General features: G+C 56.3%; 388 protein-coding genes, 1 pseudogene and 2 riboswitches (1 of these 391 cut by a window edge). Of the genes and pseudogenes, 150 read left to right on the forward strand and 239 right to left on the reverse strand.

Features of this window, described 5'->3' with window-relative positions; translation table 11 throughout:
• The 12 genes from RBH33_RS06635 to RBH33_RS06690 form a co-directional block, all read right to left on the reverse strand.
• Positions 1-44: the 5' end (the start) of an ATP phosphoribosyltransferase regulatory subunit gene (locus RBH33_RS06635; protein WP_306731370.1), read on the reverse strand. Its footprint begins 1,135 nt before the window's first position; only the first 44 of its 1,179 coding nucleotides appear in the window; it begins with the start codon at positions 42-44; its stop codon lies beyond the left edge, outside the window.
• Between the two features lie 19 nt (positions 45-63).
• Positions 64-249: a DUF2065 domain-containing protein gene (locus tag RBH33_RS06640; RefSeq protein WP_306731371.1), complete on the reverse strand. Its 186-nt coding sequence runs from the start codon at positions 247-249 to the stop codon at positions 64-66.
• A gap of 170 nt (positions 250-419) precedes the next feature.
• A complete protein-coding gene (hflC, locus tag RBH33_RS06645) occupies positions 420-1,301 on the reverse strand; it encodes a protease modulator HflC (RefSeq protein WP_306731372.1) in 882 nt (293 codons plus the stop codon).
• Positions 1,301-2,467 carry an FtsH protease activity modulator HflK gene (hflK, locus tag RBH33_RS06650; protein WP_306731373.1) on the reverse strand — a complete coding sequence of 389 codons (1,167 nt, stop codon included), beginning with the start codon at positions 2,465-2,467 and terminating at the stop codon, positions 1,301-1,303. Before hflK ends, hflC begins: the two co-directional genes overlap by 1 nt.
• Before the next feature lie 107 nt (positions 2,468-2,574).
• On the reverse strand, positions 2,575-3,891 hold the full coding sequence (hflX, locus tag RBH33_RS06655; protein ID WP_306731374.1) for a ribosome rescue GTPase HflX: 1,317 nt from the start codon (positions 3,889-3,891) through the stop codon (positions 2,575-2,577).
• A gap of 75 nt (positions 3,892-3,966) precedes the next feature.
• Positions 3,967-4,230, reverse strand: coding sequence for an RNA chaperone Hfq (gene hfq / locus RBH33_RS06660; RefSeq protein ID WP_306731375.1), 264 nt, complete (start codon positions 4,228-4,230; stop codon positions 3,967-3,969).
• Positions 4,231-4,332: 102 nt separating this feature from the next.
• Complete coding sequence (gene miaA / locus RBH33_RS06665) at positions 4,333-5,325, reverse strand: tRNA (adenosine(37)-N6)-dimethylallyltransferase MiaA (protein WP_306731376.1); 993 nt, start codon at positions 5,323-5,325, stop codon at positions 4,333-4,335.
• 427 nt (positions 5,326-5,752) lie between these two features.
• A complete protein-coding gene (locus RBH33_RS06670; protein WP_306731377.1) occupies positions 5,753-6,292 on the reverse strand; it encodes a DUF5610 domain-containing protein in 540 nt (179 codons plus the stop codon).
• A 163-nt stretch (positions 6,293-6,455) separates the two neighbouring features.
• On the reverse strand, positions 6,456-8,315 hold the full coding sequence (gene mutL / locus RBH33_RS06675) for a DNA mismatch repair endonuclease MutL (RefSeq protein WP_306731378.1): 1,860 nt from the start codon (positions 8,313-8,315) through the stop codon (positions 6,456-6,458).
• 121 nt (positions 8,316-8,436) lie between these two features.
• Positions 8,437-9,732: an N-acetylmuramoyl-L-alanine amidase gene (locus tag RBH33_RS06680; RefSeq protein WP_306731379.1), complete on the reverse strand. Its 1,296-nt coding sequence runs from the start codon at positions 9,730-9,732 to the stop codon at positions 8,437-8,439.
• A gap of 109 nt (positions 9,733-9,841) precedes the next feature.
• On the reverse strand, positions 9,842-10,324 hold the full coding sequence (gene tsaE / locus RBH33_RS06685; RefSeq protein WP_306731380.1) for a tRNA (adenosine(37)-N6)-threonylcarbamoyltransferase complex ATPase subunit type 1 TsaE: 483 nt from the start codon (positions 10,322-10,324) through the stop codon (positions 9,842-9,844).
• Entirely contained in the window at positions 10,321-11,835 is a 1,515-nt protein-coding gene (locus RBH33_RS06690; RefSeq protein WP_306731381.1) for an NAD(P)H-hydrate dehydratase, read from the reverse strand. Before RBH33_RS06690 ends, tsaE begins: the two co-directional genes overlap by 4 nt.
• A 125-nt stretch (positions 11,836-11,960) precedes the next feature.
• Between RBH33_RS06690 and queG the strand changes: the two genes are divergently transcribed.
• Positions 11,961-13,067 (forward strand): tRNA epoxyqueuosine(34) reductase QueG, encoded by a 1,107-nt coding sequence (queG, locus tag RBH33_RS06695; protein WP_306731382.1) that lies wholly within the window; start codon positions 11,961-11,963, stop codon positions 13,065-13,067.
• A gap of 208 nt (positions 13,068-13,275) precedes the next feature.
• A complete protein-coding gene (gnd, locus tag RBH33_RS06700; RefSeq protein WP_306731383.1) occupies positions 13,276-14,727 on the forward strand; it encodes a decarboxylating NADP(+)-dependent phosphogluconate dehydrogenase in 1,452 nt (483 codons plus the stop codon).
• A 166-nt stretch (positions 14,728-14,893) separates the two neighbouring features.
• Here gnd and RBH33_RS06705 read toward each other — a convergent pair whose 3' ends face one another.
• From RBH33_RS06705 to RBH33_RS06800, 21 genes are all read right to left on the reverse strand, one after another.
• Positions 14,894-15,691, reverse strand: a complete 798-nt coding sequence (locus RBH33_RS06705) for a hypothetical protein (protein WP_306731384.1) — start codon at positions 15,689-15,691, stop codon at positions 14,894-14,896.
• Between the two features lie 87 nt (positions 15,692-15,778).
• Complete coding sequence (locus RBH33_RS06710) at positions 15,779-16,909, reverse strand: hypothetical protein (protein ID WP_306731385.1); 1,131 nt, start codon at positions 16,907-16,909, stop codon at positions 15,779-15,781.
• Positions 16,906-17,406: a DUF4365 domain-containing protein gene (locus RBH33_RS06715; protein ID WP_306731386.1), complete on the reverse strand. Its 501-nt coding sequence runs from the start codon at positions 17,404-17,406 to the stop codon at positions 16,906-16,908. The genes RBH33_RS06710 and RBH33_RS06715 overlap by 4 nt, the downstream gene beginning before the upstream one ends.
• Before the next feature lie 98 nt (positions 17,407-17,504).
• Complete coding sequence (locus tag RBH33_RS06720; RefSeq protein WP_306731387.1) at positions 17,505-17,900, reverse strand: hypothetical protein; 396 nt, start codon at positions 17,898-17,900, stop codon at positions 17,505-17,507.
• A gap of 352 nt (positions 17,901-18,252) precedes the next feature.
• Positions 18,253-19,275: a hypothetical protein gene (locus RBH33_RS06725; protein ID WP_306731388.1), complete on the reverse strand. Its 1,023-nt coding sequence runs from the start codon at positions 19,273-19,275 to the stop codon at positions 18,253-18,255.
• A gap of 135 nt (positions 19,276-19,410) precedes the next feature.
• Positions 19,411-20,136, reverse strand: a complete 726-nt coding sequence (locus RBH33_RS06730) for a DUF4328 domain-containing protein (protein ID WP_306731389.1) — start codon at positions 20,134-20,136, stop codon at positions 19,411-19,413.
• Between the two features lie 44 nt (positions 20,137-20,180).
• Positions 20,181-20,993 carry a hypothetical protein gene (locus tag RBH33_RS06735; protein WP_306731390.1) on the reverse strand — a complete coding sequence of 271 codons (813 nt, stop codon included), beginning with the start codon at positions 20,991-20,993 and terminating at the stop codon, positions 20,181-20,183.
• Positions 20,994-21,108: 115 nt separating this feature from the next.
• Positions 21,109-21,537, reverse strand: a complete 429-nt coding sequence (locus RBH33_RS06740; protein ID WP_306731391.1) for a hypothetical protein — start codon at positions 21,535-21,537, stop codon at positions 21,109-21,111.
• A gap of 85 nt (positions 21,538-21,622) precedes the next feature.
• Positions 21,623-21,988, reverse strand: a complete 366-nt coding sequence (locus RBH33_RS06745; protein ID WP_306731392.1) for a DUF805 domain-containing protein — start codon at positions 21,986-21,988, stop codon at positions 21,623-21,625.
• Positions 21,989-22,025: 37 nt separating this feature from the next.
• On the reverse strand, positions 22,026-22,316 hold the full coding sequence (locus RBH33_RS06750; protein WP_306731393.1) for a hypothetical protein: 291 nt from the start codon (positions 22,314-22,316) through the stop codon (positions 22,026-22,028).
• A 346-nt stretch (positions 22,317-22,662) separates the two neighbouring features.
• Entirely contained in the window at positions 22,663-23,040 is a 378-nt protein-coding gene (locus RBH33_RS06755) for a DUF6768 family protein (protein ID WP_306731394.1), read from the reverse strand.
• Positions 23,037-23,591, reverse strand: coding sequence for an RNA polymerase sigma factor (locus tag RBH33_RS06760; protein WP_306731395.1), 555 nt, complete (start codon positions 23,589-23,591; stop codon positions 23,037-23,039). The genes RBH33_RS06755 and RBH33_RS06760 overlap by 4 nt, the downstream gene beginning before the upstream one ends.
• 130 nt (positions 23,592-23,721) lie before the next feature.
• The gene (locus RBH33_RS17750) at positions 23,722-23,883 is read right to left on the reverse strand and encodes a Fic family protein (RefSeq protein ID WP_373568235.1); all 162 of its coding nucleotides are present in this window, start codon (positions 23,881-23,883) and stop codon (positions 23,722-23,724) included.
• Positions 23,884-24,064: 181 nt separating this feature from the next.
• On the reverse strand, positions 24,065-24,550 hold the full coding sequence (locus RBH33_RS06765; protein WP_306731396.1) for a GNAT family N-acetyltransferase: 486 nt from the start codon (positions 24,548-24,550) through the stop codon (positions 24,065-24,067).
• A gap of 32 nt (positions 24,551-24,582) precedes the next feature.
• Positions 24,583-25,143, reverse strand: coding sequence for an NADAR family protein (locus tag RBH33_RS06770; RefSeq protein WP_306731397.1), 561 nt, complete (start codon positions 25,141-25,143; stop codon positions 24,583-24,585).
• Positions 25,144-25,317: 174 nt separating this feature from the next.
• On the reverse strand, positions 25,318-25,722 hold the full coding sequence (locus RBH33_RS06775) for a hypothetical protein (RefSeq protein ID WP_306731398.1): 405 nt from the start codon (positions 25,720-25,722) through the stop codon (positions 25,318-25,320).
• Positions 25,723-25,900: 178 nt separating this feature from the next.
• The gene (locus RBH33_RS06780; protein ID WP_306731399.1) at positions 25,901-26,314 is read right to left on the reverse strand and encodes an ester cyclase; all 414 of its coding nucleotides are present in this window, start codon (positions 26,312-26,314) and stop codon (positions 25,901-25,903) included.
• A 40-nt stretch (positions 26,315-26,354) separates the two neighbouring features.
• Entirely contained in the window at positions 26,355-26,954 is a 600-nt protein-coding gene (locus RBH33_RS06785) for a LysE family translocator (protein ID WP_306731400.1), read from the reverse strand.
• 37 nt (positions 26,955-26,991) lie between these two features.
• Positions 26,992-27,498 (reverse strand): CC0125/CC1285 family lipoprotein, encoded by a 507-nt coding sequence (locus RBH33_RS06790; protein ID WP_306731401.1) that lies wholly within the window; start codon positions 27,496-27,498, stop codon positions 26,992-26,994.
• Positions 27,499-27,562: 64 nt separating this feature from the next.
• Entirely contained in the window at positions 27,563-28,300 is a 738-nt protein-coding gene (locus RBH33_RS06795) for an anti-sigma factor (RefSeq protein ID WP_306731402.1), read from the reverse strand.
• Entirely contained in the window at positions 28,297-28,788 is a 492-nt protein-coding gene (locus RBH33_RS06800) for an RNA polymerase sigma factor (RefSeq protein WP_306731403.1), read from the reverse strand. Before RBH33_RS06800 ends, RBH33_RS06795 begins: the two co-directional genes overlap by 4 nt.
• A 142-nt stretch (positions 28,789-28,930) precedes the next feature.
• Here RBH33_RS06800 and RBH33_RS06805 point away from each other — a divergent pair, with 142 nt between their 5' ends.
• Entirely contained in the window at positions 28,931-30,334 is a 1,404-nt protein-coding gene (locus tag RBH33_RS06805) for a S8 family serine peptidase (RefSeq protein WP_306731404.1), read from the forward strand.
• 21 nt (positions 30,335-30,355) lie between these two features.
• Here RBH33_RS06805 and RBH33_RS06810 read toward each other — a convergent pair whose 3' ends face one another.
• Positions 30,356-31,345, reverse strand: coding sequence for a hypothetical protein (locus RBH33_RS06810; protein WP_306731405.1), 990 nt, complete (start codon positions 31,343-31,345; stop codon positions 30,356-30,358).
• Positions 31,346-31,431: 86 nt separating this feature from the next.
• A complete protein-coding gene (locus RBH33_RS06815; RefSeq protein WP_306731406.1) occupies positions 31,432-32,286 on the reverse strand; it encodes a hypothetical protein in 855 nt (284 codons plus the stop codon).
• A gap of 334 nt (positions 32,287-32,620) precedes the next feature.
• On the opposite strand from RBH33_RS06815, the gene RBH33_RS06820 reads away from it, so the two are divergent.
• A complete protein-coding gene (locus RBH33_RS06820; RefSeq protein ID WP_306731407.1) occupies positions 32,621-33,244 on the forward strand; it encodes a hypothetical protein in 624 nt (207 codons plus the stop codon).
• Positions 33,245-33,301: 57 nt separating this feature from the next.
• Here the strand turns inward: RBH33_RS06820 and RBH33_RS06825 are convergent, their stop codons facing one another.
• Together RBH33_RS06825 and orn are read right to left on the reverse strand one after the other, a co-directional pair.
• Complete coding sequence (locus tag RBH33_RS06825) at positions 33,302-34,165, reverse strand: sensor domain-containing diguanylate cyclase (protein WP_306731408.1); 864 nt, start codon at positions 34,163-34,165, stop codon at positions 33,302-33,304.
• Between the two features lie 201 nt (positions 34,166-34,366).
• Complete coding sequence (gene orn, locus RBH33_RS06830; RefSeq protein ID WP_306731409.1) at positions 34,367-34,909, reverse strand: oligoribonuclease; 543 nt, start codon at positions 34,907-34,909, stop codon at positions 34,367-34,369.
• A 92-nt stretch (positions 34,910-35,001) separates the two neighbouring features.
• Here orn and rsgA point away from each other — a divergent pair, with 92 nt between their 5' ends.
• Complete coding sequence (gene rsgA / locus RBH33_RS06835) at positions 35,002-36,015, forward strand: small ribosomal subunit biogenesis GTPase RsgA (RefSeq protein WP_306731410.1); 1,014 nt, start codon at positions 35,002-35,004, stop codon at positions 36,013-36,015.
• Between the two features lie 27 nt (positions 36,016-36,042).
• Here rsgA and RBH33_RS06840 read toward each other — a convergent pair whose 3' ends face one another.
• The 3 genes from RBH33_RS06840 to RBH33_RS06850 all read right to left on the reverse strand — a co-directional run bounded on the left by RBH33_RS06840 (position 36,043) and on the right by RBH33_RS06850 (position 42,877).
• Entirely contained in the window at positions 36,043-37,323 is a 1,281-nt protein-coding gene (locus RBH33_RS06840) for a glycosyl hydrolase (protein ID WP_306731411.1), read from the reverse strand.
• 80 nt (positions 37,324-37,403) lie between these two features.
• Positions 37,404-40,490, reverse strand: coding sequence for a TonB-dependent receptor (locus tag RBH33_RS06845; protein WP_306731412.1), 3,087 nt, complete (start codon positions 40,488-40,490; stop codon positions 37,404-37,406).
• A 146-nt stretch (positions 40,491-40,636) separates the two neighbouring features.
• Entirely contained in the window at positions 40,637-42,877 is a 2,241-nt protein-coding gene (locus tag RBH33_RS06850) for a CBM35 domain-containing protein (RefSeq protein WP_306731413.1), read from the reverse strand.
• 495 nt (positions 42,878-43,372) lie between these two features.
• On the opposite strand from RBH33_RS06850, the gene RBH33_RS06855 reads away from it, so the two are divergent.
• Positions 43,373-44,188 (forward strand): sulfurtransferase, encoded by an 816-nt coding sequence (locus tag RBH33_RS06855; protein ID WP_306731414.1) that lies wholly within the window; start codon positions 43,373-43,375, stop codon positions 44,186-44,188.
• 210 nt (positions 44,189-44,398) lie between these two features.
• Here the strand turns inward: RBH33_RS06855 and RBH33_RS06860 are convergent, their stop codons facing one another.
• A complete protein-coding gene (locus RBH33_RS06860; RefSeq protein WP_306731415.1) occupies positions 44,399-45,985 on the reverse strand; it encodes a carbon-nitrogen hydrolase family protein in 1,587 nt (528 codons plus the stop codon).
• A gap of 215 nt (positions 45,986-46,200) precedes the next feature.
• On the opposite strand from RBH33_RS06860, the gene RBH33_RS06865 reads away from it, so the two are divergent.
• The 3 genes from RBH33_RS06865 (at position 46,201) to RBH33_RS06875 (ending at position 50,298) form a co-directional block, all read left to right on the forward strand.
• Positions 46,201-48,519: a TonB-dependent receptor family protein gene (locus RBH33_RS06865; RefSeq protein ID WP_306731416.1), complete on the forward strand. Its 2,319-nt coding sequence runs from the start codon at positions 46,201-46,203 to the stop codon at positions 48,517-48,519.
• Between the two features lie 135 nt (positions 48,520-48,654).
• Positions 48,655-49,842 carry an NnrS family protein gene (locus tag RBH33_RS06870; RefSeq protein WP_306731417.1) on the forward strand — a complete coding sequence of 396 codons (1,188 nt, stop codon included), beginning with the start codon at positions 48,655-48,657 and terminating at the stop codon, positions 49,840-49,842.
• Positions 49,843-49,857: 15 nt separating this feature from the next.
• Complete coding sequence (locus RBH33_RS06875; protein ID WP_306731418.1) at positions 49,858-50,298, forward strand: RrF2 family transcriptional regulator; 441 nt, start codon at positions 49,858-49,860, stop codon at positions 50,296-50,298.
• 125 nt (positions 50,299-50,423) lie between these two features.
• On the opposite strand, the gene RBH33_RS06880 is transcribed toward RBH33_RS06875, so the two are convergent.
• Positions 50,424-51,143 (reverse strand): M90 family metallopeptidase, encoded by a 720-nt coding sequence (locus tag RBH33_RS06880; protein ID WP_306731419.1) that lies wholly within the window; start codon positions 51,141-51,143, stop codon positions 50,424-50,426.
• Positions 51,144-51,315: 172 nt separating this feature from the next.
• Here RBH33_RS06880 and RBH33_RS06885 point away from each other — a divergent pair, with 172 nt between their 5' ends.
• Positions 51,316-52,398, forward strand: coding sequence for a mechanosensitive ion channel family protein (locus RBH33_RS06885; protein WP_306731420.1), 1,083 nt, complete (start codon positions 51,316-51,318; stop codon positions 52,396-52,398).
• Between the two features lie 31 nt (positions 52,399-52,429).
• Here RBH33_RS06885 and hemN read toward each other — a convergent pair whose 3' ends face one another.
• The gene (hemN, locus tag RBH33_RS06890; RefSeq protein ID WP_306731421.1) at positions 52,430-53,821 is read right to left on the reverse strand and encodes an oxygen-independent coproporphyrinogen III oxidase; all 1,392 of its coding nucleotides are present in this window, start codon (positions 53,819-53,821) and stop codon (positions 52,430-52,432) included.
• Between the two features lie 184 nt (positions 53,822-54,005).
• Here hemN and RBH33_RS06895 point away from each other — a divergent pair, with 184 nt between their 5' ends.
• Positions 54,006-55,826, forward strand: a complete 1,821-nt coding sequence (locus tag RBH33_RS06895) for a type IV pili methyl-accepting chemotaxis transducer N-terminal domain-containing protein (RefSeq protein ID WP_306731422.1) — start codon at positions 54,006-54,008, stop codon at positions 55,824-55,826.
• A gap of 8 nt (positions 55,827-55,834) precedes the next feature.
• Here the strand turns inward: RBH33_RS06895 and RBH33_RS06900 are convergent, their stop codons facing one another.
• Positions 55,835-57,358 (reverse strand): MFS transporter, encoded by a 1,524-nt coding sequence (locus RBH33_RS06900; RefSeq protein WP_306731423.1) that lies wholly within the window; start codon positions 57,356-57,358, stop codon positions 55,835-55,837.
• A 206-nt stretch (positions 57,359-57,564) separates the two neighbouring features.
• Here RBH33_RS06900 and narL point away from each other — a divergent pair, with 206 nt between their 5' ends.
• Positions 57,565-58,212: a two-component system response regulator NarL gene (narL, locus tag RBH33_RS06905; RefSeq protein WP_306731424.1), complete on the forward strand. Its 648-nt coding sequence runs from the start codon at positions 57,565-57,567 to the stop codon at positions 58,210-58,212.
• The gene (gene moeA, locus RBH33_RS06910; protein ID WP_306731425.1) at positions 58,212-59,435 is read left to right on the forward strand and encodes a molybdopterin molybdotransferase MoeA; all 1,224 of its coding nucleotides are present in this window, start codon (positions 58,212-58,214) and stop codon (positions 59,433-59,435) included. Before narL ends, moeA begins: the two co-directional genes overlap by 1 nt.
• A gap of 93 nt (positions 59,436-59,528) precedes the next feature.
• Here moeA and RBH33_RS06915 read toward each other — a convergent pair whose 3' ends face one another.
• From RBH33_RS06915 to RBH33_RS06930, 4 genes are all read right to left on the reverse strand, one after another.
• Positions 59,529-61,928 carry a M56 family metallopeptidase gene (locus RBH33_RS06915; RefSeq protein ID WP_306731426.1) on the reverse strand — a complete coding sequence of 800 codons (2,400 nt, stop codon included), beginning with the start codon at positions 61,926-61,928 and terminating at the stop codon, positions 59,529-59,531.
• Positions 61,925-62,299 carry a BlaI/MecI/CopY family transcriptional regulator gene (locus RBH33_RS06920; protein WP_306731427.1) on the reverse strand — a complete coding sequence of 125 codons (375 nt, stop codon included), beginning with the start codon at positions 62,297-62,299 and terminating at the stop codon, positions 61,925-61,927. Before RBH33_RS06920 ends, RBH33_RS06915 begins: the two co-directional genes overlap by 4 nt.
• A 246-nt stretch (positions 62,300-62,545) precedes the next feature.
• Positions 62,546-63,661 carry a hypothetical protein gene (locus tag RBH33_RS06925; RefSeq protein ID WP_306731428.1) on the reverse strand — a complete coding sequence of 372 codons (1,116 nt, stop codon included), beginning with the start codon at positions 63,659-63,661 and terminating at the stop codon, positions 62,546-62,548.
• A 185-nt stretch (positions 63,662-63,846) separates the two neighbouring features.
• Positions 63,847-64,962 carry an HD-GYP domain-containing protein gene (locus RBH33_RS06930; protein ID WP_306731429.1) on the reverse strand — a complete coding sequence of 372 codons (1,116 nt, stop codon included), beginning with the start codon at positions 64,960-64,962 and terminating at the stop codon, positions 63,847-63,849.
• Between the two features lie 215 nt (positions 64,963-65,177).
• On the opposite strand from RBH33_RS06930, the gene RBH33_RS06935 reads away from it, so the two are divergent.
• Positions 65,178-66,242, forward strand: coding sequence for an alpha/beta fold hydrolase (locus tag RBH33_RS06935; RefSeq protein ID WP_306731430.1), 1,065 nt, complete (start codon positions 65,178-65,180; stop codon positions 66,240-66,242).
• Between the two features lie 11 nt (positions 66,243-66,253).
• On the opposite strand, the gene RBH33_RS06940 is transcribed toward RBH33_RS06935, so the two are convergent.
• From RBH33_RS06940 to ubiU, 7 genes are all read right to left on the reverse strand, one after another.
• Positions 66,254-66,994 (reverse strand): class I SAM-dependent methyltransferase, encoded by a 741-nt coding sequence (locus RBH33_RS06940; RefSeq protein ID WP_306731431.1) that lies wholly within the window; start codon positions 66,992-66,994, stop codon positions 66,254-66,256.
• A gap of 128 nt (positions 66,995-67,122) precedes the next feature.
• A complete protein-coding gene (locus tag RBH33_RS06945) occupies positions 67,123-67,518 on the reverse strand; it encodes a putative zinc-binding protein (protein WP_306731432.1) in 396 nt (131 codons plus the stop codon).
• A gap of 233 nt (positions 67,519-67,751) precedes the next feature.
• On the reverse strand, positions 67,752-68,411 hold the full coding sequence (locus RBH33_RS06950) for a TSCPD domain-containing protein (protein WP_373568236.1): 660 nt from the start codon (positions 68,409-68,411) through the stop codon (positions 67,752-67,754).
• 11 nt (positions 68,412-68,422) lie between these two features.
• Positions 68,423-70,576, reverse strand: coding sequence for an adenosylcobalamin-dependent ribonucleoside-diphosphate reductase (locus RBH33_RS06955; RefSeq protein ID WP_306731433.1), 2,154 nt, complete (start codon positions 70,574-70,576; stop codon positions 68,423-68,425).
• Complete coding sequence (locus tag RBH33_RS06960; protein WP_306731434.1) at positions 70,573-71,694, reverse strand: methyltransferase; 1,122 nt, start codon at positions 71,692-71,694, stop codon at positions 70,573-70,575. Before RBH33_RS06960 ends, RBH33_RS06955 begins: the two co-directional genes overlap by 4 nt.
• A 10-nt stretch (positions 71,695-71,704) precedes the next feature.
• On the reverse strand, positions 71,705-72,598 hold the full coding sequence (locus RBH33_RS06965; protein WP_306731435.1) for a U32 family peptidase: 894 nt from the start codon (positions 72,596-72,598) through the stop codon (positions 71,705-71,707).
• The gene (gene ubiU, locus RBH33_RS06970) at positions 72,595-73,590 is read right to left on the reverse strand and encodes a ubiquinone anaerobic biosynthesis protein UbiU (RefSeq protein ID WP_306731436.1); all 996 of its coding nucleotides are present in this window, start codon (positions 73,588-73,590) and stop codon (positions 72,595-72,597) included. The genes RBH33_RS06965 and ubiU overlap by 4 nt, the downstream gene beginning before the upstream one ends.
• Before the next feature lie 72 nt (positions 73,591-73,662).
• Between ubiU and ubiT the strand changes: the two genes are divergently transcribed.
• Positions 73,663-74,142, forward strand: coding sequence for a ubiquinone anaerobic biosynthesis accessory factor UbiT (gene ubiT, locus RBH33_RS06975; RefSeq protein ID WP_306731437.1), 480 nt, complete (start codon positions 73,663-73,665; stop codon positions 74,140-74,142).
• Positions 74,143-74,211: 69 nt separating this feature from the next.
• Here ubiT and gdhA read toward each other — a convergent pair whose 3' ends face one another.
• Together gdhA and RBH33_RS06985 are read right to left on the reverse strand one after the other, a co-directional pair.
• Positions 74,212-75,558, reverse strand: coding sequence for an NADP-specific glutamate dehydrogenase (gdhA, locus tag RBH33_RS06980; RefSeq protein ID WP_306731438.1), 1,347 nt, complete (start codon positions 75,556-75,558; stop codon positions 74,212-74,214).
• 72 nt (positions 75,559-75,630) lie between these two features.
• A complete protein-coding gene (locus tag RBH33_RS06985; protein WP_306731439.1) occupies positions 75,631-78,015 on the reverse strand; it encodes a nitric-oxide reductase large subunit in 2,385 nt (794 codons plus the stop codon).
• 211 nt (positions 78,016-78,226) lie between these two features.
• On the opposite strand from RBH33_RS06985, the gene RBH33_RS06990 reads away from it, so the two are divergent.
• Positions 78,227-78,622 carry a YbaN family protein gene (locus RBH33_RS06990; RefSeq protein ID WP_306731440.1) on the forward strand — a complete coding sequence of 132 codons (396 nt, stop codon included), beginning with the start codon at positions 78,227-78,229 and terminating at the stop codon, positions 78,620-78,622.
• 432 nt (positions 78,623-79,054) lie between these two features.
• Here the strand turns inward: RBH33_RS06990 and RBH33_RS06995 are convergent, their stop codons facing one another.
• The 9 genes and pseudogenes from RBH33_RS06995 to RBH33_RS07035 all read right to left on the reverse strand — a co-directional run bounded on the left by RBH33_RS06995 (position 79,055) and on the right by RBH33_RS07035 (position 86,281).
• On the reverse strand, positions 79,055-79,939 hold the full coding sequence (locus RBH33_RS06995; RefSeq protein ID WP_306731441.1) for an ArsA family ATPase: 885 nt from the start codon (positions 79,937-79,939) through the stop codon (positions 79,055-79,057).
• A 4-nt stretch (positions 79,940-79,943) separates the two neighbouring features.
• The gene (locus RBH33_RS07000) at positions 79,944-80,201 is read right to left on the reverse strand and encodes a cory-CC-star protein (protein WP_306731442.1); all 258 of its coding nucleotides are present in this window, start codon (positions 80,199-80,201) and stop codon (positions 79,944-79,946) included.
• On the reverse strand, positions 80,191-81,885 hold the full coding sequence (locus RBH33_RS07005) for a carbon starvation CstA family protein (protein ID WP_306731443.1): 1,695 nt from the start codon (positions 81,883-81,885) through the stop codon (positions 80,191-80,193). The genes RBH33_RS07000 and RBH33_RS07005 overlap by 11 nt, the downstream gene beginning before the upstream one ends.
• A 196-nt stretch (positions 81,886-82,081) precedes the next feature.
• On the reverse strand, positions 82,082-82,600 hold the full coding sequence (gene sufT / locus RBH33_RS07010; protein ID WP_306731748.1) for a putative Fe-S cluster assembly protein SufT: 519 nt from the start codon (positions 82,598-82,600) through the stop codon (positions 82,082-82,084).
• 39 nt (positions 82,601-82,639) lie between these two features.
• Positions 82,640-82,924, reverse strand: a pseudogene (locus tag RBH33_RS07015) (iron-sulfur cluster biosynthesis family protein); the annotation flags it as partial.
• A gap of 373 nt (positions 82,925-83,297) precedes the next feature.
• The gene (locus RBH33_RS07020) at positions 83,298-83,951 is read right to left on the reverse strand and encodes an SCO family protein (RefSeq protein ID WP_306731444.1); all 654 of its coding nucleotides are present in this window, start codon (positions 83,949-83,951) and stop codon (positions 83,298-83,300) included.
• Complete coding sequence (locus tag RBH33_RS07025) at positions 83,948-84,700, reverse strand: formylglycine-generating enzyme family protein (protein ID WP_306731445.1); 753 nt, start codon at positions 84,698-84,700, stop codon at positions 83,948-83,950. The genes RBH33_RS07020 and RBH33_RS07025 overlap by 4 nt, the downstream gene beginning before the upstream one ends.
• An 11-nt stretch (positions 84,701-84,711) precedes the next feature.
• Positions 84,712-85,860, reverse strand: a complete 1,149-nt coding sequence (locus RBH33_RS07030) for a multicopper oxidase domain-containing protein (protein ID WP_306731446.1) — start codon at positions 85,858-85,860, stop codon at positions 84,712-84,714.
• Between the two features lie 22 nt (positions 85,861-85,882).
• Positions 85,883-86,281 carry a c-type cytochrome gene (locus RBH33_RS07035; RefSeq protein ID WP_306731447.1) on the reverse strand — a complete coding sequence of 133 codons (399 nt, stop codon included), beginning with the start codon at positions 86,279-86,281 and terminating at the stop codon, positions 85,883-85,885.
• A 294-nt stretch (positions 86,282-86,575) separates the two neighbouring features.
• Here RBH33_RS07035 and lpxL point away from each other — a divergent pair, with 294 nt between their 5' ends.
• Complete coding sequence (gene lpxL, locus RBH33_RS07040; protein WP_306731448.1) at positions 86,576-87,490, forward strand: LpxL/LpxP family Kdo(2)-lipid IV(A) lauroyl/palmitoleoyl acyltransferase; 915 nt, start codon at positions 86,576-86,578, stop codon at positions 87,488-87,490.
• A 26-nt stretch (positions 87,491-87,516) separates the two neighbouring features.
• Here the strand turns inward: lpxL and RBH33_RS07045 are convergent, their stop codons facing one another.
• From RBH33_RS07045 to thiD, 12 genes are all read right to left on the reverse strand, one after another.
• A complete protein-coding gene (locus RBH33_RS07045) occupies positions 87,517-88,761 on the reverse strand; it encodes an ABC transporter permease (RefSeq protein ID WP_306731449.1) in 1,245 nt (414 codons plus the stop codon).
• On the reverse strand, positions 88,758-89,870 hold the full coding sequence (locus RBH33_RS07050; protein ID WP_306731450.1) for an efflux RND transporter periplasmic adaptor subunit: 1,113 nt from the start codon (positions 89,868-89,870) through the stop codon (positions 88,758-88,760). The genes RBH33_RS07045 and RBH33_RS07050 overlap by 4 nt, the downstream gene beginning before the upstream one ends.
• Positions 89,871-89,989: 119 nt before the next feature.
• Positions 89,990-91,153, reverse strand: coding sequence for an efflux RND transporter periplasmic adaptor subunit (locus RBH33_RS07055; protein WP_306731451.1), 1,164 nt, complete (start codon positions 91,151-91,153; stop codon positions 89,990-89,992).
• Positions 91,153-92,106 (reverse strand): HlyD family secretion protein, encoded by a 954-nt coding sequence (locus RBH33_RS07060; protein WP_306731452.1) that lies wholly within the window; start codon positions 92,104-92,106, stop codon positions 91,153-91,155. The genes RBH33_RS07055 and RBH33_RS07060 overlap by 1 nt, the downstream gene beginning before the upstream one ends.
• Positions 92,087-92,785, reverse strand: coding sequence for an ABC transporter ATP-binding protein (locus RBH33_RS07065; RefSeq protein WP_306731453.1), 699 nt, complete (start codon positions 92,783-92,785; stop codon positions 92,087-92,089). Before RBH33_RS07065 ends, RBH33_RS07060 begins: the two co-directional genes overlap by 20 nt.
• Positions 92,786-92,908: 123 nt before the next feature.
• Entirely contained in the window at positions 92,909-94,798 is a 1,890-nt protein-coding gene (gene parE / locus RBH33_RS07070) for a DNA topoisomerase IV subunit B (RefSeq protein ID WP_306731454.1), read from the reverse strand.
• Positions 94,799-94,815: 17 nt separating this feature from the next.
• Positions 94,816-95,397: a YqiA/YcfP family alpha/beta fold hydrolase gene (locus RBH33_RS07075; RefSeq protein ID WP_306731455.1), complete on the reverse strand. Its 582-nt coding sequence runs from the start codon at positions 95,395-95,397 to the stop codon at positions 94,816-94,818.
• Positions 95,398-95,441: 44 nt separating this feature from the next.
• Entirely contained in the window at positions 95,442-96,260 is an 819-nt protein-coding gene (gene cpdA / locus RBH33_RS07080) for a 3',5'-cyclic-AMP phosphodiesterase (RefSeq protein WP_306731456.1), read from the reverse strand.
• Between the two features lie 125 nt (positions 96,261-96,385).
• Positions 96,386-96,835, reverse strand: coding sequence for a DUF1249 domain-containing protein (locus tag RBH33_RS07085; RefSeq protein ID WP_306731457.1), 450 nt, complete (start codon positions 96,833-96,835; stop codon positions 96,386-96,388).
• Positions 96,836-96,950: 115 nt separating this feature from the next.
• Positions 96,951-97,583, reverse strand: a complete 633-nt coding sequence (locus RBH33_RS07090; RefSeq protein ID WP_306731458.1) for an NUDIX domain-containing protein — start codon at positions 97,581-97,583, stop codon at positions 96,951-96,953.
• Between the two features lie 25 nt (positions 97,584-97,608).
• Complete coding sequence (thiC, locus tag RBH33_RS07095; protein WP_306731459.1) at positions 97,609-99,519, reverse strand: phosphomethylpyrimidine synthase ThiC; 1,911 nt, start codon at positions 99,517-99,519, stop codon at positions 97,609-97,611.
• A gap of 60 nt (positions 99,520-99,579) precedes the next feature.
• Entirely contained in the window at positions 99,580-100,416 is an 837-nt protein-coding gene (gene thiD / locus RBH33_RS07100) for a bifunctional hydroxymethylpyrimidine kinase/phosphomethylpyrimidine kinase (RefSeq protein WP_306731460.1), read from the reverse strand.
• 71 nt (positions 100,417-100,487) lie between these two features.
• Positions 100,488-100,583: riboswitch (TPP riboswitch) on the reverse strand.
• Between the two features lie 247 nt (positions 100,584-100,830).
• On the opposite strand from thiD, the gene RBH33_RS07105 reads away from it, so the two are divergent.
• From RBH33_RS07105 to RBH33_RS07115, 3 genes are read left to right on the forward strand one after another with little or no spacing between them, the layout of a single operon-like run.
• Complete coding sequence (locus RBH33_RS07105) at positions 100,831-102,201, forward strand: TolC family outer membrane protein (RefSeq protein WP_306731461.1); 1,371 nt, start codon at positions 100,831-100,833, stop codon at positions 102,199-102,201.
• 4 nt (positions 102,202-102,205) lie between these two features.
• A complete protein-coding gene (locus RBH33_RS07110) occupies positions 102,206-103,123 on the forward strand; it encodes a hydroxymethylglutaryl-CoA lyase (RefSeq protein WP_306731462.1) in 918 nt (305 codons plus the stop codon).
• On the forward strand, positions 103,120-103,422 hold the full coding sequence (locus RBH33_RS07115) for a DUF2288 domain-containing protein (protein ID WP_306731463.1): 303 nt from the start codon (positions 103,120-103,122) through the stop codon (positions 103,420-103,422). The genes RBH33_RS07110 and RBH33_RS07115 overlap by 4 nt, the downstream gene beginning before the upstream one ends.
• 369 nt (positions 103,423-103,791) lie before the next feature.
• Here RBH33_RS07115 and smrA read toward each other — a convergent pair whose 3' ends face one another.
• Positions 103,792-104,382: a DNA endonuclease SmrA gene (gene smrA / locus RBH33_RS07120; RefSeq protein ID WP_306731464.1), complete on the reverse strand. Its 591-nt coding sequence runs from the start codon at positions 104,380-104,382 to the stop codon at positions 103,792-103,794.
• 38 nt (positions 104,383-104,420) lie between these two features.
• On the opposite strand from smrA, the gene RBH33_RS07125 reads away from it, so the two are divergent.
• Entirely contained in the window at positions 104,421-105,449 is a 1,029-nt protein-coding gene (locus RBH33_RS07125) for a GGDEF domain-containing protein (protein ID WP_306731465.1), read from the forward strand.
• Between the two features lie 24 nt (positions 105,450-105,473).
• Here RBH33_RS07125 and ppc read toward each other — a convergent pair whose 3' ends face one another.
• The gene (gene ppc, locus RBH33_RS07130) at positions 105,474-108,083 is read right to left on the reverse strand and encodes a phosphoenolpyruvate carboxylase (protein ID WP_306731466.1); all 2,610 of its coding nucleotides are present in this window, start codon (positions 108,081-108,083) and stop codon (positions 105,474-105,476) included.
• 691 nt (positions 108,084-108,774) lie between these two features.
• Between ppc and RBH33_RS07135 the strand changes: the two genes are divergently transcribed.
• The 3 genes from RBH33_RS07135 to ftsH all read left to right on the forward strand — a co-directional run bounded on the left by RBH33_RS07135 (position 108,775) and on the right by ftsH (position 113,474).
• Positions 108,775-109,518: a polysaccharide lyase family 20 protein gene (locus RBH33_RS07135; RefSeq protein WP_306731467.1), complete on the forward strand. Its 744-nt coding sequence runs from the start codon at positions 108,775-108,777 to the stop codon at positions 109,516-109,518.
• 19 nt (positions 109,519-109,537) lie between these two features.
• Positions 109,538-111,343 (forward strand): DUF885 domain-containing protein, encoded by a 1,806-nt coding sequence (locus RBH33_RS07140; RefSeq protein WP_306731468.1) that lies wholly within the window; start codon positions 109,538-109,540, stop codon positions 111,341-111,343.
• Between the two features lie 124 nt (positions 111,344-111,467).
• A complete protein-coding gene (gene ftsH / locus RBH33_RS07145; protein ID WP_306731469.1) occupies positions 111,468-113,474 on the forward strand; it encodes an ATP-dependent zinc metalloprotease FtsH in 2,007 nt (668 codons plus the stop codon).
• 107 nt (positions 113,475-113,581) lie between these two features.
• Here ftsH and RBH33_RS07150 read toward each other — a convergent pair whose 3' ends face one another.
• From RBH33_RS07150 to efp, 5 genes are all read right to left on the reverse strand, one after another.
• Positions 113,582-114,004: an OsmC family protein gene (locus tag RBH33_RS07150; RefSeq protein ID WP_306731470.1), complete on the reverse strand. Its 423-nt coding sequence runs from the start codon at positions 114,002-114,004 to the stop codon at positions 113,582-113,584.
• 65 nt (positions 114,005-114,069) lie between these two features.
• Entirely contained in the window at positions 114,070-114,531 is a 462-nt protein-coding gene (locus tag RBH33_RS07155) for a host attachment protein (protein ID WP_306731471.1), read from the reverse strand.
• A 153-nt stretch (positions 114,532-114,684) separates the two neighbouring features.
• A complete protein-coding gene (locus RBH33_RS07160; RefSeq protein WP_306731472.1) occupies positions 114,685-115,419 on the reverse strand; it encodes a sulfite exporter TauE/SafE family protein in 735 nt (244 codons plus the stop codon).
• A gap of 67 nt (positions 115,420-115,486) precedes the next feature.
• Positions 115,487-116,428 carry an EF-P lysine aminoacylase EpmA gene (epmA, locus tag RBH33_RS07165; RefSeq protein ID WP_306731473.1) on the reverse strand — a complete coding sequence of 314 codons (942 nt, stop codon included), beginning with the start codon at positions 116,426-116,428 and terminating at the stop codon, positions 115,487-115,489.
• Positions 116,429-116,436: 8 nt separating this feature from the next.
• On the reverse strand, positions 116,437-117,009 hold the full coding sequence (gene efp / locus RBH33_RS07170; protein ID WP_306731474.1) for an elongation factor P: 573 nt from the start codon (positions 117,007-117,009) through the stop codon (positions 116,437-116,439).
• A gap of 36 nt (positions 117,010-117,045) precedes the next feature.
• Here efp and epmB point away from each other — a divergent pair, with 36 nt between their 5' ends.
• The 3 genes from epmB (at position 117,046) to RBH33_RS07185 (ending at position 122,241) form a co-directional block, all read left to right on the forward strand.
• Positions 117,046-118,053 carry an EF-P beta-lysylation protein EpmB gene (gene epmB, locus RBH33_RS07175; RefSeq protein ID WP_306731475.1) on the forward strand — a complete coding sequence of 336 codons (1,008 nt, stop codon included), beginning with the start codon at positions 117,046-117,048 and terminating at the stop codon, positions 118,051-118,053.
• Between the two features lie 83 nt (positions 118,054-118,136).
• Positions 118,137-119,936 carry a hypothetical protein gene (locus RBH33_RS07180; RefSeq protein ID WP_306731476.1) on the forward strand — a complete coding sequence of 600 codons (1,800 nt, stop codon included), beginning with the start codon at positions 118,137-118,139 and terminating at the stop codon, positions 119,934-119,936.
• Between the two features lie 208 nt (positions 119,937-120,144).
• Positions 120,145-122,241 carry an EAL domain-containing response regulator gene (locus tag RBH33_RS07185; protein WP_306731477.1) on the forward strand — a complete coding sequence of 699 codons (2,097 nt, stop codon included), beginning with the start codon at positions 120,145-120,147 and terminating at the stop codon, positions 122,239-122,241.
• Positions 122,242-122,300: 59 nt separating this feature from the next.
• On the opposite strand, the gene serB is transcribed toward RBH33_RS07185, so the two are convergent.
• Positions 122,301-123,518: a phosphoserine phosphatase SerB gene (gene serB, locus RBH33_RS07190; protein WP_306731478.1), complete on the reverse strand. Its 1,218-nt coding sequence runs from the start codon at positions 123,516-123,518 to the stop codon at positions 122,301-122,303.
• Positions 123,519-123,820: 302 nt separating this feature from the next.
• Between serB and RBH33_RS07195 the strand changes: the two genes are divergently transcribed.
• From RBH33_RS07195 to RBH33_RS07215, 5 genes are all read left to right on the forward strand, one after another.
• Positions 123,821-124,897 (forward strand): hypothetical protein, encoded by a 1,077-nt coding sequence (locus RBH33_RS07195; RefSeq protein ID WP_306731479.1) that lies wholly within the window; start codon positions 123,821-123,823, stop codon positions 124,895-124,897.
• Positions 124,898-125,120: 223 nt separating this feature from the next.
• A complete protein-coding gene (gene mpl / locus RBH33_RS07200; protein ID WP_306731480.1) occupies positions 125,121-126,491 on the forward strand; it encodes a UDP-N-acetylmuramate:L-alanyl-gamma-D-glutamyl-meso-diaminopimelate ligase in 1,371 nt (456 codons plus the stop codon).
• 21 nt (positions 126,492-126,512) lie between these two features.
• Entirely contained in the window at positions 126,513-127,124 is a 612-nt protein-coding gene (locus tag RBH33_RS07205) for a flavin prenyltransferase UbiX (protein ID WP_306731481.1), read from the forward strand.
• A 38-nt stretch (positions 127,125-127,162) separates the two neighbouring features.
• Positions 127,163-128,530, forward strand: a complete 1,368-nt coding sequence (locus tag RBH33_RS07210; protein ID WP_306731482.1) for an erythromycin esterase family protein — start codon at positions 127,163-127,165, stop codon at positions 128,528-128,530.
• A 38-nt stretch (positions 128,531-128,568) separates the two neighbouring features.
• Positions 128,569-130,173: an L-lactate permease gene (locus tag RBH33_RS07215; protein WP_306731483.1), complete on the forward strand. Its 1,605-nt coding sequence runs from the start codon at positions 128,569-128,571 to the stop codon at positions 130,171-130,173.
• On the opposite strand, the gene RBH33_RS07220 is transcribed toward RBH33_RS07215, so the two are convergent.
• Both RBH33_RS07220 and waaA read right to left on the reverse strand, forming a co-directional pair.
• The gene (locus tag RBH33_RS07220) at positions 130,165-131,040 is read right to left on the reverse strand and encodes a methylated-DNA--[protein]-cysteine S-methyltransferase (RefSeq protein WP_306731484.1); all 876 of its coding nucleotides are present in this window, start codon (positions 131,038-131,040) and stop codon (positions 130,165-130,167) included. The genes RBH33_RS07215 and RBH33_RS07220 overlap by 9 nt on opposite strands.
• 170 nt (positions 131,041-131,210) lie before the next feature.
• On the reverse strand, positions 131,211-132,479 hold the full coding sequence (waaA, locus tag RBH33_RS07225) for a lipid IV(A) 3-deoxy-D-manno-octulosonic acid transferase (RefSeq protein ID WP_306731485.1): 1,269 nt from the start codon (positions 132,477-132,479) through the stop codon (positions 131,211-131,213).
• Positions 132,480-132,604: 125 nt separating this feature from the next.
• On the opposite strand from waaA, the gene RBH33_RS07230 reads away from it, so the two are divergent.
• From RBH33_RS07230 to cfa, 9 genes are all read left to right on the forward strand, one after another.
• A complete protein-coding gene (locus RBH33_RS07230) occupies positions 132,605-133,828 on the forward strand; it encodes an FAD-dependent oxidoreductase (RefSeq protein ID WP_306731486.1) in 1,224 nt (407 codons plus the stop codon).
• Complete coding sequence (locus RBH33_RS07235) at positions 133,825-134,649, forward strand: aldo/keto reductase (RefSeq protein WP_306731487.1); 825 nt, start codon at positions 133,825-133,827, stop codon at positions 134,647-134,649. The genes RBH33_RS07230 and RBH33_RS07235 overlap by 4 nt, the downstream gene beginning before the upstream one ends.
• Positions 134,650-134,657: 8 nt before the next feature.
• Positions 134,658-135,044, forward strand: a complete 387-nt coding sequence (gene hisI, locus RBH33_RS07240) for a phosphoribosyl-AMP cyclohydrolase (RefSeq protein ID WP_306731488.1) — start codon at positions 134,658-134,660, stop codon at positions 135,042-135,044.
• Positions 135,045-135,056: 12 nt separating this feature from the next.
• The gene (locus RBH33_RS07245) at positions 135,057-135,389 is read left to right on the forward strand and encodes a phosphoribosyl-ATP diphosphatase (protein ID WP_306731749.1); all 333 of its coding nucleotides are present in this window, start codon (positions 135,057-135,059) and stop codon (positions 135,387-135,389) included.
• A gap of 46 nt (positions 135,390-135,435) precedes the next feature.
• Positions 135,436-135,684 carry a twin-arginine translocase TatA/TatE family subunit gene (tatA, locus tag RBH33_RS07250; protein WP_306731489.1) on the forward strand — a complete coding sequence of 83 codons (249 nt, stop codon included), beginning with the start codon at positions 135,436-135,438 and terminating at the stop codon, positions 135,682-135,684.
• Between the two features lie 62 nt (positions 135,685-135,746).
• Positions 135,747-136,202 (forward strand): Sec-independent protein translocase protein TatB, encoded by a 456-nt coding sequence (tatB, locus tag RBH33_RS07255; RefSeq protein WP_306731490.1) that lies wholly within the window; start codon positions 135,747-135,749, stop codon positions 136,200-136,202.
• An 8-nt stretch (positions 136,203-136,210) separates the two neighbouring features.
• Positions 136,211-136,978 (forward strand): twin-arginine translocase subunit TatC, encoded by a 768-nt coding sequence (tatC, locus tag RBH33_RS07260; protein ID WP_306731491.1) that lies wholly within the window; start codon positions 136,211-136,213, stop codon positions 136,976-136,978.
• A gap of 140 nt (positions 136,979-137,118) precedes the next feature.
• On the forward strand, positions 137,119-137,895 hold the full coding sequence (locus RBH33_RS07265) for an EAL domain-containing protein (RefSeq protein WP_306731492.1): 777 nt from the start codon (positions 137,119-137,121) through the stop codon (positions 137,893-137,895).
• A gap of 154 nt (positions 137,896-138,049) precedes the next feature.
• Complete coding sequence (gene cfa / locus RBH33_RS07270) at positions 138,050-139,231, forward strand: cyclopropane fatty acyl phospholipid synthase (protein ID WP_306731493.1); 1,182 nt, start codon at positions 138,050-138,052, stop codon at positions 139,229-139,231.
• Between the two features lie 64 nt (positions 139,232-139,295).
• On the opposite strand, the gene RBH33_RS07275 is transcribed toward cfa, so the two are convergent.
• Positions 139,296-140,093 (reverse strand): class I SAM-dependent methyltransferase, encoded by a 798-nt coding sequence (locus tag RBH33_RS07275; protein WP_306731494.1) that lies wholly within the window; start codon positions 140,091-140,093, stop codon positions 139,296-139,298.
• Positions 140,094-140,217: 124 nt separating this feature from the next.
• Here RBH33_RS07275 and RBH33_RS07280 point away from each other — a divergent pair, with 124 nt between their 5' ends.
• The 3 genes from RBH33_RS07280 (at position 140,218) to RBH33_RS07290 (ending at position 142,871) form a co-directional block, all read left to right on the forward strand.
• Complete coding sequence (locus tag RBH33_RS07280) at positions 140,218-141,321, forward strand: DnaT-like ssDNA-binding domain-containing protein (protein WP_306731495.1); 1,104 nt, start codon at positions 140,218-140,220, stop codon at positions 141,319-141,321.
• Entirely contained in the window at positions 141,233-141,904 is a 672-nt protein-coding gene (locus RBH33_RS07285) for a replication protein P (protein ID WP_306731496.1), read from the forward strand. Before RBH33_RS07280 ends, RBH33_RS07285 begins: the two co-directional genes overlap by 89 nt.
• A 100-nt stretch (positions 141,905-142,004) precedes the next feature.
• Positions 142,005-142,871, forward strand: coding sequence for a glucosaminidase domain-containing protein (locus tag RBH33_RS07290; RefSeq protein WP_306731497.1), 867 nt, complete (start codon positions 142,005-142,007; stop codon positions 142,869-142,871).
• Between the two features lie 3 nt (positions 142,872-142,874).
• Here RBH33_RS07290 and RBH33_RS07295 read toward each other — a convergent pair whose 3' ends face one another.
• The 4 genes from RBH33_RS07295 to RBH33_RS07310 form a co-directional block, all read right to left on the reverse strand.
• The gene (locus tag RBH33_RS07295) at positions 142,875-143,954 is read right to left on the reverse strand and encodes a polysaccharide deacetylase family protein (RefSeq protein WP_306731498.1); all 1,080 of its coding nucleotides are present in this window, start codon (positions 143,952-143,954) and stop codon (positions 142,875-142,877) included.
• A complete protein-coding gene (locus tag RBH33_RS07300) occupies positions 143,954-144,241 on the reverse strand; it encodes a PilZ domain-containing protein (protein ID WP_306731499.1) in 288 nt (95 codons plus the stop codon). The genes RBH33_RS07295 and RBH33_RS07300 overlap by 1 nt, the downstream gene beginning before the upstream one ends.
• A 36-nt stretch (positions 144,242-144,277) precedes the next feature.
• The gene (gene parC / locus RBH33_RS07305; RefSeq protein ID WP_306731500.1) at positions 144,278-146,536 is read right to left on the reverse strand and encodes a DNA topoisomerase IV subunit A; all 2,259 of its coding nucleotides are present in this window, start codon (positions 146,534-146,536) and stop codon (positions 144,278-144,280) included.
• A gap of 117 nt (positions 146,537-146,653) precedes the next feature.
• Positions 146,654-147,121 (reverse strand): LEA/WHy family protein, encoded by a 468-nt coding sequence (locus RBH33_RS07310; protein WP_306731501.1) that lies wholly within the window; start codon positions 147,119-147,121, stop codon positions 146,654-146,656.
• Positions 147,122-147,286: 165 nt separating this feature from the next.
• Between RBH33_RS07310 and RBH33_RS07315 the strand changes: the two genes are divergently transcribed.
• Positions 147,287-147,625 carry a hypothetical protein gene (locus RBH33_RS07315; RefSeq protein ID WP_306731502.1) on the forward strand — a complete coding sequence of 113 codons (339 nt, stop codon included), beginning with the start codon at positions 147,287-147,289 and terminating at the stop codon, positions 147,623-147,625.
• A gap of 63 nt (positions 147,626-147,688) precedes the next feature.
• Positions 147,689-148,840: an FAD-dependent oxidoreductase gene (locus RBH33_RS07320; protein ID WP_306731503.1), complete on the forward strand. Its 1,152-nt coding sequence runs from the start codon at positions 147,689-147,691 to the stop codon at positions 148,838-148,840.
• 5 nt (positions 148,841-148,845) lie between these two features.
• On the opposite strand, the gene RBH33_RS07325 is transcribed toward RBH33_RS07320, so the two are convergent.
• The 3 genes from RBH33_RS07325 to RBH33_RS07335 are packed head-to-tail and all read right to left on the reverse strand — an operon-like array spanning position 148,846 to position 151,530.
• A complete protein-coding gene (locus tag RBH33_RS07325; protein ID WP_306731504.1) occupies positions 148,846-149,211 on the reverse strand; it encodes a DUF2750 domain-containing protein in 366 nt (121 codons plus the stop codon).
• Between the two features lie 28 nt (positions 149,212-149,239).
• Positions 149,240-149,956, reverse strand: coding sequence for a M48 family metallopeptidase (locus tag RBH33_RS07330; RefSeq protein ID WP_306731505.1), 717 nt, complete (start codon positions 149,954-149,956; stop codon positions 149,240-149,242).
• Positions 149,953-151,530, reverse strand: a complete 1,578-nt coding sequence (locus RBH33_RS07335; RefSeq protein WP_306731506.1) for a Na/Pi cotransporter family protein — start codon at positions 151,528-151,530, stop codon at positions 149,953-149,955. Before RBH33_RS07335 ends, RBH33_RS07330 begins: the two co-directional genes overlap by 4 nt.
• A gap of 124 nt (positions 151,531-151,654) precedes the next feature.
• Here RBH33_RS07335 and asd point away from each other — a divergent pair, with 124 nt between their 5' ends.
• Positions 151,655-152,506 carry an archaetidylserine decarboxylase gene (gene asd / locus RBH33_RS07340; RefSeq protein ID WP_306731750.1) on the forward strand — a complete coding sequence of 284 codons (852 nt, stop codon included), beginning with the start codon at positions 151,655-151,657 and terminating at the stop codon, positions 152,504-152,506.
• Positions 152,507-152,517: 11 nt separating this feature from the next.
• On the opposite strand, the gene RBH33_RS07345 is transcribed toward asd, so the two are convergent.
• The 4 genes from RBH33_RS07345 to gltB form a co-directional block, all read right to left on the reverse strand.
• Positions 152,518-153,888: a cyclic di-GMP phosphodiesterase gene (locus RBH33_RS07345; RefSeq protein WP_306731507.1), complete on the reverse strand. Its 1,371-nt coding sequence runs from the start codon at positions 153,886-153,888 to the stop codon at positions 152,518-152,520.
• 140 nt (positions 153,889-154,028) lie between these two features.
• Positions 154,029-155,093, reverse strand: coding sequence for a uroporphyrinogen decarboxylase (gene hemE, locus RBH33_RS07350; RefSeq protein ID WP_306731508.1), 1,065 nt, complete (start codon positions 155,091-155,093; stop codon positions 154,029-154,031).
• A gap of 114 nt (positions 155,094-155,207) precedes the next feature.
• Positions 155,208-156,626, reverse strand: coding sequence for an FAD-dependent oxidoreductase (locus RBH33_RS07355; RefSeq protein ID WP_306731509.1), 1,419 nt, complete (start codon positions 156,624-156,626; stop codon positions 155,208-155,210).
• 98 nt (positions 156,627-156,724) lie between these two features.
• Entirely contained in the window at positions 156,725-161,179 is a 4,455-nt protein-coding gene (gene gltB / locus RBH33_RS07360) for a glutamate synthase large subunit (RefSeq protein ID WP_306731510.1), read from the reverse strand.
• 439 nt (positions 161,180-161,618) lie between these two features.
• Here gltB and RBH33_RS07365 point away from each other — a divergent pair, with 439 nt between their 5' ends.
• On the forward strand, positions 161,619-163,670 hold the full coding sequence (locus RBH33_RS07365) for a hypothetical protein (protein WP_306731511.1): 2,052 nt from the start codon (positions 161,619-161,621) through the stop codon (positions 163,668-163,670).
• Positions 163,671-163,684: 14 nt separating this feature from the next.
• Here RBH33_RS07365 and RBH33_RS07370 read toward each other — a convergent pair whose 3' ends face one another.
• The 8 genes from RBH33_RS07370 to RBH33_RS07405 form a co-directional block, all read right to left on the reverse strand.
• Positions 163,685-165,244, reverse strand: a complete 1,560-nt coding sequence (locus RBH33_RS07370; protein WP_306731512.1) for an AAA family ATPase — start codon at positions 165,242-165,244, stop codon at positions 163,685-163,687.
• A gap of 100 nt (positions 165,245-165,344) precedes the next feature.
• Complete coding sequence (gene aroB / locus RBH33_RS07375) at positions 165,345-166,427, reverse strand: 3-dehydroquinate synthase (RefSeq protein WP_306731513.1); 1,083 nt, start codon at positions 166,425-166,427, stop codon at positions 165,345-165,347.
• A gap of 48 nt (positions 166,428-166,475) precedes the next feature.
• Positions 166,476-167,003, reverse strand: a complete 528-nt coding sequence (gene aroK / locus RBH33_RS07380; protein ID WP_306731514.1) for a shikimate kinase AroK — start codon at positions 167,001-167,003, stop codon at positions 166,476-166,478.
• Positions 167,003-169,141: a type IV pilus secretin PilQ gene (locus RBH33_RS07385; protein ID WP_306731515.1), complete on the reverse strand. Its 2,139-nt coding sequence runs from the start codon at positions 169,139-169,141 to the stop codon at positions 167,003-167,005. The genes aroK and RBH33_RS07385 overlap by 1 nt, the downstream gene beginning before the upstream one ends.
• Before the next feature lie 36 nt (positions 169,142-169,177).
• Positions 169,178-169,711, reverse strand: a complete 534-nt coding sequence (locus RBH33_RS07390; protein WP_306731516.1) for a pilus assembly protein PilP — start codon at positions 169,709-169,711, stop codon at positions 169,178-169,180.
• A 2-nt stretch (positions 169,712-169,713) separates the two neighbouring features.
• On the reverse strand, positions 169,714-170,325 hold the full coding sequence (locus RBH33_RS07395; RefSeq protein WP_306731517.1) for a type IV pilus inner membrane component PilO: 612 nt from the start codon (positions 170,323-170,325) through the stop codon (positions 169,714-169,716).
• Position 170,326: 1 nt separating this feature from the next.
• Positions 170,327-170,896, reverse strand: coding sequence for a PilN domain-containing protein (locus tag RBH33_RS07400; protein WP_306731518.1), 570 nt, complete (start codon positions 170,894-170,896; stop codon positions 170,327-170,329).
• Positions 170,896-171,963 carry a pilus assembly protein PilM gene (locus tag RBH33_RS07405; RefSeq protein ID WP_306731519.1) on the reverse strand — a complete coding sequence of 356 codons (1,068 nt, stop codon included), beginning with the start codon at positions 171,961-171,963 and terminating at the stop codon, positions 170,896-170,898. The genes RBH33_RS07400 and RBH33_RS07405 overlap by 1 nt, the downstream gene beginning before the upstream one ends.
• A gap of 308 nt (positions 171,964-172,271) precedes the next feature.
• On the opposite strand from RBH33_RS07405, the gene RBH33_RS07410 reads away from it, so the two are divergent.
• A complete protein-coding gene (locus tag RBH33_RS07410) occupies positions 172,272-174,671 on the forward strand; it encodes a penicillin-binding protein 1A (protein WP_373568238.1) in 2,400 nt (799 codons plus the stop codon).
• Positions 174,672-174,721: 50 nt separating this feature from the next.
• Here RBH33_RS07410 and RBH33_RS07415 read toward each other — a convergent pair whose 3' ends face one another.
• Positions 174,722-175,546, reverse strand: a complete 825-nt coding sequence (locus RBH33_RS07415) for a thermonuclease family protein (protein WP_306731521.1) — start codon at positions 175,544-175,546, stop codon at positions 174,722-174,724.
• Between the two features lie 30 nt (positions 175,547-175,576).
• Positions 175,577-175,795, reverse strand: coding sequence for a 50S ribosomal protein L31 (gene rpmE, locus RBH33_RS07420; protein WP_306731522.1), 219 nt, complete (start codon positions 175,793-175,795; stop codon positions 175,577-175,579).
• A gap of 295 nt (positions 175,796-176,090) precedes the next feature.
• Here rpmE and RBH33_RS07425 point away from each other — a divergent pair, with 295 nt between their 5' ends.
• The 6 genes from RBH33_RS07425 to RBH33_RS07450 all read left to right on the forward strand — a co-directional run bounded on the left by RBH33_RS07425 (position 176,091) and on the right by RBH33_RS07450 (position 182,003).
• Positions 176,091-178,304, forward strand: a complete 2,214-nt coding sequence (locus RBH33_RS07425) for a primosomal protein N' (protein ID WP_306731523.1) — start codon at positions 176,091-176,093, stop codon at positions 178,302-178,304.
• A gap of 235 nt (positions 178,305-178,539) precedes the next feature.
• On the forward strand, positions 178,540-179,016 hold the full coding sequence (locus tag RBH33_RS07430) for an SPOR domain-containing protein (RefSeq protein WP_306731524.1): 477 nt from the start codon (positions 178,540-178,542) through the stop codon (positions 179,014-179,016).
• A gap of 97 nt (positions 179,017-179,113) precedes the next feature.
• Positions 179,114-179,653 carry an ATP-dependent protease subunit HslV gene (hslV, locus tag RBH33_RS07435; protein ID WP_306731525.1) on the forward strand — a complete coding sequence of 180 codons (540 nt, stop codon included), beginning with the start codon at positions 179,114-179,116 and terminating at the stop codon, positions 179,651-179,653.
• 34 nt (positions 179,654-179,687) lie between these two features.
• Positions 179,688-181,007 carry an ATP-dependent protease ATPase subunit HslU gene (gene hslU / locus RBH33_RS07440; RefSeq protein WP_306731526.1) on the forward strand — a complete coding sequence of 440 codons (1,320 nt, stop codon included), beginning with the start codon at positions 179,688-179,690 and terminating at the stop codon, positions 181,005-181,007.
• A gap of 23 nt (positions 181,008-181,030) precedes the next feature.
• Positions 181,031-181,438, forward strand: a complete 408-nt coding sequence (locus tag RBH33_RS07445; protein ID WP_306731527.1) for a gamma-butyrobetaine hydroxylase family protein — start codon at positions 181,031-181,033, stop codon at positions 181,436-181,438.
• A 19-nt stretch (positions 181,439-181,457) separates the two neighbouring features.
• A complete protein-coding gene (locus tag RBH33_RS07450; protein ID WP_306731528.1) occupies positions 181,458-182,003 on the forward strand; it encodes a DUF4136 domain-containing protein in 546 nt (181 codons plus the stop codon).
• A 332-nt stretch (positions 182,004-182,335) separates the two neighbouring features.
• Here RBH33_RS07450 and hldE read toward each other — a convergent pair whose 3' ends face one another.
• From hldE to tfpB, 6 genes are all read right to left on the reverse strand, one after another.
• Positions 182,336-183,760 carry a bifunctional D-glycero-beta-D-manno-heptose-7-phosphate kinase/D-glycero-beta-D-manno-heptose 1-phosphate adenylyltransferase HldE gene (gene hldE / locus RBH33_RS07455; protein WP_306731529.1) on the reverse strand — a complete coding sequence of 475 codons (1,425 nt, stop codon included), beginning with the start codon at positions 183,758-183,760 and terminating at the stop codon, positions 182,336-182,338.
• Positions 183,761-183,789: 29 nt separating this feature from the next.
• Positions 183,790-185,595 carry a lipid A export permease/ATP-binding protein MsbA gene (msbA, locus tag RBH33_RS07460; RefSeq protein ID WP_306731530.1) on the reverse strand — a complete coding sequence of 602 codons (1,806 nt, stop codon included), beginning with the start codon at positions 185,593-185,595 and terminating at the stop codon, positions 183,790-183,792.
• Positions 185,588-186,397: a glycosyltransferase family 2 protein gene (locus tag RBH33_RS07465; protein WP_306731531.1), complete on the reverse strand. Its 810-nt coding sequence runs from the start codon at positions 186,395-186,397 to the stop codon at positions 185,588-185,590. Before RBH33_RS07465 ends, msbA begins: the two co-directional genes overlap by 8 nt.
• 58 nt (positions 186,398-186,455) lie before the next feature.
• Positions 186,456-187,385 carry a branched-chain amino acid transaminase gene (locus tag RBH33_RS07470; RefSeq protein WP_306731532.1) on the reverse strand — a complete coding sequence of 310 codons (930 nt, stop codon included), beginning with the start codon at positions 187,383-187,385 and terminating at the stop codon, positions 186,456-186,458.
• Positions 187,386-187,446: 61 nt separating this feature from the next.
• A complete protein-coding gene (glnE, locus tag RBH33_RS07475) occupies positions 187,447-190,383 on the reverse strand; it encodes a bifunctional [glutamate--ammonia ligase]-adenylyl-L-tyrosine phosphorylase/[glutamate--ammonia-ligase] adenylyltransferase (protein ID WP_373568246.1) in 2,937 nt (978 codons plus the stop codon).
• Between the two features lie 22 nt (positions 190,384-190,405).
• Positions 190,406-192,184: a type IV pilus assembly ATPase TfpB gene (gene tfpB / locus RBH33_RS07480; protein WP_306731534.1), complete on the reverse strand. Its 1,779-nt coding sequence runs from the start codon at positions 192,182-192,184 to the stop codon at positions 190,406-190,408.
• Between the two features lie 176 nt (positions 192,185-192,360).
• Here tfpB and argE point away from each other — a divergent pair, with 176 nt between their 5' ends.
• Positions 192,361-193,518, forward strand: coding sequence for an acetylornithine deacetylase (gene argE, locus RBH33_RS07485; protein ID WP_306731535.1), 1,158 nt, complete (start codon positions 192,361-192,363; stop codon positions 193,516-193,518).
• A gap of 94 nt (positions 193,519-193,612) precedes the next feature.
• The gene (gene argA / locus RBH33_RS07490) at positions 193,613-194,929 is read left to right on the forward strand and encodes an amino-acid N-acetyltransferase (protein ID WP_306731536.1); all 1,317 of its coding nucleotides are present in this window, start codon (positions 193,613-193,615) and stop codon (positions 194,927-194,929) included.
• 77 nt (positions 194,930-195,006) lie between these two features.
• Here argA and RBH33_RS07495 read toward each other — a convergent pair whose 3' ends face one another.
• The 11 genes from RBH33_RS07495 to RBH33_RS07545 form a co-directional block, all read right to left on the reverse strand.
• The gene (locus tag RBH33_RS07495) at positions 195,007-196,464 is read right to left on the reverse strand and encodes a tetratricopeptide repeat protein (RefSeq protein WP_306731537.1); all 1,458 of its coding nucleotides are present in this window, start codon (positions 196,462-196,464) and stop codon (positions 195,007-195,009) included.
• A 16-nt stretch (positions 196,465-196,480) separates the two neighbouring features.
• On the reverse strand, positions 196,481-197,101 hold the full coding sequence (locus tag RBH33_RS07500; protein ID WP_306731538.1) for an energy transducer TonB: 621 nt from the start codon (positions 197,099-197,101) through the stop codon (positions 196,481-196,483).
• Between the two features lie 6 nt (positions 197,102-197,107).
• A complete protein-coding gene (locus tag RBH33_RS07505; protein ID WP_306731539.1) occupies positions 197,108-197,512 on the reverse strand; it encodes an ExbD/TolR family protein in 405 nt (134 codons plus the stop codon).
• 41 nt (positions 197,513-197,553) lie between these two features.
• Positions 197,554-198,081, reverse strand: a complete 528-nt coding sequence (locus RBH33_RS07510) for a MotA/TolQ/ExbB proton channel family protein (protein WP_306731540.1) — start codon at positions 198,079-198,081, stop codon at positions 197,554-197,556.
• 10 nt (positions 198,082-198,091) lie between these two features.
• On the reverse strand, positions 198,092-199,462 hold the full coding sequence (locus tag RBH33_RS07515; protein ID WP_306731541.1) for a MotA/TolQ/ExbB proton channel family protein: 1,371 nt from the start codon (positions 199,460-199,462) through the stop codon (positions 198,092-198,094).
• Positions 199,459-200,241 carry a DUF3450 domain-containing protein gene (locus RBH33_RS07520; RefSeq protein ID WP_306731542.1) on the reverse strand — a complete coding sequence of 261 codons (783 nt, stop codon included), beginning with the start codon at positions 200,239-200,241 and terminating at the stop codon, positions 199,459-199,461. The genes RBH33_RS07515 and RBH33_RS07520 overlap by 4 nt, the downstream gene beginning before the upstream one ends.
• Positions 200,242-200,487: 246 nt before the next feature.
• Positions 200,488-201,030, reverse strand: coding sequence for a dihydrofolate reductase (locus RBH33_RS07525; protein ID WP_306731543.1), 543 nt, complete (start codon positions 201,028-201,030; stop codon positions 200,488-200,490).
• A 1-nt stretch (position 201,031) separates the two neighbouring features.
• Positions 201,032-201,871, reverse strand: a complete 840-nt coding sequence (locus RBH33_RS07530) for a thymidylate synthase (protein WP_306731544.1) — start codon at positions 201,869-201,871, stop codon at positions 201,032-201,034.
• Between the two features lie 29 nt (positions 201,872-201,900).
• Complete coding sequence (gene lgt, locus RBH33_RS07535) at positions 201,901-202,713, reverse strand: prolipoprotein diacylglyceryl transferase (RefSeq protein ID WP_306731545.1); 813 nt, start codon at positions 202,711-202,713, stop codon at positions 201,901-201,903.
• 84 nt (positions 202,714-202,797) lie between these two features.
• Positions 202,798-205,059, reverse strand: a complete 2,262-nt coding sequence (ptsP, locus tag RBH33_RS07540) for a phosphoenolpyruvate--protein phosphotransferase (protein ID WP_306731546.1) — start codon at positions 205,057-205,059, stop codon at positions 202,798-202,800.
• Positions 205,053-205,568, reverse strand: coding sequence for an RNA pyrophosphohydrolase (locus tag RBH33_RS07545; RefSeq protein ID WP_306731751.1), 516 nt, complete (start codon positions 205,566-205,568; stop codon positions 205,053-205,055). Before RBH33_RS07545 ends, ptsP begins: the two co-directional genes overlap by 7 nt.
• 283 nt (positions 205,569-205,851) lie before the next feature.
• Here RBH33_RS07545 and RBH33_RS07550 point away from each other — a divergent pair, with 283 nt between their 5' ends.
• From RBH33_RS07550 to RBH33_RS07560, 3 genes are all read left to right on the forward strand, one after another.
• Complete coding sequence (locus RBH33_RS07550) at positions 205,852-206,508, forward strand: histidinol-phosphatase (RefSeq protein ID WP_306731547.1); 657 nt, start codon at positions 205,852-205,854, stop codon at positions 206,506-206,508.
• Between the two features lie 2 nt (positions 206,509-206,510).
• Positions 206,511-207,677: an imelysin family protein gene (locus tag RBH33_RS07555; RefSeq protein WP_306731548.1), complete on the forward strand. Its 1,167-nt coding sequence runs from the start codon at positions 206,511-206,513 to the stop codon at positions 207,675-207,677.
• A 180-nt stretch (positions 207,678-207,857) separates the two neighbouring features.
• Positions 207,858-208,139 carry an Lpp/OprI family alanine-zipper lipoprotein gene (locus tag RBH33_RS07560; RefSeq protein WP_306731549.1) on the forward strand — a complete coding sequence of 94 codons (282 nt, stop codon included), beginning with the start codon at positions 207,858-207,860 and terminating at the stop codon, positions 208,137-208,139.
• A 66-nt stretch (positions 208,140-208,205) separates the two neighbouring features.
• On the opposite strand, the gene RBH33_RS07565 is transcribed toward RBH33_RS07560, so the two are convergent.
• Both RBH33_RS07565 and RBH33_RS07570 read right to left on the reverse strand, forming a co-directional pair.
• Positions 208,206-209,177 (reverse strand): L,D-transpeptidase family protein, encoded by a 972-nt coding sequence (locus RBH33_RS07565; RefSeq protein ID WP_306731550.1) that lies wholly within the window; start codon positions 209,175-209,177, stop codon positions 208,206-208,208.
• Between the two features lie 30 nt (positions 209,178-209,207).
• Positions 209,208-210,431: a BaiN/RdsA family NAD(P)/FAD-dependent oxidoreductase gene (locus RBH33_RS07570; protein ID WP_373568239.1), complete on the reverse strand. Its 1,224-nt coding sequence runs from the start codon at positions 210,429-210,431 to the stop codon at positions 209,208-209,210.
• 145 nt (positions 210,432-210,576) lie between these two features.
• On the opposite strand from RBH33_RS07570, the gene RBH33_RS07575 reads away from it, so the two are divergent.
• On the forward strand, positions 210,577-211,428 hold the full coding sequence (locus RBH33_RS07575) for a PA4780 family RIO1-like protein kinase (RefSeq protein WP_306731551.1): 852 nt from the start codon (positions 210,577-210,579) through the stop codon (positions 211,426-211,428).
• Positions 211,429-211,455: 27 nt separating this feature from the next.
• On the opposite strand, the gene RBH33_RS07580 is transcribed toward RBH33_RS07575, so the two are convergent.
• The 3 genes from RBH33_RS07580 to RBH33_RS07590 form a co-directional block, all read right to left on the reverse strand.
• A complete protein-coding gene (locus RBH33_RS07580; RefSeq protein ID WP_306731552.1) occupies positions 211,456-212,865 on the reverse strand; it encodes an APC family permease in 1,410 nt (469 codons plus the stop codon).
• 91 nt (positions 212,866-212,956) lie between these two features.
• Entirely contained in the window at positions 212,957-214,144 is a 1,188-nt protein-coding gene (locus RBH33_RS07585; RefSeq protein ID WP_306731553.1) for a class I SAM-dependent rRNA methyltransferase, read from the reverse strand.
• Between the two features lie 65 nt (positions 214,145-214,209).
• Positions 214,210-214,656, reverse strand: a complete 447-nt coding sequence (locus tag RBH33_RS07590) for a hypothetical protein (protein ID WP_306731554.1) — start codon at positions 214,654-214,656, stop codon at positions 214,210-214,212.
• A gap of 179 nt (positions 214,657-214,835) precedes the next feature.
• On the opposite strand from RBH33_RS07590, the gene RBH33_RS07595 reads away from it, so the two are divergent.
• Both RBH33_RS07595 and RBH33_RS07600 read left to right on the forward strand, forming a co-directional pair.
• Entirely contained in the window at positions 214,836-215,939 is a 1,104-nt protein-coding gene (locus RBH33_RS07595) for a flagella assembly protein FlgT middle domain-containing protein (RefSeq protein ID WP_306731555.1), read from the forward strand.
• 115 nt (positions 215,940-216,054) lie between these two features.
• Positions 216,055-216,954: a type 2 periplasmic-binding domain-containing protein gene (locus RBH33_RS07600; RefSeq protein ID WP_306731556.1), complete on the forward strand. Its 900-nt coding sequence runs from the start codon at positions 216,055-216,057 to the stop codon at positions 216,952-216,954.
• Positions 216,955-216,991: 37 nt separating this feature from the next.
• On the opposite strand, the gene secB is transcribed toward RBH33_RS07600, so the two are convergent.
• Together secB and RBH33_RS07610 are read right to left on the reverse strand one after the other, a co-directional pair.
• Entirely contained in the window at positions 216,992-217,510 is a 519-nt protein-coding gene (gene secB / locus RBH33_RS07605; RefSeq protein ID WP_306731557.1) for a protein-export chaperone SecB, read from the reverse strand.
• Positions 217,511-217,571: 61 nt separating this feature from the next.
• Positions 217,572-217,979 (reverse strand): rhodanese-like domain-containing protein, encoded by a 408-nt coding sequence (locus tag RBH33_RS07610; RefSeq protein ID WP_306731558.1) that lies wholly within the window; start codon positions 217,977-217,979, stop codon positions 217,572-217,574.
• Positions 217,980-218,198: 219 nt separating this feature from the next.
• Between RBH33_RS07610 and gpmI the strand changes: the two genes are divergently transcribed.
• From gpmI to RBH33_RS07635, 5 genes are all read left to right on the forward strand, one after another.
• Entirely contained in the window at positions 218,199-219,746 is a 1,548-nt protein-coding gene (gpmI, locus tag RBH33_RS07615; RefSeq protein ID WP_306731559.1) for a 2,3-bisphosphoglycerate-independent phosphoglycerate mutase, read from the forward strand.
• Between the two features lie 25 nt (positions 219,747-219,771).
• Positions 219,772-220,953, forward strand: a complete 1,182-nt coding sequence (locus tag RBH33_RS07620; protein WP_306731560.1) for a murein hydrolase activator EnvC family protein — start codon at positions 219,772-219,774, stop codon at positions 220,951-220,953.
• A 105-nt stretch (positions 220,954-221,058) separates the two neighbouring features.
• Positions 221,059-222,465 (forward strand): S41 family peptidase, encoded by a 1,407-nt coding sequence (locus tag RBH33_RS07625; protein WP_306731561.1) that lies wholly within the window; start codon positions 221,059-221,061, stop codon positions 222,463-222,465.
• Positions 222,462-223,361, forward strand: a complete 900-nt coding sequence (locus RBH33_RS07630) for a divergent polysaccharide deacetylase family protein (RefSeq protein ID WP_306731562.1) — start codon at positions 222,462-222,464, stop codon at positions 223,359-223,361. The genes RBH33_RS07625 and RBH33_RS07630 overlap by 4 nt, the downstream gene beginning before the upstream one ends.
• A gap of 92 nt (positions 223,362-223,453) precedes the next feature.
• The gene (locus tag RBH33_RS07635) at positions 223,454-223,675 is read left to right on the forward strand and encodes a DUF6316 family protein (RefSeq protein WP_306731563.1); all 222 of its coding nucleotides are present in this window, start codon (positions 223,454-223,456) and stop codon (positions 223,673-223,675) included.
• A 69-nt stretch (positions 223,676-223,744) separates the two neighbouring features.
• Here the strand turns inward: RBH33_RS07635 and hisF are convergent, their stop codons facing one another.
• The 5 genes from hisF to RBH33_RS07660 form a co-directional block, all read right to left on the reverse strand.
• Entirely contained in the window at positions 223,745-224,518 is a 774-nt protein-coding gene (hisF, locus tag RBH33_RS07640) for an imidazole glycerol phosphate synthase subunit HisF (protein WP_306731564.1), read from the reverse strand.
• 598 nt (positions 224,519-225,116) lie between these two features.
• Positions 225,117-225,857: a 1-(5-phosphoribosyl)-5-[(5-phosphoribosylamino)methylideneamino]imidazole-4-carboxamide isomerase gene (hisA, locus tag RBH33_RS07645; protein WP_306731565.1), complete on the reverse strand. Its 741-nt coding sequence runs from the start codon at positions 225,855-225,857 to the stop codon at positions 225,117-225,119.
• A 40-nt stretch (positions 225,858-225,897) separates the two neighbouring features.
• On the reverse strand, positions 225,898-226,548 hold the full coding sequence (gene hisH / locus RBH33_RS07650) for an imidazole glycerol phosphate synthase subunit HisH (RefSeq protein WP_306731566.1): 651 nt from the start codon (positions 226,546-226,548) through the stop codon (positions 225,898-225,900).
• A 20-nt stretch (positions 226,549-226,568) separates the two neighbouring features.
• Complete coding sequence (gene hisB / locus RBH33_RS07655; protein WP_306731567.1) at positions 226,569-227,162, reverse strand: imidazoleglycerol-phosphate dehydratase HisB; 594 nt, start codon at positions 227,160-227,162, stop codon at positions 226,569-226,571.
• A gap of 59 nt (positions 227,163-227,221) precedes the next feature.
• A complete protein-coding gene (locus RBH33_RS07660; RefSeq protein ID WP_306731568.1) occupies positions 227,222-228,223 on the reverse strand; it encodes a metal-dependent hydrolase in 1,002 nt (333 codons plus the stop codon).
• Positions 228,224-228,310: 87 nt separating this feature from the next.
• On the opposite strand from RBH33_RS07660, the gene RBH33_RS07665 reads away from it, so the two are divergent.
• Positions 228,311-229,039: a 16S rRNA (uracil(1498)-N(3))-methyltransferase gene (locus tag RBH33_RS07665; RefSeq protein WP_306731569.1), complete on the forward strand. Its 729-nt coding sequence runs from the start codon at positions 228,311-228,313 to the stop codon at positions 229,037-229,039.
• 14 nt (positions 229,040-229,053) lie between these two features.
• On the opposite strand, the gene RBH33_RS07670 is transcribed toward RBH33_RS07665, so the two are convergent.
• From RBH33_RS07670 to pilG, 9 genes are all read right to left on the reverse strand, one after another.
• Positions 229,054-229,674, reverse strand: coding sequence for a hypothetical protein (locus tag RBH33_RS07670; protein WP_306731570.1), 621 nt, complete (start codon positions 229,672-229,674; stop codon positions 229,054-229,056).
• Positions 229,675-229,710: 36 nt separating this feature from the next.
• Complete coding sequence (locus tag RBH33_RS07675) at positions 229,711-230,199, reverse strand: chemotaxis protein CheW (protein ID WP_306731571.1); 489 nt, start codon at positions 230,197-230,199, stop codon at positions 229,711-229,713.
• Between the two features lie 11 nt (positions 230,200-230,210).
• Positions 230,211-231,167 carry a chemotaxis protein CheB gene (locus RBH33_RS07680; RefSeq protein WP_306731572.1) on the reverse strand — a complete coding sequence of 319 codons (957 nt, stop codon included), beginning with the start codon at positions 231,165-231,167 and terminating at the stop codon, positions 230,211-230,213.
• A gap of 4 nt (positions 231,168-231,171) precedes the next feature.
• Entirely contained in the window at positions 231,172-237,204 is a 6,033-nt protein-coding gene (locus RBH33_RS07685) for a hybrid sensor histidine kinase/response regulator (RefSeq protein WP_306731573.1), read from the reverse strand.
• A gap of 15 nt (positions 237,205-237,219) precedes the next feature.
• Positions 237,220-238,080: a CheR family methyltransferase gene (locus RBH33_RS07690; protein WP_306731574.1), complete on the reverse strand. Its 861-nt coding sequence runs from the start codon at positions 238,078-238,080 to the stop codon at positions 237,220-237,222.
• 28 nt (positions 238,081-238,108) lie between these two features.
• A complete protein-coding gene (locus RBH33_RS07695; RefSeq protein ID WP_306731575.1) occupies positions 238,109-240,313 on the reverse strand; it encodes a methyl-accepting chemotaxis protein in 2,205 nt (734 codons plus the stop codon).
• Between the two features lie 103 nt (positions 240,314-240,416).
• On the reverse strand, positions 240,417-240,959 hold the full coding sequence (locus RBH33_RS07700; RefSeq protein WP_306731576.1) for a chemotaxis protein CheW: 543 nt from the start codon (positions 240,957-240,959) through the stop codon (positions 240,417-240,419).
• Between the two features lie 51 nt (positions 240,960-241,010).
• Positions 241,011-241,373 (reverse strand): twitching motility response regulator PilH, encoded by a 363-nt coding sequence (gene pilH, locus RBH33_RS07705; RefSeq protein WP_306731577.1) that lies wholly within the window; start codon positions 241,371-241,373, stop codon positions 241,011-241,013.
• 70 nt (positions 241,374-241,443) lie between these two features.
• Positions 241,444-241,839, reverse strand: coding sequence for a twitching motility response regulator PilG (pilG, locus tag RBH33_RS07710; RefSeq protein WP_306731578.1), 396 nt, complete (start codon positions 241,837-241,839; stop codon positions 241,444-241,446).
• Between the two features lie 348 nt (positions 241,840-242,187).
• Here pilG and gshB point away from each other — a divergent pair, with 348 nt between their 5' ends.
• From gshB to ruvX, 4 genes are read left to right on the forward strand one after another with little or no spacing between them, the layout of a single operon-like run.
• Positions 242,188-243,144 (forward strand): glutathione synthase, encoded by a 957-nt coding sequence (gene gshB / locus RBH33_RS07715; RefSeq protein WP_306731579.1) that lies wholly within the window; start codon positions 242,188-242,190, stop codon positions 243,142-243,144.
• Entirely contained in the window at positions 243,144-244,046 is a 903-nt protein-coding gene (locus RBH33_RS07720; protein WP_306731580.1) for an energy transducer TonB, read from the forward strand. Before gshB ends, RBH33_RS07720 begins: the two co-directional genes overlap by 1 nt.
• A gap of 57 nt (positions 244,047-244,103) precedes the next feature.
• Positions 244,104-244,697: a YqgE/AlgH family protein gene (locus tag RBH33_RS07725; RefSeq protein WP_306731581.1), complete on the forward strand. Its 594-nt coding sequence runs from the start codon at positions 244,104-244,106 to the stop codon at positions 244,695-244,697.
• A 21-nt stretch (positions 244,698-244,718) separates the two neighbouring features.
• Positions 244,719-245,126 carry a Holliday junction resolvase RuvX gene (ruvX, locus tag RBH33_RS07730; RefSeq protein ID WP_306731582.1) on the forward strand — a complete coding sequence of 136 codons (408 nt, stop codon included), beginning with the start codon at positions 244,719-244,721 and terminating at the stop codon, positions 245,124-245,126.
• Between the two features lie 38 nt (positions 245,127-245,164).
• Here ruvX and RBH33_RS07735 read toward each other — a convergent pair whose 3' ends face one another.
• Both RBH33_RS07735 and RBH33_RS07740 read right to left on the reverse strand, forming a co-directional pair.
• Complete coding sequence (locus tag RBH33_RS07735) at positions 245,165-246,310, reverse strand: PilT/PilU family type 4a pilus ATPase (RefSeq protein WP_306731583.1); 1,146 nt, start codon at positions 246,308-246,310, stop codon at positions 245,165-245,167.
• Between the two features lie 42 nt (positions 246,311-246,352).
• Entirely contained in the window at positions 246,353-247,387 is a 1,035-nt protein-coding gene (locus RBH33_RS07740; RefSeq protein WP_306731584.1) for a type IV pilus twitching motility protein PilT, read from the reverse strand.
• 108 nt (positions 247,388-247,495) lie between these two features.
• Here RBH33_RS07740 and RBH33_RS07745 point away from each other — a divergent pair, with 108 nt between their 5' ends.
• From RBH33_RS07745 to rdgB, 12 genes are all read left to right on the forward strand, one after another.
• Positions 247,496-248,182 (forward strand): YggS family pyridoxal phosphate-dependent enzyme, encoded by a 687-nt coding sequence (locus RBH33_RS07745; protein WP_306731585.1) that lies wholly within the window; start codon positions 247,496-247,498, stop codon positions 248,180-248,182.
• 45 nt (positions 248,183-248,227) lie between these two features.
• A complete protein-coding gene (gene proC / locus RBH33_RS07750; RefSeq protein ID WP_306731586.1) occupies positions 248,228-249,046 on the forward strand; it encodes a pyrroline-5-carboxylate reductase in 819 nt (272 codons plus the stop codon).
• Positions 249,047-249,058: 12 nt separating this feature from the next.
• Positions 249,059-249,649 carry a YggT family protein gene (locus RBH33_RS07755; RefSeq protein ID WP_306731587.1) on the forward strand — a complete coding sequence of 197 codons (591 nt, stop codon included), beginning with the start codon at positions 249,059-249,061 and terminating at the stop codon, positions 249,647-249,649.
• Between the two features lie 270 nt (positions 249,650-249,919).
• Positions 249,920-251,911 carry a dynamin family protein gene (locus RBH33_RS07760; protein ID WP_306731588.1) on the forward strand — a complete coding sequence of 664 codons (1,992 nt, stop codon included), beginning with the start codon at positions 249,920-249,922 and terminating at the stop codon, positions 251,909-251,911.
• Between the two features lie 124 nt (positions 251,912-252,035).
• On the forward strand, positions 252,036-253,190 hold the full coding sequence (gene metX, locus RBH33_RS07765) for a homoserine O-succinyltransferase MetX (RefSeq protein ID WP_306731589.1): 1,155 nt from the start codon (positions 252,036-252,038) through the stop codon (positions 253,188-253,190).
• A 14-nt stretch (positions 253,191-253,204) separates the two neighbouring features.
• Positions 253,205-253,804 (forward strand): methionine biosynthesis protein MetW, encoded by a 600-nt coding sequence (metW, locus tag RBH33_RS07770; protein ID WP_306731753.1) that lies wholly within the window; start codon positions 253,205-253,207, stop codon positions 253,802-253,804.
• A 64-nt stretch (positions 253,805-253,868) separates the two neighbouring features.
• The gene (locus RBH33_RS07775; protein ID WP_306731590.1) at positions 253,869-255,347 is read left to right on the forward strand and encodes a sensor histidine kinase; all 1,479 of its coding nucleotides are present in this window, start codon (positions 253,869-253,871) and stop codon (positions 255,345-255,347) included.
• Positions 255,344-256,717 carry a sigma-54-dependent transcriptional regulator gene (locus RBH33_RS07780; RefSeq protein ID WP_306731591.1) on the forward strand — a complete coding sequence of 458 codons (1,374 nt, stop codon included), beginning with the start codon at positions 255,344-255,346 and terminating at the stop codon, positions 256,715-256,717. Before RBH33_RS07775 ends, RBH33_RS07780 begins: the two co-directional genes overlap by 4 nt.
• 219 nt (positions 256,718-256,936) lie before the next feature.
• Complete coding sequence (locus tag RBH33_RS07785; protein ID WP_306731592.1) at positions 256,937-257,332, forward strand: DUF4168 domain-containing protein; 396 nt, start codon at positions 256,937-256,939, stop codon at positions 257,330-257,332.
• 240 nt (positions 257,333-257,572) lie between these two features.
• Positions 257,573-257,944, forward strand: a complete 372-nt coding sequence (locus RBH33_RS07790) for a DUF4168 domain-containing protein (protein WP_306731593.1) — start codon at positions 257,573-257,575, stop codon at positions 257,942-257,944.
• A gap of 116 nt (positions 257,945-258,060) precedes the next feature.
• A complete protein-coding gene (locus RBH33_RS07795; protein ID WP_306731594.1) occupies positions 258,061-258,519 on the forward strand; it encodes a DUF4426 domain-containing protein in 459 nt (152 codons plus the stop codon).
• A 3-nt stretch (positions 258,520-258,522) separates the two neighbouring features.
• The gene (rdgB, locus tag RBH33_RS07800; protein WP_306731595.1) at positions 258,523-259,113 is read left to right on the forward strand and encodes an RdgB/HAM1 family non-canonical purine NTP pyrophosphatase; all 591 of its coding nucleotides are present in this window, start codon (positions 258,523-258,525) and stop codon (positions 259,111-259,113) included.
• A 719-nt stretch (positions 259,114-259,832) separates the two neighbouring features.
• Here the strand turns inward: rdgB and RBH33_RS07805 are convergent.
• Positions 259,833-260,591: a ThuA domain-containing protein gene (locus RBH33_RS07805; protein WP_306731596.1), complete on the reverse strand. Its 759-nt coding sequence runs from the start codon at positions 260,589-260,591 to the stop codon at positions 259,833-259,835.
• 36 nt (positions 260,592-260,627) lie between these two features.
• Here RBH33_RS07805 and RBH33_RS07810 point away from each other — a divergent pair, with 36 nt between their 5' ends.
• Together RBH33_RS07810 and hemW are read left to right on the forward strand one after the other, a co-directional pair.
• Positions 260,628-261,305, forward strand: coding sequence for a Pr6Pr family membrane protein (locus RBH33_RS07810; protein WP_306731597.1), 678 nt, complete (start codon positions 260,628-260,630; stop codon positions 261,303-261,305).
• Between the two features lie 55 nt (positions 261,306-261,360).
• Positions 261,361-262,539: a radical SAM family heme chaperone HemW gene (gene hemW, locus RBH33_RS07815; protein ID WP_306731598.1), complete on the forward strand. Its 1,179-nt coding sequence runs from the start codon at positions 261,361-261,363 to the stop codon at positions 262,537-262,539.
• A gap of 15 nt (positions 262,540-262,554) precedes the next feature.
• Here the strand turns inward: hemW and RBH33_RS07820 are convergent, their stop codons facing one another.
• The gene (locus RBH33_RS07820; RefSeq protein ID WP_306731599.1) at positions 262,555-263,103 is read right to left on the reverse strand and encodes a glutathione peroxidase; all 549 of its coding nucleotides are present in this window, start codon (positions 263,101-263,103) and stop codon (positions 262,555-262,557) included.
• A gap of 171 nt (positions 263,104-263,274) precedes the next feature.
• Between RBH33_RS07820 and RBH33_RS07825 the strand changes: the two genes are divergently transcribed.
• The 3 genes from RBH33_RS07825 (at position 263,275) to serA (ending at position 267,786) form a co-directional block, all read left to right on the forward strand.
• Positions 263,275-265,677, forward strand: coding sequence for a response regulator (locus tag RBH33_RS07825; protein ID WP_306731600.1), 2,403 nt, complete (start codon positions 263,275-263,277; stop codon positions 265,675-265,677).
• Between the two features lie 48 nt (positions 265,678-265,725).
• Positions 265,726-266,451, forward strand: coding sequence for a tRNA (N6-threonylcarbamoyladenosine(37)-N6)-methyltransferase TrmO (tsaA, locus tag RBH33_RS07830; protein ID WP_306731601.1), 726 nt, complete (start codon positions 265,726-265,728; stop codon positions 266,449-266,451).
• Positions 266,452-266,556: 105 nt separating this feature from the next.
• Positions 266,557-267,786: a phosphoglycerate dehydrogenase gene (serA, locus tag RBH33_RS07835; RefSeq protein WP_306731602.1), complete on the forward strand. Its 1,230-nt coding sequence runs from the start codon at positions 266,557-266,559 to the stop codon at positions 267,784-267,786.
• Between the two features lie 23 nt (positions 267,787-267,809).
• Here the strand turns inward: serA and RBH33_RS07840 are convergent, their stop codons facing one another.
• Together RBH33_RS07840 and RBH33_RS07845 are read right to left on the reverse strand one after the other, a co-directional pair.
• A complete protein-coding gene (locus RBH33_RS07840) occupies positions 267,810-268,799 on the reverse strand; it encodes an alpha/beta hydrolase (protein WP_306731603.1) in 990 nt (329 codons plus the stop codon).
• Between the two features lie 80 nt (positions 268,800-268,879).
• Positions 268,880-270,724 carry a glycoside hydrolase family 9 protein gene (locus tag RBH33_RS07845; protein ID WP_306731604.1) on the reverse strand — a complete coding sequence of 615 codons (1,845 nt, stop codon included), beginning with the start codon at positions 270,722-270,724 and terminating at the stop codon, positions 268,880-268,882.
• Between the two features lie 618 nt (positions 270,725-271,342).
• Here RBH33_RS07845 and RBH33_RS07850 point away from each other — a divergent pair.
• Entirely contained in the window at positions 271,343-274,345 is a 3,003-nt protein-coding gene (locus RBH33_RS07850; RefSeq protein ID WP_306731605.1) for a TonB-dependent receptor, read from the forward strand.
• Positions 274,346-274,423: 78 nt separating this feature from the next.
• On the opposite strand, the gene RBH33_RS07855 is transcribed toward RBH33_RS07850, so the two are convergent.
• From RBH33_RS07855 to tkt, 3 genes are all read right to left on the reverse strand, one after another.
• Entirely contained in the window at positions 274,424-276,910 is a 2,487-nt protein-coding gene (locus RBH33_RS07855; protein ID WP_306731606.1) for an NAD-dependent epimerase/dehydratase family protein, read from the reverse strand.
• 797 nt (positions 276,911-277,707) lie between these two features.
• Positions 277,708-278,883: a phosphoglycerate kinase gene (locus RBH33_RS07860; protein ID WP_306731607.1), complete on the reverse strand. Its 1,176-nt coding sequence runs from the start codon at positions 278,881-278,883 to the stop codon at positions 277,708-277,710.
• A 104-nt stretch (positions 278,884-278,987) separates the two neighbouring features.
• Positions 278,988-280,985 (reverse strand): transketolase, encoded by a 1,998-nt coding sequence (tkt, locus tag RBH33_RS07865; protein WP_306731608.1) that lies wholly within the window; start codon positions 280,983-280,985, stop codon positions 278,988-278,990.
• Positions 280,986-281,257: 272 nt separating this feature from the next.
• Between tkt and RBH33_RS07870 the strand changes: the two genes are divergently transcribed.
• The 4 genes from RBH33_RS07870 (at position 281,258) to metF (ending at position 285,831) form a co-directional block, all read left to right on the forward strand.
• Positions 281,258-282,271, forward strand: a complete 1,014-nt coding sequence (locus RBH33_RS07870; RefSeq protein ID WP_306731609.1) for an ArsR/SmtB family transcription factor — start codon at positions 281,258-281,260, stop codon at positions 282,269-282,271.
• A complete protein-coding gene (metK, locus tag RBH33_RS07875) occupies positions 282,264-283,418 on the forward strand; it encodes a methionine adenosyltransferase (protein WP_306731610.1) in 1,155 nt (384 codons plus the stop codon). The genes RBH33_RS07870 and metK overlap by 8 nt, the downstream gene beginning before the upstream one ends.
• Before the next feature lie 39 nt (positions 283,419-283,457).
• Positions 283,458-284,858 (forward strand): adenosylhomocysteinase, encoded by a 1,401-nt coding sequence (gene ahcY / locus RBH33_RS07880; RefSeq protein WP_306731611.1) that lies wholly within the window; start codon positions 283,458-283,460, stop codon positions 284,856-284,858.
• 100 nt (positions 284,859-284,958) lie between these two features.
• The gene (gene metF, locus RBH33_RS07885) at positions 284,959-285,831 is read left to right on the forward strand and encodes a methylenetetrahydrofolate reductase [NAD(P)H] (RefSeq protein ID WP_306731612.1); all 873 of its coding nucleotides are present in this window, start codon (positions 284,959-284,961) and stop codon (positions 285,829-285,831) included.
• Between the two features lie 27 nt (positions 285,832-285,858).
• Here the strand turns inward: metF and RBH33_RS07890 are convergent, their stop codons facing one another.
• The 3 genes from RBH33_RS07890 to RBH33_RS07900 all read right to left on the reverse strand — a co-directional run bounded on the left by RBH33_RS07890 (position 285,859) and on the right by RBH33_RS07900 (position 291,951).
• Positions 285,859-287,016: a helix-turn-helix domain-containing protein gene (locus RBH33_RS07890; RefSeq protein ID WP_306731613.1), complete on the reverse strand. Its 1,158-nt coding sequence runs from the start codon at positions 287,014-287,016 to the stop codon at positions 285,859-285,861.
• A 218-nt stretch (positions 287,017-287,234) separates the two neighbouring features.
• Positions 287,235-289,451, reverse strand: coding sequence for a glycoside hydrolase family 16 protein (locus RBH33_RS07895; RefSeq protein ID WP_306731614.1), 2,217 nt, complete (start codon positions 289,449-289,451; stop codon positions 287,235-287,237).
• The gene (locus RBH33_RS07900; RefSeq protein WP_306731615.1) at positions 289,405-291,951 is read right to left on the reverse strand and encodes a glycoside hydrolase family 3 protein; all 2,547 of its coding nucleotides are present in this window, start codon (positions 291,949-291,951) and stop codon (positions 289,405-289,407) included. Before RBH33_RS07900 ends, RBH33_RS07895 begins: the two co-directional genes overlap by 47 nt.
• 634 nt (positions 291,952-292,585) lie before the next feature.
• On the opposite strand from RBH33_RS07900, the gene RBH33_RS07905 reads away from it, so the two are divergent.
• Both RBH33_RS07905 and RBH33_RS07910 read left to right on the forward strand, forming a co-directional pair.
• The gene (locus RBH33_RS07905; protein ID WP_306731616.1) at positions 292,586-296,068 is read left to right on the forward strand and encodes a HEAT repeat domain-containing protein; all 3,483 of its coding nucleotides are present in this window, start codon (positions 292,586-292,588) and stop codon (positions 296,066-296,068) included.
• Positions 296,069-296,082: 14 nt separating this feature from the next.
• On the forward strand, positions 296,083-297,198 hold the full coding sequence (locus RBH33_RS07910) for an ABC transporter substrate-binding protein (RefSeq protein ID WP_306731617.1): 1,116 nt from the start codon (positions 296,083-296,085) through the stop codon (positions 297,196-297,198).
• Positions 297,199-297,211: 13 nt separating this feature from the next.
• Here the strand turns inward: RBH33_RS07910 and RBH33_RS07915 are convergent, their stop codons facing one another.
• The 3 genes from RBH33_RS07915 to RBH33_RS07925 all read right to left on the reverse strand — a co-directional run bounded on the left by RBH33_RS07915 (position 297,212) and on the right by RBH33_RS07925 (position 299,240).
• Positions 297,212-297,655 carry a helix-turn-helix domain-containing protein gene (locus tag RBH33_RS07915; RefSeq protein WP_306731618.1) on the reverse strand — a complete coding sequence of 148 codons (444 nt, stop codon included), beginning with the start codon at positions 297,653-297,655 and terminating at the stop codon, positions 297,212-297,214.
• A gap of 408 nt (positions 297,656-298,063) precedes the next feature.
• Complete coding sequence (locus RBH33_RS07920) at positions 298,064-298,753, reverse strand: SIR2 family NAD-dependent protein deacylase (RefSeq protein ID WP_306731619.1); 690 nt, start codon at positions 298,751-298,753, stop codon at positions 298,064-298,066.
• Between the two features lie 49 nt (positions 298,754-298,802).
• Positions 298,803-299,240 carry a hypothetical protein gene (locus RBH33_RS07925; RefSeq protein WP_306731620.1) on the reverse strand — a complete coding sequence of 146 codons (438 nt, stop codon included), beginning with the start codon at positions 299,238-299,240 and terminating at the stop codon, positions 298,803-298,805.
• A gap of 516 nt (positions 299,241-299,756) precedes the next feature.
• Here RBH33_RS07925 and RBH33_RS07930 point away from each other — a divergent pair.
• Positions 299,757-300,353, forward strand: coding sequence for a uracil-DNA glycosylase family protein (locus RBH33_RS07930; RefSeq protein WP_306731621.1), 597 nt, complete (start codon positions 299,757-299,759; stop codon positions 300,351-300,353).
• 173 nt (positions 300,354-300,526) lie between these two features.
• Positions 300,527-300,715 (forward strand): CPXCG motif-containing cysteine-rich protein, encoded by a 189-nt coding sequence (locus RBH33_RS07935; protein WP_306731622.1) that lies wholly within the window; start codon positions 300,527-300,529, stop codon positions 300,713-300,715.
• 332 nt (positions 300,716-301,047) lie between these two features.
• On the opposite strand, the gene RBH33_RS07940 is transcribed toward RBH33_RS07935, so the two are convergent.
• Together RBH33_RS07940 and RBH33_RS07945 are read right to left on the reverse strand one after the other, a co-directional pair.
• The gene (locus RBH33_RS07940; RefSeq protein ID WP_306731623.1) at positions 301,048-301,812 is read right to left on the reverse strand and encodes a slipin family protein; all 765 of its coding nucleotides are present in this window, start codon (positions 301,810-301,812) and stop codon (positions 301,048-301,050) included.
• Positions 301,813-301,855: 43 nt separating this feature from the next.
• Positions 301,856-303,265 carry an NfeD family protein gene (locus RBH33_RS07945; protein ID WP_306731624.1) on the reverse strand — a complete coding sequence of 470 codons (1,410 nt, stop codon included), beginning with the start codon at positions 303,263-303,265 and terminating at the stop codon, positions 301,856-301,858.
• Between the two features lie 293 nt (positions 303,266-303,558).
• Between RBH33_RS07945 and RBH33_RS07950 the strand changes: the two genes are divergently transcribed.
• Positions 303,559-303,822: a hypothetical protein gene (locus tag RBH33_RS07950; RefSeq protein WP_306731625.1), complete on the forward strand. Its 264-nt coding sequence runs from the start codon at positions 303,559-303,561 to the stop codon at positions 303,820-303,822.
• Between the two features lie 30 nt (positions 303,823-303,852).
• Here the strand turns inward: RBH33_RS07950 and RBH33_RS07955 are convergent, their stop codons facing one another.
• The 3 genes from RBH33_RS07955 to RBH33_RS07965 all read right to left on the reverse strand — a co-directional run bounded on the left by RBH33_RS07955 (position 303,853) and on the right by RBH33_RS07965 (position 309,358).
• Positions 303,853-305,445 carry a hypothetical protein gene (locus RBH33_RS07955; protein ID WP_306731626.1) on the reverse strand — a complete coding sequence of 531 codons (1,593 nt, stop codon included), beginning with the start codon at positions 305,443-305,445 and terminating at the stop codon, positions 303,853-303,855.
• A gap of 58 nt (positions 305,446-305,503) precedes the next feature.
• Positions 305,504-308,050, reverse strand: a complete 2,547-nt coding sequence (locus tag RBH33_RS07960) for a LamG domain-containing protein (RefSeq protein ID WP_306731627.1) — start codon at positions 308,048-308,050, stop codon at positions 305,504-305,506.
• An 81-nt stretch (positions 308,051-308,131) separates the two neighbouring features.
• Positions 308,132-309,358, reverse strand: coding sequence for a hypothetical protein (locus RBH33_RS07965; RefSeq protein WP_306731628.1), 1,227 nt, complete (start codon positions 309,356-309,358; stop codon positions 308,132-308,134).
• Between the two features lie 379 nt (positions 309,359-309,737).
• Here RBH33_RS07965 and RBH33_RS07970 point away from each other — a divergent pair, with 379 nt between their 5' ends.
• The 6 genes from RBH33_RS07970 to RBH33_RS07995 are packed head-to-tail and all read left to right on the forward strand — an operon-like array spanning position 309,738 to position 315,881.
• The gene (locus tag RBH33_RS07970; RefSeq protein ID WP_306731629.1) at positions 309,738-312,566 is read left to right on the forward strand and encodes an HzsA-related protein; all 2,829 of its coding nucleotides are present in this window, start codon (positions 309,738-309,740) and stop codon (positions 312,564-312,566) included.
• Between the two features lie 3 nt (positions 312,567-312,569).
• On the forward strand, positions 312,570-313,352 hold the full coding sequence (locus RBH33_RS07975) for an SH3 domain-containing protein (RefSeq protein ID WP_306731630.1): 783 nt from the start codon (positions 312,570-312,572) through the stop codon (positions 313,350-313,352).
• Positions 313,322-313,960: an outer membrane beta-barrel domain-containing protein gene (locus RBH33_RS07980; protein ID WP_306731631.1), complete on the forward strand. Its 639-nt coding sequence runs from the start codon at positions 313,322-313,324 to the stop codon at positions 313,958-313,960. Before RBH33_RS07975 ends, RBH33_RS07980 begins: the two co-directional genes overlap by 31 nt.
• 34 nt (positions 313,961-313,994) lie before the next feature.
• A complete protein-coding gene (locus RBH33_RS07985; protein WP_306731632.1) occupies positions 313,995-314,471 on the forward strand; it encodes a TlpA family protein disulfide reductase in 477 nt (158 codons plus the stop codon).
• Positions 314,468-314,692: a DUF4266 domain-containing protein gene (locus RBH33_RS07990; protein ID WP_306731633.1), complete on the forward strand. Its 225-nt coding sequence runs from the start codon at positions 314,468-314,470 to the stop codon at positions 314,690-314,692. The genes RBH33_RS07985 and RBH33_RS07990 overlap by 4 nt, the downstream gene beginning before the upstream one ends.
• 16 nt (positions 314,693-314,708) lie before the next feature.
• Positions 314,709-315,881 carry a DUF3570 domain-containing protein gene (locus tag RBH33_RS07995; protein WP_306731634.1) on the forward strand — a complete coding sequence of 391 codons (1,173 nt, stop codon included), beginning with the start codon at positions 314,709-314,711 and terminating at the stop codon, positions 315,879-315,881.
• 14 nt (positions 315,882-315,895) lie between these two features.
• On the opposite strand, the gene RBH33_RS08000 is transcribed toward RBH33_RS07995, so the two are convergent.
• Entirely contained in the window at positions 315,896-316,078 is a 183-nt protein-coding gene (locus tag RBH33_RS08000; protein WP_306731635.1) for a PLDc N-terminal domain-containing protein, read from the reverse strand.
• Positions 316,079-316,406: 328 nt separating this feature from the next.
• Between RBH33_RS08000 and RBH33_RS08005 the strand changes: the two genes are divergently transcribed.
• Genes RBH33_RS08005 through RBH33_RS08015 form a run of 3 tightly spaced genes read left to right on the forward strand, consistent with a single transcriptional unit; the run spans position 316,407 to position 318,598 of the window.
• Complete coding sequence (locus tag RBH33_RS08005) at positions 316,407-317,342, forward strand: alpha/beta fold hydrolase (RefSeq protein ID WP_306731636.1); 936 nt, start codon at positions 316,407-316,409, stop codon at positions 317,340-317,342.
• Positions 317,339-317,779, forward strand: a complete 441-nt coding sequence (locus tag RBH33_RS08010; RefSeq protein WP_306731637.1) for a hypothetical protein — start codon at positions 317,339-317,341, stop codon at positions 317,777-317,779. Before RBH33_RS08005 ends, RBH33_RS08010 begins: the two co-directional genes overlap by 4 nt.
• A gap of 36 nt (positions 317,780-317,815) precedes the next feature.
• On the forward strand, positions 317,816-318,598 hold the full coding sequence (locus tag RBH33_RS08015; RefSeq protein WP_306731638.1) for a TatD family hydrolase: 783 nt from the start codon (positions 317,816-317,818) through the stop codon (positions 318,596-318,598).
• Positions 318,599-318,601: 3 nt separating this feature from the next.
• Here RBH33_RS08015 and RBH33_RS08020 read toward each other — a convergent pair whose 3' ends face one another.
• The 3 genes from RBH33_RS08020 to RBH33_RS08030 form a co-directional block, all read right to left on the reverse strand.
• Positions 318,602-319,399, reverse strand: coding sequence for a tRNA threonylcarbamoyladenosine dehydratase (locus tag RBH33_RS08020; RefSeq protein ID WP_306731639.1), 798 nt, complete (start codon positions 319,397-319,399; stop codon positions 318,602-318,604).
• Positions 319,400-320,223: 824 nt separating this feature from the next.
• Positions 320,224-322,992, reverse strand: a complete 2,769-nt coding sequence (locus RBH33_RS08025; RefSeq protein WP_306731640.1) for a S8 family peptidase — start codon at positions 322,990-322,992, stop codon at positions 320,224-320,226.
• 401 nt (positions 322,993-323,393) lie between these two features.
• Positions 323,394-326,162 (reverse strand): S8 family peptidase, encoded by a 2,769-nt coding sequence (locus RBH33_RS08030; RefSeq protein WP_306731641.1) that lies wholly within the window; start codon positions 326,160-326,162, stop codon positions 323,394-323,396.
• A gap of 212 nt (positions 326,163-326,374) precedes the next feature.
• Between RBH33_RS08030 and RBH33_RS08035 the strand changes: the two genes are divergently transcribed.
• Positions 326,375-326,788: a hypothetical protein gene (locus RBH33_RS08035; protein WP_306731642.1), complete on the forward strand. Its 414-nt coding sequence runs from the start codon at positions 326,375-326,377 to the stop codon at positions 326,786-326,788.
• A 40-nt stretch (positions 326,789-326,828) separates the two neighbouring features.
• On the opposite strand, the gene RBH33_RS08040 is transcribed toward RBH33_RS08035, so the two are convergent.
• From RBH33_RS08040 to rpoH, 25 genes are all read right to left on the reverse strand, one after another.
• Positions 326,829-327,779, reverse strand: coding sequence for an AgmX/PglI C-terminal domain-containing protein (locus RBH33_RS08040; RefSeq protein ID WP_306731643.1), 951 nt, complete (start codon positions 327,777-327,779; stop codon positions 326,829-326,831).
• Positions 327,776-328,297: an ExbD/TolR family protein gene (locus RBH33_RS08045; RefSeq protein WP_306731644.1), complete on the reverse strand. Its 522-nt coding sequence runs from the start codon at positions 328,295-328,297 to the stop codon at positions 327,776-327,778. The genes RBH33_RS08040 and RBH33_RS08045 overlap by 4 nt, the downstream gene beginning before the upstream one ends.
• Positions 328,294-328,812, reverse strand: coding sequence for an ExbD/TolR family protein (locus RBH33_RS08050; RefSeq protein ID WP_306731645.1), 519 nt, complete (start codon positions 328,810-328,812; stop codon positions 328,294-328,296). Before RBH33_RS08050 ends, RBH33_RS08045 begins: the two co-directional genes overlap by 4 nt.
• 44 nt (positions 328,813-328,856) lie before the next feature.
• The gene (locus RBH33_RS08055) at positions 328,857-329,546 is read right to left on the reverse strand and encodes a MotA/TolQ/ExbB proton channel family protein (protein ID WP_306731646.1); all 690 of its coding nucleotides are present in this window, start codon (positions 329,544-329,546) and stop codon (positions 328,857-328,859) included.
• A 130-nt stretch (positions 329,547-329,676) separates the two neighbouring features.
• Positions 329,677-330,042 carry a hypothetical protein gene (locus RBH33_RS08060; protein WP_306731647.1) on the reverse strand — a complete coding sequence of 122 codons (366 nt, stop codon included), beginning with the start codon at positions 330,040-330,042 and terminating at the stop codon, positions 329,677-329,679.
• Entirely contained in the window at positions 330,039-330,731 is a 693-nt protein-coding gene (locus RBH33_RS08065; RefSeq protein WP_306731648.1) for a tetratricopeptide repeat protein, read from the reverse strand. The genes RBH33_RS08060 and RBH33_RS08065 overlap by 4 nt, the downstream gene beginning before the upstream one ends.
• Entirely contained in the window at positions 330,718-333,582 is a 2,865-nt protein-coding gene (locus tag RBH33_RS08070; RefSeq protein ID WP_306731649.1) for a tetratricopeptide repeat protein, read from the reverse strand. The genes RBH33_RS08065 and RBH33_RS08070 overlap by 14 nt, the downstream gene beginning before the upstream one ends.
• Positions 333,579-335,456 (reverse strand): tetratricopeptide repeat protein, encoded by a 1,878-nt coding sequence (locus RBH33_RS08075; protein WP_306731650.1) that lies wholly within the window; start codon positions 335,454-335,456, stop codon positions 333,579-333,581. Before RBH33_RS08075 ends, RBH33_RS08070 begins: the two co-directional genes overlap by 4 nt.
• A complete protein-coding gene (locus RBH33_RS08080) occupies positions 335,453-335,995 on the reverse strand; it encodes an AraC family transcriptional regulator (protein WP_306731651.1) in 543 nt (180 codons plus the stop codon). The genes RBH33_RS08075 and RBH33_RS08080 overlap by 4 nt, the downstream gene beginning before the upstream one ends.
• A gap of 168 nt (positions 335,996-336,163) precedes the next feature.
• Positions 336,164-337,165, reverse strand: a complete 1,002-nt coding sequence (locus tag RBH33_RS08085) for an FAD:protein FMN transferase (RefSeq protein WP_306731652.1) — start codon at positions 337,163-337,165, stop codon at positions 336,164-336,166.
• A gap of 15 nt (positions 337,166-337,180) precedes the next feature.
• On the reverse strand, positions 337,181-337,957 hold the full coding sequence (locus RBH33_RS08090) for a type II secretion system protein N (protein WP_306731653.1): 777 nt from the start codon (positions 337,955-337,957) through the stop codon (positions 337,181-337,183).
• A 19-nt stretch (positions 337,958-337,976) separates the two neighbouring features.
• Positions 337,977-338,459 (reverse strand): type II secretion system protein GspM, encoded by a 483-nt coding sequence (locus tag RBH33_RS08095; RefSeq protein ID WP_306731654.1) that lies wholly within the window; start codon positions 338,457-338,459, stop codon positions 337,977-337,979.
• Complete coding sequence (gene gspL, locus RBH33_RS08100) at positions 338,456-339,721, reverse strand: type II secretion system protein GspL (RefSeq protein ID WP_306731655.1); 1,266 nt, start codon at positions 339,719-339,721, stop codon at positions 338,456-338,458. Before gspL ends, RBH33_RS08095 begins: the two co-directional genes overlap by 4 nt.
• A 47-nt stretch (positions 339,722-339,768) precedes the next feature.
• A complete protein-coding gene (gspK, locus tag RBH33_RS08105; RefSeq protein WP_306731656.1) occupies positions 339,769-340,821 on the reverse strand; it encodes a type II secretion system minor pseudopilin GspK in 1,053 nt (350 codons plus the stop codon).
• A complete protein-coding gene (gene gspJ, locus RBH33_RS08110; RefSeq protein WP_306731657.1) occupies positions 340,790-341,473 on the reverse strand; it encodes a type II secretion system minor pseudopilin GspJ in 684 nt (227 codons plus the stop codon). The genes gspK and gspJ overlap by 32 nt, the downstream gene beginning before the upstream one ends.
• Positions 341,463-341,855: a type II secretion system minor pseudopilin GspI gene (gene gspI / locus RBH33_RS08115; RefSeq protein ID WP_306731658.1), complete on the reverse strand. Its 393-nt coding sequence runs from the start codon at positions 341,853-341,855 to the stop codon at positions 341,463-341,465. Before gspI ends, gspJ begins: the two co-directional genes overlap by 11 nt.
• Positions 341,849-342,412 carry a type II secretion system minor pseudopilin GspH gene (gspH, locus tag RBH33_RS08120; protein ID WP_306731659.1) on the reverse strand — a complete coding sequence of 188 codons (564 nt, stop codon included), beginning with the start codon at positions 342,410-342,412 and terminating at the stop codon, positions 341,849-341,851. The genes gspI and gspH overlap by 7 nt, the downstream gene beginning before the upstream one ends.
• Before the next feature lie 7 nt (positions 342,413-342,419).
• The gene (gene gspG / locus RBH33_RS08125) at positions 342,420-342,875 is read right to left on the reverse strand and encodes a type II secretion system major pseudopilin GspG (RefSeq protein ID WP_306731660.1); all 456 of its coding nucleotides are present in this window, start codon (positions 342,873-342,875) and stop codon (positions 342,420-342,422) included.
• A gap of 25 nt (positions 342,876-342,900) precedes the next feature.
• A complete protein-coding gene (gene gspF / locus RBH33_RS08130; protein ID WP_306731661.1) occupies positions 342,901-344,130 on the reverse strand; it encodes a type II secretion system inner membrane protein GspF in 1,230 nt (409 codons plus the stop codon).
• A 12-nt stretch (positions 344,131-344,142) separates the two neighbouring features.
• Positions 344,143-345,711 (reverse strand): type II secretion system ATPase GspE, encoded by a 1,569-nt coding sequence (gene gspE, locus RBH33_RS08135; protein ID WP_373568244.1) that lies wholly within the window; start codon positions 345,709-345,711, stop codon positions 344,143-344,145.
• Positions 345,712-347,664 (reverse strand): type II secretion system secretin GspD, encoded by a 1,953-nt coding sequence (gene gspD, locus RBH33_RS08140; RefSeq protein WP_306731662.1) that lies wholly within the window; start codon positions 347,662-347,664, stop codon positions 345,712-345,714. It lies immediately after the preceding gene.
• Positions 347,665-347,678: 14 nt separating this feature from the next.
• Complete coding sequence (gene gspC / locus RBH33_RS08145) at positions 347,679-348,722, reverse strand: type II secretion system protein GspC (protein WP_306731663.1); 1,044 nt, start codon at positions 348,720-348,722, stop codon at positions 347,679-347,681.
• A 299-nt stretch (positions 348,723-349,021) separates the two neighbouring features.
• The gene (trmB, locus tag RBH33_RS08150) at positions 349,022-349,717 is read right to left on the reverse strand and encodes a tRNA (guanosine(46)-N7)-methyltransferase TrmB (protein ID WP_306731755.1); all 696 of its coding nucleotides are present in this window, start codon (positions 349,715-349,717) and stop codon (positions 349,022-349,024) included.
• A 47-nt stretch (positions 349,718-349,764) separates the two neighbouring features.
• The gene (locus RBH33_RS08155) at positions 349,765-350,157 is read right to left on the reverse strand and encodes a DUF423 domain-containing protein (protein ID WP_306731664.1); all 393 of its coding nucleotides are present in this window, start codon (positions 350,155-350,157) and stop codon (positions 349,765-349,767) included.
• A 117-nt stretch (positions 350,158-350,274) separates the two neighbouring features.
• Positions 350,275-351,132, reverse strand: coding sequence for an RNA polymerase sigma factor RpoH (gene rpoH / locus RBH33_RS08160; protein WP_306731665.1), 858 nt, complete (start codon positions 351,130-351,132; stop codon positions 350,275-350,277).
• A 138-nt stretch (positions 351,133-351,270) separates the two neighbouring features.
• Here rpoH and RBH33_RS08165 point away from each other — a divergent pair, with 138 nt between their 5' ends.
• Positions 351,271-351,531: a helix-turn-helix domain-containing protein gene (locus tag RBH33_RS08165; protein WP_306731666.1), complete on the forward strand. Its 261-nt coding sequence runs from the start codon at positions 351,271-351,273 to the stop codon at positions 351,529-351,531.
• A 27-nt stretch (positions 351,532-351,558) separates the two neighbouring features.
• On the opposite strand, the gene ftsX is transcribed toward RBH33_RS08165, so the two are convergent.
• Genes ftsX through ftsY form a run of 3 tightly spaced genes read right to left on the reverse strand, consistent with a single transcriptional unit; the run spans position 351,559 to position 354,363 of the window.
• The gene (gene ftsX, locus RBH33_RS08170; RefSeq protein ID WP_306731667.1) at positions 351,559-352,575 is read right to left on the reverse strand and encodes a permease-like cell division protein FtsX; all 1,017 of its coding nucleotides are present in this window, start codon (positions 352,573-352,575) and stop codon (positions 351,559-351,561) included.
• Positions 352,572-353,237 (reverse strand): cell division ATP-binding protein FtsE, encoded by a 666-nt coding sequence (gene ftsE / locus RBH33_RS08175; protein ID WP_306731668.1) that lies wholly within the window; start codon positions 353,235-353,237, stop codon positions 352,572-352,574. The genes ftsX and ftsE overlap by 4 nt, the downstream gene beginning before the upstream one ends.
• A 28-nt stretch (positions 353,238-353,265) precedes the next feature.
• Positions 353,266-354,363: a signal recognition particle-docking protein FtsY gene (gene ftsY / locus RBH33_RS08180; protein WP_373568245.1), complete on the reverse strand. Its 1,098-nt coding sequence runs from the start codon at positions 354,361-354,363 to the stop codon at positions 353,266-353,268.
• Positions 354,364-354,438: 75 nt separating this feature from the next.
• On the opposite strand from ftsY, the gene rsmD reads away from it, so the two are divergent.
• Positions 354,439-355,020 carry a 16S rRNA (guanine(966)-N(2))-methyltransferase RsmD gene (gene rsmD, locus RBH33_RS08185; protein WP_306731669.1) on the forward strand — a complete coding sequence of 194 codons (582 nt, stop codon included), beginning with the start codon at positions 354,439-354,441 and terminating at the stop codon, positions 355,018-355,020.
• 88 nt (positions 355,021-355,108) lie between these two features.
• Positions 355,109-355,591: a pantetheine-phosphate adenylyltransferase gene (coaD, locus tag RBH33_RS08190; RefSeq protein WP_306731670.1), complete on the forward strand. Its 483-nt coding sequence runs from the start codon at positions 355,109-355,111 to the stop codon at positions 355,589-355,591.
• Here coaD and mutM read toward each other — a convergent pair.
• The 5 genes from mutM to RBH33_RS08215 all read right to left on the reverse strand — a co-directional run bounded on the left by mutM (position 355,582) and on the right by RBH33_RS08215 (position 360,448).
• Complete coding sequence (gene mutM / locus RBH33_RS08195) at positions 355,582-356,394, reverse strand: bifunctional DNA-formamidopyrimidine glycosylase/DNA-(apurinic or apyrimidinic site) lyase (protein WP_306731671.1); 813 nt, start codon at positions 356,392-356,394, stop codon at positions 355,582-355,584. The two genes, coaD and mutM, sit on opposite strands and share 10 nt — an antisense overlap.
• Before the next feature lie 9 nt (positions 356,395-356,403).
• Positions 356,404-357,729, reverse strand: coding sequence for a phosphate regulon sensor histidine kinase PhoR (gene phoR, locus RBH33_RS08200; RefSeq protein ID WP_306731672.1), 1,326 nt, complete (start codon positions 357,727-357,729; stop codon positions 356,404-356,406).
• Between the two features lie 236 nt (positions 357,730-357,965).
• The gene (gene phoB / locus RBH33_RS08205) at positions 357,966-358,661 is read right to left on the reverse strand and encodes a phosphate regulon transcriptional regulator PhoB (RefSeq protein WP_306731673.1); all 696 of its coding nucleotides are present in this window, start codon (positions 358,659-358,661) and stop codon (positions 357,966-357,968) included.
• A 261-nt stretch (positions 358,662-358,922) separates the two neighbouring features.
• Positions 358,923-359,843 carry a 4-hydroxybenzoate octaprenyltransferase gene (gene ubiA / locus RBH33_RS08210; protein WP_306731674.1) on the reverse strand — a complete coding sequence of 307 codons (921 nt, stop codon included), beginning with the start codon at positions 359,841-359,843 and terminating at the stop codon, positions 358,923-358,925.
• The gene (locus RBH33_RS08215) at positions 359,840-360,448 is read right to left on the reverse strand and encodes a chorismate--pyruvate lyase family protein (protein WP_306731675.1); all 609 of its coding nucleotides are present in this window, start codon (positions 360,446-360,448) and stop codon (positions 359,840-359,842) included. Before RBH33_RS08215 ends, ubiA begins: the two co-directional genes overlap by 4 nt.
• A 137-nt stretch (positions 360,449-360,585) precedes the next feature.
• Here RBH33_RS08215 and RBH33_RS08220 point away from each other — a divergent pair, with 137 nt between their 5' ends.
• The gene (locus RBH33_RS08220) at positions 360,586-361,854 is read left to right on the forward strand and encodes a dicarboxylate/amino acid:cation symporter (protein WP_306731676.1); all 1,269 of its coding nucleotides are present in this window, start codon (positions 360,586-360,588) and stop codon (positions 361,852-361,854) included.
• Positions 361,855-361,950: 96 nt separating this feature from the next.
• On the opposite strand, the gene RBH33_RS08225 is transcribed toward RBH33_RS08220, so the two are convergent.
• Positions 361,951-362,433 (reverse strand): hypothetical protein, encoded by a 483-nt coding sequence (locus tag RBH33_RS08225; RefSeq protein ID WP_306731677.1) that lies wholly within the window; start codon positions 362,431-362,433, stop codon positions 361,951-361,953.
• 149 nt (positions 362,434-362,582) lie between these two features.
• Complete coding sequence (locus RBH33_RS08230) at positions 362,583-364,190, reverse strand: hypothetical protein (RefSeq protein WP_306731678.1); 1,608 nt, start codon at positions 364,188-364,190, stop codon at positions 362,583-362,585.
• Between the two features lie 658 nt (positions 364,191-364,848).
• Here RBH33_RS08230 and RBH33_RS08235 point away from each other — a divergent pair.
• Positions 364,849-367,785, forward strand: a complete 2,937-nt coding sequence (locus RBH33_RS08235) for an RCC1 domain-containing protein (protein WP_306731679.1) — start codon at positions 364,849-364,851, stop codon at positions 367,783-367,785.
• Between the two features lie 1,381 nt (positions 367,786-369,166).
• Here RBH33_RS08235 and RBH33_RS08240 read toward each other — a convergent pair.
• The 5 genes from RBH33_RS08240 to RBH33_RS08260 form a co-directional block, all read right to left on the reverse strand.
• On the reverse strand, positions 369,167-371,176 hold the full coding sequence (locus RBH33_RS08240; RefSeq protein WP_306731680.1) for a hypothetical protein: 2,010 nt from the start codon (positions 371,174-371,176) through the stop codon (positions 369,167-369,169).
• A gap of 148 nt (positions 371,177-371,324) precedes the next feature.
• Complete coding sequence (locus RBH33_RS08245) at positions 371,325-371,726, reverse strand: acyl-CoA thioesterase (RefSeq protein WP_306731681.1); 402 nt, start codon at positions 371,724-371,726, stop codon at positions 371,325-371,327.
• Positions 371,727-371,784: 58 nt separating this feature from the next.
• Positions 371,785-373,185 (reverse strand): HDOD domain-containing protein, encoded by a 1,401-nt coding sequence (locus RBH33_RS08250; protein WP_306731682.1) that lies wholly within the window; start codon positions 373,183-373,185, stop codon positions 371,785-371,787.
• A 140-nt stretch (positions 373,186-373,325) separates the two neighbouring features.
• Complete coding sequence (gene recG, locus RBH33_RS08255) at positions 373,326-375,470, reverse strand: ATP-dependent DNA helicase RecG (protein ID WP_306731683.1); 2,145 nt, start codon at positions 375,468-375,470, stop codon at positions 373,326-373,328.
• Positions 375,421-376,341 carry a hydrogen peroxide-inducible genes activator gene (locus RBH33_RS08260; RefSeq protein WP_306731684.1) on the reverse strand — a complete coding sequence of 307 codons (921 nt, stop codon included), beginning with the start codon at positions 376,339-376,341 and terminating at the stop codon, positions 375,421-375,423. The genes recG and RBH33_RS08260 overlap by 50 nt, the downstream gene beginning before the upstream one ends.
• 163 nt (positions 376,342-376,504) lie before the next feature.
• Between RBH33_RS08260 and RBH33_RS08265 the strand changes: the two genes are divergently transcribed.
• Positions 376,505-377,383, forward strand: coding sequence for an SDR family oxidoreductase (locus tag RBH33_RS08265; protein WP_306731685.1), 879 nt, complete (start codon positions 376,505-376,507; stop codon positions 377,381-377,383).
• Between the two features lie 166 nt (positions 377,384-377,549).
• The gene (locus tag RBH33_RS08270) at positions 377,550-380,387 is read left to right on the forward strand and encodes an Ig-like domain-containing protein (protein ID WP_306731686.1); all 2,838 of its coding nucleotides are present in this window, start codon (positions 377,550-377,552) and stop codon (positions 380,385-380,387) included.
• An 81-nt stretch (positions 380,388-380,468) separates the two neighbouring features.
• On the opposite strand, the gene recQ is transcribed toward RBH33_RS08270, so the two are convergent.
• From recQ to RBH33_RS08305, 7 genes are all read right to left on the reverse strand, one after another.
• Positions 380,469-382,277, reverse strand: coding sequence for a DNA helicase RecQ (gene recQ / locus RBH33_RS08275; RefSeq protein ID WP_306731687.1), 1,809 nt, complete (start codon positions 382,275-382,277; stop codon positions 380,469-380,471).
• A gap of 78 nt (positions 382,278-382,355) precedes the next feature.
• The gene (locus RBH33_RS08280) at positions 382,356-382,613 is read right to left on the reverse strand and encodes a hypothetical protein (protein WP_306731688.1); all 258 of its coding nucleotides are present in this window, start codon (positions 382,611-382,613) and stop codon (positions 382,356-382,358) included.
• Positions 382,614-382,791: 178 nt separating this feature from the next.
• The gene (locus RBH33_RS08285; protein WP_306731689.1) at positions 382,792-385,029 is read right to left on the reverse strand and encodes a discoidin domain-containing protein; all 2,238 of its coding nucleotides are present in this window, start codon (positions 385,027-385,029) and stop codon (positions 382,792-382,794) included.
• Between the two features lie 880 nt (positions 385,030-385,909).
• The gene (locus RBH33_RS08290; protein ID WP_306731690.1) at positions 385,910-386,671 is read right to left on the reverse strand and encodes an ABC transporter permease; all 762 of its coding nucleotides are present in this window, start codon (positions 386,669-386,671) and stop codon (positions 385,910-385,912) included.
• A complete protein-coding gene (locus RBH33_RS08295; protein ID WP_306731691.1) occupies positions 386,668-387,597 on the reverse strand; it encodes an ABC transporter ATP-binding protein in 930 nt (309 codons plus the stop codon). Before RBH33_RS08295 ends, RBH33_RS08290 begins: the two co-directional genes overlap by 4 nt.
• 354 nt (positions 387,598-387,951) lie before the next feature.
• Positions 387,952-388,308, reverse strand: coding sequence for a nuclear transport factor 2 family protein (locus RBH33_RS08300; RefSeq protein ID WP_306731692.1), 357 nt, complete (start codon positions 388,306-388,308; stop codon positions 387,952-387,954).
• 147 nt (positions 388,309-388,455) lie between these two features.
• Entirely contained in the window at positions 388,456-388,884 is a 429-nt protein-coding gene (locus RBH33_RS08305) for a YciI family protein (RefSeq protein ID WP_306731693.1), read from the reverse strand.
• Positions 388,885-389,079: 195 nt separating this feature from the next.
• Here RBH33_RS08305 and RBH33_RS08310 point away from each other — a divergent pair, with 195 nt between their 5' ends.
• The gene (locus tag RBH33_RS08310) at positions 389,080-389,499 is read left to right on the forward strand and encodes a lysozyme inhibitor LprI family protein (RefSeq protein ID WP_306731694.1); all 420 of its coding nucleotides are present in this window, start codon (positions 389,080-389,082) and stop codon (positions 389,497-389,499) included.
• Here the strand turns inward: RBH33_RS08310 and RBH33_RS08315 are convergent.
• The 9 genes from RBH33_RS08315 to radC all read right to left on the reverse strand — a co-directional run bounded on the left by RBH33_RS08315 (position 389,496) and on the right by radC (position 397,177).
• Positions 389,496-389,840, reverse strand: a complete 345-nt coding sequence (locus tag RBH33_RS08315; protein ID WP_306731695.1) for a YciI family protein — start codon at positions 389,838-389,840, stop codon at positions 389,496-389,498. The two genes, RBH33_RS08310 and RBH33_RS08315, sit on opposite strands and share 4 nt — an antisense overlap.
• A 173-nt stretch (positions 389,841-390,013) precedes the next feature.
• Positions 390,014-390,865, reverse strand: coding sequence for an ABC transporter ATP-binding protein (locus RBH33_RS08320; protein WP_306731696.1), 852 nt, complete (start codon positions 390,863-390,865; stop codon positions 390,014-390,016).
• A 53-nt stretch (positions 390,866-390,918) separates the two neighbouring features.
• Positions 390,919-391,905, reverse strand: a complete 987-nt coding sequence (locus tag RBH33_RS08325; RefSeq protein ID WP_306731697.1) for an ABC transporter permease — start codon at positions 391,903-391,905, stop codon at positions 390,919-390,921.
• Between the two features lie 42 nt (positions 391,906-391,947).
• A complete protein-coding gene (locus tag RBH33_RS08330) occupies positions 391,948-393,279 on the reverse strand; it encodes a CmpA/NrtA family ABC transporter substrate-binding protein (protein ID WP_306731757.1) in 1,332 nt (443 codons plus the stop codon).
• 424 nt (positions 393,280-393,703) lie between these two features.
• A complete protein-coding gene (locus tag RBH33_RS08335; RefSeq protein ID WP_306731698.1) occupies positions 393,704-394,936 on the reverse strand; it encodes an RNA polymerase sigma factor in 1,233 nt (410 codons plus the stop codon).
• Positions 394,937-394,991: 55 nt separating this feature from the next.
• Positions 394,992-395,585 (reverse strand): outer membrane beta-barrel protein, encoded by a 594-nt coding sequence (locus tag RBH33_RS08340; RefSeq protein ID WP_306731699.1) that lies wholly within the window; start codon positions 395,583-395,585, stop codon positions 394,992-394,994.
• Positions 395,586-395,828: 243 nt separating this feature from the next.
• Entirely contained in the window at positions 395,829-395,984 is a 156-nt protein-coding gene (rpmG, locus tag RBH33_RS08345; protein ID WP_306731700.1) for a 50S ribosomal protein L33, read from the reverse strand.
• Between the two features lie 15 nt (positions 395,985-395,999).
• Positions 396,000-396,236: a 50S ribosomal protein L28 gene (rpmB, locus tag RBH33_RS08350; protein ID WP_306731701.1), complete on the reverse strand. Its 237-nt coding sequence runs from the start codon at positions 396,234-396,236 to the stop codon at positions 396,000-396,002.
• A 266-nt stretch (positions 396,237-396,502) separates the two neighbouring features.
• Positions 396,503-397,177 carry a RadC family protein gene (radC, locus tag RBH33_RS08355; RefSeq protein WP_306731702.1) on the reverse strand — a complete coding sequence of 225 codons (675 nt, stop codon included), beginning with the start codon at positions 397,175-397,177 and terminating at the stop codon, positions 396,503-396,505.
• Positions 397,178-397,733: 556 nt separating this feature from the next.
• Between radC and coaBC the strand changes: the two genes are divergently transcribed.
• The 4 genes from coaBC to slmA all read left to right on the forward strand — a co-directional run bounded on the left by coaBC (position 397,734) and on the right by slmA (position 403,200).
• Complete coding sequence (coaBC, locus tag RBH33_RS08360) at positions 397,734-398,930, forward strand: bifunctional phosphopantothenoylcysteine decarboxylase/phosphopantothenate--cysteine ligase CoaBC (RefSeq protein WP_306731703.1); 1,197 nt, start codon at positions 397,734-397,736, stop codon at positions 398,928-398,930.
• 79 nt (positions 398,931-399,009) lie between these two features.
• Positions 399,010-401,469, forward strand: coding sequence for a phosphomannomutase/phosphoglucomutase (locus tag RBH33_RS08365; protein WP_306731704.1), 2,460 nt, complete (start codon positions 399,010-399,012; stop codon positions 401,467-401,469).
• A gap of 10 nt (positions 401,470-401,479) precedes the next feature.
• Positions 401,480-402,385: an acetylglutamate kinase gene (gene argB / locus RBH33_RS08370; RefSeq protein WP_306731705.1), complete on the forward strand. Its 906-nt coding sequence runs from the start codon at positions 401,480-401,482 to the stop codon at positions 402,383-402,385.
• Between the two features lie 194 nt (positions 402,386-402,579).
• Complete coding sequence (slmA, locus tag RBH33_RS08375) at positions 402,580-403,200, forward strand: nucleoid occlusion factor SlmA (protein WP_306731706.1); 621 nt, start codon at positions 402,580-402,582, stop codon at positions 403,198-403,200.
• Positions 403,201-403,203: 3 nt separating this feature from the next.
• On the opposite strand, the gene RBH33_RS08380 is transcribed toward slmA, so the two are convergent.
• Both RBH33_RS08380 and pyrE read right to left on the reverse strand, forming a co-directional pair.
• Positions 403,204-403,809 (reverse strand): hypothetical protein, encoded by a 606-nt coding sequence (locus tag RBH33_RS08380; RefSeq protein ID WP_306731707.1) that lies wholly within the window; start codon positions 403,807-403,809, stop codon positions 403,204-403,206.
• A gap of 23 nt (positions 403,810-403,832) precedes the next feature.
• The gene (gene pyrE / locus RBH33_RS08385) at positions 403,833-404,480 is read right to left on the reverse strand and encodes an orotate phosphoribosyltransferase (protein WP_306731708.1); all 648 of its coding nucleotides are present in this window, start codon (positions 404,478-404,480) and stop codon (positions 403,833-403,835) included.
• 162 nt (positions 404,481-404,642) lie between these two features.
• On the opposite strand from pyrE, the gene RBH33_RS08390 reads away from it, so the two are divergent.
• The gene (locus RBH33_RS08390) at positions 404,643-405,413 is read left to right on the forward strand and encodes an exodeoxyribonuclease III (protein WP_306731709.1); all 771 of its coding nucleotides are present in this window, start codon (positions 404,643-404,645) and stop codon (positions 405,411-405,413) included.
• 45 nt (positions 405,414-405,458) lie between these two features.
• Here RBH33_RS08390 and rph read toward each other — a convergent pair whose 3' ends face one another.
• The gene (gene rph, locus RBH33_RS08395; protein ID WP_306731710.1) at positions 405,459-406,178 is read right to left on the reverse strand and encodes a ribonuclease PH; all 720 of its coding nucleotides are present in this window, start codon (positions 406,176-406,178) and stop codon (positions 405,459-405,461) included.
• 144 nt (positions 406,179-406,322) lie between these two features.
• Here rph and RBH33_RS08400 point away from each other — a divergent pair, with 144 nt between their 5' ends.
• On the forward strand, positions 406,323-407,189 hold the full coding sequence (locus RBH33_RS08400) for a YicC/YloC family endoribonuclease (RefSeq protein ID WP_306731711.1): 867 nt from the start codon (positions 406,323-406,325) through the stop codon (positions 407,187-407,189).
• Positions 407,190-407,304: 115 nt separating this feature from the next.
• On the opposite strand, the gene RBH33_RS08405 is transcribed toward RBH33_RS08400, so the two are convergent.
• Together RBH33_RS08405 and RBH33_RS08410 are read right to left on the reverse strand one after the other, a co-directional pair.
• The gene (locus RBH33_RS08405; protein WP_306731712.1) at positions 407,305-408,570 is read right to left on the reverse strand and encodes a phospholipase D-like domain-containing protein; all 1,266 of its coding nucleotides are present in this window, start codon (positions 408,568-408,570) and stop codon (positions 407,305-407,307) included.
• A gap of 153 nt (positions 408,571-408,723) precedes the next feature.
• Positions 408,724-409,152, reverse strand: coding sequence for an FKBP-type peptidyl-prolyl cis-trans isomerase (locus RBH33_RS08410; protein ID WP_306731713.1), 429 nt, complete (start codon positions 409,150-409,152; stop codon positions 408,724-408,726).
• Between the two features lie 177 nt (positions 409,153-409,329).
• Between RBH33_RS08410 and RBH33_RS08415 the strand changes: the two genes are divergently transcribed.
• Both RBH33_RS08415 and RBH33_RS08420 read left to right on the forward strand, forming a co-directional pair.
• Positions 409,330-412,080, forward strand: a complete 2,751-nt coding sequence (locus tag RBH33_RS08415) for a carbohydrate binding domain-containing protein (RefSeq protein ID WP_306731714.1) — start codon at positions 409,330-409,332, stop codon at positions 412,078-412,080.
• Between the two features lie 11 nt (positions 412,081-412,091).
• A complete protein-coding gene (locus RBH33_RS08420) occupies positions 412,092-413,783 on the forward strand; it encodes a glycosyl hydrolase family 28-related protein (RefSeq protein WP_306731715.1) in 1,692 nt (563 codons plus the stop codon).
• Here RBH33_RS08420 and RBH33_RS08425 read toward each other — a convergent pair.
• Positions 413,780-415,186: an aminotransferase-like domain-containing protein gene (locus RBH33_RS08425; protein ID WP_306731716.1), complete on the reverse strand. Its 1,407-nt coding sequence runs from the start codon at positions 415,184-415,186 to the stop codon at positions 413,780-413,782. The genes RBH33_RS08420 and RBH33_RS08425 overlap by 4 nt on opposite strands.
• 123 nt (positions 415,187-415,309) lie before the next feature.
• Between RBH33_RS08425 and RBH33_RS08430 the strand changes: the two genes are divergently transcribed.
• The 20 genes from RBH33_RS08430 (at position 415,310) to RBH33_RS08525 (ending at position 435,532) form a co-directional block, all read left to right on the forward strand.
• Positions 415,310-416,101 (forward strand): PhzF family phenazine biosynthesis protein, encoded by a 792-nt coding sequence (locus RBH33_RS08430; protein ID WP_306731717.1) that lies wholly within the window; start codon positions 415,310-415,312, stop codon positions 416,099-416,101.
• Positions 416,102-416,261: 160 nt separating this feature from the next.
• Entirely contained in the window at positions 416,262-416,432 is a 171-nt protein-coding gene (gene napE / locus RBH33_RS08435; protein WP_306731718.1) for a periplasmic nitrate reductase, NapE protein, read from the forward strand.
• A 12-nt stretch (positions 416,433-416,444) separates the two neighbouring features.
• A complete protein-coding gene (locus tag RBH33_RS08440; protein WP_306731719.1) occupies positions 416,445-416,765 on the forward strand; it encodes a chaperone NapD in 321 nt (106 codons plus the stop codon).
• Positions 416,762-419,266, forward strand: a complete 2,505-nt coding sequence (gene napA, locus RBH33_RS08445; RefSeq protein WP_306731720.1) for a nitrate reductase catalytic subunit NapA — start codon at positions 416,762-416,764, stop codon at positions 419,264-419,266. The genes RBH33_RS08440 and napA overlap by 4 nt, the downstream gene beginning before the upstream one ends.
• 11 nt (positions 419,267-419,277) lie before the next feature.
• Positions 419,278-419,778: a nitrate reductase cytochrome c-type subunit gene (locus tag RBH33_RS08450; RefSeq protein ID WP_306731721.1), complete on the forward strand. Its 501-nt coding sequence runs from the start codon at positions 419,278-419,280 to the stop codon at positions 419,776-419,778.
• 15 nt (positions 419,779-419,793) lie between these two features.
• Positions 419,794-420,459: a NapC/NirT family cytochrome c gene (locus RBH33_RS08455; RefSeq protein WP_306731722.1), complete on the forward strand. Its 666-nt coding sequence runs from the start codon at positions 419,794-419,796 to the stop codon at positions 420,457-420,459.
• 148 nt (positions 420,460-420,607) lie between these two features.
• On the forward strand, positions 420,608-420,796 hold the full coding sequence (locus RBH33_RS08460) for a hypothetical protein (RefSeq protein WP_306731723.1): 189 nt from the start codon (positions 420,608-420,610) through the stop codon (positions 420,794-420,796).
• 78 nt (positions 420,797-420,874) lie between these two features.
• Positions 420,875-421,021: riboswitch (cobalamin riboswitch) on the forward strand.
• A gap of 120 nt (positions 421,022-421,141) precedes the next feature.
• On the forward strand, positions 421,142-422,983 hold the full coding sequence (locus RBH33_RS08465) for a TonB-dependent receptor plug domain-containing protein (protein WP_306731724.1): 1,842 nt from the start codon (positions 421,142-421,144) through the stop codon (positions 422,981-422,983).
• A gap of 28 nt (positions 422,984-423,011) precedes the next feature.
• Complete coding sequence (gene cobO / locus RBH33_RS08470) at positions 423,012-423,635, forward strand: cob(I)yrinic acid a,c-diamide adenosyltransferase (protein ID WP_306731725.1); 624 nt, start codon at positions 423,012-423,014, stop codon at positions 423,633-423,635.
• Positions 423,636-423,640: 5 nt separating this feature from the next.
• Positions 423,641-425,110: a cobyric acid synthase gene (locus tag RBH33_RS08475; RefSeq protein WP_306731726.1), complete on the forward strand. Its 1,470-nt coding sequence runs from the start codon at positions 423,641-423,643 to the stop codon at positions 425,108-425,110.
• Positions 425,107-426,138: a FecCD family ABC transporter permease gene (locus RBH33_RS08480; protein WP_306731727.1), complete on the forward strand. Its 1,032-nt coding sequence runs from the start codon at positions 425,107-425,109 to the stop codon at positions 426,136-426,138. Before RBH33_RS08475 ends, RBH33_RS08480 begins: the two co-directional genes overlap by 4 nt.
• A gap of 6 nt (positions 426,139-426,144) precedes the next feature.
• On the forward strand, positions 426,145-426,921 hold the full coding sequence (locus RBH33_RS08485; protein WP_306731728.1) for a heme ABC transporter ATP-binding protein: 777 nt from the start codon (positions 426,145-426,147) through the stop codon (positions 426,919-426,921).
• A gap of 576 nt (positions 426,922-427,497) precedes the next feature.
• Positions 427,498-428,049: a bifunctional adenosylcobinamide kinase/adenosylcobinamide-phosphate guanylyltransferase gene (gene cobU, locus RBH33_RS08490; protein WP_306731729.1), complete on the forward strand. Its 552-nt coding sequence runs from the start codon at positions 427,498-427,500 to the stop codon at positions 428,047-428,049.
• A gap of 5 nt (positions 428,050-428,054) precedes the next feature.
• Positions 428,055-429,107: a nicotinate-nucleotide--dimethylbenzimidazole phosphoribosyltransferase gene (cobT, locus tag RBH33_RS08495; protein WP_306731730.1), complete on the forward strand. Its 1,053-nt coding sequence runs from the start codon at positions 428,055-428,057 to the stop codon at positions 429,105-429,107.
• The gene (locus RBH33_RS08500; RefSeq protein ID WP_306731731.1) at positions 429,100-429,705 is read left to right on the forward strand and encodes a histidine phosphatase family protein; all 606 of its coding nucleotides are present in this window, start codon (positions 429,100-429,102) and stop codon (positions 429,703-429,705) included. Before cobT ends, RBH33_RS08500 begins: the two co-directional genes overlap by 8 nt.
• Positions 429,689-430,477 (forward strand): adenosylcobinamide-GDP ribazoletransferase, encoded by a 789-nt coding sequence (locus tag RBH33_RS08505; protein ID WP_306731732.1) that lies wholly within the window; start codon positions 429,689-429,691, stop codon positions 430,475-430,477. The genes RBH33_RS08500 and RBH33_RS08505 overlap by 17 nt, the downstream gene beginning before the upstream one ends.
• On the forward strand, positions 430,474-431,409 hold the full coding sequence (gene cbiB / locus RBH33_RS08510) for an adenosylcobinamide-phosphate synthase CbiB (RefSeq protein WP_306731733.1): 936 nt from the start codon (positions 430,474-430,476) through the stop codon (positions 431,407-431,409). Before RBH33_RS08505 ends, cbiB begins: the two co-directional genes overlap by 4 nt.
• A gap of 630 nt (positions 431,410-432,039) precedes the next feature.
• Positions 432,040-433,125: a threonine-phosphate decarboxylase gene (locus RBH33_RS08515; RefSeq protein ID WP_306731734.1), complete on the forward strand. Its 1,086-nt coding sequence runs from the start codon at positions 432,040-432,042 to the stop codon at positions 433,123-433,125.
• Positions 433,122-434,003 carry a cobalamin-binding protein gene (locus RBH33_RS08520; RefSeq protein WP_306731735.1) on the forward strand — a complete coding sequence of 294 codons (882 nt, stop codon included), beginning with the start codon at positions 433,122-433,124 and terminating at the stop codon, positions 434,001-434,003. The genes RBH33_RS08515 and RBH33_RS08520 overlap by 4 nt, the downstream gene beginning before the upstream one ends.
• A gap of 89 nt (positions 434,004-434,092) precedes the next feature.
• Positions 434,093-435,532, forward strand: coding sequence for a rhomboid family intramembrane serine protease (locus RBH33_RS08525; RefSeq protein WP_306731736.1), 1,440 nt, complete (start codon positions 434,093-434,095; stop codon positions 435,530-435,532).
• 123 nt (positions 435,533-435,655) lie between these two features.
• Here the strand turns inward: RBH33_RS08525 and RBH33_RS08530 are convergent, their stop codons facing one another.
• The 4 genes from RBH33_RS08530 to RBH33_RS08545 form a co-directional block, all read right to left on the reverse strand.
• Positions 435,656-437,092 carry a DUF4013 domain-containing protein gene (locus RBH33_RS08530; RefSeq protein ID WP_306731737.1) on the reverse strand — a complete coding sequence of 479 codons (1,437 nt, stop codon included), beginning with the start codon at positions 437,090-437,092 and terminating at the stop codon, positions 435,656-435,658.
• Between the two features lie 82 nt (positions 437,093-437,174).
• Positions 437,175-438,356, reverse strand: coding sequence for a DUF418 domain-containing protein (locus tag RBH33_RS08535; protein ID WP_306731738.1), 1,182 nt, complete (start codon positions 438,354-438,356; stop codon positions 437,175-437,177).
• Positions 438,357-438,402: 46 nt separating this feature from the next.
• On the reverse strand, positions 438,403-439,242 hold the full coding sequence (locus RBH33_RS08540; RefSeq protein WP_306731739.1) for a 23S rRNA (adenine(2030)-N(6))-methyltransferase RlmJ: 840 nt from the start codon (positions 439,240-439,242) through the stop codon (positions 438,403-438,405).
• A gap of 77 nt (positions 439,243-439,319) precedes the next feature.
• Positions 439,320-439,541 carry a MerR family transcriptional regulator gene (locus tag RBH33_RS08545; RefSeq protein WP_306731740.1) on the reverse strand — a complete coding sequence of 74 codons (222 nt, stop codon included), beginning with the start codon at positions 439,539-439,541 and terminating at the stop codon, positions 439,320-439,322.
• 154 nt (positions 439,542-439,695) lie between these two features.
• Between RBH33_RS08545 and gmk the strand changes: the two genes are divergently transcribed.
• The 4 genes from gmk (at position 439,696) to RBH33_RS08565 (ending at position 443,354) form a co-directional block, all read left to right on the forward strand.
• A complete protein-coding gene (gene gmk / locus RBH33_RS08550) occupies positions 439,696-440,313 on the forward strand; it encodes a guanylate kinase (protein ID WP_306731741.1) in 618 nt (205 codons plus the stop codon).
• A gap of 162 nt (positions 440,314-440,475) precedes the next feature.
• Positions 440,476-440,727, forward strand: a complete 252-nt coding sequence (gene rpoZ / locus RBH33_RS08555; protein WP_306731742.1) for a DNA-directed RNA polymerase subunit omega — start codon at positions 440,476-440,478, stop codon at positions 440,725-440,727.
• 59 nt (positions 440,728-440,786) lie between these two features.
• Positions 440,787-442,895 carry a bifunctional GTP diphosphokinase/guanosine-3',5'-bis pyrophosphate 3'-pyrophosphohydrolase gene (gene spoT / locus RBH33_RS08560; protein ID WP_306731743.1) on the forward strand — a complete coding sequence of 703 codons (2,109 nt, stop codon included), beginning with the start codon at positions 440,787-440,789 and terminating at the stop codon, positions 442,893-442,895.
• 75 nt (positions 442,896-442,970) lie between these two features.
• On the forward strand, positions 442,971-443,354 hold the full coding sequence (locus RBH33_RS08565) for a RidA family protein (protein ID WP_306731744.1): 384 nt from the start codon (positions 442,971-442,973) through the stop codon (positions 443,352-443,354).
• Between the two features lie 57 nt (positions 443,355-443,411).
• Here the strand turns inward: RBH33_RS08565 and RBH33_RS08570 are convergent, their stop codons facing one another.
• Positions 443,412-444,455, reverse strand: coding sequence for an integron integrase (locus RBH33_RS08570; RefSeq protein WP_306731745.1), 1,044 nt, complete (start codon positions 444,453-444,455; stop codon positions 443,412-443,414).
• Positions 444,456-444,894 lie beyond the last annotated feature (439 nt).

The raw sequence follows: 444,894 nt of genomic DNA on the forward strand, positions 1-444,894 counted from the left end.
TCTTCCACCCCATCGGGCAAGAGCCAGCGGTCAGCGTAGGTCATATCGAACTCTGACAGTTGTTCAGTTCAACAGGTAAAGGCATCCGACCCCAACCAGCATGCTGGCCAACCCGACAAGTCGTAATTGTCGATTGCTGACCTCGGCCAGGCTTACTACAAGTTGACGCCAACGGGCCGGGTACAGGAACGGGATAATGCCCTCAAGCACCAGCATCAGGCACAGGGCTCGACCGAGATCTTCCCACATACGATGCGCCTTCGGAGTGAGGTTGCCATCCGGAGTACCACGTTGGCCAAACGCCGTATTGGTCAGGTTGTACCTGAATTTCTTTGGCGTTTGACACAAAAAACCGAGCCCTGAGGCTCGGTTGCGGCATTCTAGCACTTTTTGCGGGGCAATGGTGCCCCGCAAACAGGCTAATTGTTACCTCGACCTTGCGAGTTGTTCAAGAAGCGGAAGAACTCGCTGCTTGGGTCCACCACCATCAGATCTTCCTTAGTACTGAAGGCGCTCCGGTAGGCGTTGAGACTGCGAGTAAATGCGTAGAACTCGGGGTCTTGCCCGAACGCATCAGCAAAAATCGCCGCCGCCCGAGCATCCCCGTCACCACGCAGAAGCTCGGCGTCACGGTAGGCATTGGCCAGCAAAACTGCACGCTGACGGTCCGCATCCGCGCGAATCACTTCGCCCTGCTCGCGACCGGTTGCCCGGTATTCCTGAGCTTCTTTGTTCCGATCAGCCGACATCCGGTCAAAGACCGACTGGCTTACGTCGACGGGCAGGTCAATACGGCGAACGCGTACGTCCAGAATCTCGACGCCCAACTGGTCCAGAGCCACGACATTCAAACTTTCCGTCAGCTGCTCCATCAGCTCGTCCCGCTGCCCGGATACCACTTCGTGCAGGGTACGCAAGCCCACTTGGTTACGTAATCCATCTTGAATCCGCTCGGAAAGACGGGAGTCGGCTGTAGCCTCCAAACCACCGGTAGCCCGATAGTAAGTAGCCACATCGACGATACGCCACTTCGCGTAAGAGTCGACAATCAGACGCTTGCTTTCCACCGTAAAATAGCTTTCTGGGGGCGCATCGACGGTGATCACACGGCCATCGAACAGTTGGGCCCGGTCCGCGAAAGGAATTTTGACATGCAACCCCGGTTGAAGGTCAGCCTGAACCATGCGCCCGAAGCGAAGTACGACCCCACGCTCATATTCCGAGACAACATACACGGTGTTGGCGGCGATAAAGACCGCCAAAGCCACAGCAATGATGGCTCCTATACCTTTGTTAGACATTAGCGCACCTCCCGACGAACAGGACGAGTTGTGTTACGACTACCCAGCTCCCGGCTGACCTGCTCGGTCACTTGCCGGATTGCATCGGCAGACGCGTCGGTACGGGGAGCGCTGGTCTTTTGTCCAGCCGCGCTGCCCATCCGATCCAGGGGCAGGAACAGCACGTTGTTGCCATCGGCCACATCCAACATCACCTTGCTGGAAGCTTCCATGACACCCTGCAGAGTCTCGATATACAGACGCTCGCGAGTCACTTCCGGTGCGCGCTGGTATTCCGCCAACAGCAGTTCGAAACGACGCGATTCACCTTCGGCCCGGGCGACGACTTCCGCACGATAGGCTTCAGCTTCTTCGATCATCCGCTGTGCCCGCCCGCGGGCTTCGGGGATTACCGAATTGGCATAGGCTTGAGCTTCGTTTTTGATACGTTCTTCCTCCTCACGCGCCTTGATCACGTCATCGAAAGCTTCGCGCACTTCTTGAGGCGGACGACCTTCCTGAAGGTTGACCTGGCGAACAGCGATACCCGTACCGTAATTATCCAAATAAAGTTGTAGCCGCTTATGCACTTCCCTACCGATGGCTTCACGACCCCCAGATAGCGCCTGATTGAGTTCGGTGGAACCAATCACGTGGCGCAAGGCACTATCAGCGGCGTGACGCAAACTCACTTCCGGGTCGCGCACACTGAGCACATAGGAGCGCACGTCCGCCACATTGTACTGCACGGTGATAGGCAGCTCGACGATGCTCTCGTCCTGGGTCAGCATCAACGCCCTGGAGGCGTATTGCCGCTCCTGGGTGACGTTTTCCACGAACACTTCGTTAATCAATCGGGCGTTCCAGCGTAAACCTTCGTCTTTGATCTCATGGAAGGCACCCAGTCGGAGCACTACCGCCCGCTCCTGGGCGTTTACCACATAAAAACCAGAGAGCAGGTAGACGATGGCCAGCACCAACACACCCACGGCAATGAGGGGAATCAGGCTGGCAGAGCCGCCTGAGTTGCCGCCGCCGGCATCTCCACCACCGGAGCCACCGCCAAACATGCCATTGAGCCTGTCGCGCAGTTTTTTCCAAGCTTCATCTAAATCGGGTGGGCCGCCGCTACCGCCGCCTCCGCCCCAGGGGTCTTTACCCCCTCCTCCCGGTTGATTCCAGGCCATAGGATGTTCTCCGCTTTACGTTAAAAATATAAAATTCTGTAGTGGCGTTCCCGCAAGACGTGGGAGTCTACCAAAGTCGGGCCTTTCTAGCAGACAATTCGGTCCGGCTAGCAGGCTACTCGGCCAGATTCGCCGTGTGACAACCAGTGCAACTGCTCTGGTGCCAGTTTGCCCGCGCTGAGAATACGCATTAAATCGCTGTGAGGCAGACGTACGTCCAGCTCACTCGCGCCATCATCCCGGTGGGTTTCCGCCGCCACGGCGTGTTGTTGATAGAGCATGGCCCTGACGCGACCCAGGTCGGGGGGAAGCAACAACCGCCCGCTAACCATTTCTGTACCCAATCGCTCGGCAATGGCCTGCTCCAGCAGCTCTAAGCCTTCGCCCGTTTGCGCCGAGACCCAAACCGCCTGAGGTCGGCCGTCATCATCTCGATCGATGCGGGGCTCCATATTCAAGAGATCGATCTTGTTATAAACCCGCAACTGAGGCAACTCGGCGGCATCAATTTCGCCCAAAACCAAGTCGACCTGGTCAATGTTCCGCAGGCGCTCATCGGCAGCCGCGTCTACCACATGCAACAGCAAACTGGAGTTGCTGGCCTCCTCCAAAGTAGCCCGGAAAGCCTGCACCAATTTGTGCGGCAAATGGCTGATAAATCCGACAGTGTCGGCCACTATGGCCGCGCCCACGTCCGGGAGTTCCACCCGGCGCATAGTGGGATCCAAGGTGGCGAACAGTTGGTCCTGCACGTACACCTCAGCTCCAGTCACCCGATTAAACAAGGTGGACTTGCCGGCGTTGGTGTAGCCCACCAGAGATACGGTCGGAATCGCCGCACGCTGACGTGACCGGCGCCCTTGATCCCGTTGTGTGCGCACCTTTTTCAGGCGTCGCTCGATGCTGCTGATCCGCCCGCGCAACAAACGCCGGTCAGTTTCCAACTGGGTTTCACCCGGCCCGCGCAAACCGATACCGCCCTTCTGCCGCTCCAAGTGAGTCCAGCCTCGCACCAGGCGCGTGGACATGTGGCGCAGCTGGGCAAGTTCTACCTGCAGCTTACCTTCAAAGGTGCGCGCTCGCTGAGCAAAAATATCGAGAATCAAACCAGTACGATCCAGAACGCGACATTCCAGAGCTTTCTCCAGGTTTCGCTCCTGGCTGGGAGAGAGTGTGTGGTTAAAAATCACCAACTCGGCGTCGTGCTCGGCCACCAGAGCTTTCAGCTCTTGTAGTTTGCCGGTACCGACAAAGTATTTTGCGTGAGGCGCAGCTCGCTGGCCCGCTATCAATGCGACGGGATCGCCACCAGCGGACAGCACCAACTCTTCAAATTCGCGGGGATCTTCCGGGGCTTGCCCGTGAGAAATGTCCAAGTGAACAAGCACAGCCAATTCACCCGACTCAGGACGATCAAAGAACAATGAACTACCTCAAGGGTTAAATGCGCGCTTACTGAAAAACGACCCGCCCTGCGGCGGTGCGTTTTTCAACAAGTCTTACTCGCCTTGTGACTCCTGACCCTCTGCCTCATCAGCCGGATTCAGCAGTGGAACCCGAACCGCACGGGAAGGCACAATGGTCGAAATCGCGTGTTTATACACCATTTGGCTGACAGTATTTTTCAGCAATACCACAAACTGGTCAAATGACTCAACCTGACCCTGTAACTTAATGCCATTGACCAAGTAAATGGACACGGGCACGCGCTCTTTGCGCAGCACATTCAGGTAAGGGTCTTGTAAACTATGCCCTTTTGACATGTTTATTCTCCTTTTTGAGTAAAAAAATCCGCCTAAGTCCTTCCTATGAGGAAGGGGGGCGGGCGCAAGTAATGAAAAACTGACTAGGTTCTCACGGCTCTATTATATGGCCTCTGTGCCTATAAAATTCAAGGCATCGCGCAGAATTTCTTGTAAAGGGCGCATATCTCCCGTCTCGGACTGAGTATAGAGCCACTCCAACTCCGGCCAGCCGCGAAGCCAGGTCAACTGGCGTTTGGCAAGCTGCCGAGTGGCGGCAATGCCCCTCTGAATCATTTCTTCCTGGGAAAAAATGGACCCCAAACCCGCCTGGCCATCCAGGTATTCCCACACTTGCCGGTAACCCACCGCTCTTATGGCGGGCAATGCCGGATGCAGGTCGCCCCGTTCTCGCAGGGCTTGGACCTCTTCAAGCAAGCCCTGTTCCACCATTTTGTGAAACCGTTCCGCTATTCGCTCGTGCAGCACCCGCCGCTCTTGAGGGGCCATGGCGAGCTGAACGAGCCGAAAACGCTCCTGAAACGCGGGGCCAGCATCTCGCTGTTGAGCCTGGTGCAGCTCCGTCATGGTCCGCCCACTGGCCCGATAGACCTCCAGGGCGCGACTCAGGCGCTGGGAGTGATTGGGGTGGATCTGCGCGGCGGACACTGGGTCCACCGCCGCCAACTGTTCGTGGATGTACGGCCACCCATGCTCGGCGGCTTCTTTTTCGATGGCGGCGCGCAAGGCGGGATCGGCTGGCGGCATGGGGGCCAGGCCCTCCAGCAGCGCTTTGAAGTAGAGCATGGTGCCGCCCACCAATAGCGGGATGCGACCTTGGGCCACGATGTCGGCGATTTCCCGCTCGGCGTCAGCGCGAAAATCCGCCGCCGAGTAAGGCTCAGCCGGATCGCGGATGTCGATCAACCGGTGCGGGGCTTGAGCCATTTCCTCCGGACTGGGCTTGGCGGTACCGATGTCCATGCCTCGGTAAACCAGTGTGGAGTCGACACTCACTAACTCGACGGGCAAGTGTTGGCGCAGCGCGATAGCCAAATCGGTCTTGCCTGCGGCGGTAGGGCCCATCAGAAAGATCACTAGGGGTTTGGTTTGCATTCGCCCATTATCTCATGGTTTTTGGTATTCCCTGCTGTAACGAAGTTTAGGGTTTTGCTTTGGTGATGTTGCATGGAGCTGATGGCGCTTTGGTCGAGTGCTGCGAGTGGGGCCAACTTGATAGTTTCGGGAAATAAGGGAGTTGGGTTTGGCTTCAGTGCACCGAAATGGATTCCCGCTTTCGCGGGAATGACGAGTCCGAGGGAAAGTCAGGGTCCCCGCCGCCCTCCTTTTCGTCATCCCCGCGAAAGCGGGGATCCACCTACTAAATGCTTATTGGCAGTCCAGTAAGGGTTGGGGAGTTACCTCCGAGACCGTCACCGACAGGGAGGTATCTACGGCATGTCCCGGAGGTAAATCGCTAAACCCAACCTCGGAGTCAAAAAGAGCGCAGTAACCAGAAGCGGCAAAGCTTTTCTCAGCAAGCTTAGTCTTTGTCCTGCCGCTCCAGCCGATCCTCCAACAAGCGCAGACGCAACTGATCGATACCCTCAAGTACCAGCTCACGAGTACGCCCTATGTCTTCGCTCACTTCGGGAGAAAGCATGCTCAGCGCCTCCAATTGCTCGCGCGCCTGGGCAAAGCCTTTTTCAAAGCCCGCCAGGCCCTGCTCCAGGCGCAACTTCAGTTCTTCCTGCGTAGCACCTTCGGCGGCGTCCTTCAGCAAACGCTGCTCGATAAAGCCGAGAATATTACTGGCAACCTTTTCCGCGGTAAGCGGCTCAAAAGCCTTAAAGCCCTCAACGGCTGACTTTTGCCGGGCCGCCAGCTTTTCGTAGCCTATGGCGAGGGTTTGTTCCACAAGTTTCAGGGCGTTTTGGCGATTTGCCTGGAGATCTTGGGCCTGTGCCGCCTGGCTGTAGCTGCCGGGAGCCTTAACCCCATGCTTCAGACTGCTCTTGTCCTGGGGCTGGCCTTGTGATGACTGAGTGAAGCGGCTGTTTGGTCCCATGCTGGAAATTTGCATATCAACTCCTGGCCTGGTGAGTGAAATACGCCTAATACGCCGGCTTCGGACATGACGCGTTTACGGCTATCGGCGGGATCACCGAAAACTTTAGAGCGCATTCCAGCATTTTTCAGATCTTTCAGCAGCGGGCAGGCACAGCGAAAGCTAAAAGTCGAAAACGCTACTGCCCCCGCATAAACAACTTATCCAACTCATCCAGGGATTGCAGGGCCCAGGTGGGGCGGCCGTGGTTGCATTGGCCGCTGCGTTCGGTGGCTTCCATATCGCGCAGAAGTGCATTCATTTCTGGGATCGTCAGGCGGCGATTGGCGCGCACAGAGCCGTGGCAGGCCATGGAGGATAACAACTCATTGATGCGTTCTTGGATGCGCTCGCTGGTGCCGTGCTCGATCAGATCCGACAACACATCACGCACCAACTGAGCTACGGGAGCGCGGTTTAGCAGAGCGGGCACTTGGCGCACCACCAAGGACTCGGGGCCAGCGCGCTGGATCTCGAAGCCCAAATTGGCAAAGGTCTCTGGGTACTGCTCGGCGTAGTCCGCTTCCTTCTGACTAACAGCCACGCTCTCTGGCACCAACAAGGGTTGGGATTGGATGCTGCCCTGCGCATAGGCGGCTTTCATACGCTCGTAGGTAATGCGCTCATGGGCCGCGTGCATATCGACGATGATGAGCCCCTGGGCGTTTTCCGCCAGGATGTAAATATTTTTCAGTTGCGCAATGGCAAAGCCCAAAGGCGGAATATCGTCCTCGGGGGCGGTCGCCAGTGAAACGCTCTCCGAAGAACCGGGCTGATGGAGAGTCCCATAGTGCCGCATTTGCTCCGCCACTTGTGAGGCGCCGGGGGACGTGTAGGGGCGGGGCTGATAGCCGCCTATCGGAGCAGGGGCATGAGCCTGGGCCAGTGACATGGACGACTGGCTGAATTCTCCGATGGCGGCGCCCTCCAGCGGTGGGGAGGTCGGATTCAGGAGTGACTCTTCCGCCGCGCCGGTGTCTCCGAGCCGGTCACCCGGTTTAACCTGGGCCAGCACATGATGCAGGCTGCTGAAAATAAAACCGTGCACTCGCCGGTTATCCCGAAAGCGCACCTCGTGTTTGGTGGGGTGGACGTTTACGTCCACCGAAGCGGGATCGACTTCTAAGTAGAGCACAAAGGCCGGGTGCCGACCGTGGTAGAGCACGTCCTGGTACGCCTGACGCACGGCATGCCCCACCAGCCGGTCTCGAATCGCGCGGCCGTTAACGTAAAAATGCTGGAGATCCGCCTGGCTGCGGGAGAAACTCGGCAGCGCTACCCACCCCCACAAACGCAAGCCGTCGCGCTCTATATCCACGTGCAGGGCGTGCTCCATAAAGGCTGGGCCGCACACTTGGGCCACGCGCCGCTCCTGCTCCAGGCGGCCAGTGCCGGCGGGCCAGTTGTAAACGGCGCGTTGGTTGTGGCGCAGGCTAAAGGCAACATCAAAACGGGACAGAGCCTGCCGTTTGACCACCTCTTCCAAATGGTTGTATTCGGTTTTTTCGGTGCGCAAAAATTTTCGCCGCGCGGGCGTATTGAAAAACAAATCCCGCACTTCCACCGTGGTGCCGCGAGGATGCGGCGCGGGGGACAGTTGCGTGTCCATGTCCCGCCCCTCGGCCACCACCTGCCAGCCCGCCCGCTGATCTTCAATGTTACTGGTCAGCGTCAGGCGCGCGACGGAGCTGATACTGGCCAAGGCTTCACCGCGAAAACCCAAAGTCGCCACCGCTTCCAAATCATCCAACTCGCGAATCTTGCTGGTGGCGTGCCGACTGAGCGCCAAGGGTAGATCCTGCTCAGCGATACCCGAGCCATTGTCGCGGACACGCATAAGCTTGATGCCGCCCGCTTCCACGTCTATGTCGAGACGGGTTGCACCCGCATCCAGGCTATTTTCGAGTAGCTCTTTGATAACGGAGGAAGGCCTTTCCACCACCTCGCCTGCAGCGATTTGGTTGGCTAGCCGGGGGTTGAGCAAGTGAATTTTATTCATGGATAGTCTGTTCGCCCTGATCGAAGGCGGCCCATTATTCTGAGTGGATGCGCGCGGCCCAGGCCGCCCAAACAGGCGTCAGTGTACACGCACTGGGGTGCCGGTGGGTATGGGAGACAGGTCAGGATGAGCTGGGAATACGCAAGGTTTGGCCGACCCGGATCCGATGATCGCTCAAACCGTTCGCCTGCAGGATATCCCGCACGGACACGTCATAGCGACGCGCGATTTCGCTAAGGGTATCGCCCCGGGCGATGACGTACTCTTGCTCTGAACCGCCGTTGCGTTGCCGCCAAGCCAGCAAGGTGCCGTCTGGGGGGTTGGAATTGAAGTAACTTTCAATACCTTGGGCCAAAGTCGCAGCCATTTGGCGCCGGTAACTGACCGTGGCCAGCTTGGCGGCTTCACTGGGGTTAGAGATAAACCCGGTCTCCACCAGAATTGAAGGGACGTCCGGCGACATCAACACCGCAAAGCCGGCCTGCTCCACCGTGGGTTTGTGCAAGCGGGCAATGCCGCCCATGCTGTTCAGCACTTTGCTGCCCACTTCCAAGCTGGTGCTGAGCGTGGCCGTCATGGACAAATCCACCAGCACGCCCGCCAACAACTCATCTTTATCATCCAGGCTCACACTGCCCACGCCGCCAATCAGGTCGGCCTCGTTCTCTCTCTGCGCCAAGAAGCGCGCCGATTCACTGGTGGCGCCACGGCGGGAGAGCGCGAACACCGAGGCGCCATTGGCGGAAGGGTGAGTAAAGGCATCGGCGTGTACGGAAATCATCAGGTCCGCCTGCATCCGCCGGGCAATATTGCGTCGGTCGCGCAAGGATACGTAATAATCTCCGGTGCGAATCAGTTGAGCCTTGTAGCCGGGAATGGCGTTCAACCGCTCCACCAGCCGCTCGCTGATGTCCATGACCACATTTTTTTCAAACAAGCCGCCGGGGCCTATGGCGCCGGGGTCTTCACCACCATGGCCAGCGTCCACGGCAATAATGATGTCTCTGCGTCCGTCATTCGTGTTTTGAGTCGGGCGCGGCGCACGCCTTTGCGCGGTGGTGCTCGGCTCTCGGTCGTGCAGGTCAATCACTAAACGATCACCCACGCCCGCCTGTTTCTTGAGAAAGAAGCTGCGCGGCTGCACCTGTTCACGCAGGTCCAACACTACCCGCAGGGTGTTGTCTTCCCGGTGGGCGCTGCGAATGTTGCGAATGGGGGTATCGTCTAGGGAAAGCTCGGAGAAGGTGGTTTTCAGGCGGGCGGCGCTGATATCCACCACCAGCCGGTCCGGGTTTGATAGCCGGAACACTTTGTGCTCAACGGGACCGCTGAGATCCAACACCAGGCGGGTGTGGTCGGGGGCGCGCCACAGGCGCACGTTATCGACGTCCGCAGCGTGGATGACGGGCGCGAACATAACTGCAGCCAGCAGCACTAGGCTGAGCCAGGCTTTCCATGGACATTGGGCTCTAACGCAAGTCACTAATTAAGTCGCTCTCATTTATTGAGGTTGCCAAACCACTTATTCAATCCGGCATTCCCGCCGGGAGTTCATTGATCAGAGACTGCCCTGCGCTTGAGTCAGCGCTGAGCTGCGCCCGGCGTCCCGGGCCGCTGGTGGTTACTTTAACGCGCAAATCGGCAGCGGGCAAAACCCCGGTGCCCCGCTCGGGCCACTCCAGCACACAGATATGACCGGGGCCGAAATAATCCCGTATGCCCATGTATTCTAATTCTTCCGGATCGCCAAGGCGATAGAGGTCAAAATGATGAATTCGACGGTCCGCCAGCTCGTAAAGTTCCACCAATGTATAGGTGGGACTCTTAACCGCCCCTGAATGGCCGAAGGCTTGCAACAAGCCGCGACACAGAGTCGTTTTCCCGGCTCCGAGATCACCTTCCAAAAATATCGTAAACGCCTCCGGCCGTGCCTTTAAGGCCTGCCCAATGGCTTGCCCCAAAGCGACGGTGGCGGCTTCGTCAGCCAGCTCCAAAGTTCTTGCGGTCACACGTCCCCCAGCAATTGACACAAGGGCGCCAGCAAATCAGTGGCCAATAGTCCGCGCTCGCCAAACTGAGCCGCCTCCAGGTCCGCCGCCTCGGCGTGCAGGCAGGCTCCCAGCTGTGCCGCGTCGGGGAACTCCAGCCCCTGAGCCACGAGCCCGGCCAGCAAACCACTGAGCAAATCCCCCATACCGCCACTGGCCATACCGGGATTGCCTGCGGTTACGATTCCCACGTCTCCGCTCGGTCCAGCCACCAAAGTACCGGCGCCTTTAAGAAGCACGGTGCCGCCCCACCGCTCGCGCAGCGCTTGAACGGCGACAAAACGGTCTTGCTGTACGTCGCTCGCATCGCTTTCTAGCAATCGACCCGCCTCGCCAGGGTGCGGGGTGAGCAGCCAGTTGTCGCGCTTTTGGGCGGACACGACTCGGCCCTCGGCCAGCATGTTCAACGCGTCCGCGTCCACAATCATGGGCAAACCAGAATTGGCGGCCTGCTGCAGCATTTGCTCGGACCAGGCGGAGCGGCCCAAGCCCGGGCCAATCACCAGCACACTGGGGCGCGCCAACCAGGGCTCTAATTCTTGGCCGGAGGTGACGCCACACACCATCAACTCCGGGCAGCGGGTAAGTGCGGCGCTGACGTGTTCGGGCCGGGTGGCCAGGCTGACCAGCCCGGCACCGCTGCGAGCAGCGGCCTGGGCGGCAATGATGGCCGCGCCGCCATAACCCACATCGCCGCCGATCACCATCACGTGCCCAAAGGCGCCCTTGTGGGCATCGCGGGCGCGCGGCTTCAGAGCACCCTTTAAATCGGCCACAGAAAGGCACGCCGCCGAGTGCGGTACTTGTTGATAAATCTCCTGGGGTACGCCCAGGTCAGCGAACGCCAACTTACCGCAATATTCCGGGCCCCGGCCGGTGAGCAAGCCGCGCTTGAGGCCGATAAAGGTCACCGTTAAATTGGCTTTGACGGCTGCACCCAGAACGGTACCGGAATCGGCGTGCAAGCCCGACGGAATATCCACCGCCAGTACCGGCAGGCCGCTGGCGTTGATCTGCTCGATCGCCTGGGCGTAAGGTTCGCGCACTTCGCCTTTTACGCCGGTACCCAGTAAGGCATCTACCAGCAGGCCTTCAGAAGGTGGAGGACCCGCTTTAAACGGACCCATCACCACCCCTTCCTGAAGTGCGAAATCCCGGGCGCGAGCGGCTTCGTTGCTCATCTTTTGCGTATCGCCCAGCTCCACAACCCGAACCGGCAAACGCCTTTGCGCCGCCAGCCCCGCCACGACGTAGCCATCCCCACCGTTGTTACCGGCGCCGCAGTAAACCACGATCGGTTCGGGCATGGGGAAGCGGGTTAACAATAACTCGAAGGTGGCGCGTCCGGCGCGCTTCATCAACTGCAGGCCGGGTAGCCCGCTGGCAATGGCGAGCCGATCCAGCTCAGCGACTTCGCTGGCGGTGTAGGCCACGTTAGGCAAGGGTACTTCATCAACAGTGGTAAGCTTCATCGAATCCTCTTTGCGTTCCTTGACCGGAAATCCGCCCGGAAAGCGGCTATAGTGGCTATTTTCTGGCAAAATTATACGCGTGTTCCCCGCAACCCACACCCCACCAGCGAGCAGCTTCGATATTTATGTCCGAATCCGTCGACTTTCGACAACTGGCCGCCGACATCAAAGTGTGGGGGCGGGAGCTGGGCTTCCAACAGGTGGGCATCACCGACACCGACCTCAGTGCCGAAGAGCCGGCCCTGCAAGAATGGCTGGATAAGGGCTACCACGGCACCATGGACTGGTTCGAGACGCGGGGTATGCTCCGCGCCCGCCCCCACGAGCTGCTTCCCGGCAGTATTCGAACCATCGCCGTGCGCATGGATTACTTGCCGGGCGACACTCAGCAAATTCAAGTTTTGAAAGATCCCAACAAGGCCTACGTCTCCCGCTATGCGCTGGGGCGGGATTACCACAAACTGATTCGCAAGCGGCTGGCGCAGTTGGCCAAACGCATTGAAGCCGCGCTGCCTGAAGAACTGCGCTCCGGCCCCCAGCGCCCTTTTGTGGACAGTGCCCCCGTTATGGAGCGGCCGCTAGCGGCGAAAGCCGGGCTGGGCTGGGTTGGTAAGCACACACTTGTTTTGCACAGCGAGGCGGGTAGCTGGTTCTTTTTGGGCGAGCTTCTGACCCACCTGCCACTGCCGATTGACGAGAGCGAGCAGGACAACCGCTGCGGTGACTGCACCGCCTGCCTGCAAGTGTGCCCCACCGATGCCTTTCCCAAGCCTTACACGCTGGACGCGCGCCGCTGCATTTCTTACCTGACCATTGAAAACAAAGGGGCCATTCCAGAGGAATTCCGCGAGCCCATGGGCAACCGGGTGTTTGGCTGCGACGACTGTCAGGCCATTTGCCCCTGGAACAAATACGCGCAACCGACGCAGGAGACGGACTTTCTCCCCCGGCACGGACTGGCCGACCAGGATCTGGTCACCTTATTCAATTGGAACGAAGAAGAGTTTTTACGCAATACCGAGGGCTCGGCCATACGGCGCATCGGCTACGAGCGTTGGCAGCGCAACCTGGCCGTGGGCCTGGGCAATGCGCCCAGCGATGCGGAGATTGTGGCCGCCCTGCACAAAAAACGTACCGATGCCTCGCCCATGGTGGCTGAACACATCGACTGGGCCCTGGCCCAGCAGGCCAATCCCAGCCGCCGCCGGAAGCGCAAGATACGGAGAAAATAGACCCAAAAACGGCTTTTAGCGTCACTCTATCAGCCCAATAGAGCACTTCACCCTGTTATTTTGGGCGATAAACGTGAATAATACGCACCCTTTTAAGGTTTTCTTAGGTTTTCCGGTCAGGTGCGCTCCGCGCCCACACACAAAGCGCTGAACAACAAAGCGCCGTCAAATGACCCTGCAACAACTCCAATCACAGGTAACAGCTGTTATGAAAGAACTATCGGATATCGGCCTGGTGGGCCTCGCCGTCATGGGCGAAAACCTGATTCTGAACATGGCCAGCAAAGGCTACACCGTCACCGCGTACAACCGTTCGGTGAACAAGGTAGAGAAGTTCCTAGAGGGCCGAGCCAAAGGCAAAAGCATTCGCGGCGCCGCCTCGGTTGAAGAGTTGGTTCAGTCCCTGGCCAAGCCACGCAAAATCATGTTGATGGTTAAGGCCGGCCAAGCGGTAGACGATTTCATTGAGCAGTTGATCCCGCACCTGGAGCCCGGCGATATCATCATCGACGGCGGCAACACCCACTACCCGGACACCAACCGCCGCACCGCCTACCTGGAAAGCAAGCGCCTGCACTTTATCGGTACCGGCGTTTCCGGTGGCGAAGAAGGCGCCCTGACCGGCCCATCCATCATGCCCGGCGGCTCCCCCGATGCGTGGAAGCACGTTAAACCGATTTTTCAGGACATCGCCGCCAAAGTGGAAGACGGCAGCCCCTGCTGTGACTGGGTGGGTGAAGACGGCGCTGGCCACTTTGTAAAAATGGTCCACAACGGCATCGAGTACGGCGACATGCAGCTGATCTGTGAAGCCTACCAACTGATGCGCGACCTGCTGGGCATGACCCACGACGAAATGCATGAAGTATTCGCCGAGTGGAATGAAGGTGAGCTGGACAGCTACCTGGTGGAAATCACCCGCGACATCCTCGCCTACAAAGAAAACGGCGAGCCACTGGTAGACAAGATTCTGGACAAAGCCGGCCAGAAAGGCACCGGCAAATGGACCGGCATCATCGCCTTGGACATGGGTATTCCCCTGACCCTGATCGGCGAAGCAGTATTTGCCCGCTGCCTGTCCGCGCAAAAAGACGAGCGCGTGGCCGCCTCAAAAATCCTGAACGGCCCGCAAGTAAAATTCGAAGGCGACCGCAAAGCCTTCCTGGACGATTTGCGCCAAGCCCTTCTGGCTTCAAAAATGGTGTCCTACGCTCAAGGCTACGCCCTGATGCGCGAAGCAGCCCGTGAATTCGGCTGGCACCTGAACTACGGCGGCATCGCACTGATGTGGCGCGGCGGTTGTATCATTCGCTCCGCGTTCCTGGACAACATCAAGCAGGCCTACGACAAAAACCCAGAGCTGGACAACCTGTTGCTGGACGATTACTTCAAAGACAAAATCCACGCAGCCCAAGCCGGCTGGCGCCGCCTGGCGGCCACCGCCATCACCAGCGGCATCCCCGCCCCGGCCATCACCACCGCCCTGAACTACTTCGACGGCTACCGCACTGCCCGCTTGCCCGCTAACATGCTGCAAGCCCAGCGCGATTACTTCGGTGCGCACACCTACGAGCGCGTAGACAAGCCCCGCGGTGAGTTCTTCCACACCAACTGGACCGGTCGCGGCGGCGATACGGCTTCTTCTACTTATAACGTGTAATGCGTGGGCGGGGTGAGCTTTGGCTTGCCCCGCTTTTGGTTTTTGGTCCAGTGATATTCTCCGCGAGAATCGTGTCTACTAATCGTGGGGAACTTGGGCGCCTAACGCCGCGCTTTGCGGCTGGTTTGGAGCGCAGCGGAAAAACCAGTCCGACAACAGCGCTTTGTTAGGCGATTCTATTATGATATTCATGAATCCACTGTTTAATTGTTGATGGCGTAGCCAATTCGCCGGAAACGTGAACTGACTTATCACCGAAGATTTCGGAGCCTGCCGCGCTCTCATAAATTATCCCCAAAATCCCATATTCCTCCTCAGTACTCCAAAATATCGGGCCACCACTAGCACCGCTATAGTCGAGAGTATCCGGCACTTCATCTAATTGACTAAACAATGAGAAACGCTGGGTAGGTTGACCATTTGATAATTCAGCAACTATTTGAACGTGAGGCATAGAGACACGATAACCACTACCGTTATCTTCATCCTTCCTATATTTCATTAATGACGGAAAACCGATAGCTATCGCATATTTTAACTGCTCCAGCTGCACCGCGGGCGAGTCTAAATCAATCGCTTCTTTTTCTATCTTTTCAAGTAACGCTGGATTCAGCTCTCTAATAGCGATATCCGGTTGTGGTTGACCGAAATCAGCTGACGGCCTAAAGAATCTATCTTGCACAACATAAAAGCCGTTGAGCATTGTTCTCATGCTATGACTATATTCCCCATGCTCTACTTCCTTTTCACGGTATATTTCAATTATATGCCAACAAGTAATTCCGTATGTTTTATCATTGCACTTTACAAATGTGATTGTTCCATTTGATATAGCTTCAGTCGGCTTTGAGAATTCTAAATGCCCCCTATCACTCTGAGTAAAATTCGGGGTGATAACTAGTGAAGCACAGTGAAGTGCATAATTTTCCTTAAAAAAATCGCACGCAATAAAATCTTCTTCCATACTTCCTCGTTCGCCTAACGCCCGCATTTGCGGCTGGTTTGGAGCGCAGCGGAAAACCAGTCCGACAACATGCGCTTGTTAGCTTTATTACTCGAAGATATCTTTTGCACCAAAAACCCTAAAACCGTGTGGATTTAACATTCTTGCAGAACGTGGCCCAATGTGAATATCACCAGATATTTCTACTATTAATTTCTGATCATGTGCCAGAATTGCCTCGTGATATTCGCTTGAAGACAATTCAAAAGAAACAGCTCTATCTCTGTCTTCAACAAATGCCACTATGGTCACAGTGCCGTCTTCTTCACTCTTGGCTCTATCTAGCTTTTTAACAGGTCCAGAAATTGTCGCATTGTCGATCACGTAATTTTCTTTTAAGTATTCCGATGCCTTTTCAATTGAAGGCACATCATTCGAGCTGAATGAATAGCTTATAACTGAAGAACTTTCAATCTCTTCTGATGCTGAAAAGGAAACTCCAATATCGAAACCTCTATTTCTTTTTTCTCCGCTTAGTCCAACCAACGCGTCACACATGTTTGCACTAACGCCATTGCTCACCAATGCCTCAAATATCTTTGAATCACTTTTGGGACTTTCGGTTAGTGTTTTCAGTGAACTCAAGCCTTTTCCCAAAGTAGTCGTCACATGTCTAGAAAATGACTTCCTATCGATGAGGTCGTTAATGCTTTGGGTATCTAGCGGCACCACGACATTGACAACATAGCTTCCAATTTCAGTTTGACCGAGCCTTACCTTCGAGAGAAAGTTGGATGCCTCAGATGGTCTCGAACCAAAAAAATAACGCTTTTTAGATATCGTTGACAACGCTGCAGATGACAAAAGATCTTTTGCTTTTTCAAATAATTTAACCCCGTCTTCTAGAGGAATAGTACCATTTTCAACGTCATTATGTACTACGCGGATACTGACTGTATCTGAAAAGTAATTGGCGATATCCTTAAGTACTTTTGATTCGGTTCTCTTTTCAAAAGCCGAAATACTAACAATTGCATCTGCAACCCTGTCTTTATAATCCCTCAGGTCTACTCTCTCAGGAAGCAGAACCTCGTACTCAAACTCTGATTCACTTGGGCGATGCCAAACTGTCGCGAACTCACCTATTTTTGAATCAGATCTCCATCCGGTCTGTAACAGATAGGCTCTCAATTGCTCGGGATAGATGGATTTCAACGTATCATTATCGAGAAGACTCATTTATATTCTCCTCGACTAGCTAATTTCATTAGCTCCGATAAAGAGTCGCAATTCAGCTTTTGCGTAATGGGAATCTCTATAGTAACCGATGTCTCATTTTTAGTTTCAGGATATGATCGAATAGATGCCCAGTAACAACTGTGATAAAGGATCATGCTGTCGTTTTTTGATTCAATCCACTGGTCGATATCCTCTGGAACCACGAGCACTATGAGATACCTGGGACACATAACATTGCCCCCCCGCAAATCATCATAGTTTTTCTTTTTTAAAGGAAAGTGGAGCGATCCGTTTTTGATAATAGATTTTTGTGAAGTGCATTTTAATTGCAGATCAACTTGCGGGTTTCTAACCTTGGCGTTGTATCCTCTGCCTTTCAACGATAAATCTACACTATCGTCATCCACACTCCATCCTGCATTGCTCAACCCTACCTTGGCAGCAATTGCATTAACATAAGCCACACTGAACTGTTCTTTTCGTTGTTTTATATCCATGAAAGAACTTCACACTTGTAAGAAGCTAACGACCCGCACATGGCCGCGAGTTTACGAGCGTCCCGCCGACGCTTGCGGCGGCGTAATGATGCGGCTTGTTAACCCAGCACGCGCCGAATGATTTCCTTCTGAACACCAGGATGAAACTCTTCATATAGTGTATTAAACCGGACGTTGTTTTTCCCGTGTTCAAGCGAAATTACGAAAGCATCCGTTGAGATCCACTTAACTCTCCGACCAAATGAAACTAGCTGGTGACTTTCGAGAGATGTAACCACTGAGTCATCAAGCACCATACCAATCGCTTTGATGGTTAGGGGCGCCCCTGGTTGTGCGGCTTTAATATATACAATATCTCCAGGCTTGATGCTCCTCATAATTTGGTGAAGGTCTGGCGCCTCGCCTTCATTCCAGCCCAACCCAACGATACTTGCATCGATGAATTTTTGACTTACGTCTTCACCGTAGTAGGCTCCGACTCCGAAAATTGCCATAAGTATCTCCTTGTTGGTTAACAACATTATTAGAAGGAAAAATTCCGTGTTTAAACCCGGACAATTTCCGTCTTTCACATTTCCGGTGTTCGACAACCTAGCCGGCAGCCCTTATGACACGTAGCTTATGGTCAGCTGTTCTAAAAATGAAAGCGTGAAACACGGACTTTTTCCTTCTAACGTTCCACGAAACCAAGCGAAATACCACCCATTCACCCAGTGATATCCTTTTATTTCAGTGAATGAGCTGTTTATAGCATGGCAAAGGCGCAATTTCACGCATCTAAAAGCTGTAAGCTTTCAACAATTATTCGTTGTACTTATCAGAAAATGCATTGTGTGCACCTCTGCATTAACGACCTTGATCGTCATCCAGCTCCGCCATCAACTGAATTTCCGCTTCCAGCTCGCCCTGGGTTTCCCAGTTGTGCAGGTAGTTCTGCCATTGCTGTTCGGTCAGGGGGGTTTCATGGGCGGAGCGCCAAAGGTCCTTACGGTTGCTCAGGGTGGTGCTTAAGTCGGGCATAGCGCCGCCTACCTCGCCCCATCTATCAATCAGTAGCCAGCCCATTAACTGAATCCAGCTACTGGTTCCAGTTCGTGCACGAAACTGCGCGTATTGAGTGCAGATTTCCCGCCACTGCGGGTCGGATTCATGTTCGAGGCATGCACTTACTGCGGTAGGCCCGTGGGCAAAGCCAGAGGTCCCGCGGATACGTGCAAACGCCTTCAGATCGCTCAGCGCGGGCGCCAGACCATGCCGGGCTTTGGACTGCCCCAATAGTCGGGTTATCTCCAGCTCGTAGAAGTCGATTCGTTCCAATTGGCTGGCCCGCTCAATTATTTCTCGTATGCTCTCAGTGTCATTGGCGAACAACGCCCTTTCGGCGAGTAGATCCAGAGGCATTGCGTTGCCCGGATCAAGCTTCTGTAGTTCCGCTACGGGGTCCGGGTCGCACAGCGGTGCATTCCGCAATAGCTGGCAAGGGCGCGCAAGCAAGGACAGGGTAAGCTTGGGACGCACCCCCTCCTCAACCAGTTCGACCAGCAAAGGAGCTTGGAAATGAAGATGGCCGCTGACAAAAACAGCCTTCATAAACTGGTCGCCGGGATCTTCACTACCTAAAACGGCCAGAACCCACTCACGGTATGGCAAATCTCCAGCGTGCAGATCGTCGTCGCTCACAAGGCGGTCGAGCCAAGTGAGGTCATAGTAGGAGTGTTGGCGTGCTGCTGATTCAGGACTAGTATTTGCCAAGGAAACGCTGTGCCCCAGGGAAACGTCGGGCACATCGGGCAGGAGCCAATAAAAGGCCAGGGCGAAGGCGGCAAGAAGTGCTGGTAGTAACCAGGGTGAATCAAAGCGGGTACGCATGGGTGTTCCTTTTTCTGACCCGTAGCTTATGTAAATTGGTTGTCGTTTAAATTACTTCGATGTCTGGCGTAGCCAAAGGTTGAGACGTTTCTTCAACCGGCCGACGTAGTTCCAGATCTTGCGTTGCCGCCGATGTTAGCTTTCACTCAATCCGAGCTGTGCCCGTAACGAGTCGGTAGAGTCCAAGGTGTTCTTTTGACTGTTGGCATGAGCCATTTGCATGCGATGCACTCTATGGATAATAGCGATTAGAATTAGAGTCAACACGATATCGCTTCCACCGGAGATCTGAGCAACCACATTCGCAGTAATGAACTCGCTTAGCTCCTCCGCTCGCATGGTCAACCGATAGGAGGCATGCCCTAAAACACCTAATGCAATCCAAAAAAACCACCACCAAGGGAGAAGGGGCGATACAGTTGCACCCCTCCAATCTTGCGGATTTCTGCTCGCCTTCCAGATTTCCCTCATGGCTTGATATGGCATCCACAAGTTTGCGAGTGGAATGAAATACCAACCAATGGACCAGCCTGGAGTGAACTCCATTCCGGAAGCGCCTAGCTGGCGTGCGTTGTAATTTGCTCGGTATATCCACATCAAGGTCAAAACCCCGGCGACAATAAAGATTGCGAGCTGAACAATCGCCACCAGCCTCTGTCGCGCATCACTTGCCTCTCCAGCAGCTATAGCAAGTTCTTGTGATGCATAAACTCCCTCCTGGAAATCAGAAAGGAGCTGGTACTCAAGCATGCCAGAAATTAAGGCAATGACTGCAGCTACGACTAGAGCATACAGTAGACATAGCGTCCAATTCGTGAGGTGTGTTGGGTCCTTAAAACTGCCTGTTTGCTCTATTGACACGTGTATTTCCTATTTCTAATGTTGAAACTATGCGGACGCGCGACTTACATCGCCGCCTGACTTTGTTGGTTGTGATCCGGTGGTACATACTTGACGGTTGCCAAATCGCTGATTATTTCGGTTTTTGAAATTTGCTTTACTGCCTTTTTAAGCAGCTTCTTTAAAGTCGGCTTTAAATACGGCAAGGCATGCTCTGCAGCTATACCTTTGAGGCCCAGGAATATTGCTAGAGCAAAGATATGTTCACTTTCAAACAGATACCCATTGCGGCTGTATTCCCAACCTTGAGCGTCAACTTCAGTAAACTGCTGAAAATTACGTGCTGCGTTTGCCATGAAGACTCCGAAACCTAAGAACGTAGCAGCTATGTCTGTAGCGAACTCCCAGTTATCCCAGCCTCCTGGGGGGTCCTCGGGGCCAAAACCGGTTAAATAATGGGCTAACTCATGAGCGAAAGTAGCTACCAGCTGCGTAGGATTGCCAACGGTTGCGGGGTTGTATGTCACCACTATTTCGTTGTCCTCCCTTGCCTCAAAGGTGCCCAATGGACTATGAGGGGCATTTTGCACTCTTAGTGCTGGCGCTACTCGTACGTCAACGTCTTCTTCTTGAGCTTCTAGTTTGCACCGCCACTCTTCCATCCCTGCGTATCTTTTTACCGCCTCAAATGTCTCAATTGCAGCCTCATCAGCACTTTCAACTTTTGAGGGAAAGTATTCTCTGGTGGGCAAGACCAGCTGTGTATCCTCATAAAAGTCCTTTCCGCCAAAATTTCTTAGTAGCCACCTGAAGGTGGCAACCTGAAATTCAGTATCCTCACTGGATAAGATTGGCTTTGATTTAAATATACTCAACATGATCCTATTTCCAGGTCACTGAAAGCCACTTCGTTGATTACAATTACCGCAATGAATTCGAATGTCAGACCACGACATCCAGCCCGCTGGGCTGCACTCACTTTGCCTGAGTGAATTACTCACCGAACTCTCTTGGCTCGATAACCTTTCCCGACATGGTAACGGCCGCCATATACCCGCTACCGTGCAATCTGTTGTCATCGATCACTGGAGAGAGGGAGAACACATATAGCCAATGACCTCTCGCATCCCAACAACCGTATTCCTGAATACGAACGCTCTTTACAGCCATTGAGTCAAAGCGGTGGTAGAAGCCCTCGGCCCACTCAGTGACGATTGAAACTGCCTGGGAAACAGACAGCGGAGGCTCTCCACTATTTATATCCCACTTCTCAGCCCCCTCGAAATCCTCAGCTGAGGCGAAAAGCCCAATACTGCTTCCATCCTGCGTTCTGGTTGAAGTAAATGCTCTGTCTCCGCATTCGTATGCAAAAACAGATGAGGAAATAGCCAAGAGAATGATCGTCGCTAAAATATTTTTCATTTGTCTTCCTTATTGACAATGCCCAGCTGGGGGGCGATGACAGTGCTATGCGACGCGTTAGCGCGTCGCTGGACGCAGTTGCTGGTTAGGTGCCTTCACTTACACCTTTTGTGGGGGAGTTATTCGGGGGCGCACCAAATCGGTTAGTGTTGGCGTCGCTTGGAAAGGCACCCGTGACGATCAGCGCCCAGATTCCCCCAAACGGAATCAAATTAATGAGAGTCCACCAACCGGACCGGCCGGTATCGTGCCAACGCTTTGCCTGAACTGCTAAAGACGGCCAGAGAGTTAAAACAATGAAGAGTAAGCTGGGAGTACTTAGCTCTCCCAGAGGGCTGTCAGCGTAAATATCTATTGCGATGAGCGCCACTGTAAGGGGGATTACGTAAGCCCAAAAGAGTGATCGGTTAATGCGCCCTTCGAAGGAAAACAGATACCATTTCCAGTCCATATTAACTACTCCTTATCTATCTGAACCCATAGCTTGATCATGAACCTCGCTTTCGGTCATAAATAAACCCCTGTAGCAGGAGTGCGACGAGGATAATCAAAAAATACAGCAGGAAGTTTGAACCGTGATAAGCGAATAGTTCATATAACCCATGCTCTGCAATCAATCTCGACATGGCCTCCCATCCAGTAACGACACCGGCGGGGTTGCCTTCCGAGTCGAAAGTAATTAATCGCGAACTGAATGCTGTGGAGATACTTGAAATGATCAGCGTGTAGGGGACGGCAACGAGGAGCGCCTTAGTTATTATTGATTTAATCCTTTTCATACTCTCTCATGCCATTTGAAGTTGGTCATATTGCCAGCTTGGCCCCTGACCTTATTTCCATTGCGAATGTCGTCAAAATTAACTGTAAATTTGTGCTCGGTCAAGGCTTGTGGGGCTGTAGGCTTGGTTGAAAGGGTTAACTTACTGATATTGGGAAGGAAATCAGGCGTTTGGAAAATGAATGAGGATAGTGGTTTATGGATTCCCGCTTTCGCGGGAATGACGGTGGAGTTGGGTGGGGTCGCATTTACGTGGGAATGTGGATTCCCGCTTTCGCGCAAAGTACGGGTGTTTCCGATTAGTCAGGTATCGCCCGGCCAGCAGCTCCCGGCCGGGCGGTATTCGTTCAGGCCTCTCCGCGCTTTTGCGCTAACCGCAGGTCCAGGCGGCGCACTTCTCGCAGTACCCGATTGGCTTCCAGGTGGCTGCCCATGAAACCGCGCAGGAAGGTGCTGATCTGGACTAAGATGATGCTGACCACTCCCCAGCGCACGGCGGTCATCAGCTCCTCGGCGGTAAACATGATCCAGAGTGCGTACAGGGCGCCGAAAAAGGACAATATCTGGATAATGAATGTCACCCACATTACCCAGCCCAGCCGCCCCTGGAACAGGCCAAAGGCCTGGCGGATCCAGCCCGGCTCGTCGTGGAACTGGTCCAGCAGCTCTTGATCTTCCTTCGACAGGGCTTCGTTGATCAGTTGGTCGATGTCTTTTTCACTCATGGCTTTGCTCCTTCCAGTTGTGCCCGCAGCTTGCGGCGTGCGTGCATAAGCCGTGTTTTGATGGTGCCGGGGGCGGTGTCCAGGGCAATGGCAATCTCCGCGACCCGCATCTGCTCCAGGTAGAACAGACCCAGAGCCGCCCGCTGGTCGGGCGGTAAGTGAGCCATGGCCGCCCGGACGGTGTCTGCATCAGCGTGCGCCGACTGCGAATCCGAGTCTGTCTCCCAGGACACTTCAAGAGCTGCAGCTGACTCGCTTTCCCGGCGCCGGCGGCGACTGCTTATCGCCCTCTGGCAGCGGCGGCTGGTGATGCGAAAGGCCCAGGCGGCGAAGGCGCGGGTATCGTCGAGCCCGTGCAACCCCCGCAGGATGTCGGCCCAGGCTTCCTGGACGGCATCGGCGGCCAGTTCGCCATCACCGGTCAGCCGCCAGGCGTGGCGCAGTAGCTTGCCGTGCCAGCGCTCGGCGAGCTTGCCCATGGCGTCCCGGCTCCCGGTCCGCGCAGCTGCCGCCAGCCAGGCATCCAGCGCGCGTTCGCGTTCATCCCGCATGTGAAAACTGCTCCCCTTTTGATGTGTTGCGATCCTACAGTGCGCCCGGCGAGGGAAACGGTTCAATCTAGGGCTGATTTTTTTAGCTAAAGACTAGGTGGGGGTTTCTATAACGGTGCACATGGCTCGCTCATTCCGTCGCCCCCCTCAGCCATGCCTTACCATTATTTGTCAGCCGGTATTTTGGCAGGCGGCTGCGGGGTTTGTCGGGGATGGTCATTTCAATCACCCCCTGGCCAATAGCCGCTTGCTGAAGGCGTTCCCGGAAATGCTTTTCATCCTTCAATCCCAAGGCTGCGCCCCATTTCTCCCTGTAGCACCTCTAGCAGCCTTCCCACTCCGGGGGTGACTTCGGGGGTGACTTCGGGACCAAGCTCTTCTGCAAAGCCCTCATGCACTGACAAAGTGGTTCAGGTTCGTAGCTCACCCCGATTTCGGTTTTGGGACTTGATCGATACGCTTTTGGGTACAACTTAAAATTGAGCGTATTCCCCTACTAATTGTTTTTCAGCCTTCCAGAAGCGCAAGTAGTGACCCGCGTCCACCTCTCTATTAACCTCGTTAATCACCTTGTAACCCATGGATTCGTAGAATGTTCTAGAGGGCAACGAAATACTGAGCTTAGAGTGTCTATGGCCTGCTTTTCGCAGTTGCTCTTCAAGATGCTCCATGATTAAGCGGCCGAACCCAGTCCGCTGTGATGCTGGGGACACGAACACACCATATATTTCATTTTCAACGGTTGCCCCAGTCCCAACAATTTCGCTCCCACGCTCCAAAATCCAAATATCGCCCTGCTCGTTTCTTTTGAGTATCGCATCCTCGGAATGAAAGCCTTTGAAGAATTTGAGCACAGGAGCAGAGTAAAACGCAGCGTAGCTCTCATCGATTGTTTTGTGAATGAGCGATATAACAGGCTCAACGTCTGAAGCCTCGAACCTTCGAATAAGTGCGTCCATAGTGTTCTCTATAAGCCCTGGCACCTGTTTTGTTAATGCGAGGCCTGCTGCGATAGTTGATAACGCACCTCCATTAGCGCAAAACCCAGTAAATTAGCGCCCTTCCACAAATTGGGGTTTTCACAGGCCGGATTATCTTCGGCCAGCCCGATACCCCAAATTTTATCCACTGGGCTTGCTTCGACGAGAACGCGGTTCCCGGTATTTAGCAAAAATTCCTTTAATTCAGGGGCGCTGCTAAATTTGGCTAAATTACCAGAAACCACAATTTCAAAGCGGTGAGAATCCCATTTAGCTTGATCAAAGCCTTTGACCTCCCGGCCAATTGCCTTTGCTTCCCCGGGATTACTGGCGGATAAAAGCCTTTGTGCGGAGCCGCCATCACCAAAGAGTAGCGCTTTGCGATACATCATGTAGTGCTCAGCGGTCATGAACTTCTTGCCTTCGCACTCAAAAGGCGAATCGTACCACTGACTAAAGCAACTTTTGGACACTCCACTCTTAGGCTTTTGGTGGCCCCAGAAAAATACGTATTTCACTTTATTTCCGTGATTTACGTATTCTGCTAATTCTTCCCTACTTGATATTTTCAATTTCAGTCAACGCCTCAGGTCGTAGGACAGTGCAACCACTTAGGGTCAGCGAAGCAATTATAAGTGGCATTGAGCGCATGCGTTTCACTCTGACCATCTCAGATACCATGAAGCCAGCACAGAAGCAGGCGTCGCTATAGATGCCCCGCTCAACGGGCGGCCTTTTTACGATTATTACAAATCTTTGACAACATCAATGTACGCTCTGGATTTTTCAGTTGACGAGTTAGAAAAAGTAATTGATATTTTTCCGTTTTCTATACCTTTGCAACAGAAAGGGTTCTTCTCTGAGCTCTTGAATAGCTCATAAACGGGAATGTCACAAATTTCAGTGATGGTAGACCCACCTCGAACTCCAATCGATTCGAAGGCCTTATTGACGCTGCCAGTCCGCACCATCAACCCCACAACCACACCTTCATCCTCAGTAACTTGGCGAATTGGCAGAAAGGCTCCTTTCACAAAAACGTTATCAAGTTCATCGAATAGCTCATACGGGCTATCAAAGCATTGCTCTTGAGCCATCGCCCCGTTAGCAATTACAAAGTAAAGTAGGGCTAAGAAAAATTTGATTTTCATATAGTTCACATATTCCACGATGCGAGTATTCTCATTATTTTATTCTTTGACCGCTTGCCCCAGAGGCATATCTCTTTATCGGAAGTCGTCGAAATTAGCCGGGTGTGGTCAAGGCAAACGTCGACCTTGGTCGTTTAGTTAGAGCACTCCTACGTTCAGAACAACTTACGCTGGTCAATCAGACACCCTTCTTTCTGGATAGTAGTAATTGCTCAGCTAGATCCGTAATAACCCATTCTTCCGTTATCCGCCCATCAACAAATCGGCTTGTTACCATGTCTCGCCACTCAACAGCTCGATCACTAGGGGGGAAGCCCTTAAATTTGCTTTTATGTGTACCCCGAAAAGTCCGTTGCCAGGCTACCCGGTCCTGACCTTCAACGAGTATTTCGACATTTACGGTTAAGTCGGGAAAGCTTTTCCGAAGCTCGCCGACTACTGCACGCACTATCTTATGGCCCCCGTTTATGGTTCGACCGGTTACATGCACCGCGTAGTCAATAGCGAAGAATTCATCTACATCTTCTACATTTCCATCAACAAACAGCGAATTGTTGGCTTCTACAATCACGTGCCTATTTGCTTTTTCCATAAGCTACCTCACCTTATGCGAACGAGCAACGGCCCGCCATTTAGTTAATTGGCACTGAAACAATCGGAATAATAGAAAGTAGCAACAATACAGCCATCGATACATTAAATGCACGCCTCCGCTTGTCGCTGTTGAGAAGCCTCTGCAGGCTGGCACCAGAAGTAAGCCATATTCCCATAGCCAGTGATCCCATGAAGAAGTACATGACTATTATGGCTGCAATACTTGCCGCGATGCTAGATTGAATCGTAAATGTGGCGATTGCGCCTATGGCTATTATCCAAGCTTTTGGGTTAACCCATTGAAACAGTGCCGCTTCAAAGAAGGTGATAGGGCTTCGTATTTCACTGCCATCAGAGGCAGAGCTGGCGCTGCCGATTTTCCATGCAAAATAGACCAGGTATAGCGCCCCTGCAATTTTGAGAACCTGGTGCAGAAAAGGGCTTTGCTTAAACAATGCTCCCAGACCGAACCCGACCGCAGCAACCAATAGCAAGAAGCCGATACAAATACCAAAATAATGCGGTAAGGATTTTTTAACGCCGTGGTTAATGCCAGACGCAAAAAGCATTATGTTGTTGGGGCCCGGAGTTACGCTAGCAACAAACGTAAAAACCATTAGTGATATGAGGTACTCCATAGTTGCTGCCTAATATTCGAGTTCTAGTCCGGAAACTCTAGTTCATGCGGCTCCGCAAGTTGTCGCGCACTTCTAACGCGTCGTAGCTGTCGCTCTCTGTGGGCCGTACGCCCTTGCCCAGGCGGATTTCCAGAATCACTTCTGACTCTGATTGATTGCCCGAACGGAGTTCAGCTCCGTATGCGGTGGTGGGACGGGAGCTGGTGCTACAGCCGAGCAAGCCGCAACGGCGCTCCGTCGTCTGGGTGCGGCTTGCGCCCACTTTACTTCTAGGCTCACGCCTCTCACCGTCCACTTGTCTGTCGACAACGACAAACCAATCGTAACCCGCCATCAACGTCAGTTCGGCGGCGCGCAGTAGGGCGTAGTCCATGGCCTCGAAGCGACTGTCGCCGCGCATTTTGAAGGAAACGCGGTATCGGTTATCGGCAATTTGGCTTTCGCGGTATCCATAACCACTGCCTGAGGCGGGCTGGTACACCGCAGGGGCCGCACAGGCCGTGATGAACAGTACGGTCATCAGGATTGCTAGTGGCTTTTTCATACACTGCCTCACTGAGGTCTGGTTAACGACTGGTAACGATTGAGTTTTTGGCGCTTCTAAATGGCTATGGGTCCTGCCGCCAGTCGCGCTCGATCAATTGCTTTTCCTGGTCCGGCTCGATGATGCCGCCGGCCATCATCTGGTCCAGCGTGCTATCAAGCAATGAGCCACCGCTGGCGGTTTGATAGCTGCCAGGCTCTGTTGCCGGCTGCCGGATACTAGCCCATTGCTCCCAACCGGCATCGGCTTGTTGGGCGCGGCAAGCGATGTTCTCCGACCTTTCTCCCGAGCCGGTCACAAGGTACTGCCGGCAGTACTGCCCGTCGCGGTTTACAAAAGTAAGGCGGGGCGTCACTTGCCGACCATCGGGCAGGGCCTCGCTGGTTCCGCTGGGCAGGGTTTCCAAGTGCTGGGCGATAGGTTGGAAGGCGTTTGCTTGCTGATCCCCAACATTATCGGTTACCTGTGCCAGTCCGAACCCGAACGCGAGTGCTATCGCGGCGGCAATACCTGTTGGTGCGTTGAAGGCCTGACGGGCCCGGCGCCACAGGGGGAATTCAATCACTTGTGCGGACTCGGCCTTGGGCTCGTCCTCCGCCAGTAATTTTTGTATTCCACTGGGCAGTGGTCGCTCATCAATGGCGTGGGCTTGCTGGCTCACGAGTGCGTCCACCTCGCTTAGCTCCGCCAAGCGGTCTGCCAGTGCAGGGTCTTCGGCCAGTTGAGCGCGAACCAGCTCCATATCGGCCGGGGGCAGTTCGCCGTCCAGGAAGGCCGACAGTGTTTCGTCAGTCATTTTCATGCGCTAGTCCTCGCTACGGGTATGTTCAGGCTTTGTGTGAGAGCGGTTCGGGCGCGAGCCAGGCGGCTCATCACGGTCCCAGCGGGTATTTCCAGAGTGGCCGCCACTTCTTTGTAGGACATGCCCTGGACGGCCACGAGCGATAGCACAGCGCGCTGATCGTCCGGCAGCTTGTCCATAGCCCGGCTGACCTGATCGAGTTCGATTTCGCTGGACATGGCTCGCTCTCCATCAACGATTTCGCGATCCCGCAGTTGAGGCTGCAATGTGGCCTCCTGACGCACCTTGCGGGAACGGTAATCGTCTATCCACAAATTCCGACAAACGCGAAACAGCCACTTCGTTAGATCCACCCCTTCGGGTACAGTGTGGTTTAGCGCCCGCTCTACAGTGCTCTGTAACAGGTCGTCGGCGTCGTCCATCGCTCCGGTGAGGGAGTAGGCAAAGCGCCTTAGTTGAGGTAATACTTCGGTCAAATCGCTTTTCATAGGCAGCACCTTCCTGTTGTACCCTATTAACGGGCTAGCGCAGCTTTTTATTCCCTGACTGGGGGAATTTTTTATCCGGTGAGGCCGTTATAGTAACAGGTGGCCCACGGGCCAAACGCTCATCTTCACCGAATTTACGCCTATGAAAGCCACACGCCGCCCCCACCGCACACCGAAACGTCGACCTGCAGGCCTGGCAAAGTTACGTCCACTGACGCTGTGTCTGCTAGGCCTCAGCACATTTGCTCAGGCTCAATTGGGTTTACCGCCCACAGTGACGGATCCGGTAGGACGCACCATTGACTCTATAGAGCATGTGCGCCGCGATGCCCTCCCCTCGGCCCCCGATGTCACCAGTGCCTTGGAGCGCAGGCTGTCGGCCCCTTTGCCGGACCGGTTACCCAGCAACCTGATCCCACCGGTAGAGCCCTTGGGGGTTCTTCCGAGTAGCTTGCCGATACTGGATTCTCGGGGCGCTATCGCGTTTGTTGAGGTGGAGGTGGAAGACGGCTGGCGCGCTGTGCAGCACGAGTGGCTGCTGATGCTCGCCCCCGGGGAACTGGCTTTGCTAAAACCGCTGAATGCCGAGATTCTGGAACAGAAGCACCTGCCGGAGCTGGGGTTGGACATGGTGCGCTTCCGAGTTCCACCACGGCTGGATTCCTACGCCGCGCTGCATAAGGCGTTACCGGCGGATTTGGCCCAAAGGCTGGACCGCAACCATATCTATTCGCCGCAGGCGGGTACCCAATCTCCGGCATCAGCGCAGACCCCGCGCAAGCCATTGTGCGAGCAGGCGGTGAAGGTCGGCATGATCGATACCGGTATCGCCACCGATCACCCGGGGCTGATCAACAGCCGCATCGTGGAGCGAAGTTTCTTGCCGGAACCCCTGGGCGTGGAGGAAGTAGTGCCGCCTACGGGTCATGGCACTGCAGTAGCCGGCCTTATGGTAGGGATCATTGACGAAGCGCCAGCGCGTTTGCCGGAGGCGACGCTGTACAACGCCTCGGTGTTCTACAGCCGTAACCAGTACGCTCAGGGCGCTACCATGATGCATTTGGTTTCGGGCCTGAATTGGCTGGCCGAGCAAGGTGTGAGCGTGATCAACATGAGCCTGACGGGCCCAGACAATCGCGTATTGGCTACGGCACTAGGCCGTATTACCGGCGCAGGTACGGTGGTGGTGGCAGCTGCTGGCAACGAGGGCCCCGCCGCTCCGCCGCTTTACCCGGCGGCCTATGGTGCCGTCATTGCCGCTACCGCCGTGGATGCCAACGGGCAGGTGTATCGTTGGGCAAACCGAGGAGAGCACATAGATTTTGCCGGCCTCGGTGTGTCGGTACCCACTACGCGAGGCAATGGGGAGTTTGGCCATGAGAGTGGCACTTCCATGGCGGCGCCAACGGTTACAGCCCATGTTGCCTGTGCCTTGGCGAATCAATTGGCTTCTAGTGAGGATGTAGTGCGGTATCTGGCGGGGCAAGCGAAGGATCTTGGTGAAGCAGGCCGCGATCCGATTTTCGGCTACGGCCTGCTGGAGTAAGGGGCTACTCCCTAACACTATTCAGAACTCCACAGTCAGTAACGCCGACACACCACTTTCCCGATAATCCGCCGCGTCCAAGTTCGAATTGTATTTGCCGTGCTCGACTTTGGTCTCCAGCGTCAGCCATTCAACAAAACTGAGTGCCCAGACCGCTTCTACAACATGACTGCGGTCGTGCCGAGTGCCCGTTCCAGCTGGCGACACGGGGTTACCGGTACCGGGCAACACCCCTCCGTTTCCGACTTCAGTTATCGGTAGCGATTCCTCGTTATCGTAGTCCCGGTTTTGGTAGCGCCAGCCCAGTTGTATTTGGCTTTTTCGACCCGCTAACTCGCCTGTGTGGGAATAGCGGGCGCGCAGTTTGAGCGCGTTATTATCAAACGCTGGGGAATTGGCTTGTTCAACTTCGCGGCTTACTCCTATGGACCAAAAGGTCCGAGTGTTATTGAAAAAATAATAAACATCCGCGGCCAGTTCATCGCCATCTGCGTTGCGCTCTCGGTTGTTCTCAAAGCTTTTGTGAGTGTCGGTATAGGCACCGCGAATATACACACCCCCACTGAAAAGCCTGGCGGCGTAAAGGCTGTTTTTAGTGAGCTCCAGCAAAGGCTCGGAAGCGAGCTTAGCGTGTGCGACGTGGCGGCTTACGCCCCAGGTGATGCCCCCGAGATCAAGGGCTGCATCGAGGTATCCAATTCTGAGGTCCTGATTGAAGTCACTGTACTCGTGATACTTTCGTGAGGACATGCTGTAACTGCCTTTCAAGGTTATTCGCTCCGTCGGGTAAAGCTCACCACCGACCCGGCCGTACAAGACATTCGCCCAGTCACTCTGGCTTGATGTTTGGTCCAGTGAAGCAACCGTAAGCGTAGAAGCATAAGCACTGCCGGCCTGGAGTTTTACGTTGAAATCGGCCCTTTTATTCTGCGCCGCATCATCCTGAGCAAGCGCAGTAAAACTGGAAAAAACGGCGGCAAGAGTTAGCGCAATATGGGGTAGTTTATTCATGGTCATTGCTCCGAAAAATCACCGGTCGGGCTGATGCCCGCCGGTGCAAGTTGGTGCTAGTAGGAGAGTTTGTCGCTGAGCGTGTGTTAGCGGGATATATTGGTCTGAAGTGCCTGACTAACGGACGCTTCTGCGGCCGCGGCGACTTCGCTGGCAACTTGATCGGCCACCGCTGTGTTCACCTGCTGGGTGACTTCAGCACTCACCGCCGTCGCCGCCGCTGCGCTCACAGAGTTCGACACTTCGTTGCTCACCGATTGGCTCACTTCTGCTGCCACATCGGCGCCAGCATTCGCTGCAGCGCTCGCCGATTCCACCGCGGAAGCGGCTTGCTCCTCAGTCTGCGTGCGAACCTGTGCGGCGGTATCAATGCCTTTCTGAGCGGCGACATTTGCCGCAGCCTGTCCCTGTTCCACACGATCCCCGGCTTCCTCACCCACGGTAACCGCTGTGGTCAGGCCAGCGTCGGCACTCGCACGGGCTTGGCCCTGGGCGCTTTGTGAGAGTGAGCCGGCAACATTGCCCGTGTGTTCGGCACTGCTTTCAAGCTGACCACGGCCTTCGCCAGCGAAGTTAGTGGCGCTATCCGTAATTTCATTGGCAGTTTCTTCGGTAGACTCCCCGGTGCCGGAAATCCCATCGTCAATTTCAGAGGATCCGTTCTGGGGTGAAGACGCGTCGGGCTGTACGTTCACAGTGGCCGAACCACGAGCATCGCCCTGCGCGTCTACAGACATGTCCGAAGAAGGGTTTGAGGATTCCGAAGGGTTCTGGAGATCCTGTTCGCCTACTGGCTCATTGGCTGTACGATTTTCGGATGTTTGCATCTGAGCATCAGCTTTAACGCTAGCCTCAGCTTCGGCGTCAGCAGACATGGTTTGAGCATAGGTTGGCATAGCCAATACAGAAGCGATTGCGAGAACGAGAGTTGATTTTTTCATGGTTAAGACCTCATTGTTGGGTTTCAATGAGTTAACGTCTCAGCTAGAGATTTATTCCCTCAGCCTGTAATTAATTACGGGAAAATGATTAATGCTACAAATATTGTTTGAAGGGCAGTGTGGCGAATGACCCATGGCCATGCCGTTGAGTAACATGTTTTGGGCTGAGAAATACGGAGGCTGCGTCGATAAATTCGGCATACACTGGCAGGTCAACTACACAGGAGACAAGGTGATGGAGTTTTAATCCTACTGGCGGCTCGTACATAGTTTTACAGTTGTATAACAGACGAACGGGATCCCGACTGTTAAGATCAGCTAAAAAGGAGTCCTTATGAATTTACAACCATTGGCCAGTACGGCTCTATCACTCACCTGCGGGCTGATGCTCGTCGCCTGTGGCGGAAGCAGCGCCCCCAGCGATGTGTACAATGCCAGTGATGAAAATTTTGCCTGCCCGGATGTTTATCAGCCGGTTTGTGGACTGGCCGGAGACAACGGCCAGTATCGCTACCAAACGTTCAGTAACCGTTGTTTCGCGAAGCTGGGGGACGCCTATGTAAGCTTCGAGTCAGCCTGTGGCGCACTGGAAGACGAAGTCACCGAAGTGTCCCAACCTTTGATTGTGCAAGGCGGTATTGAACAGCTACCGGAGTCTTCAACCAGCATCACGGTCCTTGACAGTGAGATAATACAGGATGTGGCACAGCTAACCCTTGAGCACAGCGGCGGTTGTGACGTACATCACTTTGGCCTTAATGTGGCGCCTCCGTTTATGGAGAGCTGGCCTTTGCAAATTCACGGCCGCTTAACACACGAAACCGAGGATACTTGTGAGGCTGTCGTTATCAGTCAAGTCAGCATCGACCTATTGCCCCTGAAAAATCTCTATCGTATGAGCTATAAAAGTGAGTCGGGAGAAATCATGATCCCCTACGTGGGTCTGTATCAGTTTTAGACGAGACGCGAGGCAAACTCGCCTCGTCAACCTGAATTTGCAGGCGAAACCGTTGAGTTAGCCAGTTACCGAACGATGCCTTTTTACCCGGTACATATCGCCATCCGCATGGCTCAACAAGGTATCAGCATCCTCTCCGTCCGCGGGATAACAGGCCACGCCGATACTGCAGGACGGCATTCCGATCCCTTCGAAGTCAGCGCCCAGCGGCTCGGCCAGGACGTTAAGAATCTGCTCCACCTTCTCAGCGACGACATCCGCCGACTGGATATTTGTCAACAAAACAGTAAATTCATCGCCGCCCATCCGTGCCACCGTGTCAGTCTCACGTACGCAGCCTTCGAGCCGTCGCGCAATGGTACAGAGCAACCTATCACCCATCGCATGTCCGTTGAGGTCATTGATCATCTTGAAGTCATTGAGATCCAGAAATAGCAAAGCCAGACTGTTCTGATGTCGGCGAGCCGCGCGCAGCCCCGACTCCAGTCGATCATAGAACAGGGACCGGTTCGCCAATTTTGTCAGGGGATCATGATGGGCGAGGAAACGTAATTCCGCCTCGGCCTGCCTGAGTGTCGTCACGTCACGCGCGACACCGATCCGCACACCCTCCTCCTCATACCAGCGCGCAGACCACAGGATGTGCACGATACCGCCATCCTTGCGGATGTATCGGTTGCGGAAATCGAGGTGGGGCTGGCCTTCCATGACCCGACGAATAGAGTCCTTGGTAGTCTCCAGGTCCTCTGGGTGCATATAGTCGGTGATCGGGGTGCCGATCAGTTCATCCGCACGGTAACCGAGCAGTGTCTCACAGGCATCACTGACGAAAATTATCTGGTTGTCACTATCGACCACAAAGACCGTATCCAGCATCAGATTGATCAACTTGGGCGAGAGCGCTTGTAGATCAACGGGCATAGGTCAGAGGCTCCAGTTCACAAAGCCCGATTGTAACCCGATCAGTCAGGAAGGCAGCAAGGAATCCTCAAAATACGAGCCAGCCCCCCTATATCTCCATCTTCCGAAGAACCGTCATCCCCGACTCCGATCGGGGATCCACTGCCCCAATACCCCAGCAGGGTGGATCCCCGCGTTCGCGGGGATGACAAAAAATTGAGACTAAAACTTAAAAAACGTTTTGCGGTAGTGCTTAAGCTCTTCAATAGAATCTTTGATATCGTCCAGCGCTAAATGGGAGCCTTGTTTTTTTACGCCATCGGCCACTTCCGGGCACCAGCGGCGGGCGAGTTCTTTGATGGTGCTGACATCCAGGTTGCGGTAGTGGAAGTAGTTTTCCAGCATGGGCATGCCGCGCACCATGAAGCGCCGGTCCTGGCAGATGGAGTTGCCGCACATGGGGGATTTGCCTTTGGGGACCCATTGCTGCAGGAACTCTATGGTGTCTACCTCGGCGTGAGCGAGGGTGATGGTGCTTTCTTTCACACGTTGCGTCAGGCCGGATTTGCCGTGCTGGCGGGTGTTCCATTCATCCATACCTTCCATAATGTGGTCCGCCTGGTGTATGGCGTACACGGGGCCTTCGGCGAGGATGTTGAGGTCGGGGTCCGTCACCACGGTGGCGATTTCGATAATGACGTCGTTATCCGGATCCAAACCGGTCATTTCCAGGTCGATCCATATCAAATTGTTTTCAGAGCTCATAAGCGGTAATTTCCAACTGAATAGGGCACAATAAGCCTAACCCGCCACACAGCCCAGAACAACCGGTACGCCTGGAGAATCCCCACCCATTTATGAGTAAGCGTAAACTGACTCGCCGCCAGAGCTGGCGCATTGCCAAAATCCAGGAAGAACGAAGCGCCCGCGCCGCCAAACGGCAAGGCAGTGCCGAGGAACAACTGCAAGAAGGCGATCTGGGGCCGGAACAGCACGGGCTGATCATCACCCACTTTGGCACTCAAGTATTGGTTGAGGCGAACGGTGAGAGCAAGCGCTGTCACTTTCGCGCCAACCTGGGCTCGCTGGTCGCGGGGGATCAAGTGGTTTGGCGCGACGGCAACCCTTATGGCGTTGTGGTGGCCATCCAACCGCGCCAATCGGCGCTGATGCGTCCGGATCCTTACGGTGACCTGAAGACGGTAGCCGCTAATATTGACCGCCTTGTGATTGTGGTGGCCCCCTACCCCGAACCGCATTTGAACTTGATTGATCGCTACCTGGTGGCAGCGGAAGCCAGCGATATTCCGCCGGTGATTCTGATCAACAAAATCGACAGCATTGATGAGCGAAGCCAGAACGCTATCCGCGCAATTGAAGAGCTGTACCCAAAACTGGCCTACCAAGTGCTGCGCGTGTCCACACATACGGGCGAGGGGTTGGATGGTCTGGCCAATTATTTGTCGGAGTTCACCAGCGCTTTTGTGGGCCAATCGGGGGTGGGCAAATCGTCTCTGGCCAATTCACTGCTGCCCGGTATCAACCTCCGGGTGGGCGCCCTATCGGAACGTCAGACCGGCAGCCATACCACCACCAACGCGCGGTTGTTTCACTTTCCCAATGGCGGTCATTTGATCGACTCACCGGGTATTCGCGAATTCGGCCTGTGGCACATGAGTGAAGGGGAGATTATCGAAGCCTTTGTGGAATTTCGGCCTTTTTTGGGGCATTGCAAGTTTCGCGATTGCTCCCACAACAGCGAGCCTGGCTGCGCCCTTCTGGTGGCGCTAGAGGAGGGAAAACTTCATACCAGCCGTATGGCCAGCTATCGTCAGATTATTTCGGACTTGGGCGGTAAGAGCAGGAACTAAAAGTGGCCATCCTTGGCCGGGCTACCATTAACGGAAATCTGGGAGTTGATCGAGGGTTATCACCAGTTCGTGGTGATACACATGGATCTTGTGATCGTTCTCGTTGTAATACTCTCCAGTCCAAAAGTTATTGCTGTTGGTTACGCCTTCTTCGCTGTTGCCATCGTTCCAGGTAACGAAGTAGAGCCACCAGGCGCCGTCCTCAGCCATCAAATCCGGATCAGGAATGGTGCCGTTTTCTGTGATGGCTACCATTTTGTCGGTACTGTCTGGGTAATTCAGCGCGCTCATGAACTGGTTCACTTTAGAGCTGTAATCCTGCGCTGTGCCGTAAAGGTCCTCACCGATAATGTCCACGTAATCGTCGCCGGGATACCAATTGGCCGCCTGCCCGTTCCAAACCCAAATGAGGTTGTTCAGCTCATAATGGTGGGTCAGCCGCTCATAGAGGTATTGCCACAACGCAATTTGAGCCTGAGCCGGTGAAGTGGCGTCGGGACGGCCGTCCGCACCCCACCAGAACCAACCACCGGAAGCCTCATGCAAGGGGCGCCATAAAACGGGAACGCCTGCCTCTTGCAGCGTCAGCAACTCCTGGGCAATAACATCCACGTCCGCTTCGATTTGCGCGAAGGTTTCGCTGGAAGTATCCAACTCATCGCCATCCATGGGAATAAAGAAGTCGTTCAGGTCGGTGTAAAACTCGTAGGTGGCATCACTGGGGTCGCGCCAGTGCCAACAGAAAGTCACCAACCCACCGCGCTCCCAGTGCTCGATGGCTTCTTCGGTTTGCATTAAGCCCGAGCCAGCATCGACGTTACCGGTGTAGTTCATGAAGTCGTAGCCCATAATCGCTGGAGCCAGGCCGGTGTCATTGACTACACGCTGAAACATGTCGATGGAATCATCCCAGGTGAGGTCCTGTTGCCCCGATAGAATTTGCGTTCCGAAAACTGAACGCAGGTACCGATAGACGCCAAGGGTTACTTCATCGGCATTGGGGTTTACCAGGTCTTCTGAAATGACCAGCCTCTCCACCGGGCTGGCATTCGGGTCGATAGAGCCACGCTCGACTACACAGGTCTGTTCACCGCCTCCGAAGTCCTGCTTACCCCAGCCGGTGGCGCGGTCGCCCACGCCGTCGGTGCAGTAGGGGTAATGAACACCTTCAATGGCGACGTATTCCAACGAGCTGCCATCAAAGACCGGGCCGGTATCGGCGCTGTTGCTGACGGGACTGCCGCCGCATGCGCTTAAAAGCACCGGCAATGTCGCCACCAGATAGGGCATGATAAATTTGTTTTTCATGGGGTTTTCACCTTCATTGTTGTTTGTCAGTCGGGAACCCTGCCAGGCAGGGTTCCCCTACTTCTCAGCGAACGTTGGAGTTACAGATCCCACTGAATCCCGACGGTTATGCGACGCCCGTTGTACCAGGTGTGCTCGACATTGCTTTCCCACTGGAAGTACACCTCCGCTTTTTCCTCAAGGAGGTTGGTCGCCTGCACATTCACTTTAATGTTGTCCGTCAACTCATAGCTGAAGGACGCATCCAAGTAATGCGTTGGTTGCGTAAAGCGCGCGAAGTACCGCCGGTTGTCGTCGCCCCCCGTTCTCATCACACCGTTAAAGACTTTGCTCCGGTAGTTGTGAGCAATACGCGCCTCCCAAGGGCCCGACTCATACCAAACGGCAAAGTTGGATTGGTGCGTGGAGTTGCCTCCGTTGGGCATGCGGTTGCCGTAGAAGTCAAAGTCGTTACTGCTACCCGGTGAGTAGGTGTAGTTCGCCTGCACACCGAAGTTCCTCCAAAAGCCGGGCAGGAAGTCCAACTCTTGCTGATAGCCCACTTCCAGACCGCGGGTATAGGAGCTATCGCTTCGAGTCACGGTTGTGGAAATGGGAACGGTGCCGGTGAAGCTGTCGGTTTCCGTGTCGTATCCGCGGACCACGCCATCGCTGTCTTCAATGTCGTCGCGCTGAACCAGGGTAGTTTCAAACGCTGTGTTGTGTTGCACCCAGAACAAACCGAGGTGCAGTATGCCGCTGTCACTGAAGTACCACTCGTAGGACATTTCCGCGTTGGTATTGCGGTTGGGCTCAAGGTGCGGGTTACCGGATTGGCTACCGCCAGTAGCACAGAACACGGCGTTCCCCTGATCATCCTCGACGCCGCAGACCAAGGTTCTGTTTACCGTGAGGCCGCCGCCGAGCATATGGGTATTGTGAGTGGATACCGTCTTGTTGGCCGCCAGGCGAAGCACCTGATCAGAGGTGACATCGAAAGCCATGTTGAAGGCCGGCAGCAGGTCGCCGTAGCCGGTTTCGGTTCTGATGTGAGCACCGTCCGGTTTCAGCATACCCAAGGCACTGGAGATGTAGTACTCCTGGTTATTGAAAGTCGCTACACTTCCTGAGAGGGCTTCACTTTGCAGTATGTCGAAGTCCGTGCGAACGTAACGGGCGCCAATGTTACCGGTGTAGGGCAAGCCGAAGATGTCGCCGTCCAGATCCAGTTGCAGGTAAACGGATTGGGTGACCTCCTCCAGCTTATAAGTATCCGCGGCGTTGGGTACCTGAATATTTACGCCGTATAGCGCATCGTGCCACGCCAACGGGTCTTTCATGGATTCCGGGTCCACTACCCACAGTGAGCCCAGGCCGGTGGCGCCGTGAAAGTCGCTGACCTCCTTGATCATTCCATACTTGTTCAACTGGGTGAACGAGATGGGATCAATAAAAGACTCGCCCGTTTCCGGTGCCGTGCTGGCCGTGTCTTTCCAGCGGGACAGGTAGGCATCGCCATAGGCGTTGGTGCGGGCAACACCACCAATCCAGCCTTTTCTCTCCACGTCGCGAACACCATAGCGTACGCCAAACGACACGGCGGACAAATGGGGTAAGCTCAGGTCATAAGCGGTGTCCAGCCGAATGACATTTAGCTCAGCCTGGCTGTCCTGGCCAGTGAGGTTGGTGGAGGTCAGGTTGTAACGGTCCAGGTTGCTACCGAAGCGCTCGTAGGTGACCGAACCATCATCCTCTACCACACGCATGGTCGGGAAGGTCCAGTGCTGACCCCGACTGTCGGTGCGAATATGCACGGGAATCTGGGTGTAGGAGTCCACCACAGGCGTGCCATCGGGCAACTCTGCCCACTGGCCTTGATACCCCCAAGGGTTCACATCACTGATCCGTTCGCCGCCGACACCCACATACTCGGCGCCAACTTGGGAGCCATCATTCACGTAGGAATCTACCGTGCTGTTCGCATCGTTATTACTGGCTGAACCATACACCCAGCGAAGGGTGCCCGTCAGGCGGCCGCCATTGTCAAAGTTCAACTCCAGGTTGCTGTTGAAGGCTTCCTTATCAATCGCCCGGGCATTGCTGTTGGTGGCCGCGCGCCGCGCCTGATAAGTGCCGGACTGAACGGTGACGTAGTTGCTGTTCGGAACCACCTGACCACTAACGATATTTGGGTAGGCGGTGTAGCCGTCTACATCCGGGGTAAACCAGCCAGTCTGAGTTTGCCACGCTTGCTCAATCACAAAACCGGCGTCGTACTGATACTCTTCCAGGTTGGTGTAGAACACATCACCCGTCAGCTCAAAGGCATCGGTGATCTGAAACTGAATAGCACCATTGACGCCGATGCGCTCGCGCTCCACAAAGCGATTGTTGACTTCCCAACCCTGCGGCGCCCAAAAGACATCATTGCTGTGGCCGTTACCCAGCACATCCACATTTTCCGTCACAAAGTTGCTTGCTTCCGTGGCATTGAACTGCCACCAGTCGCCCTGCTTACCCGCCTTGTAATCAGACAGGTTGGAATCGCTGTAGGAGAGGTTGAGCGTGGCACCGAAACGGTGATTGTGGTTGTAGCCAACAAAAGTGGAATAGGACGGGTCAGCAGAACTGCCCAGGGAATCATTGGTGACTTCCGCTCGCGCAGAGGCAGTCCAGCCATCGGTCAAATCGAAGGGCCGGCGTGTCTGCAAATTAATGGTGCCCGCCAAGCCGCTGACCATATGCCGCGCTTCTGAAGATTTATACACTTCCAAGCCCGACACCATGGTGGAGGGCACGTCAGCAAAGTCCGGCGACACAGTGGTAATGGAGCCGGCCGGCAGCATCTGTTCGCCATTCAATGTCGTGGTGATGTTGCCATTGCCACGAATATTGACCGAGGCACCTTCACCGGCGGAGCGTCCGATTTGAATACCGGGAATGCGCTGTAGTGAGTCCGCGATGGTGGCGTCCGGCAGTTTGCCTATGTCGGTGGCCGTAATGGCATCCACTACCGACCCGGCATTGCGTTTGATGTCCACAGACCTAGCCAATGAGGCGCGGATACCGGTAACAACCACTTCTTCAAGTACTGGCTCGTCTTGGGCCATAGCAACGCCGGGCAATTGCATAATGCCGGCCAGCACACTGATAGGTAAGAGTTTTCGTTTAAACAATTGGAAAGACATAATCAGTCCCTCTTGGTATTTCATTATTTTGTGCCGGTTTCGCCGATGGTTTTCTGTTTGCTCAGAGCGAAAGCTGGCTTTTATTTGGTTCATCTCGGTGCGGAATACCGCCGGGCAGACCTGTGACCTACCCGGCGGTGGTGCAACTATTCGAGGAACTCAACTTGATCCAGAAAGTAAGTGGACTCCGAACTGGTATTGTCCGGCCCCATAAAGCGGACACCGAAGCCCTCCATTGCATCCCAGTCGGAAATGTTTAGGGTTAACTCAACACCACCGGCTTCGAGATCCACAGCACCACTGTCACGCCAGACTCCGTCGCCATCTTTGGCCCACAGCATGACCTGGGTGCTGCTGCCGGAATCGATGGCATGCGCGGTTACTCTCAACGTGCTGACGCCGTCAAGAAGAATTCCGCCTTCGGGGTAGGTTTGCAGAATGATGTCGTCATCGCCCGCTTCCAGAACCGTGGTGCCGGCCAGAGAGCGGTTGCCGTCGGCCTGCCAGTCGGTGGACAAGTGCAGACCTTCCGCCGGACTCCAGTTAACCTGGAACTCCCATTGACCGGTTCCTTCGAAGTCGTAAATGAGATCGCCATCCGCGCGCACGGTATCAATGAAGAACTTGGCATCACTGGTGGGATCAACGCCATTAAAGCGCACACCCATGCCGGTCAAGGTATCGACTCCGGACACATCAATGGTCAACTCAACACCACTTGCCGTTACGGCAACAGCGTCGGGCCAAGCTTCATCGTCGTCGGTTTTCCAGAAAATATGAGCATCCACGGAGGCGCCTGCACCTTCGGCGTAAGCAAAAACCGTCAAGGCGGATTTACCGGCAACGTCAATACCGCCGTCTGGGTAAGTCTGCAGGACGATGTCGCCGTGACTACCGTGCTCAACGAGATCCTTATACAGCGCCAAGGAGCGCTCGCCAGTGTTAGACCATTCTGTTGACAGGGTAAGGCCAGAGGTACCTGCCCAGCCTATCTGCGCTTCCCACCCACCGGTGTAGGGCTCAAAATCGTAGACAACCGTGGTGTCGGCCGAAAGCTCATCGATATAGAAGATCGCATCAGTACTGGTGGGGTCAAAGTCCTCAAAGACCACGCCGAATCCTGACACCCAGTCGTAGCCCGACACGTCCAGAGTCAACGTCACGCCATCGTCAAGATTTACCCGTTCGTTTTGAGCCCACACCTCATTTTCACCATGCTTGGTGAACATGTGCACGCGCACGTTTGCGCCGGCATTAGCTGCGGCAACATTGACACTGATAGTGTCGACACCGCTCACATCCAACCCTTCATCCGGGTAGGCTTGCAATACGACATTACTCGGCGAGTCATGGGCACTCAAGTCAATGGGCGCTGCCAGAGAGTGGAGCCCACTGGTAGCCCAGTCCGTTGACAGAGTGGCGCCCGGTACGGTGCCCCAACTAACTTGGGCGTGCCAATCACCGGTGTTCGGTTCGAAATTATCGTAAGTGCCCGGACCGTATACGGTGGGTGCACCCGGCTCGGGTTCCGGCTCAGGTTCGGTCGGAGCCTCGGCTGAGGGGATCAGGTATATCTGATCAATGCGGTAGTAGTTCCAGTTGCCACCCACTTGGATGACGTTAGTCCCCTGCTCCATGGCAACCACTCCAACACGATATTCTTCCCAACCGCCAGTAGCGTTGAACGTGGTGTTCATTACCACGCCATTGACCGTTACTCGGCCCTCTTTGCCACCGTAATCGGAGGGAATGGCGTAACGCACGTAAAGGCTGTAGTTGCCTGGCTGAGAGGTAACCTCACCCCGGGTCATCGGAAAATCCAACTCAAAGCGAACGGACATGCCCGGCTCGATATCGGCCGTATGCATGCCGCCCGAGGCGTGCATTATGAACTGAGGATCGCTTTCGGTGACCAGGCTCAAGCCGCCGACCAGTGTGGCGACGCTGGTGTCTTCCACCTCAAAAAACAGCACCGCTTCCGGATCGAAGACCACCACCTCGACCTGATCGGACAGGGGCTCATCATCTTCGCCATAGATAACGTTGCCGGAGCCATCGATGGCCGTGATCTCAAAGATCAACGAAGCAACGCCTTCGACCTCGGGAGCTTTGAAGGTAAAGGCAGGCACCGTCCACTCGGAATCGGGCACATCCACCTCTGGCCCGTCAACTTGAGACCAGAGGATGGTTTCATCGGTCACAGTGCCGACCAAGCGACCGCCAAGGGTCACCGTTTCTCCCGGCTTGGCCTCAATTGAGGGCCCGGCGATCACCCCCAGCGGCCGCCATTCCGGCGTATACACTGCCGTTTCGGTATTCAGTTTTACGTCGCTTCCACAGGCGACCAGAAACGTCATCCAGGCGCCCAAAAACAGCGCTTTTGTCATTATCTTCTTGCATGTCCTAAAGCTCATTTGTCACCTCACTTATTATTTTGATGCGCTACCAACCACCGGATAAGAAAACCTGGAAGAACCGGTACACATTCGGTCGATCAGTTCCAGCGCGCTGCATCAGAGACGCTTAGCCTGGAGCTGAATCAGCCTCTCCATACACCGCCAAGGCAGTAACCGGTTACATTTTCATTTGTAAAAATATTTGCATATTCGTCATTTTGGCGTTTTTACAGGTAGAAAACGCCTATAAACGTAGCTCAATGAATGTAACCGATTACATCATACTAGGAGGAGATGTCATGCACGTCAACTAAAATTTTCCGTGACAAGCGATTTTATGGTTGGAGCCAGCCAGGGCCCGGCTGTCGCGAGTGGAGCTCTTAAGTCCACACAATCTGGCACTCTGGCAGCGAGGCCTATTCACCGGAGCGGTCATCAAAGGTAAGCTGTACCTTTAATTTTCTGCAGTTTGAAAAGGACGCGGTTATGGCTTCACTTCCTCTGCTTCTCGAACCCGGTGAACTGGCTCTGATGCTGGAGCAGCCCCCGGAAAACCTGCGACTGGTGGACTTGTGCGGCGAGCAGACCTACCAAAGTGGCCATATTGAAGGCGCGCTTCATATTCCCCCGCAGATACTGCTGAGCAATATTCCTCCCGCGCCGGGCCGGATTCCCACCGTGGAACAACTGAGCCGGATGTTTTCGTTTTTGGGGCTGACCCCCGATACGCACTTTGTGGTGTACGACGATGAAGGCGGCGGCTGGGCCGGGCGTTTTATTTGGACGCTGGATGCCATTGGCCACCGAAACTATTCCTATCTGAATGGCGGTCTCCAGGCGTGGAAAAATGCGCAGTTGCCGCTCACTCAAGAGATGCCCGAGGTACCGCCTACGGAGCCAGACATCAGTATCAATCCCGATGTATTGGTGGAGATTCCTGACATTCTGGCGCGCTTGAATGACCCCAAGTTTGCCATTTGGGATGCGCGGAGCCCGGCCGAGTATCGGGGTGAACGCTCAGGCGCGCCCAAGGCGGGCCACATTCCCGGCGCTATTAATTGTGAGTGGACGGAGTTGATGGATCACCAGAATGGCTTGCGCATTCGTTCCGATGCGAGGGAGTATTTGGCCAGCAAGGGGCTCACGGCTGACAAGCATATAGTGACGCATTGTCAGAGCCATCACCGTTCCGGCTTTACTTATTTGGTGGGAAAAACCTTAGGGTTGGATATTGAGGCTTATCACGGTTCTTGGGCTGAGTGGGGGAGTCATCCGGATACGCCTGTGGAAACTGGGGGTTAAGTTCCTTTTGAAAACCGGCTATGGCCCGGCCAGACTTTTAGCTTTGGTTGAGTGCTGCGGGTGGGGCAGGCACACCCGGACACGCCGTAAATATATCCCTATAGGCTCGGATGCGGCATCCATGCCGCATACGGTCCGGGAATGCCTGCCCCACCCTCCGCGGTGCCATCCTGGTGATTTCGGGAAATAAGTAAGCTGGGTAAGACAACCTTACTTCAGCTTGTCCCCTTTCCATTGCATACGATACAGATCGTGTCGCCTGTCCTTCAGGTTCTGCACGGTGCCGCTGTTGCGTGCCATGATCAATGACTCTGGGCGTAGGTCCGCAAAAGCTACCGTTTCCACGTTTGGAGTGGTGTCCGCGGCAATACCGTCACGCGCGAACGGAAAATCACAGGGTGTGAGAATACAGCTCTGCGCGTATTGAATATCCATGTTCGATACGTTCGGCAGGTTGCCCACGTTGCCGGACATGACCACGTACAGCTGGTTTTCCACTGCCCGCGCTTGGCAGCAGTAGCGCACGCGCAGGTAGCTCTGGCGCTCGTCGGTACAAAAAGGCACAAACAGTATCTGTACGCCCTGATCGGCCAAGTGGCGCGCCAGCTCGGGAAACTCCGAGTCGTAACAAATCAGTACGCCGATGGGGCCGCAGTCGGTATCGATGGCGGTTAGGGTGCTGCCGCCTTCGATATCCCACCAGTAGCGCTCATTGGGTGTGGGGTGAATCTTCGGTTGTTCGAAGATGCGCCCGTCGCGCAAGAAGATGTAGGAGATATTTTCAATACGGCCGTTTTCAACTCGCGTTGGGTGAGAACCGGCGATGATGTTGACGTTGTAGCTGAGCGCCATATCCCGAAACGCTTCTTTCAGGCGCGGCGTGTATTTGGTCAGTGCCTCGATGGATTCGAAGGGTGATAATTCCTGGTCTTCAATCGAAAGCAGTTGCAGTGTGAACAGCTCGGGAAAGACGACAAAATCACTTTTGTAGTCAGCGACCACATCCACGAAATATTCAATGTATTTGATGAACTCACCGAACGAGGTCACTTTGCGCTGCATGTACTGCACGGTGGCAATGCGCACCACATCGGGCATGCGAACGCCGTATTTCTTTATCGGCTTTTCGTCCTTCTGGGGTACTTTGGGGTTGTACCACACCATGTGCGCGGCGTAGTTCAGTGATTCTCTATCGTCATCTAAGTAATCGGGTATGACTCCGATCACTTCAAAACCGTTGCGCAATTGGAACGTCAGTACCGGGTCTTTGATTTTTTTGTGGATCACCTGATCAATATAGTTCTCGACGCTGCCGCACTTTTTAAGGCGCTTATGCAGGCTGGGCAGGCGGCCGGCAAAAACCACGCCTTTTAATTCTAGTGACTGACAGAGCTTTTTGCGTTCGTTGTATAGCCGCTGGCCAATACGGTAGCCTCGGTAGGCGTTATCGATGCACACCTCCATGCCGTACAGCCAGTCGCCATGAATGTCGTGCCGGGAGGCGTAACCGTTACCGGTTATTTCACTCCAGGTATGGGGCTTGAGGGCAACATCACCGGAGATACGAAAGGTGGCGCAGTAGCCCACCAGGGCATCCCCGGCCATAACCACGATTTGCCCCTGCCGAAAGTTGTTGATCTGCCCCACGATGGCAGCGCGCGGGTAGGTTTCCATGCCCAGCGGCTTATATACCCGGTTGGCCAACTTAACGATGGCTGGAACATCCGCCAAAGTAGCGTTGCGCACCGTGAGGTGCACCCCGGGTTGGCTCAGGTCGTTTTTCTCTTCATCTGCCATATGTATCCCCTAATTCACTTCAATACTGCAGGCGCGCAGTCCGCCGCCGCAGCCAGTATACCTACATTGGCCAAGCTGTTAGCCAGGGGTCGCCAAAGAACTTTTGGAGGACATCCAAATTGGCAAATTTTATGTTGATAATAAGAATCATCTATCATAATATAATGAGAGTCATTATCATTAACATTTAGAGCAGCATCCTCGAAGGAGTCACCATGCGTTCAGCTTCATCCTCTCGCGCCGTCACGCAACCCCGGATCCTGGCGCTTGCGATCGCTTTGGCCAGTGGTTCAGCGCTGGCTCAGCCTGCCCCGGTACCCGTGCAGCTGGCCGCAATCGAAACCATTACCATTCTGGGCACCAGTGAGACGTTTGAAGACATCCCCGGTTCCGCGCACCGGATAACTAAGGAAGATCTGGAGCAACACAGCTTTACCGATCCCGGTCGCATCTTGCGCACCATTCCCGGCGTCAATGTTATCGATGAAGAAGGCTTGGGCCAGTTCCCGCACATCAGCATGCGCGGCGTACAGCCCGAGCGCAACGGCCGTATCGCCGTCATGGAAGATGGGGTATTGGTTGGCTCCCCGGCCCCCTACTCCGCATCAGCGGCCTATTACTTTCCCGCCATGGGCCGCATGGAAGGTGTCGAGGTGCGCAAAGGCTCCAGCGCGATTCAGTATGGCCCCAACACCGTGGGCGGCGCGCTCAATCTGATCTCCACCCAAATCCCCGAGTACACCTCCGGCCAAATTCATTACCGCCGTGGCAGCAACAACGGCGAGCGCACGCACGCCTACGCCGGTGGCAGCGGCGACCGATGGGGTTGGTTGATCGAAAACTACGCTGAACAATCGGACGGTTTTAAGGAGCTGGATTACCCAACTTCCGGCCGCCTGCCCAACAAGCCCAATAATCCGGTGCCTGAAGCCGGTATGGATCGCAACAATAGCGTGGCTAAACTGCGCTGGAACAGCGCACCCGGCGCCGCGGTAAGCCAGTCACTGGAGTTCAAATACAGCCTGGACGAGCGGCGTGTGTACGACAGTTACCTGGGAATTCTGGCGGAAGATTTTCAAGCGAACCCCAACCGCCGCTACGCGGGTTCACAATTGGACGAAATCAATACGGAAAACGAGCTGTTCCAATTACGCCACAGCATCGACTTTTCTGAGACGACGCAGCTAGTTACTACGTTTTACAGCAGTGAAACCGTGCGCAACTGGTACAAGCTGCATCAAGTAGACAACGCCAATGGTAGTTATGTTGGTATTACCCGCGTACTTCAAAATCCAGACGCCAACCCCGAAGCCATGGCGTGGATTCTGGGTAACACGGAATTGTTCGGTGCCGAACGCTTTGCCCCCAATGCCGAAACTCGGGGCCAAGTTCGTGCCAACAACCGCAGCTACCTAGCGCAGGGCGTCCAGACGCAATTGAGCCACCAGTTTGAAGTGCTGGGCTGGGAACACAATCTGCAAGTGGGCGCGCGTTACCACGAAGACGAGGAAGACCGTTTGCAGTGGGATGACACTTACCTGATGACTAACGGCACCATGAGCCTGGTGGCAGAGCAACTTCCCGGACAGGGCGCGAATCGCCTCTCTGAGGCTTCGGCACTGGCGTTGCACGCGAAAAACACGATGCGCCGCAACGCCTGGACGGTGGTGGCCGGTGTACGTTATGAAGACATTGAGCAGACCCGAACCGATTGGAGCGGCCCAGGCCGCAGCGAGGCGAACCTGGGCTCCGGCCGCCCGCGCACCAACCAGTATGATGTCGTGATTCCGGGTCTGGGATTAACCTACCAGTTCACCGATCAGTTCAGCGTTTTGGGTGGCTACCACAAGGGTTTCTCACCCGCTGGCGATAGCCCCACGAGTGAGCCCGAGTCCGCCGATAACTTCGAGGCTGGCTTCCGTTTTAACAACAACGGAGTACGCTCGCAGTTGATTGGTTTTTACAACGACTACAGCAACATCAATATCGAGTGCACCAACGTGGGTGGCGGCTGCCGAGACCAAGATATTGGCTCCACCAAGAGCGCTGGCGAAGTGCTGATTTACGGTCTGGAAGCGTCCATCCGCTATGACTTGGGGCGGAACAATCAATGGGGCCTGTCCATACCCATCAACCTGGCGTACACCTGGACCGACAGTGAATTTCAGCAGGACATCGGCAGTGATGCGCCCAACCAATGGGAAAACGCACGCAAGGGTGATTCGATTCCGGAAATCCCGGAACACCAAATCAATCTGGGCATTGGCCTGGCACGCGCCAACTGGAGCCTGTTCTTAAACGGTAACTACGTGTCCGAAGCCCAAGCATTCGCCGACCCGGAGCTGAGTGATCTGGTGCTGGAAAATCGTTTGCTACTGGACCTGGCGGCTGACTATCAGTTAACGCAGAACGCACGCCTGACCGCCAGTGTGGAGAACCTTACGGACGAAACGTACATCGCCCACCACCGTCCGTCTGGACTGCGCCCTGGCGCTCCTCGTACCCTTTGGGCTGGCGTTAAAGTCTCCTTCTAAAAACCCTTCCTTTACAGGGATTTCCCGCGACGCCAAGGATTGGCGTCTCCGCTCCGCGCTTCAGTAAAATCCTTCCAAGTTGTTTTTATCCGCTTTAAGATGTATATTAATTACATCTTATGTGGAGTCTTCAGTATGTCCGATACCCATCCCCAAAATGCCTTGCTGGCCCACCCTTTCCGCCCTTTCTTTTTGCTGACGGGAGTCTACGGCGTACTCATCGTACTGGCCTGGATGGGCTTTCTTTTTGGCGGCTGGCCGCTACCGGTCAGTTGGTCGCCACTGCACTGGCACAGCCATGAAATGTTGTACGGGTTTGTGCCCGCCGCCATTGCCGGATTTGTGCTCACCGCCATGACCAACTGGACCGGTGCTGCGCCACTGGCCAACAAAGGCCTGCTGGCGCTACTGCTGTTGTGGTTCGCCGGACGGCTGGTGTTTTGGTTCGCCGGTTGGTTGCCGCCGCTGCTGGTTGCCCTGGTGGACCTGGCGTTTTTGCCGGTACTGGCCGCCTATGTCGCGACCGTTTTGTTGCGCCACCAAAATCGCCGCAACCTGATTCTGGTGGGTATCTTGGTGATTCTGAGCATCGGTAACCTACTGATGCACATCGGATTCGGCATGGGGAAGATGCTGTTTTTAAACCTTGGCCAGAACCTGGGCCTTAATTTGATTGTGGTGATAATGGTGGTGATTGCCGGGCGCATTATTCCGTTGTTCACCGCCAACTGGTTGCGCAACAACGGCGGCAACCCCGAATGGGTCACCCGCTCAGCCTGGACCGGCCACATCGCTCTGGGCAGTGTCGCCTTGCTGGCTTTACACGAATTACTCTGGGCGCCTCAGGCCGTTATCGGCACGGTGGCGCTGGTGGCCGGCCTCGCCAACGGCTTGCGCCTGTACCAATGGGCTGGCTGGCGCGTGGCTCGGGAGCCACTGCTGTGGATTTTGCACCTGGGCTATTTGTGGATTGTCGTCGGCTTACTGCTGCGCAGCGCCGCCGCATTCAATCTGGGCGTGGCTGACACGCTTTGGCAACACGCGCTGGGTGTGGGCGCCATGGGCACGTTGATTCTGGGTGTCATGACGCGGGTGGCCATGGGCCATACGGGCCGCCCACTGAAGTTACCGGCCTTCGCCATTGTGGCTTATTGGGCGATTGTGCTCTCCACGGTGCTGCGCCTATTGGCGGCCGCCGGGCTGATCAGTTACGCGGTGGGCGTTACTCTCTCCGCCCTGGGTTGGATTCTGGCCTTTGCGCTTTTTGTGGTACTTTACTGGCCCATTCTCAGTTCACCCCGGGCCGATGGTCGGCCGGGCTAAGCCCAGGATACTTTCATGCGCATTACACGCTACACGGACTATTCTCTGCGTGTGCTTATGTACCTCGCCCTTAAGGAGGAGGAACTGAGCACCATTGCGGAAATTGCCTCCAGTTATGACATTTCCAAAAATCATTTAATGAAAGTGGTCCAGGAGCTGAACAACAAAGGGTATTTAATTGCTACGCGCGGCAAAAACGGCGGCCTGCGTTTAAAGGGCAACGCCGAGGATATCAATGTCGGTGCGCTGGTCAGAGACACGGAGCAGGATCTGGAATTGGTGGAATGTTTTGGCAATAACAACCATTGCGTCATTACCCCCGTCTGTCAGTTAAAGCATGTTCTGGCAGAGGCGTTGGAGGCGTTCTTCACCACCCTGGATCAATACACGCTGGCTGACCTACTGCCCGGCAAAAAAGCGGCCGTTATGGTTAAGCTGTTGCGCATTGGTCAATGAAACTTTGCCGGTTCTGACAACTGAACTTCCCCCAACCACTCCAGCGGCTGCTGGCGATAGAAACCGACCAGCAGCGTATACACGTCCGGGTAGCGACGTTGCAATACGGTGGGCAGAGTAAAAAATTACTCGCTGATCACGGCAAAAAACTCAGCCGGATTACTGGTCGCGTAGGGGTCAATATCAGGCTGGCCCCATTCCGCCTCACGGCAGAGATCTTCGTAGGCCGCTTGCATGATCTTGGTCCAGCGCCGGTAGACGGTTTCGTTCGGCAATAAGGGCGAACCATTCATGGCCCCATCGTAACCGTCGATCTGGTGCGCGTACTCATGGATCACCAGGCTGTGGCCATCCAGGCGGCGCAGATCCTGCACAATATCACTCCACGATAAAATCACCCGCCCCTGCTGCCAGGATTCCCCGAGCAGTACATGACGCTGGCGGGAAACCAAACCCAACTCATCGGTCGTGTCCCCCTCACGCACAAACGCATTCGGGTAGAGCAGCACGTGAGGAAAGTCCGCCAACTGATCCTGACTGGCGTTTTGATACAGCAAGGCGGCCTGAGCGAGGGTTAACAGCTTCATTTCTTCGGTCACTTGCAAGCCATTGCAACCGTAAAAATCCGTGGCGGACATCATCACTTGCAGCTGCCGCTGCAGCGCAAAACGCACATTGGATGGCAAGTAGCGATACAGCACCCAGCGATCGCGCAACAAACGTCGCCACTGGCGCGGAAAAGGCCGTTCCGCCAAGGCTCGCCGCTGGCGCCGGCGCCGAATTGGCGCATACACCAAGGCTGCGACGATCACCGCCGCCACTCCAAAGACCAAATATAACGCCAAACCGTAGCTCCGTAAGTCAGCGAATAAGACTATTGTTTGGGGCAAAGGGCGCCGATGCAAGGACTAACCTCGAAAGCCGTTCTTGATGCCAGTTCTCTGGCGCGTTAGTGTAAAGGGGTAGCAGAGCGCACATTCCTTCCGCATCAGTGAGTAAAAGCACCACGAGGTCACTATGACGACAGTACTGCAGGAACTCGAAGTTTACTTTTGGTCGCTTGGGGTTATTTCCGCCGCAATTGTGGTGGGCTTGCTGGTGCATATGGTTGTTTACCAGATATTGCTGAGGGTCGTGAAGCGCAGCACACTGCACGACTCCATACCTAAACACCTCCGGGCACCGCTACGACTTCTGTTTCCCACTCTGGCGGTACAACTCAGCCACCCGCTGCATGCCTTGAACCTGCAGGAGGGCGCGGTGGAATCCCTGGGCATCGTGCTCAGCACCTTTATGATCGCCTCCATGGCCTGGCTACTGATTCGGGCCACAAGCATCCTAAGGGATTGGGTTCTCACCCAATACGATGTGACGGTGAGCGATAACCTGGCCGCGCGCAAAGTTGTTACTCAAGTGGACATAGTGCGCAAGATAATGGTTTTTATCATCGTCGTGTTCGCGGTCGCTGCGGCGCTGATGAATTTTGATAACTTCCGCCAGGTGGGCACCGGCTTGCTGGCCTCCGCAGGTGTGGCCGGTTTGGTCATCGGCTTTGCCGCACAACGCACCATTGCCAATGTACTCGCTGGTTTTCAGATCGCGTTAACCCAACCCATTCGCATGGACGATGTGGTGATTGTGGAAAACGAATGGGGCCGCGTGGAAGAGATCACCCTCACTTATGTGGTGGTGGCGATTTGGGATATGCGCCGCCTGGTGCTGCCCATCAGTTATTTTATCGAGCAGCCGTTTCAAAATTGGACACGTCAGTCGGCCAATATTTTGGGGACTGTGTTCCTTCACATGGATTACACGGTTCCCATTGAAAAAATTCGGCAGTTTTTACATGAGGCGCTACAAGAGTCGGAGTTTTGGGATGGCCAGGTGTGGCGGCTTCACGTCACCGACTCGGGACAACGTACGGTGGAGCTCAGGGCGTTAATGAGCGCCGAGAGCTCAGGCAATGCATGGGAATTGCGCTGTGAAATTCGTGAAAAATTAATCACCTACATCCAACAACACTACCCCCACGCCCTGCCCAAGGTGCGCACTGAGAGCTTTGAGAAAGGCTCCGCCGGGGTTGTGGAGGACACCGTTTAAAGCCTATTCAGCCTGATGCGCACAAAGCGATTTAAATCACTTTGGAATAGCGAATTTCGCTGGAGGCGTTCAAATACTCGTCAAAGACCATACAGATGCGCCGAATCAATAGGCGCCCACTGTTATGCACGTGTATGCCCTGGGCATCCAAACTGAGCAGCCCGTCTTCCACCATGGGCGCCAGTTGCTCCAGCTGTTGAGCAAACTTCACTGTGGGGTCCACACCAAAGCGGCGTTTCACCTCGGCAAAATCCAACTGAAAGTGGCAAATGAGTTGGTTGATCACCCACTGGCGCAGTTTGTCTTCTTCGCTCAGGGTAAAACCGCGCACCGCTGGTCTTTGGTCGCTATCCAGTAATTCATGGTATTCATCCAGCCGCTTGGCGTTTTGCAGGTAGACATCGCCAAAGGAGCTGATGGAAGACACGCCGAAAGACAGCAAATCGCAATGACCGTGAGTGGAATAACCCTGGAAGTTGCGTTGCAGCTCACCCGCCTGTTGAGCCAGTACCAGACTGTCATCCGGTTTAGCAAAATGATCCATGCCGATGTACACATAGCCCGCCGCCTGCAACCGCTCAATGGCCATGTGCAAGATGCCAAGTTTCTCACTGGGAGACGGCAGGTCGCTCTCGTGAATCAAGCTCTGACTTTTAAATAGGTGGGGCATGTGGGCGTAGTTGAACAGGGACAGACGATCCGGGGACAGATCGATAACCTGATCCAGTGTCTCGCGCACGCTCTCCAGCGTCTGCAAGGGCAAACCGTAAATCAGATCCATGCTAATGGAGCGATAATCCTGCTCACGCAAGGCAGACACCAGGCTGCTAACCTCTTGAACACTGTTGTACCGATTCACCGCCTTTTGTACCCGAGGATTAAAATCCTGCACACCCATGCTGACCCGGTTAAAGCCCAACTTACGCAAATGCGCCATAGTACTCGCGGACACTTTTCCGGGGTGGATTTCCACCGAGTATTCACCCTGGTCGTCGTCAACCAATGAGAAATGCCGGCGCGTCGCTTCCATCAGCCAAGTCATTTCATCATCGCTGATGTAAGTGGGCGTACCGCCACCCCAGTGCAGCTGAGTCACCGGTCGGCTAGTGTCAAACAGCTGGGCTTGCTGCGCCATTTCTTTTGCAACACGCTCCAGATAAGGTTTGGCCCGGCTGGTGTTGTTGGTCACAACCTTGTTGCAGCCACAGTAAAAGCACAGGGTCTCGCAAAACGGAATATGAAAATACAGGGACAGGGGCTTACCGCCGAGGTTACTCTTGGCAACCGCCGCCTGGAACTCTTCATCGGTAAAGGAATCTCGAAACTGCGGCGCGGTCGGGTATGAGGTATAGCGCGGGCCTGAAAGGTCGTATTGCTGGATCAGGTCGTGATCCCACAGTAGGGGACCGGTAAATAGAGGCATGCTGTCTTTCCGTCAACGTGAGCCAAAGCCCACAGATTATCAATCTATCCAGTGTACTGGCGGGGCGGAGAGCGACTTTGATCCGTATCAAGGTCACCTCACATTAGGCCCCAAATACCCTCGGATGGGCGCACCGAATGTGCTAAATTGTGATCAACCTTTCGTCTATGAGTTCCGGTGAACCTTGCGTCAATCCTCCCTAGTTATTCGTCTCAGTCTCGCTCTGGCCGGCATAGTCGCTTTGGCCGCCATTACTATGGTCACGTCCTATTGGATTTCCGACCAGGCGGACAACGACGCCTACGCCATCAATGCCGCCGGTTCCCTGCGCATGCAAACCTACCGGCTCGGTTTACTCAGCCATATGGACGCGGACGCCGAAACCCTGCAAGCCGCACGAGACAAGCTTGAACAAAGCTGGCAAGACCCCGTGTTCACCCGCCTCGCCCATGGCAATCCAGCGCTGGCGGAGCAGCTAGAGCAGGCTCAGAGGCAATGGCAACAGCTCGAACCCGAAATACTGAGCGGATTAGCGACCAACACCCAACCGCTGCTGGATGACCAAGTCGAGCAGATCGATCAACTGGTTACCAGCATTCAGCGCCATGCGGAGCGCAATGCGCAGTTACTGCGTCTGGTGCAGGTATTGGCGCTGTTTTCGGTGCTCGGATTGGCGGCCATTGTTATTTACTGGCTGAGAACAAAGGTGGAGCAACCGCTATCGGAATTGACACGTCTCGCAAAGCGAGTCAGTGAGGGGGATTTCACAGGCCGAGCCATACCTCGACAGATGAACGAGCTGGGGATACTGGCGCAAACCTTTAATCGCATGAGCGATGCCATTGCTCAGATGCACGGGCAAATGGAGCAGCGCATCGACGATCAAACCCAGGAATTGCAGCGCAGCAACACCGCGTTGCAGTTTCTCTATGACACGGCCAAAACCATTATCGAGCAAGAGGACGGGAAGATCGACTTTCAACCCATCCTGTCCCACTTGGCCGATCTGGTAAAAGCCGATGACATTGAGCTTTGTTTGATCACCGAGACGGGCGATACGCCTTATTTACAGATTCAGCCCGAACAGAGTATTCACGACGTCTGTGTGCTGAGAAACTGCGACGATTGCCTTAGCGGCGATCAACTGACAAAAACGACTGGAGCGGACCAGTCACCGATTTTCCGCTACAGCTTTCCCATGGTGCGCGAGCAAAAACACTACGGCGTTTTGGTGTGCCGCACGCCTCAAAATCAAACGCTCGACCATTGGCAACAGCAGCTTATCGAGTCAGTAGCGGACCAGCTGGCGCTGGCGCTTAGCTTGCAGGCGCAAGAAGATAACGCCCGACGCCTGACCCTGGTCCACGAACGCACGGTCATCGCCCGGGAGCTGCACGACTCCCTGGCGCAAGCTTTGTCCTATCTGAAAATTCAGGTGACGCGACTGAATCGGGCGCTCGCCAAAGACGACAAAGCAACCTTGGAAGATGTGTCCAACGAATTGCAGGAAGGCCTAAGCTCTGCCTATCGACAACTGCGAGAGCTGCTCACTACCTTCCGCCTGAAGGTGGATGGGCCTGGCTTTTTGGGCGCTTTGCAAAGCAGTATCAAGCAGTTAAATGCCCAAACTGACATGGAGCTGCATTTCAATTACACCTTGGGTAATGTCCCGCTCACACCAAATGAAGAAGTGCACCTACAGCAGATTGTGCGTGAAGCCACCCAAAATGCCATCCATCACAGCGGTGGCGAGAACGTGAACATCAACCTGTACCAAAGTGAGGACAAAACGATTCACTTAAGTATTGAGGACGATGGCCGAGGCATTCCCGCAAACCCGGAGAAACTCAACCACTACGGCCTTGCCATTATGCAGGAGCGTGGCAAGAATCTGGGCGGCAGCTTGAGTGTTCGAAACGTCCCGACTGGTGGTGCGGGTGTCTACTTCACCTTCACGCCCAGTTACCTCCAACAGCAAAATGTCTTTGCCCGCGAAAGCAATTAAAGACGCCGCTAGAGTTCCGGTCTCGGCCGACGCACATACAACCAGCCGTTAACCACAGCGCACAGCGCATAGAACACCGCAAATCCGGCCATGGCCTGAACGCCTTCACCCCGCTCCAGCTTTTCCGCCAGGGTGAGGGGAATATAGAAAACCCCAAAGGCCGCCACGGCCGACAACCAAACCCCCGCCTGCCGCGAGACGGAAACCTTTACAGCGCTAGCCAAAGCGGACTGAGCCACGCCAGCAGCCACAAACAACAAGGCAAACGCCACCATAAAGCCTGAAAAATACAGGGACGGCTGGGCCGACACTTGTGCCCGGCCAATCCAATAAGCCGCGCCCGCCGCCGCCAGCACCAAAATCACGGCGCACATTTGTGTGGTGAGTGCGCCGCCCCAGCGAGCCGCGCCCCAGGTGCCAAGGGGGCGAACCAGAATTCCCAACAGTGGCAGCATCCACGCGTAGATAAACACTCCCGGGTAACCCGGCGCTGCCGAGCCCACAAACAGCCGCTCGACCGTTAATGGAAAGGCCGCGGCAAACCCCAGAAAACTCCCCTGACTCATCACCCACAGCAAACTCAGCGCCCAGGTATCCGAGTGCCGAAACTGGGAGAAAGCGTTCTCAGAACCGGTGCGCCGGTGAATACCGGTATACAACAACGCCGACGCCGCGATGGCCAAGAGCAACAATTCTTTTGGTGGTGAAATTCCACTGCCGCCTGCCGTCGCCGGGAGTACGATCCAGGCGCCTAGAACCGCAATGGCCAAGCCCGCCAAAAAAGCGCTGCCAATCCGCGGCGCGGACGCCCCAAATGCACGCAAGTCGGCCCGGCATTGCCGGGCCAACCAAAAGACGATAACCAGAGCGATGAGGCCGCCCCAAAATGCACCGGACCAACTCAACCACAGCGCCGTTCCCGGTGCCAAACGACCAAAGAAATGGCTACTCCACAAACTGGAAACCGCGCCCTGCCCGTACAAGGGCAACACCAGCAAAATGGGCAGCACCAGAAAGCCCACCACTATCCCCCAGTGGCCCACCGCGGTTAAGAGCGACGTCTGATCCTCGTCACCACGGCTGCCCATGCGCTGCACCAGCACAGAGCTGCCACCGGCACCGGCGCCGCTCAATAAGGCCAGCGACTGCAATTGCCACAGGGAAGTGTCGGGTTGCCCCAAAACCCAGCAGAGCCCAAGGGCGGGAATCAGCAAAGTCAACAGGCACCAGCCCAGCATCGGACGCTCCGCTCCAGGCGGAACACCGTAACCCAGAGTGATGCCAACACACCCCGCGCCCAGACCACCGACGGCCAGCAGTGAAAACAACTCCAAGAAGGACAAACCAGCGCCTACGTGATGCAACTGCACCACAATCAGCGCCCAGCAAAACCACAAGCCGAACGCACAAAAGTGAACACCGGCCACTAACCACAATGGCGCAGCCACCACCCCGTGACCGGGTATGCTGGGCAGCCTGCGATCTCCCAGTAGGGAGAGATTTCCCGGCTGGGTATTATCCATCGTTGGCATAAATGGGCCTAAGTGGTTGCTGGTCAAGCCACTATGCCTAGCCGCACCCGCCCTCTCAACGAATCATTGGGAATACCCAGCTCCCCCAATGGTGGTACTCCCTGCGATCAAACCCGCACAAATGCTGGAGCTGGCGCCAGCGGCCCCTTGCCAAAGCGATCTGCGGCGCCGACAATGCCTGCATAAGCTCATTTTGGGAGGCCCCAATGGAAACAAATGCCAACAGCGTTATGCTGGTTGACGATCATCCGCTGCTGCGTAAAGGTCTGCAGCAATTGATCGATTTAACCGACAATTTGGAAGTGATTGCCCAGGCCAGCAACGGCCCCGATGCCATCCGTCAGGGCACGGAACTGGACCCGGACTTAATTCTGCTGGACTTGAACATGCAGGGCATGGATGGTTTGGAAACACTCAGCAAATTGCGCGATGCGGGTGTGACCTCGCGCATTGTGATGCTCACCGTGTCCGATGCCGATGAAGATGTGGTCGAAGCCATTACCCGCGGTGCCGATGGCTATTTGCTCAAAGACATGGAGCCCGAGCAATTGCTGGAACAAATTGAGCGCTCACTGCAGGGTAAAATGGTGATGAGCGAAGCGGTTACCCAAGCGCTCGCCACCGCCATCCGCAAGCCCCAACAAAGTGCCTCCGCCAAAATGGAAAGCCTGACCGCACGCGAAGCGGAAATTCTAAAACTGATTGCACAAGGCTTGAGCAACAAACTCATCGCTCGGGAGTTGGACATTTCTGACGGCACCGTCAAAGTACACGTAAAACACATGCTCAAAAAGCTCGGCCTACGCTCCCGCGTGGAAGCGGCCGTTTGGATGATCAACCAGGAACACCGCTAATGGCTTGTTGCGACGAACCGAAGCTGCTCCCGGTAGTCACGGCCATCGACCGGATGCTCGAAGCCGTAAACCCTCCGGCGGACTTCGAACAACTCGCATTGAATCAACTGCTGGACCGCATACTCGCGGAAGATATTCACGCCCAACTGAATGTACCCGGCCACGATAACTCCGCCATGGATGGCTACGCCCTACGCGCACAAGATGCCGACAAACCTCTACACTTGGCGGGGCAATCCTTGGCCGGCCACGCTTTTCAAGGTTCGCTCGAGCCCGGCCAATGTGTGCGCATTACTACGGGTGCTGTGATTCCCACCGGTGCCGATGCCGTGGTTATGCAGGAAAATACGCGCATCGACGGACAGCACATCAACGTTACGCAAACTCCCCGACCGGGTGAAAACATTCGCCGGGCCGGTGAAGATATAGCACAGGGCGATCGAGTACTTTCAAAAGGCCATCGACTCAGCCCGGTAGATGTTGCGCTACTGGCGTCCCTGGGTGTGGCTGAGGCCGAGGTTTACCGTCGTTTGAAAGTAGCTGTACTGTCCACCGGCGATGAACTTACCGCGCCCGGACAGCCACTGACGGCCGGACAGATTTACGACAGCAATCGTTACGGCATTGTGGCCTTGTTACAACGTTTGAATGTGGAAGTCATCGACCTGGGCTTAATACCCGACCGGGAAGACGCCATCCGCGCCACTTTACAAAATGCCAGCCAGCGAGCGGACGCGGTTATTTCCAGCGGCGGCGTATCGGTGGGCGAAGCGGACTTTGTGAAAGACATACTTGATGAACTGGGCGAGATCAATTTCTGGAAAGTGGCCATAAAACCCGGCAAGCCGTTCGCCTTCGGCTCACTGGGCCGCGCTTGCTTTTTTGGCCTGCCCGGCAACCCGGTGTCAGCCATGGTTACTCTGCATCAATTGGCTTTGCCGGTACTGCGCGCCATGGCCGGCGAAGTGACTGAACAACCGATCACCCTCAACGCCACCGCCGCCAGCCGCTACAAAAAACGCCCGGGCCGCCAGGATTTTCAGCGAGCCACTTTAAGAGTCCAGGAAGGCGAGAACATCGTCAGCAGCACAGGTCCTCAAGGATCGGGCGTATTGACGTCATTTGCCGGCGCTAACTGCTATGTGGTGCTGGAACAGGAACGCGGCACTGTTGAGGAAGGTGAAACGGTGCAAGTTGTTCCCTTTGATCGGTTTATCCTTTAGCGGCAGCGTGGGTGCTAGAGTTTTCTTGTCATTTAGAACAAAAAAGCCCCCGCGAGCGAGGGCTAAGAACAACCGAATCAACTCGCAAATTGATTAACCCGGCTGATTGGCCGCCTGTCGCGACAAGCCGCTCAATGCCCTCTCCATGTCGCCGCAGGTTAAATCATCTCCGTAAATGGATACGGTGTGGTCTAGCTCCCCATAGTGTTCGGGATAGTCGTTGTCTGGGCAGTGGTTTTCGCTGACGGATAGCAACAGGCTAAATGGTTTATCCTTCATTTCCAGACTAAACACCGTTTCACTGCTGTGTGCCCGACGCGGTACCAGCGTTATCCAAATAGAGTCATTGACTATGATATGCCTGGTTTCATCGCGAAGATTTTCGAGCAGATTCTCTTCATCAAGCCGTTCCAGCAATTCGTCGATCCGATTATTTTGGATAGATCGGCGCATCACGTCCTGAAACCCCTTGGGCATAGGCTCGCCCTCGCTCAATTCACTAGCGAGAACGAAGCGGTCCAGCTGTTCTTGCGTGTACAGGAAGTCCGCAATGTCCGCTGGCAATTGGGCGAGTTTTTCCTCCATTTCCCCTTCCACATAGCCCGGTACAATGGGAGTGTAAGTATCGTGCAGCAGGCGGATGATTCGGCGCGTCAACACTTTCCCAAAATCCGGTTCCAGGGCGACATCCAGCGTGGCCACGTTGGTGAGTTGCAGGCCTGCGGATCCATTCCCGACGGAGAACAACTCCTTGGCCATCAGCTTCTCCACATAGGGTGCACCTAAAGTTACCTGATAGAACCCACCGTCGAAGTAGAATACGGAATGCGACGGATCGTCGGGCAATCCCTGGGTAAAGAGATAAAAGCCTTGGGGCCGATCTGTATGGTCGTCGCCCAAACGCACCGCATGCTTCAAGGTTTCAGGAGGCGTTGACTCCACCGCCACGGATATCAATAGCCGCTGCTCGTCCGTCAACCGGATCACCATGCGCTCAGTTTGGACCTGCTCCAGTTCACCATTACGCAGGGCTTCAACCACACCCGCAGGTATGGACGCTTCAAGGCGGCCTCGTTCAAAAAGTTTAACTTCAACGGGATCGGCCACGTCGGGCACATTAATCATAAACGACTCGGCTTGACTGTATGGCGCACGGAGAAACTGTAGGAAATGACTGTATGCCGCATCGAACCAAGCCCGTCGTAATTCCTCTCGTCCCTGGCTATCCAAATGATCCCAGCCGTCATCAATAGGTTTGTGTTGATGGGACTCGGCCCAAAGCTCCTCCTCCAGATAGGCGGCAAAGGCTTGGCGCTCGGAGTCCGTCATCGCCTCCAGGGTCGGCACAGAAACCAGCCGGGTAATCAGGCTCGGTTTGTCGCCGTCAGCGTGAATATGGGTTTTGTATTCTTCAATCAATCCCCGAACGGCACCATCATCCACGCTTTGGATGTCGGGAAAGCTTTCCCGGGCTTGGGACGTTTGTGCTTGTAGACCAAGCACAAACGCCAGTGCGAGCATAGCGGCGCTGGAGAGCATACCTTCAAAAGAATGCCCTTTGACCGATGAGGTTTCGAAAAGGCGCTGAATGCGTGCGAGAATTGAGTACTTGTTGCCGGTAACAGCCATGGCGGGCCCTCCTTGTTGGGCTTGTAAAGACAGTTCTGAGAAAAGCTTCAGTGTCTGTGCGTAGAACAGCCGATCACCGCACTGGGAAGCGGCAATATCGTCGCAGGCGTTTTCGCGCTCGCGATCCATTTGCGCGCAGATCCAGTAGACCGGAAGGTTGAAGAAGTACAGCGTTTTGATAAAACTTTGAATCAGGCCGAGCAGATAGTCGTGCCTAAGAACGTGCGCCAGCTCATGCAGCAAAATGGCTTCCAGCTCGGCGGGCGTAAGCCGGGTCAACAATGCCGCCGGCATAAGCACCACCGGCTTTACATGACCAATCACACAGGGCACCGTCAAACGTTGGCTCACCTTGAGACGCACATGGCGTTCCAAGCCAATGAGGTCCGCCAGTGCTACTACTCGGTTTTGCCAGGCTTGGGATGCGTCGGTACTCATCACCGTTTTCAGCCTCTGGCAGTAGCCCCAGGCAAAGCAATATCGCAAGCCAAACATCACAGTGCCGAGCAGCCAGGCGAGTACCAGGTGTGGCATGTATTGATTGATCAGCGCATTGGCCTGCACAACCCAGCCTGTAGCCCCATTCCCATTCCCGCCAGCAGATGCGGCCGATAACTGCGCTCGGGCAATGACATCGCCCATGGCCTGGTAATAGTGGCTGAAGGTGAAGACGCTACTGATAACCAGCGCCAGCAGTGCGGTGGCACACAAGAGGTAACGTTTCGGAGCGCTCCACCTGCGCCTAAGGAAAAGGGCAACCGCTAGTAGTAATGCCACCAACGCTGCCTGCCACACCGAGTGCAACAAAGTCCACCCGAGCGAGTAAAGTAGTTGGCCGCTGAGCCATTCGCTGAAAGTGTTCACTGGTCATCCTCCTCCAGTTGATCCAGGTAGCGGCGTATTTCCTCCAGCTCCTGTTTGGAAACTTTCTTGTTGCCCAACAGCTGCATCATCATGCGGCTGGCGGATCCTCCAAATGTAGCGTCAATAAATTTATGCAACAGACCACTCTTGGCCTCCGCCTCACTGATCAGCGGCACATACACATGGCTTCTGCCTTCACGACGGCGATCCAGCAGGCCTTTTTGATGCATCAGCTGCATTAATTTCAGGGTGCCTGTGTAGCCCACCGGCTTGGCGGCGCTTAAGCGCGTGTTAACCGTCTGCGCCGTCGCCTCCCCCTCCGACCAGAGGATTTCCAGTATCTCCAGTTCCGACCGCGTGGGACTTTGCATAGGCGACTCCATAATCTACGAACTCTTTCGTACTTATTGTACGAAAGAGTTCGTAGATAACAAGTATTACTTTGCTGTAAGGAATAGATGGATTGATTGCGAAAGGAAATAAGGGCAATAGTGTCCAGGACACAGACAAGCAAAAGCTAAGCGAGAGCTGGCGGTTCTAGCGATTTCAAAAATAATCACCAAATTGCACCTCGAACCGCACCAGTAAGCCCGTCGAGGTATCAAAATCCTGTTCCCTTAGCTGTAGAGCAAAGGGCTCAATTTCATAATACATCCACGGCCGCCATAAACTGCTACGGTACCGGACGCTGAACTGATAGTTCTCCACCCTGTTACTGCTGTCATACTCCCCCTCAACACGTAGAACCGTTTGAATGCCCGCTCGGTGGGCCAGCCTCCAGAAATGGCTGATGCTTTGTTGCCACTCCCAGTATCCTGTTGACGCAGAGCGGAGTTTGATTCCGCCGTTGAAGTAAGCCGCAAGGTGGTGTTTTCGGTTAACACACGGCCAAGCTGCAGCTCTGTAACATATCCTCGTCGCTCCTGATTATCGCGCCAATAGAACTCCTGATTTAACCGGCTGTGAATGTCCCAGAACAGGCGTTGGTTATACCGAAACCGCGTACGCACAAAGGCCGTGCTGCCCCGAAGTCCAACATCGGTACCAGAGCTTGCATGCCTGCCCAGCGCGGTAGCCCAGCGCAGTGCAGCGCGGGACATTCCCCGATCATCTGGGCGCTCAAGGTCCAGCCGCTCGCGCAGAAGATCATCGTCTTTGTCATCACTTCGAAGAATCAAAGATAATTTGTTGGAGATATGATGCAAGCTGACCTGGCCGTCAAAACGCGTACCCGCCAGGTGAAGTTCTTCTTGCTGCCAACGCGGTGCGTAGATCACTCGGAAGAGAGTACGCGCTGCGTAGGGGTCACCTTCAGGCCCGGCAAACAGGCCATCGATCCATTGCGCTGGCAAACAGACACCTCTGGATACGAGGTGATGGGTAAGATCGGCTGCGGGCAGAACCCTCGAGCCATCGACGGGCTCACAGCCTGGCACCAGCGGATAGTCTTTATGATGAGTAGGCACGCCTAGCCTATCCCGCTCCGCCAGGATATTTTCAGCGTGAAGGCGGGCTACTTCCGTCGGTAAATCATTGTTGTCGCTGCTGACTGAATCCGACTGAGGGTCGCTGTCATCTAACGGAGGAATGTATTCGTCAGACGGACCATTGTCGCTCGCACTTGCCCAGTGAGAGGCCCCTTCTGTTGAAGCGTAAACCCGCTGCGCATCTGCGCCCCAGACAAAGCTCAGCAGCAGTGACAGAAGCAATGTTCGACTTCTTGGAGGGCTCATTTGCAGCACCGGCTTATCGTTCTTATAAGATCGCCAGTGTACCGTTTTATTGGTGCGTCACAAAATGAGCCATCAAAACTTCGTCGAACGCCTCTGTATTTCTTATTCTTTGCGTCTGCCCTTGTTTCGGCCACCTTCCCAAAAAAATGGGCTTCCGCTTCTGTCGAGCATGCTTGGTGATCGGTCTAATCCCATAATGCGGGGACATTAATTGAGGCCAAGCTGACGGGTGGCACCTGCTTAACCGGTCGAAACTCTTCGAGGCGGGTATCCCGAGCAAAACTGCCAAAGAAGGGCTTTCCGGAAGCGGATACCAGTGCATGCACGCGCGGGCAATCCGGGGTTTTGCCTCGGTGGGTAACCAAGGCGAGTTCCTGATTGGCCAGCTGCACAAAGCAGCCGGGTGCGAAGGGGCCGAGCAGTTCGCTCAATGCGTCCACCACCTGACTTTCCGTTTCGCTTTGGTCGGCTTGCTGCAAGGTTAACATCGCAGTCGAAGGCAGGAGCCGATCCCGGTAGCCGCGATTGCTGATCATGGCAAGGTAGCTTTCACACGCGGCTACTATGCGCGCCTCCGGGAGAAAGTGAGTGTCCGTGGCCTGCTTCGGGTAACCCTTGCCGTTGGATCTCTCATGGTGCTGGAGAATAATCTGCAACCAAAGAGAATCCTGAACATCGGTCGCTTGCAACGCCGCGACGCTGATTAACGGGTGCTTCTCAACGATATTTCTCTGCTCGGGCGTGAGCGCCCCCTTAAGCCCATTCAACTTGTCCTGGTAAGGCAGCAGGGCCAGGTTGGCGGTGAGCCCTGCACTTGTCAGTGCGCTGAGCCGCTGCGCCTCAACGCCCATTTTTTCACCCAGCAGTGCGCAAAGAAAGGCGCAGAACAAGCTCTGTTCCGCGGCGCTGGAGTCGGGGCTATAAAGGTGAATCAACGCCAGGCAAGCGTCAGCATCCTCCCGGCTTAGCTCATCGATGCGTTCGCTCAGTTCAATGAGGCGGCGGTGTACGGGGACTTTCTTGGCGACGGCATCCAGCGCACTGTCCAACCGGGCCAGTAACGACAGATATTCAACGAAAGGTTGGTTTTTTTCCGCGTAAGTCGCGTCATCCGACTTGGCTCGCACGCCATCGGGAAACGGAGGATGGCTACCGCGAGCGAGTAAACGCTCCAATTGCGCCTCGTTCTCGACGATATGGCCTTGTTTGAGCAGCAGCTTGCCTTCGACGTTAAACACGGGCCAAGGAAGCGGCCTGCCTACGCGAATCTCCGATCGGCTCAGCTTGATTAGGTCTGCCATAACCGGCACCCTATGAAAGCACGGGTTGCAGCTTTGTGATCCCTGGCCAGACAGTCGGGCTGTCGTCTGGGGCAACCTTATATTCCTGATCCACAACGAACCATCACCGGAAGCGACGAACGCCCGGCTTAGATAATTTGAGTATAGCCCTGGCCCGGAATTAGTCAAAATGCGCCACATCAGTTCCAAGGTTTCCATGGATAAGGACGGCTTTAATGGCACGGTTTAAAAAGACGTTAAAAGTATTCGGCCTTTTGCTGCTGTTAGTCCTAGCGGCCATTGTTGTGCACCTGTACCACTTCGGGCCGGAGCTGCCGGAAAATACCGAACAAGTTATTGAACGTGCAACACGCGAACCTGTGCCCGAGTTGGTTCGAGGTGAGTCGGGCCTGGCCCAGTCCAACGGCACGGCAATTTGGTACGAGCGCATTGGCACCGAAGCGCCTCCAAGAGGCACGGTCATGCTGATCATGGGCATCGCCACCGACTCGTTGAATTGGTCCCCGGATTTTGTCGATGCGTTTGTAGACGCGGGCTATCAAGTCATTCGTTATGACCATCGGGATACTGGCCTGTCCGACTGGCAAGGTGTTTGGTGGCCCGGTGAGCCCTACGACCTGGCGGATATGGCTGATGACAGCATCGCTGTACTTGATGCGGTGGGTGTCGACCAAGCGCACGTAGTGGGGTTATCCATGGGCGGCATGATCGCTCAGGAGATGGCCATTAACCACCCTCAGCGGGTAGCCTCGCTGATATCGTTAATGTCGTCTGCGGATATTGACGATGCCAGTTTGCCGGGCGTTTCTTATCGGGTTATTTTCGATATGCTCCGGGCGTCGCTCAAGTACGGTTTGATCGGCGGCGAAGAAAACATGATTCGCCTAGCGATTACGCTTCGCCTGATTTTACGGGATAACCCCGAGCAGGAAATGGACGTTGAGGAGGTGGCCCAACAGGTGCTCTATAACGAGCGAATCCGCCGCGGTTACAACACCTTTGCGCCGCTTCGACACCAAAGGGCGATTGGGCGCTCAGCCTCCCGGCCGGAACGCCTTGCTCATATTGATACGCCAACGCTGGTGATACACGGAACCCATGATCCGCTCATTCCGCTCGCTCATGGCGAGCACACCGCCGAGGTGATTCCCGATGCGCGCACCTATTGGGTGGAAGGTCTGGGGCATGATATTCCCCATGGATATATTGATGACATTAGCGGGCAAATACTGGCGTTTCTTGAGCAGTTGTCCGGCTCTAGCTCAGACGAAAACCCTTAATATGGCGGCCGCTATTGCTTAGCCAGTTCGCACACCAAAAAGATTTCTGCCAGGGCATCCAAGTCCATCAACCCAGACTGCAACGCCAGCGGTTTCTGAAAACGAAGCCCCATGGGCATGAAGACCCGGTTGTACCACCACAGCGCCCGCTGAGGATTTTTTTGCAATTGATTCATACCCCAATCCACCAGCCAAGAGGATTTGGGTTTCATGCCGTAAATGCCGCTCTGACACACTCGAAGCTGATGTTGGTCGAGAAGTTCGCGCAGTTGATCCGGTTCGTAGCGCCGGTAGTGGCCCACCAAGGTGTCGAATTCCGTCCAACAATCCATGTGCAGCGGCGTGGACAGCAGCACCGTCGCGCCCGGTTTGGCCACTCGGCACAATTCCGCCAGCGCCCTTTGGTCGTCCTCCACGTGCTCGATGATGTCCAGCGCGCACACCAGATCGAAAGAGGAGTCGTCGTAAGGTAATTCACCGATGCTGGCAACCTTGACCTTGCCGCCGCGCTTGGCCAGTGCTTCCAGCGCGGGCTCACTGATGTCGGCAAAGTGTGTCCCCTGAATGGGTAACCTTGGGCGCATACCCGCACCCACTTCCAAGCGGTCGGGGGCGGTTTGCGCCAAAGCCTCAATCACCGGCCAAGTGTTGAACTGACGCGGCTCTACAAGCCGTACTCCAGCCCAAAGAGAATCGTAAAACGTTTGATTGGTGTACTGGACGGTGCTGGCGTTTATGTCGGAATCAGTCATGGGCTACCGTGTATTATTGTTTGAACAGTCCCTAGTCACCAAACAATACACCAGTACCCGACGTAATAGAAGCCGCGACGCTACCGCGCCTCCCGGCCACAGTAGATGCGAGCCAGAAACGTTAGGAATTAAGCAATGTCAGAATTCAGGACTTTGCCATCTTCCACCAGCCCCGTGGTGCGGTAAACATGGCGCAACGCGTGGTAATGCTCGCTGATCGTGCACGCTTCGCCATCGCGTTTTACCAAACCCAGGCCGGTTAACTCCACGTGCCATTTGGGCGTGACATTGTGACGCGCCAGGGTTTTTTTGACGCATGCCAGGGCACAACCATCGATGGCACAGATGTCTCGCCCCGAGGTGGCAATGCGCACCATCTTCTTCACGTCGCCGCCAACACCGGCGATACAGGACATTTGAGCCAATCCCTCGCGCCCCATCACCACGGCAATATCGTTCGCAAGCTGGGCCACATTGGAACCGCCTGAGCAACTGTACACCAGGGGTTTTTCTTTGAGAGTCATCACTCTGCTCCTCTTAACTTGGCAGAGCTAGACAGTAACAAAGCACTCACCAGCCGACTTTGATGTTAATCAAACTCGAGATGGTCGCTCAGAGCAGGCTGCTGAAGAACGTTAGCGAGGCAGCCGATGCTAGGCAAAAATGGTCGAAACAGCGGAGTTTATATGTCATAAATGAGCATGTTGAGACCATTTTTAACGCGGCAGCGGCAACGCAGGTAGTTCTTCACAGCCTGCTAGCCGCACTTAGAGGCTCCACAGCTCAAACACGTCCGACACCCGTCCATCATGATCACAGCTTTCGTATGGCATTTAAGACACAACTCAGCGGTGGACGGGAATTCGCCGGTTTCACCCTGCAAATGGTGCTTGGCCTCATATTCCTGCCGCTTCTGCTCCAGCACTTCTCGCTGAGCTGGGGACAGAGGCTCTTCCTCAATTAAACCAATACTCTTCATGTGCGCTTCGATGGCGTCCCCGATTTCGGCCACTAGCGAGGGCATGAAGCGTCCGCCGGACTTGAAGTAGCCCCCTTGAGGGTCAAATACCGCCTTAAGCTCTTCCACCAAAAAGGTGACATCCCCGCCTTTGCGGAACACGGCGGAAATCACTCGCGTTAAGGCCACCACCCATTGAAAGTGCTCCAGGTTTTTGGAGTTGATAAAAATCTCAAAGGGCCGGCGAACTTCGTGATCTGTTCCGGGGTTCAGCACCACGTCGTTGATGGTAATGTACAGAGCGTGATCGGACAGCGGTGTTTTGATCTTGTAGGTTGCCCCTTGCAGCAGCTCCGGACGCTCCAGTTTTTCATGCATTTGCTCGATGGCGGGTACATTTTCTTCCGGCAGTTTTATGGAGAAGCCGGTAATTTTCTTGTCGATGACTTTTGCGTTCACGGGTATGCCTCCTAAAACTTGCCGTAGTAGCCTTCTTTTAAGGCCTCGTAGAGATTCGCCGCCGTGTGGGTTTCCCCGTCATACTCCACCTCTTCGTGTCCTTTAAGTTCCACTCGGGACCCGTCCTCCAGTTCAAAAACGTACACCGTGTTCTCCAGGTCCTGCTGTTTAACCAGCACGCCTTGGAACGCTTCCGGATTAAACCGGAAGGTGGTGCAGCCCTTTAGACCTTTTTCGTGGGCGTACAGATAAATGTCTTTGAATTTTTCGTAAGGAATGTCCGTGGGCACATTGATGGTTTTGGAAATGGAGGAGTCGATCCACTTCTGCGCCGCAGCTTGTACGTCCACATGCTGCTCGGGAGTAATCTGATCACTCACCACAAAGTAATCCGGCAGGCCCGATTCGCCCGGCTCGGGATAGGGCTTGGCATTGGGTTCGATTAAGCGTCGGTAGTGCAGCAGTTCGTAGGAAAACACATCCACCTTTTCCTTGCTTTTGCGACCGCTGCGAATCACGTTGCGCGCGTAATGATGGGCAAAGCTGGGCTCTATGCCGTTGCTGGCATTGTTGGCCAGAGATAGGGAGATAGTACCGGTAGGTGCGATGGAGCTGTGATGGGTAAACCGGCAGCCGTGTTCGGCGATAGCGTCAACCAGTTCCGGATCTTCTTCGGCAATTTGTTGCATGTATCGGCTATAGCGGGCCAGTAGCACTTTGCCCGGAACCTGATCGCCCACCTGGTACTGCTCGGCCAGCGCTGGTCGCTTGGCGATTAGGGTGGGCGTGATCTCGAAGGTTTCCTCCATGATCGGCGCCACGCCTTTTTCCTGTGCGAGGGCTAAACCCTCGCGCCAGCCGGTCAACGCTAGTTCTTTGCTCACCTGCTCGGTAAAGGCAATGGAGGCGGGGCTACCGTAGGGAATCGTTAACATGGTGAGCGTGGAACCCAGCCCGAGGAAACCCATGCCGTGGCGGCGTTTGCTTTCGATCTCCCGACGCTGTTCGGCCAGGGCTAGACCGTTCACCTCCACCACGTTGTCCAGCATGCGGGTAAACACCGCCACCAGGGTGCGGAATTTTTCCCAATCAAACTCGGCTTGCTCGGTGAACGGGTTCACAACGCATTTGGTTAGGTTAATGGAACCCAGCAAACAACTGCCGTACGGAGGCAGAGGCTGCTCACCGCACGGGTTAGTCGCGCGGATATCTTCGCAGAACCAGTTGTTGTTCCATTCATTCACTTGGTCGATAAGGATAAATCCCGGCTCCGCGAAATCGTATGTGGAGGTCATGATCTGATTCCACAATTGTCGTGCCGGAATTTTCTTATAGACCTTACAGGCCACTTCCCCCTGCTCATTACGCAGGTAGTCGCCGCTCAGGTGATCAAGCCGCCGCCAGACAACCTGCTGACTGTCGGAAAGCGTTATCGGCTCACGCTCCTGATCACGACGCGTGACTGGAAACGACAAATGCCAGGTAGCTCCGGATTTAACCGCTTGAATAAAGTCTTCCGTGATCAACAGTGACAGGTTGAATTGACGCAGCCTTCCCGCTTCTCGCTTCGCTCGGATGAACTCGCCCACATCCGGGTGATGCACATCGAAGGTGGCCATCTGGGCGCCCCGGCGTCCGCCAGCGGAAGAGATGGTGAAACACATCTTGTCGAAGATATCCATAAACGACAGTGGGCCCGAGGTGGTCGCACCGGCACCGGAAACGTAGGCACCTTTGGGCCGCAAGGTGGAAAACTCGTAGCCAATCCCACACCCGGCTTTTAGGGTCAGCCCTGCTTCCAGGTTTTTGTACAGAATGTCCTGCATGGAGTCTTCGATGGTCCCGGACACCGTGCAGTTGATGGTAGACGTGGCCGGCTTGTATTCACTGGCCCCTGCATTGGAAACAATGCGGCCGGCGGGAATGGCGCCGTTTTCCAGCGCCCACAGGAACTGCTGCTTCCAGTGCTCCTGTTGCTTGGGTTCCAGAGCCGCTAATGCCCCGGCAACTCGCTCCCAGGTGCTCTCCACCGTTTCATCGATGTTTTCACCCTGGTGCCCCTTGAGCCGGTACTTCTGATCCCATATATCCCAGGAGGCATCCTGAAGGGACTCGGCTTCGTAGGTTGGCTGTTTTAGCGGGGGCTGGCTTTTGGATTTGCTCATCGCTGGAGTGTCCTTTGTGTTTGAGGGGTTACTCGACAGATCAGAAGACTATGTCCGAAACTCAAATGGTGCTCGGTCTCGATCTCCAAGCCAGCGGTGCTGATCAGGGGCGCGAATTCCCGGTAGGAGTACATGCGGCTATTACCATTCGCCACGCAAGAAAAATACAGGGATGTGGCATTGAGACTTAAAGAGGCGGCGGTAAACTGCTGATGATCCGAGAAGGGCTCCAGTATGTACAGGCGCGCTTCGCTGCTCATGGTTTGTGCCGCTCTGGTGAGGATGGATTCGATTTCGTGAGGAGCAAAACAATCCAGGAACTGACTCATCCAAATAGTATCGCAACCCTCGGGAATTCTGGCATCCTCAGCCAAGACATCCATGGCACAAAAGCTAACCCGGTCGATTGACCCGTGCTCTTCGACGTTTTCTTTAGCCAGCGCGAGCTGTCCGGGAAGATCGACCATCACCAACTCGACATCGGGGTCGTAGTCGAGGCATTTGAGGCTCCAGCGGCCGGTATTGGCGCCCACATCAAGCAAGCGACGCACGGGGCGCCGGAAAACGATGGGCAGCAGAGTGTCAAATACCTGATCGGAATAGTAGTGATCGAAACGAAACCAACTGGAACGGGCGGGTTCTTTGAGTGAGGACAGGCCCTGGTAAACATTGTCCCAGTCACCCAGGGTGTGTAGCCCGGCCGGGTGGCCTTGCTGCAAGGACTCCTGCAGGAACGGCAAAGCTTGGTAGCAAATGTCCCGGACAAAATCCATATTTACCCGGGTCATGGTGTCGTTCATGAGAAAGTACCCCAGGTCTTCCAGCACCAGATGATCATCCCGGTAGCGAACGATGTCCGCATCCACAGCCAGATCGGTCAGCACTGACACCGCGTAGTGCGATAGCCCCGACTGCCGACACAGCTCTTCCACCGTAAGGCCCGCTGGAAATGACCTCGCCAACAAGGCCAGCAAGCCGGTGTCTCGCATCACCACGGCGGCGTAGAAAATTACTGGCCCAAATGCAATTTTCTGAGCCTTGGAGCGCGCCTCTACCGCTGCGCCGGGACCAGCCTTACGCCGGCGAATGGGTGCTCGCGTATCGTTCTTCAGGGACATAGTTATTTCCTCATAGTTCGCCCAAGGGTTCATCCAAAAGTCGGATGCCCTCTACTTTATGCCAATAGCCGTTGATATCGCCGGGGGCCAGAGCCTGGCGTCGTCCCCATCGATCGGCGGCGTAAAACTTCCGCAACCACTCGAAGGTCGACTCTGGTTCGGGGCTCAAGCGAACTACGTCCACCAAGCCTGTCATCCCCGGGAGATCATTAACTAAATTATTACGGCTACCCGACAGCGTTTGAACGCCGTTCAAGGTGAATACCCGCAGCCCTTCCAGATTGTGTACTGGCCGGCCCTCAGGATGGTGAATGCAACACAGACCACAGTCATCCTTAGGTTTGTTGTAAGAGCGTGCAGTAAAGCACCGCGCGGACCAAGCCAAAGGCAAGTGACCAAAACCCAACACCTCTACTTCAAATGTGTGCCTCAGTGCCTGGATTTCGGGCACGGACAAAATTTGAGAAAGCCAATCTCTGGACAACTCCACCGGCACCAGCCAACGCCGCATTCCCAAGGACAGGAGACGCTGCAACGTCTGTGCGTTATAACAATTGATAGCGCTGCCGGCAACAAATCCGAGCCCCTGAGCTCGTAATAACTCTATAGCGCCCACATCGTTGGCTTCCAGGTGAAATTCTCCGTTTTCACAGTAGCGCCGGAGCTCGCGCAAGTCCGCCGGAGATTCCAGCAATGTCATAGTAGACAAGACGACTTCCTTACCAGCTTCACGTAAGTTATGGGCCAACTTCATGTAATCGCTGAGCTTCAGTTCCCGGCGTTTGGAACAAACAGTTTCACCCAGATAGACAACGTCCGCCTCGGATTCGGCAGCATCCCGGTAAAAGGCTTCTACTTTGGCTTTCTCCCAATAGTAGAGAATGGGGCCTAGTGAAAATTTCATCGCCAGCTCCTGTGGTAAGCACCCAGGGTGGTCTGACTGCCTTCAGAAAGCGTGCTTAAAGCTCGCTGCCATTCTGCCTCGACTGCGTATGCCTCTGGGTCAGCCAAAAGCCGATCGAGGGCAGCTCGCCAGATACGCGTAACCTGACGGACATAGGCTGGGCTTCTTTGGCGTCCTTCAATTTTGACGGACTTGATTCCTTGTTGGTACAGCTCCGGCAACAACCCGAGCGTGTTCAAACTGGTTGGCTCTTCGAGCACATGGTAGCTGTGGTCATCCACCGTAAAACGTCCTTTGCAAAGCGTAGGGTAGCCAGCCGTCTCGTGCTCCTGGAAAGAATCAATCAGATAGCCATTCAACCGCGAATGCAAACCCTTATCGCTCTCTTCCCAGCGCACAAATTGCGCTGGCGAGCAAGCACCGGAATTGTTGGGAGACTCCCCCGTGAGATAAGAACTGAGGTAGCAGCGCCCCTCAGCCATAATGCAAAGACTGCCGAACGCAAAAACTTCCAGCTCAGCGTCCACAGTCTGAGCGAGTGCTGTAACTTGTTGCATGGATAGAACGCGAGGAAGTACTACACGACTTACACCGTAAAGACGCCGATAAAAGTCAATTGCTGCCGCATTGGTGGCGGAGGCTTGGACGGATAAATGCCGGGGCACTTGCGGGTAGGTTTCAGCTGCATAGCCGAGCACTGCCAAATCCGCAATAATCAGTACATCAGCGCCCGCTCTCACAGAGTCGTCGACAGCTCTCTGCCACTGATGCCAATCGCTGGGATGAGCAAATGTATTTATGGCTACATATAGTCTTCGATCTTGACGGTGCGCCTCGTCGGCAGCCGCTTTAATTCCATCAAAGTCAAGATTCAGGCCCGCGAATCGACGCGCATTGGTTTTATTGCGCAGGCCCACATACACGGCGTCCGCCCCTTCCTTTAACGCCGCCTTTAGTGCGTGCAAACTTCCGGCGGGGCAAAGTAATTCCATTGAGCACCCTTGCAAATATTTGAATATTGAGAGAAGGTAATCTGAATCTTATGTCGTACGAGACGATACACCATGAAGACAGAAAAAGGCATTACCACTAAGGTGGTACAGTGGGCTCCCAAACTTATACGAGTAACACTGTACCCGCTGCCAAATTTTTTTCAGGCGTGTGGATTGGAGTGGGCTATCAATCAGACGCTAAAAAATTCTTTGCGCCAGGGTGAACTTTCGTTTATGAATGGCAGGAGCGTATCGGTTCAGGTTGTGGATATCGGGCTAAACTTTTCTCTGACGGAAAAGAACCAACAACTAAAGGTAAGCTTATCGGATCAGCAAGGGGATGTGACTATCAAAGGGGATTTGATGGTTTTTCTAACACTCATAGGCGGAAAGGTTGATCCAGACACGTTATTTTTTTCGCGACGGCTTTCCCTGAACGGCGATACGGAGCTTGGCTTGCACGTCAAGAACTTCCTCGACACACTGGAGATTGAAGCTATCCTCCCCCGCCCTATCGTTCAGCTACTCGAAAAGCTCCCTGCGACTCCATGAGAAAAATTCGGGGAGGCAGAAGAGTTCGCACTCTTACGCCTCCCCAACTACACCATAGGCCGAACAACTTTAGATCAAACCAAAAGCCAGCATCGCCTCGGCAACGCGCCGGAAGCTGACAATATTTGCACCATGAACGTAGTTACCCGGCGCCCCAAACTCTTCAGCGGTACGGTAACAATCGGTGTGAATGTTGCCCATAATTTCCCGCAACCTCGCTTCGGTGTGCTCAAAAGACCAGGCATCACGACTGGCGTTTTGTTGCATCTCCAATGCGGACGTTGCTACGCCGCCCGCATTTGCAGCCTTGCCCGGCCCAAAGGCGATACCTGCCTTTTGGAAGACCTGCACCCCCTCTGGAGTAGTGGGCATGTTGGCCCCTTCGGCCACGGCGATACAACCATTGGCCACCAAGGTACGTGCGGAATCCCCGTTCAATTCATTCTGAGTTGCGCAAGGTAGGGCAACCTCGCAAGGGATAGTCCAAATGTTTCCGCCTTCCAGGTATTCGGCGTCTTTGTGCTCCGAAGCGTATTCTTTAATGCGCTTACGCTCCACCTCTTTCAAACGTTGCACTGTCTCCAAGTGGATCCCACTCTTGTGATAAATCACTCCGGATGAGTCCGAACAGGCAACCACTTTTGCACCCAGGGCCTGTAACTGCTGTATGGCATAGATCGCCACGTTACCTGAACCGGACACGACACAGGTTTGGCCTTGTAGGTCCATTTTTTTGGCTTTAAGCATGGCTTCGGTAAAAAATACTGTACCGTAGCCGGTGGATTCTTTGCGTACCAGAGCGCCACCCCAGCTGGGACTCTTTCCCGTAAGCACGCCAGACTCGTAGCGATTGGTGATGCGTTTGTATTGACCAAACAGGTAGCCGATCTCCCGCGCACCCACGCCTATATCGCCGGCGGGTACGTCGGTCATCTCACCGATGTGCCGATAGAGCTCGGTCATAAAACTTTGGCAAAAGCGCATCATTTCCGCATCGGATCGACCCTTGGGGTCAAAGTCCGAGCCACCCTTGCCGCTGCCAATGGGCAAACCGGTCAAGGCATTTTTGAAGGTCTGTTCGAACGCGAGAAATTTAATGGTGCCGAGCAGCACCGAAGGATGGAAGCGCAGCCCGCCTTTATAGGGCCCCAATGCGCTGTTAAAACCCACGCGAAAGCCGCGATTGATGCGCACTTCTCCCTTATCGTCATGCCAGGGAACTCTAAAAATGATTTGCCGTTCCGGCTCACAAATGCGTTCAATTATTTTCTGCTCGGCGTAGTGCGGGTACTTTCGCACCACCGGTTCCAGAGATTCGATGACTTCCTTGACAGCCTGATGAAATTCAACCTCACCGGGATTACGACTGACAACCTCGTCGTAGATAGTCTCAATACGCTGTCGAATAGTAGGCATTAATGCCCTCCTCATTAAGAACAAAAAACTGCGAAGGTGCGTGCGCACCCTCGCAGTTTGAGTAACACCTTTTTATTTCGCGTCTGCATCTCCTATGGCACTAACTCCAACGGTGCTGGGTTCGCCCTGGTGAGCCAACGCCATGGCGCTATCTGACTCAGCGTAAGCCGGGGCCACCTTACCCGGACCTTCCGGCCCACCCACAATATCCAACGTGGGTTCAGTAGGAAAGTACAAGCCTTTGACCACTTGCCAGGCAACCGCCAGAGCACCAATGATAAACACCACGTCTCCGAAGGTACGCACCCAGCGCAGGTTCTGCAATAGGGCCGTTTGCATAAAGGATTCACTACGGGCATACCACAGGCCTTCGGAAGCACTGGCGACAAACTGGATAATACCAATGGGCAACAGACTAGTGAACAACATTAACACTAAGCCGCCATTCAACCACCAGAACGCCGTCTTCATGAGCTTGTCATCAAACACCAGGTGCGGACGGATGTAGCGAAGGATAAGCAGGCAGAAGCCCAGCGCCAGGAATCCATACACTCCAAACAGAGCCGCGTGGGCGTGAGTTGGCGTGGTGTTCAAACCCTGTACATAGTAAAGAGCGATGGGCGGGTTGATCATAAAGCCCAAGACGCCGGCGCCAAGCATGTTCCAAAAGGCAACCGCCACAAAGAAAATCAGTGGCCACTTGATGCGTTGCATCCACACGGCGCGAGTTTTGAGGCGCCAGTTTTCCCATGCCTCATAACCCAACACTACCAAGGGTACGACCTCCAGGGCGCTGAAGGTCGCGCCAATGGCCATCACTGGCGTGGTAGTACCAGAGAAGTACAAGTGGTGGAAAGTACCGGGTACGCCGCCGAGCATGAACAGAGACGCAGACGCCAAAGTGGCAGCCGTCGCCATGGTCCGGGAAACCAGCCCCATGCTGCAGAAGATAAACGCCAGCGCGGCTGTCGCAAACACTTCAAAGAAACCTTCAACCCACAGGTGTACTACCCACCAGCGCCAATACTCCATAACAGATAAGTGAGTACGCTCACCATAGAACAACCCGGCGCCGTAGAAAAGACCGATGGCCACGACAGATGCAGCAAGCAATGCCAGGAGGTTTTTGTCACCGGGTTGGCGTAGCGCTGGGCCAACAGCACGTAACATCAGTACTAGCCAGAAGATGATGCCCAGGTACTTGCCAATCTGCCACAATCTTCCTAGGTCAACATACTCGTACCCCTGATGGCCAAGCCAGAAGCTCCAGTTCGGTGGCATGATTTGTGCGATGGCGAAGAAGTTGCCTGCAAAGGAACCAACCACCACCAAGATCAAAGCCCAGAACAAAATGTCCACACCGATTTTTTGGAACTTTGGATCCTTGCCCCCGTTAATAATGGGAGCCAGAAACAGACCTGCGGCCAGAAAACCGGTGGCAATCCAGAACATGGCCGCTTGAATGTGCCAGGTGCGCACTAAGCTGTAAGGGAACCACTCAGACGTGTTGATCCCATAAAAGCTTTGGCCTTCAACTGTATAGTGCGCCGTAAAGCCACCAAGGAAAACTTGAAACACGAACAGGCCGACAACCGCGATCAGGTATTTGCCTAGGGCTTTTTGTGAAGGCGTAAGGTTGATTGTGCTAATGGGATCCACCGCAGGCGCGATTGGTTCTTCTTCATCATGGCGACGCAAGAAGGCCCAACCCCAAACAAGCGCACCAACACCGGCGATCAATAAAACCACACTGATGATCGACCACACGACGTTTTCCGCCGTAGGGCGGTTATCAATTAGGGGTTCGTGAGGCCAGTTATTGGTATAAGTCGCACCTCCAGGAGCCCGCTCTGTGGCAGCGGCCCAAGCAGTCCAGAAAAAGAACTCCGTCATACGTTGACGGCGCTCTTCACTGGGCAGGGTGACTTCTTTCATGGCGTAGCTTTGGCGAGTCGTGGTCAACTCGGGGGAGCCGCCGAATAAACGACTGTAGTAATCCGCCGTTTGTGCGATGGCTTCAGCGCGCCGATCAGAAACAATAAGGCTACTGCTGTCCGGCTGATAGGTGTTAGTTCTATAAGCGATTTTAAGATCGTACTGCAAATTACTTTGATCTCGCCCACCCAATTCGCTGTATGGAACTCCAAATTCTTCCATAGCGGCCAGATTGAGCCATGCCTGAAGCTCACGGTGCAGCCAGTCAGCCGTCCAGTCTGGAGCTTGATAAGCGCCGTGCCCCCAGATGGAACCCAACTGCATTCCGCCCACGGATTGCCAGGCGGTTTGCCCGTCCAGGATCGACTCTTCGGTCATTAACACCGTGCCATCCTGAGTTATTACTTGTGCTGGAATGGGCGGTTTTTCTCGATACACTTCGGCCCCGAAATAACCGAGCAATCCGAAAGTAAACGCGAGGATCCCAATCAGGAGCCACCACAGTTTTTTGTACTCACGCATTTTTCACCTCCGCATCCCTTCTGGGGACGCACTGAATGGGGACTCCTAGGGAGTCGAATATGGATTTGTGCAGGGCCGTCATTTTTCCTCCGTTAATATAAGATTCATATAATTTGCATCTTAACGAAGTGTAATTCCACCCTTAAAAGATGTAAACTATATTCATGTTTTAAATTTTAATCCTGATGGGCGTTTTGAGGGGAAGAAAATCATGAATGTGCTTTCTCAAGGTTGGGCGGAAAAAATCGGGCGCATCCCGTGGCTGTTTCTGACTTGGGGCTGCGTCGGTTTGGGTACTGCTGGTGTGGTATTACCGCTGCTGCCTACTACGCCTTTTTTGCTGGTGGCGGCCTGGGCAGCGCCTAAAGGCTCGCCCCGGTTGGGAAGGTGGTTGGATGAGCACCCGGTATTTGGGCCCAACCTTCGCGCTTGGCGCACACAGCGGGCCATACCCCGGAAAGCCAAAGTTGTGGCGATCATACTGCTGCTGATGAGTTGGTGGGTATTGTTCTTCGTCGGTACTCACAAGGTGGTACTGGCCGCTATTACTTTATTGTTTATTGGTGTTGCGACTTTTTTGCTGACGCGTCCGGATGTGCGTGGGTGAGGTAAAAACAAGATAAATAAAGACGTTCATACTTTTGACCAACCTGGAAAGGCTAGCCTGCATTTTGAGACACGCTGTAAATACATCCCTGTACGCTCCGCGTCGGCATCCTGCCTCCGAGGGTCTCAAAACGCAGGCTAGCCTTTCCTCCCGCTCTGATAGCTAATTGCTCCGAAACGAGACCAATCCCCCTACTTGGGCTAGGATCACTGGAGTGCGAGAGTCTGAAAGTGGTCCCTCTCTAACTTCCCGAAAGTATCAGCGCGGCACCGCAGAGAGTGGGGCAGGCATTCCCGGACTGTCCGGGTGTGCCTGCCCCACTCGCAGCACTCGACCAAAAAGCCATTGGGTGGGAGTTTCAATTGGATCCCTGCTTTCCCGGAGCGAGAAGTTAAAGATTTGCGCGCACCTACTCTTTAATCAAAGAGACGCTCAGTGAATCAACCCGGCGTCTTGCAAATAAACGGCGAGGCGCTTGAGGTCAGCCAACCCCTGTGGCGTTGTTTCCGCAGCTGGAACCACGACTTGTGTTAATTTGGGAAAGCGAGACTCGACGGCTTCACGCACCTGCGATTCCGGCCGAACCGTTCGGTTGATAATTAAAGCTGGAATGGAAACGCGCGCGCGTTCAAGTGTTTCCCGTGCGCGGACGCCTTCGCTAACACTTAAACGATCATCATTGACCACCAGAACGAAACCTGTGAGCCGTGGATCCTGTAGGCGAGTACGGGTGCGTTGAAATAAATCCTGCCGAGCTTGCAAGAGATCCCGCGCGCGGCGCCGAGGATCGTCACGCTCAGGTAGGTTTCCAGGGCGAGCATCGAGTTGATGGGCCAATAGAGCCTGAGTCCAAGCTTGCATGGATTCCGGCAGAGTTAACAAATGCAGAGTGTGTCCTGTGGGAGCCGTGTCCACAATGATGTGGTCCCACTGCTCAAGTTCATCCAACTGTCGGCACAGGGCTTCAAACAACGCAGATTCGGTGGCGCCGGGGTGCATGCCCGCCAACTCCACTTGACGCTCGGCTTCGCGCAGAAATTCCGGCGCGGCGAAACGGCGGATGTTGTCTTTCACCGCAGCCAAGTAGTGTTCTCGTGCTGCGTCCGGATCCAGCTCGCGCACCCACAAATTGGCAGCCACGTTCGTGGCTTGATCCCCAAGCGGTTGATCCAGGAGATCGCTAAGCGAATGGGCGGGGTCAGTGGAAATCAATAGAGTGCGTCGCCCGAGCTGGGCCAGGCCCAAAGCCGTGGCGGCCGCCAAGGTGGTTTTACCCACCCCGCCTTTGCCACCAAAAAAAAGAATCGGTGTGGTCATGGCATCAGCAACAGCGGAAACCGCAGGTAGGGCACTGCTCCATGCCCATGCGCTGATGCCAGGCGTGGAGGTCTTCGACCACAAAGGGCATGAGTTCTAGACAGTACCAGGATGCGGGATTGGGCAAACCCAGACTTTCAGACATCACCAGCAGGCGAAAAAAATCATCGCGCCGGCGCTCTTCCAGGGCAACTGTACGGCGAAACGGCTGTTCGTAAAAATCCCGATACAAGCGCCCCCAGTGGCGTAGTTTAGCCAGCATCCTGAACCTCCTGCCGACGTTCACGCATTAAGCGCCGAGCCGCTACCGCGCCCTCCAATAGCAGCCAAATGTTCAGCGCGAAAATCATGCCGCCCATAATTAACAGCATCCAGCTTCCGTTAGCCAGATAGGTGGACAAGTTGTAGAGCATAGCCCAGGCGGTCATGGTTGCTACCAACAAAAAGGGTACCAGGGTATAGACAACAGGACGGCGCAGTTTCCACAGCAACAGGGTCACGACTAACAAAGACAAGCCGGCCATTAACTGGTTGGTGGTGCCAAACAGCGGCCAAAGCATCATGCCACCGCCGCCGGGATTATCCGGATCGGCAAGAAACGCCAGGGCCGCGCAGCTGATAAAGGTAATCAGCGTGGCCAGATTGACGTTGCTGAGTGCCGGCATTTTATAGTCGCGACCGATTTCGGCGAGAATAAATCGCTGCAGGCGCATGGAGGTATCCAAGGTAGTGGCAGCGAAACACACCACCATGGTGGACACCAGCGTGCTGCCCACCACCACTGGCAAGCCCAGACTGCTTAATAGATTACCCGCACCCAGAGCGAACGCGGCAATGCCTCCGGCGCTGGCTGAGGCCCAGGAATCATAGTGGGCGCCCCACTCCGCCATGCCGGCAAAACCGGCGGACACCGCCAGGAGGGCCGCCAGTGCCAACAGGCCTTCACCCGTAGCGCCCAGGTAGCCCACAAAGCGTGCATCCGTTTCACGGTTCAACTGCCGGGAACTGGTGCCGGAACTGACCAGGCCGTGAAAGCCCGAAATAGCACCGCAAGCCACGGTGACAAACAGCAGCGGAATAATGGGCGGCGTGTCACCGGGCAACTGCGTGTTGATCATGGGCGCGGCAAACTCCGGCTGCGCCACGAACAATCCCAAGTACAACAGCGCCAAGCCGATAAACAGCAAATGGGAATTAATAAAGTCCCTGGGCTGAAGCAGAATCCAAACCGGCAAGCGAGACGCCAAAGCCCCGTAGCCCAGCATGATCAGTACCCACCAGGCACTGTCCGGCACACCCGCCATTTCGGATGGCAAACTCACGGGCACCTGCGCGCCCACGAAGATCAAACCCACCAGCAGTGCCAAGCCGATCAAGCAGGGAATCAGCAGCGGTATACGCGTCCGAAACGCCAGCACGCCGATGGTGATGGCAATGGGAATCTGCAGCCAGTAGGGGAGCAAACTGCCGGGGAAATTCACAAACAAGGTCGCAATGGCCACCGCGAATACGGCGTTGACCATCAACAGCAGGAAGAAGATCAGCAGCAGAAACAGACTCTTGGCGCGCGGCCCCAGAACTTCCGTGGCGATATTGCCGATGGAGCGCGCCTTGTGCCGCACCGACGCCCACAGGGTGCTCATGTCGTGCATGCCGGCAATGAACACCGTACCCAGTAGAATCCAAATCAGCGCCGGTAGCCAACCCCAAATTACCGCAATGGCGGGACCAATTATGGGCGCAGCGCCGGCCACGGAGGAGAAGTGATGCCCCAGCAACACAAACCGGTCCGTGGGCATAAAGTCCAGGCCGTCGTTGTATTTATGAGCGGGGGTGACGGCGTCCGGGTCCAGCTTGAACAAGCGCTCGGCGAGAAAGCGGGAGTAAAACCGCCAGCCCAGATAGAACGCCAGAAAGCCGCCCAGGGCAACAAGAATCGGGTACATAGTCAGCTCTGTCTCTTTATTCTTATCAACTCGCTGATGCAAGCCAGCGGGTTAATGGATGCACACATTCGTGAAGTCGCTTATTTTCGCAGCTTTGCCGGTGAGGCGAAAGGGAGCTGAGCGGGGTTCCCAAATTGGACACCCGACGTTTTGAGACACGCTTTAAATACTTCTCTATGCACTCCGCGACGGATTGCTAAAAGAACAGGCCGGTTTCCAGCTGCGCCTCTTCACTCATCATGTGGCGGGCCCAGGGGGGATCGAATACCAAACGCACGTGACTGGAGCGCACATGAGGCACTTCCGCCAGGCGACGCTCCACGTCCTCTATCAGCACATCACCCATACCACAGCCGGGGGCGGTCAAGGTCATGTCCACCTCCACATGACCGCGCTCCTGATCAATGTCCATCCGGTACACCAACCCCAAGCTGACAATGTTCACGGGAATCTCCGGGTCGTACACCATGGAGAGGGCTTCCCATACCTGATCTTTGCTGATACGCCCGTCGTGTGGTGGCTCAAAAATCAGGGCATTGGAAGACAATCCGATGGCGTCTGCGTCTTTGCCGTCAATGCGGATCAGGTTGCCGTGGTAGAGCAAGGTATAGCTGGCACCCAACGCCTGGGTAATGGTGGCTTCGGCGCCGGGGGGGATTGATAGATCCTCCCCGGAAGGCACCATTTTGGACGGGCACTCGCGCTCGAACACCACTTCCCTGCCCTGGGCGTTTTGGGGTTTTTTGGCGTTGGGCGCATGCAGGGTGATTTGGGGTTGTTCCTGTTTTTCTTTCAGGTCGATTTCGAGACCTTTCAAAAACGGCAGGCTTTTCTTTTCCAGGTACAGCCGTAGCCCCTGCAATTGAATTTCTTCATCGGTGGAGTCTTCTTCACCGGGATGACAATAAGCCAGGCAGGTCTCTGCCCGGACGGTACCTGGATCGGTGACAAACACGCGCGCGGCGGGAACCTTATGGCTGGCGAGGAGCTCCTTCAGGTACTCTCGCGCCGGTTCGGTAATACGAATACTGGGTTGCATAAACTCCTCCAACAGGTGTTTATGCTACCACTGTGCGACGGGCATGAGAATACTTGATTAAAATAGTCGGGTATTAAAAGGGGACGAACACAACTCCTCCCTCAAGTCTCTTAGTTCCCGAAACATCCAGTGTGGCACAGCGGAGAGTGGGGCAGGCATTCCCGGACCGTATGCAGCATGGATGCTGCATCCGAGCCCCCATGGACGGGTTCACGGCGTGTCCGGGTGTGCCTGCCCCACTCGCAGCACTCGACCAAAGCGCCATAAGAAAAACATGGATTTCCGCTTTCGCGAGGATGACGGGAGGACTTTCGGGGTTGAAGAGGTGCTTGTGCGGAGACAACGAAGTCACCTCCGCGAGAATGAAAACAAACTAATTCAATGCACCACGCAAGGCTCCCAACAATCGATCAGGCGCCTGCGCCAACCCCTCCTGCCGACCGCGGATCTCACCTTGACGATCCAAAACCGCAATCACGTTACTGTGATCAAAACCTCCAGAAGGGTTTTGCCGATAACGGATTCCCAGTAGTGATGAAAACGTTCGAATATCGCCTTCGGCTCCAGTGACAAAATGCCAACCGGGCAAGTCGCCACCCAAATTTTGTGCAAAGGTGTTCAAGACTTCCGGAGTATCGCCCTTCGCATCGAAACTGACCACCAAAACGCGAGTGTTGGCTTGCTCGGCCTCATTTAAACCGTAGTAAAGCCGTTTCACATCCTCCACCAAAACCGGGCACGCCGTTTGGCAACCGACATAAACCATGGTGATAATCACCGCCTGCCCCGACAGGTCGCTCAACGTTAGCGGTTCGTTGCGATGATCCCGCCACACCGCCGGCAGGTGGTGCAATGATTCGTCAGACAGAGGTTCCACCATGGCGACCGGCGTATGCGCATGGTGTTCTGTTAAGTGAACGTCATGATGGTCTTTATGGTGATCGCATTCGGCGAGCACCGCCTGAGCGGAAAAGGCCAACCCTAAAGCGGTAGCGGTTAGCCCGAAAACTTTGGATTTAATTTTCATAAAGCACCCTCCAGAGGGTAAGCACAGCGGAAACCCAAATTACTGGTGGTTGTCACCGGCGTGTAATTGCTTCGAGATTGATAGCGCAAAAAACTGGCGTAATGGGCGTTATCGTACTTGACCATCAAGCGCGCCGTGTCGCCGCAGGAACCGCCACCAAAATCAATTTGCTCACCATTACTCAACAGCAACTGATAATCTTCGATCCATTCATTGACCAGTCCGAGCATACCCTTGATACCCAATGCCCGATCAACAAAATCCACCGGACGCTGCGCACCGTACCAACCAAAAACCCAACGCGCATACTCATCGTCCGGAACCTGATTTTTTTCTCTGAGCAGACTGACCACATACTCCCATTGCGTCATCGACGGTAGATGTCCACCACGGCTGTGACAGAACGCACGCGCGGCATACCAGGAAACATGAGTAACGGGTGTACCCTGTGCTTCTTGCTCTACACCTGGGTCCAGGTCAGATGTCCAGTTGCGCAGGTAACCACCATCGCGAAACAACCGGGGCGCCGCAGAACGGCGCCACTCGGGGTGGGTGGTTACAAACTCCGCAAAGGCTGTCTTGCTGACCGGGGCGGCGTCTAACAAAAACGCCTCCACTTCGGTTGTTTGAATTTCCCTGTCCAGCAACACCGGGGGTTGGAAGTCGCCTCCTGGGATCACGACCGAGTCGCTCCCCCAGGCTGGCACGTTCAACAGACAAACAGTCAACAAGAGCCTATGCAAACGCATGGTCAAGCTCCTTAGCGGTCTCTCGGAGTGGCAATCATTGTTCCGGCAGCACCGCGCTCGGCATCAGCAAACTCGTGATCCACCAGTTTGTACAGGCCGGCTTCCGGAACAATAAACTCCATTACCGCACTGTTACTGGCACCCAGCAGAACGGTTTGCATACCGCGCCATTCGTTCTCGACATTACCTTCGTACCAAACCCGATCCAGGATCGCACCGATCACGTGAAAACTTGAAGTATCACTGGGGCCAGCGTTGAGCACGTAAAGACGTACGCGGTCACCTTCTTTGACCCGCAGGGGCGAATCAATCAGTGCTGATACATGACCATTGAACGTTACGTGGCTTGGATCGCGTGCCATAGCCGCCTGGTGGTTATAGATATAGGTATCACCCGCCTTCTCCAGATAGTACTCAGACTGCACAATCACAAATTCATGATCGACTTTGTCGTCTGTAGGGAAACCATTTTTAGGAGAAACCACAACCGCGCCATATTGCCCCATAGCGGTATGCATCAGCACACTGGGCGTGCCGCAGTGGTACATGTAAACACCGGGGTAGTTGGCTACCCATTCGAACCGAATGGTTTCGCCCGGAGCGATGGTGCGCCACTTATCGTCAGCGGCCACTGTGCCGCTGTGAAAATCCATGGAGTGCGGCATGGGGCTAGTGGAGGGGCGGTTCTTTTGGTACAGATTGCCTTGCAATTGACTGTAGAAGGGGCCCATACCTTTAACCGGATCGGTCACCACCACTTCTTCATCGGAGCGGTTTTTCATGGTGAAGATCACCCGATCACCTTCGCGCACATGCAAAGTGGGGCCGGGAACCGTGCCGCCGTAGGTCCAGGCATTGAAACTAACACCCGGTGCGACTTCGACCATTTGGGAAAAGGTATCAATGCGTACTTCATGAGTCTTGTTGCCTTTGTAATCCAGAGGCTTCAAGAATGGGAGAGCGGTAACGTAATCTCCGACTACGGGTGGGCCGGCGTAATCTTCGGTAAACACCTCGGCTTCCGCCAAGCCAAAAATCTTACCGTCAATCATGAACTCACCGTCTTTCAGGTGATTCGTGGGGGTTTGCGAGCAGCCGGCAATAAACATGGCCAGAAGCACGCCTCCGGTCATACGGGCAACAGAACGTACAGTTATCATATCTTTAATCCTCAAAAATTAATTAGCGCAGTGCTTCTACATCTTCAACTGTCAGCTTCTTGCTGCCATCGCCCCATTCCTTTTCTATAAAATTGGCCAGGTCGGCGATAACCTGATTGTTGATATAACCCATCGGTGGCATAACGCCGTTGTACTGAACACCATTGACCTCAATCGGACCTCGGATGCCTTCAATGACCACCTGGGCAACGAATTCGGGATTACCGGCCACGTTGGGGTTATTGGCCATAGGCGGGAACACCCGTGGCACCCCAACGCCACCGACCTGATGACAGGCTTGGCAGTACTGTCGGTAGGCGGCCTCCCCAGCGGCCGTGTCAGCCAGAGCCGGAACGGAGAGCATTGTGAGTACAGGAACAACAGATGCGATTAGTGTGCGTAGGAGGGTATGACTTGGCATGGTGGGTACCTCGATCCAGCGTCGGTGCAGACAAAGCCGTCGCGTGGGTGCGGTCGGTTTTGGCTCCAAAACAGTGGGTGTTTTGGTACCTCTAGTGAACCACAGGGAGGTTGGACGCGGTATTCATCTAAGCGGGTAGTTTTAACCGACGCAGCTACTCTTGACGTCTCGAAAAGCGTACTCGTTTGTGGGTAGCTGAGACCTTGAGAATTCTCCTAATCTGCCCACTGGGCCTGGCAAGGCCAAAACGGGTAGAATGGCGCCCGAGAATTACCCCTTTGGTGAGAGAGTTCAATGGCCCAATCCACTTCGCGTTTATGGCATCCCCGCTACTGGCCCACCTGGTTCGGTCTGGGACTCTGGTGGCTGGTGATACAACTACCCCGAAGCTGGCAATTTGCTCTGGCACGACGTTTGAGTGGAGTGGCTATGAAGCTGGCTAAACGGCGGCGGCACATTGTTGAGCGCAACATCGCCCTGTGTTTTCCAGATCGCAGTCCAGAGGAACAAGCCCACTTGGTGCGTGCGAATATGGATTCCACCATGATGGCCATTTTTGAAACCGGCATGGGCTGGTTCTGGCCCAAGCGGCGCCTGCGCAAGCTGTTTACACTGGAAGGAATTGAACATTTGGAACGGGCGAAGGACGAGGGAACCGGAGTCGTACTGCTGGCCATGCACTTTACCCATCTGGACCTGGGGGCCAAGATGCTGGCCATGGAGCACTCCATCGACGGTCTCTACCGCCCCCACAGGAATCCAGTTTACGACTATGTACAACGGCGCGGCCGTGAACGGCACGTGCAGGGAGGCCATACCATTCCGCGAGACGACGTACGCACCATGGTGCGCCGCCTAAGAGCAGGCCGCGCGGTGTGGTTCGCCCCGGATCAAAACTACACCAATCAGTACCATGTGTTCGTGCCCTTCTTCGGCGTTCAAGCCGCAACCATCACCAGCACGGCTCAACTGGCGCGCCTGGGTAAAGCCAAGGTGATTCCGTTCACTCACTACCGACGAGCCGATGGCAGCGGCTACGATGTAAAAGTTTACCCACCGATTGAAGGGTTCCCCGAAGGGGATGAACATCAGGATGCGGCGCGCATCAATCAATTTATCGAGGCGCGAGTGCGGGAATGCCCAGAACAATACATGTGGGTGCACCGGCGATTTAAGACCCGGCCCGAGGGTGAGCCAGATCTCTACTAAACGGCAGAAGGGGTTCTAGTCCCTTTCTAGTCTCTTTGGAGGGCCGTGATGGGATCCAGTTTGGAGGCTTTGACTGCCGGATAAATTCCGAACACCAACCCGGTGGTGGTGCAGAAGAAAACCGCTATAACAATCGCGTTTGCGGAGCCTGCCACCGGCCAGCCCGCAAACAGGGAAATACTGCCCGCCAGCGCAAAACCCAGCACGATTCCAAAGAGCCCGCCGATGGCGGAAATGGTTACGCTCTCGACGATGAACTGATCTCGAATATTTTCCTGGGTCGCACCTACCGCACGTAGCAAACCAATCTCGTTGGTTCGCTCCAATACCGTCGCGAGCATGATATTCATAATCCCTATGCCGCCCACCAACAGCGAAATACCGGCCACGCAGGACATAATAATATTGAAGATACGCTGAGTTTGCGCGTGCTGATCCAATAGCTCAGCGGGGACCACAATGTTGTAGTCCTGCTCCTGGCCGTGACGCCGGTGCAGTAGATGATCGAGAGTTTGGGCAGCGATTTGGGGGTCTATACCCGGCTCCAACTCGAGCCGAAAGCTATCAATTTCTGAAGCCATATCGGGAAAATCAAATCGCTTAAGTGCGCTCATCAACGGCAGGTAAATACGGTTGTTTTCACCACTTAGCTGAACGCCCTGAAAATTGTCCTTGGACAAGTTCTTGCTTTCCAGAACACCCACGACCTCGAGCCAAGCGTGATTTACCTTGATAATCTGCCCTACGGCCTCACCGCGGGGAAACAGTTGATTGGCAACGGCAGCCCCAAGCACCGCCACCTGCCGGTACTCTCGGTTGTCATCGTCGGTCAACCAGCGGCCCTGAGCCAGCTTTAAATTAGCCAATTCTTTTAGGCTGGGCGTCACACCCAGCACTTCACTGTCACTCTCGCCTTGTCGGCTAAACAGCGTATACACTTCGATTTTCTTTTCCGCACTGTAATTGGTGGCAAAGGGAAGCGTTTCCATGCTCGCCTTTACATCCTGTAGGGACAGTCCGACGGATCGTTGGCGAACTTCACGTAAGCGCTCACCGTACACGCGCCTTTCCTCCACCAACACATTGCGCAAACCCATGGAGTCGATCAGGCTCAAGGCCTCCCGTTGCGCGCCCTCCCCCACGCTGACCATGGCAATCACCGCGCCGACCCCGAAAATCATCCCCAACAGAGTCAAAAAGGTTCGCAGCTTGTGAAACCACAGCTGCTCAAGCGCTTCCATAAAGTTGGCTTTCAATTTTTGCAGTTTCACTTGTCCAACCTCGGCCGCAATAGGGCGACTTGATCTCCCTCGTTCAACCCTTGTGTCACTTCCGTCCGGGTTAGGCTACGCATGCCAACCGTGACTTCTTGACGCTTAAACGTTCGCCCCGATTTAACGTACACCCAGGCTTCCTCATTGTCCTCAAACACCGCCTGATTGGGGATGCTGATGGCGCTACTCTTTTGCGCAACCAGAATGCGCCCGGTGAGTTTTTGTCCCGGGCGCATAAAACTGGGGTCGGACTCTTCCAGCGCTACGGTGACTTCAAAAAATTTGGTGGGGCTGTTTCTATTGCGGGGTGACGCTATATTGGCCATAGCGTTAACGGTCCCTTTCAGAAGCCGGCCTGGATAGGCATCTAGGTGCACTTCAACCAACTGCCCGACTTCTACCCCAGCGGCTTCGTTTTCCAGAATGTAAAGCCTGGCCTGCATCTGCTCCAAGCTGGGAATAGAACCCAGTCTGGAGCCTGGCCATAATTCCTGCCCTTCACGTACCTTTTCCCCGCGAAAGTTCTGAGAATGAATCAAAATACCACTGGCGGGCGCCGTAACTTCGGCTTGTGCGAGTGCCTCTTCACTGAGCCTAATGGTGTCGCGGTGGGTATTGCTCTCCAAGCCGAGCAGCTGCAACTGTGCCTGCCCCTGGGTCATCTGACTGACTTGCAACCAACCCAGGTAAGCCTCCTGGGCTGTTAGGTAATCTTTGCTGAGCAATTGATCAATGATTTCGTTTTTGGAATAAATGCTCAGGTCGTCGATTGTGAACCGTTCCGCCAAGGCTTTTTGCTCCGACACTACTCCCGCCTGCTGACTGATGGAAAACTGGTTTCGCTCCACCCCCCGCTCGGTGACTGACTCGGTTAGCTGATTTTTTTCCAACTCAAGTTCCGCCCTTTGTTGGCGCAACTCGTGCTCGGATATATCGAATCGGGCCACTACATCACCCTTCTCGACTCGCGTATTTTCTTCTTTTAACCAAGCCAGCGTGAGGGTGCCACGGTTTCCTGACGGCGCATTGATATCTATGGCCTGAGCGGAGACCAGCTCACCCTTGGCGGGAATGCTGAAAAGAAACTCCGAGGTCTCTACCGTCATAGTTAAGGTGGTGTCGCCTCGGTCGGACGAGCACCCAAACAGTGAGCTCAACAGTACGAGTGCCCCAACACACACCCAGCGGGCAGCGCTAAGGTTATTTATTCCTGCGGCGCTTGCACTCACAGAATCACCTCTTCGCCATTGCGCAGGCCCTCGGTAACAATTGCTTTACCTAGCTGCCGCGCGCCTATAGTGACGGCCCGCTCGGATTCACCCCAAAAACGCTTTACGCGTACAAAAGCATCTTCACCACGATAAATTATCGCGCGCTCTGGAATGGCCACGCCGTCGCTCACGATTCGTTCTATTATCGACAGGCGCGCGGTCATTCCGGGGCGCATGACGTCCCGATCCGGGTTGTCGATGCTGACCACCGCGTCGAATACTTTGCTCGGCTCCTGTCGAGACTTTACGCGCACAATTTGGCCCAGAGACTGAACTCGACCCTTAAACGTACGGCCTGCGACAGCATCCAGCTGCAGTTCCACCAACGCTCCTTCAGAGATCCTATAAGCATTTTGTTCAGGAATAGTGGTCCTCACAATCATGGTGTTTAAATCCGGCAGCTCCAGCACTCGTTGAATCAACGATATTTGATCCCCTTCTGCTGGCTTTTCATCCCGATTGTTTGGCTTGTAAACGACGATCCCGTCGCGCGGAGCTTTGACTTCCATGGACTGGATGGCCATGGTCGCTTCGGCAACTTCTGAATTCAGGCGCTCCACCTCCGAGCGGATGATGTCCCGCTCCACGGTCATTTGTTCAGCTCGGTTTTGATTGCGGTACGTCGCCATTTCATAATTTTTCCGCGCAATTTTATGGTCGATCCTGAGTTTTTCCACCTCTAACCGCGCCACCAGATTGTCAATATTACTGGCTTTCAATTCCGCTTTTTCCAGCTCCATTTTGGCCTCGGCCAACTCCAGCTTCAGCTCTTCCATTTGCTGCTCCCGATCCAGGGTTTGGCTCTGGAGTCTCTGGCTTTCGGTGGCCAGTCGGTTCTGCAGATCCCGCAGGCGAGCCACTTGTTGTTGAGGGTCAAACGCCATCACTTTTTCGCCTTCCTGCACCCACGTCCCTTCGGGAATCAGGTAAGAGAGCTTGTAATGCCAGGTGTACTTGACCACCGGTGCCCCCAGCTCAATCGTTCGGGACGATGCCAACTCCCCCGTAGTATTGATGGCCAGGGGTATATCGCTTTTATTGACCCGTAACGTGTCGAGGTCATCGCCACAGGCCACTAACGCCAATGTTGCGAGCAGAAGAACAATCCGGGTTTTCATCAATTTTCGGCCTCCAACTCCACCAGCACGCTCATGCCCGGCAAGAGCCCCTGGCCCTCGGCGCCTTCCATTGCGATCTCCACGTTGATATAGCCGGATTCTCCCCAGTAGTGCCTCGGTTCAGCTTGGCTGCCGATGCGAGTGATGGTCCCGGAAAGTACCAGCTGGGGGCGGGCATCAAAATGTATGCTTACCGGCAAATTCTCTTCGAGGCGTGCAACATCCACCTCATTGAGCCAAGCTCGTACATGTAGGTCGTCGGTAGAGGGTATTTCCAGCACACTGAAACCTCGTTGGACCATGTCGCCGGAGCGTATTTTCTGGCGATTCCAAGGATGATCCACATACATGGCCGTACCGCCCCGGCGAGCGCGCTGGGTCATGCCGTTCAGCATACTTTGGACGCGCTCGAGTTCGTTTTCGGCGCTGGCAATTTGCACCCGGTTGCGGCGTTTTTCCGCTTCCACATCTTTTTCTTTTACGACCAGAGCACGTTCGGCATCGAGCTTGGCACTTTCCGCTTCTTTCAGTGCCAGCTGATACTCCTCGTATCGCAGGTCACTCAACAATTCGCGGGGAATACCCGCATCCAGACGCGCTCGCTCCAGCAGCAAAACTGCCACTTCGTAGTCGTGTTGGGCTTGGCGCAACTCCAAATCCTGTACTAGGTCGCTGCGCCGGCTCTCGGCGGTGACGCGGCGTACATCCGCCTCCAGTTGTTCCAAGTTTGCCGCCAGGCTCGTGGTGTCATATTGAACCACAGGGTCGCCAGCGGCTATGCGCTGCCCCTCTTCTACCATCCACGCGATTTGCATCTGCCAGCTATCGGACCGGGGCGCAACAAAAACCTGGGAGCTTCGCGCCGCCACTTCGCCACTGAGCCGGAGAGTTTCCGCGCCAGCTGTTGTCGCCAACAGGCTGAGTAAAAGCAGGCTAAACCGACGCAGTAACATGCTTGATTTCCTCGATTTCGCCGTCGCGCATGTGAATCACTTTTTGAGCATAGTCGGCGATTTCAGATTCGTGGGTAACCAAAATTATGGTTTGCCCGGCGCGGTGTAGCTCGGTAAACAAATCCATAATCTCCACCGAAGTTTTGCTATCCAGATTTCCGGTGGGCTCATCGGCAAAAATAATGGCGGGCTGATTCACCAGCGCCCGAGCAATGGCTACCCTTTGCCGCTGACCGCCTGAGAGCTCATTGGGGACGTGGTTCAAACGCTGCTCAAGGCCCACCCGTCCTAGCATTTCCCGGGCGCGGCGAGCGGCCTCTTCGGGATCTATATCACTGTATTTCAGCGGCAACATGACGTTGCGCACGATGTTTAAGCGCGGCAAAAGATGGAAGGACTGGAAAACAAAACCGATGTCGCGATTGCGCACGCCGGCCAGTTCGCTATCACTCATCTGGCTAACGTCTCGCCCAGCCAGCCGATAGATGCCGCCCGTGGGCTGATCCAGGCAGCCGAGGATGTTCATCAGGGTTGATTTTCCAGAGCCGGAGGGACCCATAATGGCAATGAATTCGTTGCGTTCTATTTTGAAGCTCACGTCCTTGAGGGCGGCCACTTCCACTTCGCCGGCGTGGTAGATTTTCTGCAGATTCTGTATGTCTATTATTGTATCTGTCACGACAACATAATTCCTCTGGAGTCCGGTAGGGAGAACGCCTTAATTAAATTCGCTGGTCGTTCTCCTTGACGAAGTTGGGCTAATTCTCCGAACCCAGGGCTGGTGAATATTTATAGCAAACGCCTAAACTGAGATGTCGGCCAGATTACCTTTTGTTTCCAGCCAGGCGCGTCGGTCGCCGGAGCGCTTTTTGGCCAACAGCATATCCATAATTTGCATGGTGTCATCCGTGTCGTCGATGGTCAGCTGCACCAATCGGCGCGTATCTCTGGCCATGGTGGTTTCGCGCAGTTGGAGCGGATTCATTTCACCCAGGCCTTTGAAGCGCTGCACGTTGACTTTGCCCTTTTTCTTTTCCGCTTCGATGCGGTCTAAAATCCCGGCTTTTTCGCTGTCGTCCAGCGCGTAGTAAACATCGTTGCCCACGTCGATTCGGTACAGGGGCGGCATAGCCACAAACACATGGCCATTGGCCACCAGGGGCCGAAAGTGACGCACAAACAGTGCGCACAACAAAGTGGCAATGTGCAGGCCGTCCGAGTCGGCATCGGCGAGAATACACACTTTGTGATAGCGTAGTTCACTGAGATTGGACGCGCCAGCATCAATACCCAGGGCCACGGAAATATCGTGCACTTCCTGGTTGGAAAAAATATCGCTCTGATCCACTTCCCAAGTATTTAGGATTTTTCCGCGCAGAGGCATGATGGCCTGATACTCGCGGTCACGGGCTTGTTTAGCCGATCCGCCAGCGGAGTCCCCTTCCACCAAGAACAATTCACTGCGGCTTGGGTCGGCACTGGAACAGTCGGCCAGTTTGCCCGGCAATGCCGGACCGGCGGTTACGCGTTTGCGCGCGACTTTTTTACTGGAGCGAACCCGGCGCTGGGCATTGCCCACACACAGCTCGGCCAGTTTGTCGCCGTCTTCCGTGTGTTGATTGAGCCAAAGGGCAAAAGCATCTTTGGCCACGCCGGAAATAAACGCCGCGGCTTCTCTGGAGGAAAGGCGCTCTTTGGTCTGCCCGGAAAATTGTGGATCAGCCAATTTGGATGAGAGCACGTAACTGCAGTTAGCCCAAATATCTTCCGGTGCCAGCTTTACGCCACGCGGGAGCAAACTGCGTCGCTCACAGTAATCCCGCAGCGCATCCAGCAGACCGGTACGCAAACCGTTGACGTGGGTACCCCCTTGCGCGGTGGGAATTAAATTAACGTAACTTTCCTGCACCAGCTCGCCACCTTCGGGGAGCCACTGCACGGCCCAACTCACGCCTTCCGTTTTACCGGTAAACTCACCCACAAAGGGCTGCTCCGGCAACGTTTCCCAACCTTGGGTAGCGCCTTGCAGATAATCTTTCAAGCCGTCTTCGTAATACCAGGTGTCGGTTTCTCCGGACTGTTCATCTTTAAAGCTGACGGTAAGCCCGGGGCAGAGTACCGCCTTGGCGCGCAACAAGTGCCGCAGCCGACTGACGGAAAACTTGGCCGAATCAAAGTATGTGGGATTGGGCAAAAAGCGCACACTGGTACCGGTGTTGCGCTTACCGCAGGTATCAATCACTTCCAGTTCGGTGGCTTTGTCGCCGTCTTTAAAGCCCATTCTGTGCACTTGGCCATCGCGCTTGATGGTCACTTCGAGCATTTGCGACAGGGCGTTAACCACTGACACCCCTACGCCATGTAAGCCACCGGAAAACTGGTAGTTTTTGTTGGAGAATTTGCCGCCGGCGTGCAGGGTGCACAAAATCACCTCAATTCCGGGTTTACCCTGTTCCGGGTGGATATCCACGGGCATACCGCGTCCGTCATCGGACACGGTGATGGATTGATCCTTATGTAGCACCACATCGATGCTTTTGGCGTGCCCGGCCAGGGCTTCGTCGACGCTGTTGTCGATGACTTCCTGCGCCAGGTGGTTCGGGCGGGTGGTGTCGGTGTACATGCCCGGCCGTTTTTTGACCGGGTCAAGCCCCGTGAGAACTTCAATATCTTCTGCGGAATAATTGGCCATAGTTTTCGCTTACATCTCTAGTCTTTATTGTCCAGAAAGGCGATCAATTCGGGTAGGTGGCGCTCCAGCCCTTGGAAGGCGTGATCGCCACCGGGCTCAACGGTTTGTCGCGCGCCGCGGTATTTTTCCACCGCCTGTCGGTAATCCAGGGTTTCATCCCCGGTCTGCACCAGTAACCAGTAGTTTTCCGGCCGACTGGGCCGGGGGACATCCATCGCTTTGATTTGCGCCAAATGCCGGGCCTCAAGGCGGTAGCTATCATCGGTGTGATAGCCCTTCAGGTCAACCTCAAGGTAATCGGGCATAAAGTCCCAGGGACGGACCGAGGGATTGATCAGCACAGTGCGCAAGTCGTACCGCTCGGACAGCCAAGTGGCCCAAAAGCCGCCCAGAGAACTGCCCATTAGGTAGATGCGCTCGCCACTCAGCCCATTGACCAGGGTTTCCAGTTGTTGGCGCGTGCGATCAGGGTAAGGCGTGAGGTGCGGGCACACATAGGTAATATCCGGGCGCTCTCGTGCCAGCCAGTCGGCCACCTGGCGCGCTTTATGGGATCGGGGAGAGCTGAGAAAACCGTGCAGATAGATCAGTACAGCCATGGGTCTCGTGTCCAGGCCAAGTGCAGCCTGCTGAAAACTAACGGCTAATAGCCGGCGGATTGGAAGTCAATGTCGTAGGTCTTTCCGGTAACACGGGAAATACCGGACTCGAGCGTACCATCGGGGTGCAGATCGAACCAGCGATAACCGGGCATAGTAAAGTCCACGGCGAAACTATCGCTGTTGGGCTTGAACTGGACGCTGGTGGCGGGCGTGGCATACAGCTGAACGCCGTTGCGCTCACTGTGGAACGCTTGGTGGACATGCCCCCAAGTCACGGCCTTGACCTGGGGATGCCGCTCAATCAGCGCAAAAAAAGCGTCCGCGTTGCGAAGGATGTATTGGTCAATCCACTCACTGCCGACCGCGATGGGTTGGTGATGCAGGGCGATCATAGTGGGCTGATCGGGATGGGCTTTAAGGGTGTTTTCGAGGAACGTCAGCTCGGCCTCGGCCAAGTCCCCGTAGGTTTCTCCGGGTACGCTGGAATCGAGTAGAACCAGTTGCCAAGCCCCAAGATTCATCAAGCGGGACTCGGGGAGATACTTGTGCTCAAGCCTGGCCATGAGTTCGGCCGAGTCGTGGTTTCCGGGCAACCAGCCCATGGGCGCGGCGAAAAAGCTCCGCACACAGTCCAGAAACCGGCCATAGCAGGCTGCGTGAGAGTCACTGGCGATATCACCGGTGCACACCAAGGCGTCAAACGCTGGCTGTTCATCCGCAATTAACTGCAGAACATCGATCAAGCTCTGATCCGTATTCAGCCCCAACAACATGTCGTTGCTGTCGGGGCCCAAATGGCTATCAGTGATCTGGATCAGCCGCACAGTGCGCTCGTTGGTGGGTGGCTGTGACAAATTCATTTTGGCTCCTTCCTCGCTGCCGTTGCCCTGATCATCTGTGCCGGGCACCGCAAAATACGCAGCTCTTGGCAGGAGAATAACGACAAGCGGAAGGCCGTGCAAGGCATTCGCCGTGTCGGTTTTTTTTACCTTCCGACTTTTTCCAAGCTGTGGCCGCACTGCAAACACACGCTCAACCACTCGCCCAGGAAACGGTTGAGCTGCGCTTTTTCGTCAGACTGGTACATGGCCCGGTTGGGGTAGTCATAGCGTGGCTGCAGCCGCCGATGGTGCTCCCAGGTTAGCACTTCCGCCAGGCGCGCGTCGTGGTACAGGCGCACAGTTAGCTTAGGTGCTTTGAGCCAACTACCTTCGCTGTCTCCACGGGCCACCTGGGTAATTTGCACACTGGTGGTGTACCTGGAGCGCTCGAGCACTTGGATGCGGGTATGGTGTAAGTTATCCCCCGCCAACACGGTAAATTGCCAGCGCTCCGTATAGGTAACTCCCGGCATCAGCTTGCGCAGGCGCCAGTAGTTCGCTTCGCACTCCGCCTGCTGCCGGGGGAGATCTACCTTATAACGGGGTTTTGACATCAATTGGGGTCTCGATAATAGGGAGGGGCTACCTCTGTACTGCTTACATTTGAGTCTTGACCAGCCGCGCCCATTAGTCAATTTTCCAAGGGGAGACTGTGCGCGACTCGTCAATTCAACTCTGCTGCTCCGCCAGCAGCCGGGGCCGATTGATTTGCAGCCACTGCAGGCACAGCAGTACGGCGGCGTTATTGATTCGGTCGCCATACAAGTCCGCTAAAACCGGTTCAGCGGGCAGAACATGGACCTTGATGTCCTCGTGCTCCTCGTCCAGCCCATGTACACCCCCAGCCTGGCTCAGATCCGCAATACCGCAATAGAGGTACATGATCTCATTGCTACCACCGGGGCTGGGCAGGTACCGGCAAATGTACTCCAGCCGGCCCGGCTCCACTCCAGATTCCTCTACCGCTTCGCGGCGCGCCACATCTTCCGGGGACTCCCCGGCTTCCACCATGCCCGCGACCACTTCCATACACCAGGGGCCGCCCGGTTCATCCAAGGCACCTGCACGGAACTGTTCGACCAGCCCGAGCAGATCCCGTTCCGGATCGTAGAGCAGAAGGCCGACCGCTTCCCCACGTAAGAAGAGTTCCCGGGAAAGTGGCCCAGCCCAGCCACCATCGAATTTGCGGTGCCGCAAGGTGACTTTTTCCGCGCGGAAAAAACCCTCATAAAGGGTTTCCCGCTTCGTCACCTCCACATCACCGCTGCCCAGTTGCGGGCTTTTCCAGTCCGTTTTTTTCATGTGTGCGGCCTTCACCGATCAAGCGTTAAACCTTGCGGTAAATCTCCGCACCCTGCTCGCGAAACTCACGGGCTTTTTCCTGCATCTCCGCTTCCACGTCAATCATTCTCACCGCTTCTTCGCCACCATCCAGCTTGGTGCCATTGGCGGCGGCGTATTCGCGCACTTCCTGGGAGATTTTCATGGAGCAAAATTTCGGCCCGCACATGGAGCAGAAGTGAGCCACTTTGGCAGACTCTTTCGGCAAGGTTTCATCGTGGTATGAACGCGCGGTGTCGGGGTCCAGACCAAGGTTAAATTGATCTTCCCAGCGGAACTCGAAGCGCGCCTTGGACAGAGCATTGTCACGAAGCTGCGCTCCCGGATGACCTTTGGCCAAGTCCGCGGCGTGGGCGGCAATTTTATAGGTGATGATGCCCTCTTTTACATCGTCTTTATTGGGCAAGCCCAGGTGTTCTTTGGGCGTAACGTAGCAAAGCATGGCGCAGCCGTACCAACCGATCATGGCCGCACCGATACCGGAGGTAATGTGGTCGTAGCCGGGGGCGATGTCTGTGGTCAAAGGCCCCAGGGTGTAGAAAGGTGCTTCTCCACACTCCGTCAGCTGTTTGTCCATGTTTTCCTTGATCATTTGCATGGGCACGTGGCCGGGCCCTTCAATCATGCACTGAACATCGTGCTTCCAGGCAATTTGCGTCAACTCGCCCAAGGTTTCCAGCTCACCAAACTGAGCTTCGTCATTGGCATCGGCGATGGAGCCGGGGCGCAGGCCGTCGCCCAGGGAAAAGGCCACATCGTAGGCCTTCATGATTTCGCAGATCTCCTCGAAATGGGTGTAGAGGAAGCTTTCTTTGTGGTGAGCCAAACACCATTTAGCCATGATGGAGCCGCCCCGGGACACGATGCCCGTAACGCGCTTAGCGGTCAGCGGTACGTAACGCAGGAGCACACCCGCGTGGATGGTAAAGTAATCCACGCCTTGCTCGGCCTGTTCAATCAGCGTATCGCGGAAAATTTCCCAGGTCAGATCCTCGGCCACGCCGTCCACTTTTTCCAATGCCTGGTAAATGGGCACAGTGCCGATGGGGACATGGGAGTTGCGAATAATCCACTCGCGGGTTTCGTGAATGTTTTTGCCCGTGGACAGATCCATAATGGTATCCGCACCCCAGCGGGTACCCCAGGTCAGTTTCTCCACTTCTTCCTCAATGGAAGAGCCGAGAGCCGAGTTACCAATGTTGCCGTTAATCTTTACCAGAAAGTTACGGCCGATGATCATCGGCTCGGATTCGGGGTGGTTAATATTGTTGGGGATAATAGCGCGGCCGCGAGCCACTTCGCTGCGCACAAATTCCGGGGTAATTTCATCGGGGATATTGGCACCGAAGCTCATACCGGGGTGCTGTTGATCCAGCGTGCCCTCTTCTCGGGCCTGAGCCAATGCCATGTTTTCGCGAATGGCGATGTATTCCATTTCCGGCGTGATGATGCCCTGTTTGGCGTAGTGCATTTGCGAGACGTTTTGCCCCGGCTTGGCGCGACGCGGCTGCCGGGTTAAGTTGAAGCGCAGGTGCGACAGCTTAGGATCGTGCAGACGCTCGTTGGTAAAGTTGGAGCTGGTGCCGTCGAGCAGTTCAGTATCCCCCCGCTCTTCGATCCAAGCCGAGCGCAGATCGGGAAGCCCGCGGCGCAAATCAATGTCGGCGGCTGGATCGGTGTAAGGGCCGGAGGTGTCGTAAACGCGCAGCGGCGCGTTCTTCTCGCCACCGAATTCAGTGGGGGTATCGGCCAGGGAAATTTCCCGCATGGGGACCCGCAGGTCCGGGCGACTGCCCGTTATGTAAATTTTGCGCGAACCGGTAAACGGCTGCACCGAGGCCTGATCCACCTGGGCGGATTCACTGAGGATTTTCTGAGCGTTATCGGGCGGTGTCATGGCATTGGTCCTTAAAACGAAAAAAAAGAATTGAGAGTAAAAACGTTTGAGAAACACTCGTCAGAGAGCATTCCGGTAAAAATGGTCAACGGGGCTGGCGCCACTGCCCAGGCTGCGCTGAGCGCCGGCCAGCAAAGCGCCCTGCAAATAATCTTTGGCTTCTTCCACTGCTAGCGGTAGGGCCAATCCTTTCGCCAACCCGGCGGCAATCGCCGCGGCGAGGGTACAACCCGTGCCGTGGGTATTGCGGGTGTTCACGCGGGGTCGGCTGAAGTGATCCAGGCCAGCGTCGCTCAGGAGTAGATCGTCCGCCTCAGGGCCCTGATCATGGCCACCCTTTAGCAATACCGCTTGCGGCCCTAAAGCCAACAAACGCTCGGCTTGGCGCGCCCGCTGCTGCTGGTTTTGGGCGGGCGACTCGCCCAGCAAAGCGGCCGCCTCCAGCAGGTTGGGGGTAATCAGCGTGGCGCGAGGTAGCAATTCGTGGATCAACACCTCCACCGCCGCCTCCTCCAGCAGACGATCACCGCTGGTGGCCAACATTACCGGGTCCACAACCAGTGGCAGCGGGTAAGCGCTGTCGTAAGTGCTGACCAGAGCCTGAATCACCTCAGCATTGGCCAGCATGCCGGTCTTGATGACGGCCACTGGCATATCCGAGAGTACCGAGTGCATTTGCGCCGCCACAAAGTCCGCCGCCACGGGAAAGACGCCCTGAACGCCACAAGTGTTTTGAGCGGTCAGTGACGTAATGGCGCTGCAGCCGTAAACGCCAAGCGCCGCAAACGTTTTGAGGTCAGCCTGAATGCCGGCGCCGGCGCCGCTATCGCTACCCGCGACAGTGAGGGCAATGGGGACGGACTGGGGGCTGAACGAGGGCTTGGCAATAGGTGCCACGAGGCGCTCCATATAAGGGGCGCAGGGCAACGTGTACCGAGGGAGCGGGCCCAAAGCCCGCTAGCAGAAGTAAACTCGATTCGCTCGTTCCCTACGCCGGTACTAACCGGATCAGGTTATGCGGGTATCTCTCAGCTCTGATCAACAAAGCACCCCGACAAGACAGTGCGGGTTCGTCGCTCCAATGAGGCGATAAACCACTGAAGGCAGTCTAGTGAAGTCGCCTCGGGCTGTAAAGGAGGGCCGCGCGCCAACGCAGCTCATTCAATACCATGGCGACGTGTAAAGAACCGTTACACTTTTTAACAGGATATGATTCTGGCAAGCCTCGACCTGACGGGGCCAAGTGGTTAAACTCGTGCCGTTTCCCACCGCTGAACCAAGCCACCATAGGACGGTTAAACAGGACCTTTCATGAAAAAGCTAATACTTTCACTTACAGCCAGCCTCGTGATGTTCGGCTCGGTATCCGCCAGCGCTGAATCACTGCTGGATATTTACCAGCTCGCTCTGGAAAATGATGCGCAACTAAAAGCGGATGAGGCGGCCTACCAGGCCGGACTGGAGATGCGGGCGATCAACCGCGCAGGTTTGCTGCCACAAGTGAACGCCTCCGCCGAGTACAGCACCGGTGAGACCGACCGGACCGACTATACCAACCCGGAAGGCAGCTTCTCATCCGAAAACTCCTCTACCGGCTGGTCCATCACCTTAAACCAGCCGCTGTTCAATATGGCGTCCTGGTATAACTACCGCAGCGGCAGAACCTTGAGTGAACGAGCGGAAGCTGAATTTGCCGCCGCACAACAAGATTTAATTCTGCGCGTGGCCGAGGCCTACTTTAACGTCCTGCGCGCCACCGATAACCTGGAAACGGCCCAGGCGGAAGAGAAGGCCCTTAAGCAGCAATTGGAACAGACCCGCCAGCGCTACGAAGTGGGTTTGACCGCCATCACCGAAGTGCACGAAGCGCAATCCGTTTTTGACAGCGCCAGCGCGGCCGCTTTACAAGCACGCGGCAACCTGGGCATCGCCTATGAGGCTCTGGAAGTGCTCACGGGCCGCAGCCATGACCACATTGCCCCGCTGTCGGAAGACTTCTCCGTCACGGCCCCGGTCCCCGCTGATCGGCACGAATGGGTGGAATTTGCCCTGCAGAACAACTACAACCTGAAGGCCGCACGCCTGACCCGCGAAGCTTCTCACCAAAACGCTCGGGCCGCGAGTGCGCAGCATCTGCCCACCTTGACCGGTACCGCCCGCTACAGCAGTCAGAGAGGTGAAGGCACACAGTATCTCGGCGAACCCCGCTTCAGCGACGCGGAGACCGAAGGCCACACCTTCGGAGTGACCCTAAACGTACCTCTGTACGCCGGCGGTCGCACCTCAGCGCAACGTCGTCAAGCGCACGCCGAACACATGGTAAGCCAGGAGCAACTGAACGTAACCCAGCGCAACATTATTCAAACCACGCGCGCGTTGCACCTTTCAGTGGATATCGGCGTATCTCAAGTTCAGGCCAGACGTCAGGCCATTATCTCCAGCGAAAGCGCTCTGGAAGCCACTCAAGCCGGCTACGAAGTGGGCACACGCAACCTGGTGGAAGTACTACTGGCACAGCGAGCTGTCTACCAAGCCCGTCGTGATTACGACAACGCCCTGTACGATTACATTATTAACAGCTTCGAACTGCGCCAAGTGGCGGGCATGCTGACTCCGGCAGACATTGAGCAAGTGGATGCCAACTTGCGCCACAACGCTTCCGTAAGCCAGAGCCGCTGGTAACCCCATGACGACGGCCTTTCCCAAGCGCGTGCGCCTGGTAGAGGTCGGCCCGCGTGACGGTTTGCAAAATCAGGCTCGGCGCCTAACGACCGGGCAGAAAATCCGACTCATCGAAGGGCTCGCTCAGGCGGGCCTGGACTACTTGGAAGCCGGCAGTTTTGTGAACCCCAAGTGGGTTCCGCAGATGGCAGACAGCGATCAAGTACTGCGCGGCTTGCACCGCCAGCCAGGCGTTACCTACGCCGCCCTCACCCCCAACCTCAAAGGTTTTGAACGTGCCCTGGATGCGGGCGCCACGGAAGTGGCCGTGTTTGCCGCTGCCTCCGAAGCCTTTAGCCAGAAGAACATCAACTGCAGCATCAGCGAAAGCCTCACGCGCTTTGAGCCGGTCATGGAAGCCGCACGCGCGGCCAATCTGCCGGTACGCGGCTATATTTCCTGCGTCGTGGGCTGCCCTTACAGTGGCGATGTGGCACCAGCGCAGGTGCACAGCCTCGCCGAGCAGTTGCTGGCCATGGGCTGCCGGGAGGTCTCCCTGGGAGACACCATCGGTGTCGGCACCGCCGGTCATGTGGACCGCTTGCTCAGCCAATTAACCAAAACCCTCGCGCCGAATGACTTGGCCGTGCACATGCACGATACCTACGGCCAAGCCCTGACCAATATTTATGTGTCTTTGGGCTGGGGCATATCGGTGGTGGACAGTGCCATCGCCGGGCTGGGGGGCTGCCCCTACGCGCCGGGCGCTGCGGGCAATGTGGCCACCGAAGACGTGGTTTATTTGCTCGACGGCCTGGGCATAGAGCACGGCACTAACCTGGAGCAATTAGTCGCTCTGGGGGAAGACATTTGCGCCCAACTGGGATGCCAAAACCAATCCCGAGTGGGACGCGCCTTGCATTCAATGGAGAATCAACCGTGAGCACCGTGGACACATCCGACTTAAAAACGGAACTCAATCTGGAAACCGCGCGCATTTCCTGGCGGGAGCTGGAGCGGTTTTTTGCTAACGGTAGCGCCCTGGCGGTGAGTCCAGGCCTGGACCTTTTGGACGTAGCCACCGCCATGGCGCAGGATCGGGCCCAGGAGGTCAATGACTGGCTGGAATCCGGGCAGTTAGGCCCAGTTTCCGATGATCAGGCGCTGAGTTGGCACCAGGACGATACTGAACTTTGGGCGCTGGTCATCAAACCCTGGGTACTGGTTCAAGAATCCCGGTAAGTTAGCGGCCTATCTCCTGCGTTCAGTTGGTGCGCAAAGCCCTTTCTATGCGCCATAGCGCGTCGATTATCCTTACAATCACCCCCTCCCTGCTCGGCACCCAAACTCCCAGGTCATTGATTTTACAGAGATTAGTATTTCTGGCGTGATTAATGCCTTATAGCCATTACTGGAGGGACTAGAGCGTTGGTCGGATAAAGGCCAGGGGTCCAGGACGACGGAAACAGGATATTCAACCCGAGCAAGGAGAGCTCTAACCACGGACGGACAACCGCCCCGTCTCACCGCCCCACTCCGGACGCGAAGGAAGGATTCTGTTGCTGCGCCAACCGTGCGTACCACCGCCCAGGGAAAGGGCGGCTTTTTCTTTTATCCACGTCGTTTATGCTGCCGTTCCCAGTTTTCCTGGCGTTTGCGTTCGCTTTTGCGTAACAAAACGTAAGTGGCACCCGTGCCACCGTGTGCCGGCAGGGCACTGTGAAATGCCATCACGTGCTGAAACTGCGGCAACCAGTGCGCGACACAACTCTTTAGCAATGCCGGATGGGCCCGGCCCAGACCTTTACCGTGAGTAATTAACGCGCAACGAATATCCTGTTCCATGCAATCTTCTACGAACTGATAAACGCTCCGACGTGCCTGGTCGACGGTCATGCGATGTAAATCCAGGCGGGCGTCCAAGGCGTACTTGCCCTGACGCAGCTTCCGGTAGACACCGTTTTGCACGCCCGAACGCTTGAACGCCAACACGTCCAAAGGATCCACGGGCGGCACATGATCACCGGAGAGGAAATTTTTTTCGCCGGCTTGCTCGGCCACGGCAGCGGCCCGCCGTTGCTCGTCACTGAGTGCGGATACGCGGTCTTTTTTCAGGGGGACGCGCTGCTCAGCCTTAATCGGCTTAACGTCGCGCATTTCACGCAAAAAGGCTTCCCGCTCATCCGAGTTCTGGTCGCTCATAACTCACCACTCATAGACTCATTCAGACAGAATTCATTATGCCTCAGACGGATACACACAGCGACGAACTGGCACGAGAAAAAGGGAGGCATAGGGGCGCTAGCACTGCTAAACTCTCGCTGAGTGAGAGCGCATTCAACGCGCCGTTAAGCCAGCTCGAACTGGGAAAGATCGACACCATGGGCAGTCACTACATCATCGCACTGGTAACACTTCTGCTAACCGTCCTGGGGGCGTTCGGTTGGGCTCTAGCGGTGTTTTACGGGGGCATCAGCATTCCCCCGGCCCAGGTGGACTGGCACGATGTCAGTCGCATGTTGATGCTTTGCCTGACCGCCTTCACCGTGCTGTGCATTGCCATCTTTTTGCCGGTCCGGCGCTCAATGGGCGTCAAACTGACATTGGGTTTCGGTTTGATTTTTATCGGTGCCTGGCAAGAGCTCCTGAATACTTTGATCATCAACCGCTGGGCACTGGTACTTTGGCTGGAGGTGGTCTGCTTTCCGGGTGGTCTACTAGCCGCTGGGTGGGGCCTTTATCAATTGGGAAGGCAGTACCGGCTCAACCGCCTTCTGCTGCAAAGCTACCATAAAGTCGAGCGCGAGCTGGCCACCATGGATCAACTCACGCAGCTGTACAACCGGCGCAGTTTTTTCGCCATCTGTTCCGATTTACTGGCCAACGCAGCGCCCTCCAAACCAGCCGCTGCCGTGGTGTGCTTGCGAATTCACAACCTGCCGGAAATAAACAAAAAATTAGGCTTCGCCGCTGGTGATGAGGTCCTGACGCAGGTGGCCAAATTGATCAGACGCCACACACGCTCCAAGGACATTAGCGCGCGCTTGGGAGCGCGCCGACTGGTGGTCTTCATGCCCGGCGCCAGCCTGCCCGAAGCCGAAGCACTGGCGCAACGCGTCGTGCAGCGCAGCGAGCACATGGTGGTGACCAACCCACAAGGGCGGGAAGTGCCTCTGCACGTGGAGGTGGTTTACTCACTCGCTGCCGCAGAGCCGGACGAAGAGCTAGAGCCGCTGTTGCGCCGCGCCGGCGCCGTGGCTTGCAACTAACCCCGACGCCCGCTTTGCAACCCGTTAACCGGTGTTGCGCATTCCCGCCGATATCCCCGCCATGGTTACCTTCAGTGCCCGCTCCAACTCTGGGCTAATATCCTTACCGCTGCGGTAACGCCTGAGCAGCTCGACCTGTAGGTAATTGAGCGGGTCCACGTAGGGCTTGCGCACTTCCAGCGCTTTTTGCAGCACCGGGTCGCCACTCAGCACCGCGTCTTGTTTTTTGATGCGGTTAATAAGCGCTTCCAGTTCTGCCAAATCCGTACGCAATTCGGCGCCGAGATTGTGCAGCTCGGGCGCGGCCAATTGCTTTTCATAATAACCGCTGATGTCACCATCCGATTTGCCAATAACCATTTCCAGCAAGTCGAGAAAACTGGAGAAGAACGGCCAGTTTTCGATCATGTCCTGCAGAGTGTCCGGCGCCTCTGTTAGGGCATACTCCAGCGCCTGACGGGTGCCCAACCAGGAGGGCAGGTTCAGGCGCACCTGCGTCCAGGCGAACACCCAGGGAATGGCGCGCAGACTTTCCACGCCACCTGACGCTTTACGCTTAGCGGGTCGGCTACCCAAAGCCAGGAGGTTAAGCTCCTGCTCCGGTGTCAGGCTGCGAAAGTAGGGTACGAAATCCGGATGGCCGCGCACCACTTTCCGATAGGCCTCCAGGCTCTGCCCCGCCATACCCTCAATCAGCGTCCGCCATTCCTCGGCTGGCGCCGCGTGGGGTGACAGGGTGGCGCGCAGGGTCGCCGCCACATAGGTAGAGAAGCTGGCAAAGGCGACTCGCGGCTGACCAAACTTGTAGCGAATCATTTCACCTTGTTCCGTCACGCGAATGCGACCCCGCACAGAACCCGGCGGCTGAGAAGCCATGGCTTTTTCTACCGGGCCGCCGCCGCGACCGACGGTACCACCGCGACCGTGGAACAAGACCAGCTGGATGCCGTGCTGCTCGCTCAGTTTCACGAGTTTTTCCTGCGCCTTATATTGGGCCCAGGTGGCGGCAAATTTACCCGCATCTTTGGCCGAATCGGAATAGCCGATCATCACCGTTTGGCAGCCGTCCGTGTACTCTTTGTACCAGGGCAGTTGCCAGAGGCGGCCCATCACTTCTGGTGCCCGGTCCAGGTCATCCAGAGTTTCGAACAGCGGAACAATGGGCATGGGCCAGCGCATACCGCACTCTTTGAGCAGCAAGGCTACAACGAGAACATCGGACGGTTGCTGGGCCATGGAGATAATGTAGTGGGACAGAATTTCCCGAGGCTCGGCGGCAATCACTCGGCAGGTCGCCAGAACCTCAGCGGTTTCCTCGCTCATGGGCCAGTCAACGGGCAACAGCGGTCGCTTGCTTTGCAGTTGTGCTAACAGGAAGTCCTGTCGCTCGTCTTCGCTCCAGTCTTTGTAGCTTCCCAGTTCCAGGTAAGTGGTCAGCTCGTCCATTACCTGAACGTGACGCTCGCCATCTTGCCGAATGTCCAGCGGCACCAGGTTGATGCCAAAACTGTGGATACGACGGATGGTGTCGATGAGCGGACCATTGGCAATGTGCGGCAGGCCGACCTCGCGCAGGGAACGGTAGCAGAGCATCAGCGGTTCAAGCAGGTCTTCCCGGCTCGTCACCACGCCTTCCGGTTGCACCATAACCTGACCTCGCAGGCGCGCTTCGGTCCACTCAAGGGTCAGTTGCAAGCGGCGGCGCAAATCCTGAAGTACTTCTCGGTAAGGTGTGGGGCTGTCGGGGCAACGGGCGCGCAGGTCGGCGCTCGCGTGGAGCATGCTAAGGTCATTGCCCAGACCGTGCACATCGCGTAGGTACAGTTCGGCGGCCATCCAGCGGCCCAGCAACAGAACTTCTTTGGTCACCTTGTGAGTAACGTTGGGGTTACCATCCCGGTCGCCGCCCATCCAGGAATAGAATTTCAGCGGTTGTAAGTCGATGGGCAGGCATTGGTCCAGGTGCCGGCAGCAGAGCCGATCCAGGTGCCGAATAAAGTCGGGCACGGCTTGCCACAAACTGTTTTCGATGACCGCAAAGCCCCATTTGGCTTCGTCCACGGCAGTGGGTCGCTCGCTGCGGATTTCGTCGGTGCTCCAGATCTCTTCCACCAACCGGTGCAGACGTCCGTGGTGTTTGTCCTGCTCATAGGCGAGCAGGTTTCCGCGTTTGCGGTCCACCAGGGTGTTGACCACTTGGTCATACTTGCGGATCAAGGTGCGGCGGGTCACTTCGGTGGGGTGGGCGGTCAGCACTAGGTCGATGCTGAGGTTGCGAATCACGGTTGCCAGTTCGTCCTTGCCGTAGGTGGCGGAGAAGTCCAGCAACATGGCTTTGAGTCCATCTTCCCGCTCGGCTTCGGCACTGGCGTAGTATTCCTGCTCGGCGATGTTGGCGAGGTTTAAGAACTGGTTGAAGGCCCGGACGATGGGCAGAATGTGCGCGTCATCCAACTGGCCCAGCATGTCCACCAGGGGCTCGGCGTCTTCTACTTCCTGTCCGGTTTTTCCCAACTGGCGAATTTCTTCGACTTTGTCGAACAGTGCCTGGCCTTCATGTTCTCTGATAGTGTCGCCGAGAAGATCTCCCAATAGACGGACGTTGTCGCGTAAGGTTTCCGGCAACTCAGACATATTCTCTCCCCTAGACTGCTACAGTTGTGGGCATTCTATCATCCAGAACGGGGGCCCGCTCCAAATTGATACGGATCAGTTTATCCACAGAACCTGTGTACAAGATTGTGAATCAACGCTTGGTAACCTCACCGAACTCAGCACTGGCCGGGCCTGGGCGCCACTGTTCAGTTTCTGCGCCTTATTCCCCCTGGCTCGTCGAAGTAGTGTTTTCGTCGAGGGTTTTGGTCCGAGGGCTAAGAGCTCTTTTCTGGCGGTGGATAGGGTTTGGCGATCTGCCTCCGGGACACGCCGTTGATACATCCATGTAGGCTCCGTTGCAGCATCCATGCTGCAAAGGGTCCCGGAGGCAGCTCCCCAAACCCTTGCGGGACGCTTGGGTGCCACTAAGCCTATCCAACTTCCTTATTTCCCGAGCCTTTCGAAGTGGCACAGCGGAGAGTGGGGTAGGTACTCCCGGACTGTCGCCGACAGGAAGTCGGCGTCAAGCCCCCATGGATGGGTTCACGGCGTGTCCGGGAGTACCTACCCCACTCGTAGCACTCGATCAAAACGCCCTCCCTTAATTCGCAGGTCAGGCCCAGGGCACCTTGGGCCACCAACGTACAAAAGTGGGTGCGACCGTTCGGGCGGTTTGGTAGGCTGACGCCCGGAACTTCTGACACAATAAAACAAGCAAAGGGAAAACTGTATGTATCGTTCACTCACGTTAAGTCTCGCCCTCACGCTCGCCGCCGCCACCCAAGCCGACGACATGGTATGGCGGGGTGACTTTAGCACCGGAGATCTGTCCCAGTGGGACAACCTGATCCATGCCCAGGGGCTCAGCGTCCAGGATAAATGCACCTATCGCGGGGATTGGGCGGGCAAAGTCACCATCACCGGGGATGAGGAATTTCTCTGGAACGGCCGTGAGGATCTCAACCGCACAGAATTCAAATACCAACCGGACGCTGAATACACCCGCGAGGGCGAAGACACCTACTTTGGCTGGAGTTTTTACCTGCCGGAAACACTGACTGAAAGTCGCCACGAGCTGGGCTACTGGGAATCGGATCAAAGCTGGCAGCAGATCTTTCGTTTCAATATTGTTGGCTCCACCTTCGGCTTTCAAGCCAGCCGCGCGCCCGAGCCGTTTTGGGAAGAAACTGACTTCGCCAGCGCTGGGGTTTGGCGCGATGTCGCCATGCACATCCACTGGTCAACCGATCCCGAGAAAGGCTTTGTGGACGTTTGGTTGGACGGAGAACCCAAAGGCCGCGAGTATTTTCAAACTCTAGCGAACGCCGAAGACCCGATGTTTGTCCAAATAGGGATTTTGCGTAACCAACAGCCAACTCCGGAAACCATATTGGTGGACAACGCACGCCACGGCCACTCTCTTGAAGCGGTGCTGGCGGACGTGAAGCCCAGCGAATCTGTTAGCTGTCCATAATCTGAACCACGAGGGCACCATGTTCTTAAAGATACAGCGTTACACCTTGCTAGCTTTAACCTTAATATTCGCGGCGTCTCAAGCTCATGCCAAGGACGCCGAAGCCCGCGAATTGTTCGAGCAGTTCTTTGAAGAGCAGGTCGCCCTCAGCCCCATGTACCAAACCTATTTGGGGCGCAAAACCCAGTACGACCAATGGGACGATATTAGTCCAGCGCAGGATCAGCGCGCACAGCAACTGCGCATCGATCAACTTGATCGCTTGCGACAGTTGGACGTCGCGCAGCTGAACCCAGACAACCAACTCAGCTACCGCTTATTCGAATATCAGTTACAGCGGGGTATTGATGCCTACCAATGGCGCGATCATAACTACCCCGTCAATCAAATGTTTGGTCTGCATGCACGCATTCCATCCTTCCTCATGAATAACCATCGCATCGACACGCCGGAAGATGCGCGTGCTTATATTACGCGCCTGCAATCCGTGGCACCGCTGATGCAACAGCTGATCGCCAATCTCGAACGACGCGCGGAAAAAGGCATTTTGGCTCCGAACTTTGTTTATCCGTACGTCATCGACGACAGCCGCAACATAATTTCTGGCGCGCCCTTTCAGCAGGACGCCGAAGACAGCCCGTTGCTGGCCGACATCCGCGCGAAGTTGGCCAATTTGGATTTGACTGATGAAGCACGGGACCAACTGTTAACAGAAGCGAAAAGTGCCCTCAAGGACTCGGTGCAACCGGGCTACCAAGCGTTAATCAGTGCGCTGGAAGACTTGGAAAAGCAAGCCGATGACAAAGCCGGCGCCTGGAAACTGCCCGAGGGCGACGCCTACTATGCCAACGCATTGGAGCGTATGACCACCACTGAAATGTCCGCCAAGGAAATTCATGAGCTTGGGGTCGCCGAGGTAAAGCGCATTCAACAGGAGATGCGCGGCTTAAAGAAAGAAGTGGGGTTTGAGGGCGATCTGCATGATTTTTTTCGCTACCTTCGCGAGCATCCCAAGTTCTACTTTCCTGATACAGAGGCGGGCCGCGAGGCCTTTCTCCAGCAGACCCAAGAACTCATTGACGCCATGGAAGAGCGGTTGCCCGAGCTTTTTGGGCGCCTGCCCAAGGCGGATTTAATTGTGCGCCCCGTCGAAGCATTCAGAGCTCAGTCTGCTGGTAAAGCATTTTATCAAGGGCCTGCACAGGACGGCTCCCGCCCAGGCATCTATTACATTAACTTGTATGACATGCAGAACTTACCCAAGTATCAGATGGAAGCGCTCACTTATCACGAGGCCCTACCCGGCCACCACATGCAAATTGCCATCGCCCAGGAAATGGACAATTTACCCAGCTTTCGTCGGCACAGTTCCTACACCGCCTACAGTGAGGGCTGGGGCCTGTACGCTGAACTGATTCCCAAGGAGTTGGGCTTTTACGAGGACCCCTATTCCGATTTCGGGCGCCTAGGCATGGAGTTATGGCGCGCTGTGCGTCTGGTGGTGGATACGGGCATTCACGCCAAACGCTGGACGCGGGAGCAGGCCATCGATTACTTTGTGGGACAGACACCTATGGGGCGGCCAGACGCGGTGCGCGAAGTGGAACGCTACATCGTGATGCCGGCGCAAGCGACCTCTTACAAAGTGGGCATGAACAAAATTCTGGAATTGCGCGCTTACGCGCAAGAATCGCTGGGTGAACAGTTTGATGTGCGCGCCTTTCACGACTTGGTTTTGGGCGGCGGCGCGGTACCTCTGACCATTTTGGAAGAAGAGGTACACGCCTGGGTTGCGCAACAGGAAAGCCTGCAAGACTCACCCTAACCATGCCTCGGGGGTCCAGCTCCACATACTATCGGGCAGAACGTAAAGGAAGCCCTGAGCTTTGAGACCCTCGGAAGGCGTACAGTAGTAAGACGCGTGCTTTCGCAGCAAGGAGAGTTGTGTCATGGCTGACGAAGTCCCTCCCAAAAAACCGTCGCAGGGCGACCAGAATCTTGGGCCCCTGCCTGACGCCCGTCGGCAGCCCCCTCAATGGCTGCGCTATGTAAATATTATCTTATTGGGGTTTGTATTCTTCCTGCTCTTTCAGTGGTTGTCTCCCGGTGATGCCGAGCAACTGTCCTTTACCGAATTCAAAAACAGTGTCACCGCTGGCCAAGTACAGGAAGTCACACTTGAAGGTCACCAAGTCCGGGGCGAACTAGTGACCTTTAACGCCGACGGTCAGGCTCAAACCCAAGCGTTCTACAGTCATATTCCCGAGTTCGCGGACAGCACCCTGCTGAACCTTCTTGAGGAGCACAATGTACACATCAGCGCAGAGGAAACCGGCGGAGACCTTTGGGCCGGACTGCTGATCGGTTTTTTACCCTGGCTAATTCTTCTGCTGCTGATCTTCTATTTCGCCCAGCGCATGCAAAAACAAATGGGCGGTGGCGACCAATCCGGCGGCATGTTCAGTTTTGGACGCTCCAAAGCCAAGCGTTTTCGAGCCGACCAACCCTCCAAGACATTTGAGGATATTGCCGGCGCCGAAAACGCCAAACAGGACCTGTGGGAAATTGTGGAATACCTCCGCGACCCAAGCTACTACCGCCGCCTGGGTGCCAAACTACCGCGCGGTTTGCTCATGGTGGGGCCTCCAGGTACTGGGAAAACAATAATGGCCAGAGCTGTGGCTGGCGAAGCCAAAGTACCTTTCTTTTCTATCTCCGGCTCGGAGTTTATTGAAATGTTCGTGGGCGTCGGCGCCTCTCGTGTTCGGGATATGTTTGAGCAGGCGCGCAAGGAAGCGCCGGCCATCATTTTTATCGATGAGCTCGATGCCATTGGCCGCTCCAGAGGCACCGGGGTGGGTGGTGGTCACGATGAGCGTGAACAAACGCTCAATCAAATTCTGTCCGAAATGGACGGCTTTTCACCCCACGAGACAGTTGTCGTGATCGCTGCCACAAACCGGCCGGACGTACTGGACCCGGCACTGATGAGGCCTGGACGCTTTGATCGCAAGGTAATATTGGACCGCCCTCACCGGGAGGCGCGGGAAAAAATCCTACAAGTGCATGTGCGTAAAGTTCCTCTGAACGAGGACGTGGATCTCGCGGCTATCGCTCGGCGTACCGTAGGCTTCTCTGGTGCGGACCTGGAAAATCTGGTCAACGAAGCGGCGCTGCTGGCCGGGCGCGAGAACGCCGATCAAGTCAATATGGATCACTTCGACCGCGCCCGGGATAAGATTCTGATGGGGGCCGAACGTGAACAAAATATGGGGCCAGCGGAAAAACGGGTGATTGCCTATCACGAATCAGGTCACGCGCTAACGGCCTTACTGTTTCCCAAAGCGGACCCCTTGGAAAAAGTCACTATTATTCCCCGTGGCCAAGCCCTCGGTGCCACGGAGCAGGCTCAGGACGAAGACCGCCTGAATATGTCGGCCAGCTATGCGCGTGATCGAATCGCGGTTATGCTCGGCGGGAGAATGGCCGAGAAGTTAATTTTCCACGAAGTCAGCAGTGGCGCCGAGAGCGATATAGAGCAAGCCACAAAATTAGCCCGACGCATGGTGTCCCGCTGGGGAATGAGTGAAGCCGTCGGACCCGTTTCCTGCAGCTCCAGCCAGGAAGAGGTGTTTCTTGGGCGGGAAATCGCGCGGGATCGGGACTTCAGCGAAGCGACGCTGGAACGAGTTGACGCGGAGGTGCATCGGTTGATCACCGGTATTGAGGCAGACGTTGAGCGCTGTCTAACCGAAAACCGGGACAAATTATCACTGCTGGCGGAAACCCTGCTGGAAGAGGAAACGTTGGACGCCGCCCGAGTCGATGACCTACTGGGAAAAAACCTTCGCGAACAGAAAGCCGAGAGTGATGCCCGAAGAGAAACACCCCCACATTCCCGAAGCGGTAACGGAAGGCACGAAAGAGAAACCTCCCGCCGAGAGAAAAGACACTAAAAACAGGCAAGGGGGGGAGATGTATTACTTTGAAAGAAACATGAAAAAATGGGGAAACGCCGGAACGGCAGAAACGAAACTAAACGGTTCCGTTTCTGCCGTGTCTCTTACCCTACCAATCGTGCTTCCAGACTGATGTCCGCCTTCAACAATTGGGAGATAGGACAATTTTCCTTGGCTTTAGTCGCCGCGTCCTCGAAACGCACATTGTCGAGTCCCGGCACTTCCGCCGTGCAGTTTAAGTGGATCCGGGTTACGCCGAAGCCATCCCCCGTCTTTTCCAACTCTACGCCCGCTTTCGTGTCGATGCGATCAGCGTGATGGCCGTCTTCATCGAGGATTTTGGCCAGCGCCATGGAAAAACAACCGGCGTGAGCTGCACCAATCAACTCTTCAGGGTTGGTTCCCTGAGCATCTTGAAAGCGGGTATCGAATGAGTACTGGCGGCTGTCCAGCGCACCACTGGCGGTAGAAATTTCACCATGACCTTTGACGCCACCTTCCCAATGAGCACTTGCGTTGCGTTGCATACATCCTCCTTAGGGTTTTGTTCCACGCTTGCCGCGCGTCCCCGGAAACCCGGTTGGCGCTGGCTTCACTTTAATCGTTCGGGCAGATGCTTGCGTAAATCCCGTGCCGCCATATGCCCAAAATCTTTGGCAATTTCATCAGCAATCAGGGGTTTCAGGTTGCCATTCAAATGTTTCCTCAGCTCGCCCAAAAACGGCGGCGATGCCACCAGATATAGACGTTCCAACCGGCCCTGGGTTCGCTCAAGATCCAACTTTTGAGCCAACTGCCGTGCAAAGCGCTGAATGCTGACGTCCTTTGGATCGGTCGGCTCTTCCGCCGCACTCCGGCCGTTCACGCTCCGGTCCTGAAATCGGCCCGGGCGATCGCTCACTAAATCCTCTCCGCGCATGCGTGCTTCGGGATTTATATCCACACCCAATTCGTGCAAATCCCCCGTGGGGCTATCGACACTGAAAAAGCGGGCCTGGCCAGCGTTGGCCACCAGAATCTGAACTTTGGGCATGGTGAAATGGGTATTGGTCATAGACGTCTCCTCATGAAAGGGGCACCAGAAAAGACATTTGACTGACTAGCCGGTGCAAAAAAACGGGAGCCGTCTTTCACACTAACAAAGCGTCTTAAAGCCGACAAGCGTAATTTGATTGGCCAACAACCAATCCGGCAAGAGATCTTGAGATTATGCGTAGGCGAAAATGCCTCTGAGCAGAGCGGCACAACCGGCCACGGCTGCTACACCAAGAACGATGGGGCGAAAAGCGCCGAACGGGAGACGGTGCACGACCAATCCGGACAACCAAAAACCGATCAACACCCCAGGAAAGGTAACCGCCACCAGTTTCATTTCCGACACACCGATATAACCCGCTGGCGCGAGGACCACAATACTGGCGCAGCTTCCGAAAAGAAAAAACGCGGCTAAGTTTGCGCGCACCCGGGGGCCGGTCTCGTTTTGATAAATCAAACCCATAGGTGGCCCACCAACGGCGGTTATGGTGCCCATGTACCCGGACGCGCCCCCGGCGAAGAGACTGTTGCGATCCGACAGGTGCGGGCGATACCCGACAACGCTGAGAGCCACGGCTAAAAGTATCAAAGCGCCAAACGCCAGCGCAAAGCCCTGCTCGGTGAGCAGTGTTAGGGTAAAACCGGCCAATACGGTGCCGACAATGTTGCCGCCAATAGCGTAGCGAACGGGCCGAAAGCTCAAGCTGGCGCGGTTACGCACCAACATCAATACATTTAACAGAACGGCGTTGATAATCATCACACCGGGGAGAAACGCGGGACTGATCAAAAAGATCAAGGGAGCCGCCAATGTCCCGATACCATAGCCCGCCACGCCTTGCAGGCAGGCGCCTGCCAGCAGGGCCAGATTGGCTAAAAGAATTTGTAACAGGCTAAGGTCAGACACGAGGGTCCTTGCGTCAGTTTAAGGGTGAAATTTTATCACCCTAGGGCGTGAATGCGGTGGTGTCGCGTCAAAGCGCCTCAAAATCGAAGGCAATGACTTCACCGATGGTGCCTGCCCCGGTAATACACATCAACAGTCGATCGACTCCTAAAGCCACACCGGCGCTGTCGGGCAAGCCGTACTCCAGGGCTTGCAGTAACTTCTGATCACTGGGATAGACGGGTAGATTTTCCAGGCTGCGGCGGGCCAAATCGGCTTCGAAGCGTTCGGCCTGCTCGCTGGCATCGGTCAACTCCCAATACCCGTTGGCCAACTCCATGCCATTGAGAAAGGCTTCAAATCGTCGCGCCACTGGCTGCCCCGAAGCGTCTGGAGTAATGCGAGCGAGAGCGGCCTGACCGGCCGGGTAGTCGTACACAAAAACCAGACCCGAATCGAGCTTGGGCTCAAGCACATGAGTCACTAACAAATCGAGCCACAGGTTGCGGTCGTCAGACTCAATACCCGTTTCAATCCACTGCCGCGCCACCACTTCCAGCTCAGGCACACTGGCCGTATGCGGGTCCAGATGCAGAGACTTGAACCAGTCCCGATAGGAAATTTTCTGCACGGGCAAACCGGGAAGCACATGCTCCAACAACTGCGCCACTTCAGCCATCAGCTGATGGTCATCAAAGCCGGGGCGATACCACTCCAACAGGGTAAATTCAGGATTGTGACGGCGGCCCTTTTCACCGTTGCGAAAGACTTTACCCAGCGAGTAAATCGCTCCGCTGCCGGCGGCGAGCAGGCGCTTCATGGCAAATTCCGGGGAGGTTTGCAGGTAGCAAGTTCTGCTCCCACTCACAACGGAAATCGAGTCGATATAAGGGTCAGTCACCGCTGCGGCGCCCACAACGGGCGCCTCGATCTCCAGCACTCGCCGTTGAGCAAAGAACGCCCGTACCTGTTGATACAACTGTGCACGGGCGCGCAAAGAGTCCAAGGAGGCAGAGGGGCGCCAAGTCATAAGTCGGCCTAATCTTTGGAGGCGCGGCCCAGATACTCACCGGTGCGGGTGTCTACGCGTACGATTTCACCCACATTCATAAACAAAGGTACTTTTACCACCGCGCCGGTGCTCAGAGTGGCGGGCTTGGTGCCGCCCTGCGCTGTGTCACCTTTCAAACCAGGATCGGTTTCCACCACTTCCAGTTCTACGTGATTGGGTGGAGTAACGGCCAAAGGCGCGCCATTGAACAGGGTGACGATGCACTTATCCTGCTCCTTGATCCACTTTGCCGTGTCGCCTACCGCGTTTTTGTCCGCGGGATGCTGCTCAAAGGTGTCGGGGTCCATAAAGTGCCAAAACTCGCCGTCACTGTAGAGAAATTCCATGGTTTGGTCGGTCACATCAGCGCCTTCCAAGTGTTCGCTGCCGCGGAATGTACGCTCCCAGACCCGTCCGGTTTTCAGGTTGCGCAATTTGACCCGATTGAACGCCTGCCCCTTACCGGGCTTGACCAGCTCGTTCTCTACGATGTTGCACGGATCTCCGTCCAGCATGACTTTCAACCCGACCCGGAAATCATTGATAGAATAGGTGGCCATATACCCTCACGATAATAGAAGCTTCAAAAGGCGCCCATGATACATCGAACCGCAGACACATGGCAGGGCCCACGCTGGCAAAATGAATTGACCGACCTGATTCGCTCCCCCGCTGAATTAATTGAACTGCTGGAACTGGATCCGGCATTGTTGCCATCGGCGCTGGCCGCCGCAGGGGATTTTGCCTTGCGAGTCCCCAGGCCCTACGCCATGCGCATTCGTAAGGGTGACGCCCACGACCCTCTGTTGCGCCAGGTGCTGCCGCTGGGTGATGAACTGTTGGCGGCGCCGGGGTACAGCGCCGACCCGTTGCAGGAGAAAAGCACCAATCCCGTGCCCGGCCTTATCCACAAATACCCGGGCCGCGTACTGCTGATCGTTTCCGGCAGCTGCGCGATCAACTGCCGCTATTGCTTTCGGCGTCACTTCCCCTATCAGGACAACAACCCCGGGCGCGCGGCCTGGCAGCGTGCACTGGACTATATCGCCGCCGATTCCAGCATTACTGAAGTCATCTACAGCGGTGGCGATCCACTCAGCGCCCCGGATCGACACCTGACGTGGCTAACTCAAGCCGTCGAGGCCATTGCGCATGTGCGCCGTTTGCGCATCCACTCCCGCCTGCCAGTGGTCATCCCCAGTCGGATTGATGACGAATGCCTGAGCTGGATGACCAACCACCGACTGGATACCAGCCTGGTCATCCACAGCAACCACGCCAACGAAATCGATGCGCACTTGGCCGAGGCTTTAGGGCGGGTGCGTGCCGCGGGTATCACTTTGCTCAACCAAACTGTACTGCTGAAGGGCGTCAACGACTCCTTGGCAGCGCTTCATGAGCTCAGTGAGCGCCTATTCGCCTGCGGCGTACTACCCTATTACCTGCATCTTTTGGATAAAGTCACCGGTGCTCAGCACTTTGACCTCCCCGTGTCCCGCGCCCTCGAATTACACCAGGGGCTGCGGGATACCCTGCCCGGCTATCTGGTGCCCAAGCTGGTTCGGGAAGTTCCTGGTGCCCACAGCAAGACCCCGGTAGTCTAGGGAGCCTCGCTCCCTAGACTCTGCGACGTTAGCCAAAATTCGCTATAGTCTCTGATAACCCACAAGCACCGAGTTGCTCATTAATGATGGATGAGACGAAACTGAATCAATGGCTGGAACGCATCAAGTTACCCGAGCGTGACTTGGATGAGCTGAGTTTCTGCGCAAGTAACAAGGCCGGGGCCGTGCGCGACTGGGTTCAGGAACTGCCCATGACGCGCACCAGCTATGTGTGCAGCATGCTGTACCAAGCCCTGCCTGAAGTGGCGCGACTGAAAACGGCTCCCGAAACGCGCATGGAAATGCTGGAAGTTCTGCGCCCCGCTGTGCAGCATGCCATTGAGGGCTTGTCTCACCAGTTTCTGAATCAACCCGTGATTTTGCCTGAGCCGGCCCGAAAGGCCGCCACCGTTGCTCAAGCCCTGCAAAAACACCTCAGTAACGCCTACTTGGTGGCGGTGTCAGATTTTGCCCACAAGCGCAAAACCAGCACCGAGGGATTGGACCTATGGGCGTTGGCCATTCACCGCAGCGTTACCGGTTTAGGGGTATTGTTGCTGCGCAGCTACCAACTCTATACCCCCCGACCAGCGCAGCTGTGGAACGAACTGCACGCGCTATACGCCTTGGCGGAAGAGACACAACTTCACCAGCACCTTGTAGAGGATCCGCTGCCCCACCACGCGGGCCTGAACACCGTTGAGCTGACCTATATGCGTCTGCTGCTACTGGAGTGCGCGCATCCCAACCAGCTGCGCCAGGAAGAAATCACCACCACTTATAGAGCACTCGAAGAGCTGGCGCCCATGGCGCGGCTGATGAATTACAACCGGGGGCAGAAAGACGGCCTCTATGCCGTCGCGCTGGAGGGCAATCAGCCGCCCGTCTACAAATCGCGACTGCCCGAGGGCGTACACAACATTCGGGAAATCGACTGCAGCCAACTTGTGGCCGCGCTCAGCGCTGAAAAACCTGCGAGTGGCCGCTCCGATCGCAACCGATACGGGCTCCTGCCACCACTTAACGAACATTTGATCCGCTCCTGGAACACTGTCAGTCAGCGCAGTTTCGAGCGTCAATCAAGACGAGGTCAGGTGGAACTGACTGTAGGTCTGTCGAACCTACACTTCCAGCTCGCTGGACAGGTGCCTTTCAAGCAGTTTTTAAACCAGGAAAGCGGCGTGTACGGCAATGACAAGAGTCCGTTTGCCGAGCGGCGCTCCGCCTTGCTCGAGGCCGAGGACGGGGACGACCCCTGGGACAGCGCATTCGATGTAGGTAAAACGCGCCTGGCCGGGAACAACTTACCGAGTATCAATATAGAACGCAGTATCAAACAACGGCATAAAGAGGTGTACCAGGGGAAACACCCCATTTATGCCATTCCCATCGTCGACACCAGTCTGGGCGGTTATTGCCTGGAGTGGCGCGAGCAGATTCCCTCCCAAGTAAAAGCCGGTGAGTTGCTGGGAATTCGAGAAGAAGGGCGGCACAAATGGAGCCTGGCGGTGGTGCGTTGGATGCAACAGACTCGCAATGCCACGCTTCTCGGGCTGCAAATACTGGCGCCGCAAGCCCAGCCTTTGGCGGCGGCGGTCATTCAAAAGTCCGGAGAGGAGTCGGAATTCATGCGTGCCCTGCAGGTGCCACCGATGAAAGCCATCGGCCAGCCCGCCACCTTGATCATGAACGCCGTATCCTTTCACGAATACAGTAAAGTGCGGCTTTTTCAGCCCACAGAGGGCCTGGACAACGAGCGGACCCGACCGGAGCGGACTCTTCAGCTGACCAGGCGGCGGTTCTCCACGGGCGCCATCAGCCAGTTTGAGTTCCGAGAGTTAGAGGGCAGTCCCACTCGCCGAAGGCCTTCGGATGATTTCTAAGGCTTAAAGTGGCACGAAATGCAACAAATTGCATTGAGGCTAATAGCGAATGAGTTAAGATAGTGGCATTCGACACCGCAACCCCCTGCCGATACAGGGTTGATTCAACGGTATCGGCGGCGCCTGGAACGCAGCGCCCAACGTCAATAACCAATGCGCTGCCGTTCACCGCCCCCAAACCTGTAGCAAAGAGTGCAAATACGCTGTTATGGATGCCAATGAGACTGTTCGTCTGCTGATATTAAACGATTCGCGCACGGAGGCCGAACGGCTGATCAGCATGCTACACAACGCGGGACGCCCCAACCGGGCCCAGCATGTCACCAGTGAGGAAGTGCTCGCCAAGCTACTCCAGGAACAGGCGTGGGACCTGCTAATCGGCCACGACCAAACCAGCAACGTCACTCCCGCTACGGCGGTCAAACAGATCCGCCGACTTAACCGCGACGTACCCGTTCTTCTGCTCACCGACGACGAGACTGGCGCTGCAGTGGTCGATGGCCTCAAGATCGGCGCCTGTGATGTTATTCCCCTGGACCAGGATCAACACCTACTTCTGGCCATCCAACGAGAGCTCCAAAACCGAGAGCAGCGCCAGTTACGGCGCCTGGCAGAACGACGTTTTCGCGAAGCAGAGCGCCGCAGCCAGCACTTACTGGACAGTTCACGGGATGCCATTGCCTATGTCCAGGACGGCCTCTACCTTTATGCCAACGAATCCTTCGCGGAATTGTTCGGCTACGCCGATCGTGACGATATCGACTGCCTGCCCATCATGGACATGGTGGACGAAAAAGATCAGAAGAGCCTAAAGAACTTTTTGAAGGACTTTACCCTCAAGGGTGAAGAGGCTGAAAGCACCAAGCTGGAATTTACCGGCGTCAAACACGGTGGCGGCACGACGCCTATAAGTTTGGAAGTCGCCCGAGCGACTTTTGATGAAGAGCCCTGCATTCAATTTCTCGCCCGAGCCAACCAAGCGGCGGAACAAAGCGAGGAGTTGGTCGCGCAGATTAAGGAAATAAAGTGGCAGGATCTGGCCACTGGCCTGTACAACCGCCAGTACCTGGTGGACAGGCTGGAAAAACTGGTGGACGCCGAACCCGGCGACGGGCACGAATCCAGCCTGGTGTACATTGACATGGATAATTACGCCGAACAGGTGCAAGCCAGTTTTGGCGTGGCTGGTGCGGATATGGCACTGGTGGACTTGGCGGCCCTACTGCGCGCACAAGCTCAAGAAGGGGATCTGCTGGCGCGTTTCGGAGACAGCACGTTTACACTTCTGATGCACAACATCAAAGCCGATGCCGCCGTCCTTAGAGCGGAAAAGCTGTGTAAGGTCATCGAAGACCATATTGTCGATGTCGACGGCAAGACATTACAGATAACCGCCAGCATCGGCCTGTCGCTAATCAATGACACCACCACCAGCGCTGAAGCGGCCATTGATCAGGCCGTGAACGCTATGGAAAAGGCGCGCGCCGAGCACGGCGGAAATGCCGCCCGGCTGTACGAACCGGAAATGACCGAGGACGAAAAGCAAGAGCGCGACATTGCCTCTGAAGTACAGCACGCCCTGGATTCCGACCGCTTCCGCCTGCTGTTCCAACCGATCATCAGCCTGCGCGGTTCAGAGGAAGAGTACTACGAAGTACTGCTGCGCATGCTCAATGACCAAGACGAAGAAGTATCCCCAAAAGAATTTCTGGAAACCGCCAACAAAATGGGCGTGGGCGGGAAAATTGATCGCTGGGTGATCCTGGAATCCATCAAAATGCTGTCCCAGCACCGGGAGAAAGGCAACAAAACCAAACTTATCGTCAACTTGAGCCGTGAGTCGCTCTGCGATGAGTCCCTGCCGCCCTGGTTGGGCGTCGCGTTTAAAGCGGCCAAATTATCCAGCGACAGCATCGTATTCCAAGCCAATGAAGTGGACATTACCAACCACTTGAATGCCGCCAAGGCGTTTGCCCAAAGCTTGAAAGGCCTTAAAACCAAAATGGCCATCAGCGGGTTTGGTTGCTCGCTCAACCCATTCAATGTGTTTAAACATGTGGAACTGAGCTTCGTGAAAGTGGACGGCTCCTTCACGCAGGATATTCAGGATAACAACGAGAAACCCGAGACACTGATTAATCTCATCAAAGATTTGCACGCCGAAAACGTCACCACTATCGTACCTTTCGTGGAAAATGCCAGCGTACTGGCCACCCTATGGCAGGCGGGCGTACATTACATTCAGGGTTACTACTTGCAAGAACCCAGCGCCTCCATGAGCTACGACTTCAATATGGAAACCTAAACGGTTTCCATCACTCGAGCGTTTTACTACTACGATTTTTTTGCGCTTCGGCTAACTCGCTAGGGCAGGCTGTCGCGATCCCGTAAGCCCAATAGGTACAAAATAGCATCTAACCCCAAGGTGGAAATGGAGTGCTCGGCGGACGCCTTCACCAAGGGTTTGGCCCGGAAGGCAATGCCCAGACCCGCGACGTTTAGCATCGGCAGATCGTTGGCGCCATCACCTACGGCGATAACCTGCTCCAACGCTATGCCTTCCTGCTCCGCCAGCATGGCCAGCAACTGCGCCTTGCGCTCGCCATCCACCACCGGCCCAGCCACGCGACCGGTGACCTTCCCGTCTTCAATATCAAGCTGATTGGCGTACACATAATCAATACCCAAACGCTGCTGGAGAAAACGCCCAAAGTATTCGAAGCCGCCGGACAAAATAGCGGTTTTGTAACCGAGCCTTTTTAGCGCGGTAATCAATTTTTCCGCGCCTTCGGTCAAACGAAGATTGCGGGCTATGTCCTCCAGCACCGATTCATCCAGCCCCTGCAACAGCGCCAGGCGCTGAGCAAAGCTCTGTTTAAAGTCCAGTTCTCCGCGCATGGCCGCTTCAGTGATGGCCACCACTTGATCGCCAACACCAGCCGCTTTAGCCAACTCGTCGATCACCTCGGCTTCAATCAGCGTGGAATCCATATCGAAACACACCAGGCGCCGATTGCGACGATAAATGGTGTCTTTCTGAAAAGCGATGTCCACTTCCAAGCGCGTGGACAACTCCATAAAGTCGGCGCGCAAAACGCTGGCGTCTTCTGGAATACCGCGCACGGAAAATTCCACGCACGCGTTGCTGCGCTCGCCCATTGATTCCAGGGGTACTCGCCCGGACAGGCGGTTGATGTGATCAATGTTCAAATCGTGCTTAACCGTAATGGCGGTCAGCTGCGCTATTTGTTCTGCGCTTACCTGACGCGACAACAAGGTCACTATGTGCCGTGGCTTACCTTGCTGGTCCACCCAGCTTTGATAGCGCTCCCGGCTGATGGCCTCAAAACGCACCTGCACTTCCAGGCCAGCCAAGCGCTGCCGGATTTCCTCCTGGAGGGCGTCGCCGGCAATCTGGCTTCCGTCCAGTGCCACCAACATGCCCAGCGCCAAATTATCGTGGATAACGGCCTGGCCAATATCCAGGATGCTCGCATCGTACTTGGCCAGCAGACCGGTGATGGCCGAGGTCACGCCGGGCTTGTCGTCGCCGAACACATTGATCAATAGAATGTCTTTCACACAGGCTCACTTGGTCGAAGCACCGCCGGAGACGCCCGGCGCGCGGATGGCAAACAAAAACCGCGGCATTATACCGCCTCCTGCATGGGCAGGGCTATTTACGCTAGCAGGCTGTTGAAAAACGTTTTCGAGGCAGGCGATGCAAGGCAAAAATAGGCGAAAAAGCGGAGTTTATGTGCAATAAATGAGCATTTTGAGCCCGTTTTTAACGCCGCAGCGGCCACGCAGATAGTTTTTCAACAGCCTGCTAGAATAGACTGCTAAATCCGACGGTTCTCTTCGCCAACAACAATGGACGTCCCATGCCCCTTTTGCAACGCCTGGCCTCGCGCCCGCTCCTTCCCTTCTGCAGTGCGGTAATCGCCGTTCTGGGGTTGGTGGCCGGCCTGCTCTATTGGCATCACAGCCAGCGTAACCAGGAGCTCCACTTGGCGCATTTTGGCCAATCCCTGGCCAACAGCGCGGCGCGGCAGGCCGTCAACCCAACGCTGAACCAGGATTTGATCAGCTTGCAGGTTATTCTGCAGGAGTTAACCCGACACCCGTCCGTCTCTGGGGCCACGATTCACGACGTGGAGCACAGACTCCTGGTGCAGAGCGGTTCTTCACCGGAAGAAGCACTGAGCCACAGCGCGCCCATCGCCCTACACAACAACATCGGCGGCTACTTACGCATCGCCATGGAGCCTCCCGCCGCCACCGCGCAAGACCGACAGTTTTTTTGGCTCTGGTCCCTGGCCGTCCTTTTGGCCATGGCAGCGCCCTGGGCACCGGATGCCCTAGGCAAATTTCGCGTTGCTGCAGAGGAAGATACCGAAGAACCACTACCCGAGGAGCCTTTGGGAGACCCCGTCACCCTGCGCCTGGCACTGGAGATCCGCAACCTGCCCCTGCTGCATCGACAGTTAAACCTGGAGAGTTTTTCTCAATTGGTGGAGCGCCTGGAGGAACAACTTCAGGGAGTGCTCGCACTATACGGCGGAAAGCGCCACGCGCTGTCCCAAAATTGGCTACTTATTGATTTCGAAGGTCACGACATCAGTGACTGTAGTTTGCGAGCCTTGTGTAGCGCCTGGCTGCTAAGCGAATTATCTTCCACCAATCCGGGCCCCAAATTACGCCTGGGCGCACATATTTACCCTCTGCCCGAAGATGACGACGCGAGTCTGGTTCAGGAATTGGTAGCCCAACTGGGCGACGGTGCCCAACAAACCACTGGAATCTTTCTCGCCCCCGATTTAGTTGATGACGACTTATTGCAACACTTACAACTCGATCTCGACTCCGGCCGTCTGTTGGACATCCAGCCCCCTTACAAGGCACTGTTGCACAAACAGCAAAATCAGCTGCAGCACTTAGTGGGGCTGGCGAGCGCCTAGCCCGGGTACGATGCCGGGAAATTGAGTCTTTGAAGCGAAGGAAGATATCTCAGTGTTTCGAGACTGCGCGGGGGGCGGGAGGAAAGGATAGCCTGCGTTTCGAGACCCTCGGAGGCAGGAAGCCGACGCGGAGCGTACAGGGACGTATCCACAGCGTGTCTCGAAACGCAGGCTATCCTTTCCAGACTACAGAAGCCACTTTACACAAGCAAAAGAGACTGGCATGCACCTTCATATTCTCGGAATTTGCGGTACTTTTATGGGCAGCCTGGCGCTGCTGGCTCGCGAGCTGGGCCACAAAGTCACCGGCAGTGACGCCAACGTGTACCCGCCCATGAGCACCCAGCTGGCCGACGCGGGCATCGAATTGATGTCCGGCTATGACCCGACACACCTGCAACCTGCCCCCGACCTAGTGATTGTGGGCAATGCGTTAAGTCGCGGTAACCCCGCTGTGGAATACCTACTGAATGAAGGGCTGGCCTATACCTCCGGTCCGGAATGGCTGCGCGAACAGGTGCTGCCCGGCAAATGGGTACTCGCCGTCGCGGGCACCCATGGCAAAACCACCACCGCCAGCATGCTCGCGTGGATTTTGGAATACGCTGGCATGGCGCCGGGTTTTTTGATCGGCGGCGTCACCCAGAATTTTCCTCAATCGGCGCGTTTAGGGGAGACACCGTTCTTCGTCGTGGAAGCCGACGAATACGACAGCGCCTTTTTTGATAAGCGCTCCAAGTTCGTTCACTACCGCCCGCGCACCCTGATAGTGAACAACCTGGAATTCGACCACGCGGATATTTTCCCGGACCTAGCCGCCATCCAGCGTCAGTTTCATCACTTGGTGCGCACAGTCCCCAGTGAAGGACTGATCATCAGTCCCGCCGCAGAGCCAGCCATCGAAGACACTCTCGACATGGGTTGCTGGACACCCCGAGAAGAATTCGCCCTAAGCGATACCCCCGCCCCCTGGCAAGCACGGCTCGTAAATGCCGACGGCAGTCGTTTCGAGCTGTTGCACAACGGGCAAAGTGTGGGTCAAGTGGATTGGGCGCACACCGGTGTGCACAACGTACTCAATGGTCTAGCGGCCGTGCTGGCCGCTCGGCATGTGGGCGTCAGCCCAGAGGTCAGTGGCCAAGCGCTGTCGCAGTTTGCGGGCGTTAAGCGGCGCATGGAGTGTTTGGCGGACATTCATAGCGTGAAAGTGTACGACGACTTCGCCCACCACCCCACCGCCATTCAGACCACCTTGGCGGGCCTGCGCGCCAAAGTGGGCACGGATAAAATCATCGCCTTGATTGAGCCCCGCTCCAACACCATGCGCATGGGCGTACACCGGGACCGGCTCAATAACGCCTGTGCCGACGCGGACGCGGTCTTTTGGTATCAGCCGCCGGGGGCGGATTGGGATATGGAAGACACCGTCGCCCAAAGCCCAGTCCCCGCCAAGTTGATGCACAGCCTGGACGAGCTGATTCACGCCACACTGACTTTGTCAGAGCCTAACAGTCATCTGGTCATTATGAGCAATGGCGGTTTTGATGGGCTGCACCAGAAATTGATCGAGCAAATGCGCAAACACGCGCTTTAATACCCAAACCGGAGAAGATCCATGGAACCCCTTCGTACCGTGACCCTGGCCATGACGGGCGCCTCGGGTGCTCAGTATGGCCTACGCCTACTGCAATGCTTATTGGCGGCCGACTGCCGGGTGTACTTGCTGTTATCCAGTGCAGCGCAGGTAGTGATTCGCACCGAAACCAATCTGGAACTGCCGGATGAATTGGAAGACCAGCAGTTGGTGCTGGCCCAGCGCTACGGCGCCAACGATGATCAACTGGTCCTATTTAGCCGCGAAGACTGGTTCTCCCCCGTCGCCTCCGGCTCCAGCTCCCCCGGCTCCATGGTTATTTGCCCCGCCAGCGGCGGGTGCCTGTCCGCCATTGCCCACGGCGCCAGCAACAACTTGATTGAACGCGCCGCGGACGTGGCATTGAAAGAGCGCCGGCAATTGATCCTGGTGCCCCGAGAAGCGCCCTACTCGGCCGTACACCTGGAGAACATGTTGGCGCTCACGCGTATGGGCGCGGTCATTATTCCGGCCAGCCCCGGTTTTTATATGCAGCCCACGACTATTGAAGAAATCATCGACTTTATCGTCGCGCGCATACTCGACCAATTGGGCATTGAACAGGATCTAATGCCGCGCTGGGGAGAAGACTGACCGTCCCCTTTCGGACCACTGTGATAATGAGGCTTAGTATGACCGATTTTTTACGCCAACATTTTCCCACATGGACACTATGGCTCACGGGACTTTCTCTTGCGCTCTGTGTTGGCACGACGGCAAGCGCCGAGCCGCAAGAAGCCACACCACAAGAAAAGTACCAACAGTTTTTCCGCAACAGCGCCCACGCCATTGCCACTAACGACGATCTAGCCCCGCTGTATCAAGCCATTGGCGACCGGCGTTTCGTTCTGCTGGGGGAGTCCAGCCACGGGACGCGCGAGTACTATCAGAAACGCGCCCAAATTTCCCAACACCTCATCACTCACAAAGGCTTTCGTTTTGTGGGAGTAGAGGGCGACTGGCCTTCCATTTATCGACTCAACGAGTACGTCAAACTGCGCACCGATGACGAGCAGAATGCGCGCGCCTGGACCAAACAAAACATCACCCGCTGGCCCAGTTGGATGTGGGCCAATGAGGAATTCCTCAGCTTTATTGAGTGGCTGCGCGAACACAACGCCGAGCTGGATGAAGACCAACGCGTCGGGCTTTTTGGACTGGACATGCAAGACCCGGAAAGCGCCATTACAGAAGTACTGCAGTGGTTGCGTGAAAACGACAAGGACAACTACGAATTTGCCGCTGACGTTTACAGCCGAATTCTCGACTTTCCCGAAGGCATGCGCGGCTACGCCCGCTATCTTATGGGCGGCGGTAGCCGGCTAAACGACGAAGTCGCCGACGTAGCTGCACGCTTGCGCGCTGCTATGGGCGAAAATCCCGCTGAAGCCAACAAGGACCTGTGGGTCGCCAAGCAAAACGCTTTGGTGGTAAAGCGGGCGGAGGCACAGTTTCACGCGGCCACCACCGATGGTCCCGAATCGTGGAATACCCGGGCGCGTTTTATGCACGAGCAGATGTTGCGTATCGCAGAGCGCTATGGTGACCAGAGTCGCGGCATCGTGTGGGCCCACAACACCCACGTGGGCGATTCCGCCGCTACCGATATGCGCAATCGCGGCGAGGTCAATATTGGCCGGCTGACGCGGGAGAGCGAAGGTTCGGATCAGGTATTTATTCTTGGTTTTGGCACCAACAAGGGCGAAGTCGTCGCTGGCCACAACTGGGGCGCTGCTCGTCAGGTGATGACCGTGCCACCGGCTCAGCCCAGCACTTATGAAGCCCTGATGCACAACAGCGGTTTGAACACGGCGCTGCTGCTCTTTACCGAGGAAGCGCGCTCCGGCGCACTGGTAACACCGCTACACCAAAGGGCCATAGGCGTGATTTACCGCCCGCCCAATGAAGCCTACGTACCCACCATACTGACTCTGCGCTACGATGGTTTTCTTTACATTGATGAGACCCAGGCTCTGCGTCCGCTGAAAGAGGAAAGCTAGCAGGCTGTTGAAAACCAAAGGAACGAACGGATTTCGCCATGACGTTATTGCAACTGCTCACCGCAGTAATGCCCGTAGTGTCAGTGTTTGTGCTGCTGGTGGTGCTGCGCCTACCCGCCAGCCGCGCCATGACCTTAAGCCTTTTGATCACGGCGGCTCTGGCTTGGCTGGCGTGGCGCGTACCCGGCATTCAACTGGCCGCCTCGGTTCTGGAAGGCTGGGTAGTGGCCAGCTCCATCGTCATTATTGTGTTCGGGGCCATAGTGCTTCTGAATACCCTCAAGGCCAGCGGCGCGCTCACTGTTATCCGCACCAGCTTTTTTCATATTTCTCCCGATCGGCGCGTTCAGGTGATTATTGTCGCCTGGCTGTTTGGCTCCTTTTTGGAGGGCGTGAGCGGTTTTGGTACGCCCGCTGCCATTGGCGCCCCCCTGCTGGTAGCACTGGGTTTTCCCGCCATGGCGGCGGTAAGCCTGGCGCTGATTGCTGACAGCACCGCCGTATCCTTTGGGGCCGTAGGCACACCAGTGTTGGTGGGGATCGCCCAGGGCCTGCCCGGCACGGACTTGGAAGAACTGACCGCCATTGCCCTCACCGCCATCAGCATTGATATCGTTATATCGAGTTTTTTACCGCTGATTATGTGTGCCCTGTTAACCCGCTTTTTTGGCGCCAACCGCCGTTGGCGGGAAGGGCTGGCGCTTTGGCCTTTTGCACTGCTGTCCGGTCTGGCATTTACTGTACCGGCCTGGTTGGTGGCCTGGCTGCTGGGGCCGGAATTTCCCTCAGTGTTAGGCGCCTTGATTGGTCTGGCGCTCATGGTCACCGCCGCTCGACGAGGTTTTTTGTTGCCGGAAAAACCCTGGCGGCTGGCCAATGACAGCGACCTTAAAGACGACGCGGCGCCGGATGTCACCCCCAACCTGAATCTGTGGCAGGCATGGACCCCCTACATACTGGCGGTGCTTCTGCTGGTGGTCACGCGCCTCGATGCGCTGCCGCTTAAAGCCTGGCTACAGGGCATCTCACTGGGCTGGAACAATATCTTGGGCACCCCCATCAGCGCGAGCTTGAGCCCCCTCTACCTGCCGGGTACCTTGTTTGCCCTGACGGCACTGATCACCATTGCCTTGCACCGCCTGCCTGTGCGCGAAGCGGCCCGCACTTGGGCTACTTCGGCGCGCAGTCTGCTACCGGCGATTATTGCTCTGGGGACCTCCCTGCCGATGGTGCGGATTTTTCTCAACTCGGATATCAACGCCAGTGACCTGGCGGCCATGCCCACGGAGCTGGCGGAATTGGCGGCTGGCGCCATTGCCGGCTACTGGCCACTGGTGGCGCCCTTTGTGGGCGCTCTGGGTACGTTCATTGCCGGTTCGGCCACTTTTTCCAACATGATGTTCTCCGGTCTTCAATACGAAGCAGCCGTGGCCGCGGAATTACCGCCCCGGTTAATTTTAGCCCTGCAGATGCTCGGCGCCAACGCGGGCAATATGATCTGCGTGATGAACGTAGTGGCGGCGGCGGCCGTGGTGAATTTGAACGGGCGGGAAGGCGAGATCATTCGCATGACCCTGGGGCCAATGCTCTACTACGCCTTGGGCGCGGGTTTAGTGGGAATGCTGGTGGTGGTCCTAGTCTAACGTCGACCTGACTCGGTCAGGCAGCGGCTCATCTTCAGACTCGCTGTAGTGCGCGTTTTCCCACAGATGCATGGCCTGCTTGCGCACCGGTCCCCACCGGTAGCCACCCAAGGCGCCGCTTTGTTGAATCACTCGGTGACAGGGAATGGTAAAAGCAACTGGGTTTGCCGCCACGGCACCGGCTACTGCACGGGTGGCTTTTGGATTCCCCAGGGCCGCGGCCAGCTGCGAATAGCTGATCACTCTACCCGGTGGTATGCGCAGTAGCGCGCGCCATACCATTACCTGAAAATTGGTGCCGGACACATACAGCGAGAGCGGCTTTTCCGACGTCGGCTTGCGCTCGAACATGGTGGCCACCAGCGCTTCGGTAACACCCGGGTTAGAGATCAATCGGGCCTTGGGCCAACAAGCGCGCACCAGGGCCAGTTGCTCTTCGCCATCGGTGTCATCTAAAAAAGCCGCTCGGCACACGCCGCGCTCGGTGGCCGCCAGAAAAAGCGATCCGAAGCTTGTGGCGTGAACGCCGTAGTCGATGGTTAACCCTTCGCCGCCTCGCCTATACTCGCCCGGCGTCATGGCTTCCAGGGTGACAAAATGGTCGTACAGACGCGAACTGCTACTTAGACCACTGGCCCCCGCCACGTCCAAAAGCGAGCCCGGCTCCAACATCAGGCGCTTACCTCGCTCCAGGGTCAGGACCTGCAAAAAACGTTTGGGTGTAATACCCACCCAGCGGCTGAATAAGCGCTGGAAGTGCGCGGGACTCAGGTGCACCTGAGCGGCCACCTCTTCCAGGCTGGGCTGCTCGCCCACCCTGTCAATGAGATAAGCAATGGCTTTGGCGACGCGTTGATAGTCGGACATGATTCCCCCGGTACTACGCACTGATGTCCGGAATAAATATTCGCAGCTTTGTAAGCTGGCCCTCGGGCCGCGCAGGGTGAGTGTTCAGCCATGCAGTACTAAGAGCATCATTTTGCTTCACCCTATGCCGCCCGGCGAGCCGAATTATGCGCTTTTTCCAGGATTGCGCCTTACCAGTACCGTTTCACTAGCTCCAGAGTTTTCTCCAAAGCACCGCGATTGCCTTCGGTGACCGCGAGCGCGGCCTCGCCACGCTTACGGCGCAGTTCAGGATCCTGAATCAGGGCCGCCAACTGCTTCGCCAACTGTTCGGGCGTTTCCGCCAAGGTTAAGGCGCCGGCTTCGATCAACAGGCGGGATATTTCCGCAAAATTAAACTGGCTGGGTCCGCTCAACAACGGCAGCCCCCAAGCGGCGGGTTCCACCAGATTGTGGCCGCCGTTGGGAATCAAGCTGCCGCCCACAAAAGCGATGTCGCTGGCGCCGAAAAAGAGTAGTAGTTCGCCCATGGTATCGCCCACCAACACCTGGATGTCATCATCCACAGGTTCTTGCAGGCTGCGCCGAACTGTCGCTAGGTCGCGGCGCCGACAGAGGGCGGTGACCGAGTCAAAGCGTTCCGGATGGCGCGGCACCAAAACCAGCAGCGGGTTGGCGTCCACGAGACGCGAGAGTTGCACATAGGCTTCGAGGATGGGTTCATCTTCGCCTTGATGAGTACTGGCGGCGATCCACACCGGTCTCTGGCCACCACCAGTCCACTCTTCGCGCAATTGGGCCGCGCGTTCGCGCACCCCCTCATCCAGCGTCAAATCAAACTTGATATTACCGGTAAGCTGGCAAGCTTCTGGCGAGAGCCCCAAGGCCTGAAACCGTTCGGCATCGGCCTGCCCTTGCACACCGGCGGCAGTCAGTCGCTGCAACATTGGGCGGGTGAGGCCGGCGAACCTCTGATAACCACGCGCGGACTTTGCGGACAGCCGGCCGTTGATCAACACCACCGGAATTTCCCGCTTGGCGCAGGCGGCAATGGTGTTGGGCCAGAGTTCGGTTTCCATGATCAATAACACCCGCGGCTGGGTGCGCTTCAAAAAGCGAGCCACGCAGTCGGGTAAGTCGTAGGGCGCGTAAACGTGCCGAACGCGGTCCCCCAGGGTAGCCCGCACCCGCTCGGATCCAGTCGGTGTGGTGGTGGTGATCACCAGCTGAACATCAGGCTCCTGCAGCAAAGCCCGAACCAGCGGTAATGCGCCCAGAAACTCGCCCACCGAGACGGTGTGCAACCAGATCACGGTTTTGTCGGTTTTTAAATTTGGCACCCAACCAAACCGCTCCCCCCATCGGTCCGCATAATCCGGAGCCCGCAGTGCACGCCAAAGCAGGCGCACAAGCACCAGGGGCGTCGCCAGGTAGAGAATCAGACTGTAGACAAGTCGCATGGATAAGCCTTAACGGAGCAAAATCGGTGCACAGGATACCACTCCCGTTAACGCTCGTGGGCCTGGGCTCCCCGTGGTAGTGCCTATACGCGTTACAATAGGGTTTTTGTCTGCGAGTGAATCCCATGGCGCCAAGCCTACCGGTCATTGAATTGGACGTTGCTGTGGTTGGCGGCGGCATTGCGGGCCTGTGGCTGATTAACCGTTTGCGAGGTGCCGGTTATGACTCGGCACTGTTGGAGACCAAGGCTCTGGGCGGGGTGCAGAGCATGGCCTCCCAGGGCATGATCCACGGCGGGGTTAAGTACGGACTGGGGGGAAACCTCGGTGCCGCCGCCCAAGCACTGGCCGAAATGCCCGCACGCTGGCGGGATTGCCTTGGTGGCCAAGGCGAAGTGGACTTAAGCCAGACCCACCAGTTCAGTGAGCCCTTCTGCCTCTGGTCCAACGGCGGTTTGGGCGCGCGGATGCAGGCCATGCTGGCCAGCCGCGCTTTGCGCGGGCGAGCGCACCGTCTTTCCGGCCGCGACAGGCCAGCGGCACTTGATCATCCTGACTTTCAAGGCACCGTGTACCGCTTATCGGATTTGGTGTTGGACATGCCCAGTCTGGCGGCCAATCTGGCCGCCAATGCCGAGGGTGCCCTGCTCCGCCCGGAGGGCCTCGTGGCAAACCGGAATCAATCCGGTCACATCAGCCTGACACTGCAAACCAAAGACGGACCTATTCAGGTACAGGCCCGCCAAGTGATTTTTACCGCCGGGCGGGGCAACGCCGACCTTCTAAGTCAGCTGGGGCAGACCGAGCCCGCCATGCAAACCCGCCCTTTGCAGCAGTTGATGGTGCAACACCCCCAGCTCAAGCCTTTATTCGGTCACTGTCTGGGTAAAGGCACCCGCCCGCGAATGACCGTGTCCAGCCACCAGGCGGACGACGGCGACTGGGTCTGGTATCTAGGGGGCGAGTTGGCGGAAGCTGGCGCTCAGGAGCCCACCGCCCCTTTCATCGCCCGCGGCCGAGCCGAGCTGAAATCACTGTTTCCTTGGCTGGACTGGCACCAAGCCCACTGGGACACCTTCACCGTCGATCGAGCCGAACCCCGTCAAGTGGACGGCCAGCGCCCGGACGGCGCCAGCCTACAACGCGCCCCCGGCTGTACAAACTTACTGGTGGGCTGGCCTACCAAATTAACCCTGGCCCCCCATTTGGCGGACCTGGCGCTGGAAGCACTGCATCGCGCCGGTGTACAACCCTCGGGGAGTTCGATGTTCCGAGATCTGAGCGGGCTTTTACCCACCCCACCACTGGCGAAAGCACCTTGGCAGTGCGCTTTTAAGGAGCCCGCATGAGTGAGTTGCCATTACGCCCACTGGGCAGAACCGGCCTCAATATTTCTCCCGTCGGACTCGGCACCGTCAAACTGGGGCGAAATCAGGGCCTAAAACACCCGCAAAGTTTTGAACTACCCACAGACAAAGAGGCCCAACGGCTACTGGACTGTGCCCGGGATCTGGGTATCAACTTGCTGGACACAGCCGCCGCCTACGGTGAGAGCGAAGCCCGATTGGGCCAACTGCTGCACGGGCGTCGACAGGACTGGATCATCTGCACCAAGGCCGGGGAGGAGTTCGAAGCCGGCCAATCCCGCTTTGACTTTACCCCAGAGCACATGCGCACCAGCGTTGAGCGCAGTTTGCGGCGCCTACGCAGTGACTACTTAGACCTTGTGCTGGTACACTCTGACGGCAATGACCGGGACTTGATTGAGCGCTATGGCACTCTGCAGGCGCTACAAGAGCTCAAGCAAGCGGGCTTAATTCGGGCCTGTGGCGTGTCCAGCAAAACACTGGACGGCGGGCTCCTTCTAGCGCAATATGCCGACGCGTTAATGGTCGCCTGCAACCCGATTGACCGCGAGCAGTTACCGGTAATCGAAGCCTGTCAGCGAGTGGGCACCGGCGTACTGATTAAGAAAGCCCTCGCCAGCGGCCACCTATGTTCGCAGGCGGCTGAGGACACGGACCCGGTACAAGCCAGCCTGGACTTTCTTTTTGCCCAGCCCGGAGTGGACAGTGTCGTGATCGGCACTCTGAACCCCAAGCACCTGCGTGACAATGTCGCCAAAGCGCTGAAAGCTTTGACCGGTGAACGCCAACCGAAAGAGATTTGAACACCACCATGACCGCCAATGAACTCGTCGACGCCGTAGCCTGGGATGACCGTGGCCTGGCGCCCGCCATCGCCCAAGACAGCCGCACTGGCCGCGTATTGATGCTGGCCTGGATGAATCGCGAGGCTTTGGCTTTGAGTCTGAGTGAAGGTCGAGCCATTTACTGGTCCCGCTCGCGCAACGAACTGTGGCGCAAGGGCGAGACCTCAGGACACGTTCAAGTGCTGAAAGAGGTGCGGCTGGATTGCGACGCCGACGCCATTGTTATGCAGGTGGAACAGTTGGGCGGCATCGCCTGTCACACCGGTCGCGAATCCTGCTTTTATCGCGTCGCGCAAGATGGCCAGTGGCTAACTACCGATCCGGTTTTAAAAGACCCGAAAGAGATTTACTGAGAATACGGCAGGATCATGGATATATTGACCGAATTGACGCGCGTTCTCGAAGCGCGCAAAAACAGCCCCGACGCAGACAGCTCCTATGTGGCTAGCCTGCATCAAAAAGGGCTGAACAAAATACTGGAAAAAGTGGGCGAGGAAGCCACCGAGACCATTCTCGCCGCCAAGGATGCCCAAACCAGTGGCGACAACCAGCACTTGATTGCTGAAACTGCCGACCTCTGGTTTCACAGTTTGGTTATGCTTTCGCACCTGGGTGAAAATTCCGAGGCCGTATTGAACGAATTAGCCCGGCGTTTTGGTATCTCCGGACACGAGGAAAAAGCGGCACGCAAACCTTAACGTTTACTGCCGCCAGTTTTATTAATTTTTACAGTGAGGAAACATCATGGGTATCAGTGGTATTGGCATCTGGCAACTTCTTATCATCCTGGCCATCGTCATCATGCTGTTCGGCACCAAACGCCTGCGCAATATTGGCACGGACCTGGGTAGCGCCATCAAAGGTTTCAAGAAGTCCGTCAGCGATGAAGAAACCGAAAAGTCCGAGGACGCCGACACGAAAAGCGTCGAAGGCGGAACTGACGCTGACGTAAAAAGTGAGGCGGCTGAGAAAGAAAAGAACGCTCAGCATTAAGTACGGTGTCGGACTAAGACCGACACATCCGCAACTCTGGCCATGACAGCGAAGGTATTTGCGTGTTCGACTTGGGCTTCTTTGAAATTCTAGTGATCGCCATTGTCGGCTTGGTGGTAATCGGCCCCGAACGATTGCCCGAAACGGTGCGTGCCGTAGGTTTGTGGGTGGGCCGCCTAAAGCGCAGCCTGCGCGAAACCCGCAGCGAACTTGAACGACAAGTCGGAGCGGACGACATTCGCCGGCAATTGCACAATGAAGAAGTGATGCGCAGCCTGGAGAAAAGCCGCCAGCAAATTGAGGATGCGGTTCAAGAGGGCGCCTTGCCGCGTCCCAAACCGAAGCGCCAATACAAGGAAGAAAAAGAACTACCGGATCACGCTCACGGCGAGGCCAGCGCTAACAACGAACCAAGCGCATCAACCCCAGCACCTGATGCCGATGACGCCAATGCCACCAAGGCCGCTGATGAGTCAACGGATTCGCCGGAAGCGCCCGATCAGAAGAGAAATTCTTAAACACCGCCATGACCGTATCTCCCAGTGATAACGAGCTGCCTCTGGTGCAGCATCTGATCGAGTTGCGCAATCGCTTATTGCGGATTGTGGCGATCGTGTTGGTCATCTTTGCCGGCCTGTTTTACTTCGCCAACGACATCTACAGCTTTACCGCCGCACCTCTGGTGAAATTCCTTCCCGAGGGCAGCACCATGATCGCCACGGAGGTCACCTCACCCTTCCTGGCACCTTTCAAGCTGACACTGTTCGTAGCCGTACTCTTGGCGGCTCCGTTTATACTTCACCAAGTGTGGGCGTTTATCGCGCCGGGTCTGTACCAACACGAAAAACGCCTCGCGCGACCACTGCTCGCCTCCAGCGTAATACTGTTTTACAGCGGTATGGCGTTCGCCTATTTCGTGGTGTTTCCGCTGGTGTTTGGCTTCTTTATCCGCACCGGCCCGGAAGACGTGGCGGTGATGACGGATATCAGCCGATATCTGGACTTCGTGCTAAAGCTGTTCTTCGCCTTTGGGATCGCCTTCGAGATTCCCATTGCCACTGTCCTGATGATTCAGGCGGGGATGATTACCCCTGACGGCATGGCCCAAAAGCGGCCCTACATCGTCGTAGGTTGCTTTGTGTTGGGCATGTTCCTGACACCACCGGACATCATCTCCCAGACGCTCCTGGCCGTACCCATGTGGATACTCTTTGAAGCCGGCGTCCTGTTCGGCCGCGTTGCCTACCGACGCAAGCTGGCCCGAGAGCAAGAGGAGGCCGAGGAGCAGATCTAAGACTCCTCGCGCTCCTTCTGCACCTAGTAGGCTGTCACCTTTAAACTTCTGGTCTACACTTGTGTTTGACACTGCGTCAACGCAATGTCTCGAAATCTACGCACACGAAATAGCATGAACCCCGTATCAGCAGGACCACTATGATCGACTCCTCAAAAGCCCCGGGCTGCAGCCAATGTCGCGATCTGCCGCCGTTGACGTTTGAATTCACCATGGCTTTTCAGCCCATCGTTGACCTAAAGGCCCGCAAGGTATGGGCTTACGAGGCACTGGTGCGCGGACCAAAAGGCGAGGGCGCGTATGAGGTTCTCAATCAAGTAACCGAAGATAACCGTTACCAGTTCGACCAAATGTGTCGTATCCGTGCCATTGAGCTAGCTGCTCAGTTGGGTGTTGAGTGCTACCTGAGTATCAACATTCTGCCCAATGCCATTTACCGCCCTGAAAGCTGTATTCGCCTCACACTCAGCGCCGCCAAAGAGAATCAATTTCCTTGTGATCGCTTGATGTTTGAGGTCACCGAGAGCGAACCGGTACGTGACCCAGAACATCTACGCAATATCTTCGAAGAGTACCGCAGCCGTGGTTTTATCACCGCCATCGACGACTTTGGCGCCGGCCACGCCGGCCTCAACCTTTTGGCGGAATTCCAGCCGCATGTGTTAAAGCTGGACATGGCTCTGATTCGCAATATCGACACGAATAAAGTTCGCCAGTCGATCGTGACCGGCATCATCAGCACCGCTCAGGCATTGGGAATTAAAGTTATCGCCGAGGGCGTTGAAACGGCGGCTGAGCGAGATTGCTTACTGGCCCTGGGCGTTGAGCTGTTCCAGGGCTATTTGTTTGCCAGGCCAAGCGTAGAAAGCCTGCCAGAGGTCGACTTCAGCCGACACGGTGCAGCGGCCGCCCCTTGACCTTGTTTCGGTAAAGGCTTTCAATAACTTCCACAGCTATTGCAGATAGCGCAACCCACAAATGCTCCAGCAGCTGCCCAAGCTGTGTTTTTGTGCCACAAGCCGTTTTGTTCCATCGCCGTTGATAAATCCACTGACAGGAGATTTATGAACCATGGGGAATTCAACAGCCGAGATTAGCAGCAAAAACATCTCCCATAAGGTCTCTCCCAGCATTGCAGAGACTTACCTGGCCAAACTGCTCGAACAAGCGGACATCCGCATCAACGGCGACCGCCCCTGGGACATACAGGTGCACAATTCCTCGGTGTTCGCGCGTGCTCTCTCCTCCGGCACTCACCTGGCCTTTGCCGAATCCTATATGCAGGGTTGGTGGGACACCCAGGATCTGGACGGATTAATTACTCGCGCTCTGTGTTCCCGACTGGAAAAACAAATTCCAAAACTCGGACGACTTCAATTGTTAAAAGCCATGATCAGCGCCGCCGTTCTCAACAAGCAAAACCCCGAGCGGGCGTTTGACGTAGGCAAAGCCCATTACGACATTGGCAACGACCTGTACCAGAAAATGCTCGATTCACGCATGATTTACAGTTGCGCTTACTGGCCCGGCGCGGCGAATCTGGAGCAGGCGCAAGAGCAAAAACTCGATCTGATCTGCCGAAAACTTGAGCTGGCACCGGGCATGCAGCTATTGGACATCGGCTGCGGCTGGGGAGGGCTGGCGGAGTTTGCCGCGCGCCGCTACGGGGTAGACGTGGTGGGCATTACCATATCCAAAGAACAGCAAAAACTGGCACGAGAACGCTGTGCCGGCTTACCCGTGGACATCCGTCTGGTGGATTACCGCGCACTGGAAGGTCAGTTCGACCGCATCGTTTCCGTGGGCATGTTTGAGCACGTGGGCACAAAAAACCATCGCGTATACTTTGAAACGGTCCGTCGTCTGTTGGCACCGGAGGGGCTGTTTCTCCTGCACACCATAGGCGCGGACAAAACCCGCCATGGCGTGGACCCGTTCATCGAAAAATACATTTTCCCCAATGGCGAAATTCCCTCACGCCACTCAGTCAATCAGGCGAGTCTGAATTTGCTTCGCCTGGAGGACTGGCACAACTTCGGGCCAGATTACGACCGCACCCTCATGGCTTGGTGGCACAATTTTGATCAGGCTTGGCCGGAGCTGAAAGAGCGCTACGACCAAGACCACTTTTACCGCATGTGGAAGTACTACCTGTTGTCCTCCGCCGGCTACTTTCGCTGCCGCGGAGGCCAGCTGTGGCAAACGGTGTTCAGCCGGCCGGACAGTTGTCGGGAATATCGCAGTCTTCGTTAAGGATACAGCTCAAATCGGAGACATCCTTGGTTTCAGTCCCGGACGACACTTGGGGCATCAGTCTTTAAACCAAGGCGGCGATGTAGGCCAACCAGCCAGGTTGGTTTTGCATGTGTTTGCGTTCGCGAAAACTGCCGTCGGCCACATCCCAGTAGATGTGAATTTTCGAGAAGCCCGCCTCTTCCAGTAATTCGCGAATTTCCACCATAGACCAATGTCGCCACACGTAGGTAAATGCCTTTTCCATTTTGCTGCCGTCCCTAAAATGAAAGTGGATGTAGTTCACCACCTCATTGGTCCTAGGGTCGAAGCTGTTCTGATCCCATACGTAGGTAAAGCCGCCCTCAATGCGGCGCTTTTCCTGCATAATTTCCTGCGCTTCCCAGCCACCGAACATGTCCAGGAAAAATATCCCGTCTTTCACCAGAGATTTGCGCACCGACTTCAGGTACCGAAGCATTTCAGGGCGGGTGGAAAAAATCCAATAGCTGAAGTTCATGGCGTTCACCAAGTCATATTTACGCCGGGAGACTTGGCGAACATCCCGTTGTTCCAACGTCAGGCGGTTACCCGGTTCATCCAGGTGCGCCATATTGTTGTCGATACCCCACTGCAATACCTCGGGGTCAATGTCCACGCCGGTAGCCGTGCGCTCTTTGTGGCTCTCTACCCAAGTGGTACTGAGCAAGGCGGTACCGCAGAAATCCTCGCGCATGGAAAAGGCTTTGCGCTTGCGCAATTTTTTGAACGTTCGATCAAAAAACTGCACCTCAAACTCGGGCGCCTGTACGCTGCGTTGGTAGAGGTCGTGGCGGTCCGAGTTCCTGGCGGTAAAACGGGGTTTCGACTTCTTATTGGCCACAGAGATCTCCTTGAGACGATGTTTTTGTACTTGGATGCGCTTGGCGCGGTCTGGCTAGGGCGGCAACCTTACCAGCTCAAGCAATGGATCGCCTACCCCCCCATTCGGTGGTAAAGTGTGCCTTATGACCTCGTCCCTGATTTCCGAAAAGCCCCTGGTGGTGTCCCCCTCTCTGGCCGCAACCATCGGCCTGGAGGAAGCGGTCATGCTCTCAGTACTCAACGAAGTGGCTCTCTACCGTTCACGGCCCTCAGCACCTCTGGACTTGGACGAAGCGCTGGTCAAGCGCTTGTTGCCGTTCTGGAGCGATTACGACATCCAGCGCATCAGCAAAAATTTGCGTGACCAGGGTATTATTCTGCTCAGTTCAGCCCCTTTTCAGGAAAGTCGGCGCCTGACGCTGACTTTCAATGAGCGCGCGCAGCCAAGCGCCCAAACGCCCAGAGCCAAAACCCCACCGGCGCGCACCACCGCGAACCTGATTGCCCCCAATTGGCAGCCCGACGCCGAACTGATGCGGCACATCGCCCAGCACAATATCCCCGACTACTTTGTGCGCCGGCAGCTACCCGAGTTTATTGCCTATTGGCGGGAAAGAGGCGAAACCCACCACTCCTGGGGAGCCAAGTTTCTCAAGCACCTGCTGCGCCAGTGGCGGGCCGAGGAGAGCGACCAGTTCCGCCGAGATCAGGAAGTCCCCATGCGCGCCGAGTGGCGACCCAGCCGGGATGCACTGGAAGTGCTGGTCAAGCACGCCAATATCAGCCTGGCTTTTATTGAAGATGCCATTCCCGAGTTCGTGCTCTACTGGCGCGAACGCGGCGATATTACCCGCACCTGGAACAGCAAATTCATCCAGCACGTCAAACGCCAGTGGCTGCGTTATAATTCAGCTGTGGAGCATAATACCGAGCCCCGGCGAATTCCGGAGGATTGGCAGCCTAGCCAGGACGTTTACGATGTATTGCGTCTGGCCAATATCGACTTGGAGTTCGCTCGACGGCAAGTCCCGGAGTTCACGCTTTACTGGCGCGACAGCAATCAGGTGCATAGCTCCTGGAACACCAAGTTCCTTCAGCACGTTAAGTTCCACTGGGCACGACAACACGCTCTGAATACACCGCAACAGGCAGGTCAAGATGCAGGACAGCAAACATCTAATCCAGAAAGTCGCACAAGAGATCGAAGCCTCATCCAGGACCTCACCGACCGAAGCTGGGCACGCTGAGCAGGAGCGGGCCAAGCCCACCGATGGCCACATTGATGCGCTCAATGAGGTGTTTACGCTGTTTCGCATCAATTACCACAATCAGTATTACAAGGCTTACAGTGATACCCAGGTACTCAATCAAATCAAAAAGCTCTGGCTGGAAAGTCTGACCCGCTTTGACCCGGACACCATTCGCCGGGGCGCGCGCCGGGTGATCGAAACATCCGAGTACCTACCCACTTTGAACCGTATGATTCGCGCCTGCCAGGGAGACCCGGACAGCTACGGCCTGCCGGACGCGCACAGCGCCTATGTGGAAGCCTGCCGGGCGCCAAGCCCCAAAGCCGCCCAGCGCTGGAGCCATGCCGCCGTCTATCACGCCGGTTCAGCCAGTGATTGGTTTTTCCTAGCGAGCAGCCCAGAGAAAGTCGCCTTTCCGGTGTTCGAGAAACACTATCGGCAACTGTGCGACCAAGTTATGAACGGCAGGACGCTACCCAAACCACAGGTACCCGCCCTGCCGGAAAGTACGGAAACGCCACTGAGTAAAGAGGAGAACAAACAGCGCTTGGATGCCCTGCGCCGCGATTTGGGCTTGTGACGCCCGCGGCTCAGAGTGATTTCTCCCTAGTGAGAAAGGAACACCTTAGCAGCAAACAACACAATCGCTGCTAGCCATAGCAATAAGACAGGTTGTATTTATGACTCAATCCGCACACAAATGGGTGCTGGCCTCGGTGCTACTGGCCTTCCCACTATTTTGTCTGGCGCTGACTTTTTACCTGATGCACAATCCACCCCATTTTGATCCCGTCGAGGTCACCGAAACCACGCCGCAACCCCCAAAGCTTAAAGCCCTGCCCCCTATGGCGGAGATCAGCCACATTCCCGAGCGCAAGGAGACGTTTATCAATCTGCTGCTGCCCATGATTGAATGGCGTAACAGTGAGATGTCGCGGAAACGGGAAGAGCTTCAGGCCATGCAAGCGGCGGTAACAGAAGGTGAGGAGCTGACACCCGCACAGCTGCGACGCCTACAGGCGTTGCGTGAGCACTTTCGAGTGACCGAGGAAAACTTTCCTGAGCTGGACGATGCCCTGGCCGCGCTTTTACTGCGCGTGGATATCATCCCGCAGGAAATGGTTTTGGCGCAGGCGGCGGCTGAATCCGGTTGGGGCACGTCGCGCTTCGCGGTGGATGCCAACAACTTATTTGGCCAGTGGTGCTACCGCCAGGGCTGCGGCCTGGTTCCAGAGCGGCGCCGAGAGGGCGCGCGGCACGAAGTACAAAAGTTTTCTTCCGTGAATGAAGCTGTGGCTTCTTACTATCGAAACATCAACACCCACCGAGCTTACCGTGAGCTGCGTCAGAAGCGCGCCTCGCTGCGCGAGGCGGGCGAACCCATTCGGGGTGAGTTGCTGGTGACACAATTGCAGCGCTACTCCAGCCGCGGCCAGGCGTACGTAGACGAACTACTGGAATTAATCCGCTTTAACGATTTGGCCAATGTTACGGTGACCCAGGCGGACCAGGATACTCTGGCAGGCGTGCAGGAAGAGGACAACTAAGCCTCAATCCTGATGCACCCAATTGCCGTCCTTGTCGGTGACCAACCATTGCTGAGAGAGCCAAAAGAAGCGACCCCGCTCACCACTAGGAGCAGTGCAATTGTACTGGGTACGACCCGGGGACAAGGGTTCATTGGCGCGGGTATAAAGAGTGTTGCCGTCCACCCAGGTTTCAATCGCGCCCTGGCGGGACGCGAAGCAATTAATGGACGGCAGCACATTCTCCTGTTTCAAAGTTATGGCCAATACCGGGCGATCGCCCTGCGCCACTACCACATCGTCCAGAGTTTGGCGGCAGCGCCGGTCTGAGCAACGCGCCACCTCACTGACGGGCATGGGGCGCGTGTTGGCCTTCAGCGCAAAGTCATCCGGCGCACCGAATACACCCCCAAAAGGAAAGCGCGGTAACGCCAGCAGATCGCTGTGCTGCCCCAAGGGGCCGGAGTTTTGAGCGAAGGCGATAAAACCCAGTTCATCCAAAAGAGCCTTTACATTGTTGTCGAACTCCCCGTAGGGATAAGCCAACACTTTGTGGCTCTGCCCGGTCTCTTCCTCAATGCGTTTTTCCGCCACCATCACCTCAGCTTTAATCCGCTCGCGCCACTGGGCGCGGCTCTCCCCCTCCCGCAGCCGGGGCATAAAGGTGTGATCGGCCGTATGGTTGGCGATAGTGCCGCCGTGTTCGGCCATCTCTCGCATTTGCTCCCAGGTGACGAAACCGCGACGTTTTTTATCGATGGGGTCGGTGTTCACAAATACCGTAAAGGGCAAGTCACGGGCTTTCATCAGCGGAAAGGCCACCGTGTAGACGGATTCATAGGCATCATCGAAGGTGAGTACCACGGTTTTATCCGGTAGTGGCTCGCCTTTTTTCAGCTTGGCGATCACGTCGGGCAAGGAGGCCACGCGTAGGCCCTGGGATTCCAGGTAGTCCAAATGCTTTTCAAACAGCTCGGGGGTGACACTGGTGGATGGAGGAGTCTTGTCGCTGACGTGGTGGTACTGAAGCACCACGGTCGCATGCAGATGACTGCACAACAGTAAACCCAAGAAACCGGTTATTACCTTCCCCACTACACCCATTACTTTTCACTCCCACTACTGTTGCCAGGTCCCAAAAACTTTAGGCCGACGCCGCCCGGCTCGACTCGTACCACCTCCATGTTCACCACGGGGGCCTCATCCACTAACCCCTGCACCTGCCCAGTGACCACCGAGCCAATTGGCGGCACCTGCTCGGGCTCCAGAACTACGAAAACGCCGCCATCGGAGACATCACGGGTTTTGACCTCCAATTCCCCAATGGATTCATGACTGATTCGAATCCGGCACACAAAAGGGGTTCGCGTGTACTCGCGTTTGTCGCTCATAGGCTGGTTCCGCTTATTGTTAAGGTTTGTCAGCGCTTACTTTTCTGTCACCTCGGCACGATCCACCTTCTGAAAGCCCCGCGGAAGTTTGTTGCCACGGCGCCCGCGTTCACCTCGGTAGTGGTCCAGGTCCCCGGCTTTCAAGGTCAAATGGCGCTTACCTGAGTATAGCGTCAATGCCTGACCGGGGCTCAACACGCACACGGCCAGCACATACTCCTCCCTTGACTGCACCCGAGCAGAGGGAATATTCATGATTTTATTGCCCTTACCTCTGGCCAGCTCAGGCAACTCAGAAACTGGGAAGACCAACAGGCGACCCTCGTTGCTCACGGCGGCCAACAAGTCCTGTTGCGGGTCTGTGAGCGCTTGCGGTGGCAGCACTCTCGCGCCCTTGGGCAAATTCAAGAGCGACTTACCGGCGCGGTTCTTACTGTACATGTCGCCCAGCTTGGCCACAAAGCCATAACCGGCATCCGAGGCGAGCAGCAAGCGCTCTTCGTCCGCGCCCATCAGGGCGCCTTCAAAGGTGGCACCGTTGGGCGGATTCAAGCGGCTACTTACAGGTTCGCCTTGGCCTCGGGCCGAGGGCAAATTGTGCGCGGCCAGGGCATAGCTGCGCCCGGTGGAATCCAGCAACAGGACATTTTGATTGGTCTTACCACGTACGGCGAACTTATATTGATCACCCGCTTTGTAACTGAGCGCCGCGGGGTCTATGTCGTGCCCCTTGGCGGCGCGAATCCAGCCTTTCTCGGATACCACCACGGTCACCGGATCAACGCTGATCAGCTCTTTCTCGCTAAACGCTTGCGCCTCGGAGCGCACCACCAACGGCGAGCGACGGTCATCGCCATAAGCTTCGGCCACCTCCAGCAACTCTTTGCGCACCAGGTTTTTCAGTTTCACCGCTGAATCGAGGATTTTCTGCAGTTTGTCTCGCTCCTTGGCCAGAGCTTCCTGCTCGGCGCGGATTTTCATTTCCTCGAGGCGGGCCAGTTGCCGCAACTTGGTATCGAGGATGTAATCTGCCTGCATATCACTCAACCCAAAGCGCTCCATCAACACCGCTTTGGGCTTATCTTCGGTGCGGATAATGTGAATCACTTCGTCAATGTTCAAATACGCGGTCAGCAAACCATCCAACAGGTGCAACCGGCGCTCGACTTTATCCAGACGGTGTTGCAGTCGGCGCCGAGTGGTGACGGTGCGAAAGCTCAGCCACTCGGACAGTATTCTGGTCAGGCCACGCACACCGGGTCGACCATCGACCCCGATCATATTCATGTTGACCCGGTAGGTCTTTTCCAGGTCAGTACTGGCAAACAAGTGTTGCATCAATTGCTCGGCATCGATGCGGTTGGAGCGCGGCACAATCACCAGTCGGGTGGGGTTCTCGTGGTCCGATTCGTCCCGCAGATCCGACACCATGGGCAGCTTTTTGGCTTGCATTTGCGCGGCGATCTGCTCCAACACCTTGGCGCCGCTGGCCTGGTGCGGCAGGGCGGAGACAACAATATCCCCGGAATCTTTTTCCAATTGCCACAAGGCGCGCATACGCAAGCTGCCCCGGCCAGTCTCGTACATTTTTATCAAATCGGCGCGCGGCGTAATGATTTCGGCCTCTGTAGGCATATCTGGGCCGCGTACGTGCTCGCAGAGTTCTTCCGTCGTAGCCTTGGGGTTATCGAGCAAGTGCACACAAGCCGCCACCACTTCACGAAGATTGTGCGGCGGTATGTCCGTCGCCATACCCACGGCGATGCCGGTGGTGCCATTGAGCAACACATTCGGCACCCGCGCGGGCAGCACCACAGGCTCATCCATTGTGCCGTCGAAGTTGGGTTGCCACTCAACCGTGCCCTGCCCCAGCTCTTCCAGCAGCACTTCGCTGTAGGGTGCTAGGCGCGATTCGGTGTAACGCATGGCGGCAAAGGACTTGGGATCGTCCGGCGAGCCCCAGTTGCCCTGCCCATCCACCAGCGGGTAGCGATAGGAAAAGGACTGGGCCATGAGTACCATGGATTCGTACGCCGCGGAATCGCCGTGCGGATGAAACTTACCAATGACATCGCCCACGGTGCGTGCTGACTTTTTGTATTTGGCCGTGGCTTTCAGCCCCAGCTCGCTCATGGCATAGACAATGCGCCGCTGTACCGGCTTGAGACCGTCACCAATATGAGGCAAGGCCCGATCGAGAATTACGTACATGGAATAATCCAGATACGCTTTTTCAGAGTAATCCTTGAGCGCAATCTGCTCTTCAGCGTCGGGTGATACTACGAGGTCGGTCATGAAGGATCCTGCAATAATTGGAATCGTTATGGCTCTGTGGCGCGCGGGCGTGCACCGTATTTTAACGTGCCAATGAAATAGATCAGGGTCGATCTATTTCATTGCTGGGGTAATCGCTTAATAGCGCAGGTTTATCGTGCCTGCTTCTTCAATGCGCATGTCGGGCAACCACTGACTGAAGTCCAGCTTGGCCTGGAACACGTAGCCGACATCATCCAGGGTTCCCCGCCGGCTAAGATGTTCCACCAGACGAACGATCGCCAGAAGGTTGGCGGAAACCTCCACCGTGACTGGCGTCTCCTCATAGGCTTTCAGGACCGGCAACTGGCTGGTGGCACCACTTAACAAATCGAAATTTTCGATGCCGATAGTATAAGAGATGCCACGCAGGGACAAATCCCGACTGTTGGGGTTGATGATCGCCAGGCGCACCGCAATACGCTGCTCCAGGCCCTGGGGCGGCAATAGCTGTACATGAGTCACTTTTACCTGCGGCTCCTGTAGCGCCCAAGGATACATGGCGCAGCCGTTCAGGCCCGACAACACTACAAGAAGGACCGTAAACCGAGATAAAAACTTATGCATTTTGCATTGCTCCGAAGATAGCTTGAGAAAAGACGCTGCTGAGACACGGTCAACCTGTTTGTGAGCTGCATCACGTGCCTTTTGCCGCCAGTGTGGTGTAATTTACGATTCGACGCCGACACTCACCGCGCCGTTGCTCCGGCCCAGAAAAACTAAGAATAACTTATGCCCAAGCACCCGCTCAGCACAACCGCTCTACTTGGCAGCCGCGAAATCCGCTTTCTGGACCGGCAGACCACCAACTACCCCAATCTTATGCGTTTGTGCCTGGACTTCGACTTCTGCGTCATTCAGCTACTGCACAAAACATCGGTGCCGTCCGCCAGCAAGTCTTTTGTGCTGACCACGCAAGATTATCGCACGACGCCCACCGCCGCCATCACCCCAGCGTTCGCCAACATGACTCAGCTGGAAGACTATGTCACACATCACCAAGTCGATATTTTGCACGACTATCTGTTCGGTTTTGTGGACGAAGATATTGCCAGCGGCCAAGCCGATTAGCCGCCCGTTAGACGCTGGGCAGGCAATTCGGCTATGCTCTCGCTTTTACACGAGTTCTGATCTATGCGAACCCTGCTCTTGGTCGGGGGCGGCCACAGCCACAGTTTGCTCCTGAGGCGTCTTCGTGGCCGTCTCGACGCCAACACCCAGGTGATCTTGGTATCGCCGGAACGCTTCGCCCCTTACTCAGCCATGCTGCCGGGTCTGGTGGCGGGTCATTTCCGTTTTCGCGATTGCCACATTGACCTGGGAAAACTGTGCGAAAACGTCGGAGCAGAACTGGTGTGCGGCCGGGTGGAGAACCTGGACCTGGAATCCAGAGAGGCTCTGCTCAATAATGGTCAGCGCCTGAGTTTTGATTACATTTCCATCAATTGCGGCATTCAATCCACGTCACCGCCACCCGGCGCCAGCGAACACAACTGCCTCAGCGTCAAACCGATCAGTCAATTTTTGCCCCAGTGGCAGGAAACGCTAGAGCGCCTGTACAGTCGGCACGACCGACATAAAGGCGCCAACTTGGCCGTGGTTGGCTGCGGTGCCACCGGCGTGGAGCTGGCCATGGCCATTCGTTATCGCCTGGACCATGACCCCCGCATCAAAGTGCCAGTGGATATTCATCTGGTCCACAGCGGCGGCACCTTACTGGCGGAAGCTCAGCTGGAAGCCCAGCTGCACGTTGCGCGGCAACTTCAAGAAATGCGTATTCGGGCGCACCCACTGTTTACGGTCACTCGGGTGGCCGAGCAGGAGCTGTTTACCGAGCGCGGGCAGCACCTGCCCGTGGACGAGATTGTTTGGTGTCTTCAGGGATCGGCGCCCGCCTGGCCCGGCCAGTGCGGGCTTACCTGTGACAGTGCGGGCTTGATCAAGGTCAACGCGCACTTGCAGTCGGAAAGCCATCCCTTTGTATTCGCCGCTGGCGATATTGCCAGCGTCAGTGGTCAGCCGTTGCCTCGGGCCGGAGTCTATGCGGTTCGTCAAGCTCGCGTATTGGCGGACAATTTGATTCGCACCTTACACGAGGAACCCGGCAGTGCGGACAGAGGGAAATTACGTGTTTTTCGCGCACAGAAAAACTTCCTCAGCATTATCACCTGTGGGGACCAATACGCCATCGCACAACGTGGGCGCTGGGTAATGGCTGGCAAATGGGTCTGGCGTTGGAAGCGCTTTATCGATCAGCGTTTTATGGCGCAATTTCCGCACCCGTAGCCGATTCAGGGAGCCATTTCCTGCTCGAATTCCTGCAGCAGGTCCAGTGGCTCCAGCTCCTCCCCTTCCAGGTCCTGGTTCCAGTTCACGCCCACCAGCAATTCATCCTTATGCATGCCGGTCAACCAATCGTCCAGAAATTCCTCAATATCAATGGCCACCGGTTGATAGGTTGCCCACTCCTCCTGGCAATGGACCTGGGCGAGCTCTCGTTCAGACCAGAGCGGCATGACATCGCTGTTAGGGTATTTTTCTGAAGCCGTCAAAGCCCAACCGTCAGGGCCTTCCAAGCCCCATACGCAGGCTTGCTGCAGAGATTCCACAATAAATCGATCCAGGTTTTCCGCCGGGTCATCGCTCAGTGGCGTCATAAATATTGTCCTTCTTAAATGTCTGGCGCTACAGCACCAGAGAACGACCGTTGGCCTTGAGCCAGGTTCGATGAGTCCGATATTCCGGGCATACGCTGGCCACCAGGGCCCAAAAATCAGCGCTGTGATTCATGTGCCTTAGATGGCACACCTCGTGAGCGACAAGATAGTCCACCACCGGCTCTGGTGCCAGCACTATATGCCAGTTGTATTGCAAGATCCCTGCGCTGGTACAGTGCCCCCACTTGGAGCGCGTGACCCGGACTTTAACCTCCCGAAACTGCAACCCCAAGCGATTGGCCAGTGCGTGGGACTTGGCGCTCAGCACGCTGAGTGCCTGCTCGCGATACCAACGGCTGACCAAAGCACGCGTCTGCTCTGTGGTCGATAGCCGGCTTCGGCTCGACAAGGTCACGCACAGCAGGTCGCCATGCGACATCACTGAACCCGCCGTGCCGGATTGAATTGACAGTTGCAGCGATCTCCCCAACCAGGGCATAAGGCTTCCAGATTGGTAGTTGTATTCTGGCACGCGCGCAAGCTGAGTACGCTGGGCCGCTAACTTACGCAACACCCAGGAACGCTTTTTACACACAAACTGATGGAGGACTTGGTCGGATACACCCAGCGGTGAACGGACCACCACTTCGGCATCGCGCACTTCGATACTGATGGTGCGGCGCCGGGCTGAGCGCCGAACACTGAAGGAAAAATCGCCGACTTTTGTCAGTGGTTGCAGGCTCATGGGGCTCCAGGGGATTGGTAGTTCAGTTGTCGATGCGCCGAAACGATTCGCTCGATGTGCACTGCCACATGTTGCAGCCAACGGGCCACTTCCATTAATCCAACCCCCGTTTTTAACTCCAGATGGCCCTGAGCGATCTGCTGCATAGTCCGCTCACGAATTGCCTCCTCCTGCGCGGTAATCTCGGCCACAATCGCCGTTACGTCCTCAGTCTCCATGGCCGTTTCGCGCTGCAATACATTCACTAACTGGCGCACAAGCTGCGCCGCCGTGCCCAATCCTTCCCGGTTGTGCAACGCCATCTGTACGGACTTATTGCCACAGCGATCCAACAGTCGCTGCAAATGATCCACACTCTGAATTGCTGCCAATAGGCGCTCCCACTGGGTGCCCGAAGTGGCGTCCAGGTGAATGGAATCGATGTAATCCTTAATGTCGTTGAGTTCTTGCTCGTTATCCGTCAGTGACGTGGCCCGGGGCACATCCCCTAGAATGTAAGCCAGTTGCTGCGACACGGTATCGGCTTGAGCCAGCAGTACCTTCTGCACGGCGGTTAACGCCAGCTCCGGGAATTTAAGCAGCCCCCGGTCTAACACTTGCTGATAGCCGTAGGGTTTATCGGGAAACAAACGCTCAACCAAGCGCGCAAACTCTTTGACAAAAGGTAAGACCAGAGCGATACCGAGGAGATTGAAGGCGGTGTGGAATCCCACTAAGGCAAACTCGGCGTGCTGATACAGTCGGCCTGGCGAAAGCGACTCCCACAACCAGATATAGGGTGTGATCAAAAACAACGCAACGCTGCTGACAAACGTGTTGTAGAGCACATGAGAAAAGCCGGTGCGCCGTACGTGAATATTGCCACCGATGGTAGCGGCGGCGGCGGTAAAACTGGTGCCTATGTTCATTCCCACCACCAGCGCGGCCGCCTGCTCGAACGATATGGCGCCGGTAAACACCGCCGTGAGCGCCGCCACAACACCGGCGCTTGAGGATTGCGTCAGTATGGTAAAGATGACCCCAATCAGCACCAACTGGAACTTGCCCCATAAGGTATCGGCAGGCAGGCGGGTAAAATCTACGTAGCCCTGCAGGCCGCTCATGCCCTCCTGGAGGCCTGCAATACCGACGAAGATCAAGCCGAAGCCTGCCAGGGCGTAACCCACGCCCTTTAGGCGGCGTCCACCGAACAAGCGCATGAACGCGCCGATAAAAACCAGCACTGTGGCTAGGGCGCCAAACTGAAATTTGAACCCCACCACCGTCACCAGCCAACCCGTAAACGTGGTCCCCAGTGCGGAGCCCAAAATAATGCTCAAAGCCTGATAAAAGCTCAGCAGACCAGCGCCCACAAAGCCCACGGTGGCAATTATGGTCGCCGTGGAGGATTGCAGCACCGCCGTGCCCAGCACACCCGTCAAGGCGCCGCTAAGCGGGCTACGGGTTACGCGCATTAATGATGTGCGAATGGCATCCCCCGCAGTGGCTTTGAGCCCTTCGGTCATAAGGGTCATACCCAGCAGGAACATGCCCAAGCCACCAAGTACTCCGACAATGACGACGGTCAACTCCATGGTGCGTTACCGCCTTCAAATTCAGCCCGCATGCCTACCTCTGTTATTGAATTGTCACTCGCCGCGGGAGTGATTAAATTTGCTACTATGGCGCCTGAAAACAACCCGGATGCTCAGTGTAATGATCAAAGCCAAACTCTTTGCCCTACTACAGTATATCACTCCCCAGCACGCGCTCTCGCGCGCGGCCGGCTCCCTGGCGCGCTGCCGACGCCCTTGGGTAAAAAATACCTTTATCGAATGGTTTATCAAGCGTTACGGCGTGGACATGTCCGAGGCTCTGGAGGAAAACCCCAGGGCTTACGCCTGCTTTAACGATTTTTTCACCCGCCCACTAAAAGCGCATGCGCGACCAATCTGCTCAGAGCCCGGTGCGGTGGTCTGCCCGGCGGATGGTTTCATCAGTCAGTTGGGGGACATACAAGAGGGGCGTATCTTTCAAGCCAAGGGGCAAAGCTACAGCGCCCTGGAATTGTTGGGCGGCGACGAGACATTGGCTGCAGAGTTTACCGACGGCCACTTTGCCACTGTGTATCTTTCGCCCCGTCACTACCACCGCGTACATATGCCACTGACTGGCCGCTTGCGCCGCATGCACGCCATCCCCGGCGATTTGTTTTCCGTGAATACCGCCACCGCGAGCCAGGTTCCGCGCCTGTTCGCTCGCAACGAACGTGCGGTAGCGGTATTCGACACCGATGCGGGTCCCATGGCACTGGTGTTGGTGGGCGCAATGATCGTAGCGGGTATTGATACGGTTTGGGCGGAAGACGTGACGCCGGCCAAAGGCAGCATTGCAACTACCGACTACTCCGGCTCAGAGGCAATTGAACTGGCGACCGGGCAGGAAATGGGGCGTTTCAAGCTGGGCTCCACAGTGATTGTGCTGTTCCCGAAAGGCCGAGTGGAGTGGGATGCGGCTTACCTGGCGGAATCCGTAACAGTAATGGGCGAGAAACTGGGCCGAGTGGTGTAACGGTAGGGCCGTCAGTGGTACCAGCGGCCCAGTAATGAGAAAAGTCCTGACTTTTCTTTTTTCAGTAAATAGCTGTCTCTGATTCCCGCGATATCCACGTCGTAAGTGCCCGGTTCCAAGTCCCGGGCAATCTCGATTTTCTCCACTTCGTAGCGGGTTTTCTTACCGGAATCCAACAGCGCTTGCTTGCGTTTGTCATCCTCGGACAGATCGAGCAACTGGTGCTTGGGCAAAGGCTCTTTAACCGCATCAAGCACCAACATAACTTTGGGCTTCAAGCGCCGATCAAAATTTTGTTCCACCACCACACCCACTTCTCCGGTACTCAACTCCACCAAAGTCCCGGTGGGATAAAGCCCGATGGCACGTATGAATTCCACCACCAGCTCTTCTTGAAACTGGGTGTTTCGCAAATCGTACAGTCTGGAAACGGCTTTAGAGGGTGCTATGGGCTGGTGGGCACCTCGCGGGTTGGTGACATTGTCATAAAAGGTCACTACGCCGGCAATTTTGCCCAGCAAGGGGATTTTGTCTCCCTGCAAATGCTGGGGAAAGCCGCTGCCGTTGAGGCGTTCGCAGTGGGTTTTCACCACGCTGATTACCCGCGGCTCCACGCCCGGCGTGTTGCGCAAAATCTCCACGCCGTGGTCCACAAATGTTTCGTACAGTTTTGTCTCTTCGGGGGTCCGCTCAGCCTTAGCCAGCAGCGATTGGTCGAGTTTGACCTTACCCACATCTTTTAACAGAACACCCAGCGCCAGCACATCCAAATCCCGCTTGGGCAGACCAATATGGCGCCCAAACAAGATCGCCCATACCGACGAGCGAATGGCATGGCTATACGTATATTCGTCCTTTTCCTGAATTCGGGATAACCACGTAAAGGCGTCTGGATTACGCAGAACGCTGTCTACCATATCGCTGGCCAGGCGCTTGGTTTCAGTGATCGGCACCCGGTGCAACTCATTGCTGCCCAAGTATTCCAGCACCTCGCCCACAGCATGGTACACATTTTGATGTAACTGCTTGGCCCTGCGGATTTCTTTTTTCAGAGGTTTAACGTGAGTGTAGAGATTGCGATGTATGCGCAGCGGCGCCACTTTGACGTTTACCGGCGCGGTTTTATTTTCCCGGGCGGTTATGCGGTTCTTGAGGGTATCGGGCGCAAGGGTTTTGAGGTTAGCCGCCACAGGCGCGCGGCCGCGCATCACATCGATATAAACGTGGCGACAGATGGTTTTTAGCTGCTTGATTTCTTCCAAATCGCGGATATAGAAACCCTGCAACGGGAAAGGCGTTTGATTCCACGGCCGATCCAGCCCTGAAACATACATGCCTACCGTCACTTCATTGACGTCCAGCTTAACCTGTTTAATGCCCACCGTGGTTCCTCGCACCGTCAGTCTGACGCACCAACTCCATCTATGACGCAAGTCTAGTCAAATATTGAACAGTACACCATAGGGCGAAAAGGCGCCAGAGGCCTTATGGGCCGTGCGTTGGGGCTACTTAACAGTCAGCTTTATTCGTGATACTGAGAGGAAAGATCGTGCACCGCGCGGATAAATGCGCCAGCGTGCTCCGGATCAACCTCTGGTGTAATGCCGTGCCCCAAATTGAACACGTGGCCACTACCCTGACCATAAGCATTGAGTATCGCCCCGACCTCCGCGCGAATGCGCTCTGGCTTGGCGTAAAGAATTGTGGGGTCCATATTACCCTGCAAGGCCACCCGGGTACCGACGCGCGCGCGCGCCTGGCCGATATCCGTGGTCCAGTCCAAGCCCAGAGCCTCAGCACCAGTGTCGGCCATCAACTCCAGCCATTGCCCACCGCCTTTAGTGAACAAAATCAGTGGCACGCGGCGGCCTTCGTGCTCTCGCAGCAAACCGTGCGCAATCTGCTGAAGATAGCGCAGTGAAAATTCCTGATACGCACTGTGGGAGAGGGCGCCCCCCCAGGTATCAAAAATCTGTACCGCCTGGGCGCCAGCGCGAATCTGAGCATTCAGATACGCGATGACGGAACGAGCCAGAACATCCAACAGCTGGTGCATCAGTTCCGGTTGGTTGTAGAGCATTTGTTTGGCGCGGCGGAAGTCGCGGCTGGAACCGCCTTCGATCATGTAAGTGGCCAAGGTCCAAGGGCTACCGGAAAAACCAATCAGCGGCACTCGCCCGTTAAGTTCTCTGCGGATGGTTTTCACGGCATCCACTACATAGGACAAATCGGTGTTTGGGTCGGTTACCTTTAGAGCCCGAATATCCGCCTCGGTGCGTACGGGCTTACGAAATTTCGGTCCTTCGCCGGCTTCAAAATACAGGCCCAAGCCCATGGCGTCCGGAATGGTGAGAATGTCGGAAAACAGAATTGCGGCATCTAGCGGATAGCGTTCCAGGGGCTGCAATGTAACCTCACAAGCCATGTCTGGATTGCCACACAGCCCCATAAAGTCACCAGCCCGCTCGCGGCTAGCGCGGTATTCCGGCAGGTATCGACCGGCTTGGCGCATCATCCAAACGGGCGTTACGTCGACAGGTTCGCGCAACAAGGCGCGTAAAAAGCGGTCGTTTTTAAGCTCGGTCATGATAGTCGCTTAAGATGGTAAGTGAATAAGTAGGGAGCGGCCCAAGAGCCAGCCGCGCGCCCTGAAAGATGTGCCAGAAGATGGCGGTGGGCCCGAGGCCCACCTGATTATGCATTAAACGTCCAAATAATCCAGAATGCCTTGTGCCGCTTCGCGGCCTTCCCATATGGCGGTCACCACTAGGTCGGAACCACGGACCATATCACCGCCGGCGAAGATCTTGGGATTGCTGGTTTGAAATTTGTAAGTTTGCAGTTCCGGCGCTTCCACACCACCCCAGTCATTGACCTTAATGTCGTGGTCTTCAAACCAGGAGGCTGGGCTGGGGCGAAAACCAAAAGCCACCAGGACTATGTCAGCATCCAGAATTTCTTCACTTCCCGGAATGGGCTGAGGGCGACGACGGCCATTTTCGTCCGGCTCGCCCAACTCAGTGGTAACCACTTTTACCCCTTCCACTTTGTCTTCACCGACAATAGCAACCGGTTGGCGGTTAAACAAAAACTGTACGCCCTCTTCTTTGGCGTTGGCCACTTCCCGCACCGAACCGGGCATGTTTTCTTCGTCACGCCGATAGGCACACGTCACACTGAGCGCGCCTTGACGGATGGAGGTGCGATTACAATCCATAGCCGTATCACCACCGCCCAGCACCACAACACGCTTGCCTTCGACACTGATGAATTCGCTGGGATCTTTTTCAAAGCCCAGATTCCGATTGGCGTTGGCCACCAGGAAGGGCAGAGCGTCGTAAACGCCCGGCAGGTCTTCACCGGCGAAACCACCGCGCATATAGGTATAGGTCCCCATACCCATGAACACCGCATCGTAATCGCGCAGCAGATCTTCCACCATCACATCTTTACCGACTTCGGTATTGAGGCGGAACTCCACCCCCATTTCGGTAAAGATTTCCCGGCGCCGACTCATAACGCTTTTTTCCAGCTTAAATTCTGGAATACCAAAGGTGAGCAAGCCGCCGATCTCCGGATACTTGTCAAACACCACTGGCTTAACGCCGTTGCGTACCAGAACATCGGCGCAACCGATACCCGCTGGGCCGGCGCCAATGACGGCGACCTTTTTGTCCGTCCACACCACTTTGGACATGTCGGGTTTCCAGCCCATGGCGAAGGCCGTGTCAGTGATGTATTTCTCGGCGTTGCCGATGGTCACCGCACCAAAACCGTCGTTGAGGGTACAGGCACCTTCACACAAACGGTCCTGCGGGCAGACGCGCCCACACACTTCGGGCAGGGAGTTGGTCTGATGGCTCAGTTCCGCGGCCTCAAAAATGTTGCCCTCGGCAATCAGCTTGAGCCAGTTGGGAATAAAGTTGTGTACCGGGCACTTCCATTCGCAGTATGGATTGCCGCAAGACAAGCAGCGGTCAGATTGACTGGCCACTTCTTCCTGACTGAACGGCTCGTAGATTTCCACAAACTGGTGTCTGCGGGTGTCCATATCCTTCTTCGCCGGATCCTGACGACCCACATCGATAAACTGGAAGTTGTTGCTTGAACGTCCGGCCATAATTCCTGCCTCAGCTAATCGGTTGGGGAGCGCCACCAACTGGCGCTGCACCCACTTCAGTTTTTAAAGGCGGCCTTAGGCCGCCATGGGATACAGTCTTACTCGCTGCGCTGCTTCACGGTGTTTAACAGCCCCGGCAAGCTCGCCGCTTTGGGCTTCACCAGCCAGAACTTACCGACAAAATCATCGTAGTTCGACAGCAGCTCCTGCCCCCATTCACTTTCTGTTTCCTGAACGAACTCCTCAATCACGCCACGCAAGTGATTACGATGAGCCTCCAGGGATTCACTGTCAACGCGATAGATTTCCACCAGCTCGCGGTTGTAACGATCCACGAAATGATTATCTTCGTCGTAGACGTAGGCAAAACCACCGGTCATGCCAGCGCCGAAGTTCAGGCCGGTTTTGCCCAGCACAGTCACCACACCACCGGTCATGTATTCGCAGCAATGGTCGCCCGCGCCCTCTACAACCACGTGGGCGCCGGAGTTGCGCACACCGCAGCGTTCACCGGCCGCACCAGCGGCAAACAGCTTACCGCCCGTGGCGCCGTAGAGGCAGGTGTTGCCCATAATGCTGGTCTGGTTAGACTTAAAGGTGGAATTGCGCGGCGGACGCAGCACCAGTTTGCCGCCGGCCATGCCTTTACCCACATAGTCGTTGGCATCACCTTCCAGGTACATGTGTAAGCCGCCAGCATTCCAGACGCCGAAGCTCTGTCCGGCCACGCCGGTCAGCTTGAGGGTGATCGGAGTATCCGCCATACCCTGGTTGCCGTGCCGCTTGGCAATTTCACCACTGAGGCGTGCACCAATGGAGCGATCACAGTTGGTTACGGTGAACTCGAACTCACCACCGGTTTTACCATCGATGGCGGGCAGCACCGCTTTGACGATTTCCTCGGCCTTCTCACCCTTGTCAAAGGGCAGGTTGCGCGCCACACCACACAGCTGTGGCTTGGTTTGTAGGAAGTCGTCAGTGTGAATAATACGGCTCAAATCCAGCAATTGTTGTTTACTGGTTTGACCCTCAATGGCCTCCAGCAGATCGACGCGACCCACCAGCTCGGACAGGCTACGCATGCCCAGACTGGCCAGCAACTCACGGGTTTCTTCGGCAACGAACTTGAAGAAGTTCATGGCCATTTCCACGGTGCCAATGTAATGGTCACTGCGCAGCTTGTCGTTCTGAGTCGCGACACCAGTGGCGCAGTTATTGAGGTGGCAGATACGCAAGTATTTACATCCCAGAGCGACCATGGGTGCAGTCCCGAAGCCGAAGCTTTCAGCACCCAGCATGGCCGCTTTGACAACGTCCAAACCGGTTTTCAAACCACCATCGGTTTGCACACGCACTTTGTCGCGCAGGTCGTTGGCGCGCAGGGTTTGGTGTGTTTCCGACAGACCCAGCTCCCAAGGCGAACCCGCGTAGCGAATCGACGTGAGCGGACTGGCGGCGGTGCCACCGTCATAACCGGAAATGGTGATCAAATCCGCGTATGCTTTGGCGACACCCGCGGCGATAGTACCCACGCCGGGACGCGAAACCAGTTTCACGGAAACCAGAGCATCCGGATTGACCTGCTTCAGGTCATAAATAAGCTGCGCCAAATCTTCGATGGAATAAATATCGTGATGCGGCGGCGGTGAAATTAGAGTCACACCGGGCGTTGAGTAACGCAGCCGCGCGATAAGCTCATTTACCTTACCGCCGGGCAACTGACCACCTTCACCCGGTTTTGCGCCCTGGGCCACTTTGATCTGCAGCACTTCGGCATTAACCAGGTAATGAGGTGTGACACCGAAACGGCCCGAAGCGATCTGCTTAATCTTGGACATTTTCGGAGTGCCGTAACGCACCGGATCTTCGCCGCCTTCACCGCTGTTGGAGCGACCGCCGAGCCGGTTCATGGCTTCCGCCAGCGCCTCGTGAGCTTCGGGCGACAAGGCGCCCAAAGACATACCCGCGGAGTCGAAGCGCTTGATGATTTCTTCCAGCGGCTCCACTTCGCTGAGGGGAATGGGCTTAGCCACGCCCTCGCGTACTTTCAGCAGGTCGCGCAGGGTCGCTACTGGACGCTGGTTCACCAAGCCGGAGTAGTCCCGCCACAGGGCGTAGTCGCCGGTTTGTACAGCCCGCTGCAAGGTTTGGATGACGTCCGGGTTAAAGGCGTGATACTCCTGCCCGTGTACATACTTGAGCAAGCCACCTTGCACGATGGGCTTACGAGCCTGCCACGCGGTTTTCGCCAGGATTTTTTGATCCGCCTCCAACTCTTCGAAGCCGGCGCCTTTGATGCGCGACGGGGTACCGGCAAAGCACAGATCCACAACGTCATCAGCCAGGCCCACGGCTTCAAACAATTGCGCGCCCCGATAGGAGGTGATCGTGGAAATCCCCATCTTGGAGAGAATTTTCAGCAAGCCTTTGTTCACGCCCTTGCGGTAGCCCTTGTACGCCTGATCCGTGTCCAGCAATAGCTCGCCAGTTTCGATCAGGTGATTAAGCACGAAATAACTGAGGAACGGGTAGACCGCCGTTGCACCGTAACCAATAAGCGCGGCAATTTGATGCGAGTCGCGAGCGGTGCCGGTTTCCACAATGATATTGGCATCACAGCGATGGCCGCTGTGAGTCAGGTGGTGATGCACAGCACCCGTCGCCAATAGCGCGTGTATCGGCAACTGGCCTTTTTCCACACCATTGTCGCTCAACACCAGCAACACTTTGCCACTGTGCACGGCGGCTTCGGCACGCTGACACAAGTCGACAATCGCTTGCTGCAAACTCGTTTGTTCTGGATCGTAAGCCAAAGACAGGCGCTCAGCTTCGTAGCCGGGGCGCTGCACGTCCAGCAAAGCCCGGAATTTGGCCGGGGAAAGCACGGGCGATGTCAGAATCAACCGGTCAGCGTGCTCTTCGGTTTCTTCGTATACGGATAGCTCGCGCCCCAGACACGTCTCCAGGGACATAACAATCGCTTCGCGCAGCGGATCAATTGCCGGGTTGGTCACCTGCGCAAACTGCTGACGGAAGTAGTCGTACAAAGAGCGCTGAGTGCGCGACAGCACCGCCATGGGCGTATCGTCACCCATGGAGCCAACCGCTTCCTGGCCACCTTCGGCCAGCGGACGAATGACTTGATCACGCTCCTCAAAACTGACCTGATACAGCTTCATGTAAGCTTTCAGCTGATCATCGCTCAAGCCGTTTTCCGCCACGTCCAGATCTAACGTGGATTCGAGCCGCAAAGCCTTGGCCTTCAACCAAGCTTTGTAGGGCTGGCGCCCCTTGAGCTGCTCGTCGATGTCTTTGGTGTGGTAAAGCTGACCGGTTTCGGTGTCCACGGACAGCATTTGGCCTGGCCCCAGGCGCCCTTTGGCCACCACGTCTTCGGGCTTGTAGCTATACACACCCACTTCAGAGGCAACGGTGATGATATCGTCGTTGGTGATAACCCAGCGAGACGGACGCAAACCGTTACGATCCAGCGTACAAACGGCGTAACGGCCATCGGTAATCACCAAGCCAGCCGGACCATCCCAGGGCTCCACATGCATGGAGTTGTATTCGTAGAAAGCGCGCAGCTCCGGGTCCATGTGCTCGACGTTTTGCCAGGCCGGCGGCACCAGCATGCGCACGGCCCGATGCAGCTCAATGCCACCCGTAGTGAGTACTTCCAACATATTGTCCAGACTGGAGGAGTCCGAACCCTCGCGATTGACCAGGGGCGCCACCCGCTCCAGATCCGGCAGTAACGGCGTGCTGAACTTGGAGGTGCGCGCCACTGACCAGTTGCGGTTGCCCATGACCGTGTTGATCTCGCCGTTGTGCGCGAGCATGCGGAAGGGCTGCGCCAGAGGCCACTTGGGCAAAGTGTTGGTGGAAAAACGCTGGTGAAACACGCAGATAGCGGTTTCCAGGCGCGGGTCAGCCAGGTCAGCAAAGAAACGCGGCAGATCCACAGGCATCATCAGGCCTTTATAGGAAATCACACCCGTGCTCAGGCTGGCCATATAAAAGGATTTGTCTTTGGCCAAGCGCTGTTCAACCCGGCGACGGGCGATAAACAGGCGCGCATTAAGCTGATCAAGCGGCAGATCGGGGGTATTATTCACGAAGAAGTGATTGAAAACTGGCAGAGACTCCAAGGCGATAGGGCCTAGACAACTGCTGTCCACAGGCACTTCACGCCAGCCGGCCAAGGTCAGCTCCTGAGCGGAAATCTCTTCAGTAATCACCTGACGCGCTTGCTCGGCGGCAGCCGCATCGGTGCTCAGCATCACTGAGCCCACACCGTAAAGATCGGTTAGCTCCGCATCGCAGACCTCTTTGGCCACGGTGCGCATAAAACCATCGGGCATTTGCAGCAAGAGACCGCAGCCATCACCGGTTTTGCCATCAGCGGCAATACCACCCCTGTGCGTCATACAGGTCAAGGATTCTATGGCAGTCTGCAACAGGCGATGACTGGCTTTACCCTTCAAGTGGGCGATCAAGCCAAAACCGCAGTTGTCTTTAAACTCATCTAAGCTGTAGAGGCCCGTCGTCATACGTCGTCTCTCTTGATACCTGTCAAATGGGGTTTGTGAATTAGGTCACACCCAGACAAAAAAGCCCCTACACAAAGGGGCTGGGCAAATGGGCGCAGAATATTACCCGGTCACAGGCGCTTTGGCAAGGCGGCGCGACTGTAACGCGTCAGACTAGACACCAAAAACCGTCAAAAATGGGGGCAAATGTCACGAACAGCAACGAAAGGGCGCGAACATCATCCGATTACTTTCAGTCATACTGGATCACCAAAACAGTAAACTGAGGCGCGTGCGAATAGCTCAAGTAGACTCCTAAAGTACCACATTCTCCCCCAAACCTCCTATAATCAACTATGCGCCACGGAAGCCAGCGCCCCGCCGGCCTTTATATGCGCCAACTTATGGACTACTGTTGAACAGTGGAACAATAAATAGAACGGTAAATCAGGACGACTCCATGCAATTATCGAACTCTACCCCAGCCAGACTGAAACTCTTCGGCGCATTCTTACTCGCCTTGACCCTGACCGCTTGCGGCGGAAGCGACAGTGAAAACTCTCGCTTTAATGATGTTATTAATGGAGCCACGCCACCGTCTGAAACGGACTCGGAGACGGAGACCGATTCAGACGTTGATATTGACGATGGCGATAGCAGCGGCGAAATCGATGGCGGCCCGAGCCAACTGGGCAGGGGCAGCGGAGATGACTTTGTCGCTGGCGAAGTTTCCATTGGCATCGGCGACAATGCCCTATCCCCCGGCGGTCGTACCAGCCTGAGCGTCACCTTGGTTAACCATGAAGGTGAGTTGGTGGCCAGTCCGGTGAGTATCTCCTTCAGCTCCTCCTGCATCGCCGATGGGTCGGCCCTACTGACGGGCACCAGTGAGGAGGGCGGAAACACCGTCGAAACCTCATTCGGCCAAGCCAGCGTGACCTATTCCGCCAACGGCTGTGTGGGTGAAGACCGGATCACCGCTCGCGCCACACACGAAGGGGTGATTGCAGGCAGCGCCTGGGGTACGGTGACCGTGGAGAGCGACAGAATCCAGAACCTGGTTTTTATCGATGCGGAGCCGGAAATCATCAACATCAAGCAGGCCGGCGGCCTGGAGACCTCACGGGTGACCTTTCAGGTTCTGGGCGCCACCGGCAGCCCCATGCGCGATGTTGAGGTGAATTTCTCCCTGAATCAAACCCTGGGGGGGCTGGCCCTGGTACACACATCAGACACCAGTGATGCCGAAGGTTTTGTGAGCACCATTGTCCAGGCGGGCAATGTACCTACAGCTGTCTGGGTGACGGCACGCACCGAGGAAGTTGCCACCCAAAGCAACCGTCTGGCGGTAACCACGGGGATTCCCGACCAGAACAGTATGAGTCTGTCCGGTGATTACCTGCCCACCAGCTGGAATTACGACAACATAGAATCCGAGATTAACATCATGTTGGCGGATGCCTTCAACAACCCACCCCCAGATGGCACGACGGTCTATTTCACCACCAGTGGTGGCGCCATCGAGCCGGAATGCAAAACGGTAAACGGTATCTGTAGCGTCACTTGGCGTAGCCAGAACCCCAGGCCCGGCTCAGGCTCCGCGCAATTGTTTTCCTTCCCGCCAATAAGAGATCACAGCGACCGGATCATCGGCTACAGCACCGAACGGCAATGCCCCGACGGCATGATCGAGTGCCGCCCCGGGCGGGTCGTGGTGCTCGCCACAGCCTTGGGCAACGAATCCTTTATTGACGAGACCGGCACCGGACTCTACGACGGACCACCGGATATTTTTTCCACTGGTGGCAACTGCAATCCCAATGTGCCGGCATCTTCCGCCAGCGTCCTTCACGACAACGACACCGATATTGCGTCCCTGGCCTGTGATGACCTGGGTGAAGCCTACCTGGACAAAAATTTCAACGGGGTACGAGATCCAGGCGAGGAATATGTGGACCTCAACGGCGACAATCAACACACCGGACCTAACGGCATCTTCAACGGCGTGCTGTGTAGCGACGCTGCTCTTGACGCCGGCTACTGTACCCGGGAACCGGTTACCATTCGTGAGCAGCACACCATCATCATGGTGTGCGACACCCCCTACACCATCCCCTACACCAACCCCGACGTCACCGACAATAAGATTCGGACCATCCTTCCCGGTATGCGGGATGTGTATTTAGTCCGGGGAGAACAAAAAATCCTCGATATTTTGCTTGCAGACTGCAATGGGAATGGCCTACCGGCGGGCACCAACTTGTCGGCGGATGAAGATTTGGTAGACGACGCCGACATCAAAATCATACCCGATGGAGACTTGGTCGGATCGACAGAACCTTCCGTTGTCCAAGTATTCATCACTGACGGCGATGACGAAGATGATCGGGCCAGGGGCACTCTGTTCTTAACTCTTGAAGTACCCACCCCGCACGGGGGCAGCCTGACCTCCTATTATTCTCTCCGAATCAACCCTCCAGGAGAGGAAGAGGAAGAGGAAGAGGAAGAGTAGGCTCGCAAAGCAGCCTACAATCCTCTGACGCCTTCTATCTCCACCTGAATATCTCTTAACACGCGGGGCCACGGCCCCGCTTCTCGTTGTCTGGCGGGAAGCTCGGCGATAGCGGCCCGGGCTTCTTCGCTGCTCGAATAACGCCCCGCTACAACAACAAACCAATCATTGCCCTGACGGCGGGTGGTAAAACGCAGCAATTGCTCTCGATTGGGCTGACTGGCGATAAATTCCCGCACCGATTGTTCGGACCCTGCACCCAACAGCTGCAAAGTGTAGTCGCTGGCGCGCCAAGACAACAGAATTTGTTCGTCTTCTGGAATGCTCTGAGCTACGGACAGTTGTGACGGCTCTTGCGTTATTGGGGCCGATTCCGGCTCCTGGGCTGGTTCAGGTTCCTGGGTGGGGGCCGGTTGCGCAGGCGCGGGTTGAGCCAACTCAGGCAGCGCTGGTTCGGACAGTTCAGCGCGCTCAGGAGTAACTGGTTGGGTCAGACCTTCCCTCTGAGGCGCTTCCGCTACGGCATGCTCCTGCTCCTGAGCGGGATCACGGCGCTGGGACGCAAGATTCACGCTGGCCGGGGGCGCTTCGTCATTAAGGGTCACTACGTCGAGGTCGAATTCGCGTCGCTCAGTGTCATCGCCACCATAAAAAAATAACATCATCAGCACCCCCAGAAGCACGGCGATAGCGACCATGTGCATCACCGGGAGGTTGTTGAGATTGGGGAGGTTTACGCGATTCAATACGTTAACAAAGCCAGGGAATGATCCTGATTTGTCGGACTGCGGTGCCGCCACCGACTCCAGCAGCCACTGATGTGCGGATTGATGCAGGGATGGCAGGCGCCCATCGGCACGGTGCCACCAGGATTCTACCAATAGCTCGTTGAACAGCTCCGGTCCAATATAACCTGCCGCTTCCATGCGGAAGTTGAGATAATCCGCTGCATCGGGCAAGGACAACGGTTCGAGATAGAAGTCATGCACCAGAACCCCATGCATCTCGAGCTGCTCCAGCCGATTAGCCAGATGCGGCTCAGCAAACAGCACTATGTGCAGCCGACGCCCGCCCGGATCCTGGCCTTGCAACAAGGTAAGGAGGCTGGCCAAAGTTTGCTCATCCAGATGATGAGCATCGTCGATGACCACCAGCGCCAAGCTGTCCATTTCATCAGCGGACTGGCCAAAGCGCCGTAACGCGGCCAGTAGCTGTCCCACCGACGGCCGCGGTTCGTTCACCAACCGAAAGCTACTGGCGATTTGCGTCAAGACATCCGCAGCCGTGCAGCCCTGACTGGCTTGAACGGCGCAGATATCATCTTCCGCATCAAAGCTACTAAGCAGCTCCGCCGCTAAGCGCGACTTACCCGCGCCCGGCTCGCCAAGCACCGCCAGAAGGCTGCCACTGAACTGACACAGGTGTTGCAGCTTTTCCAGCAGCTGGAAGCGTTCGCCACCACCGTAAAAAGGTGCTTGAAGGGAATCCACAAAAGGATCGCGGGAAAGACCGTAGTGCTGGCGATAGTCCGCCAGACCGTGTGCACTGGGAGATTCAAAATTATCAGAAGTCATGGGTACCGATCCGTAGAGTTCGGTTGAGGCTAATCAAGTTGGCGGCTGGTATCAAGCTCCCAGCTCACACGCTGGCCCGAATGCGAAACCCGAGCCCCAACTATTGACCACGACAGGCGGCAAAAGTCTCTTGAAGAAGCGATTCTTCGATCTCGCTGGTAACTACCGCTTGACCCATCGCCTCCAGAAGCACCAAACGTAAACGGCCATCGAGCACTTTTTTGTCCACTCCCATCAATTTAAGGAAATCTTCTGGCCCCATATCGGCGGGTGCTTTGATGGGTAGGCCGGCACGCTCGATCAAAGCGATGGTACGAGCCAAATCCCCCGCGCTCAGTGAGCCCCGGCGATGCGACAAATCGGCAGCCATGACCATGCCCGCCCCGACCGCTTCGCCATGCAGCCAGACACCGTAACCCTGAGCGGCCTCGATGGCGTGACCAAAGGTATGCCCCAGGTTAAGAATGGCCCGAACCCCACCTTCTTTTTCATCCAATGCCACCACGCGTGCTTTGTTTTCGCAGGAACGTCTAACGGCGTAGGCCAGCGCCTGGTCGTCGCGCTGCAGCAGAGCATCCATATGCTCCTCTAGCCATTCAAAGAATTCATAGTCGGCGATCAACCCGTACTTGATCACTTCCGCAATACCCGCAGAGAGTTCGCGCTCAGGCAAGGTATGGAGTACACCGGTATCTGCCAGTACGGAGCGCGGCTGGTGAAAGGCACCGATCATATTTTTGCCCAGCGGATGATTGACGCCCGTCTTCCCGCCCACCGAGGAGTCCACCATAGCCAAAAGCGTGGTGGGAATTTGCACAAAATCCACGCCTCGCTGGTAGCAGGCTGCCGCGAAGCCGGCCATGTCTCCCACCACGCCACCGCCCAACGCAACCAGGGTGGTGGTCCGGTTGTGGCGTGCCGTCAATAGGCCGTCGAAAATTTGATTGAGTACGTCGAGGGTTTTGTACTGCTCACCGTCGGGCAAGACAGTGGTATCGACTTGAAAGTCCCGCAGTGCAGACTTCAGATTATCGAGATACAAAGGCGCTACGGTTTCATTGGTAACCACATGCACCTGTCGGCCACGAATGCGCTCAGCAACCAGCGAGGCGTTGCCGATTAGCTGTTTGCCGATATGAATGGGATAGGTGCGTTCAGCAAGATCGACGGTTAAAGTGTGCATAACGTAGCGAGGAGCCCCTGAGAAAAAGGAGCCTCATATTATCACACTTCAACTGACCTCGCGGACGTGCGCCAGTTGCTGGGCGATCTCCTGCGCAACCATGCGTGGCGAGCGGCGATCAGTGGTCACTACAAAATCGGCGGCCTGGCGATACAAAGGATCCCGCTCTGCCAAAAGATCTACGATTTTTTGGCGGGGATTGTTCACCTGAAGAAGAGGTCGCTTTTTATCGCGAGAGGTACGCTCCACCAGTTGATCGATGGCGGCGGTCAGGTAGCACACGTAACCGGACGCACTCATGGTGGCGCAATTCGCTGGGTTAAGCACAATGCCTCCACCGGTAGCGATCACTGCACCCGTCAGAGAAGCCAGTTCCGTTAAGACCGCCGACTCCCGAGCGCGGAATCCACTCTCCCCTTCGACATCGAATATCCAGGGAATGTCTGCCCCCGTGCGCTCCTCGATAACCCTATCGCTGTCGCGAAAAGGCAACTTCAGTTCGCTGGCAAGAAGACGGCCGATCGTGGATTTGCCGGCCCCCATGGGGCCGACAAGAAAGACATTATCTCTGGACATCAATTGGTCAGGCTATCAGCCATAATTTTGGGGGTAATAAAGATGAGCAACTCGCGCTTTTCTTCGACGCGAACTTCCCTCTTAAACAAGCGCCCGACAAACGGTAGGTCGCCAAGGAAAGGCACTTTATCTTCACCCTTGAGATGCTCAACCTGGAAGATGCCACCCAAGACCACCGTCTGTCCGTCCGCCACCAACACTTGTGTCTCCAACTGAGTCACGTCAATGGTCGGAATGCCGGAAGCGGGGTTCAATGCGCCAACGGTGTCCTGATTAATGATCAGATCCATTATTACCCGGTTATCTGGTGTAATTTGCGGAGTTACGTCCAACTTCAAGACTGCCTCTTTAAAGGAGGTGCTGGTGGCACCACTGGCAGATGCTTCCTGATAGGGAATTTCCGTACCCGACTCGATGGTGGCCCGCTGTTTGTCGCCAGTGATCACTTTCGGCTGGGAAACAATTTCAGCGTAACCGGTGTTCTCCAGAGCGGACAGCTCCATATCTAGGAAGGCGTTATTGCTTAAGATGCTGAAGGCAAAGCTACCGGCGCTATTAGCCACCCCTAAATCCACCATCATATTTTCATTCAGATCCAAGGTACCACCCTGCCCGGTCAGCCATTCGGCTGGAGATGCCGGAGAGGAATCCAATCCAGCCGTGGAGCCAGCCACCTCAACCAAACGGTTGCCGGAGGTGGTGTAACCCACGCCACCCCAGCGAATACCCATTTCGCGACGGAAGTCGGTGTTGGCTATCACTATGCGAGCCTCGATCATCACTTGACGAATGGGAATGTCAATTTGTTCAACCAGCCGCTTAAAAGCTTCGATACGCTCAGAGGTGTCGGTCAGGATAATTGAATTGGTACGCTCATCGACGATCGCCTGGCCACGAGAAGACAGTACGCTACCGGTGGCCTGGCTACCCTCGCGACCGGAACCGCCACGACCGCCGCCACCTTCACCGCCCCGCTGACCGCGGAACAACTCAAACATTGCCTGGGCGCTAGCGTAGCGAACCCGAATATATTCAGTCCGCAATGGCGCCAACTCTTCCAGCTGCTGCCTGGAGGACAGTTGCTGCCGTTCGCGCTCGGCAATCTCTGCTGCTGGCGCAACCATCAGTACGTTACCGTTCAAGCGCTTATCCAAACCGCGGGTTTTAAGTACCAGGTCCAACGCCTGATCCCAAGGCACGCTATCCAACCGCAGAGTAATACGCCCGCGCACCGTGTCGCTGGCCACCAAATTGAGATCAGTGAAGTCTGCAATAATCTGCAATACGCTGCGGACCTCAATGTCTTGGAAGTTGAGGGACAAACGATCACCGGTATAGGCAAACTCTTGATCCCGCGCCTCAATCTCTCGTTGAGTCAGCGGTTTAACGCTGATCACGTATTCTCTGTCGGCTTGGTAAGCCATGTAATCAAACTCACCGCGGGCGGCGATGTTCAATACAGTTCCACGCTCATCGTAGCTAGCACTGACCAGATTCACGGGCGTGGCAAAATCACGCACATCCAGGCGTCTGCGCAGCTCCTCCGGCAAAAACACGTTGGACAGAGACAGACGTACACCTTCGCCAGTGCTGCTCACGTCCGCCCGTACATTGTCATCGGACAGGTTAATAATAATTCGGCCTTCACCTTCGTCGCCGCGGCGAAAATCGATATTGGTCACGCGCTGGCGCTCTGGCCCACGAGTTTGACGAGGACGCTCCGAGGGCGAGTAAGTCGCACCCACTTCGGCCGTCTGGGACACATAGCCGCCCTGAACACCACCTACCTCAACAACATAATCATTGCCTTCCACGCGACCGTTGTACGTGGTCAACTCGGACAAATTCAAAATCAGGCGGGTACGCCCCTCAGAAGTAAGCAGCATGGCGCTGGAACTGTTTTCAAACGACAGGGGGAAGCGCCGCTGATTGAGGTTACTTACCACCTCAGGAAAATCCAGCACGATGCGCGCCGGCCGCTCAATGGTGTAACCCTGAGGTTCGGGAGGTGCGCCGTCGAATGTCAGGCGCACTTCGAATCGATCTCCGGGAAGAGATGAGAATTTTATATCGTCCAGACCTTGAGCCAACACAAGTGAAGGCACCAGACAGACAAGGAACAAGGCTAGTTTTCGCATGGTTGACCCCAATAAGAACAAAGCGCGCATGAGTGCTTATCCATTTATTCGTAATTCTATAATTCTGGGCCGCTCGACCCAGCCACCCCCACCGTCGGATACGATCTCCATCAGCTCAACCTGATTGCGATCAGCAGCCACAATTCGTCCGTGGTTTTTACCCAGGTAGTTACCCACCGTTACCGGATGCACGCCTCCCTGACCGTCGTCAACCAACACCCACAGCCGACCGTCTCTGGTCAGCGTGCCCACCATAGCCAGGGACGCAACGTTAAAGTTTTCCAGATATTCCCTTTCCCGATCCAAATCGGGTTGAACTTTGACCCCGCTCAACCGAGCTGACCGCTCCTCTTCACGCATGGGCGGATCGAAAGGACTACGCAGTGTCATGGCGCCATAGGTAAAAGGTCGGTACGGACGAAACGCCGGCAGAGGCTCGATTTCGCCCTCGGGCCGGTTTTTAGTGTCCTCAATATACTGCTGCAAGTCCCGATGCTGATTGGTGCCTCCGCATCCGACCAGCAGAGCCAGAGAACACACTAAACTGATTATTGTTAAATTTCTTTTCATCACTACTCATCCTGTGACTTATAGCGATAAGTCTTGGCCTGAATCTGCATGGTCAACTCTCCGCCACTGCCGCGCCGGGTAATGGCGAAGTTGTGCAAAGTAACAATGCGCGGCATGCCGGCGACCCCACTCACGAAGTTACCCATGTCGTGGTAGCTACCGGTTACGTTGATACTGATGGGCAACTCCACGTAGTACTCGGATTGCTGCTCAGTTTCCAGACGAATACTGTTGATATCCAGTCCGCTCTCGGAACCGCGCGCGTCTATGTCCTCCAGCAGCCCGGGCACTTCGGTATCACTGGGCAGGCGATCCAACAGGGCGCCGAAGGAGCGCTCCATTTCTTCCATTTGCAGGATGTAGTCGTCCAGATTCGCCGCCTGAAAACTTTTAGTTTCAAAATTCCGGCGTAGCGTGGTTTCCTGGGCGGTAATCCGATCCAACTGTTGATTCAGTTCCTTGATCTTAAAATAGCTGACACCACCCAGTATCGCGGCGACTACGAGTGCACACACAAAGATTTTTCCGGGCAGCGGCCAGACACCGATGCGGTCGATATCGATATCGTTAACGTCGAAATTCTTGATTTGTTCCAGCGTATCAGCGAAGGCCATCTCAGTTACCCTCCTCAGAATCCTGGTCCGCAGGCGCTGAGGTGCGCACAGACATGATGAAAGAGTTGGCCTGCTCCCCGTACGCGGGTGCACTGGTCACAGAACTGAGGTTAGGACTGGTGAACCAGTCAGACTGATCCAGGTTGCGCATAAAGTTCGATACCCGATTGTTGGATTCGGCTATCCCCTCCAAGCGGATCACTCTACCCTCACGAGTCATTCGATTCAGAAACACGCCGTCGGGTATGGCGCGAACCATATCGTCGAAGTAGCGCACAATGACCGGGCGGGTACCTTCCAAATCCTGAATAACTCGCATCCGCGCCAGCAACTGTTCACGCCGCTCGCGCAGAACCTTAATTTGATCCACTTTTTTATCAAGCTCGGCGATCTCTGCGGTCAACAGGCGATTGCGCGCTGTCTGATCAGCGATTGCCGTTTGCACAGAAGAGACCCACAAATAAGCGGCCACGGCGCACACAATGCCAACGATAACTATGATGCCGAAAAATTCTTTTTTCTTTTCTTGCCGGTAAGCTTCCCGCCAGGGCAGTAAGTTAATTCTAGCCATCAGTCGAAACTCCTCATCGCCAGCCCGGCGGCAATCATCAGCGAGGGAGCGTCATTAGCCAGAGCGGCTGAGTTCACCCGAGAGGACACTGACATATTGGCAAACGGATTGGCCACCGCTGTTTGGGTACCCAATTTTTCTTCGATCAGGCCTACCAGGCCATCCATTGAAGCGACGCCGCCAGCGAGAATAATGTAGTCCACATCGTTGTACTGACTGGCGGAAAAGAAGAACTGCAGCGAGCGGGTCACCTGCTGAACGACACCTTCTTTAAAAGGCGCCAATACTTCGCTCTCATAATCATCGGGAAGGCCGCCCTGTTTTTTCGCCAGACCGGCTTCTTCCATGGACAGACCGTATCGGCGTTGGATTTCCTCGGTCAGCTGCTTGCCCCCAAACAGTTGTTCGCGGGTATATACCGTCTTACCGTCCACAAGAACGCTGAGGGTGGTCATGGTGGCGCCGATGTCCACAACGGCCACCACCTGCCCTTCCTGATCTTCCAACTGTTCGGCGATCAATCCGAAAGCGCGCTCCATGGAATAGGCTTCCACGTCGACAATTTCTTCAGCCAGGTCGGCCAACTGGAGCACATTGACCCGCATGTCGATGTTCTCCCGACGGCAAGCGGCCAACAAAACTTCCACTTGGTCAGGATTGCGAGGCGACTCACCCTGGACCTCAAAGTCGATGGCAACTTCTTCAAGAGGGAACGGAATGTACTGATCGGCCTCTATAGAGATCTGTGTCTCCATCGCGTCGTCGCTGAGGCCAGCGGGCATATCAATGATTTTGGTAATCACCGCCGAGCCAGCAACAGCTACAGCGGTTTGTTTTAATTTGGTTTTGGATTGCTTCACCATGGCCCTGATGACCTCGGCGACAGCTTCTGGATCGTTAATGTTCTTCTCCACCACAGCGTTTGGCGGCAGTGGGCGAACCGCGTATGTCTCTACGCGGTACCGGTCACCGTGGCGGCTGAGCTCGAGAAGTTTTACGGAGGTGGAGCTGATATCCAACCCCAAGACCGGCTTTGCCCTAGTATCCAGGAAGCTTAAAATGCCCATTTTTCTATCTATATCCGTAACTTAGACGCAGTTTATGTTATAGCACTTTAAGTTAAGCCTGCAACAAGACGGCGCGTATGTAAACAGGGAAAAAGCCCGTATAATGCAGCGTTCTTGTCACCTAATTCGCTAACTTATTAATTCCAATAGAAAAAATGCCTATTAAAAAGTCGTACCTGAGTGTCTTATTTTGGTTATTTTTCGCTGGTCTTAGCGCCAGTGCGGTAGCTTTGGGGGGGTTATATCTCTTTTTAAGCCCCAAATTGCCACCCGTGGATACCCTTAGACACGTTAAATTACAGACCCCTTTGCGCGTTTATTCAAGTGACGACCAACTTATTGGTGAATTTGGTGAACAGCGTCGCACTCCCGTGCGCTACGAGGACATCCCCGAACTCTACATCCAAGCGCTATTATCCGCTGAAGATGCTGAATTTTACGACCATCGGGGCATTTCTATTAGAGGTTTTTTGAGAGCTGCGTCACTAATTGTGCAAACAGGTGAAATTCAAGGCGGTGGTAGCACCATCACCATGCAGCTGGCCAGGGACTTTTTCTTGACCCGTGAACAGGTCTTTTCTCGAAAGCTGAACGAGGTTTTGCTCGCCCTTCAGATAGAGCGAGAGCTCAGCAAAGAGGAAATCCTGGAGCTGTTCAACAATAAAATGTTCTTCGGCAACCGGGCTTATGGCATTCAGGCGGCGGCTCAGATTTATTACGGACGCAATCTGGACGAGCTGGAATTGCACCAAATGGCCATGATCGTCGGGGTTCTTAAGGCACCTTCAGCCTATAATCCGCTGGCCAACCCGAGTCGTGCGCTAACCCGACGCAACTGGATCCTCGGGCGGATGTTCGCCCTCAACTATATTGACGAACCCACCTATATAGCGGCCGTGGAGACTCCCGACGATGCTCGCTATCACGGAGCTACTCTGGATCTTTACGCTCCTTATGTGGCCGAACTGGCGCGCCGCGAAGCCGTTGAGCGCTTTGGCACCGACGCCTATACAGACGGCTACAAGGTATATACAACCGTAAACAGTCGGCATCAGGCCGCCGCCCAAGCCGCCGTAGTTGAAGGCTTACTGACGTATGACCGACGCCATGGCTACCGGGGTCCGGAAGCCCGCCTGGAAGAGCTCGAGACCGAAGGCGATTACAGCCCCTGGTTGCGTACCCTTCGAAGCGCCCCCCGCTTTGGCGGTTTGTCTGTTGGAGCGGTGTTGGCGGTTGAGGAGCAATCGGCTGAGGTTTTACTCGCGAATGGTGAGACCATTACCCTGGAATGGGATCAGGGGCTCTCTCGGGCGCGCCGCTACATCAATGAAAACGCTCGCGGCCCAGCACCGCAAAGCGCCTCCGACGTGCTCGCCGTTAGAGACATGATTCGTCTACAACAAGTGGAAGACCAATGGCATTTAAGCCAAGTGCCCACCGTGCAGGGCGCTCTGGTGTCCGTCGATCCACAGGACGGCGCTATGCGGGCCGTCGTGGGCGGCTTTGACTTCCGCCACAGTCAGTTGAACCGTGCCCTGCAGTCCGTTCGCCAACCCGGCTCCAGCTTTAAACCGTTTGTGTATACGGCCGCACTGGAAAACGGCTTTACACCCTCGTCGATTGTTAACGACTCGCCGGTCGTCATTCAGGATGCCAGCCTTGAAGGGGCCTGGCGGCCTGAAAACGACGGTGGAACCTTCTTGGGTCCAACCCGGTTACGTGAGGCGCTCTACCGCTCGCGCAACCTGGTTTCTATCCGGGTCTTGCGCAGCATTGGGCTACCCGCCCTGCTCGATACTCTGGACCGTTTTGGTTTCGCCCAGGAAGAGCTGCCCCGCAACTTATCAATCTCCCTAGGCAGTCACGCCGTTACGCCTCTGGAGCTGGCCACCGCCTATGCCATATTTGCCAATGGCGGCTACCGTGTCGAATCCTATGTGGTTTCAAGAATTGAAGATAGCTTCGGCCAGGTCTTGCACCGAGCGCGCCCCCTAACGGTCTGCAAGCCGTGCGAGCAAGAGGATCGGGATAGCGCCGACGACTTCTCCCGCCAACAGCTTATGGCCACCGCCAGCCACGACCTTGCTGAGCCGCTTGAATTGGAGTCAACACAGCCAGTTTCAGCTCCTGATGAGCCGGTACGTCTGGCCACCCTGGAGGAATCTCTCGGTACCAGAGACGCACCCGATCAAGTCATTTTGGAACCTCTGCCCATAGCTCCCCGAGTGATTGATGAGCGCACCGCTTATCTTATGGACTCCATGATGCGGGATGTTATCACCCGCGGTACCGGTCACCGGGCACGCGCTCTGGGACGGAACGATTTGGCGGGTAAAACCGGGACCACCAACGGCCCTCGGGACGCCTGGTTCGCCGGCTACAGTCCGGACTTGTCAACGGTCGCCTGGCTTGGCTTCGATCAAAACACGCCTCTGGGACGGGGGGAGTATGGCGGCACCGCCGCGCAACCGATCTGGATCAACTATATGCGCGTAGCGCTGGAAGGTTTACCGGACCGGCCGCCGCAGCAGCCCGATGGCATCGTCACGGTGCGCATCAATCCGGAGAATGGCCGACGCGCTCACATCGGTGATCCCAACGCGATATTCGAAATGTTCACCGCAGAGAACGTCCCGCCACGGGAAGATCGTCCTTCCGGCACCAGTCGTACGCGGGAAGAGCAGAGCTTGCCTGAAGAGTTATTCTAGCGGAGAGTTGTTCTAATAGAGAGTGAGCGTGCGCGGCAGTCTCGCCGCGCTTACTCTTGTGCGTTCGACAGCAGAGCGTGGGGGCTGCGTAGACGCATCATCCAGGGCTGGAACCCCCTCTCCACCGCCCTGGATTCAGAGCGATCAATGACCCAGCCGCTGACCAGGATAGTCCGACCCAACCAACGCTCCCAGTCATCGTCAGTGAAATTAAAATAGTGACGATCCGAGGCTGGAACCTGTATTACCACCGGTCCATCCAGCTCCAACCAAACGGTGTCTCGGGTGAAGCTCACATCGGTCACTTTTCCGCTCACCAGCTGAAAACCGCCTTGGCTGACGTCTGCCGCTGGCGTGGGCTGCCAATGGCGGTGCCCCCAAACGCCCACCTCCCGCAGCCGGGCTTTTTCCTGCTGCTCGCGCAAGCAATCGGCAAGCGCCAGATTGGGCGGGACAGCCACGTGGAACGCTAGGCCCTGACGCAGCAACTCCGCTTCCAGACTGCGCCCTTTGGCATCGTATAGGTACGCCAGAGTTCGCCCGAAGCGATCTTCACGCTCCGCATCGTAGACCAGCGTCAAGGGGTGTCCCGGCGGCGTCCACTCAAGCACAAGTGCATGCGCTTCTAGCGCCAAAGGTTCATGAGGCTCACCTGAGCGCCCCAGTTCCGGTGCATCAACCCCCAAGAACCTCACCCGGCGGCCATCCTGTAGACGCACCGTATCGCCATCAATGACCGAGGCAACAACAGCGGTTTCGCGCTCTGCCCCCTCGGGGGGAGGGCAATGGGATTGGGCGGGAAGGGCTAAAGCCCAAAACATAAAAAAAGCGCCGAGAGCTTTCGCTTTCGGCGCTTTTTTGGGTTTGATAACCATAGGCTTGGGCCTAAAGGCGCACAAACACGCTTACTTCTTGCCTCCGATGCGGCTGCCGAAACGCTTGGTAAAGCGATCGATACGGCCGCCGGTGTCGACGATTTTCTGTTTGCCCGTATAGAACGGGTGACATTCAGAACAAACGTCTACCAGGAAATCTTCGCCCAGAGTGGAGCGGGTCTTGATGGTAGCGCCACAGCTACAAGTAGCTGTCACGTCGGTGTACTTGGGATGCGTATCTGCTTTCATGATCTTGCCTTGTCGTTTTCGTGCCGCCACCCGATCTTTTGCCGGGCACGGAACAACGGTTGATAGAAGGGCGTAAAGGAGCGCGATAGTACCAGAAAATTGCGGCGGCGCAAGTCCCATGACTGGCTCTAGGTTAAAAAGTACCCCGGCGCGTAAGTGTATTGCGGCCTAACCCAAAAAGCCGCTTTATCGCGTCGCCAAATGCGCTATGCTGCCCCACCGCCAGGCCCGAAACGAGGGCCACCAACCGGGACCTCCCAAAAAAAGTGTTAACGAAGGAGACTCAAGCTCCGTCATGGCCGAGCCAGTTTACCTACATCTCGCCCTGCCAACACCGCTGCGACGCCGGTTCGACTATTTGGCACCTGAAGGGACAGATCCAGACGATGTCCGGCGGTGGCCACCGGGCATACGCATTCGGGTGCCTTTCCGAGGTCAGCAGCTGGTAGGCATTTTACTGGAAGTAAGCAATTACTCACAGGTGGCACCCGCACAGCTTCGCCCAGCCCTGGAGCGCTTGGACGAGTCGCCAGTCTGGCCGGAAGAGTTGATGCAGCTGTGCCTTTGGGCGGCCGACTATTACCAGTGCCCCATCGGGGAAGCGTTGCATACAGCGCTGCCAGCACTGCTGCGCCAAGGCGAAGCGACAGACTCTGTTGTGGAACCCGTATGGCAATTGACGACTGAGGGTAAAGGGTTGCCGGAAGGTGCGTTGAAACGCGCGCGCCGTCAGGCCGAACTTCTCGCGGCGTTGCAGACCCGCGCCCAACTCAGCCGGGCGGAGCTTACGCTGCTCGACATACCTCGCAGCGCCATCAAGGCACTGGAAGACAAACACCTGATTGAGAAAGTCCAGCCGGCCCAAAAGGCCATAACCACCGACCTTCTAAGTGAGCAACCGCTCACTCTCAATCCGGAGCAGGCGGAAGCCTTGCGCCAGATTCACCCGGGGCGCTTTCAAGTAAGCCTGCTGGACGGCGCTACTGGCAGCGGCAAGACCGAGGTTTACCTCCAAGCCATTGCTCGCACTCTCGCCGAAGGCCGGCAGGCTCTGGTTCTGGTGCCGGAAATTGGCCTGACTCCGCAAACCCTCTCGCGCTTTCAGCGCCGCTTTGCCCAACCCGTCGTGGCCCTGCATTCCGGGCTAAACGACCGCGAGCGACTGGATGCCTGGTTACAGGCCCGCAGCGGCCGGGCACGCATAGTGATCGGGACTCGCTCGGCCATTTTTACCCCCCTCGCGGATCCCGGCATGATTATCGTCGACGAAGAACACGACGGTTCCTTTAAGCAGCAAGATGGCTTTCGCTACTCGGCGCGGGATCTGGCCGTGGTGCGTGCGCACCGGCTCAACATCCCACTGGTGCTGGGCAGTGCCACGCCAGCGCTGGAAACTCTGCATAACGCCCGCCAGGGGCGCTACCAGTATCTGCGCCTCAGTCAGCGGGCGGGCGGTGCCCGCCCGCCCACCGTAGAGTTACAGGACTTACGCAATCAGACTCTGCATGAGGGCTTCAGCCGGGACTCCCTGGCTGCCATCGCAGCCCAAATTGACATGGGCAATCAGGTGTTGGTGTTCCTCAATCGCCGGGGGTTTGCGCCCACGCTAGAATGCCACCAGTGCGGCTGGCTGGCCGAGTGCCCCCACTGCGACGCGCGCATGACGGTTCACCAACACCCCCGGCACTTACACTGCCATCACTGCGGTCACCAACGGCCTTTGCCCCGTACTTGCCCTTCTTGCCACAGCAGCCAGTTGGAGCCGCTTGGCCAAGGCACAGAACGCAGTGAAGCTGCCCTGCGCCAAAGCTTCCCCCAAGTCCCGGTGGTTCGAGTCGACCGGGATTCCACCCGCCGTAAAAACGCCTTGCGCGATCTGGTGGCTGAAGTGAACAAAGGCGAACCCTGCATTTTGGTGGGCACCCAGATGCTCGCCAAGGGACACCACTTCGCCGACGTCACACTGGTGGTGATCGTGGATGCCGACGCCGGCTTGTTCAGCACCGACTTCCGCGCCCCGGAGCGCATGGGGCAACTGCTGCTGCAGGTGGCGGGAAGAGCCGGGCGGGCTGAAAAGCCCGGGCGGGTCATACTGCAAAGCCACCATATTGATCACCCATTGGTGCAAACGTTGATGTACTCGGGTTATCACGCCTTTGCGGATACGGTGCTACAAGAACGCCAGCAGGGGCGATTACCGCCCTTCCGTCACATGGCGCTGCTACGGGCTGAGTCCAGCCGGCCCGAAAATGCCGTGGAGTTTTTGCGTCTGGCCCTAGCTCGGGCGGAGCGACTGCACGCGTCGGACTCACAGCTGTCTTATCTTGGCCCGCTGCCGGCCATGATGGAAAAACGCGGCAATCGTTTCCGCTACCAACTACACATAAACAGCGCTTCACGGGGCCACTTGCAGAAGCTGCTCACCCAACTGGCGTTGGAGCTGGAGAGCGAAGCCTTGGGCAAGCGGGTTCGGTGGGCAATTGACGTAGATCCTCAGGATATGAGCTAAACTGATTCAGTGCTGCTATCACAGAACTTATTCAGTGGCGCCCTAGTGACGTGCCCGCTTCAACTCATTACAATTGCTGCCAGTTTCCTCGTCCGCGCCCAGTCGCTATGACCCGACCCTTATGACTCGAGATTTCGCCAAAAAAAACCGCCCTGCTGCGCGACGCCATAAACCTCAAAGCCAGGTTCCTGGCTGGGTATGGTTGTTCACGGGCGGCGTCCTTGGAGCATTTATTATGTTCCTGGTGTATCTGGCCGATCTCCCCGAGCAGACCAGCCAAACCGTTGAGAGCGCACCTGTCGCTCAGCACAAACCGGAACCCGAAACCCGAACCATCTCCAAGCCTCGCTTCGACTTTTACAAATTGCTGAAAGAGAGCGAGGTGATTGTTCCCGCCACCGAGCCGGAACCACAACAACGGGAAGCCGCACCCGAACAACAAACGGCCGAGCCGCGCCTTCAAGATCGGGAAGAATTTATCCTGCAGGTGGGTTCATTTCGGCGCAACGATGAGGCTGACCGCTTGCGCGCCCAACTCTTGCTCCTGAACCTAGAGGCCTACACCGAGCAAGTTACCTTGAACAATGACCAGATCTGGCACCGTGTGTTGGTGGGCCCTTTCAACAACCAAAGTCGCCTAGCCAGCGCCCGAGCCACTTTGGTCTCCAACGAGTACAACGCCTTAGTACTCAAGCGCCAAGCTGACCACTAACCGATTGAAGTGGCGCCCTGCACTCGGGTGCCCGCTTGAATTTCACTCCCGCCGCCCCCACCTTGGTTTATCAACTCTTAAACCAAAAGGATGACTTGTGGAACAGTACCGAGGCACCACTATTCTCTCCGTGCGCCGTAAAGGCCAAGTGGTCATCGGCGGAGACGGACAGGTCTCTCTGGGCAACACGATCATGAAGGGCAACGCCCGAAAGGTCCGCCGGTTATACAAAGATCAAGTGATTGCCGGCTTTGCAGGCGGCACCGCCGATGCGTTTACCCTGTTCGAGCGCTTTGAAGCCAAGCTGGATGCCCATGGCGGTCAACTGGTGCGTGCTGCCGTGGAACTGGCGAAAGACTGGCGCACCGATCGCGCTCTGCGCCGACTCGAAGCCCTGCTGGCGGTAGCCAATGAAGAAGCATCGCTGATCATTACCGGTAATGGCGACGTGATCCAGCCGGAAGACGATTTGATTGCCATTGGTTCCGGTGGCGCTTTCGCCCAATCGGCGGCCCGAGCGCTTTTGGACAATACCGATCTGGACGCGCGCAGCATCGTGGAAAAAGGGCTCTCCATCGCCGGCGACATCTGCATCTACACCAATCACAACCACACCATCGAGACCTTGGAATACTGAGGTTTCGGTCAAACGAATTGAGTGCGAGCGACTTATGTCTGATATGACTCCCCGTGAAATAGTCCATGAACTGGACCGGTTTATCATCGGCCAACAGGAAGCCAAAAGAGCCGTCGCCATCGCCTTGCGCAACCGCTGGCGGCGCATGCAAGTGGGCGAAGATTTGCGCGGCGAAATCACCCCCAAGAACATTTTGATGATCGGACCCACGGGCGTGGGCAAAACCGAAATTGCGCGCCGCCTAGCCAAGTTGGCTCAAGCGCCTTTCATTAAAGTGGAAGCCACCAAGTTTACCGAAGTGGGTTATGTGGGCCGCGATGTGGAATCCATCATCCGCGATCTGGTGGACATGTCCATTAAAATGCATCGGGAGCGAGCCCTGAAAACCGTTCAACATCGCGCCGCTGAAGCGGCGGAAGAGCGCATTCTGGATGCACTCCTACCCCCAGCTCGCGGTGCGGAGCGTACCGAAACGGACTCCAGCACCCGGCAGATTTTTCGCAAGAAATTGCGCGAAGGCGAACTGGACGACAAAGAGATTGAGGTGGAGGTTTCCAGCACTCCCGTGGGTGTGGAAATTATGGCTCCGCCCGGCATGGAGGACATGACCAATCAACTTCAGAACATGTTTTCGTCCATCTCCAGCGGCAAAACCAAGAAAACCAAATTGACCGTGAAGAAGGCTTTCAAACAATTAAGTGAAGAGGAAGCGAGCCGACTGGTCAACGACGAAGACATCAAAGCACAAGCGATAGAGTCCGCCGAGCAAAACGGCATCGTATTTCTGGACGAAATCGACAAGGTTACCAAACGCGCCGAGTCCAGCGGCGGCGGTGACGTGTCCCGTGAAGGGGTGCAGCGAGATCTGCTGCCATTGATCGAGGGCTGCACCGTCAGCACCAAGCACGGCATGATCAAAACCGACCACATTCTGTTTATTTCCTCGGGCGCTTTTCATCTCAGCAAGCCATCGGATCTAATCCCGGAACTCCAGGGCCGCCTGCCCATCAGAGTGGAATTGAGCGCGCTGACGCCCGACGACTTTGAACGTATTCTTACTGAACCCAATGCCTCGCTCACGGAACAGCACCAGGCCTTGCTGAATACCGAAGGGGTGAGTCTCAAATTCCAGAAAGACGGCATCCGGCGCATTGCGGAAACCGCCTGGGAAGTCAACGAGCGCACTGAAAACATTGGGGCTCGCCGCCTGCACACTCTGCTGGAACGCCTGCTGGAAGACGTTTCCTTCGACGCCGGCAACGGTGACAAAGACGTGGTGGTCGACGCTGCATATGTGGATGAACACTTGGGCGAACTGGCGAAAAACGAAGATTTAAGCCGCTACATACTTTAATACTCACGGGAGATATGAATCAGGTGGCGGGAACTGAAAAGGGCGTAACACAGCCCAAGCGCATACCAAGCAAAGTTCAGCTGCACCGCAAATCGCGTCAGCTGGAGCTGCAATTCGGTGCGCAAACCTTCCTTTTGGACGCGGAGTATTTGCGGGCTCACTCCACCAGCGCCGAAGTTCGTGGTCACGGCTCCGAGCCGGGGGAGCTACCCAGCGGTAAGCAAGATGTCGCTATCAAGCACGTGGCCGCTGCGGGCAACTATGCGCTGCAACTGGAATTTGACGATGGTCACAACTCCGGCATTTACACCTGGGACTATTTGTACGAACTGGGCGAGAATCAGGCGCGCTACTGGCAAGAGTATCTGGATAAGCTGCACGTTCAAGGCAAGAGCCGAGCACCTGACACCCAGGTGGTGAAATTCATCTGATTTAACTGTGAGGCCTGCCATGAAAACGACCGCTCTGCTTTATCGCCCACTGCTTATCCTGGCGGCAACGCTGCTGCTGAGCGCCTGCGCCAGCACCCGTTACGAGCAGGACTATCACCCGGACACCAATTTCCAAAACTATCAAACTTACGTCTGGCGTTCTGGCGAAGCACAAATTCCCGGCGTGGATATGGCGCGTTTGCAACGCATAGCGCAAGAAGCTTTGGAAGAACAGGGTTTGATTATGGACCCGGAAGCACCTGATTTACTGCTCAGCTTACATGCATTCACGCGACGAACCACCGGGGGATCCCGGGGAGTGGGACTGTCCATTGGGGTGCCTATCGGCCGCAGTGGAACCTTGGGCGTGGGCAGTAGCCGCGCTTTATCGCCTACCGAGCGTCAGGAAGGTGTAATGGTGCTGGATGTGACAGAAACCCGCAGCAACGAGCTAATATGGCGCGGTACGGCTTCGGCCATCCCCTTGGAACACTTCAAGCTGGCGCAGGAAGAGCGGCTCAAGCGCACACTTGACCGCCTGACTCAACAATTTCCCCCGGAATAACGCATTGCTGTCCGTCGCAAGTTCCCTCTTGCTTCTTACTTTTGTGGTTTGAGAAAAGAATGCCAAAGAGTGAGGTTAGGGTGGGGCGTGCAGGGTGAGTGTTCAGCAAGCCTCAAAAGAGGGACCTTTCGGCCGGCGCTCCGGTGAGGCAGCCCCATGGACGACTCACAGGGAAGTGAGGAGTGTCCCGAAGCGTCGGGAGCGCGTAGGGACTGGGTTTACGACGTTTGCTGAACACTCACCCTGCGCGGCCCGAGGGCCAACTTACGAAGTTGCTAATTTGATTATTTATCCCGGACGGCAATGCGGAATAACTCGGACGGGCGGCAGGCTCAACCGCCGCGAATTTTGTTGACGATGCCGCTGGTGGAACAGCTATCGAAAAAGCGCAGGGTATGCACTTCTCCACCTTGAGCCTTGATAATTTCAGCCCCCACGACCTGATCCTTTTCATAATCGCCGCCCTTGGCGAGCACATCCGGCCGAATCAACGTTAACAGGCGTTCCGGCGTGTCGTCGCCAAAACTCACCACCCAATCCACAGATTCCAGACCAGCCAAAACCGCCATTCGACGCTCTATGGGATTGATGGGGCGCCCCTCCCCTTTGAGCCGACGAATAGAATCATCGTCGTTTACCGCCACAATGAGTCTGTCGCCCAGCTTGCGGGCTTCTTCCAGGTAGCCCACATGGCCAGCGTGAATAATGTCAAAGCAACCGTTGGTGAACACAATGCGCTCGCCACGTGACTGGGCGTCTTCCAACACCAACAGCAATTGCTCTTCAGTCACCACGCCCCGCTCAACGCCCGCCTCCTGAAAAAGCGCACGCCGCAGCTCGGGAGCGCTGACCGTGGCGGTGCCGAGCTTGGCCACCACCAGCCCAGCCGCGAGATTGGCCAGGGCCATCGCCTGGGGAAGGGATTGTCCTGCAGCCACAGCCGCCGCCAGTACCGCAATTACCGTATCGCCAGCGCCGGTAACGTCATACACTTCCCGCGCTCTGGCGGGAAGATGTAGCTCCGGCTTACCTGGCCGCAACAAACTCATGCCCTGCTCGCCGCGAGTAATGAGTAAGGCGCCTATGTCCAACTGCTCCATCAAAGCAGTGCTTTTGCGGACCAATTCCTGCTCACTGCGACACGGGCCGACGATTTCTTCTAATTCCTGAAGGTTGGGCGTGAGCACGTCCGCGCCCCGGTAGCGGCTGAAATCGCGCCCTTTGGGGTCTATCAGAACCGGTACCTTGTGACGGCGCGCCAGGGCAATCAGCGCTTGGCAGTCGTGCAGGCTACCCTTGGCATAATCGGAAAGGACCAGAGCATTCACCTTAGGCATGAGTACCGTGGCTTTGGCCAGAAAATCGCTGCTGTCGGAGGGCTCAAACTCGTCTTCGAAATCCATGCGGATGAGCTGCTGATGACGACTGATCACCCGCAGCTTGGTAACCGTCGGCTTGCCCTCTGATACTTGCAGCTCAGCATTGATGCCGGCAGCCGCCAAACGGCTGCTGAGCGAAAGTCCGGCGCTATCGTCACCGACCACGCCGATCAATGAAGCGCCCGCACCCAAGGCGGCAATATTGAGGCTGACGTTTCCAGCACCGCCTGGCCGATCGTCTTCCTGCCCAACTTTGAAAACCGGCACTGGAGCTTCGGGGGAAATGCGCGAGGTGCTGCCGTGCCAATAACGATCCAAGATCACGTCGCCCACAACCAGGATCTGAGTTTGGTCGAAGGATGGCATGGTCAAGTGCATAAAACTTCCTTTTCGTATAATGGGAGCCGCTAGGCCCCCGAGTCGTCCACGTCGGGGGTGGGCTCATCCCGAAACTGGAGTGCGTGCAGGCGCGCGTATTGGCCTCCGGCAGCCAGCAGCTCCTGATGGCTGCCCTGCTCCAGAATTCGACCCTCGCCCATGACCACAATGCGGTCCGCACTCTCTACAGTGGATAGCCGGTGAGCCACCACAAAGGTGGTGCGCCCGCGCATCACATACTCCAAAGCGGACTGGATGTAGCGTTCAGACTCAGTGTCGAGCGCAGAAGTTGCCTCGTCCAGAATCAAAATGGGCGCATCTTTTAATATCGCCCGGGCAATGGCCAACCGTTGTCGCTGCCCGCCCGACAAGCGCGTACCGCTCTCGCCAATCATGGTATCGAAACCATTGGGCAACTGCTCAATAAATTCAGTGGCGTTGGCGGCGTCGGCGGCGCGTCGGATTGCCTCAAAGTCGGTGCCCGCTAAGGCGCCGTAGGCAATATTTCCCGCCACCGTATCGTTAAACAGAATCACATTTTGGTTCACCAGGGCGATTTGCTGGCGCAGGTTGTCCAGTGCGTAATCCGACAGGGGTACACCGTCCAGACAGATTTGCCCACTCGTGGGGTCGTAAAATCGCCCGAGCAAGCTCACCAAGGTGGTCTTGCCGCTACCCGAGCGCCCCACCAGAGCGACTACTTCACCCGGTTTCACATCCAGGCTGATGTCCTTCAAGGCAAGCTGGTCGTCTCGCCCATAGCCGAAACTGAGCTGTTCAAAGCGCACCGCGCCTTTGACTCTCTCCACCCGGTACTCGCCCGTATCCCGCTCCGGTGGTTCATCCAGTAGCTGGAAGATACTGTCCGCCGCTGCCACACCTTTTTGAATGGTGGGTACCACTTCACTGAGCTGGCGCATAGGCTTGAGAATCATACCCGCGGCGATAAAGTAAGCCACGAAAGCGCCGGGAGATTCGATTTCCATAATGCTCAGGGCCACCCACAACAACAGGCCCATGGCAACCGCCACCAGCATCTGCAAAATCGGGGTGTTGAGGGACGCCGTCAGAACAATCTTCATATTTTGCAGATAGTTACGCCAGCTGGCCTCCGCAAAACGTCGTCTTTCGTAGCCTTCACCGCCGAAACTGCGCATCACCCGGTAGCCGTTGATCATCTCAGAAGAAACCTGGGTTATATCGCCCATACTGTGCTGGACCTGCGCGCTGAGGCGCCGCAGGCGTTTGCCCACGTAACCAACCAATACCGCAATCAGTGGCGTAACTAACAACAACAGCAGTGTCAGCATCCAATCTTTATAGAGCAGGTATACCAACAGAGCCAAGACAGTGGCACCTTCACGCACCAGGGTTTTCAAGGCGTCCGAGGCGGCCGTGGTCACCCCGTTGACGTTGTAGGTGATTACGGACATCAGATGTCCGCTGCTGTGACTGTCAAAATAGTCTCCGGGTAAAGTGGTCATGTGGTTAAACAGCTGCAAACGCAGTGTGTGTACTACTCCGAAGGAGACGCGGGAAATAAAGTAGTTGCCCACAAAGGCGCCCAGGCTGCGCACCAGGACGATGCCCATGATAATCAGAGAGGGCATATAAGCGGGGCCGGCATCCCGCTCGTTAATGAAGTCCAGCAGGTACTCCATGAACTGTGCCATGGCAGGCTGGGCGGCGGAGTAGATAACGAAACCGAGGATGCTCAGGGAGAAAATGCCCCAGTAGGGTTTCAGGTAACCCAGGAGCCTTAAATACACTTTGAGTGATGCGGCGTCGGTCTGGCGGACTTCGTCCGTCAACGGTGTGGGAGCTGGCTCACTCATGACGCGAGGGTTCCTCCGATCCCGCCTGGCGGGTCAGCACCCAAAGTTCTGCGTACTTGGCAAAGGTGGCATGGGACATCAACATAGCCAGCAGGAAGCCCGCGCGGCCATCGAGAAATCCGCGCCGCAGCAGGTACATTCGCAAGAAACAGAACAGACTGTGCGTCACTGCCGAGCCCAAAGAGCCGCGTTGGCCCCGGTCAGCTCGCTCTCGAGCCCACTCTTCCGCATAATGAGCCGCTTTTTGCATTTGATGCCGCACATTGTCGTACACGTAATGCAGCATGACGCCGTCAAGACGGCGCTGAGGCAAATTGTTGGGGTTGCGCAGGCGCTCGTGGACCCGGGTGGAATCGTAATTGGCCTGACCGCGCGGGTAGAGCCTAGGCACCCAGTCCGGGTGCATGGCTGAGTGACGAATGTAGCGTCCGTAGCACCAGCAGAGCCGGTTCACCTCGTAGACAGCGGGCCCTTGAGTAATCGCCTGGCGGATGCTGGCTTGAAGCTCGGGCGTGACCCGCTCGTCAGCGTCGATGGCTAGGATCCAATCGCTGGTGGCCAGGGCTTCGGCCCGACAGCGCTGGGCGCCAAAGCCCTCCCAGTCGGTGCGCACTTCCACTCGCGCCCCGGCAGCCTCGGCAATTTCCCGGCTGCGGTCGTCGCTGCCACCGTCGAGCACGATGATTTCATCCACCCAGTCTAAGCTCTTCAGACACGCAGCCAACTTCCGCTCTTCGTTCTTGACGATCAAGACAGCGGAGATGGAATGCTCGGACTTGGATGTGGTGCGGGGTACCGTCATAAAAATCTGCCCACCCGGGGGCTTGGCGGGCGGGCCTCGCGGGCCCGCCTCCGACTGATCAATCAGCGACCGGCGCGAGCCAGTCACTGTGCGCAGGCAATTCGCCCTTTACGGCGCGGAAATACAGCGTTTGCAATTCAGTGGTGATGGGGCCGCGGCGACCTTCACCGATGATGCGCCCGTCCAATTCCCGAATGGGTAAAACTTCCGCCGCCGTGCCGGTGAAAAAGGCTTCGTCCGCGACGTAGACCTCGTCCCGGGTGATGCGTTTTTCACGCACTTCGTAGCCGCAGTCCGCCGCCAGTTGAAAGATGGTGTTGCGGGTAATACCGTCGAGACACGAGGTGAGTTCCGGCGTGTAAATGACGCCGTCACGCACAAAAAACACGTTCTCGCCACTGCCTTCGGCCACATAACCTTCGTTGTCCAACAACAAGGCTTCTTCACAACCGCTGTCAATGGCTTCCTGCAACGCCAAAAGGGAATTGATGTAATTCCCGTTGGCTTTCGCCTTACACATGGTGATATTGACATGGTGGCGTGTGTAGCTGGAGGTACGCACTTTAATGCCCAGGTCGCGAGCCTCCGGGGACATGTACGTGGGCCAGTGCCAGGCGGCAACCATGACGTGAACACGCAGGTTGTCGGCGCGCAGCCCCATACCTTCAGAACCGTAAAACGCCATGGGCCGCAAGTAGCTTTCCTGAAGGCCGTTCTCGCGCACCACCAGTTTATGGGCGGCATTGAGCTCGTCTTTCGAGTAGGGCATCTTCATGCGCATGATATGCGCAGAGCGGAACAGACGGTCGGTGTGCTCGCGCAGCCGAAATATACACGTTCCACGATCAGCGCTCTGGTAGGCGCGCACCCCTTCGAACACGCCCATGCCGTAATGCAGGGTGTGGGTGAGCACATGCACCCGCGCATCGCGCCAGGGCACCAATTCGCCATCCAACCAGATAACGCCGTCGCGATCGGCAAATGACATAGCCAACTCCTAGAAAACAAATCAGTATAAGTAACGGCGGCGCCCGGACCAAAATGCCCGATCAGGGATGGGTTTCCAGCAGTTGCCGCCACAGGCCAGTTACAATTTTACGCTCGTCGACGAAGTGTTCGTCGCCCTGCAATACGGCCTCCTGACGCTGTAGCGCGAGGCGGTGGCCGACAGATCGATACGCTTTGTAGGCGTCGATCAATTGAGCTACGTGTTTGCTGCTCAACAGGCCGGAATTCTCCAAGGCGCCGAGGATACGAATGTTGTCCGTATACTCGACCAGCTCGGGCTTTTCAGCGGCCCAAGCTAAAACGGCGTATTGAACCATAAATTCAATATCGACGATACCACCCGGATCCTGTTTCAAATGAAACTGGCCGTCCGGATCGCGGCTGGCTAGGTGCTCCCGCATTTTTTCTCGCATCGCCAGCACTTCTTTGCGCAGCGAATCCTGGTCGCGCTCCTGACCCAGGACATTCGCTCGGACGCGGTTAAACTCCTTGGCCAAGGTGTCCGCACCAGCGACCACCCGCGCGCGCACCAAAGCCTGATGCTCCCAGGTCCAGGCATCGTTTCTTTGGTATTTTTCAAAACCCTTTAGCGAAGATACCAGCATGCCGGAATCGCCTGAGGGCCGCAGGCGCATATCCACTTCGTAGAGCTTACCCGAGGGCGTCTGGGTATTCAGAATGTGGATAATGCGCTGTCCCAAACGGGTGTAAAAAGTCAGGTTGTCCAGGGACTTTTGCCCATCAGTACTCAGGCTGGCTTCGGCGTTGTGAATGAACACCAAGTCCAGATCCGAACCGTGCCCCAGCTCGATGCCACCCAATTTACCGTAGCCCACAATCAAAAATTCGGGATTCTGATCCACGCTGCCATCGTCTCGACCGGGACGTCCGTGACGGGCCACCAGCTGCTCCCACGCCAGCGCCAACACATGCTCCAGAATTACCTCAGCTAGATGCGTCAGGTAGTCACTGACTTTCATAAGCGGCAGGGCTCCGGTGACTTCGCTGGCGGCGACACGCAGAGCGTGTGCAGAGCGGAAGTAGCGGAGCGTTTCCATATGGCCTTCGAGGTCATCCCAACCCAGGCGCAAGACCTCGCGCCGCAATTCGTCCCGCAGCTCATCTTTGCCCGGGGGAGCGTAAAGGCTCTCGGGCGTTAGGAGTTCGTCCAGCAGGGCGGGGTAATGCGCCAGCTGGTCGGCAATCCAGGGGCTGGCCGCACACAGGTGCACCAGTTGATCCAGGGCGGTGGGATTTTCTTTTAACAATACCAGGTAAGCGCTGCGCCGAGCCACAGACTCAATTAAAGGCGTGATTCGAGCCAGGGTTTCCGCGGCTTGGTCAGTGCCCTGCAGCAAGGTGGAGAACAACCGGGGCATAAAGCTGTCCAGTCGCTCGCGACTGCTGGCTTGCATGGAGAGCACACGTCGATTGTTGCGCAGGGCTTCTACCAGCTCCAGCAGCCTTTCGGGCTGCTCACAACGGTGCTGCCGAAGTGTCTCCAGCGCCTCCTCGCCCTCAAGCGTGCCCTCCCAGAGGGCTAGCCAGGTATGCAGGTGCGTATCGTCGGGGCTCTCCTCCTGCTCTGGATCGGCAATCACATCCCGAAACTCGCCAGCAACGCGCTCCCGGTGCCGGCCTAGCTCTGAGTTAAAGGCGTCCCAGTTCTCATACCCCATGACCCAAGCCAAGCGCAACTGGCCCAGCTCATCGCCAGGAAGAGCCTGAGTCTGGCGATCCTGATAGCCCTGCAGGGCGTGCTCGGTGTTACGCAGAAACTCGTAGGCCTCCAGAAGTGCCGAACCACTGCCCTCGGGCAGATACCCCTCGCGCTCCAGCACCGGCAGCAGCTTGCGCACTTGACGTTCACGCAGGTGAGGTTCCCGGCCGCCACGTATTAACTGGAACACCTGCACGACGAATTCCACTTCCCGAATACCGCCCTCGCCCAACTTGACGTCCAAGTGCATACCGCGGCGTTGCACCTGCCGGCCAATCAAGCCCTTCATGGCGCGCAGGGATTCAATAACACTGAAGTCGATATACTGGCGATAGGTAAACGGCGCCATCAATGACATTAAATCGGCGGCGGCCTGCTCAGAGTGCTCTCCACCCACAGCCGCAACCGGTCGGGCCTTGATCATGGCGTAGCGCTCCCAGTCGCGCCCCTGACTTTGGTAATAGTCCTCCATGGCATCGTAGTTGAGCACCAAGGCGCCGCTCTGGCCGTGCGGGCGCAGGCGCATATCGACGCGAAAGACAAAGCCATCGGCCGTGGGCGCGTCCAGGCTTTTAATGAGCTTTTGCCCCAGACGAACGAAAAACTCCTGGTTGCTTAAGGATTTATTCGCGCCTTGAGTTTCTCCGCTTTCAGGGTAGGCAAAAATCAGATCAATGTCAGAGGAGACATTGAGCTCCCGCGCACCCAACTTGCCCATGCCCAAAACCACCATTGCCTGCGCTTGGCCGCTCTCCTCACCCACTGGCATTCCCCACCGCTCGACCAGGTGGCGGTAGTGGAAGGCCAGCGCCTGCTGAATAGCGGTGTCGGCAAAACAGGACAGCTCAGTGGTGGTGTCATTCAAGGTCGCAATGCGATTCAGGTCCCGCCAAACAATACGCACCATGGCTCTCTGGCGGTGCCAGCGCAGGCAGTGCTCCAAGTCCGCCTCGGTTTCGCACTTGCTGACGGCGGCTTCCAGAGCGGGGTAACCCGCATCCGTCAGCGGTGTAAACAAATCGCCACTGCTGATCAGATCCAGCAGCAATTCTGGATTGACCGTGCAGGTTTTCGCGATGTATTCGCTGGCCGCAAACGCCCGCGTGAGTTGATGGTTAAACTCTTTGGGCTCTATGGCACCGCCCAAGCACTGCTCGGGGGACTCGAGTTCTTTCTCAGACAGACTGCGGGCAAATTCTTCCACAAGGCGCCGGACAGTTGGGCGCAGCGCCTCCGGCAATAAAGACTCTTCCAGCATGCTTTCCTTCACAATAGTAACCTTAGCGTTCACGCTCCGGTGGAGGCGCGACGCGCATGACTTCTTCCAAAGTGGTCAGACCCGCTGCAACTTTCTGCGCGCCCGATAGACGCAGGGTGCGCATGCCTTCACGCATGGCCTGACGGCGTAGTTCCTGTAAGCTGCCACCATCGCCGACTTTGTCTTTGACTGTCTCAGACAATAACAGGATCTCGTAGAGCCCTTGTCGACCCAAATACCCGGTGTCCCGACACTCCAGACAACCCACCGGCCGGTAAATCTTTTGCGGGCGAGCGACTTTCCAGGGCGCGACCAGTTGCTCCCAATCGGCCGCACTGATTTCTCCCACTTCTTTACAGTGTGGGCACAATGTCCGCACTAACCTCTGGGCCATCACGCCCAACAAGGTGGCGTTGATCAAGTAGGAGGGAATGCCCAGATCAAGCAGCCGCGCGACAGTCGAAGGGGCATCGTTGGTGTGCACGGTGGACAATACCAAATGACCGGTGAGAGCCGCCTGCACGGCCATCTGCGCGGTTTCCAGATCCCGGATCTCCCCCACCATAATGACATCCGGATCCTGACGCATCAGTGTGCGAATGCCAGCCGCAAAGTCCAGGCCGATTTTGTGGTGCACCTGAGTTTGATTGAAGTGCTCTTCCACCATTTCAATGGGGTCTTCAATAGTGCTGACGTTAACTTCGTCGGTCGCAATTTGGCGCAAGGAGGAATACAGGGTGGTCGTTTTACCGGAACCCGTCGGACCGGTGACCAAAACAATGCCGTTGGGTCGGTCCAGCATATTCCGCCAGCGCTGGTAGTCGTCCCCCACCAGGCCTAGGTCGGTAAAGCTGCGCAACAGCACATCCGGATCGAAAATCCTCAGCACCATTTTTTCACCGAACGCGGTGGGCAGAGTCGATAGCCGCAGCTCCACCTCACTGTCATCACTGCGACGGGTTTTGATCCGCCCATCCTGCGGCTTGCGCTTCTCGGCAATATTCATGCGAGCCAGCACTTTGAACCGACTGGTCACCGCCACAGCCACATTCGCCGGCAATTCGTAGACATGGTGAAGCACGCCGTCGATGCGAAAACGTACCCGCCCCACTTCTCGTCGCGGCTCAAGATGAATATCGCTGGCACGCTGGTCGTAGGCGTATTGCAATAACCAGTCGACAATTTTCACGATGTGCTGATCGTTGGCTTCCGGGTCGTCACTCAAACTACCCAAATCCACCAACTGCTCGAAATTGGTAGCCACGCTGCCACCCGAGCCGCTACTGGCTCGATTCACCGAGCGAGCCAGCGTGTAGAATTCGACGGTGTGACGCTCAATATCAGCCGGGTTGGCCAAAACACGTTTTACAGGCCGACGGGCCACATGCTCCAGCTGCGGCTCCCAACCGGTAACAAAAGGTTGCGTGCAAGCGACCACCACCTCTTCACTGGTCACGTCAACGCAAAGAATGCCATGGCGCTTGGCAAAGGCGTAGGACATGATTTCCGTGACCCGCGGGACATCGACCTTCAGCGGATCAATATGCACCACCGGCAAGCCGGCGCTTTTCGATAGCCAATGGGTGAGGCGCTCGCCGTCCAGAACCTTACCGGGCCGAGCGGGATCTTCGAACCCTTGGCTAGCGATATAAGCCAACGGGTGCATTTGCGCCTGCTCCCGGTTGCGAGGGCTGCCCAACAGGACATTGGCGTCTTCCTGCTTCATCAGCCCTTCGGACACCAAATCGTTGACCAGGCTGCGCAGGTCGAGCACGCGGTCGGACGCGTTTGTTAGTGGCATAGGCGGGTAATCTCACCAAGAACTGTGCTTGGATTGTAGCCTGTCTGCAGCGCGGATTGCACGAAACTGACGAAATGTGCGAACTGGTTTAAGGACGCGCGGACGATTCGGCCCCTGCCCAAGGCAAGCGCCCTGTATTACACTGCCGACACGAGCCGCAAAAAGGATAGATGACTATGACGTTTAACTTGGGTCGCTATACAGAACAACTGGCCGCGCTGGTGGCCGAACCTTCTGTGAGCTGCGCGGTGCCCGAATGGGATATGGGCAACCAGCCCGTGCTCGACCTGCTCGCCAGTTGGCTGGAGGAGCGCGGGTTCAGCGTAGAGATTTTGCCCTTGCCCGAGCAACCGGGCAAAGCCAATCTTATCGCCACACGTGGCACAGGGCCGGGCGGACTGGTGTTATCGGGACACAGCGATACGGTGCCTTACGACGAAAACCGTTGGCAGAGCGACCCCTTTAAGCTCACCGAGCGGGACGGCAAACTTTACGGCTTGGGCGCGACCGACATGAAGGGGTTTTTCCCTGCCGTGCTGGCCGCCATTGACCACTTTGCAGAGATACCTTTCCAGCAACCGCTGATTGTATTAGCCACCGCAGACGAAGAGAGCAGCATGAGCGGCGCACGCGCCCTGGCCGAACTGGGCCGACCCAAGGCGCGCTATGCGGTAATCGGCGAGCCCACCGAACTGGTGCCGATTCACATGCACAAGGGCATTATGATGGAAGCGGTGCGTGTACGAGGCGCCTCCGGCCATTCTTCCGATCCTTCTCTGGGTAACAATGCACTGGAAACCATGCACCAAGTGATCGGCGAACTACTTGGGTTACGCCAACAGTGGCAAGAGCGTTACCGGAATCCCGGTTTCAAGGTACAGGTGCCAACCATGAATCTCGGCTGTATCCACGGCGGAGACAGTCCCAACCGAATTTGCGCTCAATGCGAATTGCACTTCGATTTGCGCCCCCTGCCCGGCATGGATAACGACGAACTGCGCAAGACCATTCAAGATCGTTTAACGCCGCTGGCTGAGCGCTCAGGCACGGATATTGTATTTTCGTCACTTTTCCATGGCGTAGATTCTTTCGAGCAATCCCGAGACTGCGACCTAATCCGCACCTGCGAACAGTTGACCGGACACACGGCCGAGAGCGTTGCCTTTGCCACTGAAGCGCCGTTTCTTCAGTCCCTGGGAATGGAAACGGTCGTGCTCGGCCCAGGCTCAATCAACCAGGCGCACCAACCCGATGAATTTATCGATACCCGACAACTAGCGCCCGCTGTGGATACGCTGGTCGGCCTGATTCAAAAATTTTGCGTGAACCCGTAATGGGTTTGTGCGACTGCCGACTCATTACCAACACTAGTGACCCGCAACAATAAGCGCTAAGCTACGAAACTTTGCGCACTGACAGGAAATCACCGTGTCCAGTAACACTCACGATTACGTTAAGTGGTTCCGGCATTCATCGCCCTACATCAACGCCCATCGGGGCAAGACGTTTGTCTTGATGTTGCCTGGTGAAGGCCTGGAACACCCCAATTTCAGCAACATCATTTATGACATAGCGCTGCTCAGTAGTTTGGGTGTGCGCTTGGTGCTGGTACACGGTGCTCGGGCTCAGATAGACGCGCGTCTGACCGAAGCCAATACTCAGAGCGAGTTTCACCGTAATCTGCGGATTACGGACACGGCCAGTTTGCGCTGGGTCACCGAAGCCATAGGCGCGGCACGCACTCAGGTCGAAGCGGCGCTCTCCACCGGCCTGCCTAATTCCCCCATGCATGGCGCACGTATGCAGGTCACCAGCGGCAACTTCGTTGTCGCCATGCCGCACGGCGTCATTGATGGCGTTGATCTCCAGCACACCGGCAAGGTGCGGCGGGTCAATACGCGCTTTCTCAATACAGCACTGGATTCTGGCGCGGTGGTGCTGCTTTCTCCACTGGGTTACTCCACCACTGGCGAGGCCTTCAACTTGGCCTTCAGCGATGTGGCCACACATGTTGCCAGCGCTCTTAAGGCGGACAAATTACTCGCCTTTATAGAAGCTGATGGTATCAAGGATCAAGACCAGCAACTGGTGCGTCAGCTACCACTGAGGGCCTGCCAAACGTTTTTGCAGGAACAGGGAGCGACACTACCCGAAGATGCTCAGCAGGCCTTGTCAGCCTGTTATCAGTGCTGCCTGCAGGGCGTCCCCAGGGCACAGGTGGTGAGCTACAGCACCGACGGCGCCATGCTGAGCGAACTATTCACTCGGGATGGCCTGGGCACCATGGTGCATTCAGATAGCTACGAGCAGCTGCGAACGGCCACCATTGACGATGTGGGCGGCATTCTGGAACTTCTGGCACCGCTGGAAAATGAGGGAGTATTGGTGCGCCGCTCGAGAGAGCTGCTGGAAACGGAAATTCATCGATTCAACGTTCTGGAAAAGGACGGGGCGATTATCGCTTGTGCCGCCCTGTATCCATTTGGAGATGCGGCAGAGCTTGCGTGCATGGTGACTCACCCGGATTACCGCAAGAGTGGCCGGGCGTCGGCCCTGCTCGAACAGATGGAAAAATTAGCCCGTCAAAAAAACATCAAGCAGTTGTTTGTGCTTACCACTCAAACGGCGCATTGGTTTCTGGAGCAAGGCTTCGCGCCGTGTAAAGTTGGTGATCTGCCCATGGAGCGGCAAAGCTTGTACAACTATCAGCGCAACTCCAAAATATTTACCAAGTCGTTGAGCTGATGGGCCATTCGATGATCGAGCGCCCATAAAAAAACCAGCCGAGTGGCTGGTTTTTTTATGGGCTAAAGGTCAATTACTTAACCGGCAGGGCCAGCAGTGGGCTCTTCCGGGAAAGGGGTAACCTCAATCGGCTGCTGAGCGGCCTCATCTTCTCGCCTCTGACGCTCTTTACGCTCTTTTTCACGTTTCGCGTAATTAATCCATTGCTCAGCCGTCTCCTGGCTGCGTTTATCTTTTGCGGCCTGCTCGAGCGCTTCAATGGCTTCGTCGTATTGCTCCAGGCTAACGTGCGCCGTGCCAATACGTAGATACACTTGATCGCTACGGCTCACGCCCCGCTCCAGAGCCTCGTGGCCGGCGTCGATAGCATCCTGATAGCGCTCATTGATAGTGTAAATAGCCGACAAGCGAACGAACAAATCTCCTTTATCAGACTTGGCCGCCGCGCGCTCAATCTCAACCAGGGAGCGTCTGGATTCCCGGGCAAGACTCCAGGCGTTGGCCAACATTTCCAAGTTGTCCGCGGTGGGCTCGATGGTTTCGTCATCATAGATACCTTGGTGCAGTATCTTAGCCGCTTTGTATGGCACGTCGCGATCAAGGAACATCGCCGCTAAGGAGATTAACAATCTCTCCCGCTGGATCCCGCCCATCATGTACAACGCTTCCAAGGAGTGGAGGCGATCGTTCTCACGCTCCAGCAGACCGTACATACTCGACAACTGGTCCCAGTAAGACAACTTGGGATAGTGGCGTACCAGCTTTTTCAGAACGCCAAGCAAAGCTTCGTGATCTTCTTTCTCGAAGTACAGGGCCCGCTGCATAACCAACCAGTTTTCCTGCGGCACACGCCCACGCTCTTCCGCTTGGCGAACGGCTTCCTCAACATGCGCGATAGAGCGATCAAGATCGCCGAGCTGATAGAACAGAAACGACAGCATGTAATACTGCTCTGAGTCGATGCTGGTTACCATTTGGGCCCAGCGCCGATAAGACTCCAACGCTTCCTCAAAGCGCTCTTCCTGAGCGTAGAGCTGCCCCAGAGTTTGATGCGCATTGGCTTCAAGTCCGCTGGGAATTTGCGGACTTTGGGCCACGATTGCCTCGAAGCTTTCAATCAGGCGATCGGTCTGATCCCGCGCGAAATAGATTTGCGCCATGTACTGGTGTATTTGCGCCTTTTCAAAGGCGTTGTAGCGGTCCATATCTCGGGAGATACGCTGCATCAGCTCGGCAGCCCGATCAAGGTCAGGCTCGCGATCAGGAAACTCATCCGGATCGGGCTCCATATAGTTCTGAACTTCGGTCAGGCGCCGAATCAAGTCCTGGCTTACGCCTGGAATTCGCCGAGTAGCAGGCGGTTCCGTAGCCGGCCGGATTAACTCCTGAGCCTGAGCACTCCCGGCTTTCAGCCAGGTTTGTTCCGGCGCAACCACGCCAACCACGGAGGCCGCAACCACGGGCATAACCATCAAGGCAGACACAATCAGGCTTTGGCTCAGCGTACTGGAAATAAACGCTTTCACTTTATTCACTATCATCACTCCCAACCTAGTCAGCCAATTCAAATACAAACCTGTACGTCACACCAGGTACTTCGATCGGCTCACCGTCAATCACCCGCGGCCTAAACCGGAAACGCTCGGCCGCTCGCTCCGCTGCGCGATTAAAAATGGTGGTAGGACGGCCTTCAGTGTCTACCGCGTCGATGACTTCGATGTCCCGCGTGGCCCCGGCTGTGGTAACCGTAAAACGCACGGTTACGAAGCCTTCGATACCGCGCTGAGCGGCGCGCCTAGGGTACTCCGGAGCAATGGCCACAATTGGCATATACTCGCCGTCACCACTAAAACCACTGCCGCCAAGCTCAATACCGCTGTCCAGCGTAGGAGCATCCAGACTCAGGCCACCATCAGCGATGTCTGGAGAATCAAACTCAGGCTCGGGAATATCCGGCGGAGGGGTTTCCACGTCGTCCGGCCGATCTGGCCGCGGGGTCTCGTAACGAGTGTCGATGTCTGCCTGGGGCATGCTGATATCGGCAATCCTGCGGTGTTCACGCGGCTCATCCTCACCCAGATCCTGGTTGATCAAAGAGTGCATCAAAAACAGCAAACCGAAGGTAACGACTACCGCCAGCGCCCCACCTATACTTAATCTTGCAAAGTTCATAGCAGCCTATTTCTTTTCAGTGGAGACAGCAACGTTGGTGATACCCAGTTCTCTGGCAGACTCGGTAATACCCACAACCATTCGCATGTTGGCACCACTGTCAGCCTGGACTACCACTGTCCCTCTGGGGTTCTCTGCCTGAAGCCGTTCGATTTGCGCGCGAACACCACGAGGATCGATCTGTTGATTGTCGATCCATATTTCGTTGTTGGCATTCACGGCAACCAAAATGGCCGCATCCGGCTTTTCTTCCGCTGTAGTTGCTTCGGGTCGAGTTACCTCAATCCCGGTCTCTTTGATGAAAGTAGCAGTCACAATGAAGAAGATCAGCATGATAAACACCACATCAAGCATGGGCGTTAAGTCAATCGCCTGGGCTTCTTCTTCAGCTTTCTCGTTCTTCCTACTCATGGGAGATCTCTTCAATACCGGTTAATACTCGGATGTCGGCCTTAGTGATCCATAGTCATGTGATCGGCAAACAAATATTTCTCACGATCCGCGATCCGTGTCAGGTAGGTATTGGCGAACAGCCCGGACAGAGCCGCCACCATTCCAGCCATGGTCGGAATCGTTGCCATGGATACACCACTGGCCATCTGTTTGACATCACCACCACCCGTGAGTGCGAGGACGTTAAACACTTCGATCATGCCCGTTACAGTACCCAGCAGACCCAATAGAGGACACAGGCTCACCATAGTGGCGATCATCGCCATATTGGTGTCGATTTTCTCGGAAACACGAGAAATCAGGGCAGTACGTATTTTTTTAGCGTTCCATGACCGACGTTCCGACCGAGATTCCCAGGTGTCCAGAGCAGCCTGGACGTCACCTTTCAAACCACCTTTGAAATACCACACCCGCTCAAAAATCAGGGTCCACATGGCGAAGGTTAGGATGGCGATGAGCACAAGCACATCGCCTCCCTGGTTCAAAAAGGCTCTAATGGCTGCAAACGCTTCCATTATTGCCAGCATGGTTTATCTCCTACTTGCGTTCAGCGTTTTCGGCAATAATGCCAGCGGTCTGCTCGTCGAGAACATGAATGACGCGCTTCGCCCGGCCGTTAACGATGGTGTGCAGCAGTACCGTCGGGATAGCCACAACCAGACCCAAAACGGTCGTGATCAAGGCCGAGGAGATACCACCCGCCATGTTTTTCGGATCGCCGGCGCCGAAAATGGTAATCGCCTGGAAGGTCAGAATCATACCGACCACCGTACCCAACAGCCCCATCAAAGGCGCCACTGCGGCGATAATTTTCAGCAGAGACAAGCCGCTCTCAATAGCCGGACGCTCTTTCAGCACCGCCTCTTCAAGCTTCAGCTCCAGAGTTTCTGGATCAACATTCTTGTTCTCTTCCGCTACTTGCAGAACACGACCCAAGGGGTTGTTAGCATTTGGCGTAGAAGACTTCAGCTGTGCGGTTACTTTGCCGCTAACACCGAACAGGTAGATGATGCGCCACAGACCCAGCAGGAAGCCGAAGACACCCACTGCCGTGATCACATAACCCACGCCACCACCTTGGTGCCAACGCTCACCCCAAGTGGGGCTGTCGATCAGCGCCGCTAGCAGCGAACCACCAGTAGGACCAGTGGGGTCAATACCCACTTGAACCAATCCAGACTCAGCATTTTGCAGTCTGGCTGCAGAGGAACGAACAGCACCCGCAGGCTGACGTGGCAGCTCTTCGATTCGGCCGGAAGCTGGGTTGTAAGTCAGGTATTTACCTTCGGAAACCAAGTTGTAGGCACCGATACGCACGACATCCTGAGTTACACGCTGACCATCGGGCTTGCTCACCTCGGCAGGGAAAACCACAACGCGACCGGTCTCAACCATTTCCCGCTGCATTTCGAACCACAAACGCTCGATTTCAGCGATGCTGGGCAAGCGGGTGTTGCTGTTCATCTTATCGATCAGCTCGTTAAGAAACTCACCACGACCAGGAATCTGTGCACTCACCAAGGAGCCGTACAGAGTTTCCCGCAAGTCACCAGCGGTGGAGGTCAAGTGACCAAACAGCTCACGCAGAGAACCGAGACGCTCATTGCGCTGATCCATCTTGGCACGCACTTCCCGCTCTTGCTCTTCGTAGGTCTGCTCCAAACGCTCGGAGCGACGCTCTTCTGAGTCGCGTGTAGCGCGAGCTTCGCGCAGCAATTCAGCACGATTCTCTCTCTCTTGACGGAAACGGGCTTCGCGTTGGCGATGTTCTTGAGTTTCCGCGATTCTGGACTCACGAACCATTTCCAGAAGCTCGTCCAAGGTGGCGGCTTGATCAGCCATAGCCACATTGGCGCTCAAACTTGCTGCCAGGGCTACCAGACAGCCTTTTACAAACGTCATCTTCATCGTGCTGCCTCCGGAGCCTGAACGGGTAACATCATAATGTCCTGAGTCGCCTGATCACGGGCAATACGCAGACCTTTCAGGATGGGGTTGCGATAGGATCTATCCAGCTCCACCCAAGCCTGTTGCTCGGAGTCCCAGGCGCCTTGGCGCTCAGTATCAGTGGTTTGATACATCAGAGAAACGCGACCGACTTGCAGGATGTTCACTTCCCGCTCTTGTCCGTCCACTTCCAGGGAGGCGCGGTAGGTATCCAGGTACCGACCGTAGTTCATTTCAATTCTGTAGGCTTCAAGAACCTGGCGGAATTTCTCGGCTACGGAGATATCGGCACGGTCTTGGTTGTCGCGCAGCATGCGCAGACGGGCACGACGCTCTTCAACACGGAAGGGCTTATCCAGCTCTACGAACTGCTCCAGACCGTCCAGCATCTTCAGTACCAGCGGCTGAATCTGCCGTTCAATAACTGTCACCTGCTCAATGGACTCATCCAATTCTTCCATCACTCTCAGCTGAGCAGCGATTTGCCTCTCCAGCTGGCTGTTGTAGGTGCGCAGACCTTCAATTTCTCTGTTCACAACATTGAACTGCTGCAACAGATCATCGGTTTCCTGTGCTAACCGGTCAATCCGCTGCTGAGACTCTTGACCCATAGCGGTCTTGGTTTGACCGACCTGGAGAATAGCGTCCAGGGTTTGATCTGCCACGGCTGCACTACCCATTAGCGCGCCGGCAGAAAGCACAGTGGACAGAGCCACGGCTTTCAATCGCTGCTTTTTCATATATCCCCCAACTCGGGTGCTTGCAATCAGATGAGTTTGCGACAGACAGCTGCCACACACACGTTATCCACATAGCCTCTAGGAGGCAGCTAAGAACGCAGCATTGTAATAAGAGCGCCAGCTTACATTCAATGCTTTATGTAAAAGCCTTTTTATGTGGGTATATCGGTATCATTTAGGTAACAGTCGTACCGACTAAAAGCCCAAACAAGGTAACACCCGCTCATTTAATAGCCAATTCGGCATTTATTTCCCCTCTTCCCGTTTCCCCATCCGCTCGTAAACACAAAACGAATGTACGATCGGGGCACTACTCTCTCCCGGGGTTTCCGAGACCAGTCGCCATTCACTCGCTGGCAGCTCGGGAAAATAGGCGTCACCCTCGAGCTCTATGTCCACCTTGGTCAAATACACCCTTTGAGCCAGAGCCAGGCTGTTACGATAAATCTCACCGCCGCCCATCACCATAACCTCGCCCTCAGCCTCGCCCTTGGCGGATAGGGCCAAGCGAGCGGCATCCAGAGCCTCATGCAAACTTCCAGCGCGGGTCATTCCTGTGGGGGGGCGCCAATCGGACTGGCGTGTCACGACAATGTTTTCTCGCCCCGGGAGGGGCCGTCCAATGGATTCGTACGTCTTCCGCCCCATGATCACCGGCTTTCCCAAGGTTACTGATTTGAAATACTTCAGGTCTTGAGGCAGATGCCAGGGCAGTTTGTTATTTCGGCCGATCACGCCATTTCGCGCGGCGGCAGCTATTAAGGCCACAATCATGGTCGTTTGTTCCATCTCAAACAGCAATTGGAGCAACGATGCGCGGATGAGGCTCGTAGCCGCGAAATTCGAAGTCTTCCAACTGGTAGTCAAACAGGCTGGAGGGGCGACGGCCGATCACGAGCTGAGGCAGAGGCCTAGGCTCGCGCTTCAATTGCTCGAAAACAATGTCGTCCGTTAAATGGTTATGGTACAAGTGGCAGTCCCCAAACGTATGCACAAAGTCGCCCACTTCAAGGTCGCACTGCTGGGCAATCATGTGGGTCAGTAATGCATAGCTGGCAATATTAAACGGCACCCCTAAAAATAAGTCGGCACTGCGCTGATAGAGCTGGCATGACAGACGGCCTTCAGCCACATAGAACTGGAACAGCGTGTGGCAAGCCGCGAGCGCCATGCGGCCGCGAGCGACGTTTTCCTGCGGACTGAGGCTTTCATCGGGAAGATCAGCCGGATTCCACGCGCTTACAATTAAGCGCCGGGAGTTGGGCTGGGTTTTGATTTGCTCCACCACCTGAGCAATCTGATCGATGGTATCGCCGTTGGGGCATGCCCAGCTTCGCCATTGCTTGCCGTATACGGGCCCCAATTCTCCCTCAGCGGTAGCCCATTCGTTCCAGATTCTGCAACCCCGCTCTTGCAACCAGTGCACATCGGTGCGCCCCTGCAAAAACCACAGCAGCTCCACAATAATACTTTTCAAGTGCACCGTTTTGGTGGTCACCAAAGGAAACCCCTGGCTCAAATCGAAGCGCAGCTGACGCCCGAAGACCGAGCGAGTGCCCGTACCCGTACGGTCCCCACGGTCGAGGCCGTTATCGACGACATCCTGCAACAAGGCTAGGTATTGCTTCATAACTGACTCTTACTTTTATATACGGTTATTCAGGGGTTGCGGCGCTTAATACGGCCCCGCCACGCATAGCCCAAAAAGCCCACGCCCAGCAGCACTAAAGGCACGGACAGCAGCTGTCCGCGGGTAACCCATCCGAAAAGATCGAACTGAATATGTTCATCGGGCGCTCGGTAAAACTCCGTAAAGATTCGGAACAAGCCGTAGCCCAGCAGGAAGAGCCCCGTCACCGCACCTCTCGGGCGCGGCTTCATGGAGAACCAGTACACAAGAGCAAATAACAATACGCCTTCTGTGGCGGCTTGATACAGCTGGGATGGATGGCGCTCCAAGCCAGTGGGGTCCTTGGGGAATACCATGGCCCACGGTACATCGGTGGTGCGCCCCCAGAGCTCGCCACCGATAAAATTGCCCAGTCGGCCAAACCCCAACCCCAAAGGCACCAAAGGAGCTATGAAGTCGGTAACTGCAATAAAAGGCTGGCGTATCCGGCGCGCGTAGAGCCAAACCGCCAGCGTGACGCCGAGCAAGCCACCGTGGAACGACATGCCCCCTTCCCAAATGCGGAACAGCCACAGAGGATCGCTGAGCCAATAATCGAAATGGTAAAAAAACACATAGCCCGCGCGCCCGCCGAGAATGACACCGAAGGCACAGTAGGTAACCAGGTTCTCTACTTGGTGGCGATTGATAACCGAGTGAGGCGCCTTGGCTCGATGCATGGCCAGCAGCCATGCGCTCGCAAAGGCAAACAGGTACATGAGACCGTACCAATGAATCGCCAGGGGTCCAATTTCCAGGGCCACCGGATCAATGTCCGGATAGCTCAATTCCAGCATGCTCATAGGCAGTTTCCGAAGTACAGGAAAAACAAAGCCGCTCATGGTACACCACCAGGAGCGGTTAGGGTCGGCTCTCGCGAAGCCTACTTAATCCGTCGTTAGGGGCCGGATCAGCCGGGTAGCCCCATGGTCGCGCAGGGCGCGGTCAACCCGCTGCTGAATTTGATCGGCATCCGACATAACCATGACCTCTTCCAGCAAGGCCTTGGCTTGGTCCAACGTCAGGTTTCGGATAACCGATTTCACTTTAGGCAAGTTGGTGGCGTTCATGGACAGGACGTCATAGCCCATGGCCATGAGCAGTATCGCCGCGCCCGGGTCTCCGGCCAGCTCGCCGCAAATACCCACACTGACGCCCTCGCTGTGCCCATCCATAACCACGTTATACAGCGCGCGCAATACGGCCGGATGAAACGCCTGGTAGATATCCGCCACCCGGGCATTGTTACGGTCCACGGCGAGCAGGTATTGGGTAAGGTCATTACTACCCACGGACAAAAAGTCTACGCGGGCCGCCAAATCCCGAGCCTGGTAAACCGCCGAGGGCACCTCAATCATGACGCCAATGGGCGGCAGCTTCACGTCGAAGCCCTCTTCGAGCAGCTCGTTAAATGCTCGATAAATCAGCACCTTGGCTGCCTCTAGCTCCGGCACACCGGTAATCATAGGCAACAGGATGCGCAAATTGTCCAAGCCTTCACTGGCTTTCATCATGGCGCGAATCTGAGCCAGAAAAATTTCCGGGTGGTCCAACGTTACACGGATCCCGCGCCACCCCAGAAACGGGTTGGCCTCTTCAATGGGAAAATAGGGCAACGACTTGTCCCCACCGATGTCCAGCGTGCGCATGGTCACCGTATGCGGCGAGAAGGCCGCCAGCTGCTCGTGATAAATATTGCGCTGCTCCTCCTCACTGGGGAACCGATCCCGCAGTAGAAAAGGTACTTCTGTGCGATACAGCCCTACGCCCTCAGCGCCACGCTCCAGCGAACGCACCACGTCGGCCATCAGGCCGGTATTCACCCACAAGGGCAAACGGTAGTGGTCCAACGTTTCGCAGGGCAGGTCTTTTAGCGCTTCAAGCCCTTTAACCAGCTCCTGCTCTTCCTGGTAGATGGCCTTGTAGTGTTTGCGCAATTCCAAACCGGGATCGCTGTAAACGACCCCTTTATAGCCATCCACGATGATTGGGCGGCCATCCATCTGAGTAAAAGGCAGATCCACCGCGGCCATGACCGTGGGTATATCCATGGCGCGCGCCAAAATGGCCACGTGGGAGTTGCTGGAGCCTTGAACCGAAACCAAACCCGCCAGCTTGTCTTTGGGGATTTCACCCAGCATGGAGGCCGTTAACTCCTCCCCCACCAGGACGGTTTTGTCCGGGTAGACTTGAGACTTTTGATTGGACTCCTGCAGGTAAGCCAGTACGCGGCGCCCCAGATCGCGCAAATCAGTGGCCCGCTCGCGCAGATAGGCGTCGTTCATACTGTTGAAGGTGCGCTCGTGCTCCAGTATGACTTCACTCCAGGCATAGGGCGCCGAGGCGCCCTGCCGAATTCGTTCGCTCACTTCCGAGCCCAGGGAGGCATCATTCAGCATCGCCAGATAGGCATCGAACAGCGCCTGCTCCTCCCGGTTGAGGCGAGACTTTAGCTGCTCACCCAGGGACTTAATGTCATCCCGAACCGCGGCCAGGCATTTTTGGAAGAAGGCCAGTTCGGCCTCAATATCGGCACACGGCTTGAAGGGAACTGAGCGCAAATCCGCCGGCGGGGCGATCACCAGGGCCTCACCCAGGGCAATCCCCGGAGCGCCAGACACCCCTAAGAACTTGGCCTGAGCGGCCTTTTCGCCTACCGGAAGCATGACACCGGTGGCCTCGGCGTGGGCAATCACACCGGCTAACTGGGCCGACATGGTGACCAGGAAGGCCTCGTCGCCCTCATCGAATCGACGCCGCTCAACCTGCTGCACCACCAGTACCCCCAACACTTTGCGGTGGTGAATAATGGGGACACCCAAAAAGGAGCTGTAACGCTCCTCGCCGGTTTCGGGGAAGTACTGGTAACTGGGGTGGGTTTCGGCTTGCTCGAGGTTGATGGGCTCCTCGCGGGTAACCACCCGGCCCACCAAGCCCTCATCGGCGCTGAGGCGAACTTTGCCCACCGCGTCGGGATTCAGCCCGTCGGTGGCCATCAGTACGTAATCACCTTTGGGCCCGCGCAGGTAAACGGAGCACACCTCGGTGAGCATGGCGGTTTTCACCCGGGATACGATGATCGCCAAGGCCGTGGTTAGATCCCTGGCAGCGTTGACCTCCTGGACAATATTGCGCAACGAATTCAGCATGCGGGAACCGTCGACTGGGGTCCGGACGCCTCCAGCTGGCTATGGCAGGGGGCAAGTTCTTTCAGGGCTCGACGATAAACATCGCGCTTGAACGCTACCACTTTACCCAGAGGAAACCAGTAATTGACCCAGCACCAGTCGTCAAACTCTGCGCGGCCGCCATTCTCAAGGCATACCTGGCTATCATCCGCGCGCAAGCGCAGCAAAAACCATTTTTGCTTTTGACCGACACACAAGGGCTGGGAGTTATGGCGCACAAGCCTGCTGGGAAGACGGTAGCGCAGCCAGCCGCGCGTGCAGGCAAGAATCTCTACATCTTCTCGCTGTAGACCAACCTCTTCGTACAATTCCCGGTACAGAGCTTGTTCGGGGCTTTCCCCGGGGTGAATGCCACCTTGGGGAAACTGCCAGGCGTCCTGTCCGCCTACGCGTCTTGCCCAGAGCAGTCGTCCCTGGTCATTGGTCAGTATGATCCCCACATTGGGGCGGAAACCATCGGCGTCTATCACGGTGGGCGGCCTGTCCATTTTGATCGTTATAAGAATGCATCTAGCCCGGATACTGGCTACCTGCCCCGCCACAGGCGCGCACCCGGTGCGCGCCCCTCGCGCCGAAGCCCCTTTGGGGCCAGGCGAGCCGTCCGGCGCATAATCTGGGCTAACGGCAAATTGGTCCCTATTGTTCCACAAATCAACTACCTACAGCAATTGCGGTAGTTGAGCGCCGGGCGCCAAGCGGCTATGCTTTCGACTCGCCCTACCACTGACTTTTTACAGATTCCGCAGGTATCCTTTGACCCTCGCCATTTTTGATCTCGATAACACCCTCATTGCCGGAGACAGCGATCACAGCTGGGGCGAGTTTCTGGTCCACAAACAATTGGTGGATGCCGATGAATATCGGCGCCAGAACGACCGCTTCTATCACGAATACCAGGCGGGCAGCCTGGACATCGACGCTTATCTGAACTTCGCGTTGCGGCCTCTGACTCAACATCATCCGGAGCGTCTCGCGGAGCTGCAACAGGAGTTTATGCTGGAGTGGATCGAGCCACTGCTGCTCACGCGCGCGCAAATTCTTCTGGACCAGCACCGCCAGAAGGGCGACTTCCTGTTGATTATTACCGCTACCAATAGCTTTATTACCCGTCCTATCGCCGAACGCTTGGGCGTCGACGACCTACTGGCCACTGAACCCGAGTGTGTGGACGGCCGCTATACCGGGCGTGTAGCTGGAACCCCTTGTTTCCGAGAAGGAAAGGTGACGCGCCTCCAGCAATGGCTAATCGAACACCCCTATTCCCTTAAAAGCAGCTATTTTTACAGTGACTCTAATAACGATCTACCCTTACTGGAGCAAGTGAGCCACCCGGTAGTGGTGGACCCAGACCCGCACCTGCACGCCGTCGCCAAGGAACGCAATTGGCCGGTGATTAGCCTGAGAGATTAACAGTGACCAAATTGTCCCGGCCTCGACAATTCTTGTATTTGTGCCTCGCCTTGGTGGTGGCGCTTGGGACAGGGTGCGAGCGAAAAAGCCCCGATCCGGACCCGGCTGAGATTCCCACCCTTGAGCCCGTAGGACCGTTGGGTGCTATAGATCCACTTCAAGAGACGGCAACTCTTGCCATCTGGAACCGGGGGAGCACACTACTCGAACAGGCTCTGGTGAGCAGGGAGGATCTACACCAATCCTTAGAAAGCTTGCTGGAAAACCCCACCGAGGAAACCCTAAATGACGCACAAGAGGCTTGGCGTGGCAGCCACGCGGACTGGCACCGCCTTGACCCTTTGCTCGCCTTAGCGGACAGTAATCCCGGGCTGTTTCCCAGACTTCAGCGCAGAATTTTCAATATTGATGCGCACCCTTTGCAGCCCGGATACATCGATTATGTGGAAGCCTACCCCTACAGCGGCATAGTAAATGACATCAGTCTGACCATTAACGCCAGCACACTGCGCGCCCAACATGGTTTGACCGACGCTGGTGACGTTGCCCTTGGGTTTCATGCTCTGGAGTTTTTGTTGTGGGGGGAACATGGCCAACGTGACGCTAATGATTTCACCGTAACCCGAGAGACAACGTCCGAGCAGCGCAGCGCCGGCTTTAATATTGCCGACCTCCCCAACAATCGTCGGCGAGACATGCTGCTGCTTCTGAGTCACCTGCTCAGAGACGACCTGAATGGTCTAACTTCGCGCTGGCAGGACCGGGACGGTTGGCTGCACGGGACCTATCATCAGTTGCACCCGGCCGCTCGGGCGCAGCTGTGGAAGAACGCATCCCAGCACTACCTTGAGCAAGCTCAGCAGCACGTGCACAACCTCAATCGCGATTCTGGGCACAGCCCTTTTGCGGCACACACACTGGCGAGCCTTGCCGCAGGCTTGATTGAGCTGAAAACCCTGTTGAGTGAGGAGGAAACTTCTCTCCTGCCCTGGTTCTCTGATGCGGAGTTTGCGCAACAATGGCTGGAGGCGCTTTCGGCCACGATCATACTGATCGAAGCTAACATCAACGCCGAACGTGAGCTTTCTGAGGAAGTCCATAAGCAACTGCTGGAGGCGCTGGGCGACCTGTCAGATCAGTATGCTGCCGCGCAAGAGGAAGTTTTGTAAGCTTCCGAACTGCCTGTCCACGCTCATAATTAACGTTTAGACATTGCTATTGGATATGTCGAATAATGCGCCTCAACGTCGCCCCTGGGCACAAAGCAAAAAAATAACGTAGTATTGCCCTTGAGCAGAGCATAGTGATTGCTCGACCGTGACTAAAGTTAATGTTCAAAGGAGTCAGAGATGATCAATAAAAATGCACTTACCGGTCTGAAGGTGTTCGGCCTCGTAGCAGTTTTTGCACTGGCAAGTGGTTGCGCGACTAACGCCTCAGTAGAAGACGTTGAGCGAGCCCAGTCCGATGCTCAAGAAGCGCTCGACATCGCCCGGGAAGCTCAACGCACCGCTCAGGAAGCCCTTGAAGCGGCTACCTCGGCACAAAGCGCCGCGGACGACGCAAAAGCATGTTGCGAAGAGCAACGGCAGAGGCTGGACCGCGCTCAGGAGCGCAATCAGCGTAAATAGCGTCTGAGCAGCGGAATGATGACATTCCGCTCACCACCGCCTTCCGGCTTTCGGACGGCGGTGGGCTTAATCTAGATAGCTGACCACCGCCGGTATGCCATCAGCGCGCCGAAACACTTCTGTCACGCGATTCCAGTCTATCCCGCCCTTAAGTTCATCACCCCGGGCATCCAACAGCTTGATGATCCGGCGCACCAAGCGCTGCTCTTGGTCTGTGTTAGTTTCTCCGTCCGGATACACCACCGGATGCACTTCAACCATCAATTCACCGTCCAGAATCCCCACCTTGTAGGGCTGGTCAATGATGGTGACCGGCGTTTGCAAAGGCGCCTTTTTGACCAGCGCTTCAATGTGTTCAGGATACAGGCGTATGCATCCCTGACTCACCCGCATCCCGATTCCATCGGGGCGGTTAGTGCCGTGAATCAAGTAGCCGGGGATATCCAACATAATGGCGTACTCACCCAGAGGATTGTCAGGGCCAGGAGGTACCTTTAACGGCAAGTCGACGCCCCGCGAGGCAAAGTCGGCCCGAATGTTGGCGGTAGGGTACCAAGCCGGATTTTGCATTTTCATCACGATGCGACTGCGCCCAGTGGGCGTCTGTCGGTCCTCTCGGCCAATGCCCATGGGATAGGTGGTGACCAACGGCTCGCCAGTGCTCGGATCCGAATGGAAGTAATACAGCCGCTTCTCACTGCGATTGAGCACGATACCGTCTCGCGGCGCGTCAGGCAGGATAAACTGGGAGGGTATGACAATAGGGTTATCTTCCCCGGGCAACCAAATGTCCGTGTCCGGATTGGCCAGGCGCATCTCGCGATAGCCCATACTGTGCTCCCGCGCGATATCCATCAGGGTGTCACTGTCTCGAGATTTAACGATGTTGACCTCACCAACGACATCCGCCTGGGCAGACGACAAAGTGTAGGTGTGCGCCTCCACCAATCCGGCACAGCATAAAAACAGCATCACCAGACCAACTCTGACCCACACCCGGTTGACCGTTACACTTGGACAGGACTGCCACTGAAACAAATTACTACTCCTAACTAATTACGCTCGCACTTAAACATACTGGCCGGCGCAATAACCACTCGCCCAAGCCCATTGGAAATTGTAGCCCCCCAACCAGCCCGTTACATCCAGCACCTCGCCAACAAAGTACAGACCTGGAACTGATTTGGCTTCAAAGGTTTTTGAAGAAACTCCATCAGTATTCACACCACCGCGGGTAACTTCGGCCGTGCGATACCCTTCGGTGCCGTTGGGCACACAGCGCCAATGCTGAAAACAAAGCACCAGCGCATCCAGCTCCGTGTTGCGATACTGTGCCACAGGTTTATCGGCAAGCGCAGACAATTCCGGGTGAGCGTCCAACCAAGCGGCCACAAAACGTCCCGGCAAATAGCGGGACAGCAGTGTCTTTAAACCGGCTTTCGCGCCCGAACTGCGCCATTCGTCCAGCAAATACCGGAGTGATTCGCCGGGCAAAAAATCCACCTCAATGGCCTCGCCCGGGCTCCAATAATTGGAGATTTGCAGCATGGCCGGCCCGCTTAAACCTTTATGAGTAAACAGCATCGCTTCGACAAAACTTTGCCCCTGACAAGAGACCCGGACGGGAGCCGACACGCCGGCCAGCTCCTGAGCCACCCGCAACCAGCGGCCTTTAAGAGTGAACGGTACTAGCGCCGCCTGGCGCGGAGTCACTTTAAGCGCGAATTGCTTGGCCAGATCATAGCCAAAGCCAGTTGCGCCCATGGTGGGAATGGACAAGCCCCCCGTGGCCACCACTAACGACTCACAATCAACAAGGCCAGCATCCAGAGTTAACCGAAACCGGGCTTGCACACCTGCGGGAAGCGGCTCCACTTTATGCACGGGGCTGTTGGTGCGGATCTCTACCTGTCCCAGCTCGCACTCGGCTAACAGCAAGTTGAGAATGTCTCTGGATTTATGATCACAAAACAACTGGCCGAGTGTCTTTTCGTGATACGGCAGTTGGTATTTGTGCACCAACTCCAGAAAATCGTCCGGGGTAAAGCGGCGCAAAGCAGAAATGCAGAAGTGAGCATTCTCAGAGCGGTAATGACGAGGCTCCACTTCGTAATTGGTAAAGTTACAGCGACCACCGCCGGACATAAGGATCTTCTTGCCGACTTTCTTTGTGTGCTCCAGCACCAATACGCGCCGGCCTCGCTGCCCGGCGGTGGCGGCACACATTAGCCCCGCTGCGCCGCCGCCTATGACCACGCAATCAAACTTCTCAACCGCTTGCGCCTCAGCCACAGAGCGTCTCTCCCGTAAACCACTAACCATGACCCCGAGGGCCGATTCGGGGCCAGCATACACCAGAAGTCATCCTAATCGACACCGAACGTCTTCTGTGCAACCTCTTGTTTCATCCCCCCAATAAATAAGGTATAAGGACGCCATGAAAACACCCCCACGCATCCAACCCCTGGTCGACGACGGCCTGGTTGACGAAGTACTCCACCGCCTAATGAGCGGCAAGGAGGCGGACATCTTTGTGGTGCGCTGTGGCGCGGAGATTCGCTGCGCCAAAGTGTACAAGCAGGCTCACCAGCGCAGCTTCAAAAAGGCCGCCCAATACCGGGAGGGCCGAAAGGAGCGCAACACCCGCCGCGCCCGCGCCATGACCAAAGGCTCAAAATTCGGCCGAGGGCAACAGGAAGAGGTGTGGCAGAACGCCGAAGTGGATGCACTTTATCGTTTGGCGCGGGCTGGGGTACGCGTGCCCCAACCGTACGGCTGCTTTGACGGCGTTCTGCTCATGGAGCTGGTCACCGACGACGAGGGTGAGGTAGCGCCGCGTCTGGCCGATGTGCACCTGAGCCACGAGCAGGCGCTGGAAGATCATCAGCAGATGATGGAATACATCGTACGTATGCTCGACGCCGGGCTGATCCACGGCGACCTTTCAGAGTTCAACGTCCTGGTAGATCCCTACGGGCCTGTGATCATCGACTTGCCCCAAGCGGTGGATGCCGCCGCCAACAACAATGCCCAGTTCATGCTTGCCCGGGACGTGAACAATATGCGCGACTACTACGGCCAGTACGCGCCAGAGTTGCTCCACACCCGCTACGCCGATGAAATCTGGGCCCTCTATGAAGAAGGGGAGTTGGATACCGCACTGACAGGGGAGTTCGAGGACCCGGAACAGGAAGCGGACGTGGACTCGGTAATGGCGGAAATCAAAGCCGCGCTTGAGGAAGAGCAGGAGCGTCAGGAGCGGATGCGCGCTGATGACGAAGAGCCCTAAGCGCCGCCTCCCCCCGGCTATTACCTGCTATCCGGCCCGTGACTCATCCGAGTCTCGCACCATCGCAGCAATTTCGTCTTCCAGTGGGTCCCGCCCCTCAGGCCGCTTGCCGAAAACGCGATCAATGGCGGCATCGTGCTGCACTCTGGCTCGGACATAAAACAGATACCAAAGACCTGCCAGGAGCGCGAGTCCCAAAGCAAACAAAAATGGCTCCCAACCCAGCTCGATCAACAACACCAAACAAATGAGGATACCGCCAACTTGCACCCAGGGATAAAGTGGCGAACGAAAGCCTGGCTGATACGCTTTAATACCACTTGAACGCATTATGATGACGGCGGCATTAAGCAGGATAAATAAAATCAACTGCGTCGCACTGCCCATTTTGGCCAGATCTTCCACGGGCAGAAAAATGATCATCAGAACAATAATCGCGGCGGACAAAATCACAGCTCGAGTGGGCGTCTGGAAGCGTCCGATCTTGGCGAGGGGTTTTGGGAATACATGATCCCGTGCAAGAGCAACGGGATAACGGGCCGACGACAACAATCCAGCGTTTGCTGTGGACACAAAAGCCGCAATGGCCGCGACCATGATCAACATAAAACCCAGCGACCAGGGGAGCCAGCCCATCACCTCATCGGCTGCTGTGGCCACTGGCGTGTTGTCCTCGGACAAGATCTCTGGATCCACCACCGCCACCATCACGTAGATGCCCAACATATAGATCAAGGTTGTGCTGCCCAATGCCAAGAACATGCCCAGGGGAATGTTTCGGCTCGGGCGCTCAACCTCTTCCGCCAGAGTCGCCACTTTGGTAAGCCCCAAATACGAAATGAAAACAAACGCCGTGGTGCTCAAAGTACCGTGGATACCAAAAGGCATAAACGGAGAAAATTTCTGCTGGTGAACACCCACCATTCCCAAGTCTACAACCCGATAGAATCCCTGCACTACAAACAAACCCAGAATAGCCAGTAGAGAAATCACCAGTATTTTTTGAAATCCCAATGCCTCCTTGACGCCAAAAATATTCAGACCGGTGAAAAAGATTGCCAGTGCTACGGCAAGGGTTTGAATAGGCACATCCGCCAGCAACGTGAGGTAAGCGCCAATACCCACCAACGTAAATGCGGTTTTGAAGTTCAGCGCGATCCAAGTGGTCAGCCCACCCACCGTGCCCGCAAACGGGCCTAGACTGCGCTCAATAAACAGATACCCGCCACCGGCCTTGGGCATGCCTGAGCACAACTCCGCCATACTGATCACGGACGGTATAATGAGCAGGCCGGCCAGGAAATACGCCAGGATAACCGCCGGCCCTGCCTGCGCCGCCGCCAAGCCCGGCAATAGAAAAAAACCAGAACTGAACATGGCACCCGTGCAGATAACGTAAACGTCAAACAGCCCGAGATGTCGCTGCAGCTTCTGCATAGTTCGACCACTCCCTAATTCGCAAAGAACCCACTGGGGACCCTATTACAACCACTAGGAAATGGCTACAGCAACCAAGGTTCAGGGTGAGTTAAGAATGATAAACCCGCGCCAACACCGCTTTGAGATAATCGGTTTCGGGAATGGCAGGGTGAATAGGGTGATCCGGGGACTGACCACCGCGCGCCAGAATTTGAGCTTGACGGTCCAAATGACGGCTAGAAGCGCGGACGATCTCTTGCAGACTGTCGCGCCCCAAGTGCATGGAGCAGGAGGCAGACAGCAACAGGCCATCGCGGCCCAGCAGGCGTATGCCCAGTTCGTTGATGTGCCGGTAAGCGCCCTCACCGGCTTTTTGATCCTTCCGGCGTTTAATGAAGGCGGGCGGATCCAGGATGACCACATCGTAGCGTTCATCCGCGGCGTGCAGCTCCTTCAGCACGTCCACCGCTTTGCCCTGGAGCGTGGACAAGCGCTCTCCCACATCATTGAGTCGGGCATTTTCCTCAGCCCACTCCAACGCCTGGCCGGATACATCCACGCACGTTACGGAAGAAGCACCCGCGCTTGCCATTTGCACGCCCCAGCCCCCCAAGTAGGAAAACACATCCAACACTCGCTTGCCCGCAACACAGTGACGTAAACGAGCGCGGTTATCCCGGTGATCGTAAAACCAACCGGTTTTCTGCCCCTCCCCAAGGGGTACGCGGAAGCGGGTATCGTTTTCAATCAGCTCCACTTGGTCCGGAATCTCGCCCACGCTTTCCGCATAAGAGCTCAGCCCCTCCAGGTCACGCGCGCCATGGTCGTTGCTGAGCAGAATACCTTTGGGCTGCAATACCTGTTGCAGAGCGGTGACTATCTCCTCCTTCAAGGCTTCCATACCGGCGCTGGCAATTTGCACCACCAAGTAGTCCCCAAAACGGTCCACGACCAGCCCGGGCAGCCAGTCGGAATCTCCGTACACCAATCGATAATAGGGCTGCGGGTAGAATAACTGGCGCAGACTCAGCGCCTGCTTGAATCGATGCACCAGGAGGGACTTGTTCATCACCAAGTGCTCATCCCGGCTGACCAGGCGGCCGCAAATCAAGCCGTTGGGATTGATGAACGCCAACCCCAAACATTTGCCTTTGTTGTTCTCAACCCGCACTTGCTGCCCCGCTTCAAACGATTTTAGGGGCGATGCCACGACATCCACTTCATTACTGTATATCCAAAGGTGGCCGAGCTTGAGCCGGCGGTCGGCACCTGGCTTCAATTTCAAAGTGGGCGTCATGGGTTTCTCCGATAATCATTCAGATGCGCACGGCGAACGCCGCGCGCGGGAGAGGAGTATATCAGTTAGCGCGAACGCGAGAGCTGGAGGGTGTCCTTCCGTCCGAATTTTTCTAGATCCTCCTCGGTAGCGTCATCCCGACACTCACCGCGCATCCAAAGTACGTTGGTTGAAATACGCCGATCCAGCTCAAAATAGCCATCCCGGCAGTAACCGGTGGTGTCGAGCGCGCGCTGAGTGAAGGCTTGAAGACGGCGGTAAGTGCGCACATCACCCCGCTCCCGAGGGCCCTCCACCTGGCGATCAGGGCGCGGGCGATACACCTGGGCACGATGAGCATCCCCGGCGGTCAGATCCTCCATGCGGTACACAAACAGCTTGCTGCCATTGGGTCGAATTTCTACCTCAAGCACTTCGCTCATAGAACTGTGGTGACGATCCACAGCATTGCACCCAGCCAGAATCCCAGCGGCGACCAGTGCAACCCCCACAGCGTTTTTTACTCGCCCCATGCATGTATCCTCTTTGCAGCTTTCGGGACTGCGCCCCGCTAAAGATAAACCTTGCCACGCCGACAACTGAGTATAAGCCCTGGAGTCGCCGATGAGCACACAGCCATAACCCTAAAACATTTTGGCGCTTCAGACCATTCATCACACTATAGGCAGCACCCCGAATGCGCTCGGCACCTGTGAAACGCACAAGCCGCTGGCTCCGGCGGGCCTTGTTGGCCAGTACTGTTCTGGCCACGAGCCTGACTGCACCGCTTGCCTTGGCTGGTCCCAGCTCTCACATGGGCCCTCACGCTCAAGCGTTAAGCGACCGCAGCGGTACTCGATCCGAAACCTCAACCCAGCCCCATGATGCGATCCGAGACGCCCTGTGCCCAAACCTGAATTACCGGAAAAATGTGTTGATCACCCAGTTTTCACGTCGAGAGCTGGCCTCTTCTAATGCCGGCAATTTGTATCAGGTCGAGGAGCTCCTACCCCGGTTGATCGGCGAGCGCCTTAATGAACACCCGGCTATTGCCCACACTCGACTGCTCGGTGCCAGCCTGCCAGACAGCCGCTCGGTCTCCGAGCCGCGCCTGGCCCAACAAGTTCGCGAGCTGGCCCGGACACAAGGCGCTCAATTGGTGCTCAGTGGGGAAGTGATCGACATGTCCATGATGAGACAGCGAGACAGCTACAACCCCACCCTAACCAATCGCGCTCGCAACAGCATGGCCACGGCCCTACACATTTCTAGCCTGGATAGCCGGCAACGGGACTTTGTTTTTCAACTTACCTTGCGTGACGGCGTTACCGGCGAAGCAGTGGCGCAGAAGAAATACCATGGCCAGGGCGTGTGGGCTCCAGGGCGTCCGCATCAAGTGGGCTTTGGCTCACCCCGCTTTTGGCGCACGGATTATGGTCAAAAAATCTCCGAGCTGCTGGACTTGGCCAGCGCCGAACTGGCCGAAGAGGTCAGCTGCCAACCGCTGGTGGCCAGCTTGGATTTGAAAGGCGGATCGGGGAGCGTGATTCTGCACAGTGGGACCGATCAGGGACTGAACGCCGGCGACACACTCCGCCTCTACCAAGTGGTAGTAAGATCTATTCCCGGTGCCTTTCAGGTTTACCGTACGCACTTGGTGGACAGCCAGATTGATGTGGAAGTTCGGGAGTTGCACGGCACTTATAGTGTGGGGCAATTGAGTAGCGATCTCGACTCCCGCCATGGCCGCTACGTCGCTCTATCGGCCAACACAGGTAAAGAGCTGCAGGTCAGCTTACTCCCAACATACCCTTAACCCGCTCTGACCTGACTCATACACTTGACATGACAAAAGCCAGCCGCCCCGACACACTCAGTTTTTTTGGTCTAAAGTAAGATCATAACTTCCGTCAAGTGCCAAGGGCTTGTTCATGCAGTCACGACTCAAAGCAAGGTTACTCACTCTGGCCATCATGGCATGGGCAAGCGTTGGAATCGCTGGCGAGGATGAATCGACATTGCACGCGCGTCTGTGGGTAGGCGCCATGACACCTGAACGCATTGCCTACGAAACGGCAGCCATAGAATTGGCCTTTAAAAAGACCCAAGTTCACGCTGGAGATTACCAGTTAACCTTGGTGCCCGAGGAGAGAAGTACCGAGCGCTCCATCCGGGAGCTGCGCGAAGGTTCAGTGATCAACTTGGCATCCGCACCAATCTGGCCGATTAATCTAGAACCTGACCCTCCCATGGATATTGTACCCATTGCACTCGCCAATGGTTTGATGGGCTATCGGCGCCTGATCGTGCGCAAGGGAGATTTGGGAAAGTTTGAGTCTCTGAGCAGCCTCGCTGAGCTGAGCGAGCTATCCGCAGGCTTGGGCCGGGGCTGGAGCGACGTGGCGGTATTCCAAAAGGCTGGGCTACCCGTCGTTGAGGGCACGAATATTCCGCTGCTTTATTCAATGTTAGTTCGGGAACGTTTCGACTATTTCCCCCTGGGCTCACTGGAGGTGGAGGATTCACTCGCAGCTTCAGGTTTTGCCGACGACCTGACTATAGTTCCCAATTTAATAATCTATTACCCACTTCCCATCAATGTGCAAGTCAGCATCAACAAACCGGAGTTAACTCAACGCATAGAGCAAGGGCTAAAGGCCGCCAAAGCCGACGGCAGCCTGCAGAGCCTATTCGACGAGCACTATCAAGGACTGGTCAGCAAGCTGCAGCAGCTCAACCCCAAGGTTGTGGTGCTGGAAAACCCCAACATGCCCGATGTGGGCGTACTCAGTGAACCGCTGCTGTTGCCCGAAAGCCCGGTAATCCGCTAAGGGATTACTCGAGCTGGGCTGATTTGGCAGGAGGAGCTTACTCGGGCTTAGCCGCGTCCGGCGCCGCTTTTTGCTGGCTGGCTTGCTGCACGGCCTGAGCAAAGATGGCGTCAAAGTTCAGCGGCGGCAACATCAGCGCGGGGAAAGAGCCGCGAGTAACGGCCGCATCAATGGCTTCCCGTGCGTAGGGAAACAGAATTTGTGGGCAATGCGAATTGATCACCTGACTCAGTTGCGGCCCGGTGATGCCAGAGATGCCAAACAAACCCGCCTGCTTCACTTCAACCAGGAACACCACTCGATTTTCTATCGTAGCGGTTATGGTTATCAGCAAAACCACTTCATGCATCCCTTCTTCAATGGTGCTGACCTGTACATTCAAATCCTGGTCAATCTTAGGCTGGTAAGCCTGGCTAAACGCCTCTACACCCATGGGCGTTTCGAACGACAGGTCCTTTAGGTATATGCGTCTGATCTTCAGGCCGGGCTGTGCTTTTTGCTGACCTGCGGCCTCGCCCTGTGTGGCGTCAGTTGAAGGGTTGTTGTCTTCGGACATAAGTACGCTCTGCTCTCAATAAGTCGTTAACGGTTCAGGTTCGCCAGTGCGGACCGGTTAATTATTTCACCAGAGGCAAGTTCTGGCTCTGCCACTCGGCAATTCCCCCAGACAAGCGGCGCACTTCAAAGCCATTCTGGCCCAGAACCCGACCAACGTTGCCCGCGTGCTGGCCGATCTTGTCAGCTACTACAAGGGTTTTATCGCGATATTGCTCCAACTGCCCCAACTCTGTTGAAACCTTGCTGTGAGGTATATGAATTGCACCGGGGATGTGGCCTGCATTGAACTCGGCCTTATCGCGCACATCCAACAGAACCCCAGACTCGTCATTAAGCATGCGCGTCACTTCGTGGGGAGAGATGGGGCGGCCATTTTTTACCCGCTCACGCCAGGCGTAGACGAGGATCAGCGCGGCCAGAATCGTGACCAGCAGCCACTCCTGGGTCAAAAATTCAATGAAAATCACTGGTTAGCCTTCCGTTAAGAGCCCGTGGATCGATTGGCGTGCCCGGGAAGCGCCCCGAGCGCGGGCCGCAGTATACACCAAAGAGCCCGCATTTCTCAGCTTCCGGCATAGAGTTACGCATGCCAACACGTTAGAATGGGGCTTTGTTTACCGCCGTGGCACCACCCTGTGGCTGGAAGCCCCCTTTCGATTCAATCCGACCTAGAAGTGACACTGAGTATGACCGCCACCAAAAAACCGATTGTCCTGCTTATTCTCGATGGTTTCGGCTATTCCGAAAACACTGAACACAACGCCATTTACAGCGCCAACACACCGGTTTGGGACCAAGTCTGGGCCAACAACCCAAAAAGCTTGATCGAAACCTCCGGTATGGCCGTAGGCTTGCCCGAAGGCCAAATGGGCAACAGCGAAGTCGGACATATGACCATTGGCGCAGGGCGAGTGGTCTATCAGAGCTTTACGCGGGTCAACAAAGCCATTGAAGACGGCGATTTCTTTGAAAATCCCGCCTACGTTCAGGCGATCGACAAAGCGGTTAGCGCCGGTAAGGCCGTACACATTTTAGGCTTGCTGTCCGAAGGCGGTGTGCACAGCCACCAGGAACACATCTACGCCATGATGAAAATGGCCGCTCAGCGTGGCGCAAAAGAAATTTACCTGCACGCTTTTCTGGACGGGCGGGACACAGCTCCGCGCAGCGCCAAAGCGTCCCTGGAAAAAGCAGACGAGCTGTTCCGAGAGTTGGGTGTAGGCCGCGTCGCCAGCCTATGTGGCCGATACTTCGCACTGGACCGGGACAACCGCTGGGATCGCGTGGAAGCCTGCTATAACGCCATGGTCACTGGCAGCGCGGAGTTTGACGCGGAATCCTCTCTGGAGGGTCTGGAAGCGGCTTACGCTCGCGGTGAAAACGACGAATTCGTTAAAGCTACTGTGATCGCCGCCGAAGGCGAGGAAGTGGCTACCATCAACGACGGCGACTCGGTCATTTTCATGAACTTCCGCCCCGACCGGGCCCGCGAGATCACCCGCGCCCTGGTGGAGAAAGACTTTGACGGTTTTGAGCGCGAGCTGCACCCGCAGTTGGCAGACTTTGTCATGACCACCGAATACGCCGCTGATATCAAGGCCAGTTGCGCCTTTCCTCCGCAGGAAATGGTCAACTCGTTTGGCGATTATCTGGCCCAGCAGGGCAAAACCCAGCTGCGCATCGCCGAAACAGAAAAATACGCCCATGTGACCTTCTTCTTTAACGGCGGCTCAGAGGACAAATTTCAGGGCGAAGACCGAATTTTGGTGCCCTCACCGAACGTGGCCACTTACGACCTGAAACCGGAAATGAGCGCTCCAGAAGTCACCGACAAACTGGTAGAAGCCATCAAGTCCGGCAAGTACGACGCCATCATTTGTAATTACGCCAATGGAGACATGGTTGGGCATTCAGGCATTTTTGAGGCGGCCGTTAAAGCGGTGGAGGCCGTGGACGCCTGCGTGGGCCGGGTTCTGGAAGCCTCGGACGAAGTGGGTGGAGAAGTCCTGATTACGGCCGATCACGGTAATGTTGAAGAAATGTTTGATCCCGAATCGGGTCAAGTCAGTACCCAGCACTCCACATTGCCTGTACCCCTGGTCTATTGTGGGCCGCGCAAGGGCCGCATTCTTGACGGCGGCTCCCTGGCGGATTTGGCTCCTACCATGCTTAAACTCATGGACCTTGCGCAGCCGGCTGAAATGACCGGCCGCAATCTCTTTGAGACGAGCTGACCACGGCCCTAAACGGAACACCTGTATGAGCGCCTCCTCCCGAATGCTATCGTCGCCGCGAGCCTTGTTTTGTGCTCTAACACTGGCGCTGGGCCTTGTCTTCAACGGCCCACTGCCAGCCCAGGCCAATGACGCACGCGAGTACGAAGCGCAACTGAAAGAGCTGAGTGAAAATATCCAACGCCTGCAAAAGGAGTTGGAATCCGTTCAAGGCACCCGGGATGAGCTGCGTGATCAGTTGGAGAAATCCGAATCCGAAATTGGCGAGCTGATCAAGAACATTGAGCGTATTGAAAAGCAACTTAAAGAGCAGGAAGAAGACCTGAAAAGCCTGCATCAGGAACGCTCGGAACTGCAAGTGGCCCGAAACGCTCAGCAGCAAGAAGTGTCCTATCAGGTTCAGGCGGCCTACCAGCTGGGCCGGCAGAGCCAGATCAAGCTGCTGCTAAACCAGGAGTCGCCCGAACGCGTCTCCCGCGTACTTCGCTACTACGACTATTTGCTGGAAGCCCGCAACGAAAAAATTCAATCCTACCTGGCCACCTTGGACCGGTTGGATCAAATCGAGCCACAAATCACTGCTCAGACACGGTCTCTGGAGCAAAACCGCACCGCCCTGAAAGAACGGCATAGCGAGCTTAGCCATCGACAACAAGAGCGCCGCAATACCTTGACCGCTCTGAACAATCGAATTACCAACGCCGACCAGGAACTGGCCCAAATGCAGGGCAACCGGGATCGACTGGAGCAATTGCTGACGGAGATGACCTCCGCCATCGCCAACATGTCACTGCCGGACGGGGACCAACCCTTCAGTAATCGCAAGGGGCGGTTACCCTGGCCCACCGACGGCACTGTGCAGCACCGCTTTGGCAGCTCCCAGTTCGCCGAAAAAATGCAGTGGAATGGCGTCGTCATCAGAGCCCCTGCCGGGCAGGCCGTTCTGGCTGTACACCACGGCCGGGTAGTGTTCTCTGATTATTTTCGCGGTCACGGTCTGCTTTTGATCGTGGACCACGGCGAGGGTTTTATGACGCTCTACGCACACAATCAGAGCCTTTTTAAAGAAACCGGTGAGTGGGTTAGCGCTGGCGAACGAATTGCCAGTGTCGGCAACACCGGTGGACGACAAACGACCGGCCTGTATTTTGAGATTCGCCAGAACGGGCGACCTACAGATCCCTCAGCTTGGCTGGCACAGGCGTGAATTACTGACTCTGGGGAAGGTCTTAGTCCTCAGAAACCTGCCAACTGGCAGGACACAATATAACCACTAGATAGTTCAAAGGCCTTAGAGCCTCAGGAGACCTTAATGCTCTATGCTCAACTTCACCGCCGCGCCGCTCGAGCGGTGGCTTTGGCGCTACTAGCCGTGCCGGTATTGGCGCTCGCGGATTCCCCTCAAAAGGTACCGACGCTTGAGCCCCAGACCGAAGGTTTGTTGCCACTGGAAGACCTGCGCACCTTTACTCGCGTGTACGACCACATTCGCAGTGGCTATGTGGAAGAAGTCAGTGACTCCCAACTCTTGGAATACGCCATTCGCGGTATGATTGCCGAGCTTGACCCCCATTCCGCCTATTTGGATGAACGCTCATTCGAAGATTTGCAGGTGCACACCTCCGGTGAATTCGGTGGTATCGGCATCGAGGTAGGCATGGAGGACGGCTTCGTTAAGGTGATCTCCCCTATTGACGATACGCCCGCTCACAAGGCTGGTATCCAGGCCGGCGACTTAATCATTCGCCTGGATGATCAGCCCGTGAAAGGCATGAGCTTGAGCGAAGCGGTAGAAAAAATGCGCGGGCCCAAAGACAGCAAACTGGACCTGACCATTATTCGCCAGGGCGTGGAACAGCCCATGGAAATCACCCTGGTCCGGGATGTGATCCGGGTACGCAGTGTACGCACTCAAATCCTGGGCGACGAATACGCCTATGTGCGGATAGCCCAATTCCAGGTTGGCACCGGGCCGGATATGGTCCGAGCCCTGAAAAAAATGAAAGAGGAACATAGCGGCCTGAAAGGCATTATTCTGGATTTGCGCAACAATCCGGGGGGCGTTCTGCAAGCCTCTGTGGACGTGGCGGATGCCTTCTTGGATAGCGGCTTGGTGGTTTACACCGAAGGTCGCCTGGAAAACAGCGACATCAAATACTACGCCAATCCCGGTGATATCGCCGAGGATCTGCCCATCGTTGTGCTGATTAACGAAGGCTCTGCCTCCGCTTCAGAAATCGTTGCCGGGGCCCTTCAAGACCAAGGCCGAGCCATGGTGCTGGGCACACGCAGCTTCGGCAAAGGATCGGTGCAAACCGTGGTACCCATCAGCGAAACCCGCGCCGTCAAACTGACCACCGCTCTTTATTACACGCCCGATGGTCGATCCATCCAGGCGCAAGGCATAGCGCCCGACATCACCATCGAGCGCGCCAAAGTCACGGCCCTGCCCTCCGCCAGACGGCCCACGGAAGCCGATCTCTCCCGTCACCTGGGCAACGTTCGCGGCGGGCAAGAGCAGAACAGCCGCACCCGCGCTGAGCAAGCTCCAAAAAACGAACTGTTGGCGGACGACAACCAACTTAGTGAAGCCCTGAATATGCTGAAAGGTTTGTCCATCTACCAAAGCCGCAAAGCCGCACGCCAAGAAGCGCCTAAGGCTGAACCCGCCACGGACGATCAAGACGACAGCGCGGCTGAAGCTCGCCTCGAACCGTGACCCCAAAAGGGAAACTTTGTCTTATAGCACTGTGCTGGCTCTGCGCCGTCAGCCCAGCCAGTGCCGATGGCCTTCTGGCCGTGATCATCGACGATGTGGGTTACAGCGCCGCTCTGGGCGAGCGCACCCTGGCCCTGCCGGGAGCATTTACCTTGGCAGTGCTCCCCAAAGCCCCCCACAGCGCACGCCTGGCTCGGCTCGCCGCCGAACAGGGCAAGGAGGTCATGCTACACAACCCCATGAGCAACACCCGTGGCTTACCACTGGATCCGGGTGGGCTTACGGAAACCATGGACAAAGCCGGTTTTTTGGCGGTATTGAAAGAAAACTTCGAGCTCATACCCGAAGCCCAGGGACTCAACAACCATATGGGTAGCCTGCTAACCCAGGAAGCCGTCCCCTTGGGCTGGCTAATGGAATTCCTCAACACCCGCGGAGCTTACTTTATTGACAGCCGAACCACGGCTGCAACTCGCGCCTGGGAAACCGCCCAACGCTACCAGGTGCCCAGCCTCCCTCGAGACGTATTTCTGGATCACGACCGAGAACCTGAACAGATACTCCACCAATTGGGCTTGGCCGTGAGCATGGCTAAAACTCGCGGCTACGCGGTCGCCATCGGTCACCCTTACCCCGAAACCCTGGCCGCATTAGAGCATCTGCCAGCCATGCTCAACGGAGCCAGAGTCGAACTCGTGTCTATCTCGGACCTGCTTGGTGCAGTGCCCTACAGCCTGCCGCGCGTCGCCACCGGCAACTGTTTAGCACCACCATACGCGCTTCAACTGCATTTTGAGGACCCGACAGAGAGTGTGGAGATACCCCTTCCAGACATTCAGCAAGCGATAAAAAGAGAACTTCCCTATACAGATTTGGTATATGCAGAGCAAGATTAACGCGTTACAATGCTTGACGTAAAAAATTTTGGACCAAGGAAGTCAGCGGGGATGGAAATTTCCCCACCATATCACTGACAGAGGTGCGCACCATGACTACACATCGAGTTGGCGAGCAGGGCGAAATACCCGAGCGTAACGGAAGATTTATTCAAAAGCAGGGCTACTGGTACTACACCACTCGTGAAGGTGTGGATATAGGCCCCTTTGACACCCGCGATGAAGCGGAAGTGGGCGTGGGCGAGTTTATCGACTTCGTTTGTGCCGCTGAACCCAAGATTTTAGAAATCCTGGAGAGTTACCGCGCGGCTTGATCAGAGAGTCGCAGGCAGGCAAAAAGCGGGGTTAACGCCCCGCTGCACAACAACTTTCCAAACGGCAATCTAAAGCCGCACCTCAATACCCCTTTCCCTCATATACTGTTTGGCTTCCGGTACAGAATATTCACCGAAGTGAAAAATACTGGCCGCGAGCACCGCATCAGCATTACCTTCAAGTACACCATCCGCTAGGTGCTGAAGATTACCGACACCCCCAGAAGCAATCACAGGCACTGAAACCGCATCGCTAATGGCTCGTGTGAGTTTCAGATCGAAACCATTCTTAGTGCCGTCTCGATCCATACTGGTCAGCAAAATTTCCCCCGCGCCATAGGCCGTCATACGTTTGGCCCATTCAACCGCATCAATGCCCGTCGGCTTGCGTCCGCCGTGAGTAAAAATCTCCCACCGCAACGGCTCCCCTGGCCGAGATACCTGCTTTGCATCGATAGCGACCACGATGCACTGAGCTCCAAACCGATCAGCCGCCGCTTTAACAAAATCGGGGTCGGACACCGCCGCCGAGTTAATACCAACCTTATCGGCACCAGCGTTAAGCATACGGCGAATATCTTCAATTTTGCGGATACCGCCACCCACCGTGAGGGGAATAAACACCTCAGAAGCCATTCGCTCCACCGTATGCACCGTGGTATCACGCCCTTCGTGGCTGGCCGTGATATCGAGAAAGGTCACCTCATCGGCACCCTCTTCGTTATAGCGCTTGGCCACTTCCACCGGGTCACCGGCGTCCCGAATATCCACAAACTGAACGCCCTTGACCACGCGGCCATTGTCCACGTCCAGACAGGGAATAATGCGTTTTGCTAAAGCCATGGAACACCTCTAATGAAATTACCTAAGCGGAGAGCTTCGATACGCCTCAAAGACTTTCAGAATCCTCGGAGGGCTGGGCGGAGATTTGCCCTCGCAGACTCTCGGTGGCACACACTACTGTCCAGAAGGGCTATTATCGCTCCGTAGTCAGTCCCGGCCCGGGAAAGAAACTGCTTTGCAGACACGCCGTAAATACGTCCCTGTAGGCTTCTCGTCGGCTCCCTGCCTCCGAGAGTCTGCAAAGCAGTTTCTTCCCCGGACCTCAGAGTGTAATTTTTACTAGGTGGTTTGATTTACACCGCTTCTCCGCACTTCTTTCCGGACTAATTTGAGGAGAATTACTGTAGTAGCACAGTTTTCACGGTCCCAAATAGTAGTTTCCCTCGGGGGTTGCGGGTTGTCGAAAAGAACTCGGCAGCTTGACGCTACGAGGGACGTGCAGGGTGAGTGTTCAGCAAGCCTCAAAAGAGGGACCTTTTGAGGCAGTCCCCAGGGATGGGTTTACGACGTTTGCTGAACACTCACCCTGCGCGGCCCGGGGGCTTCCTTACGAAGTCGTTGGACCTGCCTGGCTACGGGGCTGTCGCTTTACCAAAACTTAAGCCTGCCCAGACCCGTCACACCAAGCCTGCGCCTCAGCGACATCCAAAGTGCCCTCGTAAATCGCCCGCCCAGTAATCGCACCAACGATACCCTGATCCGACACCTTCGACAGCGCCTTGATATCATCCATATTCGTAATACCGCCCGATGCAATCACCGGAATACTGGACGCCTTCGCCATCGTCAGCGTCTGCGCCACATTGACCCCCTGCATCATGCCATCACGGGCAATATCCGTATAAACGATCGCACTGACACCGTCTTTTTCAAAACGCTTCGCCAAATCCGTCGCCTTAACCTCCGACACCTCCGCCCAACCATCGGTGGCCACCAAACCATCCTTCGCATCCAAACCGACGATAATATGCCCCGGAAACTGAGCGCACATAGCCGCTACAAACTCCGGCTCCTTCACGGCTTTCGTGCCGATAATCACATACTCAACACCCGCCTGAAGATAATGCTCAATCGTCTCCGCACTACGGATACCGCCGCCAATCTGAATCGGCAAATTCGGGTAGGCTTTTGCGATCGCCGTTACCACCTCACCATTGACCGGCTTCCCCTCAAAAGCGCCATTCAGATCCACCAAGTGCAGACGCCGACAACCGGCATCCACCCAGCGCTTGGCCATGGCCACAGGATCATCAGAAAACACAGTAGAGTCGTCCATCAGGCCCTGGCGTAAGCGTACACACTGGCCGTCTTTCAAATCGATGGCAGGAATAATCAACATTGAATTTTAATCCGGTCGTTGGTTTGGGGATGAATCAAAGTTAGGGCTTACCGTCCCAGGCCACAAAATTTTTCAGCAACTGCAGACCAGCCGTGTGGCTTTTCTCCGGGTGAAATTGCGCTGCGAACAGATTATCTTGCTGCATAGCCGCGGCAAACGTTCGACCGTAATCACAAGTGCCCGCCACCTGGTCCAGATCGGTCGCTTCCGCATAGAAACTGTGCACGAAATAGAAACGGGCATCTTGCTCGATTCCCGCCCACAGCGGGTGATCCTTATGGTGCACCTGATTCCAGCCCATGTGTGGCACTTTCAACACATGACCGTCGGCATCCTTCAAATCCGGGCCGAAAAAGCGCACTTGCCCAGGCAGTAGACCAATACAATCCACACCGCCGTTCTCCTCGCTTCGCTCCAGCAGTGCTTGCATACCCACACAAACCCCCAGTACCGGTTTGCCGGATGCCACTTGCTCACGCAGAAGTTGGTCGAAACCCAAACGGCGAATTTCCGCCATACAGTCGCGAATAGCGCCCACTCCGGGGAACACCACACGATCAGCGGCCGCCACCACATTAGGATCACTGGTGACAAGCACTTCAATTTCGGGGGCCACTTTGCTCAAAGCGCTGGCCACAGAGTGCAAATTGCCCATGCCGTAGTCGATAACGGCCAGAGTCTGTCGGTTCATAAATTCAAACTGCCAGGGAGTTAGAGGCTGCCCTTAGTGGAGGGCATGACACCCGCCATACGCGGGTCCATTTCCAGAGCCATGCGCAGGGCGCGGCCGAAGGCTTTGAATACCGTCTCTATCTGGTGATGGGCGTTAGCACCGCGCAGATTGTCGATGTGCAAAGTGACTTGAGCGTGGTTAACGAAGCCGTGAAAGAACTCGGAAAACAGTTCCGTATCGAACTTGCCGATGCGTTTCTGGGTAAAGGGTATATCCATCATCAGGCCAGGACGGCCGGAGAAGTCGATCACCACCCGAGACAGCGCCTCGTCCAAAGGCACGTAGGCGTGGCCATAGCGACGCAGGCCTTTCTTGTCGCCTACGGCTTTAGCCACTGCCTGCCCCAGGGTGATACCGATATCTTCCACCGTATGGTGGTCGTCAATGTGGATATCGCCCTCGCAAGTGATGTCCAGATCAATCATGCCGTGGCGGGCGATCTGGTCCATCATGTGCTCTAAAAAAGGCACGCCGGTATTAAAAACACCTTTGCCACTGCCATCCAGATCAAGACTGACGGCGATGCGGGTTTCCAGGGTGTTGCGAGTTACTTGTGCGCTGCGATTGGCCATGGGCTCTCCGGTTCGGCGGCGCTAGGGTGCGCCGCGACAGGGGCAAATCAAAGGCGCAATTATAGCGTTATATCCCTACCCAGCACCATGGCCATAAAGCGTTCGCGCATCTCTGGTGTCAGGGTACGCCGGTTCTCCCACTCGATGTCGCCATCCGGCTTATCGAAGTCAAGAGTAATACCCCACAGAGGCGCGGCACTGGTGGGAAGCATGGAAAAACGCGCGTCACCCACCATAGTCGGCTCCTCCGGGTGAATCGCTAACAACCGGTCAGAGTATCGGTACATGCGCCTCAGGTCACGCCGCACCCTTGAGCCTTCCGGCAAATGCTGCCAATCTTCCGGGCGCAAAAGCTCCGTACTCTCGCCCGGATAGACGCGAGCCCCAAAGCCTACCCGCACCGCGTCCACATAAGCGGTGTTACCTTCTACCGCCATAGCGCGCCAAAGCACCAGGTTAGCCATGGTGGGCTTAATGATAATTCGCTCGGGATTCTGCCCCCGCTCCGCCGCCAGCTGTTCTGCCACGTTCAGGGCCCGCTGGTGCTGTATCAGCCCGAAAGCCAAGTACATACAGCTCAGACCCAGACCAATATAGGCCCATTGGCGCCGCCTCAAGCTAAAAGCAAGAATGAGCGTCACCAACACCAGGAAGGTAAAGACCGGGTCCACCACGGCAATAATATTTGCCGAGATGGGCTCACTGGTGAACGGCCACAGCAGGTGAATCCCGTAACTGGTACTGAAATCCAACAGCAAGTGCGACACATAAGCCGCCAGAGCGGCCAGATAGGCGCGAGAAAAAGGCAAATAATTGCGCGCCAGCGGCCAGCACAAAAGAGCCGCAATCAACGCGCCCAGCGGCGCGAACACCAGTGAATGGGTAAAGTGGCGATGCATGGAGAGCACCAGAAGCGGGTCCTCGGCGCTGCGAATTAGGGTATCCACATCGGGCAACAGCCCGGCCACAATACCGATCCCAACCACGGCGCGCAGTTGGCCGGGTTTGCTGACGGCTTGGGCCGCCAAAGCGCCCATTAGCCCATGAGTGACTATATCCATAATTAAATGGCGCCTGGGGGCGCACCGCTATTCAAGAAGAGGGGACTTTACTACAATTCGAGCCCCACTGTTTACTTTGAGGCCAGCGTGCGAATACCCCGAATATACACCGAGCAACCCCTGGCGCAGGGATTGAGCCTGGAGCTGGAAGAAGGCCCTTCCCGGCACATTGGCCGAGTGTTGCGCATGCAGCCAGGGCGGGAGCTAACGCTGTTCAATGGCACGGGCGGCGAGTTCCAAGCCCGCGTTAAGCAGGTGGAGAAGCGCTCGGTAACCGTCCAGGTGGAAGCTTACACCCCGGACAATCGCGAGTCTCCCCTGAGCCTGGAGCTGGCCATCGGCTTGTCCCGGGGCGAACGTATGGACTGGGTTTTACAGAAAGCGACGGAACTGGGGGTTACCCGCATCAAGCCTCTGCTGACCGAGCGTACCGAAGTCAAACTCAGCGGCGAGCGTCTGGAGAAAAAATTCAACCACTGGCGGCAGATTATTATCAGCGCTTGCGAGCAGTGCCAACGCAACCTCGTGCCGGAACTGGCGCCACCGCAAAAACTGGAGGAGTGGCTAAGCAGTAACCGCAACGCGCTTAGTTTAGTCTTGCACCACCGGGACAGTCGGGGTTTACCGGAAGGTCAAGCACCGGAGAGCGTGGCGCTGCTGGTGGGCCCTGAAGGGGGTTTGTCGGAACCAGAAATTGCTCAGGCGCGCGAGGCCGGCTGCGCACCCCTAACCCTCGGGCCGAGAGTGCTGCGCACGGAAACTGCACCCGTGGCCGCGATCAGTTTGGTTCAGTACCGGTGGGGGGACTTTTCCTGATTAGCCGGTTCTGATTAACGAGCCAAAGACTGGAAGTCAGTGTCGTCCTCAAAGTCTTCATCATCCTCGAGGTCATCTTCTTCGCTGTCGTCATCATCATCGTTGCCGGGTGTGCCCGTGCGCACCCCCTGAATGCGCTCGTTAAACACCACCTCATCGCGGCTTTGCACATAAAAGAATTCGAACGGCCGCACCTCGATGACTTCATCGTCGCATGCTGGGCCAGTCTGAGGCTGGTAGTTTTCATATTCAAGAATGACTTCCACCACGCCTTCCGTGATGGTTTGAGCTTCTACACTGCGTAAAATTAGCTTGTGGGCGCAGATGTTGTCATCCACCAATCCAGCGTCATAGAGCACCACTTGGCCTCGAGAAAAGTCCGGATCGTCAATGGGCTGATCGGTATAACCATCGATCAAATGGTAATAATCGTCCAGATTGACAGCCACTTCCAAACGCTTGCCGGCAAACTCCATCAACAGTAACGGCTCAGTACCCGATACCAGAGTGGTCACCGGAACCGGCGTGGGTTCGGGCTCCTCCGGGTCACTGGGATCGAAGGGCTCCTGGCGAGCACCGCCACAAGCGGTCAGCAATACACAGGAAAATACCAGGGGAGTTAAAAATCGCGGCACGAGAATTACCTTCTACAAAAGGGGACGTACAACCGGCTAGTTCTGTCCCTTTAAAACGTCCAACACGGCTTGCTCCAGAGCGCCGACGTCGGGGATGACCGCCTGCTCTCCCGCCCAAGATACTGGCATCAGATCAAAAGGCTTTTTCTCAACGTCTTCCCGCTCTTGCAGTTCATCAGCGCTCACGCGAGCCAAACGCGGTAAGCCCTGGGCCAGAATAGCGACAAAAGGCAGATCATCGCTAACACCCGTACTATTGAACACGGCCACGCGGGCACGAGATCCCGCCGTAGCGCGGGGGGCGCCGTTGATGGCTTCAAAAGACAGTAAAGGGACGGACAGGTCGCGCCATTGGTAGTTCCCAAGGAACCACTCTGGGCCACCGGTCACTTGTTCGACTCTACCCAGCGGAACGATCTCCGCCACTGAAACGTTGGGTACCAGCAGAAACTGTCCTTCGAGAGGAATCAGTAGGCTGGCCATGTCCTGGGCCTTAGGAGCGGCTAATGGTTGCGGGGCTCTCATGAGTTCGGTCCTCAGGCTTTCATCATTGGTAACGGAATTTGGTATTGTACCGTCAGTTGTTGGGCCAATTGCTCGGGGGTGCCATTGTAACTGACACAGCCAGTAGCCAGGGCCATGTCCGGCATGGAGCTGCTCGTGCAGCTATCCGGACTCTGCACCCAGATCCTGCCGCCACGCTGCTTGAGTAGACGACCGGCGCTGGCGCCGTCATCGCCCATGCCCGAAAATACAATCAGCCCTGCGCGCGGGCCGTATACGCGGGCAACGTTGGCCACCAGCTGATCTACGGACGGGGCGTAGGGCCCACCCCAAGGGCCGTCACTCAAGGCAAAAGTGCCATTTTCCAGCACTTCGACACGTTCCTGAGCAGTCACAATAAACAAACGGTTTTCCTGCAACACTTCACCCTGTACCGCCAGCGAAGCGGGGTAAGGGCTGTCGCTCATCATCTTCACCAGCGTCGAGGTGTAATGCGCATCAATGTGTTGAACATAGAGAAACGCCACACCCAAATCCGGCGGCAGTTCCGACAAAAATCGTTTAACCGCTGCGGGCCCACCCGTAGAGGCGGCCAACACCCATAAATCACTGGCCCGCTCTGTATTCTGTAAATTGATGTCGCCCGCCAGCTGGCGCAGTTTGTCCATGATGCGCCGTAACCAGGCGTTGTGCTCGTCAGTGCCGGGGCGATAGTCGCTGCTGTCGCTCACAATTAAAGGCACAGTGGCGGACTCCAACAAGGCTTCCAGTGTTTCCAGTTGTTCGGCCGGAAAGTCACTGTCCTCATCGGTGGGCGCGGCCACATCCACTACCCAGGCATCAACGTCGCTGCGAGCCAAAGCTTCTCCGGCATCGGCGCCCAAAGTCGTGGAGCAGATCAATTTATGCCCGGCCTCCGCTACACTCATGCCCAGGTATTGGCGCTTGAGCGGCTGATCCACCAATAGGCCAATCCGCAAGCCAGTCACAATACTACGCCTTCGGATCCAACAGCTCGTTAATATTGGTTAGCAGCAGATCCTCCTGATAGGGCTTGCCCAAGTAACGATCTACGCCAAGACTGAAAGCCCGATCCCGGTGCTTTTTACCCGTGCGCGAGGTGATCATGATGATCGGTATGTCCTTCAAGCGAGAGCTGGTACGGATGTTCTTCGCTACCTCGAACCCGTCCATGCGCGGCATTTCAATATCCAGCAACATAACGTCGGGGATGTGGTCCTGCAGCATAAGGAGTGCCTCGGCACCATCTTTGGCGGTAATCACGTGGAAGCCTTCGCGCTCCAGGAAGCGGCCGGTCACCTTTCTTACCGTGACCGAATCATCCACCACCATAACGGTTCGCTCCTGAGCCTCGGACTCTGGCGCTTGAGCCGGCTCCAACAAGGTAGCGTTGGACATACCCAGAGCCAGTTTTTCGCGCATCAAAGCGTGCGGATCAAGGATCACCACCACGCTACCATCCCCCATTACGGTCGCGCCGGACACGCCGGTCACCGTACTGAACTGTACGCCCAGGGTTTTCACCACAATCTCGCGGCTACCTAAGAGCCGATCCACTTGCAGCGCCAGGGTGTGCTCCGCGCTTCGTACCAGAACGACCGGTAGAGGCAAGGTCTGACCGTCCAATTTCGGACGGGCCCGACTATCGAGCATGGCGCCCAGGTAGCGCACTTGGTATTGCTCTCCCGCGTATTCAAACAGTGCGCTTTCATCCTGATAATAGTGTTCCAGCTCGAAAGGGCTGACCCGTACAATACCTTCGATGGTGTTCAGGGGAATCGCGTAGTAATCGTCGCCGATCTGAATCATTAGGGCCCGGTTTACCGACACGGTAAAAGGCAGCCGAACAATAAATTCCGTGCCGTGACCCCACTCGGAATTAATAAACATGGAGCCACCCAGCTGTTTAATTTCCGAGTGCACCACATCCATACCCACACCGCGACCGGATATCTGGGTAACTTTATCGGCGGTACTGAAACCGGCATGCAGAATAAACTGCATAATGTCCCGGTCACTCAGGGAAGCATCGGCGGTCATCAGGCCACGTTCAATGGCTTTTTCCCGCACTTTTTCCAGGTTGATACCGCGACCGTCATCCACCAGTCGCAACAGAACTTCGCCGCCCTCGCGCGAAAGGCTTAAGACAATCCGCCCGGTTTCACCTTTTCCGCTACGGTCACGCTCATCCGGCATTTCAATACCGTGGTCCACGGCGTTACGCAGCATATGCTCGAGGGGCGCGACCATGCGCTCCAATACGGAACGGTCCAGTTCGCCTTCGACGTTGTCTAGCTCAAAGCTGACATCCTTACCCAGCTCGCTCGCCGCTTGACGGACGATACGCCGCAGCCTCGGCACCAAACGCGAGAAAGGCACCATGCGCGAACGCATGAGTCCTTCCTGCAAATCGGTGTTAATACGGGACTGCTGCAGCAATAGGGTTTCCGTATCGCGGTTTTTATCCGAAAGCGTAATTTTCAGGTCCAACAAATCCGACGCAGATTCCATCAGGGAGCGGGACAGTTGTTGCAGCTGTGAATAGCGATCCATCTCCAGAGGATCAAACTCTTCGTGCGCTTCCATTTGCTCCTGTCGGAACAGCACCTGGGCTTCGGTTTCGATATCCAGTCGACGCAGCTGTTCCTGCAAGCGAACAATGGTGGAATCCATCTCGTCGATGGCCAAGCCCAAATCACCCACTTGTTCTTCAATTCGACCACGAGTGATGGAGGTTTCACCGGCGAGGTTCACCAGCTCTTCCAGCAGCTCAGCGGAGACTTTTACTACTTCCTGCGGGCCGCTGCGACGCGCCGCCAAATGTTGCACTTGAGCGCTTTGGCCACCACCGGTGGATACTTGCGAGGTTTGGCCCTCGTGCACGGCGGGTGGGAACTCATCCCTTTTAGCGGGAGGCTTAGCCTTGGGCGTGAAGGGGACGACCTTGGCTTCTTCACCCCGAACGTGAGCCGCTCGATCGGTTTCGCTGGGAGTAGGCGCTTCCGCAGCTGGCTCAGTAGGCTCTGCGGGCGTGACCGGGGCGGCCTCCGCTGGCAGCTCAACACCATCCAAGCGTGCTCGCGTGCGTTCGACACCCTTGTGAATCTGATCCTGGAATTGATTCAAACGCTGGAAGAAGGCTTGATCCAGTGTTTCTTCACCGCTGAGGCCAATCACCAGAGTTTCAAAGTCGTGCGCCAGGTCACCCACGTCGCTGATGCCCGCTAAGCGCGCGCCACCTTTGAGTGTGTGCAGAGCGCGCTTGAGCTCTTCTGGCCATTCGGGATTGTCCCAGTCGTCCTGCCACTCGTGCAGAGCGCCTTCCATGGATTCAAGCAGCTCTTCGGCTTCTTCAACAAAGATTTCAACGATTTCGTCATCGGCCTCATCGTCGTCATCTTCAGAGTCTGAACTAGAAACGTGCGCCTCTGGCTCCGATGGAACAACGCTGGTCTCAACGTTAGCGTCTTCCACTTCGATTGGAGATTCCGCTTCCGCTGCAGCACTGTTGTTAGTTTCGGATTCGACTTCAGATTCGGTTTCGGCTTCGGCTTCGGCTTCGGCTTCGGCTTCGGCTTCGGCTTCGGCTTCGGCTTCCAGTGTATGCACCTCGGGGGCCTCGACAAGCAGTGCGTCAAGTGCTTCGGTCAAAGCCGCGGGTTCGGGCTCCAGGTTTTGCCCTACGGCGACCGCATCCACCATATCCAGCAAAGCCGCATGCGCAGCCTTCAGGTTTTCGCACAGCGAGTCACTGTACTGCAGAGATCCGGTTATCAACGCCTGATAGATACGGTGCAGCTTGTCCCCGAGCTCCGCCATGGGGGGCTGATTGGCGCGGCGTGCACCGTTGGTCAAAGTAGCCAACTCGTCCTGCAAAGGCTTGAGTGGGTCCAGCTGTTCCGGTTGATTGCGCCATTCGTCGAGGGTTTTATCCGCATCCAACAGCAGGTTCATATCTTCGGCCATGAAGATCGCCAGCAACTCCGGATCTATAGCCTCCAGACCTTTGGCCTCGGCCTCTTGCTGACGAACCAGCGGCGCTACGAAGCGCTCCCGCAATTCGTTCACGCGCGCTACGAATTGATGCAGTCGGGGAATTTCCACCGGCTCACCCTGCTCAATATTGGCAAGGGCAACCGTGGTGTAATCGACCGCATCGCGCAGCAACTGCAGAATGTCCTCGTCGATGTTCACCTGATAAGTACGCAGCTCCTTGACGAACCGTTCCAAGGGCGACACGAGTTCGGCAACTGGCTGGATATCCGCCATGTGCGCACTGCCTTTTAAGGTGTGCAGGGCACGCTGGGTGCTGTCGCTGGGCGGGGTGAAGACGGGTGCGACGGTTTCCATTTCATGAATGTATTGATCCACGACCTGCAAGTGCGTCAGCGCCTCAATGCCAAAAATTTCCCAGAGCTGACCATCCGGCTCGTCATCGTCTTCCACCGCTGCGGCCGTTTCGGGTTCGTCTTGAACAGTGGCCGTCGGCGAGGATGGCTCTGGTGCCACCAAGGGAATCTCTTCCGGCGTTTCACCGCGCGATAAGGCGTCGGCCTGGGCCGCGTAAGCCTCGGCCAGCTGCGGGTGCGGATTTGGCTGCCGGGTACGGAACGCCTCAATCATATCCGGTAGTATGGAGCGTACCTGCTCTATCGCATTGACGTGCGGTTCACCGGGCGTAACCGTACCGTCGATGACCCGGTTCAGCATATTCTCAATGGACCAGGCCAGCTCACCAATATCGTTGGCGCCAACCATACGGCCGCTGCCTTTTAAGGTGTGAAAAGCACGTCGGAATTCAGTGAGCGACTCTTGATCTTCAAAATTGGCTGCCCACTTGGGAAAGTACTCGGCTATGGTTTCACTGACCTCACCCGCTTCTTCGACGAAGATTTCCAAAATTTCCGCGTCGAATTCATCGTCGTCTTCGCTCGCCGTTGCCTCAACGGAGGTTTCGGCCTGCTGTTCACTTTCCTGATCCTGCGCGTCTGCTTCGGCCACTTGTGCCGCTAACGCTTCTACGGAATAGTCTTCATCGGCGAGAGACGGCTCAATAGTTTCGGAGTCGTCCTCACTCTGTGCCGCCGTCTCGGTTTCATCGGTTTCGTCTTCAGAAGACTCATCCGTGTCATGGAGCGCGCGCTCCAGCTCTGACGCTTCGGATTCTGCAGTGTCTGTTTCTTCCGTGCTCGGCGTGTCGGCCAAAATCGCCTGATAAGCTTCGCTCAAGGCTTCCTGCTCATCCACCTCATCTTGTGTTGGTTCGGGTTCAACCTTGGCGGGGCGAGCGGTCGAAGGCGTTTTGGCGACGGCGTAGCCGAGCTGTGCAACGCTATCCTCGGCTACCCCCAGGAGAAGTTCGTTTTCTTCCTCGCGGTCGATGTTAAAGCGTTCAAGGTAGTACTCGACGCTGGTAATGGCATCGGCCAGTGTGTCCAACTTGGACCATTCGGGCGAGGCATCCTGAGCCAACAACTGTTCTTCCACGTAGCGGGCGCAGGCTCCGAGTATTCGGGCTGGCCTCGGCATAGGAATCATTTCCAGACCGCCGCGAATACCGCGCAACGTGTCGGGGACGCTCTTCAGGTGAGAGTGATCCCACTGAGAGGCGATGTACTCAATGATCGCGTCTTTGGTCTGCTCCAGCCCGCTGCGCGATTCGCGCAGAACTGACTCCTGCGCCTGACTCAAATTCAGATCGCGGTGGTTGTCTTCACCTTCACCTTCGCCGCCTACGCCAGCGGCTAGATTGTCCAAACGGTTTTCGATGTCGAGCACCTTACCGGCAACCGCCATCAATTCTCCATCACTCAAGTCGCTGCCCGCATTGACTACCAGCTCAATCGCGGCGCCCTGTTCCAAAACTTGTTTGCGCAGGTCACCAATGCCCAGCACAGCCATGGTATCGGCAACTCGCTTAATCACCGGCAAGGCTTCTGCCAGTGTTTCCTGTCGCTCTCCACCGGCCAAAGACACATCCAGCGCTTGCTTGACGATATCCAATTCCACTTTGAGGGCCGCCACCACCGAGCGCATGGCTTCGGCGTCTGGGGCGGAAAGCATGTTCTGCGCTTCCTCACCGGTTTCCTTGCCCTCTGGCAAGGCCCGATCCAACTCATAGAGTTCGTACACGTGCTGCAGATGCGAGTCGGTGGAAAAGCCCGGTGCGTGTTTTCCTGAACGGGCGACGTAGTAAAGCAGATTTTTAATCAGCTCTTGGTCAGCGGGCGTATCAAGGGGCGCGGCGCCATGCACCACAAGAAGCTTCAGCTCCTTATCCAACTGACGCAGCAAGTTCTTAATGGACACGCTGGATTCGATAGCATCGATTTCCAGGGCTTCAGCCAATGCCAGGCAAATGTGCCACAACGGTTGACGCGCGGTGCCGCTGGTTAATTTGTGCACCCGTGCGAAGACTTTTTTCAGGTAAGCCAGGTTTTCGTCGGCGTTGACTGACCGGATAAAACCGGCGGCCGCGTACTGATACATCTGACGCAGCTTGCGTACGGTGTCTTGAAACTGTTGGCGATTTTGCAACAGCGGCAGACGCTCGCCACTGATCTCACTGGCCGGGGCCAAGTATGGGCTAAAGAGATTGGTTTCCGTCAGTAAATGTTCGCCACGCACGGTGCGCAGGTCATTGAGAAGCGGCAATACAATTAACGGGTTGTCGCGGCGACTGGTTTTGACTTTCTCCAGGTACACGGGGAACTGCAAGATGGCCCGCATCAACACTTCCTGGGCTTCTGCGCTGCTGGCTACGCTGCCGTCGATCATGGATTGAGTCAGACTCTCCATTTCCTCGGCCATCATGGCGGCGCCATGGAACTCCACCATTTGCAAACTGCCATGCACTTGATGGATATGCGTCAAGCAAAAACGCAACCGGGCTTCGTCTTCTGGATTTTCAACGTAGGCCTCCAGGGCTTCGCGCGCCTGACGGAGGGTTTCGACAATCTCGTGCACTACCCAGTCAAGGGCAGCGAAATTACGGCTGTCTGACATGCGAAGTATTCCTCATTATTCTTGTCGCTGGTCGCGAATGTAGGCTTGTACTTCGGTTCCCACCACGCGCTTCAGGCTCGGATGTTCCCAATCCACGGATTCACCGAGGCCAATAATCAGTACACCACCCGGCTTCAAGCGCTCGGCGAATGCGTTCAAAATATCGCGCCGCAACCAGCGACGAAAGTACACGAGCAAATTCTGACAGAAGATAACGTCCATATTGACGGGGGGCATAGAGCCTATGCGGGTCACGTTTCCGTGACTGAAGCAAACTCGATCGCGCAGCTTCTCGACAACTTGAAAATTACCATTGTCGGTGCGGCGGAAGTAGCGTGCCACTTCGTCAGGGTGCAATTGCTCCAGTTTGCGAGTAGCGTAAACACCGGTGCGGGCCTGCCCCAAAGCAGCGTTGCTGATGTCCATGGCTGTCACGCCGTAATACGGCGCCAGAGCCGCCAATTCGAAACAATCATTGGCGACCATAGCCAGTGAGTAGGGCTCTTCGCCACTGGCGCAGCCCACACTCCAGATATCGAAACTGCCCTGCAGCTCCCGATTATTGATGCGGTTTTGAATAAACCGGCGAACGTATTCCAGCGAAGGGCGATGGCGAAAAAAACTGGTTTCCTTGACCGTGAGTCGATCCACCAAAATGGACCACTCCATAAGGCCAGACAGGCCGTCGGTCACCTGCTGGTAATACTGGTTGTAATCGCTACACCCAAGCTCCCGCATGCGCATCGCCACCTGCGACTGCAACAGCGTTTTCTGCTGGGCAGAAAGCTGTATACCCGTGCGCTCCTCAAGCAATTTGCTCCACTGAACAAACTGGCTGTCGGTCAACGCTGATGGCGTTTGCAAGGACCAAACCATTACCGCACTCGACTGTTATCGCTGGGGGTTAAACCCGGGCCTGGTCGCGCTCAGGCTTCAGATCGTCGTCTTCATCCCCGGGCAGGACTTCATCTTCCAAATCCACCACTTCGCTATCGTCGAAATCTTCCGGGAGAGCACTGTAGTCAATGCTTTCCTCTTCCATCTCAAGCTCGGGAACCGGGGTCGCCTTAGTGAAGGCATCCTGAGTACCTTCTTCTTCCGGCAGTTTGAAACCGGCCACAGATTCACGCAGGTCCATGGCCATTTCCGCCAGGTTACCAATCGATTGAGCGGTGGCGCCGGTACCGGCTGAAGTTTGAGTGGTAATTTCCTGAATCACGTTCATCGTGTTGGAAATGTGGCCAGCGGAGGATGCCTGTTGGCGAGCCGCGTTGGAGATGTTCTGAATCAATTCAGCCAGGTTGTTGGATACTGTTTCAATCTCTTCCAGAGCCACACCTGCGTCCTGTGCCAGACGGGCACCGCGAACCACCTCAGACGTCGTTTGCTCCATGGAGATAACCGCTTCGTTGGTATCGTTCTGAATGGTCTTAACCAGGGCTTCAATCTGCTTGGTTGCAGCCGCTGAACGTTCCGCCAGCCGCTGCACCTCATCCGCTACCACCGCGAAGCCGCGGCCCGCGTCACCGGCCATAGAGGCCTGAATTGCCGCGTTCAAGGCCAGAATGTTCGTTTGGTCGGCAATGTCGTTAATCAAGCTAACGATGTCACCAATCTCCTGGGAAGACTCACCCAATCGTTTAATCCGCTTGGAGGTGTCCTGAATCTGCTCACGAATGGTGTCCATGCCGTGGATGGTGTTCTGTACCACTTTGGCACCGTTGGTGGCGATCGATACCGCCCGCTCGGCTACCGCGGCGGATTCGGAGGCGTTGGCCGATACTTGGTCAATAGTTACCGCCATTTCATTCACCGCCGCCGAGGCGCCGGCAATTTCCTGCGCCTGGTGCTCAGAAGCTTCGGCCAGATGCAGTGCAGTTTGCTGGGTTTCCTGGGCGGCAGCGGATACGTTTACCGCCGTTTCGTTAATGCGCGCTACCAGAATCCGCAGTTGGTCAATGGTGAAGTTAATAGAGTCGGCAATGGCCCCAGTAAAGTCTTCGGTTACCGTCGCGGTGGTGGTCAAGTCACCATCGGCCAGATCGGCCAGTTCGTCCAGCAGACGCAGAATCGCCGTTTGGTTACGCTCGTTGGTTTCAGCGGTTTCCACCAGGCGACGACGTGTGCCTCGGAACAACTGCGCGCCAATCAAAGCCAAACAGATAACGGCCGCAATACCCAGCGCAAGAATGGTCAAGTTATTGGGCTGACGCAGCGATTCCTGCAAAGAGATCTTGTCGGAAATATCAGCCAGGCCTTCCAACAATACCGGGCTGTTGTCCAGCAATGCCTCACTCGCCTGCAGGGAGCTCAACAGTGCGGGCGAGCCTTCGAAAATTTCTTGAACGGAACTGTTTACAAAGTCAAACAGATCGGCGATTTGAGCCAGGGTCTGCTGGGCTTCAGGGTTGGTTACGCGGCCGATGCGCATGGCCACGTCACCTTCCTGCATGGCGTTGAGTACGCGGCCGTAAATGTTGGCGTCCAGGTTGAACTGGTCGGCAGCGATGTGTGCGTCGGCATCACCACGAAGCATTTTATCCACGTTGCGTCCGATACGCTCTGCACGCCAGGACTGCATCTGTGCTTGCGAAATCTGTTCAGATGGAGAGTCAGTTTCCAGGAGAATTTCCACAATGTCATTGTGCAAGGATTGCAGCTCGGGAAGCGTGTCATTCAGACGCTCACCCACCTGGTTCAGAAAGATGATGGTTTCCTGGTTTTCGAGAATCGTCTGGCTGTTACTGCGAGCTTGCCGCCAGATATTGTTGTAGGCGGTAAATTCACGGCTCAATTCCCGGCGGGTACGCTGATCGCTGGCACGCAGTTGATCCCAGGTTTGGTCCATGCTGCCGACCACCGAATTCAATTCGGCGAACGCATTCTGGTTACCGGAGACCGCCTCCCGAGACAGAGCCGTCAACCGATAGGACTGTGCCCTAAGCTCGGCGGCCTGCTGCAGGTAAAGCTGGTCAGCTTCCAGGTCCCGCTGCACCTCGATGTAGACGTAGGGTATAAGGACCACAAACCCTATGAGCAGGACGACCAGCACCGCCATCGCCGGGTTTGCCCGGGCGGAGGCGAGGAAGTTTCTGGATTCGGTTTTCATGTAAGCACCCCTGAAAGTGACTGAACGTCTTATTGTTGTTCGTGAACCGCCTGCACCAGCACCGCAGTCAGCTCGAAATTAAAATTCAATGAGGCGAGCCCCACTAGGTCTTTGCGGCGTTGATAAAACGCGGATCTTCTGCCAGCAACGCGGGCCGGAACACTGTCCAGCGCTGGCCGTCGACCTGATAACTACCGGCCGTGTAGGAGCGTATGCTGTCCTCAACCGGTCCCGCTTCTTCTTGGTATTCGTCCACCGGAAAGTGTTGCATACCAAACACCTGGTCCACTAAAAGCCCGGTATACAGGGTTTCAGTTTCCAGGATCAGCACACGCCGCTGCTTGCGGGTGCCCGTCAGACGCTGTCCGTAGAACATCGCCATATCAAAGATGGGCAAAAGCCGGCCGCGCACGTTGGCCACGCCTTGCACCCAAGGCTGTACGCCAGGCAAATGCGTGAATGCCGGCACTTCCAGCATTTCCGAGACTTCGCCTAGGGGTGCGACGAAATAGCTCCCCATCAGGGCAAAACCGATACCGCTCCAGTGAGGGCGAATATCCACCTGAGCGGGAAGCCCGCGCGCTGCCGCCCGGCTGCGCTCAGCGAGCTGAGTCAAGGCTTCAAAGGCCGCTCCCGATTCCGCCATAGCTGCCTACGCCTCACCCACTGGAACACACATCAACGTCATAAACGGACTCTACTTTGTGACCTTGGCGATAGCGCCGGTCAACATTTCGGCGGTGACCGGTTTGACCAAAAAGTCCTTGGCGCCTTGGCGCATGCCCCAAACCCGATCAGTCTGCTGATCCTTGGTAGTGACGATGATCACCGGTATGTGAGCCGTCTCGGGGGCCTTGGTCAGCTGTCGCGTGGCCTGGAAACCGTTGAGGCCGGGCATAACGATGTCCATTAACACCACATCCGGCAACTCTTTCTTCGCGATGGCGATGCCATCTTCACCCGTTTCAGCAGTCAGCACTTCATGACCGGACTTCTCAAGCATGGAGGTGAGCTTGTAGGTTTCGGTAGGAGAGTCGTCTACAATCAATACTTTGGCCATGATTACCCCAAGGTAGATGAGTCAATTTAAGAGTTTTCGTTATTGTTCACTGTCGGACCAGCTCCGGCGTTCAGGACGCCTCCGCCTGTTTGACGTGAGCCTCAATGGCTCCCAGCAGTTCGCTCTTGCTAAACGGCTTAGTCAAATACTGATCCGAGCCAACGATTCGGCCTTTGGCCTTGTCGAACAGCCCATCCTTGCTTGAGAGCATAATTACCGGAGTAGATTTGAATTCACTGTTATTTTTGATCAAAGCGCAGGTTTGATAGCCGTCCAAGCGCGGCATCATGATGTCCACGAAAATAATGTTGGGACGGGTATCGGCGATTTTGGCCAGCGCGTCAAACCCATCTGTGGCAGTGACCACGGTACAACCGGCTTTTTTTAGCAGAGTCTCAGCCGTGCGGCGAATAGTTTTACTATCGTCGATGACCATGACTTTAAGGCTTTCTAAACTGACGTCCATAATACTGACCTTCGACTTTTGTTATTGCCACCCCCAGGTTTTGCGACTCACGTCACGCCCGGAACATTGTCCAAGCTACACTCCTGGCAGCGCATCTATCTGAATTGTAGTCTTATATAATGTAATTTGCCTACCGGCCTTTTAACCTATCGGACTTTTAACATAGTTATTAAGAATTATCTATAACCACCTGAATATATAAGGAATCCGTTGCCGTTTCGTTGTTTTTATACCTTAAGCGGCGAATGCTTGCGTTATACGTCTGCAGGCCTTAACTTTAGCGCGCATAACCCCGACCGGCAACTAACGAATGCACCCGTCTTCATCCTCTGACATCAGGCCGCCATTATGAGCATCTCTCTCGGGGTCATTATGGACCCAATCGCCGATATCGCCTTCCACAAGGACACCACCCTGGCCCTGATGCTGGCGGCTCAAGTCCGCGGCTGGGATCTTTACTATATGGAGCAGGGGGACCTGTACCTTCGCCACGGCGAGCCGCGCGCCGGCATGCGCCCAGTGCGCGTAGCCGACAACCCAGAAAGCTGGTATGAGCTCGGCCCTCGCCACGATCAGCCCCTGGCGGAGCTGGACGTAATACTGATGCGCAAGGACCCGCCCTTTGATAATGAATACACCTACAGCACTTATATTCTGGAAGCAGCACAGCAAAGAGGGGCACTGGTGGTCAATGACCCCCAAAGCCTGCGCGACTGCAATGAAAAAGTTTTTGCCACTTTCTTCCCCCAGTGCTGTCCACCTCTGTTGGTAAGCCGGGATAACACCCTGCTGAAAGAGTTTCACCGGGAGCACGGCGATGTCATTTTCAAACCGCTGGACGGCATGGGCGGCAGCAGTGTGTTCCGCTGCCGTGAAGATGACCCCAACCTGAGCGTGATTTTGGAAACCCTGACTCAATTCGGAAAGCGGATGATTATGGCCCAGCGGTACATCCCGGAGATTTCCCAGGGCGATAAACGCATTTTGGTGGTGGACGGCGAAGCCGTACCCTACTGCCTCGCGCGCACCCCAGCCCGGGGCGAGACACGTGGAAACTTGGCAGCCGGCGGCACAGGCGCCGCTCGCCCCTTAAGTGAAAGGGACCGCTGGATCGTGTCTCAGGTGGCCCCTACCCTGAAAAGTAAGGGCTTACTGTTTGTGGGTCTCGACGTTATTGGGGACTATTTGACCGAGATTAACGTCACCAGCCCCACCTGCGTACGGGAGCTGGACAAAGCTCACGATACCGCCATCGGCGCACGCCTAATGGATGCCATAGAACGCCACTTGCAACGAAACACCTGATGAGCAGCACATCCACACCGAGCCAAAGCCCCGCCGCACCCGTAGACACGGGTGACCGGCTGAGCTTTACCTTATTTCTGGCGCTGGCCCTGCACGCCATGGTCGTTTTTGGCGTCACCTTTAAGCTGCCGGACCCCGGTGCAGCCTCTCCAACCCTGGATATTGTGCTCGCCAGCCACAAAGACCCCAACGAGCCCGACGAGGCGGATTACTTAGCGCAGCACAACCAACAAGCCAGCGGTACCGAGGAAGAGGCTCGGAAGTTGACGGCGGAGCAACACGCGGAATTCGCCGACACCCAAGTGCGCGATATTAACCCGGCCCCCCAGATACAAGCCGCCGCTCCCACTGAGCGGCGCGAGGAGCAAATACTCACTACTCGCGGCAGCAGTCACCGCTCGGTGCAACGTCTCGAGGACCCGGACCCCCAGGACGAGCAGGACAAAAGAGAGGGGTTGCTGGAGGAGCTGCCGATCATTACCCAGGAAATCGCCAGCCTGCAGGCGCAACTGGCCCGACAGCGCCAGGAGTACTCACGTCGTCCCCGCATCCATCGGCTCACCTCCATGGCCACCCGCGCTTCCGCCGATGCGGCTTACCTGCATGAGTGGAGTACGCGAGTGGAGCAAACCGGTAACCGTCACTACCCACAGGAAGCACTACGGCAGCGGATCACCGGCAGCCTGCGTTTGTCCGTGTCGGTAAACCCGGACGGTACTGTCCACCAAGTGGAAATCCTACAGTCCTCCGGGCAGTCTATCCTCGACCAGGCGGCCGTGCAGATCGTGCACATGGCGGCCCCTTACGCCACCTTCCCGGCAGAGATTCGCCAACAATACGACAGGCTCGAGATTATCCGCACCTGGACGTTCGATATCGCCGGCCTCTCCACCGCACAGTAAGCCGAAATTTTTTTACAAACCGCTTGTTTTCCTCGCCCCAACCCCAATACTTAAGGTATGACCAAATATTCGCACATCCAGTCCCGCAACGACCTGAGCGCAGGCAGCCTGCGCGATCACTTCCTGATCGCCATGCCAGGCATGCACGATGCGTCGTTCGCCCACACCATCACCTACGTGTGCGACCACAACGAAAGCGGGGCCATGGGCTTAACGCTCAACCACCCTATGCCTTTGACGCTGGGCGATATTTTCTCGCAACTGGAGCTAGGTGACCACGCCGGCTTGGGGGCGGAGACGGTACTCGCGGGCGGACCGGTTCAGGTAGAGCGAGGCTTTGTCCTGCATACCGGCAGCAGCGAATGGCAATCCAATCTGAGTATCGCTCAGGGCATCAACCTAACCGCTTCGCGGGACATACTGGAGGCGCTGGCCGAGGGCCGGGGCCCCAAGGAGTTCCTACTCGCTTTGGGCTACGCTGGATGGGAAGCGGGCCAGTTGGAGGAGGAGATCGCCGCCAACGCCTGGCTCACCCTCCCCGCCGATAGACACACACTGTTCCACACTCCGGCTGAGCTGCGTTGGTCGGCCGTGGCCCACCAACTGGGCATTGACCTCAACCTCATTTCCACCACGGCAGGCCACGCCTAACTGGCGGGCCTGACCAACTACATGCAACTGCTTGCCTTTGACTACGGCCTGAAAAACATTGGCGCCGCTACCGGTCAGAGCCTGATCGGCACGGCCACACCTCTGCCGCCACTTAAGGCGCGGGACGGCGTGCCCAATTGGGAGCAGGTAGAAAAGCTGCTGAAGGAATGGCGACCGGGCCTGGTACTGGTGGGCCTGCCGCTGAATATGGATGACAGCGAAAGCGAATTGAGCGCCCGAGCACGTAAATTCGCCAACCGTTTGCACGGGCGTTTCGGGGTTGCGGTGGAGATGGTCGACGAGCGCCTATCCAGTTTCGAAGCCAAAGGCGAAGTCATGGCGCGGGGCGGGTCGCGCGACTACGGCAAGAACCCAGTGGATTCCATCGCCGCGCGACTCATTTTGGAAACCTATCTAAACTCCCGCTGAAGGCCTATCAACCCGGCAGTGAATTGCTGGGAGACAAGCTAAAATAGCCTGCCCTTGTCATTGGAACTATCCTCCTCCATGGACAGCCCATCCGCCGCGTTGGACAAATAGGCAGCATCCGTTTCTGAGCCGAGCTTGATCATCAGACGCAAATCGTTGGGTGAATCGGCGTGCGCCAAGGCGTCCTCATAGGTGATCTCACCGCGGTCATACAGCTCATACAGCGCCTGGTCAAAGGTCTGCATCCCGAGTTCGGTGGACTTTTTCATCAGTTCTTTCAATTCGCTGACATCGCCCTTGCGAATCAAGTCCGCCATCAATGGCGTATTGAGCAGCACCTCCAGGCATGCCCGGCGCCCCTGCCCGTCAGGGGTGGGAATCAGCTGCTGGGCGACAATGCCGCGCAAGTTCAGGGACAAATCCATCCACAACTGACGGTGACGATCCGCGGGAAAAAAGTGAATGACTCGGTCCAGCGCCTGGTTGGCGTTGTTGGCGTGCAGCGTACAAAGGCACAAGTGACCTGTTTCCGCGAAGGCAATGGCGTGCTCCATGGTTTCACGGCTGCGCACCTCACCAATCAAAATCACATCCGGCGCCTGGCGCAGCGTGTTTTTCAGAGCCACCTCGAAGGATTCAGTATCTATACCCACTTCGCGCTGGGTAATGATGCAACCTTGGTGCTGATGGATAAATTCAATCGGGTCCTCGATGGAAATGATATGGCCTTTACTGTTTTTGTTACGGTGGCCAATCATGGCCGCCAGAGACGTAGACTTACCCGTACCGGTCGCACCCACAAACATCACCAGGCCGCGCTTGGTCATCGCCAGCTCTTTAATCACTTCCGGCAGACCCAAGTCATCAACCTCTGGGATATTCACTTCGATACGGCGCAACACCATGCCCGCCAAATTACGCTGATAGAACGCACTCGCACGGAAGCGGCCAATGCCCCGCGCACTGATGGCAAAGTTCAACTCCTTGGCTTCCAGAAACTCTTTACGCTGCTTTTCGTTCATCACCCCCAGGACCAACTCCCGGGCTTTTTCCGGAGCCAGTGGCGTGGCCGTCGCGGGCACCACTTTACCGTTAACCTTAATCGACGGCGGCACCCCTGCTGTAATAAAAAGGTCGGACGCTCCCTTCTCCACCATTAGTGTCAGTAAGCGATCAAAATCCATAGCGGTTTCCAATTATAATCAATGTGTGTGGCGAAGATAGTGTTAAAAATTTTCCGGCATTTTGGCTTTGCTGCGCGCCACTTCGCGACTGACCAGGCGGCGCTCCACCAGATCCGCCAGACACTGATCCATGGTCTGCATGCCAAGGGCCGCACCGGTCTGAATAGCGGAATACATTTGCGCAACTTTATCCTCACGAATCAAGTTGCGAATGGCAGGCGTGCCACGCATGATTTCGTGGCCAGCAACCCGGCCGCCACCACTTTTCTTCAAAAGGGTTTGAGAAATTACAGCCTCCAGTGATTCCGAAAGCATGGAGCGCACCATGGATTTCTCGTTCGCCGGGAATACGTCCACCACACGGTCAATGGTTTTGGCCGCGGAAGTGGTGTGCAAAGTGCCGAACACCAAGTGGCCGGTTTCGGCTGCCGTGAGCGCCAGGCGTATGGTTTCCAAGTCCCGCAACTCACCCACCAGAATAATGTCCGGGTCTTCCCGCAGGGCGGAGCGCAACGCTTCGGCAAAGCCGTGGGTATCGCGGTGCACTTCGCGCTGGTTGACCAGGCATTTTTTGCTCTCGTGAACAAATTCAATGGGGTCCTCAATGGTCAGTACGTGCTCGTACTTGTTGTCATTAATGTAGTCGATCATGGCCGCCAAGGTAGTGGACTTACCCGAACCCGTAGGCCCCGTAACCAGAACCAAACCACGAGGCACACTGCAAATATCTCGAAAGACATTGCCCATACCCAACTCTTCCATGGTTAACACTTTTGACGGAATGGTTCGAAACACCGCACCAGCGCCGCGGTTCTGATTAAAGGCGTTGACCCGAAAGCGCGCTACGCCGGGCACCTCGAAGGAGAAGTCGGTTTCCAGGAACTCTTCAAAATCCTTGCGCTGCTTGTCATTCATAATCTCGTAGATCAAACTATGCACCTGCTTGTGGTCCATAGGGGGCAAGTTGATTCGGCGTACATCGCCGTCTACGCGGATCATGGGAGGCAGGCCGGCGGACAAGTGCAAATCCGACGCGCCTTGTTTAGCGCTGAACGCTAAGAGTTCGGTGATATCCATACTGCTACCTTAAACTTTTATACATGTTATTCTCGCGCGCTTCCCCGGCTGTGCCCGATGGGGGAAGAGGCGCGCCCCAAGTTATCCGGGCGAGCAAACGGCCCTGCTATGCAAAAGATAGACGAGAACCTGACTAAAGTCACCGCCCGTTTGCAAACCGCCGCCCGCGAGGCTGGGCGCAATCCGGATGAAATCCAACTGATTGCGGTGAGCAAAACTCAGCCGGCTGAGTCGCTGGCCCAGGCCTGGCGGTGGGGGCAACGCCGTTTTGGGGAGAACTATCTGCAAGAAGCGCTGGACAAACAGGCGCAGCTGGCAGGCCTGGAAGGGTTGGAGTGGCATTTCATCGGCCCCATACAGTCCAACAAGACCCGGGCTATTGCCCAGCACTTCGCGTGGGTGCACAGCGTCGATCGGGACAAGATCGCCCGTCGCCTGAGCGAACAACGGCCCCCGGAACTGCCACCACTGCAAGTGTGTCTTCAGGTCAATATCGACCAAGAAGACAGCAAGGCCGGCGTTAGCCTGGCGGAGCTGCCCACACTTGCCCAGCAAGTGGCGACACTACCGGGCCTAACACTGCGCGGGCTTATGGCTATACCCGCTCCCAGTGATAGCGCGGCGCAACAACGGGCGGGCTTCGCTCGGCTGCGCCACGCGATGGAAGCACTCCGCGCCCAGGGTTTATCACTGGATACGTTGTCCATGGGCATGTCCGGCGATTTGGAGGCCGCTGTAGCCGAGGGTGCGACTCTGGTTCGGGTGGGCACCGATATATTCGGCCCCCGACGATAATTTTGAATTGAAGGCGGCCTGCGCCGCCCAACGCAAGGAACCTGTATGTCAGAATCCAAACTGGCCTTTATCGGCGCCGGCAACATGGCTCGCAGCATCATTGGCGGGCTGATCGCCCAGGGATATCCCGCCGAAGCCATCAGTGCCAGCGATCGAAATCCCGTTGTCCTCAGCCAAATGGTCAGCGATTTCGGTATTCATACCGGGGACAACCACACCATCGCGCGAGACGCCGAGGTAGTGGTTCTTGCCGTCAAACCCCAAGTCCTCAAGGCCGTCGCCGAAGACCTGCGCCCGTCACTTAGCCACCAACCGTTGCTTATATCCATCGCCGCAGGCATCGATTGCACCAGCTTGAGCCGCTGGCTTGGCGACGACCAGGCCATTGTGCGCTGCATGCCGAACACACCCTCCCTGGTACGCGCCGGTGCCAGCGGACTCTATGCCAACGCCCTGGCAAGCCAGGCGCAGAAAGCCGCTGCCCACGTGATCATGAGCGCCGTGGGCGAGGCTCAGTGGCTCGAGGAAGAGCAGCTCCTGGATGCGGTGACCGCCGTCTCCGGCTCGGGGCCGGCGTACTTTTTCCTGGTCATGGAAGCGATGATCGAAGCGGGCATTGAGCTAGGCCTGGAGCCCGATTGCGCCACCGACCTCACTCTGCAAACGGCGCTGGGCGCGGCTCAGCTGGCGCGCAGCAGTGATGTGGAACCCGCTGAGCTGCGGCGCCGGGTCATGTCCCCGGGCGGCACTACCGAAGCGGCGATCAAATCCTTTGAGAACGACGAATTGCGCGCCATATTCAAGCGCGCCATGATAGCCTGTGCCAATCGCTCCACGGCGCTCGCGAAAGAATTGGGTCAATAACGGGAGAACTGCATGTCCACCATGGCCGAAATCGGTACTTACATCATCCGCACCTTGGGGTCCCTGTATTTATTACTGGTACTGCTGCGCTTTTTGTTTCAGTTGGTACGCGCGGATTATTACAACCCCATCTCCCAGTTTGTCGCCAAGGCCACCAACCCTCTGTTGATGCCACTGCGCAAGGTGATTCCGGGCTTCTTCGGTGTCGATGTGGCCGCGCTTGTGCTCGCACTGGCCATCCAGTGGGCGCTCATCCAGGCGGTACTGGTGCTGGCGGGAATCGGCATCGTCTACCCGCTACTGGCCATCGGCTGGGCACTGGTGGGCATTATCTCCATGGTACTCACGGTCTACTTTTGGGCACTGATTATTTCCATTATCGTTAGCTGGGTGGCCCCGTTTAGCCAGAATCCCGCGATAATGCTGATTCGTCAGCTGGTGGAGCCCGTGATGGCGCCGTTCCGCAAATTAATTCCACCTCTCGGTGGCATAGATATCACTCCCATCTTTGCCTTCATGACCCTGCACGTGCTCAATCAATTTCTGGTGCCGGCCATTGCGCGGGCGGTAAACATGCCCAGCGGCCTGACCCTCGCGTTTTAATGCCCCTCTCAAATTAGAACTTAGGGCGTCGCTGAGAAGCGTCGCCCTTTTTGCCGTCAATGCACCTTTGGTCGGCGCCAGAGCCCGTTGACTCCTCTTAAAATTGGCACTTTGTCACATTTTGCGCTTTAATCAGCAGGGACGTTTCTTAGTCACCCGGCTGCTCATCGAGCCCTGGGGCGCCAACCAATCAGAATGGGGGACAATCTGTTTGGTGGCTAGATTAATAAAACAATAAAGGGCCAAGGGCCCAGACAGGCTAACAGCGCTATGGATATTCAGGCACTGCATCGTCAAATGGCCGCCTACGATCGCTGGAAACAGGGGTTGGAGCAGAGGCTGACGCATTTTGATCAATGGATTCAGAATCACGGGCTGGTCAGCAAAGAAGTACGCCAATGCCTTGAGGGCGCCCGCAAGCTGTTGCGCGGAGACGGCTTTACGATTGCCTGCGTAGGCGAGTTTTCCCGCGGCAAGACCGAATTGATCAATGCCTTACTGGTGGGCGAAAGCAAAACCCGTATTCTGCCTTCCCAGCCCGGCCGCACCACCATGTGCCCTACAGAAATTTACTGCGACGCTCAGCGCAGCAATTGCGTGCGCCTGCTGCCCATCGAGACGCGTCGCAGCGCTGCCAGCCTGGAGAGCTTTCGGCGCATTCCTCAAAAGTGGGTAACTCTCCGCTTTGACCCCACCGACGCCGATGCGACCCGCAAAGCCATTGCCCAGGTGTCCGCAAACCGTTGGGTGACCCCGGAGGAGGCCGAACAGTTAGGTTTCAGCCACACCGAAATGGGAGAGCGGGACCACCAGGGCCGAGTCGCCATCCCCAATTGGCGCCACGCCATGATCAGCCTCGATCACCCTCTACTGCGCCAGGGGCTGCGCATTATCGACACGCCAGGCCTCAACGCTTTGGGCAACGAACCAGAACTAACCCTAAAAATCCTGCCTCAGGCGCAAGTGATTCTATTTCTTCTGGCCGCCGACAGCGGCGTTAGCGCCAGCGACATGAGCATTTGGCGCGATCATATTCAGAGCCTTGAAGAGTTGCGTGGCACCGCCGTGCTGGCTCTGCTCAACAAAGTAGACAGTCTCTGGGATGACCTGCAGCCGCCTGAGCACACCGACGCCGCTGTGGCGCGCGTGTGTGAATTGACCGCTCGGCAATTGAACCTTGAATTGGCGCAGGTGTTACCACTATCGGCCAAACAAGCCTTACTGGGGCGCGTACAGGACCGCCCGCAACAGCTGGCCCGTAGCGGTTTTCCTCGCTTGGAACAAGCCCTGGCGGAAAGCATCGAGCGCAACCGCCAGGCGCTGGCCGGCCACCGCTTGATTGTCGATAGCCAAGCGATGATCCTCGACCTGTATAAAAGCCTGGAGCGCAGGCTAAAGGAATCCAAACGAGAGTTGGAACTGGTGCGCACCAGCGACCAGGAAGACAACGGCGCCTTACTCCAGGAGCTGCGCGACACCATCCGCCATAACCACCGTCACTATCACAAACAGGCTTTGTCGCTGCGCACCAGCCAAGTGCTACTGGAAAAACAGCGCCCGGGGCTCATGTCACCTATGGCACCGGAGCGCTTGGAGCAGCTCATCGGCGACACCCGCACCCAGTTGGCGGGCAGCTGGACTAGTATGGGACTGGCGCGTGCCATCAGCGGGTTTTTCGACGCTCTGGACAGTCAAGTACATCACCTGGACCGCGAAGTGGAGCGCGCCAACCAGGTGCTGGCTTCCATTTATCAACGCCCCGAGCACGGCGCCGATCAAAGTGCGTTGCTGGAGCAACACCTGCTAAACCTTGAACCCCAGCACCGTAAGCTACGCCAGCTGCATCGCCAAGCTGATCAGTTTCGGGCATCACTCAATAACTTGCTCAGCCTTAAGGGCGTGTTGATTCAACGTTTTGTCAGTACTTTGGTGCAAGAGGCACGGGTAGTGTGGTCTGAATACAGCACGGCCATTGAAGACTGGCTCAGCCAGGCACTGGCGCCACTGTTCCACCACAATCAATACCAAAAGCAGATGCTGGAGCATCACATGTTGCGCCTAACCCGTATTCGCAGCCAAAATCAGAGCCACGCGGAACAAATGCAGGCCCTGCGCAACAATATCCAGCAACTGCAATTGGCCTGGGACGAGATTCAACCGCTCTATCGGGATCTCAATGGTGCCGGCGGTTCCCCCGCTCAAGGAACATCTGCCCAGGTGGTCTCCCTGGCCAACGTCCGGCGCGCGCTCGTCAATCTTTAGCGGCCCACCAGCGACCGCCAGGACCAACCCTCTTGCAGCATCACCGCTGCAACCTTAGACTTGCGCCTTGCGCTGGCGCAGCTCACCACGCTGGCGCCACTTGTTTTCCCGAATCGAGACCACCATGCCCGACACTTTGCCCCAAGATTCAGTAGGCTTGGTCACCCCCCAGGTGATGCACTGCAGCAAGCCACTGACGCTGGCCTGCGGCAAAACCCTGACCGAATACCAATTGGTGTACGAGACGTACGGAGAACTCAACGCCGACAAATCCAATGCGGTGTTGATATGCCATGCTCTGTCAGGCAACCACCACGCGGCGGGCTATCACAGCATGGACGACCGCAAACCGGGCTGGTGGGACAACTACATCGGCCCGGGTAAAGCCATTGATACCAACCGGTTTTTCGTGGTGTGCCCCAACAATTTGGGTGGCTGCCACGGCTCCACTGGCCCCACCAGCATTAATCCGGACACCGGCAAACCCTGGGGTCCGGAATTCCCCAAACTTCGCGTCCGTGATTGGGTCGAGACTCAAGCTCGCCTGGCGGATGAACTTGGCATTGAGCAGTGGGCAGCCATCGTCGGAGGCAGCCTGGGCGGCATGCAAGTCACCCGCTGGGCACTGGAATATCCAGAGCGCTTGCGCCACGCTGTAGTAATCGCCTCGGCCATGAAACTCAGCGCCCAGAATATCGCCTTTAACGAAACCGCCCGCCAAGCCATTATGGCCGACCCCAATTTTTACGGTGGTCGTTACCTGGAACACGATACCCGCCCTAAAGACGGTTTGGCGGTGGCACGCATGATTGGCCACATCACCTACCTGTCCGATCACGTCATGGGCGAAAAATTTGGGCGTGATCTGCGCAGCGGCAGTTTTGCTCGAGGCAAGGATGACCCGGTGGAATTTCAGGTGGAGAGTTACCTTCGCTACCAAGGGGATAACTTCGCCAACACCTTCGATGCCAATAGCTACATTCTGATTACCCGCGCATTGGATTACTTTGATTTGGCGCGTGAGTACGACCACGATCCGGTAGCCGCTTTCAGTCACGCGCGCTGCCGCTTTTTTGTGGTGTCTTTCAGTACCGACTGGCGCTTTCCCGCCAGCCGCTCACGGGAAATGGTGGATGCACTGATTGGCGCGCAGCAACCCGTAACCTACGTAGAAGTGGAATCGCCTTACGGACACGACGCCTTTCTACTGCCCAGTGAACGCTACAACCGCGCCTTCACGCTTTACATGGCGGGTGTAGCTCAGGAGGTGGGGCAATGAACAACAACCACACCATGCGCCTGGATCTCAGCGAAGCACAAAACTGGATCGCACCGGGCAGTCGAGTTCTGGATTTGGGTTGTGGCGATGGCACTTTCCTGAAGCATTTGCAGGACACCAAACAGGTGCTGGGCTACGGCCTGGAGATCGGAGTTGAACAAATCAACGCCTGCATCGAAAAAGGACTCAATGTTATTGAGCACGATCTTGACCTGGGACTGGGCAACTTCGCCAACAACAGCTTTGACACAGTGGTGATGGCACAAGCACTGCAAACCATGCATTTTCCGCATGTGGTGTTGGATGAAATGTTGCGCGTGGGCAAGGAGTGTATCGTCACCTTCCCTAACTTTGGGCACTGGAAGGCACGCCTGCACCTGGCGGTCAGCGGACGCATGCCGGTATCGGACCTACTTCCCTACGAATGGTACGACACCCCCAACATTCACTTTTGTACGGTGCGTGATTTTGAATCACTGTGTGCGGAAAAACACATCACGGTACTGCACCGGGAAGTGGTGAACGAGAAATCGTCCAAATACTTTAAAGATCTGGCACCCAATCTGTTTGGCGAAACCGCCCTTTATCATCTGTGCCGGGCGGTGCAAAAGTAAGGCGCTCGGGGCAGATAAAACAATTGTGTTAGCATGGGAGGCCATTCACATCAGATGGCCAGCCATGGGATTTCCACGTTTTTTATCGTTGCACAACATCCGCACGGCACTGTTGATCTTTGTTCTAGTGCCGTTCTTGCTGGTTATGGTCATCAGCGCCGGTTTCAGTCTGCACCGTTTGGAGCAAGCCGCCGAAGCCGGTTTACAGGATGACATAGAACTCATCGCCCGCTCCATTCATCGCCCCCTGAGTCACGCCCTAGAACACGACTTGCAACTCACCTTGCGGCGCACGGTCAGCTCGGCGGGGGAAATCGGTCGCGTGTACGGCGTGTATGTCTATGATCGCGACGGCAAGCGCATTTCCGCCGAAGGGCCGAGAAAAATACAGGTGCAGGACATCGAAGCCGCCACCCTGGCAACCGAGGGCAGCGAGCGCGGCGCGTTCGACGAGGTGGAAGGCGAGCAGGTTTTTTCCTACTTTATGCCCCTCACCGACAGCGGCGGACGCATCAACGGCTTACTGCAGGTTACCCGGCGCGGCAGCGACTTTGCGCATCAAATTGGGGAGTTTCGCACGCGCGCCCTATTGGTGTTGTCGGGCTCGGCACTGCTGGTATTGATTCTGGTCTGGCTGGGTTACCAGCGTGCCATTGGCCGACACATTCAAGGCATGGGCAAGAGTATGGCGCACATTGCGGGCGGCGATATGCATCATCGCCTGCAATCCAAAGGCCCCACGGAAATCCGCTATTTGGCGGAAGGGGTCAACCGCATGCTGGACAGTATCCTCGATTCGGAGCGGGAAATCAGTGCCCGCCGGGACCGAGAAAACGATCTTAAAACGCAGCTGCATCAAAGCGAAAAGTTGGCCGCCATCGGCCGTTTCGCCGCAGGCGTCGCCCACGAGTTGGGCACCCCCCTGAGCGTGGCGGACGGCAAGGCGCAACGCGCTTTGCGCACAGTGGATGCCGAAGATGCGCAGCCACTCAATGACATTCGCCAACAGCTGTACCGCATGGAACGCATCATCCGGCAACTGATGGACTTTGCCCGCCCTGTGGTCCCGGATCACCGGGACATGCGCGCCGATGATTTGGTGCAGTCCTCTCTGCAACAGGTGGAAGACGAACGCTTGCGCCAGGACGTGCAGATTCTTATCGATAAGCCGGGCGACTGCCCGCCCATATACGGTGATCGCCTGCGCCTGGAACAAGCCTTGATCAATTTGTTGCGCAACGCCATACAAGCCACGCCGAGCGGCACAGTGCGCCTGAATTGGCACTGCGACGACCAGGAAAATCTCGTCCTGTGCGTGGAAGACGACGGCCCCGGCATTGAGGAAAAAGTTCGCAGTCGATTACTGGAGCCTTTTGTCACGACAAAGCCCGTAGGGGTTGGCACCGGGTTAGGCCTGGCCGTGGTAAACGCCGTGGTCGCTGAGCATGGCGGTCAGATTCACATAGATCAAAGCCCTCTGGGCGGAGCCCGTTTTCAAATAACTTTACCCTTGCGCCGCCAAACGGAGGAAGGCAAATCATGACCGATACACCCGCCGATATTCTGGTCGTGGAAGATGACCCGGACTTGCGCCAACTTCTTTTGGAAGAGCTGGAAGATGCCGGCCACGCCTGTACCGGGCGCGGAGATCTGACCTCTGCTCAAGCATTTATGGGCGAACAGATGCCCAAGCTGGTGATCAGCGATTTGCACCTACCGGACGGCAACGGCCTGGACCTGCTGGAAAGCCTACGACCCTTGCCGCTGAAGCCAAGTTTTATTGCCATTACGGCCTTCGGCACCATCGATCAGGCGGTAGATGCATTGAAGCGCGGTGCCGACGATTTTCTCACCAAGCCCCTGGACCTGGACCATTTGCGGCTGTCCGTTGCCCGAACCCTGCAGCGACAGCAATTGGAACAGGAGCTGAGCTATTACCGGCGACTGCTGGATAAAGGCGAATTTCACGGCATGATCGGCGCCAGCCCCAACATGCGCCAACTGTTCACACAAATTCGACAGTTGGCCAGAGCCGATGGGCCGGTTTTGATCGCCGGTGAAAGCGGTGTGGGCAAAGAGCTGGTGGCGCGCGCCATTCACCGGGAGAGCGAACGGCGGGACGGCCCTTTCGTAGCCATTAACTGCGGTGGCATTGCGGCCAACCTTCTCGAGAGCGAATTGTTCGGACACGCGGCAGGCGCTTTCACCGGCGCCACTAAGGCGCGCCGCGGTCTTTTTGCCGCCGCTCACGGCGGCACACTGATGCTGGATGAGATCGGCGAAATGCCTCTAGAGATGCAATCCAGCTTGCTGCGCATCCTGCAAGATGGCCGCGTTCGGCCGGTGGGTAGCAATACCGAACAGGAACTGGACGTGCGCATCATCGCCGCCACCAATCGGGAGCTGCCGGAAGAGGTGGCCGAAGGCCGGTTTCGGGAAGACCTGTACTATCGCCTCGAAACTTTTGCCATAGACGTACCGCCGCTGCGCCAACGCGGAGATGACCTGGAGAGATTGATCGCACATCAAATCAATCAGTTGAATCAGCGTCGTCAGCAGCCAGTGGATGGATTGACTAGCGAAGCATTGGAACTGCTACGCCAATACAGTTTCCCGGGCAATGTGCGCGAGCTGGCCAACATAATGGAGCGCGCTGTGACTTTCTGCACCGAAACCCACATAGGGCCTGAACATTTACCGCCAAGGGTGCGGGCGACTGCCCCAGCAGCCAAACCAGTGAGCGGGGATGACTGGGTCCCGCCCACTGCTGAGGGTGAATTGGTGCCACTCGAAAGCGTGGAACGTAGCTACATTCACTACGTGCTCGACCAACTCGATGGAAACAAGCGCCGGGCGGCGGAAGTTCTGCATATAGGCCGGCGCACGCTTTATCGATGGCTGGAATCCGATTGAGCGTTTGCGTGCCGGAAACCGGCCAATGTGACACATGGGCGGCCGCGCACAGCTTTTTTACCGGTTTCGCGCCCTCTAGAATTCTAAAAATATACTTCTAAAACAAGGAGTTAAAGGCCTTACCCGCTCCTGGCACAGGCCTTGCGTTAGTCTTGTTACCGAAAGGTACTTAAGCACAGCAATTGGTGTGCAACGATTTTCATCAAAGGAGACAAGACTATGCGCATTAAAACCACACTACTGGCATTTCTCACCGCCATAGGTCTGATGTTGGGCTCCACTGTCGCCAGCGCTCAGGCTCCCCAGCAACAACCCCCGGGCGGACAACCTCAAGCAATGGACGTGTCCGACGAAGACGTAAACAACTTTGTCGATGCCTACATTTCGGTTCAGGAAATCAATCAGGAGTACACCCAACGCCTTCAGGACGTAGATGATCCAGAGCAGGCCACCGAGCTGCAGCAAGAAGCTCAGAACAAGATGCAGGAAGCGATCAGCGATGCGGGGCTCTCCATTTCTGAGTACCAGCAAATTGCCAACCAAGCTGGTCAGGATGAGCAATTGCGCAATCAAATTGAAGAAGCACTGACTTCTCAAATTGAAGGCCAACAATAAACTTGGCTGTGCCAACTCGAGGGCTCCGGCCCTCGAGTTTTCCCACTCAGTGAATCATTTTGACACATGGGCACATAAGCACACGCCGACAGGCCCCACGCACCTCACTAAACCTGCAAATATTCATTAAAATCAGTGCCTTAGCGCAATAAAACCACTTGGCGAGCCCATTGCTTTAACAACGAGTACTCATAACCGGTATCAAAACCCCCGTAAACTAGAACCACGAGGACATTCTCCATGCGTAAATCTATCCGTAACCCACTGATCGCCCTTCTCGCTGCCGCCGGCATGCTGTTCACTCTGGGCGCCAGTGCTCAGCAAGCCGAGCAGATCAGCTCTGAAGACATCGGTATGTTTGCCGAAGCTTACGTCGCCGTACAGACTATTAACCAGGAATACTCCACTAGGCTGCAGCAAGTGGAAGATCCCGAGCAAGCCACTGAGCTGCAGCAAGAAGCGCAATCCAAAATGCAGCAGGCGGTCACTGACTCCGGACTGTCCATTTCTGACTATCAGGGCATAGCCCAACAAGCCAACCAGAGCGAAGAAGTCCGCGAAGACATTCAAAATGCCGTCGCTGCACTGGTGGAAGCGCACCAGCCGCAATAAACCGCCAAGTCGGCGGCACAGTTCGCAGAAAACCGAAGGGGCCATATTGGCCCCTTTTTCGTAGGATCCTGTAGAATGACCTTTCACACCTTTGCTCTACCTCTGGGAGCCGAACTATGTCCTTACTTCGTCCATACCAATGCGCCGCTGCGCTACTGATGCTACTGTTTTCCCTGTCCGCAATTGCCCAGACTGGCAGCCAACAGTTTGGTGATTACACGGTTCAGTACAGCGTGTTTAACAGCACGTTCATTGAGCCGGATATTGCAGAAACCTATGGTTTGGTACGCGCAGCTGACCGGACTCTCATCAACGTGAGCGTTACTAAAAGCGAAAACGGGGCAAGCACTCTGGGCCTGCCTGCGGAAGTCCGTGGCACGGCTGCCAATCTGCTTCAACAGCAGCAACAGCTGGACTTTAAGGAAATGTCTGATGGCCAGGCGACGTATTACATCGCCACCTTGCGTCACTCGCACGAGGAGACCTTCAACATCACTCTGCAAGTGCAACCAGAGCCGGAACGCGCGCCATTTGAGATGAAGTTCTCCCGCACCCTATATGTGGACGGGAGGTAGTCAGTGCAGGCGGTGGTTTTAGCTAGCGGCAATGCCGGCAAGCTAAGGGAGTTTCAGCAGTTACTCGCACGCTGCGGTTTTCAAGTGCAACCACAGAGCGACTTTGATCTGGAAAGCGCCGAGGAAACCGGGCTAACCTTTGTGGAAAATGCCATTCTCAAAGCCCGCCACGCCAGCGCCCATACTGGTCTGCCCGCCATTTCGGACGATTCCGGTCTGGCGGTGGATGCTTTGCAGGGCAGGCCGGGGATTTACTCGGCACGCTACGCCGGCCCGAACGCTACGGATGCCGATAACAATCAACGGCTGTTGCAGGACTTGGATGGTATCCCCGAAGCTGAACGCGGAGCCCGCTACCATTGTGTGCTGGCGTTTTTGCGTCACGCTGAAGACCCAACCCCGCTGCTGTTTCATGGCCAGTGGAAAGGCACGATCTTGACCGAGCCCCGCGGTGAAGGGGGTTTTGGCTACGATCCACTCTTTTACGTCCCCAGCCACGGATGCAGCGCCGCCGAGTTGGCGCCCGCAGAAAAAAGCCAAATCAGCCACCGTGCCCTTGCCACTCAGCAATTGTTGGCGGCGTTGACAAACTGAACCTAGAGCATCGACGCGAATCGACCGCCGCGACCAGGAGCCCTAATCCACGAGCTTTAGTAGGGTGCTGCGAGTGGGGCAGGCACACCCGGACACGCTGTAAATACATCCCTGTAAGCTCGGATGCAGCCGCAAGCGGGCCGGCCCTCAACCGTAGGTTTCGGTCGTTCAGTCTGCGCGCAAGGCGGTGCCTTGCAAACGCTTGCCCTCACCCCTGCTGCATACGGTCCGGGAATACCTGCCCCACTCTCCGCAGTGCCACTCTGGAAGTTTCGGGAGATAAGAGAATTGGGCGTTCCGGGTTCATAGGTCTGAACAAACCCAGCTTCGGATGCACCCAAGCAACTCGCAAGCTCACTCTTGTGAGAGTTCCAAAAAGCCTCCTGCGAATCGCCCTCCTAGACGAAACTAACGCATTCTTGAGGAGCTCCCCGCTGTTGCTGGCAAAGGGTTGGGGATTGGGAAAAGAGCTCGATGGCCCGATGCAAGGTGGGGCGTGCAGGGTGAGTGTTCAGCAAGCCTCAAAAGAGGGACCTTTTGAGGCAGTCCCCAGGGATGGGTTTACGACGTTTGCTGAACACTCACCCTGCGCGGCCCATGTACTTGCTTACGAAGCTCCGAACATCTATTCCAGACAGCGGCGCGCTTTCGCGGGGATGACGATCATTACTACGTTACACGCAAGGTAACGCTCGCGAATTAATTCTAGTGGTTAACAACTAACGACCCAACGCCCACAGCACACCCTTCGCCAGCGTATCCATGTACACATCCTGCTCAAACATATCCACGTTGTGCCCCAGCGTGGTGGCAAATACGCGGGTGTTCTCCACTTCGTGTTTCCATACCACGGTGTGATAGGTTTCGGTTTCTATGCCATAGGCGCGGGCCAGTGGTGTGATGTCGGCCCAGATTTTTTCCACAACGTACAGCTCTTCGGTCACCGGGGTTTCCCATTTTTCTGGGAAAGCGGCCATGATGGGATCTTCCGGAGCGACATTTTCCACGGTAAACACCCGCTCATCTTCATGCCACATGGACTGCAGACCGGCAAAACGGAACCAGGGCTCAGCGGTGGGTTCGGCGCGACGATAACTGTGCACGGCGGAATGAATCAATACGGCGGGGGTTCCCATATGGTGCTGCACCATGTGCTCCACAAACTCGCCATCGGTGAGCATACCGAAGCTGGTATTGTGTACCACCAAATCGTAATCCGCGGCCCAATCGTCTTCTTGCATAACGGAGATGTGGTGATCCGCCTGCTTGTCGCCCTCGTGCACTATGGTCCATTCAATCTCGGGAATACGCTCGCTGAGGCCCTGAGTCAGTAAAGGCTCCTGCGCGACATAGTCGTGCCAACCACCACCGGTGACCAATAACACACGAATGGAGTTGCGCTGTTCCGGCTCGGCAGTGCAAGCCGACAGCACACAAACGGCAAGTAGAATTTTGGCAAGGTTAAAGAACTGGGGCATGATGTCGCTCTCTCTTTTTTTGGGATGGGGCACATAGTGAACCGCGACCGCAACCAATTCAACTTTTCAGCGCGCCAAAGCTCGCTGAAGGCGGGTTTAACCAAAATGTTTGCTGCCCTGGTGTGGGCTACGCTAGCACTACGGGTGTATCTGGGTGCCACGGTAGCGGTGCAGGAAGGCGGGACCGCCCTGTACGGTGCTCTGGCCAGTTTTCAGAACTTTACCGTGTTGACCACTCTTCTAATCGCGCTGGTTTTGACGACGGCCACGACGAGCCGACTCGGTCGCACCTTGAGCGGACCATCAGCGAGCACGCTAGCCGCAGTCAGTGTTGCCTTGGTGGCCTTGATTTACCATATTTTGCTGCGAAATCTGTGGCAACCGCAGGGGTTGTGGCGGTTGGTGGATGTTCTGCTGCACTACGTTATTCCCGCGCTGTTTGTCGTTTATTGGTGGTGCGCTGCGCCTAAGCGCGGTTTAACCGTGTCGCATCTACTTTGGTGGCCAGCCTATCCGCTGATCTATGCGGCGGCGACGCTGCTGAGGGGGCATTTTACCGGCCAATATCCCTATCCGTTTTTCGATGTGACCACACTGGGTGTCGGCGCCGTCCTGCTGAGAGTTTCGGGATTACTGGCGCTGTTTGTGGGCTTGAGCGTGCTGTTTCTGGCGCTGGCCCGGTGGCAAGTCCGTATCCCCACTCGCGGCCGCTAATCCGCTCGCTAGCCGTGCTATAGTGGCGTTTTCCGCTGTTTAGCCACACCGCCTTATGACTCAACGCCTGCACTTGCCACCTCTGGCGCTTTACGTTCACATCCCCTGGTGCGTCCGCAAGTGCCCCTACTGCGACTTTAACTCCCACCAGGCAGGCCAAACTCTGCCGGAAGCGGAATACCGAGCCGCTCTGCGGGCGGATTTGGAATCCGACCGGATCCTGGCCCAGGGGCGACCATTGACCAGCATTTTTTTCGGTGGCGGTACGCCCAGTTTATTTTCAGCGGCTACGATCGCCGGGATTCTTGAAGATGCCGAAGAACTTATCGGCTTCACGCCAGACATAGAAATCACGTTGGAGGCCAATCCCGGCACCTTTGAGCAAGAGCGTTTTCGGGCCTATCGCGCCGCTGGCGTTAACCGTTTATCCATTGGTATTCAGAGTTTCGACCCGCAGAAGCTGGCTCGACTGGGCCGCATCCATGGCGGGGAGGAAGCGTTGAGCGCCGTAGGTGTTGCACGCCGAGCGGGTTTCGACAACCTCAATCTGGACTTGATGCACGGCCTGCCAGATCAGGACACGCGCGGGGCGCGCGCCGATTTGCAGCAGGCGCTGGATTTGGGGCCTGAGCACGTCTCGTGGTACCAACTGACCATCGAACCCAACACCGCTTTTTACAACGCGCCGCCTGTCCTCCCGGAGGAAAACAGTCTCGCCGATATTCAGGCAAGCGGTGAGTCATTGTTGGCGGAAGCCGGTTACGCTCAGTACGAAGTATCCGCTTACGCTCGTCCGGGTCGGCAGGCGCGCCACAATCTCAATTACTGGCGCTACGGGGATTACTTGGGCGTCGGCGCAGGTGCTCACGGTAAAATCACTTTACCCGAGCAGGCTCAAATTCTCAGGCTTTGGAAAACCCGCTTGCCCAAGCACTATCTGGAGAAAGGGAAGCCCTCAGCGGGCGTGACGGAGCACAGCAACCCATTTATGGCCGGACAAGAGTTCATGGAACCCCAGGCGCGGCCTTTGGATTTTTTGCTGAACGCGCTGCGTCTCAATGAAGGCGTGACCGCTGAGATCTTTCGTGAACGCACGGGGTTAGGTATGGATGCGTTGGAGCCTCAGTGGTCCGAGCTGCGCACCCTGGGGCTGGTGGGGAGTGACAATAGCCGCTTAACCACCACCGCCTTGGGCCGGCGTTTTCTCAATGACGTACTGGGGCGCTATTCCTAGTCAGAAACGTCCCAGTTAGTCATCTTGAGCGTTCAACCACGTTTCAATCTTCGTCATAACGGTTTCCGAGTCCGGTTCAACTCGGCTGTCAAAATGCGCCAGCACTGATCCATCAGGGCTCAACAGATACTTGTTGAAATTCCAACCCGGCGGCTCACTCTGAACCGCCAACTCACGGAACAAGGGGTTCGCCTGGTCGCCGGTAACAGCGGTGGGCGCCAGCATGGTAAAGGTCACGCCAAAGTTTTCGTAACAAACACTAGCCGCTTCGGCTTCGGAATCCGCCTCCTGATTAAAGTCATTGCTGGAAAAGCCGACGACGGCCAGGCCCTTATCTTGGTAGCGTTGGTGCACCGCTTCCAGCCCCTCAAACTGCCGGGTGAAGCCACAGTGACTCGCCGTGTTAACCACCAACAGAAGTCGCCCCTCAAAGTGCTGACACAAGTCGACGCTTTCCGTACTGTGCAAACGTCGGTACTCGCCCTCAAGGTGGGGCGGACAGGAGGCCCAGGCAAGAGGCGCCAGCAGCAAAAGAACCAGGGGGAAATAGTGGCGAGCATTCATGATTGTTCTCCGCATTTAGGTTCTGCGAATTTAGCACGCACGCACACAAAACAACACTCTGCAGGGCTCAAGCTTGGCGCAAAAAATTGGCGCACTTTGCACTCTCCACCCCCAATAGGTCGGTGCAAACTGCTACACTTTGAAAGCTCTTCGAGCGTTTAAGGGACATTCATGCTCAAAACCATGCGCTACACTCGGGAAAACCCCATCGCCACCCGGCTTCTTGGGCTGATCATACTGAGCAGCTCCGCCATTACGCTGGTGGCGATTCTAATGCAGCTCTACGCCACTTTTCACGATGATGTGGATGCACTCAACCAGCGCATTGATCAGGTAAAAATCAGCACCCTCGCCAGCATTACCCAAAGCCTGTGGAGTTTCGATCAGGAGCAACTGTCCATTCAAATCGACAGCCTGCTGGATGTAGAGGATGTGGTACAGGTACAGGTCAGCTGGCGTGACTGGAGCGACCGCGAGCGCACCCGGGTCGCTTCCCGACAGGTGACGCAGGAAGACATTGACGCTCAACCAAATCAATTCCTGGTGCGGGAATACCCCCTGGTCTATGAAGACGCCACCATTACCAGCGAACAGCTGGGCACCCTAACCATTACCGCCAGCCTGGAAAATATTTACGCCCGGCTTTGGGACCGCACCTTCTTTATTGTCGGCATTCAAGGCACCAAGACGATCATTATTGCCCTGTTCATACTGTGGTTAGTACACACCCTGTTGACCCGGCATATGGACACCATTGCTCACTATGCCCGACACTTGCACCTGGACAACTTAACGACCCCGCTGCGCCTGAACCGAATCAAACCAGACCAAAAATCCGATGAGCTGGATAATGTGGTCAACGCCATTAATCACATGCGGGAAACGCTGCTGGAGGATATCGAACAGCGTCATGCCATTGAGCTGGCACTACTTTCGGAAAAGGAAGAGAAGAAGGAAACCCGCCGCCAAAAGATGGAGGCGGAAGACGCCAGCCGGGCCAAGAGCCAGTTCCTGGCCACCATGAGCCACGAGATTCGCACGCCTATGAACGGCGTTATTGGCATGCTGGATATTTTGCGCGATACGCCACTGAACGAAACGCAACAACATTATCTTGATGTGATCCATCGCTCCGGTGAAAGCCTGCTGGACATCATCAATGACATTCTCGACTACTCAAAAATCGAAGCCGGTAAGATGCAGCTGGAAGTGGCCAGCTTTGATCTGGAAGGCCTGGTTGACGACTGCCTGCATTTGTTCGGGGCCACAGCCAGCAAACGCAACATTGACCTCATGGGAGGGGTACACCCGGACGTACCTTCCTGCCTAGAAGGAGATCCGACACGCCTGCGGCAGATCATCATCAACCTGCTGGGCAATGCCTTTAAATTTACCAGCGAGGGCCATGTGGCGTTGGAAGTCACTTTGGATGCTACCAGCACCTCAGACCAACCCGTGCTGCACTTTTCCGTGCAGGATACGGGTATCGGCATTGAGGCCGATACCCAGGATCAGTTGTTCGATGCCTTTAACCAAGCCGATTCATCCACCACCCGCCAGTATGGTGGTACCGGTTTAGGTCTGGCTATTTGCCGAAGCCTGGTCGAACTCATGGGTGGGGAACTGGGGTTGGATAGCGTCAAGGGACAAGGCGCCACTTTCTGGTTTACCGCCAAGTTGAGAGCGACTGGTGCAACGCCACACTACGAAAAACAAGAGGAGCTACGAGCCCTCCTGGGGGGGCGCCGCTTACTGCTTATTGAACCCTGCCTTAAATTGGGTTCTTTTCTCGCGCCATACTGTCAGCACTGGGGCATTACCCTCGAGCACGTTACTGAGGGTCAGGCGGCCATGGCCACCTTGCAAGCGGCGCACGAACGCAAAGAACTGCCTGATTTCATTGCGCTCGGCTGCCACCTGCCAGATATGGACGGCATCGAACTGGCCCGCTGGCTACACCAACAAGCTTACATTCAACCGATACCGCGCTTTTGCCTGAACGCTGGCGAACTGCAAGCAGAACCCGAAGAAATTGAACAACTTGGCATTCGCAGCCTAATGCGCAAGCCTATATCGACGCGAGCCCTACGTCAGGAGCTGGCCGGCTTGATGGGGCAGGAAGTCGAACAGCGCAGCCCTCGCAAAAAGTCGCCCGTGAACTATCAGCTTTACTCACACCTCAAGGTGCTGGTGGCGGAAGACAATGCCGTGAACCGCATGGTGGTCAAGGGGCTGCTGGGCAAGATGCATATAGAACCGGAGCTGGTGGAAAACGGAGCGGGAGCGCTTGCCGCCATAGAACAAAATCGATCTCGCTACGATGTGATTCTGATGGACTGCGAAATGCCGGAAATGGATGGCTTTGAAGCCACACGTCGCATCCGTCGGTTCGAGCGCCGCAACGGTTTGGACGCCACCCCAATTGTGGCCTTGACGGCACACGCCCTGCAGGAACACCGAGAGGCGGTTTTTGCCTGTGGAATGAACGATTACCTGGGTAAACCCATTACCCTGAATAAACTGTACGCCACTTTCGAGCGTATGGGCCTGCTACAATCTCCGCCCAGAGAGTGACACCCAAAACAGGGGCACTTGCCGCAAAACCGCTGATCGGCCAAACCCATGTCGTTTGAATTTCACATCATCGGCTATATCCGTTCCTGTTTTACCGACAAGTTCGGCGTGCCACGCCAACCCGGCCTGGTGCCAGCGGCTCGTGCGCAACTGGAACTAATCCCTCCGTACGACGACCCTCAAACGCTGGTGGGCCTGGAAGATTGCAGTCATATCTGGGTACAGTTTGTGTTCCACCGTCCTCCAGGAAAACAATGGAAAGCGCGGGTTCGCCCGCCCCGGCTCGGGGGCAACAAGAGTCTGGGGGTCTTCGCCACCCGGTCGCCCCTTAGGCCCAACCCCATTGGCCTCTCCGCGGTCAAGCTCGAAGGCATCGGGCGCGAACCCGGCAAGCTGTGGCTGGAGCTGTCCGGTATCGACCTGCTCGATGGCACTCCGGTGCTGGACATAAAACCTTACGTACCCTACACAGATGCGCTGGCCGAGGCTCGCAACGGTATTGCCGAGCAGCCGCCGACAACATGGCCCGTTGGATTCACTCCAGAAGCCTTGGCCGCATGCGCGCGCTTTCGGGACCGAAACGAGAATCTCGAGACCCTGATTCGGCAAATTTTGCAGCAGGACCCCCGACCGCAGTACCAAGCCCCGGACCCGGAGCGCCGGTACGGCATGGAATTGTTGGGGCTGGATGTGCGCTGGCGTTATCAAGCCTCGGGAACGAGCCATAAGTTGGTGGTGGAAGAAGTTTCCGCGCGAGCTTCGCCGGGGAGATAAGCTTACCGCGCGCCCGCAAGAGCGCCGACTCTATGCTATCATGCGCACCCTTTTTCACTTCCTCGCACGCCATCGGCCAACCAATCAGTTGAGGTTATCGCGTTCATGAGCAAAAAATCGCTGGACAAAAGCAAGATCAAATTTGTGCTGCTGGAGGGCGTACACCCTTCAGCCGTGGACACTCTGGAAGCGGCCGGCTACACCAATGTCGATTACCTGAAAACCGCTCTGGCGGAAGATGAACTGATCGAGCGTCTGAAAGATGCTCACTTCGTCGGTTTGCGCTCACGCACGCAGCTCACACGTCGGGTGTTCGAAAACGCCCCAAAACTGATCGCCGCCGGCTGCTTCTGTATCGGCACCAATCAGGTGGACCTGCAAGCCGCGCAAGAGCATGGGGTAGCGGTATTTAATGCGCCTTTCTCCAACACTCGCTCGGTGGCCGAATTGGTGTTGGCCGAAGCCATTTTACTGCTGCGCGGCATTCCGGAGAAAAACTTTGCTTGCCATCGCGGCGGCTGGATTAAATCCGCAGCCGGCTCCTACGAAATTCGTGGCAAAACCCTTGGCTTGGTAGGTTACGGTTCCATCGGCAGCCAACTGAGCGTGCTCGCTGAATCCTTGGGCATGAAAGTGTGTTTTTACGATGTGGTGGCCAAACTGCCACTGGGCAACGCCACACAGGTGCGCAGCCTGAAGGACCTCCTGAACCAGTCCGATGTGGTCAGCTTGCATGTGCCGGAGACACCCGGAACCCGCAACATGATGGGCGCGGAACAACTGGCGCAAATGAAACAGGGCGCGGTGCTGATCAACGCCTCGCGCGGCACCGTGGTGGATATCGAAGCCCTGGCCAAAGCCGTTGAGGAAAAGCGGCTGTCCGGCGCGGCCATCGATGTATTTCCAGTGGAGCCGAAAGGCAATCAGGAGGAGTTCGTCAGCCCGCTACGTGGCCTGGACAATGTCATCCTCACGCCGCACATCGGTGGCTCCACCGTAGAAGCTCAGGAAAACATCGGCGTGGAAGTGGCCGAGAAACTTATTAAATATTCCGACAACGGCACTACCACCAGCTCGGTCAACTTCCCTGAAGTGGCTCTGCCGGGGCATCCGGACGCACACCGGCTACTGCACGTCCACGCCAACGTACCGGGCGTACTGTCGGCCATCAACCGTGTGTTTTCCGACAACGACATCAACATCGCCGCTCAGTATCTACAAACCAATGAAAAAGTCGGTTATGTAGTGCTGGATATTTACTCCCCATACAGCGCCCAGGCGCTTAAACAATTGCGGGAAATCGAAGGCACCATTCGCTGCCGGGTACTGTTTTAAGAGCACACCCAGTAGAGCACCGCTCAGGGAGCGGTGCTCTTTTCCTTCCGAATCGATTCACCACCATCCAGCCACTGAGCAATCGCCGCAAACACCTGTTGCCGATACGGCGGAGTTTCATTAACCAAGTGATGCCGAGCACCCTTAATCATGTGAGTGTGTGCGTGCGGCAGTTTGCGCCGGATCTGCATCAAGTTGTAGCGCCAATCCACGGTGGTATCCCCGGTGCCCTGCACCACCAACAATGACTTGTCCGATCTTGGGAATCGAAAAAACTGACTGTCCCAATGGCGCATGGCAGTCACCCAGGTTACGGGCAGATAGCGATACTGCAAACCATCGCGCTCACGCACAAAATGATTGAAGGCCTCGTCATGGCTGCTGTCCACAAAAACCCGCCGCACCCGTTTTACCCAGAGCCGCAACAACCAATACACGAACAGATTGATGCGCCAGGCAAACGGCAGAATTAGAGGCGCACACAGGGCGATACGCTCCAGGCGATTGTTGCTGTGGCGCCAAAGATAGTTGAGCACCGCAGCACCGCCGGTGCTTTGGGCGAGGCAATGCCAGGGGCTGGGCAATAAGGATTCTGCCGCGTTGAGAACATCGTTCAACGCATCAGCGTACTGATCGAAGGAGTCGATACTGGCATGAGCTCCTGTGCTCAGGCCGTGACCGGGCAAATCAAAGGTCAAGACAGCGTAGCCTTGATCCAGTCCAAAACGCAGTGCTTTGTCATACAGCCCTACGTGGTCGTAATAACCGTGTACCACCACCAGGGTGCCCCGGGGATTTTTTGGCAGCCAGTAGTGGGTAGCTACACTAAACCCCGCCGCGCTGACACGCCCAAAGCCGTGGCACACATCGGAATAGTCCCGGGTCAGGTTAATGTTGTAGTAATCCAAGTAGGCTTGGGCCTCCACATCCAGCGCCCACTCTCCATCCACCTTTGGATCAAACCTTAAGGCAGGCAAGCGCTGAGCCAGATCATTAAACAGTGGATTACTCAAAAGGCTGAACTCCGTGGATTCCGGAGCTCAGTGTAACAAAGAGCAGCGGGGGACACTTGCCCCCGCCGAACGTTGTGGCGTTAATCTTCTGAAAGGGCCTGCAAAGCGCCAGAGACGTACACTAAGGGCGCATTCCAGTTGATGGTGACTTCGTTGGTGGAATAGCTGCACCAATCGTCCAAATAGGCAAGCGCAGGCACCGTGGACGGATACCGGCTGGCACCGCAGTCGTTTTGATTCTGAGGGTTGGCCCCGCCGGCAACAAAACCCGGCACCGGCTCGTCAATGCCGTCCGCCCGAGAAGCCCGGTGGTGAATGTGCATGGGCGTTTTGCTGCCCTGGCCGGTCACGTAGGAATAATCGGTTGGGTTGCGGCCCATGATGTAATCCAGTTTGGATTGGGCGGCATCGCGTAACTCCGGCGTACCGCTGAGCCGGTAACCCTGTAGCAACATCATGGCCCGATTGAGAACATTGGCATTGCTGCCCCAGTAATAATCCCCGGTGCCCATACCAACGCGATAAGCTGAGGACTGGGTTTGGTTCAGCATTTGTTGGGCCACATTCATTATGCGATTCTCGATCAGATCAAGATCGGCCTCTTCGGGCAAGTTATCCCGGTGATGAGCCAGGGACATCCAGCCCAACCCGCGGGTGTCCGGCCAGGCGGGCACCCATATATCGATATTGGTGGCCGCATCGTAATAACTGGACTCCCCTGTGGTGATGTACAGCTCGGCGGCTGCCCAAGAGCGATTGGAGGCCAGATTATTGCCACCGTATTCTCCGGTGTAGACTTGCATGTCTTCTTGACCACTATCACTTAGCGCGTCGTTCATCGCGGATTGGTTATATCTTACGCTAGGATTAGCTTCGGCCCACGTCCAGGCCGCCTCGGCCGCCGTTAGCATTTGTTCCGCCAGGTCTTCATCGTAAGCGTCCCAAATCCGGCTCGCTTGAGCCATAACCGCAGCAAAGTTCAAGGTCGCTGAGGTTCCTTTACCGATGACGTAGCGCTCCGCGGTGGCTTGGTGGGGCATGACCGCGCCGGCGAAATTCAGAGTGGTCAGCTTGTGGTATACCCCGCCATCTTCATCCTGCATATCCAGCATCCACTCTATGTTCCACAGCGCCTCGGCCAGGATATCGGGCAGGGGGCCACCGCTTTCTGGGATATTCACATCCTGCGCGGAGTAGTATTCGGGAAAGTGTTCATAGGCGGCCAGCAAGGTATAGGTGGAAATGCCGGAGTTGACCACGTACTTGCCGAAGTCGCCGGCGTCATACCAGCCTTTGGGGGCGGAAATGATATCGTCAGCGGAACGCGAGCCACTTTCAGCCGACACATGAATCAGCACCTCTTCATCCGGGTGGCCCATCGGGCGCGCGTAAATGCCCGCATGCTCTTCCTCCAGATCAGTGCTGGCGCGGTTGAAGTAGAACGCTTTCAGTGCTGCCTTATTGAGCTCCACATAGGCATCGGCAGAGATTGCGAAGGAGGGCGAATCTTCCAGGCCTTCAACCCGCACCTGGTAAACGCCTTCCTCAGTGAATTCCGAAAAGTCGGCCAGATGCACGGACTCCTGAGAAGCGGGCCAAGTGGCGGCGGCGCTCAGGCTGCCACTGAACACCTCGTCGTCGGTGCCCGCTACCACAAGAATAAAGGTATCCGCGCTGACCTCTGGCACCACCGCCAGCTTCTGCCCGGCGGACAGGAATCCCACTTGATTCAGTTTAATCAGTTGGCTGGCCGCTGAAACCGAGCTCGAAGAGCTGCTGCTGGAGGAACTGCTGGATTCAGAACTGGAACTGCTACTGGATTCAGAGCTGGAGCTGGGGGCGCCGGGATTGTCACCCGAGCTGCCGCAGCCGGTAATCAGCAGGGCGCAAACCGATGCCAGGAAAAAACGAGCCAAGGGAGTCATAGGCCAACCTCTTAATATGATTATTATTTATAACACCAGCCATGGATTGGGAGCCATAAACCAATGCGCGCTTCCCTTAGGGGCGGAAACAAGAGCGCTTATGCTAACCAGCCACTGTCTTTATGTCCATCCACACGCCCCTGTCCGCCTGGGTTTCCGCTTAACCACGACGCTTTTTGCGCCAAGCCACCCGCAAAACCTAGACAACGCAATCATGCAGACCTGGAGCCTACAACTATTGATTTGTGCTACAAAACACAAATTTTTAAGCGGAGGCGATCCTTGACACCCAATATTGGTAGCGCTACCATCAGATAGTCGATTAATTGGGCGTCACCCTGGTGGCCCGATTAACCGGCTAACGAGTTTTGTAAAAGCACCGTCTATCGGCGGCCCTCTCTAGGCAACGATAGAGCATACTTTTGCGATGCTTGGGCTTGTAATTCATTCCTTTGGTAAGCGCTTGGTGGCTGTCCGTGAATGCCATGGCCAGCCACCTTTTTTCTAGAGCCAACGCTCTGAAGGCAACGGGGTCCCAGTCTCCAGCCTTGCCGCCGGATCGCCCGGAATGAGTGCACGTACGTACAACCCTATTGCAAGATAATAAAGGAGAGCTCCGTGAAACAACCTCACAGATTCAAGAAAAAACTCATTGCAACCGCCGTGGCCTCATCCGCCTTAATGGGCATGTCCACTGGCGCAATGGCTCAAGATGGCCCGGTCCTCGAAGAGGTACTAGTAACCGGTATCCGCGGCTCACTGACCCGTGCCATGGACATCAAACGTGATTCCAGCGGTGTTGTAGACGCTATTTCCGCGGAAGACATTGGTAAGTTTCCTGATACTAACCTGGCTGAATCCCTGCAGCGGATCACCGGTGTATCCATCAGCCGTAGCAACGGCGAAGGCTCCATGATCACCGTGCGTGGCTTCGGCGAAAACTACAACATGGTGACCTTGAACGGTCGTACCATGCCGGCTGCTGCCGCACCCGCAGGCGGTGCTGCTTCCGGACGCGGCTTTGACTTTGCACAGTTGGCCTCTGAAAGCGTTAGCGGCGTTGAAGTTTATAAAACCAGCAAAGCCAACATCGCCAGTGGCGGTATCGGTGCCACAGTAAACATTAATACCGCACGTCCTCTGGACAACCCCGGCCTGAACGTTTCTGTCGGCGTTAAAGCCATGCATGACACCACCGTCATGGAAGGCGACGATATCACTCCAGAAGTCTCTGGCATCTTCAGCTGGACCGACGACAATGAAATGTTTGGTGTTGGTTTGTCCCTGAGCCGTCAGGAACGTCACAGCGGTACCGTAGGTGCTTATGTGAGCGGTTGGAGCACTCGTGAGTGGGTCGAGCCCGGCACTCCTGGCGCTATGCAAATCAGCCAAGTAGACGGTCAACGCGACATCACCAACGCCCCGGCTGTCGGTCAGCTCTACGGCACGCCTAACGACATTCGTTACACTGTGTCTAACCATGAGCGCGTACGCACCAACGGGCAACTGGTTCTGCAATTCGCTCCCAACGACCGGTTGACTGCCACCGCTGACTATACCTATGCGGAAAATGAGCAGTATCAACAGCGTTCTGAGCTGTCTCTGTGGTACAACCAAGATGCCAATCGTGTAGTGTTCGATACCGAGCACGAAGTAGCCACGCCCATCATCTACTCAGAGTTCATCAGCGATACCAGCGGTAAAGATACCTCAAACGCCAACCAGGAACGTCACCAGGTTAGCAAGCTGGAATCCTTTGGCCTGAATCTGGATTATCAAGTCACTGATTCCTTCAATGTGACTCTTGACGTACACAACTCTGAGGCGAGAAGTCTACCCAACGCTCCATGGGGTGGAAGCTGGATTAACGCTGGTATGGGCTCCCGTGTCGTGGGTGCTCAGGCTACCGATTACAGCCGCGATCTGCCGATCATGACTGTTCAGCAAATCTCCGACTGTGGCGATGCGATGAACTGTAACAACCAGCACGACATCGAAGACGTCGGCAGCCAGATGTTCCAGATTGAGTACTCCCTCCAGGAAACCGACACCACGCAAGTTCGCCTGGACGGTACTTGGGAATTTGATAACGGAAGCATCCAGTTCGGTATCGAAGACCGCGTTCTGGAAAGTCGCGCCGCTCACTCTCAGGCTCAAAACGCCATGGGTGACTGGGCCCTGGCCTTCCCTGGCGACATTCCCAATGAGTACTTGTCGCCCAAGGACTTCACTGGCCAGTTTAACGACTACCCCACTACATCACCGGACCTTGGCCCCGCCTACAACACCGCCTGGGCTGGCAGCCCCGAACAAATCGGTCGCTGGGGCGCAGAAGAGTATGGTTTTGAGTTTGGCCCCAACCCGAACATGCAAACAGACCGTACCGTTAAGGAAGAAATTCAAGCGGTTTATGCTCAGATAGGACTCGAAGGAAATCTGGGCGGAATGCCCACCTACTTGTTGCTGGGCGCCCGTTACGAGCAAACCGACGTAACTTCCACCGCCATGATGGCCGTACCGGAAGCCATCGTTTGGACGGGTAGTAATGATTTCCGTCGAGAGTACAGCGATGAATCCCTGCCCGTGAGCGATACCGCCAGCTATGACCACCTGCTACCCAGCGTGGACTTCAGCATGGATATTCGCGATGACTTGGTGGCACGCTTCTCCTACAGCAAGACCATCGGTCGCGCCACGTACAACCACCTGAGTGCAGCCGTGGGCGTCGACCGCCCCAGCCGACCCACCACTCCGGGCCTGGTCAGTGCCACCGCTTCCGCGGGTAACCCAGGGTTGATTCCTTTGGAATCCGACAACATTGACGTGTCTCTGGAGTGGTATTACGACGAGAGCAGCTACGCGTCGATTGGCTTGTTCGAGAAGCGCGTAGATAACTTCATCGGCACCGTGCCTATTGATCAGACCCATTTCGATCTGCGTGATCCCACGGCTGGCCCTCGTGCCAACGCCGCGCGCGCGGCCGTTGAAGAACTGGGACTGGACGTGACCGAAGGCCGCTTGTTCACCATGATGGTGGCACAGGAGCAAGACCTGAACTTCGAAGATCTGGATCAGGATGCTGTAGAAATTGGCAACGAGTTTACCGCTAATGAGAACGATCCGTTCTACGTGTTCGCCACTCAGACGCCCGTGAACAACGAGTCTGCCAAAATCTACGGTGCAGAGTTCGCACTGCAGCACTTCTTTGGTGAAACGGGTTTTGGTGTTCAAACCAACTACACCATCGTACGCGGCGACGTGGGTTACGACATGACCGGCGAACCAGGCCTGGTGCAATTCGCTCTGGAAGGTTTGAGCGATACCGCCAACTTCTCACTGCTGTATGAGAACTTCGGTCTGTCCGCTCGCTTGGCTTACAACTGGCGCGACAAGTACCTCGCCAATGCCAACCGTGGTGGTGCTAACCCGGATTGGGTGGAAGCTTACTCACAGATCGACTTGAACGTAAGCTACGACATTACCGATAACTTTCAGGTTATGTTCGAAGGTCTGAACATCACCGAAGAAAACAGTCGGCGTCACGCTCGTTCACCTCACCAGTTGTGGAACCTCGAGCAACTGGGTGCTCGTTACCTGATCGGTGCTCGTTACACGTTCTAACCAGCACTTCAGGCAACTTGCCTAAAGAAAAAGGCCGCTGCTTGCAGCGGCCTTTTTTTATGCCTAACTAAACCCACCTTAAACCAAGCAGCGATTCCACGACCCATAGTGCCCGGTTATTGGCCCCCGGCGCACGGCGAGCGCTATAACCGTCACCGCTGCCACGAGAGTCACAACAGTTGACAAGGTACCAACATCGTAGACAAACGGCGTAATGAACAATACGGCCACCAAGGGAACCATCAATAAGCGAACCATGCGCGCCGACTCGGCCATGGCAATCACCGCCAGAGTAATAATCAACGCTCCAATCAGGTGGTCCCAATTCGCCATGGCACCCTCATGCCCCAAGCCGACACGAGTACTCATCAGCCACAAACCAATCACCACACACAAGGCCAGATTCCAAGGTACATTGACCCCAGTTACCAACGCATCGCGGAAAATGCACAATGGACTGCGCTGAAAGTTTTCGCCCGCCGGCTCGGACTTACCTTCATCTGTGTCACCGATAAAGAAGATTTTCAGTACCGGAGCTCCGGCTTTGTGCCGCCGCATCAGGAATTGCCCGGTGGCAACGAACTCATTGAATGCGTAGGCGATCTGCACCAACATCACGCCCGCCGCAATCAAACATAACGCGCACCAAGTACCGATGATGATGGGCTGAATAATGATAAAGGTAATGGACACCACACCCAGCGGCACAATAAGGAATCCAAATGAAGCCACCACCCAAGGCTGGGTACGCCAACGCTGAGTGCTGCCCATCAGGCCGAGCAGAATTTCCGCTGCATAGACAATGGCACCAACGCCGGCGTCCGAAACCGGAAAACTTTCGGAAACATCAGATGTGGTCACCGCCTCACTGCCAGTGAGATCCGGCACCCCAGCGCCCGCACCGGTAAAGAACGGGTCCCAGAGCCCGTCGATGTGACCCAACTGATACGCCGCCATATAACGAGACAGGAAAAAACCCACCAAGGCCAGGGCAATTACCGGCCCTCGCTGCAACCAACTGGACGGATTGTTATCCCACCCAGGCGGGGTCGTAGGTCCGGTTCCCGCGGCAACGGGGGAAACCCCGGGAGCCGGGCGCACCACGGCCGAGAAACTGATAATCAGTATGCCCACCAGCGTACTATTGAGGTACGCAGCAGCACTTTCGGTCGCGAACACCAGCGGCGCAAACAACACCCAAAAGCCAATGGCGGCGCACACCCAACGCGCCCAGGACATTTTCCAAGAGAGCGACACACCGGCAAACACCAACAGCAGAGCACCGGAAATCCAGTCACTGTAGGCCATACCGCTGTCGGTATAACCCAGCAAGGGAGGTGAGCTCAGCAACCACAAACCCAGTGTCATATTGACAAAGTGAGCCCACAGGTTTTGGTTGTGCTCTCGGATGAATTGCTTCTGGTGCTGTGTGCGCAGCTCACCCGGGTTCTTCCCCAGTTCGTCAGCTTCCGCCAACCAATCCGGCGGCTTGATGCCGTTGGCTTTATACCAGCCGTGCGGATCCTTCTTTAAGTTCGCTACCAGCTTCTCAAGCTCATCAATCAAACTGTGCTTGGGCTCCCAGCCCAATTGTTTTTTGGCGCGACTGATATCCAGCTCGTAGTGATCGTTGGCCAGGTCAATCATAAAGGGCCGAATAAACGGCTTTTCGCTTTTAAAGTCATCCGGGATCAAGGGCTCGGTTTGCTCTTCAACCCAGGCGCCGGTTTTCGCCACCGGTTTGGGCACCGAGAGCGTGTCCCATTCTTCCTCTCCATGAATCAATTCACCCAAGCGGTTTTGCAATGCTTCGTAGGTATCGGCACGGCCTTCGCCCACCAGTATTTCGTTCTCCTTCGGCAACTCTTTACGCTTATCGATGGTTAGCCGAAACGCCTCGATCATGTCCTCTTTGTGAATGCACGCTTGCCCCACACCGGTATCGCCGGCGTACAAATGGCTTTTCATATTTTTCTCGTAGATACGCGCGATTTGGTGGGAGAGGGTCGGCACACATTTGTGCTCGTCGTAAAGGCCAGCCAGGCGCAGCAAAGTGTAAGGCATGTCACCAGCGTGGTCGCGGATAACTCGTTCGGTATCGGCTTTGGAGAGTGGATAAATCCAGCGGGGACCGAGCGGAGAATCTTCACTGATGCGTTTGCCGGGCACACCAGGTTTGTGAACTAGCATGGTGCTGGAGTAAATAAACCGATCCACGTCGAACGACTCCAACGCCTTCAACAGGTTGCGAGTGCCGTCCACGTTGACTTTGTCGTATAGGGGGGAGTGCTCGCCGGTAAAATCAAAGTAGGCAGCTAAGTGCACCACGGCCGCCAAATGTTTACCATGTTTATCGGCAACCTCGCGCAAGGCCAGTTGCACTGACTCGGTGCTGGTTAAATCGAACTTGTAGCTGAAGTCCGCTTCGTCAGACAGGAACCTGTCCACGGCAATGATTTGGTATTTATCGCGCAGGGCGCGCGTTAAAGTGGCGCCAATATCGCCTGCAGCGCCGGTTATCAATACAAAAGGTTTCTGTGCTGCCTTCTGTTGTCGCTCCGCCATCGTCTGCATCCTTTTATCGAGAAACCAGGCCGATTAACCGTACCGGCAACGATAGCACGAGCCTTTCGAATCCATCAAACCAATGTCGAACTTGGGCGGGAAAGGGCGCTAAGAGCGTAGTGCTTTTTAATGCCCCCAATCGGTGGAGCACTTTTCAATTACCCGGAAAGGCTGCCCGGGTGTTTCGAGACACGCTGTGAATACATCCGTGTACGCTCCGCGTCGGCATCCTGCCTCCGAGGGTCTCAAAACACCCAAGCAGCCTTTCCTCCGTGCCGATAGGCATTGCAATTCGTTCAGGCGTAAAACCTGTCATTCCCGCGAAAGCGGGAATCCATGGACACGGAAACCACAAAAATCTGGATCCCCGCTTTCGCGGGGACGACGGGTGAGCATCTAACTCTAAGTTGTACTGCTAGAGCGACTCCCAGTTTTCTTATTTCCCGAATAATTCAGGTAGCACCGCGGAGAGTGGGGTAGGGACTCCCGGACTGTCGCCGACAGGAAGTCTCGGTGCGGCGTTCCGACGTCAAGCCCCCAAGGATGGGTTTCACTGGGCACGTCCATGTGCCCAGCCCTACGGGCAGCCTGCGGCTGTGCTAATCGTCTTTCCTGACGATTAGTTCGGCGTGTCCGGGAGTCCCTACCCCACTCGCAGCACTAGACCAAAGCCCCACATTCGCGGAACAAGACGGCACCCAACGTTATCAGGGATGAATGGGAGAAACAAAAAAGGACGACCGAAGTCGTCCTTTTTAATCAACGCATGTACTAAAGCGTAGTTCAATACGACAAACTTAGTCGTTGGCACGCGTTTCCAGGATTTCTACAGCGGGTAGTTTTTTGCCTTCGACAAACTCTAGGAAGGCACCACCACCGGTGGACACGTAGGAAATTTTGTCCGCCAGATTCCACTTATCAATGGCGGCCAAAGTGTCGCCGCCGCCCGCTACGGAGTAGGCGTCGCTCTCGGCAATAGCACGGGAGATAATTTCAGTACCTTTGGCAAACGCTTCAAACTCGAACACACCGCAAGGGCCGTTCCACAGAATAGTTTTGGCGCTTTTAATAATGTCAGCAACGCGCGCTGCCGTCTCGGGACCGTAATCGATGATTTCCTCGTCGGCATTAATCTCGCCGGGTTTTTTGACTTCCGTGGGCGTGTCGTTGGCCCAATCATCAAAGCCTGCTTTGGTGACGGTAACGTCAGTGGCAAAAATTACTTCGGTGGCCGCACGCAAACGATTGGCTTCGGGAATAAGATCTTTTTCATGCAGAGAGTTGCCCACTTCGTGGCCGGCTGCAGCGACGAAAGTGTTGGAGATGCCACCACCCACGACCAAGGTATCGGCAATTTTTGAAACCGCTTCCAGCACGCTCAACTTGGAAGACACTTTCGCGCCACCAACAATTGCAACCAATGGACGCTCAGGGTTGTCCATCACTTTGCCCAAGGCTTCCAGCTCACGAGCCAACAAGGGGCCTGCGCAGGCGATCGGCGCGTACTTGGCCACACCGTGGGTGGAGGCTTGCGCTCTGTGGGCGGTGCCGAAGGCGTCCATGACAAATACGTCGCACAACTTGGCCATTTTTTTGGCCAGTTCGTCGTCGTTGGCTTTCTCGCCCTTATTGAAACGGACGTTTTCCAGCAGAGCCACTTCAGCGGAACCCATATCAAACCCATCAACCCAATCGCGAATCAAGGGCACGTCAACACCGAGCCGCTCGGCAAGAGCTTTGGCTACGGGCGCCAGAGAATCCTCTTCACTGAATTGCCCCTCTTCGGGCCGTCCCAGGTGCGACATCACCATCACCTTGGCGCCCTTTTCCAGTGCCAATTTAATCGTGGCGATGGTAGCGTCAATACGCACGGTGCTGGTGATTTTTCCCTGGCGCAGGGGCACGTTCAAATCTTCGCGGATAAGTACGCGCTTGCCGGACAAATCCTGGTCTTGCATGAGTTTAACGGTCATCTGACACTCCGTGATTAAAATTCGTTTGGGTTAAACCAACAGGACCCGAAAGTACCGGTTTCCACCGGCGCTTTCAGGTCCTCTCGGCACATCAGAACAGCTGGTTACAGCAGTTCTTCCGCAGTTTTGACAATGTTTTCGGCGGTGAAACCAAAGTACTTCATCAGGTCGCCGCCTTTAGCGGATTCGCCGAAGGTGGTCAGACCCACTACTTTACCGCCCAGGCCGACATATTTGTACCAGGGATCCACGTGGGCCGCTTCCACCGCCACGCGCGCGGTGACCGCAGAGGGCAGAACCGCTTCGCGGTACTGGGCGTCTTGCTGGTCAAAAATGGTGGTGCTGGGCATGGAGACGACGCGCACAGCCCGGCCTTTTTCGGTCAGTTGCTCGGCCGCTTGCAATGTTGGGGTTACTTCTGAACCGGTAGCCATGAGAATCAGGTCCGGTGTGCCCTTGCAGTCACGCAAAATGTAACCACCGCGGGCGATAGCGCTGACCTGCTCAGGCGTACGCTCCACGGACTCCAGACCTTGGCGACTCAACACCAGGGCAGCTGGACCTTCGCGGCGCTCAACAGCGGACTTCCAAGCGGTGGCGGTTTCGGTGCCATCACAGGGGCGCCACACTTCCATATTGGGCGTAGCGCGCAGGCTTGCCATGTGCTCAACCGGCTGGTGAGTCGGACCGTCTTCACCCTGACCAATGGAATCGTGGGTGTACACAAACACATTGCGTAATTTCATCAACGCGGACATACGCACGGCGTTGCGGGCGTAATCCATAAACATCAGAAAGGTGCCGCCGTAGTTGATAAAACCACCGTGGGCGGCGATGCCGTTCATGATGGCGCTCATGCCGAACTCGCGCACACCGTAAAAGATGTAGTTACCGTTGGGATCTTCAGCGGTAATGGGCTTGGAACCGGACCACAGGGTCAGGTTGGAACCCGCCAAGTCGGCGGAGCCGCCCAACAGTTCGGGCAAAATCGCACCGAATGCTTCGATCGCTTTTTGTGACGCCTTGCGGCTGGCCAGGGCTTCGCCCTTCTTCTGGGTTTCCTGAATAAACGCTTCCGCTTTCGCGGCGAAGTCGTCTGGCAGATCACCCTTGATGACCCGGCGCTCAAACTCCTGGGCCAGTTCTGGATGGGCTTTTTGATAGGCCGCGAAACGTTCGTTCCAGTCGCTCTCTAAGGATTGTCCCTTCTCGTGCGCATTCCAGCCGGCGTAGATGTCTTCGGGGACGTGGAAGGGCTCGTGCTTCCAGTTCAGCTCTTTGCGCACCAGGGCAATCTCGTCGTCACCCAGAGGCGCGCCGTGCACACCGCTGGTACCACGTTTGTTGGGCGAACCAAAACCGATCACAGTTTTACAGCAGATAATGCTGGGACGCTCAGTCTCAGCACGCGCCGCTTCCACAGCGGCGGCCACAGCTTTGGGATCGTGACCATCAACGTCGGCAACCACGTGCCAGCCGTAGGACTCAAAACGTTTGGGCGTGTCATCACTGAACCAGCCTTTAACTTCACCGTCGATGGAAATGCCGTTGTCGTCGTAAAAGCCGATCAGCTTGCCCAGGCCCAGGGTACCGGCCAGGGAGCAGACTTCGTGGGAGATACCTTCCATCAGGCAGCCGTCACCCATAAACACATAGGTGTAGTGGTCAACGATGTCGTGTCCGTCCCGGTTAAAGTGCGCAGCCAGCGTTTTTTCGGCCAGTGCCATACCGACGCCGTTCGCAATACCCTGGCCCAGAGGGCCGGTAGTCGTCTCAACGCCCGGGGTGTAACCGAGCTCGGGGTGGCCGGGGGTTTTGGAATGCAGCTGGCGGAAATTGCTCAGCTCTTCCATGGGCAAGTCGTAACCAGACAGGTGCAACAGAGAATACACCAGCATAGAGCCGTGGCCGTTGGACATAACAAAGCGGTCCCGGTCTACCCAGCTCGGGTTTTTGGGATTGTGCTTCAGGTAATCGTTCCACAGCACTTCGGCGATATCCGCCATGCCCATGGGCGCCCCGGGGTGCCCGCTGGCGGCTTTCTGAACCGCATCCATACTGAGGACGCGAATGGCATTGGCGAGTTCTATGCGTGATGGCATGAGTCTGAAAACTCCTTAACGATGGGTTGTGTCGGTTGATTGCCGCCGTCCGCCGCAGCGCGAGCTGCCATTAGTGGGACGGGGGCCAGAAATTCGAATGCCGGCAATTGTATGATATTTCGAGGCATCACATAAGGGGCGCCTATTGTCCCCCAGACCGCGGCCGCCGTAAAGTCGAATATAGTCAGACTGACAATAAATGCCGCGCGGCTTGCTTCCTAGCTATATCAAAATATTTTGATATAGCTAGGAAGCCCTGTTAGACTGCACGGATGAACTCAATCCAACCCATCGAATCCCCGGACGCCCAGTCGGACTCGCCCGCCTTACCCCAGCTGCTGAAGGCGGCGGGGGACGCTTTGCGCCTGGATATCCTGCGGGTCATGGCTCAGGACTCTTTTGGCGTACTGGAATTGTGCCAGCTGTTCGACAGCAAGCAGTCGGGCATGAGCCACCATCTCAAGGTGCTGGCCAACGGTGGCTGGGTCACCTCGCGCCGAGAAGGCAATTCAATTTTTTACCGGCGCGCCTACCTGCCGCCCGCGCATCCCATGGCCGAGCTGCAGCAAACCCTGTTCGCCACCCTGGATCGCCAGCCGCTGGCAGAACAACAGGCCGAACGCCTGAGTCTGCTACAACAGGAGCGGGGGCAAGCTTCTCAGATCTTCTTCACCGACAACGCCGACAAATTCCGCGCCCAACAGGACCTCATTGCCAGCTACCCGGTGTACGCCGATCAAGTGCATCAGCTGCTGGCCAATACGCCCCTGCGCAGCACTCACCTGGCTCTGGAAGTGGGCCCCGGCGAAGGGGAGTTTCTACCGCTGCTGGCGCGCCGCTTCACCCAAGTGGTGGCTTTGGACAACGCCGCCACCATGTTGGAGCGGGCTAAGGCCCGGCCGGAAAACCAGCGCTTCAATAATATTGAATACATTCTGGGAGACACCCGCAGCCTGAGTCGGCATCGGGTACTGGCGGATTGCATCGTGGTCAATATGGTGTTGCACCACACACCCTCGCCCGCCGACATTTTTCAGGATCTGAGCGCCGCCCTCACGCCCGGTGGCGCACTGCTGGTGAGCGACCTGTGCCGACATGAGCAAACCTGGGCGCGTGATGCCTGCGGCGATCTCTGGCAGGGCTTTGAGCCTCAGGACTTTTCCCGCTGGGCCGAGGCCGCCCAGCTGAGTGAAGGACAGAGCGTTTACTTCGCACTGCGCAACGGTTTTCAAATTCAAATACGACAATTTTTCAAACCACTCAATCAAGGAGCCAAGCATGGCTGAATACGCACTCTTTACCTCCGAGTCGGTATCAGAGGGACATCCGGATAAGCTGGCCGATCAAATTTCCGATGCCGTCCTTGACGCTATTTTGAAGGACGACCCCGACGCCCGCGTGGCCGTAGAAACTCTGGTGAAAACCGGCATGGCCATTGTGGCGGGTGAAGTCCGCACCTCCACCTACGTGGACCTGGAAGATTTGATCCGTCAGGTGATTCTCGACATTGGCTACGACTCCAGCGACGTCGGCTTCGACGGTGCCTCCTGCGCAGTACTCAATGCCATTGGCAAACAATCCTCAGATATCAGCATGGGCGTTGATGAGGGCGCGGACAAAGATCAAGGCGCCGGCGATCAGGGCTTGATGTTTGGTTACGCCAGCGATGAAACCGACGTGCTGATGCCCGCCCCCATTTACTATGCCCACCGCCTGGTGGAGCAGCAGGCGAAGCTGCGCAAAGACGGCACCTTGCCGTGGTTGCGCCCGGATGCGAAAAGCCAGGTAACCTTGCGTTATGAAGATGGCAAACCTGTGGCGATTGACGCTGTGGTGCTTTCCACACAGCACAGCCCGAGTGTCACTCAATCGCAAATTCATGAAGCGGTGCGCGAGGAAATCATCAACAAAGTGTTGCCGGAAGAGTGGTTGCACGCGGACACCCGCTATCACATCAACCCCACCGGTCAGTTCATTATTGGCGGGCCCGTGGGGGACTGCGGCCTTACCGGACGGAAAATTATTGTCGACACCTACGGCGGCATGGCTCGCCATGGCGGCGGTGCCTTCTCAGGCAAAGATCCCTCCAAGGTGGACCGTTCAGCGGCCTACGCAGGTCGCTATGTGGCCAAGAACATTGTCGCCGCCGGACTGGCGCGCCAGTGTGAAATCCAGGTGTCCTACGCCATCGGTGTTGCAGAGCCAACTTCCATTTGCATTAACACTTTTGGCACCGGCCGTATACCCGACGACGAAATCGTCAAGTTGGTGCGCGAGCATTTTGACCTGCGCCCGCGCGGCCTAATTGCCATGCTCGATCTAAAACGGCCCATTTACCGCAACACCGCCGCCTACGGTCACTTTGGCCGCGAACTGCCGGACTTCACTTGGGAGAAGACCGACAAAGCTCAGGTTTTGAAAAAGTACCTGTAACCCAAACCGAATTCATAAAAGTTTTAATTGGAGATCACAATGAACATCGCCGCCAACTTTACCGACTATAAAGTCAGCGCCAAAAGCGCCGCCGAATTTGAACAACTGGCCCAATGGGGCCGTATGGAAATTGATATCGCCGAAGGCGAAATGCCCGCACTGATGGCGCTGCGCCGCAAGTACAAGGACAACAAACCCCTGGCGGGCGCTAAAATCATGGGCTGCATTCACATGACCATCCAGACTGCCGTACTGATTGAGACGCTGGTGGAGCTGGGAGCGGAAGTGCGCTGGTCTTCGTGCAATATTTTCTCGACTCAGGATCACGCCGCTGCAGCCATTGCCGCCGCTGGCGTGCCGGTGTTCGCCTGGAAAGGCGAAACCGAAGAAGAGTTCTGGTGGTGCATTGAGCAGACTGTCTTGAAAAACGGTGAAGTGTGGGACTCCAACCTGATTCTCGATGACGGCGGCGACCTGACTCAGTTAATGCACGAAAAGTACCCCGAACAGCTGGACAAAATTCACGGTATTTCCGAAGAAACCACTACCGGCGTACACCGGTTGCTGGACATGCTCAAAAAGGACCAGCTCAAGGTGCCGGCGATCAATGTTAACGATGCCATCACAAAGAGCAAAAACGACAATAAGTACGGCTGTCGGCACAGCCTGAGCGACGCCATCAAGCGCGGCACCGATCACTTGCTGTCGGGCAAAAAAGCGCTGGTGATTGGCTACGGCGATGTGGGTAAAGGTTCGGCCGCATCCCTGCGCCAAGAAGGCATGATTGTAAAAGTAACGGAAGTCGACCCCATCTGTGCCATGCAGGCCTGCATGGACGGCTTCGAAGTAGTATCACCGTACAAGAACGGGCTCAACACCGGTAAAGACGACGACCTAAACCGTGAATTGTTGGGCACCACCGATTTGCTGGTAACCACCACCGGTAATATCAATGTGTGTGACGCGCCCATGCTCAAAGCCCTGAAAAACGGCGCCGTGGTGTGCAACATTGGCCACTTCGATAGCGAGATCGATACCGCCTACATGCGCGAGCACTGGCAGTGGCAAGAGGTTAAGCCCCAGGTTCACAAAATCTATCGGGATGTAACGAGCAACGATCACTTGTTGCTGCTCTCCGAAGGCCGCCTGGTGAACTTGGGCAACGGCACCGGTCACCCATCGCGCATTATGGATGGCTCCTTCGCCAACCAGGTACTGGCTCAGATGTATTTGTACGAACGCAAATTCGCGGACCTGCCAGCCAACCAGAAGAAAGAGCACCTGTACGTAAAAGTGCTGCCGAAAAAACTGGATGAAGAAGTGGCTAAAGACATGGTGGAAGGTTTTGGTGGTGTAATCACCCAACTAACTCCTCACCAGGCCGAGTACATCGGCGTGGAAGTGGAAGGCCCATTCAAACCCGAAAGCTACAAGTACTAGGTTTATGCCGCGCAAAGCCGGTTATGCCAGCTTTGCGCGGTCAACACTTTAGCGTATGGCCGCGCCTTGCAGCCGAACAGAATCAGCACGAGTAATAACAATGACCGATCAGCAACTGCGCTTAAGCTTTGAGTTCTTCCCGGCAAAAACCCCCGAGGGACGGGAAAAGCTCCTCAAGGTGCGCACTCAACTGTCCGAATTCGAACCGGACTTTTTTTCTGTCACCTATGGCGCTGGTGGTTCGACACGCGACAACACCAAAGGCTTGGTAAAACACTTCCATAGCCTGGGTGTACCCGTAGCGCCCCATTTGTCTTTTGGTGGCGATACCGAAGAGAGCATCAAGGCTTTAATCGATGAGTACCGGGACGCCGGCATTGAACGTATGGTAGCCCTGCGCGGTGATATGCCGTCAGGTGTGGGCGGCAGTTTTGAAATGGTTTATGCCAATGAACTGGTGGCCTTTATTCGCAAACACTACGGTGACCATTTTCACTTGGAAGTAGCCGCCTACCCGGAAATTCACCCCCAGGCGAAGAGCTACGGCGAGGATATTCGCTACCTGAAAGGTAAGTTCGACGCGGGCGCCAACAGCGGCATCACCCAATATTTTTACAACCCCGATGCCTACTTCTATTTTATGGATCAGTGCCACCGGGCGGGCATTCAACAACCCATTTATCCCGGGATCATGCCCATTATCAATTACCGCAACTTGACCCGTTTTTCCGACGCCTGCGGGGCGGAGATTCCCCGCTGGTTGCGCAAGCGCTTGGAAAGTTATGGCGAAGATGCCGAAAGCCTAAAGGCATTCGGTGAAGAATTGGTTACGGAGTTGTGTGAAGTACTGTTGGAAAATGGTGCGCCCGGCTTGCACTTTTACACCATGAATCAGTATGAACCCACGGCCAGCATCGTCAGAAACCTGGGCTTGGTTCCGGCCGAGGTTACAGACAGCGCCGTCTCGGAATAACGATTGATCAGAGGAGGCAACGCCCATTCAAACGGCGGAAACCTCCTCCTGGTCAACGAGTTGTTTACGCCGAAACTCGCTGGGCGACATCCCCACCAATCGTTTAAAAAAGCGATGGAACGCCGACTTACTGTTAAAGCCTGACTCCAGCAGAATATCCAGGATCGTTTTATCACTGAGCGATGGATCCGCCAGCAGTGCCTTAGCTTCCGCTACCCGGTAGGCGTTGATGAACTCGAAGAAGTTTGTGCCGAAATGTTTATTGATCACCGCTGAGACTTCTTTCACCGGCAAGCCGACTCTATTGGAGAAGTTTTCAATATTGAGGTTGTGCTCCAGGTAGATTTTGTCCACCTCCATGATTTTCTGAACGCGCTCAATGGCGGAGGCCGACGGCCCATCCTCCAGCGCGTCGCGCGTCGGCTCCGAGCGCGTGGCGAGCACTTGGTGGGCGTAGGCTAACGTGTAGATAAACATGGCGTTGATCAGAACAAACGTCACGTAGTTGTCCGCAATACCCAAGGAGTCCGCCGTATTTGGAGTGACAAAGCGCGCGCTCACATTCACGACCACCGACCAGCCCCAGCTGGCCAAGAAGCCTACCGCCAGAATCTTCAACCACACTGGCTCCACGGTAGAGAAGTGAGAGTACTCGTCCTTCAACTTTTTGCGGTAGCGGTGTACCAACACCACAGAGGCCAACGCGTACGCGAAAGGCACTAATTTAACGGCATCCCATAAAAAAGTGACCACCGCGCCTGGAGTTTGAGCTTCCTCTGGCGCCAACTGTCGCAAATCACTGCTGTCCACACCAAATACGGCAAGCGCGATAAAGGCCCCCAGTGCGGGACTGAGGTGAACCAAGTGACTGGGCTGCAGGGAAAATCCGTTGTGGGTAATCGAGGCGACGTACAGATACAGTATGGGGCCTTTAAGCATCAAGGCCGCCATCAAAAAATATGGCAGGAAATTCTGGTCAAACACGGGGGTAGTGTGAACAGCGTCGTTCCACAGAATGAGTGTGGTGGCGGCGCTCGCGGCAATAACAATCAAAAACGCCGCCAGCAGCCGTCCATAGAGCCTATCCCGCGCGGGTAGCACCGCTTGGAACAGCGCCAGGAGAATGCACTCCGCCACGGTCATAAACAACACGACATCATGGATATTGAATATATGCTCTTGCATTCTTCCGCGCAGTACTTCGTCTATAAACGTTATTGTGTTCGGGAATTATAGGCCGCGCGCGTTGAGATTACCAAAAAGAATGCGAAACATGAGGTGGCCAACACTTGACCACCATGCCTCGTGCTGTAGAACTTGCGCGGGCTAACCTAGCAATATCAAAGGACCGATATCTAAGCTGCTCACCCGCGCGAGCCTATAACAAAAGCGATTCAGGGCGTTTAACGAACCCAGTAAATATTGTCCAAACGCAGGCGAACTCCGTGCTGATCATCCCAAACCGGCAGGATGACAAACGGCGTGTTCACTGAGTCCAGCGCAAAATTGTCGGCAGTACCTGGGTGCTGGAGCATGTCTGCGACATCGATCACCACTTCCACCCATTCACCCACTGGTGGGGCCGGAGTGATGATGTAGTCGCCAGTACCGGTGGCCGGGCCACTCTCGGCCTTAACAACCAGTCCGCTGGTATTGGTGCCGTAGTCGACGACCTGCAGGTCAAACACCAGTTGACCATCTTCTGCAAAGGCGGTGAGGTCCTTACCTGAAGTCGCCTGAATAAAGGCCAAGCCATTATGATCAGCGCTATTGAATGCGACTTCCAGAACCGGCCCTCGGTCCGAGTCTTCAACCACGTCCACACTCACATGGCCTGAATCATTATCCCAGCTACCCACACCAAAATCCCAATTCACGCCGGGCTCACCGTCCTCAAACACCGCGAAGGTTTCATCCAACACACTGCTCACCCCCACAGGCACCGGGTCCAGGGCGCAGTCGGCCAGGCAGCGTACATGAATGTTATTGAGTTTGATGTGGGCGAGTCCGCCTTCCGGCTCAATGACGAAGACGTTTAGCACTCGGTTTAAATCCACCTCACCCGGTTCAATGTCGTTGGGCAGCAAATCAGAGATGCGCACAGACACGGACGTCCACTCGCCGGTCTCAGGAACATCGATGGCGTGGTAGCTGACGTTAGGCCAACCGCTGTCCAGCTTCACCAGCAGTTGTGTATCCTCGTCAATACTTTCCACGAACAAATCAAAACGCAGTTCACCGTATACGGACATGTTGGTAAAGCGCAGACCATCCTCCAGCTCCGGTGTATCCTCCATGGAGCCGGACATGAGAAACACATTTCCAGGACCATTAAACTGGATGTCCCACACCGTTTCACCATCATGCAGCGCGTCTGGGTCGGCCGTTACATTCCCCGGGGAAGCTTCGTAGTAGGCCGGCACAAGCGCGTTGGTAACTTCCTGATCACCCACCTCATGAGTCAACACCGCAGGGCCGTTTTCATACAGTGAAAATGCATTCACTTCTGGCGCCGGGTTGCCGGTCAAAGGATCCACGTCCGGGTCAACCGTTGCACATCCCTTGCCGGTACTTGGATCTTCGCTGCACTGATAGACCCGTACTGAGTCCACCACCATTTGTTGCGGAAATTGTGTCTCGGCATTGGGAGAACCGGGCCAGTTGCCACCCACGGCAACATTGATAATTAAGTGAAAGTCCTGATCGAAAGGCGCAGCGCCTGGCCCCATTTGAAAGCCTTCTTCCTGGCCATTCCAGGTATAGGTAAACCAGCCATCCTGGGTTTGAGTGGCAAAGTGCTGATCATTAAAGTACCAGCGAATTTCACCTTCCTCCCACTCAACGGCGTAGGTGTGGAAGTCTTCCCAGATAGGCTCTTCCGGAACAAACGCCGCGCCACTGTATTGGTTATCCGGCCATAGCCGGCCGTAGTGCAGGGTGCCGTGAATCTCATTGCCGCCGGACGCGTTGGTATTGACCGCCTCGAAGATATCGATTTCGCCGCTGCGCGGCCAACCGCCGTAGACACTGTCCGTGGGCATCATCCAAATAGCCGGCCAAATGCCCTGACCTTCAGGCATTTTTGCGGTTACTTCAATGCGGCCATAGCGCCAATCACCCAAATTCTTAGTGCGCAGCCGAGCGGAGGTGTAATCCCTCTGTACCGATTGATCGTCCGGGTCATAGGCGGGATCATCATCGAATACGCCGGGGCCACTGTAGCTTTCTTCACGGGCCACTAAGTACAAACGGCCGTCTTCCACGTAGCTGTTTTCGGATCGTTCGGTGTAGCACTGAAGCTCGTTGTTGCCACCACCGGCACAATTCACTTCATGGGACCACTTGCTGGTGTCAATCTGATCACCCTCAAAATCATCGCTCCACACCAGCTCCCAACCGTTTTGTGGTGTTTCCTCATCGGGATCAGTGGGTTCAGGCTTATTGGAACTGCCGCCACAGGCGAACAGAGAAAGCACCATGGCGGCCGCACTTAGGCGTGCGGTAGCGGATAGGGTAAAGCCGGGATTCCATTTCATAAGCACCTCGTTATTGTCGTTGGTTGTCTTGGGAAATTCACTCACAGGGTTGTTGCGTAGCAGCGTCGGGAACGATGCGTACATGGTGTAGATCCAGTTCCATTGCTCCAGCGCTGGCCAGGTAAAAGGGCACCAGCACCAAAGCCAACTCTGTGCCACCATCGGATAAGCACTGCAGATCCACCGAATGCGTTTGCCACTCTCCCACCGGGGCCCGGCTTAAGGCGTCCGTCAGATCAAGTTCCGCACCGCAATCCTGGCCACAGGCCATGCCCACCACGATTTCGGCGCTGGGTGGCGTGTCAACGCGCAGATCAAACTGAAGCGCCGCTCGTTCAGCCAGATAGGGCTCCAGGTCGGTCCGTTGTGTGGCTTGCAAACTGACTCTCGCCAAGTCGTCACCCGACCACTGCAGGCGGCGGCTGTCCTCCTGTACATAGCGATCGATAGACTGAACCGTGACACCGGGCACGCTGGCACCGCTACCGGTGACTGGCAGATGACGGCGACTGCCGTCAGCGATCACCAACTCCCAGGGCGCCAGTGGACGGTCGCGGAAAATATCCAAAACCTCAGTGCCATCGGTGGCGCTGATGCCGCTCTCTTCGGGAAGGATGGGCAGGTTATGATCACGATCCGCATACGTCAGACCGTAACCGTACTCAAATAGCGGCTGGTAATCGTCCTGGCCGTCATTGAGCGGCGATTGCACGGCGTTCGCGGGCCAGGAAAATGACAATTGGCCTTTAAAATCGTGGTTGACGGCGCCCTGGTCATCGCGGAACAAGACATCTGCAACGCCGGCGCCCTCGGAACCCGGCAGCCAAGCCACGACAAACGCATCGGAAACGTTCAGTTCTGCATTGACCCACAAGGGACGACCGGTGATGAATACCGAAACCACGGGGATGCCCTGGTTTTGCAGGCGCTGCAAGAGTGCCAAGTCGGTGTCGGAAGTGTAGTTCAGGTGACTAACATCGCCTTGCATTTCCGCATAGGGATCTTCACCAAACACCACTATGGCGACATCGGGCCGCTCCTGATAATGGCCATCTTCCTGGAGTTCCACCTGCCCGCCAGCCGCTGTTACGATTTCGGCAATGCCTTGATAAATGGAAGTGCCACCGGGGAAGTCATCGTTGGTGTTGCCGGTGCCCTGCCAGGTGACGCTCCAGCCACCCGACTGCTTGCCAATATCATGAGCTCCGTCGCCGGCCACCAACACGCGACTGTGGCGATCCAGCGGCAAAAGTCCGCCGTTATTTTTTAACAGTACCAGGGATTCGCGCACCGCCTGTCGCGCCACGGCGCGATGCTCCGGCGCTCCCAGCAATTCGCTTTGCCCGGCGTAGGGGCGCTCGGAGGGTAGACCTTTTTCAAACATGCCCGCTCGCAGCTTTACCCGCAAAATGCGCCGCACGGCATCATCGAGCCGTGCCTGGCTGATTTCTCCGCTGTTAACTTGGGCTAGCGTATTGGCGTAAAGCGCTTGCCAGTTGTCCGGGGCCATAAAGATGTCCACGCCGGCATTGAACGCCTGGGCGCAACTGTCGCGGGTGCAACCATCCACAAATTCGTGGCCATTCCAATCACCCACCACCAGACCGTCAAAACCCATGCGCTCTTTCAGCACATCGGTGAGTAGGTATTCATGGCCGTGAAGCATGACGCCGTTCCAACTATTGAATGACGCCATCACCGTTTGGACGCCGGCTTCAATGGCGCTGAAATACCCGGGCGAGTGAATGTCCCGCAGTTTCTCTTCGCTCATACGCGCGTCGGCCCGGTCGACGCCGTCCTGTGTTCCGCCGTCACCGACAAAATGTTTTGCAGTGGCAATCAGTCGTCCCGGCCCAAAAAAGGACTCAGTGCCGACCTGCCCCTGCAAGCCATTCACCGCTTCACCAGCGTAGGCTTTTACCAGTTCCGGGCTCTCCGCGTAAGCTTCGTAGGTGCGACCCCAGCGATCATCTCGCGCCACAGCGACGGTGGGGGAAAAATTCCAGTCCATTCCGGTCACCGCCACTTCGAGGGCGGTGATTTCGTTGATCTTGCGTATTAACTCGGGATTGTTGGCGGCGCCCAAACCGATGTTATGGGGGAAGAGGGTCGCCCCGACGACGTTATTGTGGCCATGCACCGCGTCGGTACCCCAAATGATGGGAATGGCGATCCCGCCGTCGCGCTCGTCCATGGAAGCCAGATAGAAGCTATCAGCGAGGGCGAGCCAATCGTCCACGCTCGCGTATTTGTCGCCATTAGGATAGGAACCCCCGCCATTGAGCAAAGAACCAATGTGATATTGGCGAATCTGCTCGGGGGTAATATTGCGCAGTTCAGGCTGAATCAGTTGCCCGACTTTTTGCTCAACCGTCATGCGCTCCAGCAGTCGATTCACTTCCTCTTCCACAGCCTGTTCGTTCGCCAATGGATTGGTCAGCTGAGGCCAGCGGTTGGGGTCGGTGCCTGGCTCTTCCCGCAGGCCACTGCAGGCCACCAGCGACGCCAGGAGCATCCCGATGCCGATTGTGGATAGTTGTCTAGTGAGGCCAAATTGACGGAGCCTCAGCAGAGGTTGTCTCATGATGAACGTCTCTTGTTATCGGTTAAGCTGGCGTCTGCAAGCTCTTACAAAAAAAATGCCCCGGCGAGCGATTGGGCGCCCCCGGGGCTAAAGAGACCAGTGAACTTGCATTCATCCGGGGCAGACTGTCTCAAGAAGGGCGAATCTGTGTCGTCCCACTTTCGAGCAAATGCAAAGGTGGTCATAACCACTTTGTATTTCGCAAACTGGAACCCCGTACTAGAGCGCCCAAACGACTCGAGCTGATAGCCAGTTACCTTCCCATCTCAACCCAGCTGGATAAGTGCTCAAATTAGCTGCTTCGTAAGCAAGCCCTCGGGCCGCGCAGGGTGAGTGTTCAGCAACCGTCGTAAACCCAGTCCCTACGCGCTCCCGACGCTTCGGGACACTCCTCACTTCCCTGTGAGTCGTCCATGGGGACTGCCTCACCGGAGCGCCGGCCGAAAGGTCCCTCTTTTGAGGCTTGCTGAACACTCACCCCGCACACCCCCTGGTAGCCTCAGACTACCGAGCTCTTTTCCCACTCACTGTCATCATTGCAGCGGAACGTGGGAATCCACACCCGAGTCTTCTATACTCGGGCGAACCGCCAACCCCAAGCTGGTGCCAATCAATAATATAGTTGCGTGTACACATGAAGCTGCACTCCCTCCCATTCCGTCTCGGCGCACCTCTGACAGTGGCGCTGTCCTGCTCACTGCTCGCGGGTTGCTTCCCAGAAAAACCATCCGACCAGCCACGCACCGAACCCGTGGCTGCGCTGCCCGCGCACGAGTCCGATCCGGTGGTGGCGAGCGATAGTGAGATCCGCGAGGCGGTGGCTTACGCCAAAAGCCAAGTCAATTTGCAGCTGGCCGAAGGGCTCACCGGTCAGCTGTGGGCGTCGGAACACCTGGTAGGCGACCCGGTAGCCATTCATGCGGATAACCAAGGTCGGGTTTGGACCACCATCACCCACCGGCGCCGGACCTCGGAGCTGGACATTCGCAGCCACCGGGACTGGGAGTTCGAGTCCATGTCGTTCCGAACCGTGGAGGATCGGCGCAACTTCCTACACCGGGAGCTGGCGCCAGAGCGCAGCGAGCACAACCTCTGGCTGGACGACCGCAATCAGGACGGCTCTCACGACTGGCGGGATTTGGCGGTATATAAAGAGGAAGTTCTACTTCTGGAAGACACCACCGGCGACGGCCGTGCCAACCAGCGTCGGGTTTACCTGAAGGACTTCCACACGGAAGTGACCGACGTGCTGGGAGGAATTTATTTTCACGATCAACTGGAAGAGCTGTTTCTGACCGTCTCACCGGATGCCTGGCGGGTGAAAGACAGCAGCGGTGATGGCCGCGCCGACACCAAAACCTCTATCGCACACGGCTTTGGTGTGCATATTGGCTTCGGCGGCCACGGCATGTCGGGTCTTACCCTGGGGCCAGACGGGCGCCTGTATTACGCCATCGGTGATGTGGGAATGGATGTCACCGACCGCGACGGCAAACGCTGGCCCTACTCCAACCAAGGCGTGATTGTGCGCAGCGAAGTCGATGGCAGCAACTTCGAAGTTTTTGCCTCCGGGCTGCGCAATGCCCACGAATTCGCCTTTGATGAGTACGGTAATCTGATTGGCGTGGACAATGACGGCGACCACGATGGCGAATACGAGCGCATTGTCTATCTGGTGGACGGTTCCGACAGCGGCTGGCGCACCTATTGGCAGCTGGGCAAATACCGAGACCCGAAAAACAATCGCTACCGGGTTTGGATGGATGAGGACTACTACCAGCCTCACTTCCCCGAGCAGGCCGCGCACCTGCTGCCGCCCATCGCACCGTTCGAATCCGGCCCCGCCGGTATGACCTACAACCCGGGCACAGCGTTGAGCGAGAGCTGGCAGGGGCATTTTTTCGTTGCTGAGTTCCTGGGCACGGCGGCCCGTTCGGGCATTAGCGCCTTTACTTTGGAGCCAAACGGCGCCTCCTTCGCGCTGTCGGCTCAGAAGCCCGTACTGCGCGGGTTTCAAGCTACGGGCCTGTCGTTCGGCCCCGAGGGCAGCCTCTATGCCGCTGACTGGCTGGAAGGCTGGGCACTCAGTGGCGAGGGACGTATCTGGAAGGTGGACGTAACACCCGAACTGGCCCACCCCCAGCGGGCCGAAACCCAAGCCCTGCTGGCCGAAGACTTTACCGCTCAGCCATCAAACCAACTACTCAACCTGCTGGACCACGCGGATATGCGCGTTCGCCAAAAGGCCCAGTTCGAAATGGTACGCCGGGACGCCCGGGGGGAGCTGTTGAAAACAGCCAAGCATGGCGAACAGCAACTGGCCCGCATCCACGCCCTGTGGGGCCTGGGGCAAATGGCGCGCGCCCAGCCCGCGCAGGCGCGCGACTTGGTCCCCTTGCTGGAAGACCCGGACCCAGAAGTCCGCGCGCAAGCGGCCAAATTGATCGGAGATGCCGGCTACGCCGGTGCCAACCAGGCATTGCAGAAGCGTTTGCGAGATGACGAGGCAAGAGTGCGCTTTTTCGCGGCCCAGGCACTGGGCCAGATTGGAGACCCCAATGCGCTAGGCGCTGTGGTCAGCATGCTGGAGGATAACAATGACCAGGACATCTACCTCCGTCAGGCCGGTGCCATAGCGCTGGCCCGCATCGGCGACGAGAGTGCTTTGGCCGAGCTGCGCCATCACCGCTCCGACGCTGTGCGTATTGCCGCTCTAATCGCCCTGGGGCGCATGCAAAGCCCGGCGCTGGGGCTGTTCCTGGAAGAAGACCACAATGGTCAAATGCAGAGCGAGTTTATCGTCACCAACGCCGCGCGCCTGATCAGCGACGATCAGTTCGTGGCCGACGCATTGCCACCGTTAGCGGCCCTTCTCGCCGAGCCGCCGTTTCACAATGAACCGCTGCTGCGCCGTTTGATCAACGCCAACCTTTACGTGGGCGGCGAACAGTCGGCTCAGCGACTGGTGGACTTCGCCCTCGACACGACCATGGCCGGCCATTTACGGACCGAGGCCCTGGACACGCTCGCGGTGTGGACCGACTCATCCACGTTCGATCGGGTCACCGGTCGCTACCGTGGCGCTGTGCAGCATGCACAACGCGAAGCGCAGCAGCCATTAGCACTGACTTACCAGCCACTGCTACGCGATTCAAACCTCCAAGTCCGGGAAGCTGCAATACAGGCATTGGCCGAGCTGAACGTGAGTGAAGCGGGCACCGCGCTCCGACAAGTGCTGAGCGAAGACACTCAACCCACGGTGCGCAAGACTGCCCTGTTGGCTCTGCATAAGCTGGGCTTCGAACCCATGAACGAAGTGGCCACCATCGCCATGCAAGATGATCATTCGAGTGTCCGCATGGCCGGCTTAGAACTACTGCCGCAATTGGGTTTACCCACGGCGGAAACGGTCGCCATGCATTCGATTCTGCTCGCTAACGGCTCGATCAGTGAACAGCAATCCGCGCTGCGCTCCCTGGCCACTATCGACAGTCCACAGGCCCACAACCTATTGGCGCAACAGATGCAGCTGCTGCAAGAGGGCGACCTGGCTCCAGAACTGCAGCTGGATGTGCTGGAAGCCGCTCACTCCACAGGCGCCCCCTCTCTGCAGAAATTGATAAGCGACTACCAAAGCCGCAAGGATCCAGATCAACCCCTGGAGCGTCACCGGGAATCCCTCTGGGGCGGCGATGCCGAAGCCGGCGAGCAATTGTTTTTCCACGATAGCAGCGCCCAGTGTATTCGTTGCCACACCGTTGGCGGCCGGGGCAACCCGGTGGGTCCGGATCTTACGGAAGCGGGCACTCGGCTTTCTCGAGAACAGTTGCTGCAAGCGCTGGTAGACCCAGGAGCGCGCGTGTCTCCCGGGTTTGGACGTATCACAGTCACGCTCTCCGACGGGCGCCAACTCAGTGGCCACTTCGAGGCCGAAGACGAGCACACTCTGACGCTTATGGATCGGGGCGAAAAAACCAAAATTGAAAAATCCGAGGTGACAAGTCGGCGCTACTCCGGCTCGGGCATGCCGTCCATGGAAGGCATGTTGTCAGCCAGCCAACTGCGGGATTTGGTGGCATACCTGACCCAGCTGACCGCCGCCGATCAGGACCGCTAACTTAGGAGAGTGCCATGGCCCGGAGTTACCGCTCACGGCTTCTAATGGCGATTTTTTTCTCGCTTTGGGCCTCCGCCACAACGGCCCTAGCCGGCGACCAACCGATAGCCGAACGGGGACATATCGTCATGCTTTCCGTGGGCGCGGAAGAAAATCCGTTTTGGGGTGGTCTGACCGCGGTTATGGAAGTCGCAGCCGGTGGCTTGGGCATGGATGTGGAAGCGTTTTACGGCATGAACGCCGAGCACATTGAGGCCACGCTGACTGAAGTTCTGGCCCGAGATAAGAAACCCGACGGCATTGTATTCAGTCACATTCCCGGGTTGTCCATGAAGCTTTTGGAAAAAACCGAGGCGCGGCAAGTCCCTACCGTGATGATAAATTCAGGCCTCACCGGCGACGAACAGTCGCTGGCCGCGCAACGCTTTGATTATTGGCTGGGGCAGATCACTCCACCGGATGAACAGATAGGCTACTTGGTGGGACAGCACTTACTGGACGCCGCGCTGGCCAAAAATCTTACGGACGCCGCCGGCCAGATAAACATCATTGCGCTTTCCGGGGCGGAGCGGGACCTTCCAGCCAAGGCGCGAAACGCTGGCTTGCGCAACGTATTGAACGATGCCCCTCAGTTGCACCTGCTGGAGCTGATCAGCACTGATTGGTCAGCGGACAGTGCCGGTGAAAACCTTCAAAAGTCACTTGAACGTCACCCCAATGTCCAGGGTATATGGACGGCGAGCGGACTGATGCTGGCAGGCATTCTCCCCGCACTTGAAGCGCACGGAAAGACTCCGGGCGACGATGTGGTGATCAGCACCTTGGGTTGGACAGAGGGTTCATTGGAAGCGATTAAGGCTGGCAAGGTCAGCGCCGACGTGGGCGGACACTTTCTCGAAGGGGCTTGGGCTGCCGTGGTTCTGTATGATCATTGGCAAGGCGTTGCCAGCAATAAAAATATCATTATGCACTCCCCCGTGGTGACAATCGGTCACGACCAAGTGCAAAAATACAGGAACGCACTTCGGGAAAGCGATTGGGCGCGGGTCAATTGGGAGCAGTTTTCGCGGGTGCAGAACCCGCAACTGGAAGAGTACTTTTTTGCAATCGACCGGTTACTGGGCTTTTAATGCCCAAGTCAACTCAGTCGTTGGAAGCTTCCCCCGAACCTTCCGTTTCCATAACCTCCCCGTGTTCGTCCTCCTCGGACTCCTCAGACTCCTCGGTTTCAGCGGGGACTGACTGCTCCTGAACGTAGACGTCCTCTGGGGATCGACTAGCGCGCTTTTGCAACAAGCGGGCAAACTCAAGCAGCAGTTCACGATCCTGTTCCAGAAGCGAGATGAACAACGCGTTCAACGCAACCTGCTCACCGTCCGCTTCCGACTGCTCAGCAACGGAAAAAATATCGGCTAGTGAAAAGCTCAAAGCGTCGGCGAGTCGGTAAAGAAGATCCAGGCTTGGCTTGGCAGCATCCCTTTCAATGCGCGACAAGTTACCGACATGAGAGTCGGTGCGTGCCGCCAACTCCGCCAGGGTCAACCCTTGGCTTTTCCTCAATTCTTTCAGTGCGTTTCCTAAACTCATGTCGCTTCGCTACCTTGCTTAAAGCCCTGATAATACAGCGAAATGTCGCGATAAACAAAATGTGTTGTAAGCGCATTTTTTGCATTTTTCGCTGCCTGAACTGCACACGAATTCGGCATTTAACGGAAGTTACGAAAATGCCGCAATGGCCCGCCTGGAGGCAGTTTGAGCGGTCCGCCCACTAACTAGAAGCAGATCAAAAAGGATCTTTTCGCCAGCCAAGCCCACTCCGCGATCAGGCGCGTAATCTGTGTAACGGTAGTATGAGGTGAAATTTCAAGGCGAAAAGTTGTTGCGGGCGTGATACCTGATCGCGCAAAAGCAGGGGGCTTTTCGTTAACAATGAGCGACCACTGGCCTGCGCCCTTCATTCGGATAGGACGTTCCAGCATCTAAAGCTGAGGGACACTAATCCACTCGCGCTCTCAATTCCTCCACCCAAGCGGGAACCCCTTCACTGGCGCGCTTACGTAAAACATTAGCACCTCGCACATGAGCGGGTGTGCCTGGATCGATAACCGTGATGGGTATTGACGGCCCCGCCCACTCAACCAACCCGGCGGCGGGATACACCTGCAAGGAGGTACCCACCACTAGCAGATGATCAGCCTCCGCGACCAACTCGGCGGCGCGCTCCAACATGGGCACCGATTCGCCGAACCAGACTACGAAGGGCCGCAACTGGCTGCCCAGCTCACATCGACCGCCCAGCTCAATGGGCTGGTAACCGATATCGTAGATCAGCTCCACATCCTGGGAACTACAGGCTTTGGTGAGCTCACCGTGCAAATGCACAATATGGGAAGAACCGGCGCGCTCGTGAAGGTCGTCGATGTTCTGGGTGATGATGGTAACGCGGTGACTGCTCTCCAGCTCCACCAAGGCAAAATGGGCCGCATTGGGCTCCGCTTGGCGTAACTGATCGCGACGCTCATTATAGAATTGCAAAACCCGCTCAGGATCGCGCTGAAAGCCTTCCGGGGTAGCCACATCTTCAATGCGATGCCGCTCCCACAAACCGTCCGACGCGCGGAAAGTGCCTAAGCCACTTTCCGCACTGATGCCGGCGCCGGTTAACACCACAATATGCTTCTTCATAGGGGATATCTTCCAGATCCCCGGGGGAATTTCAATCGTCTGCGCGAGCCTAACGCCAGCGACTGATCATGCGGAAAAGGGTCGCTTTGACCCACAGGAGGCTCGGAAACTGCATATAGCCCAAAAGCAGTTCGCCCGCTTCTTGCAGCCGGCCCTGGCGCTCAAGAAACTCGTTTTGATTCGCTTTGGTCACACCTTTGTTGCGGGCTTTGATCACTTCTACCGCGGACATGACAAAACGGCGTTTTTGCTTTTTGGCCCAGTCACTGCGCGCCACCAAATCGTCAGCCTCATTGACCAACTCCAAGTGCAGCTTCAGCTTCTGGGCCAGATCGCCCAGTGGCTTGTGAGAGTCCGCGTCCAGGTAGCGCAGCACGCTGGCAATCGCACGGCGTACATTCGCGGCCTGACTGCTGCGGTAGATGCCCGCCGTGCTCACGGCACCCACAACGGCGCCGGTGGCAAGGGCTAAGGTTTCACTGATCATTTGCGCAACCCCAAGGTTAGGGATATAGGGAGGACTGGCCACCGTGGCGGCGCCTCCCCTATTTTGACTTAGATGCGTCAAAATACCCTATTTCCCCGAACGAAAATGCCAATTGGTTTGGATTTCGAGCCATAGCCTTTTGAAACGCAAGGCGCTTACATTAAGCCAATTTGAATTCTGGGGGTTCAGACCTCCAACCCTCAATAGCCAAAACAAAAAAGGGGCCCACCAGGGGCCCCAAATAGGGTTGAGATCACACTCAGCCGTGAAGGCAGCTAACCTCAGGCAAGGCCTGCGGCGCCGCTTTCAGCGGGCGCAATAAGACCATGAGCATCAATGACATACCACCGACCACTTCTCAGGGATCGACATTGTTTTGGACGCCACCCCCAGTTGGCGCATAGTCACACATCATAAGCCCCACTCGTGGCTGTTCGATCCTGTGGACAATGAACTCCCGGCACCTAACTGTGTTCCATAGTGTCATCAAAGCAACTGGCAATTGAGTTAGCCGCAATGACCGCCAATACCCCCTCTTGGGAAAATTTGCTCAAGCAGGTTCGCGCCTGTCGCCTGTGTGAAGCTGAGCTTCCGGATGGGCCACGGCCTGTATTGCAGTTGGACCCGCGCGCGCGGGTGCTGGTGGCGGCCCAGGCTCCCGGGCGCCGAGTGCACGCCACGGGATTGCCGTTTAATGACCCCAGCGGTGAACGCCTGCGCGCGTGGATGGGAGTCAACCGCGAGACTTTTTACGACGCGTCACAGATTGCCATCGTCCCCATGGGTTTTTGCTATCCGGGTACAGGCCGCTCGGGGGATTCGCCTCCACGGCCCGAGTGCGCGCCGGCCTGGAGGGAGCAGTTGTTGGCGTGCCTGCCCAACCTGGAACTGACCTTGGTTATCGGTCAGTACTCGCTTGCCTACCATTTGCCTCAGCCGAAAGAGAGCCTCACCGAGAAAGTCCGCAACTGGCGCGCCTATTGGCCACGGGTCTTGCCCATGCCGCACCCGAGTCCGCGCAATAATCTGTGGCTTAGGCGCAATCCTTGGTTTGAACAAGAGGTGGTGCCCGCCTTGCAGGAACGGCTAACTGGTTTGATCCCAACCCGCTAAATAGGGGATTTATCCGCCTCTGTTGGCGTCAAAGACTGACAGAGGCTCAACCTGATCAGTTGAGCCAGTGGCATTTTTGCCACAATCTAAATGGAGTACACTCGGTAGTGAGGTCGCCAGAGGCGATCAAACGTGCTGTGCTCGGTTTCGGCATGGTAAATGCGGAGGTGCTTATGGGTCGCGTAGAAAAACGAATTACCTGTCCCTATTGCGGCGAAGTGATTACAGTTCTGATCGACGTATCGGTAAGCGAGCAGTATTACACCGAAGATTGTTCAGTCTGTTGCCAACCTATCGCTCTGGATGTAGTTGTCGACGAGACAGAGGCGATTGAGGTGTATGCTCGGCAAGAAAACGAATAAAGCGCGGCTTCGCTCTTTTGTCCCCGTTGCCGTCCCGCTCTTGAATATCAGACACTCGAAAATGAGCTGCTGGGTGAGCACCCCGTAAGAGCAATCCCAAGCGCTTTGCCGCCAATCTTATCTTGGGTTTCCTATTTTCGCTTGGTCTGCCGATGGCGAGAACGAAAAGAATACTGTAGCGCCGGGCTAGGAGGGTCGCGCAGGGGGAGTGTTCAGCAAGCCTCAAAAGAGGGACCTTTTGAGGCAGTCCCCAGGGAGGGGTTTACGACGTTTGCTGAACACTCACCCTGCGCGGCCCGCAGGCTTGCTTACGAAGTTGCTAGAAACAGAGACTACTTGTTCGCTGCGTTAAATTGCTTAAGCACGGAACTGATTAGGTCCACCGGCAGCGGGAACACAATGGTTGAGTTTTTCTCACCGGCGATATCAATCAGTGTTTGTAAATAGCGCAAGGTCATGGCATTGGGGTTTTTGGACAACTCGTCTGCCGCTTCGGTAAGCTGTTTTGACGCCTCGAATTCACCCATAGCATGGATAACCTTGGCGCGACGTGAACGCTCAGCTTCGGCCTGACGGGCGATGGCGCGCACCATGCTCTCATCCAGATCCACGTGTTTTATTTCCACGTTGCTGATTTTAATACCCCAGGAATCGGACGTTTTGTCGAGAATGTCCTGAATATCCTGGTTTAGCTTGTCCCGCTCCGCCAGCATTTCATCCAACTCATGTTTACCCAGGATTGAACGCAGCGTCGTTTGCGCAAGCTGACTGACCGCCTCGCCGTAATGCTCTACATTGATAATGGCTTTTTGTGGGTCTATGACTCGGAAGTACACCACCGCGTTAACTTTCACGGAAACGTTATCCCGGCTGATCACATCCTGACTGGGCACGTCCATCACCACGGTGCGCAAGTCGACTTTTTCCACGGTTTGCAAAAACGGGATGATGATGACCAGACCCGGCCCCTTAACCGATTGAAAACGCCCGAGCAGGAAGACTACGCCGCGCTCGTATTCGCGCAAGATTCGAATGGCGTAGACGACAAGTAACACCACGAAGGTGAGCAATAAACCGACCATATATTCCAGTATCATAAGTCCTCCACTTATTCCCAGTAAAAGATCTGTTGACAGCCCGCTAGGCGCGTCGAACGGTGAGTATCAACCCGTCCTGTCCAACCACCTCGACCGTTTCCCCCTCGTTGAGCGAGCCATCACCCACGGCATTCCAAAATTCGCCGTCAATGCTGACTTTGTAACCCTCCTCGGTGATTTGCACGATATGCCCTGCGCGCCCCACCATGGCCTGATCACTGGCAAGGCGGGGCATTCTGAGACTGCGCCCAAGCATGGTGGCAATAAACAGTACGGCAATACCACCCACAGCGGCGATAGCGCCCACAATCTCGTAGGACACTTCCATACCGGGTACATCGGTATCCACCAACATAATGGAGCCCAACACCAGCGCAATAACGCCACCGATGCCTAGCACCCCAAAACTGGGCACAAACATCTCGGAAATAATCATAATGGCGCCGAGGACAATCAGCGCCACTCCCACATAATTTACCGGTAAAACCTGGAGTGCGTAGAGGCCGATCAATAAGCAAATAACACCGACGACCCCCGGCACCATGGCGCCCGGGTTGTAGCCTTCCAAAATCAAGCCGTAGATACCGATCAATAACAGAATCGAGGCGATTTGTGGATTGGTGATCAAGCTCAAAAATTCGTTGCGCCAATCGGGCGCGTACTCAACGATAGGGAGGTCTTCCGTCTCTAAGGTCAGTGGCCCAAAATCCATGACCACTTCCATACCGTGTACCTGAGCCAAAAGATCTTTTTGATCCTTCGCCACTACATCAATGACGTTTAATTCCAGCGCCTCACTGGCCGTTGCACTGATGCCTTCTCTGACCGCCCGCTCGGCCCAGTCGGCGTTGCGGCCATGGCGCTCGGCCAGGCCACGAATAAAGGCCACTGCGTCATTGACCATCTTGCGCTCCATGGCGTCGCCCGTAGGTGCACGAGGCTCCGCGTCTTCTTCCTCGCGCTCCTCCTGGTCCGCGTCTTCTTCATTATTCGCCCGCTCATTATTATCCCGATCATCATCAGCCCCCGGGACGGGAGCACCGCCCATTTGGACGGGCGTCGCGGCGCCCATACTGGTGGACGGCGCCATGGCCGCCACATGGCTGCCATAAAGTATGTAAGTGCCCGCACTCGCCGCGCGCCCACCGGATGGGTGTACATAAGTGATCACGGGTATGGGAGCCGCCAGAATGGCTTTGATGATATCGCGGGTGGAGACGTCCAGGCCGCCGGGGGTATCCATGCGGATAATAATGGCCTGTGCACCCTGTGCGTGGGCGCGCTCCATGGAACGGGTGAGGTAATCTGTTGTGGCGGGGCCTATAGCTCCGTCAACGATGAGTTCGGCCACATGAGGTTCAGCCTCTGTATCCGCCTGGCCGCTAAGGCCAAGGACCGCCAAAGCGATGCAGCATAGGAAGAGAAATCGGCGCGTCAGGGTTTGATGTCGCATCGGTAAACCTCCGATCTACAGCCTAACAGATGGCTTCCAGGGACTCTAGCATCTGCACCGACCTGGCGGAATAGCTTTCTCAACAGGCCTCCCGGGCACCTTCCCGCTAAGGTTCCCACTCCCTGATCCGCTCGCTTGGCTCGCTCTCGTGACCAGCATCCGCCCACAGAATGATTCCGTGGCCTCATCGATTGTTATTCCCACACGCTAGGACTAAACTCTATGCCAACTCTCTCGCCAATTTCGACCGCACCCGCGGTCTCTTCTCTACCTACCGAATACGGAACACTGATATGAACGACGATCAAGACGATTACGAAGTTACCCTCTCACCCTTAAGCCGCACTGTGGAACAAAATGGCCACAAAGTGAGTATTGAAATTTACCAGGATGAAGAGGACGGCTGGATTCTTGAAATCGTGGATGAAGAAAATAACTCCACGGTTTGGGACGACGTGTTTGATTCCGATCAGGAAGCCCTGGATGAAGCACTGGATACGATCCGTGAAGAAGGCATCGAATGCCTGGTCGCCTCGGTAGGTTGGGGCGAAAAATAACACTTTGCCCAGCCGGGGCCGGGCAAAGTTCTAAACCGGCTGGTCGATGGTGCCATTGCAAATGGGCGTAAAGGCGGTCAGTCGATCCATGGCCGTGCTGTTGCCCAGTCCATGTCCGGCAAAGCGGCTGGCAAACTGGCCTTGATCACCATGCAGCGCCATGTAATTTAATGCCACCGCTTCCACCAACAAATTGACGTTATTGGCCACCGAAGTCGAGGCGGTTTCCACGTCTCCGCTGGGTCGCATATACCCGATTTGCTGATGACGCTCGGAACTGCCGCTGGTTTCCATCAGTTGCGGGCGCCCGCCTGGGTTGTACACCAAAAAGAAGGATGCGGCGGTCTGTTGACTGTCGCCAGTCCAAACACCTTTGCCACGCCCAGCGACGGAATTGTCGATCATCCCATTACTGAAAACTGAGCCATCGCTAAACACATACACCATAATGGGTAGGCCTTTGCGCGCCGCGTACTCCAGACAGGCCCCCATGCAGCGGCCAGCGCGCAGGTCGCGAATTTCGCCTGTGCCTCGCTCACCCGTGTGGTAATCATAACCACCCATGGTAATGGTGCCGGCGCCCGCGCGGCCCTCTACCACCAGCTTCATGACTGAGGCGGTTTTGCGAAACTCGCCATCGCTGTTGAACTCTTCATCGCTGAAAATACCCGTGGGACCCACGATGTCCGGATCCAGCTCCGGATCAATGGACGCGGGGTCACCGAAACGCGCGGCCAAGTCAGCGCTTTTCACGTAGCCACAGCGCAGCAACTCTTTAAGTTGTGCATCCCGTGCTGACGCGGTGCCAGTGTTCACATTCTGCAAACGCGCATCACTGATGCGGTAAATGGATTCCATCACCGCCACGGTATCCTGTTGATCCATCAGACTCACCAAATCGCCCACGTCCACCAGACCGGTTACGTCGCTGGGCCGGTCCACTTTTGTTGGCCGCACTTCCGGATTGATCATCGACGCTGGTGCCAAAGAGTTCCCACCCGACTCGCTGGTGCGTGAACCGACCAGGGCCAGTAGTTCACCGTCAGCGCCGGCGCGGTTAATGGCGTACATGGGGTTGTGGGGATTGTTACCGGTGTCGTTTTCCGAACGGGCGGGGATGACAGCACCGTTGATATTAGCGGCATGGCTGCCCGCTTTTTCCAGAATGCCGGCGAGAAATTGGCTGTCGCTGTGAAACGCCAAGCCCAGTTCGGTGTTAATAAAATTCTCTGTCGAAGAGGCTGGGGTCATATCTCCCGGCACACCCTGCTTGCTGTAGCCGGCGGTGCTGAGAAAATCCAGTTGTCCGCCCGGCCCGCCCACCAAAACATTGGTGCCGGCCATGCTGGCGCCACCGGCCAGGTCGAAACAAATAAACGGAATTTTGCCCGCGCCCTGAGTGGCAATTCCGCATTCTTCCATCATGGCTGCAATGTCATTGGACAGATTCACTTCCTGAGCCAGCGCGGAGTTCACCAGCAGGCCACTCAGCGAGCCGCCGATGATGGTACCCATACCCGCTTTAAAACCCTGGGAAATTAAATCCCGGCGAGTAAGAGGACGGCTGTGGTCGTTCAAATACAACGGCGCATCCGGGTGCAGAGGGGCTTGCGGTTTGGTCATAATGACACCTTGGTTTGGTCATGGCGGCGGGCTCTCACCCACCGCATCGATCGTTCGTTTATTGCAGCAGCATCACAGCACTGCCCATAACCGCCGCACACGCGGCCTTTACGGTCAGGGCGGTACGCTGCGTGCCACAGTGGCTGCCGCAGTCGGTCATGATATCGATCAGACTGTTCAACTCGGCGCGCACGGCAGCGGGCTCGGCCTGGTTGGCCAGGGCTTCTCCTTCTATCTCGCCCGCCAACAAATGGCTAAGCAAGGGCTCGATAATTTGCTCACGCCCCTGCGCGTCGAAGGCACTGTTAGCCGGTGCGGAAAAATCAAAACCCGGGAAATAACTGGCCCGCAGGCTGGAGTCTTCAACCAGCGCGTTGCAATAGGACACACTCAATTGGGTAATGCCCATCTGGTGGGCGGTAAGAAAACCTTCGAGCCCTGGTGCGCTGGGCATTTGCTCGCGCACATTGCGATAGGTGTTGGCAACGGAAGTTGTCGTGTGCGGCACACGGGTAAGAGCGGAAAGCGTCGCGTTGATCTGCGCGAACGTGCGCAAGCCTATATAAGCTTGGCCTTCAATATCCACAAAGCATTCATCGGGCGCTGGCTCGACACTGCATTCACCGGCTGGACCGGCAACCACGCGCGCATACTCATGGGCACCCAGCCGATCAAAGGTGAGAAAGAATTGATCATTCTCCGCGCCTTGTTGTATTTCGACAAGGGTACCCAAATTTGACAAGGCTTGACGCCCGTCTTCAAAGGCAGAGCTATCCAGAGAAAGATTCAGGTTGGCAAAGGCCTGACTCACTGCCACTTCGCTACCGTTCACACCAATGCGCAACCCCTCCAGGGGTGTGGGCGGAACCTCTTGCGCTTCCAGCGTCAGGAAAAAGGGTTCGGCAAACAGGTAGCTGTAATCGTCAAACTGTTGCGCCTCGAACACCACGTACGCACCGGGCACCTGAATTAGTTCGGAAATGTTAAACAACAGATAAAATCGCGCACCCACGCCCACTTCGAAGTTGGCGGCAATGGCTTCGGCGCTCAAGGCTCGATTGTGCACAGCCAAAAAACGGATGGCGCCGCGCCAGGGACTGTTGCTGGTGACTTCATTGCCCAGAACCAGCGCAAAGGTTTCGTCCCAGTCCGTTAATGGTTCACCCGCGAACGGGTCTTCATCGCCGGTAAACTCCCCGTTGACGTATATACGCCGGCCATTGACGGGATCAAAGGTCACCACCACATGCTGCAAGGTGGCCTGCAGGCGCTCATCTGCATCGTTGGTGGACATAGCCGGGAGGCCGTTGGCGTTGGTGGCGCCACTGCGGTTAAGCATGTCGTAGTTGTACATGGACTGGCCAAGGGTAAAATTGCGCGTGTTGGCGCTACCGGAGTAACTGACAATGCGCGCTGTATCGCCTCCGCCATCACCCTGCACCACGTTGTCTGGAATCACCCAAGCTTCGACACTGTATTCACCGGTACCCGTAATCAGTTGATGCAGTTTGCCGCTGCCACTGGTGGAGGCCTGGGCCTTGCCGTTGCGGCCATCACTGTTCAGGCGGATACCCCAGGAACTCATCCACGAATAGTCTCCAGACAATTCCAGGTTGGCGGCGGGCTCAATGCCACTGGTGTCGTAGGCGATGTGGCCTTCACGAGTCTGGAATTCGTATTTGGCGATTACGTGGGTATCGACGCGTCCACCACTGCTGGCCACTATGCCATCCCCCAACGTAAGAGCGCGGCTGATCACCAGATCGGGATCCACTTCGGTTTGGGGAATACTGTCCGCAAAATTCTGAATGGCCGCCGTCATGGCCGCAGCACTGGCGGCACAGTCGTCGCCCCAGCAGTTATGGCCATCGTCCGCTAACCGACGCACCAGACGAGAGGCGGAAGGGTCGTCCAGACGCATGCGCGAACGGGACGCGTCATACGCTTGGCTGACACTGGCGCTGCCCACATAGGGCTGTTGACGTGTTTGAGCCGTGGGGGCATGACAACTGCTGCAGTGTGTTTCCAGGAGCGGATACACCGTGGTGGCAAAATCGCCCGGCTCGCCGGGAAACACTTTACTCGCGCCCACTTCGCGGTCAGGCGGAGCTTCAAAAGTAATGGTAGTGGCGATACTGCCGGAGGCGGCCGCCCAGGCTTCGATGTAACCGGCCACGATGGTGGCGCAGGCTTCGGCGCTGGCTAGCCAGCATTGATGCCCCTCGGCCACTTTGGTCACCAACCGGGAATTGGCCGGCGCGGTGAGATCCACCACCGTGTTCGCTGCGGTATAGGCGAGATTGATGTCGTCATCGCGCACGAAAGTGGGCTCTTGCCCGCCGGCGCCATGACAACTGCCACAGCGGTTTTCCATGGCCAGTGGGTTCCACACCGCCAATCGAAAAGCCTGAATATCGTCGGTCTTTGGCGCTGGACCCTGATACCTGGGTTGGTTTGGGTTGTTTGTACCTGGGTCGATGTTCTCGCGCACCGGAGTGCCGCTGCCGGAGCCACAGGCTTGCAGGGCGAACGCCAGACACAGCAGGCTGAGTCGCACCCAGGTGCGCGAAGAATAGAAGTCTGTGATCTGGCTCGCTGTGTTCACGCTAGTTATCCCAAGTGTTTTGTTGTGCGCCCGTTCCAGGGCTTAAGAACTGAAATGCCACTGCTGGCTACAGAAGCTCGCTCAGTCTCCCATGCAGTGGATCGCGGTCTCCTCGAACACCGTCCGCAAGTTGTAGTCGTTGGCCTTAAACTCTTGAGTGGCCAATCCCAACAGCTCGCGGTCCTCGGCGTTGGCGGGTCTGCGCAAGCAAACTTTGCGGAACACTTTTTCCACTTGGCAACTGGCAAAGGCGTCGCTGTGTGCCAGTTCGCGGCCCATGGTTTTTGCGCCCTGACCGCGGCCTTCCAGGCTGTCATCCCAGCCCAGGGCGGCGTTGGCCCCGTCGCGCCAGTAGTTTTCCCAGCTGTCGTCCGGGGTCGCGTAACCGTAGCGGAAGGTATTGGCGTTAATGTGATACTTGGCCACTACACGGGTGCCGGTCTGCGGGTCAGTGTCGCCGTCTCTGTTATAGGTCAGGTGACCAGCACCGCCCTCGGGGTCAGAGTCAGGGTCGTATTGCCATTCGTAGTAGGCGTAGGCCTGGGCCATGGGGTCCATGCCGTTATGGCATCCCATGCAGTTATTGAGAAACACCCGGCTATCGCCGCCGGGGCTGCGGCTGACATCCTGGCGAATGCGATCCGGTGGCGGCGCCGCGTCATGCACCTGCTCCAAGTCCCGACACAAGTGGTTTAACAAGGTAAAGCGGAACATGGCGCGGTTGGTGCCGGCATAGAAGAAAGCTCGGGCGCCAGCGCGGCTGGTCATTACTCCAGCCGTGGCTTCACTGGGCAGACCGGTCACGCTGGATTGCGTGCGCCCATCAAGGGTATCGCGCAAACTGATACCCTGCTGTTCGATGGCTTCGTAATGCGCGTTGTTACTGTTGGAGTGGGGAGGCAGTCCGTTGGCGGTACTGACATAAATGACATCGTCATAGAGAAGCGTGCGGATATCAGCGCCGTCGATAACCAGCCCGATAAACGTTGCGGTGTAATCGTTCAGCGCAGCAAATTGATTTTGATCGCGGTTTGTCCAGGGCGTGGCCATATCCTTGAGCGTAATGCTGTAGAAAGTTTCGGTGTCCATCGCTGTACGCACCGCCGCTCGGACCTGACCATTAGCGATCAACTCGCTCATTTCCAGGAGAACTTCCTGCGACGGGGGCACGGCGGCAAGGCGATTGTGGATCTGTAGAGCCTGTTCCCTGGGACCCGCGAGGGCACTGGCCGCCTGGCACAGAATCAATAGGCAACCAAGATGCATTGGCTTGAGCAGCCACCTGGGCAGGTTGGTGTTCTTGGTCACAATAGCTCCCGTAGCGCTGAGTTTTTGATATTTATGGAAAACGTTACCTGAGCGAAACCGCACACCCAGTCCTTTTTTGTCATTATAGAGAGACAATGTCGCCAATCATGTGGCCATCTAACCGCCATTTTTGTTAATCCCGTCACAAACCCGACAATCGGGTGGAAAAATCCGACCAAGGGATTCCCAAAGCCAATGGGTGGCGCCGATAATTCCCTAGTAGTTCGCCACTTATTGGTGACTTATGAGGGCGACCTACACTAACGCATACCAATAATCACCAAGGCCGGGTCGACTCAACGATGCTCACCAACCTTTACCACCAGACGCCGCTAACGGACTGGGCCCAAGGCTTCATGCCCGGCCAGAGCGTTCGCTTATGATCACCGGCTGGCGGGCATTAAGTTGGGGCCTGAGTTTGGCGCTTGGGCTGGGAGTCGTCGCCTGTGGCGGTGGCCCTGGCCGAGTGGACGAAGAGGGCAACCCTCAGAGGCGCCAGCAGCCCGACCCAGTAGTTGTGGATTTCGCCGTCGCCTACATAGCGCGGCCTATACCCCGAGAAGAGCGGGAAGCCGGCTTGGGTGACATCCGGGCCACTGATCTGCTCGACCCTACCGCGTTCAATCCTGGCGCCCGGCTTTATCTAAAAGACCGGGCCACGGCCACCGCCGCCAGCCGCACACTGACGGAAGGCGCTTTTGAGCCGGGCGCGCTGTATGACGTCAAAGACCTGAGCGCCCACCCGGACGGGAACCGGCTATTGTTCGCCATGCGTGCACCGGAGCTGGAAGATGTGGACGAGGATGAACAGCCCACCTGGAATATCTGGGAGTACGACCTGCGCTTGGATCAATTGCGGCGCGTGATTGGCTCGGACATCCGCGCGGAAGCCGGCCACGACCTGAGCCCGCGCTACCTGCCGGACGGCCGCATTGTGTTCACGTCCACTCGCCAATCCCGCAGCCGCGCCATACTGTTGGATGACAACAAACCCCAATTCGACGCTCTGGTGGAAAACGACAATGTGCCGGCCCTGCTGCTCCATGTCATGGAGGACGACGGCACCGAGATCGAGCAAATCACCTACAACCAAAGCCACGACCTTCAGCCCAGCGTTCTTCAGAACGGCCGCATTCTGTTTACCCGGTGGGACGGTTTCAACCGCGACCGCCTAAGCCTGTACACGGTGAATCCCGACGGCACGGACATGAGCTTCCACTATGGTTACCATAGTCTGAACGGTGAGCAAGCGCCCACTTTGTTCCGCCCACAGCAGATGCCCGATGGCCGAATCCTGGCCATTTACAAACCACGTGACGAACTGCTTGGCGGCGATATGCTGGCCATCGAAACCTCTCATTTCAGTGAGAACGACGTTGACCTGGCGGGCTTTTCCGGCGGCCCCGCCCAATCTTCCATCTCCATACTGCCCGCCCGTATCGATGGCGAGATTTCCCCCCATGGCCTGTACAACAGCGCCTATCCGTTGCACGACGGCAGCAACCGGCTGCTGGTGAGCTGGAGTCAATGTCGGTTGGAGCGGGCGGACGAGGATCGCGTTGTACCCTGCACCGAGGAATGGCTCGCCACAGAAGGGTTGCAGCAGGCGCCCCCGCTGTTTGGGCTCTGGGTCTACAACCTCACCAATCAGACCCAGCAGCCTTTGGTGCTGGCGAGGGAAGGCACTCTGTATACCGACGCGCTGGCCCTGGAACCCGTACCCGCGCCGACGTACCTGCCGCCCAGTTCTGACAACAACAGCAATCTGGTGGATCAGGGAGTCGGCATACTGCACATTCAAAGCGTCTACGACTTGGACGGAGAAGACAGCACCAGCGCGGGCATCACCCATCTGGCGGACCCAGGCCAGACGAGCGCCGCCGAACGGCCGGCGCGTTTTCTGCGCCTCATTAAGGCCGTCTCCACCCCTGAGCGGGACGTGTTACGCGGCCAGGACGACGACATCTTTGGCAACCGCTTTAACCAAAATCGGGGCCTGCTGGAGATTCTGGGCTACGCCCCCATCGAACCGGACGGCTCGGTCAAAGTCCGGGTGCCCGCCGATCGCGCCTTCACGTTTGACGTCGTCAACGCGGACGGCGCCCGCGTCGGCGCCCGCCACAACAACTGGCTGCAACTGCGCGCCGGCGAAGTGCGCCATTGCGCCGGTTGCCACAGCGCCGACAGTCAACTTCCTCACGGGCGCCCGGATGCGCAGTTGGCACTCGCTTACGAGGGAGCCTCGACCAGCGGCGCACCTTTCCCAAACACCCGCCGCACCGACGCCTTCGGCACCCAAGAATACCCTGATATGGGCGAAACCATGGCCCAGTTTGATGCCCGTATCGCCCTGAGCTGCGCCGACAGTAACGACGCCAGCACCTGCACCTTGCGCGGCCCACGAGCACCCAGCGTGGACCTGATCTACGACGATACCTGGACCGACCCTCAGGTGCGCACGCCGAATCAAAGCTTTGCCTATCGTTACGCCAATCTCAGCAGCGACGATTACCGGGAAGCTGAATTCAATGAAGACGATACCGTAACCCTGGAGCCTTCCCCCGTGCACGCGCCAGTGGCGGAAGGCTGCCAGACGCAATGGCACAGCCTGTGTCGCATTGTCATCAATTACGAGAATCACATTCAGCCCTTGTGGGAGCGTCAACGCTGGCTGACGGAAGAGGACGAAGACGGAGAGCGCCAGCTGGCGCTGGACAATGAAGACTTACCCATAAACCACACCTGCACCAGCTGCCACAGCCGCAACGACACCGATGGCGTGCTCCGAATTCCGGCCGGACAGTTGGAGCTGGTGCGCGACGCCGCCGCCAACGGGCAGATGCGCTCGTTTCTGGAGCTGCTCAACAACGATGTGGAACTGGAAATCGTCGACGAGGCTCTGGTACCGCGCTTGGTGGAAACCGGAGAGTATGAGCGCGACGAAGACGGCGAGCTGATTCTGGATGACGACACCGGCGAGCCCATCCCCGTACTGGCTACAGTGACGGTCAGGCCCAGCATGTCTCGAGGCGGTGCCGCCAACAGCGGGCGCTTTTTCAGCACATTCACAACCTTCAACGAAGACGAGGGCGAAGCTGTGGATCACCGCGGCATGCTGAACCCGCACGAGCTTCGACTGCTGCGCGAATGGCTGGATCTGAACGCCCGCTACTACAACAACCAATTTGACCGAGCGGATTCTGAATAACTCATGAGAGCAGCTGCCCGCGTTGTTTCCGCGCCCGCCACTAGACACCTCTGGGCGCCCCTTTGGCTGCTCGCGCTGTCGCTCGGGCTTGTGTTCGCCTCTCCTGCTCAGGCGAAACCTCTGCAGGTGAGTGTCAACAGCGCGTACATTGACGTCTACACCGGGCCGGGACGCGGCTACCCCATTTTTCATGTGGTGGAGCGGGGCGAGCAGATCACGCTGCTGAAACGGCGCACCGACTGGATAAAAGTTGAAACCCGGCGCGGCCAGCAAGGCTGGATCCAACGCGAAGCCTTACGCCACACTCTGGGGCCGGACGGTCTGCCCCCGACCATGGTAGATCCCGGGCAAAGCGATTATCTAGCGCGCCGCTTTGAGCTGGGAGTCAGCGTAGGCGACTTTGCCGGGGCCGATTCACTGAACGCCAGCCTGGGCTACCGCTTTACACCGCAGTTGACCACCGAGCTGCGCGTCGGCCAAAACACCGGCCAGTATTCCGACAGCCGCATGGCCACTTTGGGGCTGCTGCATCAGCCCTTCCCCGAATGGCGAGTATCGCCGTTTTTTGGCATAGCCGCCGGGCGCATCAAAACCCTTCCCAGCGCCACTCTGGTGGAGGCCCAGGACCGGGAAGACAACCTGCTGCAAGCCAGCCTGGGAACCTATGTGTACCTCAGCCGCCGGTTTTTTCTGCGTGTGGAATACACCAACCACCAGATTTTGACCAGCCGAGAAACCAACGAAGAGATTAACGAATGGAAACTAGGTTTCAACGTATTTTTCTAGCCGCCGTGCTAGCGCTGGGGCCGAGTCTGGCCTGGGCTGAGCGGGACATACTCGAAGACATTGCCAGCCCCGAGGTCGAGCGGCGCCACGTGAAAGAGAGCAAACTCGACTCGGAGAATTTCGAGCTGGGCGTTTTCTACGGCTTGTTTAGCGTCGAGGATTTCGGCAGCAACCCGGTGATGGGGCTGACCCTTGCCTACCACGCCACCGAGCGCGTTTTCTTTGAGGCCGCCTATGGCGTAACGGAAACCCGGGAAACCAGCTATGAACTGCTCAGCGGCTCCGTCGCCCTACTCACAGAGGATGAACGCGAATACCGGTATTACAATCTGTCCCTGGGCTATAATTTGTTTCCTGGGCAAATTTATTTGAGCGAAAACTGGACCTTCAACACCAACGCCTACATCATCGCCGGAGCCGGCAACACCACCTTTGCCGCGCAGGAGTATTTTACTTACAACCTGGGCGCGGGCCTGCGACTCTACACTACCGATTGGCTGGCCTTGGATATCAGTATGCGCGGCCATGTGTTCACGCACGAACTCCTGGGCCGGGAAGTGCAAGTCAACAACCTGGAAGCGCGCATGGGTGTGTCGGTTTTCTTTTAGAATGGTTGCCACTATTTAACAAACGAGGTTACTTATGCGGAATATTTTATGCTGGGGCTTTCTGGCCATTTTTTTAGCGGCTGGCGCCCACGCCGAGCCCGCACCGGACTTTACCCTAAAAACCGATTCCGGTGAAAACCTGCGCTTGGCCGAACAACGCGGCAAAGTGGTCATGATCAACTTTTGGGCTTCCTGGTGCGCTCCCTGCCGGGAAGAAATGCCCATTCTGGACGAACTGTACCAACGCTACGAACGCGCTGGTTTTACGTTGTTCGGCGTGAACGTGGAGCAGGACAACCGCGCTGCGAAACGCTTTCTGGAAGATGTGGGCGTTTCCTTCCCGATTTTGTACGACCCCACCAGTGAAGTCAGCCGCAAGTATCAGGTCAGCGCCATGCCCACCACCGTTATGGTGGATCGGGACGGGCAAGTCCGCTACGTGAACCGCGGCTACCGGCCGGGCGATGAGGAAAAATACCGTGCCCAGATTCGCGAGCTGATCCGCGAATGAATTGGTTCGGAACAATCAGCGTCTTGAGTCTGTGCCTATTGCTGGGCGCCTGCGGCGTGCAGCCCTGGGTACAGCCCTACGAGCGCCAGAAGCTCGCCGACCCGATCATGAGTTTTGACCGGGACCCCGTCGCCAGCAGTTATCTGCATCACGTAAACGACGCGCGGGAATCGGCCCGCGGTGCTGACGGCAGTTCCGGAGGCGGCTGTGGCTGTAATTAGCCGGTGGTTAACTCGCGTGAGTGAGACAAGATCCTGGCGAGTGACACTGGGCACCTTGCTGCTTTGCGGGATAACCTACCCCGCCGCTGCCGTATTGCCCGATGAACGTATCGACATTCTCTATCACAGCTACGAAGGTGGCGGCGTCAAGATCGACGGGCCAGCCATACTGGTGCGCAAGAATGTGGGCAATTCGGTTTCTCTGAGCGGCAAATACTATGTGGACACTGTCAGCGGTGCGTCCCTGGATGTGCGCGCTGCCGGAGTGGACGTGGACTCCGGAGCCAGCCCCTACCGGGAGGAGCGCACGGAATACAATCTCGGCCTCGACTATCTGCGCGACCGAACACTGATCAGTGTGGGTTACGCCAACAGCCAGGAAAACGATTACGACGCTGAGACGTTCAGCCTTAACGTCAGCCAAACGTTCTTTGGCGATCTCACCACAGTCAGCATGGGCGTCAGTTACGGTCGCGATGTAGTGGGACGAAACGATCGACCGGATTTTGAAGAGGAACTGGAGCGACGTCGGTACAGCCTCACCCTAACACAGATTCTTACCACCAGCTTGGTCACCGAATTCAGTTACGAAGCCGCCCTTGATCAGGGCTATATCAATAATCCCTACCGCTTCATTCGCTATCGTGACCTTGGCAGCGAGCGCGGTTACAGTTTTCAGACCGAGGTTTACCCCAATACCCGCAACAGCGACGCCTTCGGCCTGCGGGCGCTTTACCACCTACCCTGGCGCGGAGCTCTGCGTGCGGAGTATCGCTACTTCGAAGATAACTGGGACATCACAGCCGAAAACGTCGAGCTGCGTTATACGCACTCGCTACGGGATGCTTGGCTACTGGAATTCAAAGTCAGGCACTATGAACAGACCGGCGCACGATTTTATCAGGATTTGTTCGACTTCCGGGACGCACAAAACTTTATGGCTCGGGATAAGGAAATGGGGCCATTTGATTCTTTAACCTATGGCTTAGGCGCCACCTACGAACTGCCTCGAGGTTTGATCCCTGGGTTTGAGCGCAGCACCGTCAATTTTTATTGGGATCGAATTGACTTTAATTACCACGACTTTAGGGACGTAACGGTTTCGCCCCAGGATTACGCCCTCGGCGAAGAACCGCTGTATGGTTCCGCCGCCAATGTTATCCGCTTTTATTTTTCTTTCTGGTTTTAACGGCCAACGCTCGATCAACGCTTTCGCGGACCAAACAGCAACCACACAATAAAGCCAAATAGTGGCAACAACAGCAACACCAATATCCACACCACTTTCGCGCCCGTGGAAGCGGAGCTTTCCACGGTTTTCACAATGGCGTAGATAACGCACGCCAACAGGATAAGTCCAAGTATTCCACCCACTTCTACACGCATATCCTTGTTCTCCTCTTGATGTTTATTCAGCTTGGCTTACTGGATTCCCGCGTACGCGGGAATGACGAACGGGCTGATAAGATCTCGAAAACAGCAACGAGCACTCGTCGAGCGTGGCTCTGAACCCGGCAGACAGCACTTCCACCGTTCCCCAGTCGTCGTCCCCGCGAAAGCGGGGACCCAGCTTTCGCCAAGCTAGCTGCCTTTGAGTCTAAGGCCTAACCCGAAAGAGCTCAACATCCCGCGTCGAAACGTCGCGAACGAAATACCACTGCCACTGACAAATACTCTACGAGCAGACTCCTCGACTCATCTCGGAGCGGTCAGTATGGAACACAAACCGACGACAGGCATGAGTTTAAGCACCGGTTCCAGCCGCCTGGGGCGCCGCCAGTTTCTGCGCTTATGCGGACTAGGCGGCGGCGCCTTGCTGGCGGGTTGCAATAACGACGAACGGCCTCTGGCGCCGGACATCCCGCCGCGATCAGAGTGGATGGATCCCGGGTCTCTCCAGTCCAGAATGACCACGGTCAACGATATCTCCATGCACGCGCTTATTTCCGTGGACGCTGCGCCGCCGGACGCGCCGCCTTTGGTGTTGGTGCACGGTTCCGGACTGTCCGGCCAATACATGATTCCCACAGCGCGCATGCTGACACCGTATTTTCCTATCTACGTTCCCGACATTCCCGGTTACGGTGCCAGTGGCGACCCGGGGAAAATACTCAACGTAGAGGAAATGGCGGACTGGTTGGTGGACTGGATGGATGCCATCCGCCTGCCCAGGGCTTCGTTTTTGGGCAATTCGTTCGGATGCCAGGTCATTGTCGAACTGGCTGCCCGCTATCCTGAATACACGGAACGGTTGCTCTTGCAGGGACCCACCACACCCCCAGAGGAACGTTCAGCATTTCGCCAGTTCACCCGCTGGCGGCAAAACGAGCCGTACAATCCCATGTGGTTGGGCGACGTTACCCAGGAAGATTATGACCGCGCCGGCGCGTTGCGGCTGATCCAATCGTACATTTATCAGGTGCGTGATCCCATCGAGAAAAAAGCCCCAAGAATCCAGGCACCTACTTTGATCATGAGAGGCGAGCACGATCCTGTCGCCTATCAGGAATTCTGTGAGGAACTGGCGCAGCTGTTTCCTCGAGGAGAGTTAGTGCTTGTTCCCGATGTGGCACATACTCTGGTCTTTACCGCGCCGGAAGCGCTGACTAAGGCCACCCGGGAGTTTATGGCCAGGGAGGTATCGTCATGACCGAGCGTACGGAAAAGGTGGTCATAGGTGCCCAACTGTTGCTGCTGGTATTGCCGGTGACGCTGTTTATGCTGGCGCTGGTGGGTTTGTCTTATGTGGCCTATCCGATCCCCAACCCCGCCCCCATACAGATTCTGTTCGATGTTTGGGTCGTCTTGTCGGTGCTCGGCGTTGTATCCGCCTGGCGACTGGGAGTAGGCTACCTTAAAACCGGCGCGGCAGGACTGGCCGCCAAGGGCCTGCCATGGCTGATACTGCTGAGCGTGACCGCCTTGATCGGCTTAATCAGCCTGGTCATCGCCATTGAGCAATTGGTACTAGGAGCGGGTCAGGTACCGGAGGATCGCGTCGGCTTTACCCTGTTGGCGCCCACGGTGGCGCTGCTGCCTCTAGCGATTCACTTGTCGGTCAGACGAGTCCGGGGCAAGGCGAAGTAAACTACTGCACAAACCGTTGCCCAAGGATACTACTGCATGCCCGGGGAGTTTTTCGATAGTCACTGCCACTTCGATTTCGAAGCGTTTGACCCCGACCGAACCGAAATCTGGCGGCGCTGCCAAGAACGGGGCTTAACCCAGATGGTGGTCCCCGGTGTGGCACCCGAGCAGTGGGCCAAAGCCGCTACCTTAAGTCGGGAGCACCCAGGCATTTATCACGCCGCCGGGCTGCACCCCTGGTGGTTGAAGGACGTACTTAGAAACCAAGATCTAAACTCGCTCCGCAGTCCCCTCCTCGATGCGTTACAGCAACCAGGCTGTGTCGCTGTGGGCGAGTGCGGGCTGGACCTGCTGATCGATACGCCTCAAGAGCATCAGGAAGACGCCCTCGCCTTACACCTGGACGTGGCTCGCGAGGTGTCGCTGCCGATCATCATTCACAACGTGCGCGCCCACAATCCCCTGCTGCGGTTACTGAAAGCGCATCCGGTGGAACAGGGCGGTGTCATTCACGCCTTTACCGGCAGTTTGGAAATGGCACAGGAATATTGGAAGTTAGGTTTTTACTTGGGTGTGGGCGGCACCATCACCTATGAGCGGGCCCACAAAACCCGCGAGGCTTTACGGCGTATGCCGTTGGAAGCTTTGCTGCTGGAAACGGACGCACCCGATATGCCGCTGTGCGGCCACCAGGGCGAGCGCAACAGCCCGGAGCGGATTCCCGCTATTGCGCAAGCCTTGGCGGAGCTGCACGATGTGCCTTTGAACGTTATTGCGGAACAAACAACGGCCAACGCCCGCCGACTGTTCAAGTTATAAAAGTTAAAGGTACTGTTCCAGATAGCGATCAATGGCTCGACCCGCCGCGACTAAGCCGAAGGAACCGGTCACCATTACCACCGAACCCAGACCGCCGCCACAGTCCAGTTTTACGCCCTCGCCCAGATGCTTTTCCCCGCACGCCGAGCCGTCCGGCTGCGGGTAGGTCATTTGCTCATCGGAGTAGATGGCGTCAACGCCAAAGCGACGTCGACGGTCACGGGAAAAATTATGCTGACGGTACAAAAGTGTACGCACCTTGCGCAGCATGGGGTCGTAGCTCGTGGCACCCAGATCGCTGATTTTAATTTTCCCAGGATCCCGTTTGCCACCGGATGAACCCACCATCACCAGACGTAATTTGATGGCGCTGCAATAGGCCGCTAAACGCGCTTTGACGTGGGCGGAATCTATGGCATCCACCACCACATGATGCCTGCGGTCAATCAAACTGGTCATATTGTCGCGGGTCAGAAAACTCTCTTCCGAATGCACGACGAGATCCGGATTGATGGCTTTCAGCCGTTCCGTAATCACACGGTTTTTGGAATCACCCAGATGGGGTTTTAAGGCGTGGAGCTGGCGATTGGTGTTGGTGACGCAGACACCATCCAGCTCAATCAAGGTCAATTCGCCCACACCCGAGCGCGCCAGAGCCTCGGCGGTCCAACTGCCCACGCCACCCAGCCCCACCACCACAAAATGGGCGCGGGAAAGCGCGACTAAGGCGGACTCGCCGTAAAGCCGCGCAATGGCACCAAAACGTTGCAGGTATTCGGGATTTAGTTCTGAGGATGTCATAAGGTACTTGGGTGTTAAAAAAACAGACGCCGATGATAGGCAGTTAAAAGGAAATGCGCCAGGGTGAGAAGCGTTTATACGAGAATTTTAAAACACAGGGAACCGGTTCTGGCCATTCCCACGAAAGCGTATTGCTCTGGAATAAATAAGCGAATTTGAGACTTCATAGGGCTGCCCTGGGTGGTTATTGGGTGTGCTACTCGGCTTCGGCGCTCGAAATGAACGGCGGAGGCTGGGTTTGGCGATCTACCTCCGGGACACGCCGTAGATACTTCCCTGTAGGCTTGGATGCGGCCGCAAGCGGACCGGCCCTCAACCGTAGGTTTCGGTCGTTCGGTCGGCGCGCAAGGCAGTGCCTTGCATACGCTTGCCCTCACCCCTGCTGCATACAGTCCCGGAGGTAGCTCCCCAAACCCTTACGGGACGTTAGGTGCCAGTAAGCCTTACCCAATCGACCTTTGTACCAGCTGTGTTGTTCAGAGATGCCAGAATCTGTACCGTGATTGGATCTCCGCTTTCGCGGAGATGACGATATGAAGAACCTACCTCTGCGTTTCCCGCTCGCGAAAAAACTTCATCCTCGACTTCGATTAGAGACGGGAATCCATTTCAGTGTACGGAAGTCATTCCCAACTTCCTTATTTCCCGAGACTTTCAAAGTGGCACCGCGGAGAGTGGGGCAGGCATTCCCGGACCGTATGCAGCATGGATGCTGCATCCGAGCTTACAGGGATGTATTTACAGCGTGTCCGGGTGTGCCTGCCCCACTCGCAGCACTCGATCAAAACCACCGACGTCTTTCCCAAAAGCGATCGGAGTACAGACTATTGCATCCGCATCACCGGCTCGGCCTCAAAAGCCCGGAGTCGTGTGAGAATATCCAGGGATATGTTCATATCCATCAGCTCAGAATCGTTGACAGAGACTCGCCTGCGCACCTCATAGCTTGGGTAGGCACCGCACATTTCACCCACCTGGCAAAGCTCCTCATCGGCATCAATGTCCGAGCCCGCCACCAGAAAATAATCACCGGGAGCAATCCCTTCGATACGGTAACGAAGTTCACCCGCGCCGTTCCAGCGGGCGGGCACTTCACGTACTGGCTCCCCTGTGGCAGCATCAAGCAACAACACATAAATGGGGGCAACCTCGGTGGCAAAACCCACTTGTATATGAGTCGCGACGATTACCTCAGTGTCATTATCGAAACTGAAGCGCACTTCACCGCTTTGCTCACCAAAATCCGCTTCGTCGAAAGCACTCCGGTCAACCTCAACCCGGTAGCGCCCCAAGCCACGCCTGTCGACATCCACTTCACGAATGGTCAGCCAATCGTCACTCCGAATATCGATTACGGTTAAAGGGAAACCTTCACTCTCCTGCACCAAATCCAGCACGGCGCTTGAGTCATGACCCAAGTAAAGTACCGAAGGGCTCGCAGCCACACGAGCGGCGACGTCGCCATAGGCCAGATTCTGGGCTGCCTCCACCGCCTTGGCGGCGTTTATTCGGCCGCGCCCTAACTGCTCAAGACCTACGTCGTCGGTGAGATCGCCATTCGCCAACAGGGTGTCCACTTGGCTCGGAGTCAGGTCCGGATAGACGGCCCGCATCAAAGCCAATACACCCGCTACATGCGGAGCCGCCATGGAGGTGCCCTGCAACCACCCATAGCTGGATTCCCGTGCATCATCGCTGCCCTGCCCCATAGTGCTTAGAATCCCGCCGCGGGTAGTCCCAAAACAGCCACGGCCACCGCCCGGCGCTGAAAGACTGAGCGTCGGGCCAAAGTTGGAATAGCCAGCCCGGCGATCGGCGCAATCAGTGGCGCCCACAGACAAAACACCCTCATAGGCGGCGGGATACATTGGCTGATCGTTACCGCTATTACCCGCAGCCGCCACTAGCAGTACGCCCTCGCGCCTCACTCGCTGGTAAAGGTTTTGCTCAGCCCCGGAGTGCCCGCCGCCGCCAAGGCTCATATTGATCACATCGGCGCGCCGCTCGGGCAGGGTACCGCTGTCGTTACTCAGCCCCGCCGCGTAGCGAACGCCCTGTATTACGTTGTAGCGAGTACCGCCACTTTCGCCGAGCACTCGTACCGGGAGAATTCTGGCGCGCCAGGAGACGCCGGAGACACCCCGACCGTTGTGAGTGGAGGCGGCGATTGTGCCCGCCACATGGGTACCGTGCCAACCGCTGGTGCCGTTGTTTTCATCCGGGTCGGAGTCGCGGTCATGGAAGTCGTAGCCCGGTAGCAGTTGGTCGCGCAGGTCGACGTGATCGAGATACACACCGGTATCCAGCACCGCCACAACCACATCCTCGCCATCGGTGCGGCCGCCCAGCGTCAACTGCCAGGCTTGCGGCAAATCAATCTGGTCATAGTGCCACTGATGCGGAAATCCGGGGTCGTTGGGCGTCACTTGGGGACGGAGAATGTAGTTAGGCTCAGCGAACTCCACGCCCGGTTGGCGGGACAAAAAGTCGGCAAGTTGCAAGGTCTCGATCACCTGGTAGGCGGTTTCATTGCGCTCTTTCAGGTTTTCCATAGCGCGGTTCATGGCCAGGGTTAACCTTGAGAAGTCCACCGTATCCGCCACGCGTGCCAGGGTGGGTCGATCCAGGTCCTGATGCAGAAAGCTCAGCTCCCGACCTTTCACCCGCTCCAAGACGGCGCTCAGTACCTCGTGAGCTCGACTGTCGGCATTCGGGGCAAACGAGATGATTATTTCACCGGGAACAAGCTCCGGCACTTCAGCGCTGTAAGTTTCCAGGTCGTCTTCATCGTAATGGCTGCTCTCCCAGGCGGTGGTTACTCGGAGTACGTATTTGGAATCGCTGCGTTCTTTCGCGCGCACCTCGATCACACGCTCGCCGCCCATGGGCACGGACAGATGCTCAACGTCTTCGCCGCGTGTTGACGAAGCAATGGCACGGCTGCAGTCCGCACTCCACAGATACAATCCCAGTTCGTTCTCTCCCTGCTCATGGTCGGCCACCTCCAGTTGAACCACCTGGCCAGGGCCCAGAGACACACGATAAAAATCGCCAGGGTTTTCCATTTCAGCGAAGTGCTCTTTCGCCGGATCACCGCCCGTACCTTCGGATGACACAAACCCGTGCAGCACCGCTCGGTTATCGATCTCCTGAGCTTGCTCGCAGGCGGTGTTTTCTCCCAAGGTGGCACGAGTATCGTTAATTGTCTCGTCCACAACAGAGCCGTACACAGGCAACAAGGCACCCGAGATACCGCCTTTGGGAATAAATTCCACCTCCACCGTACAGTCGCCTTCCAAGGCCGAAGTGGTAAAGCGGGTTTGCTCCAGGCTCCCGCCGCAACCTTTGGCATTGGCAACCCGAAAGCCCTCGGCGGGGAGTAAATCAATGCTGACCCGCTCTCCCGCGCGCGCGCCTGACCGCTCGGGCAGCGCGTCGCCAGCGCCAGTGATGACCACCGTAACGGCGTACTCAGACTGCCCTTGAACACTGCCGTGGGTTTGCCCCCCGGAGATGCCGGAACCTTCGCCGCCACACCCACTTAAAAGAGCGAGCACGCCGGTGAACAGAACGGTAATAAATCGGCAGGACATGACATGCTCCCATTGCACAAAAGTTTTAATAGGCGCCTTCAGAAGTGCGAGTCGAGCCAGGGAATTCAGGCGTCGCTTTGGTTCACCAGAAGAGGGCGGGGGTAGCTTGCAGCAGGGGTGATTGTGGTCCGTGGTAAGACGTGAGCGGTAATCACTCACTGCGCCGGGTCCACCGGTCGAATCCGCGCTCGGCCCGCGCATTAGGCAGGCTTTACAGTAGGCGCAAGATGAGACATGGTCGGCGTAGAAAAGTTCTTGCCGGGATTTGGTTACGATGGGCAGGCGATCAAGCAGCGTCCCTGCATTTGCCGCGTTCTGTTGAGCCGGGCACACAAGCAATGATGGAAGCCGGCCACATAGGTAACAATAGGCGGGCGCAAGCGTTCCCCCCGGGTGCGGTTTTAATGCAGCCGCATCACTGGCTCGACATCAAAAGGACGGAAACGCGTGAGTATATCCAGTGGTATATCAAGGTCTTCCATCATGGCGTCGGTGATAGTAATCCTTTCCCGGACCTCAAAACTGGGGTAAGCACCGCACATTTCACCAGGTTGGCAAATCTGCTTGTCGGCGTCGATATCCGAGCCGGCGATGAGCAGGTAGTCTCCCGGCTCAACACCTTCGAGCTCATAGCGAAGCTCGCCGGCGCTGGTCCAGCTGGCAAGCACTTGGCGCACAGGCTCTTGAGTGTCTGCATCAAGCAGCAGCACGTAAATGGGCGCGGCTTCCGATGCATAGCCCACTTGTATATGCACCCCCACGCGAATCTCCGTGTCGTTGCTGAAACTGAACACCAACTCACTGCTGTGATAGCCGTGATCCTCTTCTTCGAAGGCGCTGCGATCCACCTGCACCCGGTAACGACCGAGCCCATTCTCGTCAACCTCCTCCTCGCTGGCACTTAACCAGCCATCCTCGCTTTGGAGCTGAGTCAGAGTAGGCGCCTGGCCTTCGCCCTCCTGGCGCAATTCCAGTTCAGCCTCGGAGTCCTGCCCCAGATAAAGTGTGGCCGGGTCGGCGATCACCCGTGCTGCGGTTTCTCCGCCCTCCCGTAAGTCTTCGGCGGCCTGAACCGCTTTCGCGGCGTTGATAAGCCCGAACCCCAAACTGTCGTCGTCCAACTCATCCGTCAGTTCGCCGCTTTCCAAGAGGGCATCGACCTGATTCGGAGTTAAATCGGGGTAGACCGCGCGCATCAAAGCTAGTACGCCCGCCACATGGGGGGACGCCATGGAAGTGCCCTGTAGCCAAGCGTAAGCGGACTCGAGGCTTTCGCCGCTGTCATCACCAACGGTGCTGAGAATTCCGCCATTGGAATTTCCCAGGCAGTTTGTGCCTCCGCCCGGCGCCGCCAGACTGATGGTGGGACCGTAATTGGAGTAGCCCGCGCGCCGATCCCGGCAATCGGTGGCTGCGACGGACAATACTCCGTCGTAAGCGGCGGGGTACATGGGCTGATCTGTATCCTCGTTGCCCGCGGCAGCCACCAGCAGCGTGCCCTCACTGCGTACTTGATGGTAGAGATTCTGCTCTGACCCGGAGTGGCCACCACCGCCAAGGCTCATATTGATCACGTCCGCTCGCCGCTCGGGCACAGTGCCGCTGTCATTGCTAAGGCCCGCCGCGTAACGCACCCCCTGAATGACGTTGTAGCGACTACCGCCTTCGTCACCCAGCACTCGCACCGGCATGATTTTGGCCTGCCAGGACACACCGGCAACGCCTATGCTGTTGTTCGTTGACGCTCCCACGGTGCCGGCGACGTGGGTGCCATGCCAATTGCTGTTGCCATTTTTTTCGTCCGGATCGTCGTTGCCATCGTGGAAGTCATAGCCGGGCAGCATCTTGTCCCGCAGGTCCTCGTGATTCAGGTAAACACCGGTATCCAAGACCGCGACGATTACGTCCTCTCCATCCTCGCGTGCGCCCAAAGTCACTTGCCAGGCGTCCGGCAAGTCAATCTGATTGTAGTGCCATTGGTGACCATAGTGCGTATCGTTGGGAGTAGTCTGATGCCTGAGCACATAGTTGGGCTCGGCGAACTGTACACCAGGCTGTTGCGACAGGAAGTCGATGATTTGCAGGTTTTGAATCACCTCGTAGGCGAGCTCGTTGCGCTCCTTGAGATTATCCAACACGCTGGAAAGACGTACGGTTAGATTGGCTCGGTCCACCGTATTTTCCACCCGAGCCAGGGTGGCTCGATCCGTATCGTAGTGACGGAAACTAAGCTGGCGACCTTTGGCACGATTAAGTGCCGTGCTCAAAGCGTCATGGGGCTGGTTGCCGGCATCTGGGGCAAAGGTGATGATCACTTCCCCGGGGACAAACTCCGGCACTGTGGCACTGTAGGTTTCCAGATCTTCGTCGTTATAGTGTCCGCTGTCCCAAACCGTGGTCACCCGCAATACATATTTGGAAACCCCCGCACTTGCCCGGACTTCGATCACCCGCTCACCGCCCAATGGCGCCGAAACCCTATGCATTTCACCGCCATCGGTAGAGCTGGCGATCAGGCGGCTGCAATCCGCATTCCGCAAGTACAGCTCGAGCTCGTGTTCACCTTCCTGATAATCGGCCACGTCCAGCTGTACCACTTGCCCGACGCCTAAGGACACCCGGTAAAAGTCCTTGGGATTGCCGCTATCGGCAAAATGCTCCTGGGCCGGATCACCTTCGGTACCCGAAGCGGAGGCGAACCCGTGCAATGTAGCCCGGTTATCAATGGGCTGAGCTTGTTCGCAGCTACTGTTTTCGCCAAGATCGGCCTGGACGTCATTAATGGTTTCATCCACGCTGGTGCCGAAAGCAGGCAACAACACACCCGACACCCCGCCCTTGGGAATAAACTCTACGGTCACTGAACAATCCGCCGTAAGAACCCCGGTGGTGTACTGAGTACCTTCCAAAGAACCACCGCAGCCACTGGCGTTGCTGACCCGAAAGCCCGGCTCCGGGAGTAGCTCAATGCTGGCGCGTTCGCCTTCAGGGATTCGCTGCTGTGTTGGGCTGACTTCTCCGGACCCGGTGACAGTCACGGCTACCGTATACTGTGGGGGCTCCTGAGTATCGTTCGGACTCTCAGGTCCCGAGGACCCAGAACCACCACTGCAGGCGCTCAGCACTAAGAATGCGGTGAGGAATAGTGACGACGAGCCACGATAGGACATGATACAAGCTCCTGCTTGGCTTTATGTTGATAAATACGACTGTAACTATAGGTTAAAATTTGTGCCGTTGGCGGTTTGCAGACAGAAAATAGAACTAACCACATAACTCATTGACGCAATTAATGGCCGGTCGTTATAGTCCGCCCAGCGGCGAGTAAAAGGTATTTTATGACACGCCGCACCTTACCACGACGTATCAAGGAGCCCGAATTGTGAAATTTATCCGACTGATCTTGGTATTACTGGCCCTGGTGCCAAGCTTGGTGTTTGCACAGCGCATTGCACCCTTAGAAAATCCCGAGCCATTGGCCATCCCCGAAAGCTTGACTACTGCGGAAGCGAAAGAAGTCATCACCGACGCACTCTTTAATCGCGGGTGGACCATCGCCGAGGATAGCGGCGACACTATGGTTGCGGATCTGCAAGTGCGGGACCACTGGTTACAAGTGGATATTTCCATTGCGGACAACCAAATTGCTCTCAGCTATCGGGATTCCGACAATTTGAACTACGGAACTCGACGCGGCACTGAAGTCATTCACCGCAGCTATGGCCGCTGGACCGACACGCTGCTGTCCGATATCCGCAGCAACATGGCGCGCCTGGAACACCGCAGAAGCCAGTAGGCGATCCATCGGGCCGGTAATCCGGCCCGTACGGCATTGATTATTGCGGCAAAAAATCGAAGGTATAACTGACTTCCGCCTGTGCAACGCGGGCGGAGGCGAAGGTAATCAGTTGAATGCGTGCCAGGATGCGGCTTTCCAAGCTGGCATCGTTTAATTCGCTGGAATCGATCCGCACCTCAGAAATCTGTCCATCCGGCTCAATCACCAGATAGACCACCACTTTCCCTTGCAGGGCTGGGTTCTGACGCAGCGCGCGGTTGTAGATAGAAAAGATCGCACCCAGGTGCTGATCAATCACCCGGCGAATTTCTTCATCGCTGCGCCGCGTTACGCGTTCTGGCTCTGATGCGGCGGCTTGCTCCTCTTGCGCCTGACGCGCGTCCAAATCGCTTTCCACCTGGGTGGTGTCGCGTCCAGCCAGGGCGGTTTCACCCGCATCGCGACTGAGTGCTGCGGTATCAATACCGCCCGAATCGCCCTCCGCCTGACGGGTGATCACAGAGCGGTCCACTTGGGCGGCTTCGGTGCTCCCCTGGGCCAGAGTTTCGCTCTCAATCGGTGCCATCTGCAGGGTTTCTTGCATGGCCATCAGATCCTCCCGATGGCGTAAAAGGCCGCTGGCTGCTGCGGTTTCCCGGGCTTGCTGAATTTGCGTGGGCGTGGGTTCCGGTTCGGGCGCGGGCTCCGGTTCAACCACGACTTCCGGCTCGGCTTCGGGCTCCACTTGCGGCTCTGGCTCTGGTGTCGGCTCAGGTTCCGGTTCGGGCGGGGGGGGAGGCGGTTCTTCCTCCAGAATGATGCGCGCCAACTGCGGTGGCAAAGTGGCCTGATCTTCTCGCGTAAGTTCCGGCACGGGTACGAAAGGTACAATCAATCCGATCAGTAAACCGACGATCACCAGCCCCCGAAGAATGCGTTTGAAACGACGATCTTCATCGACGGATGACTGCCAGGGCAACTCCAGTTGCGGGTTTTGGAACGGGGTCATCCCTCAGCCCCCGCTCCGCCCTGTCCTTCCTGTTGCAGCACCGCCAGGGCAATGTCCCGGTAATCGGTTTCCGCGCAGCTGGCCATGATTTTCTTCAGCAAGGCGTAGGGAATGGCCCGGTCACCCATGATGGTAATGGGCCGCCCGCTGTGCTGCTCGGCTTCGGTCAGGGGGCGAGCACGGCTGGCCCTATAACTAAGCTCTTCTTTCAGCGGCCCGATCAAATCTTCGTCCGAGGCCATGACGTCTCGCACTGCCGCCACCGGGCGTCCGTTCACCAGAATATGCTCGGCGTTGACCATCAGCATCAGGGTGTTGTCCGGCTGCTGTGCTGAGGTGGAATCGGGCAACTGCAGGCTCTTGTCCTGAGTGAGCACTTCCACTTCCGAGGAGTTCACCAATAGGAAAAACACCAAAATGGTGAAGATATCCATCAGGGACACCAGATTCAGTTTCGGTGCCCGGCCCATGCGGCGATGATGGCGAGCCATACGGCGAGCGCGCAGTGATTGCTTCATGGTGCCTCCCCGGCTGGGGCGTCGCCCAGAGAAACGGAGGGAAACAGAGCGGCGTCCACCACCGAGGCGGCGACCACGGCTTTATAGGAACGCACCGTATCCATAACGCTGACCAGCGTCTGATAATCAGTGTCCGGTTGGGAAAGAATAACAATGTCATCCTTGTCGATGCCGCGATTGCGCAGTTCCACTTTGATGTTCTGCAGCAGCTTGGACAATTGCGCGTAATCGTGCGCGCCCACGTCCGTTTGTTCTATCCGCTGCACGCGTGTGCCAGCGGGGTAATTAACGTCCAGGTAGTAATCACCGATCACCACCTCCAATTGCTCAGGCTGATCCTGACTCTCGCTCTGGCCATCGGAGCTTTCGGGCAGCGTTAACTCCAGCACGGTTATACGCGCGAACACCATGCTCATCAGCAACACCGGAACCAGAATGATCATCAGGTTCAGAAATGAGGTGATATCCAGTTCCGCTTCGGATTTATTTTTATGTCGCAGTCGTCTACGAGTCACACGCTTCCCTCTGCCATCTTATTAGGCGGTGGCTACTGAGGCGATCAGGCCGGTGCGCCGGCCAAGTTACCTTGGGGGCGGGGCTTGCCGGCCGGTGGTGAACCGCCGCCATTGCCCATCAGGTTCAGACACTTAACCCCGGCCATTTCCAGACTGTCGATAATTTCGGTGGTCTTGGTTTGCAACATGGCGTGGCACAGCAGTAGGGGGATGGCGGACATCAAACCAAAGGCGGTGGTGTTCATGGCCACGGAAATACTCTGGGACAAAAGCCCGGCTTTTTCCGCCGGGTCCGCCTCGGCCACAGCGGTAAAGGCGGCGATCAAACCGATGATGGTACCCAAGAGCCCGAGCAGAGTAGCGATGTTGGCCAGTGTGGCTAAATAAGGCGTGCGTTTTTCCAGGCGCGGCATGGCCTCCATCACGCCTTCTTCCATGGCCAATTCGATGTCGTCCCGACGCTGGGACTGGCTCATGCGCGCGACCCCGGAGGCGATGATACGAGCGATGGGCGCGTTGCTGGATTTACCCAGCGCGATAATGCCCTGGTAGTCGCGCTTTTTCAGCAGCGGCAAGGCCCGTTCAAAGGCTTTCCGATTGGCCATTTTGGCATGGCTCAAATACAGCCAGCGCTCAATGGCCACAGCCAAACCGACAATCAGTACCAACGCAATGGGGTACATGAAGGGTCCGCCGTTCTGGAAAAAACGCAACAGAGTATGGATGGCGTCCATGAAAAATCCTGCCCTAAGTTAAAGTTATTATTGATCCGGTGTGCGGCCGCAAAGCGGCCCAGTATGCCGGGTTTTCAGTCTTGCGAATGTGACTTGCGCGACATTTTGGCGACTTCGGCGCCAGAGCTAGTCAGGGATTCGCGCTTTGCTTGTCTTCTACCGCGGGCTGATCCAACTGGCGCCGCAATTCTTCCCGCTCCAGGTGACCAAACACTTGCTGAAGCTGACTGGTGAGTGGATCGTACTGAAGCTCTGGGCCTTCCGGTGACTGCCAGGGCACCAGATAAAACACCTGCGGTTGCTCCCGATTGCCAGTGACTCGGGATTCCAACTCAATGACCGGGCCCCTCCGCTCGGCGGCGGGGGGCGCCTCGCCAGCCTCTTCAGCATTAACGGCGGCGGCTAAACAAAAGCTTAGCAGCACGCTCGCCACCACTGCGATTGACGTGTGAAAACTGTGCATCAGTCGGCCCTTTATGTTCACGTTGACGGTCATTTTGTTTGCGCCGTTTGTCGGCTATCAATGCGCCGCTCCAGATCAATAATCCAACCGGTCATTTCCATTTCAGGTTGTTCCTGCAGCTGCTGATAGGCTCGATAGTGCAGCAAGGCGCGCTCCCACTCACCTTGATACAAGTCATAGAGAATGCCCAGGTTGCGGTGCGTTTGGGCGTGAAAGGGCCACACGGCCAACGCTTGTTGGTACAGATGTTCGGCACTGTCGAAGTCGCCCTGCTGACGCTTTAAAAGGGCCAACTGATTGTAGGCGTCCAGGTTTTGGGGATTAATGTCCAGCGCTCGGCGCAAGGCTTGCTCGGCCCGCTGGGGTTCGTTTAGGGCCAGATACACCAATCCCAGGTTAACCTGCGCACCGGACAACTGCGGAAAGGCCTCCGTCATTTCCAGTAGCAACTGTTCCGCTTGCCGCCACTGCTGCGCTTCCATGGCCGCGCTGGCCTGTTTAAACAGAGCGCGCGCCTCGCTGGTTACCGGAATCCGTTGTTGCGTGTAAGGATTGGGCGTAACCGGGCCGGCGGGTAGGGCTGAGGGCTCCCGATCATCGACGTCACTGTGTTCCGAGGGCGCATCCGGGGCAATGGCACAGGCGGTCAAACCTACGCAAAGAACCACCGCCAACGCCAAGCGCAAACCAAACCCAAAGGCCTTGTGATCAGTGAATGCCACGGCTCACCTCCAGGGGTTGTTCGCGCTTGCCGTAACGCGCTGGCAGTATGTCTGCCAAGGCTTTGAAGCTGCGCTCAATCCACTGATCGTAAACGCCGCTCCAGGAACGCCGCGCGTTGCGTTCGTAAATTTCGATGGCGCGCTCTTCGAAGGGGTAGGCCTGTTCTTCCAGCAGTATGTCGTACTGCTCCAGCTCCAACAGCGACAAGCCTTGCGGCCGCTCGGATTCCATTAAGTCCCGGCTCAGATGATGATAGATAGCGCCCATGCGGTGACTGGCCTGTGTGGTAAATTCGGCCACGCCGTAAGCGGCCACGGCCTGCTGGTCCTTCAACGCCCGCTCTAACGCGGCCCGTTTGCGGGTCAGACTTTGTTGCAGCGGTAAGCGTAACGTCAGGGACACAAATTCCTCGAAACTGGCCTCGGCCAACTCACTGGCGGCATACGCGGCCAAGTAAGTGGAGCGGCCGGTTTGCGCGGAGCCCGCACCCCCATGAGTGTCCACCAGCCGCTGCAACCAAAAGGCGCGCCGGGTCGAATCGTTTCGCTCGGCATAAAGTTGGCTCAACCGATATTGGGCTTCCATGTTGTCCGCCATCGGATCGGAGTATGTGTGCGCGTAGCGGCGATAGGTTTCGATGGCGCGCGTCTGCTGACCGCCACGCTCATACAGTTCAGCCGCCAAATAAAGCGAGGTGCGCTGTACGGCGGGATCGTCGCTAACAGATTCCAGCAACAACAGTTCACCGGCGGCGCTGGCCCAGTCTTCCTGAGCCTGATAGACGGTGGCGAGTCGGGCCGGAAGGTTGGCACTTAAACGGTGCTCCGGGTAATCCCGTCGAAACTCAGTCAGCACCTGCTCCGCTTCCGCCCAGCGCTCCGTCTCCATCAGATAATACCCGGCGTCGTAGCGCGCGCTCTCGGCCACTCGGGTGTGGGGCGCGATGTCGGCACTGGCCAGCAATAACGTGATGGCGGTGGCATGGTCCTCTTCCTGCAGGGCCAATTGAGCGCGCTGATAGGTACTGGCGGCGATGCGTTCACGCACCGCTTCCCGGCGCGGCACATTGCCACTCGCGTTGGCGTCCGGACCGTACTCAGGCCAAAGATCCAAAGCGGTCCAATAGGCGTGTTCCGCTTGCGGATAGTGTTCCAGCTCAAACTGACTGTGCCCCAATACCAGCCAGGTGTTGAAACGCTCCTGGCTCGGCGCGGCCGGCTCCAACGCCAAGAGGTGTTCCGCCACCTGAGCAGCGCGATCGTACAATTCCAAATTCAATAAACGGTGCGCCGTATGCGCCAGGGTGGCGCTGGCGCGTTCATCGCCGGGATAGGTTTGTGCAAAACGCAGAGCGTTGTCGATGGCGTGTTCCTGCCAGAACAACCGTTCCTCCCGCTCTTCATCCGTGGCCGCTGGATCTATCGGTTGATCGGCCAATTGACGGGACAGGAGTACCGCGGCGTATCCCGCTTCTGCGCTGTGCAATGAAGGGTGGTCCGTGTACGCAACTCGTTCGTAGGCATCCAGCGCTTCAATCAAATCGCCCGCTTCGTTCAGTGCCTCCGCGAGCAGGAAGCGCATGCTGGCGACTTCGGTGTCTTCCGGAAAGGTGAACACAAACTCGCGGTACCAGGCGGCCGCATCCCGAAACGCCTGCCGACGAGGCCCTGGGGCATCCGGGCCAAGACGCTGAGCGCGGGCGTGCTGATGGCGCGCCAATTCGCCCAGGTATTGATGCAAATGGTCGCGCGCGTGCAAATCCAATACGCCGTCGCGCTCACGCCAGTAGTCACTGTGCAAACCGTAGCGGCGCACAAAGGCTTCCTTGGCAGGCAGCACTAAGCTGGGAAAGTTGCCCCGCTCGTAGGTCTCGATTTCGCGCACACTGAAATCCGGCGCTAGATCCGAGCGGGGGTTGCGCTCGACAAAATGGGCATAAGTGGCGGCGCTGTCCCGGTAGCGTTCCTGCTCGCCATAGGTTTCGCCCAGTTTTAGATAGAGAAGATGCTGGTAGGGGCGAGGGCCAATTTCGGCTTCCAGGGCCACTATGCCTTCGGGCCCGTCGAGATGAGTGAAGCCCAAACCCATGGCACGCAGAGCGTCGTCCAGCACTTGGCGTTGTCCGGAGGTTAAGTTCGCCAGCCTCTGGTCCACTTGGGCATGGGTCTGCGCCCCGCTCAGCAGCTGATCCAATACCGAGGCAAAGCTGGTCAGCGCCACGTGGTAATCGGCCTGTTTAAACTGTGCCCAGCCACGCATGTACAGGGCGTTTTGTGAAAATGAATCGGAGCCGGTGTCCAGGGCGCCCTGGTAGTGTTGCTCAGCGGCCAGATAATCGCCGCGGGAGAAGGCGGACTGGGCGCGGCGAAAACGGGCTTCGGCTGAGTAGCCGGACTCGGGGTGGTGCTGGATCAGAGCCGCCAAGGTGGCATCCGCCTCTTCCATACGGCCATCCAGGGCGTAAGCTTTGGCGAGTTGGTAGTAAAGTCGGTCTTCACGAACTTGCTGTTCGTCGGCCAGCAGCTGTTGATAGAGGTGGATCGGTTGCGCAAAGAAGGGCCCCACCTGTTCGGATTCTTGTTGGTTGCGCTCGCTGCGCGCCATGGCCAGATCGGCCAGACGAATTTGGATGGTGCGGCGCAACTCCGGGTCTTCCGCTACCTGTAAGGCTCGCTGGTAGCGGTTTTCTATGGCCTCCATATCATCCAAACGTACGGGCGTATCGGCAGCCGACATGGGCGGTGCGGGCAGATCGGCCACACTGGGTTCAGGTTTGGCGCCCAAAGAGCCGCAGCCCGCCAGGGTCAGTGCGGTGCAGCTTAAGAGGAGGGGCCAGTACCGGCGCTTCATCGCCGCGCCTCCCGCAGGGCTTGGTCCTGCAGTTGTGCCGCCGCCAAGCGGGTTCTGGCCAGGTAGTGGTTTAGCCGGCCCTCGTGCGCGGCCAAATGCACCTGTACTTGCTCGGCAAGGTTTTCCAGGTGCTCTTCCAAAGCTAAATCCAGGGCGGTCACTTGGGCGCGGATACGCGCTTCATTTTCCGTTAGGCGTGCCAGGGAGGGCGCTATATCGAAGTCGGTTTCAGTAATGCGTCGGACCCGTTCCCCGCGCTCCTGTAATTCGCTCAGGGCGGTGTCCAGTTGGCGTCGGGTTTTTTCACTGCGCCAGACTCGATCCGGAAAAGCTTGGGCCGCGTCCCAAAGCAGCATGCCCCGGAACAAACGCAGCCGTTCCTGGGCATCCCCAACGTCTTGCCCCGCCTCAGCGAGTCGCTGCCGACTCAGTTCGGCGCGCTGGACCATGGTCCACAGCTCCCAGCTCTCCGGGTCAGCGAACGTCATGTAGTCGCGTTCGTGTCGCACCCGCTCAAGCTCTCGGGTCAACGCTTCGCGCTGGACGTGTAGATCTGCGGCCCGAGCGTAAACCGACTCGCGTGTCAGCTGCTGTTCCCGGTCCTGCCGTAGCTGGCGCTTTTCCCGCAACATATCCCCGTAAATGGACAGTTTGGGAAGCCAGTCCTCCAACAGCTTGCGCTGCTGAAGTAAGTCCCGCGCCGCCTGAACGCCCGTTTGAAAGCTGTTCTCTCGAAATAACTCGGCCAGGTAGGAAGAATCGGTATCGATGACGCTGGCGCGATCCAAGGTCAGCCAGTTGTGTTCCCCCGCTGGAGCGATGGACACCAGGGTGCTCTCTGGAGCATTCAGCGCGGTTCGAAGGAGCGCGGAGTTCAAATCCCGCCGCAATCCGGCGACTCTGTTCAGCTCCCACTCCAGTTGAGTTTCGGCTCGGTCATAAGCGTTTAAGGCTGCGCCGTGTGAACCCAACTGCTGGTAAGCGTAAGGCAGCGCGAGCAGAGCTTCCTGCACGGGAGGGTGAATCAGGCTGCGCTCACTGAGCGCCTGCCAAGGTCGCAGCGCCGCTTGGTAATCTCCGGCAGCCACAGCCGCCCAGCCGTAGCCCAGTAGAGCTTGGTTGGCTTCCGAGTGATTCAGACGCACGCGCTGAAATTGCTCCACGGCGGCCGGGTAATTTCCTTCCAGTAAAAAGCTGTAGCCAGCCCCGGTCAGGGCTTTATCACGCAGGGCCAGGTGTTCATCCCGGTAGCTCCCGTCCCGGCTGGGGGCGCGGCGCAGTAAACCCGCGTAATAGTCACGCGCGGCGCTGTAATTACCAGCGCGGGCCTCAGCGGCACCCAGGTTATAGAGAACGTAAGGGCTCCAGTGGCCCAAATCGACGCGGCGAGGGTTCAGTGCTGCCAGCGGTTGTTCGGCGCGAATTTGCAGGTTTACCAGCAGGGCTCGACGCTCGTGATCCAGGCCCTCTTGCAGATGTGTGCCGGCTTGCTCAAAGCGCGCCTGGGCCTCGGGCCACTGGGCGCGCAAGTAATGCAGTTTACCCAGATAAAACCAGGCGGCCTCTCGCTGCGCGGGGGTGCGGTGATCGTCCAGCACCTGCTCAAAGAGGGCGCCGGCACTTTCCGGCATGCCAAAGGCGAGGCGTACACCACCTTCAATCAGCAGCGGATTTCTCCCCTGGGTGCTGATCCCGCCACGGCGCTGGGCGATCATCAACTCGCTCAGGGCATCCAGATAGTTTTGTTGATAGTAGTGATAGAGAGCAACGCCGTAGCGCAATTCGGCGTCCGCGAGATCGTCCTCACTGGCGCTAGCACCGACGCTGGCCACAGCGCCGGCCAGCAGGCAGACGAAGGGCCTCAGCCATCTCATTGCAGTTGCCATTCCTTGATATCAAACACCGGCTGCAATGTACGAGTGGAGTCGACAATGCGCAGCTCCAACACCAGCGGTTCCTGCCGCTTGTTCACCGTTAATTCAGCCGCGCGTTTGTAGTCCTGATCGCGGGGTCCCTTGCCGGTAAAAAAGGCGCTGATTTCGTGTTCACCAGAACTCAGATTGCCCACATACAAGCGCTGCACACCGCCCCGATACAATGCCTGCACCTGCTCAGCGGTATAGAGTTCACTGACCAGCATCTGTCCGTTCACCAGCACGCGCACACTGTCCAACTCGAAAAACTCGCCCACGTCCATGGACAGGTAGAGCGCCACCTGGCTGCTGGCCGGGTAAAGGAGCTCCTCTTCGAGAATTAACAAGTCACGGTTGAGAGAGAGGGTTTCCTGTTTGAGCGCCTCTAAATCATTGGCAAGATTGGGGGCTTCATCGGCAAAAGCGAACAGGGGAAGTACAGCCCAGAACGCAAAGCGAGCCACCTGGGTGAACCAGCCTCGGCGGAGGGGAATTGTCATCGGCAGATCTCTTAGAAATTTTCCGTTTCCGGCTGTCGTGGACAGCCTCGGCGTTTTTGCCAAGTATGGCGCAGCTTACAACACGCGACTATTTTAGAAGGCCTTGAATGCTTGAGGTGTGACGGGGCGCACACTTGCTTGGCGCTTTATTATTATTCCAGCCAAGGGCTATTGTTCAGATTGAAGCTCTTCAGGCGGCTGCAAGCCCGACGAATAATGGACTTTTCCGGCTGAGGAAATGATCACGCCGTCATAGCCCGGCAAACTTTCCAGCAGCGCTAGCCCCTTATCCACGCCCAACACGAACACACTGGTGGACAGGGCATCGGTATCCACCGCGTTGGGGCCAATAACACTGGCGCTGGCTACGCCGCTGGCGGACGTGCCCTTACTCGGGTTGATTATGTGATGTACGCGCTTGCCATCAGAATCAATGAAATAGCGTTCGTAATCACCGGAGGTGGAAATGGCGCCCTGCTCCAGGGGCAGGACTATAGCCACTTGCTCTGGCGCGCGGGGATTTTTAATGCCCACCATCCAAGGCCGGCCGCGCCGATCCCCTATCAGGCCAGTGTCGCCCCCCGCGCTGACGCTGGCGTGCTCAATGCCCGCGTCGCTCAATAATGCCAGAGCTCGATCCACAGCATAGCCTTTGGCGATGCCGCCCAAGTCGATGTGTACCTCTGGGCGCCCAAAGTAGACGCTCGGCTGCAAGGCATCCAGGTGTACCAAGCGGTAGTCGATGGCAGGCAGCAGTTCCTGGCGTTGAGTGTCGCTGGGCGTTTCTTCGGCCCGATAATCGTAGTAGCGACCCAGGGAAGCAAAAGTGATGTCGAAAGCGCCTTCGGTAATGCGGCTGTAATACAGGGATTTGTCCAACAACAGCGCCATCTCTTTGGAAATAAACACAGGGTCGCTGGCGCTGGCTTTAGGTGCCAGACGATTGATTAGGGACAGGTCGCTATCGAGCAGGTAGGGGCTGTAATGGGCATTGATGCGGTGCATCTCGTCCATGACCAGATCAAGGGCTTCCGCTGCTGCGGTTTCATCTTCATGCCAGAGCACCACGTCTATCTTGGTGCCCATGATGTCCTGGCTGTCTCTGTGCCATTCGGCCGCCACAGGGGCGGCCATAATCAGCAGGAGTGCGCTTAGTAAAAATCGAATCACTGGGCTTCCGTCCCGTTAGAGTTGCAAGTCCAGTCGGTAGCGATACCGCTCGGGCGATTCAAGCACCATGGGCATCCACTCTTCCGCTTGAATTTCATCGCTAAAGGCGGGCGACAAAGTCATTTGGCCTTGAATGTCCACGCCACCCACCAGCGCCAGGGTGACGGTCCCATCCAGTTCCACGGGGCCATTAAGATTAAACACCTGCGCGACTATGGCGTCCCGCCCGTTGTATTGGAACTCGGAGGCGTAGCTGCCCAAACTGGTCCAGTTGCCCTCTGTTTGTACACGGGCATTGGTCCAGCTGAGCCGGCCCTGAAGCTCCCGCAAGTGCTCCCCTTGCAGAGCCAGAGAGGAAATAGTCGCGGCCAGCTGCCCATCCACGGGCACAGGCAGACCGGCTTGAATCAAACTGGCGGGCGCGTCGATACTGGCGTTTGTGACGCGAATGGTGCCGTTGGTGCGGGCGCATACTTGCCCTTCAATACGCTGGCGCTCTAACTCACTTACCACATTCGCACACGGCCGGAGTGTCAATACAGAAGCGGGGTCCAACTGCCAGCGCAACTCCCCGAGCGAATATTGGATGCCGTCGATTTCCACACTGGTCATACTGGCGCGGCCTTGCCACAAGGTGCCGTTGACTCCAGTCATGCCCACGGTGTTGCCCTGAGTCATCAGATAGGCACCCCAGGTGGCCGGGATCTGCGTTACGGCAAATCCCAAGGTGAGCACAATCAGCAGCACCACCCAGCGCAGCCGGGGTATAAAGTCGGAGAGTTTTTCCCACATAATTACACTACCTGAACCATCAATTCTGTTGCATGCGAATGTTGACTGTCACCATGCCCTGCTCGTTAGTGGCCGCCATGGTCATGTCGATGACGCTGATGTCGTGACGGTACTCCATATCGTGCAACCACTGCATGAAACGTTCATAGGGCACCTGATCAAAGCGCACTCGCGCTTCACCGCCGGTACCCGGCTGAAAGCCGCTCATGGTCAACCCGGCGGACCTTAAACTGGAATCGATCAAGCGGCTGAGGTTGCCACTGCTTCGGGTGCCGCCACCGTCAGTGCGCCGATACTCCTCCAGCCGGGCACTGAGCACTTTGACCCGACCCAACGTCTGCTGCACGCTGGCATTGCGCTGAATCTGCTCGGTGCGCCAATCCTGTAGCGGGACCAGCACGGCCATCCACAGTAGATAGAGAAACACCGCCAGAGCGCCCAATAGTAAAATGGACTGCTCGCGACGGTTGTAGCGGGAAAGAAAGGCAAAGAACTTATTCATAGGCGTTGCTGCCGGATTCTCAAACGGGCGGAGTGAACATCCCCCTGGGCGCTGGCACTGAGCAACTCGGCTTGCAGACCGCGCTCAACGATGCGTTCGCGCAGGGCTTCAATGCTGCTGAAAGCGCTGGCCTGAACGCTGAGATTGATCTCACCGCTGTTGGCTGCGTAAGCGATGGAACGAATGGTGGTGCCATCCGCTTCCAAGGCGGGGAGTAGATCCGCCAGGAAGGGAGTGACTTGTCGCCCCGTCGCGCTGGCCGGTTGCACTTCAGAGACGGCTTGGCGGAGTTGTATTTCGGGGTTGGTCATTCGGCCGGGCCCCATGGCAGAGCGGAATACCTGTTCAATTTCCTGGCGCACGGCCACGTTTTCCGCTTCCAGAGTTTGCACCTGATAAACCATAACGCCGATGTAAACCACCAGACAGGCGGCCGCACCCGCCACCACACTGCGCCAATCCTTCCACCAGCGCTCCACGGGCAGGCGCTGTGAAAATTCACCCTGACAAAGGTTAATGTCCGGGGCTTGATAATCCAGTTGCCAGAAGTCCACTAGCGTGCGACGGTCCACACGGTCCGCCAGGTCGGAGGGTAAAAGCGCTTCCAGAGTGGCCAATTCGGCATCGGTGCTCGCACGCAAATCCAGGTGCGGCAATTTGTCGACTCGCTGCTGAGCGGTGAGCAGCATTTCCAAACTCATGCGCGCACGCGCCTGATCGATGCTGTAGCCCAGGCTGGGCGCGTAGCGCACCAACACCTGGCCATCCTGCAGGTGCAGGGTCCAGTGCGGATACTCTTCGGTTTCCGCGTCCTGCGCTTCCGGAGTATCAGGGGCCAGAGGCAGCAACAGAGACACTACCGAACAGCGGGTAATCTCAATATTAAACGGTTCAAGCTGCGCGAAAATGTCCCGCAGCCAAGGCTTTTCAACATAAGCAACGGCGGCGCGTCCATCCTGCGCGGGGCCCAGGGCAAAATGAAACTGGTCGATATCGCCAACGACCGTTTCCTCCAACTGGAACGGCAAAAGCCGTTGCAGGTGTTTTCGCTCGGAATCGGAGTACTCAATTTCGCGGGTGACCACTTTGTTGCCGGGCACCAGCAGCCAGACGTTGTGATGTCCTTCGCCCAAAATGCTCGCCAGCCGCTCCAAATCGCCGTGGGTGGCGGAATCCAGAATCGGCTGACGATCATCATCCAGCCAACACCAGCGGTATTGGTCGGGACTGCGGTCAGGATAGAGCAGCAATTGCTTGGTCATAACATTTTGTCGCTTATCGTCTTTAATCTGCTGAGCCGGGATACGCTTTAGAAGCTGTCACTGCGGCGCACTACTTCATATCGGTTGGTATCGACGCGGTGCAGTACGGATTCCATACTGCGGCGTTGTTGCACCAGGGAGACCTGCGTGGTTACCAGAAAATATTCCGTTGCCACATCCAAACCCTGAGTATTGGGTGTCGAACCTATGCTTTGCCAGGCGGTATTGCCAGCAAAGTCCTGCACACTACTGAAGAAGCCGTCCGGCGGCCAGTCCTGCCGCAACAAACCGACGTCCATATCCGTCAATGGTTGCAACGTCTCCTGTGTATTAATGGTCCCCAGCAGCAGGTCCGACACGGTATTAATATTCAGCCCCTGGCCCGCTGGCAGCACGACTAAATGCGGGCGGAGAAGAGTCATCAACTCCGGCGTCACATGGCGCACCAGACGCAGTTCATCCACGCTCACAAACGCGCTATTGGCGGGCCGATAGGGCGGATCCATTGACTGGTAATAGTCCGCCTCGGCGCCGCCAAACCCACTGACCTGATCATCCGGGTCCATCCAATCTACCACGGCTTCCAATATGGCGATGGCTTCGTTCTCGTGCAGCGGCAGCTCATTCGGAAAGCTCTGCAGCAAGCGAATAAAACGCCTCTGGGGTTCACTGAATCGCTGCCAATCATTGTGCGAGTGCTGGCCAGTCAGATCGCCAGCCAAATCGTTCAAGTTGAAGCGGCTGCGGGCATCATCCACCGCGACCAGGCCCCAGGCCTCGTCAATCTCAAACGGGAATTCCACGTCCCAATCCTCGCCCCGATAGGCGAGATCGGGTGCGGGCCCAAATTGACTGAGCATGTACACCGCCATGTTTTCCGCACCGCGCAAATAAGAGCGCGTTTGCGCGCCGTGCCAGCGGCTTTCCGCACGGGCCATACCCAACTGAAAATCGCCGGCAAAGCGGATCGCCAAACCGGCGGCGACGCTCACGATCAGCAAGGCGATGATCAACACCGCGCCTTTTTGCTTACGCGCACTGGCGCGGATCTTTACAGATCCGCGCCGATCAAAGGCCGACAATGTCAAACAGGCGCTCACTGACACCTACTCCTTCGATCTCAATTCGAATTTGCACGGCCCGCGGCAGCCCATGTGGATTGCCAACTTGGTTGGGATCCGGCCAGGCAGGAGCCCAATCGCGGGTGTAATCGTCTCCATCCAATGCGCCGCGTCCGGAGCGCTGCAGTACTGCGTCGGACAGAAACCGTATTTCTATACTTTCCACGTTGCCCAGCAGTTCTTGCTGCGCGGCATTTTGCTCAAAGGCGAATTCGTCAAAAGGCATATTGCGGTAGGGCCGGTAGTCCCGCCACAAGGTGCCGTTTTCAATCCGGTAGCTCACTTCCTGCAAATCGCTGCGCGGGCGCTGCATGGGATTGAACCAGTTGCGGCGCACAAACAGCATCAGCCGCTGCTCCACATCGGCGCCACCTTCAAGGCTTTGCGCCTGAAACTCAAAACGCACCCCAGTGGGCCCAACTTCCGGCGGCAACAAGTGCCGCATGTCCGCCGCCAGAATCTGCCAGGCGCGATCCAGTTCGTTCACCTGCGCGAGTATTTCCCGGCTGCGCTCGGCGCCGGCACTGGCCGCGCTCAACCCCTGATACGCCATGGTAGCCACCACCCCGGTGATGGCCAAAGCCACCATAATCTCCAGAAGGGTAAAACCCGCGTTTCGGTTAGGAGTCATGAATAAACCCAGCTAGCCGCGCCACGGGGGACTCCCGATCCTCATTCCTATAGACGAAGAATTCCACTCGCTGAATGTCATCGACTTCCGTGGCCTCGGTATCCATGCGCCAATACCAAACCCGATCCGATAAATCGAGTTCGCCATTGGCGCTCTCGGGCAAGGTAAAATCCGGTAACAAGCGCTGCTGTAATTGCAGGCGAGTCATCTCATTTTCGGCCACCCAATACGCTTGCGTGCGCTCGCGGATAGAGGCGGTGCCATCAAGCTGAGTCATCACCAAAGACACGAGCGCAGGCAAGGCCACGGACACGACCACCAGGGCCACCATGACCTCTATCAACGTAAATCCGCGCGCTTTGCTCGCCTGTGTGTTTACCATTGGGTTTGCTCGAAACGCTCTTGGGCTTCTTCGTCATTGCGCCAGCGAATACGGCCGGTCATGTCCACCTCGACCCGCTGGATTTCCTCCTCATTGGCAAAGCCAGTGGGCGTGATCGCCAGCTCAAAAGGCGTCGCCTCGCCGCTGGGGTAAAACACCAAAACCGGCGTGGGCGTAGTGGCTCTGGGATCGTACTGATAGGGTTCACCCTCTACCAGCAACTCCAGGTTAAGTCCGTCGGGCAAACAGTGGCGATCCAGATAGTCCGAAGCCTGTTGCCAACTCTGATCGAGAAAACGCTGCCACTCATAGCACCATTGGCCCATGGCACCGCCCTCTGTACTCCCCGGCTCGACGAACAGGCCGATGATTTCCTGATTGAGCGTGGCCTGATCCGAGACAAACCGTGCACTCAGTAGAAAGCGTTCCGTCTCCTCCTGCAGTTGCGAGGTTCCGCCCGTGCGCATTGACAGCATCACCCCGCCAATGGCCACGCCAATGATCAACACCACCACCATGATTTCAATCAGGGTAAAACCACGCTCGGTCCGGCGCATTGGAACCTTAGTCCTCTTGGATTTTCGCATCCCAGACGCTGATGTCTGCATTCTGCCCTTCTCCCCCAGAGACGCCATCGGCCCCTAAGGTGTAGATGTCATATTCCCGAGACTCGCCGGGGCTCAAGTAATGATAAGGATTGCCCCAGGGATCTCTGGGCAGCTCTTCCAGATAACCGCCCTGGCGCCAGTTGCGCGGCACGGGGTTAATGGTCGGGCGCTCCACCAAAGCTTCCAAACCCTGTTCGCTAGAGGGGTAGACGTAGTTGTCGATGCGGTAGAGTTTCAGCGCCGTCTGAATATTGCGAAAGTCTGCCTGCACTTTCTGAATGCGGGCGTCGTCAGCCCGATTCAAAACCGCGGGCGCTACAATACTGGCCAACAGGCCAATAATGATCACCACCACCATGATTTCAATAAGGCTGAAACCACTTTGGACCCGCCAGTTTATTTGCTTCTTCATCGTACAAATCTCCCGAAAAGATTTTTTAAATTAACGTATTCATTTCAAAAATTGGCATCAATATCGCCATAACGATTAAGCACACGGCCGCGCCCATAAACACCACCGTCGCCGGCTCCAGCAGGCCCATGGCCACGCCCAGCATCATCTCCAGCTCCCGCTCTTGATCCTGGGCGGCATTATTCAGTTGTTCCGGCAAGGTGCCGTTGGTTTCGCCGCTGGCCACCAGTTGCACCAGTAGGGGCGGGAAACAACCGGCGTTTTCCAGCGCCCGGTGCAGGCTGCTGCCTTCCTGTACCGCTTCGGCCACTTGCTCGCAGGATTCCTGCATGATTTTGTTGGTCATTACCTGACCGGAAATTTTTAACGCTTGCAGCAGCGGCACACCACTGGAGGACAACAAGCTCAAAGTGGCGGCGAAACGCGCGCTATCAATTTGCAGAATGAGGTTGCCCAGCACTGGCATCCTCAATTTAAACTGGTGCCAGCGGCGCAACCGGCCCTCATGGCGCAACATGCGCCGAAATCCAAAAATCAGCGCCACAAAACCTGCCAGGCAGTAGACACCGTAGTTGACCACAAAGTCACTGCTGGCGATCAAAACTTGCGTCAGAACTGGGAGCGCCCGATCGGTGTGCTGGAAAATCCCCACCAACTGCGGCACGACGAAAGCCATCAGCAAGCCGATCACACCGATACTGATGCTCAACAGCACCAGCGGATAGATCATGGCGGTTTTAAGCCGTTGCTGAACCTGTTGGCTGTTTTGCGTGTAGTCCGCCAGGCGCTCAAGCACTGGCGCTAAAAAGCCAGAGCTCTCGCCGGCGCGCACCATGGCCCGGTACATGTTGTCGAAAGCGCCGGGAACCTCACCCAATGCCTGCGCCAAGCTCAAACCTTCCAGCACCTTGGCGCGCACTTGCAGGAGTATGCGCTTACTGTTGGGCTTTTGCTGCTGTTTAGCGGTCGCCTGCAGAGCTTCATCCAGCGGCAGACCGGACTTTACCAGTGAGGCCAGCTGGCGAGTAATTAAGCTCAAATCGCGGGCGTTAAGGCGGCCTCCGCGGCGGCGCCAGGCAAACAGCGTGGAGCCGCTGGCATCACCGCGACTATGACTGCCGGCGCTGGTAACTTCCAGGGGCTTGAGCTTTTTTGAACGCAGTAAGCTGCGGACCTGGCGCTCCGAATCACCTTCCAGAATGCCTTTGACCGTTTTACCGACTTCGTTCAGTGCCCGATAGCTGTATGCGCCCATGTTATGTTCTCACTAGCTTGAGGTCGTCACTCGCAGAACCTCTTCCATGCTGGTAATACCGTCCAGGACGCACTGGCGGCCGTCGTCATGAATGGAAGTGCTGTGCTTGCGCGCTTCAGCGAGCAAAGCCTGTTCACCCGCCTGCTCGTGAATCAAATGGCGCAACTGCTCGTTGATTTCGATCAGCTCGTAAATACCTTTTCGGCCTCGGTAGCCCATCTGATTGCAGTGCTTGCAACCCACGGGACGATAAATCGTAGCGTCGGCGGGCAGTTTCAGTAGCTGCTGCTCGGATTCATTGGGCTGATAGGATTCTTTACAGTGTGAACACAGCAACCGCACCAGACGTTGCGCCATGACCACTTCCAGACTAGAGGCGAGCAGGAAGGGTTCCACACCCATGTCTTTCAAGCGCATGACCGCGCCGATGGCCGTGTTGGTGTGCAGCGTCGACAGTACAAGGTGACCGGTCAAACTGGCCTGAATGGCAATCTCGGCCGTTTCGCCATCACGAATTTCACCGACCATGACCACGTCCGGGTCCTGACGCAGTATGGCGCGCAAACCTCGGGCAAAGGTCATGTCCACCTTGGTATTGACCTGTGTCTGACCGATGCCGGGCAGCAAGTATTCCACCGGGTCTTCGATGGTCAGAATATTTCGGCTACGGCTGTTGATATGACTCAGACCCGCATACAGGGTGGTGGTCTTACCAGAACCAGTTGGGCCGGTTACCAGAATAATGCCGTGGGGCTTTAGCAGAGCACTGGCGAGTTTTTCCCGCACACGAGGGGGCATAGCCAGCTGATCCAGGGAGAGCTGGCCCGCAGCCTGATCCAACAGACGCAATACAATGCGCTCGCCGTGAGCAGAAGGGATGGTGGACACCCGAATATCCACGGCGTGACCCGCCAAACGCACGGTAATCCGGCCATCCTGCGGCAGGCGTTTCTCGGCGATGTCCAAGCGCGCCATGACTTTCAGGCGCGACACCAGTACCGGAGCCAACTCTGCTTTCGGGGAGAGAATTTCACTCAGCACGCCGTCGATGCGAAAGCGCACCGATACGCGGTCCTCGAAGGGTTCCAAATGGATGTCCGAAGCCTGCTCGCGCACGGCCTGGGAAAGAATAGCGTTGATCAAACGAATAATCGGCGCGTCGTCATCACCGGCCAACAGATCCGTGCGATCCGCCAAATCTTCAGCCATGGAGGACAAATCGAATTCCGCGCCCAGATCCTCAGCCGCGCGTTGTGCGGCGCCTTCGCCACTTTGATATACCTTGGTCAGACGCTGCTGGAATTCCTCAGCGGGCACTTCTTTTAGCTGAAAATCCACCCCTAAATAGCGCTGCAATTCCAGCAACACATCCAGGCTCAGGCCGGGCCGATACAGCAAGGTGACTTTGCCACTATCCTGCTCCAGCATGACGCCGTGGCTGGACGCAAAGGCGAAGGGCAGGCGCACGTGCTCCACGTCAGTGACGCTCGCCGCATGCACCTCGTCGTCGTCATTCAGCTCTGCTTCGCCGAGCAGGGGTTCCTGCTCTTGGGTGTCCAGCATAGAGTCAGCAGCCACCAATTACTCCTCGTCTTCCGGCATGGCATCGGGATCAGTGCGCTCAACGCCGTAGCCGCGCATCTGTTCTTCCCATTCAGGCAGAACAGGAATGGTGCTGCGGTTAATCAGCAGGCCACTTCGACCCCGGTGCCGCATTTGTTCATCGCGAATCGCCCGGTATTTCTCGGCGGTTGCGCCTTCGAGTGTTCTTTCATCGCGCACCACGGTGGCGCGAATAAAGATCAGCAAGTTGGTTTTACTGGTCCGATTGGTTTGATTCCGGAACAAGTGCCCCAGAATTGGAATGTCACCCAAGAAGGGGACTTTCTGTTGTGATGTTTGCACGTCATCTTGAATCATGCCGCCCAGCACCACCGTCTCACCGTCCGCCGTCAGCACTTGGGTTTGCAGCTTGCGCTGGTTGGTAATGGGGCCATCGGCGCTGTCGATATTGGAAAGACTGGACACCTCTTGGCTGATATTCAATACGATGCTGTCACCTTCATTGATGTGTGGCGTGACTTCCAAAAGGATACCCACATCGCGACGTTCAATAGTCCGGAACGGGTTCTGCGGCGTAGCGGCACCCCCCGTGGACGCGTAGGAACCGGTGGCGAAGGGTACGTTCTGGCCCACGGATATGGACGCCGTGTGGTTATCGGTGGTCAGCAAATTCGGTGTCGACAAAATATTGGTGGAGCTGGTTTCCTGCAGCATGTTAAGAATCGACAGGAAGTCCGTGCGCTCACCCAAGCGACCGATACCAAACATCTGGCCGCTGGTTTGAGACAAAGTCCCAGCCAAACTGAGTAGACCATCGTCGCTGTCATCGAGTGCACCGCGGCCCACTGCACCCATACGGCCACTGCCGTCGGCGGAGCTACCAAAACCGCGCTTGTTATCCCGGTACATCCATTGGACACCAAGCTCGCGCCCGTCACTGCCTTCGATCTCAACAATAATGGCCTCGACCAACACCTGAGCGCGACGGATATCCAAGCCTTCAATCACCGTCAGGAGCGATTGCATAATATCGTCATCGGACGTGGTGATCAGCAGGGCGTTGGTGTCCTCGTCTGCCTGCACACTGGCATCTTCGGCGTTATTGCCACGGCGCGACAAATTTTGCAGCACGCCCGTCAATACTTGCGCAACCCGATCCGCTTTTGCGTATTCCAAATAGACCACGCGCACGCTGCTGTCCCGCGCTTGCGGACGATCCAGGCGGCGAATCAGTTCGCGGATGCGCTGGCGCTGCAACTGATCGCCCTGCACCAGAATGCCGTTAATGCGGTTATCGGGAACCACCATCACCGCTTTGCCGCCCTCGCGGTCACCGGAGCGCTCCAATTGAGTCACTACTTGTGCTACGTCTTCAGCGCGGGCGTAACGCAGTTCAACCAGCTCGGTTTCACTGACCGAGGAGCGGTCGATTTGTGCGATCACTTCTTTCAGGCGCATGATGTTGGCACGGGTATCCGTAACAATAATGGCGTTACTGGGATCGTAGGCAGACAGATGGCCGTGCTGAGGCACGAGTGGGCGCAGAGTGGGCAGGACTTTGGAGGCACTGATGTTTTCCAGCATCAGGACTTGGGTAACGTAAGTGTCGTCCGGCGCCTGATCACCAAAGGTGGTGGGCACCGGCAGGGAGCGGGCATCCCGGTTGGGTACAATCCGTACCACGTTGCCGCTCTCTACGGCCGTGAAGCCCTGCACATCCATCACCGAGAGAAACAATTGGTAGAGTTCTTCCTCGTTGACCGGCTGGTCAGATATCACCCGCACCTGGCCGCGGACCTTCGGATCCACCACGATGGTTTTCCCGGTGGCATCAGCGATGAATTTAATCACCTCCTGAATATCCGTATCCTTAAAATTAACGGTCCAGGTTTGTTGCGCAAGGGCGCTTGTGCTGATGCACAGCAGAGCAATTACCATCACTCTTGCCATAGGTTTTAGACTAGCTTTCACTCGTTACCCTCGCTTTATTCAAGGTCGATATCGACCGTTACTTCTTGGCCGTTCCGTTCTATTAGCAAACTGGCGGATGTGGCGTTACCCATATTCCGGTAAAGCTCCATCACTCGTTGAGGGCTGGTCAACTCGGTACCATTCACCGCTTTGACGATGTCACCTGATTCCAGTCCCAAAGATTCAAACATAGCGCTGTCGCGCCCAGGCCGGATCTGATAACCCACAATTTGACCGCCTTCCCGGTGGATACTCATGGATACCACATCCGACAGTGAGCGGCTCACCTGATCGACCGCGCTCTGTGCTTCCGGCTCGGGCGCTTCCTCGGGCCCAACGGCATGATCGTTCATGGCGTCATCCATGGGCTCGTCGGCTCCAGTCAGCTCTGTCTCGTCGCCCTCCCAGCTGCGGCTGGGGGCATCCCGAACAGGTTCGTCCCGGCGCGACGTCTGACGATTAACAAAATCACTTTCCTGATACAGCCACAAAGATTCGTAGCGACCGTTGTTATTCAGGATGACTCGCTGCGGTAGAATTTTCTCTAAGGTCACATTGCGCCCCTCCGGCAGTTCGTCGCCGGGGGCGTAGAGCGCCTGCCTGGAACCGTTGGCGATAACGGCCCGACCGCTGCGCTCGTCGCTGCTGTCGATGATGCCCTGCAAGCGCAGTCGCAACTGAGTATCCACGGCTTCATCTTCAATGCCAGGAGCACCCAAATTGGGAGCTTCAATCTCAGCGACGGCTGCCTCATCGACGCGGCCAAACACCTGGACCTGTTTCAGCGCATCTATATCGACACGGCGTACGCCGCCAGCTGCCGTATCGGACGCTAACGCATTGGCCGCAACTTGGGCTTCCGGCAATTGAGGTTCCGGAATCACAAGCCAGATCAGGCGCGCCAGACTGTGGGCGAGCCAAATCACCAAAAGAAACACCGCCAGCAAACGCCAGACAGCGGGGGGAATTTGTTTGAAAAAAGTGGCGCTTCGACGGGCCAGCTGGCTCAGTCGCTGGGAGCGCGTATCGAGCACCGCAGCGCTTCGGTCCTGTTGCATAGCTGTGTCTGACAATTGATTACCCCATGCGCGCATCGGCGGAGCTGCTGAAACGGGCGCTGTTGAACATGCGCGCTGGCGTATTGTTATGGGCTTTGGATTGTACCCCAATTCCCGAACGGTCCAAAACGAGCGGATTTCGCCTACATGGAGCTGACACCCAAAAGCAGGAAAAGTTACGCGGCAAATGTGACAACATACGGCCTCTAAAAAGTCCCTGGCTGGTTAACAAATCCTCAAAAAAGGATAATCCGTCACAACCCGGCAAGCAAACCGGGCACTAGAAGTAGCATCGCTCTCTACAATTGTTCATCGCGCTGAAACAGCAAGTCCCAGACTTGATGCCCCAAGCGCTCACCCCGCCGCTCGAACTTGGTAATGGGCCGATAGTCAGGGCGAGGAGAAAACCCACCCTCGGCGGCCATATTGGTAAACCCTGGCGCCTGGGTCATCACTTCCAGCATGGCTTCGGCGTACTCTTCCCAGTCCGTGGCCAAATGAACGACGCCACCCGGCACCAATTTCCCTTTTACCGCCTCAATAAACTCCGGCTGTATGATCCGCCGTTTATGGTGTTTCTTTTTATGCCAGGGATCCGGGAAGTAGATCTGCAGCCGGTCAATGGTCGCGGCTGGAATACAGTCCTCAAGCACGTCCATGGCATCGGCCATATACACTTTGAGGTTGTGTAATTGTGCTTCTCCTGCACCATTAATCAAGCGCCCCACTCCCGGTGGATGCACCTCAATACCGACAAAATTCTTTTCTGGCTCATGCTCGGCCATATGCAGAAGGGAATCTCCCATGCCGAAGCCGATTTCCAATACCAGGGGCGCCTCCCGCCCAAAGGTGGCAACACTATCCAAAGTGCCGTCGAACAAGCTTAATCCGTAGGCCGGCCACCAGCGCTCAAAGGCCGCTTTTTGCCCCGCGGTAATGCGTCCAGCCCGGATCACGTAACTGCGGATGGCTTTGGGTTTGTACTCGGGCCGAATACTCAGGGGCATTTCACTGTCGGACATAATAATCCTGGAGCGTTAAGTTAGACATTAAAATTTTTAAAAGCGAACACCGTCAGCGCCGCCCAGCCGAGCAAAAAGCACAGGCCGCCCAGCGGCGTTACCGGTCCCAGCCAGCGGGGGCCGCCCAGCGCCAGCGCGTATAAACTGCCACTGAAAAGCACCACGCCAGCCACAAACAACCAACCGGCGGCGCTCAGCCAGGGGCTCGGACCCATGATCCGCAGCAACGCCGCCAGCCCCAGCAGGGCCAGTGCGTGATACATCTGATACTGAACGCCGGTTTGAAAAGCCGCCAACAGCACAGGCTCCAACCGATCGCGCAGACCGTGCGCGGCAAAGGCGCCCAGAGCCACGGAGGTCAACCCACACAGGGCGCTAATCAGTAAAAACACGGCAGGCATAATCTTCGTCATCCTCAGCGGTCCATTCGGAACCACAGTTCGCTGACTGGCGCTTCCACGGCGGGCCGGAAGCTTACACAAAAAAGCCGCGCAAAGCGCGGCTTTCGGTTTCTCGCGGGTCGCGCTCCCTTAAGCTTCCAGGATCGCGGTTTTCACTTTTTTCATGGCATTCTTTTCCAGCTGCCGGATGCGCTCCGCCGAAACGCCATACTCCGCCGCCAAGTCGTGCAACGTGGCTTTGTCCTCTCCCAACCAGCGACGCTGCAGTATGGTGCGACTGCGGTCGTCCAGCGTTTCCAGAGCCTGGGTCAGGTTATTGACGCTGCTCTCTTCCCAATCGGCATCTTCCAGTTGCATGGCCGGGTCGTAGCGCTTGTCCTCTAAATAATGAGAGGGCGCCACGTAAGGGCTATCGTCGTCATCTTCCTCACCTGCATCGAAGCCAGCGTCGTAGGAGGCTAAACGGCCTTCCATTTCCCGGACGTGCTTTACTTCCACACCCAGGTCTTCGGCCACCGCTTTTGCTTCGTCATTGGTCAACCAGGCTAAACGCTTTTTAGCCCCGCGCAGGTTAAAAAACAATTTGCGCTGCGCCTTGGTGGTGGCGATTTTGACAATGCGCCAGTTGCGCAGAATGAATTCGTGAATCTCGGCCTTGATCCAATGCACCGCAAAAGACACCAGGCGCACACCCTTCTCGGGGTTAAAGCGCTTGACGGCTTTCATCAGGCCGACATTACCTTCCTGGATTAGATCTCCCAGGGGCAGGCCGTAGCCGTTGTAGGAGCGCGCAATGTGCACCACAAAGCGCAGGTGCGCTAACACCAGCTCGCGCGCGGAATCGAGGTTGCCGTTGTAATAGAGGTCATCTGCCAGCCGTTGCTCTTCTTCCGCTGACAGGATCGGGAAGTTGCTCACGGCTTGAACGTAACCGTTGAGATTTGCCCCTGGCGATAATACCCATGCAGGCTGAAGGCCTGTACTCATCGCAATACCTCCTTTATAGGTTAGCGAGGGAGTGTAGCACTGGGACGTTAGACTGCCAAGCCCTGGAAAGTTTCCTCATACACCCCCATAATTAGTGATATATCATCACATGTCCAACATTATAGCTGATATTTCATTATGCGCGAGATAGACACTTACCTGTGGAACCTGGGCCTGGACCTGAAAGGTGCTCGCAAGCGACGCCAGTGGACTTTAACTCTGGTCCACCAGCGCCTGCAGTGCAGTGTGCAAACGGTGCAGCGCATGGAAAAGGGCGACCCGGCGGTGGGAATGGGCCGCTACCTGGCATACATTCACTTGCTAGGCCTTTCCCTCAACGAATTGGATGACTCGGCGCAGATTCGCCTGGAGGTTCTGGGCAAAACCCACAAAGATTAGCAAGCACTTACTTTTGTCGAGGTGATACTACCGAGGCTCGATCGCCGACAAGTGGCGCGCCACGGCCAGCCAGGAGCCCAGCAACCCCAGCAGGCCGGATAACAGCACCAATTGCACGCTGTGCGTCCAACCCAAGCCTTGCAGGCGAAACTGGCTCTGATAGAGATCCGCCAAATGGGCTACAGGCCCCGACAACCACCAGAGGCCGAGGCCCACCAACAGTAGAGCCAGCAAACCGCCCCCCATACCATACCAGAGGCCGGTGTACAGAAAAGGCCGACGCACAAACGCATCGGTGCCGCCCACAAGCTTCACCACTAGAATCTCATCACGGCGGTTTTCAATGGCCAGGCGGATGGTGTTGCCAATGGCCAACAACACGCCCAGTGCCAACAAGCCGGCCAAAGCCAACACCAGCCTCTGCCCCAGGCGCATGAGCTGTTGCAGGCGCGTGACCCAGGCCATATCCACACGCGCTTCGGCGATCAACGCTTCGCTTTCCAACTCCTGCTGCAAGGCCTCCAATCCCTCTGGTGTAATGCCCGCTTCAGCGGGAAAAACCAGCAGAACATCCGGCAGCGGGTTGCGCTCCAGCCCTTCCACCACACGGCCCAGGCCAGAATAGCGTTTGAATTCCTCCAGGGCGGCATCGGGTGGGATGTGCTCCACGCTGAGCACATCCGGTCGTTCCAGGATGCGCGTTTGCAGCGCGGAAATGGCATCGGGGCGGGCGTCGCGCTGAACAAATACCGACAACTGGCTGGACTCCTGCCAGCTGTAGCCCAGGTTCTGCACATTGCTGAGCGCCACATATAGGGCCGCCGGCAAGGCCACTGCTACCGCCACCACCAGCCAGGTGAGCAAGCTTTGCAGAGGCGTGCGCAGTAGTCTCGCCAAGCTCTCCGCCGCCGTGGTGCTGTGGTGGCCCACCCAGGAGTCCAGGCGGTCGGAAACTTTTGCCCTGCTTTGACTGGCGCCTTGCGGCACACGCCCGCCTTTACGTGCTGGGCTGCTGGCTCGCTCAGAAGGACGGCGGGGGTTCATGTCAGCACCCCATCATGCACGACTTGCCCTTTGGACAACCCCAGCACTCGCTTGCCCATACGCTTCAGCAGGCTAATGTCGTGGCTGGCGATCATGATGGTTACGCCCACTTCGTTAAACTGGCGAAACAGCTTCATGATATCGGCGGACAGCTCGGGATCCAGGTTACCCGTCGGTTCATCCGCCAACAGCAGCGGCGGCTTGTTCACCACCGCTCGGGCAATACCCACCCGTTGTTGCTCACCACCGGAAAGCACCACGGGGTTCTGGCGCTCCTTATCCAGCAAACCCACTTTATCCAAGGCGGCACGGACACGCCGACCCGTTTCGGCGGGTTGATAGCCGGCAATTTGCAGGGGCAGGGCGACGTTGTCGAAGACGCTGCGATCAAACAGCAGCTGATGGTTCTGAAAAACCACACCGACTTTGCGGCGGTAGTAGGGGATCTGGCTGCGGGAAAGGCGGTTGAGGTTGCGTCCATCCACAAAGACCTGGCCCTGGCTGGGACGCTCCATCAACATGATCAATTTCATCAGGGTGCTTTTGCCCGCCCCGGAATGGCCGGTCAGAAAGACCATCTCCCCCTGGGCGACCTCTAAATCCACCCGAGCGAGCGCGTCCTGCCCGTCGTAGCGCTTGCTGACACCGTCAAAACGAATCACGTGGGGATCCTCTTGTTACGCACCCCAATTACTCGCCGCGACTTCCGAACAGCGCTTCTACAAAGGGTTTGGCTTTGAAAGGTTGCAGGTCGTCCACACTCTCGCCGACGCCGATAAAGCGCACCGGCAGGTTGAACGATTTACTCAGTGCGAATACCACACCGCCCTTGGCGGTGCCGTCCAGTTTGGTCAGCACCAGGCCGGTGACGCCGGCCGTATCGATAAACTGCCGCGCTTGGCTGACGGCGTTTTGCCCGGTACCCGCATCGAGCACTAACAGTACTTCGTGAGGCGCACTGGCGTCCAGTTTGCCCATCACTCGGCGTACTTTGCTCAGTTCTTCCATCAAGTGATCTTTGTTGTGCAAGCGGCCTGCGGTGTCCGCAATAACCACATCCAGACCGCGGGATTTGGCCGCCTGCAGGGCATCAAAAATAACCGAGGCGCTATCGGCACCTGTGTGTTGAGCGATCACCGGTACGTTATTGCGCTCTCCCCACACCTGCAGCTGTTCCACTGCGGCGGCCCGGAAGGTATCGCCCGCGGCGAGCATGACTTTTTTGCCGTCGTTCTGCAGTCGTTTGGCCAGTTTGCCGATGGTAGTGGTCTTGCCTACACCATTTACACCCACCACTAAAATGACGTAAGGCTCCTTGCTGGTATCGATTTCCAGGGGTGCCTCAACCGGCTCCAACATGGCCGCCATTTGGTCGCGCAGAGCGGCGTATAGGGATTCTGGGCTGGAGAGTTGTTTGCGGGTCACGCCTTCGGTCAAAGCGTCGATGATCTGATCAGTGGCTTCCATACCCACATCGGCCACCAGCAATTGCGCCTCAATCTCATCAATCAAGTCATCATCGATGACTTTGCTGCCCAGGATCAGGTTGCCCATACCTTCGGTAAAATGGCTACTGGTTCGCGTCAGGCCTTTTTTGATGCGGGTAAAAAAGCTGCCGGCAGCGGGTTGGGCCTCGGGCTCTTCCGGCATAGCCACTGATGGTTTTTCCGGGGCTACTGAGGGCTCTTCAACTACCGGGGGTGAGCTCGACGCCTGATCTTCACCAGTGGGCTCATTACCAGTGGGTTCTGGAGTTTGCTCGGGTTTCTTTTTACGCTTGAAGAACATAGTGTAGGGCCTGAACTTATCGAACTGCTGGAAAGACGCTATCCTACCACTTTCGTTTCCGCTTTAGAGAGAGACTTGTTGAAAGCCAAACAACCCCAAGCCGAAAAACCCCTGCGCATCATCGGCGGCCGGTGGCGCGGCCGCAAACTGAATTTTCCCGCCATTGAGGGCTTGCGCCCCACCGGTGACCGAATCCGCGAAACCCTGTTTAATTGGCTGGCGCCCCACCTGCCGGGTGCCCGCTGCCTGGATTTGTTTGCTGGCTCGGGCGCCCTGGGCCTGGAAGCCCTGTCCCGGGGCGCCGGTGAAGTGGTGCTATTGGAAAAGAGCGCCCCGGCCTGCGAACAGCTGCGCAGCAATCTTGCTCTGCTGCAGGCCGAGGGCGCGACGTTAATCAATGAGGACAGCCTGCAATGGCTGAGTCGCGCTGATCCAGGGCCGGGCTTTGACGTGGTTTTTCTCGACCCGCCGTTCGAGCACAACTTCTGGCAAGCCAGCATTGAAGCCCTACACGCGCGTGGTTGGTTGGCGCCAGGGGCGGCTATTTATGTGGAATCCGGCCAGGATACTCCCTATGAAGTGCCGGAATCCTGGACCCTGCATAGAGACAAGTCCGCCGGGCAGGTGTGTTACCGACTCTATTGGCTCGACGAGTAGCTTTGGGGCAAGCTGGCAAGCGGACGGCATTTTCTTTACTATCGCGCTTTACGCCGCCCCGCGAACCAGGGCAAACCAAGGATTTTTTATGCGCAAAGTGGTCTATCCCGGCACTTTTGACCCCATTACCAATGGCCATATCGACCTGGTGGAGCGCGCCTGCCGGCTGTTCGATACGGTGGTGGTGGCGGTTGCCGACAGCAGCCGTAAAAAACCGCTGTTCACCCTGGACGAACGAGTAGAGTTGGTGAAAGGTGCACTGAGTCACTTGGATAATGTTGAAGTGTGCGGGTTTGACTGTTTGCTGGTGGACTTTGTCCGGCAGAAAAATGCCCAAGCCGTGCTACGGGGTTTGCGCGCGGTATCCGACTTTGAGTACGAATTCCAGCTCGCCAATATGAATCGAGCCCTGGCGCCGAACATGGAAAGCCTGTTCCTTACGCCCGCTGAGCATCTGTCCTACATCTCTTCCTCCATCGTGCGGGAAATTGCCACGTTAAAAGGGGACGTCAGCAAGTTCGTCACCCCATCAGTTGAAGCCGCTCTAGCCGCAAAATTTGCTCAACACTGACAAGCTACACAGTAAACGCTGCTGCGGTTGTTCATGCGGATTTCTTTGAGCTTTCGGTCGCAGGAGCGGCACGCCAAGCCGCCGCGCCCGTAAACCAACAATTGCTGCTTGAAATATCCGGGTTGACCGTCACCGCCCACAAAATCTCGCAAGGTTGTGCCGCCCTGATCGATAGAACGCTGCAGCACGTGCTTGATATCCTGCACCAACCGATCGCACTCCTTTCGGGTCAGGGCACCGGTTTTGCGGATGGGTTTAACCCCGGCGGAAAACAACGCTTCGTTGGCATAGATGTTACCCACCCCCACCACCGTTTTGCTGTCCATTAAAAACTGTTTAACGGGCACGCGGCGCTTGCGGCTGAGGCGAAACAGATACTCCGCATCGAAGGCCTCGCTCAATGGCTCCGGCCCCAAGTGACACAACAGCGGATGGTCTTCGGCTTCCCCTTCCGCCCACAACAAGCAGCCAAAACGGCGCGGGTCCCGGTAGCGCAGCACGCGGCCCTTGAATACCAAGTCGAAATGATCGTGAAAGGCGGGTGGCTCGTCGGGCTTCGCAATGCGCAAGCTGCCGGACATGCCCAAGTGAATCAGTGCCGTGCCGGACTCGAACCGCAGCAATAGGTACTTGCCGCGACGGCTTAGGTCTAACAATTTTTTGCCAGTAATCCGCTGCGCCAGGTCATCGGGAATCGGCCAGCGCAGGCTGGCCTGACGCACAGCCAGGGAGAGCACTTTTTGCCCCTGGATATGGGGCGCGATACCGCGCAGGGTAGTTTCGACTTCGGGTAACTCAGGCATAGCCACATCTCAAACTGACGAATCGTTATTATACAGACTCCGCTGAGTCAGTTTCTGATCCACCGTTTGATTGAACACACAGGTAAATTCGCTACCCTTGCCCACCTCACTACGGATTTGCAGTTCGCCTTCGTGCCGCAACAGCACATGTTTAACGATTGCCAACCCTAAACCTGCCCCACCAGTACTGCTGTTGCGACTTGCCTCCACCCGATAAAAACGCTGGGTGAGGTAGGGAATGTGTTTGCTCTCGAAGCCGGGGCCGTTATCTTGCACCGAAATGTGGACTTCCTGCCGATGCCGTTTCGCTTTCAGGGCAATCTTGCCTCCCGGCGGCGTGTACTTGATGGCGTTGGTCACCAAATTGGAAAAGGCACTGTGCAGTTCTTTTTCACTGCCCAACAGCTCAACACCGGCTTCACACTCCAGTGTGATGTGATGCCCCAATTCGCCACTCAATGCCTGAGCTTCGGTGTGAATACTGCGCAGCAACGGCTCCAAAGGCACGGGTTTTTGGTTGTAGCCCGCCTCAGCGGTTTCCAGTTTGGACAGCGCCAGCAAATCGTTCACTAACATCGCCATACGGCGCGCTTGTTGTTCCATCTGGGTTAGAGCTTTTTGCCACTGCGGCCCCAAGTTTGGGCTATCGCTTAGTGTTTCCAAATACCCGGTCAAAACTGTTAGCGGCGTGCGCAGCTCGTGACTGACGTTGGCCACAAAATCCTGGCGCATCTGTTCGAGTTTGTGCAATTGGGTCACGTCCCTAACCACCACCAAACGTTCAGCATTACCGAAACGGGTGATCTGGAACTGCAGTTGTTTACTGTTGAAACGCGGCGAGGGAATTTCCACCGGCTCGCCGTATTGACCTTCGTCAAAGTAACTGACAAAGCGCGGATGACGGACAAAGTTAATAATCGATTTGCCCTGATCACTGAGACGAAAACCGAGCAGGCGTTGAGCGGCGGGATTCCACCAATCCAAATAGCCGCGTCGATCCAGGATGATGACTCCATCACGCAGTGCTGAGGTGGTTTCCTGCACTCGGCTGATGACGGCTTCCAGACTGGCTTTTTCTTTTTCCTGGCGCCGCTGCATATGGTAGATGCGGTCGTAAACCTCGCCCCAGAAACGATTGGCCTCCGGAGGCGGTAGATCGCTGTTGGACAGCAGCCAACGATTAAAGCAATAGATTTGCCGCAGTGTATAGACCACGTAAATGGAGCTGGCCAGGAACAAAGCCCACCCCATGTGCCCGAACCACAGCCCCGCGATCAACCCCAGGGCTAGCAGCATTAATAAGCGCCGCAGTTCAGCGCTGAATCCTCGCAGCAAACTTGCTGTCTCCTTATTTTTAGTCGAAGTGGAGGAGAGGAAAGGATACCCTGTGTTTTGAGACACGCTGTATATACATCCTTGTACGCTCCGCGTCGGCATCCTGCCTCCGAGGGTCTCAAAACACAGGGTATCCTTTCCTGGCTAGCTCCGGAGTAATCCCGGTCGCTATGACTACTAACTCATTAAGGTTGGTAGCAATGAAATGGACCAATAACGATCTACTTCATTGTGAATCAATAGCCTTGTGCAGAAAACCGGTACCCGGTACCGCGCACCGTTTGTACCAGGTTCTCATGGTTATCGATGGACAGCGCCTTGCGCAAGCGCCGGATGTGAACATCCACCGTGCGCTCTTCCACATAGACGTTGCCGCCCCACACGTGATCAAGCAATTGGCTGCGAGTATAGGCTCTTTCCTGGTGAGTAAGAAAGAATTCCAGTAGGCGGTATTCGGTGGGTCCCAGGTCGATGCCCTGATCGTGAATGGTCACTCGGTGGCTACTGGGATCCAGACACAACCCCTGCACACAAATTTGCGTTGCGCCCGCCAGCGGGTCGGTACGGCGCAAAACGGCTTTGAGTCTAGCCACCAGCTCCCGAGGCGAGAAAGGCTTGGTGATATAGTCATCAGCACCCACTTCAAGGCCCTGAATTTTGTTGTCCTCCTCACCCTTGGCGGTGAGCAGAATAATGGGCACCTGAGCGGTCACTTCGTCCTGCTTGAGCCGGCGCGCCAGCTCCAGGCCACTGGTGCCCGGCATCATCCAATCCAGCAGTACCAGGTCCGGTCGTTTGTCGATGATCAGGCTATGAGCTTCCTGGGCATTACCCGCCTCCAGGCATTGGTAATCCGCCATCTCCAGTGCCACCCGCAGCATATCGCGAATGGCGGTCTCATCGTCGACAATAAGAATGGTGCGCGTTGCCATAAATCCGCCTGTCAGTGATCGAGTCCAGCACCCTGCAGGCCGTTGAAAAACGTTTTCGAGGCAGGTGATGCAAGGCAAAAACAGGCGAAAAAGCGGAGTTTATGTGGAATAAATGAGCATTTTGAGCCTGTTTTTAACGCCGCATCGGCCACGCAGATAGTTTTTCAACAGCCTGCAAAGATGTGCCTATGCCAGCACATTAAACACGCTCAGTGTTACACATTTGTGACAAACAAAATATTTGGCGCCCTACGCAGCGGATCAACCCACGGCAAAATCCAGCACTAGCCCCACGAAAATGGCGAAACCCACCCAGTTATTATTCAGAAAAGCCCGGAAGCAGGGGCCGCGTTCCCGGTGGCGAATCAGGTACTGCTGGTAGACGAACAGGCCCGCAGCCACGGTCAGGCCCAGGTAGTAAAAAGTCCCCAATTCAAACCGCCCGCCGACCATGATCAGCGCGTAGAGCGTCATCAACTGGAGAATGCCGGTGATGGCGCGATCCATATCGCCAAATAAAACCGCTGTGGACTTCACTCCAACGCGCAGGTCGTCGTCCCGGTCCACCATGGCGTAAAACGTGTCGTAGACCACGGTCCAGAGCACCACAGCGGTGTACAACAGCCAGACATCTTCGCCCAGGGTGCCCCGCTGAGCGGCGAAGGCCATGGGCACAGCCCATGCGAACGCCGCCCCCAACACCACCTGGGGCAAATGGGTGTAGCGCTTCATAAACGGGTAGCAAAACGCCAAGCCCACGGCGACAAAGGACAGCTTGACGGTAAAGGCATCGGTAAGCAGCACCAGCCCAAACGCCAGCAGGCAGAGCACCACAAACAGAATGATGGCTTCGCGACTAGACACCTCGCCAGTGGCCATGGGGCGGTCGCGGGTGCGTTTGACGTGGCCGTCAATCTTGCGATCGGCAAAATCGTTAATGACGCAGCCGGCAGAGCGCATGAGAAATACGCCCAGCATAAAGATGATCAGCAAGTGCCAGTGCGGGAATCCGCCCGCCGCCAACCACAAGGCCCAGAGCGTGGGCCAAAGCAGCAGAAAAGTGCCGATGGGCCGATTCAAGCGGGTCAGGCGCAGGTATACCCAGAAACGTTCCTGACATAAGGCCAACAGAGGATGGACTTTGCGCGGTTTTGTCGTTCGACGTTTAGACGGCTGTTTCATAAGGATAACGTGCGTGTGAAATGTGGCAAAAAGACTTCACTCACCAACAGGGGTTTATTGTCCAATCGGAACACGGAACGGCGCCCCCACAGTGGCTCACCGGCGCTCAACTCCGCTGGCACATAGCCCTGGGATGGCTGAATACGGCTGATCTCCAACCCCCCGCGCTGCAAGTCCGGCTGCGCAAACAAAAATGCCCCCAGCGGGCGATCGCGCAGGTAGCGCAGGCACCTCAAGCGGCCCGCCAGGCTGGTCAAAGGCACCAAACTGCGGGCGAACACCCAGGGTTGGCCGCGTCCCAGTAATAACACCTCCCGTACCAGTGCCTGACGACCGGCCGGTATACCCAGCAAGCGCTGCTCGGACAGCAGTGGGCGAGCCACCGCCTGGCGTAACACCCGCACCCGAAAGTCGCCGTCACTGTGGGCCACCAACTTGGCGGTCAGGGACCCTTGATCCAGCAGCCAGGGCCTCAGCGTGCGTGGCGGCGCCACCAGCTGGCTCTGCCAACACGCCTCTGGAAACCAGCGCGGAGCGGACCACCCGCTGCGACGCTGGGCTTGGCGCGGGAGCTGGGCTGGAGCCTGGGGCATAAGTGCCGACAAAAAACTTCCCTCAACGGCGTGGGCGAAAAACCGGCATTCTAACAGGTTCTGCGGGGGCCGCACTTTACCGCGCCCAGCGGGCTTGATTTAATGACTAGCCGGTAACAGCGCGCCCACCAATAACAATAGAGAAGCTTATGAGTCTGACAAAACGCATTATTCTGGCCATGGTTCTGGGTATCGTCGTAGGGGCGGTGATCCACATGATCCCGGCGCTGGATGAAACCCACGCATTCTACCGCTGGGTGGTGGATGGCCTGTTCGATGCCGTGGGTCAGATATTTATCGCCTCTTTGACCCTTCTGGTGGTGCCCCTGGTGTTTGTGTCCCTGGTGTGCGGCAGCGCCACCCTGGGTGGGGACAGCCGCCTGGGCTATATGGCCATGAAGACCGTCGGCCTGTATCTGCTGACTACCGCTTTGGCCATCACTATGGCGTTGAGTCTCGCCACCCTGCTCGGGCCGGGTAAAGGCGTCGACTTGGCCACGCCGGAAGCGGCGGAGTTTTCCGGCGTGGAAGCGCCTTCCATCAAAGATACCCTGATCAACATCATGCCCAGCAACCCCATCAACGCCATGGCCGAAGGCAATATGCTGCAGGTGATCGTGTTCGCGCTACTGCTGGGTATCGCCATTGCTCGCACCAGCGGTGCGCCCAGCCGCTACATGCTGGAATTTTTCAACAATTTGAACACCGTCATTCTCAAGCTGGTGATGATCCTCATGCAACTGGCTCCTTATGGGGTCTTTTGTTTGTTGGCCAAACTGTTTTCTGAACTGGGCTGGGGAACCATAGCCGACCTCGGTTTTTATTTTGCGGTGGTGTTACTGGCACTGCTGCTGCACGGTTTGGGCGTCTACAGTTTATTGCTGAAATTTTTTACCGGCCTGAACCCACTAACGTTTCTGCGTAAGATGCAACCGGTGATTGTGTTCGGTTTCAGCACCGCCTCCAGCAACGCGACTTTGCCAGTAACCTTGCGCACGGTAGAAAAAGACTTGGGCGTGGACAACCGCGTGGCATCATTCAGCGTGCCCTTGGGAGCCACCATCAATATGGACGGCACCGCCATCATGCAGGGTGTCGCCACGGTATTTATCGCTCAAGTGTATGGCATCGACATTGGCCTGGCAGGCTATCTTTTGGTAGTGCTTACCGCTACGCTCGCCTCCATCGGCACCGCCGGCGTGCCAGGCGTAGGCATGATCACTCTGGCCATGGTTCTGCAGCAAGCGGGGCTACCCGTGGAAGGCGTAGCCTTAATCATCGGCGTCGACCGACTGCTGGACATGGTGCGCACGGCCGTGAACATCACGGGTGATGCGATGGTGTCGACGGTGGTGGCCGATAGTGAAACGCTTTTGGATCGGGAGAAATTCATCAGTTCTGGAAAAGGCGAGCGGTGAGCGACCGGTTAAACCCGAACCGACTGACATAAACCGTTAGGTACTAAACCAGCACAGTCCTCGGCGACCTCCCACGCTGAGGTGCTACTAGTGCCTTCACTTTTTAGCGTCAATGCGTACAAGAGGCATGAACATGCCTAGCGCGCTGACAAATCCGGCAACCATGTAAACGACCAGGTAAGACCTTGCGGATATCCCTTTTTCTTGGAACCACAAGTTTGGATCGAAGAACTGCAAAACCAACCACGCAAGACCGACATTCCCTACCAACACCAGCGCTATTGAAGGTATCAGCGGGAGCCGAAGCTGGAATCCATAGGCCAAGGATCGCGGGTCATTTTCATGTTCGGTTGATACGCTTCCCCTAAGCTCTCCACACAACACGCTATACATTATTCCAACCAACACCGCTGTAACTCCGGCGGCAACTATCAGCAAAGGTAACCCTAGCTTGAGAGCAATCAGCGGCGGAGTCACTATCAGATAAAAGTAAAGAACGTTGCGTTTAAAAACAACTACTGACATAACGAGTAGCGAGGCTGCCCACAACCAGGCGAAAGGGGAGGTAACATCAAGCATGCGTCAAAAGCCCCTGTCTGGGTCAGTATGGGTGCCTTTTATATACTAATTCTGCCTGACGGAGATAGTAGAATTTTCTCTGACCTAGAATGAAAAAACCGCTGCCCGAATGAGCAGCGGTAAATCGTAACAAGCCTCTAGATGCACCCCTAGTATTCAAACTCGGATTGTTTGATGATCTGCAAGCTGACGCCTTTGACGTCTCTGACGAAAAGTACGATTTCTTCACGCTGGAGAACGAAATCGGGATTTGGCGCCGGCAAGGTATTGGTTGCCGATGTTGCATTGGCGACGACTCGAGGATCCCCCAACACACGCTCGAAATCAACCAGACCTTGAGCGCCCTCGCCACCCTGGTAATGGCGCCAGATATCGTAACCATTAACGCTATAACCCTGAGGTAAGGTCCAACTCATGGCGAAAGCGTTACCATCGAGGGTAGCCTCGGTAATGGTCGGGACCCCCTCCACCGTGACTGGAGCACCTTGCCGAACAAAGATGGGTACCGTCTCCTCCGCTCGACGGACTTCTGGGTCTTCGCTGGTCACCGTGTAGCGAGTGACTGAAAACTCTTGCCCGCTTTGCATGGCGAAAAGCGTTTGCAGGTTCTCCTCATGCAGTACAAAACCGAGGCCAAAGTCGTCTTCACAGTTATCCGTCTGGCCAACCGTTCGCCCCGGCGATGGAAGCTGCAAGCTATGTGCACCATGCAAACCCGGGCCGGTAAAAACGAATACCTGGTCTGTACTGCACGCGTCGTAGCCGGTAAAGGTACGGCGCTCCACTCCCGTACCCAGGAACACGCTGGGCTGGATGATCCCGTTCAGAAGATCAGCGTTCGCAAACTGGTATCTTGGACCAAGGGATGCCCACCAGGGGTTACCATCGCCAACCATCTGCCAATTGGCGTTGCTGCCATCATCGCGGAACAACATAGGGCCATTATTTTCCGTCGCCACCCACAACTTGACCTCGTTCGGCGACCCAGGCGTAACGCTAAAAACTCCCCAGTTGAGGAAATCATTACGTATTTCGTCGGCCAGATATTGCGCTTCCTCTTCGTCACCCCAGAGGTCGACCAGTGATGCTTTGTCTATGCCATTAATGAGCAAATCATCGGCAAGAAGTGCGGCGACCTCATCGGCAAAACCGCTGTCACGTTCCGCGACGGGGATGCTCGCCAATTCCACCAACCGTTCCAAGACTGAACCGGCACCCAGAATCAACTCAAAATGGGTAGCCAGCGAACCCCCCGCTGCCAGCGATTCGGTGCCGCTCTCTGTATTGGCAAAGTCATTGGTTATGCTATCGCCACTCACTCTATTGCGAATGGTGGCTACGCCTGTATCCTGATTGATGCTGATGTCCAGTACATCCAACACCGCATCGAAGCCGGAGCGGTTTGCACTGAATGGTGAGGTCAGTAAATTGAAATCTCCGCTCAGCTCGAAGGCTTCCAAAACAGGCTGCAAGCGGGCAGCGAGTCTGCTCGATTCCTCCTGCACGGCCGATTCGGTGAGTAAACTGAAGTCCGGGGCGTTGAAAAAGTTCTTCGGGCTTTCTCCCATCACATTAGCCACCACGAGATCGGTGAGCGGGGTAATGTTCACGGTACCGCCGAGATTGTCTGTAAAGGCAACCGACAACAGCTGATAAGCCTGGCCGCCGGAGACCCCTGAAGCATACAGTAAGTAAGGTGGGGTCAGGTCCGACAGGTCAAGCTGGAACTGGCCGTCTTCGGCAATATTGCCGGACACAGAGTTGCCTTCGCTGTCCTTCGCTGCAACAAAGCCAGAAATTGGTGCACCTGCTGCTGCAGTACCCGCAACGGACGTCTCAGGTACTTCCGGGGGGTCAGTGACAACGGGAGGAGGGTCCGTAACCACTGGCGGGGGATCGGTCGTTACAGGTGGAGGATCCGTAGTCACAGGTGGGGGGTTAGTCGTCGAAGGAGGGGGCGATGATGATGAGCCACCGCAGCCGTGCAAACCTAATGCAAACAATAAAATTAAACCGTACTGTAATCCCGCTGAAATTTTCATTTCTTTAGCCTCTTAAGGCGCACTCCCAACCCTACGGAGCACTATCAGTCAATGGAAACAAGCCGAAAAGCCGACACCAGGGTTGGCAACCGAAGCCATCCCGACATCAGTTTGGAAGTTGCAAGGCGTCTATAGCCGCTGTTTTTCGAGGGTAACGGTACGATAGGAGGCGGCCATACGGCATCATCAATATTGGGTATAAAGTCACTGTCCCAGCCCATTTCCACCTCCCTTTCTTCTATCTCCCTTGCTCCTACTACGGATTTTCGGCCTACGCATACCCAATTTTGAGGATGCGTGGCGCAATTTTCTTTCTTAATCTGGGGAGGTTGTATTAAGACCGATTAATCACTCTTTCACGAAGGAAATCTCCATGCGCATACTCAACGTTGGGGTACTTGCCCTGGTATTAGGGCTGGTCGCTTGTGGTGGCGGCGGCTCGGGCGACACCAAAAACCCCGGTAGTTCTAGTAGCTCTAGTAGCTCCAATAGCTCGAGTAGCTCATCGGCGAACTCCAGTGATGGGGGTAGTAGCTCCAGCAGCGCTAGCGCCAGCTATACCGTAAGCACTAATCCTGGCTCGAGAGTCACAATGGAGCCGGCAAGTGCCAGCATCTCTGACGGCGGTACGGCGAGCTTCACCGTCACAACGGAGGTCGGCTACCGGGTTAGTAGTATCGCCGGGTGCGGCGGTGACTTTGATGCAACGACCGGTATCTACACAACCGGCGCCGTGACTTCTGACTGCACCGTGTGGGCCGATGCCCAGTTGGCGGTGAATCTCGTCCCTTACACCATTACCGCGACCACCCCCTCTATCATCACTATGATCCAACAGGTCGTCGACCGTGCGACGGGCGAACCTATTACCACGTTGGTCGTGGACGACTTCCTGGTCGAAGAAAATGACGAACCCATTGCGCCTCGCGAAGCATTTCTGGATCTCGAACCTATCGAGAACATCCCCTATGAACTTAAAACAGTGCTGATGCTCGACGTCAGTGCGAGCTTGACGGCTTCCGACCTCGTGCAGGTAAAAGCAGCGGCTGTGAGGATTGTCGAAAGCATTAAAGACTATCAACAGGTGGCCGTGTATGTTTTTGACGATACCGTCCGTACCGTTATCGGATTCACGAGCGATGCCGAGGCGTTAACCAACGCCATTGAGGGAATCACTCGTGGGGGCCCTTCGACGAACCTTTACGGGGCTGTGGCTTTTGGTTTTAGTCGCTGGAGCAACTCGTTCAGCCTCGAACAGGTAACCCAGGGCACTTTGATTCTAATTACAGACGGCAACGATACGGCGGCCAGCTCCACACTTGAGGCCGCACTCACCGCCAAAGGGGACCGTGAATTCTTCGCTCTGACCGTGGGTGATGACATCAATTTGGATCCTCTCGTGCAGATAGCGCTCGGCCGGGATTTGGAAACTGTTAGTCAGGCTGACCGATCACTGGCAGCACGACGCCTCCTCAACGTGACAGACTACAGCGAAGTTGACGCCGGCCTGCAACAAATTGCCGCCGAGATGGAACGTCTCACCCAGGGGCTGTACTTCCTTTACTATGCGACACCCAAGCGCGCGGGCACTCATTCAGTTCGTGTGACCATTGCGGACAATGCTTGGTGCACGAGTGCAGAGCCGAATTGTACTAGAGCCCTGAATGGGACTTTTACAGCAGACGGATTTTCCAATGTTACCCCAGAGTTAGTGTTGACCCACCCAGCTCCACTGCTAGTACCGGGCGGCAGCTATGCGCTCTCTGCTCGGGTCCGGTGGGACACGCCTCCCTTCAACTTTACTTGGAGCCTGAACAACCCGGACGGCCAGATGGACCTACTGGCAGACCCTATGGATTCCAGTAAAGCCACATTGGAGGTCGCTCCTGGTATCCAATTGAGCCGGGCTACTGTCGTCGCTCAAGTGATGGAGCTACCCGACCTGCACGAAGAAGTGGAATTCGTCGCGGGCATCCCCCTAAGCGGACCCGAGGGTTTGATAGACATCGAGGCCAAAATTCGACTTTCAACAGCGGCGCCCACTCTTCTGCTGACCGCCGATATCGACTGTGAACGATGCATTTGGTCAGTGGATGATACATCGATTGCAATGTTAGACACTGACGTTGGACAGAGTGTAACGCTAGAAAGTAGCATCAACCTCGGTCTAACCACGCTCACGGTATGGGATCCCGACAGCGGTTTGTCGACCGATTATTCGGTCGAAGCTGGCTTTATAGTTGATACAAGTGTTCGCGCTGGCGTGATTGCGAACAGTACCTACACCCTAGCGTTAAACTCAGACGGTAGTTTGTGGTCCTGGGGAAGCAATAGTAATGGTCAGCTAGTCCATGGCGATACCATTAATCGCATTAGCCCCGAACGAGCACGAACCATCCAAAAAGGGGCGAGTGTGGCGACGGGTGGCAGCTATACATTTATTCTTGACCCAGACGGTCGCCTATGGGCCGTAGGAAGAAACAATGCTGGACAACTTGGCCTCGGCGATACCACCAACCGGACCAACCTCGAACGGGTAGGTGTATCAAGTGATTGGGCAAGCGTCTCAGCGGGCAGTCTTCACACGCTAGGCATCAAACTCGATGGCAGCCTTTGGGCCTGGGGACGTAACAACTCTGGTCAACTTGGCCTCGGCGATTTCATTGACCGTACCAGCCCCGAGCGCATCGGCACGGACAACGACTGGGCTAGCGTGACGATCGGCAGTAATTCTTCACTGGGGATAAAGTCTGACGGTAGTCTTTGGGCATGGGGAAATAGCGAACATGGACAGCTCGGCCTTGGCGAAGTTGTTAACCAAAGCACCCCCCAGCGAGTGGGTACCGCCAATGACTGGGAGCAAGTGATTTCCGGCGGCGCACATGTGCTAGCCATCAAAGCCGATGGCAGTCTCTGGGTCTGGGGCCTTAACAACTCCGGTCAGCTTGGCCTCGGTGATTTTACTAACCGTACCAGCCCTGAACGACTCGGTACGTCCAACGATTGGATGGACGCGGCGGCCAATGGCCAGCTTACGGCAGCCATCAAATCGGACGGCAGTTTATGGGCGTGGGGATCGAACAACTTTGGGCAGCTTGGCCTAGGTCATTATTCTAACCGTAGTAGCCCCGAGCGAGTAGGAACGGCAAGTGATTGGGTAAGTGTGACGGTTAGCGCCACACATGCCTTGGCTGTAAAATCGGACGGCAGTTTGTGGGCTTGGGGACGTAACGGCTCTGGTCAACTTGGCCTCGGCGACACGGTTGATCGCACCAGTCCGGTTCCAGTGGACAGTCCACTCATCGACTAAGTAAAAGAAAAGTTTACACCAAACAGTGCGGCTACCAAGCTATGGTTTGCCGCGCTGTTTTGGACTTTTGTGGGACACCCAAGCTCTACTTCTACCTCATTCCTTTACTGATTATTTGGAGCTGGTCGACTGGACGGGTCGAGCGGCACGCGATGATAAGCTCGGGCATATTTCAGCGAACCTGCCGCCGATTCTTCAATCCGCCCATATAGGCGTAGCCGCTTCCTCTCGCCACATCACCATCCAGCCGATGAAGGCTGACGGCCTGCTTTGGCTCCAAATACCTGTTTCGATCCTCAGAAATCCAACATTAACCTCGCGTTCCTTTACACCCAAATTCCTGCGATCGATACGGCGAAAGCTGCGCTCATTTTGTGCATACCTTCCAAAAGGTGGGTATCCTCTATTACTTCTTAGAAAGCAACTTGTACATGGAGCTTGTGCTGCCTTGCTAGTGTGTTAGAACAGACGGGACCAGTGAGCCGTTGGGGCAATCAACTGGTCGCCCGTGCCCTTGATATCTTCCACGTTTATTCACTTGTCTTTATCTAAATCCCTCCTTGATCTAAAGAAATGTACTTGACCTAGCACTACAGCACTACCCCCAATGAAAACACTCAAAAAACATATAGTTAAACCAACCTTTTCATAGCCCAACTTTGCGATTAGAAAACCAACAACAAAAGACAAGAAAGCTTCTAAACCTACCTTAGTATACTTGAAGTGCGTTCGCACAATTAGCTCCTCACGCAATCCACTGAAACTTTGCAAAACTGAGAACCCCGGCCGGCCCCGTGGATTTGGATTGGAAGTACCGTAAGGCCCTCCATATTGCCCCGCACTACAACCTTGACCCTCAAACCCCTCAGCTGCCACCTAGAAATAAGCTACCCAACCACACGACCAACACAAATGTCAGAAGTGTTCCCAACCCCACCACCAATAGGAACTTAGACTGATCTCCATACTTTATAACTTCCCTATTGCCAGTCCTTCTATAATCTCCTGACAAAAGGTAGCGCACAAACAACCCCGAGCTACGCGCATTCATTGACATATCGAGCCGCGGAGATCCTATCGCCTCCCACTCACCAGAGTAATTCGACTCTAGAAGTTCGATAAACTTTCTTACATTTCTAAAATACAGAGGAACTGTAGCTAGTGAAAACAGAAGTAACACCAAAGAAATAAATCCCAAAAATGATTCCATAATTAGACGTCCCATTAATGATCGTACGTATAACCAAAGTCAGAAAATACACTGTTTTCACGCAATCGATCTTACAGCCAGCGCACACCAAAAAAGGCAGGAGCTACGCTGCCTGCCTTTTTTGGTGGTTTCAACACAGTCTTAGAAAAACCGTTTATCTGTTCACGCTTGTCACTGCACTGACAACTCGATACTACCGGTATGCACCTCGCCATCCTTCGTTTCATAGGCATAATCGAAATGCACGCGGTTTTCACTGGCTTCTGTATCGTCAGCCATATGCTCTGAGACTGTCGTGCGGTACCAGTAGCCGTCTTCGATTGCTGCGCCAGCCATAAGTGTCATGAAGTGTGAAGTTTGGAGGTTTTCATTTTCCGCCAGACCGAGGGCATAAACCTTGCTGCCCTGGGAGACGTTACCGTCACGAACGATGTTGTAAGTGGTGTTATAAAGTTGAGTATTCCCGTTTCTAACAGCGGCAGTTTTACGCAGGGTTAGGCTGTTCAGGTTTTCAATCGACAACGGCAGCATCAAATACACAGTACTGCTCCAGTTGTTCGGGTTGGCCTCATCTCCGGCAGTATTCTCCGATACTATAGCCTCGCCGTTTTGGGTGTAGTTATTGTTGTCCAGCGTGATGTCGTTAATATCAAAGGGTTCACTTGAGAGGACGGAGAAAGTCAGTTGGTCATTGTGTGTGTCCGCGTGCTGATCAGCCAACACATCAATCACCGTACCAACGTCGTACTTGTAGCTGAACCCTGACTCCAGGTCAGTGCCGGGCGTCAAAGTGAGCATGGTGTCGTTCAGGCTCAATGATGTTTCAACATCCATATCGATGTCATGCCAAGTCACAAAGGTAGTGCCGGGCAGGACCAGATCATCTTCACTGTCATCGCCCCGGACAACCGTAATCGCGTTGAGCTGTTTTAATGTTACGGATTGCGCCAACAGTTCAATAGGACTGGAATAGAAAAACTTGGCCGCATAGTCTGGAGCAGTTGCCGTTGCGGACCGGGTGACTAGGCGCAAGTCAGACGATGGAGTGGATAGTCTGGGCCGAACCACTAGGTCCAACGTCTCGGTTGAGCTGGGTACGTTGAAGCCCAACTGGGCATCATTGCCGGAGCTGCTGACGTAGAACGATTGGCCTTGGCTGCTTTTCCAGATGCTGATGCTGGCACTCCCGTAGTGCTGGTCCCCAATTGAGAACGCGGGCAACAATACTTCCAACTCCGATTTCATTTCTACGTTCAGCACGTACTGCTGCGTTGCCGCATCAAAGCTCGCTTCTTGCCGGCCGTTAATCTGATCCACTGTGGTTAGCAACAGGTCGTCACTCAGTGTTTCCAGATCGACATCCAGCACGGAAATGCGCAACTCCAGAGAGTGCCAGTCATCAGCTGGGCGCTGCAAATAAATGGTACCTACCGATGCCAGGTGTGACGAGCTGTAGCTCAGAGTATTGCTCGAAAAGTTGGAATTAGGTTCCCAATCCCGCTCCCCGTCCCCGTTCAAATCCAGATTGGCCCTGATCGTGGTACTGATCATTGTGGGCACGGTAATGCGATATTCTCCAGTGTCTTCATCAAAATTGGACGTATGACGATAAGCAGTGGCTCCGGAACCACTGCCCATATGGGATTCAGCGTAGAAGTTCAAACCGGAAATGGGGTCTTGTGTTTTTTCATCAAGCACATAGAAGTTGAGGGTTTTGCCGCCGGATACTCCGATGCGACCGACGTCTTGATATACAACACCCGTGTCGGCACCACGGGTCGTGGCCAATACAGCGCGGTCAAGAAATTCGTCGGAGTCGCTGCGCAGAACCAAGATGTAGTTAGAGGCCGTAGGCAGGCCTTCGATCTCAAAACCGCCGTTGGTCACGGCAACCGGTTCGCCCCAGGCCGAGCCGCCGATGCGGATCTCCGCTGTGGCGTCGCTAACCGGTTGATCAGTGGCTAGGTTGAAGACTTCACCGTGGAGTGTGACCACCCCTGCGGCAGCGTCAGAGCCGGTGTAAGACGGGCTGTTTTGCTCACGCAAAATTTCATTTTGTTCGTTGAGCGCTCGGACCAGGTCAGGATCAGAGCTGTCTTTGACTTCAAGGCACGCGGTCAGGCCGCTGGCGAGAAAGACGATAGAAAAGAGTCGAATAGCAAAGCGTTTTAGTGGAATCATCCCTAATACCTTCGTTGTTATATGAATGGGTTTTGCAGCATTTACTTTAGAGGCTAAAGTGGCGCATGTCTAGATATGCGCCAGAAAAAGTGCTGTCTCACCCCAAGGGGCACAGAGAGAGGCTCTGAAGGAATGAGGATGTTATTGGCTAAAACCAGCCGCGCACCTCGTCAGGCAAGGGCCGGGACTTCCCCTGACCATCAACCCAGACGATTTTTGAATTCGCTTCGGCAGCGGGTTTATTCGGCTCGGCGCTGGTGTACATTTTGTAGTAAGCCATAAAGCTGGAGCGGCCGGGTTCGGCGGCAAAGCAGTCGATGCGGAGGGTTTCGGGGTAGATCACCGGCCTTAAAAAACTGCAGGCGATGGTGACCACAACGGGGTAGTTATCCGGCGAGATGGTGATATTTCGTTGCGACAGCCACTGAAAGCGGGCCTCTTCACAGTAGCGCAAATAGAGGGTGTTGTTCACATGCCCGAAGGCATCCATGTCGCCCCAGCGCAGGGGTATCTCGCAGGAAAAATGCGGCTCGCTGGCGGTCGTGTCCATGGCTTTACCTCCACTACTTCACCGATCAGCAAAGAACAATTGGCTTTGTATCCCCCGCTTAGGCAGGGGAAAGTTGTAGGGCAATATGATCCAGTTCTGCAGCCGACTCAATCACATTGGCCACAGTAGCGCGGGCCTTTTCCGGATCCAGACTTAGCTCGGTAAATATCTCGTCGGGGATGGCCAATTTGGGGCCACGGCCGACACCTTCTTGCAGCAGCAATCGCTTGGCCACAAAAACCAATTTGGCATAGCGGGCGTGCTCGCCCTGATAGCCCGGGTTGTTCTGATGACGCAGGCCTTGGGAAATTTCTTCGGGCATGGACCAGAGCGACATTAAGGTACCCGCGAGTTGGTCACGAGTCACACCCAATAGGTGGCGTTCGATGGTTTGAGGCATCACATGAGGGTTAGCCTCTGCCAAGCGGCAGTATTGGCTGAAATAGGGGGGGAACACTTCGGCCAGAATTAGGTAACCGAAATTGTGCAGCAAGCCCGCCAGGTAGGCCATGCCGAAACCGGGGCGCTCTTCCCGCGGAATTACCGTGACCAAGCCTTCAATCGTCGCAGCGGTGTACACCGCCTCTTGCCAATAATTTAAGTAACCATCGGGGCCGTCTTTGGGCAGTTGCAAGGTGCGACCAAGCGCTAACCCAAGCGCAAGGTTGAGCACCATATCAAAACCCAACACGCGAACAATGGCGTCGTGAATGGATTTGATTTTTCCGGGTGCTGAGTAATAAGGGGAAGCGGCCCAGCTGACCACTTGAGCCGACAGGCTGGGATCAGTTTCCACAATTTCGGCCAAGTCGCTGATGTCCGCTTCGGGATCCACGCGCAAATTAATAATGCGCTGAGCGGTTTCCGACAGGGGTGGCAACTCGAGGGTTTCTTCCAGGCGCTGCTGCATACGCAGTTGGGTGAAATTTTTCACCGCGCCCAGTATCTGTTCACTATCGTTTGCCGCGCCGCTGTCCTGTTCCAGCGGCGCCAGGGGAACTGCAATATCGCAAATGATGGCGTCTTCCAAAACCTGTTGGAAATCTTTGCGATCCAAATGCAACAGCTGCTCGTCATCACCCGAGTCCAGCAGCAGGCTCTCACGGTCCAGTAGACGGCGGTCGACCAGGGTGGGCAAATTGGCAAGCTTGGGCAAGGCGGGCACGGACTGCAGGCTGTGACTATCGCAAAACTGACGCACGTCTTCCAGGCCGGTGGCGCGCAGCTCGCGCTCCATCTGGCGATTAACCGCATTCAGGTCCAGCAGCGTGTCGGCGCCAACCACCGCCAGCACACGGCCGCGGCTATCCTCCAACAATACCGACTTGGCGGCGCCCACATTGCGTAAATGCTGATCGTGCCAGAGGGGCTGATTGTCAGCCCCCACGGGGGTGGCGGCAATGTCGTAGCGAATATTCTGGTCATTGAGCAATGACTCAACGCTCGTTGGTACTGGCACGATCGACTCCTTGTTTTATTGTATGGCCGCCCAAGGGCGGCGCATAATCGGATCTAAGTGTGTAAGAAGCGGCGGGCTTGTTCAAGCTCTTTTAGTGTAGCCCATGGCACGCGACGACTTTGTTAACGCCTTGGCAGGATTCAAACCTGCAGATAACGGCGGTTTTCCCCCAGCCAGCGTTGCACGATGTGCTGACATTGAATCGGGTGCTCACGCAGCAGCAGCTGGGCACCCTGCTGAACCTGGAGCAGCAAATCAGCATCCCGAAGCAAATCGGCAATTTTGAACTGCATATCGCCCGTTTGGCGGGTGCCCAGCACCTCACCCGGCCCCCGCAGACGCAAATCCTCTTCAGCAATCACAAACCCGTCGTTGCTCTCGCGCATAACGCGAAGCCGTTCACGGCCCTGGCGGGACAGGGGCGAGCCGTACAACAGCACACAGTGGCTGGCCTGTGCGCCCCGCCCCACGCGGCCGCGTAGCTGATGCAGTTGAGCCAGCCCGAGGCGTTCGGGGTTTTCGATGATCATCAGGCTGGCATTGGGTACATCCACCCCCACTTCAATCACGGTGGTCGCCACCAGCAAATCGATGGCACCCTCTTTGAACGCCACCATGGCCGCTTCCTTCTCTTTGCCCTTGAGCCGGCCGTGCACCAGACCGATGTTCAGCCCTGGCAACGCCTCTTGCAGGGACTGCGCCGTAGCCTCCGCGGCCTGGGCGGTCAGAGTCTCGGATTCTTCAATGAGCGTGCACACCCAGTAGGTCTGGCGCCCCTGCGCACAGGCTTCACGCACCCGCTCCACCACTTGCCCGCGCCGATCCTGGCTGATCACGACCGTGGTGACGGGTGTGCGACCGGGAGGCAGTTCGTCAATGATCGAAGTATCCAGATCCGCGTAAGCACTCATGGACAAGGTGCGGGGAATGGGTGTGGCGGTCATAATTAATTGATGCGGGCAAACGCCGTTCTGGGCGCCCTTCTGGCGCAGAGACAGGCGCTGGTGAACCCCAAAGCGGTGTTGTTCGTCGATGATAATCAGCCCCACATTGGCAAAGACCACTTCATTCTGAAACAGAGCGTGGGTACCCACCACTACCTGAGCTTCACCGCTGGCCAAACGCTCCAGCTCGGCCCGCCGACGGCCGGCGCTCAAGCGCCCGGTTAACCAGCCCAGCTCAATGCCCAAGGGTTCCAGCCAGGCGCCGAAGTTGGTGCGGTGCTGCTCGGCGAGGATTTCCGTGGGTGCCATGATCGCCACTTGAAAGCCTCTACCCACGGCGGCCAGTGCTGCCAGCGCCGCCACCAGAGTTTTGCCGGAGCCTACATCGCCCTGGAGCAGGCGCAGCATGGGTGTGCGCTTAGCCAGGTCGGTGGCAATTTCAGCGCTGACGCGCTGCTGAGCCCCGGTGAGTTGGAACGGTAACTGTTGCAGAAAACGCTGCTCCAGTTTGTTGTCCGGACTAAGTTGCGGCGCCTGTTCCACCTGAGTTTGGCGGCGCAGCAGCAACAGGCTCAGATGATGCGCGAGCAGCTCTTCGTAGGCGAGGCGTTGCTGGTAGGGGTGTTCGCCCGCCATCAATTGATCCACTTGAGCATTGCGGGGCGGCGCGTGCAGGTAGCGCAAGGCGTCCACCAGGGGCACTTGGTGCAATTGCCGCCGTAGCGTTTCAGGCAGCAGTTCTGCCAGGGGGTGGTGGTCCAAACAGGCCACCGCCTGGGCGGCCAGTGTCCGCAGGCGCGGTTGTGTTAGTCCCTCGGTCGCCGGGTAAACAGGTGTTAAACGAGCCTCAAGCGGTTGCGGGGCCTGCTCGTCCAGCGATTCGTATTCGGGATGATAGAACTCCAGACCCGAGGCGCCGCGCCGCGCCTCGCCAAAGCAGCGCAACCGGGTGCCCACCACCAACCCGTCTTTTTGAGCGGCGGAGAAGTGAAAGAAACGCAAAGTGACTGTGCCGGTGCCATCCTGCAGACGACACACCAAGCTGCGCCGTCGGCCGTAGGTGATATCGCAGGTACGAATTTCTCCCTCGATTACGGCGCTGGTGTTGGGTTGCAGAGCTCCCAGGGGGGTAACGCGGGTACGATCCAGATAACGCGAAGGCAGGTGGAACAGTAGATCCTGAACGCTGTGTAATCCCAGTTTAGCCAGTTTGTCCGCCAAGCGCGGCCCCACCCCTTTAAGGGTGGTCACCGGCAGGCGCTCCAAGCTAACTATGCCCTGGTTCACGGTGTCAGTCGTTCTCGGAGAGACGACACATATTGATGGCCTTGCGCAGCGCATCAATCGCCTTGAAACGCGGGAAGCTGGCGCGCCATGCCAGGGCCACGGTGCGACCAGGGGCAGGCGAGGTAAAGGGCCGGGTTACCAACAGGTTGGGCGTGTAGTTGGCGGTCACCGCCGCGGACATGGGTAGCACGGTAATTCCCAGACCGGAGGCGACCATGTGGCGGAGGGTTTCCAGGGAGCTACCCTCGGCGGCCGTTCGCAGCCGACCGGCCGGGTCCTCCATGGAGCGCTGTAAGTTGGGACAAGCTGCCAGTACCTGGTCCCGGAAACAGTGGCCTTCACCCAGCAGCAGAACATTCTGTGCAGCGAGATCGCCTGGCTCTATAGCCTCTTTGGCCGCCAATGGATGATCGTGCGGCATCAAGACGACAAAAGGTTCGTCAAACAGCGGCTGGGTCACCACATCCGCCTCGGTAAAGGGCAGAGCCACAATGATCACGTCCAGCTCGCCCTTGCGCAGTTTCTGGCGCAGAGTTGCCGTGTATCCCTCCTCCACGTACAGGGGCATTTTGCTGGCGACTTTTTGCAGCTCGGGAATAAAGTGAGGCAATAAGTAAGGGCCGATGGTAAAGATAGCGCCCACGCGTAACGGGCTGCTGAGCTGATCTTTGCCTTCGTTGGCGATGTCTTTGATGGCGGACGTTTGCTCCAGCACCAGATGCGCCTGCGAGACAATTTTTTCCCCTAGAGGCGTGGCTTGCACTCGGGACTTGGAGCGCTCGAACAGTGCCACGCCCAACTCCTCCTCCAACTTCTTAACGGCGATGCTCAAGGTAGGCTGGCTGACAAAGCAGCGCTCGGCGGCGCGGCCGAAGTGTTGCTCCTGGGCCAAGGTTACGATGTAACGCAATTCTGTTAAGGTCATGGGGGTCGCGCCTCGGGGCGTGGGTTGGCGGCCAGTGACGGGGAAACCCCCTCGCGCCCAACTCGAATCCAACAAAAAGTAGCTTAGTAATTACTATCAAACAGACCCGACAAATAGTTTGGTCTAACGTCAAGTGTGCCTTTTTCCAGGAACTTACGCAAAGGTGAATAGCGAAAAACTATTAATTGTCGGCTGTGGTGATATTGGGCGTCGGCTGGCGGACCAATTAAAAGCAGCGCCCTACCAAGTGACGGGTGTGCGGCGCCAACCACCGGGGGATGACCCCGAGCTCCGCTATCTTGCGGCCGATACCGGCGACCGGGCGGCACTAGAGGCCGTAGTTCAGGAGGGCTTCGATGTGGTTGTCGTGACCCTTACCCCGGCTGAACGCTCCGATGAGGGCTATCGTCGCGCCTATGTGCAGGGTTGCACGAACTTGGTTGAAGCCTTACACCGTCAGGGACGGCCCCCACGGCTACTGGTGTACGTATCCAGCACCAGCGTTTATGGGCAACAATCCGGCGAATGGGTCGATGAAAACTCGGCCACCGAGCCAACGCGCGTCAGTGCCCGGCGCTTGCTGGAAGCGGAGCAGGTAATCATCAACAGCGGATTCGAGCACTGCATAGTGCGCCTTAGCGGCATTTATGGCCCGGGACGGGATCGGCTTATTGAGCAAGTCCGCCAGGGCCGGGCGTCTCTGAGCAGCCGCTACACCAACCGCATTCACGCAGACGACGCCGCTGGTGTGATTGCTCACCTTATTGAGCGCCACCGAAAAGGCGAGCCAATCGACAAACTGTACCTGGCCAACGACAACGAACCCGCACCCATGGCGGAAGTGGTCAACTGGCTGGCAATGCATCTGCACATCCATAACGCCCGCTTTGCGGCTGAGCAGAACCCGTCAGGCCACAAGCGTTGCGACAACCGCCGGCTGCGGGCCACGGGTTATGTGTTTCGCTACCCCACCTACAAAGCCGGCTATAGCGCGTTACTGGGTATCCAGGACCCTGAGCAAACCCTCCCCGTCGAGAAGTAGCGCGGCGCGGTCCACTGGCCCTGAGATTCAACAGATTCGTCTGGACCGCGAGCCAACCAGTGAAAAATAGCGCCAAGACGCGAATTCCATCACAGTGCCGGCTAATTCCTTTTTCTTCTGGCCGTTGGCAACGCTACCATGGCTGAAAACACTGAGGAATACGGGCATGTACAGGACACTCGCGTTACCACTTTTATGGGCATCGCTGGCGCTGGTTGGCTGCGGTGGTGGCACAGGTAATGCGGACCCGCTCCGAGAGCAAACATCGGGGGACGCACCGGTGCAGGAGACTGAGTCCACCGAGACAGACGACAACTCAAACGACGCGGAACCGCCTGAGTCCGAGGCGCCAAGTGAACCCGATACGCCTGAACAGAGCGACGACCCCGTCGCTGAAGACGACACCGACGATACCCCCACCGACCCCACTGACGTCTGCACCCCGACAGGTGACGGCACCGTAGTCGACATGCCCAGCTTGAGCAATACCGGGGCTCATCACCACCACTCCTCCATGGAGGCGGAGCACGCGGCGTTTTTAGCCCTGGTGGACTACGACAACATGACCCACGCCGCCATAGCGGATGGCTACTGGTGCAATCCCGACGTTTGGCACAACCAGTCGGTGCCGGGTGATGGCGCCCGTGTGGTGATTCCCAGTGACCGACAGGTGCAGTACAACCAGTGGGACGATAGTCGCCTGCATACCCTGCGCATCGACGGCGAACTGACGTTTGCCAATGACGAGTCAAGCCGCATGATTGTCGACACGCTAGTGCTGGATCCACGCGGGACACTGAACATTGGCACCGTGGATAGTCCCATTAGCGCCTCCGCTCAGGTGGACATTGTGATTGCCGACAATGGTGACATTGATGTGGACTGGGACCCTTTGCTACTCAGCCGCGGTTTGATCCTGCACGGCACCACCAATATTCACGGGGCTGTCAAAACGCCGCACCTCAAAGTCGCCACGGACCCAGTGGCTGGCGACACAACCCTTCACCTCAACTCCAGCACCCATAACTGGCAAGTGGGCGACACGCTGGTGATTCCCGGCAGCCGTTTTTCCGGCTGGAAGTGGGATAACGACATCGGCGCCGTTCGCTATCACGGCACTCAGGACGAGGTCCGCACCATTACCGCCGTCGAGGGCGATCAAGTCACCTTGGACAGCCCGCTGATTTACGACCACCTGAGCCCACGCGCGGATTTGAAAATCAGCGTCGGCAACTTCAGCCGCAACGTGGCGATTCGTACCGAAAATGCCGAGGACTTGCCCAACCACCGCCGAGGCCATGTGATGTTTATGCACAGCCAAAGCGTTGATGTGCGCTATGCGGAATTTTTTGAATTGGGGCGCACCGACAAGTCGCAAACCAACATGGAAGCAACTGACCTGGACACGGCTCATGCCGACAGCAACGTGCGCGGCCGCTACAGTTTTCACTTTCACCGCACCGGAACCAGCGATCAACTCAACCCGGCCATGGCCATCGGCAACGCCGTATTCGGTTCGCCGGGTTGGGGGTATGTACACCACGACAGTCACGCGATGCTGCATCAGAACGTTAGCTACAACACTTTTGGCGCCGGTTTTGTGGCGGAGACCGGCAACGAAACCGGCGCCTGGACGCGCAATCTGGCCATCAAGGCCGAGGGTATCAGCGGCAGCTTCAATCCAAAAAACAACAACGACATTTACACCTTCGACATAGCGCGCAGTGGCGATGGCTTCTGGTTCCAGGGCCGAATGGTGGCCAGCGTTGAGAACATTGCCGCCAGCGTCAACCGGGGCTTTACTTATTTTCACCGGGACAAAAGCGGCACCATGATTCGAGTCGCACCGGAGCTGTTTATGTTTCCGGAAGCCTTAGGACTGAGTCGCGACACTCACGCGGACAATATTCCCATCCGGCACTTTCACGGCAATGAAGCTTTTGCCAGCACAGTGGGCGTATTTGTGGTCAAGGCCGGCCCCAACCAGGGCCACGACGTATCCACGGTGATGAGTGATTTTACCGCTTGGGAGGTCAGGACCGGCGCTTTCATTGAATACACGGCCCACTATCTTCTGAACAACTTCGATGTGATCGGCAACACGCCTGAGCCTTTCCGCCGACCGCTTGCCGGCATTAGTTTTGGCAACAACACCACCAATATGGTCGTGCGCGATGCGCGAATTGAAGATTTTTCGGTGGGTGTAAGCCTGGGCAAGGAGCATACCAGCGCCAGCTTGGAGGGCGCCGATCAGTTCGTGATCATTGGCGGGGAAATGATTGCGGTGGAAACCCCCTATGAACACAGCGATGACAGCGATTTATTTATCGCCACCAGCGAGCTGGTCGAGAGTCGTTTTGAAATCGAGCTTAGGCAAACCGATTCGGAGACGGAATTCGAATTCGAATACTTGAGCTCCGGCGGCCACGACGACCTCGTTCTTGAGGGCACAAGAACCGACAGCATTGGCGAATCACCATTGCCGGCGGGTAGCGACCGCCTGCGTGTGCGCGGCCGCGATATGGTCGCCCTGGTGAGCCAAAACGGTTACTACCTGACCGAGTCAGGAGAAGCCTATACCATCGTTAAACAGTACTTCAGTGAGCGGGCAACCGGCGACGTTCACCTGCGGAGCCTGAAAACCTACCTGGGCCCGGAGGTGCAGGATCGACTCGAAAACCAATACCACGCCTGGCGCGATGCCAAATACCTTGGTCTTATTGATTTGGATAAGGCGCCACCGGTCGCACAAGATAACAGCGTCACGACCCCGGCCAATACCGAAGTCACTATAGCGGTGCTGGATAACGACAGCGACCCGGAAGGCAGCCCTCTGCGTATCAGCGCGGTGCTCGCGCCACCCTATGGGGAAGTGTTTCACGATGGCGAAACCATCCGCTACCGTCCCTATTTCGATTTTACCGGCGAGGACTATTTCCACTATTGGGTCACGGATGATCAGGGAAACTTTAGCCGTGCGCGCGTGGATGTGACGGTTTACTGAGTTTAAGCGCCGGCAGGGAAGCGGGCGCCGAATGGCGGAAAAACTGCACTGTGAGTCAACAGCGGAGCTGGGCGCACTGGCTCAGCTATGAGTGTACTCGAACTCCCGAATCACATCTAGAAAATCGGCGCCAAAACGCTCCAACTTACTGTCACCCACACCGCTGATGGCGAGCATTTGCCGCGGCTCCAAGGGTTTTTGTTCCAGCATGGCGCGCAGGGTCGCGTCGTGGAATATGACGTAGGGCGGAACGCCGTGTTCGTCCGCCAAGCGTTTGCGGCAGGCTCGAAGTGCCTGCCACAGCCCCATATCCGCCTCCGGAATCTCTTCCACGGCCCGACGCGCCGCCGGCCGAGCGGTGGGGACTTTTATGTCCCGGCGCAGAAACACAGGTTGATCACCACGCAACACCGGGCGACACTGCTCGGTCAGGCGCAAGCCGCCAAAACCTTCCGGATCCACGTCCAAATACCCAGCGGCCACCAATTGGCGCATGATAGAACGCCATTCTTCCGCGCTCAGATCGCGACCTATGCCGTAGGTGGACAGGCGGTCGTGGCCCAGGGATAGAATTTTTTCGGCGCTGCTGCCGCGCAATACATCAATTAGATGATTGGCACCAAAGCGCTGGCCGGTACGGTAAACGCAGGACAGGGCTTTGCGCACCGGCTCGCTGGCGTCCCAGGTTTCCGGCGGCGACAAGCAGGTATCGCAATTGCCGCAGGGTTCCTCCAAAGTATCAGCGAAATAACGCAGTAATACTTGTCGCCGGCAGCTGGTCACTTCACACAGCCCCAACATGGCGGTGAGGCGCTGCTGCTCGTGCCGTTTGAACGACTCGGCACCGTCAGAGCTGCTCATCATCTGACGCAATTTGACGACGTCTTCAAGTCCGTACAGCAGCAGGGCTGTGGCCGGTTCGCCATCGCGCCCGGCACGGCCGGTTTCCTGATAATAGGCTTCGATACTTTTGGGCAGATCCAAATGGGCGACAAAACGCACATCGGGTTTATCGATGCCCATACCGAAGGCGATGGTGGCCACCATAATCACGGCTTCTTCACGCAGGAAGCGGCTTTGATGGGTCGCCCGCAAAGGCGCGGGCAAACCGGCGTGATAGGGCAGGGCATTGAAACCCTCACGGCACAACCACTCGGCGGTTTGCTCCACCTTTTTACGCGACAAGCAATAAACGATACCGGCTTGGTTGGGATGTTCCGCGCGTAAAAATTGCAGCAGTTGTCGGCGCGGATTATCTTTTTGTTGGATGCGGTACTGGATGTTGGGCCGGTCGAAGCCGGCTACGAACTGGCGCGCCTCATCCAGCGCCAGACGGGTGACAATTTCCTCGCGGGTACGCACGTCAGCGGTAGCGGTGAGTGCAATACGCGGCACCTGGGGAAAGCGTTGATGGAGCACGTCCAGGCGTAAATAGTCAGCGCGAAAGTCGTGGCCCCATTGAGCCACACAATGGGCTTCGTCAATGGCAAAAAGTGCCAGAGGCGCCGAGTCGAGCAAATCCAGCGTGCGCGACTGAAGCAACCGTTCCGGCGCCACGTAAAGAAGATCCAACTCGTTGTTTAGCAGTGCCTGCTCAGTCTCCCGAACCTGCTCCATGGATAGGGTGGAGTTGAGAAAACCGGCGCGCACGCCCAGCTCATTGAGGGCATTGACCTGGTCCTGCATCAGAGCGATGAGCGGCGATATCACCACACCTACGCCAGGTCGCACCAGGGAAGGAATTTGGTAGCAAAGGGACTTCCCGCCGCCAGTGGGCATCAGCACCAAAGCATCTTCGCCCGAAACCAAGGTATCAATGATCGCTTCCTGCTCACCGCGGAAGCTTGGATAACCGAAAATGTGTTGAAGGGTGTCCAGGGGGGTCTGCATCGGGGCAGTATACGGGGACGGTGAGCGCGGCGCCACAACGGCAACGCGCTTTGCAAACACGATACGCTACGGGTTGCGCTAGCGGACTTTTTTCCTTCTGTCCTCCCGACTTACCAAAAACTCCAAACCGGACCCAGGATCCTCTTCGCCACAGGCGGACGCGCCTGCAGGGCCACCTGCCTCGGCTTCTTCGTGGGTCAATATTAATGCGCGCCACCAAGCGGGGGTGGCCTCTGGCTCTTCACCCGAGCGCTGTTCGGAGTCATTTTCACGTTCGGCCGTCGGGTTCTGTGCCTGCGGTTTGGACCGGAACCCTGGCGACTGGGACTTGGCCATTTCTGTCTCCACTTAGCTACTGTGACCTTCTTGGACTCGGCCATGGTATCAGGAATTCAAACTGTTTCGCGTAGCGTTTGGCGACAGGTCCACCAGGACATTGGAATACTCAGAGCTTTTCACTGTGCCAAAAAAAAGGGCAGCTAATGCTGCCCTTTAACTGGTGGAAAACGTACCGCTATTTGGTTCGAATAGTCACAAACTTGCTGTAGAGACCATCGGTATCATAGGCGGCAATTTCAAATTGGTAATCCCCTGACAAGTCAGCAAAGGTATGACTCGTTGCCTTGGGCCCAACTTTGATTGTTTTGTAGCTGGTTGCGTTGACTAGACGATAACGGATTTCGTAACCACCAATCTCACCCAACTCCATGTACGTGCCGTTTTCCCGAGCGCTCGGCGGCGTCCATTCCAGCGTGAAACGTGGCGCTTCAACCGTGGGAGACGTGGTGGTCAATACCAAGGTGCTGGTAAAAGGAGACCAGTTAGCCGCCGCGTCGCGCGCTCTTATCGCATAGCTGTAGGTGGTGCCCGCACGCAATCCGGAATCCGTAAAGGTCAGTGTGGTTCCGGACACAGTCGTCAGGTGCCGACCGTCGCGGTAGATAGCGTAACCCGTGACGCCAACATCATCCGATGACGCATTCCAGCGCAACGATATTGAGTTATCAACAATGTTGCTGGAACGGAAACTGCCCGGCACCGTTGGTGCAGTTACATCACCATCTTGTGAAGGGTCCGACGGAGTAGTCGGGTCCGACGGTGCACCGTCGTTCGGGTTAGAACCGCTGTCGTAGTTATCCGGATTCAGGGGATCGTAACCGAACACTTCCATTTGCCACAGAGAGTAGCCCCACTGAGTGCCGCGCTCGAGGCCCTGCATTCTTACGTGCCGCGCGCTAGCGTTCAGACCGATGTTGTTGATACCACCGGTGCCATTGACTGTCGTGTGCACTGTGCTCCAGTTTACCCCATCGTTGGATACACGAACCTGGAAGCTTTTGCCGAATGCGGCTTCCCAGTTCAGGCGCACGCCCGTGAGGTTGTAAACCGCACCCAAGTCTACGTCCAGCCATTGGTTGTCGCTTCGTCCGCTGGCCCAACGCGTGCTCGTGTCACCATCCACTGCATGGCGAGCATGTAATTGCTGAGATTCGGTAGAAGAGGCTCGAACAGTTTTTTCCTGAGCAAGGTTGACCATCGCCGGCTCAAACGGCTCGCCGTATACTTCAAACGCCCACAACGAATAACCCCAAGCAGTACCACGCTTATGGCCATTCATGCGCACATAGCGGCCAGCCCCCTTGAGACTGATCTCATCCACGCCACCGGTTCCATTCACTTCACTGTGCAAGGTACTCCACGTACGTCCATCGGTAGAAACCTGAATATCGTATGCCTCGCCGTACGCTGCCTCCCAGTGGAGGGTGACACCGTTTAGGTTATAGAGACCACCAAGATCAATGGCAATCCACTGCTCGTCAGTGCGTTCGCTGGCCCAACGGGTGGATAGATCACCGTCGGTCACAAGGGCTTCGCTTCTGCTTGCTTGTTCGCGACTTGACGCGGTAACGGCTTTACCCAAAGCAATATCTTCGCTATTCACAATTGCCGGGCTGCCCTGCACTTCAAATGCCCACAGCGAGTATCCCCAGCGGGTACCGCGTACCTGACCGTTCATGCGAACGTAGCGCCCGGTACCGTTTACATTGTGTGCATCAACGCCACCATTGCCGTTGGTTACGGTACGGAGTGTCGTCCAGCTGTTGCCATCGTCAGAAATTTGGATTTGATAATCCCGCCCATACGCCGCTTCCCAATGTAGCGTTACTTCACTGACGTGATAGGAATCCCCCAGATCGACTGCAACCCAGTTGTTGTCCGCGTATGAACTGCTCCAACGAGTGGAAAGGTCACCGTCAAAGGCATTAGCGGCCACATGAGCACCTTGCGAGGTGGATCCCGTGGCCGGTTTTCCCAAGGCAATATTGTCTGTGCTACTGAGTAGGGGCGTACCGCGAACTTCAAACTCCCACAGCGAGTAACCCCACTGAGTGGCCCGCTCTATGCCGTTCATTCGAATATGGCGCGCTGTCGCGTCGAGGCTGAAAGACTCCAGGCCGCCACTACCGTTCGTCACCGTGCGTACGGTGGTCCAATCCTGGCCATCATTGGAGACTTGTATTTGATATTGACGCGCAAAGGCCGCTTCCCAGTGCAGGCTAACGCCACTCAGGGTGTACACCTCGCCCAAGTCGATGGCAATCCAGTTGTTGTCCTGCCGTGAGCTTGACCAACGACTGGCCATATTGCCATCCACGGCATTAGCGGCATCCATGCTGGCTGTCTCTCTGGACGAACTGGTGGCTTCTTTGCCTAGAGCGAGATTGGTTGAGGCGTGGCTGGAAACAGCCATGAGGGTTAGTGATAGAAAAAATACAAGTGCAGGGAAAAATCCCCTCCCGCGAGTGTCGACAGACTTCATTCTTATTCCCCAGAAATTATCGATTGCTCGCTAACTCCTGAAGACATGTGGCTCCATTACGGCGCGATGGGCACAACCCCTCCGACCGTTACGGGCCACCAGAAATTAGCGGCGGTAACAAAATTAAATAGCGTCTTGTTCACTAAGCTATTCATAAAAGGGATTCCATCCGACCGTTAAATAGCACTGACGAAGAGCCCGTGGTGCCAGCGCATATTGAGCCCGGCTGGTCGCCATGGAACTTTCGTTTGCAGTAAGAGTATAGCGGCGCGATTTGCTGTCAACTGAACGCAACTGCGAACTTCAGCTCTTCTCAGAAAACAGAACCGTTGACAAAAAACGTTCTGGCTACGTGAAGAGAAAACGAAGCACGGGAGGGCAGAAAGAGAGCATGAACTCAACCAACAGAGCGCACAGAATTGAAAGAAAACTTGGGCCAATGTGACCTGTCACTCACACCGAACGTGCTCGGGCAATCGCTTTGCGTTGAATCCATGAAAGGAAGCGAAATCATCAGAGACCCTTGACAGATAAAACTTCTTTTAGGCGCGTGATTTTTTATTCGGTTTAAGCCTAAAAAGCACAGCTTTTTTCAGTTTCCGAAATATCGATTTCGGATTAATGTGATATTTCTTATGAACCGGTGAGACATTGTGCACAAATAGCACATTCAGATAGATCCATTATTTATATAAGGCATATTTTTCCAAGAAAAATAATTGGACGCCATTCGAAAAATGGCGCTCAATTCAACTTTGTGATTGCCAGACTAAGGGCCGAAATTCGAAAGCTCCGACCCTGTCGGGACCCGCTACGTCTTGAGCCGGTAACCCGTTCGGAAGATAAACCACACAGCCAGCAGGCAAACCACCATGAATACCACAATCATGGCCAGACTTACGCCCACGCCTACATCCGAGACACCATACATACTCCAACGGAAACCGCTAATGAGGTAGACCACCGGATTAAACAAGGTGATAGTTTGCCAAACCGGGGGCAACATGCTGATGGAGTAGAAGCTACCTCCCAAAAACGCCAAGGGGGTAATTATCATCATGGGAACAATCTGCAGTTGTTCAAAGCCATCGGCGAGGACACCGATGATAAAACCGAACAAGCTGAAACTGACCGCGGTCAAAACCAGAAAGCCCAGCATCCAGATCGGATGCGCGATGGAATAATCCACAAACAGTCGAGCGGTCAGCAAGATAATGACCCCGAGAATGATAGACTTGGTAGCCGCCGCGCCCACGTAGCCCATCACTACCTCCACCATTGAAATGGGAGCGGACAGGATTTCATAGAGAGTTCCCGTGAACTTGGGCATATAGATGCCGAACGACGCATTGGATGTACTCTCATTGAGCACGGTCAGCATAATTAACCCCGGCACAATATAAGCGCCGTAGCTAATACCGTCGATTTCCACCATGCGCGAGCCAATGGCGGCCCCGAACACGACAAAATACAACGAAGTGGTTAATACCGGAGAGGCGATACTTTGCATCAGAGTACGCCAAGTCCGCGCCAGCTCGAACAGGTAAATGGCTTTTATCGCGTAAAAATTCATTCCTTATCCTCAACCAGGCTGACGAAAATTTCCTCCAGAGAGCTCTGTTTAGTGTGCAGGTCACGAAAGTCGATTCCCTGCGCCGCCAGGCGGTTCAGCAAGCTGGCCACCTCCACTTGATCGCCCTGAGTATCGTAGGTGTACACCAGCTGGCTGCCGTCACTGCTTAATTCCAGTGCGTCACCTTCATTGAGTGCTGCCGGCAACTTATCCAGCGGTTCACGCAAGTACAGCGTTAGCTGTTTTTTGCCCAGCTTGCGCATGAGCTCAACTTTTTCCTCCACCAAAATAAGTTCGCCCCGGTGAATGACGCCGATGCGGTCTGCCATATCCTCGGCTTCTTCGATGTAGTGGGTGGTGAGAATGACCGTGACCCCGCTATCGCGTAGAGCGCGAATCATTTCCCACATATCCCGGCGCAGCTCTACATCCACACCAGCCGTGGGTTCATCCAAAAACAGAATGCGCGGCTCGTAAGCCAGTGCTTTGGCGATCAGTACGCGGCGCTTCATGCCGCCGGACAGCGCCATGATCTTGGTTTTTTTTTTGTCCCAGAGAGATAAGTCACGCAATAGTTTTTCCAAATACTGCGCATTAGGCGGTTTGCCGAACAAACCCCGGCTGAACTTCACCGTATCCCAAACGGTTTCAAAGATATTGACGGCCAACTCCTGGGGCACCAAGCCGATTTTCTTTCGCGCGGCGCGGTAGTCGCGCACAATGTCATGGCCATCGGCGAATACCTGGCCCTGGGTGGCGTTGACTATTCCACAAATGATGTTGATCAGCGTCGTCTTGCCTGCCCCATTGGGTCCGAGCAAGGCAAAAATTTCACCCTGCTGGATGTCCAAGTTGATACCCTTAAGCGCATCAAAGCCGGAAGCATAGGTTTTGCGCAGATTTTGAATTGAAATAATGGCTTGCACAGCGTTTCCTTTCGTCACGAAAAAGAGAAGAATTTCACGTTATTGGCGCTCTGCCAAGGGCACCCACACTTGAATGTCCCCCAACCCGGCCCGCATGTTAACACTGGGGTGGTATCGCTCAAGCACTATCGGCCGTTTCGGTCTGAGTGGCGACGGGCGTAGATTCAGTGTGAGCGCCAGGATTGCACAATCGGTGCGGCAGGATAAAACCTAAAGCTAGGTTTAAGTCAACAACCAGTCAGCTGTTTTTAATACACCGGCGGGGGCTGGCTCAAGCCAATGTCGTGAACTCAAAGCAAGCCCCGCGCCGCAGTTCAGCGGCACGAGGCTGACTCAGGTGGAATCAGACCGACATCAGTTCACACGCAGAACATAGGACGTCATGGCGCTCACTTTGGGATCTTTGTGGCCATTGAGCTTATAAACATCACAAAACGCAAAGGTTTGCTCTCCCTCATCGGTGTTCATGCTGATCGTACCGTTCACCGATGCCTCCTTGCCGTGGGTGATGACGTGTTCAATGTTCAGCTTGGCGGGCTCCGCCCCCGCCATGGCTTCAAGGGCTTCCACAAATGCCGCTTTACCTCGAATATCCTGATCTCCGACGATGGTCCACTCGATATCATCCGTCACATGCTCCTTTAAGTAGGCAACATCGTTGTTGGCGAAGGCTTGGTTAAACTGTGTTAATACATTTTGCAATTCAGTCATTTGAACTCTCCAGTCAGTTATTGAGGCACCCGGGCTCAGACGGCTTAGCGAACAGGTCGGCGTGTAAGTTCAGGGCCTCTTCGCCGTGGCCATCAAAATTCAGATATGCATTGATGTGCATGTCGATTCTCCTTCGTTATAGCGTAATTAATGCCGGTCCGTTAGTTTCTGGCGCAGTCGTTCCTCCTGATCACGCAATTCTTGGGTAAAGGTTTCCCCAAAATCTTCCGCGGTATACAAGGGGCGTATCTCCACTTCAAAGCTGTCCCCTTCCGGGTTGGGAATACGACTGGCCCATTCCACGGCGGCATCCATGTTAGGGACCTCCCAGAGCCAGTAACCGGCAACGATCTCTTTGGTTTCGGCGAAGGGGCCGTCGCTGGTAAGTACCCGGCCATCACCGGAAAACGCCAATCGCACGCCTTCCGAGCTGGGTTTCAAACCCTCGCCGCTCAGCAAGATGCCAGCCTGATTTAGCTGCTCATTAAAATCGCCCATGGCGGACAACACCTGCTCGCCGGGCAAGACGCCGGCTTCGCTATCGGCGTTCGCTTTCATAAAGACCATACATTTCATACGCTGAGCTCCTTAGAAAAGTGTCTGTTCACCCCTTAGTCGAAAGCTGCCCTCTTGAATCGACAGAGATTTCGTAAAAAAGTGTAGAAATTTCGGTGTGCCTCCGTAGCGGTGGCACAAGCTCAACCCCGACAGGTATAGTTCGGTGCAGAAACACCGAGTAAGACGTCGTTTTCAAACTGAGAGACAAGGTGTATGCGTCCCATCTTTTTAGCTCTGGCAGTGATTCCTTCCGTATCAACGTTGGCCTCGGACGTGGATTGCAAGGATCCCATCACAACCATTGAGGTCAACGTGTGCAAAAATCGAGAAGTTGAGCGGGCGGAAGCGACGCTGGCCAAATACCTGCAGGCCAGCCTTGATCGGCATGAGGGTGAAACGGAGGTCGGGGCTCGGATTGAAGAGTCCCAAGAACGTTGGTTGGAATACCGCGCCGCTCATTGCGGCGCAATCTATGAGATGTGGATTCAGGGGACCATTCGGGGAGTTATGTACGGCCAGTGCCAGCTTGAGCTGACCCAAGTGCGCACCCACGAACTCTGGCGCGCCTATTTAACGTACATGGATTCAACCCCGCCCATTCTGCCCGAACCCGACGTCGCTGCATTGGATTAGACGTCCAGCTCCCGTATAGGCCGCACTTCGATACTGCCCACCCGTGCGGGAGGAATCCCGGCGGCGATGCGAATGGCCTCATCCAGATCGGTCGCTTCAATCATGTAGAAGCCGGCCAATTGCTCCTTGGTTTCAGCGAAAGGTCCGTCGGTAATGGACAATTGACCCTTACGGACGCGCACCGTGGTAGCGGTGGCTACCGGTGCCAAGGCCTGGCCGGCCAGCAGATGGCCGCTTTTCTCAAGAGTCTGAGCATAGGAAAAGCACTCGCTGTCCTCGGGGCTGTCGGGCAGGCTGTGCAGGTCATTTTCGTCGCTGTACACCAAGCATAGATATTTCATGGGCGATCTCCGTAAAGTGGCTTAAAAAAAGTGCGTATGTCTGCACGTCACACCTTTTGGTCGTTTGGAACTATACCAATTCGACACCTAGGCCCACTTATATCGTAAGACCGCCTCATTTTCTATAAACCCGCAGGACAGAGCTCCCGCGCGCCTGGCACTGTCACACCGCCTTACCCGGCCAAGCGCAGCTTCTTCATCCAAGATTTTCGCCCATTGTTTCGTGCACTTATCGGCTCAACCTTTTTCTGTTTCTCATACAAGAAGCGCAATACCGCACTCCGGCACTCGTTGTAATGCTGACTGTTAACCAGCTCCAACCGGTCTCTTGGCCGCTCCAGGTGTACCGGCAGGATTTCGCCAATGGTTGCCGCCGGGCCGTTGGTCATCATTACGATACGGTCAGACAGTAGCACCGCTTCGTCCACATCATGGGTGATCATGATTACGGTATTGCCGAGCGTGGACTGGATGTCCATGAGAGAGTCCTGCAAGTGTGCCCTGGTCAGTGCGTCGAGTGCGCCGAAGGGTTCATCCATCAGTAACACTTCGGGTTGCATGGCCAAAGCCCGGGCGATGCCCACTCTCTGTTTCATGCCACCCGAGAGCTCATCCGGTTTCTTGTGCAAGGCGTGAGTCATCTGCACCAGGGACAGATTATGCTCAATCCATTCGCGCATCTCGGCACGGCTTTTCTTTCCTCCGAATACCTGCCTGACGGCCAGCTCCACGTTTTGAAAGGCACTAAGCCATGGCAGCAGTGAATGGTTCTGAAACACTACCGATCTTTCCGGGCCCGGCGCGTTCACTTCGCGGCCATTAAGCACCACACCGCCCGTGGTGGCCTGATAAAGGCCCGCGACAATGTTTAGTACGGTGGATTTGCCACAACCGGAATGACCGATCAGCGACACAAATTCGCCTTTGGCAATTTTCAAATTCACGCCGTCCAGTGCAGAAAATGGTCCCTTCGGAGTGGGAAACTCCATTCCGACACCAGAAAGTTCAAGATGTACCTTGTTCATACTTTTCTCCAGAGCCCAACATCGTGCAGGCTTATTGCTAAGATGGTGATGGATCAACGAACCACCGCACTCTTGTCCCAGTTTATCCACCCTTGAATCAGCAGCATGAGTCGGTCCAGCAAAAACCCGACGAAACCAATCACTAAAACCGCCACACAGATCCGGCCCAACGAATTGGAGGAACCGTTCTGGAACTCATCCCAGACAAATTTACCCAAACCAGGATTTTGAGCGAGCATTTCGGCGGCGATGAGCACCATCCAGGCGATGCCCAGTGACAACCGTAAACCGGTAAAAATCATCGGGATCGCGGATGGCAGCACGATGGTTTTCACGTGCCTGAACCAGCCCAATCTCAACACCCTGCTGACATTCTGCAAATCTTTGCTAACGCCCGTCACCCCGACAGCGGTGTTGATGAGCGTCGGCCAAAGTGAACAAAGCGTGACGGTAATGACCGATACCACAAACGAGCGGGAAAACGCCGGATCGCTGGTGACATAGGTGGCGCTAACCACCAATGTCACCAAGGGCAACCAGGCCAAGGGAGAAACCGGTTTAAAGATCTGGATCATGGGGTTAATCGCCCGATACAGGTTTTGACTCAAACCGATAAGAATCCCCAAAGGCACAGCGATGAGCGTGGCCAGACCAAAGCCCACCAGTACCGTCCACAGGCTGGTGAATACCTGATCGATAAATGTCGGGCGACCAGTAAACTCTCTCCAGCGCACTTCGGCATTGGGATCCTGCGCCAGCCTCTCGGCATTGCGCACCTCCTGGCGTTCGTAAAAGGCCGTCGCCCGCGCTCGTTCACTTCGGTGCTCGTCCATCAGGTTGGCAGCCTGCTCCCACACCTGAACCGGGCCGGGAAAGGCACCGAGCGACGTATCGATTCTTTGCGCTCCCACATGCCAGATCATGAGAAAGATCAACAATCCAATGACCGGTGTTAGCGCCCCGACCAGGACGTTGCGCAATTGCTCGCCACTCCATCCGAAATGGTTGAGCTTTTTCAGGTTAGTTATGGCTGTGTGCATAGCTGCATCCTCTTGGGATTTGGTCCCGTGTATGAACGACCCTTACTGATCCGGGCTGCCCTTCAGACCAATGTCAAACTGATTGAGATACTGGTTCGGTGTACGGCCATCGAAACGAATGCCATCGATAAAAGACGTGTGATCGACAGACCTGTACCCCTGCTCACGTTCAAAATCGGGAAAGTCTTCTGGCGCCATCTTGCCGTCTTTAATCAGGGCTTCAGCGGCCTCTTGATAGACTTCCGGCAAAAAGACTTTTTTGGCCATGTCCGCGTACCAGGAATCTGGTTTGTCCTCGGGGATCTGCCCCCACCGTCGCATCTGGGTCAGATACCAGACGGCGTCAGAATAGAACGGATAAGTAGCGTGGTAGCGGAAGAATACATTGAAGTCCGGAGCCTGACGGACGTCGCCTTTTTCGAATTCAAAAATTCCCGTCATGCTGTTGGCTATCACTTCATAATCAGCACCCACGTAGTGAGAGCGTGAAATGATGCGTGCCGCTTCCTCCCTGTTGGCGTTGTTATTTTCGTCAAGCCACTTACCCGCACGGATCAATGCCTTCACTACACGGATGTGGGTATTGGGGTTTTCCTGCGCCCATTCGTTACTGACGCCAAACACTTTCTCAGCAATGTTGTTGCGAATATCGTAGTCAGTCACCACCGGCACGCCGATATCACGGAACACCGCCTGCTGGTTCCATGGCTCACCAACGCAGTAGCCATTTATGGTTCCCGCTTCCAGCGTGGCGGGCATCTGTGGCGGCGGGGTTACGGAAATCAAAACATCGGCATCAATCTGGCCAGATGTGTCACCGCTTTGCGGTGCGTAATAGCCTGGATGAATACCACCAGCGGCCAACCAGTAGCGCAGCTCATAGTTGTGCGTGGATACCGGAAAAACCATACCCATTCGAAATGGAGAACCACGCTCTTGAAAGCGGTTTATAACCGGCTGAAGATGCTCCGCACCGATGGGATGAATGGGCTTTCCATTTTCCCGCGGAACGCTCCCTTTCATGTCCTCCCACACAGCGTTAGAAACGGTACAGGCATTGCCGTTTAGGTCCATGGTAAAGGCCGTCACTACGTGCGCCTTGGTACCAAAACCAACGGTCGCACCCAGGGGCTGGCCCGCGAGCATATGCGCACCGTCCAACTCACCGTCGATGACCCGATCCAAAAGCACTTTCCAATTAGCTTGTGCCTCTAGTCTTACGAATAGGCCTTCGTCTTCAAAGTAACCTCGCTCGTACGCGATTGCCAAAGGCGCCATATCGGTAAGTTTAATAAAACCAAAGCGCAGATCTTCTTTTTCTGGAAGACCCACTGCGAATGATTTCGCGCTAACCGCAACAAGCGTCAATAGCATGCCGATTATCGACAACGAGATTTTCAACAATCCAGCGTTTTCTGAACTGCCGTTCAAGCGCAAACTTCTTGTAGCAGGGCGCATAGCGTGCTCCTAAAAAATTTTTGAGCGTTAGTACCGGCTACTATCCAAAATTTGGTAGCGGTCGGTTAATTGGGTCTGCCTTTGATTCACAACCAAGGGCGTGTAGTTTTTGTGCGCACAAGAAGGGCTATTCAAACTCTATGCCAAAGGCGATCTTTGGCGGAGAAAAACGGGGTTTTTTAGTAGAACGAGGAAATTTTGATTCGTTTTGCACTTTTGTGATACGTGCACCACTTCAACGCATCATTTTGATACAGGATTAAACGGGTCGGCGGTGCTTCAACGCATCGCACACAGAGGGATTGCTTGCGCTATTTTGATTCACTACCCAAGAGAATTGCTATTCCAACTCAGACAAGCGGCGCTCAAGAAAGCGCCTTTCCGGCTCGAGTCGAGTTAGGGTAAGTGCATGTTGGTAGGCAACCCGGGCTTCGGCTTTGCGACCGAGTTGTCGATAAAAGTCAGCGCGCGCGGCGTGGGCCAAGTGATATTGTTCCAACTCCCCGCGGGCAAGCAACGCATCCAAGAGCCGTAATCCTGACTCCACATCACCGGCCTTGGAAACCGCCACGGCTCGATTTAACTCAACCACCGGAGATGGACTGATGCGCAGCAGTACGTTGTAAAGCCCGACGATCTCCGCCCAGTCAGTCTGCTCCGGCGTAGCGGGCTCCGCGTGCAGTGCGGCGATGGCCGCTTGGAGGCTATAGGGGCCGACCGCGCCAGAACTCAGCGCCTCTCGTACCAGCGCACAGCCCTCTTCAATTTGAGCACGATTCCACAGTGATCGGTCCTGCTCATCCAAGCGTACAAGATCGCCAGCCTCATCTACCCGGGCGGCACGACGCGAGTCGTGCAACAGCATTAAGGCCAGCAGCCCGAGCACCTCCGGCTCTGGTATCAGCTCTCTTAATAGTCGACCCAAGCGAATGGCTTCGTCAGCCAAGTATTTACGTGTTACCGACTCTCCCGCTGAGGCTGAATAGCCTTCATTGAAGACCAAATACACCACCCGTAAAACCGAATTTAGGCGCTCTGGCAAGTCTACAGGTGTAGGGACTTCATACGGAATGCGGGCACTGCGAATCTTGGCTTTGGCACGCACAATGCGTTGCGCCAACGTGGTAGTGGACGTTAGAAATGCGCTGGCAATTTCTTCGGTGGTGAGGTCGCACACTTCACGCAGGGTTAAGGCGACTTGCGCCTCCGGAGCCAAACTGGGATGACAGCAGGTGAAGATCAATCGAAGCCGGTCATCGCCAATGCGGTCATCGTCTTCGAAGGGTTCGTTCTGATCGGCGTATAACCGTTGCGCTATATCGTCTTGAGAACGATCAAAACGCGCCCGGCGTCGAATATGATCGATGGCCTTAAAGCGACCCGTGGACACCAGCCAAGCACGTGGGTTGTCCGGTATGCCCTCTTTGGGCCATTGAACCAATGCAGCGGTAAATGCGTCGTGCAGCGCCTCTTCCGCCAATTCGAAATCACCCAACAAACGAATCAACGTCGCCAGAACCCGGCGCGATTCGGTCCGGTATATCTTCTCCAGGGCGGTTTGTTGCTCGTTCATACGAGTATCCGAAGGCGCCTCGAACTAGCGTCTCGAACGAGACGCTCAGCAGGAGTCAGAAGCGATAATCCAGATTCACCCCAAACGTTCCAAAGTTATGGCCGTCGCTGTGTACCAGGCTACGGTATTCGAAGTTGACACTCAGGTGTTCGTCCATAAAAAACCCGACGCCAAGACCGTAGGAAGGACCGGAGAAAGTTTGGCTCCGCACCAAGAGTGTTTCCTGGGGCTCCGAGCCGCTGAGTACGGTTACGCGAGTACCCATCTGGGCATAGCCCAGGAGCGCGTAGAGCCTGGCGGTTTCATTCACTAATTCCGGACGGTAATAGAGGGCGGAGGTGGTTCTCAGCTCCCGATCAAACTGCGCTATTTGAGGGTTTTCCGCCACAGCGGCCATTAGGCGCTCCGACTCCGCGTCAGTGTCGTCTCTCAAGCCCACGCCAGCACGTAACTCAAAGCCCAGCGCCGCGTGGTACTTGTAGCCACCAATGAGCTCCAACAAGGGCAAGCTGGCATCTTCAAACACCGTGCCGCCATCGCCTGACACCACCGAGCCGCCGATACCGGCATAAAATCCACGTTCAAAGTCCGCCCACACCGGAGCGGCCAAGAGTACGCTCATCAACAGAGCGGGTACAAACTTCTTCATAAGCGGGTTCCTTTCGTACGGCAAGCCAAGCGTCATGCGGCAAGCACAGGCTGCTGAAAACTATTTACCGAGCCGCTGCGGTGTGTGGCGACACACTGCCCAGCGGTTTTTTTCACGCCAGCCAGTATCTCACAGACCGCCGAATCGGCAAGCGCTCCAAGTGGCAATTCGCGCCCATAAAAAAACCCGGCAGGGCCGGGTTTTCGAGAGCTGCCCACCTTGGAGCGGTGGGCGCAAGTCAATTTACTTGATCTTGCCTTCTTTATAGATCACGTGCTTGCGAACCACGGGATCGAATTTTTTGATTTCCATTTTCTCAGGCATATTCCGCTTGTTTTTGTCGGTCGTGTAAAAGTGACCGGTGCCCGCGGTGGAGTTCAAACGAATCTTGTCGCGCATGGGAATATCTCCTAATTAAACTTTTTCGCCGCGAGCGCGGATGTCGGCCAGCACAGACTCGATGCCGCGCTTATCAATAACACGCATGCCCTTGGAGGATACACGCAGCTTCACAAAGCGCTTCTCGGCTTCTACCCAAAAGCGGTGGCTGTGCAGATTGGGCAAAAAACGACGCTTGGTGTGGTTTTTTGCGTGAGAAACGTTGTTTCCGGTAATCGGGCGCTTGCCGGTTACCTGACATACCTTGGACATGGTCTTGCCTCGTCAATAATTTGAGCGCGCTGCGCTGCGGGTTCAGCCTTAAAACAGGCCCCACAGCCCGGCACTTGGGGTGTATGAGCAGCCTATTCTTTCCTGTTCGCGGCCTTTTGGCAGGGCAGTCGAGGCGCTGGACGCCGACGCCGGATACAAGCCGGCCGCAGAGAGCCGCGTTTTATACCAAAACAGGCCGGCAATAGCAACGATAGGATGCGTTTTTGCCGTTTTTTGTGCGTCCGAGCCGGTATTGGCCGCCGAGATCACAGCCAGCCCCGCTCCGCAAAAGACACCACCTCGCCATCCCCCACCACCATATGATCCAGAACCCGCACCCCCACCAGATCCAGAGCCTGCTGTAACCGCTCGGTGATACGGCGGTCGGCCCCGCTGGGTTCCGCCACGCCTGAGGGGTGATTGTGGGCCAGAATCACGGCCGCCGCGTTGCGGGACAGGGCTTCTTTGACCACCTCCCGCGGGTAGACACTGGCGCCATCGATGGTGCCGAAGAACAGCTCTTCGTAGGCCAGCAGGCGGTGTTGATTGTCCAGAAACAGGACCGCGAATACTTCCTGGCGCCGATGCCGCAGCTGGCTACTCAGGTAGCTCCGCACCAGGTCCGGACTGGTAAGCAGGTCGCCAGCGGTCATGCTGGCAGACAAATGCCGGCGCCCCATTTCCAGGACGGCCTGCAGCTGCGCGTATTTGGCGGGCCCCAAGCCCTCGCCGGAGCAAAAGGCGTCTTGGTCGGCCTCCAGTAGCGGCCGCAAGCCGTTGAAGCGGACAAGCAGGTCCCGCGCCAGATCCACGGCGGACTTGCCGGCACAGCCGGTGCGCAGAAAAATGGCGAGAAGTTCGGCATCGGAAAGGGCACTGGGGCCGCGGGTGAGCAGCTTTTCCCGGGGGCGTTCCGCCTCCGGCCATTGGGCAATGGACATAACAACCTCCTTGTTGGCGTGTTCTATATAGTAATAACGATCCTCGCGACAACTCAAGTGCTTCGTAAGCAAGTCCTCGGGCCGCACAGGGTGAGTGTTCAGCAAACGTCGTGAACCCCTCCATGGGGACTGCCTCACAAGGTCCCTCTTGCGAGGCTTGCTGAACACCCACCCCGCACGCCCCCGCAGCTTCAAGTTACCGAGATCTCCCCCCCTCAACTCCACCCGCTGCATTCATTCAGCGACAGCGGGGAGTCCAGGGTAAAGAATGACTCACTGGCGGCGACGGGGGCGATTCGCAGGAGGCTTTTCGAAACTCTCACAAGAGGGACCTTGTGGGAGAGCCCCCATGGATGGGTTTACGGCGTTTTCGAAAAGCCTCCTGCGAATTGCCCGGGATAACCTTACGAAGAGCATCACCTGAACCTACGTTTTTGTGCCGCTGACGGTAAAAACCGCTGCCGAATTCCCACGCCCGATTGCAGTCCGGGTGGAGACTCTGGCGTAGAGAATGGTATCTTAGCGCTTTCCAGTCAAGCCCTTGCGGACGGCCTCCATGAGCTCACTGACCAACAAGCAAATTCTGCTGGGTATCACCGGCGGAATTGCCGCCTATAAAAGCGCCGAGCTGGTGCGTCGTCTGAAAGAGCGCGGCGCTCAGGTTCGCGTGGTGATGACCCAATCAGCCCAGGAATTCATTACCCCGCTTACGCTCCAGGCACTGTCCGGCAACCCCGTGCACACCGACTTGCTGGACACCCAGGCGGAAGCGGCCATGGGCCATATTGAACTGGCCCGCTGGGCGGATTTGATCCTGGTAGCCCCGGCCAGCGCGAATTTCATCGCCCGCCTGAGTGAAGGTCGGGGTGAGGACCTGTTAAGCACCTTGTGTCTGGCCACCACGGCGCCTGTTGCTGTGGCTCCGGCGATGAACCAGGGCATGTGGCAAAATCCCGCTACTCAGGACAATATGAGCCGCTTGCTCAGCCGCGGCGTGCGTGTGATGGGCCCCGCTCAGGGTAGCCAAGCCTGCGGCGAAACGGGGCCGGGGCGCATGTTGGAGCCCGACCAATTGGCGGATGCATCCGCCGAACTGTTCACCACCGGCAGCCTGAGCGGTAAACGTGTGGTGATCACTGCCGGCCCAACCCGCGAAGCCATAGACCCGGTACGTTATTTGAGCAATCACAGCTCCGGCAAGATGGGCTACGCTTTAGCGGCAGCCGCCGCCGAAGCGGGGGCAGAGGTCGTGCTTATCAGTGGCCCGACCCAGTTGACGGCACCGGAGAGAGTTAACCTGGTCAATGTTGTCAGCGCTCAAGAAATGTACGATGCCAGTCTCACACACGCACAAGGCTGTGACCTCTTTATCGGCGCCGCTGCCGTGGCCGATTACCGCCCCGAAACAGTATCCAACCAGAAGTTGAAAAAAGGCGCAGACGACCAAATGACGCTGACCCTGATAAAGAACCCCGATATTGTCGCCGCCGTGGCCCAATTAACACCCAAGCCCTACACTCTGGGCTTTGCTGCTGAAAGTGAGAACCTGCTCGAGCATGCCCGCGCCAAGCTGGAGCGCAAGCAGCTGGAGGCCGTGGTGGCCAATGACATTACCGCCGAGGGCATCGGCTTCAACAGCGACAATAACGCCGTGATCCTGCTTGACCGTACCAGCCGTATCGAGTTGGATCAGCGCAGTAAAGCGCAGCTGGCGCGCGATCTCATTGCCCTGATTGCCCAGCGCATGCCCTGAGGAAAAAGAACTAAAAACAGTTATCATAGGCCGCGCACGTGCGGCCGGAGAGGCCAACACGAACCACTTGGGGACAGGCGTGGCGAAAGCAAAATCAAATAAGCGAGCGGCCAAATCGACCAACCGCGCACACTTAAAACTGCTCAGTCTTCTGGTTGTTGGGGTACTGATCTTCAACGCACTACTCGGCTATTGGCTCTACGAGCGCATGGTTGTAGAAGTGGAGCGAGAGCGCTTGCAAGCGCTGACAGAGCAGGAAGCGCAAAGCCGCGCCCGCTTGGTGCAATTGCACCTGAACGACTTACGCGAGCGCATGGCCGTCGCTGCGCAAACACCGGGACTGGAACAGGCCATCGCCGAGCCAGATCCGGAGTTACGCGCCGACTTTGCCAAAGATCTCGAGGGACAATTTCCCAGCCCGCTCGCGGTGCGCTTAATTCCCCGAGGCAGCGCCCAGCTGGAGCGCGACCATGAAGCGCCGATTCGCTTCGCGGAGCTGGATCTGATCCGCCGTGCCGAGCGCCGCGATACGACCCACCCGGAGATGGCGAGGGTGGAAAACGAATGGCAATTGCACCTCATCAAACCCTTGCCCACGGACAGTGCCCAGCCAGTCACTGCAACTCTGCTGGTTACTCTTGATGCCGGTGAAATGCGCACCCAATTGACCCCCGGCGACCCCGACCTCGGGCAAACCCGGCTGCTTCAGCAAATTTCTGGCAGCGGAAACCAGCTCTTGGCTCAACGCGGTTTTGGGCTGGATAGCCCCACTCACGAAGTAGCCATACCCAACAGCCACTGGCGTCTGGCGTTCACCCCCTCTGAAGCCCTGACTCTCCAGGCCCAGGAATTACCCGGCCTGTGGCTGTTAATCATGGCCGCCACCACAGGTGGCGGGCTGGCAATTGCCTGGTTTGCCAGTCGGCTGCTCACGCGGGAGCGGGGGCGCACCTCTGAGGTGTCGCCCGCCAGCATCCCTGCGTCGAGCAATAAAGAGACTGGGCGCAAGCAGGAGGAATCGAATCAGGATCTCACCAACCCGCTGTACCACGACCAGGACATTCTGGATATCACGGTGGCCGATGAAGACGAAGACATTCTGGGGCTGGATACCTCGGACACCAGAAGCGCGGCCAAACCCACCCCTGCGCCCGCTCAATCTCTCGAGTTTTCGAGTGAGATTTTCCGCTCCTACGACATTCGAGGGCTGGCCAACAGTCAACTGACCCTGGAGCTGGCGGAGCACATTGGCCGGGCTCTGGGCAGCGAAGCCCAGGAGCAGGGCGAAACCCACATGATCGTAGCCCGCGATGGCCGCAGCCACAGCCCGGAGCTGAGCCGTCAACTGATCAAAGGCATCACTCAGACGGGTTGTCACGTCATTGATTTGGGTATCGTTCCCTCTCCGCTGATGTATTTCGCCACCGAGCACCTCAGCGACACCAACAGTGGCGTTATGGTAACGGCGAGTCACAACCCGGCTGAGTACAACGGTTTTAAAATGATCATTAACGGCGTGACACTGGCCGACGAAGCCGTGCAGGACATTCGCGCCCGGGTCAGCCGCCAGCAGTATCTTCAAGGCGCGGGTGAGACGGAAAGCCGAGACATAGTGCCCGCGTATATCGAGCGCATTTTCTCCGATGTGGCCCTGATGGGAGAAGTCTCCATCGTCATTGACGCCGGCAATGCGGTCACTGGCATAGTGGCTCCCCAGCTGTTCGAAGAATTGGGCTGCCACGTCACACCGCTTTATTGCGACTTAGATGGCACCTTTCCGAACCACGACCCCGACCCCACCCAGGAAAAAAACCTGCGCGATTTAATCGACAAGGTTCAGGAGGTCAACGCCGATGTGGGCGTTGCTTTCGATGGCGACGGCGATCGTTTAGTCGTAGTGACCCCCAAAGGCCGGATTATCTGGCCCGACCACCTGCTGATGTTGTTCGCCCGAGACATTCTCTCTCGCCACCCTGGTGCCGACGTGGTGTTCGACGTGAAGTGCTCGCGACAACTGAATCAGTTAATCACCAGCTACGGCGGCCGTCCCATTATGTGGAAGACCGGCCACTCACCCATGAAATCAAAAATGGTGGAAACCGGCGCTCTGATCGGTGGTGAATACTCAGGTCACATCTTTATCAAAGACCGCTGGTACGGTTTCGACGACGGCATGTACACCATGGCCCGTTTACTGGAAATTATCACCCTACGGGACCAGGGCATTGATGAAGCCTTTGAGGCGTTCCCCGTCTTACCTTCCACACCGGAGTTGAAAATTCCCGTAGCGGAAAAAGACAAATTCGCCTTAGTGGAAAAGCTGATTAAAGAGGGCGATTTTAAAAACGGCAAGGCTTCGACCATCGACGGCCTGAAAGTGGATTTCGACAAAGGCTGGGGCCTGGTTCGGGCTTCCAACACCTCCGCCGCATTAACCCTGCGCTTTGAAGCCGAAAGCGAAACCGCACTCAAAACCATTCAACAATTATTCAAACGCGAACTGCTGAAAGTAGACAGCAGCTTGCCAATCGATTTTTAAGGAATACTCCATGTCACTCTCCCGCGACCGCGCCATGAACATCGCCCAAGTACTCACTGAAGCACTGCCCTACATTCAGCGCTTCACCAACAAAACCATTGTGATCAAATTTGGCGGCAACGCCATGGTCGACGAGCAACTGCAAAACAGCTTTGCCCGCGACATTGTGCTGATGAAACTGGTGGGCATGAACCCCATTGTGGTGCACGGAGGGGGGCCACAAATTGGTCAATTGTTGGAAAAGCTCAACATCAAGTCGGAATTTATCGACGGCATGCGCGTGACCGACAGTGAAACCATGGACGTGGTGGAAATGGTGCTCGGTGGTACGGTCAACAAACAAATTGTCAGCCTAATCAATCGCAACGGCGGCCACGCTATTGGCATTACCGGCAAAGACGGCCAAATGATCCGCGCCCGAAAACTCTCCGCCACGCGTAAATCGCCGGGCCTGCAGGCCACGGAAATTATCGACATAGGCCATGTGGGCGAAGTGGCTTCCATCGACACCTCGGTGATAGAAACACTCACCAACAGCAATTTTATTCCTGTGATTGCGCCCATCGGCGTGGGCTCAGACGGTGCCAGTTACAACATCAACGCCGATTTGGTCGCCGGTAAAATTGCCGAAGTGGTGCGCGCAGAGAAGTTGATGCTGCTGACCAACGTGGCAGGCCTACAGAACAAATCGGGCGAAGTGCTTACGGGTTTAACCACCAGCCAGGTGGATGGCCTGATTGAAGATGGCACTATTTATGGGGGTATGCTCCCTAAAATCAGCTGCGCCCTGGATGCCGTCAAAGGTGGCGTAACCAGCGCTCACATTATCGATGGGCGTGTTGCCCATGCGGTTTTGCTGGAAATCTTTACTGATGTGGGCGTGGGTACTCTTATTAGCAACAAGCCGCAGCGCTAATTAGCAACAAACCGCAGCGCTAACTAGTAACAAGTCGCAGCGATAATCAGCCATAAACCCCAGCGTTGATCAGGCCCTAGCCCCAGCGGTGAATTTCCTTATTGAAGCACGGCGCAGATCCAGATAGGATTGCCTTTGGCGCGCAATTGCGCGCCATGCGGTACTGGCCCTATCTGAACAGCTGATTGAGCACTATGAGTAAACCAAGCAATAAAGTGTCCCGCCGCCAGCAGATCCTGGAATCATTGGCGCGCATGCTGGAGGCAAGCCCCGGAGCACGTATTACTACCGCAGCCCTGGCTCGGGAAGTAGGCGTTTCCGAAGCGGCTCTGTACCGTCACTTCCCCAGTAAATCCAAGATGTTTGAAGGTCTAATCGAGTTTATCGAAGAGACCATCTTCACCCGGATCTCCCTGATCCTGGCCGAGGAACCGGCGGCATTGCGCCGGTGCGAAAAAATTCTGCTCTTGTTATTGACCTTTACTGAGCGCAACCCAGGCATCACGCGATTGCTCACCGGCGACGCACTGACCGGGGAGACCGAGCGCCTGCGTAATCGGGTCGCTCAGTTGTTCGAACGGCTGGAAACACAATTGAAACAAATTTTGCGGGAAGCGGAGTTGCGTGAGGGCTTGCGCCCCAACCTGCCTCTGTCTGCCGCCGCGAATTTGTTGATGGCCTGCGCCGAAGGGCGAATCACCCAGTTTGTGCGCAGTGAGTTCCGGCGCTCGCCCACTGAGTATTGGGCGGATCAGTGGCCGGTAGTCATTGAAGGGTTAATGCGTGAGCAGCAGTTGCAACCGGTGACTGGATAGCCGCTAATTCCTCTGGCTTTGTAACTCTTTAAAGCGAGCAATATCCCGCTCAAAGCTCGCTTCGGTTTCCCGATACTCGACCTTGCGCTGTTCAATCTGATCCAGCAGCTCTTCTTCTTCGCGCGTCAAGGTGGCGAGATTTTCCAGAACGCTTTCGGAAACCTCTCTACCGCTGCGTTCCATACTGGCGGCGCGCATCTCCAACGTCCTCGTACGCGTGCGCACACCGCTCACATTGCCTTCTAATATATCAATATTGCTCTGCAGTGTTGTTAACCGTCTGTTCTTCGCGGAACGAATATCGTCCACCGTACTGTAGCGACGGCGCAGCTCGGCGTCATACTGTTCCTGCTCTTCCGCAAGTCGCCTTTCCTCCGCCCGGCGTTCCCGCTCTTCTCTGCTGGGCGTCGGCTCCACGGTACGAACCACGGTGCCGCTAATGGTCACCACTTCGTACCCTTTGGATACGTATTCAGGCGGAATGCGATCATTGATCACTGTGACACCGCGTTCGTTGGTGTAGCGGTAGTACACCTGATCGGAAGCCCAAGCTCCGTTAGCGGCTACCAGGGCCACGGAAAGCACCATGGCTAGGTGGAAATTATTCATTGGCCTATTCTCTAATTATTCGTCTATTCGTCAACGCCGTAAGTGGACCGGTAGGTGCCTATGGATTCCACCAAAGACTCCTGGCCGCCCTGTTGAATCAGATAGTCGACAATATGGTCAAGCTTGATAATGCTGATCACCGGAATACCGTACGTTTGTTCGACCTCCCGGATGGCGGAAATTTCCCCTTGTCCGCGCTCCTGCCGGTTCAGGCCGATCAACACCGCCGCCGGTTGCGCACCAGCCTCGGCAATCACCCCCATCACCTCTCGTACCGCCGTACCCGCAGTGATCACGTCATCCACAATCACCACCCGGCCACGTAAAGGCGCACCGACCAGGGAGCCACCTTCGCCGTGATCCTTGGCCTCCTTTCGATTGTAGCAGTAGGGTAAATCTCTGCCATGTCGGTCGGCGAGAGCGATGGCGGTACTGGCGGCCAGAGGGATGCCTTTATAGGCGGGGCCGAAGATCATGTCGGCCTCCACGCCGGAGGACGCCAAGGCCTGGGCGTAGCAGCGACCCAGTTCCGCCAGTGCCCGGCCGGTCTGGAAACGGCCGGCATTGAAAAAGTAGGGACTGGTGCGCCCCGACTTCAAAATAAACTCACCAAACCCAAGCGCCTGGTGCTCTAGTGCCAATTCAATAAACTGGCGCTGGTATGTTTCCATGCAAACTTCCCGTGAATGAGCTAGATTAAGACATTAGTCCAGCTAAGACGTTTTTCTACTGTCTGGCGTCCAATAAGACCGTATGAACCTGAATTTACCCGCGAGTTAACACAAAACTCGCAGGCTCGGGTATCATACACAGTCCATAATAAAGGGGCTAACATGAGAGTTATCAGTCTTAGCGTCGACGGCGTTTTTCAAGCAGCACAGCGTGGCCTGTTCGATTGGCTGGATAGCCAGGATGCCGACGTTATCTGCTTGCAGGACCTTCGCGCCCTGGAACCCGAATTGGATAACCCAGTGTTTCACCTGGACGGCTATTTTGCCTACTTTTTCGATTCAGGGACAGAACACTACAACGGCGTCGCCATTTATACCCGCAAACAACCCAAGGCGTTGATTTACGGCCTTGGCTTTGCTTCCGGCGTGGATATGGAAGGCCGCTACCTGCAGGTGGACTATGAGCAGTTGAGCATTGGCTCCCTGCTGGCTCCGGGCGCCACCTCGGCCGCCGAATCTCAGGAAGTCAAAATCAAATTTTTTGACGATATGCAGGCCCACCTGGAAAAAATTACCCGTAAACGACGGGAATTCATCTTTTGTGGCAACTGGGCCATGGCGCACACACCGCGCGATGTCACTAACAGCGACGCCAATGAGCACGAATCTGGATTTTTACCCCACGAGCGCCAGTGGTTAAGCCAGGTTTATAATCAGATTGGTTACGTGGATGCCTTCCGCAAAGCCAACAAAGATGCCGATGAGTACAGTTGGTGGCCAAGTGGCACGATCAATGAAGGCGATGGCTGGCGCACGGACTTTCAAGTGGTATCCAGCCCCATTGGTCATCGGGTGGAGCATGCCGCCATTTACAAAATTCAGCAGTTTTCCAGCCACCTGCCGGTCATCATCGATTACGATCTGGAGCTGTGACGGGGGCGTGAGTTAGCTCGCCGCCGTCACAGTGTTGTCCCTCCGTTAACCCGCCAACGCCGCTTGCTGCAGTTGATTCAATTCCGCAATGCCTTTTTTGGCCAGCGCCATCATGGCCGCAAATTCCGTTTCCGTGAACGGCTCCACCTCGGCAGTGCCCTGAATCTCGATGATGCCGCCGTCATCACCCATGACCACATTCATGTCGGTATGGGCTTGGGAGTCTTCCGGATAATCCAGGTCTAACACCGGCTGCCCCTGATAGATACCCACAGACACAGAAGCAATCGCCCGCTTCAGAGGGCTTGCCGTAATGCGACCATTGTCCTGTAAAAACCGTACGGCGTCGGCCAACGCCACCCATGCGCCGGTAATGGATGCCGTGCGCGTGCCACCATCGGCCTGAATTACGTCGCAATCCACGTGTACGGTATTCTCACCCAGCGCACTCAAGTCCACCGCGGCGCGCAGCGAGCGGCCAATCAAACGCTGAATCTCCACAGTTCGGCCACCTTGCTTACCCCGCGCGGCTTCTCGGTTCATACGTGAACCCGTGGACCGAGGCAGCATGCCGTACTCGGCGGTCAACCAGCCTTGTCCCTGACCGCGCAGAAATCCCGGCACACCCTCCACCACACTGGCCGTGCAAATCACTTTGGTATCCCCAAACTCAACCAGCACCGAACCTTCGGCGTGCTTAGTGTAAGCGCGGGTTAAGCGCACATCTCTCAGTTGATCGGGTTGGCGTCCACTGGGGCGTTGCATAGGTGTCATCCTGTTAGCTGGAAAGCGAGTGAAAGGGTTGTGTTAATATCTGTAAAGCCCTGTTAAGGGGCACGGTTAGAGGAAGCGAACTTTACCAGCTCTCGAACTCAATCGTAACCGCTTACGGAGAAAGAGGACCACTCCATGCCACGCAGTATGACCGGCTTCGCCCGCCGCGAACAAAAGTACCCCTGGGGCACTGTTATTTGGGAGATCCGGAGCGTTAACCATCGCTATTTGGAGCCCAGCTTTCGCCTGCCCGAGGCTATGCGCGAAATCGAGCCCAAACTGCGTGAGTTGGTCCGTCGGACCTTGCAGCGCGGCAAGCTGGAGGCCAGCCTGCACTTGCAACTGGAAGAAGCGGGTGAACACAAGCTTGGACTGAATATGGAGCGGGTCCGCCAGTTGGCCATCGCCAGCCGCCGGATCAGCGCCGAACTCGATCAGGCCGCACCTGTTAATCCACTCGAACTGCTCAACTTCCCCGGCGTGGCGCAGCAACCAGAACTGGACCGCGACGCCATGCAACAAGCGGTGCTGGAGCTGTTCGAGTCCGCCCTGGAGCAACTGGTAGAGCACCGAACACGGGAAGGGGCTGAACTGGAACAGTTTATCGTGCAGCGCCTGGACGCCATCAGCAAACAGGTGGTGCAACTGCGTCAACGCCTACCCGACATACTCAAAGCCCAACGGGAAAAATTGCAGAATAAAATTGCCGCCCTGCAGGTGGAGCTGGACCCGGATCGCCTGGAACAGGAAATCGCACTATTGGCTCAAAAAGCCGACGTGGACGAGGAACTGGACCGCTTGGACACCCACGTGCTGGAAGTAAAACGCAGCCTAAAAAATACCAGCTCCCTGGGCCGACGCTTGGATTTTTTGATGCAGGAGCTCAACCGCGAAGCCAATACCCTTTCGTCCAAAGCCGTGGTAGCTGAAACTACACAGGCCGCCGTGGAGCTAAAAGTCTTCATTGAGCAGATGCGGGAACAGATTCAGAATATTGAGTGAGGCCCAGGCATAATTCGTTCGATGATGGAATTGATTTGTTGGAAGAAAGCTTAGGGTGTGCTCTTACGAAAAGAGCACTGACAGACATCGCTCCTAATATCCGTTAGCAGCTGGCTTATAGCTGCGCTTGCAACTGATACGCTAGCCAGTCTTTGGCGCCGGCGTACCAGGATCGTTTCAGCCACTGCTCCAGAGTGATTTCACGGCTGTGCTGCAAATCCTCGGCAAAAGCCTCGCGCAGATCGTTGGCCACCGTCACGTCGAGTATGCCTACGCCCACCTCCTCGTTAAGCGCCAGCGAGCGTTCATCGAAATTCGCTGAACCTATGTGGCTCCACTGCCCGTCAATCACAATGACCTTTTGGTGTAAAAGTGTCGGCTGGTATTCGTACAGGCGCACACCGGCGCGCAGCAGGTCGGCATACAAGCGGCAGCCAGCGCGGCGTACCACCGGGCTGTCGGTGTGCTCTCCGGGCACCATTAACGTTATGCTAACGCCGCGCTCAACCACTTCGGCGAGCAAGCCGATAAATTCCCGATCGGGGACGAAGTAGGGGTTTTGGATAATCACCTCTTTTTTCGCGCTGGCGATGGCGGCCGTGTAAAACAGCGCTACAGCCGACACCGCGTCACCTGACGCGCTGCTCACCACATGAGCCGACACCTCGCCGCAAGCTTCTAGGTTCGGAAAGAAGTCGTCTCCCAAGGGGGCATGGTTGGTTTCCTCAATCCAGTTTTCCACAAACACTGACTGCATGGCATGCGCCACAGGCCCCTCCAAGCGCACCCCTACATCGCGAAACTGTTGGGGGTTTTCAGCATTGCCCAGCCAACGGTCAGCAATACCGTGGCCGAAGGTGTAGCCGATTCGTCCGTCCACGATCAGCAGCTTGCGGTGAGTGCGGTGGTTCATTCGGCGTATGTTCCACCAGCGGGGTTTGCAAAACTCCTCTAACCACACACCGGCGTCGCGCAGGCGTTTAATTTGCTCCGGGCTAGCTTTCTGTCCACCCATGGCGTCAATCAGTACTCGAACCTCAACGCCACTGCGGCATTTATCGGTGAGCACATCCACCAGCCGGCGTTCAATATCACTCGCTTCCCAGACAAAGGTTTCCAAATGGATACTGTGCTGCGCCGTTTTGAGATCTTCTTCAATGGCGTCAAACAAACGGCCATTATGATAAACCTTGACCCGATTTCCCTCATGCACACTCGCCCAGCTCACGCCCGCTAGAGTCGCCAAGCCCTGCTCAATGGGTGGCAGGGTGTCGTAATCCAGAGTCACCCGCGAGGTGCGCCGCCGGCGGGTCAGCAAAAATGCCGCAGAGGCGGCGATAAAGCCGATTAAGGCGGCAATGGTGACAGCAATTAAACTCATGAGCGCAACCAGATGACAAAAGGACACTGCCTCCAAGCATAACAGAGCGGGGGGAAGGAGTTCTTGAATCTCAGGGGTGAAAAAAATCGCTCTTAGAAGGTCGCACGAGATTCTGAGAGGCAAAGCAAAAAACGTTGTTGGCAGGTAATGCTTTTAACCGATTTTCACTTCGAGTATGCGCACATCAAAAATCAGTACAGCGTTGGGGCCGATTTTGTTGCCGACGCCTCGTTTACCCCAGGCCAGCTCGGGTGGCACCACAAACTCATAGCGCCCGCCTTCGCGGCCCAACTGTAAACCTTCCTGAATACCGGGAATCGCCTCTTGCATGGAGAATTCATCCGGCTCACCCTCCTTGTAGGTATCCGCAATCACCTTGCCGTTCACGGAGAGGATGCGTTGGTTTACCACCACTCGGTCGGTGAGCGCCGGGGCTATGCCTTCGCCCTCCTCCAGCACGCGATACAAGAGCCCGGTTGTGGTTTCCACCACGCCGGGCTTCTGGCGGTACTTGCTCAGGTAATCTTGACTGGCTTTACGGTTTTGGCCGGACGAGCCTTTATTCAGTGTCTTTTTACTCATGTGCAGCGATAAACGTCATCTTTGGGTCGAATTGCGCCATTATGCCCGAAATTGGCGTCATTGTTGGTAGAACTTCGCAGAATGCCAGTTTCTGCGACTCCGGGCCAAACTGGCAAGCACAAGCCTCTGGGGCTATGCTGAGTGCTAATAATCACGCCACGTAATGAAGATCTCACCATGATTCGATTCCTGTCTTTAGTTCTGCCGTTCACGTTTTTAATGACCGCTTGCAGCAATGGCGGCTCTTCGTCTACACCGACGCCGGAAGAGCCTGACGAACCCACTCCTGATGTGCCAGGCATTGGTAGTGAAAGTCGCAGTCAAATGGCGCCGTTTGTGCTGCCGTACGATGACGCCAGCGGCGGTATCACCAATATGGGCGAGCGGCTCAACCACAAGCCAGCGGGTCAGTACGACTCATTGATCGTCAATAGCGAGGGGCAGTTCAGTTTCGAAGGTGCCGACGAACGAGTACGTTTTTGGGGCGTTAACATTACTTCCCGCTCCTCCTTTCCCACTCACGAGGACGCCGAAGCCGTGGCCGGCCGTCTGGCTAAATTCGGGGTCAACTTGGTGCGCTTTCACCATATGGATCACAACTGGGGTGGCTTGGGGTTAATTGATTACAGTCAGGGTGACTCCCAACATCTGCATCCGCTAGCGCTGGATCGCTTGGATTACTTTATCGCCCAACTTAAAGCGCAGGGCATTTACACCAATATTAATTTGATCAACGCACGGGAATTTATGGCCAGTGATGGCATTCCCGAATCCGTGAGTGAGACCGAGTGGAACTCGTTGGATTGGAAAGAGCGGCAAATATTCGGGGTGTTTATGCCCGAGATACGCGCACTGGAAAAAGCGTACGCCCAAGAGTTGTTGAGCCGACACAATCAATACACTGGCCTCACCTATGCCGAGGACCCGGCCATTGCCTTTGTAGAGATCAATAACGAAAACAGCCTATTCCAAATGTATTTCGATGGCAGCATGGACCGCTGGCCAGAATCGATCCGTAGCTTTTTACAGGCGGACTGGAACCAGTGGCTTAACGAGCGTTACGAAGACACCGAAGCCATGACCACAGCTTGGGGCGCGCAAGATGAACCTTTAGGCGAGGAGATGTTAACCGCACTTGAAGACAGCCAATTTTCTGGGGGTACCAGCGGCTGGACTTTGGAAACCCATAGCGGCGCACAAGCTAGCGCAACGGTGGGAGATTATGGCCGGGAAGGTGTACAGGTCGACATAACCCAAGCGGGCAGCGCCAACTGGCACGTACAGTTTGTTCATCCGGGTTTAGAGATTATTGACGATCAGCTCTATACGCTGAGTTTCTGGATGCGCTCCTCTGACTTCAACAATGTCTCACTCACTTTGCAGCAGCACTACGGTAGCTACGAGATACTCGAAAGCTACAACCTGAATCCGAACGGTGAGTGGCAAGAGTTTGAATTTACTTTTTTCGGGCCGGCTGACGACGACAATTTGCGCTTCAACTTCGGCGGCATTGGTAACCGAACAGGCCAACTGTATCTGTCCGACTTAAGTTTGCGCTCCGGCGGCTCCATTGGGCAGCTGCCAGAAGACCAGAGCCTGGAGGAGGGCACTGTTGCCCTCAACCTAAATACCGGGGGTTATACCCGCGAGCGCAACCGCGACTGGATGCGTTTCCTGCGCGCCGCTGAAATCGATTATTGGTCGGACATGCACAACTACGTGAAGCACGACTTGCAGTTCAACGGCCTGGTCACCGGTACGCAACTGATGAACAGCCCGCCCAGCACGCAAAACGAATACCCGTTTATAGACGCTCATGCCTATTGGCAACATCCGAACTTCCCCGGCCAGCCATGGGATCCGGTCAATTGGACCGTGGGTAACGAATCGATGGTCAACACGCTGAACAATACAGTCCACCAGCTGTCCGGGCAGCGGGTCGCGGACAAACCCTTTACCGTCTCCGAGTACCAACACGCCTCACCCAATACATACTCCAGTGAAGGGCCTCTTTTGATTGCCGCCTACGGGGCCTTGCAGGATTGGGACGGCATAGTGTTATTTGCCTACGATGCGCGTTACAGCCACGGCAATGACCTGGACGGTAACTGGGGCACTGGCTATTTCAATAACTTTTTTGATATGAATGCTCACCCGAGCAAGATGGCCAACACAGCGCTGGCTGCCAATCTTTTCCGTCGAGGGGATGTGGCCGCTGCGGAACAACAGGTGCTGCTGAACTTTAATGCCGACCGGGAATTGGACATTCTCGCCTCCCGCGGCAGCGCCTGGAATGTGGCCAACGCGTCGCACCTGGATCCATCACCCAGCCTCGCACACACCCACCGCTTGGCATTGGATACCAGCGACATCCCCCAAGGCGTGAACGAACCGCCGCCCATGGACAACGGGCAACCGGTTGTTTCCGACACGGAGCAGCTAACCTGGGACCTAAGCCGATCAAGCAAAGGCGTGGTATTGGTTGACACAGACACCAGCAAAGCGGTGATCGGTTTTATCGATAATCGAACCTTCACCTTGGGTAACATCGGTATCGCTGTGGGCGACACCGAACAGGATTGGGCCACGGTTGCATTAACCGCGCAAACCGGACGGTTTAATGAGCCCGAATCGGCGACCAGTATTTTGCTGGTCACCACCGGTTACACCGACAACACCAATATGCAGTGGACCAGCAGCGGCAATTCCGTGGGTTCTAACTGGGGCACCAGCCCAAGCCGTGTAGAGGTTATCCCAATGACTGTCAATCTGCCCTACGCCGCTGCGCGCGTTTCGGCCTGGGCTCTCGACGCAACCGGCCAGCGCGATCAAGCACTGGAGGTACACGCCTCGGATACTGGCAGCCGCTTGGAGTTGGATGGCACTACCGGCACCCTGTGGTACGAAATTCAAGTCACCGAGGAATAAAAGAGGCACCTATGTTTGACCTTTGGAAACGCCTAAGCTGGCTTCCCCTTTTGTGCGCATTCGCCGCCACTGGTTGTGGCAGCAATGGCGCCGATGAGCGCGGGGATCCGCCGCCCGGTGAAGAAATAGAAGCACCCAACGCGGAAGATGAAACTGAGGGAAAACGCAGCCTTTTGTACCCCAGCCACTGGACCCCCGGCTATCAGATTGACCATGCGGACTACGACCAGCCGTTGTTTTTGCAGGACTATTCCTACGCCGGGTACCGCAACGGTGAAGCGGATTTTCCTGAAGGCGGCCCCATAGAAACCATCAGCACCGCCACCGACGGTTCGGTGGATGCTTCCCAGGACATTCAGGACGCATTGAATCGAGCGGTGGAGCAGGGTGGCGGCGTGGTGTACCTGCCCGCCGGTTTGTATCGCATTGACAATCCACTCACTATTGACGGCTCCAACGTCATTCTGCGCGGCGCCGGTTCCGATCAAACTCGACTCTGGTTTTATGAAGGCGGCGGCACCAGTTCCAGCCGTCGAGAAAATTTGTTGGTCACCAACACGCAAGGTCTCTACGAACAACATAACCCCGATTGGGTGATGGTGGAAGGTGCGGAGATTTTTGATACCTCCGTACGCTTATCCGATACCAACGGCCTTAGTGTCGGAGACGATATCTCCATCGCTTGGGACATTACCGACGAGTTCCGCGCTGAGCACAACAGCAGCGATTACTGGTACCACGTGGATACCGGCACACGACGTACTTTTTTCCGCCGCACCATTACGCAAGTGAACGGAGACCGGGTGCACTTTCGTGTGCCACTGCGTTACCCCGCCAAACAACGCGATAACCCCGTGGTGCTGAAGGCACGTGGGTACGTTTCAGAGAACGGTATAGAGGGTTTGTCGTTTACCAATGCCGTGGGTATCGAAAACGCCTGGGAGGGCTTTGATCAACCCAGCGGAATCTTGCTGCGCTTCTGTCGGGACTGTTGGATTCGCGATGTGAAAAGTTTTGCTCAGGATGGGGCCAGTCATCACCTACGCTCCCACGGTATCACCGTGGAACGCAGCTTCCGCGTAACCATTGCCGACACTCTTCTGGAACGCCCTGAAAATTTGGGTGGCGGCGGTAATGGCTACTTGTTCCATCTCACACGCAGTAACGAAGTGCTGGTGCGCGACAGCATCGGCCGCCATGGCCGCCACAACTTCACCATAAACTGGGACTTTGGTTCGTCAGGTAATGTCTTTCAGCGTATTGAGAGTACGGGCGGACGAGTGTGCAGCAGCATTGAAAACCAGAAGTCCGACAATTGCAGCGTGGGCCCCACGGACTTTCATCATGCCTTGGCCATCGCGAATTTGTTCGACAACGCCATCATCAACGACTCTCTGGAAGTGGGCAACCGCCAGGATTGGTCCCAAGGTGCGGGACACACCGGCACGCTCAATGTGTTTTGGAACATAACCGGTGAAGGCAACGTAAATTCTTACAACCAGGGCATGGGTTACGTGGTGGGTACCGGCTCGGCCATCAACCTGACTACGGACCTCGGGTTGGACACTTGGCCGCACCGTTACATCTCCCTCGGCATCACCCATGAGGACTACACTGAGCTGGTGGGCGAAGCCGATGACCTGGTACCTCAATCACTTTACGATTCGCAGTTGCAGCGGCGCTTACAAAGCACCGACCGTTAACCGGCTTCGGCAACCAGGTCGCCCAGTTTGTGCAACGCCACTTCCAGTTCCGGCGTCCAAGGTTTTGCGCAACTGAGGCGCAGCTTGTCATCGTGCAGGGACGCGAGAGAAAACAGGTTACCGGGCGCGAACACTATGTTTTCCTGCAATGCCTTGTGGTAAAGCTCTAACGCTTGCTGGCCACACGGCAGTTGCAACCATAGGAAAAAGCCGCCAGTGGGCTGAAGCACTCGCACCTCCTGTGGAAAACGTTCGCTAACCGTCTGGTGCGCACGCGCGGTGGACGCCTCCATGGCCCGACGCAAGCGCGACAAGTGTGCGGAAAACCCACCGCTGTAAAGGTAATCCGCCAGAGCGTACTGAGCACCCAGATTGGAGCCCAGGTTAAGCGCCATCTTGTGCTTTACCAGTTGGTCGTCCACCGCCTGCCGGGCCACCCAACCCAGTCGAAAACCCGGCGCTAAACTTTTGGAGAAGGAGCTGCAATAGTAAATGTAGCCTCCGTGGTCCTGGGCAAACACCGGGCTGGGCTCTACTCCCCCGTAGGCCAACTCCCCAAATGTATCGTCCTCGATAAAGTGCGTTCGGTACCGGGCGGCCAACGCCGCCAATCGAATCTTTTCTGCCGCGCTCATGGAAAAACCCAACGGATTGAACGCGACGGCAGAGAAGATTAAACACTGGAAGGCCTTGTACTCGAGAAGCTGCTCCAAGTAGTCCAGATCAGGCCCTTGGCTGTCACAGGGCACTTCCAACACACGACGCCCAGAACGCTGCACCAACGCCAATAGGCCGTTGTAACAGGGCGTGAGAACCGCCACCACATCACCAGGGCGTGTGAGCGTCTGAATACACAGGTTTACCGCCTCCAGGCAGCCATTGGTGATCAGCAGTTGTTCGGCCCGAGGCGCGCGATCCTGGCGTTTGCTCATCAGCTCACCGATGGCTTCTCGCAATTGCCACAGACCTTCCGGGTCGCCGTAACTGGTGATCGCATTCGCGTGCCGTTTGCTGACTCGTCGCACAGCGCGCTGCAGCTCCGTAATCGGCAGCAAGCTCGGGTCGAGAATCCCCGCCCCCAAATCGATCAGGCCGGGTCGGCTGGCGTTGCGGCGCAGGTTGATGAGCAAGTCGGACTTATCCTGGGCCACCAAAACGGCCTTTTGACGCTGCAACTGGGGCGCCGCTCGGTCGCTTTTGGCGCGCACATAAAAGCCGGACTTCTGCTGGCTACTGACCAGGCCACGCGCTTCCAATTGGGTAAAAATCTTAGTGGCCGTATTCAAGCTGACAGCATGACGGCGCGCATACTGACGCAGGGAGGGCAACCGATCGCCCGGGCGCAGGTCGCCGGCCATGATCTGGGCGGACAACTGTTCCGCCAGCTGTTGGTATTTGAACATGCATCCTCACGAAGGGCTTGGCCAGCCGCATCTGTACCCTAATTTCACATTATTTTTGTATCTGTACCCTATAGTGCGTCGGATTTATGCTGGTGACAAGTCAAACCAACAAGAGAGATCGCTATGAAATTACCCATACACGTCGTCAATGCCTTTGTCTGCGGACCCTTTACGGGCAACCCGGCCGCCGTAATCGTCACAGACTCCGCCCTGCCGGATGACCTGATGCAACAGATCGCGGCTCAGAACAACCTTTCCGAAACCGCGTTTGTGGTCACTGGGGAACAACCCTTTCACCTGCGCTGGTTCACCCCCGTCAAAGAAATTCCCCTGTGCGGACACGCCACCTTAGCGACCGCGCATGTGCTTTACGCGCAAGGCGTGGTCGAGGCTGGGCCAATCCGCTTCAATAGCCTTAGTGGCGAGCTTTCCGTGGAGCGCAAGGGCGAAGCTCTGCAGCTGAATTTTCCCGTCCTTCCCGTGAGATCAATAGACATCTCGTTTACCCAAGTGGCTGAGGCGTTGAATTGTTCCGTGGATTCAATTGAGCTGTGCTTGCAAGCTCGGGTGTTGGTAGTGGTATTGAATGATGAGCAAACCGTGGCTAACCTGAAACCCAACAAAGAACGTATTGCACAACTACACCCATTTGCCGTCATGGTCACCGCGCCTGGCGAGTCCGTGGATTTTGTTGCGCGGTTTTTTGCCCCCAACGCCGGCATTGATGAAGACCCGGTCACCGGCTCTGTCTACTGCACACTGGCGCCTTACTGGGAAAAACGATTGGGAAAATCACACCTGTCAGCTCGCCAATTGTCGCGCCGAACGGGTCAGATTCACTGTGAAGTAATGGGCGACCGCGTGTTGATCAGTGGCAAAACCCAACGCTACCTAAATGGAGAAATCGTTGTTTAATGCGCCCCTATCCGTTTCTCTACCACTTTGTGGGTACTCACCATGGGGCGGTGACCCGGTATATTTGATACAGATCAAGACAAAGCGCGAAAATTTGACTAGTCTGTACCTAAATAACTATCACGACCGCACGCTCACGGTTTGCCGTATCGGAGGTGGCATGAGTTCATCTGAACCGCTCACACCCAAAGAAGAAAAGCGCCGCGAATGGCGCTTGTTCCTCTTTATCATTATTTTATTGTTTCCCATTTTGTCGGTCATGATCGTCGGCGGATTTGGGTTTAGCGTCTGGATGTATCAGTTGGTCGCGGGCCCACCGACCGTGGGCTAGGAGAGGTAAGGAATGTCAAGCACCATTAGTCGAGGCGCCTCGATTATCGCCACCGAGCCAGCAGAGCCCGAACTTCATATTGCAAGTTTGGTTGTACACACCCGGCCCGAGAAAATGGCTGAAGTAAAACAGTGGCTGTTACAACAACCAAACGTGGAAATTCACGCCGAAGATGAGCGCGGAAAATTGGTCGTGGTGACAGAACACGAACGGGCCCAACCCATATTGGATCTGATCGATCAAGCACACGACCTTCCCGGCGTAGCCAATGCCGCACTGGTTTACCACGAAATCCTCACAGAGCTCGAATCACAAGAGGAGCTAGAAGAATGAAGCTTACCCGCCGCCAATTTGCCAAAGCCAACGCCGCCGCTGTGGCAGCCTCCGCCGTCGGCATACAGATGCCTGCCGTGGCCAGCAACTTGGTGACCAACCACGATCTGACCCGTTTAAAATGGAGCAAGGCGCCGTGTCGTTTTTGCGGTGTTGGCTGCGGTGTTATGGTGGCCACCCACAGCGATCGTGTGGTCGCTACGCACGGTGATGTTCGGGCTGACGTTAACCGTGGGATTAACTGTGTCAAAGGTTATTTCCTTTCAAAAATTCTGTACGGTCCCGACCGGCTGCATCAACCCCTCCTGCGTATGCGCAATGGCAAATACGATAAGCAGGGTGAATTCCAGGAAGTAAGCTGGGATGTGGCTCTGGATCTACTCGCGGACAAATTCAAAGAAGCCATTCGTGAACATGGCCCCGAAAGTGTTGCCATGTTCGGCTCCGGACAATGGACCATTTGGGAAGCCTACGCTGCGGCAAAAATTTTCAAGGGCGGCTTGCGCAGCAACAATATCGATCCCAATGCGCGACACTGTATGGCTTCGGCAGTGGCAGGTTTTATGCGCACCTTTGGTATCGACGAGCCCATGGGTTGCTATGACGATATTGAGCACGCCGATGCGTTTGTTCTCTGGGGCGCCAACATGGCGGAGATGCACCCGGTACTGTGGAGCCGGTTAACGGATCGCCGCCTTTCGCACGACCATGTGGAAGTGGCCGTGATGTCCCCTTACGAGAATCGGAGCTTCGAGCTGGCGGACATCCCCATCATCTTTAAGCCCCACACCGATCTTATTATTCTCAACTACATTGCCAACCACATTATTCAGTCAGACAGCGTCAACACGGAGTTTGTCAACAAATACACCCGCTTTGTAAAAGGCCAAACCGATATCGGTTACGGGTTGCGCCCGGAAGATCCGCGTCAACAGGCCGCCACTGGGGCGCAGAACCCCGGTGCCTCCACGGATATTACCTTTGAGGAATTCGCCGAGTTCGTCCGCCCCTATACATTAGAGCGAGCGGCGAGAGAGACCGGCGTTTCCGAGCAACGCCTCAGACGCCTAGCGGAAATCTACGCTGACCCGAAAAAGAAAGTCATGTCTTGTTGGACCATGGGCTTTAACCAGCACACCCGCGGTGTCTGGGCCAACAACATGATTTATAACTTGCACCTTCTAACCGGCAAAATTTCCGAGCCGGGTAACAGTCCGTTTTCACTCACCGGCCAACCCTCCGCTTGTGGTTCGGCCCGTGAAGTGGGCACCTTTGCGCACCGACTGCCCGCCGATATGGTGGTCACCAATGATGAGCACCGTGCATTTTCCGAGGACGTCTGGAAGCTTCCTGAAGGCACCATTCCCAGTAAAGTGGGCCTGGATGCAGTAGCCCAAAGTCGGAAACTGAAAGACGGTGAGCTGCTTGTCTATTGGACGCAGGTGAACAACAACGTTCAGGCCGGCCCCAACCTGATGCAGGAAATCCTTCCCGGCTGGCGTAACCCCAAAGCGTTCGTGGTGGTGTCCGACGTTTACCCGACCGTATCCGCTCAGGCGGCCGACATGATTTTGCCCGCCGCCATGTGGGTGGAGAAAGAAGGCGCCTTTGGCAATGCCGAACGTCGCACACAGTTTTGGCAGCAGTTGGTTTCACCCCCCGGCAACGCCCGTTCCGACTTGTGGCAGTTGGTGGAGTTTTCCAAACGCATCAACACTGATGACGTCTGGCCGCAAGAGCTTCTGGACAAGGCGCCGGATTACAAAGGCAAAAGTTTGTACGAGATCCTGTTCGCCAACGGCCAGGTGGACGCCTTCCCCAACGAAGAGCGCAATCCAGACTACGCCAATATGGAAGCCGATCACTTCGGTTACTACATCCAAAAAGGCCTGTTCGAAGAATACGCACGCTTTGGTCGGGGCAAAGCCCACGACTTGGCGCCGTTCGAAACCTACCATGAAGTACGAGGCCTGCGCTGGCCAGTAGTGAATGGCCAGGAAACACTTTGGCGCTACCGCGAGGGTTACGACCCCTACGTAGAAAAAGGCGCGGGATGGCAGTTTTACGGCAAACCCGACAATCGGGCACTGATTTACGCTCTGCCTTATGAGCCGCCAGCGGAAGTACCGGACGAAGAATATCCGTTCTGGCTCAGTACCGGCCGCGTATTGGAACACTGGCACACGGGTACCATGACCCAACGGGTGGAAGAACTGAATCTTGCGGTGCCTCACGCGTTGGCTTACATGAACTTTGAGGATGCTCGCGCCCTCGGCTTCCGCCGCGGTAGTGAGATTCGAGTCGTGAGCCGCCGGGGCGATTTGCGTGTACGCGTGGAAACCCGTGGCCGCATCAAGCCGCCCAGAGGTCTGGTTTACATACCCTTTTTCGACGCTAACCGCCTGGTGAACAAGCTGACCCTGGACGCTACCGATCCCATTTCCCGGCAGACCGACTACAAAAAATGTGCAGTCCGTCTGGAATTGATCAGCCTGGCCTAAGGAGAACGAACGTGAGAATTCTGCCCTTTTTACTGCTCCTTCTGCCTTTAACATTGCTCGCAGAGACGCCCCAGACCCCCATGGTGGAGGACGAGAGCCAACGACCGTTGGACGCCCCCGCACCGGATGGCATCCGCCGCGGTGGCACGTTGAGCCAGGAATACCAAGCTCCGAACATTACCGACCCACGCACGGAGTTAACTCGGCGAGCGCGCAACTTTCCTCAGCAGCCTCCGGTCATTCCGCACGCTATTCGAGGGCTGCAGGTGGACAAGAACGTAAACCAGTGCCTGGACTGCCATAGCCGTAGCGCTACTCACATTTCCGGTGCCCCTATGGTCAGCATCACGCACTTTACCGATCGGGATGGTCAGGACCTGGCCGCCGTGTCACCGCGCCGTTACTTTTGCGTCAAGTGCCACGTCCCCCAGGACAACACACGGCCGGTAAAAATCAGCACTTTCCGCAGCATCGATCAAGTACTTGAGCGAGCTATACAACTCGGCGAATAGAGGAAACGGCCCGCTATGCGTATGTGGACTACCATCAAAAGTTATTGGCGCACCTTCAACCGGCCCGCCACGCACCTAAGCCTAGGCTTGTTGTCCATGGGCGGCTTTATCGCTGGCATTATCTTTTGGGGCGGCTTTAACACCGCCCTGGAATACACCAATACAGAACAGTTCTGTATCAGTTGTCACGAAATGGAAGCCAATCCATTCCGAGAGCTGGTCCCCACTATTCACTACAGCAACCGCTCAGGGGTGCGCGCAACCTGCTCAGACTGCCACGTGCCCCACGACTGGACCTTCAAAATCGCTCGAAAAATGGAAGCCTCCAAAGAAGTCTGGGGCTGGATTTTTGGCACCATTAACACACCTGAAAAATTTGAAGCAAAACGCCGTGAGTTGGCGCAGCGGGAATGGTCACGTTTGGAAGCCAACGATTCACTGGAGTGTCGCAACTGCCACGATTTTGATTACATGGACTTTACTCAACAGGCACCGCGCGCCGCGGCCATGCACTCAACGCTACTGGCCTCCGGCGAAAAAACCTGTATCGACTGCCATAAAGGCATTGCCCACAACCTGCCCGATATGTCCGGCGTGCCATCCGGCTTTCACGGTGACCTGCTCGAGCGGGACCCTCAATCCCGGGTCATGGATGGCTTTTTGAATCAAAGCAGCTACTAAAGCTCACTTCTCCCCCGGCTGAGTTTTGACGTAAACTGGGTTAATCGTCAAAAGTCAGCCGGTAAACTCTCATGCCTCACTCACTGCTACTGCCCCCACTACGGTTCCCGGCCACTAGAACCAGCGTAGAAACCCGGGAGCCTCAGCTGTGAACGACAATGTCATTCCCTTTAAGCGACCCAGCCCCAAAGAAAAACACAAGGGCAAAACCCTGTGCCGCAGCGGCTTTCACAAATGGCAGGTCGTCACCGAACGCAAGTTCGACACCAAGCGCGGCAAGCTGATTACCCTCTACCGCTGCACCCGTTGTGGCGAAGAAAAAGTGCAAGCACACTGACACCATTGACGCGCAAACAAGAGGTAATACCCCCTTTGCGCCGCGCTTTTCCGTTGACTTTACCCCCTACGTCCCCTAAATTGCGCCCCAGATGCAAGGTGCCTACTGCCCCGTAAGGGGCTGAGTAGGGTAAACGGGAAGCTGGTAATCCAGCGCTGCCCCCGCAACGGTGATCGGAGCCCTCGGCTCCGTAAGCCCGATACCGGCCTGTGTCGATTCGTTGATGGAGCGGAGGGCTACCATCCAGCAATTCTTCACGTGCCCAGTGCGTTCAACGCCAAGCCGCGTCGCTTTGCTTTTCCTCCCTCGATCCCGGTTTACTTTAAAAAACCTTAGGGGTTGATCGTGCAAAAAACTTTTCTCTCAGCCGCCATCGCGGCCAGCTTGAGCCTGTCCGTGCAGGCGCAAACAACCGAAACACCTGAACAGACTCCAATCGCTTCCGCGCCTCAGCTGGAAACGCTCGTGATCGTATCGTCCCGCACCGAAACGCCGTTGCGCCAGATCGGCACCTCTGTGTCAGTATTGGAAGAGGCGGACATCAAAGCCCTGGGCTTTCAGTCCTTACCCGATGTCTTGCGCACCTTACCTTCTGTATCAATAACGAACACGGGCGGCATGGGCCGAGCCAGCTCGTTACGCGTACGCGGCGAAGCGGGCTACCGCACCCTGGTGCGGGTGGACGGTGTGGATATCTCCGACCCCACAGGCACCCAGGTCAGCAGTCAAATTCAGCACTTGTTGAGCGCCAGCGCCACCCGCGTTGAACTGCTGCGCGGCCCCCAGGGCATGATGTACGGCGCGGACGCCGGTGGTGTGCTGAACATTACCACCGATCGGCGCACCGACGATTTTGGCGGTGGCGTGAGTGCCGAAGCGGGACGTTACGATTCGCAAACCTACAACGGCCATGTCAGCGCCGGCAACGACACGGGCGATTTTTATCTCTCCGCCGCCCACGCCACCACCGATGGCTTTAACGTACACGTTGCCGACGAAAGCGGCGAACCCGACGGATACGAAAACACCACCCTGCACGGCCGTGCTGGGTTGAATATCGGGCGGAGCTTGCGGGCGGAATTGGTACTGCGCGATACCGACGCCGAAGCCGAACATGATCACTGCGGATTTCCGGCCATCCATGACTGCGTAGGCTTTTTCAATCAGCGCAATGCACGCGCCAGCGTCACTCATTCCATCGCCCAATCACAAAACACACTGGCTTTTTCCAAAACGGACGTGGAGCGCACCAACTACGACGGCGGTGAAGTTTCCTACGATACTCAGGGGGAGATTTCCCGTTGGGAATTGAATGGCTCAGGCGATCTTACCCCCTTTCATGGTTTGGCCTACGGTATGGAGTACCGCTCCGATCAGGTGATGGAGCTGGAGCGCAATCAGCGCGGCGCCTACGTGGAGTATCAGGGTGCGTTTCAGGAGCGCTTCTATGTGACTGCCGGCGTTCGTCATGACGACAACGATGATTTCGGTGGCACTACCAGCTACCGGGTCAGCGCCGCCTATTTGATTCCTGCCGCCACCGGCACGGTGAAATTCAAAAGCAGTTTGGGTACCGGCTTCCGCGCACCCAGTTTGTTCGAGATCGACTACAACCGCTCCCAAGAAACGGACATGGCCCCTCTACAACAAGAAGACAGTCGGGGCCTGGATGTGGGCGTGGAATATTTCGGTCGCAACGGCCTGCACCTGGAAGCGGTGATGTTTGACCAGCGCGTCGACAATGAAATTTATTTCGACCTAGTGGGTTTCACTGGCTACATTCAGGGTGGGCAGCGCAGTGAATCTCGCGGCCTGGAGTTGATCAGCACCATACCTCTATCCGACCGTTTCAGCATCAACGGCAACTACACCTACGTGGACACCGAAGCCAGCGACGGTTCACCGCGTTCGCGCCAACCCAAGCATTTGGCCAACCTGGGTTTCAACTACCAGCCAGTACAGCCACTGACCTTGTCCTTGAATTGGCGCGCCGCGCGCGACATAGTGGACCGCGGCACCGAACTGGACAATTACCAGGTGGTGAGCGGCAGCGCCCGCTACCAAGTCACTCAGGGGCTGGTAGTCTACGTGCACGGCGAAAACATTTTTGACGAGGACTATCAGGAAGTACCCAACTACAACACCGCAGGTGCCGCTGGCTACGCGGGTGTAGAACTTACTTTCTAAGCAACCAATAATCCCAAGGGAGCGCACCATGACCGAAGAAAGCCATGAGGACGACAAAAAATCCGCACGCCACAAAGCATCCATGGAAAAACAAAAGGCCAAGGTGGATGCCCGCATCGCCGAGGCGAAAACGGAACGTGGCGTCGCTGTGCTCCTGACCGGCAAAGGCAAAGGAAAATCCAGCTCTGCCTTCGGCATGGTGATGCGCGCTTTGGGTTACGGCCAGAAAGTGGGCGTGGTGCAGTTCATTAAGGGTGAGCAGTTATCCGGCGAAGAAGTGTACCTGCGGGATCAATGCCCAGCGGTCACCTTGTACCAAATGGGCACGGGGTTTACCTGGAACACTCAGGATCGCACGGCAGACATTGAAGCCGCCGAGCGGACTTGGAAGCAGGCTGAAGCCATGCTGCAAGACCCGGCTTATCACTTGGTGGTGTTGGACGAGCTGACGTATATGTTGGCCTACAAGTACCTGGATGAAGATCGGGTACTCAATGCCATCAAGTCTCGTCCCGAGGAGCAAAGCCTAGTGGTCACCGGCCGTGGCGGCGGCAGCGCCTTGCAGGACGTTATGGATACCGTGTCGGAAGTCAAAGACATTAAGCACGCCTTCCGGGCCGGCGTAAAAGCCCGCCAAGGCGTCGACTACTAAATCCCATGGCCACGCTTATGGTCCAGGGCACCAGCTCCGATGCCGGCAAAAGTACGCTGGTGGCGGGGCTGTGTCGCCTGCTGGCCCGTCAGGGGCTATCAATAGCCCCTTTTAAACCCCAAAACATGGCGCTGAACAGCGACGTAACCGAAGATGGCGGCGAAATTGGCCGCTCTCAATCTCTACAAGCGCGAGCCTGTTTTCTCGCCCCCCACACAGACATGAATCCGGTATTGCTCAAACCCAACAGCGATACCGGTGCCCAGGTGATCATTCAGGGTCACCCCCAGGCGGATATGGAAGCTGGCCGCTACCACGACTACAAGCCGCGCGCTTTGGAAGCGGTATTGCAATCTCACGGCCGATTGAGTGAACGCTACGCGTTGATATTAACGGAGGGTGCGGGCAGTCCAGCAGAAATCAATTTGCGCACCAACGACATTGCCAACATGGGTTTTGCCGAGTCGGTGAACTGCCCGGTCATTCTGGTGGCGGATATCGACAAAGGCGGCGTGTTCGCGCAACTGGTGGGCACACTGGAGTTGTTGTCCGACTCTGAACGCGCGCGCGTACAGGGTTTTGTTATCAACCGGTTTCGAGGCGATTTAGCATTGCTGCAGCCGGGACTGGATTGGCTGGCCGAAAAGACCGGCAAACCCGTATTGGGCGTTGTGCCCTACTTACACAATTTTCACCTGGATGCGGAAGATGCCATTGTCGCGCGTCAGGCACGCGGTCATACCAAACTGCGCGTCGCGGTTCCAGTGTTCTCCCGCATCAGTAACCACACAGACTTTGATGCTCTGAGTTTGCACCCGGAAGTGGAGTTACTTTGGGTAGCGCCCGGTGAACCCCTGCCCGCTTGTGAGTTGATTATTTTGCCCGGCAGCAAAAGCGTGCGGCGGGATTTAGCACTGTTGCGCGAACACGGTTGGGATCGGGACATTCAGCGGCACCTGCGCTACGGCGGCAAGTTAATGGGCATTTGCGGTGGCTTTCAAATGCTGGGAACAACCATCGCTGATCCAGACGGACTCGAAGGGCCCGCAGGCGTCAGTGATGGACTGCAACTGCTGGAGTTTGACACCCGCCTTATGCCGCAAAAGCAGTTGCATCGAGTTAGTGGAGCTTTGTGCTTACCCAGCCAACAAGCTGCCCAGGCGAAAGGCTATGAAATTCACTGCGGCGTCTCTACCGGCCCAGCGCTGGCACAACCCGTGCTGCAATTAACGCGCGGCGTCGCAGACGGTGCCATCAGCACCGACGGAAACATTCTTGGCACTTACTTACACGGTATTTTTGATCAACCGGAAGCTCAGGTCGCTCTGCTGCAATGGGCGGGCCTAAGCAGCGATACCACGCTTTCCATCGACGAGCTGCGCGAGCAACAATTGGAGCGCCTGGCGGATACGCTCGCCGATTGCCTGGATAATCAATGGTTGAAATCTTTAGCCGAGCAAGGGGCACCGCGATGATGTCCTCCGCCCATCGGCGCAGCCGCCGTTTCTGTTTTGTGTTACTCACACTCGCACTGGCGGCAAGTTTTGTTCTTGCATTGCTGCTGGGTGCCGTGACCATTCCCCCCTTGGATGTACTGCGCGCTCTGGTGGGCACGGAGCTGCCCGGCTACCGCATGGAAATTATTCAATCCATTCGCCTGCCCCGCGCTTTACTGGCCGGTTTTGTGGGCGCGATTCTGGCCATTTGCGGAGCCATTTTGCAGGGTTTGTTTCGCAATCCCCTGGCGGATCCCTCGCTCATCGGTGTGACGGCCGGCGCGTCAGTGGGCGCCAGCCTCATGATTTTTCTTGGCGCCGGGGGCGGCTTGCTCGGCGGTTTTATGGGCGCATCCTTGGTGTCTATCGGGGCGTTTAGCGGTGGATTGATTACGGTGTGGTTAGTATACCGAGTCGCCACCGGCATCAACGGCACGTCGGTGGCGACTATGCTGCTGATGGGAATTGCCGTGTCCGCTTTATCCGCAAGCGCGACCGGTTTGTTAGATTATTTCGCCGACAATGAAATGCTGCGGCGCATGAGTTTGTGGCGCATGGGTGGTTTAGACGGGGCCAATAACACGCGCGCGGTTCTAGCGGGTTTGGTTTTGCTTACGTTGCTATTGGCCGCGCCGGCCTTTGGGCGCGCGTTAAATACCTTGCTACTGGGCGAGTCCCAGGCGCGACATTTGGGTATTGATGTGGAGCGGTTGAAAACGCGTCTGATTATTCTGGTCGCCGCCGGAGTGGGTACAGCGGTAGCGGTGTCCGGCAGTATTGCCTTTGTGGGTCTGGTGGTGCCACACATGGTGCGCCTGTGGGTGGGGCCAGATCATCGGCTGTTGTTGCCCTTGTCGGCGCTGGGCGGTGCGGTGTTGTTGCTGCTGGCGGATACGTTGGCCCGCACGGCATTGGCGCCCACGGAGTTGCCGGTAGGCTTGGTGACGGCACTGCTGGGCGCGCCGTTCTTTATTCATTTGCTGCGCCAGCGGCGCAACTTCGGGTAGGCGTCTATGGCCGTGCTGGATGTAAAAAACCTGAGCGTGCGCATCGGCGAGAAGGATTTAGTGTCCGACGTATCCTTTTCTGTGACGCCCGGCGAGGTGCTGTCGGTTATTGGCCCCAATGGCGCGGGCAAGACTACGCTGTTGCGCGCCATTACGGGTGATGCGCCTTCAACAGGCGAGTTGCGCCTTAACGACCGACCGCTGTCCGACTGGTCACCGAAAGAGAGGGCGCTGAGTCTCGCGGTTTTGACGCAGAGTAATCCGCTCGCGTTCGCGTTTACGGTGGAGGAGGTGGTGTCTTTAGGGCGCGGCCCGCACAGCACCGGCACGGTGATTGATCGCGAGGTGTGTCAGGAGGCGATGGCGGCGTTGGATGTGAGCCATTTGGCCAATCGACTTTATCCGTCGTTGTCGGGTGGTGAGAAGCAACGCACGCAGTTGGCGCGGGTGATGGCGCAGATTTGGCGGCCGGATGGCAACGCGGATCGTTTGTTGTTGTTGGATGAGCCAGTAACGTCTTTGGATTTGGGTCATCAACGGCAGTTGATGCAGGCGGTGCGCCGCTTTGCGGACAGCGGTGTGGCGGTGTTGATGGTGGTACACGATATCAGTTTGGCGGCCGCATACAGTGATGAGGTGTTGGCGTTGAACGATGGTCGCTTGGTTGCTTTGGGTTCGCCGGAGTCGGTGGTGACGGAGTCGTTGATCGGGGATTTGTTTGGTACAGAGGTGCGGGTGATTGCGCATCCGGTTTCGGGGAAGCCGGTGGTGTTGGCGGGGTAGTGGTTGGTTTGTTATTTGAAGGGAAGGTTGGCCTTGTGCGGCGTTATGGCACAGTAGGCGCTGGACGGGCCGCTTCGGGGTATGCCCTTCCAAGACACGCCGTGAACCCTTCCCTGGGGGCTCTGCACCAACATCCTGTTGGTGAAGGTCTTGGAAGGGCATACCCCAAATCGTCCCTCGTAAGGTGGTCCCCACCAACACTCTTTCGTCATTCCCGCGAAAAGCGGGAATCCATAGTGGTTGGGTGCTAATCGGTTCATCTGTCTGGATTTTTGAATTAACTGCATTTAAAGAAAGTACCGATTTTGGTAACGACGTACTACCCAGGTGGACGGAAAGGTTGCCCAGGGTTTTGAGAGAGGTATGAAGCCGACGCGGAGCGTACAGGGACGATTCACTGGGCACATTCGTGTGCCCAGCCTTCCGGGCAGCCTTCGGCTGTGCAATCGGCTATCCTGCCGATTAGTCACGACGTTTGCTGAACACTCACCCTGCGCGGCCCTCAGACTTGCTTACGAAGAAGTAACTCTAGGACACGGTGCCAGGTATGTCCTACACAACAAGGGTCCTTTAGAAATGCCACAACTTATTTTAGGTGGAGCGCGCAGCGGAAAAAGTCGCATGGCAGAGCGCCGAGCACGGGAGTGGACGGTTACTCATGGTGGTGAATTAATGTACGTCGCCACGGGCGCTGCTGGTGATGAAGAAATGACGCAACGCATTGCCATTCATCGGGAGCGGCGCGGGCCGGAGTGGGAGTTGATTGAAGAACCCGAAGATTTGGCGGGCGTGCTCGCAACGTGTCGTAACCGGCGCGTGTGTTTGGTAGTGGATTGCTTAACGCTGTGGGTAAGTAATTGTTTGCACAAGGGGTCGTGGGATCAACAGCGGGAACGTTTGCTGACCGAGCTGAAAAACTGGAATCAATCATCACCGCAAGTAATTTTTGTCAGTAACGAAGTGGGTTCCGGCATTGTACCTTTGGGCGAATTGTCTCGACAGTTTGTGGATGCCAGCGGTTGGTTGCATCAGGCACTGGCGGAAGTGTGCGAGCGGGTAACTTTGGTGGTAGCCGGCCTGCCCATGGAGTTAAAGCACCAACATAACAATGAACAAATAAACGGATAGACAGTATGCACAACCAGGTTCAATTCGAATGGCTGAAAGATCCGGTGGCGGTTCCCGATGAGAATGCGCGCGCTCAGGCGCGGGCGCGGCAAGCGCAGTTGACCAAGCCACAGGGTTCGCTCGGCTCACTGGAATCGATTGCGGAGCAGTTTGCCGCGTGGCAAGGCGTGGCGATTCCGAGTTTGAATCAGGTTCGTTTGCGGGTGTTTGCGGCGGATCACGGCGTGGCGGCACAAGGCGTGTCGGCGTTCCCGCAATCGGTGACTGTGCAAATGGTTAGTAATTTTTGTGCGGGCGGTGCGGCGGTGAGTGTGTTGAGCCGGGTGTGTGATGCTGAATTTCGGGTAGTGAATATGGGTTGTGTTTCACCTGTGGATACGAACGAATTGTTGGACGATTGTGCCATTGCACCGGGCACGGCGGATTTTACACTGGGGCCAGCCATGTCTCCCGATCAATTAGCACGAGCCTTGGACGTTGGACGAGCGCAAGTGGCGGAGGGTGAATTCGATCTGTTCATAGGCGGGGAGATGGGTATCGGCAATACCACGTCGGCGTCAGCGTTGTTGGCGGCGCTGTTGGGCTTGAGTGTAGAACGAGTCACCGGGCCCGGAACGGGTATTGATGCGGCGGGACTGGAACGCAAGCAAGCCGTCATTGCCCGAGCGTTGACGCTACACGGTCCGGAGCTGACTCGCCCATTGGAAACCCTGCAGCGCTTGGGCGGTTTTGAAATTACCGCGTTGGCGGGCGCCTATATTGCCTGTGGCCAGCGTGGCATTCCGGTGTTGGTGGACGGTTTTATCAGCAGCGTGGCTGCTCTGGCCGCCTGCCGTATACAACCTGCGCTGCAGTCTTGGTTGATGTTCGCGCACCAATCGCGCGAGCCAGGCCACCGGCTATTGCTCAAATTTTTGCAGGCGGAGCCCCTACTGGCGTTGAACATGCGCTTGGGTGAAGCCAGTGGCGCCGCTTTGGCGGTGCCTATTTTGCAAAGTGCGCTGACGTTGCATCGGGAGATGGCCACCTTTTCGGAAGCGGGAGTGAGCCGTGCCTAATACCCAACTGGATTTGTTGCGTCATGGACAGTGTGAGGGCGGCGAAATTTTCCGTGGCTCCCACGATGTGGCGCTCACGCCTGAGGGTTGGCAAAACATGGAGGCACAATTGAAACTGTTCGACACGCCGCCATGGCATCGGGTGATCAGCTCGCCACTGCAGCGCTGCCGAACGTTTGCTGAATCGGCGGCGGCGCGTTGGTCGCTTCCGTTGCTCATAGAACCGGGGGTGCAGGAGATGCACTTTGGTGCCTGGGAAGGTCAAGAGTATGCCCATTTGTGGGAAACGGATCCGCGCTTGCGCGCTTGGGGTGAAGACCCGGAACTCAATACTCCGCCAGACGGTGAACCTTTGCGTGAGTTTGCGGAACGGGTCGATCGGGCTCTGAAGCGTTTGGTGCGTGATTACTCGGGCGAGCGCCTGCTGGTTATCACTCACGGCGGTGTGATTCGACTTTTGCTTACTCAAGCACACGGTATACCGCGCAATCGCATTCGGGAGATGGAAGCACCCTATGCGCATTTTGTTAGCCTTTCCTGGAATTCTCACCTCGGCGCACTGACTCCAACGGAGGCTGGCGATGAAGCCCAGCCATAGTCAAGCGGTGTTGTTGGCGTTCGGGTTATTAACCTGGTTGCCCGTGCGCGCCAGAGCCGACAACAGTTTGACTTCGCAAGGCTTGGCGGTGGCCTATTACCCCTTAGTGGGCGTCACTCTGGGTTTATTGCTCTGGGCCGGCAGTGGGTTAGTGGACGCCGCGCCCGCCAGTGTGAGCGCCGTTATTTTATTGGTTCTATGGGTGGGGCTTACGGGCGCTTTGCATTTGGATGGTTTGGCGGATTGTGCGGACGGTTACTTTGCCGGGCACCGATGCGCCGATGATACCGAACGTCGCCAACGAACTTTGGCGGTCATGCGAGAGCCCACCTCCGGCGCCATGGCGGTGGTTGCATTGGTGCTGGTGCTGTTGGCGAAATGGGTGTTGTTGGCGCAACTGCTGGAAGCTCAATTGCTCACCTTTGGCGTCTGGCTTGTACTTTTGACCCTGCCCCGTGCTGCTTTGCTGCCCTATATTCTATTCACCCGCTATGCCCGTGATGAAGGCTTGGCGCAAAGCTTAAAAAATCAATTGCCGACCATGCCGGTGCTAATCGCAGTGCTTTTAACGCTGGCCTTGGGCATAGGTGTTTTAACTTTGCCGTTGGCAATTCTGTCACTGGTAGCCGTCGCGGTGCTGACGTTTCTTTGGCGGGCGTTATGGCAAAAATCCATTGGCGGATTTACCGGTGACTGCCTGGGTGCGCTGGTGGAGCTGGCGGAATTAATGTTGTTGTTGGTAATCACGCTTGCGCTGGTGAGCGGCCCATGAGTTATGGCCTGACGCTGGCCGCGCTATTGGCAGCTTGTTTGCTTGACCGCTGTTTGGGTGAATCGCGCCGCTGGCATCCGTTGGTGGGTTTCGGACAACTGGCGCAATGGGTGGAGTCCACGCTTAATCGCGACGCTTCGTGTCCGGTTGGTTTTTTCGCTACGTTGTTGCTGTTGGTGCCGCCAACGGCTTTGGCTTTTTGGCTTCAGCAAACTCTGCCGAAAGCGGACGTTTGGGGTTTGGCAGTTTACTGGCTATTGAGTTGTATCGGTTTGTATTTGGCGTTGGGTTGGCGCAGTTTGACGTTGCATGTGCGCGCGGTTTCAGATGCATTGGCAGAGAAGGATTTGCCGTTGGCGCGAGCGAAAGTGGGGCTCATTGTAAGCCGGGATTGTCGCGCGGCGAGTGAGCTGGAAGTGAGAAGGGCAGCCATGGAGTCGGCGCTGGAGAATACCAGCGATGCCATAGTTGCGCCGTTGTTTTGGTTTTTGGTGGCCGGTTTGCCGGGTGTGATTTTGTATCGGCTGAGCAATACGCTGGATGCCATGTGGGGGTATAAGAATACTCGCTTTAAAACTTTTGGTTGGGCGGCGGCTCGCTGGGATGATTTGCTCAATTGGGTTCCGGCCCGTTTGACGGCTTTGGGATTTGTGTTGTGTGGTAACGCGCGCTCGGGGTGGCGGGCGTGGCGTAAGCAGGCTGGCTTGTGCGAGAGCCCGAATGCGGGGCCGGTGATGTGTGCCGGCGCGGGCGCGCTGGGTGTTCGTTTAGGTGGGCCGGCGGTGTACGGTGGTGAAGTTAAACAAAAACCCTGGATGGGGGATGGCGCTGATCCGGTTGATGAGGATGTTGAGCGGGCGTTTAAGTTGATTGCGAAGTGTGTGGGTTTTTGGTTGTTTTTGGCGGTGTTGGGTTTGTTGCTGGTTAGATAGAGTGTTGGGGAGTGTAGCTTCGTAGTTTGACTGGGGCTTCGTAGTTGGACCGCCCGGGAGCGGGTTTGCTGGAAGGGTGCTTCGTAGTTGGATTGGGGCTTTGTAGTTGGATTGGGGCTTCGTAGTTGGACGCCCGGAAGCGGGGAGGCGCTTCTGGACACGCGTGAACACATCCCTGTGGCTCCCGCACGTCGTCCCTGACGTGAGGGGTCCAGAACCTCCTCCCCGCTCCCGGGCTCAGTGCCAGCGGACATCAAGGCGACCTTCCCTCACAGCAATGAGGATTGGCGAAAAGAACTCGATAGTTTGAGGCGGCCGGGACGTGCAGGGTGAGTGTTCAGCAAGCCTCAAAAGAGGGACCTTTTGAGGCAGTCCCCACGGACGGGTTCACGACGTTTGCTGAACACTCACCCTGCGCGGCCCTGGGCTTGCTTACGAAGTCACTAACTAGCTCATTTGTTCTGGACGGCAATGCGCGAAAGCGGGTATCCATATCCTTCGGAACCTTGGAATGCTGGATCCCCGCCTACGCGGGGATGACACGGAGAGGCGGGGAGGACAAGAAAAGTGGCAAGGACGGTCTAAGAGGACAAAAGAAGCGTGGATGATAAATTTGAGCTGTGAACGACGATGACACAAGTAGACTTTCCGGCCCACGGAGGTGATTTGGAGTATGCGCGCCGTGTGTTTGGTGAGCCGGCAACGGGTTGGCAGGATTTGTCAACGGGGGTGAGTCCGTGGGTTTATCCGGTGGCGGAAGTGCCCGCCGATGTATGGCAGCGGCTTCCTGGGAATAATGATGATTTGTGTCAGGCAGCGGACGATTATTATGGGGTGGCGGCCAATGCGGTGGTGCCGGTGCCGGGTAGTCAGGTTGCCATTGCGCGGATTCCGCACTTGGTGACGCCCGGGCGGGTGGCGATTCCCACGCTGGGTTATTCCGGGCACAGCCAAGCGTGGCGGGCTGCGGGCCATACAGTTACTACTTACTCCACCTTTGAGGAGCTGCTGCTTTTGCTGCAGCGGGAGGCCGTGGAGCATGTGGTGCTGGTCAACCCCAACAACCCGACTGGGGAACGCTTTGGTGTCGATTTTATTCGGCAGGTTTGCCAGGCGCTGGATGGGCGCGGTGTGGTGCTGCTGGACGAAGCCTTTGCGGATGCGTTTCCCGAACTGAGTGCAACGGATTTATTAGACGAATTCCCCGACCTGTGGATTTTGCGTTCCATGGGGAAGTTCTTTGGGCTGGCAGGGCTGAGGCTGGGTTTTTTGTTGGGCCAGGGTGAGTTGGCGAATCAGTTGAGTGAATCGCTGGAGCCTTGGGGCATTAGTCACCCGGCGCAGTGGTTGGGCAGCCGTGCGTTGCGCGACCGTGATTGGCAACATACCCAACGCCTAAGAATTCAGGCTGCGGAACAGGCGCTGGTGCAGCTGTGGCGGGATTACCTCAGTGGCGGTTTTTCTGTCCGCAGCGCGGGGCTGTTCGTCACCCTGCAGGGGGACGGGAAAACCTTGTTCGACCTTTATCAAGCACTGGGCCAACGCGGGCTGTTTCTGCGCTGGTGTGATTGGTCCGATGAAGCCATGGGCGAGCACACACAACCGTGGCTGCGTTGTGGGCTTCCCGACGACGGCGGAGCACGTCTACAACAGGCATTGGCGGAGCTTGCTTGCACACAACCCGATTACACGACAACACAGGCACACACCTTATGACTTACTGTTTTCGCACTCTCGCTCTGGCCCTAGTGATATTTGCAGCACCTGCTTTTGCGACGGAGGTTACGGACTTTTTTGACCAGAAAGTGAGCCTGGATCAGCCGGCGCAGCGAATTGTGGCGCTGGCGCCACATATTGTGGAGAACGTCTTCAGCGCCGGTGCGGGCGATCGCCTGATAGCGGCGGTGAGCTACAGCGATTACCCACCCGCGGCCCGTGAACTGCCCCAACTGGGGAGCTTTAAAGCCATCAGCGTGGAGAGTGTTCTGGCATTGGAGCCGGACTTGGTTTTGGCGTGGGCATCCGGCAATGGCGAGAACGTTATTCGGCAGATGCGGCGGCTTGGGCTCAACGTGTACACAGACGAGCCGCGCGATTTGGAAGACGTGGCACGGGTGATTCGGGATATCGGGGCGCTGGCGGGCACCGAGGAGGCGGCCGAGAAAGAGGCGGACCGTTTTTTGGAAACGCTGGCGGGCCTGCGCCAGCGCTATTCTGGCGCGGAGCCGGTGAGCGTGTTTTATCAGGTATGGAATGATCCCCTGCAAACACTTAACGGCGAACACATTATCAGCGATGTGATCCGCCTATGCGGCGGCCGGAACGTGTACGCGGACGCCGCCACCATAGCCCCGGTTATTAATCGGGAGTCAATCTTGGACCGGGACCCCGAAGTCATTGTCGCCAGCGGCATGGGTGAAGAACGCCCCGAGTGGTTGGAGGAATGGCGCCGCTGGCCGGGCCTGACAGCCGTCAGCAAGAACAACCTGTTTTTTGTACCGCCGGATATCATCCAGCGTCATACCGTGCGGATTCTGGATGGCGCGCAATTATTCTGCGATCATATCGCCCAGGCGCGCGAACATTTGCAGTAGCCGGTAAGCTTTTGCACGGCCTGCTAAACTCACAAGACGCCGCCCGAAAATGGAAAAAACCATAATAAAACCGTAAAAAGGACCCCCGCGTGCTGATTGTTCCCATTGAAAACCGCCCAGACTGGAGCAAGCCTCCATTCATTACCCTGACGCTGATTCTCCTCAATGTGGCGGTATTTCTGCTCTTTCAGCGTCAGGACTGGCCCATCATCGAGCGCGCTCACAGCATCTATGAGAACCAACAACTGCTGAGCTACGAGCTAGAGCCTTACCTGGATTACCTGCTTGAGGAAGACTACGACGCCTGGTACGAGCTGACCGGCATCGAAAACGAGGCGCGTCAGGCCGAGTACATTCGCTGGTCCATCATGTTTGACCGGGGTTTCGATAAGCACCTGCGCGAAATCTGGCCCGACCCTGCCGATGAGCGAACTCTGCGCTGGCGGCAGGCACGGGAGCAGTTCGAACAACAACGCAACAAAGTCAGTAGTTACCGGGCCGGGCTGACGCCGGGGGAAGCCAAACCCTGGACGTTTTTCACTAGCATGTTTATGCACGGCAGCTGGGATCACCTGCTGGGCAACATGATATTTCTGTTTTTGTTTGGCTTTACGCTGGAAGCCGTGCTGCGCCCTCACACATATCTACTGATGTATTTGGCCAGCGGCCTGGCAGCCAGCGCCCTCCACATGGCCTTTAATATGGGCTCAATGGTTCCGGTGGTCGGCGCTTCAGGGGCGATTTCCGGGCTGATGGGTATGTACCTGTCCCTGTATCGATTGCGGCGTATTCGATTTTTTTACACGGTACTGTTTTATTTTGGGGAGTTTCGAGCGCCCGCGCTGTTCATTTTGCCCTTGTGGCTTGGCAAGGAGTTGTACGGGTACTTCTTCTTTGAATCGTCCATCGCCTACTGGGCCCACATCGGCGGCCTGCTTGCCGGGGCTGGTTTGATGCTTCTAGCGCGGAAAAGTCACCAAGAGTTTTCCGGTGAGTTAGAGAAGCAGGACGCCCACGATGAGGTTGAAAGCGAGCTCAAGAAAGTTTTATTGCTGTTGACCCACCTGGACATCGACAAAGCAAAAGCGCTCACCCGGCAAATTTGCCAGGCGCATCCGAGTGATCCGCGCCCGTGGCAACAGCTGTTTGATCTGCACAAGGCTCAGCCGAAAAACAAAGCCTTTCACCAAGTGACCTTCGAATTACTGAAGCAATTTGTCAGCAAGGACACGGATTTTGCGCGTTGGCGTGACGGCGTGGATGACGTACTGAAGGAGTATCAATCGCTTGCGCCCAATGCCCCGGCTCTGAACGGCAACATGAGCCTTGCCCTGGCGCGCACTTTCTGGCGCAACGGTAACACGCCCAAGGCGGACGATTACTTTCAGCAGGCGCTTCAACGGGGCGGCAACGCCAGCGGACTGGCCGCACTGCTAAAAGAGATGATTCCGTATTACCAGCAACGCCAGCAAAACAATAAGGTTGCTAAGCTGGCGTTACTACTGAAGCAAATTCAACAACCCAGCTAACTATGAAAAACGTTAGCGAGGCCGCCGATGCAAGGCAAAAATGACCGAAAATGCGGAGTTTACACATAGTAAATGAGCAATTTGAGGTCATTTTTAACGCAGCAGCGGCAACGCAGGTAGTTTTTAAGCCTGCGCAGGCACCACGGGCTGGGTAATAACTTCTTTCAGCTGCAGGAATTGCTCGCGCTCTTCGCAGCGCGGGAATTTTTTTAGTATAAAGTTGATGATCGCCAGGGCTTTGGACTCATCGTTCAAATACTCAAAAAATACCTGCGCTACGTGCAAGTAAGCGGCCGGTAACAATGGATCGCTCGGCTTGCTTTTGTGGCGGTTGTGGAACAAACGCAGTACCGCTCGATGTTGGCCTTGCATACGCAGCAGTGCGGCCAGTTCCACGGCCAGGCCGGTGTCATCCAGTTGATAGCTCGGCACGCGCTCTTGCATATCCAACAACACCGATGTGCCACTGCCAAGGCGATTATTACGCTTCAGCAAATCCAAAAAATATTCGCCGTGATTGGCCAACGCGCTATCGTCATCCAGCAGCATGAGCAGCTTATGGTATTGCTGATGCAGCTCAATATCATCGGGCACCAAATCCAGCGCTGTGCGCAACACTTGACGCGCCTCTTGGTATTTTCCGTCGCGCACCAGCACGGTCATTTCACCCACCGCTTTGGCTTTGTCGAACTCTTTTTGATCCAGTTCGTCTTCGTCCTCATCGGCCACCGTAGCGAAGCCCAGCTCGTTTTGGTATTCGAACAAGACATAGCCCATCATGGTGTAGAGCACAAAGGTGAAGTAAACCATCAAGAAAACCAGCGCCGGGAAGATCACCGCCTCCGGCAGGACCATAAACAGCGCCGGCAGCAAATAGACGGGCCCGGCGGAAATAATTTGTGTACACAGCCACAGTAAAAGGTAGGGCCAACCGACTGCCAACATCAGGCTCATTTGAGCAAACGGGTTGAGAGCTCGGAAAACAGACTTTTCCACCGCCAAAATCATAATGGCAGCGGGCATGGCGAGTGCCATAAACACCCCTACCGCCATCGCAGCGATTTCCCCAAGCTGCGCGACGGCACCGATGATTGCCCCCATTAAAAACATGACGGCGATGAATTTTAAAAACAGGTGGTGCTCGTCCCCGGATATAACCGCAGCCACCTCGGGTGGCGTAGTGCTACCAGTGCCGCGCCGCTCAATAATGGCGAAGCTGTATTTCATCACCACGGCCACGCCCAGCAGAACCAGAAAAATCGTTAGCAAATTGGGCCCCAGCAGAAAGGCGCCCAGGGTCACCAGCCCGAGCACTACTAGGCTGTTAACGTGCAGAGGGTAGGCAAAAAAGTGCGGCAGCTTCTGCCAAAACGGCTTAGCGCCCGTGGCACTGCCCAGGTAACGTAAGTCACCGTTGCAGCGAATGCAGGAGGGGCTGATTTTACCCCAGTGACGGCTGTGCCCGGCGGGGATGCATTTTTCGCCGTATTGGGTGTGGCAGCTATCGCAAACCCAGGCGGCAGGCATGTTGGGGAAAAAGTGACAGTCCAATTTTGCCATTGGGAAGCTCCTTGGGATTCGTAATTTGTTATTCGTTGGTGGCGCTAAAATACAGTATGTAACGACGGGCGCCAACTACCAATTAAGTGGTAGCGCCAGCACGGCGTAGAGGCGGCCAGCGGCGATAGGTAAAGCCGCGCCAGACCCACTCCAGAGGGCCATATTGGAACCGACTCAACCACCAGGGCGCCAGCCAGAGTAAAAAGACCCACACAGACAGGGCCACGGCGACCAATTCCAGCCGGTTCAGGCTGCCGTACAGACCCAGGCCGTGACCATAAAACACACTGGTGCAGATCACAGTCTGCAGAAGGTAGCAGCTGAAAGCCGTGCGCCCTACCGCTTCCAGGCGGCTGCGCAGCCCGAGCAGGACGCTGGTTTGGCTCCACAGCAGCACAGCGCCCGCGTACCCCAGGGCCATAAAAATGCTGCCCCAATAGTGGGCCTGAAAATAGCTGCCCAGCAGGTAATCCTGTGCAAACTCATTCCGTAAGCTGCCCACAATACCGGCGCCAGTTATCAAAGCTCCTACCAAAAAAACTCCGAGTAGAGCCGTGTTGGAAAAACGCCTGGGTGGAAGCAGTAAGCCCGTGCGCATCAACACCATGCCCAGTAACATCAAACCAACAATGCGCCAGCCAAACAGTAAAACCTCCGCCTGGGCTTCGAACGCATAAACCGCACGCACAGGCAGTTGCGTGAGCCAGCCGCTGCGCATGGCTTCCACTTGCGCCAACACATCTTCCTGAGGGAAAAGCTCCATGTCGTACGGAATGGCGGTCAATATGGCCCAGTACGCTAGGCTAGACAGAGCGAGCATGCCAACACTCAGCAGCAGCTGCCGGCGCGGTGAGAACCGACGCAAAGGCCAGACCACCATGGCACACAGAGCATAGGTAAAGAGAATATCGCCCTCCCACAAAAGGTAGGCGTGCAGTAACCCAAACAGCAGCAACCAGCGACAGCGCCGGTAATGAATAGGCCCCGGGTCTTCCTGCAGCTCCTCATGCCGCTGGGAGAACAGCCAAATACCGGCACCGAACAAAAGCGCGAACAAGGTCAGGAACTTCCATTCCACCAACAGCGCAATCAGCGCCCAGGCCCAGACGCCCGCGCCGGAGAAATCCAGCCAGCTACCGGGCTGAAAAAACTCCGCCAAGGGCAGGCCAAAGCTGTACATGTTGGGCAGCAGGATCGCCAGGATGGCGATGCCTCTGAGCAGATCCAGATGGGGATAACGGTTTGAGGTGTGAAATTCGCTCATGGGGAAAGCACGGTCCTTGTAGTTCATTATTGTTAATGATGGAGCTTTAAGCGCGGGGAATAGGCCAATCCAAATTCCATCCGGCACCTTGGCCCTGTGCCAGGGTGTCACTCAAATAGGGCAAGAGCCGCTTCAGCTGCTCATCCAGTTGCCAGGGGGCGTTGATTATCGCCAGGCCAGAGCCGTGCATGCCGTACTCTTCCTGCGGCGCCTGAACCCAGAGCTCCGCCACCAGCAAATTGGGCGGCTGCAATGCGCACAGCTGTTTTTTGAGCCAGTCTGAGCGGTCGCGTTGTCGCGCCAGGAGCGGATACCAAAGCACATAAACACCGGTCCGCCACCGGCGCAACGATTGGCCCAGGCAACTTATCACTTGGGCGTAATTCTCCGCAAGTTCGTACGCCGGGTCCATCAGCACCAGCCCACGCCTCGGCGTGGGCGGCAACAGTGCGGGCAGCCCTTCAACACTGTCTCGGTGGTGAATGCTCACACGGCGGTCACGCCCTAGGTGGTTTTTAAGCTCGGCCAGATCGGTGCTGTGCAACTCCAACAACTGCAACCGGTCTTGCTCGCGCAGCAGCTGCGCGGCTATGGCGGGTGAACCGGGGTATTGATTCGGCGGCTGGCGGCGCACCAAATCCAGATAAGTCGCCAATTCCGGTAAGTCTGGGGCACGCTCCAGCAGACGCTCTATGCCCGTTGCCGCCTCGCCAGTTTTCAGTGCCAGGGAGCCATCCAGGGCGTAATGGCCGGCACCCGCATGAGTATCGAGGTAAACGCAGGGGGAGGGTTTGGCCAACAGTTTGGTGAGGACCAGACTCAAAACGCTGTGTTTGAGTACGTCGGCATGGTTGCCGGCGTGATAGGCGTGGCGATAACTGAGCACAGAGGACTCCCAAAAGACTGAAAGGCATCTCCGATACCCGACTGGCGCATTATAGCGGAGGCAGCGCCCGCGGCGGGTCAATCCAGCGGGTTTTTATCGTCGCCCGTGGCATTGACCATAGCGGCGATGCCACCGCCGCGCAGTCGCTGCATCAGGCTACCCAATTCCGCCACCTGACCGGATTCGAGAAGATCCTCCCCATGGCTGTTAAGCCGCCCTTTGGCGACCATCTGCCGAACAAATTCCGGGCTCACCGACAAACGTCGGGCCGCCTCTTCGATGCGAATATACTCTTCCACGAACGCTCCTGTACCAATGGGTGCCTAGCGGTTAACGACTGTGCCATAATAAGCCCTTTCCCTCTAGCGGGCGCGGTTGGCGTATCAGGCCATGCTAAAAACCGCAGTGACCACGCAAAATAGTGTACAGCCCGGATTCACCAAGAGACCCCTGATGAGCAGCAAAGGCATCCTTTACACCGTTTCCGCCCCCTCAGGCGCGGGCAAAACCAGCTTGGTGAACGCCCTGGTGCAGTCCAATCCGGAAGTCTGCGTATCCGTCTCGCACACCACCCGCCCCATCCGGCCCGGTGAGAAAGAGGGCGTCAATTACCACTTTGTGTCCCACGATCAGTTTGAAGCCATGCTGCAAGAGAACGCCTTTTTGGAGCATGCTCGGGTATTCAAAAACCTCTACGGCACCTCGCGCCAGTGGGTTTTGGACACCTTGGAGGCCGGCTTGGATGTGATACTGGAAATCGACTGGCAAGGCGCCAAGCAAGTGCGGGAGCAACTGCCGGACACGGTGAGTTTGTTTATTTTGCCGCCGTCGCTGGCCTCCTTGCGCCAGCGTTTAACGGGCCGGGGCCAGGACAACGACGAGGTGATCGAGGCGCGCATGGCTGAGGCCATCAGCGAGATGTCCCACTACACGGATGCCGATTACCTGATCATTAACGACGACTTCACCACCGCCCTGGCGCAATTTCAGGCGCTGATTACCAGCCAGCACCTGCGCCTGGCGCGGCAGGCACAGATACACAAAAACCTACTGCAAGATCTACTGTCATAGTTCACACGACATTGGTCATTGCTGAATCCCCGGTATTCGCCTTGGCTGCTACATACCGGGGCCAAATTGTGTACAATATGACCCATTGAATGCCCCGCAGGGCACCGGAACAACCCTACGCTCCAACCGGGGCGGCAAACGTAAACGAGAGCACAAAAGACTATGGCACGGATCACTGTTGAAGATTGTTTGGACAACGTAGACAACCGGTTTGAACTGGTGATGGTAAGCAGCAAGCGCGCGCGCCAGCTCGCCGTCGGCGGCAAAGACCCGCTGGTGCCCGAAGAGAACGACAAGCCAACAGTGATCGCTCTGCGCGAAATCGAAGAAGGTTTGATCGACGCCAGCATTCTGCTGGAGCGCGACGAGCCCGTACGCCCCAAGCCGGAGCAACAGTACGAACCTGAAATGTAAATGTTTAACCGGCCGTCGCCCCCCAGGGGCGGCGGCGCCGCTTTTTCTGGAGGACGTCCTTGCAAACCATTGAAGCCTTAAGTCACAGGCTTTCGTCCTACCTGGAACAATCCCAAATTAATTTGGTGAAGCGGGCCTACCTATACGCTGAACAAGCCCACGACGGACAAAAGCGCCGCAGCGGCGAAGCCTACATTACTCACCCCCTGGCCGTGGCGGACATTCTCGCCAGCATGCACATGGACCATCAAAGCCTGATGGCGGCCATGCTGCACGATGTGATTGAAGACACCGGCATCAGCAAAAAAGCCATCAACAAACAGTTCGGCGGCACCGTGGCCGACTTGGTGGACGGCGTCAGCAAACTGACCCAAATCGAATTTGAATCCCACGCGGAAAAACAGGCGGAAAACTTCCAGAAAATGGCCCTGGCCATGGCCAACGACCTGCGCGTGATTCTGGTGAAGCTGGCGGACCGACTGCACAACATGCGCACCCTGGGCGCCATGCCGCCGGAGAAAAAGCGCCGCATCGCCAAAGAAACCCTGGAGATCTACGCCCCCATCGCCCACCGCCTGGGCATGAACGACGTGCGTCTGGAATTCGAAGACCGCGGCTTCTACGCCATGTACCCGCTGCGCGCCACGCGCCTACAAGCAGCCCTGAAAACCGCGCGCGGCAACCGCAAAGAACTGGTGGAGCAGATTCAAACCGCCATCGAAAAGCGTCTGGCCAAAGAAAACCTGACCGCGCTGGTACTGGGGCGGGAAAAACACCTGTTCAGCATCTATGAAAAGATGCGCCAGAAGAAAAAGTATTTTAAAGAAATTATGGACGTCTACGCCTTCCGCATCATTGTGGACAGCGTGGACACCTGCTACCGGGTGCTGGGGATTATTCACAACCTGTATAAACCCGTGGCGGGCGAGTTTAAAGATTACATCGCCATCCCCAAAGCCAACGGCTACCAGTCCCTGCACACGGTGTTGGTGGGCATGCACGGCGTGCCCATTGAGGTGCAGATTCGCACCAAAGAAATGGACGAGATGGCCAACAACGGCATAGCCGCGCACTTCCTGTACAAATCCAGCGAAGACGAAAGCAGCAGCCACACCCGCGCCCGTCAGTGGGTGCAGGGCCTGCTGGAAATGCAGCGCCGGGCCGGCGACTCCCTGGAATTTATCGAGAACGTCAAGATCGACCTGTTCCCGGACGAGGTGTACGTATTTACCCCCAAAGGGCAGATCGTGGAATTGCCCCACGGCGCCACCGCCGTGGATTTCGCCTACGCGGTGCACACCGACGTGGGCAACAACTGCGTGGCCTGCCGCATCAACGGCCGCTTGGCGCCGCTGTCCCAGCCGCTGGAAAGTGGCCAGAAGGTCAGTATCATCACCGCCAAGGGCGCCCAGCCCAATCCCAGTTGGCTGAACTTTACCGTGTCCGGCAAGGCGCGCAGCGCCATTCGCCACTTTTTGAAAAACCAGCGTCACCACCAATCCGTGGCCCTGGGACGGCGCTTGCTGGCGCGGGCGTTTGAAGACCTGCAGTTGGACCTGGACAAGCTCACCGAAGCGCAAGAACAACAACTGCTCAAAGCCACGCAGATGAAAACCATGGAAGATCTGCTCGAAGACATTGGCCTGGGCAACCGCATCGCCCAAGGCGTGGCCAACCTTTTGCAACCGGAAGCCAACATGTCCGCCAAAGGCGGCAGCATCACCACACCGCTGACCATCGATTCCTCCGAAGGCATGCTGATTACCTTCGCCCGCTGTTGCCGCCCCATCCCCGGCGATCCAATCATCGGCCACATCAGCTCCGGCAAAGGCCTGGTGGTGCACCAGGACACCTGCCGCAACATCGCCGAGCTGCGCCACAAACCGGAAAAAATCAGCCACGTCAGTTGGGCGCCCACGGTGCAGGGGGAGTTTTTAGTAGACGTGCGTGTGGAAGTGGAATCCGACCGAGGCATCATCGCCACCCTGGCCACACGCGTATCCGAGCAGGGCGGCAGCATTGAACATATTCGCGTCAATGAGCGTGACGCCCACAACAGCGTGATTCAACTGTGCATTGGCGTACACAACCGCATCCACCTGGCCAACATCATGCGCCGCATCCGCGGCATGAGTTTTGTGCTGCGCATTAGCCGCAGTAAAAACTAAGCCCGCTAGCCGGGCGGGCGGTATCTGCCCTATACTTAACGGTTTTCCGCAACCGCTTAGCAAGGACCTTTCCCTATGCCCAATCGCGCCATTATTCACAGCGAACAGGCCCCAGAAGCCATCGGCACTTACTCACAAGCCGTGAAGGTGGACAACACCGTATACCTGTCCGGCCAAATTCCACTGGACCCCGAGACCATGACCTTAGTGGAAGGCGGCTTTGAAGCTCAGGCCGAACAAGTGTTCAAAAACCTCGCCGCCGTGTGCGAAGCGGCCAACGGTAACCTGAACCGCATCGTCAAGCTCAACCTCTACCTGACGGACCTGGATAACTTCCCCATCGTCAACGAAGTGATGGCTCGCCATTTTAAAGAGCCCTACCCGGCCCGCGCCGCCATTGGCATAAGCCAATTGCCTAAAGGCGCGTTGGTGGAAGCGGATGGGGTGATGGTGATTTAAGCCCCCAGCACTTTGGTTCAAAGAGCCGTCGTCAAACGATCATTGCTTTTGCTTCGACTACCCCGCCAATTTCCAGTACGGGGGCGGCTCTTCCCGAACCTTGGTATCCAAACCTGAAACATCCAGTGGACTAACAACTCCACGCTCCTGCACGCCAACCACATGCGTATAAATTTGCGTAGTGGCCAAGTCCGAATGCCCCATCATTTCCTGAATGTTTCTTATATCAACTCCAGCCCGTAGAAGATTCGTGGCAAAGCTGTGACGAAACGTGTGGCAACCGGCTTTCTTGTAAATTCGCGCCGCCTCAATGACTTTTTTAACCTGCCTTTGTACGGACTTCTCGCCAATATGATGACGGCGAATAGTGCCGCACATTGGGTCTTCCGAACGGTTCGAGGCGGGGAAAACATACTGCCACGGCGGACTGACTGAAGCGTTCGGGTATTTCTTCGCCAGGGCGTTGGGTAAATAGACCGAGCCAAAACCCTCATTGAGGTCTTTTTGGTGCAACGACAACGCATAGTGGATTTGGGTTTGCAATTTTTCCACCAGCGACTCCGGCAACAGTGTACGCCGCCACTTCAGCCCCTTCGACTCCCGTACGATAATACAGCCATTTGCGAAGTCCACATCCTGAATCCGCAGGCGGCAAGCCTCCGATATTCGAAGGCCCGAACCGTACATCAAGCCCGTGATCAGCTGATAGATGCCCGTTAGCCCCCCGATCACGGTCATGGCCTCCACATGAGAGAACACCGTTGGCAAGGTCCTCATTCTATTGCTGTGCGCAAAGTTTAACGTTCCAACCTCTATGCCCAAGAACTTCTGATACATAAATACCAGAGCATTCAGAGCCGTTTTCTGAGTATTCACAGAGCACCGGCGCCTCACCGCCAGATAACTGAGGTACTCGTCGATGTGCGCGCTCCCCAACACCTCAGGCCGAGCGCGCTGGTGAAAGCGAATATAGTCGGCGACCCAGAAGCAGTACGTCTTCTCAGTTCGATAAGCCATTTGCTTGGCTCGCATAAAACTGCGAAAGCGATCAAAAAACCGTACTGGCTTGTCCGGCAGGGCACTGGGGATATCGTCCATCATAGCTACCACTCCACCTGTTTTTTTATACAGTATATTTAGAAAATCGTTACTGTAAAGTACAAAAGCGACACGGGCACCATGAAAAACCGAGTACTTGCTTGAGATTGAAGCATTTTGTATAGAAAACAAAGGGTTATCCGACCCTTCGCGAAGAATGAGGTAAAAAGGATATATCGCATTAGGTGACTTTTGCACGATGCACATTTTCTGTGGAAAAATGACAGTTAATATTTTAAATCAATAGGTTAGAGAGCAGAAAAGCCCCGGCCTCCGAAATATATACCGACACCTGTCCGAATATTCCTGCAAAACGGACACAGGGTCCCATATCCCGAAACGAAGAAATGCGCCACCCGGCCCGAAATGAGTGAAATCGCGCCTCTGCCATGCTATAAAGATTTCATTTACCCAAATAAACGGACAGGTGTCGGGTGATCCG

The sequence above is a fragment of the Marinimicrobium hydrolyticum genome, from assembly GCF_030848505.1.
Classification (GTDB): domain Bacteria; phylum Pseudomonadota; class Gammaproteobacteria; order Pseudomonadales; family Cellvibrionaceae; genus JAVDDU01.

Coding starts and splice junctions, on each gene's coding strand:
- parE (WP_306731454.1), bottom strand. CDS start 94,798: ATGGCCAATTATTCCGCAGAAGATATTGAAGTTCTCACGGGGCTTGAC.
- RBH33_RS08270 (WP_306731686.1), top strand. CDS start 377,550: ATGTACAGGACACTCGCGTTACCACTTTTATGGGCATCGCTGGCGCTG.
- argB (WP_306731705.1), top strand. CDS start 401,480: ATGTCACTCTCCCGCGACCGCGCCATGAACATCGCCCAAGTACTCACT.
- RBH33_RS08030 (WP_306731641.1), bottom strand. CDS start 326,162: ATGTCCTATCGTGGCTCGTCGTCACTATTCCTCACCGCATTCTTAGTG.
- mpl (WP_306731480.1), top strand. CDS start 125,121: ATGCACCTTCATATTCTCGGAATTTGCGGTACTTTTATGGGCAGCCTG.
- gspF (WP_306731661.1), bottom strand. CDS start 344,130: ATGGGCGCATACAGCTATCGGGCACTGAACGAAGTCGGTAAAACGGTC.
- glnE (WP_373568246.1), bottom strand. CDS start 190,383: ATGCTGGAAGAGTCTTTATTGCCGGAGGCGCTGCGCCCAACTGTCCGG.
- cobT (WP_306731730.1), top strand. CDS start 428,055: ATGCACAACCAGGTTCAATTCGAATGGCTGAAAGATCCGGTGGCGGTT.
- RBH33_RS07950 (WP_306731625.1), top strand. CDS start 303,559: ATGAACGACGATCAAGACGATTACGAAGTTACCCTCTCACCCTTAAGC.
- RBH33_RS07505 (WP_306731539.1), bottom strand. CDS start 197,512: ATGAGTAGGAAGAACGAGAAAGCTGAAGAAGAAGCCCAGGCGATTGAC.
- RBH33_RS07020 (WP_306731444.1), bottom strand. CDS start 83,951: ATGAAAATTAAATCCAAAGTTTTCGGGCTAACCGCTACCGCTTTAGGG.
- secB (WP_306731557.1), bottom strand. CDS start 217,510: ATGTCCGAAGACAACAACCCTTCAACTGACGCCACACAGGGCGAGGCC.
- RBH33_RS06720 (WP_306731387.1), bottom strand. CDS start 17,900: ATGGCAATTTTCGGAGTCGGAGCCTACTACGGTGAAGACGTAAGTCAA.
- RBH33_RS07030 (WP_306731446.1), bottom strand. CDS start 85,860: ATGATAACTGTACGTTCTGTTGCCCGTATGACCGGAGGCGTGCTTCTG.
- coaBC (WP_306731703.1), top strand. CDS start 397,734: ATGAGCTCACTGACCAACAAGCAAATTCTGCTGGGTATCACCGGCGGA.
- parC (WP_306731500.1), bottom strand. CDS start 146,536: ATGACCGACCTCGTAGTATCACCCGACGCTGAAGAGCAGATTGCGCTC.
- cfa (WP_306731493.1), top strand. CDS start 138,050: ATGGGGAATTCAACAGCCGAGATTAGCAGCAAAAACATCTCCCATAAG.
- RBH33_RS07920 (WP_306731619.1), bottom strand. CDS start 298,753: ATGAAGAAGCATATTGTGGTGTTAACCGGCGCCGGCATCAGTGCGGAA.
- RBH33_RS06840 (WP_306731411.1), bottom strand. CDS start 37,323: ATGAAAAACAAATTTATCATGCCCTATCTGGTGGCGACATTGCCGGTG.
- ppc (WP_306731466.1), bottom strand. CDS start 108,083: ATGTCTGAGTTGCCGGAAACCTTACGCGACAACGTCCGTCTATTGGGA.
- RBH33_RS07760 (WP_306731588.1), top strand. CDS start 249,920: ATGGATATTCAGGCACTGCATCGTCAAATGGCCGCCTACGATCGCTGG.
- RBH33_RS08070 (WP_306731649.1), bottom strand. CDS start 333,582: ATGAAGCGCCGGTACTGGCCCCTCCTCTTAAGCTGCACCGCACTGACC.
- RBH33_RS08220 (WP_306731676.1), top strand. CDS start 360,586: ATGAGTCTGACAAAACGCATTATTCTGGCCATGGTTCTGGGTATCGTC.
- tatC (WP_306731491.1), top strand. CDS start 136,211: ATGACCGTATCTCCCAGTGATAACGAGCTGCCTCTGGTGCAGCATCTG.
- RBH33_RS07825 (WP_306731600.1), top strand. CDS start 263,275: ATGCTCAAAACCATGCGCTACACTCGGGAAAACCCCATCGCCACCCGG.
- RBH33_RS06955 (WP_306731433.1), bottom strand. CDS start 70,576: ATGAGCAAATCCAAAAGCCAGCCCCCGCTAAAACAGCCAACCTACGAA.
- RBH33_RS07230 (WP_306731486.1), top strand. CDS start 132,605: ATGGCGCCAAGCCTACCGGTCATTGAATTGGACGTTGCTGTGGTTGGC.
- hisH (WP_306731566.1), bottom strand. CDS start 226,548: ATGAACCGACAGACTCTGGCCGTTATCGACTACGGCATGGGCAATTTG.
- RBH33_RS06765 (WP_306731396.1), bottom strand. CDS start 24,550: ATGGACGCACTTATTCGAAGGTTCGAGGCTTCAGACGTTGAGCCTGTT.
- RBH33_RS06795 (WP_306731402.1), bottom strand. CDS start 28,300: ATGAAAATGACTGACGAAACACTGTCGGCCTTCCTGGACGGCGAACTG.
- RBH33_RS07635 (WP_306731563.1), top strand. CDS start 223,454: ATGACTACACATCGAGTTGGCGAGCAGGGCGAAATACCCGAGCGTAAC.
- RBH33_RS07580 (WP_306731552.1), bottom strand. CDS start 212,865: ATGCAGAAGCTGCAGCGACATCTCGGGCTGTTTGACGTTTACGTTATC.
- lpxL (WP_306731448.1), top strand. CDS start 86,576: ATGGCCCAATCCACTTCGCGTTTATGGCATCCCCGCTACTGGCCCACC.
- gltB (WP_306731510.1), bottom strand. CDS start 161,179: ATGACGACGGGCCTCTACAGCTTAGATGAGTTTAAAGACAACTGCGGT.
- metK (WP_306731610.1), top strand. CDS start 282,264: ATGGCTGAATACGCACTCTTTACCTCCGAGTCGGTATCAGAGGGACAT.
- RBH33_RS06690 (WP_306731381.1), bottom strand. CDS start 11,835: ATGAAGCTTACCACTGTTGATGAAGTACCCTTGCCTAACGTGGCCTAC.
- RBH33_RS08020 (WP_306731639.1), bottom strand. CDS start 319,399: ATGACATCCTCAGAACTAAATCCCGAATACCTGCAACGTTTTGGTGCC.
- mutM (WP_306731671.1), bottom strand. CDS start 356,394: ATGCCTGAGTTACCCGAAGTCGAAACTACCCTGCGCGGTATCGCGCCC.
- RBH33_RS08080 (WP_306731651.1), bottom strand. CDS start 335,995: ATGACAATTCCCCTCCGCCGAGGCTGGTTCACCCAGGTGGCTCGCTTT.
- RBH33_RS07970 (WP_306731629.1), top strand. CDS start 309,738: ATGATCACCGGCTGGCGGGCATTAAGTTGGGGCCTGAGTTTGGCGCTT.
- RBH33_RS07985 (WP_306731632.1), top strand. CDS start 313,995: ATGCGGAATATTTTATGCTGGGGCTTTCTGGCCATTTTTTTAGCGGCT.
- RBH33_RS08320 (WP_306731696.1), bottom strand. CDS start 390,865: ATGAACAAGGTACATCTTGAACTTTCTGGTGTCGGAATGGAGTTTCCC.
- RBH33_RS07945 (WP_306731624.1), bottom strand. CDS start 303,265: ATGCGACATCAAACCCTGACGCGCCGATTTCTCTTCCTATGCTGCATC.
- RBH33_RS08565 (WP_306731744.1), top strand. CDS start 442,971: ATGCCCAATCGCGCCATTATTCACAGCGAACAGGCCCCAGAAGCCATC.
- RBH33_RS06995 (WP_306731441.1), bottom strand. CDS start 79,939: ATGACCACACCGATTCTTTTTTTTGGTGGCAAAGGCGGGGTGGGTAAA.
- RBH33_RS08505 (WP_306731732.1), top strand. CDS start 429,689: ATGAAGCCCAGCCATAGTCAAGCGGTGTTGTTGGCGTTCGGGTTATTA.
- napE (WP_306731718.1), top strand. CDS start 416,262: ATGAGTTCATCTGAACCGCTCACACCCAAAGAAGAAAAGCGCCGCGAA.
- ftsH (WP_306731469.1), top strand. CDS start 111,468: ATGGCTGACGAAGTCCCTCCCAAAAAACCGTCGCAGGGCGACCAGAAT.
- lgt (WP_306731545.1), bottom strand. CDS start 202,713: ATGAGCATGCTGGAATTGAGCTATCCGGACATTGATCCGGTGGCCCTG.
- rpoH (WP_306731665.1), bottom strand. CDS start 351,132: ATGAGTACAGGCCTTCAGCCTGCATGGGTATTATCGCCAGGGGCAAAT.
- RBH33_RS07855 (WP_306731606.1), bottom strand. CDS start 276,910: ATGGCGGAGCGACAACAGAAGGCAGCACAGAAACCTTTTGTATTGATA.
- RBH33_RS08235 (WP_306731679.1), top strand. CDS start 364,849: ATGCGCATACTCAACGTTGGGGTACTTGCCCTGGTATTAGGGCTGGTC.
- RBH33_RS07280 (WP_306731495.1), top strand. CDS start 140,218: ATGACCTCGTCCCTGATTTCCGAAAAGCCCCTGGTGGTGTCCCCCTCT.
- recQ (WP_306731687.1), bottom strand. CDS start 382,277: ATGCAGACCCCCCTGGACACCCTTCAACACATTTTCGGTTATCCAAGC.
- gnd (WP_306731383.1), top strand. CDS start 13,276: ATGAAAGAACTATCGGATATCGGCCTGGTGGGCCTCGCCGTCATGGGC.
- ftsX (WP_306731667.1), bottom strand. CDS start 352,575: ATGAACCCCCGCCGTCCTTCTGAGCGAGCCAGCAGCCCAGCACGTAAA.
- RBH33_RS07425 (WP_306731523.1), top strand. CDS start 176,091: ATGGCCGAGCCAGTTTACCTACATCTCGCCCTGCCAACACCGCTGCGA.
- RBH33_RS07725 (WP_306731581.1), top strand. CDS start 244,104: ATGACCAAATATTCGCACATCCAGTCCCGCAACGACCTGAGCGCAGGC.
- RBH33_RS07695 (WP_306731575.1), bottom strand. CDS start 240,313: ATGAAAACCGAATCCAGAAACTTCCTCGCCTCCGCCCGGGCAAACCCG.
- RBH33_RS08475 (WP_306731726.1), top strand. CDS start 423,641: ATGGCCACGCTTATGGTCCAGGGCACCAGCTCCGATGCCGGCAAAAGT.
- RBH33_RS08225 (WP_306731677.1), bottom strand. CDS start 362,433: ATGCTTGATGTTACCTCCCCTTTCGCCTGGTTGTGGGCAGCCTCGCTA.
- RBH33_RS06705 (WP_306731384.1), bottom strand. CDS start 15,691: ATGGAAGAAGATTTTATTGCGTGCGATTTTTTTAAGGAAAATTATGCA.
- RBH33_RS07050 (WP_306731450.1), bottom strand. CDS start 89,870: ATGACGGTAGAGACCTCGGAGTTTCTTTTCAGCATTCCCGCCAAGGGT.
- RBH33_RS07700 (WP_306731576.1), bottom strand. CDS start 240,959: ATGGCGGAATCGGGAGCGGCCTTTGAAGCCTTGACTCAGCTCGCTGAG.
- RBH33_RS07510 (WP_306731540.1), bottom strand. CDS start 198,081: ATGCTGGCAATAATGGAAGCGTTTGCAGCCATTAGAGCCTTTTTGAAC.
- RBH33_RS07530 (WP_306731544.1), bottom strand. CDS start 201,871: ATGAAGCAATACCTAGCCTTGTTGCAGGATGTCGTCGATAACGGCCTC.
- RBH33_RS06965 (WP_306731435.1), bottom strand. CDS start 72,598: ATGAAATTTTCACTAGGCCCCATTCTCTACTATTGGGAGAAAGCCAAA.
- rpmB (WP_306731701.1), bottom strand. CDS start 396,236: ATGTCCAAGGTATGTCAGGTAACCGGCAAGCGCCCGATTACCGGAAAC.
- RBH33_RS07745 (WP_306731585.1), top strand. CDS start 247,496: ATGCAAAAGATAGACGAGAACCTGACTAAAGTCACCGCCCGTTTGCAA.
- RBH33_RS07895 (WP_306731614.1), bottom strand. CDS start 289,451: ATGTACGCATCGTTCCCGACGCTGCTACGCAACAACCCTGTGAGTGAA.
- RBH33_RS07235 (WP_306731487.1), top strand. CDS start 133,825: ATGAGTGAGTTGCCATTACGCCCACTGGGCAGAACCGGCCTCAATATT.
- ahcY (WP_306731611.1), top strand. CDS start 283,458: ATGAACATCGCCGCCAACTTTACCGACTATAAAGTCAGCGCCAAAAGC.
- RBH33_RS06930 (WP_306731429.1), bottom strand. CDS start 64,962: ATGGCAGACCTAATCAAGCTGAGCCGATCGGAGATTCGCGTAGGCAGG.
- RBH33_RS07430 (WP_306731524.1), top strand. CDS start 178,540: ATGTTCCTGGTGTATCTGGCCGATCTCCCCGAGCAGACCAGCCAAACC.
- RBH33_RS08315 (WP_306731695.1), bottom strand. CDS start 389,840: ATGAAATATCTATGCTTGGTGTACAGCGACGAAAATGACCTGCACAGC.
- RBH33_RS06850 (WP_306731413.1), bottom strand. CDS start 42,877: ATGACAAAAGCGCTGTTTTTGGGCGCCTGGATGACGTTTCTGGTCGCC.
- RBH33_RS07515 (WP_306731541.1), bottom strand. CDS start 199,462: ATGAAGATGACGTTTGTAAAAGGCTGTCTGGTAGCCCTGGCAGCAAGT.
- RBH33_RS08060 (WP_306731647.1), bottom strand. CDS start 330,042: ATGACCGTCAACGTGAACATAAAGGGCCGACTGATGCACAGTTTTCAC.
- RBH33_RS07085 (WP_306731457.1), bottom strand. CDS start 96,835: ATGTCAAAACCCCGTTATAAGGTAGATCTCCCCCGGCAGCAGGCGGAG.
- RBH33_RS07395 (WP_306731517.1), bottom strand. CDS start 170,325: ATGGCCTTCGCTGATACGCTGGAACAAATCAAGAATTTCGACGTTAAC.
- metX (WP_306731589.1), top strand. CDS start 252,036: ATGCCCGACACTTTGCCCCAAGATTCAGTAGGCTTGGTCACCCCCCAG.
- RBH33_RS07890 (WP_306731613.1), bottom strand. CDS start 287,016: ATGCAAGAGCATATATTCAATATCCATGATGTCGTGTTGTTTATGACC.
- RBH33_RS07400 (WP_306731518.1), bottom strand. CDS start 170,896: ATGGCTAGAATTAACTTACTGCCCTGGCGGGAAGCTTACCGGCAAGAA.
- gspL (WP_306731655.1), bottom strand. CDS start 339,721: ATGACCAAGCAATTGCTGCTCTATCCTGACCGCAGTCCCGACCAATAC.
- RBH33_RS06710 (WP_306731385.1), bottom strand. CDS start 16,909: ATGAGTCTTCTCGATAATGATACGTTGAAATCCATCTATCCCGAGCAA.
- RBH33_RS08305 (WP_306731693.1), bottom strand. CDS start 388,884: ATGAAATGTATGGTCTTTATGAAAGCGAACGCCGATAGCGAAGCCGGC.
- RBH33_RS08415 (WP_306731714.1), top strand. CDS start 409,330: ATGATTCGATTCCTGTCTTTAGTTCTGCCGTTCACGTTTTTAATGACC.
- RBH33_RS07860 (WP_306731607.1), bottom strand. CDS start 278,883: ATGACCGTTAAACTCATGCAAGACCAGGATTTGTCCGGCAAGCGCGTA.
- RBH33_RS07520 (WP_306731542.1), bottom strand. CDS start 200,241: ATGAAAAAGCAGCGATTGAAAGCCGTGGCTCTGTCCACTGTGCTTTCT.
- RBH33_RS06900 (WP_306731423.1), bottom strand. CDS start 57,358: ATGCCAACGATGGATAATACCCAGCCGGGAAATCTCTCCCTACTGGGA.
- pilG (WP_306731578.1), bottom strand. CDS start 241,839: ATGGACGTCAGTTTAGAAAGCCTTAAAGTCATGGTCATCGACGATAGT.
- RBH33_RS07600 (WP_306731556.1), top strand. CDS start 216,055: ATGCAGTCACGACTCAAAGCAAGGTTACTCACTCTGGCCATCATGGCA.
- RBH33_RS07315 (WP_306731502.1), top strand. CDS start 147,287: ATGCCCAAGCACCCGCTCAGCACAACCGCTCTACTTGGCAGCCGCGAA.
- RBH33_RS07135 (WP_306731467.1), top strand. CDS start 108,775: ATGTATCGTTCACTCACGTTAAGTCTCGCCCTCACGCTCGCCGCCGCC.
- RBH33_RS07370 (WP_306731512.1), bottom strand. CDS start 165,244: ATGACTTCTGATAATTTTGAATCTCCCAGTGCACACGGTCTGGCGGAC.
- ptsP (WP_306731546.1), bottom strand. CDS start 205,059: ATGCTGAATTCGTTGCGCAATATTGTCCAGGAGGTCAACGCTGCCAGG.
- msbA (WP_306731530.1), bottom strand. CDS start 185,595: ATGAGTGAGCCAGCTCCCACACCGTTGACGGACGAAGTCCGCCAGACC.
- RBH33_RS07000 (WP_306731442.1), bottom strand. CDS start 80,201: ATGCTGGCTAAACTACGCCACTGGGGGCGCTTGTATCGGGATTTTTAC.
- RBH33_RS06935 (WP_306731430.1), top strand. CDS start 65,178: ATGGCACGGTTTAAAAAGACGTTAAAAGTATTCGGCCTTTTGCTGCTG.
- RBH33_RS07575 (WP_306731551.1), top strand. CDS start 210,577: ATGAAAACACCCCCACGCATCCAACCCCTGGTCGACGACGGCCTGGTT.
- RBH33_RS06990 (WP_306731440.1), top strand. CDS start 78,227: ATGAATGTGCTTTCTCAAGGTTGGGCGGAAAAAATCGGGCGCATCCCG.
- mutL (WP_306731378.1), bottom strand. CDS start 8,315: ATGAATAAAATTCACTTGCTCAACCCCCGGCTAGCCAACCAAATCGCT.
- RBH33_RS06785 (WP_306731400.1), bottom strand. CDS start 26,954: ATGGAGTACCTCATATCACTAATGGTTTTTACGTTTGTTGCTAGCGTA.
- RBH33_RS06790 (WP_306731401.1), bottom strand. CDS start 27,498: ATGAAAAAGCCACTAGCAATCCTGATGACCGTACTGTTCATCACGGCC.
- rph (WP_306731710.1), bottom strand. CDS start 406,178: ATGCAACGCCCCAGTGGACGCCAACCCGATCAACTGAGAGATGTGCGC.
- RBH33_RS07390 (WP_306731516.1), bottom strand. CDS start 169,711: ATGAAAAGAAATTTAACAATAATCAGTTTAGTGTGTTCTCTGGCTCTG.
- RBH33_RS07325 (WP_306731504.1), bottom strand. CDS start 149,211: ATGACGCCACTGAGCGATGACCCGGCGGAAAACCTGGATCGATTTATT.
- RBH33_RS07925 (WP_306731620.1), bottom strand. CDS start 299,240: ATGATCAGTGAAACCTTAGCCCTTGCCACCGGCGCCGTTGTGGGTGCC.
- RBH33_RS07820 (WP_306731599.1), bottom strand. CDS start 263,103: ATGAATGCTCGCCACTATTTCCCCCTGGTTCTTTTGCTGCTGGCGCCT.
- RBH33_RS06860 (WP_306731415.1), bottom strand. CDS start 45,985: ATGGCAGATGAAGAGAAAAACGACCTGAGCCAACCCGGGGTGCACCTC.
- RBH33_RS07035 (WP_306731447.1), bottom strand. CDS start 86,281: ATGCCAAGTCATACCCTCCTACGCACACTAATCGCATCTGTTGTTCCT.
- RBH33_RS06775 (WP_306731398.1), bottom strand. CDS start 25,722: ATGAAAATCAAATTTTTCTTAGCCCTACTTTACTTTGTAATTGCTAAC.
- hfq (WP_306731375.1), bottom strand. CDS start 4,230: ATGTCAAAAGGGCATAGTTTACAAGACCCTTACCTGAATGTGCTGCGC.
- RBH33_RS07470 (WP_306731532.1), bottom strand. CDS start 187,385: ATGTCATTTGCCGATCGCGACGGCGTTATCTGGTTGGATGGCGAATTG.
- RBH33_RS07625 (WP_306731561.1), top strand. CDS start 221,059: ATGCTCTATGCTCAACTTCACCGCCGCGCCGCTCGAGCGGTGGCTTTG.
- RBH33_RS06735 (WP_306731390.1), bottom strand. CDS start 20,993: ATGTTGAGTATATTTAAATCAAAGCCAATCTTATCCAGTGAGGATACT.
- RBH33_RS07300 (WP_306731499.1), bottom strand. CDS start 144,241: ATGAGCGACAAACGCGAGTACACGCGAACCCCTTTTGTGTGCCGGATT.
- RBH33_RS07955 (WP_306731626.1), bottom strand. CDS start 305,445: ATGACCAAACCGCAAGCCCCTCTGCACCCGGATGCGCCGTTGTATTTG.
- RBH33_RS07265 (WP_306731492.1), top strand. CDS start 137,119: ATGATCGACTCCTCAAAAGCCCCGGGCTGCAGCCAATGTCGCGATCTG.
- RBH33_RS07365 (WP_306731511.1), top strand. CDS start 161,619: ATGCAATTATCGAACTCTACCCCAGCCAGACTGAAACTCTTCGGCGCA.
- RBH33_RS08480 (WP_306731727.1), top strand. CDS start 425,107: ATGATGTCCTCCGCCCATCGGCGCAGCCGCCGTTTCTGTTTTGTGTTA.
- RBH33_RS07585 (WP_306731553.1), bottom strand. CDS start 214,144: ATGACGCCCACTTTGAAATTGAAGCCAGGTGCCGACCGCCGGCTCAAG.
- metF (WP_306731612.1), top strand. CDS start 284,959: ATGACCGATCAGCAACTGCGCTTAAGCTTTGAGTTCTTCCCGGCAAAA.
- argE (WP_306731535.1), top strand. CDS start 192,361: ATGACGTTTAACTTGGGTCGCTATACAGAACAACTGGCCGCGCTGGTG.
- hisF (WP_306731564.1), bottom strand. CDS start 224,518: ATGGCTTTAGCAAAACGCATTATTCCCTGTCTGGACGTGGACAATGGC.
- RBH33_RS08520 (WP_306731735.1), top strand. CDS start 433,122: ATGACTTACTGTTTTCGCACTCTCGCTCTGGCCCTAGTGATATTTGCA.
- RBH33_RS08240 (WP_306731680.1), bottom strand. CDS start 371,176: ATGATTCCACTAAAACGCTTTGCTATTCGACTCTTTTCTATCGTCTTT.
- tatA (WP_306731489.1), top strand. CDS start 135,436: ATGGGTATCAGTGGTATTGGCATCTGGCAACTTCTTATCATCCTGGCC.
- RBH33_RS07290 (WP_306731497.1), top strand. CDS start 142,005: ATGACTCAATCCGCACACAAATGGGTGCTGGCCTCGGTGCTACTGGCC.
- gspI (WP_306731658.1), bottom strand. CDS start 341,855: ATGGTAAACACACAGGCGAGCAAAGCGCGCGGATTTACGTTGATAGAG.
- RBH33_RS08390 (WP_306731709.1), top strand. CDS start 404,643: ATGAGAGTTATCAGTCTTAGCGTCGACGGCGTTTTTCAAGCAGCACAG.
- RBH33_RS07125 (WP_306731465.1), top strand. CDS start 104,421: ATGCCTCAGACGGATACACACAGCGACGAACTGGCACGAGAAAAAGGG.
- RBH33_RS07560 (WP_306731549.1), top strand. CDS start 207,858: ATGATCAATAAAAATGCACTTACCGGTCTGAAGGTGTTCGGCCTCGTA.
- RBH33_RS07205 (WP_306731481.1), top strand. CDS start 126,513: ATGGAACCCCTTCGTACCGTGACCCTGGCCATGACGGGCGCCTCGGGT.
- pyrE (WP_306731708.1), bottom strand. CDS start 404,480: ATGGAAACATACCAGCGCCAGTTTATTGAATTGGCACTAGAGCACCAG.
- RBH33_RS06640 (WP_306731371.1), bottom strand. CDS start 249: ATGTGGGAAGATCTCGGTCGAGCCCTGTGCCTGATGCTGGTGCTTGAG.
- RBH33_RS08285 (WP_306731689.1), bottom strand. CDS start 385,029: ATGGCTGTTTCCAGCCACGCCTCAACCAATCTCGCTCTAGGCAAAGAA.
- gmk (WP_306731741.1), top strand. CDS start 439,696: ATGAGCAGCAAAGGCATCCTTTACACCGTTTCCGCCCCCTCAGGCGCG.
- coaD (WP_306731670.1), top strand. CDS start 355,109: ATGCGCAAAGTGGTCTATCCCGGCACTTTTGACCCCATTACCAATGGC.
- RBH33_RS08245 (WP_306731681.1), bottom strand. CDS start 371,726: ATGGACACGACCGCCAGCGAGCCGCATTTTTCCTGCGAGATACCCCTG.
- RBH33_RS06960 (WP_306731434.1), bottom strand. CDS start 71,694: ATGTCCCTGAAGAACGATACGCGAGCACCCATTCGCCGGCGTAAGGCT.
- RBH33_RS07450 (WP_306731528.1), top strand. CDS start 181,458: ATGAAAACGACCGCTCTGCTTTATCGCCCACTGCTTATCCTGGCGGCA.
- RBH33_RS07075 (WP_306731455.1), bottom strand. CDS start 95,397: ATGGCTGTACTGATCTATCTGCACGGTTTTCTCAGCTCTCCCCGATCC.
- ruvX (WP_306731582.1), top strand. CDS start 244,719: ATGCAACTGCTTGCCTTTGACTACGGCCTGAAAAACATTGGCGCCGCT.
- RBH33_RS07975 (WP_306731630.1), top strand. CDS start 312,570: ATGAGAGCAGCTGCCCGCGTTGTTTCCGCGCCCGCCACTAGACACCTC.
- smrA (WP_306731464.1), bottom strand. CDS start 104,382: ATGAGCGACCAGAACTCGGATGAGCGGGAAGCCTTTTTGCGTGAAATG.
- RBH33_RS07500 (WP_306731538.1), bottom strand. CDS start 197,101: ATGAACTTTGCAAGATTAAGTATAGGTGGGGCGCTGGCGGTAGTCGTT.
- ubiT (WP_306731437.1), top strand. CDS start 73,663: ATGAAGACAGAAAAAGGCATTACCACTAAGGTGGTACAGTGGGCTCCC.
- queG (WP_306731382.1), top strand. CDS start 11,961: ATGTCCGAATCCGTCGACTTTCGACAACTGGCCGCCGACATCAAAGTG.
- RBH33_RS08010 (WP_306731637.1), top strand. CDS start 317,339: ATGACCGAGCGTACGGAAAAGGTGGTCATAGGTGCCCAACTGTTGCTG.
- RBH33_RS06800 (WP_306731403.1), bottom strand. CDS start 28,788: ATGAAAAGCGATTTGACCGAAGTATTACCTCAACTAAGGCGCTTTGCC.
- hemW (WP_306731598.1), top strand. CDS start 261,361: ATGACTCAACGCCTGCACTTGCCACCTCTGGCGCTTTACGTTCACATC.
- RBH33_RS08015 (WP_306731638.1), top strand. CDS start 317,816: ATGCCCGGGGAGTTTTTCGATAGTCACTGCCACTTCGATTTCGAAGCG.
- RBH33_RS07185 (WP_306731477.1), top strand. CDS start 120,145: ATGGATGCCAATGAGACTGTTCGTCTGCTGATATTAAACGATTCGCGC.
- serA (WP_306731602.1), top strand. CDS start 266,557: ATGAGCAAAAAATCGCTGGACAAAAGCAAGATCAAATTTGTGCTGCTG.
- ubiA (WP_306731674.1), bottom strand. CDS start 359,843: ATGAAACAGCCGTCTAAACGTCGAACGACAAAACCGCGCAAAGTCCAT.
- RBH33_RS08570 (WP_306731745.1), bottom strand. CDS start 444,455: ATGATGGACGATATCCCCAGTGCCCTGCCGGACAAGCCAGTACGGTTT.
- recG (WP_306731683.1), bottom strand. CDS start 375,470: ATGCGCTGCGCAAGGCCATCAATATGTGTCGTCTCTCCGAGAACGACT.
- RBH33_RS06865 (WP_306731416.1), top strand. CDS start 46,201: ATGCGTTCAGCTTCATCCTCTCGCGCCGTCACGCAACCCCGGATCCTG.
- RBH33_RS07150 (WP_306731470.1), bottom strand. CDS start 114,004: ATGCAACGCAACGCAAGTGCTCATTGGGAAGGTGGCGTCAAAGGTCAT.
- RBH33_RS08005 (WP_306731636.1), top strand. CDS start 316,407: ATGGAACACAAACCGACGACAGGCATGAGTTTAAGCACCGGTTCCAGC.
- RBH33_RS07775 (WP_306731590.1), top strand. CDS start 253,869: ATGGGATTTCCACGTTTTTTATCGTTGCACAACATCCGCACGGCACTG.
- RBH33_RS06760 (WP_306731395.1), bottom strand. CDS start 23,591: ATGCGGGATGAACGCGAACGCGCGCTGGATGCCTGGCTGGCGGCAGCT.
- RBH33_RS07690 (WP_306731574.1), bottom strand. CDS start 238,080: ATGGTTTGGTCCTTGCAAACGCCATCAGCGTTGACCGACAGCCAGTTT.
- RBH33_RS07220 (WP_306731484.1), bottom strand. CDS start 131,040: ATGTCCGACTATCAACGCGTCGCCAAAGCCATTGCTTATCTCATTGAC.
- RBH33_RS07685 (WP_306731573.1), bottom strand. CDS start 237,204: ATGTCAGACAGCCGTAATTTCGCTGCCCTTGACTGGGTAGTGCACGAG.
- RBH33_RS07755 (WP_306731587.1), top strand. CDS start 249,059: ATGTCCACCATGGCCGAAATCGGTACTTACATCATCCGCACCTTGGGG.
- RBH33_RS07785 (WP_306731592.1), top strand. CDS start 256,937: ATGCGCATTAAAACCACACTACTGGCATTTCTCACCGCCATAGGTCTG.
- RBH33_RS08025 (WP_306731640.1), bottom strand. CDS start 322,992: ATGTCCTGCCGATTTATTACCGTTCTGTTCACCGGCGTGCTCGCTCTT.
- RBH33_RS07915 (WP_306731618.1), bottom strand. CDS start 297,655: ATGAGTTTAGGAAACGCACTGAAAGAATTGAGGAAAAGCCAAGGGTTG.
- hemE (WP_306731508.1), bottom strand. CDS start 155,093: ATGACCGAGCTTAAAAACGACCGCTTTTTACGCGCCTTGTTGCGCGAA.
- RBH33_RS06745 (WP_306731392.1), bottom strand. CDS start 21,988: ATGGACTGGAAATGGTATCTGTTTTCCTTCGAAGGGCGCATTAACCGA.
- gspH (WP_306731659.1), bottom strand. CDS start 342,412: ATGCGCCGGACCGAGCGTGGTTTTACCCTGATTGAAATCATGGTGGTG.
- RBH33_RS07215 (WP_306731483.1), top strand. CDS start 128,569: ATGACGTTATTGCAACTGCTCACCGCAGTAATGCCCGTAGTGTCAGTG.
- RBH33_RS08325 (WP_306731697.1), bottom strand. CDS start 391,905: ATGCACACAGCCATAACTAACCTGAAAAAGCTCAACCATTTCGGATGG.
- RBH33_RS06715 (WP_306731386.1), bottom strand. CDS start 17,406: ATGGATATAAAACAACGAAAAGAACAGTTCAGTGTGGCTTATGTTAAT.
- RBH33_RS08380 (WP_306731707.1), bottom strand. CDS start 403,809: ATGAATAATTTCCACCTAGCCATGGTGCTTTCCGTGGCCCTGGTAGCC.
- RBH33_RS08260 (WP_306731684.1), bottom strand. CDS start 376,341: ATGACCTTAACAGAATTGCGTTACATCGTAACCTTGGCCCAGGAGCAA.
- RBH33_RS06940 (WP_306731431.1), bottom strand. CDS start 66,994: ATGACTGATTCCGACATAAACGCCAGCACCGTCCAGTACACCAATCAA.
- RBH33_RS06680 (WP_306731379.1), bottom strand. CDS start 9,732: ATGTTCGCGCCCGTCATCCACGCTGCGGACGTCGATAACGTGCGCCTG.
- narL (WP_306731424.1), top strand. CDS start 57,565: ATGGAAACAAATGCCAACAGCGTTATGCTGGTTGACGATCATCCGCTG.
- RBH33_RS07795 (WP_306731594.1), top strand. CDS start 258,061: ATGTCCTTACTTCGTCCATACCAATGCGCCGCTGCGCTACTGATGCTA.
- aroK (WP_306731514.1), bottom strand. CDS start 167,003: ATGTCCAGAGATAATGTCTTTCTTGTCGGCCCCATGGGGGCCGGCAAA.
- RBH33_RS08340 (WP_306731699.1), bottom strand. CDS start 395,585: ATGAAGAAGTTTGTACCCGCTCTGTTGATGAGCGTACTCTTGGCCGCT.
- hemN (WP_306731421.1), bottom strand. CDS start 53,821: ATGCCTCTATTTACCGGTCCCCTACTGTGGGATCACGACCTGATCCAG.
- metW (WP_306731753.1), top strand. CDS start 253,205: ATGCGCCTGGATCTCAGCGAAGCACAAAACTGGATCGCACCGGGCAGT.
- cobO (WP_306731725.1), top strand. CDS start 423,012: ATGACCGAAGAAAGCCATGAGGACGACAAAAAATCCGCACGCCACAAA.
- RBH33_RS06945 (WP_306731432.1), bottom strand. CDS start 67,518: ATGACTCTCAAAGAAAAACCCCTGGTGTACAGTTGCTCAGGCGGTTCC.
- RBH33_RS07935 (WP_306731622.1), top strand. CDS start 300,527: ATGGGTCGCGTAGAAAAACGAATTACCTGTCCCTATTGCGGCGAAGTG.
- RBH33_RS08040 (WP_306731643.1), bottom strand. CDS start 327,779: ATGACCCCGTTCCAAAACCCGCAACTGGAGTTGCCCTGGCAGTCATCC.
- RBH33_RS07735 (WP_306731583.1), bottom strand. CDS start 246,310: ATGGATTTTGATCGCTTACTGACACTAATGGTGGAGAAGGGAGCGTCC.
- RBH33_RS06810 (WP_306731405.1), bottom strand. CDS start 31,345: ATGAATAAACTACCCCATATTGCGCTAACTCTTGCCGCCGTTTTTTCC.
- RBH33_RS06870 (WP_306731417.1), top strand. CDS start 48,655: ATGTCCGATACCCATCCCCAAAATGCCTTGCTGGCCCACCCTTTCCGC.
- RBH33_RS06740 (WP_306731391.1), bottom strand. CDS start 21,537: ATGAAAAATATTTTAGCGACGATCATTCTCTTGGCTATTTCCTCATCT.
- tfpB (WP_306731534.1), bottom strand. CDS start 192,184: ATGCCACTAACAAACGCGTCCGACCGCGTGCTCGACCTGCGCAGCCTG.
- RBH33_RS06755 (WP_306731394.1), bottom strand. CDS start 23,040: ATGAGTGAAAAAGACATCGACCAACTGATCAACGAAGCCCTGTCGAAG.
- RBH33_RS07295 (WP_306731498.1), bottom strand. CDS start 143,954: ATGGGTGTAGTGGGGAAGGTAATAACCGGTTTCTTGGGTTTACTGTTG.
- gpmI (WP_306731559.1), top strand. CDS start 218,199: ATGACCGCCACCAAAAAACCGATTGTCCTGCTTATTCTCGATGGTTTC.
- RBH33_RS07090 (WP_306731458.1), bottom strand. CDS start 97,583: ATGAAAAAAACGGACTGGAAAAGCCCGCAACTGGGCAGCGGTGATGTG.
- RBH33_RS08055 (WP_306731646.1), bottom strand. CDS start 329,546: ATGGACGCCATCCATACTCTGTTGCGTTTTTTCCAGAACGGCGGACCC.
- hflC (WP_306731372.1), bottom strand. CDS start 1,301: ATGTCTAACAAAGGTATAGGAGCCATCATTGCTGTGGCTTTGGCGGTC.
- RBH33_RS07335 (WP_306731506.1), bottom strand. CDS start 151,530: ATGGAGTTGACCGTCGTCATTGTCGGAGTACTTGGTGGCTTGGGCATG.
- RBH33_RS08290 (WP_306731690.1), bottom strand. CDS start 386,671: ATGAATTTTTACGCGATAAAAGCCATTTACCTGTTCGAGCTGGCGCGG.
- RBH33_RS07525 (WP_306731543.1), bottom strand. CDS start 201,030: ATGGAACAAACGACCATGATTGTGGCCTTAATAGCTGCCGCCGCGCGA.
- hisI (WP_306731488.1), top strand. CDS start 134,658: ATGACCGCCAATGAACTCGTCGACGCCGTAGCCTGGGATGACCGTGGC.
- RBH33_RS08330 (WP_306731757.1), bottom strand. CDS start 393,279: ATGCTATTGACGCTTGTTGCGGTTAGCGCGAAATCATTCGCAGTGGGT.
- hflK (WP_306731373.1), bottom strand. CDS start 2,467: ATGGCCTGGAATCAACCGGGAGGAGGGGGTAAAGACCCCTGGGGCGGA.
- napA (WP_306731720.1), top strand. CDS start 416,762: ATGAAGCTTACCCGCCGCCAATTTGCCAAAGCCAACGCCGCCGCTGTG.
- RBH33_RS06805 (WP_306731404.1), top strand. CDS start 28,931: ATGAAAGCCACACGCCGCCCCCACCGCACACCGAAACGTCGACCTGCA.
- RBH33_RS07465 (WP_306731531.1), bottom strand. CDS start 186,397: ATGACGGTACCCCGCACCACATCCAAGTCCGAGCATTCCATCTCCGCT.
- RBH33_RS07805 (WP_306731596.1), bottom strand. CDS start 260,591: ATGCCCCAGTTCTTTAACCTTGCCAAAATTCTACTTGCCGTTTGTGTG.
- ubiU (WP_306731436.1), bottom strand. CDS start 73,590: ATGGAATTACTTTGCCCCGCCGGAAGTTTGCACGCACTAAAGGCGGCG.
- RBH33_RS07355 (WP_306731509.1), bottom strand. CDS start 156,626: ATGGCCGGACGTTCAAGCAACAACTTCCAGTTTATCGATGTGGGTCGT.
- pilH (WP_306731577.1), bottom strand. CDS start 241,373: ATGGCCAAAGTATTGATTGTAGACGACTCTCCTACCGAAACCTACAAG.
- hisB (WP_306731567.1), bottom strand. CDS start 227,162: ATGGCCAATCGCAGCGCACAAGTAACTCGCAACACCCTGGAAACCCGC.
- RBH33_RS07870 (WP_306731609.1), top strand. CDS start 281,258: ATGAACTCAATCCAACCCATCGAATCCCCGGACGCCCAGTCGGACTCG.
- RBH33_RS08165 (WP_306731666.1), top strand. CDS start 351,271: ATGCGCGAGATAGACACTTACCTGTGGAACCTGGGCCTGGACCTGAAA.
- RBH33_RS08425 (WP_306731716.1), bottom strand. CDS start 415,186: ATGTTCAAATACCAACAGCTGGCGGAACAGTTGTCCGCCCAGATCATG.
- RBH33_RS07675 (WP_306731571.1), bottom strand. CDS start 230,199: ATGAGAGCCCCGCAACCATTAGCCGCTCCTAAGGCCCAGGACATGGCC.
- RBH33_RS07025 (WP_306731445.1), bottom strand. CDS start 84,700: ATGCGTTTGCATAGGCTCTTGTTGACTGTTTGTCTGTTGAACGTGCCA.
- RBH33_RS06815 (WP_306731406.1), bottom strand. CDS start 32,286: ATGAAAAAATCAACTCTCGTTCTCGCAATCGCTTCTGTATTGGCTATG.
- gspJ (WP_306731657.1), bottom strand. CDS start 341,473: ATGACTCCTAACCGAAACGCGGGTTTTACCCTTCTGGAGATTATGGTG.
- RBH33_RS06670 (WP_306731377.1), bottom strand. CDS start 6,292: ATGCAAATTTCCAGCATGGGACCAAACAGCCGCTTCACTCAGTCATCA.
- thiC (WP_306731459.1), bottom strand. CDS start 99,519: ATGACACCGCCCGATAACGCTCAGAAAATCCTCAGTGAATCCGCCCAG.
- gshB (WP_306731579.1), top strand. CDS start 242,188: ATGAGCATCTCTCTCGGGGTCATTATGGACCCAATCGCCGATATCGCC.
- RBH33_RS08515 (WP_306731734.1), top strand. CDS start 432,040: ATGACACAAGTAGACTTTCCGGCCCACGGAGGTGATTTGGAGTATGCG.
- RBH33_RS08455 (WP_306731722.1), top strand. CDS start 419,794: ATGCGTATGTGGACTACCATCAAAAGTTATTGGCGCACCTTCAACCGG.
- tkt (WP_306731608.1), bottom strand. CDS start 280,985: ATGCCATCACGCATAGAACTCGCCAATGCCATTCGCGTCCTCAGTATG.
- gdhA (WP_306731438.1), bottom strand. CDS start 75,558: ATGCCTACTATTCGACAGCGTATTGAGACTATCTACGACGAGGTTGTC.
- RBH33_RS06925 (WP_306731428.1), bottom strand. CDS start 63,661: ATGAGCCCTCCAAGAAGTCGAACATTGCTTCTGTCACTGCTGCTGAGC.
- RBH33_RS07385 (WP_306731515.1), bottom strand. CDS start 169,141: ATGCGAAAACTAGCCTTGTTCCTTGTCTGTCTGGTGCCTTCACTTGTG.
- RBH33_RS07330 (WP_306731505.1), bottom strand. CDS start 149,956: ATGAGCCTGCAACCACTGACAAAAGTCGGCGATTTTTCCTTCAGTGTT.
- RBH33_RS08530 (WP_306731737.1), bottom strand. CDS start 437,092: ATGGCAAAATTGGACTGTCACTTTTTCCCCAACATGCCTGCCGCCTGG.
- radC (WP_306731702.1), bottom strand. CDS start 397,177: ATGTCCATTGCCCAATGGCCGGAGGCGGAACGCCCCCGGGAAAAGCTG.
- RBH33_RS08335 (WP_306731698.1), bottom strand. CDS start 394,936: ATGAACGAGCAACAAACCGCCCTGGAGAAGATATACCGGACCGAATCG.
- rpmE (WP_306731522.1), bottom strand. CDS start 175,795: ATGAAAGCAGATACGCATCCCAAGTACACCGACGTGACAGCTACTTGT.
- RBH33_RS07900 (WP_306731615.1), bottom strand. CDS start 291,951: ATGAGACAACCTCTGCTGAGGCTCCGTCAATTTGGCCTCACTAGACAA.
- RBH33_RS07195 (WP_306731479.1), top strand. CDS start 123,821: ATGCCCCTTTTGCAACGCCTGGCCTCGCGCCCGCTCCTTCCCTTCTGC.
- RBH33_RS07180 (WP_306731476.1), top strand. CDS start 118,137: ATGATGGATGAGACGAAACTGAATCAATGGCTGGAACGCATCAAGTTA.
- RBH33_RS07930 (WP_306731621.1), top strand. CDS start 299,757: ATGACCGCCAATACCCCCTCTTGGGAAAATTTGCTCAAGCAGGTTCGC.
- RBH33_RS08420 (WP_306731715.1), top strand. CDS start 412,092: ATGTTTGACCTTTGGAAACGCCTAAGCTGGCTTCCCCTTTTGTGCGCA.
- RBH33_RS07905 (WP_306731616.1), top strand. CDS start 292,586: ATGAAGCTGCACTCCCTCCCATTCCGTCTCGGCGCACCTCTGACAGTG.
- aroB (WP_306731513.1), bottom strand. CDS start 166,427: ATGCACACTTTAACCGTCGATCTTGCTGAACGCACCTATCCCATTCAT.
- RBH33_RS07110 (WP_306731462.1), top strand. CDS start 102,206: ATGACGACGGCCTTTCCCAAGCGCGTGCGCCTGGTAGAGGTCGGCCCG.
- RBH33_RS08405 (WP_306731712.1), bottom strand. CDS start 408,570: ATGAGTTTAATTGCTGTCACCATTGCCGCCTTAATCGGCTTTATCGCC.
- RBH33_RS06855 (WP_306731414.1), top strand. CDS start 43,373: ATGGCTTCACTTCCTCTGCTTCTCGAACCCGGTGAACTGGCTCTGATG.
- hslU (WP_306731526.1), top strand. CDS start 179,688: ATGTCTGATATGACTCCCCGTGAAATAGTCCATGAACTGGACCGGTTT.
- RBH33_RS07990 (WP_306731633.1), top strand. CDS start 314,468: ATGAATTGGTTCGGAACAATCAGCGTCTTGAGTCTGTGCCTATTGCTG.
- epmB (WP_306731475.1), top strand. CDS start 117,046: ATGATACATCGAACCGCAGACACATGGCAGGGCCCACGCTGGCAAAAT.
- hisA (WP_306731565.1), bottom strand. CDS start 225,857: ATGTTGATTATTCCTGCCATCGATTTGAAAGACGGCCAGTGTGTACGC.
- RBH33_RS08535 (WP_306731738.1), bottom strand. CDS start 438,356: ATGAGCGAATTTCACACCTCAAACCGTTATCCCCATCTGGATCTGCTC.
- RBH33_RS08095 (WP_306731654.1), bottom strand. CDS start 338,459: ATGAATAAGTTCTTTGCCTTTCTTTCCCGCTACAACCGTCGCGAGCAG.
- RBH33_RS08300 (WP_306731692.1), bottom strand. CDS start 388,308: ATGACTGAATTGCAAAATGTATTAACACAGTTTAACCAAGCCTTCGCC.
- gspG (WP_306731660.1), bottom strand. CDS start 342,875: ATGAAGAAGCAAATAAACTGGCGGGTCCAAAGTGGTTTCAGCCTTATT.
- RBH33_RS07055 (WP_306731451.1), bottom strand. CDS start 91,153: ATGAAAACCCGGATTGTTCTTCTGCTCGCAACATTGGCGTTAGTGGCC.
- proC (WP_306731586.1), top strand. CDS start 248,228: ATGTCAGAATCCAAACTGGCCTTTATCGGCGCCGGCAACATGGCTCGC.
- RBH33_RS06875 (WP_306731418.1), top strand. CDS start 49,858: ATGCGCATTACACGCTACACGGACTATTCTCTGCGTGTGCTTATGTAC.
- RBH33_RS07720 (WP_306731580.1), top strand. CDS start 243,144: ATGAGCAGCACATCCACACCGAGCCAAAGCCCCGCCGCACCCGTAGAC.
- rsgA (WP_306731410.1), top strand. CDS start 35,002: ATGAGTAAGCGTAAACTGACTCGCCGCCAGAGCTGGCGCATTGCCAAA.
- RBH33_RS07740 (WP_306731584.1), bottom strand. CDS start 247,387: ATGGATATCACCGAACTCTTAGCGTTCAGCGCTAAACAAGGCGCGTCG.
- RBH33_RS07285 (WP_306731496.1), top strand. CDS start 141,233: ATGCAGGACAGCAAACATCTAATCCAGAAAGTCGCACAAGAGATCGAA.
- RBH33_RS06985 (WP_306731439.1), bottom strand. CDS start 78,015: ATGCGTGAGTACAAAAAACTGTGGTGGCTCCTGATTGGGATCCTCGCG.
- RBH33_RS07980 (WP_306731631.1), top strand. CDS start 313,322: ATGGAAACTAGGTTTCAACGTATTTTTCTAGCCGCCGTGCTAGCGCTG.
- RBH33_RS06820 (WP_306731407.1), top strand. CDS start 32,621: ATGAATTTACAACCATTGGCCAGTACGGCTCTATCACTCACCTGCGGG.
- RBH33_RS08280 (WP_306731688.1), bottom strand. CDS start 382,613: ATGGCCAAGTCCCAGTCGCCAGGGTTCCGGTCCAAACCGCAGGCACAG.
- RBH33_RS08400 (WP_306731711.1), top strand. CDS start 406,323: ATGCCACGCAGTATGACCGGCTTCGCCCGCCGCGAACAAAAGTACCCC.
- RBH33_RS06725 (WP_306731388.1), bottom strand. CDS start 19,275: ATGCGTACCCGCTTTGATTCACCCTGGTTACTACCAGCACTTCTTGCC.
- RBH33_RS07590 (WP_306731554.1), bottom strand. CDS start 214,656: ATGGGGCGAGTAAAAAACGCTGTGGGGGTTGCACTGGTCGCCGCTGGG.
- RBH33_RS07660 (WP_306731568.1), bottom strand. CDS start 228,223: ATGGATATAGTCACTCATGGGCTAATGGGCGCTTTGGCGGCCCAAGCC.
- gspC (WP_306731663.1), bottom strand. CDS start 348,722: ATGCAACAGGACCGAAGCGCTGCGGTGCTCGATACGCGCTCCCAGCGA.
- RBH33_RS07940 (WP_306731623.1), bottom strand. CDS start 301,812: ATGATACTGGAATATATGGTCGGTTTATTGCTCACCTTCGTGGTGTTA.
- RBH33_RS07910 (WP_306731617.1), top strand. CDS start 296,083: ATGGCCCGGAGTTACCGCTCACGGCTTCTAATGGCGATTTTTTTCTCG.
- RBH33_RS07620 (WP_306731560.1), top strand. CDS start 219,772: ATGAGCGCCTCCTCCCGAATGCTATCGTCGCCGCGAGCCTTGTTTTGT.
- RBH33_RS07845 (WP_306731604.1), bottom strand. CDS start 270,724: ATGACTCCCTTGGCTCGTTTTTTCCTGGCATCGGTTTGCGCCCTGCTG.
- RBH33_RS08485 (WP_306731728.1), top strand. CDS start 426,145: ATGGCCGTGCTGGATGTAAAAAACCTGAGCGTGCGCATCGGCGAGAAG.
- tsaA (WP_306731601.1), top strand. CDS start 265,726: ATGTCGTTTGAATTTCACATCATCGGCTATATCCGTTCCTGTTTTACC.
- RBH33_RS07060 (WP_306731452.1), bottom strand. CDS start 92,106: ATGTTACTGCGTCGGTTTAGCCTGCTTTTACTCAGCCTGTTGGCGACA.
- RBH33_RS08155 (WP_306731664.1), bottom strand. CDS start 350,157: ATGACGAAGATTATGCCTGCCGTGTTTTTACTGATTAGCGCCCTGTGT.
- ftsY (WP_373568245.1), bottom strand. CDS start 354,363: ATGTTCTTCAAGCGTAAAAAGAAACCCGAGCAAACTCCAGAACCCACT.
- RBH33_RS07415 (WP_306731521.1), bottom strand. CDS start 175,546: ATGGTTATCAAACCCAAAAAAGCGCCGAAAGCGAAAGCTCTCGGCGCT.
- RBH33_RS08000 (WP_306731635.1), bottom strand. CDS start 316,078: ATGCGTGTAGAAGTGGGTGGAATACTTGGACTTATCCTGTTGGCGTGC.
- RBH33_RS08310 (WP_306731694.1), top strand. CDS start 389,080: ATGCGTCCCATCTTTTTAGCTCTGGCAGTGATTCCTTCCGTATCAACG.
- moeA (WP_306731425.1), top strand. CDS start 58,212: ATGGCTTGTTGCGACGAACCGAAGCTGCTCCCGGTAGTCACGGCCATC.
- orn (WP_306731409.1), bottom strand. CDS start 34,909: ATGAGCTCTGAAAACAATTTGATATGGATCGACCTGGAAATGACCGGT.
- RBH33_RS06825 (WP_306731408.1), bottom strand. CDS start 34,165: ATGCCCGTTGATCTACAAGCGCTCTCGCCCAAGTTGATCAATCTGATG.
- cbiB (WP_306731733.1), top strand. CDS start 430,474: ATGAGTTATGGCCTGACGCTGGCCGCGCTATTGGCAGCTTGTTTGCTT.
- RBH33_RS08090 (WP_306731653.1), bottom strand. CDS start 337,957: ATGTGGGAAAAACTCTCCGACTTTATACCCCGGCTGCGCTGGGTGGTG.
- epmA (WP_306731473.1), bottom strand. CDS start 116,428: ATGACTTGGCGCCCCTCTGCCTCCTTGGACTCTTTGCGCGCCCGTGCA.
- RBH33_RS07405 (WP_306731519.1), bottom strand. CDS start 171,963: ATGGGCATTTTAAGCTTCCTGGATACTAGGGCAAAGCCGGTCTTGGGG.
- RBH33_RS06750 (WP_306731393.1), bottom strand. CDS start 22,316: ATGAAAAGGATTAAATCAATAATAACTAAGGCGCTCCTCGTTGCCGTC.
- RBH33_RS07790 (WP_306731593.1), top strand. CDS start 257,573: ATGCGTAAATCTATCCGTAACCCACTGATCGCCCTTCTCGCTGCCGCC.
- RBH33_RS07320 (WP_306731503.1), top strand. CDS start 147,689: ATGCGAACCCTGCTCTTGGTCGGGGGCGGCCACAGCCACAGTTTGCTC.
- slmA (WP_306731706.1), top strand. CDS start 402,580: ATGAGTAAACCAAGCAATAAAGTGTCCCGCCGCCAGCAGATCCTGGAA.
- RBH33_RS06920 (WP_306731427.1), bottom strand. CDS start 62,299: ATGCAAAGTCCCACGCGGTCGGAACTGGAGATACTGGAAATCCTCTGG.
- efp (WP_306731474.1), bottom strand. CDS start 117,009: ATGGCCACCTATTCTATCAATGATTTCCGGGTCGGGTTGAAAGTCATG.
- RBH33_RS06845 (WP_306731412.1), bottom strand. CDS start 40,490: ATGTCTTTCCAATTGTTTAAACGAAAACTCTTACCTATCAGTGTGCTG.
- RBH33_RS07780 (WP_306731591.1), top strand. CDS start 255,344: ATGACCGATACACCCGCCGATATTCTGGTCGTGGAAGATGACCCGGAC.
- cobU (WP_306731729.1), top strand. CDS start 427,498: ATGCCACAACTTATTTTAGGTGGAGCGCGCAGCGGAAAAAGTCGCATG.
- miaA (WP_306731376.1), bottom strand. CDS start 5,325: ATGCAAACCAAACCCCTAGTGATCTTTCTGATGGGCCCTACCGCCGCA.
- RBH33_RS06780 (WP_306731399.1), bottom strand. CDS start 26,314: ATGGAAAAAGCAAATAGGCACGTGATTGTAGAAGCCAACAATTCGCTG.
- RBH33_RS07105 (WP_306731461.1), top strand. CDS start 100,831: ATGAAAAAGCTAATACTTTCACTTACAGCCAGCCTCGTGATGTTCGGC.
- RBH33_RS08410 (WP_306731713.1), bottom strand. CDS start 409,152: ATGAGTAAAAAGACACTGAATAAAGGCTCGTCCGGCCAAAACCGTAAA.
- RBH33_RS07310 (WP_306731501.1), bottom strand. CDS start 147,121: ATGCATAAGTTTTTATCTCGGTTTACGGTCCTTCTTGTAGTGTTGTCG.
- RBH33_RS08075 (WP_306731650.1), bottom strand. CDS start 335,456: ATGAGATGGCTGAGGCCCTTCGTCTGCCTGCTGGCCGGCGCTGTGGCC.
- RBH33_RS08440 (WP_306731719.1), top strand. CDS start 416,445: ATGTCAAGCACCATTAGTCGAGGCGCCTCGATTATCGCCACCGAGCCA.
- RBH33_RS06885 (WP_306731420.1), top strand. CDS start 51,316: ATGACGACAGTACTGCAGGAACTCGAAGTTTACTTTTGGTCGCTTGGG.
- RBH33_RS07210 (WP_306731482.1), top strand. CDS start 127,163: ATGACCGATTTTTTACGCCAACATTTTCCCACATGGACACTATGGCTC.
- rpoZ (WP_306731742.1), top strand. CDS start 440,476: ATGGCACGGATCACTGTTGAAGATTGTTTGGACAACGTAGACAACCGG.
- phoB (WP_306731673.1), bottom strand. CDS start 358,661: ATGGCAACGCGCACCATTCTTATTGTCGACGATGAGACCGCCATTCGC.
- cpdA (WP_306731456.1), bottom strand. CDS start 96,260: ATGAATTTGTCACAGCCACCCACCAACGAGCGCACTGTGCGGCTGATC.
- waaA (WP_306731485.1), bottom strand. CDS start 132,479: ATGCGACTTGTCTACAGTCTGATTCTCTACCTGGCGACGCCCCTGGTG.
- RBH33_RS07155 (WP_306731471.1), bottom strand. CDS start 114,531: ATGACCAATACCCATTTCACCATGCCCAAAGTTCAGATTCTGGTGGCC.
- rpmG (WP_306731700.1), bottom strand. CDS start 395,984: ATGCGCGACAAGATTCGTTTGAACTCCACCGCGGGCACCGGTCACTTT.
- RBH33_RS08430 (WP_306731717.1), top strand. CDS start 415,310: ATGAAATTACCCATACACGTCGTCAATGCCTTTGTCTGCGGACCCTTT.
- RBH33_RS07005 (WP_306731443.1), bottom strand. CDS start 81,885: ATGTACCCGATTCTTGTTGCCCTGGGCGGCTTTCTGGCGTTCTATCTG.
- RBH33_RS07140 (WP_306731468.1), top strand. CDS start 109,538: ATGTTCTTAAAGATACAGCGTTACACCTTGCTAGCTTTAACCTTAATA.
- hldE (WP_306731529.1), bottom strand. CDS start 183,760: ATGCACTTGACCATGCCATCCTTCGACCAAACTCAGATCCTGGTTGTG.
- RBH33_RS08045 (WP_306731644.1), bottom strand. CDS start 328,297: ATGAAGCAATCACTGCGCGCTCGCCGTATGGCTCGCCATCATCGCCGC.